376 protein-coding genes, 33 tRNA genes and 4 pseudogenes (2 of these 413 only partly in view) are annotated in these 461373 nt (G+C 54.7%); 227 read left to right on the top strand and 186 right to left on the bottom strand.

Annotated features, from left to right (window positions below; all coding sequences use genetic code 11):
* Together RB_RS24315 and RB_RS24305 are read right to left on the bottom strand one after the other, a co-directional pair.
* On the bottom strand, positions 1-451 hold the 5' portion of the coding sequence (locus RB_RS24315) for an MFS transporter (RefSeq protein ID WP_011123371.1). Its footprint begins 902 nt before the window's first position; only the first 451 of its 1353 coding nucleotides appear in the window; the start codon lies at positions 449-451; the stop codon falls past the left edge of the window.
* Positions 452-765: 314 nt separating this feature from the next.
* Positions 766-3006, bottom strand: a complete 2241-nt coding sequence (locus RB_RS24305) for a PQQ-binding-like beta-propeller repeat protein (RefSeq protein WP_231845946.1) — start codon at positions 3004-3006, stop codon at positions 766-768.
* Between the two features lie 674 nt (positions 3007-3680).
* Between RB_RS24305 and RB_RS24300 the strand changes: the two genes are divergently transcribed.
* The 3 genes from RB_RS24300 to RB_RS24290 all read left to right on the top strand — a co-directional run bounded on the left by RB_RS24300 (position 3681) and on the right by RB_RS24290 (position 7500).
* Positions 3681-4805 (top strand): M14 family metallopeptidase, encoded by a 1125-nt coding sequence (locus RB_RS24300; RefSeq protein ID WP_164922455.1) that lies wholly within the window; start codon positions 3681-3683, stop codon positions 4803-4805.
* A gap of 369 nt (positions 4806-5174) precedes the next feature.
* A complete protein-coding gene (locus RB_RS24295) occupies positions 5175-6011 on the top strand; it encodes a hypothetical protein (RefSeq protein WP_164922454.1) in 837 nt (278 codons plus the stop codon).
* A gap of 124 nt (positions 6012-6135) precedes the next feature.
* Entirely contained in the window at positions 6136-7500 is a 1365-nt protein-coding gene (locus tag RB_RS24290; RefSeq protein ID WP_164922453.1) for a Gfo/Idh/MocA family protein, read from the top strand.
* A 202-nt stretch (positions 7501-7702) separates the two neighbouring features.
* On the opposite strand, the gene RB_RS24280 is transcribed toward RB_RS24290, so the two are convergent.
* Positions 7703-8083: a hypothetical protein gene (locus RB_RS24280; RefSeq protein ID WP_231845945.1), complete on the bottom strand. Its 381-nt coding sequence runs from the start codon at positions 8081-8083 to the stop codon at positions 7703-7705.
* Positions 8084-8287: 204 nt separating this feature from the next.
* Here RB_RS24280 and RB_RS24275 point away from each other — a divergent pair, with 204 nt between their 5' ends.
* Positions 8288-9850: a coiled-coil domain-containing protein gene (locus RB_RS24275; protein ID WP_011123363.1), complete on the top strand. Its 1563-nt coding sequence runs from the start codon at positions 8288-8290 to the stop codon at positions 9848-9850.
* Here RB_RS24275 and RB_RS24270 read toward each other — a convergent pair.
* Positions 9747-10916 (bottom strand): restriction endonuclease subunit S, encoded by a 1170-nt coding sequence (locus tag RB_RS24270; protein WP_011123362.1) that lies wholly within the window; start codon positions 10914-10916, stop codon positions 9747-9749. The genes RB_RS24275 and RB_RS24270 overlap by 104 nt on opposite strands.
* The gene (locus RB_RS24265; protein WP_164922452.1) at positions 10913-12451 is read right to left on the bottom strand and encodes a type I restriction-modification system subunit M; all 1539 of its coding nucleotides are present in this window, start codon (positions 12449-12451) and stop codon (positions 10913-10915) included. Before RB_RS24265 ends, RB_RS24270 begins: the two co-directional genes overlap by 4 nt.
* Before the next feature lie 171 nt (positions 12452-12622).
* Here RB_RS24265 and RB_RS24260 point away from each other — a divergent pair, with 171 nt between their 5' ends.
* A complete protein-coding gene (locus tag RB_RS24260) occupies positions 12623-13483 on the top strand; it encodes a GIY-YIG nuclease family protein (RefSeq protein ID WP_164922446.1) in 861 nt (286 codons plus the stop codon).
* A gap of 791 nt (positions 13484-14274) precedes the next feature.
* Here RB_RS24260 and RB_RS24255 read toward each other — a convergent pair.
* The 4 genes from RB_RS24255 to RB_RS24240 all read right to left on the bottom strand — a co-directional run bounded on the left by RB_RS24255 (position 14275) and on the right by RB_RS24240 (position 17339).
* Positions 14275-15231 (bottom strand): hypothetical protein, encoded by a 957-nt coding sequence (locus tag RB_RS24255; RefSeq protein WP_164922451.1) that lies wholly within the window; start codon positions 15229-15231, stop codon positions 14275-14277.
* Positions 15232-15868: 637 nt separating this feature from the next.
* On the bottom strand, positions 15869-16627 hold the full coding sequence (locus RB_RS24250) for a hypothetical protein (protein ID WP_164922450.1): 759 nt from the start codon (positions 16625-16627) through the stop codon (positions 15869-15871).
* 110 nt (positions 16628-16737) lie between these two features.
* A complete protein-coding gene (locus RB_RS24245) occupies positions 16738-17040 on the bottom strand; it encodes a DUF1580 domain-containing protein (protein ID WP_164922449.1) in 303 nt (100 codons plus the stop codon).
* Positions 17041-17063: 23 nt separating this feature from the next.
* A complete protein-coding gene (locus RB_RS24240) occupies positions 17064-17339 on the bottom strand; it encodes a helix-turn-helix transcriptional regulator (RefSeq protein WP_164922448.1) in 276 nt (91 codons plus the stop codon).
* A gap of 1076 nt (positions 17340-18415) precedes the next feature.
* Here RB_RS24240 and RB_RS24235 point away from each other — a divergent pair.
* Positions 18416-19927, top strand: a complete 1512-nt coding sequence (locus tag RB_RS24235) for a YecA family protein (RefSeq protein WP_011123350.1) — start codon at positions 18416-18418, stop codon at positions 19925-19927.
* Positions 19928-20059: 132 nt separating this feature from the next.
* Here the strand turns inward: RB_RS24235 and RB_RS24230 are convergent, their stop codons facing one another.
* From RB_RS24230 to RB_RS24215, 4 genes are read right to left on the bottom strand one after another with little or no spacing between them, the layout of a single operon-like run.
* Complete coding sequence (locus tag RB_RS24230; protein ID WP_011123349.1) at positions 20060-21106, bottom strand: Shedu anti-phage system protein SduA domain-containing protein; 1047 nt, start codon at positions 21104-21106, stop codon at positions 20060-20062.
* A gap of 17 nt (positions 21107-21123) precedes the next feature.
* Positions 21124-24537 carry a DEAD/DEAH box helicase family protein gene (locus tag RB_RS24225; protein WP_011123348.1) on the bottom strand — a complete coding sequence of 1138 codons (3414 nt, stop codon included), beginning with the start codon at positions 24535-24537 and terminating at the stop codon, positions 21124-21126.
* Positions 24538-24559: 22 nt separating this feature from the next.
* The gene (locus RB_RS24220; protein WP_011123347.1) at positions 24560-25741 is read right to left on the bottom strand and encodes a restriction endonuclease subunit S; all 1182 of its coding nucleotides are present in this window, start codon (positions 25739-25741) and stop codon (positions 24560-24562) included.
* Entirely contained in the window at positions 25738-27276 is a 1539-nt protein-coding gene (locus RB_RS24215; protein WP_164922447.1) for a type I restriction-modification system subunit M, read from the bottom strand. Before RB_RS24215 ends, RB_RS24220 begins: the two co-directional genes overlap by 4 nt.
* Positions 27277-27447: 171 nt before the next feature.
* Here RB_RS24215 and RB_RS24210 point away from each other — a divergent pair, with 171 nt between their 5' ends.
* Positions 27448-28308 (top strand): GIY-YIG nuclease family protein, encoded by an 861-nt coding sequence (locus tag RB_RS24210; RefSeq protein ID WP_164922446.1) that lies wholly within the window; start codon positions 27448-27450, stop codon positions 28306-28308.
* 468 nt (positions 28309-28776) lie between these two features.
* On the opposite strand, the gene RB_RS24205 is transcribed toward RB_RS24210, so the two are convergent.
* The 4 genes from RB_RS24205 to RB_RS24190 form a co-directional block, all read right to left on the bottom strand.
* Positions 28777-29949, bottom strand: a complete 1173-nt coding sequence (locus tag RB_RS24205) for a tyrosine-type recombinase/integrase (RefSeq protein WP_164922445.1) — start codon at positions 29947-29949, stop codon at positions 28777-28779.
* Between the two features lie 122 nt (positions 29950-30071).
* Positions 30072-30144: transfer RNA gene (locus RB_RS24200), tRNA-Lys, on the bottom strand.
* Between the two features lie 109 nt (positions 30145-30253).
* Positions 30254-30326: transfer RNA gene (locus RB_RS24195), tRNA-Cys, on the bottom strand.
* A 270-nt stretch (positions 30327-30596) separates the two neighbouring features.
* Positions 30597-32105, bottom strand: coding sequence for an SHD1 domain-containing protein (locus RB_RS24190; protein WP_011123341.1), 1509 nt, complete (start codon positions 32103-32105; stop codon positions 30597-30599).
* 322 nt (positions 32106-32427) lie between these two features.
* Here RB_RS24190 and RB_RS24185 point away from each other — a divergent pair, with 322 nt between their 5' ends.
* Together RB_RS24185 and RB_RS24175 are read left to right on the top strand one after the other, a co-directional pair.
* Positions 32428-34233 carry a sensor histidine kinase gene (locus tag RB_RS24185; protein WP_164922444.1) on the top strand — a complete coding sequence of 602 codons (1806 nt, stop codon included), beginning with the start codon at positions 32428-32430 and terminating at the stop codon, positions 34231-34233.
* A gap of 385 nt (positions 34234-34618) precedes the next feature.
* Positions 34619-35368: a hypothetical protein gene (locus RB_RS24175; RefSeq protein WP_011123337.1), complete on the top strand. Its 750-nt coding sequence runs from the start codon at positions 34619-34621 to the stop codon at positions 35366-35368.
* Here the strand turns inward: RB_RS24175 and RB_RS24170 are convergent, their stop codons facing one another.
* The 5 genes from RB_RS24170 to scpB all read right to left on the bottom strand — a co-directional run bounded on the left by RB_RS24170 (position 35369) and on the right by scpB (position 41188).
* Entirely contained in the window at positions 35369-35728 is a 360-nt protein-coding gene (locus tag RB_RS24170) for a competence type IV pilus major pilin ComGC (protein WP_007325580.1), read from the bottom strand.
* Positions 35725-36888, bottom strand: coding sequence for a type II secretion system F family protein (locus tag RB_RS24165; RefSeq protein WP_011123336.1), 1164 nt, complete (start codon positions 36886-36888; stop codon positions 35725-35727). Before RB_RS24165 ends, RB_RS24170 begins: the two co-directional genes overlap by 4 nt.
* An 81-nt stretch (positions 36889-36969) precedes the next feature.
* The gene (locus RB_RS24160) at positions 36970-38733 is read right to left on the bottom strand and encodes a GspE/PulE family protein (RefSeq protein WP_007325582.1); all 1764 of its coding nucleotides are present in this window, start codon (positions 38731-38733) and stop codon (positions 36970-36972) included.
* Between the two features lie 72 nt (positions 38734-38805).
* On the bottom strand, positions 38806-39201 hold the full coding sequence (locus tag RB_RS24155) for a response regulator (RefSeq protein WP_164922443.1): 396 nt from the start codon (positions 39199-39201) through the stop codon (positions 38806-38808).
* A 523-nt stretch (positions 39202-39724) separates the two neighbouring features.
* Positions 39725-41188: an SMC-Scp complex subunit ScpB gene (gene scpB, locus RB_RS24145; RefSeq protein ID WP_164922442.1), complete on the bottom strand. Its 1464-nt coding sequence runs from the start codon at positions 41186-41188 to the stop codon at positions 39725-39727.
* Positions 41189-41285: 97 nt separating this feature from the next.
* Between scpB and RB_RS24140 the strand changes: the two genes are divergently transcribed.
* The 3 genes from RB_RS24140 (at position 41286) to RB_RS24130 (ending at position 44539) form a co-directional block, all read left to right on the top strand.
* Entirely contained in the window at positions 41286-42059 is a 774-nt protein-coding gene (locus RB_RS24140) for a hypothetical protein (protein ID WP_164922441.1), read from the top strand.
* Positions 42056-43252, top strand: a complete 1197-nt coding sequence (locus RB_RS24135; protein WP_011123330.1) for a cysteine desulfurase family protein — start codon at positions 42056-42058, stop codon at positions 43250-43252. The genes RB_RS24140 and RB_RS24135 overlap by 4 nt, the downstream gene beginning before the upstream one ends.
* A gap of 78 nt (positions 43253-43330) precedes the next feature.
* Positions 43331-44539, top strand: a complete 1209-nt coding sequence (locus RB_RS24130; RefSeq protein ID WP_231845944.1) for a helix-turn-helix domain-containing protein — start codon at positions 43331-43333, stop codon at positions 44537-44539.
* Between the two features lie 99 nt (positions 44540-44638).
* Here RB_RS24130 and RB_RS24125 read toward each other — a convergent pair whose 3' ends face one another.
* Together RB_RS24125 and RB_RS24120 are read right to left on the bottom strand one after the other, a co-directional pair.
* Positions 44639-45445: a hypothetical protein gene (locus RB_RS24125; protein WP_011123328.1), complete on the bottom strand. Its 807-nt coding sequence runs from the start codon at positions 45443-45445 to the stop codon at positions 44639-44641.
* A gap of 8 nt (positions 45446-45453) precedes the next feature.
* Complete coding sequence (locus tag RB_RS24120) at positions 45454-46707, bottom strand: prenyltransferase/squalene oxidase repeat-containing protein (RefSeq protein ID WP_164922440.1); 1254 nt, start codon at positions 46705-46707, stop codon at positions 45454-45456.
* A 73-nt stretch (positions 46708-46780) separates the two neighbouring features.
* Between RB_RS24120 and RB_RS24115 the strand changes: the two genes are divergently transcribed.
* Together RB_RS24115 and RB_RS24110 are read left to right on the top strand one after the other, a co-directional pair.
* On the top strand, positions 46781-47020 hold the full coding sequence (locus RB_RS24115; protein WP_007325592.1) for a hypothetical protein: 240 nt from the start codon (positions 46781-46783) through the stop codon (positions 47018-47020).
* A 12-nt stretch (positions 47021-47032) separates the two neighbouring features.
* A complete protein-coding gene (locus tag RB_RS24110) occupies positions 47033-47290 on the top strand; it encodes a hypothetical protein (RefSeq protein ID WP_007333356.1) in 258 nt (85 codons plus the stop codon).
* Positions 47291-47405: 115 nt separating this feature from the next.
* Here the strand turns inward: RB_RS24110 and RB_RS24105 are convergent, their stop codons facing one another.
* The 5 genes and pseudogenes from RB_RS24105 to RB_RS24085 form a co-directional block, all read right to left on the bottom strand.
* Positions 47406-47870, bottom strand: a complete 465-nt coding sequence (locus RB_RS24105) for a hypothetical protein (protein ID WP_231845941.1) — start codon at positions 47868-47870, stop codon at positions 47406-47408.
* Between the two features lie 199 nt (positions 47871-48069).
* Entirely contained in the window at positions 48070-49398 is a 1329-nt protein-coding gene (locus RB_RS24100) for an ABC transporter permease (protein ID WP_011123325.1), read from the bottom strand.
* 2 nt (positions 49399-49400) lie between these two features.
* Positions 49401-49928 carry an AAA family ATPase gene (locus tag RB_RS28750; protein ID WP_423816349.1) on the bottom strand — a complete coding sequence of 176 codons (528 nt, stop codon included), beginning with the start codon at positions 49926-49928 and terminating at the stop codon, positions 49401-49403.
* Positions 49917-50261, bottom strand: a pseudogene (locus RB_RS28745) (ATP-binding cassette domain-containing protein); the annotation flags it as partial. The pseudogene RB_RS28745 and the gene RB_RS28750, both read right to left, overlap by 12 nt.
* Before the next feature lie 651 nt (positions 50262-50912).
* Positions 50913-52793: a prenyltransferase/squalene oxidase repeat-containing protein gene (locus RB_RS24085; RefSeq protein ID WP_231845940.1), complete on the bottom strand. Its 1881-nt coding sequence runs from the start codon at positions 52791-52793 to the stop codon at positions 50913-50915.
* 228 nt (positions 52794-53021) lie between these two features.
* Here RB_RS24085 and RB_RS24080 point away from each other — a divergent pair.
* From RB_RS24080 to RB_RS24070, 3 genes are all read left to right on the top strand, one after another.
* Positions 53022-53095, top strand: a tRNA-Met gene (locus RB_RS24080).
* A gap of 375 nt (positions 53096-53470) precedes the next feature.
* On the top strand, positions 53471-54076 hold the full coding sequence (locus tag RB_RS24075; protein WP_011123320.1) for a nitroreductase family protein: 606 nt from the start codon (positions 53471-53473) through the stop codon (positions 54074-54076).
* 85 nt (positions 54077-54161) lie between these two features.
* Positions 54162-55904, top strand: coding sequence for a hypothetical protein (locus RB_RS24070; RefSeq protein WP_231845939.1), 1743 nt, complete (start codon positions 54162-54164; stop codon positions 55902-55904).
* A gap of 734 nt (positions 55905-56638) precedes the next feature.
* On the opposite strand, the gene RB_RS24065 is transcribed toward RB_RS24070, so the two are convergent.
* The 3 genes from RB_RS24065 to RB_RS28395 form a co-directional block, all read right to left on the bottom strand.
* Positions 56639-57184, bottom strand: a complete 546-nt coding sequence (locus RB_RS24065) for a hypothetical protein (protein WP_231845938.1) — start codon at positions 57182-57184, stop codon at positions 56639-56641.
* 453 nt (positions 57185-57637) lie between these two features.
* Complete coding sequence (locus tag RB_RS28400) at positions 57638-58363, bottom strand: hypothetical protein (protein WP_011123316.1); 726 nt, start codon at positions 58361-58363, stop codon at positions 57638-57640.
* Positions 58364-58387: 24 nt separating this feature from the next.
* On the bottom strand, positions 58388-59041 hold the full coding sequence (locus RB_RS28395; protein WP_164922439.1) for a hypothetical protein: 654 nt from the start codon (positions 59039-59041) through the stop codon (positions 58388-58390).
* Here RB_RS28395 and RB_RS24050 point away from each other — a divergent pair.
* From RB_RS24050 to RB_RS24005, 10 genes are all read left to right on the top strand, one after another.
* Positions 59033-59605 (top strand): hypothetical protein, encoded by a 573-nt coding sequence (locus RB_RS24050; protein WP_011123313.1) that lies wholly within the window; start codon positions 59033-59035, stop codon positions 59603-59605. The two genes, RB_RS28395 and RB_RS24050, sit on opposite strands and share 9 nt — an antisense overlap.
* Positions 59606-59618: 13 nt before the next feature.
* On the top strand, positions 59619-60953 hold the full coding sequence (locus RB_RS24045) for a glycosyltransferase family 25 protein (RefSeq protein ID WP_164922438.1): 1335 nt from the start codon (positions 59619-59621) through the stop codon (positions 60951-60953).
* A gap of 5 nt (positions 60954-60958) precedes the next feature.
* Entirely contained in the window at positions 60959-61714 is a 756-nt protein-coding gene (locus RB_RS24040) for a glycosyltransferase family 2 protein (protein ID WP_231845936.1), read from the top strand.
* Positions 61707-62420 carry a glycosyltransferase gene (locus RB_RS24035; RefSeq protein ID WP_011123310.1) on the top strand — a complete coding sequence of 238 codons (714 nt, stop codon included), beginning with the start codon at positions 61707-61709 and terminating at the stop codon, positions 62418-62420. The genes RB_RS24040 and RB_RS24035 overlap by 8 nt, the downstream gene beginning before the upstream one ends.
* Complete coding sequence (locus RB_RS24030; protein WP_231846517.1) at positions 62417-63436, top strand: hypothetical protein; 1020 nt, start codon at positions 62417-62419, stop codon at positions 63434-63436. Before RB_RS24035 ends, RB_RS24030 begins: the two co-directional genes overlap by 4 nt.
* On the top strand, positions 63408-64217 hold the full coding sequence (locus RB_RS24025) for a radical SAM protein (protein WP_231845935.1): 810 nt from the start codon (positions 63408-63410) through the stop codon (positions 64215-64217). Before RB_RS24030 ends, RB_RS24025 begins: the two co-directional genes overlap by 29 nt.
* Positions 64214-64669: a hypothetical protein gene (locus RB_RS24020; protein WP_011123307.1), complete on the top strand. Its 456-nt coding sequence runs from the start codon at positions 64214-64216 to the stop codon at positions 64667-64669. The genes RB_RS24025 and RB_RS24020 overlap by 4 nt, the downstream gene beginning before the upstream one ends.
* A 146-nt stretch (positions 64670-64815) precedes the next feature.
* Entirely contained in the window at positions 64816-65061 is a 246-nt protein-coding gene (locus RB_RS24015; RefSeq protein WP_011123305.1) for a hypothetical protein, read from the top strand.
* 1 nt (position 65062) lies between these two features.
* The gene (locus tag RB_RS24010; RefSeq protein WP_164922437.1) at positions 65063-65788 is read left to right on the top strand and encodes a DNA alkylation repair protein; all 726 of its coding nucleotides are present in this window, start codon (positions 65063-65065) and stop codon (positions 65786-65788) included.
* Positions 65773-66396 carry an HD domain-containing protein gene (locus RB_RS24005; protein ID WP_011123303.1) on the top strand — a complete coding sequence of 208 codons (624 nt, stop codon included), beginning with the start codon at positions 65773-65775 and terminating at the stop codon, positions 66394-66396. Before RB_RS24010 ends, RB_RS24005 begins: the two co-directional genes overlap by 16 nt.
* Positions 66397-66459: 63 nt before the next feature.
* Here the strand turns inward: RB_RS24005 and RB_RS24000 are convergent, their stop codons facing one another.
* Positions 66460-66738, bottom strand: coding sequence for a TIGR03643 family protein (locus RB_RS24000; RefSeq protein ID WP_164922436.1), 279 nt, complete (start codon positions 66736-66738; stop codon positions 66460-66462).
* Positions 66739-66816: 78 nt separating this feature from the next.
* Positions 66817-67650, bottom strand: a complete 834-nt coding sequence (locus RB_RS23995; RefSeq protein WP_011123301.1) for a PhzF family phenazine biosynthesis protein — start codon at positions 67648-67650, stop codon at positions 66817-66819.
* A gap of 177 nt (positions 67651-67827) precedes the next feature.
* Here RB_RS23995 and RB_RS23990 point away from each other — a divergent pair, with 177 nt between their 5' ends.
* The 5 genes from RB_RS23990 (at position 67828) to RB_RS28640 (ending at position 70037) form a co-directional block, all read left to right on the top strand.
* Complete coding sequence (locus RB_RS23990; protein ID WP_164922435.1) at positions 67828-68619, top strand: tRNA-binding protein; 792 nt, start codon at positions 67828-67830, stop codon at positions 68617-68619.
* An 11-nt stretch (positions 68620-68630) separates the two neighbouring features.
* Positions 68631-68951 (top strand): DUF1801 domain-containing protein, encoded by a 321-nt coding sequence (locus RB_RS23985; RefSeq protein ID WP_164922434.1) that lies wholly within the window; start codon positions 68631-68633, stop codon positions 68949-68951.
* A gap of 17 nt (positions 68952-68968) precedes the next feature.
* Positions 68969-69181, top strand: coding sequence for a tautomerase family protein (locus RB_RS23980; protein WP_011123298.1), 213 nt, complete (start codon positions 68969-68971; stop codon positions 69179-69181).
* 93 nt (positions 69182-69274) lie between these two features.
* Positions 69275-69874 (top strand): CIA30 family protein, encoded by a 600-nt coding sequence (locus RB_RS23975; protein WP_011123297.1) that lies wholly within the window; start codon positions 69275-69277, stop codon positions 69872-69874.
* Between the two features lies 1 nt (position 69875).
* The gene (locus tag RB_RS28640; protein ID WP_164922433.1) at positions 69876-70037 is read left to right on the top strand and encodes a maltose acetyltransferase domain-containing protein; all 162 of its coding nucleotides are present in this window, start codon (positions 69876-69878) and stop codon (positions 70035-70037) included.
* Here the strand turns inward: RB_RS28640 and RB_RS23965 are convergent.
* The 15 genes from RB_RS23965 to RB_RS28225 all read right to left on the bottom strand — a co-directional run bounded on the left by RB_RS23965 (position 70004) and on the right by RB_RS28225 (position 81636).
* Positions 70004-71341, bottom strand: coding sequence for an alkyl/aryl-sulfatase (locus RB_RS23965; RefSeq protein ID WP_011123295.1), 1338 nt, complete (start codon positions 71339-71341; stop codon positions 70004-70006). The genes RB_RS28640 and RB_RS23965 overlap by 34 nt on opposite strands.
* Positions 71342-71402: 61 nt before the next feature.
* On the bottom strand, positions 71403-72662 hold the full coding sequence (gene egtB, locus RB_RS23960) for an ergothioneine biosynthesis protein EgtB (protein ID WP_146537106.1): 1260 nt from the start codon (positions 72660-72662) through the stop codon (positions 71403-71405).
* Positions 72655-73539 (bottom strand): L-histidine N(alpha)-methyltransferase, encoded by an 885-nt coding sequence (gene egtD, locus RB_RS23955; RefSeq protein ID WP_231846516.1) that lies wholly within the window; start codon positions 73537-73539, stop codon positions 72655-72657. The genes egtB and egtD overlap by 8 nt, the downstream gene beginning before the upstream one ends.
* Before the next feature lie 133 nt (positions 73540-73672).
* Positions 73673-74536 (bottom strand): SDR family oxidoreductase, encoded by an 864-nt coding sequence (locus tag RB_RS23950; protein WP_164922432.1) that lies wholly within the window; start codon positions 74534-74536, stop codon positions 73673-73675.
* Positions 74537-74713: 177 nt separating this feature from the next.
* Positions 74714-75001, bottom strand: a complete 288-nt coding sequence (locus tag RB_RS23945; RefSeq protein ID WP_011123289.1) for a hypothetical protein — start codon at positions 74999-75001, stop codon at positions 74714-74716.
* A complete protein-coding gene (locus RB_RS23940) occupies positions 75001-75444 on the bottom strand; it encodes a DUF4405 domain-containing protein (RefSeq protein WP_164922431.1) in 444 nt (147 codons plus the stop codon). The genes RB_RS23945 and RB_RS23940 overlap by 1 nt, the downstream gene beginning before the upstream one ends.
* 138 nt (positions 75445-75582) lie before the next feature.
* On the bottom strand, positions 75583-76335 hold the full coding sequence (locus RB_RS23935; protein WP_011123287.1) for a siderophore-interacting protein: 753 nt from the start codon (positions 76333-76335) through the stop codon (positions 75583-75585).
* Between the two features lie 78 nt (positions 76336-76413).
* Positions 76414-77154 carry an SDR family oxidoreductase gene (locus RB_RS23930; protein WP_146405354.1) on the bottom strand — a complete coding sequence of 247 codons (741 nt, stop codon included), beginning with the start codon at positions 77152-77154 and terminating at the stop codon, positions 76414-76416.
* 60 nt (positions 77155-77214) lie between these two features.
* Positions 77215-77640 (bottom strand): DoxX family protein, encoded by a 426-nt coding sequence (locus RB_RS23925; RefSeq protein WP_011123285.1) that lies wholly within the window; start codon positions 77638-77640, stop codon positions 77215-77217.
* A gap of 74 nt (positions 77641-77714) precedes the next feature.
* On the bottom strand, positions 77715-78383 hold the full coding sequence (locus RB_RS27925; protein ID WP_011123284.1) for a YciI family protein: 669 nt from the start codon (positions 78381-78383) through the stop codon (positions 77715-77717).
* A 110-nt stretch (positions 78384-78493) separates the two neighbouring features.
* Positions 78494-79858: an alkyl/aryl-sulfatase gene (locus tag RB_RS23915; protein WP_011123282.1), complete on the bottom strand. Its 1365-nt coding sequence runs from the start codon at positions 79856-79858 to the stop codon at positions 78494-78496.
* A gap of 4 nt (positions 79859-79862) precedes the next feature.
* Complete coding sequence (locus RB_RS23910; protein ID WP_164922430.1) at positions 79863-80315, bottom strand: MarR family winged helix-turn-helix transcriptional regulator; 453 nt, start codon at positions 80313-80315, stop codon at positions 79863-79865.
* Positions 80305-80766, bottom strand: coding sequence for a hypothetical protein (locus RB_RS23905; protein WP_164922429.1), 462 nt, complete (start codon positions 80764-80766; stop codon positions 80305-80307). The genes RB_RS23910 and RB_RS23905 overlap by 11 nt, the downstream gene beginning before the upstream one ends.
* Positions 80767-80902: 136 nt before the next feature.
* A complete protein-coding gene (locus RB_RS23900; protein ID WP_164922428.1) occupies positions 80903-81466 on the bottom strand; it encodes a GNAT family N-acetyltransferase in 564 nt (187 codons plus the stop codon).
* Complete coding sequence (locus RB_RS28225) at positions 81463-81636, bottom strand: hypothetical protein (RefSeq protein ID WP_011123278.1); 174 nt, start codon at positions 81634-81636, stop codon at positions 81463-81465. Before RB_RS28225 ends, RB_RS23900 begins: the two co-directional genes overlap by 4 nt.
* Positions 81637-81740: 104 nt before the next feature.
* Here RB_RS28225 and RB_RS23895 point away from each other — a divergent pair, with 104 nt between their 5' ends.
* The 5 genes from RB_RS23895 to RB_RS23875 all read left to right on the top strand — a co-directional run bounded on the left by RB_RS23895 (position 81741) and on the right by RB_RS23875 (position 87729).
* Positions 81741-82262, top strand: coding sequence for a sigma-70 family RNA polymerase sigma factor (locus RB_RS23895; RefSeq protein ID WP_164922427.1), 522 nt, complete (start codon positions 81741-81743; stop codon positions 82260-82262).
* Positions 82259-83356 carry an anti-sigma factor family protein gene (locus RB_RS23890; RefSeq protein ID WP_164922426.1) on the top strand — a complete coding sequence of 366 codons (1098 nt, stop codon included), beginning with the start codon at positions 82259-82261 and terminating at the stop codon, positions 83354-83356. The genes RB_RS23895 and RB_RS23890 overlap by 4 nt, the downstream gene beginning before the upstream one ends.
* A 128-nt stretch (positions 83357-83484) precedes the next feature.
* Complete coding sequence (locus tag RB_RS23885) at positions 83485-85356, top strand: YHYH protein (protein WP_164922425.1); 1872 nt, start codon at positions 83485-83487, stop codon at positions 85354-85356.
* 110 nt (positions 85357-85466) lie between these two features.
* Entirely contained in the window at positions 85467-86186 is a 720-nt protein-coding gene (locus RB_RS23880) for a hypothetical protein (protein WP_011123273.1), read from the top strand.
* 121 nt (positions 86187-86307) lie between these two features.
* Entirely contained in the window at positions 86308-87729 is a 1422-nt protein-coding gene (locus RB_RS23875; RefSeq protein ID WP_164922424.1) for an outer membrane protein assembly factor BamB family protein, read from the top strand.
* A 36-nt stretch (positions 87730-87765) separates the two neighbouring features.
* Here the strand turns inward: RB_RS23875 and RB_RS23870 are convergent, their stop codons facing one another.
* Positions 87766-88155 carry a CoA-binding protein gene (locus RB_RS23870; RefSeq protein WP_011123271.1) on the bottom strand — a complete coding sequence of 130 codons (390 nt, stop codon included), beginning with the start codon at positions 88153-88155 and terminating at the stop codon, positions 87766-87768.
* Between the two features lie 86 nt (positions 88156-88241).
* Between RB_RS23870 and RB_RS23865 the strand changes: the two genes are divergently transcribed.
* The 36 genes from RB_RS23865 to RB_RS23690 all read left to right on the top strand — a co-directional run bounded on the left by RB_RS23865 (position 88242) and on the right by RB_RS23690 (position 99027).
* Positions 88242-88700, top strand: a complete 459-nt coding sequence (locus RB_RS23865) for a DUF1569 domain-containing protein (protein WP_011123270.1) — start codon at positions 88242-88244, stop codon at positions 88698-88700.
* Positions 88701-89106: 406 nt separating this feature from the next.
* Positions 89107-89178, top strand: a tRNA-Phe gene (locus RB_RS23860).
* A gap of 54 nt (positions 89179-89232) precedes the next feature.
* Positions 89233-89305 (top strand) — tRNA-Pro (locus tag RB_RS23855).
* Between the two features lie 167 nt (positions 89306-89472).
* A tRNA-Lys gene (locus RB_RS23850) sits at positions 89473-89545 on the top strand.
* An 11-nt stretch (positions 89546-89556) separates the two neighbouring features.
* A tRNA-Ile gene (locus tag RB_RS23845) sits at positions 89557-89629 on the top strand.
* A gap of 77 nt (positions 89630-89706) precedes the next feature.
* Positions 89707-89779 (top strand) — tRNA-Lys (locus RB_RS23840).
* A gap of 20 nt (positions 89780-89799) precedes the next feature.
* Positions 89800-89871, top strand: a tRNA-Ala gene (locus RB_RS23835).
* A 52-nt stretch (positions 89872-89923) separates the two neighbouring features.
* Positions 89924-89994, top strand: a tRNA-Gly gene (locus tag RB_RS23830).
* Between the two features lie 8 nt (positions 89995-90002).
* Positions 90003-90074: transfer RNA gene (locus tag RB_RS23825), tRNA-Asn, on the top strand.
* Positions 90075-90159: 85 nt separating this feature from the next.
* Positions 90160-90231: transfer RNA gene (locus RB_RS23820), tRNA-Gly, on the top strand.
* A 106-nt stretch (positions 90232-90337) separates the two neighbouring features.
* Positions 90338-90412 (top strand) — tRNA-Gln (locus tag RB_RS23815).
* Between the two features lie 16 nt (positions 90413-90428).
* A tRNA-Asn gene (locus tag RB_RS23810) sits at positions 90429-90502 on the top strand.
* Positions 90503-90594: 92 nt separating this feature from the next.
* Positions 90595-90667, top strand: a tRNA-Asp gene (locus RB_RS23805).
* A gap of 107 nt (positions 90668-90774) precedes the next feature.
* Positions 90775-90849: transfer RNA gene (locus RB_RS23800), tRNA-Glu, on the top strand.
* Between the two features lie 21 nt (positions 90850-90870).
* Positions 90871-90954, top strand: a tRNA-Ser gene (locus tag RB_RS23795).
* A 123-nt stretch (positions 90955-91077) separates the two neighbouring features.
* Positions 91078-91148 (top strand) — tRNA-Trp (locus RB_RS23790).
* 19 nt (positions 91149-91167) lie between these two features.
* A tRNA-Val gene (locus tag RB_RS23785) sits at positions 91168-91239 on the top strand.
* A gap of 50 nt (positions 91240-91289) precedes the next feature.
* A complete protein-coding gene (locus tag RB_RS23780) occupies positions 91290-91559 on the top strand; it encodes a hypothetical protein (RefSeq protein ID WP_231845932.1) in 270 nt (89 codons plus the stop codon).
* A gap of 64 nt (positions 91560-91623) precedes the next feature.
* Positions 91624-91697 (top strand) — tRNA-Leu (locus RB_RS23775).
* Between the two features lie 18 nt (positions 91698-91715).
* Positions 91716-91786: transfer RNA gene (locus RB_RS23770), tRNA-Ala, on the top strand.
* A 5-nt stretch (positions 91787-91791) separates the two neighbouring features.
* A tRNA-Leu gene (locus tag RB_RS23765) sits at positions 91792-91863 on the top strand.
* A gap of 12 nt (positions 91864-91875) precedes the next feature.
* Positions 91876-91949 (top strand) — tRNA-Leu (locus RB_RS23760).
* Between the two features lie 13 nt (positions 91950-91962).
* A tRNA-Leu gene (locus tag RB_RS23755) sits at positions 91963-92046 on the top strand.
* A gap of 173 nt (positions 92047-92219) precedes the next feature.
* A tRNA-Leu gene (locus tag RB_RS23750) sits at positions 92220-92295 on the top strand.
* A 10-nt stretch (positions 92296-92305) separates the two neighbouring features.
* A tRNA-Val gene (locus RB_RS23745) sits at positions 92306-92378 on the top strand.
* A 183-nt stretch (positions 92379-92561) separates the two neighbouring features.
* Positions 92562-92647, top strand: a tRNA-OTHER gene (locus RB_RS23740).
* A 12-nt stretch (positions 92648-92659) separates the two neighbouring features.
* A tRNA-Arg gene (locus RB_RS23735) sits at positions 92660-92731 on the top strand.
* A gap of 17 nt (positions 92732-92748) precedes the next feature.
* A tRNA-Thr gene (locus RB_RS23730) sits at positions 92749-92822 on the top strand.
* Positions 92823-92854: 32 nt separating this feature from the next.
* Positions 92855-92926, top strand: a tRNA-Arg gene (locus RB_RS23725).
* A gap of 251 nt (positions 92927-93177) precedes the next feature.
* Positions 93178-93342 carry an SEC-C metal-binding domain-containing protein gene (locus tag RB_RS23720; protein ID WP_011123265.1) on the top strand — a complete coding sequence of 55 codons (165 nt, stop codon included), beginning with the start codon at positions 93178-93180 and terminating at the stop codon, positions 93340-93342.
* A 76-nt stretch (positions 93343-93418) separates the two neighbouring features.
* Positions 93419-93489: transfer RNA gene (locus RB_RS23715), tRNA-Cys, on the top strand.
* A gap of 1254 nt (positions 93490-94743) precedes the next feature.
* Positions 94744-94932 (top strand): hypothetical protein, encoded by a 189-nt coding sequence (locus RB_RS23710; protein WP_231845931.1) that lies wholly within the window; start codon positions 94744-94746, stop codon positions 94930-94932.
* Between the two features lie 633 nt (positions 94933-95565).
* Positions 95566-97224 carry a TROVE domain-containing protein gene (locus tag RB_RS23705; protein ID WP_011123257.1) on the top strand — a complete coding sequence of 553 codons (1659 nt, stop codon included), beginning with the start codon at positions 95566-95568 and terminating at the stop codon, positions 97222-97224.
* A 117-nt stretch (positions 97225-97341) separates the two neighbouring features.
* Positions 97342-98166, top strand: a complete 825-nt coding sequence (locus RB_RS23700; protein WP_164922423.1) for a metallophosphoesterase family protein — start codon at positions 97342-97344, stop codon at positions 98164-98166.
* Positions 98156-98719 (top strand): endonuclease V, encoded by a 564-nt coding sequence (locus tag RB_RS23695; protein WP_261340195.1) that lies wholly within the window; start codon positions 98156-98158, stop codon positions 98717-98719. The genes RB_RS23700 and RB_RS23695 overlap by 11 nt, the downstream gene beginning before the upstream one ends.
* The gene (locus RB_RS23690) at positions 98716-99027 is read left to right on the top strand and encodes a cupin domain-containing protein (RefSeq protein WP_011123254.1); all 312 of its coding nucleotides are present in this window, start codon (positions 98716-98718) and stop codon (positions 99025-99027) included. The genes RB_RS23695 and RB_RS23690 overlap by 4 nt, the downstream gene beginning before the upstream one ends.
* 84 nt (positions 99028-99111) lie before the next feature.
* Here RB_RS23690 and RB_RS23685 read toward each other — a convergent pair whose 3' ends face one another.
* From RB_RS23685 to RB_RS23665, 6 genes are read right to left on the bottom strand one after another with little or no spacing between them, the layout of a single operon-like run.
* Positions 99112-100203, bottom strand: coding sequence for a hypothetical protein (locus RB_RS23685; RefSeq protein ID WP_011123253.1), 1092 nt, complete (start codon positions 100201-100203; stop codon positions 99112-99114).
* A gap of 4 nt (positions 100204-100207) precedes the next feature.
* Positions 100208-102028, bottom strand: a complete 1821-nt coding sequence (locus tag RB_RS23680; RefSeq protein WP_011123252.1) for a restriction system-associated AAA family ATPase — start codon at positions 102026-102028, stop codon at positions 100208-100210.
* A complete protein-coding gene (locus tag RB_RS23675; protein WP_315851301.1) occupies positions 102025-103284 on the bottom strand; it encodes a restriction endonuclease subunit S in 1260 nt (419 codons plus the stop codon). Before RB_RS23675 ends, RB_RS23680 begins: the two co-directional genes overlap by 4 nt.
* Positions 103285-103309: 25 nt before the next feature.
* On the bottom strand, positions 103310-104365 hold the full coding sequence (locus RB_RS23670; RefSeq protein ID WP_011123250.1) for a class I SAM-dependent DNA methyltransferase: 1056 nt from the start codon (positions 104363-104365) through the stop codon (positions 103310-103312).
* Between the two features lie 3 nt (positions 104366-104368).
* Entirely contained in the window at positions 104369-104809 is a 441-nt protein-coding gene (locus RB_RS27920; RefSeq protein ID WP_011123249.1) for a type I restriction-modification enzyme R subunit C-terminal domain-containing protein, read from the bottom strand.
* Positions 104806-106647: a type I restriction endonuclease subunit R gene (locus tag RB_RS23665; protein WP_011123248.1), complete on the bottom strand. Its 1842-nt coding sequence runs from the start codon at positions 106645-106647 to the stop codon at positions 104806-104808. The genes RB_RS27920 and RB_RS23665 overlap by 4 nt, the downstream gene beginning before the upstream one ends.
* On the opposite strand from RB_RS23665, the gene RB_RS23660 reads away from it, so the two are divergent.
* The gene (locus RB_RS23660; protein WP_164922422.1) at positions 106641-107309 is read left to right on the top strand and encodes an HNH endonuclease; all 669 of its coding nucleotides are present in this window, start codon (positions 106641-106643) and stop codon (positions 107307-107309) included. The genes RB_RS23665 and RB_RS23660 overlap by 7 nt on opposite strands.
* 1252 nt (positions 107310-108561) lie before the next feature.
* On the opposite strand, the gene RB_RS28220 is transcribed toward RB_RS23660, so the two are convergent.
* Entirely contained in the window at positions 108562-108732 is a 171-nt protein-coding gene (locus RB_RS28220) for a hypothetical protein (protein WP_231845930.1), read from the bottom strand.
* A gap of 165 nt (positions 108733-108897) precedes the next feature.
* On the opposite strand from RB_RS28220, the gene RB_RS23655 reads away from it, so the two are divergent.
* The gene (locus RB_RS23655) at positions 108898-111519 is read left to right on the top strand and encodes a DUF3427 domain-containing protein (protein ID WP_231845929.1); all 2622 of its coding nucleotides are present in this window, start codon (positions 108898-108900) and stop codon (positions 111517-111519) included.
* A 19-nt stretch (positions 111520-111538) separates the two neighbouring features.
* Here the strand turns inward: RB_RS23655 and RB_RS23650 are convergent, their stop codons facing one another.
* The 9 genes from RB_RS23650 to RB_RS23615 all read right to left on the bottom strand — a co-directional run bounded on the left by RB_RS23650 (position 111539) and on the right by RB_RS23615 (position 117999).
* Positions 111539-111937: a thiol-disulfide oxidoreductase DCC family protein gene (locus RB_RS23650; protein WP_011123244.1), complete on the bottom strand. Its 399-nt coding sequence runs from the start codon at positions 111935-111937 to the stop codon at positions 111539-111541.
* Positions 111938-111940: 3 nt separating this feature from the next.
* A complete protein-coding gene (locus RB_RS23645) occupies positions 111941-112549 on the bottom strand; it encodes an SOUL family heme-binding protein (protein WP_390175307.1) in 609 nt (202 codons plus the stop codon).
* Positions 112550-112669: 120 nt separating this feature from the next.
* Positions 112670-113065, bottom strand: a complete 396-nt coding sequence (locus tag RB_RS23640) for a TspO/MBR family protein (protein ID WP_011123241.1) — start codon at positions 113063-113065, stop codon at positions 112670-112672.
* Positions 113066-113177: 112 nt separating this feature from the next.
* A complete protein-coding gene (locus tag RB_RS23635; RefSeq protein WP_164922419.1) occupies positions 113178-113447 on the bottom strand; it encodes a toxin-antitoxin system HicB family antitoxin in 270 nt (89 codons plus the stop codon).
* A gap of 2 nt (positions 113448-113449) precedes the next feature.
* Positions 113450-113896 carry a PIN domain-containing protein gene (locus RB_RS23630; protein WP_011123239.1) on the bottom strand — a complete coding sequence of 149 codons (447 nt, stop codon included), beginning with the start codon at positions 113894-113896 and terminating at the stop codon, positions 113450-113452.
* 734 nt (positions 113897-114630) lie between these two features.
* Entirely contained in the window at positions 114631-115005 is a 375-nt protein-coding gene (locus RB_RS23625) for a DoxX family protein (RefSeq protein WP_011123234.1), read from the bottom strand.
* Entirely contained in the window at positions 115002-115136 is a 135-nt protein-coding gene (locus tag RB_RS28360) for a hypothetical protein (RefSeq protein ID WP_261340184.1), read from the bottom strand. The genes RB_RS23625 and RB_RS28360 overlap by 4 nt, the downstream gene beginning before the upstream one ends.
* A 2-nt stretch (positions 115137-115138) precedes the next feature.
* Positions 115139-116860 carry a sigma factor-like helix-turn-helix DNA-binding protein gene (locus RB_RS23620; RefSeq protein WP_011123232.1) on the bottom strand — a complete coding sequence of 574 codons (1722 nt, stop codon included), beginning with the start codon at positions 116858-116860 and terminating at the stop codon, positions 115139-115141.
* 101 nt (positions 116861-116961) lie between these two features.
* Positions 116962-117999, bottom strand: coding sequence for a hypothetical protein (locus RB_RS23615; RefSeq protein ID WP_011123231.1), 1038 nt, complete (start codon positions 117997-117999; stop codon positions 116962-116964).
* Positions 118000-118214: 215 nt separating this feature from the next.
* On the opposite strand from RB_RS23615, the gene RB_RS23610 reads away from it, so the two are divergent.
* From RB_RS23610 to RB_RS23535, 16 genes are all read left to right on the top strand, one after another.
* On the top strand, positions 118215-120353 hold the full coding sequence (locus tag RB_RS23610; RefSeq protein WP_164922418.1) for a type I restriction-modification system subunit M: 2139 nt from the start codon (positions 118215-118217) through the stop codon (positions 120351-120353).
* Complete coding sequence (locus RB_RS23605) at positions 120350-121585, top strand: restriction endonuclease subunit S (RefSeq protein ID WP_011123229.1); 1236 nt, start codon at positions 120350-120352, stop codon at positions 121583-121585. Before RB_RS23610 ends, RB_RS23605 begins: the two co-directional genes overlap by 4 nt.
* Positions 121582-122418, top strand: coding sequence for a hypothetical protein (locus RB_RS23600; protein ID WP_011123228.1), 837 nt, complete (start codon positions 121582-121584; stop codon positions 122416-122418). The genes RB_RS23605 and RB_RS23600 overlap by 4 nt, the downstream gene beginning before the upstream one ends.
* Positions 122415-123248: a hypothetical protein gene (locus RB_RS23595; RefSeq protein WP_011123227.1), complete on the top strand. Its 834-nt coding sequence runs from the start codon at positions 122415-122417 to the stop codon at positions 123246-123248. Before RB_RS23600 ends, RB_RS23595 begins: the two co-directional genes overlap by 4 nt.
* Positions 123249-123356: 108 nt before the next feature.
* A complete protein-coding gene (locus tag RB_RS23590) occupies positions 123357-126812 on the top strand; it encodes a type I restriction endonuclease subunit R (protein ID WP_011123226.1) in 3456 nt (1151 codons plus the stop codon).
* Entirely contained in the window at positions 126809-127165 is a 357-nt protein-coding gene (locus tag RB_RS23585; protein ID WP_011123225.1) for a helix-turn-helix domain-containing protein, read from the top strand. The genes RB_RS23590 and RB_RS23585 overlap by 4 nt, the downstream gene beginning before the upstream one ends.
* 37 nt (positions 127166-127202) lie before the next feature.
* A complete protein-coding gene (locus tag RB_RS23580) occupies positions 127203-131024 on the top strand; it encodes a tetratricopeptide repeat protein (RefSeq protein ID WP_164922417.1) in 3822 nt (1273 codons plus the stop codon).
* A 136-nt stretch (positions 131025-131160) separates the two neighbouring features.
* Positions 131161-131709 (top strand): helix-turn-helix domain-containing protein, encoded by a 549-nt coding sequence (locus RB_RS23575; RefSeq protein ID WP_011123223.1) that lies wholly within the window; start codon positions 131161-131163, stop codon positions 131707-131709.
* Between the two features lie 2 nt (positions 131710-131711).
* Positions 131712-132443: an ImmA/IrrE family metallo-endopeptidase gene (locus RB_RS23570; protein ID WP_164922416.1), complete on the top strand. Its 732-nt coding sequence runs from the start codon at positions 131712-131714 to the stop codon at positions 132441-132443.
* A gap of 103 nt (positions 132444-132546) precedes the next feature.
* Entirely contained in the window at positions 132547-132912 is a 366-nt protein-coding gene (locus RB_RS23565) for a hypothetical protein (protein ID WP_011123221.1), read from the top strand.
* Positions 132905-133618, top strand: coding sequence for a glycosyltransferase (locus RB_RS23560; protein ID WP_011123220.1), 714 nt, complete (start codon positions 132905-132907; stop codon positions 133616-133618). Before RB_RS23565 ends, RB_RS23560 begins: the two co-directional genes overlap by 8 nt.
* Entirely contained in the window at positions 133609-134634 is a 1026-nt protein-coding gene (locus RB_RS23555; protein ID WP_011123219.1) for a hypothetical protein, read from the top strand. Before RB_RS23560 ends, RB_RS23555 begins: the two co-directional genes overlap by 10 nt.
* On the top strand, positions 134606-135415 hold the full coding sequence (locus RB_RS23550; RefSeq protein WP_164922415.1) for a radical SAM protein: 810 nt from the start codon (positions 134606-134608) through the stop codon (positions 135413-135415). Before RB_RS23555 ends, RB_RS23550 begins: the two co-directional genes overlap by 29 nt.
* A complete protein-coding gene (locus RB_RS23545; RefSeq protein WP_011123217.1) occupies positions 135412-135867 on the top strand; it encodes a hypothetical protein in 456 nt (151 codons plus the stop codon). The genes RB_RS23550 and RB_RS23545 overlap by 4 nt, the downstream gene beginning before the upstream one ends.
* Before the next feature lie 147 nt (positions 135868-136014).
* The gene (locus RB_RS23540) at positions 136015-136251 is read left to right on the top strand and encodes a hypothetical protein (RefSeq protein WP_164922414.1); all 237 of its coding nucleotides are present in this window, start codon (positions 136015-136017) and stop codon (positions 136249-136251) included.
* Between the two features lie 242 nt (positions 136252-136493).
* Complete coding sequence (locus RB_RS23535; RefSeq protein ID WP_164922413.1) at positions 136494-136793, top strand: hypothetical protein; 300 nt, start codon at positions 136494-136496, stop codon at positions 136791-136793.
* A gap of 696 nt (positions 136794-137489) precedes the next feature.
* On the opposite strand, the gene RB_RS23530 is transcribed toward RB_RS23535, so the two are convergent.
* The 6 genes from RB_RS23530 to RB_RS23505 form a co-directional block, all read right to left on the bottom strand.
* Positions 137490-137705: a toll/interleukin-1 receptor domain-containing protein gene (locus tag RB_RS23530; protein ID WP_164922412.1), complete on the bottom strand. Its 216-nt coding sequence runs from the start codon at positions 137703-137705 to the stop codon at positions 137490-137492.
* A 15-nt stretch (positions 137706-137720) separates the two neighbouring features.
* Entirely contained in the window at positions 137721-138548 is an 828-nt protein-coding gene (locus RB_RS23525; RefSeq protein ID WP_165447225.1) for an IS5-like element ISRba8 family transposase, read from the bottom strand.
* Between the two features lie 148 nt (positions 138549-138696).
* Entirely contained in the window at positions 138697-144396 is a 5700-nt protein-coding gene (locus tag RB_RS23520) for a protein kinase domain-containing protein (RefSeq protein WP_011123208.1), read from the bottom strand.
* Between the two features lie 51 nt (positions 144397-144447).
* A complete protein-coding gene (locus RB_RS23515) occupies positions 144448-146301 on the bottom strand; it encodes a potassium channel family protein (protein WP_261340193.1) in 1854 nt (617 codons plus the stop codon).
* A gap of 548 nt (positions 146302-146849) precedes the next feature.
* Positions 146850-147374, bottom strand: a complete 525-nt coding sequence (locus RB_RS23510; RefSeq protein WP_011123206.1) for a hypothetical protein — start codon at positions 147372-147374, stop codon at positions 146850-146852.
* On the bottom strand, positions 147371-148387 hold the full coding sequence (locus RB_RS23505; RefSeq protein WP_011123205.1) for a LysR family transcriptional regulator: 1017 nt from the start codon (positions 148385-148387) through the stop codon (positions 147371-147373). Before RB_RS23505 ends, RB_RS23510 begins: the two co-directional genes overlap by 4 nt.
* Before the next feature lie 291 nt (positions 148388-148678).
* Between RB_RS23505 and RB_RS23500 the strand changes: the two genes are divergently transcribed.
* From RB_RS23500 to RB_RS23465, 7 genes and pseudogenes are all read left to right on the top strand, one after another.
* Complete coding sequence (locus tag RB_RS23500; RefSeq protein WP_164922410.1) at positions 148679-149104, top strand: NUDIX domain-containing protein; 426 nt, start codon at positions 148679-148681, stop codon at positions 149102-149104.
* Between the two features lie 54 nt (positions 149105-149158).
* Positions 149159-152587, top strand: coding sequence for a TIR domain-containing protein (locus RB_RS23495; protein WP_164922409.1), 3429 nt, complete (start codon positions 149159-149161; stop codon positions 152585-152587).
* Between the two features lie 9 nt (positions 152588-152596).
* Complete coding sequence (locus tag RB_RS23490; RefSeq protein ID WP_011123201.1) at positions 152597-154765, top strand: tetratricopeptide repeat-containing protein; 2169 nt, start codon at positions 152597-152599, stop codon at positions 154763-154765.
* 26 nt (positions 154766-154791) lie between these two features.
* Positions 154792-156447, top strand: a complete 1656-nt coding sequence (locus RB_RS23485) for an AAA family ATPase (RefSeq protein WP_011123200.1) — start codon at positions 154792-154794, stop codon at positions 156445-156447.
* Positions 156395-156760 (top strand): annotated as a pseudogene (locus tag RB_RS23480) (transposase); the annotation flags it as partial. The gene RB_RS23485 and the pseudogene RB_RS23480, both read left to right, overlap by 53 nt.
* A gap of 676 nt (positions 156761-157436) precedes the next feature.
* Positions 157437-158264 carry a Swt1 family HEPN domain-containing protein gene (locus RB_RS23475; protein WP_231845925.1) on the top strand — a complete coding sequence of 276 codons (828 nt, stop codon included), beginning with the start codon at positions 157437-157439 and terminating at the stop codon, positions 158262-158264.
* A gap of 291 nt (positions 158265-158555) precedes the next feature.
* Positions 158556-159452: an IS1096 element passenger TnpR family protein gene (locus RB_RS23465; protein WP_011123196.1), complete on the top strand. Its 897-nt coding sequence runs from the start codon at positions 158556-158558 to the stop codon at positions 159450-159452.
* Positions 159453-159458: 6 nt separating this feature from the next.
* Here RB_RS23465 and RB_RS23460 read toward each other — a convergent pair whose 3' ends face one another.
* Both RB_RS23460 and RB_RS23450 read right to left on the bottom strand, forming a co-directional pair.
* Positions 159459-160625, bottom strand: a complete 1167-nt coding sequence (locus RB_RS23460) for a hypothetical protein (protein WP_011123195.1) — start codon at positions 160623-160625, stop codon at positions 159459-159461.
* An 854-nt stretch (positions 160626-161479) separates the two neighbouring features.
* The gene (locus RB_RS23450) at positions 161480-162400 is read right to left on the bottom strand and encodes a hypothetical protein (RefSeq protein WP_011123190.1); all 921 of its coding nucleotides are present in this window, start codon (positions 162398-162400) and stop codon (positions 161480-161482) included.
* Between the two features lie 104 nt (positions 162401-162504).
* On the opposite strand from RB_RS23450, the gene tnpC reads away from it, so the two are divergent.
* A complete protein-coding gene (tnpC, locus tag RB_RS23445) occupies positions 162505-163899 on the top strand; it encodes an IS66 family transposase (RefSeq protein WP_011120122.1) in 1395 nt (464 codons plus the stop codon).
* Here tnpC and RB_RS23440 read toward each other — a convergent pair.
* From RB_RS23440 to RB_RS23385, 12 genes are all read right to left on the bottom strand, one after another.
* Positions 163835-165448 carry a hypothetical protein gene (locus RB_RS23440; protein ID WP_231845924.1) on the bottom strand — a complete coding sequence of 538 codons (1614 nt, stop codon included), beginning with the start codon at positions 165446-165448 and terminating at the stop codon, positions 163835-163837. The two genes, tnpC and RB_RS23440, sit on opposite strands and share 65 nt — an antisense overlap.
* 665 nt (positions 165449-166113) lie before the next feature.
* A complete protein-coding gene (locus RB_RS23435; protein ID WP_231845923.1) occupies positions 166114-169941 on the bottom strand; it encodes a GspE/PulE/PilB domain-containing protein in 3828 nt (1275 codons plus the stop codon).
* A 514-nt stretch (positions 169942-170455) separates the two neighbouring features.
* Entirely contained in the window at positions 170456-170860 is a 405-nt protein-coding gene (locus RB_RS23430; protein ID WP_164922408.1) for a cupin domain-containing protein, read from the bottom strand.
* Between the two features lie 207 nt (positions 170861-171067).
* Positions 171068-171565, bottom strand: a complete 498-nt coding sequence (locus tag RB_RS23425; RefSeq protein ID WP_011123180.1) for a hypothetical protein — start codon at positions 171563-171565, stop codon at positions 171068-171070.
* Positions 171566-171578: 13 nt separating this feature from the next.
* Positions 171579-172394 (bottom strand): DUF2262 domain-containing protein, encoded by an 816-nt coding sequence (locus tag RB_RS23420; RefSeq protein ID WP_011123179.1) that lies wholly within the window; start codon positions 172392-172394, stop codon positions 171579-171581.
* A gap of 353 nt (positions 172395-172747) precedes the next feature.
* Positions 172748-173143, bottom strand: a complete 396-nt coding sequence (locus RB_RS23415) for a TspO/MBR family protein (RefSeq protein WP_011123177.1) — start codon at positions 173141-173143, stop codon at positions 172748-172750.
* Between the two features lie 290 nt (positions 173144-173433).
* Positions 173434-174153 carry a hypothetical protein gene (locus RB_RS23410; protein WP_011123174.1) on the bottom strand — a complete coding sequence of 240 codons (720 nt, stop codon included), beginning with the start codon at positions 174151-174153 and terminating at the stop codon, positions 173434-173436.
* Positions 174154-174555: 402 nt separating this feature from the next.
* On the bottom strand, positions 174556-176022 hold the full coding sequence (locus RB_RS23405; protein ID WP_164922407.1) for a DUF1501 domain-containing protein: 1467 nt from the start codon (positions 176020-176022) through the stop codon (positions 174556-174558).
* A complete protein-coding gene (locus tag RB_RS23400) occupies positions 176019-178793 on the bottom strand; it encodes a DUF1553 domain-containing protein (protein WP_231845922.1) in 2775 nt (924 codons plus the stop codon). The genes RB_RS23405 and RB_RS23400 overlap by 4 nt, the downstream gene beginning before the upstream one ends.
* A 183-nt stretch (positions 178794-178976) precedes the next feature.
* Positions 178977-180203: a multidrug effflux MFS transporter gene (locus RB_RS23395; RefSeq protein ID WP_011123170.1), complete on the bottom strand. Its 1227-nt coding sequence runs from the start codon at positions 180201-180203 to the stop codon at positions 178977-178979.
* A gap of 317 nt (positions 180204-180520) precedes the next feature.
* Positions 180521-181333, bottom strand: coding sequence for a c-type cytochrome (locus RB_RS23390; protein WP_315851287.1), 813 nt, complete (start codon positions 181331-181333; stop codon positions 180521-180523).
* A gap of 381 nt (positions 181334-181714) precedes the next feature.
* A complete protein-coding gene (locus tag RB_RS23385) occupies positions 181715-182629 on the bottom strand; it encodes a metallophosphoesterase family protein (RefSeq protein WP_011123166.1) in 915 nt (304 codons plus the stop codon).
* 229 nt (positions 182630-182858) lie between these two features.
* Here RB_RS23385 and RB_RS23380 point away from each other — a divergent pair, with 229 nt between their 5' ends.
* The 5 genes from RB_RS23380 (at position 182859) to RB_RS23360 (ending at position 186613) form a co-directional block, all read left to right on the top strand.
* Entirely contained in the window at positions 182859-183797 is a 939-nt protein-coding gene (locus tag RB_RS23380) for a diacylglycerol/lipid kinase family protein (RefSeq protein ID WP_164922406.1), read from the top strand.
* A gap of 104 nt (positions 183798-183901) precedes the next feature.
* On the top strand, positions 183902-184267 hold the full coding sequence (locus RB_RS23375; protein WP_011123164.1) for a TraR/DksA family transcriptional regulator: 366 nt from the start codon (positions 183902-183904) through the stop codon (positions 184265-184267).
* On the top strand, positions 184267-184977 hold the full coding sequence (locus RB_RS23370) for a TVP38/TMEM64 family protein (protein WP_164922405.1): 711 nt from the start codon (positions 184267-184269) through the stop codon (positions 184975-184977). The genes RB_RS23375 and RB_RS23370 overlap by 1 nt, the downstream gene beginning before the upstream one ends.
* A complete protein-coding gene (locus RB_RS23365) occupies positions 184974-185936 on the top strand; it encodes a phosphatidate cytidylyltransferase (protein WP_011123162.1) in 963 nt (320 codons plus the stop codon). Before RB_RS23370 ends, RB_RS23365 begins: the two co-directional genes overlap by 4 nt.
* Positions 185933-186613 (top strand): CDP-alcohol phosphatidyltransferase family protein, encoded by a 681-nt coding sequence (locus RB_RS23360; protein ID WP_011123161.1) that lies wholly within the window; start codon positions 185933-185935, stop codon positions 186611-186613. Before RB_RS23365 ends, RB_RS23360 begins: the two co-directional genes overlap by 4 nt.
* A gap of 163 nt (positions 186614-186776) precedes the next feature.
* Here RB_RS23360 and RB_RS23350 read toward each other — a convergent pair whose 3' ends face one another.
* Positions 186777-188321 (bottom strand): cytochrome P450, encoded by a 1545-nt coding sequence (locus RB_RS23350; RefSeq protein ID WP_011123160.1) that lies wholly within the window; start codon positions 188319-188321, stop codon positions 186777-186779.
* Between the two features lie 194 nt (positions 188322-188515).
* Here RB_RS23350 and RB_RS23345 point away from each other — a divergent pair, with 194 nt between their 5' ends.
* From RB_RS23345 to RB_RS23335, 3 genes are read left to right on the top strand one after another with little or no spacing between them, the layout of a single operon-like run.
* Positions 188516-189793: an SGNH/GDSL hydrolase family protein gene (locus RB_RS23345; RefSeq protein ID WP_011123159.1), complete on the top strand. Its 1278-nt coding sequence runs from the start codon at positions 188516-188518 to the stop codon at positions 189791-189793.
* A gap of 58 nt (positions 189794-189851) precedes the next feature.
* On the top strand, positions 189852-190814 hold the full coding sequence (locus RB_RS23340) for a methyltransferase family protein (RefSeq protein ID WP_011123158.1): 963 nt from the start codon (positions 189852-189854) through the stop codon (positions 190812-190814).
* Positions 190811-191974 (top strand): AAA family ATPase, encoded by a 1164-nt coding sequence (locus tag RB_RS23335; RefSeq protein WP_011123157.1) that lies wholly within the window; start codon positions 190811-190813, stop codon positions 191972-191974. The genes RB_RS23340 and RB_RS23335 overlap by 4 nt, the downstream gene beginning before the upstream one ends.
* Before the next feature lie 194 nt (positions 191975-192168).
* Here RB_RS23335 and RB_RS23330 read toward each other — a convergent pair whose 3' ends face one another.
* The 5 genes from RB_RS23330 to RB_RS23310 form a co-directional block, all read right to left on the bottom strand.
* Positions 192169-194724, bottom strand: a complete 2556-nt coding sequence (locus RB_RS23330) for a serine/threonine-protein kinase (RefSeq protein ID WP_231845921.1) — start codon at positions 194722-194724, stop codon at positions 192169-192171.
* Positions 194721-195326, bottom strand: coding sequence for an RNA polymerase sigma factor (locus RB_RS23325; RefSeq protein ID WP_011123154.1), 606 nt, complete (start codon positions 195324-195326; stop codon positions 194721-194723). Before RB_RS23325 ends, RB_RS23330 begins: the two co-directional genes overlap by 4 nt.
* A 72-nt stretch (positions 195327-195398) precedes the next feature.
* Positions 195399-198560 carry an efflux RND transporter permease subunit gene (locus RB_RS23320; RefSeq protein ID WP_011123153.1) on the bottom strand — a complete coding sequence of 1054 codons (3162 nt, stop codon included), beginning with the start codon at positions 198558-198560 and terminating at the stop codon, positions 195399-195401.
* Positions 198557-199951, bottom strand: a complete 1395-nt coding sequence (locus tag RB_RS23315) for an efflux RND transporter periplasmic adaptor subunit (protein ID WP_231845919.1) — start codon at positions 199949-199951, stop codon at positions 198557-198559. The genes RB_RS23320 and RB_RS23315 overlap by 4 nt, the downstream gene beginning before the upstream one ends.
* Before the next feature lie 161 nt (positions 199952-200112).
* A complete protein-coding gene (locus RB_RS23310; RefSeq protein ID WP_007330293.1) occupies positions 200113-200598 on the bottom strand; it encodes a hypothetical protein in 486 nt (161 codons plus the stop codon).
* 174 nt (positions 200599-200772) lie between these two features.
* On the opposite strand from RB_RS23310, the gene RB_RS23305 reads away from it, so the two are divergent.
* Positions 200773-201651, top strand: coding sequence for a membrane or secreted protein (locus RB_RS23305; protein ID WP_164922403.1), 879 nt, complete (start codon positions 200773-200775; stop codon positions 201649-201651).
* Between the two features lie 66 nt (positions 201652-201717).
* On the opposite strand, the gene RB_RS23300 is transcribed toward RB_RS23305, so the two are convergent.
* The 6 genes from RB_RS23300 to RB_RS23275 form a co-directional block, all read right to left on the bottom strand.
* Positions 201718-202602: a DsrE family protein gene (locus tag RB_RS23300; protein WP_231845918.1), complete on the bottom strand. Its 885-nt coding sequence runs from the start codon at positions 202600-202602 to the stop codon at positions 201718-201720.
* A gap of 351 nt (positions 202603-202953) precedes the next feature.
* The gene (locus RB_RS23295) at positions 202954-203433 is read right to left on the bottom strand and encodes a bacterioferritin (protein ID WP_007329720.1); all 480 of its coding nucleotides are present in this window, start codon (positions 203431-203433) and stop codon (positions 202954-202956) included.
* A 161-nt stretch (positions 203434-203594) separates the two neighbouring features.
* Positions 203595-205019: an MBL fold metallo-hydrolase gene (locus tag RB_RS23290; protein ID WP_011123146.1), complete on the bottom strand. Its 1425-nt coding sequence runs from the start codon at positions 205017-205019 to the stop codon at positions 203595-203597.
* 29 nt (positions 205020-205048) lie between these two features.
* A complete protein-coding gene (locus RB_RS23285; RefSeq protein WP_164922402.1) occupies positions 205049-205873 on the bottom strand; it encodes a sulfite exporter TauE/SafE family protein in 825 nt (274 codons plus the stop codon).
* Complete coding sequence (locus tag RB_RS23280; protein ID WP_007329717.1) at positions 205861-206406, bottom strand: rhodanese-like domain-containing protein; 546 nt, start codon at positions 206404-206406, stop codon at positions 205861-205863. Before RB_RS23280 ends, RB_RS23285 begins: the two co-directional genes overlap by 13 nt.
* A gap of 111 nt (positions 206407-206517) precedes the next feature.
* Positions 206518-206850, bottom strand: a complete 333-nt coding sequence (locus RB_RS23275) for an ArsR/SmtB family transcription factor (protein WP_164922401.1) — start codon at positions 206848-206850, stop codon at positions 206518-206520.
* A gap of 209 nt (positions 206851-207059) precedes the next feature.
* Here RB_RS23275 and RB_RS23270 point away from each other — a divergent pair, with 209 nt between their 5' ends.
* The 3 genes from RB_RS23270 (at position 207060) to RB_RS23260 (ending at position 209146) form a co-directional block, all read left to right on the top strand.
* Positions 207060-207431 (top strand): hypothetical protein, encoded by a 372-nt coding sequence (locus tag RB_RS23270; protein WP_011123142.1) that lies wholly within the window; start codon positions 207060-207062, stop codon positions 207429-207431.
* A gap of 32 nt (positions 207432-207463) precedes the next feature.
* Positions 207464-208018 (top strand): RNA 2'-phosphotransferase, encoded by a 555-nt coding sequence (locus RB_RS23265; RefSeq protein ID WP_007329713.1) that lies wholly within the window; start codon positions 207464-207466, stop codon positions 208016-208018.
* Positions 208019-208081: 63 nt separating this feature from the next.
* Complete coding sequence (locus RB_RS23260; protein ID WP_011123141.1) at positions 208082-209146, top strand: ADP-ribosylglycohydrolase family protein; 1065 nt, start codon at positions 208082-208084, stop codon at positions 209144-209146.
* A 14-nt stretch (positions 209147-209160) separates the two neighbouring features.
* On the opposite strand, the gene RB_RS23255 is transcribed toward RB_RS23260, so the two are convergent.
* The gene (locus RB_RS23255; RefSeq protein WP_011123140.1) at positions 209161-209415 is read right to left on the bottom strand and encodes an indolepyruvate ferredoxin oxidoreductase subunit alpha; all 255 of its coding nucleotides are present in this window, start codon (positions 209413-209415) and stop codon (positions 209161-209163) included.
* 138 nt (positions 209416-209553) lie between these two features.
* Positions 209554-210096: a GNAT family N-acetyltransferase gene (locus RB_RS23250; RefSeq protein WP_011123139.1), complete on the bottom strand. Its 543-nt coding sequence runs from the start codon at positions 210094-210096 to the stop codon at positions 209554-209556.
* 193 nt (positions 210097-210289) lie between these two features.
* On the opposite strand from RB_RS23250, the gene RB_RS23245 reads away from it, so the two are divergent.
* From RB_RS23245 to RB_RS23220, 6 genes are all read left to right on the top strand, one after another.
* Complete coding sequence (locus tag RB_RS23245) at positions 210290-210451, top strand: phosphoenolpyruvate protein kinase (protein ID WP_231845917.1); 162 nt, start codon at positions 210290-210292, stop codon at positions 210449-210451.
* 72 nt (positions 210452-210523) lie between these two features.
* Positions 210524-212140: a VTT domain-containing protein gene (locus tag RB_RS23240; RefSeq protein WP_011123135.1), complete on the top strand. Its 1617-nt coding sequence runs from the start codon at positions 210524-210526 to the stop codon at positions 212138-212140.
* A 60-nt stretch (positions 212141-212200) separates the two neighbouring features.
* Positions 212201-213724, top strand: coding sequence for a mercuric reductase (locus RB_RS23235; protein ID WP_011123134.1), 1524 nt, complete (start codon positions 212201-212203; stop codon positions 213722-213724).
* A 168-nt stretch (positions 213725-213892) separates the two neighbouring features.
* Entirely contained in the window at positions 213893-214252 is a 360-nt protein-coding gene (locus RB_RS23230) for a hypothetical protein (protein WP_231845916.1), read from the top strand.
* On the top strand, positions 214249-215949 hold the full coding sequence (locus RB_RS23225) for a sensor histidine kinase (RefSeq protein WP_231845915.1): 1701 nt from the start codon (positions 214249-214251) through the stop codon (positions 215947-215949). Before RB_RS23230 ends, RB_RS23225 begins: the two co-directional genes overlap by 4 nt.
* Complete coding sequence (locus RB_RS23220; protein ID WP_011123131.1) at positions 215903-216343, top strand: response regulator; 441 nt, start codon at positions 215903-215905, stop codon at positions 216341-216343. Before RB_RS23225 ends, RB_RS23220 begins: the two co-directional genes overlap by 47 nt.
* A gap of 245 nt (positions 216344-216588) precedes the next feature.
* Here the strand turns inward: RB_RS23220 and RB_RS23215 are convergent, their stop codons facing one another.
* Entirely contained in the window at positions 216589-217617 is a 1029-nt protein-coding gene (locus RB_RS23215) for a hypothetical protein (RefSeq protein ID WP_231845914.1), read from the bottom strand.
* Positions 217618-218070: 453 nt separating this feature from the next.
* Between RB_RS23215 and RB_RS23210 the strand changes: the two genes are divergently transcribed.
* Entirely contained in the window at positions 218071-218409 is a 339-nt protein-coding gene (locus RB_RS23210) for a zinc ribbon domain-containing protein YjdM (RefSeq protein ID WP_007330315.1), read from the top strand.
* Positions 218410-218457: 48 nt separating this feature from the next.
* Here RB_RS23210 and RB_RS23205 read toward each other — a convergent pair whose 3' ends face one another.
* On the bottom strand, positions 218458-219909 hold the full coding sequence (locus RB_RS23205) for an ATP-binding protein (RefSeq protein WP_164922400.1): 1452 nt from the start codon (positions 219907-219909) through the stop codon (positions 218458-218460).
* Between the two features lie 395 nt (positions 219910-220304).
* Here RB_RS23205 and RB_RS23200 point away from each other — a divergent pair, with 395 nt between their 5' ends.
* The 3 genes from RB_RS23200 to RB_RS23190 all read left to right on the top strand — a co-directional run bounded on the left by RB_RS23200 (position 220305) and on the right by RB_RS23190 (position 223811).
* Positions 220305-221765, top strand: coding sequence for a sigma-54-dependent transcriptional regulator (locus RB_RS23200; RefSeq protein WP_037198060.1), 1461 nt, complete (start codon positions 220305-220307; stop codon positions 221763-221765).
* Positions 221762-222673, top strand: a complete 912-nt coding sequence (locus tag RB_RS23195) for a universal stress protein (protein WP_007330318.1) — start codon at positions 221762-221764, stop codon at positions 222671-222673. Before RB_RS23200 ends, RB_RS23195 begins: the two co-directional genes overlap by 4 nt.
* A 190-nt stretch (positions 222674-222863) precedes the next feature.
* Positions 222864-223811 (top strand): universal stress protein, encoded by a 948-nt coding sequence (locus tag RB_RS23190; protein ID WP_011123124.1) that lies wholly within the window; start codon positions 222864-222866, stop codon positions 223809-223811.
* A gap of 412 nt (positions 223812-224223) precedes the next feature.
* Here RB_RS23190 and RB_RS23180 read toward each other — a convergent pair whose 3' ends face one another.
* Positions 224224-225135 (bottom strand): universal stress protein, encoded by a 912-nt coding sequence (locus tag RB_RS23180; protein WP_231845913.1) that lies wholly within the window; start codon positions 225133-225135, stop codon positions 224224-224226.
* 363 nt (positions 225136-225498) lie between these two features.
* Between RB_RS23180 and RB_RS23175 the strand changes: the two genes are divergently transcribed.
* The gene (locus RB_RS23175; protein ID WP_007339709.1) at positions 225499-225960 is read left to right on the top strand and encodes a beta-lactamase hydrolase domain-containing protein; all 462 of its coding nucleotides are present in this window, start codon (positions 225499-225501) and stop codon (positions 225958-225960) included.
* A 112-nt stretch (positions 225961-226072) separates the two neighbouring features.
* The gene (locus RB_RS23170; RefSeq protein WP_164923010.1) at positions 226073-227467 is read left to right on the top strand and encodes an MBL fold metallo-hydrolase; all 1395 of its coding nucleotides are present in this window, start codon (positions 226073-226075) and stop codon (positions 227465-227467) included.
* 50 nt (positions 227468-227517) lie between these two features.
* On the opposite strand, the gene RB_RS23165 is transcribed toward RB_RS23170, so the two are convergent.
* Both RB_RS23165 and RB_RS23160 read right to left on the bottom strand, forming a co-directional pair.
* Positions 227518-227910, bottom strand: coding sequence for a CoA-binding protein (locus RB_RS23165; RefSeq protein ID WP_007330324.1), 393 nt, complete (start codon positions 227908-227910; stop codon positions 227518-227520).
* 51 nt (positions 227911-227961) lie between these two features.
* Positions 227962-228702, bottom strand: coding sequence for a MerR family transcriptional regulator (locus RB_RS23160; RefSeq protein ID WP_011123119.1), 741 nt, complete (start codon positions 228700-228702; stop codon positions 227962-227964).
* 224 nt (positions 228703-228926) lie between these two features.
* Between RB_RS23160 and RB_RS23155 the strand changes: the two genes are divergently transcribed.
* The 10 genes from RB_RS23155 (at position 228927) to RB_RS23110 (ending at position 241945) form a co-directional block, all read left to right on the top strand.
* Positions 228927-229376: a rhodanese-like domain-containing protein gene (locus RB_RS23155; RefSeq protein WP_011123117.1), complete on the top strand. Its 450-nt coding sequence runs from the start codon at positions 228927-228929 to the stop codon at positions 229374-229376.
* A gap of 208 nt (positions 229377-229584) precedes the next feature.
* Positions 229585-230121, top strand: coding sequence for a cytochrome c nitrite reductase small subunit (gene nrfH / locus RB_RS23150; RefSeq protein ID WP_007325128.1), 537 nt, complete (start codon positions 229585-229587; stop codon positions 230119-230121).
* Between the two features lie 69 nt (positions 230122-230190).
* Positions 230191-231756: an ammonia-forming cytochrome c nitrite reductase subunit c552 gene (locus RB_RS23145; protein WP_011123116.1), complete on the top strand. Its 1566-nt coding sequence runs from the start codon at positions 230191-230193 to the stop codon at positions 231754-231756.
* A 142-nt stretch (positions 231757-231898) separates the two neighbouring features.
* Entirely contained in the window at positions 231899-233725 is a 1827-nt protein-coding gene (locus tag RB_RS23140) for an NPCBM/NEW2 domain-containing protein (protein WP_231845912.1), read from the top strand.
* Positions 233726-233785: 60 nt separating this feature from the next.
* Positions 233786-234517: an NAD(P)-dependent oxidoreductase gene (locus tag RB_RS23135; protein WP_231845911.1), complete on the top strand. Its 732-nt coding sequence runs from the start codon at positions 233786-233788 to the stop codon at positions 234515-234517.
* A 90-nt stretch (positions 234518-234607) separates the two neighbouring features.
* Positions 234608-234958 carry an arsenate reductase (glutaredoxin) gene (gene arsC / locus RB_RS23130; RefSeq protein WP_011123113.1) on the top strand — a complete coding sequence of 117 codons (351 nt, stop codon included), beginning with the start codon at positions 234608-234610 and terminating at the stop codon, positions 234956-234958.
* A 71-nt stretch (positions 234959-235029) separates the two neighbouring features.
* Complete coding sequence (locus RB_RS23125; protein ID WP_007330332.1) at positions 235030-236082, top strand: prenyltransferase/squalene oxidase repeat-containing protein; 1053 nt, start codon at positions 235030-235032, stop codon at positions 236080-236082.
* A gap of 76 nt (positions 236083-236158) precedes the next feature.
* Positions 236159-237586, top strand: coding sequence for a TolC family protein (locus RB_RS23120; protein ID WP_007330333.1), 1428 nt, complete (start codon positions 236159-236161; stop codon positions 237584-237586).
* On the top strand, positions 237579-238841 hold the full coding sequence (locus RB_RS23115) for an efflux RND transporter periplasmic adaptor subunit (RefSeq protein WP_164922398.1): 1263 nt from the start codon (positions 237579-237581) through the stop codon (positions 238839-238841). The genes RB_RS23120 and RB_RS23115 overlap by 8 nt, the downstream gene beginning before the upstream one ends.
* Positions 238838-241945 carry an efflux RND transporter permease subunit gene (locus RB_RS23110; protein WP_011123110.1) on the top strand — a complete coding sequence of 1036 codons (3108 nt, stop codon included), beginning with the start codon at positions 238838-238840 and terminating at the stop codon, positions 241943-241945. Before RB_RS23115 ends, RB_RS23110 begins: the two co-directional genes overlap by 4 nt.
* 53 nt (positions 241946-241998) lie before the next feature.
* Here the strand turns inward: RB_RS23110 and ahr are convergent, their stop codons facing one another.
* The 10 genes from ahr to RB_RS23050 all read right to left on the bottom strand — a co-directional run bounded on the left by ahr (position 241999) and on the right by RB_RS23050 (position 257599).
* Positions 241999-243009: an NADPH-dependent aldehyde reductase Ahr gene (gene ahr / locus RB_RS23105; RefSeq protein ID WP_011123109.1), complete on the bottom strand. Its 1011-nt coding sequence runs from the start codon at positions 243007-243009 to the stop codon at positions 241999-242001.
* Positions 243010-243084: 75 nt separating this feature from the next.
* Complete coding sequence (locus RB_RS23100) at positions 243085-244242, bottom strand: alkene reductase (RefSeq protein ID WP_007330337.1); 1158 nt, start codon at positions 244240-244242, stop codon at positions 243085-243087.
* 442 nt (positions 244243-244684) lie between these two features.
* Positions 244685-245329: an arsenate-mycothiol transferase ArsC gene (locus RB_RS23095; RefSeq protein ID WP_007325117.1), complete on the bottom strand. Its 645-nt coding sequence runs from the start codon at positions 245327-245329 to the stop codon at positions 244685-244687.
* A 145-nt stretch (positions 245330-245474) separates the two neighbouring features.
* Entirely contained in the window at positions 245475-246323 is an 849-nt protein-coding gene (locus RB_RS23090) for a dienelactone hydrolase family protein (RefSeq protein WP_164922397.1), read from the bottom strand.
* Between the two features lie 143 nt (positions 246324-246466).
* The gene (locus RB_RS23085) at positions 246467-247912 is read right to left on the bottom strand and encodes an outer membrane protein assembly factor BamB family protein (RefSeq protein ID WP_011123104.1); all 1446 of its coding nucleotides are present in this window, start codon (positions 247910-247912) and stop codon (positions 246467-246469) included.
* Between the two features lie 219 nt (positions 247913-248131).
* The gene (locus RB_RS23080) at positions 248132-249580 is read right to left on the bottom strand and encodes a hypothetical protein (RefSeq protein ID WP_011123103.1); all 1449 of its coding nucleotides are present in this window, start codon (positions 249578-249580) and stop codon (positions 248132-248134) included.
* Entirely contained in the window at positions 249567-252236 is a 2670-nt protein-coding gene (locus tag RB_RS23075; RefSeq protein WP_164922396.1) for a serine/threonine-protein kinase, read from the bottom strand. Before RB_RS23075 ends, RB_RS23080 begins: the two co-directional genes overlap by 14 nt.
* Positions 252236-252913, bottom strand: coding sequence for a sigma-70 family RNA polymerase sigma factor (locus RB_RS23070; protein ID WP_007339513.1), 678 nt, complete (start codon positions 252911-252913; stop codon positions 252236-252238). Before RB_RS23070 ends, RB_RS23075 begins: the two co-directional genes overlap by 1 nt.
* Before the next feature lie 113 nt (positions 252914-253026).
* On the bottom strand, positions 253027-254892 hold the full coding sequence (locus RB_RS23065; RefSeq protein WP_164923009.1) for a matrixin family metalloprotease: 1866 nt from the start codon (positions 254890-254892) through the stop codon (positions 253027-253029).
* 565 nt (positions 254893-255457) lie between these two features.
* Complete coding sequence (locus RB_RS23050; protein ID WP_164923007.1) at positions 255458-257599, bottom strand: peroxidase family protein; 2142 nt, start codon at positions 257597-257599, stop codon at positions 255458-255460.
* A gap of 592 nt (positions 257600-258191) precedes the next feature.
* Between RB_RS23050 and RB_RS23045 the strand changes: the two genes are divergently transcribed.
* Both RB_RS23045 and RB_RS23040 read left to right on the top strand, forming a co-directional pair.
* The gene (locus RB_RS23045; RefSeq protein WP_164922394.1) at positions 258192-259703 is read left to right on the top strand and encodes a sulfatase; all 1512 of its coding nucleotides are present in this window, start codon (positions 258192-258194) and stop codon (positions 259701-259703) included.
* 154 nt (positions 259704-259857) lie between these two features.
* Positions 259858-261333 (top strand): arylsulfatase, encoded by a 1476-nt coding sequence (locus RB_RS23040; protein ID WP_011123096.1) that lies wholly within the window; start codon positions 259858-259860, stop codon positions 261331-261333.
* A 227-nt stretch (positions 261334-261560) separates the two neighbouring features.
* On the opposite strand, the gene RB_RS23030 is transcribed toward RB_RS23040, so the two are convergent.
* A complete protein-coding gene (locus RB_RS23030; protein ID WP_231845907.1) occupies positions 261561-262022 on the bottom strand; it encodes a DUF1569 domain-containing protein in 462 nt (153 codons plus the stop codon).
* Between the two features lie 306 nt (positions 262023-262328).
* Here RB_RS23030 and RB_RS23025 point away from each other — a divergent pair, with 306 nt between their 5' ends.
* Both RB_RS23025 and RB_RS23020 read left to right on the top strand, forming a co-directional pair.
* The gene (locus RB_RS23025) at positions 262329-263543 is read left to right on the top strand and encodes a C40 family peptidase (RefSeq protein ID WP_011123093.1); all 1215 of its coding nucleotides are present in this window, start codon (positions 262329-262331) and stop codon (positions 263541-263543) included.
* Entirely contained in the window at positions 263540-264697 is a 1158-nt protein-coding gene (locus RB_RS23020; protein WP_011123092.1) for a dipeptide epimerase, read from the top strand. The genes RB_RS23025 and RB_RS23020 overlap by 4 nt, the downstream gene beginning before the upstream one ends.
* Positions 264698-264797: 100 nt before the next feature.
* Here RB_RS23020 and RB_RS23015 read toward each other — a convergent pair whose 3' ends face one another.
* On the bottom strand, positions 264798-266447 hold the full coding sequence (locus tag RB_RS23015; RefSeq protein ID WP_011123091.1) for an arylsulfatase: 1650 nt from the start codon (positions 266445-266447) through the stop codon (positions 264798-264800).
* A gap of 512 nt (positions 266448-266959) precedes the next feature.
* On the opposite strand from RB_RS23015, the gene RB_RS23010 reads away from it, so the two are divergent.
* Positions 266960-267298, top strand: a complete 339-nt coding sequence (locus tag RB_RS23010) for a tRNA-binding protein (RefSeq protein WP_011123088.1) — start codon at positions 266960-266962, stop codon at positions 267296-267298.
* A gap of 276 nt (positions 267299-267574) precedes the next feature.
* Here the strand turns inward: RB_RS23010 and RB_RS23005 are convergent, their stop codons facing one another.
* From RB_RS23005 to RB_RS22995, 3 genes are all read right to left on the bottom strand, one after another.
* A complete protein-coding gene (locus RB_RS23005) occupies positions 267575-268504 on the bottom strand; it encodes an ISAzo13 family transposase (protein ID WP_011123087.1) in 930 nt (309 codons plus the stop codon).
* A 14-nt stretch (positions 268505-268518) separates the two neighbouring features.
* The gene (locus RB_RS23000) at positions 268519-268791 is read right to left on the bottom strand and encodes a helix-turn-helix domain-containing protein (RefSeq protein WP_007333391.1); all 273 of its coding nucleotides are present in this window, start codon (positions 268789-268791) and stop codon (positions 268519-268521) included.
* A gap of 210 nt (positions 268792-269001) precedes the next feature.
* On the bottom strand, positions 269002-269679 hold the full coding sequence (locus RB_RS22995) for a DUF4142 domain-containing protein (RefSeq protein WP_011123086.1): 678 nt from the start codon (positions 269677-269679) through the stop codon (positions 269002-269004).
* A 382-nt stretch (positions 269680-270061) separates the two neighbouring features.
* Here RB_RS22995 and RB_RS22990 point away from each other — a divergent pair, with 382 nt between their 5' ends.
* The gene (locus tag RB_RS22990) at positions 270062-270922 is read left to right on the top strand and encodes an endonuclease/exonuclease/phosphatase family protein (RefSeq protein WP_011123085.1); all 861 of its coding nucleotides are present in this window, start codon (positions 270062-270064) and stop codon (positions 270920-270922) included.
* 26 nt (positions 270923-270948) lie between these two features.
* Here the strand turns inward: RB_RS22990 and RB_RS22985 are convergent, their stop codons facing one another.
* Positions 270949-271299: a hypothetical protein gene (locus tag RB_RS22985; RefSeq protein ID WP_164922392.1), complete on the bottom strand. Its 351-nt coding sequence runs from the start codon at positions 271297-271299 to the stop codon at positions 270949-270951.
* Positions 271299-272441 carry a DUF1559 domain-containing protein gene (locus tag RB_RS22980; RefSeq protein WP_164922391.1) on the bottom strand — a complete coding sequence of 381 codons (1143 nt, stop codon included), beginning with the start codon at positions 272439-272441 and terminating at the stop codon, positions 271299-271301. The genes RB_RS22985 and RB_RS22980 overlap by 1 nt, the downstream gene beginning before the upstream one ends.
* Before the next feature lie 233 nt (positions 272442-272674).
* On the opposite strand from RB_RS22980, the gene mntR reads away from it, so the two are divergent.
* Complete coding sequence (gene mntR, locus RB_RS22975) at positions 272675-273115, top strand: manganese-binding transcriptional regulator MntR (protein WP_081480915.1); 441 nt, start codon at positions 272675-272677, stop codon at positions 273113-273115.
* A gap of 29 nt (positions 273116-273144) precedes the next feature.
* On the opposite strand, the gene RB_RS22970 is transcribed toward mntR, so the two are convergent.
* A complete protein-coding gene (locus RB_RS22970; RefSeq protein WP_011123082.1) occupies positions 273145-274347 on the bottom strand; it encodes a threonine/serine exporter family protein in 1203 nt (400 codons plus the stop codon).
* Positions 274348-274703: 356 nt separating this feature from the next.
* Here RB_RS22970 and RB_RS22965 point away from each other — a divergent pair, with 356 nt between their 5' ends.
* Genes RB_RS22965 through RB_RS22955 form a run of 3 tightly spaced genes read left to right on the top strand, consistent with a single transcriptional unit; the run spans position 274704 to position 278874 of the window.
* Positions 274704-275360, top strand: a complete 657-nt coding sequence (locus tag RB_RS22965) for a RedB (protein ID WP_231845905.1) — start codon at positions 274704-274706, stop codon at positions 275358-275360.
* An 18-nt stretch (positions 275361-275378) separates the two neighbouring features.
* Positions 275379-277688: a PAS domain-containing sensor histidine kinase gene (locus RB_RS22960; RefSeq protein WP_011123080.1), complete on the top strand. Its 2310-nt coding sequence runs from the start codon at positions 275379-275381 to the stop codon at positions 277686-277688.
* A 49-nt stretch (positions 277689-277737) separates the two neighbouring features.
* Positions 277738-278874 (top strand): response regulator, encoded by a 1137-nt coding sequence (locus RB_RS22955; RefSeq protein WP_007330115.1) that lies wholly within the window; start codon positions 277738-277740, stop codon positions 278872-278874.
* Between the two features lie 114 nt (positions 278875-278988).
* On the opposite strand, the gene RB_RS22950 is transcribed toward RB_RS22955, so the two are convergent.
* The 3 genes from RB_RS22950 to RB_RS22940 all read right to left on the bottom strand — a co-directional run bounded on the left by RB_RS22950 (position 278989) and on the right by RB_RS22940 (position 284475).
* A complete protein-coding gene (locus RB_RS22950) occupies positions 278989-280836 on the bottom strand; it encodes a CRTAC1 family protein (protein WP_007330113.1) in 1848 nt (615 codons plus the stop codon).
* The gene (locus RB_RS22945) at positions 280826-283720 is read right to left on the bottom strand and encodes a multiheme c-type cytochrome (protein ID WP_007339535.1); all 2895 of its coding nucleotides are present in this window, start codon (positions 283718-283720) and stop codon (positions 280826-280828) included. Before RB_RS22945 ends, RB_RS22950 begins: the two co-directional genes overlap by 11 nt.
* Positions 283721-284010: 290 nt before the next feature.
* Positions 284011-284475, bottom strand: coding sequence for a hypothetical protein (locus tag RB_RS22940; RefSeq protein WP_011123077.1), 465 nt, complete (start codon positions 284473-284475; stop codon positions 284011-284013).
* A 299-nt stretch (positions 284476-284774) separates the two neighbouring features.
* On the opposite strand from RB_RS22940, the gene RB_RS22935 reads away from it, so the two are divergent.
* The 12 genes from RB_RS22935 to ppk2 all read left to right on the top strand — a co-directional run bounded on the left by RB_RS22935 (position 284775) and on the right by ppk2 (position 301531).
* Positions 284775-285200, top strand: a complete 426-nt coding sequence (locus RB_RS22935) for an RrF2 family transcriptional regulator (RefSeq protein WP_007327578.1) — start codon at positions 284775-284777, stop codon at positions 285198-285200.
* Between the two features lie 206 nt (positions 285201-285406).
* A complete protein-coding gene (locus tag RB_RS22930) occupies positions 285407-285880 on the top strand; it encodes a MarR family winged helix-turn-helix transcriptional regulator (protein ID WP_164922390.1) in 474 nt (157 codons plus the stop codon).
* A gap of 115 nt (positions 285881-285995) precedes the next feature.
* Entirely contained in the window at positions 285996-287399 is a 1404-nt protein-coding gene (locus RB_RS22925) for an efflux RND transporter periplasmic adaptor subunit (RefSeq protein ID WP_011123072.1), read from the top strand.
* Positions 287396-290554: an efflux RND transporter permease subunit gene (locus tag RB_RS22920; protein ID WP_164922389.1), complete on the top strand. Its 3159-nt coding sequence runs from the start codon at positions 287396-287398 to the stop codon at positions 290552-290554. The genes RB_RS22925 and RB_RS22920 overlap by 4 nt, the downstream gene beginning before the upstream one ends.
* Positions 290555-290817: 263 nt before the next feature.
* On the top strand, positions 290818-292587 hold the full coding sequence (locus RB_RS22915) for a potassium/proton antiporter (RefSeq protein ID WP_011123069.1): 1770 nt from the start codon (positions 290818-290820) through the stop codon (positions 292585-292587).
* A 208-nt stretch (positions 292588-292795) separates the two neighbouring features.
* Positions 292796-293089 (top strand): hypothetical protein, encoded by a 294-nt coding sequence (locus RB_RS22910; RefSeq protein WP_007327571.1) that lies wholly within the window; start codon positions 292796-292798, stop codon positions 293087-293089.
* Between the two features lie 253 nt (positions 293090-293342).
* On the top strand, positions 293343-295649 hold the full coding sequence (locus RB_RS22905; RefSeq protein ID WP_011123067.1) for a SulP family inorganic anion transporter: 2307 nt from the start codon (positions 293343-293345) through the stop codon (positions 295647-295649).
* 96 nt (positions 295650-295745) lie between these two features.
* A complete protein-coding gene (locus RB_RS22900; protein ID WP_011123066.1) occupies positions 295746-296390 on the top strand; it encodes a DUF3124 domain-containing protein in 645 nt (214 codons plus the stop codon).
* A gap of 264 nt (positions 296391-296654) precedes the next feature.
* Complete coding sequence (locus RB_RS22890; RefSeq protein WP_011123065.1) at positions 296655-298856, top strand: exo-alpha-sialidase; 2202 nt, start codon at positions 296655-296657, stop codon at positions 298854-298856.
* A 361-nt stretch (positions 298857-299217) separates the two neighbouring features.
* Positions 299218-300378, top strand: a complete 1161-nt coding sequence (locus tag RB_RS22885; RefSeq protein ID WP_164923005.1) for a Na/Pi symporter — start codon at positions 299218-299220, stop codon at positions 300376-300378.
* Positions 300379-300390: 12 nt separating this feature from the next.
* Positions 300391-300615: a hypothetical protein gene (locus RB_RS22880; protein WP_007327565.1), complete on the top strand. Its 225-nt coding sequence runs from the start codon at positions 300391-300393 to the stop codon at positions 300613-300615.
* A 4-nt stretch (positions 300616-300619) separates the two neighbouring features.
* Positions 300620-301531 carry a polyphosphate kinase 2 gene (ppk2, locus tag RB_RS22875; protein ID WP_164922388.1) on the top strand — a complete coding sequence of 304 codons (912 nt, stop codon included), beginning with the start codon at positions 300620-300622 and terminating at the stop codon, positions 301529-301531.
* A 170-nt stretch (positions 301532-301701) separates the two neighbouring features.
* On the opposite strand, the gene RB_RS22870 is transcribed toward ppk2, so the two are convergent.
* The gene (locus tag RB_RS22870) at positions 301702-302619 is read right to left on the bottom strand and encodes an EF-hand domain-containing protein (RefSeq protein ID WP_164922387.1); all 918 of its coding nucleotides are present in this window, start codon (positions 302617-302619) and stop codon (positions 301702-301704) included.
* Positions 302620-302820: 201 nt separating this feature from the next.
* Complete coding sequence (locus RB_RS22865) at positions 302821-303840, bottom strand: DUF1559 family PulG-like putative transporter (protein ID WP_007339548.1); 1020 nt, start codon at positions 303838-303840, stop codon at positions 302821-302823.
* Between the two features lie 225 nt (positions 303841-304065).
* On the opposite strand from RB_RS22865, the gene RB_RS22860 reads away from it, so the two are divergent.
* Positions 304066-305487, top strand: a complete 1422-nt coding sequence (locus RB_RS22860) for a sensor histidine kinase (protein ID WP_231845904.1) — start codon at positions 304066-304068, stop codon at positions 305485-305487.
* Positions 305488-305494: 7 nt separating this feature from the next.
* Positions 305495-306907: a sigma-54-dependent transcriptional regulator gene (locus tag RB_RS22855; protein ID WP_011123058.1), complete on the top strand. Its 1413-nt coding sequence runs from the start codon at positions 305495-305497 to the stop codon at positions 306905-306907.
* A 176-nt stretch (positions 306908-307083) separates the two neighbouring features.
* Here RB_RS22855 and RB_RS22845 read toward each other — a convergent pair whose 3' ends face one another.
* Positions 307084-309996: an ABC transporter permease gene (locus RB_RS22845; protein ID WP_011123057.1), complete on the bottom strand. Its 2913-nt coding sequence runs from the start codon at positions 309994-309996 to the stop codon at positions 307084-307086.
* A 278-nt stretch (positions 309997-310274) separates the two neighbouring features.
* On the opposite strand from RB_RS22845, the gene RB_RS22840 reads away from it, so the two are divergent.
* Together RB_RS22840 and RB_RS22835 are read left to right on the top strand one after the other, a co-directional pair.
* Positions 310275-311030 (top strand): ABC transporter ATP-binding protein, encoded by a 756-nt coding sequence (locus tag RB_RS22840; RefSeq protein ID WP_011123055.1) that lies wholly within the window; start codon positions 310275-310277, stop codon positions 311028-311030.
* Positions 311027-313834 (top strand): ABC transporter permease, encoded by a 2808-nt coding sequence (locus RB_RS22835; RefSeq protein WP_011123054.1) that lies wholly within the window; start codon positions 311027-311029, stop codon positions 313832-313834. The genes RB_RS22840 and RB_RS22835 overlap by 4 nt, the downstream gene beginning before the upstream one ends.
* A 21-nt stretch (positions 313835-313855) precedes the next feature.
* Here RB_RS22835 and RB_RS22830 read toward each other — a convergent pair whose 3' ends face one another.
* A complete protein-coding gene (locus tag RB_RS22830; RefSeq protein ID WP_231845903.1) occupies positions 313856-315400 on the bottom strand; it encodes an enterochelin esterase domain-containing protein in 1545 nt (514 codons plus the stop codon).
* A gap of 384 nt (positions 315401-315784) precedes the next feature.
* Here RB_RS22830 and RB_RS22825 point away from each other — a divergent pair, with 384 nt between their 5' ends.
* The 7 genes from RB_RS22825 to RB_RS22795 all read left to right on the top strand — a co-directional run bounded on the left by RB_RS22825 (position 315785) and on the right by RB_RS22795 (position 322068).
* Positions 315785-316606 carry an ABC transporter ATP-binding protein gene (locus RB_RS22825; protein ID WP_007339558.1) on the top strand — a complete coding sequence of 274 codons (822 nt, stop codon included), beginning with the start codon at positions 315785-315787 and terminating at the stop codon, positions 316604-316606.
* Between the two features lie 316 nt (positions 316607-316922).
* Positions 316923-318002 (top strand): DUF1559 family PulG-like putative transporter, encoded by a 1080-nt coding sequence (locus RB_RS22820; protein WP_449314178.1) that lies wholly within the window; start codon positions 316923-316925, stop codon positions 318000-318002.
* Between the two features lie 185 nt (positions 318003-318187).
* A complete protein-coding gene (locus RB_RS22815) occupies positions 318188-319276 on the top strand; it encodes a DUF1559 domain-containing protein (RefSeq protein ID WP_011123048.1) in 1089 nt (362 codons plus the stop codon).
* 25 nt (positions 319277-319301) lie between these two features.
* Positions 319302-319958 carry a PepSY-associated TM helix domain-containing protein gene (locus RB_RS22810; protein WP_011123047.1) on the top strand — a complete coding sequence of 219 codons (657 nt, stop codon included), beginning with the start codon at positions 319302-319304 and terminating at the stop codon, positions 319956-319958.
* A gap of 36 nt (positions 319959-319994) precedes the next feature.
* Positions 319995-320522 (top strand): DUF2271 domain-containing protein, encoded by a 528-nt coding sequence (locus RB_RS22805; RefSeq protein ID WP_164922386.1) that lies wholly within the window; start codon positions 319995-319997, stop codon positions 320520-320522.
* Between the two features lie 26 nt (positions 320523-320548).
* Positions 320549-321355: a DUF4198 domain-containing protein gene (locus RB_RS22800; RefSeq protein ID WP_007330084.1), complete on the top strand. Its 807-nt coding sequence runs from the start codon at positions 320549-320551 to the stop codon at positions 321353-321355.
* Positions 321352-322068 (top strand): flavodoxin domain-containing protein, encoded by a 717-nt coding sequence (locus tag RB_RS22795; RefSeq protein WP_011123044.1) that lies wholly within the window; start codon positions 321352-321354, stop codon positions 322066-322068. Before RB_RS22800 ends, RB_RS22795 begins: the two co-directional genes overlap by 4 nt.
* A gap of 1 nt (position 322069) precedes the next feature.
* On the opposite strand, the gene RB_RS22790 is transcribed toward RB_RS22795, so the two are convergent.
* A complete protein-coding gene (locus tag RB_RS22790; protein ID WP_231845902.1) occupies positions 322070-322651 on the bottom strand; it encodes a hypothetical protein in 582 nt (193 codons plus the stop codon).
* Between the two features lie 190 nt (positions 322652-322841).
* Positions 322842-324026, bottom strand: coding sequence for a prenyltransferase/squalene oxidase repeat-containing protein (locus tag RB_RS22785; RefSeq protein ID WP_011123043.1), 1185 nt, complete (start codon positions 324024-324026; stop codon positions 322842-322844).
* Between the two features lie 190 nt (positions 324027-324216).
* Here RB_RS22785 and RB_RS22780 point away from each other — a divergent pair, with 190 nt between their 5' ends.
* From RB_RS22780 to RB_RS22770, 3 genes are all read left to right on the top strand, one after another.
* Positions 324217-326166 carry a CotH kinase family protein gene (locus RB_RS22780; protein ID WP_011123042.1) on the top strand — a complete coding sequence of 650 codons (1950 nt, stop codon included), beginning with the start codon at positions 324217-324219 and terminating at the stop codon, positions 326164-326166.
* Between the two features lie 96 nt (positions 326167-326262).
* The gene (locus RB_RS22775; RefSeq protein WP_231845901.1) at positions 326263-327057 is read left to right on the top strand and encodes a polyphosphate polymerase domain-containing protein; all 795 of its coding nucleotides are present in this window, start codon (positions 326263-326265) and stop codon (positions 327055-327057) included.
* Positions 327050-327724: a DUF4956 domain-containing protein gene (locus RB_RS22770; protein WP_011123040.1), complete on the top strand. Its 675-nt coding sequence runs from the start codon at positions 327050-327052 to the stop codon at positions 327722-327724. The genes RB_RS22775 and RB_RS22770 overlap by 8 nt, the downstream gene beginning before the upstream one ends.
* A gap of 24 nt (positions 327725-327748) precedes the next feature.
* Here RB_RS22770 and RB_RS22765 read toward each other — a convergent pair whose 3' ends face one another.
* The 7 genes from RB_RS22765 to RB_RS22735 form a co-directional block, all read right to left on the bottom strand.
* Positions 327749-329527, bottom strand: coding sequence for a LamG-like jellyroll fold domain-containing protein (locus RB_RS22765; protein WP_011123039.1), 1779 nt, complete (start codon positions 329525-329527; stop codon positions 327749-327751).
* Between the two features lie 147 nt (positions 329528-329674).
* Positions 329675-330949 carry a glycosyltransferase gene (locus RB_RS22760; RefSeq protein ID WP_164922385.1) on the bottom strand — a complete coding sequence of 425 codons (1275 nt, stop codon included), beginning with the start codon at positions 330947-330949 and terminating at the stop codon, positions 329675-329677.
* 68 nt (positions 330950-331017) lie between these two features.
* Complete coding sequence (locus RB_RS22755) at positions 331018-333363, bottom strand: serine/threonine protein kinase (protein ID WP_011123036.1); 2346 nt, start codon at positions 333361-333363, stop codon at positions 331018-331020.
* A gap of 63 nt (positions 333364-333426) precedes the next feature.
* Positions 333427-334146 carry a sigma-70 family RNA polymerase sigma factor gene (locus RB_RS22750; RefSeq protein WP_011123035.1) on the bottom strand — a complete coding sequence of 240 codons (720 nt, stop codon included), beginning with the start codon at positions 334144-334146 and terminating at the stop codon, positions 333427-333429.
* 168 nt (positions 334147-334314) lie between these two features.
* Positions 334315-334773 (bottom strand): MarR family winged helix-turn-helix transcriptional regulator, encoded by a 459-nt coding sequence (locus tag RB_RS22745; RefSeq protein WP_007330832.1) that lies wholly within the window; start codon positions 334771-334773, stop codon positions 334315-334317.
* Positions 334774-335027: 254 nt separating this feature from the next.
* Positions 335028-335510: a GNAT family N-acetyltransferase gene (locus RB_RS22740; RefSeq protein ID WP_164922384.1), complete on the bottom strand. Its 483-nt coding sequence runs from the start codon at positions 335508-335510 to the stop codon at positions 335028-335030.
* Positions 335507-336358: a PhzF family phenazine biosynthesis protein gene (locus RB_RS22735; RefSeq protein ID WP_164922383.1), complete on the bottom strand. Its 852-nt coding sequence runs from the start codon at positions 336356-336358 to the stop codon at positions 335507-335509. The genes RB_RS22740 and RB_RS22735 overlap by 4 nt, the downstream gene beginning before the upstream one ends.
* 112 nt (positions 336359-336470) lie before the next feature.
* Between RB_RS22735 and RB_RS22730 the strand changes: the two genes are divergently transcribed.
* Positions 336471-337094 carry an HD domain-containing protein gene (locus RB_RS22730; RefSeq protein WP_011123030.1) on the top strand — a complete coding sequence of 208 codons (624 nt, stop codon included), beginning with the start codon at positions 336471-336473 and terminating at the stop codon, positions 337092-337094.
* A gap of 12 nt (positions 337095-337106) precedes the next feature.
* Here the strand turns inward: RB_RS22730 and RB_RS22725 are convergent, their stop codons facing one another.
* Together RB_RS22725 and RB_RS22720 are read right to left on the bottom strand one after the other, a co-directional pair.
* Positions 337107-340454 (bottom strand): efflux RND transporter permease subunit, encoded by a 3348-nt coding sequence (locus RB_RS22725; RefSeq protein ID WP_011123029.1) that lies wholly within the window; start codon positions 340452-340454, stop codon positions 337107-337109.
* Positions 340451-342253, bottom strand: coding sequence for an efflux RND transporter periplasmic adaptor subunit (locus RB_RS22720; RefSeq protein WP_011123028.1), 1803 nt, complete (start codon positions 342251-342253; stop codon positions 340451-340453). The genes RB_RS22725 and RB_RS22720 overlap by 4 nt, the downstream gene beginning before the upstream one ends.
* Before the next feature lie 436 nt (positions 342254-342689).
* Between RB_RS22720 and RB_RS22710 the strand changes: the two genes are divergently transcribed.
* Positions 342690-343148, top strand: a complete 459-nt coding sequence (locus tag RB_RS22710) for a DUF1569 domain-containing protein (RefSeq protein WP_011123026.1) — start codon at positions 342690-342692, stop codon at positions 343146-343148.
* A gap of 72 nt (positions 343149-343220) precedes the next feature.
* Here RB_RS22710 and sugE read toward each other — a convergent pair whose 3' ends face one another.
* Both sugE and RB_RS22695 read right to left on the bottom strand, forming a co-directional pair.
* The gene (sugE, locus tag RB_RS22705; RefSeq protein ID WP_276664856.1) at positions 343221-343607 is read right to left on the bottom strand and encodes a quaternary ammonium compound efflux SMR transporter SugE; all 387 of its coding nucleotides are present in this window, start codon (positions 343605-343607) and stop codon (positions 343221-343223) included.
* A gap of 233 nt (positions 343608-343840) precedes the next feature.
* Positions 343841-344539 (bottom strand): hypothetical protein, encoded by a 699-nt coding sequence (locus RB_RS22695; RefSeq protein WP_164922381.1) that lies wholly within the window; start codon positions 344537-344539, stop codon positions 343841-343843.
* Positions 344540-344829: 290 nt separating this feature from the next.
* On the opposite strand from RB_RS22695, the gene RB_RS22690 reads away from it, so the two are divergent.
* From RB_RS22690 to RB_RS22675, 4 genes are all read left to right on the top strand, one after another.
* Entirely contained in the window at positions 344830-345609 is a 780-nt protein-coding gene (locus RB_RS22690; RefSeq protein WP_165447223.1) for an SDR family NAD(P)-dependent oxidoreductase, read from the top strand.
* Between the two features lie 77 nt (positions 345610-345686).
* The gene (locus tag RB_RS22685; protein WP_011123021.1) at positions 345687-347060 is read left to right on the top strand and encodes an NAD-dependent succinate-semialdehyde dehydrogenase; all 1374 of its coding nucleotides are present in this window, start codon (positions 345687-345689) and stop codon (positions 347058-347060) included.
* Positions 347061-347063: 3 nt separating this feature from the next.
* Positions 347064-348089 (top strand): NADP-dependent oxidoreductase, encoded by a 1026-nt coding sequence (locus RB_RS22680; protein ID WP_011123020.1) that lies wholly within the window; start codon positions 347064-347066, stop codon positions 348087-348089.
* An 80-nt stretch (positions 348090-348169) separates the two neighbouring features.
* Complete coding sequence (locus RB_RS22675; protein ID WP_011123019.1) at positions 348170-348352, top strand: YqaE/Pmp3 family membrane protein; 183 nt, start codon at positions 348170-348172, stop codon at positions 348350-348352.
* A gap of 21 nt (positions 348353-348373) precedes the next feature.
* Here RB_RS22675 and RB_RS22670 read toward each other — a convergent pair whose 3' ends face one another.
* From RB_RS22670 to RB_RS22630, 9 genes are all read right to left on the bottom strand, one after another.
* The gene (locus RB_RS22670; RefSeq protein ID WP_164922379.1) at positions 348374-349090 is read right to left on the bottom strand and encodes a ZIP family metal transporter; all 717 of its coding nucleotides are present in this window, start codon (positions 349088-349090) and stop codon (positions 348374-348376) included.
* Entirely contained in the window at positions 349083-349502 is a 420-nt protein-coding gene (locus RB_RS22665) for a DoxX family protein (protein WP_011123017.1), read from the bottom strand. The genes RB_RS22670 and RB_RS22665 overlap by 8 nt, the downstream gene beginning before the upstream one ends.
* 110 nt (positions 349503-349612) lie before the next feature.
* On the bottom strand, positions 349613-350050 hold the full coding sequence (locus RB_RS22660; RefSeq protein WP_007327520.1) for a hypothetical protein: 438 nt from the start codon (positions 350048-350050) through the stop codon (positions 349613-349615).
* Positions 350051-350096: 46 nt separating this feature from the next.
* Positions 350097-350396: a Rho termination factor N-terminal domain-containing protein gene (locus tag RB_RS22655; RefSeq protein ID WP_011123015.1), complete on the bottom strand. Its 300-nt coding sequence runs from the start codon at positions 350394-350396 to the stop codon at positions 350097-350099.
* 18 nt (positions 350397-350414) lie between these two features.
* Positions 350415-350768 (bottom strand): hypothetical protein, encoded by a 354-nt coding sequence (locus RB_RS22650; RefSeq protein ID WP_007327518.1) that lies wholly within the window; start codon positions 350766-350768, stop codon positions 350415-350417.
* Between the two features lie 78 nt (positions 350769-350846).
* The gene (locus RB_RS22645; protein ID WP_007327517.1) at positions 350847-351014 is read right to left on the bottom strand and encodes a DUF1328 domain-containing protein; all 168 of its coding nucleotides are present in this window, start codon (positions 351012-351014) and stop codon (positions 350847-350849) included.
* 264 nt (positions 351015-351278) lie between these two features.
* Positions 351279-351980 carry a hypothetical protein gene (locus RB_RS22640; RefSeq protein ID WP_011123012.1) on the bottom strand — a complete coding sequence of 234 codons (702 nt, stop codon included), beginning with the start codon at positions 351978-351980 and terminating at the stop codon, positions 351279-351281.
* A gap of 87 nt (positions 351981-352067) precedes the next feature.
* Complete coding sequence (locus RB_RS22635) at positions 352068-352445, bottom strand: hypothetical protein (RefSeq protein WP_007327515.1); 378 nt, start codon at positions 352443-352445, stop codon at positions 352068-352070.
* A 205-nt stretch (positions 352446-352650) separates the two neighbouring features.
* The gene (locus RB_RS22630) at positions 352651-353844 is read right to left on the bottom strand and encodes a hypothetical protein (RefSeq protein WP_231845898.1); all 1194 of its coding nucleotides are present in this window, start codon (positions 353842-353844) and stop codon (positions 352651-352653) included.
* Between the two features lie 247 nt (positions 353845-354091).
* On the opposite strand from RB_RS22630, the gene RB_RS22620 reads away from it, so the two are divergent.
* A complete protein-coding gene (locus RB_RS22620; protein ID WP_011123009.1) occupies positions 354092-355687 on the top strand; it encodes a tetratricopeptide repeat protein in 1596 nt (531 codons plus the stop codon).
* 9 nt (positions 355688-355696) lie between these two features.
* Here RB_RS22620 and RB_RS22615 read toward each other — a convergent pair whose 3' ends face one another.
* From RB_RS22615 to RB_RS22600, 4 genes and pseudogenes are all read right to left on the bottom strand, one after another.
* Positions 355697-356140, bottom strand: coding sequence for a GNAT family N-acetyltransferase (locus RB_RS22615; RefSeq protein ID WP_164922377.1), 444 nt, complete (start codon positions 356138-356140; stop codon positions 355697-355699).
* A gap of 147 nt (positions 356141-356287) precedes the next feature.
* Positions 356288-356503: pseudogene (locus RB_RS28215) on the bottom strand (cupin domain-containing protein); the annotation flags it as partial.
* Positions 356504-356762: 259 nt separating this feature from the next.
* Positions 356763-356969, bottom strand: a complete 207-nt coding sequence (locus tag RB_RS22605; protein ID WP_007327509.1) for a CsbD family protein — start codon at positions 356967-356969, stop codon at positions 356763-356765.
* Between the two features lie 65 nt (positions 356970-357034).
* Positions 357035-357214 carry a hypothetical protein gene (locus RB_RS22600; RefSeq protein ID WP_051058096.1) on the bottom strand — a complete coding sequence of 60 codons (180 nt, stop codon included), beginning with the start codon at positions 357212-357214 and terminating at the stop codon, positions 357035-357037.
* A gap of 552 nt (positions 357215-357766) precedes the next feature.
* On the opposite strand from RB_RS22600, the gene RB_RS22595 reads away from it, so the two are divergent.
* The 6 genes from RB_RS22595 to RB_RS22570 all read left to right on the top strand — a co-directional run bounded on the left by RB_RS22595 (position 357767) and on the right by RB_RS22570 (position 369642).
* Positions 357767-362986, top strand: a complete 5220-nt coding sequence (locus RB_RS22595; protein ID WP_011123000.1) for a PAS domain S-box protein — start codon at positions 357767-357769, stop codon at positions 362984-362986.
* A gap of 184 nt (positions 362987-363170) precedes the next feature.
* Positions 363171-364418 carry a Tm-1-like ATP-binding domain-containing protein gene (locus RB_RS22590; protein WP_011122999.1) on the top strand — a complete coding sequence of 416 codons (1248 nt, stop codon included), beginning with the start codon at positions 363171-363173 and terminating at the stop codon, positions 364416-364418.
* Positions 364419-364439: 21 nt separating this feature from the next.
* Complete coding sequence (locus tag RB_RS22585) at positions 364440-365294, top strand: phosphoenolpyruvate hydrolase family protein (RefSeq protein WP_011122998.1); 855 nt, start codon at positions 364440-364442, stop codon at positions 365292-365294.
* Positions 365295-365405: 111 nt separating this feature from the next.
* The gene (locus tag RB_RS22580; protein ID WP_164922376.1) at positions 365406-366245 is read left to right on the top strand and encodes a hypothetical protein; all 840 of its coding nucleotides are present in this window, start codon (positions 365406-365408) and stop codon (positions 366243-366245) included.
* A gap of 272 nt (positions 366246-366517) precedes the next feature.
* On the top strand, positions 366518-367972 hold the full coding sequence (locus tag RB_RS22575) for a BamA/OMP85 family outer membrane protein (protein ID WP_007327499.1): 1455 nt from the start codon (positions 366518-366520) through the stop codon (positions 367970-367972).
* Positions 367969-369642: a BamA/OMP85 family outer membrane protein gene (locus RB_RS22570; RefSeq protein WP_007339602.1), complete on the top strand. Its 1674-nt coding sequence runs from the start codon at positions 367969-367971 to the stop codon at positions 369640-369642. The genes RB_RS22575 and RB_RS22570 overlap by 4 nt, the downstream gene beginning before the upstream one ends.
* An 83-nt stretch (positions 369643-369725) precedes the next feature.
* Here RB_RS22570 and tsaB read toward each other — a convergent pair whose 3' ends face one another.
* Positions 369726-370529 carry a tRNA (adenosine(37)-N6)-threonylcarbamoyltransferase complex dimerization subunit type 1 TsaB gene (tsaB, locus tag RB_RS22565; RefSeq protein ID WP_011122994.1) on the bottom strand — a complete coding sequence of 268 codons (804 nt, stop codon included), beginning with the start codon at positions 370527-370529 and terminating at the stop codon, positions 369726-369728.
* Positions 370530-370637: 108 nt separating this feature from the next.
* Between tsaB and RB_RS22560 the strand changes: the two genes are divergently transcribed.
* Positions 370638-371396 carry a metallophosphoesterase family protein gene (locus RB_RS22560; protein ID WP_007327496.1) on the top strand — a complete coding sequence of 253 codons (759 nt, stop codon included), beginning with the start codon at positions 370638-370640 and terminating at the stop codon, positions 371394-371396.
* Between the two features lie 4 nt (positions 371397-371400).
* Positions 371401-372159 (top strand): metallophosphoesterase family protein, encoded by a 759-nt coding sequence (locus tag RB_RS22555; protein ID WP_007327495.1) that lies wholly within the window; start codon positions 371401-371403, stop codon positions 372157-372159.
* Between the two features lie 125 nt (positions 372160-372284).
* On the opposite strand, the gene RB_RS22550 is transcribed toward RB_RS22555, so the two are convergent.
* Entirely contained in the window at positions 372285-372482 is a 198-nt protein-coding gene (locus tag RB_RS22550; protein ID WP_231845896.1) for a hypothetical protein, read from the bottom strand.
* A 212-nt stretch (positions 372483-372694) separates the two neighbouring features.
* Positions 372695-373786 (bottom strand): substrate-binding domain-containing protein, encoded by a 1092-nt coding sequence (locus RB_RS22545; RefSeq protein WP_164922375.1) that lies wholly within the window; start codon positions 373784-373786, stop codon positions 372695-372697.
* A 277-nt stretch (positions 373787-374063) separates the two neighbouring features.
* On the opposite strand from RB_RS22545, the gene RB_RS22540 reads away from it, so the two are divergent.
* The gene (locus RB_RS22540; protein WP_011122992.1) at positions 374064-374549 is read left to right on the top strand and encodes a hypothetical protein; all 486 of its coding nucleotides are present in this window, start codon (positions 374064-374066) and stop codon (positions 374547-374549) included.
* A gap of 160 nt (positions 374550-374709) precedes the next feature.
* Positions 374710-376080 (top strand): threonine synthase, encoded by a 1371-nt coding sequence (gene thrC, locus RB_RS22535; protein ID WP_011122990.1) that lies wholly within the window; start codon positions 374710-374712, stop codon positions 376078-376080.
* 145 nt (positions 376081-376225) lie between these two features.
* Here the strand turns inward: thrC and amt are convergent, their stop codons facing one another.
* Entirely contained in the window at positions 376226-378901 is a 2676-nt protein-coding gene (gene amt, locus RB_RS22530) for an ammonium transporter (protein WP_231845895.1), read from the bottom strand.
* A gap of 430 nt (positions 378902-379331) precedes the next feature.
* Here amt and RB_RS22525 point away from each other — a divergent pair, with 430 nt between their 5' ends.
* From RB_RS22525 to RB_RS22515, 3 genes are read left to right on the top strand one after another with little or no spacing between them, the layout of a single operon-like run.
* A complete protein-coding gene (locus RB_RS22525; protein WP_011122985.1) occupies positions 379332-381161 on the top strand; it encodes a carbamoyltransferase family protein in 1830 nt (609 codons plus the stop codon).
* A 10-nt stretch (positions 381162-381171) separates the two neighbouring features.
* Positions 381172-381579, top strand: a complete 408-nt coding sequence (locus tag RB_RS22520) for an SxtJ family membrane protein (protein WP_011122984.1) — start codon at positions 381172-381174, stop codon at positions 381577-381579.
* A gap of 7 nt (positions 381580-381586) precedes the next feature.
* Positions 381587-381805: a DUF5989 family protein gene (locus RB_RS22515; RefSeq protein WP_007327487.1), complete on the top strand. Its 219-nt coding sequence runs from the start codon at positions 381587-381589 to the stop codon at positions 381803-381805.
* 70 nt (positions 381806-381875) lie between these two features.
* On the opposite strand, the gene lysS is transcribed toward RB_RS22515, so the two are convergent.
* Positions 381876-383447 carry a lysine--tRNA ligase gene (lysS, locus tag RB_RS22510; protein ID WP_231845894.1) on the bottom strand — a complete coding sequence of 524 codons (1572 nt, stop codon included), beginning with the start codon at positions 383445-383447 and terminating at the stop codon, positions 381876-381878.
* Positions 383448-383494: 47 nt separating this feature from the next.
* Between lysS and RB_RS22505 the strand changes: the two genes are divergently transcribed.
* Genes RB_RS22505 through uvrA form a run of 5 tightly spaced genes read left to right on the top strand, consistent with a single transcriptional unit; the run spans position 383495 to position 389853 of the window.
* Positions 383495-383767: a hypothetical protein gene (locus RB_RS22505; RefSeq protein ID WP_007327485.1), complete on the top strand. Its 273-nt coding sequence runs from the start codon at positions 383495-383497 to the stop codon at positions 383765-383767.
* On the top strand, positions 383767-385197 hold the full coding sequence (rimO, locus tag RB_RS22500; protein ID WP_164922374.1) for a 30S ribosomal protein S12 methylthiotransferase RimO: 1431 nt from the start codon (positions 383767-383769) through the stop codon (positions 385195-385197). Before RB_RS22505 ends, rimO begins: the two co-directional genes overlap by 1 nt.
* A 47-nt stretch (positions 385198-385244) precedes the next feature.
* Complete coding sequence (pgsA, locus tag RB_RS22495) at positions 385245-385979, top strand: CDP-diacylglycerol--glycerol-3-phosphate 3-phosphatidyltransferase (RefSeq protein WP_007330879.1); 735 nt, start codon at positions 385245-385247, stop codon at positions 385977-385979.
* 41 nt (positions 385980-386020) lie between these two features.
* Positions 386021-387337, top strand: coding sequence for a CPBP family intramembrane glutamic endopeptidase (locus tag RB_RS22490; RefSeq protein ID WP_164923000.1), 1317 nt, complete (start codon positions 386021-386023; stop codon positions 387335-387337).
* Positions 387334-389853: an excinuclease ABC subunit UvrA gene (gene uvrA, locus RB_RS22485; RefSeq protein ID WP_011122979.1), complete on the top strand. Its 2520-nt coding sequence runs from the start codon at positions 387334-387336 to the stop codon at positions 389851-389853. Before RB_RS22490 ends, uvrA begins: the two co-directional genes overlap by 4 nt.
* 346 nt (positions 389854-390199) lie before the next feature.
* On the opposite strand, the gene RB_RS22480 is transcribed toward uvrA, so the two are convergent.
* The 4 genes from RB_RS22480 to RB_RS22465 all read right to left on the bottom strand — a co-directional run bounded on the left by RB_RS22480 (position 390200) and on the right by RB_RS22465 (position 394068).
* On the bottom strand, positions 390200-390364 hold the full coding sequence (locus RB_RS22480) for a hypothetical protein (RefSeq protein WP_164922373.1): 165 nt from the start codon (positions 390362-390364) through the stop codon (positions 390200-390202).
* Positions 390365-391121: 757 nt separating this feature from the next.
* Positions 391122-391802 carry a hypothetical protein gene (locus tag RB_RS22475; RefSeq protein ID WP_164922372.1) on the bottom strand — a complete coding sequence of 227 codons (681 nt, stop codon included), beginning with the start codon at positions 391800-391802 and terminating at the stop codon, positions 391122-391124.
* Positions 391803-392020: 218 nt separating this feature from the next.
* Entirely contained in the window at positions 392021-392965 is a 945-nt protein-coding gene (locus RB_RS22470; RefSeq protein ID WP_011122972.1) for a hypothetical protein, read from the bottom strand.
* Complete coding sequence (locus RB_RS22465; protein ID WP_164922371.1) at positions 392962-394068, bottom strand: RHS repeat domain-containing protein; 1107 nt, start codon at positions 394066-394068, stop codon at positions 392962-392964. Before RB_RS22465 ends, RB_RS22470 begins: the two co-directional genes overlap by 4 nt.
* A gap of 663 nt (positions 394069-394731) precedes the next feature.
* Here RB_RS22465 and RB_RS22460 point away from each other — a divergent pair.
* The 7 genes from RB_RS22460 to RB_RS22430 all read left to right on the top strand — a co-directional run bounded on the left by RB_RS22460 (position 394732) and on the right by RB_RS22430 (position 401924).
* Positions 394732-395739, top strand: coding sequence for an NAD-dependent epimerase/dehydratase family protein (locus RB_RS22460; protein WP_011122968.1), 1008 nt, complete (start codon positions 394732-394734; stop codon positions 395737-395739).
* Complete coding sequence (locus RB_RS22455) at positions 395726-396913, top strand: dipeptide epimerase (RefSeq protein WP_011122967.1); 1188 nt, start codon at positions 395726-395728, stop codon at positions 396911-396913. The genes RB_RS22460 and RB_RS22455 overlap by 14 nt, the downstream gene beginning before the upstream one ends.
* 5 nt (positions 396914-396918) lie before the next feature.
* Complete coding sequence (locus RB_RS22450) at positions 396919-397776, top strand: alpha/beta hydrolase (RefSeq protein WP_231845892.1); 858 nt, start codon at positions 396919-396921, stop codon at positions 397774-397776.
* A 66-nt stretch (positions 397777-397842) separates the two neighbouring features.
* Entirely contained in the window at positions 397843-399336 is a 1494-nt protein-coding gene (gene gatB, locus RB_RS22445; RefSeq protein WP_011122965.1) for an Asp-tRNA(Asn)/Glu-tRNA(Gln) amidotransferase subunit GatB, read from the top strand.
* A gap of 250 nt (positions 399337-399586) precedes the next feature.
* Entirely contained in the window at positions 399587-400111 is a 525-nt protein-coding gene (locus RB_RS22440) for a hypothetical protein (protein WP_231845891.1), read from the top strand.
* Positions 400108-400986 carry a hypothetical protein gene (locus RB_RS22435; protein WP_011122963.1) on the top strand — a complete coding sequence of 293 codons (879 nt, stop codon included), beginning with the start codon at positions 400108-400110 and terminating at the stop codon, positions 400984-400986. Before RB_RS22440 ends, RB_RS22435 begins: the two co-directional genes overlap by 4 nt.
* Positions 400983-401924 carry an alpha/beta hydrolase gene (locus RB_RS22430; RefSeq protein ID WP_011122962.1) on the top strand — a complete coding sequence of 314 codons (942 nt, stop codon included), beginning with the start codon at positions 400983-400985 and terminating at the stop codon, positions 401922-401924. The genes RB_RS22435 and RB_RS22430 overlap by 4 nt, the downstream gene beginning before the upstream one ends.
* Here RB_RS22430 and RB_RS22425 read toward each other — a convergent pair.
* Both RB_RS22425 and RB_RS22420 read right to left on the bottom strand, forming a co-directional pair.
* Positions 401907-402677, bottom strand: a complete 771-nt coding sequence (locus RB_RS22425) for a GNAT family N-acetyltransferase (RefSeq protein ID WP_164922370.1) — start codon at positions 402675-402677, stop codon at positions 401907-401909. The genes RB_RS22430 and RB_RS22425 overlap by 18 nt on opposite strands.
* A complete protein-coding gene (locus tag RB_RS22420; protein ID WP_011122960.1) occupies positions 402649-403980 on the bottom strand; it encodes a GNAT family N-acetyltransferase in 1332 nt (443 codons plus the stop codon). The genes RB_RS22425 and RB_RS22420 overlap by 29 nt, the downstream gene beginning before the upstream one ends.
* Positions 403981-404011: 31 nt before the next feature.
* Between RB_RS22420 and RB_RS22410 the strand changes: the two genes are divergently transcribed.
* Positions 404012-405472, top strand: a complete 1461-nt coding sequence (locus RB_RS22410) for an outer membrane protein assembly factor BamB family protein (RefSeq protein WP_390174936.1) — start codon at positions 404012-404014, stop codon at positions 405470-405472.
* Between the two features lie 99 nt (positions 405473-405571).
* Here RB_RS22410 and RB_RS22405 read toward each other — a convergent pair whose 3' ends face one another.
* A complete protein-coding gene (locus RB_RS22405) occupies positions 405572-408580 on the bottom strand; it encodes a hypothetical protein (protein ID WP_011122958.1) in 3009 nt (1002 codons plus the stop codon).
* A gap of 87 nt (positions 408581-408667) precedes the next feature.
* Here RB_RS22405 and argH point away from each other — a divergent pair, with 87 nt between their 5' ends.
* A complete protein-coding gene (argH, locus tag RB_RS22400; RefSeq protein WP_037227775.1) occupies positions 408668-410050 on the top strand; it encodes an argininosuccinate lyase in 1383 nt (460 codons plus the stop codon).
* 372 nt (positions 410051-410422) lie between these two features.
* Here argH and RB_RS22395 read toward each other — a convergent pair.
* The 3 genes from RB_RS22395 to RB_RS22385 all read right to left on the bottom strand — a co-directional run bounded on the left by RB_RS22395 (position 410423) and on the right by RB_RS22385 (position 411809).
* Positions 410423-410497, bottom strand: a tRNA-Met gene (locus RB_RS22395).
* A gap of 48 nt (positions 410498-410545) precedes the next feature.
* A complete protein-coding gene (clpP, locus tag RB_RS22390; protein WP_007327157.1) occupies positions 410546-411133 on the bottom strand; it encodes an ATP-dependent Clp endopeptidase proteolytic subunit ClpP in 588 nt (195 codons plus the stop codon).
* A gap of 58 nt (positions 411134-411191) precedes the next feature.
* The gene (locus RB_RS22385; protein WP_007327156.1) at positions 411192-411809 is read right to left on the bottom strand and encodes a ClpP family protease; all 618 of its coding nucleotides are present in this window, start codon (positions 411807-411809) and stop codon (positions 411192-411194) included.
* A 360-nt stretch (positions 411810-412169) separates the two neighbouring features.
* On the opposite strand from RB_RS22385, the gene RB_RS22380 reads away from it, so the two are divergent.
* Positions 412170-413021 (top strand): SGNH/GDSL hydrolase family protein, encoded by an 852-nt coding sequence (locus RB_RS22380; protein ID WP_164922369.1) that lies wholly within the window; start codon positions 412170-412172, stop codon positions 413019-413021.
* 109 nt (positions 413022-413130) lie between these two features.
* On the opposite strand, the gene RB_RS22375 is transcribed toward RB_RS22380, so the two are convergent.
* Positions 413131-414129, bottom strand: a complete 999-nt coding sequence (locus RB_RS22375) for an NHL repeat-containing protein (RefSeq protein WP_164922368.1) — start codon at positions 414127-414129, stop codon at positions 413131-413133.
* Between the two features lie 37 nt (positions 414130-414166).
* Between RB_RS22375 and RB_RS22370 the strand changes: the two genes are divergently transcribed.
* The 6 genes and pseudogenes from RB_RS22370 (at position 414167) to RB_RS22350 (ending at position 419015) form a co-directional block, all read left to right on the top strand.
* The gene (locus RB_RS22370; protein ID WP_011122949.1) at positions 414167-415552 is read left to right on the top strand and encodes an arsenate reductase/protein-tyrosine-phosphatase family protein; all 1386 of its coding nucleotides are present in this window, start codon (positions 414167-414169) and stop codon (positions 415550-415552) included.
* Between the two features lie 3 nt (positions 415553-415555).
* Positions 415556-416029: a ribose 5-phosphate isomerase B gene (gene rpiB, locus RB_RS22365; protein ID WP_011122948.1), complete on the top strand. Its 474-nt coding sequence runs from the start codon at positions 415556-415558 to the stop codon at positions 416027-416029.
* 3 nt (positions 416030-416032) lie between these two features.
* Positions 416033-417163: a DNA polymerase III subunit gene (locus tag RB_RS22360; RefSeq protein WP_011122947.1), complete on the top strand. Its 1131-nt coding sequence runs from the start codon at positions 416033-416035 to the stop codon at positions 417161-417163.
* Positions 417106-417243: pseudogene (locus RB_RS28635) on the top strand (DUF1589 domain-containing protein); the annotation flags it as partial. The gene RB_RS22360 and the pseudogene RB_RS28635, both read left to right, overlap by 58 nt.
* A complete protein-coding gene (locus RB_RS28630; RefSeq protein ID WP_390174935.1) occupies positions 417221-417346 on the top strand; it encodes a DUF1589 domain-containing protein in 126 nt (41 codons plus the stop codon). The pseudogene RB_RS28635 and the gene RB_RS28630, both read left to right, overlap by 23 nt.
* Before the next feature lie 40 nt (positions 417347-417386).
* Entirely contained in the window at positions 417387-419015 is a 1629-nt protein-coding gene (locus tag RB_RS22350) for a DUF1598 domain-containing protein (RefSeq protein ID WP_011122946.1), read from the top strand.
* A gap of 739 nt (positions 419016-419754) precedes the next feature.
* Here the strand turns inward: RB_RS22350 and RB_RS28625 are convergent.
* From RB_RS28625 to RB_RS22320, 6 genes are all read right to left on the bottom strand, one after another.
* Complete coding sequence (locus RB_RS28625; RefSeq protein ID WP_011122943.1) at positions 419755-420315, bottom strand: DUF6985 domain-containing protein; 561 nt, start codon at positions 420313-420315, stop codon at positions 419755-419757.
* A gap of 7 nt (positions 420316-420322) precedes the next feature.
* A complete protein-coding gene (locus tag RB_RS22340; protein WP_011122942.1) occupies positions 420323-421483 on the bottom strand; it encodes an iron-containing alcohol dehydrogenase in 1161 nt (386 codons plus the stop codon).
* 77 nt (positions 421484-421560) lie between these two features.
* Entirely contained in the window at positions 421561-423930 is a 2370-nt protein-coding gene (locus RB_RS22335; RefSeq protein WP_164922366.1) for a glutamine amidotransferase, read from the bottom strand.
* Positions 423927-426494, bottom strand: a complete 2568-nt coding sequence (locus RB_RS22330; protein ID WP_011122940.1) for a BatA domain-containing protein — start codon at positions 426492-426494, stop codon at positions 423927-423929. The genes RB_RS22335 and RB_RS22330 overlap by 4 nt, the downstream gene beginning before the upstream one ends.
* The gene (locus RB_RS22325; protein WP_007336025.1) at positions 426491-427297 is read right to left on the bottom strand and encodes an alpha/beta hydrolase; all 807 of its coding nucleotides are present in this window, start codon (positions 427295-427297) and stop codon (positions 426491-426493) included. Before RB_RS22325 ends, RB_RS22330 begins: the two co-directional genes overlap by 4 nt.
* 189 nt (positions 427298-427486) lie before the next feature.
* Complete coding sequence (locus RB_RS22320; RefSeq protein WP_164922365.1) at positions 427487-429619, bottom strand: sigma-54-dependent Fis family transcriptional regulator; 2133 nt, start codon at positions 429617-429619, stop codon at positions 427487-427489.
* Positions 429620-429659: 40 nt separating this feature from the next.
* Between RB_RS22320 and RB_RS22315 the strand changes: the two genes are divergently transcribed.
* From RB_RS22315 to RB_RS22275, 9 genes are all read left to right on the top strand, one after another.
* Positions 429660-430484: an enoyl-ACP reductase FabI gene (locus RB_RS22315; RefSeq protein WP_007327143.1), complete on the top strand. Its 825-nt coding sequence runs from the start codon at positions 429660-429662 to the stop codon at positions 430482-430484.
* Between the two features lie 46 nt (positions 430485-430530).
* Positions 430531-431124: a thioredoxin family protein gene (locus RB_RS22310; RefSeq protein WP_011122936.1), complete on the top strand. Its 594-nt coding sequence runs from the start codon at positions 430531-430533 to the stop codon at positions 431122-431124.
* 5 nt (positions 431125-431129) lie between these two features.
* Positions 431130-432536, top strand: a complete 1407-nt coding sequence (locus RB_RS22305) for a glycerate kinase type-2 family protein (protein WP_164922364.1) — start codon at positions 431130-431132, stop codon at positions 432534-432536.
* A 103-nt stretch (positions 432537-432639) separates the two neighbouring features.
* Positions 432640-432713: transfer RNA gene (locus tag RB_RS22300), tRNA-Arg, on the top strand.
* 115 nt (positions 432714-432828) lie between these two features.
* Entirely contained in the window at positions 432829-434067 is a 1239-nt protein-coding gene (locus RB_RS22295; protein WP_164922363.1) for a tyrosine-type recombinase/integrase, read from the top strand.
* 242 nt (positions 434068-434309) lie between these two features.
* The gene (locus RB_RS22290) at positions 434310-435632 is read left to right on the top strand and encodes a hypothetical protein (protein ID WP_231845887.1); all 1323 of its coding nucleotides are present in this window, start codon (positions 434310-434312) and stop codon (positions 435630-435632) included.
* Positions 435633-435687: 55 nt separating this feature from the next.
* Positions 435688-435978: a DUF1580 domain-containing protein gene (locus tag RB_RS22285; protein WP_164922362.1), complete on the top strand. Its 291-nt coding sequence runs from the start codon at positions 435688-435690 to the stop codon at positions 435976-435978.
* Positions 435978-437582 (top strand): ATP-binding protein, encoded by a 1605-nt coding sequence (locus tag RB_RS22280; RefSeq protein WP_164922361.1) that lies wholly within the window; start codon positions 435978-435980, stop codon positions 437580-437582. The genes RB_RS22285 and RB_RS22280 overlap by 1 nt, the downstream gene beginning before the upstream one ends.
* Positions 437575-437910 carry a hypothetical protein gene (locus RB_RS22275; protein ID WP_011122930.1) on the top strand — a complete coding sequence of 112 codons (336 nt, stop codon included), beginning with the start codon at positions 437575-437577 and terminating at the stop codon, positions 437908-437910. Before RB_RS22280 ends, RB_RS22275 begins: the two co-directional genes overlap by 8 nt.
* A gap of 225 nt (positions 437911-438135) precedes the next feature.
* Here RB_RS22275 and RB_RS22270 read toward each other — a convergent pair whose 3' ends face one another.
* A complete protein-coding gene (locus RB_RS22270) occupies positions 438136-438714 on the bottom strand; it encodes a hypothetical protein (RefSeq protein ID WP_231845886.1) in 579 nt (192 codons plus the stop codon).
* A 515-nt stretch (positions 438715-439229) separates the two neighbouring features.
* Between RB_RS22270 and hsdR the strand changes: the two genes are divergently transcribed.
* The 7 genes from hsdR to RB_RS22235 all read left to right on the top strand — a co-directional run bounded on the left by hsdR (position 439230) and on the right by RB_RS22235 (position 453935).
* A complete protein-coding gene (gene hsdR / locus RB_RS22265; protein ID WP_011122926.1) occupies positions 439230-442646 on the top strand; it encodes a type I restriction-modification system endonuclease in 3417 nt (1138 codons plus the stop codon).
* A gap of 21 nt (positions 442647-442667) precedes the next feature.
* A complete protein-coding gene (locus RB_RS22260; protein WP_011122925.1) occupies positions 442668-444191 on the top strand; it encodes a class I SAM-dependent DNA methyltransferase in 1524 nt (507 codons plus the stop codon).
* Positions 444188-445840, top strand: coding sequence for a restriction endonuclease subunit S (locus RB_RS22255; RefSeq protein WP_011122924.1), 1653 nt, complete (start codon positions 444188-444190; stop codon positions 445838-445840). The genes RB_RS22260 and RB_RS22255 overlap by 4 nt, the downstream gene beginning before the upstream one ends.
* A 46-nt stretch (positions 445841-445886) precedes the next feature.
* Positions 445887-446420, top strand: coding sequence for a hypothetical protein (locus RB_RS22250; RefSeq protein ID WP_164922359.1), 534 nt, complete (start codon positions 445887-445889; stop codon positions 446418-446420).
* 190 nt (positions 446421-446610) lie between these two features.
* On the top strand, positions 446611-448473 hold the full coding sequence (locus RB_RS22245; RefSeq protein WP_011122920.1) for a hypothetical protein: 1863 nt from the start codon (positions 446611-446613) through the stop codon (positions 448471-448473).
* 53 nt (positions 448474-448526) lie between these two features.
* Positions 448527-451556, top strand: coding sequence for a hypothetical protein (locus tag RB_RS22240; RefSeq protein WP_231845885.1), 3030 nt, complete (start codon positions 448527-448529; stop codon positions 451554-451556).
* A 1623-nt stretch (positions 451557-453179) separates the two neighbouring features.
* A complete protein-coding gene (locus RB_RS22235; protein WP_231845884.1) occupies positions 453180-453935 on the top strand; it encodes a hypothetical protein in 756 nt (251 codons plus the stop codon).
* 952 nt (positions 453936-454887) lie between these two features.
* Here RB_RS22235 and RB_RS22230 read toward each other — a convergent pair.
* Positions 454888-455091: a hypothetical protein gene (locus RB_RS22230; RefSeq protein ID WP_164921256.1), complete on the bottom strand. Its 204-nt coding sequence runs from the start codon at positions 455089-455091 to the stop codon at positions 454888-454890.
* Between RB_RS22230 and RB_RS22225 the strand changes: the two genes are divergently transcribed.
* On the top strand, positions 455079-455321 hold the full coding sequence (locus RB_RS22225) for a hypothetical protein (RefSeq protein WP_231845883.1): 243 nt from the start codon (positions 455079-455081) through the stop codon (positions 455319-455321). The two genes, RB_RS22230 and RB_RS22225, sit on opposite strands and share 13 nt — an antisense overlap.
* A 62-nt stretch (positions 455322-455383) precedes the next feature.
* On the opposite strand, the gene RB_RS22220 is transcribed toward RB_RS22225, so the two are convergent.
* From RB_RS22220 to RB_RS22185, 6 genes are all read right to left on the bottom strand, one after another.
* On the bottom strand, positions 455384-456271 hold the full coding sequence (locus RB_RS22220) for a hypothetical protein (protein ID WP_231845882.1): 888 nt from the start codon (positions 456269-456271) through the stop codon (positions 455384-455386).
* 52 nt (positions 456272-456323) lie between these two features.
* Positions 456324-456881: a trypsin-like peptidase domain-containing protein gene (locus RB_RS22215; protein WP_231845881.1), complete on the bottom strand. Its 558-nt coding sequence runs from the start codon at positions 456879-456881 to the stop codon at positions 456324-456326.
* 374 nt (positions 456882-457255) lie between these two features.
* Complete coding sequence (locus tag RB_RS22210; RefSeq protein WP_011122902.1) at positions 457256-458425, bottom strand: zinc-dependent alcohol dehydrogenase; 1170 nt, start codon at positions 458423-458425, stop codon at positions 457256-457258.
* Positions 458426-459056: 631 nt separating this feature from the next.
* Entirely contained in the window at positions 459057-459443 is a 387-nt protein-coding gene (locus RB_RS22195) for a hypothetical protein (protein WP_164922997.1), read from the bottom strand.
* Between the two features lie 55 nt (positions 459444-459498).
* Positions 459499-460329: a manganese catalase family protein gene (locus tag RB_RS22190; protein ID WP_007325516.1), complete on the bottom strand. Its 831-nt coding sequence runs from the start codon at positions 460327-460329 to the stop codon at positions 459499-459501.
* Positions 460330-460474: 145 nt separating this feature from the next.
* A protein-coding gene (locus RB_RS22185) for a mechanosensitive ion channel domain-containing protein (RefSeq protein WP_231845880.1) crosses the window boundary here: on the bottom strand, positions 460475-461373 show its 3' end. 2422 nt of this gene lie beyond the right edge of the window; 899 of the gene's 3321 nt are visible here — the last part of the coding sequence; its start codon lies off the right edge, out of view; its stop codon occupies positions 460475-460477.

Here is a 461373-nt window from a genome sequence, read left to right as displayed (position 1 = left end):
CGCGATGCTTGACATTGGGAAACAACTCCGCCACCCAAGCGACCGCCGCAACGAACTCCACACAAACGCCCACGAACACCAAACATCGCAGAAACAACAGCATCCCGATGGAGGTCACAAAGCCGCTGGCCAGCGCCGCGAAAGCGTACAGCAGAATGCTGTAGGTCAACACACGTCGCCGCCCCCACAGGTCGGTGAGGTAACCGCCAAACAAACCAAAGATCCCACCCACCATCGCGGGAACAAAGAACAACATGCCACGCCAATACTCAAACTCCGGCGTGCCGGGTGAGATCCCACCGAGTTCCTGCAAGGCAGGCCGCAGGATCAACGGCAACATCAACAGTTCATAAATATCAAACGCAAACCCAATCGCTGCAATGAAACAAACGATGGCTACGGTGACTTTGGAGGGCGACGGCGCAGTGGACGATGGAGACAACGGAATCATGAATCACGAAAGAGAAACGAAGCGGACCTAAACACGTCGGCAGCAATGATCGGGCAAAACCATGTGAGCCGTTTGGGCGTTAGCGGGCTGTTGATTTAATGAGCCGTACCGCGTTAGCGGCGGTTAGTCAGACGCCAACCGGGGCTAACGCCCATCGGCTAATTGTTGTCACTCGGTATACGACTAAATCAACAGGCTGTTAGTCCCGGTTGCCCGCGGGAACAGTGGCGTTTGCCAAAACAGTTCAAATGCCGAAAAACTCCTGCCGACCTGCTTAGTAAAAAACGTCACAAACCTGACTGCGGACGAGAACCTCAGTTCTCTCGCACGTTCACGTTGTCGATGAAGTACTCGGCGTTGGTGGCATTGCCAAACAAACCCGGGCTGCCATTGCGGTTGGGAGCCTCATCAATCGCGGTCACCGTCCAGGCATCGGGCTCCGCTTCTTCGCGAGGCCAAACCTTGCCCTTCAGAATCGCTTTGCCATCTTCCAAACTCGCCTGCAATTTCAGCGTGTACCAAACTCCCGCTTCCCACTGCACCGGAACACTCTGAGCCATCCGCAACTGAGCCGCCCAGGTTCGAATCTGCAGCTTTTGAGATTCACCCATCAGGTCCAATACATAACGCTGAGCGATGACTCCCATGTCCGGCAACTTGCTCGTCCCCGATTGTGCTTTCACATCCGCAGTGATGGTGTAGTTGTGCAAGTCCGTTGGACCGAACCACGCTTGGCTGCGAGTTCCCTTGGGGATCGTCGAAACCTTCGCAATCACCGGTTCGCCATCAACCGATCGAGCCTCATGTCGGTAGCGTGCCCCCACCCAAGTGATCGGAACTTCGCCATCGGAAAAATCAAAGGCCCACGGCAACGACGGCACCACCCGGACTCTTGAGGTTGCCAAAAGTTCGCCTCTACGGACATTCACGGTGACGGCACCGTGTTGCATTTGACCATCTGCTTGGAACACCCCGTCACGACCGACGGCCCCCGCTCCTTCCGCTTCAAACGTCAGTCCATCAAGTGGCAATTCCAATCGCTGGCCTCGCGAATTGAACGCGACCACTTCGTACGAAATCACCTCGCCGGGACGAACCATCGCCTCGGCGGGGATGAGTTGCAATTGAGCGATTTCAGGATCGTCGCTGACCGGCAACTCGGGCTCGAACGCTTCAGATGACACTTTCACCGTTGCCACCGAATTCGATCCCGCATCACTTTCGTTTTCAAGACAGAACAGTCCACCAGTCGTCGGCAGATAGATTCGGCCGTGAGACACAATGGGCGATCCTCCCACTTCATGACCGCGTGGCAAGCGAACCTTGAAGACGGACTCAATCCCTTCCTCGGTTGGCTTCAGCACATGAAAGACACCTTGCGACGTGCAACCATAAATTTTGCCATCGGCATACAACAAACTGCCACGCATCGCCGTCCCCAACTTCACCGGTGGGCAAACCTCTTCTCCCGTTTCGCGATTCAGCACTCGCAACCGGGACGAGTCTTCGACAACGTACAACCGATCACCCACCAGCAACGGAGAACTCTTGCCGCACATGATCTCTTCGGTTCGCCAAACTTCCGCGGAAGCCGATTCCAGTGAGGCGTGGGTCGCATCAATTCGAACAACCGCTCCCATCGCGGTGCCCTCTGGGTTCTCTTCCCCATGTGTGGTGTAAACGTTGCCTTCGCTGTCCACTGCGACGGACGTGTTGATCCCTCGCCGTGAGACAGGTTCGTGCCACAGGATCTTTCCCGTGCGAGGCTGGATACCATAAACGTCTCCGTCACCGCTGCCGGCGACCATCACGGGCTGTCCACCGATGACCTTGATGATTGGTGTGCTGAAGGTGGTGTCTTCTGGCAATGGTCGTGTGCTCACGCTCCAAACCAGCGTCCCGGATTGCTTGTCAAACGCAAAGAAGCGATGAGCAGGGCGAGCGGTCGCGTCCCAACCGGTGGTCACACCACTGATGATGACCAAGTTCTCATAGATCACTGGAGTGTTGGTTCGGCCGCCATAAGTGCTGAGCATCCCGAACTCTTCACTCAGCGATCGAGACCAAGCGGTCTCGCCCGTTGTCGCATCGATCGACTGCAACAAACAACATGCTCCGAGCGCATACACTCGATCCAGTTCTGGGTCGCCACAAACATTCGACCACCCCACGCGTTCCGCTGGCAGATCCGACAGAAAAACGTTGTACACGTTCTCCCACAGCAGATCGCCCGAATCAGCGTCCAAGGCAATCACCTTCTCGGCGTCCTGGGACGTCCCCGGCTGGTCACGCACGATCGTGAACACACGCCCGTTCATCACGATCGGTGTGGAGATCCCCGAGGCTATCTCGCTCTTCCAAAGAACGTTGCTTCCCGAACCGCCTTTGGGATCGAAGCGATCGATCAATCCTGTTTCAGGTGAGGTTCCGTTTTGAAACGGACCACGCCAATTGGCCCAATCCAACTCGTCAGCGATCGTCGCGGCCGATCCACCCACCACCTGACAACACAGCCACACCGACAACAAGCCGAATCGCAACGACGACGTTTTCACTCGCACACTTCCAGGACAAAACCGATGCTCCCGCCGAGTCGCTCCGGGAAGACTGAGCCGACATCACTCGCGAGAAACTGCACGCTTCTGGGAACGCACTTCCCAGACCAAATCACGCAGGGAGAGTCAAAACCACCGGGCGAACGCAGATCCCGATCGGTTTTTCACTCGAGTGGACTGCACAATCCAATCTTTTTTGGTGCTCCAACGGAAAGCAGGTCGTTGATTTGGCCTCCCTACCGGAAAGATCCTTGCCACACGCTGGAAAAGTTCTTTCCACTCGGCCGGCCGCTGGAATCAAGTGCTTCGTCGGAATGTCATTTTCCGATTAAAATATTGAATTGGAATGATGCGAATCAGCACCTCTGCCCGGTGTTCCCCATCTCAGTGACCTGTGAAGTTTGGTTGCAGTGATCGGGATGTTTGGCTCGGTACATCGCTTGCGACGCACTTCGCCACGGATTCGCACAGACCAACTCCCACCTCAAGGATGAATCGGCGAAACGAGCCTTCTTCTCCTACAACCGAGTTCGCTCGGCCCGCCATCGGTGTCCTCCCACCTCTTTGCTGAGTCTCCTGTGCGTCGAACAACCTTCCTTATTTGCGCTGCGTGTCTGCTCGTCGTCCGTCCTCCGCTCTTGCACGCGGACCCGGCCCCGGAACCTTCGCCCGCGGTGAAGTTTCAATCGCAGGACAAAGTCGTCAGCTTCGAAACAGATTTCGCGGGCGGCAAGATTGATCAATTGGTGGAACTTGGTGGCGATGACTTTGAGATTTTGATTCGCCCCGAAAATGAACCGATCAACGATAGCGCGTGGTACGCGTTTCGAGTTCACTCGACCAATCCGCGACACATCAACGTCCGACTTCGTTACGAAGGCGGCTCACATCGCTATGAACCCAAGATCAGCCACAATCGTGTCGAGTGGAAATCGGCCGAACATCTGATCGTTGCCCGACATCCCGGCGGGCAAGAGGTCACGTTGCGTTTGCCGGTCAGCGACCAAGTTCTCTGGGTTGCCGGACAGGAACTGGTTGGCAACAAAGACATTGCGACTTGGGTCGACACACTCGCTCAATTTCCATTCGTCGAATCATCGCTCGCAGGTCGATCCGTCCAAGACCGTCCGATTCATCGGCTCGCGATCGGCAACCCCGACAGCAAAGAGGTCATCTACGCACTTTCGCGTCAGCACCCACCAGAAGTCACCGGCACGATTGGCATGATGCACTTCATCGAGGCGTTGTGCAGTGACACCGAACTTGCCAAACGCTATCGGGCGGAGTTTTTGACCGTCGGCATTCCGATCGCGAATCCAGATGGAGTGGCCAAAGGTTATTGGCGATCCAATGCCAATGGCGTCGACCTCAACCGCGACTGGCTGGCATTCCAAGAACCTGAAACACGTTCGATCCGTGACGACTTGGTTCGCCTTCGCGGTGAACAAGAGAAACGGTTGTGGTTGTTTCTCGATTTCCACAGCACCTACAACGAAGTCTTCTACACCGTCCCGAAACAAACCAAGCTGTTCCCCGAAGGCTTCACCGCAGAATGGCTGAAATCGCTCAACGGTCGAATGGGCGACTCGACCATGTTGCGAGACGACGGCCACAACGCTCACCGCAGCACCAGCAAAGCTTGGGTGGCGCGAGAACTTGGCATTCATGCGGTGACCTATGAGTTCGGCGACGAAACCGATCGTGAACGCATTCGCAAAATCGCCATCGGATCCGCCGAGGAAATGATGAAAATCCTTCTCGCTCGCAAAGCCAAACTGTCACCAACCGCTTCTCGCTGAAGCATCATGGCAGAACCTCTGCCGTCTATGCAGGTCGGCTGGAATGATCGGGCACAACCATATGAGCCGTTTGGGCGTTAGCAGGCTGTTGATTTAGTCACATACCGAATGACAATCATTAGCCGTTGGGCATTAGCCCCGGTTGGCGTCTAATCAACCGCCGCTAACGCGGTGCGGCTCAATAAATCAACAGCCTGTTAGCCCCGGTTGCGTTTGAAAACCGTGGCTAACGCCAAGCGGCTCACACACCCGACGACCGCTTTTGACCTTTCATGAAATCTCGTTGAAGAGTGTTTGCACGCCACGCCATCCAGGGTTTACCCTTGGCCCGCTTTCATTGCAGCCACTTCCTCGACAAACGCCTCCATCATGACTTTCAACCAATCGAATTGCCGAGCCATCTCGCTCGCGAGCTTGTTCGTTCTCACCAGCCTCTCCCTGGCTGGACCACTTGCCGCACAAGACACCCACATCGCACCTTCGAAGTCCGCTTTCAGTGCGGAACCGTTTCAGGTGACGTGTGAAGGTACCTATCCTCACCACTTGCAAGGTGTTTGTGCTGACGCGACTTCGATCTATTGGTCGTTCACCACCACGTTGGTCAAAACGGACCATGACGGCAAAGTGCTGAAGAAGATCCCCGTCGCGAACCATCACGGCGATCTTTGCTTCCGCGATGGCAAGATCTATGTCGCCGTCAACCTTGGCAAATTCAACGATCCCGCAGGAAACGCGGACTCATGGGTCTACGTCTATGACGCGGAATCGCTGGACGAACTTGCTCGACACGAAACGCAGGAAGTCTTTCACGGGGCAGGCGGGATCGGACACCGCGAAGGCCACTTCTACGTCGTTGGCGGATTGCCTGATTCATTTGACGAAAACTATGTGTACGAATACGACGACCAGTTTCAATTCGTCAAAAAGCACGTGATCACGAGCGGACACACTCACCTCGGAATCCAATCCGCAACCTTCGCCCACAATCGTTGGTGGTTTGGTTGTTATGGATCGCCCGCCATCACGCTTGTCACCGATGCGGACTTCCAGATGAAAGGGCGATACGAGCTCAACTGTTCGCTCGGCATTGAGGGGCTCGCGGATGGGCGATTGCTCGTCGCCAGTGGTCGCTGCGACAAAGAAAACGGTTGCAGTGGAAAGATCCTCTCGGCGCAGCCGAGTGAATCAGCGGGCTTTCAGCTCTAAAAGTGACGCGGGAAGCGTTTTTTAGAAAGCATGTCCAATCAGCGGGTCAGTTGCCCCTTCCCGTTGCTCACTGCATTAGGATCGTCGCTTTCCCCACGTCACTCACTGAATGCCCAGGTGGACGATGTCCAATAAAATGCTTCCGAATCGACGCGACATACTGGTAGGCGGGACCGCTTTGGCTGCCGTCGGTCTCGGCAACGTTTCACCCGCTCAGACGCCCGTTTCATCGTCCGCCAATGATCGCCTGAAGATCGCCGCCATTGGCGTTGGCGGACGAGGCGGTTCGAACCTGCGAACGATGGAGCAGACCGAAATGGTCGACGTCGTCGCGGTTTGCGATGTCGACACGAGATTCACCGACCAAGCCGTCCAGCGACATCCAAAGGCCAAGGCTTTTCGGGATTTCCGGAAACTATATGACGCCGTTGGGAACGACATCGATGCGGTCGTTGTCAGCACCACCGAACACACTCACGCGTTTGCAACGATGCCCGCGCTGCAACTTGGCAAGCACGTCTATTGTGAAAAGCCCTTGGCGTACAACATCGACGAAACGCGACAGATCGCAGAAGCGGCAGAGCGAGCCGGTGTCGTCACTCAAATGGGAACCCAAATTCACGCTGGCAGCAACTACCACCGGGTCGTGGAACTGATCCAAAGCGGTGCGATCGGCGATGTCAGCGAAGCTCACGTCTGGGTCAACCGAGCCTGGGGTTTGCAATCCGAAGCGGACGCGAAAAAACACCGCGACCTTCTGCACGTGGATTCCCGTCCAACCGACATGATGACACCGCCGGACCATGTCGACTGGGATCTGTGGCTGGGTCCCGCCCCGGTCCGTCCTTATCATTCGGTCTACTTCCCCGGACCTCGTTGGTATCGATGGTGGGATTTCGCTGGTGGAACCATGTCGGACCTCGGCAGCCACTGGAATGACCTGCCGTTCTGGGCACTGGAACTCGACGCACCCACCACGGCGGAAGCGTTCGGCCCTCCGGCTCATTCGGAAATTGCCCCCGCATCGATGTCGGTGAAGTACGAATACCCTTCACGCGGCGATCGCGGCCCGGTCTCCGTTTCCTGGTACCAAGGCACGCACAAACCTGAGATCTGGCAACGCGGCGAGATCCCGCGCTGGGACAGCGGAGTTTTGTTCATTGGCAGCAAAGGCATGTTGCTGTCTGACTATGGAAAACACGTGCTGCTACCCGAGGAATCCTTTGTCGACTTTGAGCCGCCGGCCCCGTTCGTACCTGACTCCCCCGGACACCACGAACAATGGGTTCGAGCATGCTTGGGCGAGGGTGAAACGGCCAGCCCCTTCCGCTACGCCGGACCGCTGACCGAAGCCAACCATCTCGGCAATGTTGCCTATCGAGTTGGCAAAAAGATCACTTGGGATCGCGACAAGATGGAGTGCGTGGGTTGCCCCGAAGCCGCCCCCTTCATCGCCAGAGAACCACGCGAAGGATGGTCGCTGAGCTAAAACAGAGGGTGCGGCACAGCGGGCTGTTGATTTAATGAGCCGTACCGCGTTAGCGGCGGTTAGTCAGACGCCAACCGGGGCTAACGCCCATCGGCTAATTGTTGTCACTCGGTATACGACTAAATCAACAGGCTGATAGGCTTCCAACCTTTGTTCCGCGCCATCACAGGCAGGAAGCCGATGCCACTCATCGTGAGCCTATTCACGCGGGTCGTGTGAAACCCCAAGACGCCGCCAACGCATCCGCGGCCTCTTCAATGTCAGTGATCTCACCCCAGCCACCGTTCCGCAAAAACGCATGCGCAAACTCGTGAGCGATCACATAATGTGCGAACCCTTCCGTCGCGTCCGCCAACTTGCTTCGCAGAATCACGCAGCGACTGCCGTTTCCATCGATTCCAGGGGCGGGCATCAAAAACGACCAGCCCACACCGGGAACGTAATTGTCGATTTCCACTCGAAAGCGATCATCGTTCAGAAAGTCCGCTTGCACGTCCTCAGGCAGTTGCCTCAAAACAGCCAGCACCCTTTCCTGCAAAACAGGGTACTCCTCAAAGGGTGCGATGTACTCGGAGAACGGCATGGCAAATAAATGGACGGTGAACGGTGGAAGGCTTGCAAGCTGAGAAGATTTCCCGGTGACGACCAGTTCAATCTTCGGCTCCAAATCGAGAGTCAAAAGCAGCGTGGCTCGAGTTTAAAGCACGCGGATCAATGACGCCCCCCTGATTCGACCGTGCACTGAGAATCTTGCAGCCTTGCTGCGGTCTCGCTCAAAAGCGTATCCGTGAACAAAGTTCTCTCATTCACCGAAGCAAGGACGCTCGCGATGACCGAATTCTATCGACGATTGCTGCCGTGTCTCTGCGCCGTCTCTTTGGTTGGAACCCAACTCCCCGAAGCGAATGCGGCTCCTACGGAGCCAAATCAATTCGCGACGCAACAACTTGCTCCCGCGTCAAATGTCCCTCACCTGAAAGACGTCGGGCAATCCGAGGCTGGCCTGTCGCCAAGTGCGACCTCGAGTCGCGATGCAGCGAGTTCCGTCTCGCTCGTTTCCGCGGAAGACGATTTGGCTGCTGAAACGTCCTCTGCGGTGCTGGAGAACAAACAAGAAGAAGTTGCTGCTGAGCTTCGCGTCGCGATGCTGCAAGAGAAGCAGGAGGCGGAGTCGTCTGGAAACGACAACGACCAGCCCAGTGCTGACTCCAGTCGGGTCGACCTACTCAAGCAAATCGATGTCGTCATCGCACAGCAACAGTCGGCAACTTCGTCCAACGAAGACCACGACGCACAAGTCGCTTCGCTAAAGCAATTGCTGACTCGACTCGCAGATGGAAAAATCGAGGATAGAACGCCACCGTATTCGATCGTGTACCAGGACGGACTGAAAGAATCCGTCCGCAATGCGAACACCCGGCTACTTTCGGCTGAGTCGTCCGTCGTCTCAGCTCGTAACGCAGCCGAAACCGCCAAACTCGAATTGGATGACCGCGCGAAGACACTCCGTCAACGAAAAGAAAACTCCACGCCGGCAACCGAAAGCGAGATCCAAATCGCCGAGCTAGAGCAAAAGCTCGCCGAGGAAATGCTCGTGCTTCGTCGCCAAGAGCTATCAATCGCCGAAGCCAACCAAGCGATCGCAAAACTGCAGCTTGAGATCGAAGAAAAGAAGCTGGCGATCGTCGGTGACAGCATCGTCTTCACCCGTGAAATGCTCGAGCAAAAACTGGATGACTTTGACCTCCGAGAGATTGAGCTAAAGCAACAAGTCGCTCGCCTCAAGAACGAGTTGCATTTTGCTGAACGCCGATGGATGGCGGCACGACAAGAAACAGACTCCACGCCCAACGCGGGACCTGAGCTGACCGAGCGAGTGGACTCACTCAAAGTCGCCCAGATGACGCTTCAGAATCATTCGTCTTTGATCAACCAGCAACTGCAGCGGATTCCAATCCTCAAAAAGGCATGGGAACGTCGCTTTGTTGAAGACGGCATCGCCAGCGGTGTGCTTGAACGTGGGTTCGTGAATCAGCGCCGACAAGTTGTCTTGGTACGGCAGTTTCAACGCCCGGTCGAACTTGTAAGCCCACCGTGCCGCCAACTCCAACGTACGGCGAGCGTAGAAGCAGGACGTGCGAGGATCGGGGATCGCCGCCGACTCGGCTTTGCTGGCCGCTTCGTGGATGTCCTTCCATTCGGAGGTGAGGAAGTCAAAGTTGCTCATCGCGTGCCCTCGGTTTCCGTCATGAAAGTTCCCCTCGAAACGCCCGGTGTTGGAGGGAGGCGAAGAGTTGATCTAATTCGGCAACTGCCGAACGATGTTTTTCTTTCAATACTTCGACACTAGCGATCTGCTCCTCAAACTCACGCTGCCTGTCCATCGAAGGCAGCGGAATTGGAGTAGCGTTCAGTGTCTTCTTGCTAATGAACTTCACTGTCCCGCCGGTTAGGAAGCGATCAAAGTAATGCTGACTAGCGAGACGATCAAAGTAGTGTTTGCAAAACGAGGGTGAGACCTGATCGAGATCGAGCTTGATAAGAAACAAGTTCCATGCAATCAAGAAGTCGTTCTCTTGTTCCATGAGTAAGCTTTTTCCAATTGTTCCGATGTTGCAAAGCAGCAAATCGTTTCGCGCTGGTCGATACTTTTCTTTGTACTTCAGGTACGTCGCCTTGCTGACGAATCTTGCGTCAGACAGGTCAAGGTAGCCTTGAGTTGTGTGTTTGGACTGAATAATTGGAAACCCGTCATTTTGGTATTCAATTTTCTCGGTAACCGTGTTGATTCCCTGATGCATGTCACGGCTGATGTTTCCGAGAGTAGTCGTGCCTAAATCTGCGCTGCCATCCAGAAGTCTCGCCAAGATGGATTGGGTGAGTTCGTCGAGGAGGGCGAGGGCGGCGCGACGCTTGGCTCGCAACGCCTCCGCCCGATCCAAGATCTCCGCGATCCGCTTCTGCTCCGAAAGCGGCGGAAGGGGAATCTTCGTGTTCTTGATCACGCCCTGACTGATGTTAGGTTGCCCTCCACCGACTCGCTGAGTCAACCAGTACGGAACTTTTGACCGTAAGGCGTGGTAGAGATACCGACGCTCGACTCTCGTATCATCTGGAATCAAGTAGCAGACAGCTTGATTGGTTGCTGCTTCAATGCCGAGCATGCCGACTCTGCCAACGGTCGCGCCGTATAACGCGACCAAGAGTGTGTCAGCTGGCAGAAGCTTGGCAGATGACTCTTTAAGCCCAAGTTCGGTTATGGATTCTCCGGTTTCGGTAATCACTGATTCGCGAAGCTCGCCAGATTTAACCCATGGGATCGAACCATCGTAATAGATTTCTTGCTTCGCTCGCGACGGAGTTCCACCACTACCGGTGTCGCAGATTTCGGAGAGAGCTACCTCGTGACTTGTCACTTCAGCATCCCCCGCAGTTGCTTCATGCCTTGGGTGATCTCTTTCTCGATGCTTTCCAACTCATCCAGAATCGCTTGCGGTGGGCGATGGTCGACTTCTTCGTGGACGACTTCCTTGTAACGGTTGATCGACAAGTCGTAACCTTGCTCGACGATGTCCGACTTCGGCACGCAAAAGCTCTGCGCTGTCCGCTCGTTCTTTCGCTCAGACTTGTCCCGCTTGCTCCATCGCTGCAAAATGTCGGGCAAGTTGTTCTTGGCGTGCTCGTCCCCCGTCAGCTTCGCCGTCGGCGCTGGGCCTTGCTTCTCCGGTGGTAACAATTCGGTTCGCTTGTCGTCCAGCGACTTGCCATCGGCCTGCATGTCGTAGAACCAAACGTGCTCGGTGCCGCCCGAGTTGGTCTTGGTGAACAACACGATCGCCGTCGAGACGCCCGCATACGGCTTGAACACGCCGCCGGGCATCGAAATGATCCCGTCCAGCTTCTGATCCTCGACCAACATCTTCCGCAGCGTCTTGTGGGCCTTCGACGAACCGAACAACACGCCGTCGGGGACGATGATCGCCGCGCGGCCACCGGGCTTGAGCAACCGCAGGAACAGCGTCAAAAACAGCAGCTCGGTCTTCTTCGTCTTGACGACTTGCAATAAGTCCTTGGCACAGCTTTCGTAATCCAGCGAGCCAGCGAACGGAGGATTGGCCAGCACCAGCGAGTAGCGTTCTTCCTCCGCACCGTGTTCCTGAGCCAACGAGTCGCGGTAGACGATGTCGGGATTCTCCACGCCGTGCAGCAGCATGTTCATGCTGCCGATCCGCAGCATCGTGCTGTCGAAGTCAAATCCGTGGAACATGTCGCCATGGAAGTGCTTTTTCAGCTTGGCATCGCGGAGGACTTCGGGATGTTTTTCACGCAGGTACTCACCCGCCACGACCAAGAACCCAGCCGTTCCGCAAGCCGGATCGCAGATCACGTCCGTCGGCGTCGGTGCGGTCAGTTCCACCATTAATTCGATGATGTGACGCGGCGTTCGGAATTGGCCGTTCTGGCCCGCTGAGGCGATCTTGCCGAGCATGTATTCGTACAGATCGCCCTTGGTGTCCCGATCCTCCATCGGCACTTGGTCGATCATGTCCACGACTCGGGCCAGCAGCGCCGGTGTGGGGATCGTGAACCGAGCGTCTTTCATGTGCTTGGTGTACGTCGATCCGTCACCACCGAGCGTTCGCAGAAACGGAAAGACGTGCTCGTTGACCACATCGAACATTTCCTTGGGCTCGAAGTGTTTGAACCGCGACCAGCGGAGGTCTTCGTAGGAGCGTTTCTTTTCGTCCTTGCCCTCGGGGAAGATCCGATTTTCCATCGGCTTCTTGGTGCGGTCGGCTTTGTTTTCTTCGAGCGTATGCAGATCGTCGAGGCGTTTGATGAACAGCAGATACGTGATTTGCTCCATCACCTCCAGCGGATTCGAGATCCCGCCCGTCCAAAACGCGTCCCAGAGCCTGTCGACCTTGCTCTTGATTTCACCCGTGATCAATTCGCTTCTCCATGCGGAACTCGTTGTTGTTGTCTCTTCGACGGTCCCGCACCGTAACGGATCCCCACAGCGTGGACGCAGCCGTTTCCAGATCGAGCCGAAGGGGCGACAGCCTATCAAAATTCGGACCCCCGCAATATGCTGGAGGTCGGCAGCAACCAGAGGGACAGAATGACATCACCGACCGCGAAAACGATTCAGATCTACTTGCCCACCGGTGAACCACGTGGAATCCGGATCGCCGAAATCACCACCCGAATCGTGCAGGCCGTGCTGATTCCTCGTAGCGATCTCGCCCAGGGGAAGTCGCGGCAAGAACTCACTTTACCGAGAGTCTATTTCCTTTTCGGTGAAGACGAGGAGGGCGCAAAACCAATTGTCTACGTTGGGCAGACTGAGGATGCCCGAAAGCGATTTGACAGCCACAACAAGACGAAAACATTCTGGAAGACAGCGGTCTTTTGCGTGTCGAAAACGCAGAACTTCACGCAGGCTCACATACGCTATTTGGAATGGCATTGCATGCAGAAGGCCAAGGAGGTGAATCGTTTCTCACTGGACAATGGGCAGGTACCGGAGACGTCAATCTACGTCCCTGAGCCGATGGAAGCCGAATTGCTCGACGTGTTCGAAACCATCAGCACCCTTGTCTCGACTCTCGGGTACCCGGTGTTCGAACCAGTCTCGAAGACAGCTGGCCCAACGTCTCGATTCTTCATCCGCTCACGAGGATGCGATGCGACCGGCGAATTGGTAGAGGATGGATTCGTTGTCCGTCAGGGAAGCCGATCACGAACCGAGTTCACGGCGTCGGCGCCGGATTCAGTCCATTCACAACGTCAGAAGATGATCGAGTCGGGAATCCTTGAAGAGCGTCACGGAAACTACTTCTACCTTCAGGACTACCTTTTCCCTTCTCCCAGCTCAGTCGTGCTCGGTGCTAGCGCGAACGGGTGGACGGAATGGAAGGACTTATCCGGTGCGACGCTGAGCGAGATCCACCGAGAAACCAACGAGATCGATGACACTTAACTCCCGTCGTGGATCCAACTTAGGTCCTACCTAGCAAGCCCCCACACCAATTCGTCGCTCACACGGTGGAGTGCAGCTAGAACGAGCGTCGGTCACGTAACTCCCGTTTGCGACTGGGACTCTTGTGGTTCAGGTTCCATAGCAATTGCGGTTCGAACTCCGGTGGTTAACAGGTGTTGATCGCTCGGCTGCAAGACTCCGTCGTCCCGACATTTTCATTGCGTCGTTCAGCCGAACATAGCAAAGAGAATGTTCTTGCAATTCAGATTGCCGGACCACTGGAACCGCCAGGGGGACAGGTCACGGTCTCGGGGCAAGAATTTTCTGACAGACAAACTGCTTGATCACTCGCAATAGACTTGTCCGACTCACCCATTCCATCCATCAGTGGTTGAGAGCTACAGGTAGCCCATCCCACGAAGGACTCTGATCAAGAGGCAAGACTTTCCACACTAAGAAATCACGCTTTCTCTTATAGCGAATATCATCGATTCGTCACTAATTGTCAACTTGCAAGTCGTTGCAATTACGCGCATCAAAACGCAACGGTTTCGGGAATCGACGCAGATCGCCGGATCTCATACGGGAATTTTCCCAGAGAGCAAAGACCTGTAGATCACGTTCAACGACCGGGAAATGAGCGGATCGTTGCTCGGCGATTTTCGCTGACCTAGTGTTTGATTCTCCCACGCATATCCCGGCGAGCGGTCCTCAGGACTTGCCTGCTGGTTGAATGCACGCGTCTGCAGGTTGCTATCGCACATCCCTGCGACGAGTGCGAGTGGTACCTGTCAGCCAACCTTTAACGACATCGAATAGCCGTTCTGATCGAAAACGGCTTGGAAACTATCCTCGATCAAAGTCAGATTTGAATCGGTCGTGTAGATGGCATCATGCAGCGTGATGAAAAATGTACGTGGATGATCCACGCGCAGCAGTTCAGACACTTGCCCGATGACCAAGTCAGACTCCGCTCGCTGAAGGATGCGAATCAGATTGGCGTGCTGCCTGCCGTGGTCGTTGATATCGCGGATGTGCGAGTAGACCGTGGGGAAAGCCCGCTTGAAACAGTCTTCAACCTCGCTCGGGTATTCATGACCGCTAGCTGTCTGACGCTTGGCCAAGACATCACTCAGGAACCGTCTTTTGATTCGCTCCCTGTTCATGTGTGGCAATTGCGTCTGCAAGAATTCGTACAGTTTCCCTTGTTGAGCGAGTTCGATATATCGCGGCACGTCCAATTTGATCGACTGCTTGGCCGGGAAGAGAGCACTTGAACCGGAATTTTGAGAATCATAATTGGATTGCTCTTTGGGTTGGTTGTGCTGCCTTCCTGTTCCCTGCTGGCCTGGTGCTATGTGCTCTTGCTCTCTTCGGTGGACCTCCTGCCCGAGAAGTGCCGGTTGTGCGTTCTTGATGTCTACTTGTCGTAGCTCCTGTCCTCTGTGCCGTAACGCTGATCGAAGGTGTCTGCTCAAGTTCGTAATGCTGTTCGAAACTCGTCCGTAGTTCCCGATGGAAAAACGGAAGCGTCGTTCATGGAGGTCTCTGACGAGAATCCCCTGGCTATCGAAGCGATTGATGTCTGGCAGCGTCTTCAAGATCGCTTGTGCGTACTCCCAATCGATCTTTAGGCTGTATTGCAGAGTTTCGAGGTGATCGTGGACAGGTCGCCTTCTTGCATCCTGTTGCTGCCTGTGCTCCTCACGACCCCGTTCCAATGCGCGGATTAGACGAGCGTCTTTCACGGCTACTCGGGTGTGCCTGTCGTACAGGAAGCTTTCGTGCAGCTTGTACCCGAAGCAGCGAACTCCATTTCGATAGGCTTGCCGACGAACAACACCAGCATTAATCAGAGACCGAATGACAGCTGCGTAGTCATGACAACACATCACGCGTTTCAGGTATTCGCCGCAGAGCAAAACCCAACCGTTTGAATCGACGTCCCCGACTGCCAGCTTGCTAAGAATCAGGTGAATGAAATAACGAGCGTCATCCTGCCGATGTTGCAACGAAGGAGGCAGATAGGCTTCCGGACGCAACGACTCAGGCAAAACAAGCGTCTTTGGCCTGCTTGAAGTGCGACTTACCGAGAGAAGATTCTCGGCAGAGACAAATTGATTGGCAGACGGTAGAATCACGGGATCAATGAAACAAAACCGCTTGCCTAGGTTTGGCGACTGAGGGCAGGCGGTTTTTCTTTGCGCTAGAAGGCTTGGAGCAAAGCGGCCAGCAAATACTCAATGGCCACGTGCCAGTTGAGCCACCATGCACGATCGATGCTAGAGCACCGAACTGCAACAGAGTAATACTTGAACGCAGATGTTGCAGGAGAATGCTTGACGGACATTTGCGTCCGCGTGTTAACTGGGAAAACGGCCATCACTAACGCACTCCCCTTCCCATCGCCTTCAACGTCTCAAGAAGTGTGTCCAAAGCTTTGTTCGCTTCATACGAGTTCTCTCCCTCACCACCGAGCAATCGGGTCAAATCAGTGACTCCACGCGTGAGGGCGCCAACGTGCTTTTGAATCAACGAATCGGCCTTCTTCTGAAGAACCACTGGTTCTCGTGACGGGGGAGCGATCGTTTGAGTAGTCGGCGAAACGCTATCGAGTTGGGGCGACACGGCCCCGCCCGCCAAAGGAGGGGTGTAAACGTTGACACCCTCAACCGCTGCTGCGTGTTCGGTCGTTTCTGTTGGTGACAGAGCGGTGGTTGATTTCAAGGTTTTGCTGACAAACGTGTTGCTAACCTTGACCATCTTGGCGATTTGCCTCGCGGAATAATCGGGAAATTCCTTGAGAGCAATCCGAACAGCCTTCCGCTTGTCGTCATTCGTCCGTCGCAAGCCGTTCTCAGCATTCGCGGACAGGGCATATTTCATCGCTTCATTGCGTCCACCGCGATGCACTTGGCTGAAGACTTCCGCACGTCCAACTCGGCGTGCTGCAATCAATCGGTGCCAGCCGTCACCAATCCAGTAATGCTCGCCATCAAAAAACAGGACGATCGGCGACTGGAAGACATATCGTGCCTCTTTACGATTGGCCTTCCAAACTTCTGCGTAGTCATCAACTGCAGATTCGACAATCCCAGTACGACACTGAATCGTGTCGTCAAATTCGACTTTGTCGATCGACACGAGACGGCACTCAAGAGTTTGGCCATCACCGTCCCCTTCCCCGAGCTGCTCAATAACGCAGGATTCGAAGGTTTGGGATTCCCCCTCATTCCATGTGTCCACCGTATTCACTAGATCCCCTCCTTTTCAAGTTGTTCCATCGCACGTTTGTGTGCACTCGTCATTTGCTGGTTCGTCGCAACCGGCAGCAAACCTGGGTCTGCTGCAGCAGTCGTTGCGTCGATGTAATCACGGACTGCTTCGACGGTGGTGAGCCGACGTCCGCCAACCCTCCAAGTTTGAAGCCTACATCCATGACGGTTGGGCTTCTGCGACCACCGGAGAACAGTCGAGAGAGCTGGGCGACGCCCAGTTTCCTGATAGACGGCATCAACCAGAGGCAAGAGTTGCTTGCCCCGGCTGATGCCTTTCATAGACTGGTTGGCTGCAACCACTACTAAGCTCCGAGCTTGCGATTTTGAAGCGCCGCCTGCTTAGCGATCCACTGATCCACCATCTCCTCAAGCCAACGCTTTTGCGAACCAACCCAGACGGGCGTGGGAAAGCCGAACTTTTTGCAAAGTCGCTTCACCGTGCTCTGGCTGACATTCAGCTTTTGCGCGACTTCCTTCTCAGAAAGCATGATTTTGAGAAGACGATCCATGTTTGTTGGGTTGTGCTTCTTCACGGCACAAACTCCTAAAACGAGTAAAATTGAGTCACGATCGATCATGAGTGATCGTCGAAAACGGCAATTTCTCGCGTAGCGCAACTCCGAAGCAACAACCTTTTTTGGAACGCAAGTCCACCGATGAATTCGAAGCCCCGTTCAGCCCCGTGCAACGTTGATCACGGTGTGGGTTCTCGAATTTTTTGTGGCATCAACCAGAGCGATCGATCACCACAAGCAGAGTTTGCTTGACGCCCCACGGCTTGGAATTCCACAGTCAGACAGGGCTGTTGCCAGCAACCGCAGACACCGTTTTTCGTAACGGAGACCGATGCGTTCTCCATTTGTCTAATTCATCAACTTGCTCGTGACCCGATGCGAATCAGGGTCGCTCAATGGCATCCAGGGAAGTCGCCGAAACGAACAGACCCCAGTTAATTGGAGCGGGCAATCACGGCAACAACTGACGCGACATGCAACCATTTTTCGGATGAAACGGGTTGAATCCCCTTATCCCGCAACAATTTTCGATTCGGAATTCGCCGCAGGAGCATCTGTTAAGGCTGGCCGTTTCCTCGGCACGCCAAGCCGCCATCTTCCTCCCCCCGAATGATTCCGAGATTGAGGCGGGTGGGCACTCGCATACGAAGTGGGGAATTTCCCCACCCCGTTACGTGCGTTGAATCGAAGACACACTGCGTCGCATGCCTGCTGCTCGCCGAAACACATGCGTGACGATAACGATCGATGTCGCGTTCAAGCTACCAAGTGGGGAAATTCCCCACCCTGAATCGGGCCTCGCCCAAAGAAACAAACAGCTTCACGCATCGACTCGATGACTCGACAGTAGGTCGAGCCGAACTGTTGTTTCCTTCCTTACTCATCGTGGGGAAATTCCCCACTACTCTGATCAAGTGTTCAGAATCTGGTACGGCAGGAATGCAGAAATGATCCATTCAGAAAGAAGACAGGCTGTGTTAAATCCTGATTTCAAAGAAGCGACTCGCATACAAGATTGAGTGCAAACTTTGTCGACTTCAAATTGCCGGTGGTGCCTTACTTGATCAGGCGCACAAACAGGTCAAACTACTTTCTGCGAACCAAATAGTCATCCAGCGGGTCTTCACGCCCATCAATGCGTGTTCCTCAAGAAGAATTTCCATATGCATATCAGGAAGTCGAGCGGGACAACGCCAAGCGAAAGGAGACTAAGCAAGCTCGCGGAAAGCACATTCCTAGGGTTCTGGAGTTTTGCCAATCCGTTCCGCGATCAGGGTGGGCCCAAAGAAGTCTGTGATCTGCTCGTGGTTTGCGGACGCGACGTGATTATCTTCTCGGACAAAAGCTGCATCCTTGATCCATCATCAGACATTTCCTGCGCTTGGCTGCGATGGTACAGGCGAGCCGTATCGGAATCGATTAAACAATCTTTAGGTGCGGAGCGTTGGATCCGCCAACATCCTGATCGACTATTCATTGACCGAAAATTGGATCGCAAGCTGCCGGTGAATATTGACAGGCGTGATCAAATACGTTTTCACCACTGCATATTGGCGATGGGCGCTCGAGATGCGTGCAAGGGTGCAGGCAGCCGCCGAGGAAGCCTGACGCTGGAAGCTCCGATGGATGCCGGTGCGGCAACTTCGCCTGACAACCTTCCTGATCCGTTCGTTGTTCAACAACACTTCAATCACGACCGAATGATCCACATCTTCGACGATGTAACACTTCCTAAGATGCTGACGCATCTCAGTACCATTTGTGACTTTCTAGAGTATCTAAAATTCAAAGAGGGGCTGTTTCGCCAAAGAAAAGTCGGGCGAATTTACGGCGAGGAGAATCTTCTCGCCATGTTCCTCAGCGAGATCAGGAACTCAGATCATCGGACACCGTTCATCAATGGGCTTTCACCGGACACGTCTTTGGAGATCGCAGACGGGGGTTGGAGTGAATTGCTGCGAGACGAAAGCTATCACGTATATCGGGCAGCGTGCAAAGGCAGCGAAGTATGGGACCGAATCATCAATCAATTCGCCTTTCACGCATTTGACGGTTCTCTCGTTGAGGTGAGTCCACAGACAGTGGAAGAGAACGAAGTCATACTCCGTACGATGGCCTTAGAGCCGAGGAGATCGCGGATCGAACTCGTCTTTCGGATGATGGAGCGATGGAAGCAATGCACTGACGGAGTTGCAAACACGCGAGTTGTCAAATCCCCCAGCCAAGAAGGAGTGGCATACGTCTTCACCTACTTTCCGAGAGTACATGCCTCACCCGAGGTGTATCGTGAAGAACGCCAATTGCACTTAAAGAGCTATACGATGCTGATCTTGACCGAGAACCCAAGCATCAAGAGAGCAGTCGGAATCGCCACTGAAGCTGGCGATGAGCAGCATCGAACATTCGACGTTGCCACGATCGATCAAGAGACGGGTCCCGCGACTCAGCCTCATGAACTGAGAAAAATTCGGGATGCACTAGGTCTGCCACCGAGAACAGCAATGGATAGCTTGTCCGAAAGATCAAGAGTCAGAACAAGCCCGCGACACAAGGGATGTGTTCCCCGCAATGCCTTGTGTCCATGCGGAAGCGGACGGAAGTTCAAGAAGTGCTGTCGACCTCGCGTCAGGACTGATATTGGCGATCGATGATCGAGCTCCAAGCGAGGTTCGCTCAGAGCGTCTTGACGCCTATAAATTTGCTGAATCTACAACACGCCGACGGCCGATTTCGGCGTCTCCCACCGTAGTGCGTTGGCGACAGATCAAAAAACGCGGGTAGCACTAGCTTTTCCGAAGTCGCGAAGCGAACTTTCGAACGCGTGAAATCACTTCGTCGTAATTGAGCACTTGAGGATTGGCTTTGGATTTGTCTTGCTCCCATCGATCTCGCACATCCTTCTTGGAGTTGCTGTTCGACTGCCGCCCCATCACAACGAGCCCGTGTGGCGAGGTGAAGAGCTCCATCTCAGGGTTTTCGTCTTTGAAGGTGTTGATATTTCCCCTTGCCAGCCACCCCATCCAGTCCTGGACCTGATCAATAGCGTCTTTGTATCTCTTGCTGCGTTTCCCGTCATTATTGAACAACTTCGACGTATCCTCGATCTCAATCATCAGGTACGGAAGCTCATCCCTCTTGACGATGAAGTCAGATACGAACGACGTTCCAAATTTGATTTTGCTCCAGACCATCTCAGCATCAGTCCCGAAGAAGATCATGTGCTGAGGGTTGGCTAGCCATTGATGAATCGTCTCCTCCTTCGGAGACTTCTCGATGAGGTCTCGGAACTCATCGCAGTATCCTTCAAGAATGTCTGCATACCCTCGTTTCTTCTCGCGTTGGCTTCTTGGTTCTAAATGCGGAGCCTTGATCGCCTTGATGACAGGAAGTTTCAGCACATCCTTCGATTTCGCAGCGCGGAATTCCAAAAGATATTCCAGGGCTTTTCCTCTCGCACGCCCCAAAACCCTTGGCAAATCTGGAACTGGAATCCATTCAAGAATCGAGGGGGCAAACCTTTCGTAGAAAACCGTGCGAGCGAGACTGCAGGGGATATCACCATCTGGCAAATCCTTACGCGGCAGACAAAAGAAATCGCAAATCTCGTAAGCTCCGCCAACAATGTTGTAGGTCACGCAAACAACCTCGCTTCCGAAGTATCGGAGGCTACAAACTTCTCCTTGTTGCCTCCGGTATCGGTCAGGAACCTGCGTAAAATCCACTGACTCCTGCGAACTCGGTTCAGCAATCGTTTTCGCTACCGCATCCTCGGAATACCCCAAATCGCGAACATATTTTTCGATGCCAGGGTGAATGTAGATAATTTGCATTTGAAGTGGGTTCCGTGCTACGCAGCAATCGCCGAAGCCTTGATGTCATCTAGCAGTTGCATGATCTTGTCGACCTCTTCGCTGGTGAAGATTGCGTCCGGTCCTTGGGGCGAGATGTCGGTGAAAGGTGATTCGTACAAGAGCGACGCATCGACGATCCCGTGATCCACCAATTGGTTCACGATCAGGTTGATGAATTCGATTTGGTTCGCGTTGTAGACGCTGCCCTGCAAAAACTCGCCGAACAACCGCTTGGCTACCTCGCGATCGATTCCAACCAGCGAGCGCACGAAGACTCCGAAGCCTTCGCTTTCTTGCTTTGCCTGTTCAATGTATTCGTGATTGCCAATTTCGTTGTCGAGGAGGATTCGCTCCAGATCGTCGAGATCGGCTTTTGTGAGCGTTTCGTTCGTGCGTAGTTTGCGAACCGCGTCGATGCCCAGATGCTCGCGTAGGAACGCTTGAGCCTTGCTGCGGAAACGCTCAAACGTGTCGGTGCCAACAAACTCATCCAGGCCGACCTCGACCTCGTCCCCAAGCATGTCGTCAAAGTTGGTGTACACCGGCTTGCGTTTTGCCTTCTCGATGAACTGCACCAAATCACGCAATCGACGACGAATGACTTCCAGCATTGGAAGGGTGACATCCGCCCACCACTCCTCCGTTTGGATTGCCTCGATGTGGATCATTTGCTGATTCACCATGGGAATGGTGTGCTTCTCTTCCAGCAGTCCGGCGATGGCGACGACTTGCTGACGAAGCCGTTCGTAGGCAGGCTCTTTATTGAGAAGCGACAGCTGCAGGTTCAGCAACAACAGATCAAAACGCTTCGCCTCTTCCGATTCTCGCTCCATCTGTGTGGGAAGCGGGGCGACCTCGTCGGCAAGCTCCTGGATCTCGGCTTCTTTGAGCTGTTCCCAAGCTTCCTTCTTGGCGAACTTTTCAACCGAGCGGCGATGGGCGCGAACGAGGAAGTTTTCGAGGTTCATCGATGCGACCTGCCGATGCAGGAATCGTGCCGCCAATGCCCGCACCTGAGTCTCTGAAGTTGGATCGGCTTCGTATCCGGCATCCGCTTCACTGATCGCTTCGGCGGTTGCAGGTAACTCTTTTCCGTCCAGAAAACGGATCAACTCCAACCGTCGCTTGAACAAACGTGTCGACAGGGATTCCGCAGTTGAACCAGCCGAACCAGCCGGATTCTGGCTGAAGTATTCGAGATTCTGGCAGTAATCAAAGATGTAGAAGAACTCTTTGTCCTGTCCCGGACCAAACAGATCGGGACACAGCCGTGTTCCCCGACCGACCATCTGCCAGAACTTTGTCTTGGATCGGACCAACTTGAAGAATACGAGGTTCAGCACCTCGGGCACGTCGATGCCGGTGTCTAGCATGTCGACGGAGATCGCGATCTGAGGCAGCTTGTCCTTGTTGGAAAAACTGTCGATCACCGTTTGGGCGTACTCGGTCTTGAACGTGATGATCCGGGCAAACTCGCCCTTGTAGTGCGGGTAGTTGATGTCGAAACGCTCTTTGATGAAATCGGCGTGACCCTGATTCTTGGCGAAGATGATCGTCTTCCCCAGCAAATCACCGCCCGCGACGTACTGGCCGCGCGTCATCAAGTGTTCCAGCACCTTGTCGACAGTGTCCTCGTTGAACAGCCACTTGTTGACCGCTGACGAATCGACTTCTCCCTTCCTTACAACGTCTTCGTCCCACTCCTTGGCATCCCACTCGTCCTTGTCCTCTTCGGATAAATCGTCGTACTTGATCCCCTCGCGTTCAAACTTCAGCGGCACCGACACCGCTTTCGGAGGAACTAGAAACTTGTCCGCGACCGCTTCGTCCAGATCGTATGCATCGGTAGGCACGCCGGTTTCCAGATCGAACAAGCCGTACGTGTTCTTGTCGATCTCGTCTTTCGGGGTGGCGGTCAGTCCAACCAGCAGCGAATCGAAGTAGTCGAAGATCGCTCCGTACTTCTGGTACACACTCCGGTGGGCTTCATCGATCACAACGAGATCGAAATGCCCAACACCAAAGCGACGTTGCCCGTCTTTTGCTTCGTCGATCAAGCCCATCATGGTCGGGTAAGTCGAAAGGTAGACCCGTCCCTCGGAATCCTTTTCCGTCACCAGATTCACCGGTGACGAATCCGGCAAGAATGCCTTGAACGCATTGGTCGCCTGATTGACCAGCGCCACGCGGTCGGCCAGAAACAGGACACGCTTCGCCCAATTGCATCGGATCAGCAAATCGCACAGAGCGATCACGGTTCGGGTCTTTCCGCTGCCCGTTGCCATCACCAGCAGCGACTTCCGTTCGTTGTCTTTTTCAAACGACTCGCCGATTCGTCGGATCGCGCGGGTTTGGTAATAGCGTTCCACAATCGTGTCGTCGATCGTCGCCGAAGCCAAATCGCGGCGACTACTTCGCCTGAGGATCAGCAGTTCCAACTCCGCTTTCTTGTAGAACCCCTGAACCCGGCGCGGCGCGTACATCGCATCGTCCCAGATCCAATGTTCGTAGCCGTTGGTGTAGAAAATGATCGGTCGCTGTCCATAAATCGCTTCCAGACAATCGGCATACAGCTTTGCTTGCTGTTCCCCGGCTCTTGGATCGCGTCGTGTCCGTTTGGCCTCGACCACCGCCAGCGGCTTGCCATCGTCGCCCCACAGCACGTAATCGACAAAGCCTTCGCCCTTGGTGTTGGGCATCCCCGTCACGGGGAACTCAAGATCACGCTTTTGATCCAGCGGCCAGCCGGATTCTTTCAGCAGTTCGTCGATCCAGCGATCTCGGGTTTCGGCTTCGTTGTAATCGTGATCGTCCTGAATCTTCTCGGCAGCCTTTTTCGCCTTGGCCACTTCCGTGCGAAGCAGCTTGATCTCGGCATCGAGCTTGTCCTTGTCGGCCAACAAGACGGAGAGTTTCTCGTCTTTCTCCTTCAGTTGGGTCTCAAGCAATTTCAGTTGGTTGAGCGTTTGTTTCGGGATCGCGGTCGTCGGCAAGATCGCCGGATCGAATGTCAGCGCGGGATCAGGCCGATTGCGACGGGCGTAAAGTCGGGCGAACCAGTAGCAGAAGTGGAACAGTTCCTGAACCGTCGAAACCGCGTCCGCTTCGGAAACGTCTCGGTGGCTGTGAACCGCATCATTGCCCCGCTTGTTGATCAGCTTCGCTTTGTTGAAGACCGCATCGCCAGCGGTCTGCTTGAACGTGGGTTCGTGAATCAGCGCCGACAAGTTGTCTTGGTACGGCAGTTTCAAAGCCCGGTCGAACTTGTAAGCCCAACGTGCGGCAAGCTCCAACGTACGGCGAGCGTAGAAGCAGGAGGTGCGAGGATCGGGGATCGCCGCCGACTCGGCTTTGCTGGCCGCTTCGTGGATGTCCTTCCATTCGGAGGTGAGGAAGTCAAAGTTGCTCATCGCGTGCCCTCGTTTTCCGTCATCATAGTTCCCCTCGAAACGCCCGGTGTTGGAGGGAGGCGAAGAGTTGGTCTAGCTCGCTAAGCGAATTGCGGTGAAGACTTCTCAATTGTTCAATCTCGGATTTGCGGTCTGCGTAGATCGCTTGAGACTCGATGGGAGGAACAGGAATCTCAATCTTTTCAAAAGAAGACTTTTTTAGGATTGGAAGCGTAGTTGATGCACCCCATGTTGCGATCAGTTTCTTGAAGAACCGCAACACACCCAGTCCAAAATCATCATTGACGCTGTTCGACCATTCGATAGCGTTGAGCTGCTGGTTAAAAGCGCTTCGCACAGATGCCTGCCCCATTTTCCCGATGGTCGCGCCAATACAGCACACGAACGTCGCTCCAGCCGGAACAGTCTTGGCCTCGCTTGCGCCGTGGTCACTTAAAGTTCGCTTGGGTAATTCGTCTGATTCCAAGTCGCCCGGAGTCACGAACGGAACTGTTCCTCCAAACATGCCTTCCTTTTTGCTCGATGGAGTTCCACCCGTTGTTATTTTCCCCAGGTCTGAAAGCGACTCCACCGGCCAGCCCTTGGGATTACTCACCGGATCGCCGAACATGTCGAGGAAGATGGATTGGGTGAGTTCGTCGAGGAGGGCGAGGGCGGCGCGACGCTTGGCTCGCAACGCCTCCGCCCGATCCAAGATCTCCGCGATCCGCTTCTGCTCCGAAAGCGGCGGAAGGGGAATCTGCAAATCACGCACATGATGGATGTTTAGTCGGGGGACACCAGTCCCAAGTCGGTGAAAGTCGTACTGCCTTATTGCAATTGGCGAGCGAAGCAACTGTCGAATGTATCGGAGATTTGCTGTTTTTCGGTTTAGTCGGATACGTGCTGACGACTGCGTTATGTTCGCACCATTCAACTCGGGCGGTACAACCGCGATTCGTCCCAACGTGCCGACAATTGTGATGAGCAAGTCCTCGGTTTGAAGAGTCGATCTGCGATAGCGTTCTGCAATTTCCGGTGTCGTTCGTTTTATGTCTTCAAGACGGATGCGGTCAGGATCAATTTCACTAGGGCGAACGTAAGGAACGCCATCCAGGATTACTGGACCTGGCTGAAGGATGCCGTACATGATTGGTGCATTCGGATCGCAAATTTCGGAGAGCTTTGTCAAAGACCAGCCCGCCGGGGTTTCATGAGATTTCACTTCAGCATCCCCCGCAGTTGCTTCATGCCTTGGGTGATCTCTGTCTCGATGCTTTCCAACTCATCCAGAATCGCTTGCGGGGGGCGATGGTCGACTTCTTCGTGGACGACTTCCTTGTAACGGTTGATCGACAAGTCGTAACCTTGCTCGACGATGTCCGACTTCGGCACGCAAAAGCTCTGCGCCGTTCGCTCGTTCTTTCGCTCGGACTTGTCCCGCTTGCTCCATCGTTGCAAAATGTCGGGCAAGTTGTTCTTGGCGTGCTCGTCCCCCGTCAGCTTCGCCGTCGGCGCTGGGCCTTGCTTTTCCGGTGGTAACAACTCGGTTCGCTTGTCGTCCAGCGACTTGCCATCGGCCTGCATGTCGTAGAACCAAACGTGCTTGGTGCCGCCCGAGTTGGTCTTGGTGAACAACACGATCGCCGTCGAGACGCCCGCATACGGCTTGAACACGCCGCCGGGCATCGAGATGATCCCGTCCAGCTTCTGATCCTCGACCAACATCTTCCGCAGCGTCTTGTGGGCCTTCGACGATCCGAACAACACGCCGTCGGGGACGATGATCGCCGCGCGGCCACCGGGCTTGAGCAACCGCAGGAACAGCGTCAGAAACAGCAGCTCGGTCTTCTTCGTCTTGACGATTTGCAACAAGTCCTTGGCACAGCTCTCGTAATCCAGCGAGCCAGCGAACGGAGGATTGGCCAGCACCAGCGAGTAGCGTTCTTCCTCCGCACCGTGTTCCTGAGCCAACGAGTCGCGGTAGACGATGTCGGGATTCTCCACGCCGTGCAGCAGCATGTTCATGCTGCCGATCCGCAGCATCGTGCTGTCGAAGTCGAAGCCGTGGAACATGTCGCCATGAAAGTGCTTTTTCAGCTTGGCATCGCGGAGGACTTCGGGATGTTTTTCACGCAGGTACTCACCCGCCACGACCAAGAACCCAGCCGTTCCGCAAGCCGGATCGCAGATCACGTCGGTCGGCGTCGGTACGGTCAGTTCCACCATCAATTCGATGATGTGACGCGGCGTTCGGAATTGCCCGTTCTGTCCCGCTGAGGCGATCTTGCCCAGCATGTATTCGTACAGATCGCCCTTGGTGTCCCGATCCTCCATCGGCACTTGGTCGATCATGTCCACGACTCGGGCCAGCAGCGCCGGTGTGGGGATCGTGAACCGAGCGTCTTTCATGTGCTTGGTGTACGTCGATCCGTCACCACCGAGCGTTCGCAGAAACGGAAAGACGTGCTCGTTGACCACATCGAACATTTCCTTGGGCTCGAAGTGTTTGAACCGCGACCAGCGGAGGTCTTCGTAGGAGCGTTTCTTTTCGTCCTTGCCCTCGGGGAAGATCCGATTTTCCATCGGCTTCTTGGTGCGGTTGGCTTTGTTTTCTTCGAGCGTATGCAGATCGTCGAGGCGTTTGATGAACAGCAGATACGTGATTTGCTCCATCACCTCCAGCGGATTCGAGATCCCGCCCGTCCAAAACGCGTCCCAGAGCCTGTCGACCTTGCTCTTGATTTCACCCGTGATCAATTCGCTTCTCCATGCGGAACTCGTTGTTGTTGTCTCTTCGACGGTCCCGCACCGTAACGGATCCCCACAGCGTGGACGCAGCCGTTTCCAGATCGAGCCGAAGGGGCGACAGCCTATCAAAATTCGGACCCCCGCAATATGCTGGAGGTCGGCAGCAACCAGAGGGACAGAATGACATCACCGACCGCGAAAACGATTCAGATCTACTTGCCCACCGGTGAACCACGTGGAATCCGGATCGCCGAAATCACCACCCGAATCGTGCAGGCCGTGCTGATTCCTCGTAGCGATCTCGCCCAGGGGAAGTCGCGGCAAGAACTCACTTTACCGAGAGTCTATTTCCTTTTCGGTGAAGACGAGGAGGGCGCAAAACCAATTGTCTACGTTGGGCAGACTGAGGATGCCCGAAAGCGATTTGACAGCCACAACAAGACGAAAACATTCTGGAAGACAGCGGTCTTTTGCGTGTCGAAAACGCAGAACTTCACGCAGGCTCACATACGCTATTTGGAATGGCATTGCATGCAGAAGGCCAAGGAGGTGAATCGTTTCTCACTGGACAATGGGCAGGTACCGGAGACGTCAATCTACGTCCCTGAGCCGATGGAAGCCGAATTGCTCGACGTGTTCGAAACCATCAGCACCCTTGTCTCGACTCTCGGGTACCCGGTGTTCGAACCAGTCTCGAAGACAGCTGGCCCAACGTCTCGATTCTTCATCCGCTCACGAGGATGCGATGCGACCGGCGAATTGGTAGAGGATGGATTCGTTGTCCGTCAGGGAAGCCGATCACGAACCGAGTTCACGGCGTCGGCGCCGGATTCAGTCCATTCACAACGTCAGAAGATGATCGAGTCGGGAATCCTTGAAGAGCGTCACGGAAACTACTTCTACCTTCAGGACTACCTTTTCCCTTCTCCCAGCTCAGTCGTGCTCGGTGCTAGCGCGAACGGGTGGACGGAATGGAAGGACTTATCCGGTGCGACGCTGAGCGAGATCCACCGAGAAACCAACGAGATCGATGACACTTAACTCCCGTCGTGGATCCAACTTAGGTCCTACCTAGCAAGCCCCCACACCAATTCGTCGCTCACACGGTGGAGTGCAGCTAGAACGAGCGTCGGTCACGTAACTCCCGTTTGCGACTGGGACTCTTGTGGTTCAGGTTCCATAGCAATTGCGGTTCGAACTCCGGTGGTTAACAGGTGTTGATCGCTCGGCTGCAAGACTCCGTCGTCCCGACATTTTCATTGCGTCGTTCAGCCGAACATAGCAAAGAGAATGTTCTTGCAATTCAGATTGCCGGACCACTGGAACCGCCAGGGGGACAGGTCACGGTCTCGGGGCAAGAATTTTCTGACAGACAAACTGCTTGATCACTCGCAATAGACTTGTCCGACTCACCCATTCCATCCATCAGTGGTTGAGAGCTACAGGTAGCCCATCCCACGAAGGACTCTGATCAAGAGCCCTTCGTGTTGTCCTCAAGCTGAAACAAGATCAGCCGATCTTTCGGGCAACCTCGAATGCCAAGGCTGCGTCTCGCTCAGCGTACGTCTGGGTGATATCCGCGGACTTGTGCCCTAGAACAACCTGAGCGGCTTCCAGCCCAAACTCTTTGCGAATGACAGTCGCTCGACTGTGGCGAAGTTGATTCGGTGACCAGTGATCGACCTTTGCTTTCTTCGCCGCCCTACCGATTGCTTTTCCATAGGTAGAGGTCGTGTAGGCGACTCCTGGCTTTCGTTTGGGATTCCGTTTGCGATTGGTTCCTTTGCGGTTCCCACACGACTTCGGAGTTGTGCGGGCCCGGCTCGCAGCGGCACGACGGCGTTTGTCCGTATCCACCGGACGAAACAGACACTCGTTGGGACCGCGATCCAGGTAGGGCAGCAAAATCGCTTGTGCCTTGGGGCCAAGCGGGAAGCTTCGTCGGTGTCCGTGGTGAGCCGTCTTGTGATCTTCGATCGAGGCGAGCCAGACTTCACCGCTTCGATCGATCATTGACGGAGTGAGCTTACACACCTCACCTGGACGGCATCCGGCCAGTTCCTGGATCCGAACCATATCAGCGACAACGTCCGGCAAGTGAGGCAGGGTTTTCTGCACCACGATTGGATCGACAGGTTGGACCGGCTCACTCTCCCTGGCCTCTGTCCTTCCTTTCTTGAGACCGGGAATCAATCGAAGCGTTTCAAAAACGCTGGCAGGAAGTTTCCCCTCGGCGGCAGCCCATTTCATCATCCGGACAATCCGCTTCATATTCGCGTTGATGTTGGTCCTTGCCCACCCATCATTGATCATCGACTCTCGGACAACCTTGAAGTGACTGGGGCCAAACTCACAAGCCGGAAGGGATGCGTAATAGCTCTTGATCGGGCGAATGGCATACTTGATTCGATGCCACTCGGAGTTCTTGCCGGTTCCGTAATAGGCTTTCGCGAACCGAGCGTAGTCAACCATCAGCATCGCGAGCGTGATTGAGCTATCCCGGACGCCGAAGGAAGAACTTCGTCCAGACGCGAGATACTCCGCGATGACGCGGTCGTACATCGTGCGGCTGGCTTTCGTACCGTACGGGCCGAGCAAATAGTCGCGTCCATTGATGGTTACACGAGCTTGGCCGCTAGAATGCTTGCGGTATTGAGGCAAGGCTTGAGTGAGTTTGGGCATGACAGCACCTTTCATGGTTGAGCCAAACGGGAAAGTTCCCGCTTGGCCGTTCGTTGAAAGCGTGCTCTGCCGACATTCGGCAGGTCGCGGAAAGTCCGCTAATCACGTCGTTTTAGCCTCAATGCCCCCGCTAGGGCTCGAACCTAGGACCCACGGATTAAGAGTCCGTTGCTCTACCAACTGAGCTACAAGGGCGATGGTGAGACGGCGTGTCGCCTGATCTCACTCATTTGGTTGATGATGGTAGCTCTGTTTCGGCCCATTGAAAATGGGTCGCGATCCAAAAGCATCCGGCAATCATCAGAGGCGACGGTGGGATTCGAACCCACGAATAAAGGATTTGCAATCCTTCGCCTTAGCCACTTGGCCACGTCGCCTTCACGTGCGTCGAGCCGGTCAAAGACTGACTGTTGCACAAGCTGAGCAAGTTAGGAAACCCGTGCTTTTTCGTCAAGCCCGACCATCCTCGAAGACTCTTCGTTGCTCAAAGCGAATTCAATCGCTGATACCGTTCTATTCGGCTGAGTCGGGCCCAAGCTTGAGTGCCAAAACAAAAAACGCCCGACAGCTTGCGGGCTGCCAGGCGTTTCATGTTTTCAGGCGAGATTTTTCTTGCTCGAGCACGCTCGAACAAGAAGGTTTTCAACTCAGTCGGCCGAGGCCATTGCGAACAAGAACTCGCTGACCTGAGCACGAATCGAATCGACGTACGCTCGGTCCGCGTCGCTCAATCGTTCCATCGGAACGGTGCAGGTGCGGCCATTCGTTTTCAGAATCTGAATTTCGTTCTCACGGACTTCGACCAAACGGCCGTCGGTGCCCCAATTGCCGGTGTTGTCAATCCAAGTACGAGTCTTGGTGCTGTCCAGGACATCGACAGACTTGGCAACTTTCTTTTCTGTCACAACTTGGGTGACTTCCGAATCAGCCAGTTTTTGTTTGCCTTGGCTAAACAAATCGTCGATGGCCGATTCCGAAGTGTCTTCGGCTGGTGGGTCGCCGAACAAGTCGTCCAGTCCACCACCATCGGCAGGAGCATCTTCGGCAGGTGCAGCGTCATCGAACAGTCCGTCCAGGCCTCCTTTTTGGGGCATGGCTTCTTCGGCGGGAGCTTCCGCTTCACCACCAAACAAGTCACCAAAGCCATCGTCAGCAGGCTGTTCGGCGGGCATGTCAGCAGGTGCTTCGGCTTCGCCACCAAACAGGTCGCCAAAACCATCGTCAGCAGGCGTTTCCGCTGGTGTTTCTGGCATCACGGGGTCGGCCGGTGCAGCGTCGCCACCAAACAAATCGTCAACGGATTGAGTATCAGGTGTCTGCACATCTGGTGTGGCAGGCTCAGCTGGCATTTCAGCCTCACCACCGAACAGATCGCCAAAAGCGTCGTCCGCGGGAGCTTCCTCAACGGGTGCATCTTCGGCTGGCATGTCGAACGCCGGAGCTTCTTCGGCAGGTGCATCTTGTGGGAACGGGTTGTCCTCAGCGGGGAACAAGTCGGCGGCTGGTTCTTCCACCGCAGGCTCTTCTGCGACAGGTTCTTCAACAGCGGGCTCTTCCATCACGGGCTCTTCAGCCGGTGGCTCGACGACCGGTGCTTCTTCAGCAGGTTCTTCGATCGGCATGGGGTCTTCAACTTCCGCATTGGCAGCTGGATCCGCTTGAGGCTCGATGGCAGGCTGCTCGACTTCAGATTCAGCGGGAACGGGCGGAGCAACCTGAGTGGAATCTTCCGCTGGCATCGCGGGAGCTTCCATGATTTCGCCTTCGATCACGTGACCTTCGGCCATGGGAACGATGGTCGATTCACCGTAGATCGGTTGTTCGATGATGATGCCTTCGCTCATTGGCGAGACCACTGAACCGCAACATGCATCCGAAGCGACTGGAGCTGGGACGATCTCGACGCTGTCGCAGCAGGTCGGGGCTGGTTCGCAGCTGATTGGTGCTGGTTCGCAGCAAACGGGTTCCGGAGCGGGAACGCAACAGACGGGCTCTGGAGCGGTGCAGCAGGTGTCCGTTGCGATTTCACAGCAGTCAGCATTTTTGCTGTGAATTCGCTTCAAGAGCCATCCGGCCGAAGCGGGACTGACGCTCAAAATGGCGATCATGCAGACCACCAACGTCCACTGCAGTGCAAGGCGAAGGGAACGATTCATCGTATTCTCAGAGTCAGAAGGCGGGAAAACAAGAGGCGAAGTGTGATCGGATGGGATCGTGAATTAGTCTCGCATCCTAGTTGTGCCGGGAGGGGCAAACAAGCATTTCTGCTGCGATTTACGGACCAATCTCTGTGCCCTCCGAGTCAAGGAATGACAAAAAAAACGGTTGAAACGACTGGCTTCGAGCACGAAACGCACAATTCGTCTCGTCGCGGCCTTCCGTTTTAGGCAAAATGGGGCTTTCCCATCCGACTCTTCTCCGTCTGGCGGAACCGGTTTTGACCGTTCTGACCGAATCGGAGTCCTGCCCTGGAAACTCATGCTGAGGTTCATCCAAAGCCTGTTCTCATCGATGAGCCTGGAACGCAAATGCTTGCTGTTCTTTGGCTCGGCGTTGGTCGTGCTGATGTGCGGAGCGTTTTGCATGGTGTTCTTGCTCGCCGATCGCTGGGTCAGCAGCACGACTCAGCAGCAAGCCCGAGACGCCGCCGCGACGGAGATGATGCTCATCCACGCCGCAGCGACTTACACGGAACACTTGCCCGAGAACAAGCTCGAGATGACGCGGCAGAAGATCGCCGATCTTCGTTCGCAGTTGCTCAGCCAGGACATCGAGTTCGACATCTTGGGACTCGACGATCCGCAACCGTTTGAAAACCTACCCGCACCGACCGCGCCGACGGAACCGAGCGAACTGAAACTGCTTCAAGACCTCGAACCTCAATTCCGAGCTCGGCTGGAACGATTGCTGTCCGGTGATCCGATCGACCTGAGCAAAGCCGTCGACTTGGCCGACGATGCGGCGATGAGCCGGATCGGTCCGGCCAACCGGCCCGTCTTCAAAGAGCTCGGTCCCACGAACGGTCGCTACGTCTACTACGAACCTGTCTTCATGACGTACGACTGCGTTCCGTGCCATGTTCCAAGTGGCGAAATTATCTCGCTGTCCAAGGACGAAGATCCCGCCAAGCTCGCCGCTCAACTGCCGTACCGAGTCAAGCGGGTCAGTATGCCCGACGACAAGATCGTCAAAGACATGACGGGCATTCGAGCCATCGTGGTTTCGATCGCGATGTTCATCGTGGCCGTGACGCTGTTCGTGCTGCACGCGATTGTTCGTTACCTGGTGCTGCAACCGCTGCTGCACCTGCGTGACGTCAGCGACGCGATCACGCATGGCGACACCAACCAACGTGCGAACATCTCAACCGATGACGAGTTCCGCGAATTGGCCGATGCTTTCAACCGAATGCTTCGCCACTTGACCGAAACACAGACTCAATTGCAAAGCGTCAACCGAGAGCTCGACGCGCGGGTCGACCAATTCGCTCAGTTGAACCTGCAGCTCTACGAAGCGAACCGTTTGAAGACGGACTTCCTTGCCAACATGAGCCATGAACTTCGCACGCCGCTGAACAGCATCATCGGATTTTCAGAGGTTCTGCAAGGCATCGATTCACTGTCGGAAAAGCAACGTCGATATGCATCCAACATTCAAAAGAGTGGTCGACTTCTTTTGGAGATGATCAACGACATTCTCGATCTTGCGAAAGTGGAAGCCGGCAAGATGGAAGTTCGCCGGAGCGAGTTTCAATTGTCGCGATTGGTCGGCGCTCAGTGCGACATGATCCAGTCATTGTCCGAAGACAAAAACATTTCACTGTCCGTGGAAGTGCCTGAAGATCTGCCGGTCGCTTATCAAGACCCAAACAAACTCGGCCAAATCCTCAACAACTTGCTCAGCAACGCGATCAAGTTCACTCCCGAAGGCGGAATGATCACCGTTCGCGTGGTCGATCTTCATGACGATCGCTTCCGATTGTCGGTGACGGACACTGGGGTAGGTGTGGCCGACGAAGATCAGCCGATCATCTTTCAAAAATTCCGGCAGAGCAAAAAGGTGCTCGATGGCGACGGCCTGACTCGCGAATTCGCTGGCACGGGCTTGGGCCTATCGATCGTCAAAGAGCTCGCTGTTCTCTTGGGCGGAGAAATCGACTTCCAGAGCGAACTGGGGCGAGGAAGTACCTTTTGGGTGATCCTGCCGTACCGCCTCAGCGACCACGAGATGGAAGAAAACGAAGTTCCCATTAGCAACTTGGCCGCCGTTCCGCATTCGGCGTGAACTACAAAACGCGAACTCCCAATCATCCCTTTGCGTCATTGAGATTCGCGTTTCGCCAGGCATGAACTCGTCGCATTCGCGCAAAGCACGCAGCGAGACGCCTCCTCACCGACTCCGCGGTGATAAACTAAGGAAGGCGTGAATAACAAATGACGATGTTAGCGGTGCGGCGCAAGCCGCCCGGCGAGGAACCGGAGGGCTCGCGTCCTTCCGCTACGTCGCCTGTTGTTCACCCGTTCCCAACCAGTGACGAAAACGAGAGTGATCCACCGATCGTCAACGAAGAAACGTTGTGACTGGCCGAGGTCATCGGCAACGGCTACAACGGAACGATCTTCTCCCTGGCGTTCATCCGTCAACCATCTTTTCATTGAGTGAAAACGACATGAGTGATTACGGCACATTCGGCGACGAATATTACGTGAACATGAATCTGTCCACCGAAATGGAGTTGCCGCAAGGTCGCGAATCAGTCCTGCACTACTTTGAACAGGTCCAGCGTCGTTATCCTAAGATGGCGAATTTCTATGCGCGTGAAAAAGACGAATACGTGCTGGAAGAAGAAAAGGAGAAAGACAGCGGATCGTATCGCTGGGTGTCGGTTGAACCCAAGCGAGTCAACAGCGGCATGGTCAGCCCATCAACTTACGAAGATGCGTGCGAGCAACACCGAGCTGTGTTGGAATTGGTGCCGTACGAATTGTCCGTCAGCCCGCTGGACTGCGAAGCATTGACCGTGATGCTCGGTTTCGACTTTGTCTGCAAAGGCAACCACAACGAGATCGTGACCGAAGCGATCGGCATCGCCCCCGGCTTAGAAAAGTTCACGCAGCTGCCCTATGGCAAGTTGCTTTCCAATGAACCGGTCGTTCAGTTCGCGCTGGACGAAGACTGCAAGACTCAGTGCCGGATCAGTTTTGAATCTCGAACGGGTGCGTTCCAAATTCGAACCGGTGAATTCACCGAGGAACAGCTCAGCGTTTACATGATGGTCCGACGCTATGATTCCTTGGGCGCCAAGGAAAACTATGCGGATGAGTTCACGCGATTGTCGCAGTTGTGCCGCGACTTGGTCGACGAGTACTTGATTGACAGCGTCTTGCGACCTTTGCAGACCGCGATTTCAATTCGCTGATCACTTGCCATGGGTGGGGCAGACGACCTCCCCATTGTCTAGACCGTAGGCGTTTCCGGACGTTGGGCAGGTCGGCAGGCTCACGCCGGTGTAATCTTCATCGGCCAGTTCACGAAGCGTTCGCCCAGGCGAACGCCCGTTTTCGTGCTCGTACAACTCGACATCACGCTGCAGCATCGACCGAGTACCTTCGCATGCTCGTGACTTCGCGGTCTCGCCATGTGTTTGCACGAACGCCAATCCCGTCATCGCAAACATCGTTGCGATTGTGAGCGCCACGATGATCTCGAGAATGCTGAACGCCCCGCGTCGCGAGAGACGACGAAGCGATGCTTGGATTGCAATTGAGTCACGCATCATTCGAGAACTTCAAACATGTGGAACATCGGCGTGTAAATCGACAGCACCATGCCGCCGATCATGATTGCCAACGAAATCGTAAGGATGGGCTCGAGCATTCCCACGGAAGCTTCAATTCGAGATTCCAATCGTTCGCGCAAGTGATCGCAGGTGCCCGAAAGCGAACGAGCGAACTCGCCCGATTGCTCACCTACACCGATCAACTGGCACAACGTTGGTGGAAAAAAACGTTCGTACCTGCCAAGCTCGACGCTCAGCTTTTCGCCACGGCGCACGCCATGGTTAATGTCTTCGATCGCGCTTCGCACGCAGCGATTTTTCACGCAGGTCGAGGCGACTTCGATGGCCTCAATGGGTTTGTATCCGCACTGAACCATTGCCGAGGTAGCTTCAATGAACTGCAACACGGCAGCATCGCGTAGCCATGGTCCCACGACGGGAATTCGCAAGAAGACAGCGTCCATCTTTGAGGCGATACGTGGATTGCGACGGCCACAGATCCACAGAATGATTGCGACAAATCCCAAAGGAAATGCGAGCAACCCTTTGGTCAACATGAACCGGCTCATTCCCGTGACAAACTGAGTCACCGGCGGCAAATCCACACCGCTGGCGGTGTAGACGGTTTCAAACTCGGGCACGACGACCACGCACATGAAAATCATCAATCCCAAACCCGCCACACTGATCAGGACGGGGTAGCTGATCTTTTTGAAAATTCGTTTTCGCAGTGCAACCTTGCGTTCGACTTGCTCACAGACTCGCAAGAGAGCCATCTCCAGCGAACCGCTGCGCTCGCCCAATCGGACTTGCTGGACCTGCATCTTGTTGAACGTTCTTGGATAGCGTGCCATTGCGTCGCTGATGGATCCACCCGCCATGATGGTGCTTCGCATCCGCATCAGAACGCTGCTGTACTTGCGATTGGAATTGTCCATCGCGAGTGAGCCGAGCGCCTTCGGCAACGTCAGGCCATTCTGAAGCAACATCAGCAACAACCGCATCAGCTGCGCAAGTGGCACCGGCGGAATGCGAGTCGACTCGCATCCTTTGGGAACACCTCGCTTGGGACCTCCCACCTCGATCGAGTTGAGCTTTCGCAAAAAGCCCATCACACCGCCGGAGGAGGTTGCATTGGTTGTGCTAGCAGGGAATGACATTGGATTGCACCAAGGCAGAGAACAAAAGCAAAATTCGAATGGGTCGCCGCGATTCGGTTAGCGACTGAGGACTTGGCATCCTTAGGCGATAGCGCTCGGAACGGGTTGATCGACGGATCGTCGCCCACCAACCATCGACGTTGAATTGGTGCTGCGACGGTCGCCACTGGTCTTGAAATACACTTCTTCGAGTGATGTCTTGCCTGCGATGGCGGCTTCCAAACCGGCTCGTCGAAGTGGCACCATGCCGGCAGCGTGAGCCATCTCTTCGAGTTGCGAATTCGGCACGCCGGCTTCGATTGCGGCGGTGATGTCTGAATTGAGCGGCATAATCTCAAAGATCGGCACCCGACCGGCGAATCCAGTCCCGAGACATCGTTTGCAACCTGCACCACGAACGAACGTGGTGTCTCGAGGCACGAATTGTTCAGGATCGAGTGCATCCAACAGGTTCAAGTTGGCGGGCGCGTCGACTTTGCAGTTTTCACAAACACATCGAAGCAGTCGCTGAGCGACGCTTCCCAACAATGAACCAGCAATTTTGAAATTGTCGACGCCAAGGTCGGCCAACCGCTGCACCGCGCCAACAGCATCGTTGGTGTGCAACGTGCTGATGACCAAGTGTCCCGTCAGAGCCGCTTGGACCGCGGTGGTCGCCGTTTCACAATCGCGAATTTCACCCAACATGATCACGTCAGGGTCCTGTCGCATGATGTACTTCAGTGCGTTGGCGAACCCCATTCCGAATTCGTTGTCGCTTTGGACTTGGTTGATTCCCGGCAAACGATATTCCACCGGGTCTTCGACCGTCACGATGTTGCGATCGTCGTCGTTGAGGTGCTGCAGGGCGGCGTACAACGTCGTGCTCTTCCCGCTACCCGTTGGTCCCGTGACCACAAACATTCCGTGCGGTTTATCGATCACACGACGAATCGTTTCATAATCGCGTTGTGGCATTCCGATGCCGGCCAAGTCAAATGTTTGCCCGCCTTCGTCAAGCAGACGAAGCACCAACTTTTGACCGTCGACGGTTGGGATGCCGCTGATACGGAAACCCACTCGTTTGCCGTTTTCATACACCGTCAGGTGGCCATCTTGTGGACGACGATTTTCGGTCGTGTCCATGTCACCCATGACCTTGATACGGCTGATGACGGAATCCTCAATATGGTTGGGGATCGTCATCACGACCTGCAATTCGCCATCGACTCGGTAACGAACCCGCATCTCGGGCTTGTGTGGTTCGAGGTGAATGTCGCTGGCACCGGCCGAGACCGCACCCGAAAGAATTGCTTGGACCAACTTGACCACCGGCGCGTCCTCTTGGCTGACCGCCGACATTGCTAGTTCGTCTTCTTCGGTGACTTCACCGGACTCAGCCATCTCGGCGAACTTCATGTCAACGATGGTCTGACGGGCAAAAGCACGATCATCGTAGATGCGGTTGAGCAGATCGCGAACGTCGTCTTCCAATGCCACAACGGGACGAATTTTGTAGCCGGTCATCAATTCGGCTTCGGCAATGGTTTCGATATCGTCAGGAGCGACCATCGCGAGCGTCAGCATTCGGTCACTGACATCGATCGCGACGGAAGCTTGTGAACGAGCGAAGTCTTCGGGCAACAGACGTGCGACTTGTGGATTGACGCTGGAGAAATCAATGTCGACGAAGGGCACCGAAAACTGTTCGGACAACGCGGCACCCAACTGCGCATTGCTGATCAGAGATTGCCGCACCAACCAATCGCCAATCATCACTCCGCGTGGTTTCCCCGCGAAGGCAGCGTCCATTTGTTCGTTGGTCAGAATATTCAATTCGACCAAAATGTCGCCAATGCGTTTCATCGTGCGAGTCCGTCGTGAAGACTAAGAAATGGAAGGGAAGTGAATGCTTTGGTAACCAGCAACGTCAGCTGATCAAACGATTTCTGCATGAGAAGGCAACAAACGCTGAACCTTCTCTTCGAGCACGGTCGGATCAAATGGAGTGATCAAGTAATCCTGAGCCCCGGCCAAGTAAGCTCGCCGGACCATTTCCAGACTGGGGTCAAGCGAGAACACGAGTGCGGGGACTTGGTCGGCTTTGAATTCCAAACGCAATTCGGTCAGCCATTCCAACCCGTCGCCTTCGGGCAACTTGGTATCCAGGATCAATAAATCGATCGGCTCGTGACGCAGGCGATCCAATGCCTCCGCACCGCTGCTGACAACTTCCAATCGGTACCCCAACAACTCCAAACGGAAAGTTGCGAGTTCGGCCAAGACCAACTCGGGCTCGACCATCAGAAGTTTGGCTTGATTGGTTTCAAACATGGATTCACGCAAGGATTGCGATACAAAAGGACAGCTACCGTCTGAAAGGTAGGTCACCAATTGCACGATGTTGAAAAAACACCTCATCCAGCGTGTGAATGCCGCTTCCACGCATCAGCAGTCAATAAACATCGGTGTGATCACCGGCGCAATCGTCAGCACCGTTGCAACCGGATGTGTTGACGGCAGACAGCTCGACATTGCATCGAAGCGAACACATCGATGGAAACGTACGCGTCTCGATCGTGCTGATGAACAATCAAGCCGAGCGTGGCGGCGATAGAAGCGTTCCGCGTTGGGAACCCAAGCTCGATCGACGGGCCTCGTAGAACTGAGGCTTCAGAAATCGAAGCGGTGCCGGAGACGGAAGCAGAACGCACAGAGATCGCGCGTCATCGCGGTGCGTTCAAGATCGAATGAAAGAAGCGGCACGTACCGTCGACGTGATTCGACGGACGGTTCTATTTGCCAACTTCATTTGCGAGCGGACGAGTCGATCAAAGAGAGGATGCAGCAAAGACGATCAGTCTTCCCACTCTTCTTCCTCTTCATCGAGGTCGTCTTCTTCATCTTCGTCGTCCCAATCTTCGTCGGCTTCATCGTCGTCGACTTCTTCCCAGTCGTCGGTGCCGTCGAGATCGTCGTCGTCATCATCGGAGTCGTCCGAGTCTTCATCATCCTCGTCTTCGTCCTCGTCGTCTTCATCCTCATCATCGTCGTCGTCACTGTCCTCGTCGTCGTCATCCCAGTCGTCGTCGTCGAAGTCATCGTCTTCTTCGTCGTCGAGCTCGTAGCCGTTCTCGTACAGATCGTCTTCTTCGTCTTCGATCACGGCCGAAGGATCGTTCGACGATGCAGCATCCGCATCGGATGCGGGTGCATCCAAAACGGCCACGGCACCGGACTGATCGGCGTCGAGGGAAACGGTGAATTCAGTGGCGAGAGTTTCGATCGCGGCGACACTCACGTCAGACTCCTTGGTGGGGTGCAAATGCTCGGTTTCTGAAGGATTCGTATCCGAAGTTTCAGCGTCCGAAGATTCACGGCGAGGATGGGATTCAAGTTGAGAGTGATCTCTCGATTTCAATTCGTCGGCAGTCAACTCGTCGGCAATGTTTTCAACTTCGCCGTCGGCAGATTGAGAAACATCATCGCAGGATGCGTGCCAGTCAATCGGCGGAAGCGACTTTATCGATGCCAATCCGCAGATTTTTAAAAAACGTTTGGTGGTCCCGTAAAGGTAGGGCCGCCCAAGCTCTTCACTGCGACCGCTGATCCGGACCAAATCCAGCTGCATCAACTGTCGCAGAATTTCACCGCACGCGACACCACGCACGGCTTCTACATCCGCTCGCGTGACGTCTTGGCGGTAGGCCACTACCGCGAGCGTTTCCATCATCGGCCAACTCAACCGGATCGCTGGAGCCAAAAAACCAAGTCGGCGCAGCCATGGTGCCACGACCGACCGAGTCATCATCCGTTGGCCACCAGCGACCTGTTCGATTCGGATCCCACGTCCTAAACGCTCGTAGAGTTCGTTCAGTTCCCCCACCAACGTCCGCGCGGAGGTTGCATCTTCCACATCCGCCAATGCCGCCAAACGCCGGTAATTCAGCGGTGATTTCGCGATCAGCAGCACCGCTTCGATCCTCGCTCGGGCGGCGGCACGGTCTTCGGGATCAAAGGATTCCCCTGCGTCCGAACTGGACGATTCGCGACCGTCGACGAGATTATCCGTTTGGGAAAGATCGATCTCAGCCGTTGCCATGTCATCCGAACCTGCCACCCGCTTCGGGTTGTCATGGTTGGATTGTGGGCCCGTTGAGAGCGAATTGGCCGCCATCAGGCGTTTTCGGGCAGCCGAGGAACGCTGCTCGGACGTCAGTTGCCCCTGCGTCGGAGCGGACCAAGATGCCGCCATCGGGGTCGGTCGCATTGTGTTGGCAATCGTCCGACCGCTCGCCCAAGGTGTGGCGTACCCATTCATCTTTGTTACGCTTGGAAAAAAGGGGCTTCGGGACGAACGATAACGAGTCGCGAACCTACCAAACCGTTTGTTTGACGTCTGCCGGGATATTTCAACGATGTCAGCGACCTCCGCCACGCCATCCTCAGGCTCCACCGCCGCCCAATCGCCCCAGTCCAAACGGCCGCGAAAGCGTCTGGCGACCGGCTACCGAATCCTGCTGATTTCGCTTTCTTCGTTGATTGTCGCCGGACTGCTGTTCGTCGCGATCCAGATGTTTGGCTACGTGGAAGGAACCGAGTTCGCCCCCAAACACTTCCAAACCCGCCGATTTTCGTTTTACGAAATCCCGCTGGTCCATTGGCAGATCACGCCGATCCGCCGAGTCAGCACGACCCCTGAGACGGCTCGATACCTCACCCAATCGAAGACCTTGGTCATGCCCAACAGCATCCCAACTCGGTGGGATCTGGTTGAAATCAAGCACGGCATGCAGTCACTTGAGCCGCGAGATCCTGCGTTGCTGGTCGATCATCTTCGTTTGATGGAAGACGGAACCGCGGTTTGGAAGCAGTGGAGCAAGAAAAATCCCAAGCTCGCCAAACAGTTCTGGCCCACAATCGACAAATTGGCCGATCGCGAGCTGTACATCCTGATCCCGCGATTGATGGAATTGACGCGTGATGTCGAGGATGTGGCCACCTTGAAAACCGTCGTGTCGGATTACTTGGCGGAAGAATACGTCAGCCTGATCCGTGACATGCGAGACGCCCAGCGGGATGAATTGGCCGACGCTTTGCTCGCAGAAGCCCTTGAAGAATCGCCCGACAATCCCGAACTGCAATCCTTGAAGAAAGATCGCCAAACAGCCGATCCTGTTGGACAAACATGATCTATCTCGACAACAACGCGACGACCGCCATCGATCCCGCGGTCGCTCGTGTTTTGGCAGAGGCTTTTTCGCAAACGCCCGCCAACGCGTCCAGCCAACATCGTCTCGGCCAGCAAACTCGATCCCGTCTGGAAGCCGCCACGGATCTGATCGGCCGTTGCCTGGGAAGTGACCTGTCACGCGTCCATGCGCCACGTCTGCTGATCACCAGCGGTGGCACCGAATCAAACAACCTGGCGATTTCGGGTCTGGGTGAGCCCGACGGTGCGATCGTAATCAGCCGAATCGAACACCCCAGCGTCGTCGCCGCCGCTGCCGCCGAAGAGCAAACCGGTCGCCAAGTGGGCTGGGTCGACGTTGATGTCGACGGAGTGATCCAGTTGGAATCCCTGCGGAGCACGCTGGATCGCTTGACCGAATCGGGCAATTCCCCAGAAAGGGTCTCGGTCGTTTCGATCATGTCCGCCAACAACGAAACCGGCGTGATCCAGCCAATCCGAGCCGCTGCGGACATCTGCCGCGAATTTCGCGTGCCGCTGCACGTCGATGCGACTCAGTCGATTGGAAAGGTGCCGGTCGATCTGACCGCCTGGGGAGTCTCGGCTGCGACGATCACGCCACACAAGCTGCACGGGCCCACGGGAGTCGGATTCCTTTGGTTGGATGCCGGTGTGGACGTTCGAGCGGCTCTGCGTGGCGGCGAGCAGCAATTGGGTACGCGTCCGGGCACGGAACCGGTCGCCCTCGTCATCGCCGCCGCCGAAGCCATTCGTCTCGCATGTGAGCAACAACCTGGCGCTGCCGAGCACATGACGGCCCTGCGGGACAAACTGGAATCGGAGCTGGTACGTCGACACCCAAGTTTGGTGATCCATGGCGAGCGGGCCCCACGTTTGCCATCGACGACCTGTTTATCGCTGCCGGGTGCCGATCGGCAAAGCCTGCTGATGTCGCTCGATATGGCCGGCGTGGCCTGCAGCAGCGGATCGGCGTGCAGCAGCGGAAGCAGCCCGCCCAGCCACGTTCTGCTGGCGATGGGAGCGTCCAAATCACTGGTCGATTCAGCATTGAGATTCAGCGTTTCGCGGTTTTCCACGGAAGCCGAAATTGATCGGGCGATTGAGCTGATTTCTCGCCAATTTTCGAAGGCAGAAGGCTTTTCAACTGTGGATAACTCGGTTGAAAAAGGATAGCGGTGAACGACTGTTCCATTTAAAGTGGAACGGGGTGATCAGATTCGGCCGGACGCACGGCATCGGATCAGCTCCTGTTTGACTGCCTCACGCGTCGTCCAATCGTGTTCCACTCGTTCACTGCCATTTGCTGTGGTCGCTTCGCCTCCCAACGTCAACTCCTTCGCGCTCGAACGTCCGTCGCTTCGTCGACGTCGTCGCGATAGCGAAGTCGTTCGGCCGATCATCCCGCTGTTTTATTGCGGCGATGAAAATCGGTTGGCGGGCTACGTTTGCGAAAACCCGATCGAGACCTTGTTGGAAATTTCCCGGCCGATGTTGCTGGTCGGCCAACCGGGCACGGGCAAAACCGCTCTGGCGTTGCACCTCTCCAAACGGATGAGCATCAGCAACGTTTGGGAAGCGATGGAAATGGACAAAGACACCGCGCAAGGTGGACCATCCGGTGTGACCTCTCGAGTCCTGTCCAGCCGCGTCCTCTACCAACCGGCCATCGACTTTGCTCGCGAATTTGCTTCTTCGATTGACTCGAAGGACATGCCGCGCTTTCGTGAAAAGCTGGACACGGTTCCGATCCTGGTCCTGGATGACTTGCATCTGATCGCGGACAAAGGCCCCGCTCAGGAAGAATTGGCTCAACGTTTGGAAGCCCGCGATGCAGAGGGTCGTTTAACGATCGTCACCTGTCGACGATTGCCGTCAGAAGTTCGCGGGCTGCGGCCGGCTTTGGTCAGCCGTACGCTTCCCGGTTTGACGGTGACGCTGCATCCGCCCGCCGGCGATACACGACGCACGATCCTTCGCGAATTGATGTTGGCTCATTTGCCCGATGTTGAACCAGAGGCACTGTCATTGCTCGATGCGGGTTTGCCAGCGGAATCGACCGTTCGCGCTTTTGAATCGGCGATCAAGCAAGTCGCGTTGTGGTGCCGGATGCACGAACAACCCATCTGCGCCGATGCGGTCCAATCAGCAATTGAAACCGCCGGCGGTTCGCAATCGATTTCAATCAAAGCGATCACCACCGCCGTGGCTCGGCAATTGGGTGTGAAGTCCGCTGACATGCGCAGCGGCTCACGTCGTCAGAACATCGTCCGGGCCCGTTCACTGGCAATGTGGCTGGCCCGCCGACTGACCGAAGACAGCCTGACTCAGATCGGCGATGCCTTTGGCGGCCGAGATCACTCAACGGTCTTGCATGCGATTCGCAAGATTGACGGGTCACTCGACGACGATGTTTTGCTGCGACGTTCCGCCGATCAGATCATGGAAAAGCTTTCCAACTGATTGAGCCGCTGGACCTGACTGAAAGCCCGTACGATGGACTTCCAAGTCCGTCGGTACAAACAGCTTTCGACGGACTTGGAAGTCCGTCGTACCCCAGGCCTAACGATGAATCGGCCAGATCGATTCGGCGGTGATGCGGAACGTCTGCTCCGACAACGGGTGTGATTGGCGGCGAGAGTCTTCCGCGACCGTACGAGCCAACTGCTCTCGCAAATCGGCGGGAAGCTGAGCCGACCAAGCGATCAAGAAATCTCGATTGGGCACGCCCACGATGGCGGCAGGCTCCACGTCCGGATCATCCGACTCATCGCTCAATTCCTGAATCAAACGCTCGCGAATTTGCGGCAACAAGACTCGTGCGGCGTCGTAGCCATCGCCGGACTGGATCGCGATGAACTTTGGCGGTCCTTCGACAACGCCCATTGGGCAATCCAGTGAATCGGCCAACAGGTTCTCTTTTGCGACCTCGATCAGGTCCACCACCGATTGGCCCCAACGTTCGGCATCCTCGGGGCGAATGTAGGCATAACCGTGAGGTGAATCGACCACGACGCAGCTGGTGACGTCGCTGGCAAAGGGGAACGTGATCGCTTTGCGCAGCGCCTCGATGTCACTGCGGCAAAGCTGCACACGCAGACGAGGCCTGGCCTCTTCCCACGTCTCGGGCAAGACCTTGTCGGCCGTCCGGACCATTTCCAGCATTCGCTCGAACGTGACGCGAACGGTTTCGTCCAATTCTTCGTCGGTGAACCCCGCCTGCTGATGTTGAGCCAACAAATTGGAAAGCCCAAACTGCAACTCGCCACAGGTGAGCACACCAAGTTCCTCCCCCGCCCGAAACCCTTCGGTGGGAAAGTGACGTTTCAATATTTCTAGCACGCGTTGACTGAACGATTCCAAATCCATCGTCAGCCTCAGCGTTGGTAGATCGGGAGGAATCCGCGATCGATCTGCAGCATGATCAGGTTGCACGCGGTCACATAGACCGGATGAATTTGTCCCTCCCACGATCCGTCCGGTTTTTGTTCCGCCGCGATTCGATCGTACAACCGATCGCGGAATGGCAACCACAACTCGTCGCCTTGCCGATAAACGACTTGGCTGTAGTACAGATACGTGTAGTGCCAGTGGCCAAAGGCGCGAGCCCCGTTGTTGATGTCGTGCAGCGTTTCTTTGCTGTACTTCAGCATGTCCGGCACATGTTCGCTGTCATAGTCACCCGCGTTGTACAAAGCCGCCAATGCCGCCGCGGTGATTGCGGGACGACTGCTGCCGGTTTGCCGACTGCTGTAACTGATGCCGCCATCGGGATTCTTGCAGCGATAAATGTATTCCTTCGCCTTGTCGATCACTTCGCCACTGACCGGAATCCCGGCGTTGCGACATCCACGCAAACCTTGGACTTGCGTGATCGTTGTGCTGCCTTCATCAAAATCGTTGCCTTCTTTGGCTGAGACGTACCCCCAACCTCCAGCCTCAGTTTGGGCATTGCCGCTGAACTCAACCGCTTTGGCCAATACATCAACCAATTCTTCCCGGCGATCGAGCAACCCTTCCTCACCCAGAACCTGAGACAGGAACAGCATCGAAAAGCCGTGCCCGTAGGTGTATCGCGAATCGGTTTGGGGATCGCCGATCAAGCCGTTGCTTCGCGACTTGCTGATCAAGAAATCCGATGCTCGTGCAATTTGACGAGCGTAGGGGCCTTGGGTGGTCGTGCTGCCGCTGCCGATCAGGGCCGTGCCTGACAAAGCCGCCATGGCCGTCGGGTAGACGGTGGTATTCCACTGACCACGGGACGACTGCTTGCTGCTGAGCCATTCCAAGCCACGCTGGATGGCCTCTTCCCACTTCGCTCGGCCAGCGGCGTGTGCCGGGCGTACGGAGCCGGCTCCGGCGGCAATCGCGGCGCCTCCAGCCAGACCGGCTCGCAGAAATCGGCGTCGATCAATCATGTTGGACATCAATGTCTTACCCGTGTGGTTCGTGTGTATGTTCCCATTGTGCCCCATCGTCGACCGGGAGTCACGCCGGATTCGCGTGCGGCGTGGAACTCGCGTGACACCCGTGGGGACAGTTGGAACCCCGCCGGTGGGAAACTCTCCCGAACCTTTTTCTCGAATCATGTCAAGGTTTTCCGGTTCTTCCGCCGATAACGATTCTGTCACCGATTTCAGGCAGACGGGCTCTCGTTGCGTGAGCCGTTCGGTCCGAAAACCTTACGCGTTGGGGCGTACAACGATGGAAAACAAGATGAACACGCAGTGGATTACACGCGGAACGATCGGCGCATTGGCTTTCGCGGCCCTGTTGGCGACCAATACCGGATGCCAGGTTTCGCTGAACGGCCAAACCCTTCCGAGCCCACACTATTTGCAGGATGATGTGCAGTACTTCCCGGCTGGTCCGGAGTTCAAACTGTCCCGCGAAGCTGCCGCATTGCAAGCGGCTCGTGCGGAAGAAAAACGAAACCAACGCTAAGCAGGCTCGCCCATGGCTCCCAATCGCACGTCGCATCAAGAAAAGATCATCCGGAACTACTATCAGAACCGGGATGCCATTGGATTGCAGAAAGCTCAAGAAGCCGTCACGGAGCTTTACTTGAGCGAGGGAAAGAAACGGGCGACCGTCTGGAAGCGTTTGTGCAGCCACCTGGAAAAGGTCGGTGTCCCCGAAGCTCGCATCGAAGAATTGCGTGAATCGGACGATCCCGCTGCCGTGGCCGCACTGCTAGAGAAAATCGCCAAGTAGCGTTGCCGCTGGCCGACCTCGATTGGTCCGCGCATCTTGCCCGAATTCGAATCGCCCAACACCAGCGTTTGGGCTGAGGATCACCGCCAGGGGCCGAAGGTCGCCGCCAGCCGACTCAAGCGGCGTAGGTCGATTTTCCGAATTGGTTCTCAATCGCCATGAATCGCTCGCGCCAACGCAGTCGAGCGAACCAGTTCGGGCGAGTCAGGTTGGGGTCATCCGCGGGCACTCGATGCGTCTTTCCGCGAGTCGTTCGCATGGTCAATGTGCCATCGGCATGGACCTCGTCGACCATCCAAAATTTCTGGACCACGTAATTGTAGGTCTCGCCCTTCAAGTTGGGCTTCACACTCGACGCTCGCGGCCCCGGAACCTTGCTCCGCTTGCTCTTGCGATAGATCGCCCAATCACCGGGTTTCCACTCACCTGACTTCCAGGCGTTCTCAGTTGCGGACGCAACATCGCCGGCATGGATCAAAACCGAACCATCCACCGCAGAAGCATTCCGATCCTGGGTCGTCGGCGAGTGCAAAAATCCTCGGCGCAGTGATCGCAAGTTCGCAAAGAGTTTCTCGGTCATGATGGGATTCCATCGCTGCAAAGGTGTTCGGATACGAGAGACAACGGGGACCTGCACCCGATCGCTGTCTTGAGAATCGCCGAGATTGGCCCGTGCATTTTCCGCAAACGACGCGCCAAACATGCATCAACCAAAGGTCAATAGTTTAGTCACGATAGGCAAAAACACCGTGCTATCGGCACCGATTACGAAGAAGTTCTCAAGAAGTTTCCCAGCGAATTGCTAGCAAACGAGCCAATACCAGGAGCCCAAACGCGGTCGCCATCAGCACAGTCAACTGCGGCTGCAGTGCACTCGGCGGCAACTCACGCCAAAACACTTTGTCATAACCATCCAGTGCCCAGGCATTGAAGGTCCACAGCCCGGCCTCCCGCAGCCCTTCGCTCATCACGTACCTCGGTACCATCGATCCGCCCAGCGCACTCATCGTCAACACAGCAACAACGGACAAACCATTCAGCTGACCACGAGTTTTGCACAACGTCGCGAGAAACAATCCAAACGAGGCCGCCGCGGCGGACGTTACCAACGTCATCATCACGAAACCGTCCAGGTTGCCGAGCAAATCCAAACCGAAGACCAGTTGAGCCCACACGAACATCACCGTGACTTGCACACATCCGAGCAGAGTCAGATAGAACCACTTGCCGAGCAACAAATGATCCATCGTCATTTGAGTTGACAGCAATCGTTCCAACGTTTGGTTCTCACGTTCCTCCAGCAACACGCCACCACCGCTGGTCGCGCCAAACAACAGAAACATCACCGCGATCCCCGCCGCATAAACGCTTATCACCGGGTTGGTTTTATCCTCGCCCATCACGTTGACGACCTTCACTTCCGGCGGCGTCATCAACGACTCCGCTGCCGAACGATCCGCTATCGCCGCAACTTCGTCGCCGCGAATGGATTCACTGGGTACGGACTCGATCGTGTCGCTTGAAAGCGGTTGTTCGAAATCGGCCTGTTTCACACCGGCTGCATCATTTTCGCTCGCGGTGGTTGGCATCGCACCAGCAGATCCCGGACCGCCGCGCGCGACGCTGGCCTGCATCTGCTCTGTTTTTGCCATCAACATCGCTCGCATCACCAACGCCGAAACCACTTGGCTGGCGACTTGATCGGATGCATCATTGAGCAGTTCCGCGGACAACTCTTCGCCGTCTTCGCTCAGCACGATTGCAATTGTTGCGGATCCGCGGCGAACCAAGTCTTCTCCCGCCGCCCGATCCAAGGCAGGGTATTCGTCGCTGTCCTGAACCAACCGCAGGCCTTCGCTCTCACGAAGAGTCGAAATCACTTCGTCACACTGGAGCGAAGTCAACGATGTGGAGCCTGAACCGGCTTCTTCAGAAGCCGAGACATCACGGACCAACGCCACCTTCACCCGCGGTGTCCCGCCCACTCCGCGAGAGAAAATCAACGCAAAGATGCTGAAGAACGCGATCGGAACCACAAACGTCAGCAACCACTCGATGCGGTTGTGACGCAAGCGACGCAAGTGAATTTCGATGACTTTCCAGACCATGTTCAGTCCCGCAGTGCATGGCCGGTCAAATGAAGAAACACGTGGTGTAGAGTCGGTGACTGGACCTCGACGTCCTGCACGCCATAGCCCGCCTGACTGAGAGCATCGATCAATCGAGGCAATCCCATCGCGACCTCCACCATCTTCGTTGTCACAACACGTTCGCCTGGCCGAGCGGTCACGTTCAACCCTGTTACCGCCAAAGGTTCGTTCCCATGTCCACGCAGTGGTTGATCCAGACGAACGGTCACCTCACGATCGCCACCAATCGTTTGCCGAACCAGTTCTTCAAACGTGCCCGTCGCAACGACCTTGCCGTGGTCGACAATCACAATCCGATCACACTGGCTTTCGGCCTCGTCCAAGTGGTGCGTCGTCAACAAAACCGATGTTCCTTCCGAATTTAATTCCGCCAACATCGCAAAGATCCGCTGTCGACTTTGAGGATCGACCCCCACGGTGGGCTCGTCCAGCAACAGCACCTCGGGTTCATGCAAAACGCCGCACGCCAAATTGACCCTGCGTTTCATGCCACCTGAAAACGTTCCGACCAAATCGTTGGCTCGATCGGCCAGCCCGGTCCACTGCAATCCCCACTGAATCTTGTCTCGCAACACCCGTCCGCGCAGCCCGTGAAACCGACCGAACGCGGCCAAGTTTTCCGTCGTGGTCAGGTCTTCATACAAAGCGATCTCTTGCGGCACCAATCCCAACGAATCGCGAACAAACGCGGCATCGATTGGTTCGCCGAGCATAGTGATGCTGCCCGAATCCGGCTTGGCTCTTCCCGATAGACAACGAATCATCGTCGTCTTCCCGGCACCGTTTGGCCCCAGATACGCCAATCGTTCGCCACGTCGAAGCTGGAACGACACCCCGCTGAGCGCGGCGTGATCCTTGCCACCGCGACGATACGACTTCATCAATCGATCGACCGAGATGGCCGCGGTATCAGCAGCTGCCATGGGTTGCGGCGGGGCGGGAGCGGACAAAGTTCCTGTTTCCCTGCGGAGGAAGAACGGCAAATCGCGAAACCGAATACAGCATCGCCGATTCATCCTAGCCAATTCGATCAACGCCCCGAAACGCCAAACTGGCTCCTCCAGCCGCTCCCCGCAGCAGCAAAGGCAGTGCTGTTCACGAGTGCCGTGCTCGCGAGGTCGTAATCACCCTCCCGAACGCAAAGGCCGTGCAGTTTTCTAATACCGCATTTCGGCAATTTTCCACATGGCGCACCTCTCCCGAAACGAAGTTTGGGGAGAGGTCGAGCGACGCCGTTCAGGCGTACGCGAGGGTGAGGGCCGGGCATGGGAAGTGGCGCGTGTTACTCTCCCCAGAAAATTCGTTTGGGGAGAGGTTCTGGTTGCAGAAAGTTACTCGAACGTGTCACCGAAAAAACGGCACGACCTCAGCCCAGCCAGAAAGCACGCCAACCCCTAAACCCCAGCTCCCGAGGGCAAATCGTGATCCGATGATTCCGCCGAATCAGCAGCTCACGCGAAGCGACCTTCGAATCACTTGCCGTGTTTGTCGTACAAAGGCAAATGTCGGTAATAGACTTCCAAGCAATAGATCGACAAGCACGTCACATACAGACGTCCTGCCCGGCGGCCCCATTCATCGGCCTGAGGCGACCAACTGCCCGACTCGGCACCGCGTTTGAGTTGCAATCGAGGCAGCTCGACTCGCATCACGCCATTCCATTTTTGCCAGGGTTCCCCGCCGTAGTGGTGCATCGCCTGAGTTGCGTAGTACCAGTAATAAACATTGGGGTTGTTGGGATCCAACATTCCGCCATGGACCAAGTCGTTGATGCCTTGCGTCAACGCTTCTTCGTCTTGCGGCCACCCCAGGTACTGCCGGCACAACAACCCTTCCGCCGTCATCGCATAGCTGGCCGGACGATTGGGTTGGTAGCTGTACGAAGAACCGTCGTACATCTGAACCGTGTCCAAGTACGTGTTGGCCATTCGCAGTGTCGAAGCGGGAACTTCCAAACCAGCCGATTCGGCGCTCGTCAGAGCCATGACATACCATCCCGTCACCGACAAATCGGAATCCAGTCGAGGCCGATAACGCCAACCGCCCGCTGCCGACTGTGCGTTCACGCAGTAGTCAACGGCCGCTTGTGCCGGACCGCGAAGAGCCGAGTCATCAGTCATCGCAAAGAGTTCACACAACGCAATTGTCGCTTGAGCATGCCCGTAGGCTTGTTGGTCATCTCCTCGAACATTGGTCGCCAAAAATCCATCGCGGCGTTGGCCTTTGAGCAACGTTCGAAGTCCACGTTCGACGTTCTTGGCGTAGGGTCCTACAAGATGCGTGTTGCCATCACCCTGGAACGCCAGCATCGCCATCGCGGTGGCGGCACATCGATTTTCAGAGAACGGTGCGGCATCGGAGTAGGGCCCTGCCATGCTCCATGATCCTGATCGTTCCTGATTTTTCGCGAGCCACTGCAAACCACGTTCGACCGCGTTCAACGTCTCTTGAGTGCCACCATAAGCGGCGATCAGTGCACTTTTCATCGCTCCCGAGCGACCGCCAAACATTGGCTTGACCGCATCACTCGCTGGGCCGACACCGGATTCGACCTGGACCATCTCCAAAGTTTTCAACGTCTCCGATGGCAACTCGATGGTGTCCATCAACGACTGAATGTCAGTGTCGACAACCATCTCACTGTCTAAGTCGCTGGTCGAATCCACGATCGAATCCGAGCTTTGGATGTTCACATTCTCCAGCTCAAAGTTTTCCGACTCGGTGGCTTCGCCGAACTCCAGCACCATACTGCCGATGCCCTCGCCAACGGGCGTGGTCAACAATGCCAGCACCAACAACACGACCAAGTGAAACACCATGCTCACCAACCAAGCGGGCACCGAACGTTTGACCGGAGCCAACTCGTCCTCTTGATCGGATTCCGTTTCATCCTTTGGCTCAGCACGAACCTCCGTCCGCCATCGTGATTTGGGCGGCGTTGATGGCGACACTTCGACGGCAACGAACTCTGCGTTTTCGGTCTGATTCGCTGCGGCGATCTTTGCACCACGAGCCGGCTGCTTCGGCTTCCGCGATCTTGCTGGCTGGGGCGCGTCTGGAACCGAAGCGTTGGTCGCTCCATCTCCGTTGGTCAAACTTGGTGGTTGGGCCGTCGCTGCCTTTGGACTGGGCGGCTGGACCGGAGGCAACGTTGCTCGAGGTGGAGCCGGTGGCGGTTGAGGGACCGGATCCCGCCCCGAGTCCTTCGCCACGTTCGTGTCCGGTGGTGGCGGAGCGATGGGAGGCGGCGGAACAGGTGGGCCCGAGGAATGGGCTGGGCCAGAAGAGAACGTCCCCGAGGAATCCATGGCATCCGACGAATCGGCAGCGGTCGTATTGGGGGGAAGATTCATACTCGAAAAGACTTGGCGGAGCCGGCGCACAACGTACTAGTCTAGGCCAACATAGCGAATCTCTGGCCAAAAAACGAAAATCTCCGCAACAATGCGAACAGCCGCTTGACGAATCACAATCCGTGGTCGATAGTTCTTCCATCGTTGCGACGCCGCCACGAAGTGATTTTTTCGCGAATTTTCGCTGCAGAAATCGAACCTTGGCGGACGATTCAACGTCTCACATACCGCGGGATGGAGCAGCCCGGTAGCTCGCGAGGCTCATAACCTCGAGGTCGTCGGTTCAAATCCGGCTCCCGCAACTTCAATCTGGCATGTCGGTTTAATCCGACCGCCGGGTTATCGAATCAGCCGACGTTGGTCTTCGTGACTGACGCCGGCTTTTTTCGTGCTTTACCGCAGACGGGGCAAGGACTTACGTCATCGGTCCGTCGGCAGAGATCTCTCCAAGTGTCTCTGGGAAAGTACTATCGGGCCGCCGGCGAAACAGTCTCTGGGGCGATCTCGGCCAAAGGTCTCTGTTGTCTCTGTACTATTTGACCTCCAGGTTATGAAGTCCCGGAGTGCTATCCGGAGAAAGTGGTCAACGTTCCTAGAATCGCCCTAGCCGCAGACGTCCGATACAAAACCATTTTCCTCGAGTCCAAAAATCTCAACTCACCTTCGAGACATCCGATATGCAAGTCAAAGACGCCATCTTCAACCGCCGAGCGATCAAGCACTTCGACGCTGAACACAAAATGACGGCCGCCGAGGAAAAAGAGCTGCTCGAAACCACGATTCAGGCTCCGACCAGCTTCAACATCCAGCACTGGCGGTTCGTCATCCTGCGTGATCCCGAGCTCCGAGCGAAAATCCGAAAAGACTTTGGCAACGACCAACCCCAGATGACGGACGCCTCGCTGCTGGTTCTGTTCACCGCCGACATGAAGGCATGGCAGAAAGAGCCGTCGCGATACTTTGCGAATGCACCGAAGGAAGTTGCCGAAATGTTGGTCAACTGGATGGGACCATTCCACGAAGGCCGCGAGTGGCTCCAACGCGACGAAGCCCAACGGTCGATTGGCTTGACGATGCAAACCATGATGTTGGCCGCCCAAGGCATGGGCTACCAATCCTGCCCGATGATCGGCTTCGACATCGAAGAGGTCGCCAAACTGATCAACCTCCCCGACGACCACGTCATGGGACCAATGGTCGCCATCGGCAAAGGCACCAAAGAAGCTTGGCCGAAGCCTGGGCAACTGACGCTCGATGAAGTCACCGTCGACAATGGGTTTTAGCGGGTTCAAATCGTGACCTAAGCTTCATCGACCTGCGGTCGTCGCCGCGGTAGATATGCGCCGAACGTCACATCTTGAATCCAGCATGCGTAAATTCCGTAACATTGTTCTAATCCTCACAGGCGTCACGGCTGCCGTGTCGCTCTGTTGCCCGATGCTGGTCGTGTTTGGCTTCTTGGCACTCATTGTTCCAGGATTGGTGCTTCTCACGGCTCCCACCGTGTTTGTCTATCTTGCGACCACGCTCGGTATTCATCGGATGTTACCAGCCAAAATCGGTTGGGCCGCGTTTCCAATCGCGATCTTTCTTGCACTCGGACTGGGCTGGTTGGTCATGCAACCAAGTCGCTGGTCAGCAATATCCGAGTTCCACGCGGAAGTCTCACCCGACGTTCTTCCTGGTGAACCAATCATCTTGAGCGGAAACGTGTACGTCGAGAACGGCGAACTCCATCGTTCGCCCGAATGTGATTACCTATGCACGATGCTTTTAGATATACCGGGGGTGGAAAGTGTCACCATCGAACGCACCGGCCTGACTGGCCGCAAACGCGATCCTTCCGTCGCGGCGTTCGCTTTGGTCCGCACTGATGCAGATGCGGAACCAGGAGTATTCCCGTCGAACCCTGGTCAATTGATTCGCAAACATCCAGGGCTCATGCGACAAGTGAACGGGAATGAGTTGCTGAAGGTTGAGAAATCGCTCGAAGCCGATTGGGCGTTGCGCCTTGCCGGTGGGGAGCGAATTGTTGAGGTAAAGCCAACACCCAACGACGAAGCAGATTGGATCGTGCGTTTGGTTTCAACCCACAGCAAAGAAAGTCCACGAATCGAACGAGTCGAGATCGCCCGCGCCGGCAATGACGTTCAATTTCGCAGGAGTGAAGTTCGACACTTCGTTCCTGGCAACCTCTTCTACTTCGGCTTTGATGTTCAAACGGGTATTGGAACGATCTCTAACGCATCGTTTGGTATCGGCGGAAGTGATTGGAAGTCGTCGGACCAGCGAATCAATTTGGAACCGACGTTGTTGGAAGCCCTCGAGGTGCCACTTCTCACCGAGCTTGATGACACCCGCGAACGCTTGCGCCGGGAAGTCCAACGTGCGATCGACGATCCCGACGCGAGTCCGGCGAGGCTGGAATTAGCGAGACGCTGGCTCTCGCTCTTTTTCTTCGACGCGGCCCAGGGCGATTATCCATTGATCGCCCGCGTTGTCGGTGACCAGCGAGTGAAAGACATCGCCGGTCCGATCGAGAGCGTCTTTTCCAAGGGCAAAACGCCAATCGAACTCAGCACCGCCTACGCACGACGGATTGCGTTCGATGATGCGACCGAAAAAGAACGATCGCTGTTGGCGAGTGACTTATCGTTGATGCCACCGGGCACGTTCGCCAAACCCGATCCAGCTCACCTAGCTATTTGGACAAGGCCCGAACTCTACGAACAGGCCGGGCTGTTTCTTTCAAGGCTTGCTGACCTCGATGCCGGGCGTGCAATGCCCCTTTTGAGCGACGCGCTCGATCACGTTGCGACCAAAGAGACCTGGAGCCAACGACGCGCGATGGTGGAAGGGATTCGAGACGCTTACGCGTTACTCGGGCCAGCCGCAAAACAGGATGCCGCGAAGATCAGCACTCTGATTTTGCAGCGTCCGTCACCGATCACGTCCGGTTTCAATGATGTGCAAGCGTGGCGACTAACTTTGGCACGGATGGGAGCTTCCGTCGATGACTTGCCGTTCTTTCCCAATTCAAGCCAGCAGCAGATCACCCGAACCAAGACTCAAATCCGCGATCGGCTGCAACGCATTCAAGCCGAGATCTAACCGCCATCGCTCTGACAAACCACTCGCCATGTCCCTCGAACCATTGAATCTTCCCGCGACCGATCCTTTCGATCGCCATGCCAAAGAAAATCCATTCGTCGCCTCCGTCGTATCGAGCGGATGGGTGTTGTTTCGCACGCACGCGCCACTGTTGCTGCTATTCGGAATTCCGTTAGCCGCCATTCAAACAGATGCCGTGTGGTTCAACTTTCCACTCGGAAAGGGAGGTACCATTCCAGGACCATGGGAACGAAGTGTAATGAGCTACATTTTGCTCGCGTTGTTCGGAATGTCTCTGGCTGAGGCATTACTCAGCGCAGTCAGGCTGGCCGTCGACCCCACCGCAATCGTGATCACTGATGAAGGCGTTCAAGGCTACCACGCATGGCTTCGTCGCTCATTCAAGTGGTGTGATGTTTCGCACGTACGCCAGTCAGGAAATCGTCTTTTGATCCATAAGCGAGCGACGTCCAAGCTGCTCCGAGAATGGAATCGCCACTCGCGACCAGGCGGACGCTACCACTGGTCGAAGCTTCTTGTCGTCGAACTTAACTGCGTCGATCAAAGTGCCGATTCCATCTTCTCCGAGATCAATCGCCATTGGAGAAGTTCGTAATGCTCAACGTCGTTCAGCCACCGGGACGGCAAGCCTAGCCATCGCACAGTCAGACACTCGAACGAGCGAAGAAGCGACCGTTTGTATGCAGACGCCTTCTCCAGTGAACGTTCACACTTCAGTTTGAAACTGAATCGTCATTGACGCGGCGACGTTCCATCAATGCCAGCGGCGACAGTATCGCGGCAACGGGGACACCGAAGGCAGCGCCGTAGAGGCCGCCTTGGAAAAACCACTGCAAGCTTCCTGGCGGAAGGATCTCTGCGGTCGAAATCGCGAAGAAGCACGCGACGATCGCTCCGATTCCGCTGGCGACGATCGAAATTGGCTGGCCAAGCTTCTTACGCAACAGCAATGCAAACATGGTCGATGTGATCAAGCCGATCGCGATTCCGCTCACGCCTCTAGCCGGTGGCCATGACATCAGCCCGACCAATAGCATGGCCAACAATCCAATGGTTGTCGCCAACATTGTCCCCGATGCGATTTGAACTGCTGTTTTCATTGTGCTCTTTATCATCCTCCAAAAGAGCCCGCCGGTGGCGGGTTCCAGCAGCAGTTCTAGCAGCGATTCATCGTCCAGCAGTTCTTCTTCGTCGCCTTCGTCATCCTCGTCTTCGGGAAGTTCATCAAGTAGCAGTGGCTCGTCGAGTAGTTCGAGCATGAGCGGTTCGAGCTCATCGAGCATGTCGTCCAGTTCCAGCAGTTCTCTGTCATCTTCCAGTAGCAGCTCATCCGGTTCTAGTTCCTCAAGTAGCGGATCGTCTTCCTCGTCGTCCGGCAGCCCATCGTCCTCATCAAGCAGTGGTTCGTCATCGAGCAGCAGTTCCGGCAGTTCGTCGTCTTCATCGAAGTCATCTTCGAGCAGCGATTCATCCTCAAACTCGTCGTCATCCGACAGTAGCGATTCTTCTCATAGTTCGTCCGCGTCCAGCAGCAGCGATTCAAGCGACAGTTCAACGTCTTCATCAAGCAGCGTCAGCAGTAGTCAATCGAGCGATTCCTCGGACAGCAGCGATTCAAGCACATCGACAAGTCTGCCGAGCGTAAGCAGTTCATCCAGCTCCGACGGTTCCTCGTCTTCATCGAGCGGTTCATCAGACAGTTCGTCGAATTCTCAATCAAGCGATTCATCCAACAGCGATTCGAGTGACTCGAGCGATTCGACCAGTCTGCCAAGTATCAGTGGTTCATCAAGCTCCGACGGGTCGTCCGCATCGAGTGATTCGTCAGACAGCTCGTCAAACTCACAATCGAGCGATTCATCGAACAGCGAATCCAGTGACTCTAGCGATTCGATCAGTCTGCCCAGCATCAGCGGATCATCAAGCTCCGCAGGATCGTCGTCCGCATCGAGTGATTCGTCAAACAGTTCGTCCAATTCCCAGTCCAGCGACTCATCCACAAGCGAATCGAATGATTCCAGCGCGTCGGTCAGTCTGCCAAGCGTGTCTGGGTCCAGTTCATCGGCGAGTGATTCGTCGTCGAGTGAATCGCAATCAAGCGATTCCGGTTCGTCGAGCGATTCGTCCACCTCGCAATCAAGCGAATCCGCCAGCACGCCATCCGTCAGCAGTTCGCAATCGTCCACATCCGAGAGTGCATCATCAACCAGCGAATCATCGAATTCAGAATCGAGCCAGTCAGAATCGAGCACATCCGAAAGTCGATCACGAAGCGAGTCAGACTCAGAGAGCTTGCCTTCGTACAGTTGGAATTCGTCGACAAGCAGCGATAGCGATTCTGAGTCGAGTGATTCCGAATCGGAATCCCAGTCGCAATCCGATTCAACATCGCAGTCGGTCAGCGATTCAGGTAGCGATTCCCAAAGCGAATCAAGCATCGACCGAAGTTCGGACTCGCAAAGCTACTCAGCGAGTGCTTCGGCATCGTACTCGGACAGTGCCTCCGCCAGTGGGAGCCAAAGTGGTTCTGCATCGGGAAGCGGATCCAATTCAGGCAGTGACTCAGGATCAGGCAGCGTAAGTGCATCCGAATCAGATAGCGGAAGCGGATCGGACTCCGATTCGCGATCAACGAGCACATCGGATTCTGAAAGTGATTCGCGGAGCGATGACTCCACCAGCGCGCCAACGTCATCAAGTGGTTCGGGTTCCGATTCAGCATCGCTGTCCACGAGCAGATCAGGATCGGAAGGCTCCGACAGCGATCGGCCAAGTGCGAGCGACGATCCGAGTGTCGGTGATTCATCTGGAAGCGACAGCAACCAACCTTCCGAAAGCAACGACTCAACTTCCGACTCAGACCCACCCAGCGATGGTTCCGACCGTCCGAGCGAGAGTGCATCCGATAGCAGCGACGGTTCCGACCGTCCGAGCGAAAGCGATTCAACCGAGGAACCTTCCGAAGACAGCAGCGGATCGAGCGAGCCTTGCAACAGCACATGGATTTGGTCGTGCGGTTGGGAATTGGTGAGCAGCGATTGTGAAGACCCTGGCGACCCACCCAGTTCGTCCGGTTCGTTCGATGGAGCAGTAGCGGGGATGACAGCATGATGCATTGCCCACATCTAACGCCCGACAACCAATGCGAAGTGGCATGCCAACTCGCCGGCTGTCGGGTGCAAACCACGCCGACCGCCTGTAACGCGTGCCAGAACAACGACAACCCGTGCGCGATCAACGTCGTCACGATCGGCATGGCATTGGTCAACAAGAAGCGACGCAAACAAGACGTCACCGAGTTAGAAGCACTGCTTCGCAACTACATGCCGGACGAAGACCCGATGCCGGCGACGCTGAAGATGAGCAGCTACCGGCCCGGCCCCGGCAACGAACTCAAAAAGATGATCGCTTGGTTTGCCAAGCCGAGCGAAACGTGCAACTGCGAAACCCGTGTCGACACGATGAACGACTGGGGTGCAGAAGGTTGCCGCCGAAACATTGACACGATCGTCGATTGGTTACTCGAAGAAGCCCACGCAAGAGGACTCCCGCATGGAAGGTTTACAGCAACAGTCGCCCGCAGTCTCGTCAACACTGCCATCCGCAAGTACGAGCGAAAGTTCCCCGAAGGGGCACCCGAACCAGACCAAGACGATCCGGAGGACGAATTCGATCGTTGAACGCTGCTTCTTGATGAATCTCGATCGCCGCGATGATCGAATGCAAGAATGGATGCGGCAACTACCCGATCCGTGGCCGTTCCCGGAGCCCGAGCGTTTCGCCGCAATCGACGGGCGTCGCGTCGCAACACCGCCACAGTGGCGTGCCGGCAACGGCGCGTGGGGATGTTACCGATCACATTTGTTGATTCTCGAAAAGTGCCTACTCGAACACATCGACTCGTATGTCGTATTTGAAGACGACGCTGGATTTGGCGACGACTTCTGCGAGCGGTTGCAGGAATTCATCGCGGAACTGCCGGCCGACTGGGGCATGGCGTATCTCGGCGGCCAACACCTTTATGCCGGCAAGAACCCGCCTCACAAAGTTAGCGAACACGTCTATCGTCCCTACAACGTGAATCGCACGCACGCGTTCATGGTGCGAGGACGCGAGGCGATGAAGACGCTGTATCGCCATTTGACTTGGAACGATTGGCATACCAAGCATCACATCGACCACCACCTTGGTCGATTGATCCAACGTCGCTACCAAGCACTCGTGCAAGGAAAGAACATCCAAAAGGAATCCATCGCGGTTTACACGCCCGATCGCTGGCTCGTTGGTCAACTGCCGACAAAGTCCAACATCTGCGGTCGAAAATGGAGTCAAACGCGGTTCTTCAACGATGCCAAAAACGCGGATCACTCCGACGCACCGTTCTTTGCCGTGCTTGGCCCGCACCGCGCTGGCACATCGTGTGTTGCGATGGTCATGCACCATCTCGGCGTTCACATGGGGAACCAGCTTGGTGGCTACGAAGCGACCGGAGGCGGCGAGGCAGTCGGGCTGGCACAGCTTTGCGAAAAGGTGATGCGTTTCCCTGCGACGGACCCGAATGTCAGCGACGACCAACTGACTCAAATGCTCAAGTCGTGGATCGTCAGTCGCAAATCGGAAGCCAATCGCGACAAGACTGTCTCTGGAGCGAAGTATCCGCACTTGTGTCGGTTCGTGAATCACCTTCACGCCGGACTGGGCGATTCACTGCGAATCATCTCCGTCGAACGAGACATCGAAGCGTCGATTCGATCGCTGCAGAACCGGAGCGAGAAACATCGTGGCCAATGGTTCGCGGCGAACGATGAGGAGTGCGAGGTTCTGCAGCGCAGTCTCCGCGACCACCGAGACAACTTCATCTCGGACCATCCCGACGTGCCGGTATTCCGGATCGAGTTCGCTGAGTTGGTGACGTATCCCGAGGAAGTGATTGGCAACTTGGTTGAGTTCCTCGGCATCACGCCGACCCAGGATGAAATCCAGTCGGCGATCGAACACGTCAATCCTGATCTCCGGAAGTTTGGGTGAGCATCATGGCGAAAAGTATTTCCACCACAGACATCACGTTCTGCATCAAGACGATTCACCGACCTTGGTCCTGCCATCGCCTTGTCAAATCGCTGCGCGAACACATCGCCGAGCCGACCATCGTCGTTGTCGACGACGGTCAACCCGAGCTTCGTTTCAGCGAGAAGTATCCCGAAACTGCCAAGCATTGCACGTTCATCAATCTCGATCGGCACGATGTGGGCGTCGGAGTCGGACGCAATGCGGCGATCGATGCTGCGCAGACCGAGTACATCTTTCTGCTCGACGACGATCACGTCGTCACGGCGGATTTTCAAATCGACCGCGTTTGCGAGTACTTCACGACGCACGAACTCGACATTCTCGCCGTCCGACAAGGTGGAGGCGGTCGACCCACGATGCTTTCGCCGCTGATGAACGGAAAGCGCATCTGGATGCACCGCGGTGAAAAGAAACGTGTCGGCACCGTAGCCTGGTGCGACATGGTCAGCAACGCGTTTCTCGCTCGCAAGGAAACAATCGCGACGCTCCGTTGGGACGAAGCCCTGAAGACCTATGAACACTGGGAATTCTTCTACCGTGCAAGTCACCTCGCCAATCTGCAAATCGCGGTCGCCACCGATTGTTCCGTCGTCCACGCCCATGTTGCCGGCACTGGATACCGCGATCTGCGTGGGCGATCGAAGTTCCGTGCGATGGGACTTCGTAAACACGGTTTCCATTCCTTGCGATATCCAGGAGGTCAAATCGTCCGTGCGTAATCAAGCCACCTTCTGTATCAAGACGATTCATCGCCCCCATTGCTGCGCCGCACTCGTTCGCAGCATTCACGACCACTATGGCGACGACCGTCCGCTGATCCACGTCCTCGACGATGGAAAACCCGAGCTGAGATTTTCGGCCGTATGCCCCGATGAAGCGGGGATGGTCGACAAGGTCATCATCACTCCCTACGACATCGGATTGTCTGCCGGTCGCAATCGGTTGCTCGACGCCGGCGACACGCCGATCGTTATCTTCGCCGATGACGATCATCTCGTCACGAATCAAACGCGTCTTCCTGAGTTGATCGCGACGCTCAATAAGCATCACGACCTCGATTTGCTTGCGGCGCTCAGTAACAACGACGAACGTCCTCGAATGTTGCGTGTCGATGGAAAGACGCTCCGCATTGCATTCGGCAATTATCGACAACATCGCTCCGTACGCTGGTGCCATTACGTCGGCAACTGCTTTGTTGCCTATCGCGACATTCTGCAAGCGATCCGCTGGGACGAGTCACTCAAGGTCGAAGAACATTGGGACTTCTTTTGGCGAGCAAAGATCGCCGGTATGAACGTCGCCGTCGATCTTAATCACTCATTCAAACATGAGCACGTTGACCCGCCAGGATATCAGCGACGGCGACCGGAGTTCTTAAAGGCCGGATTGGACAAACACGGATTGGAGAAAGTCGTATGGAAATGAAGCGAGTGATTGCAGTTCTCGACTTGCCTCCTCGGCGAGCAACGCAGAACGTGCGGGAAAGCTTTGAGGCTGCCGCGAAACGATGGGGTGCGGAGGTGCTATGGATTGGCGAGCACCTTCAAACTGTGCATCCGTTCTGGCAGAAGATGTTTGCCTGCGGTCACGTGCATCAAAAAGCCGGGCCGGCGCACGTACTGCAACTCGACAACGACATGTTGATCCGATCGGACTGCCCTTCGCCGTTTGATTTGCTGACGCCACAGCAGTTCGGAATGGTTGCCGAGCGTCAGTCAGCAAACAATCGCATCGACAATGGCGGTTGGCAGCAGCGGGCACAAGAGATTTGGGCCAGGCGATGCGGTGTGCGTCCGGCACCTACATGGCTGCATCCCAACGGGGGACTCTATCTGTACGGCTCGGAAATGTATGGGCCGATGTTCGCTCGCATCATCCGGCATTTGATTCCGACGTGGGGTGCAAGCGATCAGGCCACCGACGAATCGTTGATCGTCAATCAGCTCTACAACGACCATCCTGGCTACATCAGATTCTTGCCGCCCGATTTCAACGTCAGCATGGTCTACTCGCCCGCCTGGGCCATCAATCCGGTGATGCAATCCTACGTCTACCATTTTGTTGGTCCGTCAAAAGCTCACATTGATGCCTGTCGTTGGCAACGGCTTGATCCACCGGAGCTGCCATTTCCTGGGAACAGTCAAACACAGGAACTGATTCAGCAGTGGCGAGATGATCCGCCGGCCCAATACGACATCGGCCCGATCTTCACTCCGCAACTCGCCGCAAACATTCTGGCCGTTTATCCAGATTTGATTGTCAAAGGTCAATGGTCAGACGAGCCATGCCGATTGGATCGACGAATGCTCAGTCATACCGAAACCGGTTCGTCGCACTTGGTGCTAACCCGCTTTCTTCTGCAGCTTGGCGTCAACGCTCGACGCTTTCGACTTCGCGTTAAGGAGGACGCCAATGCAACGCCACAACTTGCCGGCACTTGAGTATCACCTGGCGCACGGTTGCAATCTGTCCTGCCAGCAATGCAGCCACTACAGCGACCATCATTTGCCCGGTGCGATGCCCACGATCGAGCAAGCCGATGCCGACTACCAGAAATGGTCGCATCGTCTGAAGCCGACTTGGTTTGCGTTGCTCGGCGGGGAGCCTCTGTTGAATCCCGCGATTTTGCAACACATCAAGCTGGCTAGGCAGCATTGGGACAGCGACTTGATGCTGGTGACCAACGGGTTCTTTTTGCATCGGTTTCCCGAGCTACCAAAAGTACTCGTCGAAACGAACTGCCGTCTCGAAGTCAGCCAGCACGGAACACACGACGAATATGTCAAACGCTTTCGTGAAGTCAAACACCTCGTTTGGCGCTGGCGAGAACAGTTCCCCGGCGTCCGAATCAAAATTCGACAGTCGCACCGCGGCTGGATGCGGCAATACAAGGTGGCCAATGGCAAACCGATGCCGTTCAACTCCCAGCCCGACGCCGCATTCAAAGTCTGTATGCAGAAAACTTGCACGCAGCTATATGAAGGCAAACTTTGGAAATGCCCCGCACTGGCCTACTTCGCCAAGCTCGAATCCAAACTGAGCCTGCATGATTTGCCGCAGTGGCAACTCTTCCGCGACTACCAAGCGTGTTCGCACGAAGCCACTGACGCTGAATTGCAAACCTTCCTCGAAACCAAAGCCATCCCGCAGTGCAGCTTGTGTCCCAGCAAACGCACCGCGTTCTCCCATCCCAATCCTCTGCAACGGAGTGCCCTGCAATGACGTATCCTTCCGACTATCCCGAAATGCCGCCCTATCCATTCGTCCCACCGTTTGATCCGCCCGGCAGCGAGTCGCCCTACGATCCCGAGGAGGAAGACGACGGTCCGATCATTCTCACGCCGCCGCCTTTGCCGCCTCCGCCAGTGTGGCCCGACGACTATCCGCCTGGAACGCCCGATCCCGGCCCACGTCCGCCATGGTGGCCGGACGATTGCCCTTGGCCGCCTCCACCTGAAGAACCGGTCGTGATCGAGTCACCGCCGCCAATTCACGTCTGGCCGCGACTGCCGCCGGATCATCCCTATCATGTTCCGCCCGGCTACTCTGCGCCAGACAACCTTCCGCCAGGTCACCCCGGCGAAGCCTATCCGGGTATGCCCGACTATCCCGTCGTTCATCCCGGCGATTGGGGAGATGACTGGCCCAGCTATCCAGGATTGTATGACGATTGAAAATCGTATTCACGTCAAACCTTCTACACACAAGCCAGCATCATGCTGGCTTGTGTCGTTTGGCACCGCCGGTATTCGATTTGTCGGAGGGAATGTACAACTAGCACTTCGTAACAAAACGTTTCATTTCAACATGGAGACACGAAGTGGCCAAGAAGAAAGCAACCAAAGCAGCCGTCAAGAAAACGCCTGCCAAGAAGAAGGCGTCAACGCTCAACGACATCTACAATGAAGTCGCCCGGAAAGCAGATACAGACGGCGTGAAAATCAATGTCGCTGAGACCAAGCGAGTGCTGGCGTGCTTTTTCGACGTTCTCGAAGACTACAAGCCAGCCGACGCGTTCGACTTCGTCGCCAAAGGTCTGAAGCGTGCAGGTACTCGGCGTCGCTAAGATGACGGCGAAGCAGGTTCTATCAGCGCTTCGTGAGGTGGCTCGCGAAGATAAGGCTGCGTTTTTGCCTGGGTTCTTCCAGGCGGTGCCCGGCGGGTACGGCGAGGGCGATCGGTTTCTCGGTTGCGTGGTGCCGGACCAGCGGAAGGTGGCTCGGCAGTTTCGTGATTTGTCGCGGGATGAGCTTGTAAAACTGTTTGCGTCGCCATGGCATGAGTGTCGGCTGACGGGAATGCTGATTCTGGTAGGTCAGTATGAGCAGGCGGCAAAGCCGAAAAATCCTCATCGTGATTTTGAATGCCGCGAGATTGTGGACTTCTACTTGGCGAACCTGGCTGCGGTGAACAATTGGGACGTCGTTGATTCGACGGCTCCAAAGATTCTCGGGGCCTGGCTGGTTGAAAACTACGATGAACGAATCGTTCTCGATCGGTTGGCGACGAGCGAGGTGTTGTGGGAGCGACGCGTTGCGGTGTTAGCGACTCTCTCGCTCATAAAGAACGACGAGTTCGAGGAAATCGTCGAGCTTGCCGAGCGTCTGATGGACGATGGGCACGATCTGATGAACAAGGCGATTGGATGGATGCTTCGCGAGATGGGGAAACGCGATCAGTCTCGATTGGAAAAGTTCTTGAAGAAGCATGCCAAGACGATGCCACGAACTATGCTTCGTTACTCAATTGAAAAGTTGTCGAGGGACGACCGAACGAAATGGATGAACCAGTGACCAAGGAGCTTGTTGAGAAAGTCGAAGCCATCGTCCGCGAACGCATGGACGGACAGGCTGCCGGTCATGGCATGGAACATGTGCTTCGGGTGCTGGTGTCTGCGCGTGCGATTCAATCAGAAGTCGGCGGCGATTTGCAGATCGTTGAATTGGCGGCTTTGCTGCACGACGTCGGCGATGCGAAGTTCCATGAAGGTGTGGAGCGGAGTGCCGAGTTCGCCCGTGAAATTCTAAGCGGCCTGGGTGCGGACTTCGATTTGATCGAGCATGTCGCTCATATCGTCGACAACATTTCGTTTCGCAAAGGAGACTCTGCGAAACCGCTATCGCTGGAAGGCAAGATCGTGCAAGACGCGGATCGCCTGGACGCACTCGGAGCGATCGGGATCGTACGGACGATCGAATATGGCTCGGCATTTGGGCAACCATTCTATTTGCCTGACGCCGGTGACGCGAAGACAGGTGTCGGGCACTTTCACGAAAAGCTTTTTAAGCTGAAGTCGTTGATGAACACCGACGCTGGCCGGCGTATGGCGGGGGACCGCGAGGCGTTCATGCGAACGTTCTTGAATCAGTTCTTGCTTGAGTACGGTGAGTTGAAAGGATGAAGGCGGAGGGATGAAGGATGAATTTGAAAAGGGAGTATTCAGCCTTCATCCCTCCTCCTTCCATCAGCCACGCTGCGACTTGGCTCGGAACCGACGTTGCTCGTTGCCAGAGTCGGTTTTTGCAAACTTGGCTTCGTGCTTGGTCGTTCGGCCTTGCGTTCGCTTTCGCCACATTTTGAACGAGTTCGCCGTCATCTCGGATCGCATCAGCTTGATGACGTCTCCGGGTGAAAGACCGAACTGGGTACGGATCGCGTCGAAGCTCGTGCGATCCTCCCAAGCCATCATGATGATGCGGTCGATCTCGCCTCGCGTAAGTTCGTTGTCTTGGGGATCGGTCATCGAAGGAATGAAGGATAAGGGCTGAAGGATGAATTCTCGTCTGCATTGTATTGACCCGGCGAATCATTCATTCAGCCCTCATCCTTCAGCCGGTTCGCTCAGCAGTCGACCTTCGAGAACTGTTACCGCAGTGCCCGCTAGGTGAACGCGACCCCCTGCGACTTCGCAGTTCACCGTGCCGCCGCGAGATGAGGCTTGGTAGCCAACCACCGACGTCTTCCCAAGTCGAGCCGCCCAGTACGGTGCCAAGCAGCAGTGGGCCGAACCGGTGACGGGGTCTTCATTGATCCCGCATTGAGGTGCGAAGAAACGGGAAACAAAGTCGGTGCCGTTCGATCCGCCGGCGGCCGACACCATCACCCCGCGAGTGTCGATGTCCGCGATCGTGTTGAAGTTCGGCCGAAGCGATTCGACGATGCTCGCATCTTCGACAATCACCAGCAGGTCGTACTTGCTCCGTAAAACGGTCGCTTCGCGGATTCCCAACGCGCCGCGTGTTTGCTCGGCAACTGTCGGATCGACATCGTCGCTGGGCGGAGTCGCTGGAAAGTTGAGTGTGATCCGCGAATCGGATGGTGTGCAGACCAGTTCGCCGCTTCGCGTTTGAAAACGAATCGGCTGACCAGCCTCGACACATGCTTGTTCGATCAAAGTGTGTGCCGCGGCGAGGGTCGCGTGACCGCACAAGTCGACTTCGGTGGCGGGCGTGAACCAGCGAAGGTGGAAACTGCCTGCGTCATCGGTCGGCACCACGAACGCGGTTTCCGATAAGTTCATTTCCATGGCGACGTTTTGCATCCACTCATCGCTCGGATAGCGTTCCAAAATGCAAACGGCAGCCGGGTTGCCGGTGAAGGGCCGATCGGCAAACGCGTCGACCTGCCAGATGGGGATGCCGTCGGAAGAGTTCATTCAATTCTCGGTTCGGATTTCGGTTTTGACGTAATTGGCGATGAAGCATTCGGCGTGTGCTTCAAACTACATGTGACTGAGTTGATCGCTTGCTGGTTCACTGTGGGGATTATTCAAACTGTGTGCGTTGACTAGAATCACCGTTAAACAGTTTATTGCCTGCGGTTTTTGTGCACCATGAGTGACTATCCCTACAACTTCGACGTCAAGATCACTGAGACGCTGGTCTACTTGCCGAAGCACATTGTCTCGCAGTTGGACTTCGGAAAGTCGAAGCGTCTGCGGATCGACGGCGAAATCAACGGCATTCGCATTGAGTGCGGCTTGATGCCCGACAAGGGCAAGTGGTGCTTCATGGTGTCGAAGAAACTGCAAAAGTTGTGTGGCATCGCACCCGGCGATACGGCAAGTGTCAGCTTCGACATCGCGGACTCCGAAGCCGTCGTTGTGCCGAAGGAACTGCAGTTTGCACTCGAAGCGAACGATGCTGCGATGTCGGCCTGGGAGAAGTGGACCGCGGGCAAACGACGTGCTCAATGCCATCGCGTCTCGTCGGCGAAGCGGGTGGAGACTCGGGAGCGACGTGCGGAAGAAGTGATTGCTTTGTGTTTAGCCGAACTGGGGATGCAAGCCGGCGTGACGCCGTGGCAGGCGTTTGAGAACCTCGACATGCGAGCGGGCACGATCACGGCAGTCGCGAATCTGCCCAAGGCGCGCAAGCCCGCATACAAGGTCACGGCTGACTTCGGGTCGGAACTGGGCACGAAACGCACGAGTGCTCAGATCACCGTGAACTACAGCAAAGACGAACTGGTTGGCCGCCAGATCATCGGCGTGGTGAATATTCCGCCGAAGCAGATCGGTACGTTCATGTCCGAGTTCCTGATCGTGGGATTCTATCGCGATGACGGATCGGTCATCCTTGCGATCCCTGACAAGTCGATCCCCAATGGTGCAAAGCTTGCGTGACGAGATACATCATGACTGAAGCAGAGAAAGAGAACCTGATAAACCTGCTCGATTCGCTCGTGATGGCGGCGGTTCCGAAGGCGTCGAAGGTCGCGAAATATGGTGGCACGCTTTACACGTTGAAGCCGGATGAAAAGGAAGGGCAGTTCTGCGGTGTGTTCCCATACAAGGCTCATGTGCAGTTGTCGTTCGCTCATGGGGCTTCGCTCGACGATCCCGATGGGTTGCTCGAAGGCGGCGGGAAGTTCCGTCGCCACCTGACGTATAAGAGCACGGACGATGTCGATGCGAACGTCGTCAAGCGTTTCTGCAAAGCCGCCATCAAACTTTAGCCGAGCAAAGTTCTCCAATGCCTTACATCAATGTTCAGATCACCAAGGGTGCCACTCGCGAGCATAAATCGCGATTGGTCCGCCGTATGACCGACGCTTTGGTCGAAGAACTCGGCAAGAAACCTGAATACATTCATATCGTCATCCAGGAAGTGGACGACGAGGATTGGGGATATGCTGGAATGCTGACTGACGAGTGGAAACGGCAACAGCAATCGCAGCAGCAGTGATTGAGCCGGCGATTCGCGGATAACGGGTCAGCGGCGTTTGCTACCCGACTACAGTTCTATTAAACCACAGTCCCAGCAAACCGAGCCAAAACCATGCTCCCATTCGTCCGCCTCTGTTGCTTTGGCGCGATCGTCGCAGTGCTATCCACCTCCGTTCATGCCCAAACCATGACTAGCCTGTTCGATTTCACTCAGTCCAGTGACACGGATAAATGGCAGATCGTCAACGACGGTGTCATGGGCGGTCGATCGAGTAGCCAAGCGTCGATCGTGAGCGTGGACGCTGGCGGCGAATCGAAGGGTGAAACCAATGCGATGCGGTTCACCGGCAACCTTTCGCTCGAGAACAATGGCGGGTTTGCTTCGGTGCGGTCCCGACCCAACGGCTCACTGGGCCTCGATCCCGGCGAGACGATCATGTTACGAGTCAAAGGTGACGGACGACGCTACACATTCAACCTCTACACTCCCGATCGCCGCACCGCGTTCTCGTATCAATTGGAGTTCGACACGAAAGCCGGTCAGTGGACCGAGGTCAAACTCCCCGTCGATAAGTTCGTCGCTCATTCCTACGGCCGACCCATGCCCAACATGAAGCTGACGCCCAGCCAAGTTCATTCCGTCGGCATCTTGCTCGGTGACAAGAAGCCAGGGCCGTTTGAGATCTTGGTTGACTCGATCGTGGTTGAGTGAGATGAGTGAAAAGCAAAAGATGCTCGCCGGTCAACCTTGCGATCCCGCGGACCGCGATCTGACGAACGAGCGTCTGCACGTCCGGAAGTCACTGCATGTGTTGAACAACGGCGAATCGGACAAAGCTGGCTACTCCCTTAGCTCGCGGGCGACGGTGAGGTAGTAGTTGCGAGCGGTTGCGTTGACCATGGTGCTGGCGAGATTGGTTAGTGCGTTCGCCTTGACTTGCTTCGCGTTTTTGTCGTCCGGGTTGATTGCAAGCAGGTGATCGGCGAGTTGTGCGGCCCATTGGTTATCGTCGGCGGCCAGCGCATCGTGGGCGGACTCCATTAGATTGCCTACTCCTCCGGCAAGTTTCGCAACACGTTCTGCTTCTGCTTTTGGTGAGAGACGAAACAAATTGGAAGGATTGCCGTCGAACCAGCCGAGGTAACCATTGAAAACGCTTCGTACTCCCCACTCGGGATGTCCGTAGAACGGTTGCAAGTAATCCTTGCTGGCGAGGTTTTCGGGAAGTTGCACGTACTCGACCAGTTCATCGGGCGTGAGTCCCTTGTTCATTCCCTCGACGGTTTTGTCGTGGATGAACTGAACGGCATCACGGTAATCGCCGAGGACTTGTTTGACTTCGTCTGCTCCGACAATCGGTTTGGTGTGGCCACCGACCAAGGCGACCGCATTGTTGGCAGACATATTAGTGAGGCTGTCGGCCCACAGGCGAACGCTACGGTTGGGAGTCCCTCGAATCGCGTACAAGTTTGGAAACGATCGGTAGAAATTGTCGCCAGCGAAGAGTACTTTGCCAGCCGGATACCAGACGAACAGTTCGTCGTTGGTCTCACCGGGTGCTGACACGAGTTCAAGTTCAACTCCGGCCACGTTGATCGTCTGCCGATCTCCTTCGAGAAAGTGTGACGGTTTCGACTCCGCACCTGACGCGAACGCGTGGCCGCCGCTCTTGGGGTATCGAACCGGGGCGACGCCGTTGTTGATCCGTTGCTCCGGTGGCAACTTGAATCCAGCTTGCCTTGCTGCTCGGACTGATTGAAACGTAACACCGGCATCCGTCAATGGACGGTATTCGCTTCCGAAGTTGTTGTGAGCCCAGATTTGCGGTCGCTCTGCTCCAAGAAACGAAGTCACACCGCCGGTATGGTCACCATGTGAGTGCGTGAAGATGATCGCCTTGACCGGTTTGTCGGTGATCTTGCGAAACTCCGCCACGATGCGATCGGCGTCGTCTCGCGTCATTCCCGTATCGACAATGACAACGCCATCGTCACCAACGATCATCGAAACGTTCGCCGGACTGAATCCGACTGCGACGTGGACTTTATCGGCGACTTTGACGATTTGTTCTTCAAACTGTTTCGATTGTTGCGTCAGCTTTCTGGTCGCAGCATTGTCTTGTGCAAAAACGGGGGCCGCTACGAGCAGCAGGATCAATGGAAGGAAGAGTCGGTTCATTTTGGTTCTCTCTGTTGATGGGTTAAACGCGTCGTTGAATTCGTGGCTCGGCGATCTCCGGCTATTCTGCCAAGCGGAAGCCGGAGAACTGCCAGCGTGCGTCCGCTGGGAAAAAGTTTCGGTATGTGTCGCGAATATGCGACTGCGACGTTGCCACGCTTCCTCCACGCAGGACGTATTGATTGCACATGAACTTTCCGTTGTACTCGCCGATCGCACCGGGCGGTGGGCGGTAACCGGGATAGGCTTGATAGCTACTCGCAGTCCACTGCCAAACGGAACCAAAAAATCCACCCGATGACAACGTCGGGTGAATGGCGTAGCCGCCTGCGAACAACTTGTCAGCGAATTGGCCCGTATTAGCTTCTGCACGCGTCTCGGTGAGACTTCGACATGCGACCTCCCATTCAAATTCGGTGGGGAGTCGTTTGCCAGCCCATCGTGCGAACGCATCCGCCTCAAAATAGCTGACATGACAGATGGGCCAATCGGGATCGACCGGCGTAAGCCCTGCCAATGTGAATTGCATCCATCGACCATCTCGGCGCATCCAGTAGAGCGGTGCGTTCCAACTCCGTTCCTTGACCGCGTTCCAGCCGAGTGAGAGCCATAACTCCGGTCGCTCGTATCCCCCATCGTTGATGAACTCAATGAACTGTCCACAGGTCGTCAAATTCAACGAGATACGAAATGCCGGAAGAAATACCGTGTGACGAGGCAGTTCATTGTCGAAACAAAACCCATCTCCATCGTGTCCGACGTCGTATTTGCCATCGGTGATCTCTGCCCACGAATCCGTCGTCCCATTTGACGGCGCAAACTCGCGGTCTTCATACACGGGCAACATCGGATTGGACGCCAACGCATTCTTGATGTCCGTAAGGATCAACTCCTGATGCTGTTGTTCGTGGTTCAAACCTACGGTGATCGTTTCAGCATGCCGAGCAACGAAGTCGGGCGATTGCAATCGGCTGAGCAACTCCCGATCAACGTAACGGCGATACTCCCGAATGCAATCAAGTCCAGGCCGCGAGATCGTTCCCCGGTTGGGTCGGGGGAATTGCTCGCCAATCGCGTTGTAATAGGAGTTAAACAGATAGGAAAAGTGCTTGTCAAATACCGTGTAGTCCGCTTCTTGTTTCAGTACGAACGTTTCAAAGAACCATGTCCCGTGTGCGAGATGCCAACGCACTGGGCTCGCATCCTCCATCGACTGCACCATGCAGTCTTCCGGCGAAAGCGACGCCGTGATGCGATCGGTAAACCGCCGAACACTCTCGAATTGTTTGCTCAAGCTCGAATCCGCAGCGTTCTCATTCATCTGCCGCTCCGTCTGGCACAAGATGCAGCAAGCCGAACAGGCCTTCGCTGTCCGTCCACTGTTGGTGCAAGCTGAAACCATGCGGCCTAGCCAGTTCGGCGAAACCCTCGATGCTATACTTGTGCGAATACTCGGTCAGAATCTTCTCGCCTTTCGCAAAATTAACGACTGTGTCTCCGACCATCACGTTTTGATCCACAAGACTGACAATCGAAATTTCGATGCGATGATCCGTCGAGTTGTAGATCGCTTTGTGCTGAAAGTTGGGCAAGACGAAATCACCATTTAGCTCACGGTTGATACGCTCCAATAAATTCAAGTTGAATTTTGCGGTAACGCCTTGAGAATCATCGTAGGCAGCGACAATGGTGGACACATCTTTTTGAAGATCAATGCCAATCAGCAACCCACCTTGGGGGCCAAGCAATTTGGCGATCGACGCGAGAAGTCCTGCTGCCTCTTCCGGCGTGTAGTTGCCAATCGTCGATCCCGGGAAATAGAGGGCCACGTGCGAATAGGGGGCCTTGGCTGTCGGCAGCGAAAACGGTTTCGTAAAGTCGGCGACCACAGGACAAATCTCAATTCCAGGATAGCTTGAACGCAAGTCGTCGGCTGTCATCAAAAGATGTTCTTCTGAAACGTCGACTGGCACGTAGGCCACCGGATCAATCAGTGCATCCAGCAGAATTCGAGTCTTGATCGAACTGCCGCTGCCGAATTCAATCAGCATAACACGCCGATCAATTTGGTGTGCGATCGCGTCTGCGTTTTCACTCGTGATGGCGAGTTCCGTTCGCGTCAGATAGTACTCGTCGAGTTCGCAGATCTCATCAAACAGTCTTGATCCGGCACCATCATAGAAGTATTTGCAAGGCAGCGTTTTTTTCGGTTTCTGAAGTCCTTCGATGACGTCGGCAAAGAAGTTCTCGCTGGCATGATTTTGTTCGAGCGTATTGATAGTGTCGGTCCCGTTAAATCAATGTTGAGAAAATACCCAGGCACGGACGGTGCTACTCTTGTGCTGAGTTAGCCTTGAGTCGGTCAAAGTATGCTTTCCAGCCTTGGTGCTTGCGACCAGCAGCAAGGCAAAAATGGCTTTCGTTATTCACGGCTCCGTTGCGGATGCCTTCATAGATGCCCGCAATTACCGTGCCGAGGAACTCGCCGAGTTCTGCAATGCGGTCTTCGCGATACTCGCCAACTGTCATGGTGCGATATTTCAGCTCCGTACCATACGCGTCGTTCAAGTACTCGGCCAACTTTCGCTGTGTGATCGCTTCGCCGTGCAGATTGTACGTCTGGCCGTCGTGCTTCGATTCCGTCAACATGCGGGCGTAGGCAAAGGCCAGTTCGCCGCGAGTTGTGTAGCCGCACTTTGCGTCACCAGCGCAGTTTGCAATCTCACCACGTTGTTTGTAGGTCTCGATGTACTCGACATCTGGTTCAATATAGATACCGTTGCGACCGATCACCCACTGAAGGCCGCTGTCGCGAATGTCTTCTTCCGTCTGGCGATTACTTTGGACAACAGGTGAGAACGCAGTGCCTTCTTCTGCGCCTTGAATGCTGGTGTAGACAATCTTGCTAACACCCGCCTCCTTGGCAGCTTCGATGACGTTGCGATGTTGACCAATACGCTTCGTGGGAGCGTCCATTCCAGAAACGAGTAACAATGCGTCGATACCGCGAAGTGATTCCCGCAATTGATCGCGCAACGTGTAGTCGCCCTGGCGTACTTCGACACCGAGCGATTCGGCTTTGCTAGGAGTGCGTGCAAGTCCGATAACGTTCTCTTTGCCGACGATTTCAACGGCGGCGTGGACAATTGATCCGCCCAAGTTTCCGCTGGCGGCAGTGACGGCAATTTTTGTCATTGAATTCTTCCTACTCATAGATTTGTGCGTGGTCGACGAGGGTAAGCTACCAACTGATCGCTGCCCGTTGGCTTGGGCTTGTCCAATTCAACATCGAGCAACGACTTCGGATCGTCGATTGGCAAGTATCGAGTGAGTGCAACAGCTCTCATCTTATTCTGCTGTGTGAGGATTCCATTACTGCTGAGTTGCTCTTCGAAAAAATCGGCGGATCAATCGTCGGATTCCAAGCGTCACCAGAGCCGGCACGCCCATTAAAATCGCAATTTTCAGCAGGGGACCAATGAACCGGATTGCCCCACTGGGATCACTTCCTTTCACCCCCTCGCCAACATCGGACGCGGCCCCCGCCCTCATTCCCGCCGCCCACTGAGTCTGATCGAGTGGTGCGATTAGTAACACGACGATGGAAGCAGCGACCACGATGAACAGGATTGGCCGAATGGTCTCGCGTAACGCTGGCATTACGGATCAACTCCTTCCGCGGCGCTAGATTGTCTAAGTCGGTGCAAAACATACTTTTTGACATTGGTCGCAATCCATTTCCAGTGCATCGCTAAATGGATTCCAATCACGAGCATCAGAAGGTTGGCACTGATGTCATGGATAGCGGACCAAAATGGGTCAATCGTGAAACGAATTCCCAGTGCTGGCAACGCCGCTTCCGAAATGACCACTCCTGAAAAAGTCGCCGTCACAAACAGGAAAAACAGCATCCAGTCCAGCACATAATTGAAACGAGCGTGACCGGGAGTCGGATTGAAAAAGCGTCGAGTCGTGTTGACAATCCACTGCCAAGCGAAGATTAGATGCAGGAAAAATGGAATGATGATCAGGAAGCTCGCCCACTCATGGACCGTGATTCCAGTCGCCTGCGGCGCGAGCACCAGTACCATGCCGACAAACATGCAGAGATCGAGCCAAACGCGTACTCGCGCGGCGTTCGCCTTTCCTTTCTGAGTGGTTTCTTGTTTCGTCGCGTAAATCTCACTGGTCCCTTTATGACGCATCGCTTAATTGAAGACTGGCTCGGCAAGTCGTTGGCCCTACCTGGTTCCGCCAACTTGTTCGCTGTCTAGTCGTTTGGCCTTTTTGTGACCCTCATCGGATTGACCAAGCTTCCAATAGCTCGATAGATAGAGGTGTGTTTTCGGAAGATTGTTATGCTCTTGCAAGAAGGTCCTCAGCACACGCATGCTATTGAATTCACAGGCGGCCCAGACGGCGGGTTGTCCTTCCAACCAGGGCAATGCTCGAATCTTGGAAGCAAGGAACAAACCATCGACCTTGGGGCGTGAGTTGATCTCCCAGTGCAGTTCAATGTTTCGCGGATGCGTCAGTTTTTGGATGTCGGCACGACTGGGAACTTCAATTACAGCGTAGCCGACAGCGTCCTCCGGCAGTTGACTGAGGTGGACGCTGATCGCGGGAAGTGCGGTCATGTCTCCCGCCAGCAGAAACCAATCGGCGGAATGGTTGATTAGTTTTTTAGGCCCCGGTCCGGCGACTGTAATGCGGTCTCCTGGCTGAGCGTCGATCGCCCAGGTTGACGCCGGACCCGGCGAGTCATGCAAGACGAAGTCGATATCAATCTCGGTTGGTCGCTGATGCCTTACCGTATAGGTTCTCAGAAGTGGCTTCTGGCCATCGCGTTGAGGAATTAGCAGCTTCAAATAGGCGCTTTCCTGGTCAACGGGGAATGCCGAAAGGGCATCGCCACCTAACGTGACGCGCAGCATATGCTCGGTGATCGGTGCGGAACGAATCACTTCCAGTTCCATCGTGGTGCGACTAGCCATGGGTTGAATCTCTGCTTCTGGAGGTATCGGATGGATTCAAGTTTTCACTCAAACCGGGGGCATCTTGAACGATCGCACTCAGACCATGCCGCCATTGGCGCGCAGGGTCTGACCGTTGACCCAAGCTCCATCCGGCCCAGCGAGAAAGGCCACAACATTGGCAATGTCTTCGGGAGTCCCCAATCGTTCAAGCGGCGACGCTTTCGACAACTTCTCGACTAACTCATCGGACTTGCCTTCTAGGAACAATGCGGTGCCCGTCGGTCCGGGAGCGACTGCGTTGACCGTGATGTTTCGTCCGCGCATTTCCTTCGCCATGATCGCCGTCATCGTTTCGATGGCGGCTTTGATGCCCGCATACACGCCGTATGTTTCAAACTTCATCCCGACGACCGTGGTGGAGAAATTGATGATCCGCCCGCCATCCCGCAGGCGAATTCCAGCCTCGCGCATGCCGTTGAATGTGCCTCGAAAGTTCACAGCAACCTGAGCGTCAAAGATCGCGTCGTCGCAGTCCGCGATCGAAGCCAGTTTCATGATGCCGGCGTTATTCACCAGCACATCGACACCACCGTAAGCTGCCTCGGCGCTGTCGAACATCCGTTTGACCGCGGCGGAATCGGAAACGTCCGCCTGGACTGCGATGGCATGACCGCCTTCGGTCTCGATTGTGTTCACGACCTCGCTCGCGGGATCCTTACTGCCAGAATAATTGACGAGGACGTTGAACCCATCTCTGGCCAGACGCTTGGCGACGGCTGCCCCGATCCCACGCGACGAACCGGTGACGATTGCAGTTTTTTTGGTTGTTTCATTCATGTCAGTCGACCGTTGGTGTGTGCAGAATAGGGTTGTATCAGGTGTAGATGATGCCACCCATCAAACAGCATCGGACTCCTGCGTTCCAAAGAGCTTCTGATCCAGCGAGAACTCACCGGGCCCTGTGACAAAGATCACGGCATACACAGCGAGGTAGACCGCTGCCAGTTCTTTTACCTTCCATGGGTCACTGCCGTGAACCAAGAAGAGTGCAACACACATTGTGAACGCAAGGTTCAAAACGGCGAATCGTGTGCCAAGTCCAAGGATCAATAGTACCGAGCAACCGACTTCGGCACCGATGGCGCAGAGAAGGCTTAGCTGATGTCCCATTCCTAGCGGATCAGGGAAGCTTTCAGCCATCGCCGTAAAGCCCATCAACTTTTGAATGCCATGGACAAGCATGAAGCAGCCAAAGGCAATGCGTAAGCCAAGCATGCCGAGTGAAACTTGTTGGGGGGTTCCAAGTAATAGTCGTTGTTTCATTATCTTGTTCCGGATGATGTTTTCGTTTTAGTTTCGCGAATCGTAGCGGACGACATTCAATCGTCGTGTGTTGCTTAGTTCAGTTCAGCTTTGCGAGACGACAGATTCAAATGGATCGTTAGACGTCCCTCGTTCAGCAACCATGGTCGCACGACATACGACCGCGCTCCCTTCGCGTGCATCGGATCGGCATCAGCAATTTTTCGGGCCTCCGTAGTATCGTCTGCGCGCACGATGATCATTTCCTCGCCTTCGCAGAACTTTTCGTCCGATGTCCAGAACGGGCCCGCACCAAAAAGTATCCCGTTCTTTTCGATCTTTCTCTGGTAGTCGAGGTGTTCCTCCAGAACGTCCATCATGGGAGCAATCCCATTGGTCAACGTGGTGAAGATTGCATAGAGCTGCAATTGCATCATGCTGGTCGTTGCGTTCAACGATTTTTCTTTTGGAAACGACTCTTTGACCTTTGCGGAACTTGCTTCCTGGCCCAACGAAACTTTTGCGTTTCCCGAGTTTGTCGACACCTTGGTTGCTCGACCGGCATTGGAACCAGCAGGCAATTCATTGAGCCCGCTTTGCTCCTGTTCCGCTGCTGGTTTCGGCTCCTCACGAACTTCGCGAGCGACGGTGAGGGAATAGTTGCGTGCGGTTGCGTTGACCAGCTTTCGAGTCGCGGCGTTGTCTTGTGCGAACAGCGGGGTTGTTAGAAGCAGAAGTGTGATTGAAAAGTATCGTTGAATCATCTTGGATTCTTTCAGGGGAAGGGGGAAGATCGAACGTGGCGGGGGCTTCCAGCGGTAGCATTCACTGGGAACTGCGACTGGAAGCCCCAGTCACTTTGAACAAAGAGTGACTAAAACCACAACTCGCTCAACTGTCCGGATTCAAGCTCGTTGGCATAGCTCAAATAGTAGTTTCGGTTAGGCGCGTTGTACTCGCGTGCCGCCAATTCTCGCAGCGCCTCGATTTTCACCGTGCGGGCCAGCTTTCGATCTCCATCATCCAGCCATTTCAAATGTTCCGAAAGCTCAAGTGCCCATTGGTAATCTTGATTCGCCAGTGCGGCGTTCATCTGTTCGGTTAGCTTATTTATGCCACCCGCCAGCTTGGCAATCTTTTGCGCCTTGACCTTGGGTTCCAACGGATTCAACGTCGTCGGATTGCCGTCGTACCATCCAAGCAGCCCCGCATAGATCGCTCGCACTGCATGAGGAACCGATCCATAGAACTCGATGAGGTACGGTTTGTCTTTCAAATGCTCTGGCAACTTGACTTCGTGAGCGAGTTGGTCGGGACCTTTGCCGGCGTTGATGCCTCGCACCGTTTGGTCGTACACACTGCGAATCGCTTCGCTGTAGTCCGTAAGTGCCGTCGTAGCCGCTTCCTGTCCTTGGATGGGCATCGTGTGGCCAGGAACGACAACGTGTGGTTTCAACGCGGCCATCTTCCCGACGCTTTCGGACCAATTCAGCACGTCGCGATAGGCCGTGCCCCGGATTGCATACAGGTTGGGAAAGGAGCTGTAAAAATTGTCGCCCGCCAGCAACACCTTCTCCTTCGGGAGCCAGATAAACATCGCGTCGTCGGTTTCCCCTGGGCCGATGTGGAATTCGATTTCGACACCCGCGATCGTCGTTTTGAGTCCGCTGCTGGGAACGGTGACGGTCGGTGGAAGGAATCCTTTGCCGCGATCGCCATCGTCTGTACCCGCCGGTGCAACACCGCGGTTGATAATCTCCGACGACGAGAGATTCCGTCCGAACTGGCGAATATTTCGCTTCTGCTTTACCGGATCAACCGCTTTGTTGACGCCCTCGGCCGAACCAAAGGTCTCCGTGCCATAGATGTCCGGTTTCTCATCGCCGACAAAGGCACTGGCTCCACCAATGTGATCGCCATGGCTGTGAGTGTAGATGATCGCCTTGACCGGCTGGTCGCTGTATTGCCGAAAAGCCTCAGCCGCTTTGGCTGCACTGGTTGGACCGAAAAGAGTATCGACGATAATCACGCCGTCCGTTCCGACGATCATTGAGGTGTTCGCTCCGTGAAACCCAACCGCGGTGTAAACGTTGTCCGCAACTTTGACAACTCCCTTCTCGAACTGTTGCTGCTGAGCATTGAGCATCCGAAGTGCCGTGTCGGGCTCGACCTGCGTTTGTCCGCTGGCAACGCCAGCAGCCGTTACCAAGAGGCAGAGAGTAGCGATAAGATTTTTCATGAGACTATTCCTTTGAAATGTGTTTGGTTAAGTTCTTCTGCATCTTCCGCAGCACGTTTTGCGTCGCTTCCAGCTCCGACTTCGAGATGCCCTTCAATGTCGTTTTTCGCAAGTCGTCTAGCAGTGGCAGGACGGTTTGAAGTTTCTGCTCGCCACGACGAGTCAATCCGACCATCACGATGCGAGCGTCTTCGCTCGATACGCTCCGCTCAACAAACTTCTGTTCAACGAGTCGATCCAACTGTCGTTTCACCGTCGTGGGATCACGAATCATCAACGACGCCAACTCGTTCATACTCAGCGGCTGGCAGGCATCTAACAGAGTGATAAGCGTCTGGGTTTCCTCCGGCGAAAACGGCCAACCCGCGCTCTTCAGCACCGCCGCCATACCAGCACGAATCTGATATGCAACTCGCCCGATTGCGAATCCCGGCGACGATTCCGAGTCAAAGTGCATCTTCGCCCCCAGCCAATTCGGTGGTAGCGGTACTGGTCGGCCCCGCAAAGATCGGGCGATACCAGTCGAAGTAGCAGTAAATCAAAAATGCACATGCTGCAAAGTCAGGTAGCCCGACGACGAGGTACTTGTGAGCAAAGAAGATCACGTACAGCAGGATGTTGAACGCATAGGGCAGCGCCATCAAGATCGCCAGCGGAGCAGTCCGCGGAAAAAACATCAGTCCGCCAGCGACCGTCTTGAGAAAGCCCACCCAGAAAATCAGGTAGCCTGTCTTCTGGAGCGCAATCATGAATTGGCCAACCTCATCCGGTGCCTCACCCACGGGATAGCCGCGCGTGGCGAAACTCATCGTCATGATCCCGGTGCCGAACAGAAAGAGCGCGAAGAGTATCCGCACGACGAAGGCGAGGCGTGGAAGCCGAACGTTGCGTGTTTCAGATGGAGGCATATCACTCAGTTGATGCGAGTTGAGGTTGCACGTTTGTTCATCAGACTCGCGGGATGAGAACACAAGTCCTATAGCTGTATGTTACAGCTATAGGCCGGCAAGTCAATGCTCGCGGAGAAAACAATCGGAAGCGGCTTCACTCGATCCAGTACTTCGGATGGTCCAAAGCTTTCGAGCAACGGATAGTTCCCTCGCAATTCTCAATCGTTCCGGGCGTCAGTTCCGCCACCATCCAAGCATCTGCGTTTTGTGGTGGGATCGGATAGGTTGCTTGAAGACCTTGAATACCAGCGGGCTTGAACCCGAAACGAAAATAGTAGTCGGGATAGCCGAGGACAAAGACGAGGTCGACACCAGAGTCGGCCAACTGACTTAACCCCGCTTGAATCAAACGTCCGCCAATTCCCTGGCGTTGTCGATTCTGAACAACGGCCAGCGGCGCAAGAATCCTTGCACTGACCGTGCTATCGTCCGGCTCGATTCTCACAGACGTGAAAAGAAGGTGGCCAATCAACCCGTCATCTGTGTCGGCGACGAGTGAAAGCATTGGTTTGCCGGAAGCGTCATCGAGCATCTCATCGACCAGCTTGACGATCACCGGACCTTCGTCCTCGCCAAAGGCGTTCATGTGTACCGCAGGAATTGCATCGCGATCCTGTTCCGTGGCTACTCGAATCCTGCCTGTCGCTTGGATCTTCATTGAAGTGCCAACAACACGAGAATGCAACTGCCGTCGTCGATGACGGTGATGCCGGCTCCGCGTGCGGATTCGTTTGCTTGTTCAGCCCTGAGTTGCATCCCGATTTGTTTCACTCCGGCGACCATTGCGTGGGTGGGAATTTGGCTTGTGGCTTCGTATGGCGCGGACATTGTGGCATAGAACGGGAGATTTTGTAAAAATTCGCGAAAGGTTGGTCATAAAAGAGGTCGCGCGGATAAGTAAACACGTGAGGCATCATTTTTCTGGAGATATTTTGGACGAGACAACCCGTCAGGCGACCCGACATTGGACTTTGGCCCAGCCAGCGGTCTCGGCATTCATTGCTTCGGTGGTGCGTGACTTCCGTGATCGTGACGATGTGCTGCAGGATGTTGCCGTCGCTGTCATTGAATCCTTTGACTCGTACGATGCGAATTCGCCGTTCATTCCTTGGGCAATCGGAATCGCGAAACGACAGGTTGGGCTGTACCTGCGCCGCAGAGGGCGAGATCCGCTGGTATTTGATGACGACGCGGTCGCTTGTCTTGCGGTCGCATTCGATGAAGAGGCGAAGGCGCGTTCGGGCGCGTTCGATTTTCTTGGGGACTGCGTTGGATTGCTCGACGGTCGCGCAAAAACGCTGATCGAGTTGCGGTACCGAGGCGACATGAAACCGGCCGCAATTGCCTCCCAAACTGACATGACACCGAACTCGGTCGCGAAAGCGTTGCAGCGGATTCGAGATCAACTACGAGAATGCATCCAGCGAAAATCACTGGAGGCGGGCGTTCAATGAACAACGACTACCAAGAGTTGATTGATCAATACCTCGACGATTCACTTTCAAGTGAGCAGCAGGCTCAGTTGAACAAGTGGATTAAGTCGGATCCAAAAAACGCGAGGCAGTTCGCCTCCCGCGCGATGCTGCATGATCGACTGCGTAGCGAACTGGCCGTCGATGATGATGCGAAGGTTGTGTTAACATCGCGCGAGAATCAAGTGACGATTTCGGTAGTGGACGAGGCAACGAGTCCCGTGCTGGAGGACTCGTTGCCTCGTCCACTACGTCAGTCATTGATCCCGGAATGCTTAGCGAACAAACCGCAGTCAATGACGCGACGGCGCTGGCCGTTTGCTTTTGCGTCGACCGCCTGTGCGGCGCTGCTGGCCGTTGCGCTGCTGTGGCAAACCGTCGATACGCCTTCGGCGTCGGCCGCGATGGCTGAATTAAATCGAATCATTGAGGCAAGCAAGATGTCCGTTGACCGCACTTTCGTGATTTCTGTTTTGGATGCAGTCGTTCCCCCAGAGCATCAAGACCCTCGCTCACCCGAGCGTCGGCGTCCTCCCAAGCCGTCTCTCGACGGCGCAGTGCTCAATGTCCGCGGCCCGGAACAGTTCGTTCTCAAACGCAAGACCGCGCAAGGAGAATGGTTCATTACAGGCAGAAACGAGACAACAAGCTGGGCCATACGACCCGATGGGCCAGTTCGATACAGCGATAATCTGACGGAATTCGCTCGAGATCTTCCTGGCCATGAAGACGGGTTGCCAATCAATAACTTGAACGACGGACTGGAGGCGCTGCGGACCGCCTACGATTTGGAATTGATACCCGGAGAGAATGCCGAGCCGGGATCCGAGCACGATGGTGAAACCTATCAACGGATGATCGCAACTAAGAAACCTGGTTTCCGTGGGGCGACGAAAGTCGAAATCCTTTATGCGGAATCAAGCGGAAAAATCAGTGAGATGCGTTTCGACCAAATGTCTTACGGTCCCCAGCAAATCTCATTGACGATGACCGCAATCGACGAGCAATCGTTGCCCGACAACTATTTTGACCATGCACACCATCACGGTCCCGAGCGGGCCGTGGAGTTCGAGTGACAGCGATGAAATCAAACCCCAACTTTATGGTAGCGGAACTCGTCAAGAGTTTCGGTCTGAACCAGTCGTCGAAAGTCTTGACGACGTCCGCTACCCGGCTCTACACAAAACCAAGGACGCTCCAGCAGATGATCATTCCTCGACAGATATTGAGATCGGCGTTTACGATGTTAGCGATACTGGTCTCTTCTGGCATGGTCTTAGCGCACGAGGGTCACCATCATGGTGATTCCCAAAAGAGTAATGCATCAAGAACTTGGACCCTCGGTGATGAAGGCGCGCACTTGCATGGCAGCTTTGTCGCCGCGACCGGAGACGTCGTTCAAATTCGCTGTGACGACGATCGGCTGGTCACTTTGAAAGTCGAATGCTTGATTGCGTCCGATCGCAAATGGATCTCGCAACGACTTGAAACGATCAAGCGACTGAACCAACAGCAGCAGATGCGGTTGGTCATTCAGAATGCTCCGGATAATGGCGGTACGCCAGCAGGAAATATGGCGACACCCGCGCCATTGATCCGCGAGCATTTTGAGCCGTTTGCCAGCACCTTAAAGCTGCGCTGGGACGACGACTACTTGTATGTTGGTTCCAACGGAATGCCAGATCACCCGATGATGATCGGAATTCGTTCGTGGCAACAACAGGTTCCGATTCCACAAAAGTACTTTGGTGATAATGCTTGGCGAATTCCTTTGCACCCAGTTCCAGCGAAGCAGCCAATGACAACGAAGAATGACTTTCTACGCGGTGCGATCGCGCTGGCCGTGAACGGCGTTCCGATTTTCAATCCGCTGAACAATCGCGGCGATGATGCTTTGTTGTTCGGCGAGTTGGACGAGTTCGGTGGTCATTGTGGGCGTGCCGACGACTACCACTACCACATCGCTCCTACTCATCTTGAAAAGACGGTCGGGAAAGACCAGCCGATTGCTTACGCCTTGGACGGCTACCCGATCTTCGGATACCAGGACGAACAGGCGAGCGATTTCGCGTTGCTCGATTCACTGGGCGGTCACAAAGACGCCGCTGGCAAGTATCACTATCACGCCACCAAGACTTACCCCTATCTCAACGGCGGATTCTATGGTGAAGTGACCAATCGCGGCGGCCAAGTCGATCCACAACCGCGAGCCGAACCGATTCGACCGGACTTGCAACCGCTCCGCGACGCGAAAATCACGGACTTCACGCAGCCGAAGCCCGACACCTATCGCTTGGTTTACGACGTGCGTGGGAAAGAGGGAACCGTTTCCTACACGCTGGCCAAGGATGGTTCAGCCGAGTTCACGTTTGTTGACACCGAAGGCCGCGAAACGACCGAGAAGTACTCTGCGAATTCGCCGCGACATCCCGGCTCGGCACCGCCGCGAGACGGTGGCCCGCGCGATGGTGACCCACGCCAACCTCCACCGCCGCGCGATGGACAGGGCGGCCCACCTCCACCACCGCGCGATGGACAAGGCGGTCCTCCGCCACGCCGTGGCCCAGGCGTAGGTGAAATGGGAAGAGTCGACCCGCCGGTCGATCAGTCGAACATGTCGCGAACGACTGTACCCGGTTTTGAAGTCAGCAGTGCCTCAGTCGATGAACAACACTTTCTCTCAGTCGATTGCACTTGCGACGGTGCCGCCCAGTCACCAGCGGTCATGTGGAAAGGTACTCCCCAGGGAACGAAGTCTCTCGCGGTCAGCGTTTGGCACACGGCTCCCGACCAAGAAAAGTCCTACTGGCTTGTCTACAACATTCCGGCAGATGTTTCGTCGCTGAAGCAAGACTCGCAGGGCGTCGGAATCGTTGGCGCTAACGATCGAGGGGCCACCAACTTCGACCCGATGTGCTCCAAAGGTCCTGGTCTGAAAAAGTATCACATCACGGTTTACGCACTGTCATCAAAGCTTGACGTTTCTCCGCGTGAGGCAACCAGAGCCAATTTGCAAAACGCGATGAAGAACAAGCTGCTCGGCGAATCGACTTTAGATGTCTTGTACGAACGATAGACCGTGACCTGCGTGTTCTGTCGTAGTGGATCTTGTTAAAGATCCCTGAGCCTGAGGATTTTTAACAAGATCCACTACAAGAGTCACTTACTCACCCGCTGGAATTCCGAATGAAAAATGCAATCCAAAGCAAAACTGGCGTCCTCTTACTCGGTACCGTCGTTGCGTTACTCGTATCCGTGACGACGTTCGTGATCGCACAGCCACCCAGTGGCCGCCGACCACCACCACGCGGAGGCGGCGGCGCAAAGCCAGAGATCGAAGACACGAAGAAGTTGAACGTCTACGCCGACAACTGGTTCTCGCTGTACATCAACGGTGAACTGATCGCGGTCGACTCGATCCGGTTCATGCCACACAACGTCATCTCGGTCGACGTCTTCCCCAGCTATCCGATGACGATTGCGGTGATTGCCAAGGATAATGCCGACCCAATCACTGCGATGGAATACAACAACACCCAAATCGGTGACGGCGGTTTCATTCTCAAGATGGCCGATGGAACGGTCACAGGGAACCACTGGAAAGCCAAATCAATCTTTCATGGGCCAATCGACCGAGACACCCGCAATCCGAAGGTCAGGCGTGAGGAGATGCCAGAGAACTGGACTGCGGTTGACTTTGATGACAGCGATTGGCAGTCGGCCAAAGAGTTCGATGAACAAACCGTTGGGCCAAAACGGCCTTTCTATCAACACGATTTTGAAGGTGCCAAGTTCATTTGGGCGGACGACCTTGAACTGGACAACACCGTCCTGTTTCGGGTGAAAGTCGATTCACCACCGGACGGCAGCACGCCGAAACGTTTTCCGATCCTTGAGTCGAATTGAATGGACGTAACGAAACTCGTCAAGAGTTTCAGTGTTAAGAGCAACAGCTTCAGATCGTACATCAAACCGTCGCAATTTTAGGGCGACTTCCGCTTCTCCTCACCATCATTGCAGTCACCCAATGCATACTCAGTGCTTCGTTCGCAGTTTGACGATATTGCTTCCCCTTCTGCTTTCGACCGTGGTCAATGCCGACTGGACTCGGTTCCGCGGCCCCAATGGCTCCGGAATTGCGACATCAGGTGCGCCCACCGAGTTTGGCAAAGACAAGAACTTCAAATGGAAACTTGAACTTCCTGGCCGCGGGGTTTCCAGTCCGATCGTCGTTGGCGACAAAGTTTTTGTGACGTGTTACTCCGGCTATGGGTACGAAGGCGGTAACCTTGAAGACTTGAAGCGGCATTTAATCTGCGCCGATCGAAAGTCGGGAGAGTTGCTGTGGAAGAAGACGGTCAACGCCAAGATGCCAGAAGACTCGTGGCAAGGACCGGGAATTCCCACTCATGGTTACGCCAGCAACACGCCCGCCAGCGATGGAACACACGTCTTCGCGTTCTTCGGAAAGTCTGGTGTTTATGCCTACGATCTTGAGGGCAACGAGATCTGGAGCCAAAGCGTTGGGCAAGAACCGAGCCTCAAGGGATTTGGATCCGCCGCCAGTCCCATTGTGACCGATGAGCATGTCATCGTGAACGCGGCGGATGAATCGTTGTCGATCGTTTGGCTCGACAAGAAGACGGGTAAAGAAATGCACCGCGCCGAAGCCGATGGGTTGGGCGAGTGCTGGACGACGCCGATTTTGGTCACCAATAATGGTCAGAGTGAAATCGCTCTGTCGGTGATCGGCGAAGTCTGGGGGCTCAGCAACGCCACTGGTAAATTGAGCTGGTTCGCCAACGGCGTGAACTCGCGAAACGCTCAGGTTAGCTTGATCGTCGACGACGGCATCGTTTACGCAACCGGCGAAGAGAGCTATGCCATCCGTGTCGATGGCAAAAACGATGTGTCTGAAAAAAACACGCGCTGGGAAGGCCGTATACGCACCCGATACGCAACACCAGTCCTCGTTGACGGACACCTGTTCTCGGTGAGTGGTTCGGTGGTCGAGTGCGTTGACGCAAGGACCGGCGAACGTGTTTTCCAGGATCGGTTGCCCAGTACGAACGCCGGATCGTCAGGAGCCGACAGGCAACCAGAGGGACCCGGCGATCAGGAACGAGGCGACGGAGACCGAGGCGACCAGCGCGGCGGCTTCGGACGAGATCGAGGTGGTCGTGATGCGGGTGGTTTTGATTCCGGAGGGCGAGGCGGCCGGGGTGGTGGTGGCGGAGATGACTTTGCTTCGCCGGTCGCTGCCGGAGGCAAAATCTATGTCGCCACAAACTCCGGAATGGTGCATGTGATCGAAGCCAAGCCTGAATTCAAGGTCATCGGGTCAGGTGACATGACATTCGATACCAGCGGTTTCGGTGGAACGCCGGCCATCAGCGATGATTGTCTGTTCATGCGCTCGAACACTCACCTGTATTGCATCGGCGAATAGTTGAGCGCATTCGACTGAATGGTACGCGGATCCTGGCTAGATGCGGGCCAATAGCACGAGAATGCAACTGCCGTCGTCGATGACGGTGATGCCGGCTTCGCGTGCCGATTCGCTGGCTTGTTCGTCTTCGGCTCCGGGCTGCATCCAGATGTGCTTTACTCCGGCTGCGATCGCATCAGCGACAACTCGGCGAGTGACCTCGGGTGGCGTGATGATCGAGAGAGCTTCGGGGACGAGCGGTAGGTCTGCGATCGACGGGTAGGCCTGGTGGCCTTCGATTTCGTCTTGGGCTGGATTGAGTGGGTAGGTTTCGCGGTTGGCCGCGAGCAGGGCGCGGAAGACTTTGTTGCCGTACTTGTGCTGACGGTTGGATGCGCCGGCGACTGCATAAGTTTTTGCGGCGAGAAACTTTTCGATTGAGTTCATAGGGAGTTTCGTATCGAGGGTTGGCTCTGCATCGACAATGCTTGCACTACGGTTTCAACAATGTCCTATCGCGTTAAACTAACCGCATGGAACAACTGCGGGAACTACACTTCGACGATCTGAACGCGGCGGTCCGAGAGGCGCGGTCGCTACTGCAGAGCGGATACAACCGGAATGGCAATTGGTCGCTGGGGCAGATTTGCCGCCATCTGGTACTGGTGCAAGATCCGAGTGTTGATGGCTATCCGAAGTGGATGTCTCTGTTCGCGTTCTTGCGTCCTGTGATGCGACGAATCCTCTTGCCGAAAGTTCTTAGCGGCGATTCACCGCGTGGAATTCGCACAGCGTCGATGTTCGTTCCGCCGGCCGATCTGGATGACGCTCGTGAGGTTGAGGCTTTCTCTGCGAGCGTGACTCGGTTCTACGCTCACCTTGGTGACTATGCTCCGCATCCAGCGTTTGGGCGATTGCCACGTGAGCGGATTGAGCAAATTCATTCTGCACATGCCGCTCACCACTTGCGTTTCCTTGCACCCCGCGACTGATTTATTTTCGCGTCCAATGAGTACTTTCGAGCCTGAGCGGTGTTTCATGTTCGTGTGAGGCACTGTCGGCCAAGAATGTTTTTCGCAGAAGCTGGCATTTTTGGCGAACCATCTGGCCGCGAAAGAGTCTATCTCTCCGAACACACAAGTCACATTCACAGACGAGCGAGTAACGAGCTTTCTGATGTTAACGAATATTCAATCCAGTCGACTCGAACAGATACACGAAGGCAGTCTCTTCGGCGGGCAACCGTTGAATACAGATAATGCCCCGGCGTATCCGCGTTTGATGTGACACTCGCTTGCAAAAGCGAACGACTTCTTCATGAAGGCTCGGTGTCACGCAGGCATCGAGCCTTTTTTCGTGTCCGCATCGAACGGCGGGCCCCAACAACGAACCCAATATGGGCTGGTAGCTGAGACGGTCTAGCGGCGGTCTGAAGAACCGCAGACGAGGATTCGAGCGCCTCCCGGCCCACTGACAAGGAAGATATGCGCCGACGGAATCATCCGCGGCGAGAACAAACAACATCGGATACAGGTGCAGATGGAAGCACGCCTGGTTTGGGACCAGGAGGGTCTCGGTTCGACTCCGAGGTGTCCGACTTTTTTGAAACGACAACGGTAGTCGAGGGCTGGTCGCCCAAATCCGCCTGATACGCGGGTCGCGCTGAGTTCGATCCTCGGGGCTACCACTTACGACAACAACACGAAAGAGAAACAAACATGCTTACTGAACTGCGTTTGAAACGCATAGCCGCGATTGAACATCGGGGCTGTGGTGTAACTGGCAGCATGACGGACTTTTAATCCGTTCGGTGAGGGTTCAACTCCCTTCGGCCCCATCGCTACACATCGGCGTGTAGCTCAGGGGTAAGAGCGGCGTCCTTATAAGGCGACGGTCGCGGGTTCAATTCCCGCCACGCCGACTGACGTGGCGTAGGCTTCCAGCCTGCGAATTACAAACAACGGCAAGCTGGAAGCTTACCCCACTAAAACGACACATGGGATTGTGGCAGACAAGGTAATGCATCGGACTCTTAATCCGAGCGATGTGAGTTCGATTCTCACCGATCCCACTTGAGACATTTTGAAACAAGCACTGATGGTCTAACGGCAAGACTCCTCCGTCGCGAGCGAGGTGATGCGGGTTCGATTCCGGCTCGGTGCTCTTGAGCGCTTCGGCGTATTGATCTTTGACAATTTGGTAGTGATGCATTTTTGCGCCCATGATGTAGCGGTAGCCTGCTGCCTTGCCATGGCGGAAGTGTGGGTTCGACTCCCACTGGGCGCTTTGCAGAATCCGGTGTGGCCCAATGGTAAGGCGGCTCCCTGTTAAGGAGACGAGTGATGGTTCGAGTCCATCCGCCGGAGCTTCGCGAAGTTTGAAGGGTGAAGCGAGAAGTGTGAGATAGCTCGCTTCGTTTCACACCTCGCCCTTCAAACTTCCGCATATTCAGTGTCCTTGCCCGAGCGGCAAAGGTTCCGGACTTCCAATCCGGCTAGGTGGGTTCGACTCCCACAGGACACTCTTCCATTGTTGAAAACTCTCTCCGGCGCGTAGTCGCGACGTGAGCCTTTGAAGCTCGCAGGTCGGGTTCAATTCCCGGACGGAGTGCTTTGCAAGTTTGATGCACGCCGGAGTAGCAGTTGTTGGTCGCTGCACCTGACTCTGAATCAGGAGTTCATTGGTTCGATTCCAATCTCCGGTGCTGTTTGAATCCATAATCCATGGGGGAGCCGTTGGTGGCTCGGACTGACTGTTAATCAGTTTGCCGCTGGTTCGATTCCAGCCTATGGAGCTGTGGCCGTCCTGTATTGGTTTCAGGAACTTCGCTGTGAACGAAGTCCATGTCGGTTCAATTCCGATCGGTCACCTGACGCGAACATTTTCGGTGGCAATTTCCTCTGGGAAGGAAGCTTGATTGTCTATCAAGTCGCTGCGGGTTCGACTCCCGTTGCCATCGCTTTTAATTCGCCGCATTCGACTACTGGCTAGGTCGGCTGCTTCTCAGGCAGCAGGAAGGAGATCGAAACTCCTATGCGGTACTCGCTTCGATCGAAGCAACCAAACGGCGTGGTAGATTCTGATGGCAGAATCGTCTGGTTTTCATCCAGGAGTCCGCGGGTTCGATTCCCGCTCACGTCACTGCGTTCAATGACGCACTACGGAAGTCACCCGGCCGGATGAGGACACTGTCTTGAAAACAGCTGCGGCAAATCACCGTTGTGGGTTCGAGTCCCACGGCTTCCGCTTGTTCGATGAAGTATTGGGAGCGTTTCCACACGGGAGGTTGTAACCCTTCTGCCTTTAATTGTGTGGTAGTCGGCGAGAGGTGCGATTCCTTGCGTTCCCACTTGTTTTGAAAAGTTTCACACGTCTCTGGTGTAACGGTAGCACTACTGATTCCAAACCAGTTAGTCAGGGTTCAAATCCTTGGGGACGTGCTCTTCGGATCGACAACATGGTCCTGTGGTCCAACGGCGACGACACCTGTTTTACACGCAGGAAACGATGGTTCGATTCCATCCGGGACTACTGCCGGCGTCACGGTGACGCTGGCCCGCAATTAACCAAGGAGAACGACGATGTCCAGAAATGTGAAGTACGTGCAATGTGCGATGAGACGCAACATCGCCGGCGGATCAGTGCGAACGACATCGTACATCCCGCAAGAGTTTGCGAAGATCGGCCGCGTCCTGAGGTTGAAAGACGACAACGTCGGTTGGGTCGATGGCTGGGTGGTCGAATGTGTCGGTGACGTGATCATCGAAGGCGACCAACTCCCTGATTCGCACAAGGCGATCAAGAACCATCGCAAGTCGACCGGCGATAGCACGCCGCGCCTGCATGCGTAACACGTTGGCAGCCAAGGGAAGGACGCGGTCGGTCGCGTCCTTCCCAGCGGCACCAGCGATCAACGCTTAGATACGCCAACCGGCCGAGCGGCTCGACTTAAACCCGAGTGTTCGCAGGTTCGACTCCTGCTCTGGGCACTGATAACAAAACAACATGGGGCGCTCGTCCAACGGGAAGACATCTGTTTTGCACGCAGAAAATCGGGGTTCGATTCCCCGGTGCTCCACTCACGCTGAGGTAGGCCAACGGCGAGCCGCTTGTCTTAGGAACAAGTGCTTGCGGGTTCGACTCCCGCCCTCAGTACTCAATCAACAAGCTGTGGTACGCAAACCGGCAAAGCGGCGAATTTCAAACGTTCGTGTTTGAGGGTTCGACTCCCTCCCGCAGTACTTCGATCCAAACAGCCAAGTGGTGGAACTGGTAGACACGCGACACTCAGAATGTCGTGCCCACAGCGGCGTGCGAGTTCAACTCTCGCCTTGGCTACTTTTCAACGATGCGGGTGAGCCAGGCTCATCCGGGCCTCATAAGCCTGGACCGTCGGGTGCGACCCCCGAACCCGCTACTTCAATGCGACAACAACGCGGATGGGCCAGTGCCTAGCCAGGTTTCATATGCCAGGCACGTCGGGTGCGACCCCCGGATCCGCTACTTCCGATGGTCGAGTACGCAAACAGGCAAAGCGGCAAGCATGAGAGGCTTGTGATTTTGCAGGTTCGACTCCTGTCTCGACTACTCACAAAACGATCGCGTGGTCCAGCGGCTAAGACGCCTGTGTGACAAGCAGGAGACCGATGGTTCGATTCCATCCGTGATCACTGAAGCAAACGGTCTGTAAGTGTTGCGGCAGCACGCGTCTGTGGTATGGACGAAGACCGGGTTCAATTCCCGGACGGACCTCTGATGAAAACAAATGGGCTGGCATGTTCCAAGGCGGCGACTGACTCTTGCAAAGTCGGTGGAAGGGTTCGATTCCCTTCTGGTCCACTGAGATAGTTTACGGAAGGCAGCCGGATACGGTTTGCCGGGCCGCACTGCTAACGCGTGCCAACTTCGGGTGATGAGGGTTCGACTCCCTCGCCTTCCGCTTGTTTGTAATGGCTCGATGGTGAAACGGACATCATCTCTGGCTTCTAACCAGAAGTTCCGGGTTCGATTCCTGGTCGGGCTACTGATGCGACAACTCAAGCCGACGTGGCTCGATGCAGAAAGGCACCGCTCTTGTAAAGCGACCCATGCTGGTGCGAACCCAGTCGTCGGCTCTTGTGACTATGAATGAACAAACCAATCAAATGACTCGCGGGTGTGCTGGATAGCATGACAGTCTTCGAAACTGTCGGACCAGGTTCGATTCCTGGGCGGGTTACTCAAAATGTTCTCGGAGTGTGCCGGAATAGCACGCGACTTTGCGAAGGTCGTAGACCAGGTTCGATTCCTGGCGAGAGCACTGACTGATCGACTGCAGACTCGGATTACATCTTGAAAATGTGAACCCTCTGAGTTGTACCTTCGCCGATCGGTCTTTACCCACATCAACACTTTCACACTCAAACCGGAGCAGAACGATGCGATACGAACACCAACACTTCCGCGACGAAGACCTCTGCTTTCGAGCCGATGAGCAAACGTCGTAAGGGCTACCCGTCAGAAACGAAAGTCAAACGCGGAGTCCGAATCATCCAAGGCAAGCAACTCGAGGAGAAACTCGGCCGAAACGACCTGTGCCCATGCGGCAGCGGTCAGCGGTTCAAACGTTGTTGCCTACGATCGGGGCGTCTGTGATGGCGTCAATCGCGACGACTACTTTTAGGGACGACGACTGAACGAAACTCGCTCGTGGCAACCCCGCGAGCAACAAAACGCTGGAGCCAGATGGCTAGGCGGCCGGCTGCAACCCGGTTTAAGTGGGTTCGACTCCCACCAGCGTTTCTTGATCGACCAACTGACGAATCGGAATACATCTTTGCTAAAGAACCGTCTGATTCAAAACCTTCGCTGGTCGATCACAACACAAAGTTCAACTGCCTGCTGGGAATACATCCTAACTATGAGGACCCTAAGGTATCGAGCTTCCGGGCGACCGGAAGCAGCGTGAGCGTCGATGAATCTCCATGAGGATCGTCGTCGTGCGCCCACTGTCGACGGCATTGCTGTCGATAAGAGCGGTTTTCTCGGCAAACAACTTCGTTGGACTTTTACAAAACATGGCGACTGCCGGCTTGGAATCCATCCACCAATGATTGCGTCCAGTGAGTCTGGGGATCGTGGCAACACGATCGGTAGGTTCGATTCCTATGCGTTAGTGATCTGAGTCATTACCTCGTCGCCATTTACAAAACACGACTGACTGCCGATTTGGAGTACATGGGCTTCTGTGGCCTACAAGCCTTGCGGGTTCGAGTCCCGCCAGCGATCGCAAGATCGTTGTGGTGGAATTGGAAGACACGCAGGATAGATTCTCTGGTCAAAACTTCGTCAGTCGTTTTTGATCCCGCTAACAACAACACATGGCGACTGCCGGTTCGGAGTACATGGGAGAGCGCGTCACGCGAGTGACGAGGTCGCGGGTTCGATTCCCGTCCGCTGCGAAAGCAAGTGGTAGCTCAGACAGAAACCTCTGGTCCAGAACTTCGTCGCCACCAATACACGATTGACTGCCTAATCGGACTACATCACATCGGGTGTCGTGGGTTCGAGTCCCACCGAAGTGAACCTTGTGTTCGCTTCGTAGCTCAGTTGGTAGAGCATCGAATCTGTCTGATTAACAAACTTCGTCAATCGTTTTTACACACAACAACAATACAAGGCGACTGCCGGTTCGGAGTACATAGGTTAGAGCGCGTCGTGAGAGCGACGAGGTCGCGGGTTCAAGCCCCGCTCGGTATCCACAAGGAACGCCGATAGCTCAGGAAAAAACCTCTGGCCACAAACTTCGTCGCCCACCGTACACGACTAACTGCCGCATCGGAGTACATCGACTCTTAATCGAAAGGTGTGGGTTCGATTCCCACCGAGCAAGCTTCGGTTCGCTCGTAGTTTAATTGGCAGAACATTTTCTCTGATCAACCACTTCGTTAGTCGCGTTTTCCCACCATCCTCAGCGAGATCATCGAGCTTCCGTCCTACTTATGGGACTGCTCTGGCATCTCGCAACCTATCGACGAACTTGTTCGACTTCGCTACTTGCCTCGCGCAGCCGGCGAACCGCACAAAGTCATCGCCGTTTGCTTGCCGTTCGTTTACGCGAAGCGTCCCAAGGGAAACCTGATTGCCTTCGACACACGACAGCAACAACTCGTCCGGCTCGACCGAGACAACGGCCGTTCCCTTTGGAAACAAATGGGAAAGACCACCAAGAAGAAAACGAAATAGAAAGCGCACACGATCGACTGCCGATTCGGAGTACATGCTTCAGGAGCCGGGTGTCGTGGGTTCGAGTCCCACCGGCGCAACTGCCATTCGCGAGATTGCAGCGCCGTAGCTCAGTGGTAGAGCACCGTAAAACCCTCTGGTCACAACTTCGTCGATCGCGTTTTTTGCATCACTACTTCCACAGATGACAACACATCGAAACACACTCGGCTGCCGGTTCGGAGTACATGGCACGACCGAAAGGTCCAGCGGGTTCGAGCCCCGCCCCGCCAGCTTTCTCGAAAGCGACACGGGTCTCTGACCAACACTTCGCCGAGTGTTTTTTCGATTTGATTCAACAACACAAAACCATTGCGTGTCGAAACGGTCCCATTTCGTTCGGGACGTTTCGCTCGCGGTGGCAAGACACACGATCCGACTGCCGGAGTGGAGTACATAAGAGTTCGATTCCCTTCGTCGCCGCTTTGCGTAACGACCCCGCCGAATTGGCTGGTCAAAACCGGCGACGTGGCTCATTTGGGAGCCACCTCTGCACCAAACCTCGTCGGATCGTTTACTTCGTCGTAGCGTGGGCTTCCAGCCTGCCGCGACTGCACACGCAGGCTACAACCTGCATTACTCAGGAGGTCAAACATGGCCAACAAGTCTCTATTCCAAAGCATCACCAGCGTCCTGCCACGTGCAACCGTCGTCAACGAAGCGGGCGGCCCAGCGTACAGGATGTCCGCGAAGCACGCGCTCGCCCAAATGGCTGCGACCGGCACTTTCGGTAACGTCTATTATGCGTCCGCGCAAAACCAACTCGACGCGATGCGAAAGCTGATCGACGAGATCGACGACAACGAGTTTCTGGCAAAGCTGGCCGTCTACTCACGTGAGCGTGCTTACATGAAGGACATGCCGGCGGCGCTGCTGGTCGTACTGTCGACTCGAGACACCAAGCTCATGCACCAAGTCTTCGACCGAGTCGCGGACAACGGCCGCGTACTACGCACCGTTTTCCAAATGACTCGTTCGGGACAGTTCGGTCGAAAGGGTCTGTCGTCTTCGCTGCAGCGTGCGTTCCAACGTTGGCTCAACGACGCGTCTGTTGGCAAGTTGCTCTCAGCTTCGATCGGTAACGATCCGAGCCTGCGAGACATCTTGCGAATGGCACGTCCAACGCCAAAGGACGACGCACGTCGAGCGTTGTTCGGATGGTTGACCGACAAGCCAGTCGAGAAGTGGGCACCAGCTACGGCTGACAGCCTGCCTTCGACGGTGCAGTCGTTGGTCGCTTACCGAGCAGCCGACACGGCCGAAGCCCAAACGCTGATCGCCGGCGACCTGCAAGTTCGATGGGACTTGCTAGCCGATGCAGCCAAGGGACCGTTGGTTTGGAAGGCGATCGCCCGACAAATGGGACCGCAAGCACTGCGGATGAACCTCAACACGCTACTGCGTCACGACGCATTCAAGAAGCCTGGAATCCTCGGATTTGCAGGAACCGACAACGCGATGATCGACTACGTGGCCGGCCAACTGGCTGACCGCGACGCGATCGCTCGCAGCCGTCAGTTCCCGTACCAGTTCCTGGCGGCTTACATGAACGCATCGGATGAGGTTCCAAGCAAGATCAAGTCGGCGTTGCATGACGCTGCCGAGATCGCGTGCGGAAACGTACCAACGCTGCCTGGACCGGTCATCATCGGACTCGACACGTCAGGTTCGATGGGCTGCCCAGTCACAGGAAACCGTGGTCGCGGCGGAACGTCGAAGATGCGATGCGTCGATGTTGCGGCACTGTTCGCAGCAGCGATCCTGCGTCGCAACCCGGACAGCGTCGTGATTCCATTCGATACGCAGGCTTACAAGGTCAAGGTCGATCCAAGCGATACGATCCTGTCTCTGTCAGCACGCTTGTCGAAGTACGGAGGCGGAGGAACGGACTGCTCGCTGCCATTTGTCGAAGCCAACACGCGTTACGCGAAGCAAGCCTTCGCCGGCATCGTGTTGGTCAGCGACAACGAAAGCTGGATCACCTCGGGACGTCGCTACGGCTACGGCCAAAACGGTTCAACCGGAGTGATGACGCAGTGGGAGAAGTTCAAGAAGACCCAGCGTGGACTCGGCGTTGTCGATCCAAAGCTAGTCTGCATCGACATCCAACCCTACGGAACCAGTCAGGCACCTGAGCGAGACGACATCCTGAACATCGGCGGCTTCAGTGACGCCGTGTTCAACGTCGTCTCATCGTTCCTAGAAATCGACGCATCCCGCTTCGTCCGCGAAGTCGAATCCGTCGAACTGTAAGTCGAAAGACCAACAAAACCGAAATGCCCGCGGAAGAGAAATCATCCGCGGGCGTTTTTCGTTTCCTCTGAGGATGCTGTACTGAACCGATGCGTGGCGATAGTGTCTCAGTTGGCTATGAGAATCACATCCATCGAATCGAAACTGCTTACCGAAATCCGCTATCTGAATGCAGGTCGTGGACCTGGCGACTTCTACAACGATGTCGTCCCGGTTCATCGCGGCTTCGTTGATGCACTGCCTGAAGGCACGTCAGCGATTGTCGTAACCGCCGACCTGCAAGGCCGCGAGACGTTCAAGTCCGCTGGCGGGCATCCGCTGCGGCTTCTAGGTGAAGTCCTTCCAGCGATGCTACGAGCGGATGTACTCCCCTGTCTCGGTCTGCCAAAGGGAGACATCGGTGTTTTGCTTGCTGGTGATTTCTACACCGTCCCGGCGCTCGACAAACGCGGCGGCTCCGGCGAGGTACGGCCCGTCTGGGACGCGTTCGCCGCTGAGTTCGACTGGGTTGCCGGCGTCGCAGGAAACCACGACACGTTCGCGGACGGGGCGAACCGGCCGAGCTTCACTGGCCCGGTTCATTTCCTGGACAACGACCACGTGACGATAGGCGGCGTTTTGATCGCCGGACTGAGCGGTATTACCGGCAACCCAAGACGTCCTTGGCGACGTACCGAAGACGACTACGTCGAGACGCTTGGCACGCTCTTGTGCGAGGAGCCAGCGATCACACTCTTGCACGATCGACCGGACGCTCCAGAGCGCGGCTTCCGTGGATCACCACGAATCCGAGAAGTCCTTGAAGAACAGGGGCCGGGGCAAAACGAGAACACGCTTGTTGTCAGGGGCCATTCACATTGGCCGGAACCTCTCGCCGAGCTCTCATGCGGAACGCAGGTTCTGAATGTGGACGCGAGAGTCGTTATCCTGACTGAGATCTAGCCGTGAAACCAACCTTCGCACATCAACCATGACCATCGCCTGCATCGACGTCGGCTACACCGAGTCTGAAACTGATCCAACGACAGCGCTCGCTGCCTGCGTTGTCATCAAAGATTGGGGAGATGCTACGTCACTGAGTGAATTGGTCGTCAATGTCGATGCGGTCCAAGACTATCAACCTGGGCAGTTCTATCTGCGTGAATTGCCGTGCATCAAAGCGGTTCTAAGCGAACTCCTGAATCCACCAACGCACATCGTCATTGACGGTTACGTGTGGTTGGACGACCTCGACCATCCTGGCCTCGGCAACTACCTTCACGATGCTCTGAATCAAGCGATTCCCGTGATCGGCGTCGCGAAGAATCCATTCAAGCGATCACTGCACGCTCACGAGCTACAGCGAGGCGGAAGTACTCGACCGCTATACATCACATCTGCCGGCATTCCTGTCGCCCAGGCGGCTAGCAAGATCGCTGCCATGCACGGCCCCCATCGGTTTCCAACCATCCTCAAGCGAGTCGACCGACTCAGCCGAGGAGAACAACCAGTATGAATGATGTGCTCAAACGATTCTCCGACTTACCGTGGGTCGAAATCGCTCCCGGCGCGAGAGAAAAGCGTTTCACTGACGCAAACCAGACAATCCGCTTGGTTCAGTTCTCCCCGCCATTTGTCGAGTCCGATCCCTGCACCAAGGCACATGTCGGTTTTGTCGTCAGCGGTGAATTCGAAATCGAGTTCACCGATTCGCGTGTTCAATTTCGCGAGGGCGACGCACTTTCGATTCCAGCCGGCCCTGCCACTGCCCACCGAGCGATCATCACACAAGAGGTAACGCTATTCCTAGTCGAACCGGCATAAAGGCGGCGACCACGGTAGCTGCCTGAAGCAGTTGCTATCATTAAGATGGCAGTGACACATTTGGTCACGGTATTCAAAAATAAGTTACCGGAGAATCTTTTTTCGCTTGCACGCTGTCAAGAATGCATTCTTGAGGAAATTGCTGCTGTCAAGCGGTGCGCGAGTTGCTGCGCGATCGATCTCTGCAAGCAACTCGTCGACAGATCGCCCATAGTTGACTGACTCCTCGATGACATGTTGGAGCCAAGCTTTACCGTCGTTCTCGGCACAGAATTTCGCCTTGTATCGCTCTTCAATTCCAAACACATCGCACCACGATTCCATTTCCTGATCGCAGCCGGGTGAATCGAGTTCTAGCTCGATGTCATTGCAGGTCATGTTGATCGCGTCATCCGTTTTGAGCGTCACAGTAACTGAAATCGCCGGGCTATTGGCAGAAAAACTGTAGAACGCCTTTCGCGGGGCATCGGTGTTCTTTCGGCGGATGGGGTCAATATGTCGAACTGGGTCAAGCTTCAACTTGTAGCTTGAGTTGCATTCATGACACATTGGAGCGAGGTTGCGGAAATTGACGGAGTTGAACGGGTATACGCCCTTCGGCAGGAAATGATCATACGCTTCACGCCGAGAGTGATGCTCACCCTTGATATCGTTGTAACCGCAGTAGGGGCATTTGCCAGCCTTGTTGGTTTTCACGAACTCGATGTAATGGGAGTCGATGTCACCGATTCGAGACGTGACTGCATCAAGGCCAATCACATTCGTGAACAAGCTTTGGCAGAACGCTTTCAGATGCTCTTCCAAGTCTTCATTGATCGCCCGCACATCTGCGTACGTGCGTGGGGTTTTGGTGGGATCACAGGAGCAAAGTGCCTCAATGTCGTTGTTGACGTCGTACCACTCGGCAACTTGTTGACGCTGAGTCGAACTCAGCTCATCTTTGAAGATGTCGTAAATCGTCGTGATAGGCCCATACAGCCAGTCCGTCTTTATCTTGCCTTTTGTCTTGTCCTCTTCGGTGTTGAAAATATCCTCGACGACTTCCCTTAATGTGGGATGCAGCAGGTCCAGCGTGAAAGTGTCGGTCGCCTTGCACCACACCTCTTTTACCAAGTGATCGAGCCAAGTCTGAAACGCTTCGATGCTGTGTGAAACGTATTTGTAACTGAACAACACGATGTTACCTCGTTTCCTTCTTATTCAGCACCTGGTTGATAAAAAGCACCTTCTCAACGGAGTCACCCAGCTCCCGACCTGCTTCGTCGATGAGTTGGTCCGGGGACTCGCCATCGTCAAGACGCTTTCGGAGGGCAACGAGCTTGCTCAGAGCGTAGTTACCGATTGTCTCTTTGCGGTCAAAGACCTTGATTGTGATGGCGTTAGCCGATGCACCAAACGTTTCGAAATCAGGGCGCTGCCAGGTTACGTCTTGGTTTTCAGGATTCTTGGTGAAAACCAAGACGTTGTCCTTTTGGCAATCGGAGATGATGAACGGTGAGTGCGATGTGAGCAGAACTTCCCGCATCACGTTCTTCGTGGCGGCATCGGCTTCCAGGGCGGCTCGCAGAGTTGAAATGTAGGACGCTCGCCAGTCGGGGTTGAGGTGGGTTTCTGGTTCATCGAGGAGGAACAGTGCTGATTCGTGGCGATAAAGCAGGCATAGGCCAATCGTGTGCAGGAACTGGTGTTCGCCGTCGGAAAGCGCTTTGACGTAGAGCGGTTCCTTCACGCCGTCTTTGATCAGCTCGCCCTCTTTGAAACGGGTGATTCGTTCGTGAGATGCGGGCGTGGAGATCGTCTCGTTCACATAGAGACTGCCCGAGTGATACAGTTCTGCTTTCGTCTCATCATCCACCGAGTAGTGATTCAGTGTGAGCAATGTCTGGAACGCATGAAACAGGTTCAATGCCGACTTGGCCTTGTCAATTTCTCGCGATTCTCCCGACGCCTCCCCGAAGTGAACCTGAAACGCTCGCTTCGTAGCATCGTTGACCCAGTAGTCCAGATAGAGGTCGTAACCATCATCGTCCGAATTCGCGGAGTAGTCCTCGTAATGTGCTGTTGAGCATTTGATGAGCTTATCGATCAAACCAAGCTGTAGTTCTTCATTATCGTCGTAGTATCCAGTTAGTTTGGACGTCAGCTCGACCGTTGTTTGCGAGGAATCTTTCAACTGCGTTTTGGTGAGCGTCTTTAGCCGCTCCTCAGCGAGGCCAAGACGGTGATGTCGCCGAATGATAATGCGAAAACGTTGTATTCCTCGGAGTCCGACTTTCTCTTCAAAGACGCGTACGACTGGCTCACTGGGGAACAGAAAATGACAAATAAGAATTGCTTGGCTAAACTGCTCGTCGAGATACACTAGACGGCCTTCGGGCTTGCCATCGTATGGGACATCACGCGTGAGATGATCACGGTATTCATCGAATTGGATGAACCGCATCTTGAAGAATGGCAGACTCAGAATCTCGTTCCGGCCTGATGAATATCCCAGCACGAATGTCGGGAGCAGCCACTTGATTCTTGCTCGCTCTAGAAATCCCTTCGCTTTGTTTAAGAAATCGAAGTTTACACACCGAGCGTGAACTGTTTCACCTGCCTCTTTTGTCAGCGAAACATGGACTCGTTCTTTGCCCGAAAGAGAGAAGTTTTTCGTCTCGTCAAAATTAAGGCCATCGAGAGCGCCCAATCGAATCGGGATGAAATACTCCAGCTCGAACGCATCCGGGATGCAGACTTTGGCTTGAAAGCCTTTATGGTTCGTTTGCTCGTCGTACTCGAAGCCTTCGGGACGATAGTCAAGGTGGATGCATTCGATGTGGTAGAAGATCGCTGCGAGGGCTTCCAGGACGTTTGACTTGCCGCTTCCGTTGCGACCAGCGAAGCAGTAGGGGTGGAATTCGAAGCAGCGGTCGAAATCCCATTCGCGTAGGAAGTTGATTTCGAAGCCTGCGGGGAGGCTACGGAAGGGGACATCCAGTTTGAGGCGGATCAGCTTCATGACTTCGGCCTGAAAACAATTTCTTTGTTCGCTTCATCGAATGCCTGCTCAAGGATTCCCGACTCTACATATTCGAATATTTTGTCTCTTACGTTTTTGTACTCCGCCTCTTCCATGTCATATACAACCCTGTCCCAAATGTTTTTGAAAGTGAAAGGTGGAATCAAGAGTTGGCTGAGAGTTCGGTACTTGAAATAGTCTTCAGACCAAGGAATCGAATCGCCAGGCCCACTATCAAGTTTGGTCTCCAACTCTTGCAGTTCGGCCTCGATTTCGGGAGGAGCGATAAAAAAACCGGGACGGTTATAAATGCCGTCTCGGTACCGATGGCCCGGTAATGGTGCCTTTGTTGTTAAATCAAAGTGTGGGTCAATTTGGAGTCGACTCAAATCCAGTTCGCCGCGAAAGGCTCGTTGCTGAATCGCGGCGAACAGAGCTTCAACGAGCGTCGTGCTCTTTTGTTTGTCAGAATGCCCATCCACAGTCAACCGATAGAACTTGACGAACTGATCGCACAGTTTGTGCGGAGGCAGCAGAATTGGCGTCTCCTTAATCTGCTTTATATTGAGAGTGGGTTGTCCAACGATGCGACGCTCACCTCGAAAAAAGTGCTGAATTGCCGGTGTCCGAATTTGTTGAAGTATGAACTCGGCTGGTATTCCGGGTTTGACCCTAATTCTCGCCACTGCCCGAGCGATATTTGCACCTGCCCACTCTGCTGGTGCGATGCACGCCACACCGATGGTATGCCCGACACATCCAACAAGAACTTCACCTCCAGCGAGGCGTGAGCGTGCGCAGGAAGCGTCGATTGTAGGGTCGATTCGCTTCACGTTTAACATTGTTGGGTCGGGGTTAGCGAGGTCCCCGAGACGGATCATCGGGACGCCGCTTGGAAAGTCCTTTCCTGGCTGAACGACGCCGTAATTAATCGCGTCGTCATCAGCAACAAGCTCCCCAAGCGGGACAATATCCCAATTCTTTGGATTCTCCCTCGGGTTGCCGAACATTTCTTCGAAGACGGATTGAAGGAGCTTCTCGGTGAGTTGCAGAGATTCCTGGCGCTGGCGGCGCAGAGCATCGGCCTTGTCCAACACTGCCGCAATCCGCCGTTGTTCGTCCAGTGGTGGAAGCGGGATTTCAATCTTTTCCAACTTAGCCTTGGTTATGTGCTGAAGTCCGACTCCTCCGTGTGATTGTCGAATGATTTCGGTCAGAACGCTGTTGACGACACGAATGAAGTAGTCTCCGTCAATTGCAGTGTCTTCGCGAAGTCGAACATTAAATATGTGCTGATTGAGCCATCACGATGTCGTATTCGGCTTCCTCGCTAAAACTCTTGCTTAGCGTGTCTTGGTAATCGACATGCGGATTGTCGATGCCGTGCATCATTAGATTCATCAGGGCCAGCCGGACCATCGTGCTGTCGAAGTCGAATCCGTACAGGCTTTGCTCCAGGATATCTTTCTTGTTCTGGTCGAGTTGGCCACTGACGCTGGTGCGAATGAAGCCATCTTCGTCCGGCTCGAACTCCTGATTCTTCTTGGCCTTTTTTCTCGCAAGCTGAGTGATGATGTATTGATAGGCGTCGAGCAGGAACCCCGCCGTGCCGCACGCGGGATCGCAGACGCGATGACCTAGCTGGGGATTCACCAGTTCGCTGATCAGTTTGATGATGTGACGAGGTGTGCGAAATTGACCGTTCTTGCCCGCGCTGCTTATCTCGTTGAGTAGCATCTCGTAGACATCGCCCTGGATGTCCTGAAAGAGGTGCCCTTCTTCGCGAGCGTCGCGTTCGATCTCAACGAAGATCTCTTCAATGATCTGCACCGCCCCCTGAAGCAGGTTGGCGCTGGGAATGATGAATACGGCATTCGCCATGTGTTTGGTGAAATTGCTGCCGTCACCATCGAGTTCCTTAATGAATGGAAAAACCTTCTGCTGCACATGCGGCAACATCTCGTTGGCCGGCATTTGCCGGAAGTGGCTCCAACGCAGGGTGGCTTTGTCGATAGCGAGTCGTTTGCGTTCGTTCTTTGCTTCCGCTTTTCGGGTTTTCTTCTGCGCGGCACTCTCGCCTGGCTTTGGCTTCTCCATCTCCTCAATCCGTGATCGGTCACTGGGAAGGAAATAATCGCCACAGAATCGCGATTCGTACGTGTCCCCAGTGAACTCGGCGTCCTGTTCCCGCTTCAAGTCAAGTTCGTCAATCTGCTTCATGAACAGCAGGTATGTAATTTGCTCAATTGCAGAAAGCGGATTGGAAATGCCGCCGGACCAGAATCGGTCCCACAGCTTGGCGATAAGTGCCTTGAGCGCGGCGTTGAGTTGGAGCATGGGTTAGGCGACCAGACTTGCGGTAAGGGCGAGGATTTCGTTTATTTGACTGGGGGAGAACACGCCGCGGATACCACTCGGATGAATAACGGTAAACGGGGCCTGGATCAGGTCACGCTTTTCGATATCACCGCGTTCGATCAGGAAATCACGCATCAGTCGCAGAAACTGAAGCTGATGGCTATTGAGCGCGGGGTGCTCGGCGATGAACTGATCGATCGACTTTGAGACCGTGTCCGGGAAGCTCTCCAGTATTTCGATTCCCAGGATATGACGGATAAAGCGTATGAACGAGGCCCGCTGATGGTGATAAACCCTACGCAGCAACTTCAATGTAATGTGCGGGTGCTCGTCATGCAGTTGCGTCGCAAGGTCTTCGGCTTCTTCGTCGGAAACAGTCAGGCCGTCCCGAATCCTCTGGAGGATTGGATTGCTGGCGGTCAACTCGTTGACCTTCTCTTCGACGAGTTTGCGGTATTGCGAGATGCTGAGTGATTCGTGTTCTGGATCTGTCTGCGAAGGGTCGCGATCTCTTTGTCGGCTACTGTTGTTTGACCAAAGACTTGGGTGGCTTCAATCTTGTCGATGCGTACTCCGACCAGCCGAACCGGCAGCGGAATTTGCGGCTTCGGTTCTGTCCCTTTGGGGGTGAGCTGAAAGTAATCAAAGTTGTCCCAGCAGTCGATGATCTGGAAGACATCCTTCTTCGGGCACCAAGCCTTAATCTTGTTGGATTCCAGAAGTCGCGTGCCGCGACCAATCATTTGCCAGAACTTTGTGTACGAGAACACCGGCTTGGCAAAGACGAGATTGACGATCTCGCGAACGTCGATTCCGGTATCGAGCATATCGACGCTGATCGCCACTCGGGGCATGTCGCAACGGGTGAATTGGTCAAGCAGCCCGCCCTTTCCGTAGACGCGTGGATCGTCTGAGACCAAGACCTTGGCGAGCTCGCCTTTGTACTCAGGATAGAGTGAATCGAAGATCCGCTCGATCCGTCGAGCATGCGAGATTGACATGCAGAAGAAAATCGTCTTTCCGGGGAGTACGCCATTCGGGTCCTTGATGGATTCCTCCATGAACTCCTTCACGATGAGCGCGTTCGTGGCGTGATTGGTGACCTTCTTTTCGAGGTCAGTCCCCTCGTAGACAATTTCCTCAATGTCCTTGCCATCGAGGATGAGGTGTTTTTGATCCTCTAGACTGATGGTGCGTTTGCTGATTCCTTCGTCCTGAAACTTCGTCTTTATCTTCAGGACGCGAAAGTCGCAAAGGTATGGCGGAACGTGGTTGATCGCCTCATCGTATGAGAACGCGAAACTGGGAAGGCCGTCGTCGCAGTGGAAAACTTCAAATGTGTTGTGGTCGATCACATCGCGGGGCGTCGCGGTCAGGCCCAGCGTGATCGCGTGAAAGTATTCGAGTACTTCGCCGTAAGTGTTGTAGATCGACCGATGACTTTCATCGACAACGACGAGATCGAAGAAGTGCGGCGAAAGAACGCTCTTTTCGTCACGCACGATGTTGAGCATCGTTGGATAGGTGGCAACATAGACGCGGCGGTCCGTGGCGATCGACTTCTCACCTGGCTCCGGCCAACGTGGCTCATCAGGGATGTGCTCCTTGAAGGCGTCGAGGGCCTGGCCGCGTAGGGCGATGCGGTCGACCAGAAAGAGAACTCGTTGCACAAATCCAGCTCGCATTAGCGCATCGACAAGGGCTATGCAGGTGCGAGTCTTTCCAGTTCCGGTTGCCATGACCAGGAGGAATTGGCGGCGACTCTTTTCGATGCCTTCCATCACGGTTCGGATGGCCTGAATCTGATAGTCGCGTCCCGCAATATCAGTGTTGATCAGCTCATGGACAAGCGCCTTTTTGTACTTCCGAATGTACAGCAATCGTTCCAAATCTTGACGAGTCGGAAACCCGTGGACTCGCTTAGGCGGAGCTTCTCCGATATTCCAAAAGTAGATCTCGTGCCCGTTGGTGTAGAAACAGAACGGGAGCTCTCCACCATTTTCCGCCTGAATATCAAGGCAGTACTGTTTCGCTTGCTCGCGACCAATAGCAGGGTCTTCGCTGGACTTCTTAGCTTCTACAACAGCGAGTGGCTTTCCGTCCTTGCCCAGCAAACCGTAGTCGCCGTACTGATTGCTTAGGTAACAAGATTGCCGAGGCGAGGACTTCGCTCGGTGACTCGTTGGCTTGCGCCAAAGGAAACTCCCAAGTCTGGAATCCACTGCTTCGACAAGTCGATGATACGGTTCGGAAGATGCCACTTTGGAAGCTTCAAACGGTGGGTAGTGAGAGCTTTGACTTCCTCTACCCGAATGTTGGAAGGGGAACCAGCATCACGCTACGGCCTGGCGTCGCGACTTGCTTCCGCAAGTTCTATGGACTGCTCGGAGACATTGTCCGTGGTGCTTGGGTGCGTTACGTTCGCCGCTACAACCGCGAACTGTTGGGCACGACGACTGACCTCAGCGAGTTCATGTTCGGTAGCGAGCGTTCGCAGCTGAACAGCGTTCGCGATGCCTTAGTGGATACGGGAGCGTCGAGATGTTTCTATTGTGACAAGGGATTGTCGGAGGCGACGGCTCATGTGGATCACTTCGTGCCTTGGGCAAAGTATCCCGTTGATCTCGGGCACAACTTCGTTCTCGCCCATGCGACGTGCAATTCGTCAAAGTCCGATCACATTGCGGCGGCCGAGTTTTTGGACAAGTGGGTCGATCGCAACCTAACGCTTCGTGGCGGATTGCAGGAAGCTTTCACTGTGCGAGGAATATTCAACGATTTGCCGACGTCGGCCCGTGTCGCCCAATGGGTGTACTCCACGACGGCCGACGTGGGCGGTCTGACCTGGACGTCGTCGTCGATGGTGCCACTTGAAGACCGATGGCAGGCGGCAATCGACCGCCTGCTTGCGACGGCTGGATAGTTGACGACATCGCTTTACATACCTGAAGGAATCGAAATCATGACAACGCCATGGGCCAGTTAGCGAGATTCATGCAACAGGCCTTCGCGGCACAGTGCCCGAGAGGCTGGACTTGCGATTCTGAGAAGCGTGTTCTTTCGTCGGGCATGGAAAAGCTGCTCGGCTACAGCCCCCGAGCGGACGTGTGCCTTGAGCGCGAAGACGGGACTCGCAGGTTGTGGATTGAGTTTGAAATCAGTCGTGCAGATCCGGTTGCCAATCATGCGAAATTCGCGACTTCTCACTTATTCAAGGCGTTTGAGCCTTGCGACGTTTTTGTCTCGATGGTCAGTTCGCACGTGACACGCGGGCGGCGCAACTTGGCTTCAAACACCATCCACTTGCTTCGACACGTCGGAATCAACTCGTTTCAAACGGTCCTGCTCCCAGCGATCGAACCGGAGAGAATCAAGCGGCTGAATCACTCCTCGCTCGAGCAGCTTGAGAATTCAGGGCTAGACGTCCCGGCCGAGCAAGAACGAGTTTTTCAGGTCGTTGACCCCGTGCTTGAGAGCGATGGACATCGAATTCATTTTGCGTCTGAGTTGTTTGAAGTGGTTCGGAGTCTTCACCAGTGGAACCACCAAGTTTCGGGATCGATTGCAAGCGAGCAATGGAAGCGGCGTACCGTTACATATTTTGTCTTTGATCCAGTGTCAAAGCTCTTTGCTCCGTCGAAGTTTTGCGCCTATGTGATTCCCAACAAATCAAAATCACTTGATGACGTATCCGGCGCTGGGATGATGGACATCGCAACCTATTGCAAACTAGACCAAACCGATCGGCGATTTGACGGTCATCGTGCTCGCGTGCACCTCACGACAAACCTGGGGATGACTCTCACTCAGCCCTCCGACTCTCCGTCAATCGATCGTGCCTTCGCGCATTGGTGTAGGAAGAATGAAGCGAGTATCAAAGTGCATCCGAGCGGACCGAAGATCATTCGACCACCTGATTGGTACTGATCGTTCTCTCAATACGAGCAAGCAACCAGCGATCGCATCAAGTCGCTAGAATCTATGTTCGTTACATGAGGCAGCGTCGTTCTGCCAGCAAAAACTTATTGGGCAGTAGGCAGCTAGTGGAACCGGGACTCTACGATCATCTTTTGACGAAGGCTATCGAAGACGAGATTGCTCGACTGGGCGATCCCCGGTTGGCGATGCTTGCGCCGGTCGATTCTGAGGAGGCGCACTCGGCCCTAGCTCAATTTCTAGAGCGGTTGATCGCTGGCAGTTTGGCTGCGTTTCGCGGGGCTGATGCAGCTGATAAGCAACGGCAGCTCACCGACAGGATACTGAGCACTGTCGCGGAAGCGTTGCATGACGGCGATGCTGAAGTTCTGAGCATTGCTAGTCCATTGCGACGGCTGTTGGCGATTCACAGGTCAGTTGATGGCTCGCCAAACGAGAGACCGGACAGTCCTCTTTCGCGTTGCTCACTTCTGACGGGAACTCGACTAGACGCGAGTCTGGGAAGCCAGCTTCGCAAGGAAATCTCAACTTGTGATCGCGTTGACATTCTCTGCTCGTTCATCAAATGGAGCGGATTGCGAGTCATCGTTGACGAACTTCGCGAACTTGTCGACCGCAATGACGAGCTGGCTGTTCGTGTTATCACCACCAGCTACATGGGTGCAACGGATCCGAAAGCGGTTGCAGCACTGAGTGAACTTCCAGGGACGGAGGTGCGCGTCAGTTACGACACAAAACGTACTCGGCTGCACGCGAAAGCCTATTTGTTCCACCGCAAGACAGGATTCAGCAGTGCCTATGTTGGCTCTGCCAATTTGTCGAACGCGGCGTTGTCCGAAGGGCTTGAATGGACGACGAAGATCAGTCAGTACGAGCTACCGTATTTGTGGGACAAGGTCACGGGCACATTTGAAACCTATTGGCAGGATGACGAATTCCAAGCGTTCGATATTGAATCGCTGCCTCGGCTTCGCCAAGCAATTAGCACCGAGCGGAAAGCTGGAACGGATACTGGACTGGCGATCAACTTCGACTTGCGTCCATTCCCGTTTCAGGAAGAGATCCTTGACATCATTGCTGCGGAACGCAATGTCCAGAACAAATATAGGCATCTGATCGTCGCTGCCACGGGAACCGGCAAGACGATGATTGCTGCGTTTGATTACGCTCGTGTCGCGAGAGAAGCGGGGCGCAAACCGAGACTGCTATTTATCGCTCATCGCAAGGAGATTCTCAGTCAGGCTATGGTGGCGTTTCGTTGCGTGTTGCGAGATCAAAACTTTGGCGATCTCCTAGTCGATGGGAGTCAGCCGGAGCAGCACGAGCATCTTTTTTGCTCGATCCAGAGCTACAACTCTCGAAATCTGCAGATGGAATCCGCGGAGCAATTTGAGTATGTCGTCGTCGACGAGTTTCATCATGCTGCGGCACCCAGCTACCAATCCTTGTTAGAGCATGTTCAGCCTCAGATTCTGCTTGGACTTACAGCGACGCCCGAGCGTTCTGATCAACTGGATGTGTTGAGTTGGTTTGGAGGACGAGCGAGTGCTGAAATTCGGTTGCCGGACGCGATTTCACGGCGTCTCTTGTGTCCGTTTCAGTACTTCGGGATTTCAGATGCAGTCGATCTCGATGGTCTGACATGGCAACGTGGCGGCTATCGAATCGATGATTTGGATCGGCTCTACACCGGCAACGACGTCCGCGCCAAGTTGGTGTTCGAGAAGGTTGCCGAAACCGTATTGGATTCGCAAGACGTGCGTGGCCTGGCATTCTGCTGCAGTGTTGCTCATGCCGAATTCATGGCTCGCTTCTTCGATGAAAACGGGATTCCGTCGATTGCGCTGTCTGCAAGTTCGACCAACGATGAACGCAATTCCGCTCAGCAGCGGTTGCGTGAGCGTTCGGTCAACTTCATCTTTGTGGTCGATCTTTACAACGAAGGCATCGATATTCCCGAGGTCGATACGGTGCTGTTTCTCCGACCGACGGAAAGCTTGACTGTGTTCCTGCAGCAGCTTGGGCGTGGTTTGCGATTGCATCCTGAGAAAGAGTGTTTGACCGTGCTCGACTTCATCGGCGCGCAACGCAAAGAGTTTCGGTTCGCCAGCCGGTTTCGTGCCTTAAGTGATAAACCGACTGCGAAACTCGACAACGAAGTCGAAAACGGTTTTCCGCACCTTCCGAGTGGTTGTGTAATCAGACTGGAGCGAGTCGCGCAACAACGTGTGCTTGAAAACGTGCGTGAGTCAATTCGCCTGGTCCGGCCGCGAATGTTGAGTTCCCTGCGTGATCTGAAGCAGTATTTGGGGAGAGTGCCAACGCTTGAAGATGCGCTCGACTATTTCGACACGACCCTTGATGAGTTGCTGAAGCGAGGCTTGTGGTCGCGACTGCTGGCAGATGCTGGTCTTGTTGAAGTGGCGGAGGCCCAAGACGAAAAACAACTCGCAAAGGGGCTGCGTCGGTTAAGTCACATCAACTGCCCGCTGCAGATCCAGACTGCAATGAAATACTTGGAGCAGGACGTGCCTCCGGAAACTGGTATCGCCGAAATGCTACACGTTTCATTGTGGGGTGCACAGCATGCGGAAATGTCACTCGCCGACGCTGACAAGCGACTGCGAGACAATTCGGTCGTTACCGATGACCTGCGATGCGTGCTGGAATACCGATTGAAGCACTCGCCATTGATCGCAAATCGAAATGCAACAGCGTTCGAGCCATTGGCCATTCACGCTGCGTACACGCGGGACGAAATTTTGGTGGCGCTAGGACACTGGAATTTCAATGATCGGCCAAGCCAGCGTGAGGGTGTGTTGCATCTGAAGGACCGGAAACACGATGTATTCTTTGTGACGCTTCAGAAAACCGAGGATGAATACTCGCCGACGACGATGTACGAGGACTATCTGATCTCACACGACCAATTTCATTGGCAGTCACAGAGTAACACGTCCGAGCAGTCGCCGACGGGTCAGCGATACATTCGGCATCGCGAGATGGGCTACAAGCCGTTACTTTTCGTACGCGAAACGAAGAATCTTCCGTCCGGGATTTCGGCCCCATATCACTTCCTTGGCCCGTGCCGTTGCTTGAGTCACACAGGCAGTCGCCCCATCAGCATTATCTGGGAGCTTGAATATCCCGTTCCAACAAGCTTGCATCGAACAATGGCCCGGCAGATAGCCGTCTAAGGTACGCACCATTTTGACCTCAGCCGACTTCGCAAGTCTCTTTTGTACAGCGACCGGTTGAACGGAGACGGTTCTTGGCGAAGACTTGGTAGCCGAAGTCGAGGGCGTGCGAGATGCCGGGGAGGCGGGTTGGCCAAACGAGCGGGCCGAGGCCGACGGCGGAGTAGAGTTGGCGGAAGACTTCGACGCCGATGATCCACTGGCCATCAGGAAGTCGACCGTGGATTTCATCCATGAATTGAGCGGGCGTCTTTTCGTATTCTGCCGCGTTGAAATCGTCCGCTGCGATGTCAGTGAATTGGATGCGGTTTTTGCGATCGAGCCATTTCAGCAGCTTGATTTCTCGCAGGCACAGTGGGCACTCGCCGTCGTAGAAGACTTCGACCTTGTGGCTGCTAGATGAGAGGTGGTTGCTCATGAATCACTTCAATCGGATCAGAACTTCATTCCGGCGCAGAGGGCCGGGCGTGAAGGGCGGATCGTAGGATGCGGATTCGACACCACTGGCTTCAGGCGAGTCGTCGGCAGCGAGGCCCTTCGATTCCATCCAGGTTCGGAGCTTGGTTTCGGATTCTTTGGCGAGTTTTTTGTTGAGTCGGCCGGAGAATCGGAGGACTGCGAATCGGCCGCCGGATCGTTTGCGAACGTCGACGTCGGCACCGGTGGGCGATGGCACGCCCTCGACGGCGACTTCCTTCGGCATCACAAATCCCATTTGGACTTCCGAATCCGCTTTGTCGTTTTCCATGAACACTGGCGTGGTCATGGAAATTTTCTGCTCGGATTCGTTCGCGCCCGAGATGTAGCGGAACAGTTTCATGAAACTGCCGTCGCGGCCTTGGGCGTCAATCTTGGTGGACGTCGCAACCAGCATCAGGTCGGGGTACTCGCGGACTTCAAAGTTGCCGTCGGATTCGATGACCTTGTATTCGGCTGATTCGTAGCCAGCTCGAGTGGTCTTGTTGAACACAAACACCCCGATCGCGACCAACACCGCGATACTCGTGAAATACACCATTCGTTTACGCATCATCCATTCACCCAACGAAAACCCGCAGCGACGATTCGGAAATCGGATCGTTCACCATAGAAGGATAGATGTCTGACAAGGAGGCGAGTAGAAACCGGAACTAACGCCAAAGCCGTGATCTCACCAGTTATTCCAGGTGATCGAGAACTGCAGGACGCTGGCGATTGTGACCCAGATGAGATATGGGATTTGGGCGAGGGCGGTCCAGCGGTGGTGAGGCCAGATGGCTTTCATGGCCCAGAGGATCGTGATCCAGACGATGGCGATGTCGAGAGCGGCGAGCGGGAGGTTTCGCAGGCCGAATTGGATTGGGGTGAACGCGATGTTGGCGATCAGGTTGATGGCGAACGGGATCGCGACCGGCCACGGGATGTGTTTTCGGGCAACGCGGTAGAAGACGTAGCCGAACGTTACCAGGATGATCGGATAGAGGAGTTGCCAGATCAGACCGATCGTCGACGGCTCGGGAGTCCAAGTCGGTTTATCGAGAGCGTTGTACCAGTCTCGCCAGGTCATTGGAGGGAAGTTTGAAGAGTGAAGGGTGAAGTTTGAAAAATGATGAGTGCGATTTCCGGGTTATGAAGTCGTAGTATCGCGTGGTGTGCGGGCCCCCACTATCTCAAGCCGTTTACTCTCCCGAGACGGCTCGCTCAATCTCGGCTGGAGTTGGCTCGGTTCCGGTTTGGGTCTTGGACATGAACTTCAGCACTCGTGCATGCAACTTTTCCCGATCGACATTGCTTAGCCGGTCGCCCATCATCGCGAGCGTCTCGGTCTGAGCGATCGTGGCAGCAAGCGTTGCGTTGATGTAACTGTTTAACGAAACGCCTTGTTTGCTGGCCAAATCTTGTGCCTTTGCTTTGAGGTCATCTCGCATTCGCAAGGAAAGCGTTGCCATGATCAATTCTCCACGTCATAAAGTGTTGTGAATTCAAGCGGTGTCATCACGTCCCATCCGTGCTTGACGAGATCCAGGTGCGAAAAATCGCGAACGTTATACGTGACGATGATCGCGGTTGCGGCGATGGCGGCCTCGATAAATTTGTTGTTCGCTTCATCAAGCAGGTTCGGTCGCCAACTGAAATGGAGTTGCGTTTGGTGTGAGAGCGAAATGAGATCCAATATCAAATCAGCGTTCTGTTTCGCCGTCAGTCCTGTCAGCTTTCTTACCGGAAGACGCCCCAAGACGTCTGCATACTCAGCCACAATGCCCTCGGTGAGCATGAGCTGAATTTGACCGTCGAGCACAGCCATCAGAACGCGGTAAGCCAAGCTACCTGCATGTCGACACGCTCCTGCGATCAATACCTTCGTATCAAGAACGATGGGAGGACAGGCGTTTTCCAACTTTGATTCTCGAATGCAGCCGCGGCAGGTGATACCACATTGTGCTACAAGGATTCCCTTCCGTCAAGCAGAATTTGCGGCAAGCGTGCAGTGCACGCGTTGCCACTGAATCTGCGAAGGCGGTCGCGAACGACGCGCGCTCGCGAATGACGCGAGAACGCGCACGTTAAAACCAGGTTATGAAGTCGTAGTATTTCGCAGTGTGCAGGCTTTCAGGAGGGGGCTGTTTTTGACCGGCGTTTACCAGTTTTTTGTAGGAGGGCGGGCAGAGTTCCGTTGTGGATAACTTTGTGCGGAGAGACCTTTTGAAAGGAGTTCGGTTCGCTCAACTTCTCTGAAAGGTTGGAACACGTTCTGACCCGCAAGTAAACGAAAAGCCGACGTGTGCTCCACGTCGGCTTTTTTCGTTTTATCCCGTTATCTCGCAACCACTTGCGTCAACGATCGTCGCGGCGTTTTCTCTGTCGTCTCAGACATCTGAGAACACTCTGGCCGGCGCTCGCGGCCGGATTTCGGTTTCTGGGCCAGAATTCTTACGTTCTCTGTGTCTTAGCCGGTTTGGGTTAGGAGCCGTAGCGACCTCCCTTTCGGTCCAGTTGAGAACCCCGTTTGACCCTGCAAATCGCGATGTTCCCCGTCACCCACTTCGTAGCGACCCACCGAAACGGAGCCCAAACACCGTTTACCGGGTCATGTGATTTAGAGACACTGAGAATAGCTGGGAGACACGAATCTCATTGCGATTTCACCGCCGCCCACCATACCCAAGCGATCAGCACGCCTTGCAACGGCAGCCGAGCAACCAATGCCCAAACCGGGATCGTCGGAAACCGATCCGCGTTCATCAGCATGTCAACGTTCGCTGGAAAGACGGCAACAAGCAGAGCGATCAATCCCCACCCCGCCGCTCGCCGCAGTTGAGGTATCGCCAAGCCACCGCCACCAAGCACCTCAAAGAACCCAGAGACATAAACCAAAGCCAACGGCCAGGGCAAATAGTCCGGCATGATCTTCAGGTAAACGCCCGGCGACACAAAGTGATTCAGGCCGCCAGCGATGAACAGCAGGGAAAGTCGGCCAATTGAAGTTGCGTGACCCACGTGCGTCATTCTTGCTTCTCGATACGCAGTTCGATGCCCCAGCCTTTAAAACGCAGGCCGAAGCCGCGGGAAACGCTGAACGCGGCCAATGCCAGAATAGCGAGGATAGCGAACACGGTTAGCAAAACTGTTGGGTCCATTGTTACGCACTCATTTGGCTGTCGTTAGCTGATTCCACTTTCTGATCCTGAAACAATCCGTTTCGTATTTGATCCAAGCCCGATTTCAGCGTGCGACTGATCGCTTGCTGCGAAACGCCGAATTCAATCGCAAGTTCGTCCTGCGTTTTCCGATCAACGAAGCGTCCGACGATGATGGGTCGTTGTGTGGCGGAACAGTATTGCTCTGCCAGAATCTGGACACTTTCAATCGAGGCGTCGACCAACTCCCTCGGCAAATGCATGTCGATCAAATCCCTAGGATCATCGCACCCGAGATCATCTTCGATTTCTGGCGTCATCGTTTCACTCTTGCGCCGGGACTTTCGTTCGGTGTCCTGCGAACGGAGAAGCTCCAGCCAAAACGGATACAGCCCGATGAACGCCTTCCAGCGTGTTTCGAGCTCGGTCGTCTGGTCCGCGTCGCCTCGATAACCAGCGACGCCGATAACCAACGATGCGTGCTCATCATCAAGCCCGAAGAGAAATCCAGTTCCAATCTGATCGAGCGCTGGAATGCGATCGTTGAACCAAGGTGACCTTCTATACATGAAGTGAAATAGGCGGCGTTCGGCTCGCGAAAGCTCAGGGCGAATTTCGATATATCGTTCGATGAGCGCGAGTTCGAGCAAAATATGAAGAATCCATTCAGCTTCCCTGGCGAGCAAACGAATGCACTCATTTCGATTGACCATGTTCTCGCAAAACCACTCCAACGCTTCCCATAGTTCGTCCGGGGCTTTGCTCTGAACCGCTTCAATCATCAGTTTTTGAGCTTGATCGCCCATCGACTCGGGATGGTCAGATTCGACGTCGATGATGCGTTGTACTACTTCGACGGCGGAATCGACATCTAGAAAGCGATGAAGCTGATCCTCGGAGATCTCGACCGGATCGTCATTTTGCGAGTTTTCCGATGCAGACAGTTCGGTGACATCAGCAAGGATTTGGCTTGCCGGGCGGAGCAAATGCTCAAACGGCAGCGTACGCTCGGTCTCGATCCGCAAAGCCGTTTTCATAAGCATTTGCTCGATCTCGTCCCAGGCATCGTAAAGCTCCGGACAGAACTCAAAGACATCTTCCGCATCCAAGATTTCCTTTGCTTTCTTCTTGCTCTTTTTTGGAGCCTTTGGATCACGCAGCCAACCATGAGCTTCCGCTCTAACCGTGTCTGTGGCAGATTTTTCTAACTCAGCCCTTACCCCAACCATCTCGTCCAAGAGATTGTCGCGAAACGCCACATATCGAGCCTCATCGAAAGGCATGATGATTTCTGGAGTTTGGTAGCGAGCTTCTTCAAAACTGTTCTGATCAAACCGATGGTCGTCGGTAACAAATCGCTTCAGTCGTTCTGACTGGGGAAGGTGACGCGAATTGGTCATTCGCATCATTTCTCGGAAGTCAGGAGAATGATTGAACGATTTCGCATCGAATCGTCTTTCATTCACCGGGTCGATCTTGTCGCACGCCCCAACGTACGGAAGCATTTGGATGCAGAAATCGAAGAACTTCTGATTCTCCGGTGTGCCATGATCGGCGTGCCAGCGAGCGATTTCGATCGCCTCTTGGATAAGGTTTTCCAGATCAGTGACGATCAGCAGCCGAAGAGATTCCCGGCGTGACTGACCATCGTCGTCCGTAATGGTGGGTTCGAGCTCAATGGCGTCGAACCCGAGTTCTCGAAAGCGTTCCGGTAGCCGGATCATGATCCATTCCTCAAGCGTGAAAAGTAGGTGCCTCTATAGGGAATGGAACTGGTGAACAACTTTCACAACGTCCAATCTGAAACTTTTTTTGAAATCTTGCATCACTCATCTTTGCCAAATACGGTATCCCAGCCTTCGCGATATCGCTCTCTCGCAGACTTCGCAGTCTTACGAGGCCTGAAAAGATTGAGCAGCTCATCAATATCCGCGATCGTATCAACTTGTAGCCGTTCAAGCTGGATATCCATCTTCGGTATGTGGCTGACCTCGTCGAGCTTCACCTCGATCTGTTTTATAATGGCAGGGTGCTCGCCGAACTGCCTCGCCTCGTCAATTAGGTTCAGAAGACCGCTAACGCGATCACCTGCCGCCTCAATTTCCGATCGCGAAACAACCGCGTTGATCGCTCGTATTTCCGCTACTGTGGCCTCTATTAGTGGTTGTAGCGGAAATCGTGCGGGCTGGGACCGTAGGTCGGGCTCGACCACATTTCCCCATCCGTCAAAGTCACGGAGCAAGTGATCTCTGTCAAGAAAGAAGTCAAGTTGCGCGATCTTTGTCGTCGCGTCAGTTTGCTGCTGTGACGCATTGGCAGCGATGTGACCAAGGGGCATCCCGCAATGCTGCGTGAAATTCCGAAGTCTGTACACGAATCGGTACGCAAAAGATGAATCGAACGATTTTGAAGCCGCTCCCTTAAACGCAGCAACTTGTTCGGAATCTTTTCCGAACTGTCTTTTCAACCGCGTCTCGGTGTGGTCGAGATACGTTCGCATAGCCCCCAGGAAGTTCAAAGTTGCAGCGTTGACATGGATCATCATGGCATGAACCATCGCCGCGTTAAGATTGGGATGCTCTGCATGGTCGGACGAAAGATCGTCGAGCTTCGTTCCGAACGCTTCAAAGTTGAATTCAACCACTTTCAATAACTGCAGGCTCGTGAAGTAATCGAAAACCGCTTTGTTGCCGATGTCGTAGTCATTGAGTTCCGATGCCGAGAGAACGCGACCGACAGCTATCGGAGGATTGACGCCGCCGAGTTCAAAGTCGGCGGTAGCTGCCAGCCGCGTTTTGTCACATGACCATGGAAGTCCCAGAACGCGAACTCGATCTTGAATAAATTCGTTAATGTCTTGCATGGTGTAGCCGGTTAATCCTTCGATCTAGGTTCAGTTGTTGATTCGTTGTCAACTCGATTGCGTTGCAATGGAAAATTAAGAGGAACGACCCGGCTCATTTCTCACACAGACAGTCGATGCGCCATATCTTGCCGGAGTGCGCCCTGTTTGGTAAACATGTGCATTCGATTTGATCGCATGGTTTTGGCAACTTGGACTGTTGGGGTGCTTGGCGGATGGATGGGAGCTCGTTTGCGGATATTGAGAAACTGGAGGCAGACCTTTGGTCGGCGGCGGATAATCTGCGAGCCAACTCGAAGCTGACTTCGAGCGACTACTTCATGCCTGTGCTGGGCATCATCTTTTTGCGCCATGCCGAAAATCGCTTCGATGTGGCGACTCGGCAAATCGAAGAGGACAAGGCCGCTGGTCGGATGCCGAAGCGGAAGGTCATCGACCAGGATTACGTTCGCCGGCGGGCGCTGCCATTGCCCGACGAAGCACGGTTCGATTGGATCATGCAAATGGCTACCAGCGGTGATAAACCGTTGCCAGCGCTCGTAACTGATGCAATGCGGGCGATCGAAGAGAAATTTGATCCGCTCAAGGGCGTACTGCCCAAGGATTATGGCATCTTTGAACCACAGGTACTCGAAGACCTGATGCGGCTGTTCAATAGCGAACAAATCCGCCAGGCCACCGGCGACGTGTTTGGTCGTATTTACGAATACTTCCTTGCTCGCTTTTCAATCCAGAAAGCCCACGATAACGGCGAGTTCTTCACGCCATCATCGTTGGTGCAAATGTTGGTCAATGTCATCGAACCTGATCACGGCAAAGTCTTTGACCCGGCATGCGGTTCGGGTGGAATGTTCGTCCAGTCAAGCCACTTCATCGAACACGAAGGGGGCGACACAGCGAAGAGGGCTGTCTTCTACGGTCAAGAGAAGAACCCCGACACAATCCGAATCGCCAAGATGAACTTGGCCGTTCACGGTCTTACCGGCGAAATCGGCGAAGCGATCACGTATTACGAAGACCAACACAACTTGGTCGGCGGCGCAGACTTCGTGATGGCCAATCCTCCGTTCAACGTCGACTTGGTCGATGCCGAGCGAATCAAGACCGATACGGATCGGTTGCCCTTCGGATTACCAGGCGTCAACAAGCAGAAGAAGGTTGCGAATGGCAACTATCTGTGGATCTCCTATTTCTGGAGCTATCTGAACGAAAAAGGTCGTGCCGGATTCGTCATGTCGTCGCAGGCGTCCAGCGCCGGGCATGGCGAGAAGGACGTTCGTGAACGAATTGTCCGTACGGGGGACGTCGACGTGATGATGTCGATACGGTCGAACTTCTTTTACACCCGCTCGGTTCCGTGTGAGTTGTGGTTCTTTGATCGCGGCAAGCCAAAGGCCCAGCGTGATCACGTCTTGATGGTTGATGCTCGCAGTGTCTACCGCAAAGTGAATCGCACGATCAATGACTTTGCACCCGAGCAGATGGCAAATCTGTCGTCGATTGTTTGGTTGTACCGAGGCCAAAAGAAGCGGTTCGTCGCATTGGTCCAACGATATCTGCACTCGATCAATATCGAAACACAAGGCTGCGAGCCACCACTGCAAGAGTTGGAATCGACGCTCGATAGTGTCAACGATAAGACATCCGCGTTCGTCAAAGAGCTTCAGCGGTGCAAACTCGTCGCGGATGCAGAGAAGGAGCCGATCCTCGCAGCGGTTACGGAACTGCAAGAAGCCGACACAGCCTACCGTAAGGATCGCCAATCGCTGTGGAAGGATTTGGTCGCCTATCGCAAAGGCAAGAATGAGAAACCGCCGGCGACTACGAAGCCTCAGCGGTCCGCGTTGGCGGCTTTCACGCCACTGGCTGAGCGCATTCGCGGGCTGATCAAGCAGATTGATCTGCTGTGCAAATTGGCTGGCCGGATCAGCCCCTTGGTCGCGTCGTTGTTGTCCGATGCAAGCGACGAAGTGAAGGAAGCATTGCCTTTTGATCGCCGCGTGGTAGGCCGAGAATTGAAACAACTTGACGAAGTTCGTAAGTCAGCGATCGAGCAATTGCGGCGTGGCATTTACTTTCATCGCCAAGCATCCTGGTTGCTGGAGCGCTTTCCCGACGGGAAATTGGTGGACGTTGCTGGGTTGGTGAAATTGGTCAGCTTAGCCGAGATCGAAGCGGCGGATTGGAGTCTGACGCCAGGCCGATATGTCGGCGTCGCGCCAGCGGAAGTCGATGAAAATTTTGACTTTGATCAGACGATGCACGACATCCACGTTGAACTCGCGGGTTTGAATGCAGAGGCGGTCGAACTGGCTGCGAAGATTCAAGCGAACTACGAGGAGATGGTCGTTTGAGCTGGAAATCAGCACCACTTGAAGACGTAGCTGACTTCAGGCTCGGGAAAATGCTCGACGCAAAGAAGAATCGTGGCGAGTTGATGCCCTATCTTGCGAATGTCAATGTTCGATGGGGAGAGTTCGATCTCACGGATTTGCGTGAAATGCGTTTTGAAGAGCACGAGGTTGAAAAGTTTGAGCTTCGTTCCGGTGACATCGTCATGTGTGAGGGAGGTGAACCAGGCCGCTGCGCGATTTGGAAGAACCAATGCGAAAACATGATGATTCAAAAAGCGATTCATCGTATCCGCCCTCACGATTGCCTCGACAATCGCTTCCTGTTTTACTCGTTTGTTGATTTGGGAAAGCGTGGTGTATTGAGCGGCTTCTTTACCGGTTCGACCATTAAGCATCTTCCACGAGAGAAGCTTGCCCTCGTTCATGTCCCTGTTCCACCGATCGACGTTCAGCAGCGAATTGCGGACGTCCTTTCAGGATATGACGACTTGATCGAGAACAATCGTCGTCGGATGGAATTGTTGGAAGCGTCGGCTCGGCAACTTCATGAGGAGTGGTTCGTTCGACTCCGCTTCCCCGGACACGAACACGCGCACTTTGCCAATGGCGTCCCGAATGGCTGGGAACAGCAAACGATCGCTGAATTGGTGGAGGCAGGCGAGCTTGAGCTTCAGACGGGACCATTCGGCACTCAGTTAAAAGCATCCGACTACACAGATGTCGGCGCACCGGTCATCAATGTAAGAAACATCGGCTTGGGGAGTGTCCGACCCGACAAACTTGAATTCGTTCCCGAAGAAGTTGCAGAACGCCTGCACAAACACGTACTTGCCAGCGGCGACATCGTGTTTGGACGGAAAGGGGCGGTCGATCGCCACGTGTTGATCCGAAGCATGCAGCATGGATGGGTGCAAGGATCCGATTGCATTCGCATGAGATCAAATTCGGAACGTATCTCGACGACCCTGATGTCTTTGGCCTTTCGCGACGAACGTCACAAAGAGTGGATGCTGACCCAGTGTTCAAACAAGGCAACCATGGCGTCGCTTAACCAAGAAGTTCTTGGACGAATTGAGGTACTGATTCCCAGCAGCAACATTCGCAAGATATTTCTCGAAATGGCATCAACCATCTTCGCTCAGATGGACAATTTGGAAAGTCAGAATGAGCGTTTGGTTGCAGGGCGTAGCCATCTTCTGCCGCGATTGATGAGCGGGGAGATTCCAGTATGAACGACAGTTCCACATTTCCCGACCTGCCCGATTGGCTCAATAAGTTGGATCCAGATCACTTTCTGGAGCTTTCGGCCGGAGATTGGCTTCATGGGCTGGGTATTGCGTTCGACATTGAATCGCAGCTTAGAGCAATCCAATATCTGCTCCGCCGAAATGCTGACACCGAGGCTGCCCATTCCGAGCGAATCCAACAGACCGAGGAGAAGGCAAAGCGGCTCTCCGGAATTTGGAACGAGTACGCGACCGATGAATATGTTTCACTGATGCATGAATCCGTGTATCAGGACGCCGCTCATAGCATGGCGGCGATCGGTATGCTGGCACCGTTCTTCGAGACTGTTTTCTTCCAGTGCTTCTTGGCGATTGGTACGAAGCTGGAATCGAGCAAGAAGGAAATGAGCAGTCATTCACGCTGGCAAGATGCTGACAAGGCGAAGTGGGATTGCCACCTTGTCTTTAGGAACGGCCAGTCGCGTACAGATTTGGTGCAGGGGATACTTCAACTCGCCGATGCAATTGGGGTCTGCGATCGCTTCCCCGGTGACTTGAAGCCTACGCTCGAAGCACTCTTTGGCTACCGGAATAAGATGTTTCATTGTGGCTTTGAGTGGCCAGTCGACGAACGGTTGAGATTTGCCAATCGGATCGCAACGGAGAAATGGCCAGCGGAGTGGTTTTCTTCCGCGACATTCGGTGGTGAACCTTGGGTGTTCTACATGACCAGCGAGTTCATCGAACATTGCCTTTCGACGATCGACCTGGTGTTGATTGCATTTGGAGAATATGTGCGTGACGAATTGGCGGTTACTGGAGGAAAGGATCTCCAATGACGTCATCCTCGAATACGTTTAGCCTTCCATGTTATCGCCGACTGCAGAAAGAGATGGGCGAACTGGACGCCATGGTCGAAATGACCGAACTTGCGGCGAGATACTTCGTCGCTGCCGCTGCCAATAAGACTAGCGTCAAAGACTTCGTCGCGGCGGCATCAAAATCCCACGGAGTGTGCGTCAATGTCTCCGAGCTTGCTTCGTTTCAAACGCACCTGTACCGGCATCATATTGTCGTTGTCTACGAATCGGCCGACCGATTTTTCACGAATCTTCGTAGGGAACACCTTGATCTACTCTCCCGCGAATATTCTGGAGACGCAAAAGGCATTGATAAACTGTCGCTTGCGCTAAAGAACATGAAGCGATCGACGCACGAGATGCAAAGGTTCGTCGGGAAAGACTTGATTTCTCTATTTCACTATTACCGAGCGGTTCGGAATTGGGTCCTTCACGAGGATCAGTGCGTTGTCGAAACAGTTGAGGCTGAGTTTGAAAACTTGATTCCATGGTCACCTGAGAACGAAAAGAAATACGAAAAACTCACTGCACCAAATTCACCAGAAAAACTCTGCTTCGACGATTTTGTTTTGTTCAGTCGAATCGCGAAGACGATCGGAGAGCGTTTTTCTCAAGCGTCAATTCCGCAGGGAGATGAGTGGAGTAGTGTTCTAGACGGGCACTCACCAACCTTCAAAAAGCTGGCAGGGAACACGACGCGTATACGGAAAAAGATCTCGGTCAACCTTAAGACCGTTTTTGGACTTGATACAACCACGGCGGACCAAATCGCGTTTGAGATAGAGCAGAAACATGATTCATTGATGTAACGGTAGCATGCCCCCCTCCAACCACGCACTCAGTGGCGAGTGCCTGGCTGAAGGGGGACGATCGGGTTCGATTCCCGAGTGAATCACTTATTCAACGAGGGCTCATAGATGGCATTTACCGGAATCAACAGCGAGGACCGACTCGTCCAAGCGACGTTTGCGGATTACATGCGCGATCACCTCGGTTGGGAGAGCGTGTACGCGTTCAATACGGAAACGTTTGGTCCTGGCGGTTCGTTGGGGCGGGCCAACGAGCGCGATGCAGTGTTGGCTCCCGATTTGAAAGCCGCGATCGCTCGGTTGAATCCGGGCTTGCCCGAGGTTGCTCACCAGCAAGCGTTCGACAAACTGACCCATGTCGATTTCTCTCGCACGATGGTCCAACACAATCAGACGTTCTACGGCTACATCCGAGACGGCGTACCGGTGTCGTGGCGGGATGTGAAGGATGAAGAACAGCACGCCCACGCTCGCGTGATCGACTTTGCCGACGGAGAAGCCGGCGGCGCTCCAAACAATCGCTTCGTGGCGGTGCGTGAATTAAAAGTGAAAGGGCTCGGCGTACCGCACTACAACCGCCGTGCCGATATTGTTTGCTACGTCAATGGTTTGCCGTTGGTCGTGATTGAGTTGAAAGCGGTCTATCGCAACATCCGGCAGGGTTTTGACGACAACTTGACCGACTACATGTCGAAGACGTCCATCAATCAACTGTTCCATCACAACGTGTTCGTCGTGGTCAGCAACGGCGACCGGGCCAAGTACGGTTCGATCACTAGCAAGTGGGAGCACTTCGCCGAATGGAAACGCAACGACGAGAAGCACAAGGGCGAACTTGACGCGAAGGTGCTACTCGATGGAATGTTGGAGCGAAAGCGTTTGCTGGACATCGTTGAGAATTTCATTCTTTTCGATGCCAGTCGGCCCGATGGCATTCGTAAAGTGGTAGCACGGAATCATCAGGTTCTAGGCGTCAATAATGCAGTTGCATCGGTGGTCAAACAGGAGGAGCTGAAAGAGCTGTTCCCGATCCAGCAGCGATTGCAATACCGCATGGCGACGGTAGAAATGCCCGAGCGGACGACCGATCCGACTGATGACAAGCTTGAGTACTCGGAAGCTGCCGACGCGACGATGCACGTCAGCGAATCGTCGCCGCGGACGATGGAGTTGCCGTTGGTGGAACGGGCACACCCGGACTTGGGACGACTTGGTGTGTTTTGGCACACGCAGGGAAGCGGCAAGTCGTACTCGATGGCGTTCTTCGCCCAAAAGGTTCGACGGTGTGTGCCGGGCAATTTCACGTTTGTGGTGATGACGGATCGCGAAGACTTGGACGACCAGATTTTTCGGACGTTCGTGGGATGTGGTGTGGCAAACGACAAGACTCCACGGGCCGGCTCCGGAACAGAGCTGAAAACGCTTCTGAAACAGAATCATCGGTTTGTTTTCAGCTTGGTTCATAAGTTCAACCAAGACGTCAAACCTGATGAACCCTACAGCGACAGCGCGGACATCATCGTGATGTCGGACGAGGCTCACCGGACCCAGGCAGGCAAGCTGGCCCGGAACATGCGGCTGGCACTTCCGAATGCGTCGTTCATCGGATTCACCGGAACACCCTTGTTCAAGCGCGATCACATCACGCGACGAATCTTTGGGACATACATCTCGAAGTACGACTTCAAACGATCGCAGGAGGATAACTCGACGGTACGCCTCGTTTACGAAAACCGTGGCGAGAAGTTGGGGCTCGCGAGATTGGACCTGAATGACAAGATCGCCGAAAAGGTCGAAGAAGCGGATTTGGACCAGGACCAAACGCGGTTGCTGGAAAAACTGCTAGGCCAGGATTACGAAGTCATTACAGCGGATGATCGGCTGGACAAACTGGCTGACGATTTTGTCGAACATTGCTCGATGCGTTGGCAATCGGGCAAGGCGATGTTCGTGTGCATCGACAAAATCACCTGCGGCCGTATGTATGCCATGATCGAGCCTCGTTGGAAACGACGAACGCAGGAGCTTCGCGACCAGATCCCGATTGCCGAGGCGCAGGTCGCGGCGACGAGCGATACGGATTTGAAGCAAAAGCGAGAGGAAGACTTGGCGGATCTTCGCGGGCGCATCGCGTGGATGGAGAGCACACAAATTGCGATCAACATCAGCGAGGCTCAGAACGAAGTTCGTGATTTCGCGAAGTGGGGCTTTGACATCGTTCCGCATCGCGATTTGATCAAACGTGGATTTACGGATGCCCGCGGCAAGAACCTGACGTTGGAAGACGCTTTCAAGAAGCCTGAACATCCCTTTCGCGTGGCGATCGTGTGCGCCATGTGGCTGACTGGATTCGACGTGGAATGTCTGTCGACTCTCTATATCGACAAGCCGATGAAGGCTCACACGTTGATGCAGGCGATCGCTCGGGCCAATCGCGTTTATCCGGGCAAGGATTGCGGTGTGATCGTAGACTACAACGGAATGCTGAAAAGCCTCCGGAAGGCGTTGGCTCAATACGCGGTGGGGGACGACGATGCCTTGCCGCCCGACGAACTGGCCGAGCCGATTGAGAATCTGGTGGCATCGTTGATTGATGCATTAGAGGTGATCGAGCAGTTCTTGGCGGACCTGGGTTTCGATGTCAATCGGTTCGCTGGTGCCAAAGGGTTTGTTCGTATCGCGGTGATCAGAGACGGAACGGACGCTGTTTGCGTCACAGATGAAACACGCAGTCGGTTTGAAATCATGGCTCGCGAGTTGTTCAGTCGGTTCCGAGCGTTGGTGACCGAGCCAAGCATTTACGCTTACGCCGAACGCCACGACAATATCGAAGCCATCTACAAGAAGCTGAGCGAAAAACGCGACACCGCGGACGTGACCGAGTTGTTGAAAGAGTTGCATCGGATCGTCAATGCAGCGATTCGAGCGGCCGGACCGGGCGACGACCACGCTGAGGGTTTGACAATCGACCTAAGCCAGATTGACTTTGAGAAGCTGAAGGAAGAGTTTGGCAAGGTTCCGAGGAAGAACGTCGCGATTCAGGATATTCGTGATGTACTCGAAAAGAAGTTGGCTGCCATGCTGCGAACGAATCCGTTGATGATGGATTACTACCGCCGCTATCAAGAAATCATTGCGGACTATAACCGTGAAAAAGATCGAACGACGGTTGAGCAAACATTCGCGGCGCTGGTGGCGCTCGCCGGCAATCTCGACGAAGAGCAGCGTCGGGCGGTCGAGGAAGGGCTTTCCCCGCAGGAGATGGCGATTTTCGATCTGTTGAAGCGTGACAAGCTGACCAAGAAGGATCGTGAAAAGGTAAAGCAGGCCAGTCAGTCATTGCTGTTGAGTATTCGCGACCTGTTAGCCCCAATGGAGCATTGGACGCGAAACGCTCAAACACAGGCAGAGGTAGAGACGTCGATTCTCGATTGGTTGTTCGAGACACTGCCACGACCGCCGTTCAGTGAAGACGAGACCAATGCGCTTGCTGGGCGACTGTACGAGCACGTGTGGCAACAAAGTGAAGCAGGATTGTTGACGGTGGGGGCCGACCCGTCATGAACCGCCGCAAAAAGACTTTTGGTGAGGTTCTGCGAAAGGCGCGAGATGGTCGCTACAGCGTGCGAAAGTTCGCCGATCTGTCCGGCGTCAGCCCGACATACTTGTCGCAGGTTGAAAAAGGCAACGTGGCCCCACCCACGGCTGAGAGGGTCAAAGTGATGGCGGAGCTGCTGGATGCGAATCCCGATGAATGGACTGCACTCGCCGGTCGCGTTCCAGACGATCTTCCGGCGATCATTCAAAGCCACCCCATCGAAATGCCGGCCTTGATTCGGGAAGCAGATCAATTGACGGACCAACAACTGCAACAAGTCCGAATCCAAATCAGACGGCTAACTCAAACAACGGAGTGAGAGAATCAAGAACTTTTTGAAGACCGACTCATGGTTGATGAGCTCGCTATCCATCGGATTGCTGTTCGTGGTTGCCGTAGGGGTCGCTTACCTGCTGCCAAGCCCGTACGGAATTTACGCATTTGTCGCGGGTGCGATTGTTCTCGCGCTGATGCTGTACTTCAACCCGAAGTACAGGTTCTTTCGTTTGGCGTCGAGTGTTGCGATATCATGGCTGGCCATCAGAAGTGTTCCCAATGTCGTCCTAGGCTCGTTCTCTGCTTGGTTTCCAGCCGTTGCTTCGATTGAGGGCGATGTGCCTTGGAGCTTTGACGTTGCCGCCGCCATTGTGACGTTGGGTTTGGCAGCGTTCGATAAGGATGTTCGGTCCGGCGTATCACGCAACGGACCGGTGCTAATTCGATTGTTCACTTCGCAATCTTCGTCGGCAATTGGTCATCAAAGTCAATCGGTAGTAGTTGGCGACGTCACGGGTGACGGCAACAGTGTTACCATCGTCAATCGAGCCAGCGACGCGGATTTCAACGCTAAGATCGACCAGTGCGCTGGATACCTGAAAGAGCGAAAACCCGACATCGCTATCGTTTTATTAAACCAAATTCGACGCGACTCATGGGACCAACTTACCGCAAGAGAGAAGTACCGGGTTGAAGCCAATCTGGGGCACGCACACAACCAGAAAGATGAGCTAGAAACGGCGGCCAAACATTTCCTAGAGGCAAGACGATATCAGCCAAACGAATCTGACGCAGCTGGTCTTGAAGCGATTGCTTATCACCTGCTCGGTGAGAGTAAGCGAGCATTAGAGCTTGCAAACGAAGTGCTGGCTGACAATCCGCGGTGCCTAGAAGCATTGGTCGTGAAGATTGCGTCGGCGAGCGAGCAGGTGCCAACAAAGAAGTTGGAAGAAGATGTGCCCCCGGATTTGCTTCATGACCAGCAAGTTCTGTTTGCCCTTTGCTGTGCGGCGTCCATCCGACGCGAACTTGAGAATGCAGTCGAATATTCGCGTAAATTGCTTGCGAAGGCGCCAGATGACTTACAGTTCAAAATGAGCTTGGGTTCGGCTCTCGCAAATCTCGCGATTGATGGCCACGTCGGCCGGCGGGAAATCACGACGGCAGAGTGCGAAAGTCTTGCGAAAGAAACGATTGAATTGCTTTCCAACGTGCTTGCTTCGGAGGGCCAAACGCGATTGACCCGAGCTCATGCGTTTTACCATCGCGGACTTGCGCAGGAAGTTCTCAATAAGCCGGATCGCGCAGAAGCTGATCTTCGAGCAGGTGTTCAAGAACGTCCAGAGGACGGTGAATTAAACTACCAGCTTTGCGTCTTCCTGATCCGACATAACAAGTACGAGCAGGCAATTGAGCATTTCGATGAATCGAATTGCGACAGTTCGCGGATCGACCCTGGTCTATTGTTGTCGCGTCTACTTTTCTCCAGAAATACTCCTACAGATCGTGACCGTGCTGAGGAGCTTCTGATAGGCATACTGGACGCTGTTCCAGCACCTGACGAACGACTGACGTTTGAAGCGGTCGAGCTACTAGCACGTGAACTGGCGGAAGCCCAATACGAACCTCGAGCAAGAGACATCCTGCAACAGTATGCGTCGAGACTTGAGCAGGCGGCGCAACAAAGCATCGCTGCCGAGATAGACCTTGTAACCGGGGAAGTAGAGTCGGCCAGGACGAACGCAAAAGACGCATTCGACGCGTTGACATCAACGACTCCACCTGTAGTTAAGTATTTTTTGGGGAAGACCTTAGCGGATGTCGGACTGGATGACGAAGCAAGTGTCGTTTTAAAAGATGTTGTCGAAACTGCGAGCATTGACGCCGCAGCCGAACTTCTCTTGAAGACGGCTTGGAATTCTAAGGATTACGAATTTCTCCTCAGCTTCACGGCGAAGCTCCGCGACCTGGGAAGATCAACAGCCCAGTCAATGGAGCTAGAAATTCTCGCATTGGAGGCAGTTCGTGAATTTGACGACGCGATTGCTCGAATCAACGAATTCTTGGCTGCGCCGATTGATGAAGGTTTTGCAAAGTACCTGCGTCTAAAACTAAGCTGGATTGGAAAGTGGCTGGAAGACGAATCGTTGGTAACCTACGATCTGGCGATACTGCCTGGGCTCGAAGACTGCGGGGATAGTAAGAGCCTTTCCCTATCAGCCGTCTGTGGTGTCGCTCATCTGTTGGTCGAGGGGCCGAATCCGAATGACGGCTTCAGGCTGGCGTACCAATTGGTTCGACAACACTTCAACAACTCACTTGCGCATCAATGCTTGATTGGGGCATATCAGTTCGGGACAAAGACAAAGTTTCCCGTTCGATCCACGGTGGATGAAAACTGTGCGGTGGCAATCTCGAATGGCGCAACGAAGGAAATTCATTGGCGTGTCATCGAATCAGATGTTCCCATTGGCCCATTGCAGGAAATCTCGAGAGAATCATTTCTAACGCAGCAAATGATCGGCAAGTGCGTGGGCGATGTCATTCGATTGCGAGAAGATGATCTTCAAGAAGAAACCGGAACGATCGAAGCGATTCTCGATAAAGTCGAATACCGTGCTCGCGACTCAATAAATAACTGGACCTCACGTTTCGGCAACGATGGTTTCCTGCGATCGTTTAGCTTCAAGAAGCCTAACGGTGAGCTTGATGTTGATGCCTTTTTTGAAGTACAAAGGAAGCTTCACGAGCCAAACGAAAACTCGTTTCGGATCTACCAGAACGAGGTTCCCTCAGTTAGCTGGTTTGCGAGAGTAACAGGACGTTCGCTCATCGAGGCGATTGGTTTCTTAGCGGCCAGTTCTGATTGTCGAATCCAATGTTGCTCTGGGGATGTGACAGAAAAACAACGAGCCGATCAATTCATTGACTCCGATCGTGCGATTGTATTGTCTCCATCGACACTGGCGACGCTGTTCTTGCTTTCTGCGCATCGCAGGATTTCGCGTCTTCCCGCTGGTTGTATCGTCAGCGCAAGTGCTTTGGATACCGTTCGCTCGTTACGAAGGGATCCAAATTCTAGATTTCGGAGCGAGTGCTTTGCCGGAATACGGTTTGGAAAGCCGTGGCTCGAGGAACGAACGGAAGATCAAATCGCGAATGGCCTGGAGGAATTGTCCGCGTTCATTACGTGGTTGCAGGAAAATGCGGGTGTCTGTGGTGGGCGAGGAATTCTATCGATTGGCAGACAGGCTCGTGAACGATTGCGAGAATCCTGTGGTACCGCCACGGTCGAGTCGATTGGTACGGCAATCGAGAAGAACGCGATACTCTGTATCGACGATCCATTAGTGACGCTGCTGGAAGAGGATCACACGCCAGTCGATCGCATTTGGACTTCAATGCTTCTGAAAAAAATGAATCGTGCGAGTCTGCTAGATGATGAGTCCTATCGTGACTTTCTTCTGCAGTTGATCGCATGCGATTACCGTTTCATTCCACTTGACCAGGCGATGGTGAACCGTGCAGGGGAACGCGCCAGATGGGATTCTTCAGACGCAGTATTTAGAGCGGTTATCGAATGGCTCAATCGATCCGGGGTTGTTCATGCAGCACCGGTCGCCGCTTTCATCATCCAGAGGACTTGGGCGGAAACCCAACTTGCAAACCTTCGAGCTGACGTGCTGTCATCCGTTGTCCGTTCCCTAGCGAAACGTCGTGATGGAATCGCCTCGCTGCGGCAACTGGATTCGCAAATCCGACGTGCGTTCCGCCTTCAACCAGATACACTTCAACAGATTCGTAATGCGATTCGCCGTACAGAAGAGCTGGAGCTAGCTTCAAGTCCAATCATCCTGCCCGGTGACCCAGACTACTCGATTCCAAATTTCCGATTTAAGTGAGTAGCCGCTGACGTCGTTTCAAACTTCGCAGCAAATCTTCTCAAAACCAGAAAATCGTCTTATCCGATGGACCAGACGTGTCACGGGCGTCTGGTTCAATAATCCGGGCTGTCGGTTTTGCTAGCAAAATTTCGGATTGGGGGATTGTCTGGGTTTGGGGACACGGGATATTATCATTGCAGTGTTTAGTGTACGCTATACATCGAGGGTCGGGGGCTCGTGTTTTTGCGGGTTTCTGGAGGAGAAAGTGGTTGATGGAGATTGCCATGCTTTGGATGCAGTGGATTTCGGGCGACGATTCGGCAGGGAGGCCTGCGCGATGAAAAAGGCTCGTGGTGCGAAGTCGTTTGGCGCGGTGCTGCGCGAGAAGCGAACGGCGAAGAAGATCACGCTGCGCAAATTCGCGGAGATGATCGGCGTTTCGGCGACGTATTTGTCACAGGTCGAGCAGGATCACTTTGCACCGCCAACGGCAGATCGTGTCACGAAGATCGCTGAGTTGTTGGGCGAAGATTCCGACGAATGGATTCGGCTGGCCGATCGCGTGCCGGATGACGTGGATGTCATGGTCCGCCAACACCCCAAGGACATGCCCGAGCTGATGCGGTTAGCGACTGGGCTTTCACCAGAACAATTTGAAACCATCAAAGAACAGATTCGTAAAATGAAAAAGCGGGGGAAGTGACGATGGTCGTTGATTTGTTGGCACAGGGAATCGAAGTGCCGCCGCTGTCGTCTCGCCAGATTGCTGCTGAGGCCGACGCGGTGCTGGCGGAGTACGCGAAGCGATTCGGGCCGATCACGAAACCTCCCATCGAAATCGAAGACGTCACGACATCGGTGCTGCCGCTGACATTTGGCTTCTCGGATCTTCAGAGCCAACTTGGTGGTCGCGTTCATGGTGCGATCTGGTTCTCGCGGCGACATATTCTGATCGACGACACACTGAATCCTGATCGTTTCCCCGATCTTCTCGGTCGCTATCACTTCACGCTCGGCCACGAAATCGCACACTGGCAGTTGCACCGGTTTTTGTTCCTGGACGACAACGGACATGCGGTGTTGTACGGTGACGATGAAATGCCGGACGTGATTTGTCGCAAGGATCATACTCGTCCATTGATCGAACGACAGGCCGATGAGTTCGCCGGTTGTTTGCTGATGCCGGAGTGGTTGCTCAGGCCGGCATGGCGAATGCTAACCGGCAGCAATGCGCCGATTTGCGACTGCCGGCTTCGAGAACTTGTGCCGGCGATCGAGCCGATACGTTTCTTGATCGACGCGGACGGGATCGAGGTCCAGCCGGATCCGATCCGTTTGATGCGTGAGATGTTCTGTGAATCGCTGGCGGATCAATTCGCGGTGTCGGACGAGGCGATGCGGATTCAATTGGAGTATCTGGGTTTGTTCGCTGAGTAGGCGGCTTTGAGGGTTTGTTCATGCCTCCGAATCGGAGGCATTCGTTTTTGATTCTGTGTTTAGTGTGTAGTGTACGGTGCGTTTCCGAGAGGGGGAAAAGACGATGTCATTAGCTGGGTTTAATCCGCGGAACGTCCTGCGGCAGACTTCCAACGGTTTGCTGGAGGAAATGTTTGGCGGGCTGAAAATTCCGATCGACGTGAATTGGTCGGAGGCGATCGAAACGGACGTGGAACCGATCTTTCAGGCGTATCAGTCGCTGGAAGAGCCGACACGACAGAAGATCGAATTGCTACTGCGTGACTTGCATTCAATGGCGACCGAGTCGGGACAACGTTCGATCTTCCAACAAGCCATCCAAATTGGCGAAGACGATTTCCTTGCGGAACTCGAACGGTTCGATAGCCGGTACGACGTCGCGATGCTGACCTATTTGTCGAAGCCAGGAGGTCAAATCGTTCGTGCGTAATCAAGCAACTTTCTGCATCAAGACGATCCATCGCCCGCATTGCTGTGCGGCACTCGTCCGCAGCATCTACGACCACTATGGTGATCACCGTCCGCTGATCCACGTCCTTGATGACGGAAAACCGGAACTGCGTTTCTCGGCCGTTTGTCCAGACGATGCCGCCATGGTCGATCGACTGATTGAGACCGAGTACGACATCGGCCTCTCCGCCGGTCGCAACAGACTGCTTGATTCTGGCGACACACCGATCGTTATCTTTGCCGATGACGATCATCTCGTGACGAATCAAACGCGTCTTCCCGAATTAATCGAGACGCTCAACAAGCATCACGATCTCGATTTGCTTGCGGCGCTCAGTAACAACGACGAGCGTCCTCGCATGTTGCGTGTCGACGGCAGAACGCTGCGTATCGCCTTCGGAAGCTACCGACAGCGGCGTTCGATTCGATGGTGTCACTATGTCGGCAACTGCTTTGTTGCCTATCGTGACATCCTGCAAGCGATCCGCTGGGACGAGTCACTCAAGGTCGAAGAGCACTGGGACTTCTTCTGGCGAGCAAAGATCGCCGGTATGAACGTCGCGGTCGATCTGAATCACTCATTTAAACACGAGCACGTTGACCCGCCCGGCTATCAGCGACGGCGACCTGAGTTCCTGAAGGCCGGATTGGACAAACACGGACTGGAGAAAGTTGTATGGAAATGAAACGAGTGATTGCGGTCCTCGACTTGCCACCACGGCGAGCATCGCAGAACGTACGAGAAAGCTATGAGGCTGCCGCGAAACGATGGGGCGCGGAGGTGCTTTGGATTGACGATCACCTTCAACCCGTGCATCCATTCTGGCAGAAGATATTTGTCTGCGATCACGTGCATCAAAAGTTCGGGCTGGCGCACGTGCTGCAACTAGACAATGACATGTTGATCCGATCGGACTGTCCTTCGCCGTTTGATTTGTTGACGCCGAAGCAATTTGGAATGGTCGCTGAGCGTCAGTCTGCAAACAATCGCATCGACAATGGCGGTTGGCAGCAGCGGGCACAAGAGATTTGGGCGAAGCGATGCAGTGTGCGGCCGGCACCGACATGGCTGCATCCCAATGGCGGACTCTATCTGTACGGTTCGGAAATGTATGGCCCGATGTTCGCTCGCATCATTCGGAATTTGATTCCGACGTGGGGTGCCAGCGATCAGGCCACCGACGAATCGTTGATCGTCAATCAGCTCTACAACGACCATCCGGGCTACATCCAATTCTTGCCGTCCGATTTCAACGTCAGCATGGTCTACTCGGCCGCCTGGGCCATCAATCCGGTCATGCAATCCTACGTCTACCATTTTGTTGGTCGATCAAAGACTCACATTGATGACTGTCGGTGGCAACGGCGGGATCCACCGGAGCTGCCATTTCCTGGCAATGCTGAAACGCAAGAGCTGATTCAACGATGGGGAAATGATCGACCGGCTGAATATGACATCGGGCCGATCTTCACTCCACAACTCGCCGCGAACCTGCTGGCCGTCTATCCAGATTTGATTGTCACTGGCCAATGGTCAGACGAACCACACCAATTGGATCGACGAATGCTCAGTCATACGGAAACCGGTTCGTCGCACTTAGTGCTAACCCGCTTTCTGTTGCAGCTTGGCATCAACGCCCGGCGTTTTCGACTTCGCGTTAAGGAGGACGCCAATGCAACGGCACAACTTGCCGGCACTTGAGTACCACTTGGCCCACGGCTGCAATCTGTCGTGCCAGCAATGCAGCCACTACAGCGACCATCATTTGCCTGGTGCAATGCCCACGATCGAGCAAGCCGATGCCGATTACCAGAAGTGGTCGCATCGCTTGAAGCCGACTCGGTTCGCGTTGCTCGGCGGCGAACCGCTGTTGAATCCCGCGATCTTGGGACACATCAAGCTCGCTAGACAGCATTGGGACAGCGACCTGATGGTCGTTACCAACGGTTTCTTTCTGCATCGTTTTCCTGGCCTGCCGAAAGTGCTGGTCGAAACGAATTGCAGACTGGAAGTCAGCCAACACGGAACGCACGACGAATATGTCAAACGCTTTCGCGAAGTCAAACACCTGGTTTGGCGCTGGCGACAACAGTTTCCCGGCATTCGCATCAAGATTCGACAATCGCACCGCGGTTGGATGCGTCAATACAAGGTGGCGAATGGCAAACCAATGCCCTTCGCCTCGCGGCCCAACGCCGCATTCAAGGTTTGCATGCAGAAAACGTGCACACAGCTCTATGAGGGCAAGCTTTGGAAATGTCCCGCACTGGCCTACTTCGCCAAGCTCGAATCCAAACTTCGATTACAAGACTTTCCGCAGTGGCAACTCTTCCGTGACTACCAAGCGTGTTCAGAATGCGCGACGGATGAAGAACTGCAAACCTTCATCGAGACCAAATCCATCCCGCAGTGCAGCTTGTGCCCCAGCAATCGCACCGCGTTCTCCCATCCCAATCCTCTGCAACGGAGTGCCCTGCAATGACGTATCCTTCCGACTATCCCGAGATGCCGCCGTATCCCTTTGTCCCGCCGTTTGATCCGCCCGGCAGCGAACCGCCCTACGATCCCGAAGACGACGATGACGGCCCGATCATTCTCGCGCCGCCGCCATTGCCGCCTCCGCCAGTGTGGCCCGACGACTATCCGCCAGGCACTCCCGATCCCGGCCCGCGTCCGCCTTGGTGGCCGGACGATTACCCATGGCCGCCGCCACCCGAAGAACCGGTCGTGATCGAGTCTCCACCGCCGATTCACGTTTGGTCGCGACTGCCGCCGGACCATCCCTATCACGTTCCGCCTGGCTACTCTGCTCCCGACAACCTTCCGCCAGGTCACCCCGGGGAAGCCTATCCAGGCATGCCAGACTATCCCGTCGTTCATCCCGGCGATTGGGGCGACGATTGGCCGAGCTATCCAGGCATCCTCGACGATTGAAATTCGTAGTCAAGACAAACTCTCTTACGCACAAGCCAGCATCACGCTGGCTTGTGTCGTTTGGCACCGCCGGTATTCGATTTTTTGAAGGGAATGTACAACTAACACTTCGTAACAAAACGTTTCATTTCAGCATGGAGACACGAAGTGGCCAAGAAGAAAGCAGCCGTCAAGAAGACGCCCGCAAAGAAGAAGCCGTCAACCCTCAACGACATCTACAATGAAGTCTCTCGAAAAGCAGATACAGACGGTTTGAAAATCAGCGTTGCTGAAACCAAGCGGGTGCTGGCGTGTTTTTTCGATGTTCTCGAAGACTACAAACCGGCCGAAGCATTCGACTTCGTCGCCAAGGGATTGAAGCGTGCTGGCACGCGCCGGCGTTAACCTTTTTTAGTGTGTCTCTGTGTGCGGTTTGCATTGCATTGTGCGATACTTGTTTTGATGGACGAAGTTGAGGCGAACGACTTTCTAAAAAACGGAACACATCCGGTTCGATTAGCTTGCTTGCCATCGAACGCATCGCTACGTTCGATAGCAGCAAGAAGCAACCGTGACGACAATGCGATTAGTTCTTGCTATGAATGAACGACCCATGCATTCTAGGTGAAATAAGAGAGCACTTTGCGATGTCAGAACCACTGTTGAGAATCAGCAATCATCACGCTCCTGGATCAGGCGATCCGCCAATTGTTGATGACGCTCAGGCCGATCAGTACATCGGCTACTTTGAAAATCTTTTCGGCGAGCAATGGGTGTTCACACGAGATCAGGCAACGGGCGTTGCGATTCTTCGCGGCGGCGACATCAGCTGGAACACGCCCATCGATGTGACTGATGGCGCCACTAGAGGGTTGACGCTCAACCCCAGCGAAGCACAGTGGTTGGAGTCTTGCCTCGCCGCCAGCCAAGCATTTGCGAGAAGGTAAAACGCCGCTTGCGCAGCCGAAAGAGTGTTCCTAGTAAGGCAGCAGTGCGTCTTCCCTACGGTAACGATTCAGTTCGTAGTGCTCGTAACGAACACGCGAGCCTTCAGCGTCCGTTAACCTCAGCTATGTCGCGAAGAATTGCGATCTGTAGCGATTGAGCAGCTGGTCTAATCATAAGGCGTGGCGCCTAATTGGATATGCGACCTTGTCGTACCAGTAGAAACTTGCGGCAACAACTTTGTCACGGCCAAAATGAGCCAGGTGCACAGCGAACGCGCTTTTCCCGACGCCTGGACCTCCCTGCAGCAAAAACATTCGATCTTGGCGACTAGGATCTCCCCACCATGACTCCAGTTGCCTTAGGACCCAATCGCGTCCCACGAAGGGCTTTCCAATCAGTTCGAGAATTCGTGGGTCAGAAGAAATGGGCTTGAGAATAGACTGAAGTTCTTGGATCTCACCAGCAAACCAGCGGACCTAGTCGGACTCAATGACCCCAACCAACTCATCGAACTTTGATCGATACCAAGCGTCCCATTCCGCTCCACCTTCGCGCTTCCTTTCTTGCCAGTCGTGCATGTCCAGCAGTTGGATATGGCTGACTGTAGGTGGTGGCGAGACGTCTGACTCGCGCTCAAGCAGAATCGTTTGGACGTTGCCTCCTTTAACCCCAACGGCGATGCCAATTTCATCCAGTCATACACCTGGATCACGAACGGAATGCTTCGTCAGGAATGAGAGCACACCATCACTATTGATCAAGCCTTCGGTAATTTTGCGACGCCAATCATCACCAGCCTTGATTTCACTTCGGTCAATCCAAACGACGTGGCCACGATCCTCAAGGTCGAGCTTGATCCGCTGCACCAGCCCCTCGTTCGAGTCATGACCATAGCTGAGAAAACTTCGCATCGAGGAATTTAGAGCCTATCCGAAAACTCCGGCTCTGCTGAATGTGAAATAGGCGCATGCTAGTTGTAGAGCAGCGACATGGTTGTCGATCTTTTTCTCCCAGCGTACCAAGACCGCTCGGAACCGATTGAGCCAGCTGTGTGTTCGTTCAACTACCCAGCGTCTCGGACGCTCACCCCGTTGTCTCTTGAGTTCGCGTTTTTCTTCGGCACGCGATCGCACATGTGCGGTGTAATGGTAGACGCTTTCGATCAGTGTGTGCATGGAGGCTGACTGATAGCCTTTGTCCAAACAAATGTGCTCATCAAATTCATTGTGTTCGCGAGGCCAACGAACAAGGCAGTGCTCAATCGTTTCCTGCAACAGCTTGATGTCGTGAGTGTTTGCTCCATCCACGATGAGCGAAATCGGAATGCCTGCCGCTTCTGTCATGAGCGATCTTTTTGTCCCGAGTTTTCCTCGATCAGTCGGGTTTTTGCCCGTTGCATCACCACCGAGCGGAGCTTTCGTCATCGCCCCATCGACACTTTGCCATGTCCAATCCAGGCCAACCAACTCGTCATAGACTTCTAATGCCAGTTGCCATAGATCGTCGAAAACGCCGAAGCCCACCCACTCTTGAAAGTACGCGTGAGCAGTGCTGCCCGCGGCGAGACATCGCGGGATTGCTTTCCATTGACACCCAGTACGCATTCGATAGAAGATGGCATCGGCAACGCCACGAAGGTTGGCTCTCGGGCGACCGCCCTTGCCGCAATCTTCGTATATCGGAAGCACGGCATTCATCTGTTCCCAAAGTTCATCAGACATTCGGAAATGGTCGAAGCTGGTGGCACCGTCCATGGTGAGTCCCCTGCGAGTAGTTGAAAGTGTGGTAACTCTCAAATACCAAAGGGGCTCACCTGCTTTTCAATATCAAAAACGGTTTCCGGATAGGCTCTTAGTTGCGAGCAGACTTTTTGCCAAAAATTGTAATCACAACTCTTGAGAGTCAATACAATTCCAAAGCATCACTAATGGCCCGTAGTTTTCTATTTTCGTAACTCTGTTTGGAAATAAACTCGATCGCGTTCTTAACAAGTTGCATTTCAACCTGTGACAAGACTTCTTGGTTTCGCGTACCGGATAGCATTCTTTTTATGGCTGAAGCAGTTATTCTAAACGCATCCTTGCCGTCGCCTTCGAGTATTTTCGCATGCGCATAGAGAATCTCGCCCACCCCCAAATAAAAGATCTGTTCGGAACTGTCCGGCTGATAGGAAAATGACTGGTATACATCAATCAAGTTGGCGAAGTCCTTTCCGGCATGCAGGCAAAGCAGTATCTCAAGCAATTTCTTGTCTGATAGTCCCCCTGCCCCCGACTTAACGTCATCAAGTATTTTTCCCACAACGACCACCGCCTTGTCGTGGCGTCCTTTCAGTCGATATTCTCTGGCTAATCGAATGGAGAGAGTGGAGTAGGAGCTCCAAAGCTCTAGCTTTCTTGGTGCTGTTTTCTCGAGAAAGGCTTCGGCATTCTCAAAAAACTCTTCTGGTTGGCCGGCATCTGCATCGATCGTTGCCAATTCAAAGAGTAGCTGCACTCGGAGATCAGTCCAGCCAATGCTATCCCTTGCTGCCAGTGCATTTGTTAAGCAGGTTCTGGCCTTTTGGAATTCACCTAATTTTGATTGACATTTTGCAATATTTGCTAACGTCACAACATAATTGTCGGACTCCTCTTTCTCTTTTCCTAGCGAAACCAGCACATTAAGACTTGCATCGAGAGAATCTGCATACCGCTGCTCCTCAAAAAGTCTGTTTGCAATTGTTCCCCACCACCTCCATGAATCAGATCCTCCTCCGGCGTGAGATCTGTCTTTTAGCTGGGCCGCTTGAGTCATGAGAGAGATATCGAAATTCCTATCTCCTAGCTCCCACATTAGCTTTGCTGTGGTTGCGGCAACAGCAGACTCTAATGAGTCTGGATCTATTGAAACGAAGACTCCTTTGACGGACGGCAATCTGGAATTACTTTGCCAAGGGCCATCCAGCAACTGAACATTCATGAGCTCGTCAACGTGAACTCCGCTCCACGCATCGAATTGCGTCACGTTGGTTAATTTAAGCCAATCGACATCGAAAATACGAATTGAGTCGGTCTTGACGGAAATAAACTTTTTGCCCGCAGTAAGCATAAAGCTGTGCTTGCAATCCCCAAAATCATAGCTCCTAAAAGTCTTTGAAGAAGGATTCCAAATAGAGAGCAAACCATCGTCTCCACGTATCCAAATATTCTCGCCATCATCAGTCCACTCCACTTCATCCATCGAGTCGCAAAAGCGTTCATCAATCAAGGACAGCGAACCCACGGTAAACACTTCTAAGGTTTTGGTCTGGCCGTTGTCTGAACAAACAAGTACCCGGTCCGATTTTGGAGACACGATCACAAACTGATCAATCGCACGTTTCAAGGGGCGAGACGTAAGACTATCTGTGTCATCCACGGAGCGGCATTGGATCTCGATCGTATCTGAGTTAGGGTTAAGTTGGAGGGCGAGCGCATGCCTAAAATCCGGCGTTGGCACTCCTTCTACCAGCACTCTGTTTTCTGAAGATAAATCACAAAAAAGATTGCGATCCGAGACGACGCTTACATGTCCTTTTTCAATAAAACGCCCATAAATGCCTTTCCCGCTGATACTGGTTTTGATACTAATTTCGTTAATGATTCTCCCATCCGAAACATCTATCACTCGCAACTGTTGAGTTTTGCCTTCCGAGCTCAAAAGTAAATACCTGAGTGTGTCCATGTCACATCGCACTGTATCTAGAACGGAATTTAGGTCTAAGCCCACGGTGTCAATCGAATGCATTTGTTGGAGGTCATATAACTCAACCACTCGTTCATCAGCTTTGGTCACGACCAGTGTGCCATCAGCCGAGAACTCGCTGGCCGATTTGGAGTTGCCGAGTTCGACTTTACGCTTCCCATCACGACAGTTGACAACGAAAAGACCCGACTCGTCATCTACCATAATCCACTCACTATCGCTGTTGAATTTGAGCGATTGGACTAGCCCAGTTGTCGTGCAAAGATCTTGAGTAACCCACTCGTAAGAGCGTAAGTCAAGCAACCCGAGTTTCTTATCTGAATTAAGACAAGCAAGATACCTTTGGCCTGAATCGATAGCCGGATTCGTAACCGTCCGTTCGACAACCGCTTCCTCATAGGCATTCGAAAACGGGTGGTGGACTCGGACTGTTCCATCTTCATGGCCGGAAACGATGATTCGCCCAGCACTTGCCCAACAAACTGACCTAACCTGAGAATTTGTCGGAAAACTGACTGAATCTCGGTTGTCTCTCCAGTTGGAAATGGACACGGTGTTGCCCACGTAATTGACGATAAAGTCCTCGTAAGTTCCAATCGCAACGGGTGGAAATGATGGATTCACAAAAAGTGGATCCCCTAGTTGCATAAGTTCGATAGGTGGATGGGCCACGTCAGCGATGTTAAGCACCATGCGGTTCTCGGCGGGCTGAAGATACAGTATCAAGTCGCCGGTAGTGTCTGTTGCCAATGGCCAGCTAAGCGCACCGTCATTGATCATCGTTTTTTCAACGATAAACCTTTCGGCATCTACACGCTCCAAATAAAAACCTCGTTTGGCTGCCAAATTTGCTTGCAGACTAAGTCCATTGCCTTTTATAGTGCCAACCAACTTCAAGCCTCCCCAATCAATCCGGTCTTGCCGACCGGAGATATACAAAACGTTTCCATCCTTGCTTGGGACGATCGCATCGCATCGAAACTCAGTTTTGCAACGTGCCAGCAATCTCCCGGAACGCAGATCGTACTTCAACAATCCGTCCAAGGTGCCAACATATGCGATTGAGTCTCGGGCGCCGAATTGCAGTTGAGTACAGTCGGACGGCGTGTCCAAGAGAGCAGTTCGGTCTTTGGGATCTGAGAGAGCTTGGTAAAGCACTTTCCCATCTTCAACAGCAATCAGTAAATGAGTCCCAGCCGCATTCATTAGCACTCTTTGAACAACTGACTCGCATTCGAAGCTTCCATTGACAGTCATGCTCTTTGGATCAATTACGAAAACGATCCTGGAGTTATCTTGAAGTACTGCAATCTTAGTGCCATCTTGGGATGATGAAACCTGCAGTATCGGTGATTTGAACCTAGCAAGGGGCACAGCTTGCTTACCACCATGCGTAAATTGAAACGCTGCGGTATCGCTTACGGCTTGTTTAAGTTTATTGCTTGCCTCTGATAGTCGAAAGGCTGGAAGCAAGAGGCGAGCAGCGTGATCAAACTGACCGTTTGCATATAGCTCTTGGGAAGTTGCCAAGTAGGTTTGGGCAGTTGCCAAATCAATCTCGGTTCTCTGCCCAACAATCGTTTCAAGACGCGTTTCCGCTAGCTCCAAGCTCTTCGTAGCTCGACTTTCGTTTGCAACAGCAACTCGTCGCAGTTCCGATTCGCGGGTAAGCGATTCGTTTTTCAGGTTCTTTTCCTTATTTACGAAAAACAGTCCCGTGGTAACGGTTAGCACTCCCACTGCCAGGGCTGCTATTGTTCCTGAGACCCAACTGGGTCTTTTGCGAATTGCCCTTTGGCTCGCACGTAGTAAGTTGTCGGGCAGAACCGCAATTGGTTCGTCAGCAAGCCAGTTCTGGATGTCATCTGCGAGAGCTTCCGCTGATGCATACCGATCAGCAGGAAGCTTTTCCATTGCCTTTCCGCAGATCGCCACGAGCGCAGCAGGAACCTGCTTATTTGATTCGGCGATACTAGGAATGGATTGATGTTGTATAGCTTCCATTAAAGAGGCGGTGGAAGACGCCTTAAACGGAAGATCTCCGGCGATCAACTCGTAAAGCGTTGCCCCCAATCCATATATGTCAGTGTGCGCGCCATGATCTGATATTCGGCCACTCGCTTGCTCCGGCGCCATGTAGCCGGGGCTTCCGAGGCGTGTTCCTGCCCGCGTTTGATCAAATCCAGAGTCGTCAGATTTTCCTTCGACGTCACGCTTCTGAGATTGATCAGGTTCTTCGTCACCAATCCGCTTTGCCAGCCCCCAATCGAGCAAAATCACTTCTCCATAGTCACCTAACATTATATTAGCAGGCTTGATGTCCCGATGCATGATGCCCTCACTGTGCGCATACGCAACAGCTTTGCATACAGAAACGAATGACTGAAGCAACTCACGAAAATGAACTTTTTTTGCTCTCTCTGAGGCTGTCCTGTCAAGGTGGTGATGCCTAATAGCGTCATGTAAGGTTTTGTGGCCAACAAATCGCATTGCATAAAAAGGCAATTGATCATCGGGAGTTAAGCCAAGTTCGTACACTGGGATAATATTGGGGTGCTGCAACCGGCCAGTAATTCGAGCTTCGCGAAGAAAACGTTCAATCGCCATCGGATCGATTGCGCGATTTCCTTTCAACTGCTTGATAGCCACATTGCGATTCAAAACGGTGTCTTCAGCGACAGATACAACACCAAGACCACCCGTCTGGTGCGTTCGCGTGAGTCTATAGCGCCAATGTTCTGGTGATAGTTGAGTTTTTAAGAAGTGCGACTGATCCGGAAGTGAGGCAATCGTCTGAGGATCAAGTGATTCACTAAGTGTCAAGCGAATGTCATTATCAATAGCATCAGCGAGCGATTTTCGCGGGTCACCACCCTTGGCTAAGATTTTTCTTTCTAACCGCGCCTCGACCAAAACGCGATCAGAGCGATTGATTATACCTTCGCTTTCTAGCAATTCTGACAACGATTGACCTGTATCCATAGCCCATAGGCCACAAGCTCTAACAAATGCCTCTCGAGAGATCAAAGCGTCTTGCAAGGCTAGGACACCAAACAGTAAGTTTCGATCGCGAAAATCGCCCTGACCAACATTTTGCTTGATGTCCGGAACTACAATTAGCAGGGAGCGAAGCACTTCAATAACCAATTCTTCTGCCGAAGCAAATTCCCGCCGGTCACGACCGTTTGCTTCTAATAATCGCCAGTGAATTCGCTGACGCTCTTTTTGCTCCTGGTTAAATGCAAACTCAGGCGAACGGCTGGCCAAGTCTGCAGCTTTATAGATGAGAACAGGTTTGTCGTAATAAATGGCAAGCCACGCTTCCCATTGCGTATAAGATATGCCTGGTGGTTTCTCAAGCTCCGATAAGTCGAAAGTCGAACCGAATTTATCTAGTTCGGACCTTAGTTTGCCTACTTCGGCAGCAGTTGGATAGCTTCCCGTACTATCGCCTATTACGTGTATAACAGCATCGCAGGTCGATATATATTCTTTGAGTTTTCCTAACGTTGTCGTACCAGAATCGATGAAACTCTCTTGGTGTCGAACTTCAACTCCAGGCAGGGAAAGGCGAGCTGCCAGCAGGTCACGATAGTGTCGAAACTCATGGGTCACGCAAGAAATAAACACGCTACGTTTGGTAATATTGAATCGTCTACTGCCCTTTTTTAATTGTTTCGTGTTGGTGGCGACGTTAGTAAACAATCCTGAAAACCGTCTTGCCCTGACCGGTTTCGATTGGTTGTCGATGAAAATAAGATCGTCCGGCTTTAGTTTGCCCTCAGCGGATAACTTTCTCAAATCTTTGCTAGTTAAAGGCCCTTCTTTTGAGCCATCCTTCGCTAAAAAAAACTGCATTCCTGGTTTTTCCGTCACTGCAACTCTCCAGATTCAAAATCCACGGTTCTTTATACGGCTATCCATAAATCAAGTTCTCGATTGAGGTTGGTGTTTCGGTATCAGAACGCCAATTGAAACAACGCTTCCCAAGAGTCTGACGATTACTTCATCTTTCATCTTTTCATTTAGTTTGCTCCCCTCGGCGGCGGCCTCGTCCCAAACGCTTTGCGGAGGTGAGTCGAGCTGAGACCAAGGTGTGATCTGCCAGCGAGTCTTGCGGAGGTCGCTGCGCTGTTCGGCATAGCGCCAGCCGGCAAGCAGACGCTCGGCAACCCACCGGTAATGCTCCATTTTGCGCAACTGCTCGTCCACTTCGGGTGAAATGCCGAGTTCTGGCGCCTGTGCAGCTGGCTTCGTTGTGTAGCCGGTAATTCTCATTCCCAGCGCTGCGGCTTTCAATACTGCGTGGACCGCACAAGATCGATTTGATGCCCTTTCCCACTCGGTTCGCCCTTCCCAGACAAGCTTTGCAGTCTTGTCTAGTTCTTCCCAGTCTATGCTGCGGAGCGTGCTCAAGCCATCTTCATCTTGCAACGCATTTTGGAGCTTCCCGACGGAGTCAGTCCAATGATCGTCTTTGGGTTGCATCCACACCAAATGGATATGTCTGGCAAGCCAATCCATCCATGAGTCGTTGATCTCGGTATACGAGACGCTGCCGTAGCATTGGCCGAAGGGGATGAGATCACAGCTGTCGGTCGCTTTAGATTGGGCATGCTGGCGGTGTTCCGATAATAGCTGAGATAGTTCTCGTTGACGCGGTATCCATACAAAGATGGGCCAATCCAGATCCTGTGAATTCAGTTTTGCACGCAGTCGTTCAGCGCGAGCAAAATTCTCCCGGTCGTCCTCGAAGCAGACAAGGATGACGGGCTGGATATTAGCGGCCTCGCAAACCTGCTTCATCTGCCGAAGCATCGTGTCGTCCGCGATGTCGAGGTACTCTACGAACCTGGCATTGCACACGTAGTCAATTCCAGGTGATTTGCGTTTGGGCTTTGAATCATCGTCAGCGGGACAATTCTTGTACTCCCAATCATCCGCTTCTGGGTCGAATACCCATGATTTTTCTTCAGGAGCATTGGCACAGAACGCCGGATAGCGAGATGTGAAAACTGCTGCAGTCCGAGCGATTTCGTAATCGAACACCGACATTCGCGTCCGAGTACAAGATGGGAAGTGCGATAGCTCAGCTAGCTTGAGTGCCAGGGTCTGCCCAAACTCACCGAACCCGAACATGAAGTAGTGCAGCACCTGTGGAGGCGAGGTAGGTAACGTTTCTCCGTCGTCATTTTCTGCCTTTGCTTTGCGCAAGACCGTCGCGGAGATGTCTTCGAGCAACCGCCGGGCAGTGCGTTCGAGTGCATTGAAGATCTCGACGTCGATCAGCTCATTTTCCTTGTCTTCGTTTCCCTTGCCTTGGCTCCTGAGGCGTTCGAGTTGAATCGATTTGTCCCGGACTATCTCTGCCAGGTCCTTGTCGAGAATGTGCACATGGCAGCAAAGCTTGGGCAGTTTCTTGCGAACGTAGTCCAAGAATCGCCAGTTTTTAAGAGGGCCGAGCGTCAGCCAAGCAAAGCGTCCATATCGGCCTTTGCGAGCGATAATGTCACGAATCTCAATTACCGATTCGATGTTGCATTCGTCACTGCCGGTGACCACGAATACTTCACGAGCGCGTTGGACTCGAGCGGCTTCAAGCATCTCAGCTCGCGTTGCATCACCAATGAGCACAACAGCTCCCATCTCCCGAGCCCACTCGATGTTCTTGTTGTCTTCGTCGGGCTCGATTACAACAATTTGGAACTCAGACTTCATCGCCTCGAGGTCCGCCAAGAGCTGACGACCAATCCTTCCAAGCCCACAAACCACCACATGCATCGACTTGAACCGAAGCCCCATGTCTTCGTACGACTTGTGAAACAAGATCGCGATACCTTTCGAAGCCACCATCGTTGCCAAAAGTATCGCCGCGATCATCGCCAGACGGAGCAATAGCGACCGCTCCAGTTCCGTGTGCTCAATATTGAAGGCGAATATCTGAAAGGTTTCGTAGATTGCACCTGCCAGCGACGTACCTTGCTCAGTCTTCTCGTCTTGCTCCTCGGATCCTGCATCGCCCATTGTCAGCGGAATTGGAGCACCAGTCTCCAGGTTGTTTGGATTGCTGTTGCCAGACGTTTGTGCGGCGTCCTTGTTCGTGTGATTCGCAGCATATTTTTTTGCTGGCCCATCTTTGCCGACAGAAGCAAAACCCAAGCAACCACAAATGAGTACGGTCAGGCCGGCAGTGATGATTATCAAACCGCTCCACTCGTCGATTCGCCGAAGCGTCCTCATGAACAGACGCGGGCGAATGCGGTAGAACGCGAAAGCTCCGCCAGCAAGGGCAAAAATGATGATAAGGAAAAGACTGTGCGCGGACATCATTACTGCTGGTCCTCTCTCTTGTCGCATTCTTTTTCGTCCGCCTTCAATCGCGGTTGTGCTTCGTTGTATGGCTCCATTACATAGCTGGCTTCGAAGATTGCCTTGGCGACGATCCAGACATCGCTTCGATCGGTCATGCTACGAACTAAATAGTCGCCAGCCTGACCATTGAGCCGGCCAAAGTGCGACTCGACCTGAAACGGCTCATCGATTTCGCTAGCCTCGACTGGCGGTGCGTCGGGTTTGGGATCGAAACGATGCCAACCCCCTGCATCGACTTTATCGCTTTGCAAGTACTTCTCTCGGAGCTTTGATTCAGTCTGAGCCCAAAACTCGCCCACCACTCCGCGGCACAAGTAATGGCCAGCTTTGGCTTGAATCGAACCTTCAATCGTTTCGATCTCTTGGTCCCTGGCTAAACGCTTTGCCCAAATCGGTTTGGTCTTGCGAGCCAAACGCAAGCTTTGCTTAACGGCGGCGAGCAATTTTCCATCTGGGTTCAATAGCATGCTATTTGATTTCATTTGGTCCCTTTCGCTTGCGGTGCAGATTTACGCAGCAGATCAAGCAACCGCTGTGTGTATTCGTTGATGTCCGGCGTTGATTGCCCCTGCGGCTTGCGAGCGATCACGCGTACACCCTCTGGTTGTAAAGCACTTTCTTCTAAGGCTCGCACCGTAAGGCTGTTGTGTCTTGCGCCGGCAGCAGACTCCTGGAAACCTCGCACCGCTTCCTCGGTCACCAAGCCCACGCCGAGTCCTACCGCCGAATAGCTAAGAATACTCTGCCAACCGCCCACTTCGATTGCGATCGTGGGCACCTCATCGCACGAGTCGGCAAACCAATGGTCAAACTGCTGGCGACGTTCTGCATCGCGTTCAGGCAGGATCAGCGGCAAATCAACAATGTCAAACGCGGTTAATGGTCTACGTACAGGCAACGACTTCCACGCCTTTCGCCAAGCTGATTTCTCCGAAGGATTAGCAACCAAGACGAAACGGTCGACCGCGATTGGCTCAACGAACAGCTCCATCCCCGCGACATCACGGATAGTGGCTTCGTTGTCAGTGACGATTGCCAGGTCGAATTGTCCCCCAGCGACGCCAACGATTCTGGCTTTCCCTCTAGTCGTCGACACTCGCACTTGGACTTCGGGCAATTCTTCAGCGAACTGCTCAACCGCCGATCGAACGAAACCAACTGCGGCTGTTTGACCACACGCAATGGAAACCGAAGAGCGAAACGATCCACTATCGGCGATAAATTGCTCGACTTGCTCGTATTTCTTGATCAGATCGCTGACCACCGCGTGAACTCGTTGGCCAGCCTGGGTCAACTGCCAGCGTTTTCCCTTGAGTATCAACCACGGCCGATTGTCATCTTCCGCCACGATGCGCCGGAGCGAGGAAAGCCGCTTCGAGATACTGGGTTGCGAAATGCCAAGTTGCTGAGCGGCCGCTGTAGCATCGCCCTCATTCTTAACGATGCAATCAAACGTCTCCATCAACTCAATTGGAATGTGACTTACCTTATTCATGGCGTGCAACTCCGCAACGTACCGTAACCTTCCAGTCCACGAATTTTGCGGATGACACGCTGGATACTTATCCAACGAACTGCAACCACGACGACATATAGATGTGCGATACTCAATGTCTTCTCTCTTAGGCAGCAACGGCTAGCCACTGAATCATTCCGGCACGGCAAATTCAATAAATGTGCGTTTGCCGCTTGTCCGCCGATCCGCACGCCTTACAATCAATGTATTCCCGTCAGGGAAATGGGTCAATAACCATTCCCGACAAGAAGTTAACCAAGGAGTTTGCCAGTGTTTGATCCTCAGCAGCCATCGATCGCCGTAGCACTTGTTTTCGATTCGGGTGGCAACATTTTGATCGGGTGGAATGCCAAGTGGCGTTGCTTTACGTTGCCGATGACCAAGATCGACAAGGAACTACCTGCCGAGACACCCAGTGAAGCAGCAGTCCGCGCTGCCGCCGAAGTCCTACAAGTCCCGTGTCGTGTTGTCGCTGGCAAGGAGCAGCAATTCTTTCGAGGTCTGCAAAAATCCGATCGCGACGCCGAGATCAAGGACTACCAGTACCACGTCGTCCAAGTCGAACCGCATCCCGAATTCTCTGGCCACGTTTCATCTGCCCTCTACGCTTCCGCCGACAAACTGCGTTCCGGTGAATATCAACCGGTGTCAGGATCGGTAGGAGAGATTTTAAATCACTGCATTGGATGGGGTTGATTGGCGTAAGCTGCCCAATATTCGACCTGCAAAGAGCACGAATTGGATTGTGACATGTCCCGACACTCAGAAGCCGCCTTGGCGTGGATAACACGCCTCAATGACTCGGGGGCGGTCGAGGTACTCACTCAATGGAATTCTCGCTGGCAAAGATACTCATTAATTGGAGGACACGTCGAAATTGGTGAATCATTTCATCAAGCTTGCAGACGCGAAATCACGGAAGAATTAGAGTGCACAGAGGCGGCGGTCGAAGTCGCTCCGTATCCTTATGCAACGATGCAATTCCGCGAGTACTCGCAAGCAGCCAAAGCGGAAACTCAATATCATTGGCAGGCCTTCATGGTACGTCTGTCGGACGCCGTTTTGGAACAGATTCCTGGCAACTGCCGTTGGGTCACCGAATCGCAGATCCGCAGCGGTCGAACGGCGTCCAACGAGTCGATTGCCGATCAAGCCCGAAGCGTATTTAAAGCGATCGAACAGGCCGAATTTGATTTGTTCGTTTCTTATGGGCATAAAGATAATGAAGACGCTTCAGTCACCGCGCTCGTGGAGCATATTCGTCGCGAGCACGAACAATTTGTGCCGAACGAACCTCTGAAGATTTTCTTTGACTTGTGGGGCATTGAATCAAGTGATGATTGGGAGAAACGGATCTACCGTGGCTTGATCGAATCGAAAACGATGTTGGCGGTATTGTCGCCCGCTTACTTTGGCAGCCCGTGGTGCCGCCGCGAGTATGATACCTTTGTCCTGCAACAGAAGAAAAAGCTCTACCCAGGTGAGCCAATTCATGCCATCTACATTCAGGAACACGCCGATTTTGATCGCGACGACGATCATCCGCAGCGAAGCTGGTTCGAGACCCTGAAGCGCCATCAGTTTCTCGATGCAAAGCCATGGTGGCCCGACGGGCAAGTTGCCTTGCAACGCGAAGTGGTGACTGGTCGACTTCAGGGACTTCGGAAAAAGATCTGGAACCAGGTCTGCGATGTGCGTTCGATTCAGAACAGTCCAACCAATCTCACTGCTTTCAATATCAACTTTGTGGGACGCGAACGCGAATCGACGCAACTATGGAATATGCTTCGGATGGACCACGTCACCGCGATATCTGCAATTCAGGGTGTAGGTGGGCTTGGCAAAACGGCTTTAGCACGCGCCTTTGCACATACGCGGCGTCGGGAATATCTCGGCGGACAATTCGAAATCGGCATGGAGAAAGTCACCTCTGCTGACCAACTAAGGCTGGAGATCGTTCAGCTGGCCAACCTCTATCTAGGTGCTTCGATTCCAGACGAACTGGCCAACACGAACCTACCCGCGGCCTTTGCCAAAGCCAAAGCTGCCTTTGAGCGTCCGGGGCAGGGCAAGATTTTGCTGATCCTCGACAACGTGGCAGCAGACGGAATTCTTGCGCAGCGTTCACAGAGTTTGCCTTCGCCTGAGTTCGTCCATGTGCTGGCTACAACGCGGCTGGATCCCGCCCGCTGGGGCATCGAGTCTTTGCACTTGGATGCACTATCCACGGAAGATGCTCTCGATCTCTTTCAGAAATACCGACCGTTTGCCACGCCAGGCACCGACAATCTCGCGTGGCAGCGTGTGCGCCGTGGTGATGAATTGCTGCTAAACGACCAAACCGAAACGGATTCGGCGGAATGGAAAGCTGCCGTGCGACTGGTAAACCAACTGGGTTGCCATGCCTTGGCCGTAGAAGTCGTTGCAATCTACTTAGGCCATAACCGCTCAATTTCTCTGCAAGATTACTACGCTGGCTTGGTGAAAAAAGGGCTTTCCGTCAAGCTGGCGCAAGCAGGCGATGACCCGGCGGTTCGAGCTCGATTGAGTCAAGAGATTGAGACCAACGTCGCACAATTGTTGGAACCTACCTTTGCTAGGTTAGAGCAAGATTGTCCTTTGGCGCTGAGAGTGCTGGAATGGGCCGCTCTTATGCCTGCGGACCATGTGCCCTGGATTTGGTTGTTTCAATTGCTTGAGGAATCGGAGCCCGAATCGTTAGACCATGATCCCGACGATCCTGATCCCTGGGACGATGGAGTTCGGAGGTTGTTGGCTGGTTGGCGCATCTTGAACGGCGAACCTCAAGCTCCGATTGCCCGTCAGCACCGGATTGTCCAGGCTGCACTTCGGCGTCGCACGTGGCCTGATCTTTCAAACAGTGAGTGCAAAGATCGACTAGATTCAAAACTTTCCAAATTATTTATCCTGGTTCACGAACATGCCAAATCACTCCTGAAAGGTGTTCTTCAAGACAAGAGCCATTGGGAGCTGCATGCGATTGAAAATCTAGCGAACTCGTGGACTGAATACGCACCAGACCAATCGGCAATCTTGCTTCACGAACTTTGCAACTGGCAATTATCAGCAGAAAACTGGACAAGTGCTGAGCAGCTGGTTCGTGATGCAATAGCGCTACACGAGAATAGCCGTATCGCGGGCCATCAAAGCCTCGCGCATTTATACAAGAACCTAGCGCGAGCCCTGACCGAACGACGGAGATTTGATGAAGCTCAAGAGGTGATAGAGAAGATTGTCGAATTGGACCAAGTCCCCTACGCATTCGAACAGGAAAGGGAATGTGCAATCCTTCAGGCGAGCCTTGCCTTTGCGCAAGGCAATTTCGATGTCGCTGCGACTTGCCTATCTGAGTTCTTGGGCTATGAGTCCAAAACTTCTCGGTGTGTGGTCAGCGAAAACGCTACTGAAACTTTCAACTTGGCGACATGCTTTCTAATGCTGAAACGGTTAGAAGAGTCCGAAAAGCTAGCCAGACTTTTACTCGCACACTCCTTGTCCAATTCAGATCGTGACCTCGAATACAAAGCACATGATCTGCTAGGCCAATGCCTCCTAAAATCCAACCGAACTGAAGACGGAGAGGCACAACAGCATCTTGAGTTTGCAATGGAAGCTGTTAAGAAAAAATACGGAAAGTCCAGCCCAGCCTACGCGCGAATCGCCATCAACCTTGCAGTCGTGCTAAAAGAACGAGGGGAGTTTGAGGAGGCGGCAGCGTTGAATGACCTAGCCAGCATTACATTCGAAGACACTCTTGAGCACGGCGACCCACTTCTATCCGTCCTGAAGACTAATGTTGGCCAGATTTATCGCAGTTTAGGACGTTACGACGAGGCACTACGCGAGATCAAGAAGGCCGCGCAGATCGTCTGTGACAACCGGAAGTCTTCTGGTGTGAAATGTAAGGAATTCGATTTGGTCTTCGGCGTGCTTTTCGGGCTTTTTGAGGATCTCAAATTATCCGCAGGATCCATAGTCAAGCATCTTCATTCGATCGGTTTTCTGGGGGCTTGGTGTGACATTGATGAAGGCGATTGGTCAACTGCAATTGGCGCCTTGAGCATCTCAAGGGAATCTATGCGATTCGATCGAATAAGAAGAAAGCAAATCCGCAAGTCAAAAGATCGTGCTCGTAAGCGGAATCGCAAAAAGAAGTAAAGATCAAAAATGATGAAACCGACTTGGACATCCGAAGCGCGTCGAGACCTGAGCGACAAACTGCGTCAGCATGCAGACGGCGAGCTGATGCACATATTTCGTGCTGCCAATCCGACCGAGATCATTGTTAAGCAACGCTTTCGAGGCTTCTCCGATGAGCCGGAAAAGAAGCTGATCATCGCTGTTGAAATTCTATCCCCCACCAACTCGTCGGCGCATGTGGTCAAGTTGGGAAATACGGATGATGTTGCTGGAGACTGTCAAGCTTGGGAGCAGTGCGCTCAGCGACGGGGCGTGGCTAGTCGGCTGTTCATCGCACCGATCTCTGGGCCTGTGTCCGAACATCGACAAGCGACCATCTATCCCGATGTCTACCAGTACTATTTCGACAATGGACGAGCCGATCAACCCAGCGAACTGGAAGCAGTTGTCGACACTTGCATCCAATCCGATGTACCCGCTAGCGGTTCGATCGAGCGTGTGCTTTCGCAGGTCTACACCGAAGCCTTCCGCTGTTTCTATCACTCGGCAAAAGAAGATCCGTCGTTCGAAGCCGTTGACCTGGGCGTAAAGAATTCGCTTCGCTATGGCCAGAGCAATGATGTGCTAGCGTTGTGGCAACAACCCACCTACGTGGGCCTGCGTCGCGGTGCGGCTTGGCTGACTTGCTGTTCGCGTAAACCAGATTCATTAGAACGTCCGCTTTATGTCGATCCGGTGGATTACGCTGCTTGGGCAATTGAACATCGCAAATACCCGAAAATGCTCGTTGGCTCTGCTCATGGCGATTTGCACGGTCGCAATGTAATTGTCGGTACGGTGCGAGGCGAAGCCGAATGGCCAGCCGTGTTTGACTTCGACAAGATGGCAGACAAAAACTTGATCGCTTGGGACTTCGCCAAGCTTGAACTTGAGCTGAAATGCCGACTGTTCCAGCAGCTCATCGATAGCGAAGAAGAGCGTGCAGAACTTCGAAGTATCTTGCGGTTACCGCAGAAGCCACCGTTTCCTGATTCCATTCAGCTAACCGGCGAGGAACGGCGCATCGGTCAACGCGTCGAGTTGATGGAGATCATGTTCGCCATCGAACGCTTGCTCGATGACTGGACCAAGCAAATCTCCAGCCGCAGCCGAGCCACCAAGCTCGACGCCGCCTTCGAGCCCGACATTTCGGCCAGCACGGCACTGGGCCGAGCCGTTCGTATCATCGCCCGCATTCGCAAAGAAGCCGCCCTGTTTTTAGGCTTCGAGCGCGGTCGAGAGAACTACTGGCAGGACGAGTATTACTTCGCATTGGCCACCTATGGGGTTGTCACCGCCAAGTGGCATTCTGCCGACGACCATCTTGCCTGGGCCTTGTTGTCCGCCGGAGTCGCCTGTGCCAATCTTTCGCAACTGCCATGGCCACCCGACAGCGAGTCACCTCCCGACGTTTCGCAAGTGCCCAGCCACCTACACTTGCTGCCCTACGCTTATCGCTGTTGGAACGAGCGTGACCGACGCAATCCCGACGAGTTGCTAGATAGAGGCATCACCAGCTTGCGGGAGGGAATTGTCCGGTTTCCGCACGCGATAGTTCTGAAGGAGCAATTGGCGCTACTGCTGTCCACGACCAACCAGCCAGAAAACCACGAGCTTGCGCGACGCGAGGTCGAACCACTCTACAAGTTGGCCTGTGTCTTCCGAGATCACGAACTGCTAAGCCGGCTAGGACGCATCTACAAAGACCGTGCCGACCGACTCTGCGACGGCAGTTTCACGCATGCTGAAATGCTCGAAGGCGCGTTGCCCGCTTTCCAAGCTTACCAAGCATCCCTCAAATATTACAAATTGGCCTATGACTTCAGTCACGACTATTACCCTGGCATCAACGCTGCAACTCTCGCCTTGTTAGTCGGCGATCACGAGCTCAAGAATCAATTGGCCAACGAAGTTCTCGCCATCTGCTCACAGCTTCCACTGGATCGCGTGGACCAAGAATGGATTCTCGCAAGTGAAGGCGAAGCCTGCTTGCTCCTCGGAAATATCGACCGCGCCAAGCATTTCTACAGCCACGCCCTCGACCGCCTCCTCCCCTCCGAAACCGGGAAGAAAGAAAGCATGGCCAAGCAAATACGACGAATTGGCTGGCCAACCCATCCGAAGCCCATCGCATCACTTGAAGACTTGTTTCACTGATTACTCCGACAAGGTGAGATCCACCAGTGCCAAACCTACTCGTTTTTGTCTCAAGCACGTTCAAGGATATGCAGCGAGAGCGAGATATACTCCTCCGAAATGTATATCCCGACATTCGCCGGCGGCTTGCAGCCGATACACCGAATGTTCAATTGCGGTGGGGCGACCTCAGGCACGGAATCTTTACTGACGGCTGCGTCGAGGAAGATTCGGAAAGAATCATTTTGCAAACATGTTTGTCCAACCTTGGTAGAAAGGAAGATCTTGATTACCACCTTGTTGTGCTTTTGGGCGATCGATACGGTTGGGTCCCGCAGGGCGAACCTAAGGAAGACGCAAATCACCCGGTAGCACGGGCGTTAGCCGAATTGGGGCACCGACCACCGCCTGGGAGGAAGAGCGTTACGGAGCTGGAAATAGAGATAGGAGCATTTCGCCGAGAGATCGACGAGAATCGAGTTCATTTTTTTGTCAGGAAGGCAGACTACCGACATGTGCCGCACGCGGATCGCTTGCAATTTGATGACCATTACGCAGCTGATACGACTGGCGAAGCCAGTGCCACTGAGAATTCAAATAGGCTACGGCTTCTTCTTCGTCGAATCGAGGACGAATACCCGAACCTAATAACCGAGTACCCAGCAACATTAACTCAAAACGGTAAGCGTTGGACACTTGCGTCCGAAGAAGAGGGTTACTTCGAAGAAAGGGCACGCGAATGGGTGGGAAACGGGGCGCAGTCGCTCGCAAGGTCCAAATCACAAACCCAGAGGCATTCATCAACAGCAGCCGACCGCGAAACTCACAGACTGCGCGCTGAACTATGTGATTTTCAAGGTCGGACTCGCCTCGTCTCTCAGCTCTGGCGATGGTGGACCACAGCCCACCGGCGAGCATTAGTTATCACGGGAGAAGCGGGATTGGGTAAGTCCACGCTTCTACTTGCTTTTGTCGCCGCGATCAATAAATCACGCTCGATAACCAGACAGCGAATTGATCACGATGCACCTACGATCACCAAGGATCTGCCGTGCTTTCTCTTAGTTTACGCAACAATTCTAGGGCACAAATACGGCAAGCATCACTTGCAACTGCGATGGATTCAAGAACTTGAAGAACTTCTGAGAATCACAGATCGTCAACCAGTGAACAATAATTTGACTTCGTCTCAAGCGAATCAACGCCTAGAATCGCTGTTCCATGAGGCAGCCAGGCAAGGGGCGTTGCTTATTGTCGTCGATGGAATGGATGAATACATCGATTTGTCTGATCGTACATTGCGGTGGCTTACAGAATGCCTGCCGAAAAGCGGACGCCTTTTGGTATCCGCGCGGAGTGCTTCCGAATTTTCAACTCACACGTCTTTTCTGGCGGACGAATGGGAGTCAATTCAGCTCGAATCAGACGAGTTCACGATTGAGAACGCAGCCTCTCTATTCGAAACGGCGTCTGCCCAGTTTTGCAGGGAACTTCCAACGCATGTAATTGAGCGTGCGGTCGCAAAGAAACGCAATGACGGTAGAAGATGTTCCGAGAATCCACTTTGGGTTCGGGTGCTTGCGGGCGAACTTAATGCTCTTGGAGAGTTGGATTACAAAGCGATCGATGAACGAAGTGGAGTAGACCCTCAACAGCGATGGGATCCTTCGCATTGCCACCAATCTACTGAATGTACCTGCTGAAATCATTGCCCTGATCTACGCCTACCGATGGACAATTGAAATCTTCTTTCGGTTCTACAAGCAACTGATGGGCGGCGATCACCTTATCAGCCACAACGCCAATGGAATCCAGATTCAAGTCTACTGTTCGGTGATTGCCTGTTTGCTGATCAACCTGTGGACTGGATCTCGCCCCACGAAACGAACGTTTGAAATAATCAGCTTCTACTTCCAAGGCTTAGCCACTGATGAGGAGCTGATTGCTCACATCGAAAAGCAAGCAGCTGCAGAAGAGGCAAAGCGTGCCAAAGAGGAGCGTAAAGAAATTTGCTAATCGGCGTTGTGGGAGGTCATTTTGCCTGACTGGTCTCGGCATGAATGCTGCGCGGTCCCCAACACACAAACGCAACGATCCTAGCAAGACGATCGCTTCATTTCCTTTGCAAGGAACCTACATTCAACTCGGCAACTATCCGCCAATATTCCAGGCCGGCAAACGCCGGGCCGAACACTATTGGGGTGGGGGTCATTATTGGGTTCGCGGAGGATGTTGAGCCCTGCTTCGCGGTGGAATTGAATCGGAAATGGTTCAACTCGGGACGCTGGAGGAGAAGCGGATCATCGGAAATAGACCTTTCGATTGTCGGTGCCGTTTCGTTTCCCAGCATGACTGCGATTGGTGGGGTGAACCGTGGCTTGAACATCCGGCACGCGTTTGCTTCGACGATGGAATCGTTGGCAAAGTCGTTTCGGGACGACTGAGATTGAACTCCGCCGTACACACTGGAGAACTTCATGAGATGGCTGTTTGCTAGGCCGGTCACTCTCGCTTTGGCGAGTGATTCCGCTCACGGTGATGTAACGGAAGACTTCAAATCTTCGCACGAAAAAGAAAAACTCTCCTCGCACGGGTTCGAAGGGCTCGCTGAATGGAGTGGGTGCGGGTGGCGAACCAATTGGGAATCGGCCGTGGATGTTGCAACGCGCTTGCCCGTGATACCTTGATTCGCATGACTGACACATCTTCGACCGTCCGTAGTTTGCGTCGCGTATTTCGAGAGAGCATTGTGGCTCGCGATCTCGCCGAGCCGCTCGCTTCTTTTGATGACACCACCGAACTCGACACTTTGCGTGAGTTCATGCTGGACCGGCCGCTGTCGGTACTGGGAATTCGTCACAAGGGCGTTGTCACTGGTCTTTTGCATCAAGACCAAATTGATGACCGACCGATCAGCGAGCAAATGCTGCCGCTTGCCGAAGTGGCGGTGGTGGAAACGACGACGCCGGTGCAACAAGTCGTTGGTCTTTTGGACGAGACGTCGTTCGTTTTGGTTTCGACGCTGGGCCAGCCAGTGGGTGTGATCATGCGAGGTGACTTGGAAAAGCCACCCATGCGAATGTGGTTGTTCGGCACGATCACTCTGTTTGAGATGAGCATCACACGCGTGCTCCAGCAAGCGTTCCCCAGCGATGCTTGGCGCGAACTGTTGTCGCCCACCAGGATTGAGAAAGCGGAACAACTGCAGGCGGAAAGAGTACGACGAAACCAGCAGGTGCAATTGGTCGACTGCTTGCAATTGTCAGACAAAGGTCAGTTGTTTGCGAAGTCAGACAAGCTAAGAGAACTGTTTTGGAATCGCTCACGAAATGAAATTCGTCGCATTGTCAAAGAGCTTGAAAGCCTTCGCAATAATCTTGCGCACTCCCAGCCCTACACCCAGGAGAACTGGAATGCGATCTTGCGACTCGCCGGATCATTGGATGGATTTCTTTCCAATCAGACTGAATACGTCGCCACTGATAGCTTGCAGCCCTACGAGCGTGACGACATTCGATAGCAGCCTGTGATTGAGGACTAAGCGGAAGACAGGTGGCATAGCAGCCTGTTGATTTAGTCGTATACCGAGTGACAACAATTAGCCGATGGGCGTTAGCCCCGGTTGGCGTCTGACTAACCGCCGCTAACGCGGTACGGCTCATTTAATCAACAGCCCGATAGGCTTTCAGCCTGTGATTGCGAGGAACACAGGCTGGAAACCTATGCCACAATTTCGATCCAACACTTCTTCTTCGCTCGTTGCTAAACTGCGACGGCAATGTTGTCGTCGTTCTTTTGAAAAGCCCCGTTCATGGCAGATTTCACCCCAACCCAGGGCCGGTATCTTTCTTACATTCATGCCTACACCGTAGGCTTCGGATTGCCGCCCGCGGAATCTGAAATCGCGGAGGCCATCGGCGTCTCACCACCGTCAGTCAACCAGATGATGAAGACGCTGCAAAAGAAAGGACTCATTCATCGCGAGCCTGGGGTCCCACGGTCGATTCAGATTCTCATTGACGAATCGCTGATCCCTAAGTGGTCTGGCGGCAAGATCACTCGGGTCGTCCGCGAGTGGGTGATGACGAATTCCGATGCAAAGAAGCAAGCCCGGCCAACACTCGCGAACAAGAAACACAAGCCACCCGCTGAAATCTACGTCATCAAGATCACGCTGTCGGGCTCCAAACCGCCGATTTGGCGACGCGTCGAAACCGGTGACGTTTCCTTGGCCAAATTGCATGAGTTGATTCAGGCCGCAATGGGCTGGACGAACTCTCACCTGCATCAGTTTGTGATCGGGGAAGCCCACTATGTGGATCCGCGTGGCCTCGAGCATGGGATGATGGATTGGGCCCAATCCTACTCAGGAATCACGATCGCCAAACTGGTGGCAATGCATGGTGCCAAGCTGAAGATGCAATACGACTATGATTTTGGCGATGGCTGGACTCACAACATCGTGTTGGAAAGAATCGTTGCTCCCAAACGCAATGTCACCTATCCATGTTGCACCGCCGGTAAAAACGCGTGTCCGCCGGAGGATGTCGGCGGCATCTGGGGCTACTACGAATACCTCGAAGCGATCAGCAATCCCAAGCATCCTCAGCACGAGGAGTACATGGAATGGAGCGGTCCATTTGACGCGACTGAATTTGACAATGCAGAAGCAACGCATCTCATGCAAACGGGAATGCCGTCCTGGTAGAGAGACTCAGTTCAAGAGCCCACGTTTCCGCAACGATGACTTGAGCATGCTGAGCGTGGGGTGGGCTTTGACCATCTTCTCGGCACAGTCGCGAGCAAGCTTCTTTCCCGCTTCGCCGCCAACTGCGTCTCGCAGATCGGCGAGGATCTCGGCGGCGGCCTTGTAGTTTTCCGTGCCGCGAACGGCCACGATCTTCTCGGCTTTGGCAAGCCATGTCGTTGGCGATTCTTTCATCTTCTCCATTCGGGCTTGGCGTTCTTTCTCTGCCTTGGCGGCTTCTCGCTTGGCCCTTGCAAGCTCCTTCTTCCTTTTCACTGCGTTCGCCTTCTCTCGCAATTCATTAGCCGAAGAAAGCAGCGTCTCAAGCGAGTGACCTCGCACCGTCGTGGGCCAAGCAGCAGCCGATCCGGATTCGCGAATCTCGGCAAGCAATTCGGCTTTGAGTGACGCGGGATCCTCTTTCAACAGCCGACGCAACAAAGCTCGCGAACGCGCTTCGCTTATCGAACGTGACCAATTTTGAATCGGATCTTCCTCGTCGGTCTGCGGAGCAAGCTTCGGCACGCCATCCGCAGCCGCTTTCAACGTCAACGGATCAAGTCCAAAGAAAGGCAGCAAATCGCTGCTGCCTGATGGCATCGTGTCCAGACCATGCGGCACAGGAGGTTCGATCGTCTGCTCTGGAAGTTCGTTGTCATCGTACGCAGCACACAACCACAGCAAGTACAACGCTCGCAAATCACCATCGATCAGTTGCTCGCGGACTTTCGCCAGCGAATCCAGGTAATCCTTAAACTCCCAGACGTCCTCAATGCTTCCTGACTCATGATAGGGACAAACACTGAGGACTCCCGCTTTACCCTTGGGATCCTTTTTCCAAGAAATCCCGTCACAATTGAGAAACGGCTTGAGCGTCGATTTTGAAAATGGCAGGCCACTTGATAATCGCAGTCTGATCTCACGAGAACCGTAGTTCGCGTACGCCAGATATACGTCAAAGCCACGCCGCAGCAGGCCATCAACGTCACCACCAAACGAACTGTAGTGATACTCAACCGACATCTCCCAACGAGAAAGCTCTGAACGCGACGATTGCTGTGCAGCAAACTCAAGTTGTTTGTCATCCAATGCTCGGTCAACGGCACGGAAGGCCACATACTGGTATTCGCTCATGGGATCTCAATATTCGAGTTGGTAGTGGACGAGGCGACGATTCCTGGCGTCGCGAACTGGTTGCCTCGTCCAAAACGGATCGCGACTGGGCTGACCTGTGAACCGACAATGAACTGAAAGGGTTTTCGAGCGGCAGCAGATCGTATTCGACCCAACGTGGCAAACACCAGACAGGGCCCCAAAAGGCGACGAGGGTCTTTTTCGGATTCACGTTGGGTGACGAATCCGGCTTCGCCTCGGAACTGAAGCGGGAACGGTTCAGGTTGGTTCCGCTAGGGAATGGTAGGGATCCTCGAAGGTAGACAGATCCATTGCAACTTTGGCTTCGTCTTTCGGCATGGCTTCGATTGGTGAGTCGACCGGTCTCTGGAACATTAAGGCACGGATCACAAACAGGGCGATGGCGACAACGCAGAAAAGCCAGAACGCCTGGAAGCCGTAGATCACGGGGCTAAGGGCTCGGTTGGCGCCATCGACAGTCGATTACATGTAGCCTTCCTCGGTCATCTCAGCCGGATGTGTGTCCGCCCACTCGCGTCATATCCGCACTTCTCTTCGATTCCGAACGCAGACCACTGAGCTGCAGCGATCGTAAAACCAAAAATCGCAATGGCTTTCTAAATCCGATGGGAAACGTCGCGTTGAATCACAGACAACGCAATCAGCACACCTACTCCTATGTACACGACAGCTGGATCGCCCCAAGAAGGCCCATTTGTCCGCGGCGATTCCTAGATTTGCTTAAACGGTTCCATTGACATTAAATCCTTCACAAGACATATCGCAAACTGCGACGCATGCTCGCGACTGATCTCATGCAGGCTTGCACAAACAAACCAATCGGCTCGAGAGAATCAATCACGCCCAAGTAGCTTGGCAAGATCTCGAATCAACCCTACGGAGATCATGTAGATGGCAAACGCAACGCAGGCGATCACGGCCCATAAAAACACCACACCGCGCATCATTTCCAGGTAGGTAGCACGTCCGGATGAATTCCATGCATGAGCATAACACAACACGAAAAGCAAAACGCAAAGAGCAACCCCAAACATTGCAACGTTTGCGCGTATGATCCCCCCATGGTGCTGCAGCGACTCAGCGAGGGTGCGAAGAAAAAGCAGCATTGAAACGCAGGCTGAAACGAACACGATCATGCTCGTCCATGCGAGCAAACGCGCGAGGACGGACAACGCACTCGACTCATTGGCCCGAAGACCAACGCTAAGAAATACCGCAGTTACGAAACCGACCAATACAAAGACTGAGGCGATTCCCAAAACAAGCGTGCCGGTTGCATACAACCTAGAACCAAGAGATTCAGGCCCAGTGATGCACAACCCCGTTCCGGCGAGAATGCCCGCAACACAACAGCACGCACAGACCACGAGCGGCCCCATCGGAATTCGAATCTCAGAGATCACCCCGACCGCTTCACACGCCGCTCCTATTAACGGCAGCAATCCGACTACCAGTAGAGCAATCATGCTCCAATGGACAGTGAGCAACCCTTTACGCAGCCCGTGGGAATCCGGAACAACAACACTAGAATCTGCCAATGCCATTTTTTGCAACGAAGCACGCCTCCATTTCCACAACTTGAAGACCAAGAGGGACAAAGCGAACATAACAAGACTACCGTAAAAACAACGAACGATGAAATTGAATCGGTCCTCTTGCCATTTCTCCATTGCTTTTTCGTTCGCTATCTCTTGCCTACGCTTCTGATTCGCTGCTGCCTTGGCAAGGCTGGCTTTTTGCTCCGCTTGCTGCAATTTTGCCGTGATTTGATTTCGAACCGAATCTTTGTTGTACTTGTTTACCCAGCGAAAAACTGGTGTTGGTGAATTTGGCCTGAATCGACCACAATTCGCGGGTCATGGATGTGCCCAAGATCACCACCGATTGCCCGGATTGCAAGCCGCTGCTTGAGAAGCAGCAGGCGATCATCGACATGCTGGTCAAGCAAGTTGAGTTGCTCACGGCACGTCTTGAGAAAGTTGAACGCGAAGGTAAACGCCAAGCGGCTCCGTTTCGCAAGAAACGCAAAGCCGATCCGAAAAAGCCAGGGCGTAAAAGCGGTGAAGATCACGGCAAGCACCATCGCCGAGCCGTGCCCGAACAGATCGATGAAACGTACGACGTTCCCCTACCAGCGTGCTGTCCCGACTGCGGCCATGGCGAACTGACCAAGACCGAAACGCTCGTGCAGTTCCAAACCGATATCCCTCGCGTCGTCATCAACCGGCAATTCAACATCGACGCTGGAATTTGCTGTGGCTGTGGATCTCATGTCCAGGGTCGGCACAAACTGCAAACGTCCGACGCGGTCGGAGCCGCCGCGGCTCAACTCGGACCGAACGTTCACGCCGCGATGGCGCTTTTGAACAAAGAACTTGGGCTCAGTCACGGCAAGGTCAAGCGTCTGCTGGAAATGCTTTTTGAGATTCGGGTCAGTCGCAGCACCAGTTGCCGAAGCATGCTTCGCACCGCTGATCGACTAGAGGACGCCTACGCTCAGGTCCGAAGGGCCGTGCGTGGTTCGCCTCAGGTGGTCGGAGATGAAACGGGTTGGCGAGTCGATGGACGTGGGGCTTGGCTTCATGCGTTCGTCGGACTGACCGCGACGTGTTACGAAGTGGATGCGACGAGAAGCATCGGGCCGGCGGAAAGACTGCTGGGCATCGACTGGTCGGGAATCTTTGGACACGACGGCTGGGCGGTCTATGACAAGTTCACCGCAGCGACTCATCAACAATGCTTTGCGCACCTGCTTCGGCGATGTGAATCGTTAATCCAAAGCGGGACCAGTGGTGCGTTGGCGTTTCCGCGTGGAGTGAAAGACTTGCTGCTCGCAGGCTTCGAGTATCGCAACCGTTTTCGATCCGATGAGATGACGGCACATGGGATGAAGGTGATGGCGGGCCGATTGACGATGAAGATGTGGAAATTGGTTCGTCACCCAAAGAAGCATGCTGCCAATGAACGCTTCGCGAAGTTTTTGGAAAATCATCTCGATGATCTATTCACGTTCCTGCACCGTCCCGGTGCCGACGCAACGAACTGGCGAGGCGAGCAGGCGATCCGTCCGGCGGTCGTGAATCGAAAAGTATGGGGCGGCAACCGCACCGAAGCCGGAGCATTGGCCCAGTCACGAATCATGAGCGTGATGCAAACGTGCAAGCAAAGACTGGCCGATCCTTTCGACTTCATCCGCTGTCAATTGACCACGACGAGCCCGCTTGCCCTGCCTCTGCCCATCGCGGCACGGTAAACAAGTACTCTTTGTTTTGCCGAAGGCTCAGAAAGGTCGCCTCTGGGATTTCAACGATCATTGAATATCTGAGCGAATCGGCAACCTCTCTTCCCTCACTGGTAGCGACTGCAGTCACGTTCACCGGCTGCAGAAAACATCGCCCCGTTGGCGGTTTATTAAATGCCTGCTTGAAGTACGTCACCGCCTTTTGCTCATCAGCATTCAGTCTCTCAGGAGAAAGCATGGCAATCTTATTCTGAATTGCTTCTTCCAACTGTTTCGCTGAAACCCGCGCAGTACCACTCGATGCATCCACGACGGTGCGATCTTCCCCATAGATGCAAGGCACCGAAACGCCGAATCTTACATCGGGTAATTGCTTCCACAGCTCATGCTCAAGAACCACGTCTTCGCCAGCAAGCGAGATTGACACGAAGGTCTGCTGTTTCTTCAAACGCGGAATTTTCTCAACCTGCTCTTTGACCGAATCGCCAAGATCAATTACATGGAGGAAGCCTTCCGACGCAATGACCACACGAGAACGGGCGTTCGCCATTGCAAGCGGAATTTCGTTGTCGTCACCCAAATAGAACTGTGTCCTCAATGGCTTGTACCGTCCGAATTGTGCAAATCCAAAAGGTTTCCCGGCCGACGTTTCACGCCTTTTCCAAACGATCCTTTCCCCTTTCATCCTGAAGTGCTTGCCGTCAACTTTTCCGATGTCGTATTCTGCGAGAGGTAATGTCTGATGTTTGCAAAACACCTTCGCTACGAGCTCCATCCCTGCCTCCTCACTCGCGTAGCCCTTGGACGACACGACCACTGTCAGTGGAAGATCACGACACGCCATGTTGCCAATTGGTCTCTTGGCCTGTGCTTCCATTCGCCAAAACCCAAAAAGCTGCTCTCTCGACATACGTCCGTCCACGATCATCAATGGGTTCATCGCTTCACCATACATTATGCCGTCCAAGTGCCATGCTCCCTCAACTGAAAAAACCTCGGCATGCCGCCGCAACGGAGCATTTCCCCGAAGCGTTGCAGGATCAAGGCCAGCCCAACGCTTCGATTCTGTCAAGTCATTTAGGTTGAGCCGCAGATGTCCTTCTGACGAGCAAACGAGTCGGTTTGCCACGACCTCCAACTGCCCAAAGCAATCTTCGTGGCTTTGAGTTCCCAGGTTTGCATGAGTGCGTGCATCCAACACACTGACTTCCCCGGCATCCAAAGTTACGATGTACAACCGCTCGTGTCCGATTCCAAATCCGTATACTTTGGCTGGCAAATCCGTTTGTTCAAGCAGCCTACGGGAATCAAGATCGACGGTTACCAACCGGACCACGGCTGTGCCGAGTCGCTTCTCTCCATCATCGAAACCAGCTGGAAGCCACTGAGCACATAGTGCGAGGTCACCCTCGGTGTTGACATGAACGATCGGCGTTGGCGTCGAAAGCTTCAGCGAGAACGTTTCATTCGTTGTAGAAGCGTCCGATTCCTGGGCTCTCGCCAGAGACACCACCGGAACGATCGTCCAAAACAGAAGGAAGTTTCTGATCCAACGCAGCATCGTAGACACTCGAGAAAGGTGAAGAGAAACGGGGTGGCTTCCAACGACTCGTCAGTGTGAAGCTATCGCGTAAGTCTAAGAACCGAACAGAAAGCTCATGTCCCAGAAAGCATGGTGGCGTGCGAAAACGCGATGGGTGGTCAGCTCAACTGAACATCATTGTGCCAAATTCGGAAGATAAGAATCGCCATCGCAAAAGTCGCCCTTCCTGAATGCCTGAATCGCTATGATCACAACGCGATCGCGAGCGTCAGATCCTATTAGACGCCTAAAACGGCAGGGGTGTCATCATTGGACTCACGGAGAGCGAACACTGTTGATTCGGATTGAAACCGAAGAGACACGGTTCAGTTCGGATCAACAGGAATAACATAGATTGTCGGAGGCAGGCGAATCCGATGCAACAATGGTTTCAATTTTCTGCATGGATGCGTCAGTTCGTGCGGCAAGTTGTTTGTGGACAGCGAGTCGGTGTGCACTGATTCTTGTCATGGACGAGTAAACCGGAACTTTGCGTAGACCACTCACTAACATCGCGACATCAATCGTCAAATTCATTCGGCGCGTTCAAGCCTACAAGTTCATTACGTAACCTGGACCGAGATCGGCCCGAGGTTTCCGATTCGATCCTCGTCATACATGTTTCGCAAGCACACCAGAAAACGCTAACTCGCCGGCGGACAAAATGGATGTGACGAGGGTGCAGTTGCCGCTAGGCGGATCGCCGTTTCCGATTCTCCCTCCATGTCGACCGCGAATTGCTTGACTTGGCCGCCACCTTGGATTCGTGACAGGCATGGTGGCAAGGCGACCCAAACAAGGTCCCCCGCTTTGTATCCTTGCTTGATCCGCACGCGAAGTTCAATCACGTCGCCTTCCTGGAATTGCGTTTGGGCGTGACCACCTACCATCAACTGGACAGTAATTGGCGTGTTGGAAACAAAACGCATCCAGTCCTGCTCGACATAGGAAAGATACTCCACCGCGAGGGTTCCATGATTGGTTTGCAATGATTCAATCGGCTCAGTGCTGTTGATGGCATTGGCGATCGTTTGTACTTGGTCATTGACCGTTATTGTGCAATCCGACTGCATCCATTCCGTTCGAGAAAGCTCAAGCAGCAGAACAATGAGTGCGACAGAGTCAACGGTCGAATACAAACGCCCCTCCGGCCCAAGCTCATCAAACAATCGATTCGACAATCGCGTGGCTTCGGCGGTATCAGATGCTCGCGTGCCAGCCTGCTCGCTTCCTCCACGGAGCAGAGCAGCAGCAGCCATCGCTTGATCGGCGCGCCAAAATGTTCGAACGCCAGCAATCGGCTTTCGGGCTTGCAAGCGTGCGTATTCGAGGGCTTGGCTCTGGTCCCCGTGACCGAAACGCAATTGAGCGTAGGCGTCTTCGCTTGATCCGATCGACTCTGGTGGCCAAGCGATCCGGTAATGCTTGGCTGACTCGCGGGCAAGCTGTCGAACTTCGCCGAGCAGCGAGCGTGCCATGCTGTTGGACTCAATCAGCTCACTCACAAAATCCATTTTCAGTAAATGCATGGTCGCCATGCGTCCCCAGGTCACGTCCGGTGAATTGCCTGGGTAAATTGCGAATCCTTTTCCCGGCAACCACATGCGTTGCTGTCGTTTCAGGCCGACACGGATCGCCGTGCAGGATTTTTCGATTGGTTCACCGCTGCCAATTTGATTTGCCAAACAGACGACTGCCGAGAAAAGCTTGGCCGCAGTTTGTTCACAACAAAGATGATCGTAATTCGTCGTCGCCTCCGCCACCATTTGCTTCATTGGTTGCACACTGGGAAGCAAACGAATCTGCCGAATCTGATCGCCGAGTTCAATCCGTTCACCGTCGGTGAGCATCCGCATGGTTCGCCGAAGCTCGACAAGCTTCCCGAGCGGCTTGACTTGATGGATATCTTCTCGAGTTTTACCGCTGACCCGATCGCAGACCTTCGCCGTGTACCGCCCGAGTCCGACAACAAAGGTGAACTCGGATTCCGCCGTCGTCAGATGGTCCGTCGTGACCGGATCGTAGGGAGCGTCTGCAAGATGAAGTTCTACTGAAGTCCCGTCACAATCAACCGTCAGAGAAAAATTCCCCGACTGGCACCGTGCGATTACCCGACCACTGGCTTGGTCGCCATCCAAGAGAACCGCCGGGACCTGAAGTTTGACATAGGGATCGGCATGCACCTCAAACTCGTTCTCAACATGCGACCACTGACGTCCAGAAACAACGAACGAGTCAACGGTGTAGCGTCCCATTCGTTCTGGCAACTCCACCGCCGCTTGGCCTCGACCCGACGGACATTCAATCAGTTCGCAGAAAATGACATGAGCATCCTCTGCATCCAGCTGCTCCGGTGGTGACAACGCGGTTTCGCTATCATTCGCTGCGACTGGATTTGGCACGACGCTTTCGCAGCCCGCATCCATTGTCTCGGTAAAATCGATCGCTGAATCGGTGAACTCCTGCAACATGCTGTCAGCGGATTCTCCCTCGATCTGCCCGTAGAAATGGTTGATCGCTTCAACAATGGCATCGGGCGTGGCGAGAACGGTCTCAATATGACGATTCAAGATAAAGCGGAGCTTTTCAATCGTTTCCAAGTCGATGGGATTGGACATTGCGAAGACGAGATTGCCGTCAAAATCTTCGCGGATGGGAATGACAGTGTTCTCGCGTGCAATCGACTCGGGACACAGCTCAATAATTGCCTCGTTGATTGACAAATTGTCCAAATCAACAAATTGGTATCCGTAGATTTCAGCGAGAGCTCGCGACATGTCGTCGTCGGCGGCATAACCATAATCCTGAAGCAACGTGAAGTAAGGTTTTCCACACTCGGACGCCGCTTCCATCACATGATCAGCCTGCGATTCGCTGATGAGTTCACGATCGACAAACTTTGAAAGCGTTTCATCGTCGATAGGCGGCGTCCGCGTCGAGAAATGTGCCCAGTACGGATCGCGTTCCGATTGTTCGCTAGAGCCGTAGACCGTTTGTGTTTCAACTTCGCCGATCAGTGCTTGCTCGGCAGCGACCTTGATACTCGCCGCCAACCGCTGCTTTGGACGTGAACTCGGCTGCAATCGAGCATCACGAATCACCACCGCCGCATACCCGGACTCTTCCGTTCCCAGATCGATGGCCATCGAAACGTTCGTTCCCGGTTCGAAAGAAGCCTTCCTGTCAAATTCATCCTCGAGTTCCCTTTCATTGCTTGAATCATTGCTCTGAGCAATCCGAACCGATGGATTCCAGTTGCAGCGTTGCAGCGTGACCGCTCGTGCCTCCCACGGTTTTTCATCGACGAAGCAACCAACTGAAATCAACCCAGCCAATTCGCTCGACGGGAACTCGATCACTTCTCCAGCCGCCAAATCCCCCAGTCGCCGTGAATACGTGTTCGGCGAGGGTGCATTGGCAGCTTCGCTTGAGGTGGCCCTCGGAGAGAGAAAAGGACAAGTGCAAACCACACAGTCCTCGATATCCTGCATTGCTCCGATGCGGACAACACCACGCAGCGTATCGGTGATTTGGACAGGCGAATTATCTTGTCCGGTCTGACGGACATGCAAACCAAGTGCTTCGGTGGTGCCCTGTCCGGGCATTAGCGACGCGGTTGTCGTGGGCCCACTACTCGTCAAGACAGTTTCCCGCCTTTGCTGTCGCTCGCTTCCCGGCAGCGGGATCGTTGCGGTGGCGGAAGAGTCTTTCACCAAGGTGATTTCCAAGTGGTGCGGTCCGTCGCCATCGATCTCCAACCCGACAATGGCTAACCCTTGTTTGACGCCGACCCGGCGGGAGTCGATTCGAGACTTCTGATCGTACAAGTCAACGCGAATTGCACCGGTCAATGGTTTGGAGAAATGAGAAATGCGCAGCGTGCACGACATCGCTTTTTTGCGAAGTTGAATCTGGCCGATCGTCGCGACAAGCGGTGCCAAGTCAAAGCCCGCAACCGAAAACTCGCAACCATCAATTTTGCAAGGAGAATCCGCTCGAACGACTTGGTAGGTTCCAATTGGTAAATCATCAAAGCGAACAATCCCCAGTCCGCACTCATTGAGTCGAACGTGCCGTTGATCGAACTGTGTTGGACTGCCGTTCGCAGTTCCCAACAGCAGATCAACACAAACCTCTTGCTGCGGTGAATCAAGATCGACGACCAAGACGTTCACTTGATCGCTACCAAATCGATAAAGATCGCGATCGCACGTCAGGCTTGCCAGCGCCAAAGGGGGTGGCTGAGTTGCTTTGACCTTGACACCTGGCAACGTGAGTCTTTCCCCCTGAGGAATGGGAATCGTCAATCGACATTGCCCTTGATCAGCATTTGTAGCAATGTCAGAGAACGCAGGATGAAGATCGCTCGCAAACTCAACTTTATCTCGATCGATCGCACCTAGATCAACGAACACAAATTGACCACCAACGTGAACACCACGAGCAAGTTGCTTGGCGAGACTTCGTTTCATCGTGAAGATGCGTGGGGATCTCATACTGCACTCCTGCCGAAAGGAAGAGATGAACGCCGGTGGCGTGACTCAATTCAGCGTATCATGGTTGCAAGACGCTTTGGAAAAACGGCATGTGGAATATCGTCGCCGTTCTTTGGGTCCTGCTCCGGCCAATGAGAGCGATGGCACAGAATGGCATCCTGCCTTTGACGTGACAGCTGATTTGTTGAGCAACGCTCATAATCACCGAGCAAAGTCGAGACTTTTGCTCGGGATTTTGCCGCGATGTTGACCGGTGATTGTGTAGCTTGTCAGGCGAAGCGATAAGGGCATCTCGACATCGTCTGGATCACAGGGACGTTGGTTACCCGCAATATTTCATTGAGCCTGGAATCATGGATTGCCCATCTGGCAGCCGGTCATATCGGTCGGCCAGTCACCGGTCTGCCTCCTCCGTTGGCACACTGAAACCATCTTCGGAAGTGCAGCGGAAGTAGGCAACCAACGTTTCATGGCCGTCTGAGACGATGCTTCATTCAGCCATCAGTTCAGGGTCGTCAAGATCCGTCTGTATCCAGCTTTCTGAGACGTGGATGTCAGTCGTCTCCAGTGAACCGGGGCCAACGTTGTGGTATTTGTGTGGGACGTTCGCTGGCCCCAGCAAAATGTCGCCCGCTGTTGCTTCGATCTTTTTGTCACCAATGGTGAACAACGCGTTCCCGTTGCGGACGATGAAAATTTCATCGTATGGATGAACATGCCAGAGAGGCCCGGCTCCGATTTCATCCGTGCAATAGAACAAGACGGTCACTTCCGTCCCGATGTCCTTTCCCTGAACGTCTCCCTTCCAGAGTTGATCGTGTGATGCCCAATCAGAACGGTGCAAGATTTTTGGCTCACGACCAATTGCGTTTTCGGTGACGGCGTCGCCTTTCATGACAAGCCTCCAATTCATTGGTGTAGCGGAAAGCAAATCGTCAAATCAATCTTTCAGTGTGTGTAATTGCCGATGACATCGAACAACCGACAATCGCGGGTGCTCGGAAGTCCCAAAGGAGGCGAGCCCAAACGGAGGCAGGGGTCATCGTTGGGCTCGCGGAGGGCGATCAACCAGGTTTCGCCTCGGAACTGAATCGGGAACGGTTCAGGTTGATTCCGCTGGGGGATGGTAGGGATTGTCAGAAGCAGACAGATCCGCTGCAACTTTGGCTTCGTCTTCCGGAGTGGCTTCGATTGGTGAGTCGACCGGTCTCTGGAACATCATGGCACGGATCACAAACAGGGCGATGGCGACAACGCAGAAAAGCAAGAACGCCTGGAAGCCATAGATCAATGGACCAAGAGATCGGTTGGCACCATCGACCGTCAAACCCATGTAGCCTTCCTGGGTCATCTCAGCCGGATGTGCGTCCGCCCACTCGCGTCGGATCCGCCACTTCTCTTCGATCTCGGATGCAGACCACTGCGTTGCAATGATCGCCAAACCAAAGATCGCAATCGCTTTCAAAGTGCGACGAAAAGCATCACGCTGGATCACTGACAACACAATGAGCACGCCAACTCCTGCATACAGGGTGGCGGCATAGCCCCAAGAAAAAGCGTTCGTCCGAGACGATTCCCAAACCTGTCCAAACGGGTCCATTTGCGTTGGCTCCTTAGCCAGGGATGTCCGAATCAGTCAAACCCTCACTCAACGAGCCGCTGATTTGAATGGAATGACCATAGAAGATATCACCATCGTCGTGCCAAAACTCAAATTCACCGTCGGGACCAATTGAGATCGACTCCAACACCATACGATCCAAAAACTCCTCCGCGTCCATCTCATTTCCGACCTCCTGCCAATCGTTCGCCAACTCTAACTTCTCGGCAACCGCGAACGCATCGATTTTCTTCTGCCATTGCGTCGCATCACGAAAAAGTGTTTCTGCAGTTTCGAGCTGGCTCGCAATGTCCAAACTCTCGTCTGTTTCGATCGAGAGTTCGACTTCGATTCCATTCCAATCCGCGAGACCTTCGAACCAGCCAATGCTGCGGTTCAACGTGAGGTCGCCGAACCGTTCTGTTTTAACGACGACCGGTTGTTCGAGCTCTTTCGCAACAGTTGCGAGCTCGCGGTTTACGATGTCTCTCTTCGTCAGCTTGGATACAACCGCACGAGTCTGATCGACCGACAACACGACTTCGAACCGGTGCAGCGTCCCCGCCGCGAAGTCACCGAAATAGTCAGCCTCTACCGGAACGGGCCGAAGCAACAACAGCGTATTGCGACGTAACGGTTCTCCTACAACCAGCCAAGCCGCAAGCGAAAACAGATGAACAGAGTAGCCTTCCGATCCGGGCCAGCCACTCTGACTCGACTGGGAAACGACCCCTTCGACTTCCACCAACTTGGACGAATACTCACAACCTGCAGGGTCCACCGCCGATAGGTTGTCGAGGTCTGGGAATTCAAAACGCTCGCTCATCATTCAAATCCGTGTTGCTCCATCGACAAAAGCCCAATTGTAAGCCTATCGATGTTTCCGATCACGCTTGAAGTGTTCATCTAGTCAACAACTCGACCTCTCGATGCTTCCCAACCGCAGGCGACTTCACCGAGCGGCGTTGCGGCCTGCCATGTCAGGAATAAAATAGAGGGAACGCAGAAATGACTGTCGGCAAACTCATGGGCCACATGGGTGTTCAGACCGAATGTCAGTAAAAGCTTTGGCGAACGCCAAAACGGCGAATGTATGGGCAGAGGGTTCAGGTAATTACGTGAGACAAACCTCACAGTTGCCGTTGCTGGATCAATGGAACGGACAGTGATCCCACTGACGTGTCACCAGTTGTTCCAGGTGATTGAGAACTGCAAGATGCTCGCGATCGTCACCCAAACTAAGTACGGAATCTGTGCGAAAGCGACCCAACGATGGTGTGGCCAGATGGCTCTCATCGCCCACAGAATCGTGCCCCAAACGATCGCAATATCGAGAGCAGCAAGCGGGAGGTTGCGCAAACCGAACTGAATTGGCGTGAAGGCAATGTTGGCAAGCAGATTGATCGCGAAAGGAACCGCGACAGACCATGGGATTTGCTTACGGAAAACGCGATAGAAAACGTAGCCGAACGTGACCAAGATGATCGGGTAGAGGATCTGCCAAATCAGTCCGATCGTCGATGGCTCGGGGGTCCAAGTCGGTTTATCGAGGGCGTCGTACCAGTCTCGCCAGGTCATGAATGGAAGCTTGATAAGGAAATGGACAACGTGCGAACGCAGACTACATACAGAAGTAATCGAATGACGACACCGAGTGTTCGAAGAGTTTTGCCAGGAGCAATGCGTGGCATGAATCACCTTCTTCGACAATGTACCGTTTGAGGCTGACAAGTCGTGCCTGATCTGCCAATTGCGTTGCCAGACGCAGCAGCCCCAATCTTGAATCGATGCATCAAAGATGCACGCACGTTGCGATATCCGAAGAGTGAAGTTGTATCACTTCAAATTCAGATCGACCACAAATCTTTTCAAGCAACGCACATCGCGTAGAACGCCAAGGAGCCGACTGCGGACATTTGAATCACCAGCAGTAGGTACGCGATCGTTCGTTTTGGTCCCAACCGGATGATCCAGATGCCGATGATGATCTCAAGTGCGTTCAGCGAAACCGCCAGCCACTGCATGTCAAAAACATATTGTTCAAGTGGTATGCTCAACAATGCCGTTGGAAGAAATGCGGGCATTTCGACCAACATTATCATGAGACCAAAAAGGACATTGCCAATATCCTCATCGCCAACCATCCAGCTATAGGGCAATGCCATGCATGCAACCAAGGTCACCGCGGCCATGCGATGTTCAGGATGCCGTGCACCGAACGCAGCCAGATACGCAAACGCCCCGATGCAAACGATCCCGCTCAACACGATTGGAAACTTCGCGAGCATCGGTATCGCGATTGCGACACCAGCGGTGAGAAGCAACAAGGCACGAACCGAGAACCGCATCGGTGTCCGCTGCAAATCGTCTAGTTTCCTTGGCGCGATGGGCAGCCACGGTAGAGCCAAGCAGAAAACCAAGGAAGCAATCGCCGACCACATAGGCAAATTCCAAAGCAGTGGCGAAGGACGGCTTTGGTCGGAATCCGTCCATGCGTAAAAGTCGGGCATGAACCATCCAACGAGCAAACTCGCCGCGATGAATAGCGGGTAGATCGGAACTCGTGCTGCCAATTTTGAAATCTCCATTGCCCTTCAAGAGCCCTTGCTGGCTGGTGCACTGCGCCATTCTTACGTGTTCTACCGAACAATATGGTTTAAACCTTGACACGAGCGTTGACGAGGGAACTTCGCTTTCAATCCTGCCTCCGCAGTCCAGCCTGCGCGAGAGGGCTATCGGGCTGTTGATTCAACGCCCCTACCACGTGGAGGTCTTGCAGTTTGTTGATGCAGGTATCTCTGCTGCTTTCGCGGACCGTACCTCTCCCGCTGCGTGGGCGGGGTTTGCAAGACATCACGAACACAGCACTCAAGAACCGCACGACCTCCGTGAGCGGCGGTTAACTAGACGCCAATCAGGGCTGACGCCAAACGGCGAATTGTTGTCGTTCCTTATGCGACTATCGGTATGTGACTAACTCAACAGCCTGCCTATGCCAGAACGTCGCGGATGACTTCCCCATGAACGTCGGTCAGGCGGCGTTGGATTCCGTTGTGGTAGAACGTCAGCCGCTTGTGATCCAATCCCATCAAATGAAGGATGGTCGCGTGAAAATCGTGCACGGTCATCACGTTTTCTTGAGCTCGAAAACCAAACTCGTCGGTCGCACCATAGCTGAACCCCGGCTTCACCCCCGCACCCGCCAACCAACACGTGAACCCATTGGGGTTGTGGTCGCGACCGTACGTTCCGGCTTGAAACATTGGCATTCGACCGAACTCCGTGGCAAAGACTACCAGCGTCGAATCGAACAGCCCACGCTGCTTCAAGTCTTTTAGCAATCCAGCGACCGGCTGATCCAGGATTTCACCGTGGACGTCGTATTGTTCCTTGAGCTTACTGTGACCATCCCAGTTGATCTTGCCGCCCGATGCGTACGCTCCGTTGAACAATTGGACGAACCGAACGCCCCGTTCGATCATTCGACGGGCCAGGATGCAGTTGTTTGCGAAGTCGGCTTTGGTCTTGTTGGAACTGTCAGCACCGTAAAGTTCTAGAACATGTTTTGGTTCACCTGACAGATCCACCACATCAGGCACCTGCAATTGCATTCGAGCCGCCAATTCATAGCTGGCCATCCGTGCGGCTAGTTGCTGGTCACCGGGAAAACGATCCTGGTATTGTTGCTCTAAAAACCGGAGTGCTTCGCATGACGCAAGCTCCGTGCTTGCAGAGATCGAATCGGGACGATCCAAGTAGCGAATCGGTTTGGTGGTACTGAACGGTGTGCCTTGAAACGCTGCTGGTAAAAAGCCGTTGGCCCAGTTATTCGGTCCCGACTGAGGCATCCCACGCGGGTCCTCCATCGCCACGAACGACGGCAAATCACGATTCTCGCTGCCCAGGGCAAAGTTGACCCACGCTCCCATGCTGGGAAAACCATCGAATGTGAATCCCGTGTTCATCACGTTCTCGGCGGGTCCATGCGTGTTGGACTTGTTCGTCAACGAATGAAAGAAGCACAGGTCATCGGCCATCTCACCGATGTGAGGCACGAGATCAGAAATCATTTTTCCGCTCTCACCTCGGGGCTGAAACTTCCATAGCGGCCGTGTCAAATTGCCGTTGGGTCCTTGGAACGAAACCAGGTTTTCATTGCCAGGCATTGGCTGACCGTGACGACGCTCGAGTTCCGGTTTGAAGTCGAACGTGTCGACGTGACTCAACGCTCCCGAGCAGAAAACGACGATGACACTTTTGGCTTTCGCCGGAAAGTGCGACGGTCGGGGCTCGTAAGGATTCGCCGGATCGATCTCGGAAGTGGAATTGCGAGATGAATCAGCGAGCGCCGCTGCCACACCAAGTGCCGACAATCCGCCACCAGCATTTGCGAGAAACTGGCGACGACTGGAAGTCGCTTGCAACTTCGATCGTGAGTGCATGTTTGAAAGGTTCATTGGATATACAAGAACTCGCTCGTGTTCATCAAAATTCGACAAAGTTGTGCGAGACCGTGTTCGCTCGCGAAGTCATGCATCTTGCTTCGTTCGATTTCGCTGGGTGCTCGGGACAATGCGATCTGAAAAGCACGATCGATTTGGTCCGAAAGACTTTCCCCCGCTTCGGTTTGAACTCGATCGGCAAAATATGCCGCCTGCCGATTCACAAAGGGACTGTTCAGCAAACTTAGGGACTGAATCGGTGTGATCGATCGCGTTCTCTTGGGAGTCATCTGCCCAGCGTCGGGGCAATCGAACGCCCCAAAGATGTCAACGGCTTGCATGCGAATCTTGTGAGCGTAGATCATCCGCCGCCAACCTGATTCATCAAACGTTTCCTTCGCGGTGTAGTCTGACAGCCCACCACGCCGGTCAAAGAAATCGAATCCTGGTCCGCCCATTTCCAAATTCAATTTGCCGCTGGCGACCAACATTGAATCGCGAATTGCCTCTGCTTCGAGACGCCTAGCTGGGAACCTCCATAACAATCGCGAATCGGCATCGATGGCGATGCCTTCTGAGTTTGGTTGACTCGATTGCTGAAACGTTTTGGACGTCACAATCAAACGATGCAGTCGCTTGAGAGACCAACCACCGGCAACAAAATCCGACGCCAACCAATCCAGTAATTCAGGATGCGACGGGGCGGCCCCCATGACTCCAAAATCGGATGGCGTTTCGACCAATCCGGTTCCAAAGTGTTTCTGCCAGACCCGATTGACGATGACTCGTGCGGTCAACGGGTGATCGGGGCGTGTGAGGTGTTTCGCCAGTCCGAGCCGACGATCCGGTTCGTGCTGATCGACCGTCATTCCCAGATCGCCCAGCACAATGGGAATCGCGGGGGCCAGCTTTTTGGTTGGTTGCATGGCATCACCGCGGCGAAGCAACCAAGTGGGCTCCGGCGAAGGGTTAAAACTTGCGGCGTAGACTTTGGGACCTCCCGCCAAACGGCTCAACTTCTTTTGCGTCTGACGGATGTCGCTGAGCTTGCCAACCAATGCTTGCACCTGATTGGAATTCAAATTCGCGAGTTGAATCTGATCCGTTTTTCGCGAATCATCTTCACGCAGCATGCGATTCTTTGGACTGGCAACGATCTGCCAGTCATCGGATCCTAAAAGTTGCATCTCGATGGTGTAGTCCACCGGCACGCTGCTGCCACGATCCCAGACCACTCGATCGATCATCACTGGCTCTTTGAAGTCAACCTGCAGCCAAGCTGGACCACCTTTGTCCGCAACCCACGGAAAGGCCTGACGTCGATCCGACTGGCCATCCACCAGATTGTCAAAGTGCCGAGTTTGATTGGCCAACGCGAAACCGGATGCGGATGGCCTCGCACCGTTCAATGCCAAGGCTGCGTTACGGGCGGGCTGCTTCTCAGTGGCGACCGTCCAGGCTTCGAACTCGTACAAAGAAGCAGGCGAGCCATTCGCGGTCGCTTGAATGTTCATCCGAACGGAGGATGCGAGTACCGGAGAAAACGTCTCCGTTTGCCGGTCGACCAAGGCTGGCTGCAAGTCATGGTTTTGCCGTAAAGTATCCAATTCGGTGCGTAGAGCTTTCAACTGATCTCGAACCGCGGGTACTTGCGCGGCCATCGCATCGTTTTGCTCTCCGCGTAGACGTCGTTCTCCATAGGTGAGCCCCGCAAACACCGCTTGCATGGAGTAGTAGTCGCGTTGCAGGATCGGATCGAACTTGTGGTTGTGACAGCGTGCGCAGCCGATGGTCAATCCAAAGAACCCTTGCGAGACAGTGCGAATCACTTCGTCCAGTTCGTCTTGTCGAGCCTGACGCATCGCCTCTTCGTCACGCCCAATCTGGCCCGGCAAGTTGGCGGGACCGGCGACCAAAAAACCGAGAGCGGCGTCTTCGCCCACGGTGTCGCCCGCCAATTGTTCGAAGAGGAATCGATCGTAAGGTTTGTCGTCATTGAGCGAGTCGATGACCCAGTCGCGATAGGGCCAAGCATTGGGGCGAGGCGAATTCGTCTCAAATCCAACCGTCTCCGCCCACCGAATCACATCCAACCAATGCTGGGCCCACCGCTCGCCATAACGAGGTGAATCCAACAAGCGGTCAACAAGTTCCTCATAGGCGAATTCCAAACCTTCTGGGTGCTCAACAAACGCACGAACCTCCTCAGGGGTCGGAGGAAGTCCAGTCAGGACCAGCGAAACACGTCGGGCCAACGTCGCGGCATCGGCTTGCGTCGACAGTTGAAGACCGCGTTGCTTCAGCGACTCGACAACGAAAGCATCAATTGGGTGAGACGGCGACGTTTGACTCCGCGGCGGTTGAATATCGGCGATGGGCTGCAGGGACCAATGATCGCTGTGGACCTCATCGGCATCCGCATCCATTTGGCCCGGCCAATTGGCACCTTCCTGGACCCAGCGTTCTAGAAGCGATACCTGTTCCGGTGAGAGTGGCGGTCCCTCCGGAGGCATTTGCATATCGGGTTCATCCCCACTCACCACACGGAGCAAAAAACTCGCGTCAGGATCATTGGGAACGATGGTAGCTTCGCCATAGTCGCCTCCGCGAAGCATGTTACCGCGTTGATCGAGTCGCAAACCGGACTCGTGTGCGTCTGGACCATGACATTCCAAACAGTGGACAGCGAAGATGGGCTGAATTTGCTTTTCAAAATCCACCGCTTCAGCGTGGACGCATTCGATGTGGAGAAAAACGAGTGCCAACGCAAAAAACGCTTGCGTCATTTGTCGACAATTCATGCAATCCGCCTGCACCTCGAGTCACTCTTTTAGCTTGCCCTGCCGCCGACGCAGGTTTTTGAGCAACTGTTCAACCATCTACGTCGAAGGTCGCAAACGCATTGTAGTCGTTCACGAGGACGCTTTGAGACGCGGCCCACTCGCATGTACCAAAAGACAGCGAACCGCTTATAAAACGGTTGTACAGGGTTGTACCGCAGCACTTTCGATCCATCGCATGACCAGCAATGACAATGCTCCCAGGACCGCGAAACCGCCTACCAATGGCAAAATGGTGCCGTTGTAACTGTGACCGATCAGGATACCGAGCGGCACAGAGATCAATGTTGAAATCGAACCAACCAGTGCGGATCCTATCCCAGCGACATGCCCCAATGGTTCCATCGCCAAGGAATTTAAGTTTCCAAACAAGATTCCGATGGCAAAGAATATCGCGAGCAGATAAGCCATCGTGCACCACAGCGGAGGACTTCCGGCGTGAAGAAATGCGAATCCAAAGAAAGCGGCCGAGGTGACGGCGAGCGATAGCATCGCGTGGCTGATCAATGCTCTCATGCCAAAACGCATTACCAAATTGGCATTCATCAGCGAGGCAACACCGGCGGCCGATGCCAACACGGCAAAGTAGATCGGAAACAACGAACCGAGTCCGTATTGTTGCTGAAAGATCTGAGCCGCCGAACTCAAAAACCCCAGAAACGCCCCCGACACCAAACCCGCGACCATCGTGTAACCAAACGCGATACGATTGGTGCAAACTTCGCGTGAGACGTGAAGGATTCGTTGCAGCGAGAACGGCATTCGATGCGACGGCAAGAGTGTTTCCGGCTGTCGCCATGCGAACCAACCAAACAGCATCAAAGCCAAGACGGCGAGCACCGCAAAAATCGCTCGCCAATTCGCCACCCAAAGGATTGCTTGGCCCAAAGTCGGCGCGATCACTGGCACCAAGATAAAAATGGTCATCACGAACGACATCACTCGTGCCATGGCCCGCCCTTCGTATTGGTCACGGATCAACGCCAACGAAACGCTGCGAGGTCCGGCGACGCCGAGTCCCTGAACGAAGCGTCCCACCAACACCCATGTGAAGCTTTCCGCGACCAGCGAGACCATCGACCCTACAACGAACAGACCGAGCCCGGCGCACAACGCCGTCTTTCGGCCAATGCTGTCTGACAGTGGTCCAAAGAACAGTTGCCCCAGAGCCATGCCGAGGAAAAGCAATGACACGATGAGTTGGCTGTCGTTCTCATGCTTGGCCCCGAGTTCCTCACCGATGATTGGCAAGGCGGGCAGCATCGCATCGATCGCCAACGCGACGAGGGCCATCATCAACGCCATCAGGGTCACGAACTCACCCAACGGCAAGGCAGGCTTTTGTTCTAAATCCATTCCAATCCCAACCTATCTCACCACCAAAAAATTCATCTTCTCAGTTCCGCTTTGATGCACTCGGCCGCTTTGACGCACTCGCACCCGCAAGCACCACATCCATCCAGAAGTCGCGAACTCATCAACCGGTCACGCCCCATTCTTGGTCTGGCCAACCGTACGATGGACTTCCAAGTCCGTCGAATCCAAAACCGATCTTTGCTCGATGCAGGAGCCAGACATCGCCCAAAACGGCCGACATAAATGGAACAGCTCTCGGTCGCTTCAACAGCTAGAACTAAGCATGACATGGATGACAAAGTGAGAGGCGACCGGGTTCAGTTCGGTGCGAAGTTTGGCCGATCGTGCGAATTCACGTAAGCGGCGATGTCGTATGCCTCTTGGTCGGTCAAATCGGCGTCGTCCAGAGGCATCGCGACTTGAAGCCAGGACGCCATTTTTTGCACTCCAGCCAGCCCGGCACCGTCGTTGAAAGATTGATCACCCCAAACCGGCGGCCCGTCATCGCTTCCCAATCCATCGTCCGAATGACACGAAGCACAGCGATCCATGTAAAGCGACTCACCTCGATCAACACTGGGTGCCTTGGGAGGTTCGGCGAGCAGCGTCATGTGGTTTGGACCGAGCGGCTTTGCCGGGTTCATCTTCAGGGGAGTGCCCTGTGATAGCCAAGTGATGTAAGCGGCAATCGCGACCGGCACCTTGGAACCATTCGGTGGCCGGGTCCCATTCTGACTTCGGATAAAACAGTTCAAAATCCGATCTTCGAGCGTGATCACGCTTTTCTCTCTGGGGGAGTAAGCGGGGTACGCCGCCGCAACTCCGATGAATGATCCCGCCTCTTTATGCCGACCGGCATCCAGGTGACAGGAGGTGCACTTCAGCGAATTGCCAACGAACGGACTCGATAGCGGATGCGTGTTGGTTGTTTTGACCAGCGACTCACCGAGCCTCACGATTTCGCCGAGTTCTCCAGGCGGGTAGGGCTGGCTCGATGACGATTGATTCGTTGCAACCAATCGCACCGGAACGGGACGTCTGGTTGCTGCCCGAGATGCCGTATCCTGATTCACCCCCACCATCCAACCCAATGTCCCCGCGACCATGCCGCCCGTGATCGCAAGCCGCAACTTTGATGATCGAAAAATACCAAGCCTACGCATTGCACTGTGTCAAAAAACTGGGGCAAAAAACTGCGGCCACAAGAACGACCACGCCACAAAGGAAACACGGTCCTTACGAAAACAGGACTGCCATCGAAAGACATCCAACCGAAAAGTCACTGACTAACCGCCATCGCGAAGACGATGTTCGTCGTCCCCGAACACGGCCCACTTTGCGACCGCTCACTGAGCTAGAGATGTCTTCCCAAAAGCTGGGACCGCCAAGGATCGTGCGGTCGGGCACTGACTGTCAACTTTCTTAGCTGTTGGACTGTGCGACTTAGCACATAACCGCTGATGTCCCACATTCGATGAGCGATTGTTTGGACGATTGACGACGTCGTTGGTTTACACTCTCGTCGACCGAAGCGTTTGAGGGAGTGGGTTGGATTCAATCGACTTTGTCGCACGCGGATTGTGGCTGGATCGTGGGGAAGCGTTTTCCAGTCGACGCCCACCTCGGGCAAATTCATGTCGGCTCAAAGGAGCGAACTGGCCCGTTTGATCGTCAAAAATATGATGAGTCACGATGATCGTTTGCTCGGTCACGTCAATCTCGTTGAACGAGTTCTTCTCTTTCTCACGTCCTCGACCACGGCGTGATGTCGTTGTTCCACACTGGACGATCACAATGCCATGAGCGCGACCTGCACCCGGATAGAAGTCGAGCGTGTTGCCAATGAAGGCACGGTGCAAATGGCCGCCCAAAATCAGTTCGACTCCGAGCTTGACGAACAAGTTGATCGCTCGCTTCGCCTTCGGCATCGTTTGGTCGTGCAAGTAGTCTGGTGCCGGCGCAAAGTGATGATGTGCGACAACAATCTTTGCCAACCCATCCGGAACACTGCCAAATGCATCGCGACAAAAATCGAGTTGTGACGGATGAATGCGTCCGTTGCTGATGGCCGATCGCGGAGCGGTGGAGTCGAGGCCCACGAAGAGGGCATCGGGTGTTTGAAGCACCGTGTTCAGTTCGTTGCTGATGTATTGGCGATAGTAACGATGCGGATCAGTCAGTCGTTCCATGATTCGGTATAGCGGCACGTCATGATTGCCTGGAATGACAATCCGAGGAACGTCTGGCAGTTGCTTGATGAACTCAGCGGCCTGTTGAAACTGCTGCGGTTTGGCCCGTTGGGTCAGATCACCACTGACCACCACGACGTCTGGATCGATCGAGGGAGCCGTCCGAAGCAACGCCTCACCGACGTTCGGCAAATAGGGTGGTCCGAAGTGAACGTCGGAGATATGCAAGATTTTCATGGCACACGGATTGCTCGTTCAAAGGTTCGTGAAGCGTGTACGGAGAAAGGATTTGGCAAGCACATGAACCGTTCGGTCTTTGGCCTTGGTTCCGTGTTGAAACCGTGGCGACCACGAGCGGCTGAAGCACCAATCGACTCCGCAACATCTGCTTCGTCTCGGGCAGCTTGGATTGGCAAAACCAAGCAAGCTTGTCCCACCGCTCCTCATTGTTGCAATTCGCATACCGATGAATTCATCCGTTTCCATCCTCTGCAACCCTCATGCGTCCGGCTGGGATCGTTGTCGCGATGACCTTGAGCGTTCAGCGAGCGAGCGAGGACATGATCTGGTCAAACTCGATCCAGACGACCATTGGCTTGATCAAATCCGAAACAACTCTCCACAACGGCTTTGTATCTTCGGAGGCGACGGGACACTCTCCAAGGTGGTCCAAAAACTTGACCACGAAAAGATGCTGGATCGATTCGAACTGGGTTTAATCCCAGGCGGAACCGGAAATGACTTTGCTCGCTCAATCGGAATGCACGGACTGCCATGGCGTGACGCTTACGCTACCGCAACAGAGCAACCAGCAACGCCAATTGATTTGATTGACATTCGCAATGGTTCCGCCCACTTGATCATCAACGCCGCCACAGCTGGCTTCGGCGGATTGGTTTCGGGTGAAGTCAGTTCGGCCGACAAGCAACGGTGGGGATCGATGGCATACTGGATCACCGCCGTCACCCATCTGACATCGTTACCGAAGTACTCACTCGAGTTGACCTTTCAAGATGACACACAAGCCAAGTTTGAGGTGTTTGGATTAGCGGTGGCATCCGGTCGGTATGTCGGTGGCGGGTTTCCGGTGGCGCCCGAGGCAACAGTCAATGATGGTTTGCTGGATGTCACGGTTGTGCCCGTGATGCCCGTTTCTGAATTGTTGGCCGCGGGAGTCGACACAACGTTTGGCTGGTATCACGAATCCGGGCGTATCGCGACCTTCACCGCTCGCTGGGTTCGCGTCGAGTCCACACCTCCGCTGCCATACAGTTTGGATGGCGAAACCGAACAAAGTGACGGCGTTGAGTTTTCTGTCCGCCCCGCAGCAATGCGTGTCGCCTGTCATTCTGAAGCCGTCGGCGTGCAGTCACCCGGTGCGTTCCAAACTGCCACCCAGCCGTAAGGGCAGGCCAGCGACGAAGCAAAAAAGTTCGCGGTCGTTTTGCTGTCAAATTGGCGCGGCAGTTGCTTCCATTGGAGTCATCCAATCCACAACGAGGTGACACAATGACTCGAAACGATCTGATCCGCAGCCTGGTGAACAAACTTCAACGTCGAGCAGCGGAGATCCAGGAAATGGTTCGCACCGAGTTCGCTGAGCTTCAGCACGTCAGTGATCATACCGTCGGCGACGCCGGTGATCGCGGCATTGAATCTCATGCCAGCGAACTGACCAGCCGCATGGCCGAATCAGAAAGTCGCGAACTGGCCGACATTGAAGAGGCTCTGGAACGATTGCGAGATGGAACGTTTGGTGATTGCGAAGATTGCGGGAAATCGATTCCGATGAATCGTCTGCAAGTCGTCCCTCACGCTCGCCGGTGTGTGCGATGTCAAAAGGCAAGTGAAAATAGTCAACTGATGGCCGTGTGATGCGACGATGGCTGATCTTGGTGCTGGTCGTGGCACTTCTCGCGACGCTTTGGTATTTCTCGGATGCTTCCATGCATCACGAAACCATCGCGGAAAACGAGAAGTGGATTCGGTCCCTGATCAACGACCATCCCATCCTTTCAATCGCAGCAGCCACTGGCATCTACATTCTCACGTCGTTGATCCCCGGAACGACAGGCAAATCCATCCTCTACGGATGGCTGTTCGGTCTGTGGATCGGCCTGGCAATTGTCAGTCTTTCGCTGACAATCGCCGCCTGCATCGCTTTGCTATCCGTTCGACTGATGTTTCGCGATTGGGCACTTCGAAAAGTCCCTCGATTGGTTCGAAAAATCGAATCCGCTCTCAACGTGGGTGGCCAAGCGACATGTTTGCTGACACTTCGATTGTTGCATGCACCCTACACGGGAGTGAACTATTCGGCCGGCGCCACCAACGTGCGGATTACGACATTCGCATGGACAACGTTGATTGGCATGATCCCCAGCAACGTCGTCTTCGTACTCGCGGGCTCTCGTCTTCCCAGCGTTGATCGTTTGGGACAACTGGATCTGTGGACCGTGGTGGACTGGAAGATTCTTCTGGTCAGTTCGGTCGTGATCGCGATCCCGTTGATCATCACTCATTCATCGCGGCGATTTCGTGAGACTGGCGAAGACACAAGTCCCATCGAAGGAAGCTCGCGATGACCAACGTTGCAATCTCTGTGTTTGGATTGTTGCTCGTGGGCACCATCTATCGCTTGGCAACGCTGCGGGATTGGACCAGTGATCTGGCTCGCAAACGATTGGGCAGCCTGCTTTCATGGTGGATTGTTGCCACATGGGTTCTCCTGTGTGCAGTCGGTGGAACGATCATCGCCTCCTTGTTGTTTGCGACGGTGAGCACGCTCGCACTCCGCGAATATGCGAGATTGGCTTTTCATCACGACGACGAAAGCGGCCAACCCGCTATTGAACCCCACTTCGAAGACCGGACAAACGCTCTGCCCGCCATGCCGATCATGGTGGTAGGTTACGTCTGCATCGCATTGCTGTACGCGGGGCTCGCTGCGGGTGCGGACCACACGCTCCTCGTTTGCCTCCCACTGGCGTGCGTCATCATCGCGGGCAGTGTGCTGATGGCGACGGCTTCCACGAAACACTTCACAAGCAACGTTGGGGGCATTGTTTACGGAGTCACCCTGACCGGCTGTCTTCCTGCTGCATCAATTTTGTTGCTTCCATCCAACCCGACCCCGTCACTCGCACTTCCGGGTTGGTTCTTGTTGTTGATTGGCGTAACGGAAGTCAACGACATCACCGCGGCATGGTTCGGCAGGGCGTTAGGACGACACAAACTCGCCCCGACCCTTTCGCCCAACAAGACCGTCGAAGGATTCATCGGTGGCGCCCTCACCACAATCACGCTAGCCACTCTTATCGGCCCGAACATAACCGACATGTCGCACGCAACGAGCAGCGTTTTTGGTTTAGCAATCGCGATTGCGGGGACTCTTGGCGATCTCAACATGTCCGCGATCAAACGTTCCGCAGGGGTGAAGGACAGCGGCAATGTCTTGCCCGGGCAAGGCGGCATTCTTGATCGCATCGATTCCCTCACATTCACCGCCCCGGTCGCACTGCTGCTGATGAAGGTCCTCTCATGAAAACCGCCGAACACACCGCGTTACCTTCCACAAACAGTGATTCCAACGTTGCAGAAAGCGATGCACAATCGACATCCACTGCTTCCGGTCATGCCGCGTCCAGTCGGGTTGTTTCCAACCTGACAGTGCCCAACATCATATGTGTCTTGCGTGCGTTGCTATCTCCGGTGATGGTGCTTTTGGCTTGGAACGACCAGGGCCAAGCCACACTGGTCCTATTTCTGATTTTGACCTTGTCTGACACGGTCGATGGAAAGCTCGCTCGATGGCTCAACCAGCGCACGGAGATTGGCCCCAAACTCGACAGCATCGCGGATGCGGCCATGTACGTTTGCTTGGCATTGTCGCTGTTGTTTCTGCGAGCTGACCTATTGGCGGATGAAGCCATTTGGATTGCCGCGGCGATCGGAAGCTTCATCGCGGCAGAGTGTTTTGCTCTGCTCAAGTTTGGAAAACTGCCGACCTACCACACTCGAACGGCCAAGACCGCTTGGCTCTTGGTCGGGGTCGCCGCGGTCAACCTGTTGATCGGCGGACCAGCTTGGCCTCTTCATATCGCCATGACGAGCGCTATCGTTGCCAATCTCGAAAGTGGACTGCTGACCTATTCTTTGAAGGAACCGATCAGCGATGTGACGTCAATCTTTCATGTCCGCGGGAAACAAAACCTGACCTAGCAGCCTGTTGATTTAGTCGTATACCGAGTGACAACAATTAGCCGATGGGCGTTGGCCCCGGTTGGCGTCTGACTAACCGCCGCTAACGCGGTTCGGCTCATTAAATCAACAGGCCGCTAGAGTCCACCGTTGGCGATTGCTCTGGCCAGGCGGCATTGTTTGCTCACGACAAACGGAGTGACATGCATACGCGGGTTCCATCGGCTGGTTTGGTGGAGACGCCCGCGCGCGCGAGATTCTCCGGCGATTCCGACTGAAAACGGAACGTTTTCACCAACGCGCCAACAGTCAGCCCCACTTCCAATTCGCCCAAGTGTTTACCGGGACAAACTCTCGGACCGTGTCCGAAACCGAAATGCAACGTGTCCTTTGTTGCGCGCCCCCACTCAGCAAGAATCCGCCAGCGATCGGGTTCAAACTCGTTCGCCGGATAGCCGGATACTTGCACGCCCCAGTGATCTTCATGGCGATTGGCATGCCAGACGTCTAACAGCAAATGCGTGCCCCAGGGGATGAACATCTTTCGACCGTCCGCCGATGTCACCCAAGTATCGGCGGTGGCTCGTCGCGGCAGAAAGTACAACGATGGAGTCAACCGCAGAGTCTCGTCCAGCACCGCACGCAGATACTTTGCCCCCGCCAAGATCTCTGGTGTGTAAACATCAATGTCCTTCACCTCTTCGAAGACTTTCTCTTGCGCGTCCGGATGACGCGCCAGATGAGAGATTGCCCAAGTTGCGTAGGACGTCGTTGCCTCCAAAGCTCCGGCCAGGAAGACCTTTAGATTGCTGATCAGTTTCGCATCCGGTGCATCGGATTTAAATTGTTTCCACAACGCTTTCTTCTCGCCGCGGGGCACCAAGATTCGCTGAGTCAATTCCTCAAACGTCGCATCATCCGCTTTCGCTCGAACAATTCGATCACTCACACTTGGAAACTTCCGCCACGGAATCCCAAGCCGATTCTTCACCGTATCCTTGACGATATGATCAATCACACGCTCCAAAGCGGGAACATACTTTTCACGTAGTTCCTCATAGCTGATGTCGGCACCGAAAAAGTTGTTGGTCAGCATTTCCAACATCACCACCTTGACCTCGGGCTCCAACTGAATGTCGACCGTTTTCTTCCCACTGGCCGTCAAATGCTGCCGCAACACATCGATCCGCCCGCGAACAGTTTCGCGAAAGGTGTCGGCGAATTCGCAAAATTGTTCCGGTTGAAACAAGGTTGTTTTACCAAACGGGCAAGCCGCGATTTTCCGCTGTTTTTTCCATTCAGCTCCGTTGGCATATAGCAACGTATCGGTGCCGGTCGCTCGAGCAATGCCGACCGAGGGAAGCGTGTCTCGATCAAATTGCCCCTCTCGGTCCCCGGTCGCTGTCGCGATGGCTCGAATCATTCCCGGGTCACGAGTCACCAGCACAGGAGCAAACCCAGGAACATCGAGATACCGATTGTGGCGTCCCGGCCCCTGTTCTTCATCAGCCTTCCAAAAATACGTTTCGAGAATACGAACCGGATCTTCGTAATTCCATCGATGCGGAAATGGCTGGGTGGGTCGGTCTGATCTGGGAGCCAACAAACGCACGCGTGACGGCATGCAGTCCCCGGCGAACGGATTGATCGCCAAGCACTGTTTTGGCAATCGTGAGAGGCGTCGATAACCAGGAAAGAAATTTTGCAAGTAACTCGTTCCGTTCCGCATGAGTGAACGTCTTTCTTCAACCTATCGAAACCAACCGCGATCCGAACCGAAAACTCAAATCATTTCACAATCGCAGTTACAATCGCGATTCCTACCGGCCAAAGTTCGCTCTCGCAAACCCGCATGATTGTAGCACCGGCGACGGCCCCCATCGCTCCCACCGCAAACGCCTTCCTCTCACCAATTTCCTTCCAATGCTCCGAACCTCAAGCACGCTTTGCCTCCTGACCTTTTGGTTGCTCGCCTCACATCAAGCTCATGGCGAGTTTGAACTTCGCGATGCGGTGGAATGCCACCCTCGCGCTGGATTGCCGCATTTCACCGCCAAAATCGAATCTGGCGAAACGGTTCGAGTTGCTTATCTCGGCGGCAGCATCACTGCGGCACCGGGTTGGCGGATCCAATCACGCCAGTGGTTGCAACAGCAATACCCGAAGGCAACCATCGAAGAAATTCATGCCGCGATTGGTGGCACGGGGTCAGACCTCGGTGTGTTTCGCCTGCAGCGTGATGCGTTGCAACACGCCCCGGATTTGCTGTTTGTCGAATTCGCGGTCAACGATGGAGGCGTGGCTCCCGAGCGCATCCATCAATCCATGGAAGGGATCGTCCGCCAAACCTGGGCAGCGAATCCAAACACCGACATTTGCTTTGTTTACACACTGACGCAGCAGATGCTCTCCGATTTGCAGGCTGGCAAGATGCCTCGCGCAGCCAGTGCCATGGAAGTGTTGGCCGATCACTATTCGATTCCCTCCATCCACTTCGGTGTCGAAGTCGCACGTTTGGAATCTGCCGGCAAACTTGTTTTCAAAGCCCCCAAGCCTGCGGATATGAATGCGGAACCAATGGTGTTCTCGAGCGACGGAGTTCATCCGCACGTCGAGACCGGACACCGCATCTACACCGAAACAATTGCTCGATCATGGCCGAAGATCATGGAAGCAAATCAAACCGCACAACCTCATTTGCTTGGCCCCCCACTCCGAGACGACAACTGGGAACGAGCCAAGATGGTCTCCATTGAGCCCGAGATGCTGTCGGGCAATTGGACCAAGCTGGCGGCGGATCATTCGTTGGCCAAGCGGTTCCAGCGGAACATGCCTGAGCTTTACCAAGCCAACGGCCCCGGCGCCACTTTGGAATTCACTTTCGAAGGCACCAACGCGGGAGTGTTCGACATCCTCGGTCCGGATGGTGGCGAAGTGCGTGTCCAAATTGACGGGAATGAATTCACTCGTAATCGGATCGATGGCTATTGCACCTACCACCGAATGGCAACACTGAAAGTTGGCTCGGAGTTGGAACCGGGCAAACACACCGTCAAAATTGAACTGTTGCCGAATCAACTGGACAAACGAGAGATCCTCTTTGAACGAAACCAAACGGATTTCGATGCGAAGCCAGAAAAGTACAAAGACCACACATGGTACGCCTCATCATTGATGCTAATCGGCGACCTAGAACGTTGATCCATTCAAGATTCCTGCGGGCTTATCACCATCTCATTTCGCGGCTGTCTGGAACGATGTGACCGACTGTAACGAGAAACAATCGAGCGACGGCGAGACAACGGTGAGTGACACTCCCGTTCGGATCGTCTCGGCCTATCTTGTGGTGCAAGCCATTGGGACGCTGGGGTGGTGGATGTTGCTGCTCGTCTATCCAGCCAGCATCCAGTGGTTTCAGCCGGCTTCTTGGCCGGATGGCTCATTGCTTTCGTTTTGGATGGCAGACTTTGTATTGATCGTCGCCGGCTCACTCTTGGCCGCGATTTGCGTGTGGCGACGAACATCCTCCGCCGCCACGTTGGTTTGGGTCATCGCCGCGGTGACTTGGTACCCAACCTTGGTTTGCATCGCGACCAGCGTGCAAACCGGAGAAGCCTGGATCGCGTCGGCGATGATGGTTTGCATGGCTGGGTTGTCTCTGTCCATGGCAACGATCCATGGAAACACGTCGCAATCTCCCGCCACGATTCGGGTTGCTTCGATGAGTCCTGCTGTTGCAACCACGTTGACTCTGCTGCAAACGGTGATCTTTTGGGGGACGTTTCTGTGGGTGCTGCCAATGGGAATCGTTGAACTGCAACAACGACTCGGGTGGTTGCCGTTTCAACATCCGCTGCAGAGCGAAATTTCGATCGGCCTGTTTCTCGTCGCATCATGGCTGGGATTGTGGAGCGGCATCACGATGGCGATCCGTGGTGATGGCACGCCTCTGCCCACGGCCACCGCACCTCGTTTGGTAGTCGCCGGCCCGTACCGCTACGTTCGGAACCCGATGGCACTCGCGGGCATCGTTCAGGGCCTCGCGGTGAAATGGTTTCTCGGCAGCATCCCCGTCATCGTTTACTCGCTGTGCGGAGCGGTGGTCTGGCACCTCTTCGTGCGTCCCGTCGAAGAATGCGATCTTCAGCTTCGGTTCGGGGAGGACTATCATCGCTACCAGAAACACGTCCGACTCTGGATCCCTACGGCACCTTTCTCTTGATCCACCGAATCGCAATCACCGGCTACCGTTCAATCCGCTCGCTGACCGTGAGACTGGGTGAGTTGACGGTGGTCACCGGACCAAATGGAAGCGGTAAGACAAACCTGTATCGTTCGCTGCGTTTGATTGCTTCGGCTGCCAATGGCAACCTGAACCAATCGTTGGCGGAAGAAGGCGGATTTGAATCCGTGCTTTGGGCGGGTCCAGAATCGATCCCCAACGAAATGAAGCGGGGTGACGTTCCCGTGCAAGGAACCTTGCGTCGAAAACCCATCGCATTGAAGCTTGCCTTCTCCGCCGACCCGATGAGCTACTGCATCGACCTGGGTCGCCCCGTTCCATCCAACTCCATGTTCGATGGTGACCCGGAGATCAAACGCGAATGCATTTGGACGGGGCCGACGCCGGACGCCAGATCGCTGTGCGTTGATCGCAAGGGAGCGAACTTGCGATGCCGATCGGGGAAAGGCAAATGGCAAGACATCGACTTGCACTTGTCTCGCGGGACAAGCCTGATGACCGAGTACGCCGATCCTTTTGCGGCTCCCGAGATCATCGTAATGAAGGAGCAATTGCGGGGATGGAGATTCTACGACACGTTCCGGTGTGACTCGCACGCACCCGCTCGATTGCCATCGCCTCAAACGTTCACTCCGGTGATGGCCAACGATGGATCCAACTTGGCCGCGGCTCTGCAAACGATCCGTGAGATCGGCGACAGCCACATCGTCGAACAAGCGATTGAAGAAGCCTTTCCTGGTTCACAACTCTACGTGCAATCCGGCGAGAACGGCATGCAAGTCGTGCTGACTCAACCTGGCATGCTGCGTGGGCTCACGGCCAGAGAATTGTCCGATGGCACGCTTCGGTATTTGCTGTTGCTGGCCGCATTGTTCTCACCTCGACCACCGGAGTTGTTGGTGTTGAACGAACCTGAAACCAGCTTGCATCCGGAGCTGATCGAACCGCTGGCAAACATGATCTGCCGAGCGGCTGAGCGAAGCCAAGTCATCGTCGTCAGCCACAACCAGCAACTCGTTGCCCGACTGGAACGGGACGACATCTGCGTGCCGGTGCGTCTGAACAAAGAAACGGGTGAAACCATCGTCGAAGGAAGCGACTTGCTGAGCCAGCACGGATGGAAGTGGCCGGCGCGGTAGGCGTTGCTTTCGTGGGTGGCTGGGGAAGAACGCGTTTTCGATTCGGTGAGTATCAAGTGGGATAGGCTTCCAGCCTGTCATTCCCTCCACGACAGGCTGGAAGCCTATCCCACTGATTGCTCTACCTTGTCGCAGATCGTTCCGCCAATCCATGCACGCAGATGATCGCGTCTCATCATTGGCTGCAAACGAGTTCACTCAAGTCGCCCATTGGGTTGAGTTGACGAATGCAAGAGTTCGAAATTCAAATTGGCCGGATTGGGGTGCATTCGACCTAGCAACTGTCCTCGATTTGGCTGAACTCTCTGGGTCGGCGCCTCCAACGGATGCTGAGTCGGATGACGATCCGATCCGACGAGGGTCAGGGACAAATCATCCACCCACAACTGACCTATTTCAAAGAGAATCGCACCATATGTCAGCACGGTTGCATCCTCGGGAACATCCAAAACAATCTCTAGCTCTTGCCATTCGTTTGCTCCGGCTATCCCGTGGGACTGCACATTGTCGAGCAAAACCATTTCACTGTCACCAGAGTCAATTCGCAACCACAAACCCGCCTTTGCAACTTCGCTGGTCCTTAAGAAACCGCTAAAACGAATTCTATGTCCTCGATAAACATAGGCATTAACCGTTTGAATCAAGGTTCCAAATCGCGGCAACCGAAATTCAGTCGTGCGTTCTAGCAACGCACTAAACTCACCCGAGTGTTTAATGGAATCATCAAGCGTCACGCGGTGTCCATAGGGCTGAACAAACCAGTACTCTGGGCACCGATTCCCATAGGAATCCATTCCCGTAAATACATCCAAAGCAATGCTTTCATCCTCCATCTGATTGTGCTCATTGTCCTGATACAGTTCGTTTCGATTTGCTTCGGTCATTTCCGCATCTCCGATTTTTCGGACCTCACCTGTCTTGGGATCCTTCAGGAGAAGACGCACTGTGTTTCCAGGAAAATGGTTGATCCCCCAGAGCACCTCGACCAAGTCCTCACTCAATCGTTTCTTCCATTTGCGACCATGATGCATCTGAGCTATCCGAATGAGTTCTCCTTTCGAGAAGTAATCCACCGCATACAACTCGTAGCGATTGGACTCGAACCGCACGAAGATCCTTCCACCCTCGAAATCCATGCGGGTGAACGGAGAGACCTTGGGCGGTTCTTTGCCTTCCATTCGCCGTTCAATCACGCTGGTTCGATCAGACGCATCTGACGCAAGCAGAGCAATCCTTGCCACCTGTGTCTCACCACGTTGAATGACGACGGACTGGTCCAACACCTCGAACCCGTCCGCTTCACCGGCGATCTCGATCACATACTCGCCCGCCTTCACTTCGACGGATGCACCGTCGCTGGTCACGGTCAATTCCTCGACGACTTCGTTTCCTTTGCGAATCACAATCGGCACGTTTGCGTCTGCGGAGCTTTCGATCCGGAGTGTTCCCTGGTCGGTCTGCAGGATGATGACGGTCGTCGCCCAAGCGAAGAAACCAAACATCCCGGCGGCAAGAAACCAAGGCAGCTTGCCATTGAAACGCCCGCCGATGCTGGAACGACTTGCCAGCGGTTTCGCTTGCGATGCGGACTCAGGTGCTCTGGCGTTGGCCGGGTCCAGCAGATGAGCCTGCCAATTCTTTAGCAACTCAGCGACTTCCGATGAGCTTTGGTAGCGAAGGTCGGGATCCTTGCTCAGCAATCTCGCCACAATCGCATCAAGCCACTCAGGAACGTCCGGGTTGATCTCTCGAAGCGACCTTGGTTGGTCGTTGCCAATCCGGTTGAGAACTCCCATCGTCGTTTCCGACCGGAACGGGCTGCGACCGGACAACATGAAGTGGATCACACTGCCCAGTGAAAACAGATCGCTGCGATGATCGATCGAATCCCCATGGGCCTGTTCCGGAGACATGTACTGCGGCGTTCCCGCGATCACGCCACTGCGAGTCATGCTGGCGTCGTCCACCGCTCGCGCCAAACCGAAGTCCGTGATTTGAACTCGTTCAACACCATTTTCCAACAACACGTTGGCGGGTTTGATATCGCGATGCACCAATCCTTGCTCGTGCGCTGCCGCCAACCCATCGGCGATCTGCGACGCGATGCGGACGGTTTCGATCAAGGACAACGGCCCGTCGCGATCGACTCGCTGTTGCAGGCTCGGACCATCCACGACCGGCATGACCAAGTACGGAAGCCCCTCGTGTTCGTCAACCGTTTGAATCGGAACCACATGCGGATGAACCACCGCCGCGGCACTTTTGGCTTCCCGCGAAAAACGTTTGCGGGCGGCGGCGGACGTGGCCAATTCAGGTGCCAGAACCTTCACTGCGCAGCGACGGCCGAGTGACGTGTCCGTCGCTTCCATCACGATTCCCATCCCGCCGCGGCCAAGGATTTGATGAATCTCATAGCGTGCAAAACGGCCGATGGATCCGGGCGAGTCGGAAGGCTGAAGGAACTGAATCCAGCTCGAGCGGTCCTTGGCTTCGGATTCGAATTCAAAGTCGTCCGAGCGGTGTTCGCCGCCATTCGCGATCGGCTCCCGAAGCAACTCGCCGACTTCCTCCCACGTCACGTCATCGGTGACCAAACGTTCCACGTGAGCCTGACATTGCTCGCACACCTCGATGTGCTGGGTGACTTCTTGCGTGTCCGCGTCCAAGCGATCGTGCAGGTAGTCGTTGAGCGTTTCTCGATCGTAGTGAAGTCCACCGTCGTGCTTCTCATCTCGAATGCGTGCGATCATGCTTCCGTCTCCCACTGACTAGAAATTGCTTGAGCTTCTTGTTGCAAACGAGCCAACACGCGGCACTTTGCCATTCGCACGGATCCCTCGGACTTCCCAAGCGATTCCGCGACACAGGAGATGGATTTGCCCTCGACGGCCGTCATCCAAAAGGATTGCCACGTCGCGGGTTCCACATGCGGTTGCACACGATCGGCGGCAAGCTGAAATTGCTGACGCCGCAATTCGTGATCGAACAGCGTGGCGGTTTCGTTCTCTCGTTCAGGTTGCTGCATCAACCACTGTTGAACGTGGCTGTCCCCCGAACCGATCGGTCCCTTGGAACGGGTCAGATGGTTGACGACCAAGTTGCGAGTGATTCGGAACAACCAAGCCCGAAACGAACCGCTGCCACGCGATTCGAACTTTATCAACGACCGTCGCACCGCCGCGAAAACGTCTTGCGTCAAGTCTTCCGCGTCGGCGTGCTGCAATCCTTTTGCCAAGGCAACCCGGACCACCAGCGGACGATAGATCGAAACAAACTCCGTCCAAACTTCTTCCGAAGCCGGCTCATTCAGTTTGCCAATCAGTGACGCTCGTGTTTCCGGACCTTGCAACATTCTTTTCTCCTACCAGCCAAACACAGCGTTTCGAGCATTGTCACACAGGAAAACGGAGAATCGTTCGAATACTCAGCCGTTAATCGACTCCGGCGACTCTGGCGATGAAAACCAAGGGTAGATCGCTGGGATTACAACGCAAGTTAACAGTGTGCTGGTGATCAAGCCACCAATGACGACCGTTGCGAGTGGGCGTTGTAGTTCCGCACCGTCGCTGGTGGACAGTGCCATCGGCAGGAATCCCAAACTGGCAACCATCGCGGTCATCAACACCGGACGCAATCGATCGTCGGCCGCCTTTCTCGCCGCCTCCCGCGCGCCCGTGCCAGCGATGCGATGGTGCTCGGCGTCGCTCACCCACACCAATCCATTTAAAACCGCCACGCCAAACAGAGCGATAAAGCCCACACCCGCTGCGATGCTGAATGGCATGCCACGAAGCATCAATGCAAACACACCACCACTGGCAGCGATCGGCACACACAAAAAGATCAGTGAGGCCAACGAAGCGGAATCGAAGGAAGTGAAGAGCAGCAAGAAGATCACAATCAATATGATTGGTGTGATGATGGCCAAACGACGACTGGCGGATTGAAGGTTCTCAAAATCGCCCCCCCAACGCAGTTCGTATCCGGGCGGCAATGCCACATCGCGAGCCACGATGGATTGGGCTTCCGTAACGAACGAAGCAACGTCGCGTCCCCGCACATTCACCGAAACAAACGTGCGTCGGCGTCCGTCCTCGTGCTCCACAGTAGGTGGCGTTTGCTCCAACTGTATGTTGGCGACCTCATACATCGGCACCGGCTTTCCTCCTGCCAAAGCAATGGGCAATTGTTTGAGCAACTCAACATCGCTTCGCCAATTTTCTGGAAGACGCACCTGAATCGGAAATCGTGCTCGGCCGTCAATCACTTCCCCCACCGGACGGCCACCCAGTGCATCAACGACATCCATGACTTGTTGAGCGTCGATGCCATACCTGGCCAACGCTTCGCGGTCAGGTTCGATCGTCAGCGTCGCCAGTGTCGATTGAATATCGGCCTTCACATCCGCTGATCCGGGGACACTGCGTAGCGCACGTTCAATCTGTTTGGCTTTGGTCGATAGAGTCTCCAGGTCATCGCCATACAAAAGAACCGCCACATCCGCCTTCACTCCCGCAACCAATTCATCAACACGCATTTCGATCGGCTGGGTGAACCCAAAGGCGACCCCAGGAACGCTCTCCGTAAGCATCACTTCCATCTCCCCGATCAGCTCTTCTCGCGTCTTAGCCGTCGGCCACGTATCCGGCGGATTCAACATCACCCAAACATCGCTTTGGTGAACCCCCATGACATCATTCGCGATTTCGGGTCGACCGGTCTTTGTGAACACCGTCTTCACTTCCGGCAACTTCAACAATTCCGTTTCGACTTGCCTCGCCATGATCTCGGCACCTTCCAACGATGCACTGGGCAACCGGACCGCTTCGACCAACAGGTCCCCTTCGTTAAGTCTCGGCATGAACTCGGCGCCCAAGTTCAGTGCGACGGGTATGCTGACCGCGAAAACACATGTGGCGAGCAATGCGGTGACCGCGGGCGACGCGATCGCACGCCCCACCAAAGGCAAATAAACCTTCTTCAGCATTCGAATCGGCCACAAATCGTGGTCATGAGGATTCTTGGGAAGCGCCAACGATGCGAGTGCAGGCATCAAGGTCATCGACAAAATGAAGGAACCAAAAAGAGCCAAGAGGACCGTCATTGCCATCGGACGAAACATCTTCCCCTCGGTTCCTTCAAGCAAAAGCACCGGGACATAGACGACCGCAATGATGAGTTCACCAAACATCGTTGGCCCGCGAACTTCCATGCATGCATCTCGGATCGTCGCCAATCGTGATTTAGCTTTTCCAATCAATTGCGAATGCTTCGGCGGGTTCCCAACCACTGCTTCGCTGGATGATCCAATCTCATCGGTCGATTCTCGTTGCGACAGTCTACGAACACAGTTTTCGACCATGATGACGGAGGAATCGACGATCAACCCAAAGTCGATCGCACCCAGACTCATCAAACTCGCGGAGATCCCCATGGCCAACATCATGTTCGACGCAAACAACATCGACAGCGGAATGGCCAACGCAACGATGATTCCAGCTCGAAGACTGCCCAGAGTGATCAGCAAAACGATGGCAACCAACGCCCCGCCTTCGAGCAGGTTTTTCATCACGGTGTGAAGTGTCCGATTGATCAAATCTTCCCGGTCGTAGATGACGTCCAAGACCACATCCTCGGGAAGCGTCGCTTGCACCTCTGCGATACGTTCTTTGATGCGTCCGACGACTTCGCGAGAGTTCTCGCCGATACGCATCATCACCATTCCTGTCACCGCTTCGCCCCTGCCGTCTCGACTGACAGCCCCCTGACGTGACATTGGTTCGATGGTGACATCGGCAACATCCGACAATAGCAACGGCGATCCATTTTCTCCCCGCCGCAATACAATGCTTTTCAGATCATCCACGCTGGCAAGCAATGCCTGCCCGCGAATGAATCGTTGCTCGTCATGGTGTATGACATAGCCACCACCTGCATTGGCATTGGCCGCTTCGATCCGCGAATACAGTTCCTCCAGCGTCAAACCCTGATCCATCAAGCCGTCCGGGTCAGGCCGAACCTCGAACGTTTTGTAGAAACCTCCCATCACGTTGATCTCGGTCACACCACTGACCTCCCTCAACTTCGGTGCGATCTCCCAATCGAGCAAGGTGCGCAGTTCCATCGGCGTTTTCAATTCGCTTCGAACTTCGAACTGCAGGATTTCTCCCAGTGCGGTGGTCATCGGCCCAATTTCAGGTGGTCCGTAACCTTCCGGCAGACTCGCCGCGGCAGCCGACAACCTCGAACCAACTTGTTGATTGGCGAAGTACACATCGGTTCCTTCATCGAAAACAATCGTGATGACCGACAATCCAAATTTCGATACGCTGCGAACTTCGTCGACGTCAGGCAGTCCGCCCATCGACCATTCGATTGGATAAGTCACTTGCCGTTCGACTTCGACCGGCGGTAAAGACCCTGCCGAGGTGATGACTGTGACTTGCGTGTTGGTCAAATCGGGAACCGCATCAATCGGAAGCATCAAGGCGCTCCGGATTCCCAAACCTGCCATCAACAAAGTGCCGATGATGATCAAAAAACGATTCTGAAGCGAAAACTCAATCAGTCGCTGAAGCATGATCATTCCTCCCCTTCCAGCAGCAGCTCGCTCTTGAGAGCGAATGCACCGGAGACAACGACCGACTGCCCTTCGATCAAACCTTCTCGGATCTCGACCATGCCGCCGCCCTGTGCCCCAACCTCAACAGTGACGGGTTCGAAACCGTCCTCACTGATCACAAAAACGCTCGTCTGACCGTCCAGATCAATCAGGGCGGATTCAGCAACAAGAATCACGTCGTGCCGAGTTTCGATTGGCACCGCCATGCGAGCGAACAAGCCCGGTCGAAAGTGCCCTTTTGAATTGTCAATCTTTGCGACCAAGGGAATCGCCCCCGACGCCGGATCCACTTGACGACCAACGGTATAAACCGTGGCGGGGTGCGGAGGCATGTTCATGGCGGGAGTGCTCACCATCACCTCATCGCCCTGACCGACGTGAATGGATTCCCAATCTCGGCCGCGAATGTCCGCTTCCACCCACAAGCTCGATGTATCGGCGATCACGAACAACTCGTTTTGCGCCGCCACACGCTCGGAAGCGGAGAACGCCTTGCTTTCGATGGTTCCTGAAAGCGGAGACTGAATCGTCAGTCGAGATACATCGAGTTCGTTGGGCGAAACATCCAAACCACCCATCGAATCCGCCAGCGTTCCCAGTAAGGTACCAAGCGTTTGTTTCGCGATTCGCAGCCGACGTTCCGCTTCGTTCCGTTTGGCTTCGGCTTGTATCATCGATTGGCGAGTTTGGAACAGTGATTGTTCGATGGCTGCCTCAAGCATCGCTTCGCTTTGCTGCCGGTCGCTTTGCCGTTCCTGAACGACTCGGCCACTGATCGCTCCGCTGCCACCAAGATCGTCGACCGAGCGGGAAAGTCGGTTGGCAAGGTTGGATTTGCTGTACATCGTCAGCAGTTGCCCGCCAAATTCGCCGATCGTTTTGTCTTGCAATGATTGCTTGATCGCATCGATCGCTTCACCGGCACGAATCCGCTTGGCCAGATCTGATACACCCGCATGGATGTCCGCCTCCCAGCGATAGGCTTCTTGGGCGAGTTCCAAATTTGCCTTCTCGCTCAGGATTTGGTTCCGTGCCGTTCCGATGGACGGACTGCGAAGCACCGCGACCGGTTGCCCGCGATCAACCGAATCACCGGTTTTGACCAAGATGGATTCCAACACGCCGTCCGTTGGCGTCCGCAGTGAAACGTGGCGCGTGTCGTCGTATGCAAATCGGGCCGGCAAAGTCCGTGTGATGACGAGCGTTCCTCGCTCGACTTCTTCCGAGCGAATTCCCGCGACGTTGATCTTTCGATCGCTCAGACGAACCTGTTGAGTGCCGTCGACTTCGCTTGGCGTCGATACCTCGCGGTCAGCTCCCTCACTTGCGACAGAATCGACCCGAGATGTATCCAATTCTCGGTTTGAAAAATTCCAGGCAATCGCGACAACGACGAGGAGCGCAACGAGCGCGCTCAACCAATATTTTAGTTTCATGTTGATGTTGATGAAGAAAGGTTCTCGGGTTGCTCGCGAACAGTGACGATCGCGAGCGAACGATCAAACGAGAACCAAAATCAACAACGCATCACGCAAGAAAGCGTGCAACGATCGCGCTGCCATGACGCGGATGCAATCTGGATCCTTGGGTCACAAACCGAAAACGTTGACGCCAACGTTGATTCATGATCCGCGCAGACCAGCACCCATGAAAGGCTGGTCAATTGCTCCACCACCGAAACCAAGCTCGATCCCGACTCACCAGCCGAACCGACATAGTCCCTGGGTGGAATCGGCAATCCGTCGTGAGTCCCATCCTCATTGCATCGATGCGAAGGGAGCACCAAGTGCCAATGAGCTTCGTCCGGTTCAAGACACTGCAGTTGCGATTGCGAATGCAACTGGCCCAAATGGTTTTCCAACGCCTGAGGAGCTTCGATGCAATCGTGACGGTGCATCATTGGCACCGGTAAAGGCAGCAACATCACGCACCCCAACCACACCAAACAAACACGCGCGGTCAAGCGGCTTTGAAATTTCGGGTGTGGTAAGCTGGCAAACATAGCATCCAATTTTAGTCCAACCCAAAATGAACGAACAGTCTGATGTCCAGCAAATGGCAAATTTGAGCTATACAATTCTCTCGCCACCGCTGGAGCGTTTACCATCAAGACGTCGGGCGCGTCCTAACAACTCCATGCCACCGCGTCGACTTTCTTCCCAGCGAAGTGATTTCCATGAGCCGACACGTCTATCTGGGTTTCGCGATTTGCTGCGTTGTCGGTGCGGTCGTGTTGTGGACGTGGATGCCCTCGAAGACAACAGTTTCCGACATCGACGTTCTGGAACAAACCTCGGACTATGTCCTGGTGCGTCACCAAGAGCAAACGGGCAAAATGTACCAAGCCTTCTTCGATGACTTCTCGGAACCCGAGTTCCGAAACTGGTTTGGTGAAGACCGCTGGACCACGATCGACACACTCTCGCCCGCATCACCATCGCTGGAAGCCTACGTCAGTTTGCGTCGAAAGATCTTCTCGGGCGAAAGTGATTTCCTAGACAATCGGATCGAGTCAGCGGATGGGATCGCAAAATTCACCGCCGTCGCGCCGACCCAATCGATGGTGACATCAAAGTCCATGCTAGAAAACAATCGACTCTGGTTTGTTGAAGGCGACGACCTTTGGTTCCGTGGCAAATACAAGCTCCAATCAGGAGTTCCGTTCACAATCGCCGACTTCCAAGAACGTGGGCGTTACAACAGCCCCGGTCCACGAATCACAATTTGGGATCAAAAGTATCTCGGCTATGAACTCAAATCAGGTTGGAAACCAAAGATGCGTCAGTCCGAGGTGGAAGTCCCAATCGGCGAGTGGTTCTTTCTAACCGTGCACCTCGTTTTGCATCATAAAAATGGACAAGTACAAATCTGGCAGAACGATCAGCTTCTGATCGACGAAAAAGTTGCAACGTTGCCCGCATCAGACTCCTTGCTCAACGCTCTGGAAGTCGGAATCACCGCCACCGATCACGCCTCGGAAGTTTGGATTGATGAAATTGCAATTTCACACCAACCCATCGAGATCAAAACGGATTCCTCCGCACAAACGAATTGAAACAGTTCGAAACGCTTCCCGAGTCGGTGATCACTCCGCTCATTTGCTTCATTTGCTTCATTTGCTTCATTTGCTGACGGGAACGTAAGCGAAGCCATCCGACTGCAAGTTGACGACAGCGGTCAAAGCTGAAACCGCCGTGTCGACAAACACGACCACTTCGTTCGGCTTTGCACCCGAAGCGATCAACGATTGACCACACACATACATATCCACTCCGGCCTCGTGCAATTGATGCATCAGCTCCAGATTCGGGTTGCTCTCCGTGCCGAACTTCGCCGCGTAGGCGTCTGAATTCAGTACCGTCAACGTTGCTCCGCCGTGAATGACAACCGCGATTTGGACTTCAGTCGGAAGTTCACCCGCACCTGCGTAGATGTTCAGATACTTCGCAACTCTCTCTAGCCCAGGGTTGATTTTCCCGGGCTCGGCACCGCTTGTTAAATCCACCAACAGCTTCGCTCCAACCTTCGGTTGTTGAACCGCACTGGGCAGTCTCACGACCTTTCCCACCCCAGCGATCACCGGGGTGGTTGCTTCGAAAGACTGCTTTTCGTGCACATCGGAATCGCCGGACCTTTCAGGCACCGGATGATTCTTCATGGCTTCAGCGAATCCCCGCTCGACAAAACCAGAAACGGCTTTCGCGTGTGCTTGAATCAACTTCACCACGTAGGCGTCATCGGAGGTTTCTGTCACGCGAACACCTTTTTCAGTGTTCTCGTGGACCATTTTAATCTTGTCGGTGTGACGGAAGATTTCCGCGAACAACGGATCTCGCATGCGAATCGGATTGGTCTCTTCGATCCGGTATTCCATCCATTCGACGTGTTCCTGAATCGCCTCGGCAATCTTCGGGTCATCCGATTCGGTCAACGTTTCAACACCGGAAGCCAACTCCTTAACAGTTCGCTGGATTGCTTCATGGTTTTGAAGCAGGAACTGAAACACCTCGTGATCGGAATCATGTCGGTCATCATGGCCGTGCTGTTCAGCCGCCGCCCTGTTCGCCTCCGTTCCGTTTGCTCCCCGCCCAAATCTCTGACCGTTCCGCATGCCTCGGCCACGACCGAAACCTTGGCCACCTTCCGGACCACGTCCGGCTCGCGGCCCTTGCCCAAATCCCGGCCCTCGCCTGACATCTGGCTGAGCATCTCCAGCATTCTCTTGCGCGAACCCTGGCACGCTCACTAGGAACGTCAAACACCAAAGCGTCATCAAGCCAATCATTCGGTTCATTGAATCGTTCCTATTTCAAAGTTCACGCCGGAAACAACATCTCAGTAAAAAATCAACAGCTGCCTATTCATCCGAATTCGCTGGCATGTGCTTGGCGATGTAGGCTGGTTCACCCATCCGCTCCAACAGATCCAGTTGCAGCTCCAACCAACCCGCATGCCCTTCTTCGTCCACAGCAATGCGTTCGAACAATTGACGCGTCCCGATGTCACGGTCTTCACTCGCCTGAATCGATGCGGTCGTGTAGAAGTCGATGGCTTCTTTTTCGTCGGCCAGATCAGATTCGAACATTTCCTTCAGCGACTTTGCTTGGACAGGCGTTTTCTGCATCGTCAAGTTGGGATTTCCCTTCAAGAACAAGATCCGGTTCAAAAAGTCTTCTGAATGCCCCAGCTCTTCTTGTAGTTCTTCACGCATTTTGGAAGCCAACAGCCCCATGCCCCAATCATCCAGCACGCAGGCGTGCAACTGATATTGGTGCGTCGCCGTCAATTCCATTGCCAAAGCTTTTTGCAAGTTCTCAATCGTTTGCGTTTTACTCATCGTTTGTCTCCTAAGTTTTCAATAAATGTGAATCGCTTCGTGCTGCCGATCGTGTCGGCCATGGATGTCATATGACCAAATGGCCTTCTCATCAACCAACCAGATTCCACCGCCGGAATTGCGGACGAATCCCCGTGGTAAATCGCTCGTGGTCGATCAGGCTAGCTAGACAAAGACACCGTTTCTTTCTGCTTTGGTAAATCCGCTTGCACCCACGCCTTGTAGCCTCCCTCCATGTTGATTACGTCTTTCACGCCATTGGCTTGAAGAACGCTGGCGGCAATCGACGATCGAGCACCACTCAAGCAATGCACGACAACGGTTTTGTCCTTGGGCAGTTCGCTCAAACGACTCGGCAATCTACCGAGAAAGTAGTGGTTGGCATTTTGAATGTGCCCCTCGTTCCACTCTTCGTTCGAACGCACATCAATCAGCGTCACTCGCTCTGACTCGATGCGAGGCAGCAACTCAGACGGCTTCGCGGCCGAATAGACCTCATCGGCTTCCCCTGACGCTTGAACGCTGTGTGCGTCAAAAGCACCGACGATTTCCTCCACACCAATCTTGTGAAGCACGCGAGCGGCTTCTTCCAATTGCTCCGGCTTGCAAATCAAGTACGCCGGTTTGTCGTAGTCGACTAACCAACCTGCCCAGGTCGCTAACATGCCAATCGGAATATTGATTGCCCCGGGCACATGCCCTTTCGCGAATTCAGAGGAGGTTGCTAGATCGATGACGGTCCCTGATTTCAATGCGGCATGTAGTTTTGCCAAGTCAAGCATCTGATGATGATGCCCTTCACCCAACACACGTGGCCCTTCTTTGTTGACGCGTTTCATCACCGCAAAGTACTTCGGTGCTTCCGGTTGATCCGCCAGGATGTAACGCACGAAAGATTCCTCGTTGTCATATTGCAGGGCGGGATTGGTGAGTTTCTCGTAGCCAACGGTCGATGAGGGAATCGCCCCCAATCCTTTCCCGCAGGCACTGCCCGCCCCGTGAGCTGGCCAAACTTGCAAGTGATCCGGCAATGCTCGAAACCGCTTCATGGACGCAAACAAATCTTTTGCTCCCGGCTCAGCAGTTCCAGCGATCCCGGCTGCCTCTTCCAACAAATCTGGGCGACCGATGGATCCGACGAAAACGAAGTCGCCCGTAAAAATTCCCATTGGACTAGTGACTCCACCGCCTTGGTCAGTCAACACAAACGACAAGCTCTCAGGAGTGTGGCCAGGCGTGTGCATCACGTCGAACTTGATCTTGCCGATCGAAAACGAATCGCCATCGTGAAGCAATTGATTGGTGTATCCATCGAGGTACAAATACTTCCACTCGGCGGGGCCTTCATCGGAGACGTACAATTTCGCCCCCACCCGGTCAGCAAGCTCCCGCGCACCGGACACATAGTCCGCATGAATATGTGTCTCCGCAACGGCTGCGATGGTGAGCCCTTCTCGCTCGGCCATCGCTAAATAGCCCTCAATGTCGCGACCTGGATCGATCACGATGGCTTCGCGGACGCGCTGACATCCGACCAGATACGAAGCGTGTGCGAGTTTGTCATCATAGAAATACTTGAGCAACATGATTGTCTCCTCTCAAAAGTGACTGTGAGCTACAAAACCGTTGATTTGACAAGGACGAACGTCGCGACCAACACAACCGCGATCGAGAAAACTTTTTGAAGCGTGGGACCTTCCAAACGTTTCGCGACGATCCCGCCCAACCACATGCCGGCGAATCCGCCCGTCGTGAACAACAATGCGGTTGAGATGGAAAGTTCGTTGCCACTGAGCAGATGAGAAGCGACTCCAGAGACGCTGACCAGGACAATGACAAACAACGACGTCCCAACCGCTCGGTGAATTTCCATGCCGCTGAACAAGACCAACGCGGGCACGATGACAAACCCTCCACCAACGCCAAACAAACCCGAAAGCACTCCCGTCATCAGTCCCACCAGAACCAGCAACCGTGCACATCGCGATGTCAATCGCAGCGTGCCATCTTCATCACGCTGACAAGCACTGCGATCGCGTTCCATGCTCGCTTCGCTGTTGCACACACCGCTGACAATGCTTGGATCTTTCGTCTTCGCCCACATCCGGTAAGCAACAACGAGCATCAACACCGCAAACATCAATAACAAAGCCGTCTCCGGTACCAACGACGACAAATACGATCCAACCGGGGCACCCATCATTCCAGCAATCGCAAACAACAACCCGGTCCTCAGTTCGACTTCACCATGAATCAATCTTGGGACCGCACCAAACAACGCAGTACCGCCGACCGATGCCAGTGAGATCCCAACCGCTTCGCGTGGCGCGATCGACATGCCATAGACCAGCAATGGCACGGCAAAAACTCCGCCGCCCCCACCGGTAAGCCCGAGGGCAAAACCGACGATGCAGCCAAACAAGATCGCTAGACCGAACATGACCCTGAATCTCCGCATCGATTCCAGGGCATTTTCGAAAGCATCATGCCCATCCCACACGTGTCAGTGATTCCGGCAAACATCAAACCGGCACCGATGAATGCAGACAGTCCGATGAAGTAGGGATGGACGAAGAACCCCAGGACCGCACCCAGCAAGGCCAAGAACCCCGCCAAAATTCGAACCTGACGTTCGAGTGAAATGGCTTTCTGCCCCCGGACAATTGGCAACCCAGCGGACACCCATGCGTTGGTCCCGCCATCCACGTTGACAACGTTTTGCACGCCTGCCTGCAAGAACTTCTGCACGGCTTTGCTGGATCGATTCCCGCTCTTGCAAATGACATAGATCGGCTCACCACTTCCGTTTTGCATGGCTTGCGCCACTGCCTTTGGATCCAATGAATCCAGTGGAACACTGACCGCTCCGGTGGCATGAACTTCGCGATACTCGGTCGGCATCCGAACATCGATCAAGTCGACGCTGGTGCTCTTCTGCTTTTGGGCGAGCTCTTGAACTGTGATTGACTGCATGAGAAGACTCCGTTGTAGGGTCGCACCACAAATGGGTCGAAACCTCGAGATGCGACGATATGTCAGTTTAAAAAAAGGGACGACCGTCCGTCCCACTATTTTGAATTGCTTTCAAGACGTCTGAAAGCGTCCTTCGATGCACGCCATCAGCTGCTCCAAATGAGACTCAGCGACTTGATAATACACTTTGCGTCCATCCCGCTTGCTGGTCAGAAATCCGCAACGCTGCAACAGCCGTAAATGATCCGAACCGACATTGTTCTGGATCTCGCAATCCGATGCCAATTCACCAACCGTGTATCGGCCGTGTAGCAACATCTGAACAATTCGCAAACGAACTGGATGAGCGAGGACCTTCAAACATTCCGCGGCTTGTGCAAAATCGCTTGCCGTGCCGGGCGGTTTTGACGGACGCTCGTTTCTAAGTTCTGTTTTGCGATTCATTTTGTTCTCCCTCGCTCTCGGTGACTCCAATATATCGTCACATCACGAGGTGTCAATCATTCAATCTTGAAATTTATCCTAAACGATCGCCGCAACAACGAGCCCTCCGTTGACCGTCGCCTCGCGCACACTCCCGCGACCAATTCTGCAATCATTCATGTCACCGAATCAGACACTTTCGAAACCGCACCCTGAAACCTGAACTGGCCATGCCCCAGCCCTCACCCTCAAGCGAACTGCCCGACCACCATTGCCCAGTTTGTGGTTCCAAGCAACGTGTGTTTCTTCGGTATCCCTGGTACATCTGCAAAGAATGCTTGGCTCTGGCGGAGGATGGAGATGGCCGCCGCCTGGAATTTGGAAACGTGAGTTTTTCGGGCGGCTTTTGCTTTGGTTATGCGGACGAACCAGACACGGCGTCCAGAGTTTGCGGGTCCGTGTTTTGTCTGATCCATCACCGACCGGTGTACGTGACCGAAGCACGCTTTGGTGGCATCGTTGCTCAACCACTGACCTCATCGCACACGGAAGGCATGCATCTCTACGACAACGTCGACCTGACGCGACGCACCACTACGTAACCTCAACGCCGCCTTTCGATAGAATCTTCACGATGAAAGCAGACAAACAACTCGTGTCGACGAGCAAATTCCTGAGCCTCGTCCTCCGACACCAACCCGGTGTCATCGGCATGACGCTGGACGAGCAAGGCTGGCTCGAAATCGATGGACTGATTGCAAACGCAAACACACGTGGCAAGAAGCTGACGCTCGAATTGATTCACGAAGTGGTCGCGACAAATGACAAGAAACGTTTTGTCCTAAGCGATGATGGGCTTCGCATTCGCGCCAGCCAAGGGCATTCGGTTGCAGGAGTGGACCTGAACCTGACCGAAGCGAATCCGCCCGCAACGCTTTACCATGGAACCGTGGATGCATTCCTTCCTCGTATCCGTGAACAAGGATTGCAAAAGCGATCTCGAAACCACGTTCACCTCTCCGCCGACGAAGCAACGGCAACCAATGTTGGTTCGCGACGTGGCAAACCCAAACTCCTTCTCATCGCTGCACAGCGAATGCATCAAGACGGTCATATTTTCTATCTCTCTGAGAATGAAGTTTGGTTAGTCGATTCGGTTCCGCCGACTTACCTCACCTTCCCAACGTGATCCGTCGGCTGTTTTGCGAATCTGACTGACCGAAACCCAACGTTTCATCCTGGAGCAGCTGTCTTGCATTACAAATCCATTGTTGGCTGCATGCTGGGCACCGCCGTTGGTGACGCTCTTGGACTTCCCTACGAAGGCTTGCCTCCCGATCGAGCCGCACGTCTTCTCGGCCCACCGACACGACACCGTTTTTTTCTTGGTCACGGGATGATTTCCGACGACACGGAGCACACCTGCATGGTGGCTCAATCGTTAATGGAATCTCCATCCGACGTCAATCAATTCGCGAAGCGTTTTGCATGGCGTTTGCGGTGGTGGATCCTGGGACTGCCCGCGGGAGTCGGCAAAGCAACGGCTCGATCCGGTATCAAACTTTGGTTGGGCGCAAAGCCACAAACGTCTGGTGTTTTCTCCGCTGGCAACGGACCGGCAATGCGAGCGGCCATCTTTGGTGCGGCAATCGATGATCGTTCGCTGATGCTGGACTTCGTGCGTGCGTCATCGCGATTGACACATTCTGACCCAAAGGCAGAACAAGGTGCGATCGCGGTCGCACTTGCCGCACGGCACGCTCGAACTTTTCCCATGGTCGACCACAAGCTTTGGCTGAAAGACGTTGAGAAGGCATTGAACAACGAGCAATCGGAATTACTGAATCGAATCCGAGCCTCAATCGACAGTGCTCAGTCGAACGAATCCACCCGAGACTTTGCAGATTCACAAGGACTCTCACGAGGCATCACCGGCTACACGCTTCACACAGTTCCGCTTGCCGTTCACGCCTGGCTGTCCAGCCCAAACGACTACCGACAAGCGGTCACCTCCATCATCGAGTGCGGCGGTGATGCTGACACCACTGCTGCGATTGTTGGCGGAATCGTTGGTGCCGGTGTGGGACGCGATGGCATTCCAACGAAATGGCTCGACGGCATCCAAAACTGGCCGCGTAGCATCATGTGGATCGAGCACCTCGCTGAAAAACTCGCCGACACATTGGAGCCAACATCACTGGGCAGAACGCCCAACAAAGCACCTTGGATCAATCCACTCGCAGTCGTTCTTCGCAACCTCGCGTTCCTGATGATCGTTCTTTTTCACGGCTTTCGCCGACTCGCACCGCCATACTGATCGAGAACCGCGAACTACTCACTGGCCGGCGGGCATGCGTCCGCGTTGATCGCGTTCAATGCAATGAAGTCCTTCCATTGCTCCGGCACATCGTCCTCGCCGAAGATGGCCTCGGTCGGACACTCGGGAATGCAAGCTTCGCAATCAACGCAGTCGTCGGGATTGATGTAAACCATTTGCTCGTCTTCGTGAAAGCAATCCGCCGGGCACACGGTCAAGCAGGCTTTGTCTTTGCAACCGATGCACGGCTGCGTCACCACCATCGTCATCGCAGGTCCCTCTCAATAGAACGAAGTTCGTATCATTCAATTTGGTCCACGGCAGATGTGCCATGACACGTCTATCAAAGGGACACGAATTCCAGCCGATGGTTCGCAGGCAGAATCAAACCAAACGTCCGTTCGCGATCAGGCAAATCGGTCTTGCCGACCGAACGCGTTGGAGTAAACGAGGCGTCCATTCTCGAAGTGATCCGGAAATGTGGTCTGAAGTCCTCGCAAGAAAAACACATCGTCAGGCATTCCATCAAAACAGTGCTGAACGCCAAAGTCCAAAATCGGCCGAAACCCAAATCGAGTGTAGAACTCCGGGTGCCCAGCCACCGCCATAAAGGACTCGCCCGCAGCGTCCGCTCGCTCAACGACCGCACGAACGAGTTGCGAACCAACGCCTCTCCGCTGAAACGACGGCATCACCGCCATCGGACCAATCGCCAAACCGCTCCTCTCACTGCCGGCGAAATGAATGACGGCAGGCGATGCGATCACGTGCCCTATCACTTTTCGATCATCAAGAGCAACCAACGAAATTGCTCGCTCACAATTGTCACGCAAGGCTTCGATCAGTTCCGATTCGCCCTGATGACCAAACTTTGATGCTTCAAAAGCCGAAACGGTGAGCTGTTGAACCGAATCGTAATGGCACGACTGTTCCACGGAAATTGAGATCACCGGATAGACTCATTTTGAAAGGGTTGACAACTGCAGTTCTCTCGCCCGGACATTGCGGATCCACCCCGGCTGGCGGATGGGGTGGCCGCTTCACTATTCCAACAATCCCGACAACGCTTCGTCGTGGCCCATCGGCGGACAGACAAACTCCGAAGCTTCGCCCCCTCTTACTCCTTCCGACTTGCAACCTGACATGCGTGATTGGATCCGTTTGGCAACCAAGCGATCGATCGTTGTACGCGGAGTGATCTGCAGCTCGATTGTTGGCACGATTCTGATTGCGATCAACCAAGGCGACGTGATCTGGAATGGAAACCTCGAAATTCGACACGCTGCTAAAATCGGACTGACGTAAATGGTGCCGTACATCGTCTCGACTGTTTCCAGTGTGGGAGCCCTTCGCAACGTCAGCCAATGAGATCATTTCATGCCAGCCGAGACCACCGCTGCGAAAATCAATCAGTACGTCCGCTGGGGATCCATCGCGATCGTCGTGGTCAGTTTGCTGGTCATCATCCGCACGCTGCCGTTTGACGTTGTCACTTCGGCGATGAACGAGTGGATCGGTAGCTTGGGTTGGTGGGGCCCGGTGGTCCTCGTGTTGCTGTACATCGTCGCGACAGTTCTGTTTGTACCAGGCACGATTTTGACACTCGCCGCCGGAGCGATCTTTGGGTTGCTCGTTGGCACCATCGTGGTTTCGATTGGCTCGACGATCGGCGCCGCACTGGCGTTCTTGATTTCTCGGTATGTGGCCCGAGAGAGGGTCGCCAAACTTGCCAAAGACAATCGTCGCTTCGCCGCGATCGACCGAGCCATCGAAGAAGGCGGATGGAAAATCGTTGGGCTGTTGCGGTTGTCGCCGGCCTTGCCCTTCAACTTACAGAACTATCTGTACGGCCTGACTCCAATTCGCTTTTGGCCGTACGTTCTCACCAGTTGGATTGCGATGCTACCCGCGACATTCCTTTATGTTTACTTGGGACATGTCACGGGAGCAGCGGTCGGTGCGGATCGTGAACGCACCACCGCGGAGTGGGCGATGCTAGCGGTGGGATTGCTGGCGACCATCGCGGTCACCGTCTATGTCACGCGACTGGCCAGCCAAAAACTGGACGAACAAGTCGACCAGGATCAGCGTGAGAACGCTGACACATCGAAACAATCCGGCTCGGTGGCAACATCGAACGCTCGCCGGACGGTGCTTCTAGCTACGATTGCCGTTTCAATGGTTTTGCTTGCCGTTTACGTCTCGATGAACTCCGGTGACATCGAAAGCACGGTCACCAGCTGGCTTGGTCCACCAGCAGTCGACGCAACCGAAACGCATTCGCCCAATCCGAGTGGCCCAAACATCGATCACTCGTTGCTGGATGAAGTGTTGGCGACACACGTTCAAGAAGGCGGTTGGGTGAACTATGAGGCATTGCGAGACAACACTGGCAAGCTTGATCGATACCTGGACGTTGTGGCGTCGGCACCGTGGGACGATCTTGGCCGTGATGAAAAACTAGCCTTGCTTCTTAACGGCTACAACGCATCGACGCTGAAATTGATTGTGGACCACTACCCGGTCGATTCCATCAAGGACATTCCCGCGACCGATCGCTGGGACGCGGTTCGATGGAACATCGGTGGGAACATCTGGAGTCTCAACCAAATTGAGCACGAGCAGATTCGCCCGCATTTCAAAGAGCCTCGCATCCACTTCGCACTGGTTTGCGCCGCTGTTGGTTGCCCACCTCTACGTCGCGAAGCCTACCATCCCGATCGATTGAATGAACAACTGGAAGATCAGACTCGGATCGTCCACGACCATGCGACTTGGTTTGAACATCTCGCGGGCTCCAACGAACTAAGACTCACAAAGCTCTACGACTGGTACGCCGGCGATTTCTTGCAGTCAGCGGAATCGATTCCACACTTTGCAGCCACCTATTCACAATCGCTTCGACAAGCAATCGATTCCGAGCAGGATCCAACCGTCGAATGGCTGCCATACGACTGGTCGCTCAACACGTTGCCGAATCGCCGGCCACGATAGTTCGAATCGAACAAACGACGCCTCATCTTTTCGACGCTTTTCATACCCATTGGCCACCGCATGAACGCTCTGCTTCCCCACGACGAACACAACCAACAACTTGAAGCGAACGTTCACCCGACCGATTGGCAAAACCCAAGTCCTAAACAACCGTATCACTTGGTTGTCATCGGTGCGGGAACCGCCGGATTGGTCACCGCGGCAGGAGCGGCTGGGTTGGGAGCCCGAGTCGCGCTGATTGAACGAGACCTCATGGGCGGTGATTGCCTGAACGTTGGATGCGTTCCATCCAAAGGAGTCATCAGCGCCGCTCGAGTCGCAGCGACCGTCAAGAACGCATCGGATTTTTCAGTCCATGTGCCGAACGGAGTTGAGATCGATTTCGATGGTGTCATGAGCCGCATGCGGGAACTTCGCGCAAAGATCAGCCAAAACGACTCCGCCAAGCGATTTCAGGACCTAGGCGTCGACGTCTACTTTGGGCAAGCCAGCTTCACCGACTCCCAAACAATTGATGTTCAAGGAACCAAACTTCAGTACAAGCGAGCGGTGATCGCAACCGGAGCCCGAGCAGCGGCTCCACCGATCAAAGGCTTGGATCAAGTCGACTACCTAACCAACGAAACCGTTTTCTCTTTAACGAAACTTCCAAAGCGAATTGGGATCATTGGTGCGGGACCGATCGGTTGCGAAATGGCCCAAACGTTCGCCCAGCTAGGCTCGGAAGTCTTCCTGATCGAATCTCAGCACGGGATCCTACCCAAAGAAGATCGCGAAGCCGCTGATATCGTTCAAAAAGCAATGCTGGCCGATGGTGTTCAGTTGCTTTGTTGCGGACACGATCTCGAAATCAAGAACGAAGGCGGGATCCGCTTGACGCTGAACTCCCATGGGAACCAATACGACCAACCGGTCGACCAATTGCTAGTCGCGGTTGGCCGAGCACCAAATGTTGAGAAACTCAACCTCGATGCTGTCGGCGTGAAATTTGACAAAAACGGCGTGGAGGTCAACGACAACCTTCAAACCACCAACCCCAACATTTTCGCGGCGGGCGACGTTTCATCGAAATATCAATTCACTCATGTGGCAGACTTTCTGGCACGCATCGTGATTCAAAATTCGCTTTTCGCGATTGGACCGTTCGGCAAAAAGAAGGCCAGCGAGTTGATCATTCCTTGGGCAACCTACACCAGCCCTGAAATTGCTCATGTCGGCATGTACGAACAAGACGCCAAGGACGCCGGCATCGAAATCGACACATACGTCCAACATTTTCGCGAAGTTGATCGAGCCATCCTCGAGGGTGAAGAAGAAGGCTTCGTCAGAATCCACACGAAGAAGGGGACTGACAAAATCGTCGGCACGACCATCGTCGCGAAAAACGCGGGCGACATGATCTCGGAAATCACCGTTGCGATGAACAACAACGTGGGACTGGGGGCGATCGCAAATGCAATTCATCCATACCCGACGCAAGCCGAGGCGATCCGCAAATTGGGCGATCAATACAACCGCACACGTCTAACGCCGTTCAGTAAAACCATGTTGCACGCGTTGATGCGATGGAATGTCGGTCGCTAAGCGATCCTCTGACGATTGTCTTTAAACGCAAATCCGAAGGCTCTGCGCTGGCGCCGTTTGACTGACTCCGTTTGCAGCCACCGCCGTTGCGAGAGAGGCCAAACATTCAGTGCCCGTCAACCGACCCACCAAATTGAAGGTCGAGCCAAGCAACGAAAAAGCAGTGTTTTGGCTGAACACCATCTGGGGCACAACTTCGATGCCAGCGTCTTCGAAGACGCCGAAAAAGTGCGTGACGAACTTTCCCAGGCACTAACTACCGGCGTGCTTCTCCTGGACATGAACATATCCAAGATGCATGGCCCCATGACTGCGAAAGCTTTTCGCCGCGATCGTCGATATCAAAATCTGAAACAAGCCGTCTTTAGCGGCAGCGAGCCAGAACAATCCGCGGCGTGTAACAATCCCTTGCGTTTATCCGCAATTAGCAGCAAAATGCCACCGTTCGGCACAAACAACACGCAAAAGAAATCTCAATGCGTACTTCCACGCTCATTCTATGCATTGGCTTATGCATCGCTGCCGTGACTGTTATCAGCTGGTACATGATCTCGGCAGATCAGCGACGCCAAGTAGTCAATGAGAATGCAGCACGAGCGATTGACACAACCGAACGGTTAGAACGAGAGATTGGCTACGGCGGGCTGATACATCATTTCAAAAACTATGTTCTTCGCCCAACCGAGTCACAGTACTACGAAGACGCGATCCAGAACGCTGAAACAGCGTTGCAGCTGATTCTCGAACTGGAGCAGATTGACCAGGGCCCCATCCAAGGGAAGCCGCTACCAGAGACCCGGCGCATGATCGCGGAGTACTCTCGTCAACTGCAGATCGTTCATGAGATGGCCAGCGAAAATGCATCTGCCCGTGAGATTGACGCAGCGGTTCGCTTCGACGATACGCCCACACTAAACGAGTTGAAGACAACCGTCGATTCGCTCGGCGATGCTTACCGGACCGAAGCCGGCCGGCTAGAACGCCTCACTCGGGCGCTGATGATACTCAACGTCATCCTAGGTCTGGGCACGGCGATCACATTGGCGACCTTCAATGTCCGCCAACACATCAAGAACCTGCGAAACCAAGTTGTTTACATCGAACTGCTTGGGCAAAGCGGTGGAATTTGGAACTGGAACCGCCAAACCGATGAGGTCCAGTACGCACCGAAATTTCGCGAATTGCTTGGGTACGCGGGCGATGACACCGAATCATTCCCCGAAAACGTGAGCGCCAGTCGCGATCGAATTCACGCTGAAGACATCGCGATTTTCGCTGATCGGCTAGCGAACCAAAAGCAAACGCGCAAACCTTTTAGCGTCGAATTTCGCATGCTGGATCACGAAGATTGCTATAGATGGTTTCGAACGCATGCCCACACGCTGTTTGACAACAGTGGAACCCCGATTCGAACAGCCGGAACCATCTTCAACATTGAAGACAGCAAGAAATATGAACACGAGCTTCAAGAAAGCAATCAGGAACTCCAACGCTTTGCATTCGCAGCGTCGCACGACCTGCAAGAACCTCTGCGAGCGATCACCGGATTCAGTCAACTTCTACAACAACGGCACACCAACTCGCTTGATGAAAAGGGGCAAGGTTACCTAAGGCACATCGTCGAAGGCGCCGGCCGAATGAAGACTTTGATCGACGATATTTTGACGCTTTCGCGAGTGGGTCAATCTGAATTGGAATTCGCCGAGATCAATCTCGACGACTGCGTGCAAATGGCACTTCAAAATCTTTCGCAATTGATCCGAGAAACCGAACCTGAAATTCGGATCGGAAAGCTGGGTATTGTCCACGGACACGAGGGTTTCTTAGTCGAGTTGTTCCAAAATCTGATCAGCAATGCCATCAAGTTTCGCAAACCTGATCAGACAGCCAAGATCGACATTGACTCTCACACCAAAGATTCCCGGATCAACATAACGGTTGCCGATCAAGGGATCGGAATCTCAAAAACCCACCACGCTCAGGTCTTCGAATTATTCAAACGCTTGCATCGTCGAGAACAGATCCCGGGTACCGGCATCGGCCTAGCCCTGTGCAAACGAATCGTGGAACGTCACCACGGAACCATCTCACTCATTTCCGAAGAAGGCGAGGGATCAACCTTCCGCGTCTCCCTTCCCGCCGATACCCAGACCGACCCGTCCGCTCAAGAAATTCAACATGTCAAACCAAGCGAAACCCATCGACATCCTGCTGGCCGAAGATAGCGAAACCGATGCCGAGCTGACCATGGATGCGTTGCAACAAGGTAAGATCCGCAACAACATCTATCATGTGTGGGACGGTGAAGAAGTGCTCCAATTCCTCCGCAAGGAAGGCGAGTACAAGGACGCGGTTCGTCCCGACCTAATTCTCCTCGACCTCAATATGCCGCGAATGGACGGCCGAACCGTCCTCAAAGAACTCCGATCAGACGATCGGATCAAGGCGATTCCGGTGGTCGTCTTGACCACTTCCAGCCAAGAACGCGACATCCACGAATCGTACGGATTGGCCGCCAACAATTACATCGTCAAACCAGTCGATCTTGTTCAATTCTTTGAGGTGATTCAAAGCGTTCAAGAATTCTGGGTCAACGTGGTGAAGCTTCCAAAGAAATAGATTCTGGGAAAACGACGCTTTGGGAGGTGCCCAGCACTCCTTCGGGAAGTTTCAACCGACCAAGGCGATCGAGTCTTGCCGCGTGTCGGCCCTTGCATAAGTGGTGCAGAACGAAAAGGGCGATCGTGAACACATTGGATCGTCGCACCCTACCGCGATACAGACGGGCCGCGGTTCAGATGTAGCCCGCTACCATTTGTCCTCCGAACATTTCCAATGCCGTGGAGGTTGCACAAATCATATTCTCAAGTCGCTTTCCGGATGCGGAATGACCGGTCAGATTCAGACGAGTCCAACACTTCGACCTGGTCGATGTCTTCAATTGCATCTTGAACCTCTTGAAACGACTGATTCGTCCGAACCCACAGGACGAGCTCCCCATCGATTGCACGTACCCTCCATTGGCGTGCCTTTAACTTAGAAACGATTTTGAATCGTATGGTTTCTGCATTCTGGCCATCTGAGAATTCGATCAAAACTCGAACCGCTTCCTCTGCGGGCACCCCAAAAGGATTGACCGAACCAAACATATCCGGTGCAGATCGATTGCCCGGATGACCATATGGAAGTGGATGAGAATGCCCGCGTGGTCCGCCAGGACTTGGGAACTCGGCGGAGACATGTTGATCATGCCAACTGGCATCGGGAATGGGAGGTGCGGAGAGAACAGTCGCGAAAACAATCACTGCCATGAAAGCGGCTTGAGCGATGTAGGTCGCGGCCAAGGCTCGCGCGATTCCGATCCAGTACCACAGCGAGATCAGGACAATCCCAACCAGAAAGATGAATGCAACCTGCATGAGCACAGCGGTGCCGCCACCCTGCAAACCACTGAAATCCAAATTCTCGGCCGCACCGTTGCGATTCAGTCGCAGACCTACTTTGAGAAGCACCGCACCAGCGATGCAGAGCACTCCGGTTGTTCCCAAACCGGCGGCCGCACTGACAAAGGTACTGCCCAGTTCGCCAAAAACCTTTCGCAGAATGTGCAACCGCGGCAGGAACAACAATCCAACCGCGATCGCTCCCAACACGACCTCAAAGATTCCGACGATGAACATCGGCCACGGTGCGAGCCAACTGAGGCAAAGATTCAAAATCGCGAACGAAGCTACCGCGACGTGAAACTTATGCGTTTTCACCCATGCCAACGCGCTGTTCTGGTTCGCTTTTTGTTGTCGATTGATTGGACGATTCGCACCAGAAACACCCGCGCCAGTCGCCCCTGAGAACGCTCGCACCGTGGCGGGTTGCTTTGGAAGCGTTCTAGGCACCGCCCGGGTCGATGATGCGCCAGCGGGTCGGGTTGGCTTCCGCACCGGTGTCACCGGACGAACGGCCGCCTTTGCCGCTACCGGTTGGCTAGCAACAACAGGCTCTCGGGAGGGCAAGCGAAATTGCGTTTGGCAGTGAGGGCACCTCAGGCGTTTTCCTGCTGCTTGATCCGAGACTTTGAGGGTGCGCTGACAACCGGGACACGAGACATTCATGAATTTCGAGGCCAATCGTAAAACGGACTTTCTAGCGACATCATCCGTGGAGAGTCGTCTCCTTCTGACACCACTGGCGTCTCGGAAGTTCCATCGGGCTAGTCGCGTTCCCTCATAAGAAATAGAGAAGATAAACGGCCAATCGCACTCACAAAGCAACGTCCACTACGCGCATCCACTCAACCTGCGACAATGGTGGGTTCTTCCTGTCCGATCCCATGCAACCAATCTATCCAAATGAGTGACCTTCCGAATTGTCCTGAGTGTGCTGGTGAATTCACCTATGAAGACGGCATCCTTTTGGTTTGCCCCAGCTGCGGGCATGAATGGTCGCCAGCCGATGCAGAGGCTGCCGCGGAAGCAGACATCATTCGCGACGCCAACGGCAACGCACTTGAAAATGGCGATACCGTGGTTGTGATCAAAGATTTGAAAGTCAAAGGTGCCGGACAGACTGTCAAAGTGGGCACCAAAGTCAAAAACATCCGCTTGGTCGATGGCGACCACGACATCGACTGCAAAATCGATGGAATCGGAGCGATGGGATTGAAGTCCGAGTTTGTACGAAAGGCTTGATTCCTTCGCGTCATCGATTGCCTTCGATTGACAGCACGCCGCTTTGAATCAGCTCACCAATACCGCCGCTTTCACTCGAGGCACACAAATCGCCACTTCCGTTCCATTCAAATGGTTTCCGGCGGCGATCGTGCCGCCATGGGCTTCGACGATGCGCTGGCAAATCGGCATGCCCAAACCGGTTCCGGTTGGCTTGGTCGTGTAAAAGGGCTCGAACAAATGAGCGGATTGTTCGGCGGTGAGCCCTGGTCCGTCATCAGTCACTTTCAAACACACCATTTCGTCGTTGCATTCGCAATCGATCTCGATGCGAACGGGACCTTCGCTCGCCTCGAGCGCATTGAGAAACAGGTTACGAAACAGCTGTTCCATTCGGCAAACGTCGACTTTCACATCGTGCAAACAGCTGGTCGCGTTCTCAACCAACTCAACGTCGCGTCCCGAACGTTTGCATTCCAGGTCATCCCAAGACCGGCGCCAAATCTCGCGAAGATCCGCGCACTCGAGCTTTGCTTGAATCGGTGCAGCAAATGCTCGCACACTTTCCAGCAGCGTCGACAGATCAGATGCGGCTCGTTGGACAACCGACAACTCTTCTTCCGAATCCACGTTACCGCGAATGTTGATGGCGAGAACTTCCGACGCTGCATTGATTCGCTGAATCGCATTGCGGCTCTCGTGAGCCAACGCCGCGACGGTTTCTCCGATCGCTGCCAAACGCTCCGCTCGAACTGCACGCTGAGTCGCTTCTGCTAGATCAGAAACGTCAATTCCAATTGCCAGAATGAATTGCTGCCCACCGTCAGCTTCACTCCATTTTGAATTCGACCATCGAATTTCGCGAGCCTCGCCATTTTTACAACGAATGCGATTGGTGCATCCTCGATAGCGATCAGTTCGAGACATCGTGTCACAAACATTGATCAGCCGATCTCTGTCTTCAGGATAGATGCATCGATCGAACCAATTCTCCCCGATCAGATCGCCTTGGGCCCATCCTGTCAGCTCCGTAAAAAAACGGTTGAAGTGGATCACCCTGCCATCAAAATCGATGACCAAGATGATCGCTTCTGCCGTTGACTGAATGCGTTCGGCAAAAGCATGTTCGATTTGGAGGTGCTGCTCTAAAACACGTCGCTCAAGTATCCGCCGGACCGTCTGAATCAAATCTTCCGGGATGATCGGCTTGATCACGTAGTCCGAGATCCCTTGGCGAAATGCAAGGATGACGGCCTGCAGATCGCTGTAACCGGTCACGACGATGACAGGTGTTTTGGAACTGACTTCTAAGATTTCCTGCAATCGATGCTCGATCAAACCATCGGGCAAATGCCGATCCGTCAGGATAACGCCGAACCGTTGGCTTTCAAGCAGTTCCATCGCGTCCTGCACACTCGCGGTGGTCGTGATCTGAAACCCATCGATCGATAGCATGTCCGACAATGATTCGGCAGCATCGAGATCATCTTCGATGACAAGAATGTGATTGAGATAAGTCATGGGGCCAGACGACAACGGAACGGCAACAACATCACAAGTCCTTTTGTGATTCTGAAAATCAGAGCTTCAATCACCCGCTCGCATCGCGAACGTCATGCCATGCTGCTGTTTGTGACACCACCGCTCAATCCAACCTGTCCCAACTCGCGTCCAATCCTGCATCGATCAATCCGCTTCGACGCGGATGTGGTGACTGGTCTGTTCACCGATCGTTTTGCAGGTTGCTTTCACGCCCCCAGGCCAGCTGTGCCATAATGCACATCAAGTGATCCCAGACGCACGAAAAGCAGGGTCAAAAGGCTTCTCACTAGCTTTTCGCGTGCTGGAACAGGGATCGCAGTTCGACTTGAGCGAACACAGCTTGTTGAAACGCTTTCTTCTTGATCGGTATCACCATGAGTCAAACTGCCATCAAAATCCTTCTCGTCGATGACGAAGATGACTACCGTCGCAGTTGCGGCAAGTTCATGGAGCGGATGGGACACACGGTCCGGTTGGCAGCCAGTGGTGCCGAAGCCATGTCGTTCCTCGACCGAGAGGCGTTTGACGTGGCCGTGTTCGACATCGACATGCCGGGCATGAGTGGACTGGAGTTAATGCAACGCGTCCACGAGGAATCGCACGACGTCGAAGTCGTGTTTTTAACTGGCAAAGGGACCATCGAGGCGTGCGTGCAAGCGATGCAAATGGGTGCATGTGACTTTCTCACCAAACCATGTTCACTCGCCGATCTCGAACACCGGGTTCAATTGGCTCAGCAGCGCGGGCATCTCAAGAAAGAAAACCAACAGCTCAAAGCGATCGTGCATCGGAACCGCCCGTCTCCCAAGCTCATCGGGAATTCCCTCGCAATGAAAGAACTCTCGCGAATGATCGCGAAAGTTGCTCCGACTCGAAAACCGGTGCTAATCGAAGGTGAAAGTGGGACGGGGAAGGAAGTCGTCGCGCGTTCGGTCCAGCAACAAAGCGATTTGGCCGACCGACCCTTTGTCACTATCAACTGTGCCGCCTTGCCGGCCCAGTTGGTCGAGAGCGAACTCTTTGGTCACCAAAAGGGGTCGTTCACAGGTGCCACCGCCGATCAACCCGGTTTGTTCGAAGTCGCCGATGGAGGAACACTCTTTATCGACGAAGTCGGCGAGTTGCCTCCCGCGTTGCAACCAAAATTGCTCCGCGTCCTAGAAGATGGATCGCTTCGCCGGATCGGGTGCCATCGAGAACGCAAAGTAAAAGTGCGACTGATCGCGGCCACCAATCGTGATCTGTTGGAAGAAGTCAAAGCGGGCAGATTTCGAGAGGATTTGCTCTACCGCATCAATGTTCTCACGCTGAATTTGCCGCCGCTTCGGCAACGTGAAGGCGACATTGAATTGTTGCTTCATCATTTTCTGCCGCGAGGTTGGTCTTTCGACAAAGAGGCTCTCGATACGATGGTTCAGTACCATTGGCCCGGCAATGTTCGACAGCTGATCAATGTCGTTGAGCGAGCCACAATCCTGGCGGACCATCAAGTGATCACCATGGATGACTTGCCCCGCGAACTATCCAATCTGCCATCAAACTCCGGCTCGTTCGCCGCTTCGCCAATACATGCGGACGCCTCACATCTCGGCCAAGACCTCACTTGCGAGGATCCCATTGATGAGGAATCGACCGCCGAATCGGCACCGCCTCTGATGCTGGGCGACAGCAGCCTGAAAGTGGACGATCTGATCAAGACACACGTGTTGAAAGTTCTGGAACAGCTCGGTGGGAACAAAGCCAAAACGGCGCGTCATTTGGGCATTCATCGACGCAAACTGTATCGATTGCTGGAACGGTTCGAACAAGGCATGCCAGCGGAAGAAACGCTATGAATGAAAGAAACGGCCCCAAACTACGAACACTCATCGGGATTGACTCTTCGGCCCCCGCACGCGATGCGTTGCAGGCGTTGTCCAAGTCCACACTGGCGGAAGCCTGCGAAGTCTCTTTGGCAACAATTGTCCCGGAACCGCCGCTGTACACCATCGATGACACATCGATGCCTTGGATACCGCAGGAGGTGTTTGACTCGAGACTCGAGATTGAAAATACCCAATTGAAGCAACTGCAGCAGGAATTCGGTGAAAGGTTCAGCTCGTGTGAGTTCTCGGTCTCTCAAGGTCATCCCGGTCGCGGATTGATAGAAATGTCCGAACGTTTTGACGCGGACTGGATCGTCATCGGTTCGGTCGGTCATTCGGCTTTTTCGCGAATTCTTTTGGGCAGCACTTCGGACTATGTTGCCAATCGATCCACGCGAACTTGCTTGGTGCATCGCCCCATCACGACAGACCATGAACCGTCCAAAGGGCTGTTTTCTCGTGTTGTCATCGCCATCAGCAATGCCGAATCAGACACCGCCTTGCCGGACTGGGTCGCAGCTCTACGACTGGTCCCAAATTGCGAGGTGCACTTGGTTCACGTGATGGAAACACACCCCGAATACGAACTGCATTTGCTCAAGAAAGTTGCCGCCTACATGGAAGAAGTCCGTTCAGCGGCCTGGAAGCTAATGGAAACGACCCGACCACGGCTGGAAGCTCTTGGAATGAAGGTCAAACCAAGCTTGTTGGAGTCTCCCCATGTCGGACGGGCGGTTCTCGAATATGCGAATGAGCATGCCTGCGACTTGATTGTCGTCGGCGACCAAGACGATTCGTTGATGGAACGAGTCATGCTGGGAAGCGTCAGTCGCTTTGTCGTCCGACACGCAAATCAATCGGTTTTGATTGTTCGCTAGTCGTTGGACTTGGGTCCGTGCGGCCAGTCTCACGGCGAGCCCAACCTGTGCCACCCCGTCACACTTGGCTCGCCATTCCCAGCAAAATGCCAGTTGGTCTGAACCTTGCAAATGATTCCCTTCGCATGAAGGTTGGAAACTTCAACCCTCCGAAACGATCCTTTCAGAACCTCATTTTGGGAATTGAACGATGCGAGTTCTACTGGCTGTTGATTCGTCTCCTTACTCGCAACAAGCGGTTGAATTTGCGTCGCATTTGCCGCTTCGAAAACCCGTTGACTTCGATTTGGTTTCGGTGGTTGCACCTCCAATGTTGGTCGACACAGGCGGGATGAGCATGCCGATGGATTTTGGCAGCTTTCTAGAAATCGAAACCGACCGAAGCCGCGAAGCGATCGACGCGGTTGCGAGCGACTTGAAGTCTCAAGACCACGTTCATTCGGTTCACACCCATGTGCCGATTGGACCACCAACGTCCGCTTTATTGGACGTCGCCGACGAATCCGGCGCGGACCTGATTGTGTTGGGCGCGATTGGACATTCGGCGATCGAACGTGTGCTACTAGGTAGCGTTTCCGACTACGTGGCCACGCACGCTGACATGAGCACTCTCGTTGTACGTCCCACCAGCGAAGCCGATGTGGAACCGGACTTGCAAAAGATCATGTTGGCTTTGTCGGGACGCCCCGAAGATGAACGAATGCTGACATGGCTCCGTGAGTTGAAGTTACGCCCCAACGTGGAAGTTCATTTGGTTCGCGTTCTTGACCGTTTCTCGTACTACCGGCAAGACCTTCGTCAGCAAGCTTCTGATGCGTGGCAGGCACAGCACGAACAAGCTCAGGCCCAAATCCTCGACTTTGAAACAAAGCTTCAACAACTCGGCCTGAACACGGAAACCCACTTTGTTGAATCCAACCACGTGGGCGAGACGCTCGTTGAATACGCCCGTCGTCATGGATGTGACTTGGCCGTGACGGGCGACAGCGACAGTGGTTTGCTCACCCGCGTGTTTCTGGGCAGCACCTCCCGCTACGTTCTCCGCCATGCGGATTGCAGCGTCCTGATCATTCGCGATCGAGAAGACCGCGCCAAAGCTCATCGCCAGATCGCGGAGCAGTCCTTGGCAAGCACGTGATGCTGCGCTGCCGCAGATTCTTCGGACACTAAAACCCGATGCTTTGCAGGACGAGTTTGGTGGCAATTTCAAAGGTCCGGCATTGAAAGCACGCTGAAATTCGCCGGTCCTGCTTACCTGAACCGCGTCAGACTCAATCAGCCGATTGGGCGTGAGTCCCGGCCTTTGCGTCAGGAACCTTGGCTAGCAGCCTGTTGATTTAGTCGTATACCGAGTGACAACAACTAGCCGATGGGCGTTAGCCCCGGTTGGCGTCTGACTAACCGCCGCTAACGCGGTACGGCTCATCAAATCAACAGCCCGCTAACGCCCAATGGCCAATCTAAGAAGCATTTTAAGCTACGTAATGAACGCCAAGCCAAGGATCGATTGACATCAACCGATGACTCATTGCTGATCGAAGCAAACGACTTCAGTTCAACGCTGAGCGTGAATTCGATTTGGACTGTTTCGCCTTCAATCCCTCAATCATTCGATTGCGTGTGATCCACACACTGCAAGGAACGTGTCTGAGCACGTACTGAGATGTGCTTCCCAAGAGAAAACGACTGAATTGCGATCGAGGTGTTTCACCCAAGACAACGAGATTGATGTCATGAGTTTCTACAAAACGCGTGATGCCTTCGCCGTAGTGAATGTCCTCGATGAAGTGGGTCGTCACAGAATCCGACACTTCTTCGAGCTGTTCCTTTGCTTGGGCAAGTTGATCCTTGTAGTGCTGAACACAGTCCGAATCGGCGTACATCTCATTCAAACAAGCGGCAACCGAAACGACATGCAACTCCGTTTTCCCGCGCCAGGGACTTTCTTTCAATTCTTCCAACGCGGCTTGGCAGGGACCGGTGCCCTCGTAACCCAAGCAAACCTTGAGTGGTGCGGATGGTTTGGGAATGGCTTGGGGCCGCACCACCAACACGCTGCACGGTGAATGAGTCGCAACGAAGTCGCTGATACTTCCCAACAACATGCGGCTGATTTGCGAGTGCCCGGTTGCCCCCACCACCACCAGATCAGCCCGGATATCTTTCGCTTTTTGCACGATGGATTCGCCAACGACGCCTTCGATCAGTTCCGATCGCACGCGAACGTTCGCACCATCAAACAGCTCAGCGATGCGATCCAGACTTCGCAAAGCGTTCATACGATCTTGCTCATACGCTTTTTCGATCAGTTCATTAGTCGAATAGCTAGCGTGAACAAATCGTCGATGCACGACCGACACCAGGGTCAACTCAACCGGGTCAAAGTGCGGGATACGAGCAAAAAACTTGGCGGCTTCTTCCGAAGCGTTCGACCCATCAATGGCCAACAGAACGTTGTGCATGACTCTGACTCCTGGTTTGAAATGCGATCCCGATTTTGGGTAGCAACGCCTGATCGCTCGCAGCGGTGGTCCTGCTCGCAAAATTGCAATCTTGGTGCCAAACCGACCAAGCCGGTTTTCCGGCACTCAAGCGACCGGAAGTGTGCGGTACGTCACATCGGTCTCCAGCTTTCGCACACTCCGCTTTTCAGGCACGCAATGTCGCGACGAGATCGCGGTATTGGCTCGCGAAGGCAATCGGAGGTAACTGACTACGGCACCGCGATGCTTGCCGACTCGTTTGTCTGGAACATCAGTTGCTGTCTGTTCTTCGTCAGATGACGTTTCCCAAACCAAACATTCCCCTCGGACACGGAGTTCCTCATGTCAAATCGAATGAAATTCAACGACCAATTGACTGTCGGCCCACAACCCAGCCAAGACGAACTGAAATCGTTGCCAGACGATGGATTTCGTTCCGTGATCAATTTCCGAACTGCCGGAGAGGACGAGCAGCCTTTGTCTCCCGAGGAGGAAGGCGAGGCCGTGCGGGCAACCGGTTTGAAGTATCTCCACGTCCCCGTTTCGATGGATGGCATGGACGAAAAGAAAGTCGATCAATTTCGCGAGCAGTACCAGTCGCTTCCCAAACCGGTTTTTGCTCACTGCAAGAGCGGCAAACGGGCTGGGGCGATGATGATGATGCACACCGCGGTCGAACAAGGTCTCTCGGGTGATCAGGCACTCGAACAAGCCAAAGAGATGGGCTTCGAATGCGATAAACCCGAACTGGAAAAATTCGTAAAGCAATACGTCGACAACCGCACGCAAGCCGCCACGAGCTGATCCTCTTGGGATACGTGCCGCGGTCGCTCATTCGCGGCAACTGAACCAGCAGAGTTCCACTGCCACTCCTTCTTCGACAGCCAGCTTCGACATCCAGGTGAGTCCAATGACCATGATTTTTGAGACCATTCAAACCGAAGGAATCTCGCAACTGTCTTACTTGATCGGTGACGACAGCAGTGGAACCGCGGCGGTCATCGACCCGCAACCCAACGTCGAGTCCTACGTCCAACTTAGTCGCAAACACGGCGTCGCGATCACGCACATCTTCGAGACTCACATTCACGCGGACTTCATGAGCGGTTCGCGTGAACTCCAATCCAGAGTCGGCAACGCAAACATTTTCGCGAGTGGCGAAGGGGATGCCAGCTATGGATTCGACGTTCAAAAAATCAGTGACGGCGATTCCTTTGAATTTGGATCCACGAAGATCACTGCACGGCACACGCCTGGTCACACACCCGAACATTTGTCGTATGAGCTGGCTGATTCCGATTCACCGGACGAACCATGGGGTGTCCTCAGTGGCGACTCCCTCTTCGTCGGATCCGCAGGTCGCCCTGATTTGTTGGGGGAGGAAGAAACCGAAGAGCTCACCAAGCAACTCTTCTCGACCCTTCGTGATTACTACCTGAATCTGGCCGATGACGTCATCGTTTACCCCTGTCACGGAGCGGGTTCCGCTTGCGGGGCCAGCATCGGCGAGCGACCAATGACCACCATTGGCCAGGAACGAAAAAACAATGCGTTCTTGCAGCATGATGACTTCGACGAATTTGCGACGTTCGTCAGCGAGGGTGCCCCTCCCGTGCCGCAACACTATCCCATTCTCAAAAAGATCAACGCCAAGGGCCCCGAACTGATCGGCCACGCCCCTGTCGTTCCGGGCCTGCCTCCGAAGCGATTTCAAGATGCAATTCAATCCGGCCAAGCACAGCTCGTCGACACGCGTCAAATGCTCGCGTTTGGCGGTGGGCACATCGGGGGTGCAATCAATCTGGGCGACCGTCCAGAACTATCTGTGTGGGCCGGTGACATGCTCGATTACGATCGGCCGATCTTGCTAGTCGTGGAAGACGAAACCCAATTGGACTGGGTCGCTTGGCACTTTGCGGTCGTCGGATTGCATCGCTTCGAGGGCTATCTCGTCGGTGGCATGAAAGCCTGGGACAACGCCGGTCTGCCGTTGTCGACGACACCTCAACTCACCGTTCATGACTTGAAGGAACACAAAAGTGAGTTTCAGATCCTCGATGTCCGCGCTCCTTCGGAATATAAGTCCAATCGAATCTCAGGAGCGAAACATCACTACGTCGCTGAGATGAGAGATGGCGTCAACGGCGAGTTGGATCTGAAACGCGACCAACCTGTCGCGGTCTATTGTGGCAGCGGATATCGGGCCAGCATCGCTGCGAGTGTGTTGCAACGAAACGGGTTCCAGCATGTCCACAACGTCCCAGGCAGCATGAGTGCTTGGAAAAACGCGGGCTACTCCATCGACAAATAGCTCGCGAGGTTCGCTCTCGATCGATGCGTTTCAAACCGGCGAGTTGCGTTTCATTCGCGAGCGAGCAGCACCAAAATGCAACTGCCGTCATCGATCACGGTGAGTCCAGCCTCGCGAGCAGCTTGGCTAGCTTCGTCATCCTCCGCGCCGGGCTGCATCCAAAGATGCTTCACGCCCGCGTCGATCGCGTCAGCGACCACTTTGCGAGTCACTTCGGGCGGGGTGATGATCGAAACCGCTTCGGGCACCGTCGGCAAATCCTGAATCCGCGGGTACGCCTGATGCCCTTCAATCTCTTCCGTGATCGGATTGAGGGGGTACGCGGTGCGTCCGGATCCGATCAAAGCCCGAAAGACCTTGTTGCCGTATTTATGCTGACGAGCCGAAGCCCCCGCAACGGCATAGGTCGGAGCGGAAAGAAACAAAGAGATGGCATCGCTCATGATGGGTTCTCCGAGGAAGGATCGAAACAGGTTGGACGTGGCCCAGCGGCTTCAGGAAACATCGTCCGAAATCAGAAACACGATTTCGGTCAGGTACTTCTTCGGGTTGCCCTTGAAAATCATGCCGGGCCCTTTGTGGTAAATCTCCCGCGTCGGCAGGTGATAGCTCAGTGACTGCGTTTTCGCATGCTTCATGATTTTTTCGTAGGACCGACCGATCTCTTCGTACGGTCCTAAATGCATCAACGACAGGGCTCGTCCGCCAGGCAATTCCTTGACGGTGATCTCCTCATTCGACTGGCCTTTCTTGATCGGCATGCATGCCTCGAAATCAGCGTCGTTTTCTTTGTATTCGGTGTCGTGTTGCAACAAAATGGGTTTGCCATTGATAAACCGCCCCATTCGGCGGCCAATTTTCGCGAATCCCTTGCCACATTCGCTGTAGGCTCCTTTCATGCGAACGCTGGCGATCAAACAAGGCTCGACACTCTTTTCCTCGACGGCGTAGTTGGTTTGGTTCATCGTTTGGGTTGCCTCGGTTTCATGGACAATGATTTGATCGAGCAATCCTGCAATGTCAGAATCCTTTTTCATCCGCTCTTTGATCACGGCCCGCTGGGACCTCAAACGCTCGATGATGTCGGCATCGTCACTGTGGTTGCTCAATATTTCTCGTACATCAGCCACAGAGAATTCCAACTCACGAAGCCGAGCGATCACCCGCGCCGTTTCGATCTGCGTCTCCGAGTAGTACCGGTACCCGCTTCCGGCTTCGACGCGACTGGGCGTCAAAACACCTTGCTCGTGATAGAACCGGAGTGACTTGATGTCAGTCCGGTCACCTTGGAAAATTCGCCTATGCTGAACATTTCCGCCATCCTACGGCCTCCTCCAAGGGGAGAGTCAAACGCCAAATTGGGACTTTTCCCTGGTTCATCCAGTCCCTCAAACAGCCAACAATGTATCCCCTCGCTCACTTCCATTCGGTAGGAGCTTCGCCTCGCTAGGAAACACGCATGGTTTGGTTGTCAAAGCAATTCGTTCGCTGGCTCAATTGGATCGCTCCGTTTGTCAGACGAAGCCGAGTCGAAAACATTTCGACCGAGGAACTGCGAAGCGTGCTCGAACGTGCCGACGAGTCTTTCATCCTGGTGGATGTCCGTTCACAAACCGAGCGAGATGTTTCGCAAATCCCCGGTGCCATTTCGATGGACGATTTTTGGTCGCAACGTGACGAGCTCAAAAACCGAACGGTGATCGCGTCCTGCACGGTCGGTGGTCGCAGTTTGTTATTTGCTCAACGCTGCCTAAAAGACGGAATTCAATCTCGCAACTATCGACCGGGCATCCTGGGATGGTGCGAAGCCGGCGGTGTGCTCGTCGATCCAAACGGCAATCCCACACGACGCGTTCATACGCACAACAAGCTTCTCCGCGCACCGGATGGTTACGAGAGCGTGCCGTAGGGTCACACATCAACAAGGCAACTGAGCAGATAAGCACATCAATCTTCCAGTCTGCTGATCACATTGCATAGAGACCAATGAAGTTCTGCTATCAAAGCTGAATTTCATCGTTCAAAAGGTTCACACGCACGGGCGAGTTGTTACATTCCAACCCACCAAGCGAGTCATCTCTGACCTGGCTTGGGTCAAGCGAAAGGAATGGATCATCATGCGATCTGCCCCCGGCGATCCATCGGAACCGATGCCAATCAAGAACTCCGCGAAAACCAGGTACTCAAAGGCGACGTTTGCCTTTTGTTTGGTCCTGGGACTGCTCGCTGGGATCGGCACATTCACTTTCGGTTACGGCAAAGGTGCCAGCTACCTGAGCAACAATCCCGAAACCTGCGTCAATTGCCATGTGATGCAGTCGCACTTTGATTCGTGGCAACAAAGTTCGCACCATCATGTTGCGGTCTGCAATGACTGCCACTTGCCTCACGACAAAATCGGCAAGTGGGTCGTCAAAGGCGACAATGGTTTCTTCCATTCATTGGCGTTCACGATGGGTGGTTATTCCGATCCGATCGAAATCAAGCCACGCAACCGCCGAGTCACCCAGAGCACCTGCGTCGATTGCCATCGTGATTTTGTGCATGCGTTGCTGCCGGCGACCCCGCAAGACGACATGCAGAACTGCGTTCATTGTCATGCCGACGTTGGTCATGCGGGCCACGGCAAAGTGGACTGGATGCATCCGCGTTGACCCCCTCGGTATTGATCTCGTTCTTTCGATTCGACCTCTTCTTTCAATTTTCGTTCGCAAAGGTTTGTCATGTCCGATCAGCAACCACGCAGCTTCGGATGGCTGATTCTATTGACCGCACTGACCGCTCTCGCAACCTTCGGCGTTGTGGCGTTGCTGGTCAACATTTTTGAACGCAAACAAGAGGCCAGGGCTCCGTTCACCAAAGTGGTGGAGGTCACCGAGATCAGCACCGATCCCAAACCGTGGGGCCTGAACTTCCCACAGCAATACGAGGACTACCTGAAAACGGTCAACGACGATTACACCGACTTCGGCGGCAACCACGCTCTCCCGCCGAGCAAGTTGGAAGAATCGCCTTGGTTGAAACGCTTGTTCGCCGGCTATGCCTTCAGCATTGATTACCGCGAAGCCCGTGGTCACGCTCACATGTTGGCCGACCAAGAAGTCACCAAGCGAGTGACCGACGTTCAGCAATCCGGTGCATGTTTGCACTGCCATGCATCGATCGCGGCCACCTATCGCCGCATCGGCCTAGAAGAACAAGGTGAACCAGCCGATGCAAAGGCCCTTGCGAACGGCTTTCAGCAAGAAGCGGTCTTAGCGGGATTCCGATCGGTCAGCACGAAGAAGTACGAAGAAATCCATGCGGAACTCGAAAAGACTCCCGATGGGTTTGACGCGACCAGCGGCGATCCACACATCGGCGGCGCCCATCCCGTTTCGTGCGTGGATTGTCACGAACCAGAAACGATGGCGATTCGAGTCACGCGTCCCGGTTTCATCTTGGGCATCGACAAGCTCGCCAAGAGCGACGCCGAAGTTCCGCATCTTCCCAGTATTCAATCCTGGCGTGATAGCGGCAAGAAAGGTGACTACGACCCGAACACCATGGCGACTCGCCAGGAAATGAGATCGTTTGTCTGCGGCCAGTGCCACGTCGAGTACTACTGTGCAAACAAGATGACGTTGACCTACCCCTGGAGCAACGGACTGAAGATGGAAAACCTCGAGGCCGAGTGGGACGCCACCACGTTCCCCGACGGCGGAGAGTTCTACGACTACGTCCACAAAACGACTGGCACAAAGGTCTACAAAGCCCAACACCCCGAGTTCGAACTTTGGAGTCAGGGCATTCACGCGAGAGCCGGCGTCAGTTGCAGCGACTGCCACATGCCATACGAAAAGGTCGGCGCCACCAAAGTCAGCAGCCACTGGGTTCGCAGCCCGATGATGAACATCAACAAGGCTTGCCAAACCTGCCACAAGGTTCCCGAAGCGGAGATCAAAGCTCGCGTGGACGTGATTCAGGACCGAACACGTGCTCTCATCGATCGCGCAGCCAGTGCGATGACCGAAATGCTGGACGCGATCATCGAAGTCCAAGCAGCCGGTGCAACCGAAGAACAACTCAAACCGATTCGTGACTTGCAACGCAAAGCGATGTGGCGTCTGGACTACATCGCCAGCGAAAACAGCAAGGGTTTCCATGCCAGCCAAGAGTCCGCTCGCATTCTGGGCGAGTCGATCGACTACAGCCGACAAGCGATCGCGAAAGCGTACCGGATCGATGCAAAGCCAGCAGCTTCCGAAGTAGCGAGTCCGGAAGATTCCGAGGCGTCGACCGAAGAATAAGCGACGAAATTGCGATAGGAAGACCGCTGGCTTTCGAGCCGGCCCCTTCCCCTTGATGAGTCTGCACCGCATGGCCGATCATGAGCATCATCGATGCCCACCGGCCACGGAATTCCTTTTGACGCAGACAAATCACTCACCGATGAAACCATTCTCGCTGCTTGCCGTTCTGGCGATCTCGTCGGTGTTCGCCGTCGACGTCAGGATGTCGTTCGCCGACGGACCACCTGCGGTTCGAACGCACGCATCCGCCGCGTCCGTCACCGTGGCCCGCAAGCGAATCGCACAAGCGATCAAAACAGATCCGATCAAATCCCCCGGTCGTGTTGTCGTGGTTTACTTCACGCCTCGTGACCGTCCACCGGCGGCCAGTCACACCGCACGAATCCGTAGGATCGTTGAGGAAACCGCCAAGTTTTACGAGAGCGAACTCAAACGACATGGATTCCCCAATCGTTCCATGCACGTGCTGCGCAACGATCGAGGACAAATCGACATCGTTGACGTGGTTGGTGAACAGACGGATTACGACAAACCCGATGGACAAAAAATACGCGACGAAGTGATCCCCGCCCTAAGACAACGTGGCATCGATGCCGACGCATCCGTGTTGTTGCTGTTTTGCAATCTAATGGACTACGATCCTGTCGCCGGCAAGATCTCTCATCACAGCCCTTACTACGGCGGTGGCAACCACTTGTCGGGGACCGCTTGGCAATGTGATTCCGAGATTCTGGATACCCGTCGCTTTCGTGACCCAACCCCGATCCGAGACGGCGAATACGGACGCATCACGATCGGCCGCCACAACTCAATTTTCATTGGCGGGGTGATCCATGAACTTGGCCATGCTCTCTCGCTGCCGCACTGTCGCCAACGCGTCGACGAAGCCGAACGTGGCACAGCATTGATGGGCTCGGGCAATCGAACCTACGCACAACAATTGCGAGGCGAAGGCAAAGGTACTTTCATCACGCAAACTCATGCATTGCGATTGGCGGCTCATCCGGTTTTCAACCGACAAGTCAGCCGCTCGATCTACGATCGTCCCACCACCGAATTTCATGACTTGCGCCTGTCAGTGGGTCCAGACCAATCAATTCAGGTTATTGGGCGTGTCAACGCTACGATCCCATCTCATGCGGTGGTTGCCTACTTTGATCCAGATGGAGGTGGCGACTATGACGCAACCACGGCAACATCCATTCCCGGTACCGACGGCGAATTTGCGATGCGCAGTGGTCCGCTCCGGCCGAGAACATCCGGTGAGTTGAGGATCGTGTCTTGTCACGTCAATGGCACGACGAGCACGCGGTCGCTGCGGTACGTCATCAACCCGGATGGAACGCCAAACCTTTCGATCGCGAAGCTGGAGTTGGAACTGAAACCGGTGATCGATGAACTGCAAACCGGCTCGGTCGAAGACGCCACCAAATTGCTTCGCGAAATCGCCGGCTCAGACGATGAACTCGCCAGCATCGGCCAAAGCGTGCTTAATCGTTTCCGAAACGTTGACCAACCAATTTCAATCGACGCTGCTCGAATCCCAACGACTACCAAATCAATTTGGCTCTCGACGATTCGCCCACAATCGTCCGAAGTGGGATGGTTGCGTGCGACTTACAACTCCGTGCCAGACAAAAACCGATTGTTGTCCTTGGGTGGCGACTACTTTGCTCACGGGATCTATGCCCACGCACCTGCCAAACATGTCTACGAGCTTGATGGAAACTGGAAACGTCTTCGCGGGCGAAGTGGAATCCAAGGCAATCTGTTTGGGCAAGTCGATTTTGAAATCATCGGCGATGGTAAATCGCTCTGGAAAGCAACTCGCGTGACCGCCGGTCAGGGCAACGCGTTCGACATTGATGTCAGCAAGGTGCAGACCCTGACTTTGAAAGTGACCGATGGCGGCAACGGTCGCGGAGGTGACTGGGGCATCTGGGTCGAACCCATGCTCACGCGATGATTGCATCCAGCGAATCGCAATGAGATTTTGATTGGTGAACACGTCCTTTTGAAGATTGAGATGTCGAAGGTATTTATCGCCGGAGCAACCGGCCAAACAGGTCACTTGTTGATGCAGCAACTGATCAAACGCGGCCACCACGTTGTGACGGTGGTTCGATCCGCCTCGCGTCTTCGTGAGATGCTGGGCGAATTCGACGAAACCACTTGCACGATCACCGAAGCCAGCCTTCTCGATTTAACCGACGAGCACCTGACCGCTCAGGTCGATGGTTGCCATGCCATTGCATCGTGCTTGGGTCACAACCTGACACTGAAAGGCATGTTCGGACAACCGCGCCGGCTGGTCACGGATGCGGCCCAACGGTTGTGCAAAGCAGCCAGCAAATCCTCCGCGCCCATGCCGATCCGCTTCGTGCTGATGAGCTCGTCGGGAGTCAGCAATCACCATTTGAACGAAACCCACTCGTTCGCGGAACGATGTGCGTTTGGATTGTTGCGAGTGTTGGTTCCACCTCACGTCGACAACGAACAAGCGGCTGAATATCTGCAAACCCAAATCAAAGAAGGTGACGCCGCCATTGAATGGTCCATCATTCGTCCTGACTCGCTGCACGATGCGAACGAGGTCACCGAGTATGACCTGCATCCTTCGCCGATTCGCAGCCCGCTTTTCGATTCGGGAAAATCAAGCCGCATCAATGTCGCTCACCATATGGCCGAGCTAATCTCCGATGACGAGACATGGAATCGGTGGAAAGGCAAAATGCCGGTGCTCTACAACCGGGATTGAACGATCCCGCCCCGGCGTTTCGAATATTCGCGTCGCTTGATCCAACCCAATCCAACTCCGACATACACTCCAACCTCAACTCACCCCAGCATGACCAAGATCTATCACAACCCGCGGTGCACGAAGTCACGTCAAGCTTTGCAGCTGCTGGAAGAGCGAGGCGTCGAAGCGGAGGTCATCAAGTACATGGAGACTCCGCCGAGCAAGAAAGAACTCGCCGAGATCGTCAAACTGTTGGGCATTCCCGCCGAAGCGTTGGTTCGCAAAAAGGAACCTCTGTTCAAAGAGCTCAATCTGGGTGAACAAACCCTGACGAATCAACAATGGATCGCCACGATGGTGGAACACCCCAAGTTGATCGAACGTCCGATCGTAATCCACGAGGGAAAAGCGGCGATTGGTCGCCCAACCGAAAAGATCGCTGAGATTCTCGACACCTGATCGGGAACGCGACGGATGCGATCAGGATAGGATAGCGGTATCCGCGTTCCTTTTTCCCAACGGCACCCTCTATGACTCTCCAATCTCGCGTCGCCGCGTTGAGTGCATTGATTTGGATCGGTGGGGTGGCGTTGGCTGACCAACCTGCGTGGTCACAGGATGCAAATGGGTCGCAAGAAACCACGCGTTCGATCCAACGTGGTTTGCAATACGTTCGGCAAGCCGGCGAACGGTGGATCGAAAAACGTGGCTGTGTTTCATGCCATCAAATCCCGACGCTGATTTGGAGTCACGAAGCTGCTCGACAAACTGAATCCATGGTCGATTCCGACCAGCTCGGTGATTGGGAACGCTGGTCCACTGACGTCGTCAACTTTGTCAAACCAGAGCAAAAGACGGACCTGGATCATGCGGCGACGATGGCATCGAACATCGACACGATGACGCAACTTTTGCTGGCGATCCCTCCGACGAATGCATCCAGTGCTCCCAACGCGACCGCCTGGCGGTCGCGTCTTGCAGAGAACCTTCTCGAAGAACAAGCCGCCGACGGATCTTGGCGTGCGTGCGGTCAACTTCCTGCACAACGTCGACCAACCAAAGAGACCACCGCCACAACGACGGCCTGGACGGCGCTCGCCTTGTTAACAGAGTCGGTTGAGTTTGATCCATCCACCGCGATTCGGTTCATCGACTCCATCGACGAGCCCGAGTCGACGGAATTCCTGGCCACTCGGTTGCTGTTAGCTCACGAGATGAATCGACGTCGGCCTGGACAATCGCCGTCCCACTCATCAACCCAACGATGGCAGGCGGCTTTGATAGCGCACCAAAATGAAGATGGTGGATGGGGCTGGAAACTAGCAGACGCCAGCGACGCACTGGGCACCGGATACGCTCTGCATGCTCTGGCAATGACAGGAACGGAATCGAGTGTTTTGGATCGCGCGGTGAGCTACCTCCTCGCGACTCAGGAACCCAATGGGCGATGGAAAGTTCCCGGCACAAAAGCATCCGCGAAGGGCAAGGCGACGCCAACCGCGAATGACTGGGGCAGTGCTTGGGCGGTCATCGCCCTTTCAAGAAGCATGAAACATTCAACGAGCGTGAAACACAACGAATAGCCACCGAGCTATGTAACAAGTGTTGAATTGGACTGGATTTCGGGCCGCCGAATCTCGTAATCCGGCCTTCATGTCTATGGTTCGATTCGCGAGGTTTCTCCCCGCCCGATGGCTCATTGCAATGCTATTGGTCGGTGTCGGCTGCGCCAATCCAGACAGCACGTGGACCTTTCGCACGCAAACCCCGCCGCCGTTTTCGACTCCCGGTGAAGTGATTCCGCCGGACCGCTGGTGGACCAGTTTCAACGATCCAACGCTCAACGCAGAGATCGATGTCGCACTGCAAGGCAACTTCACTCTCGCCGCGGCTCTACAACGTTTGTATGCGGCTCGAGCGGTTACACGTCGCGAAGCATCGGACCTCTGGCCGGATCTGAATGGTGTTGCCGACTACGGCAGTACGATGGGTCCTGGTAGAGATCGATCCAGTTTCATTTGGGGATTGGATGCTGGATACCAAGTCGACTTGTGGGGCGAAATCGAATCCCGCGTGGATGCCGAACGCTTACGAACATCCGCCACGCGTGAAGACTACCATGCGATCGCATTGACCCTGACCGCGGAGATCGCTCGAACGTGGTTCTCTCTGATCGAAGGCCACGCCCAGATCAAACTGCTCAACGAGCAACTTGATAACAATGAGATGGGGTTGGCGTTGCAAGAAGCACGCTTCGCCTCAGGATTGATCCGCAGCCCCGACGTGCTTCGGCAGCGACAATTGGTCGAAGCGACGTTGGAACAAATTGTCGTCGAAAAAGTCCGCATCGAAGTCCTGGAACATCAACTCGCAGTGTTGCTCGGCGAGATGCCTCAAGCTGCGGAATACGACCCCGGATCAATTCTGCCGCCATTGCCCCCTCTGCCTTCGACGGGCCTGCCCTCGGAGTTGCTGCAGCGTCGTCCAGACGTTCGGCGAGATTACCTGGCCTTCCGTGCTGCTGACCGAGACCTGGCTTCCGCGATCAGTGCCCAATATCCCCGGATCAATCTCACGGGATCGCTGCTGAACGTGTCGGAATCCCCCGAAACGTTGTTCCGCGATTGGTTTGTATCCATCGGTGCACAGATGATCGCCCCGCTGTTTGACGGTGGGCAACGTCGGGCTGAAGTCGACCGGAATGCCGCAGTCAAACGTGAATTGTTCAATGTTTATGGGCAGACCATGCTGAACGCTTTCAGCGAAGTCGAGGACGCGTTGGCCCAAGAACGATACCAGCTCGAACGAATCGAGCACCTGGAAAATCAGGTCGAACTGGCGCGACAGTCATCCGAACAGCTGAGAGAGCAATACCTGATCAGCGATGCGACATATCTGGACGTGCTCAGTGCAATCACGGCACAGCAAAGATTGCAGCGCGAAACGCTTTCGGCTCAACTAGACTTGGTGCTCATTCGCGTCTCGCTGTACTTGGCGTTGGCAGGCGATTTTGACACCCGTCCACAAGACTTTGAATTATTGGAATCCACCGTGGAAATCATCCCGGAGACCGTCGTCGATGAGTGATGCGTCGAAACAGCGACCCAAATGGCGCTGGCTTCGCATCCTTGGTACCACCATCACCTGCTTGGCAATTCTAGGTGCGTCCGCCGCTGCGGTGGTCGTGATCAACAAGACCGAACCCACCGCTCAGCAGGTCAACGCGACGCGAAAATCGTCCGCTTTGGTGGACACCATCACCGCGGAACGAGGCACCTACTCGCCTCAGTTGGTGGTGCTTGGAACCGTCGAACCGGCCCAAGATATCACGCTCGGCCCACGAATCAGCGGCCAAGTGGTTGAGCTTTCGCCCGAATTCATTCCCGGTGGCATGGTCAGCAAGGGAGATCTGTTGCTGCGGATCGACCCATCGGATTTCGAAAATGCGGTCTCGATCAGCAACAGTGAATTGCTGCAGAAGGAAGCGTTGTGGGAAATCGAACAAGCACGCCAACGTCTGGCGGTAAAAGAGCTAGAAATGCTCCAAGACACCATCGACGATACCAACCGCGGCCTTGTATTGCGGGAACCGCAAATCGCATCGATCAAAGCGGAGATGGCAGCGGCAAAGGCATCGCTGGAACGCGCTCAGTTGGACCTCGATCGAACGGAAGTCACCGCTCCCTTCGATGCTCAAATCCTGACGCAATCGGTCAACATCGGTTCTCAAGTCAGACCGGGCGATGAGCTCGCGCGTTTGATCGGTGTGGATGAGTACTGGATCATGGCGGCGGTTCCCATTCGAACACTGCGATGGATTCAATTCCCCAAAACCAGCGAAGATGGAACATCAACCGAAGGATCCAAGGTGATCCTGCGCAACACAGATGCTTGGGGGCCCGACGCCCAACGCGAAGGCCGGGTTGCTCGGCTGATCGGAACCCTCGACCAACAAACTCGGCTGGCTCGTGTGTTGATCACCGTCGCTGATCCGCTCGGACGAGAATCCGATGCACCACCGTTGATTTTGGACACGTTGATTGAAACACAAATTGAAGGCAAAGAGATCAACGATGTGATCCGTTTGCCTCGCGATTACGTCCGAGATCAAGACACGGTCTGGGTGATGAAAGAGGAACAACTCGAAATTCGCGAGACTCAGGTGGTCTTTCGTGACGCCGAGTACGCTTACATCCGCGAAGGGATTGAAGAAGGCGAAGACATCGTGACCACGACCTTGGCGACGGTGGCTGATGGTGTTGGATTGCGAAAAATCACGGACGATGAAGAATCGAACGAAGAGACCGTTGACTCCGATGAAACCGAGGAGACAACCGAGTGACTTCGTTGAGCAAGATGGTTCCCGAAGGTGGCCCCATCGCATGGATGGCTCGTAATTCCATTGCGGCCAACTTGCTGATGTTGCTGCTGCTCGGTGGAGGCATCTGGTCGGCGTTTGCGATTCAAAAAGAAGTCTTCCCCCAGTTTCAACTCGACATCGTTGAGGTCGCCGTTGGATACCCGGGTGCCGCCCCGGAAGAAGTTGAACAGGGCATCCTGCGTCCGATCGAAGAGGCCGTTCGCGGCGTCGAAGGCATTCGAGAAGTCACCAGCGAAGCTCGCGAAGGCCGTGGTGAACTTCTGATCGAATTGGTCGGCGGCGAAGACCGGATGAAGGTGCTGCAAGACGTTGACCAAGCAGTCAGCCGGATTCGCACCTTCCCGGATCAAATCGAACAACCCGAAGTCCGGTTGCAGTCTCGTCAACAAGAAGTGATGCAGGTCGCGATTTATGGTCCGATCGACGTTTGGGCATTGCGAAAACTGGCCGAGCAACTTCGTGATCAACTGCAATCCAAAGAACAAATCACGCAAGTCGAATTGCGTCGAGTTCCAGCCTACGTCACGCATGTCGAAATCCCACGTCAACGCTTGCGAGAGTATGGGCTGACTCTTCCCGACGTTGCGGAAATCATTCGCACGTCCAGCCAAGATGTTGCGGCCGGTTCCGTGCAAACGACCGCCGGCGAAATCCTGCTCCGTGTCAAAGCTCGAAAACAGTGGGCCGAAGAGTTTGCCGGCATCGAAATTGTGGCCGGGCGTGATGGCCCAATGGTGACGCTTGGCGACATCGCTACCATTCGCGACGGATTCGAAGAAGTCGGTTTCCATTCGCAATTCAGCCAAACGCCCTCGGTCGAACTCGACATCTATCGCGTCGGTTCTCAATCACCGATGGATGTGGCCGAAGCGGTCCAAGAGACGATGGAGGAATTCGAAACGGCTCTTCCACCAGGCGTGAAGTGGAGAATTGACAGCAACAACGCCGAAGAATTCCGCCGACGTCTGATGTTGGTCGCCGAGAATGCTGCGATGGCGGTGGTCATCGTGCTCGTGATTCTTTCCTTGTTCCTCGAATTCCGCTTGGCATTCTGGGTGATGATGGGAATGGCGGTTTCTTTCATCGGCGGTGTGCTGCTGTTGCCCGCCGCCGGCGTCAGCATCAACATGATCTCGTTGTTTGGTTTTCTTGTCGTGCTGGGCATCGTGGTCGATGACGCGGTGGTCGTGGGAGAAAACGTTTACGAGAAACGACAGACACTCAAGGATCACGAGGCCGCCGCCGTCGAAGGCACCAAAGAAGTCTCGGGACCAGTAACGTTCAGCATCCTGACAAATATCGTCGCGTTTGTTCCGCTGTTGTTCATCCCCGGCGAAACAGGCAAGTTCTGGGGACCGTTGCCAGTCGTTGTGATCATCGTTTTGGCATTGTCGTTGGTCGAATCCCTGTTCATTCTTCCGGCTCACTTGGCCCATGCTCGCGACGCGGGTCGAGATCCCAACAGCATCGGTGCACGTTTGCATCATTTGCAGCAACGATTCAGCCAGGGATTCAACCGTTTGGTGGAGTTCTTTTATCGTCCCGTCCTGATCCTCAGCCTTCGGCATCGATACGTGACCGCCTCTTTGGCTCTCGCGTTGTTCGTTGTCATCGGAGGCTATGCGACCAGTGCACACATGGGATTGATCCTGATGCCGGAAGTCTCAGCCGATGAAATCGAAGCCGGTGTGCGGATGCCAGTTGGCACGACCCAGGCTCAAGCCGCGAAAATTGCGGACACGGTGACGAAGGCCAGCATCAAGATGTTTGAAGAACACAACCTTTACGAGGTTGCCGAAGGGATCAAAACCAATGTTCGTGGCCAGAGTTTCATTGACGTGGAAATCGTGATGAAACCACCGGATCAACGAGACATGACGGCTAACGAAGTCATCGATTTGTGGCGTGAGCACATCGGCGATTTGCCAGGCGTCAATCAAGTCACATTTGAAGCTGAACGAGGGCCGGGCGGTCACCGTCGTGACATCAGCATCGACCTCAGCCACAGCGACATTGACGTGCTGGAGCAAGCCGCCACCGCGTTCGTTGATCGCGTCAAGCTGTATTCCAACGCTCGGGATGTCAACGACAACTACAACAAAGGAAAGACTCAGTACGATTTCCGACTTCGACCGGAGGGGCGTTCGCTTGGCTTGACCGATGAAGAACTGGGTGAGCAACTACGAGGTGCGTTCTTTGGATCGTTGGCGCTTCGGCTGATTCGTGGAACCAACGAGACCGAAGTCCGAGTCAAACTTCCCGAAGAACAGCGTGAAGACATTCATAGCTTGGAAGATTTGATCATTCGCACGCCGAGCGGGGCCGAGGTTCCGTTATTGGACGTTGCCGAGGTGGAAGAAACACTGGCGTTTCGATCCATCAATCGTCGCGACGGCCGACGAACGATCAGTGTCTCAATGGATGTCGAACCCAAACGCGCTGCCACTCAAGTCATCGAAGCCTTGCAAAATTCGGAACTTCCAAAGCTTCGCGAGGACTTCCCGGGGATCACATGGAGCTTTGAAGGCAGTGACGCGGAAATGCGACAGGCCACGGCGTCACTCTGGGGATCGTTCGGCTTGGCACTCGCGGTCATCTATTCGCTGCTCGCCATCGCATTCAAAGGCTATGTGCAACCACTGATTGTTTTGGTCGCCATCCCCTTCGGCGTCGTGGGCGCAATCATCGGTCACATCATGCTCGGTTACGACCTGTCGCTGGTCAGCTTGATGGGCGTGATTGCTTTGTCGGGCGTTGTCATCAATGACTCCCTGATCATGATTGACTATGCGAACCGTCACCGAAAAAACCAGTCCGCCTTTGATGCCATTTCACAAGCCGGATTGCGTCGATTCCGTCCGATCTTATTGACCACCCTGACAACCTTCGGCGGTTTGATGCCGTTGATTTTCGAAGACTCCCTGCAAGCTCAATACATCATCCCGATGGCGATCTCGCTCGGTTTTGGCATTCTCTTCGCGACGGCGATCATTCTCGTGCTGGTACCATGCTTGTACCTGATCCTCGAAGACATCCAAAAGACGTTCACGCCAGATACAGAATGATTGCGACAGCCACTCTTTGATCAATCAGCGAAGTGTCATCACGACGCCTCGCTTCAGTCGCGATCCAAGATGATTCGGTAGCGAGCGTCACCGCTGCGTAAACGTTCGAACGCGTCGTTGACTTTGCTCATCGGATAATGCTCGGTCACGGGAGCGATCTGGTGGCGGGCGGCAAAATCCAACATTCGCCGGATAATGACCGGTGGTCCCACTGGTGATGCTCCCAACGTCAGCTGGTTGAAGAGCATGTGCGGCAGCAATCCAATCTCCATCGGCTCCGTGAGTGCACCGACCATGTGCAAACGGCCATGAGTTTTTAGGGTTCCGAGGACCGCGTTCCAATCCAACGGCACGTTGATGGTGGAAATCACCAAGTCAAAACGCAGATCGGTGTTCTTAATCGCGTCCATGTCGCGCGAATTGATTGTGTGGTGCGCCCCCATCTCCAAAGCTTCTTCTTCCTTCGACTCGGATGTGAAAGCGGTGACTTCACATCCCCAAGCATTTGCAAACTTGAGGGCGAGGTGTCCGAGTCCACCGATCCCGATCACGCCGACGGAAGAGGTCGGTGAAAGATCCAATTGAACAAAGGGATTGAAAACCGTGATTCCTCCGCACAACAGGGGTCCTGCTTCCTTGGCATTCAACGAATCAGGAATCTTCACAACGCTGGCTGATTGAGCCCGAACGGTATCCGCGAATCCGCCGTGACGTCCGCCAATCGTTGCTTGAGCATCGTTGCAAAGATTGTGATCACCGCTCATGCACTGGTCACATACCATGCAATATCCCGCATGCCATCCCAAACCCACGCGGTCACCCACTGACAAATGTGTAACGTGATCGCCCACCGACGAAACTTTGCCGATCACTTCATGCCCTGGAACGAGTGGGTATTGGCTCATCTCCCAATCGTTGTCGACCATGCTGATATCACTGTGGCAGATCCCGCATGACTCGACATCGATGTCGACCTCGTTGGCACCGATATGATCAAGTTCATACTCGAACTCTTCAAAGGTTCCTTTGGATTCTTTCACGGCGTAGGCATGGACGGTCTTCATTGGAATCTTTCTTCAAAAGGGATTGGGGATTGCGTGCAAGTCAACGACGACGCTTAGCGGAAGCTTCGGTAATTCCTACTCGACTCCGCAGGACTCGGGCTGTTTCGATTCCGCTTGGTAGGTTGGAAAATCGGTGTAGCCTTCCGCGTCATGTGAGTACCAAACGGACATGTCGGCCATCTCCGCAAGAGGCCACCCGTTTTCAAAACGCTCCACCAGATCTGGGTTGCTGATAAAAGGACGGCCAAAGGCAATGAGATCCGCTGCTCCGTCCACAATCGCCTCTTCCGCAGACTCCCGCGTGTAGCCAACGTTGCCCATCAACGTACCACTGAATACCTTCCGGAAATCAGCAAGCGTCATCGCGGGTCCAAGTTCGTGAAAACCAAACCCGGTGCCATCCATCACGTGCAAGTACGCGAGGCCGTACTGGTCGAGTTGACGAGCGACATAGGTGAACTGCTCGATGTAATCCGGCGACCCCATGTCATTGAACGAACCATTGGGAGCCAGCCGAACACCAACACGATCGCTGGACCAAACGCTCGTGACCGCATCAACGACTTCGCCCAGTAGCCGATAACGATTCTCGATGCTGCCGCCGTATTGATCTTCGCGGTGATTGGATTTGGATTGCAAGAATTCGTCCAACAGATAGCCGTTGGCGGAGTGAACTTCTACGCCATCGAAGCCTGCCGACTTGGCGCGTTCGGCGGCCTTGCGATAGTCCTCCACGATGCCGGGCAGTTCGCTCGTTTCAAGAGCACGTGGCACCTCGTAAGGCTTCTTTCCCGACGGGGTGTGCACTCCGTCACCTTCGATGGCGATTGCCGATGGTGCGACCGGCAGTTCGCCATCGTGGAAATCACTGTGCGATGCACGTCCGGTGTGCCACAACTGCAGAAAGATACGGCCGCCGGCTTGATGAACCGAGTCGACCACGACCTTCCAACTTTCGGCCATTTCATCGGTGTAGATGCCCGGCGATTGAGGCCAACCGATCCCTTGTTCAGATACGACGGTCGCTTCGCTGATGATCAAACCGGCGGAAGCTCGTTGTGTGTAGTACTCGGCCATCATTTCATTGGCCATGCGTTCCACTCCGGCACGCGCTCGTGTCAGCGGAGCCATCACGATGCGATTGCGTAGCGTCAGTCCACCGATCTCCAGTGGTTGGAACAACGCGGACTTGGAGGAATTCGATGCGGGAGCGTTCATATTGTTGGAAGCCATTTGGGTTGCTTTCGGTCAGTCTGTTCGGTTCACATAAGTGGTCGCCACTTTCTCATGGCGTCGCACTGTATATGTCCGGCTACGGGGTTGTCCCGCAAAGCGCGTGCCCTGAATGAACGCAAGTCTCGATGTGGCAATGCTTTCAGACACGCTGCCGCATCGATTCAAGTACGGGCGACCGCAGATTGCCGCGCAGAAGTCGGCGATGGGTGCATCATCCAACCGACAACATTGAGCGTGACGGATGAACCGCGAAGATGAAGCTTCTCCGGAGATGGTTTCACTGCTGAGCACAATCTTCTCGCCAGCGGCCGAACACGAACCGCCGGGTCAACAATGAATGCTTGCGCAATGAGCGGCGAAGAAGTGTGGGTACCTATCTCCCGACCGTTCCTGCGCAAATCGCCGAACGCGAATCAACTGATTGATCGACGCCGAAGCCTTACACCAACGACATCGCGTGGATCATTTCTCTCGCGATTTGTCGGCATCGCTCATCGTAAATTTCGGCTTCCCGAGGCGTGTCATCGGACACCTTGGGATCCTCGTAGCGGATCGGCAACCGCAGATCGCATCCGGGAACAATCGGGCAAGCTTGATCGGCACTTGAACAAGTCATCACCGCCGCGAATTGCCCCGCCGGATTGGGTGACTCGTTGTAAACCTTTGAGAAGCACAACAATGGTTCAGCCTGCTCGGAGTAACGAACCGCATAAGTTGGGTTGCTCCCGTCTTCCGTCTTCACGTCGACTTCAAACCCAACTCTTTTCAACGAAGCAACGATTCGCGGATTCATCGCCGTCGCTTCCGTTCCGCCGGAGAATGTTTGAACACTCTGCAGCCCAAACAAATCCGCGGCCACCTTGGCCCAGATTTGCGTCAAGTGACTGCGGCGTGAATTATGTGTGCAGATGAACGTCAACTGCACCGGGCGAGACTTCTGAATCTCACCACGAACGTAGCCCGCCAATTGCTTCAAGTCGTCTTGGCGTTCTTCGGAAATCAAATCCAACTCGCCTCGGCGCTGTTCCACAAAGGTGCTCAAGGATGGGAACAAACCGATGGTGTTCAACTCACTCATGATCACTCTCAAGGATTGACGAAGACTAGCGCACGTTCAAACGCCAGACACAAAATCGCGGATACCAGACGCACCCATCGCTCAACGACGATTAACGATATGGGTCCGCGATTACGTCGTCAACAGCCCACCTTCGCCAAACGGGCGATCCTCAAACCAGAGCGTTTTCAAACAAGGCGAGCATCCGACTCCAAGCTTTCTCTGCTTGCTCGGGATTATGGACACGAGTGTCAGGCGGACACCAACCATGCCCGGCGGGGTACACTTCGATCTCAGAATCCAGGTCCGCTTCGTCAAACGATTCCTTCAATACCGACTTCGCCTCGGGATCGCGTTGGTCATCATTCTCGGCGATTGCGATCAAAAAATCCGCTTTCATCTTTGGGATCAATCGGTGTGGGCTATCGTCCCCGTCAGACACCAATCCGCCACCATGAAACGTTGCCGCCGCACCGATGCGATCGGGAACCGCAGCCGCGGTTCGGAAGACGATAGGGCCTCCCATGCAATAGCCGGTCGTTCCAATAGGCTTGCTCGTGTCCACCTGTGATTGCTTGTCCAACCAAGCCACAAACGCTTTTGCGTCCGTTGTGTGGGTCTCGGGGGTCAATGAACGAGCCAATGGCCGAACATCCGCAATCGAAGTGTTCGCTCCGTTGGCGGCGGTCGGTGCTTTCTGCTGGCGATAAAAAGGATTGACTACCAAAACGCTGTACCCGGACTCAGCCAAACGTTTCCCCATTTGCCGAAACGCGGATCGCAAACCAAAGATGTCGGGCCAAATCAAAACCGCAGCATGCGTTCCCGCCGATGGTGATACGAAGTAGGCATCACACTTGCCGTCGGGAGTTTCGATTTCCACATCCTGCTCGCTGACTTCAGCTGCGTTGGCGACTCGAGAAAGCATCATCGCGGCACCGATTCCGGCCGCGGCAAACGTCCCCATGTCACGACGCGAATACTTCTTTAGATCTTCTTCGAAATGATCCTGATCACACATAGTGGGCTCAACCGTTCGATGGGGCAATGGAAAACTGTTGAAACAATCAAGCGAGCGACTGGAACCGATCTGCCAGTCGCCCGCTCTGAATCGTTCATGCTACCAACATTCATCGAGACGATGGATACTGGCAGAGACCAAATTCATTCCTTGCCGATGCAGTACAAATGCGACTTGCTTCGCATGAAGATTTGGTCCCCGACGATGGCTGCGGACGCATCGATTTCATCGTCCAGCTTGTTCGTAGCGACCACTTCCATCTCACTGCCGTGACTCAAAACCAAAGTCGTTCCATCGCGTCCGGTGAAATAGATGTGATCAGCCGCTGCCACCGGTGAGGCATAAACCGTCGAGACATCAGGCAGGCGTGTTTGATCAATTACCAGTTCACCGGTCTTTGCCTTCCGAGAAACCAAGACACCATTGTTGGCCTTCACAAAGTACAGCTGACCTTTGTAAAGCACCGGGGAAGGCACATAAGGAGCCGCGTCTTCTTCGATCCAAGTGATCACGTCGCTGTTGGTGACATCACCTTTCGCACTCAGCGGAATCGAATAAATCGCGTAGCCTCGAAAACCAGTCATCACGATGACGTTGTCCTCAAACCGAACCGGCGAAGGAATTGGATTGCCGGCTTGGCCGCCGCATTCCCAAATCAATTCACCGGTCGTCAAATCATAGCTCCGAACTCGATTGGAACCGTTTGTGATGACTTGCGTACCGCCTTCGTACTCGGTGATCAAAGGCGTCGACCAAGTCGTTTGCTCATCACGACTTTGCCGCCATTTTTCTTCTCCGGTAGCTGCGTCCAAAGCCACAATGAACGACTCTCCTTCGTGATCCCACGGCACCACCAAGATGCCATTGTGAACCGCTGGTGAGCTACCTTCGCCAAACTGATTTCGAGTTTGCATCTGTCCCAGATCCACACTCCACAGTTGCGTGCCATCCAGATCCAGGCAAAAAACGCCTCGAGATCCAAACGACATGTACAACTTCTCACCATCAGTCACCGGTGAGGATGACGCAAAGGTGTTGGTGTTGTGCCCAGCTTCGTGAGGCACTTCCTGGGTCACCGATGTCCGCCAGATCTCTTTGCCGTTATTCCGATCGTAAGCGATCACAACGAAGTCGTAGACGTTCGTCGGTTTGGCACTGCCACCGCGACCGCCGCGGCCACGACCACGGCCTCCGCGATCCGGTCCGCCACGCCCGCCTTCCGGACGGCCACGCTCGGCACGACGATCTCCCCGCGGTGGGCCGGATTCCGGCGGCGTTTGGTTCGCGGTTTCAGCCGAACCAGCACCGTCGGCAACTTCGTCCGTCTTCACCGCGGTGCTGACATACACGCGATCACCAAGGATGATCGGGGTGCTGCTACCGATGCCGGGAACATCGATCTTCCAAAGGATGTTTTCTGATTCGCTCCAAGTCGTCGGCGGACTGGACTCCAACGCCGTTCCGGACGCATCCGGCCCGCGCCACTGCGGCCAATCGCGATTGATATCGTTGCCGTTGGCGGGCGATACGGCGTGGTTGGCACAGCACGCAAAGAATGCCAAACCAAAGAAAAGGGTCGTGTGTCGCAAGATTCCAGCTCCGAGAATGCCGGTGGGGAATGACTAGGAACGTCCAGAACGCCCCCGATGAAGCATTGAACCCGCAAAGTCCGCCCAAGTTCCGTTTCCGCGTTTGCGATCAGCGGCACTTTCGCTCGCTGCCATCCTCAGCACCCGGCCCTCCTCGTTACCCCGCCCTCCTCAGCACCCAGCCCGTCAGCTTGCAGCTCGTTCTGTCCGCAACACCGATCAGCGGCTGGTCAGCAGGACTCCTGAACGACGTCGACGTGCGTTCAGTGCCAAAGTCCCCGCAACGATTGCGACACCCGGATAGGCGAATCCTGACAACCGAAGTGGCCGAGTGCCCAAAGCAGGCTGTGCCAGTGCGTCGGTCTCAAACGCGATCGCCGCCAACACTGCATCGCGAACTTCGTTCACAACGACTGGGCCCGGAACCTTCTCCGCTGAAGCCATCTGACCGATTGTCCGGTGGACTCCCACGGTTGCATCCAAAGCGATCTCCACCATTCCAGGTGAAAAAGTCGGAACGACCGTTGGCAATGCACCCTGGAATTGGATCCCATCGATCAAGCCGGTGGGAGAGCCAAACCAACTTGCCAAAGCGTCGTCGACAGAATGTCCTTCCAACAACGGCGTTTCGCTGGTGTCACGAACACGCCCCGATTCGATACCCTCCGTCAGATCATCCGTTGCATCTCGAGCCACCTTGCGAAGTTGCTCGAGCGTGCGTTCGTCCAATTCCCATGCGTCGTCGTCCGATCCGGAGGATTCCAGCGACACGTCGCTGCTGGAAACTCGGGGCAACCAATCGATCGTTCCCCCATCCACTTCGCCGGCGATAGGCGACGACGAATCAACCGCGGCAATTTGCGAGTTGTCAGTCGAGCGATTCGTCCGTTCGGCGACGTTCGCGACTGCAACAGCGGCTGTTGAATCATCGACCGAGGCAACCGACGAACCACTGCCTTGTACGGCACCGGTATTGCTCGTTGCAACATTCGATGCGGATGATTTCGAATCGCTGCCCCGGCCTGTCGAACCAGACTCCGATGAACCGGCGGCGGAGTTCGCACGAGCCAACACGGTTCCTTCGCCCGCCGACGAACGAACACTTCCGCCGCTCCAACCATCAAGCACATCACCCACACTCACACTGTTGGATGGTCGCGGCGCAGCAACCACAAACTGAACCGTCCACAGCACCGAACTGGAACCAGACGACTGAAGACTCTGATTGCTAGATGAACCTTCGACCGACGTTTGTGAATTTGCCTGCGACGATTGACCAATCAGATCGAATGTTCGCAAATCACCGCCGCGAGGCTCACGCCCGGAAATGGGTTGCCCCCGATCGTTCTGTCCTCCATCACGTTGTCCAGGATGACCGTGTTGTACTGATGGGCGTGAAATCGCAGCGAAGTCTCGCATCGGACGTGCACCGCCGGGATCCAGCGAACGTTCTGATCGATTCTGAATCCCCGCACCATCACGCGCGCTACCGGAATTGATTTCGGCAGCTGCACGTTGCAATGCCGGAACCGCTCGATCCATTTGCGATCGGTCCATTCCTTGGTTCGCAGCACCCATATCAGAATGCGCGAAGATCCCGCCGGCCAACAAAGAACGTGATTCAAGTTGTTCGAGCAATAAGATTCGCGAGTCGTTAATTGGCTTCATGAATCAATCCTTGTAGCTCTTCTTGAGGCAGCGAGTTTCCGGCAGAAGGCATCACGCTTTGATGATTCGCCCGGTGCTTTCGCAGGTATTCATTGTAACGAACAACTTCCGGCGCAACCGAAACCGCGACGGATTGCAGGCGAATGGCGTGGGAATATGCCTCGGCGGCTGCCCCAGCATCCCCCAGTTGCTGTTGAAGGAATCCATAGTTGTTCCAAACTCCACCCAGCATGCTCTGCGTCTCGGCGTCTTCTGGAAATTGAGTAGCGAGCGGTTGTCCAACTTCCAGCGCCTTCTCAAATGCTGCCCGTGCCTTTCCCAGAGATTTCATCTTCGATCGAACCAAACCCAAGTGATTGAAACTGAGTGACAAATCCCTCCGGTAGTTCGGGTGACTGGGCCAACGGAGCACCACTTGATTGCCCATTTCAATGGCTTGTTCGAATGTCTCGATTGCTTTTGCATTCCTCCCCATCGCGGATTGCGCCGCGCCGAGCGTATTGAGCGTCACCATCGTCTGCCCGGCAATCTCCGCGTCACCTGGTTCAGCCTGCAAGAAACTCAATTGGGACTCGAGTGCCTGACTCGCATAACGGATCGCTCGTTCAGGGTCCGATTCCGTCAACAGGCCCGCCAAATTGGACTGAACCGCTGACAACTTTTTCGCAATCTCCCCCGTATTTGATTCCGACAATTTGTCTGTGTTTGATACTAATTCGATGGTCAACGGCTGAAGACGCTCAATTGCTTTCGCAAAATACGATTCCGCTTCCGTTTTTGCATCGGTTCGCATCAACAACAAACCCATGTTGTTCATCGTTGTTGCCAACGACACTTCGGCCTCGCGGCGTTGTGGAAACGCGGGTCCTTGATTGACCAGCTTCTGTTGAAGTTTCATCGCCCGAACAAAATAGCGAGCTGCCTCCTCCAGTTTCCCTGCCCGTACCAAGGCTTGTGCCAAGTTGTTCTGGCACGTCGACCAGTGCAGCCGCACGGGATCGTTGATTCCCGCATCAGCCGCCAACTCAGCGTAAATCGATTCACTGCGTTTCAGGGCTGCGATCGCCTGTTGACTAGCCCCCAGTTCAGATTGCAGATCACCCACTTTCGCAAGCGTCATTGCCAGGTCCTCGCGCAATGCTGGATCGTCTTTGACTTCCGCTGCAAAGAGTTCGTAGTACTGCAGTGTTTCCAGCAGGTACTCCCGACGAACCGAATCAGCCCCGGGGATGTGAGCGAGCGACTCGGCCATCTGAGCTCCCAAACGATCGATCGCTCCGCGAGCCAACAGCTCACTCCGAGTGGCCCGCGCCAAATTGCTGTCCGACACGCTCTTCGCCGCTGCCAGCTTGGCATTGTAAATTGTCGACCCGACCAAACCCAAAATCACAATCAAAGCCGCCGACAGTGCCACACGACGATGCTTCGAAGCCAGACGGATCAAGCGATCGCTCATCGATGGTGGTCTGGCGATGGTGGGTTCACCCCGCAACACTCGATCCATGTCTTCGGCGAACTCTTTGGCGGTCTCGTATCGATCCTCACGCCCCTTCGACATCGCCTTTGCTATCACGGTGCCTAGATCACGAGGCAAATCTGGTCGCAATAGATGCAGCGGGATCACCTCCTCGTTGTCGATCTTCTTCAGAATCGTTGCCGCATCTTCGCCTTCGTGGGCGTAACGCAACGTCAGGCATTCGTACAACGTTGCGGCCAAAGAATATTCATCGGCTCGTCCATCAATCAAAGCCGACTGCCCGCGAGATTGCTCGGGACTCATGTATCGCATCGTTCCAATGACGTCGCCTGATCGAGTCAATGACATTTCGGTCTGACAGCGAGCCAAACCAAAATCGGTCACCCAAATCTTGCCGGATCGATCAAGCATCAAGTTGGATGGCTTCACGTCACGATGGACCACACCATTTTCATGGGCAACGTGCAACGCGTCAGCGATGTCGATTCCCCACTGAACCACTTGCTTCCATGCGTCGCGTTTTCGTTCCGCCGACTCCGCCCGAGATTCGCCGGAGGAAGTCCCCGATTCCACGGCAAGCTCACCAGCGATTTTCTCCTCACGACGTTCCCGCACCCAAGCATCCAAGGCGATGCCATCGATGAACTGCATCGCGTAGTAGTGAACGCCTTGATGGCTGCCGACGCTGTGGATCGGGACAATGTGCGGATGCTGCAGCAAGCCAGCCGCGTGAGCTTCGTTTTTGAAACGAGCGATCTGGTTCGAGTCCAACATGGAAGCCAGCGGCAGCAACTTGATCGCGACGCGTCGATCAAGCGACTGCTGGCTGGCTTCGTAGACAACTCCCATCCCACCACGACCAATCTCATGATGCAAAAGGAAGTCACCGAGTTGTTTGTCCGCCGGCAGCGGAACCGAAGGCGCATCGAGCGTGGGGTGCATCCCGGCGGCCACGCCGTAGAGAGCTCTCAGCTTTTCAAGGTAAGCATGAAAGACGGACCCCAAGTCTGGGTTCTGCCGAACGATTTCATCCGAGTCCAATGACTCGCCGTTTTCCAAACCGACCAAGTACTCATCCAACAACTTCGTCAGCCGAGATTGTTGCTCGTCATTCAGACCGCGCAGCAGCGATGGATCCGTCGATTGCGATTCGTCCGTCGACAATTCAAAGGCGACCATCAACGCTGATCCTCGGATGCTTTGAAACTCTCCAGCGCTCGCAACCAAAGCATCCGAACAGCACCGCACTTGCGATCCATTCGCTCCGCGATCTCATCGAACGATAGCCCTTGCAATACTCGCAGGACGATCACTTCGCGGTAATGCGGTTTGAGCTTGCTGAGCTGGTTGGACAATTCGACGGCACCTTCACGGGCACGCATCGGCGCACTTGGCGAGGGTTCATTGCCCGCCAAAATACCAGCCCAATTGCAAGCCGACTCCTCCAATCGATTGCTGACCGCTTCCAAAGAAACTTCGCGACGAATGTCTCGTTTTTGAACTTGAACGTGGCGTTTGAAACTGCGATGCAACGTGTGAATCAAGATCGTTCGCAACCAACAAAGCAGCTCGCCCTGACTGGTGCCACGAAAATCGCCGAAGTCCTGGTGAGCTTCCAACATCGCTTCTTGAACGATGTCCGATGGATTGACTCGTTTGCGAAGCCGACGATCCAACTGAGTGCTGGCTAAGATCGTCAAGTAGTTCGTGTACCACTGGAGCAGTCGTCCCAACGCGTCCCTGTCACCATCGCGTGCGTGGTCCAACAACTCCATGAACCCGACGTCGTTGCCCCAACCTTCTCGGTCGCTGGAATCGTTTTCGCGCGTCGTCCATGAGGAGTCCGTGGCGACCATCGCATTGCCTTCCGAAGAGTAGTGTGACTTCGCATCATCATTCGCAAGGAACTAGTTGCGGGGCAAACTACAAACCGTCACCTCTTTTTCAGTTTTTTTCAAAACTCATCGATTTATCGCCGAAACCTCGAGAACCGATCCCGAGGGGCATCCCGACCCACCACGCTGAACGCTGCATCGACGCGATCCAATCGCGATGACCGCAATGAGACAGAATCCGAATCAGCTGCCTCAGCTTCTTCCCGAAAGGCCTCCCATTCCGAGAAAGAAACGCCGCCATCTGCGTCTGCATCCGCCTCCGCCAATTTCGCCCAAAGCCGATCGCGAACCTCGGTCTCCGTGATCAAACCGTCCTCGTCGGTGTCTTTCGATAAGAAACGTTCCTCACGAGCGACCAGGAACGCGGCTTCTAATTCTTCCGCGGTCAGCAAACCATCGGCATCACCATCGGCCTCCAAACCAGTCAGTTTTTCCCACAACCGCTCGGACACTTCTGATTCCGAAAGAGCCGAATCACCGTCCGCATCCAACCGCTCGATCAACGACTCAACGTCACCGCTGAACAAACCGGCACGGAACAAACCGTGGTTTCGTCGATCAAATCCATCCGCCCGGTGATCAAAGTCTTCCTCGGACATGGTTTCGTTGTCATCGATCATCTCATCATCAATGTCATCGTCGTCCATTGGTTCGTCGCCATTCTCTTCATCGGAACCCGTTCCCTCGTTGGAATCCGTCTCACCACTGGAATCGGGGTCCTCGTCGTTTGATTCATCATCCTCGGCAGTTGGAACATCGACCAAACCGCCTTCGTCGATCGTCGATTCGTCCTCCTCGTCGAACACAACCTCAGTATCGTCCAAGGAGTCCGCTTCCGAGTTCAATTCCTCCTCGTCCAATTCCATGTCGACATCCGTCACCGCCGACTCGGAAGCAGCGTCGTCCACATCTGCATCGTTCATCGCATTGATGACCATCAACGCATCCAAAGAGGTCACGCTTCCATCGCCGTTGACGTCGCACAACCCGTCCATCTCGACGTCATCGGACTCACCCTCCGATGTTTGATTGAGCCGATTGATTACCATCAACGCGTCCAATGCCGTTGTGCGATCGTCTTCATTGACATCCGTTGGATTGACGTAGTTGAATGCATTCAGTTCCGCATCCAAACGCCCGCTAAATCGTTGCTGGAAACGGGTTCGAAACCATCGGTTCCAAACAAACCAATGGTTGCGGAAATCATTGTTCCCTGAATCCGAGTCCTGGTCATCGCCATTGCCGGGTTCGTCCGTCGAAGGATCTTCTAAAGGCGGGTCGTCTGCGGCATCCGTCGTCTCATCGTCCGTCGAGACTTCGGATTCGTCGGTCGGGTCCAACTCGTCAACAGGCTCGTCCGCCGCAGTATCTGCCGCCGCGTACAACTCGGTGATTGCAATCGCATCATCCTCGTCCAATTCGGTGAACGATTGATTGGCGGAAACAAATGGCGCCAGAACACTTCCGGACGCATCGGTGTGATCCAGCCCCAACGAGTGACCGATTTCGTGCACCGCGACCCACACCAAATCGAACGCGGCATTGCCCAGCGAGTTGCCAACTTCCCAGGTTTCCGAAAGATCAAACTGGATGTCACCGGCCAATCGAGCCGGGTTCACATCGTCGGGGAAATACGCCTGTGCCAGTGTGCCCGCTCTCCCATCCAAATTCTCGAACGAGATATCGATGGAATCATTCAGTCCGACTTGGTCGACTTCCGTGAAATCAATGTCCGCAACGCTGGCCCATGCGTTGAACGCGGTTTCGATCGCCGCATCAGTCTCTTCCTGAGTCAGCGTGCTCGGCGATCCTGTAATGGTGTAGGTCAGGGCGGCACCGCCCAGTCCCGGCCCATCCCAGCCCAGGCTGGCGGCAAGCACGCGGCGAGTTTCGAGAGATTGGATCGCAAGACGGCGCGTTCGTTTCTTCCGTTGAGTCATATTGGGCAGACGTTGCAATGAGACGAGGGAAAAAGGAGGCATCCGCGATCACATCAATCGCCAGCCTTTCCCATCACGAACGAGGATCCGATCGCGCGTTCATCTGATGGGCCACCAAGAGAGGGCATCTCTCTGCCCGTCACGTCACTTCCACACGCCATTTTCACAAAAACACCCGTTTTTCGCGGCCACCTCCACCAGCCCGACAGGTCCCAACTTTTGGAGGGCGTGCCGTTTTTTTGATTCCGCTTTTCGGCAGATTTCCACATGGCGTACCTCTCCCGAAACTTCGTTTCGGGAGAGGTCGAGCGACGCCGTTCAGGCGTACGCAAGGGTGAGGGCCGAGCATGGGAAACGGCGCGGTTAGCCCTCCCCGGAATTCTCGCTGAACGCTCGCATTCCGACCCTCCCCAACTGCGTTCAGGAGGGTGAATTCAACCTTGCGAGCACTGCGTTTGTAAAACTGCACCACCTCCTTGAGGCGTGGAATTGCAACCAAGACCTCGGGTTGAAAACTCGAGGCTGACAGATGTCACCACTCAGCGGCTTCTACGGTGCCGAACTCTCAAGCGAGGACGATAAAATCCAGGTCGCGAATTCTTTCCGCACCGTGAGCGACGAGGACGTCCATCGCTTCGCCCGATTCCGACAAGCGAACCTGGTAATCGCCTGTCTCGCTCAACGCTCGGAAGCGATAATTCCCATGTTGATCGGACACCGTGGAATCAACCAGCTTCCCACTTGCGTCAATCAACTCGATCGCCATTCCCGACACACCGCGAATCTCCTCTTCGCGCAGCTCGCTCGGCATGGTGTTCGGCGGAATCGAGCTGGCCAAGATGACTCGCCCGCGAAGTTCGACCTGCATGAAGAAGACGTTTTCCTGCAATCCGTCCACACTCGTGTTGCGTTCAATCAGGTCTGCCAAGGTAGAACGCTCAATCGATTCAACCTCCGAATCGGTCAAGACGTTTTTGTAGAAGAACCGATCTCCATCACGAGTCCTCTGGAATTGATCGGCGATGATCAAACCCGTCAGCTCACCGACGGATGCAGCATGTTGGTGATCCTCGGCCATCAAGCCAACCCACAAATCAATGTTGTCGACGGTGCCGTACAGCGACGCCAACTTCTGTTGCAACTCCACATCGCTGGTGATTTGGTCAAACGTTTCCACTTGGTCCAAACCGTACGCTTGCCGTGTTGCGTTGTAATCGCTCAGGCCATGATCGCGACCGCGTTGGATGTTCATCGCGACGAGATCCAATCCGCCCGCTCCAGGAGGCCCAAACAAGAAGTTCCGCAACGAACCGACCACGGCCAAATCAATTTCTTGAGCCTGCACGGACGCGTCGAACTTCAACAGAGAATCAATGCCGGTCTCTTCCAACATCGATGCATGGAAGAACGCGTCTTTCAGTTCCATCTCGTCTTTGCTCTCGCGTCCATCATTGGACATGAATCCAACTTCATCACGAAGCGTGCTGTGGCCGAGTCGGAACGCGGCGGTTGAAAACTCATTCGCGATGCCGGGATTCACGGACGCGTCGTAAGCTTCGTAAGCATCCAGCGCATGCTCGCCCAAAAGTGCAGGCAGGAACTCGTTGTAAGTGATCGACTGAACCAGACCGATCACCACCAACCGCGCACGTTGATAAACTTCTTCGTCGCTTGCCTCAGGATCCGCGACAGAAATCTCGTCTGCCAAACGATTGTGCTCTCGGACGAACAACGTCTGAATCGCCGTCAAACCCACGTTCTCGCTGGCACGGACATCACCGGCGATCACCATCCCGCTCTCGTCCATCGGAAGCAATCCGTCGTCGGAGATCGCCATCCGACCGCCCACGTTCGTTCGCAATGTCGCCGCCGTGACCGGATCACTCCCGTAGACCATTGATCCATCGATGTAGGACGTGATCTGGTTGAACTGCTCCGCCGGGTTGTCCACGGATGTGCCGGTCCCCTCCACCACGGGTGTTCGAATCAGCGGAATCACCGCTTCACCGGTTCCCATCGGATCAAACCAAGGGTCCCCCTTCGGCACCGAGATATCAAACGCTTCCCCGTGCTCTTCACTTTCACTCAAACCCAAATCATGATCGATGAATTGCCCCCACACATAGACAAATGCAGAGAGCCCACGATCATTGAGGGATTCGCTCGTGTTCAACCCAGACAACACGTTGCTGACCTCCCGCGCACTGGGGCGGTCCGCACCGGCCGGCATCCGAATGCCATCGTCGTAATCCGCCGGTGCGGAGCGAAGCAATGTCTGACCAACACTTCCCCAAGCATCGTGTTGAAGGTTGTTGCCGGTGCCATCGATCGACCGAATCTCCGACGGCATCTCCGGTATCAACCAAGAGCGTTCGTCCTCCACATCGGGATCAACCGGAATGACATCGCCGCGCTCAATTCGGTTGATCACTCGCAGCGCATCCAAGGCACTTCGTCGACCATCACCGTTGACGTCAGTGAACATGCCTTCATCATGCGAGACCTCACGGGTCATCGCGTTGATGATCAACAACGCATCCATCGCTGAGACACGACCATCATCGTTGACGTCTTCTGCGTCATAGATGTTGTGCCGATACCCGCCCAAATCGCCCGCCAGCAACTGTCGCCCCTCAAGGCGTTCGCCGCGGAGAAAACGTCGTTTGCGTGAAGGATGTTTCTTCCTTCGGTTCGACCGGAACAACATGAGATGTTTGATAACGGTGGCGGTGACAGTCATGACAATCGTTCCATCGACCAAACAAAAGCCAAAGATGAACGTTGCCATCGGGAAAATCAAAGCATTGGTTCTGCTCCATGAATCTGACGATGAATGAAGCCCCATTTCCGATCCATCTGGCCGGTTGCTCCCAATGTTAGTCGAACCCAAAAGCAAACCACCCACTTGGTGACCGAATCCTCAAGGATTGACAGACTGCTCGCACCCCAAACCGACAACATTTCTAAGCATCTCTCTGTCCAAGAATGATCGCCACAGGTAGCAAAACTGAAAACCAGCCCACAACATCGGAGCACCAAATCAATACGGCAGTGCAACATCCCCAACGAGAAAACTTGCTTCCCACGATCCATTGGTGCAGAATGGCCGGGCGATCCCCCTTTTCCACGCGTCAATGCCGCCGAATCAACCACCTCACCCCTTGCGTTCCAGCAAAGCCAACCAACCTGACAACCAATCGAAAGACAGAACCAGGCGACGCACCTCCCACCATCCTCCTTCGATTCGCGAAACGATCCGGATCGACAGCCCCATCCCCCATGCAGATTCCCTTCTTCCAATGCTCTCACAACTTCAGAAGACAGTTACTTTCTTGGCCCTCCTCGGCTGCTTCAGCGTCGGCTCCATGGCCGGTGTCCAAGCCGATGAGCGCCCCAACGTGTTGCTGATTTTGGTCGACGATCTCAAACCCGCCTTGGGTTGTTATGGCGACTCGATCGCGAAAACGCCCAACATTGATTCGCTGGCCAATCGAGGCATGCGATTCGAGATGGCTTATTGCAACCAAGCCGTCTGCGCACCATCGCGTTTCACGTTGATGCTGGGTTCTCACTCCACATCGACCGGGCTGTACGGACTGGGCAGCCAACTGCGTCAGATCATTCCCGACGCCGTCACGATGCCTCAGCACTTTGCCAAACAGGGTGGCTATCGGACGGAGTCGTTGGGCAAGACCTTTCACATCGGCCATGGCAATCATGGCGACCCTGAATCGTTCTCCGTTCCACACTTCAAAGAAAAGGTCATCGAGTACCTGGAACCGGCCAGCACCGACGGCGGGCAACTGACTCGCGAAGAAGCCTACTTCACCAACCAGATGCTCGGGCGAATCAAAACGCTCCCTCGTGGTGCCGCGTATGAATCGCCCGATGCCAAGGACGAGGACTACGCCGACGGTCGCGTCGCCGCCGAAACGATCCAACGACTGCAAGCGGCCAAGCAACGTCAAAAAACCGAAGGCACACCGTTCTTCATTGCCTCGGGCTTCGCGCGTCCTCACCTGCCGTTCAGTGCACCACAAAAGTATTGGGATCTGTATGACCCAGCCTCGCTCCCCATGCCGACTCATGAAACGCTGCCGGTGGACGCACCCAAAGTGGCCGGCAAACGTGGCGGCGAAATTTCAAACTACAAACCCGTTCCCACCGAACCCAACGCGGACTTTGACGATGAACTGAAACGCAATCTGATCCACGGCTACTACGCCAGCGTCAGCTACGTCGACGCTCAGATCGGAAAGGTGATCAAGGAACTCGACCGACTCGAACTTTTGGACAACACAATCGTGGTGCTCTGGGGCGATCATGGTTTTCACCTCGGCGACCTCGGCATTTGGACCAAACACACCAACTACGAACAAGCCAACCGGATCCCGATCTTGATCACCGCGCCGGGCGTCACTCAGCCGGGCAGCTCCACCAAACAATTGGCCGAAAGCGTCGATATTTTCCCGACCTTGTCAGAATTGGCTGGGCTACCCGCACCCAGCGGGCCTCAACCGATCGATGGTGTCAGCTTGGTACCCGTTCTCAAGGATTCCTCCGCCCGAGTTCGCGACCATGCCTATCACGCGTACCCAAAGCGACAACTGGGACGTTCCATTCGCACCGAACGGTACCGACTGGTGGAATGGAAAGCGTTTGATGGAAAAGGTGACACGGCCTACGAACTGTACGACTATCAAACCGATCCGAATGAAACCAAGAATCTAGCCAGCGACCGCCCGGAGGTTGTTCAGCGACTGACAAAGATCTTGGCAAAGTACCCCGCTCCCGCGAAACGAAAACGCTGAAGCGTGAGGGACGGAAACTCCGAACAGCGGTGACGCTTTCGGCCGATTGCTGACGCAGATCGCTCTCCCCGAGGTGGGCTGGGCGATTAGAATGCCGCCGGCTGATTTTGTTGATTGATGCCCCACGATCCCCCACCTCGCCCGAGAAACCTTCATGCGATTGGCTGCTGTCCTTCGATTTTCGTTCCCTGTTCTGACGTCACTGCTAGTGCTTGGTTTCGCGACTGCACCGTCCACTTCGGCGGCAGACGCCAAGCGACCCAACATCGTTTTCATTCTGGCCGATGATCTCGGCTACGGAGACTTGGGTTGCTACGGCCAAGAATTGATTCAAACACCTCGTTTGGATCAGATGGCAGCCGAAGGCATGCGGTTCACGGACTTCTATGCCGGCAACACCGTGTGCGCTCCTTCACGTAGCGTGCTGATGACCGGGATGCACATGGGACACACCCATGTTCGCGGCAACGCGGGTGGGCCGGACATGTCCAAGCAATCGCTCCGCGACGAAAACGTGACCGTGGCCGAGGTGCTCCAGTCCGCCGGATACGCGACCGCATTGTGCGGCAAATGGGGTCTGGGTGACGACGCCCTGGGTGGTCGCGATGGCCTGCCGCGGAAACAAGGTTTCGATCACTTCTACGGCTACCTCAACCAAGTCCACGCGCACAACTATTACCCTGAGTTTCTGTGGCGAAACGAGACCAAGGTCGCCTTGCGAAACGAAGTCCAACGCCGCGACCGATCCTACGGTGGATTCACTGGGGGATGGGCCACCAAACGAGTCGATTATTCCCATGACCTGATCGCAAACGAAGCGATGGGTTTCATTCGCGAAAAAGCGACGGACGCCGCAACCAAGCCATTCTTTTTGTACCTCTCGCTGACCATCCCTCATGCCAACAATGAGGGAACCGGCATGTCAGGCAATGGACAAGAGGTGCCCGATTACGGCATCTACGCCGACAAAGACTGGAGCGACCAAGACAAAGGCCAAGCCGCGATGATCACGCGAATGGACTCGGACGTTGGTCGCATTCTCGACTTGCTCAAAGAACTGCAAATCGATGAACAAACCGTGGTGATGTTTTCAAGCGACAACGGCCCACACAACGAAGGCGGTCACAACCCAAAGAAGTTCGATCCCGCTGGACCGCTTCGTGGTATGAAGCGAGCCCTGACCGAAGGCGGCATTCGCGTCCCATTGATCGTTCGCTGGCCTGGCACGACTCCGCCTGGCGCTGTCTCCGATCACATCGGCTACTTCGGTGACTTGATGGCAACCGCGGCGGAACTCGCCGGAACGGATTTCCCCGAAGACGCAGACTCCATCAGTTTCGCACCCACGATCGTCGGCCGCCCGGAAGCCCAACAAACGCATGAGTACCTGTACTGGGAATTCTACGAGCAAGGTGGCCGGCAAGCGGTTCGACGCGTCAATTGGAAAGCCATCCGCGAACCGTGGATGACGGGTCCGACTCAGTTGTATGATTTGAAAGCCGACATTGGCGAAACGACCAACCTGGCAAGCGATCATCCCGAGATCGTCAAACAACTTGAAACGTTGATGGAAGAAGCTCACACGCCGCACCCCAACTGGCAAGTTCGGGTTCCAGCGTCCAAACGTTAACGGGCTGTTGATTTAATGAGCCGTACCGCGTTAGCGGCGGTTAGCCAGACGCCAACCGGGGCTAACGCCCATCGGCTAATTGTTGTCACTCGGTATACGACTAAATCAACAGGCTGCTATGTCACAATTCCAATCCAACACTCATTCACCGCTCGTTGCCAAGCCACGTCGCGCGTCTTCGACACGCACCTCAAGCGATCCACACATTTTCACCTGGACACTAAAATTCACTTGGGTACCAAAAACCCAAGGTGATGGGCCGCGTGCAGCCACATGAACTGACGCCACATATCCGGCGTCATGTTGTCAACAAACGGGTAGTCTTCCATCGACCCGTCAAAGGCTTTCGCCCGATGAATTGTCTCGATGCAATGATCGATGACACTGGGATCATCGGGTCCATCCGGTGACTTCGGTTTCAATCGGTCCAAGGTTGGTGCGCTCGACATTTTGCGTTGCCTCAATATTCGACCGATGATCCACTTCAGCACCGTCGCCCGAAGAATTCGTGGCATTCGGAACCCGAACCCTTCCATGCCACCGGTCATGATGAGGTCGAGGTGCTCGCAGATTTGGGTCAAGTTCCAGTTCTTGGTTTGAACGTAGCCCCCCTCCTGCAATCGCTTGATCTCAGCGATGACTTCATCGCCAGAATGAAAATCGAGAGAACGCTTGGAGATCTTGGTCATGGTGTCGCCAGCGATAGAAAAAAGAAACAGCGAAGAGAAACAGCGTCTTGGATTGGTTCCTCCCAATCTATCTCTGCGGTTCATCTCGTTCGCATTCCACCCATCCAAAAAACGCTCCACGCGACACTGGGCCGCAGCCAAGCCATTGAGCCGCGATGAGCAAACAATGTCCCCCCTTGGTGTTCGTCGATACCAATTCCTTTCGCCTATAATCGGACCGTCGCCTCTGCCTTTCCGTTCACGCATCGGATTTGCAAATCAACAAGACGTGAATAGTCGTGCCACTCAGCTCGCGGAAACACCTGGATGATCCTGATTCTACCGCTCTTGTTTGCCTTCGCGTTTGCCGCTCCGCCGACACCCACGCAGCCCGGCCTGAATGAGTCCGATTTGAATGAACTGGTGGAGTCCCTTCGCCAGACCCATGCACCTGACCAGCGAATTCAGTGGTGGGATGTTCATGTCGAAAAAGCGGATGCTGGCTGGCGTGTTCATGGAAGTTTGTCCAGTGAAAAAACATACGCCGCTGTGACACAAGCTCTCGAGCGTCAGTACCCAGAGGTGGACAACCAATTGGTCCTCCTTCCCGAAGACGGAACTGGAACGCTGGTCAATGCGTTGGTCAACAATTCCGTGATCCATTTGCGCCGAGAACCTAGCAGCAAAACCGAACTGGTCACGCAAGCTCTTCTCGGAACTCCCATCCGAATTCTCAAAACTGAGCGTGGAAAGTGTCTGATCCAAGTTCCTGACGGATACATCGGTTGGGTCAACTCAGCCGAAGTCCATCGCATCGATCAGGAGCAACTCCGATCGTATCGCGACGCAGAAAAAGTCATCTTCACCGCCCAATCTGGGCTGGCTTACAGTGCTCCCGACGCGACATCGATGCCGATGACGGATCTGGTGATTGGAAACATCGTCTGCAAAGTCTCCGAGCAGTCCGGCTTCACTCAGATTCAATACCCTGATGGACGAATCGGCTGGGTCGATAGCCGCCAACTCAGCCCGGCCGATGCTGTTTTCTTCCAACAGGCTCTGCAAAACAACCTTGTTGAAACAGCCCGAAGATTCCATGGCATCCCATACCTGTGGGGAGGCATGTCGTCCAAGAACATCGATTGCAGCGGGCTGATCTGCAACGTGTACTTCATGAACGGAATCCAACTTCCCAGAGATTCCAACATGCAGGCCCAAATCGGCAGGGAAGTGACCACGGAATTTGTTTCGGACGCTTTGGAACCGGGCGACCTTTTGTTCTTTGGAAAGAAAGCAACCTCCAAAACGAAAGAGCGTGTCACGCATGTTGCGATGTACATCGGAAACGCTGAATTCATTCATTCAGCGGGCTACCGCGAACGGGTGAGCATCAACAGCATGAACAGCAGCCACCCCAACTTCATTGACAGCTATCCTGCCATCTTCGTCAGAGCGGTCCGAATCATCGGCGAAGATCCCAATGGCTTCCTGCCCATCCCCGAGAACGACTTTTACAACGAAATCATCAGGAGCACGGAATGAATCGAGGAAGAAGAGTCCTTCTCAAAGGCTTGGGAGCCGGTGCCTTGGCGACCGCACTGCCAACAACCATGGGTGCAGCACAAGATGCCTCCACGGCACCTCACTCAACGACCGACTTGATTCGAAACGGGAAAATGAAGCTGAGCTTCCGGCCCTACGAGCTGCAGCTCAAACACACCTTCACCGTCGCCGGAAACTCACGTGACACCACGCCAGTCGTTCTGACAGAGATTCAGTACGAAGGACTCACGGGTTATGGCGAAGCCTCCCTGCCGCCGTACTTGGGTGAGTCACAGCAATCCGTGATGCAGTTTCTCAGCAAGGTCAAACTGGAATCGTTTGACGATCCGTTTCTGCTCGATGAGATCCTCGCCTACGTCGACTCGATCGAAGAAGGCAACCGTGCCGCCAAAGCTTGCGTCGACATCGCGCTGCACGACCTGATGGGGAAACTGGTCAACCAACCACTTCACCGACTGTGGGGCATCAATCCCGCGAACACACCTGTCACCTCCTTCACGATCGGCATCGACACACCCGAGGTGGTGAAGATGAAGACAGAAGAGGCGGCTCGCTTCAAAGTCTTGAAAGTCAAACTGGGCGGAGGCAACGATCGCGAAATGATCGAGACGGTTCGGTCGGTGACCGACGTGCCGATCTATGTCGATGTGAACCAAGGCTGGACTGACAAGCAGCAAGCACTGGACATGACGCACTGGTTGGCCGAGCAGGGTGTCGAATTTGTGGAGCAACCACTTCCCAAAACAGCGGTCGAAGATTTGGCTTGGTTGACATCCAAAAGCCCTCTTCCAATCATCGCCGACGAAGCATTTCAACGCCTCGGTGACGTGGCCGACTTCCAAGGCGTGTACTCCGGGATCAACATCAAACTGATGAAGAGCACCGGGTTGCGGGAGGCCCAAAAGATGATCACCGTGGCTCGGGCGTTGGACATGAAGGTGATGATCGGATGCATGACCGAAACCTCGTGCGCCGTCTCCGCCGCCGCCCAGCTATCACCGCTCGTCGACTGGGCCGATCTCGACGGCAACCTGCTGATCAGCAACGACCTCTACGAAGGAGTGAAGGTGATCGATGGCAAGTTGACCCTCAACAACCTCCCCGGAATCGGCATCCGAAAGAGAACGGCGTAGCGTTCTCCCGACATAACAAGCACTAACGCAGCCCATCCACCAGAATACAAAAACCAACTGGCGACGGTGGCTACGACGTCTACAGGTCGTGCATGCCTGACTACTTCTTCTTTTTCTGTTTAGTCGGCTTGGGGAGCACTTGGTGGCTTTTTGCCCATTGTCGCCATTGCTTTTGCAGGTTGGAAACTTCGTCAGGGTTATCGGCGGCGAGGTTGACTTGCTCGGTTCGATCGGCACCCAGATCGAACAACTCCCATTCTCCTCGCGCGCCTTGGCGAACCAACTTGCGGTTGCCGACACGGACTGCGGCATTGCCTTCGTGTTCCCAGTACAAAGCACGCTCTGCGAATTCGCCTTGACCTGTCAGCAATGGCTGAAGACTTTGCCCTTCGAGCGGGTGAATCTCGTTGCCCTTGAACTGAGTGGGGTACTCCGCCTTCGCCAAATCAACACACGTCGCCATCAAGTCAATGACATGGGTGGGCGTTTTGATCCAAGCCTTCTGGTCGGTTGATGGCTGAATCTTGTCCGGCCAATGCGCGATCAACGGCGTCGCGATGCCGCCTTCGTGGTTGTAATGCTTGTACTTGCGAAAAGGGGTGTTGTTCAAGTGAGCCCAACAACGGCCGATGAACACGTCAGAATGCGGATCCCCCGGTGAGTCGCCTTCGTATCGGCCACTCACACCAGCCTCCGCGTTGCCGCCGTTGTCAGACAAAAATAGGATCAACGTGTTGTCGAGTTTGCCGCGACTGTCCAAAGCAGACACCAACTTTCCAATGTTCTTGTCGATCTCTTCGATCATCGCCGCATAGATCGCCATCATGTCGTCGTAGCGTTCTTTCTCTTCTTGCGACAACGATTCCCACGCGGGGATTTGCTCGGGCCGAGGTTCCAAGCTCCAACTTGCGTCAATCAACCCGGATTGGATCTGGCGTGCGTACCGTTCCTCTCGCAACTTGTCCCAGCCGTCCATGTACTTGCCGCGATATTTCGCGATCGTTGCTTCCGGCGCCATGCACGGAAAATGGGGTGCAACATGGGCGAGGTACCAGAAAAACGGCTTGTCTTCCGCGATCGCTTCGTCGATGAACTCGATCCCTTGCTCGGTCCACAGGTCGGATCCGTACCACGGTGGATCGAATTGCGGATCATCCTTGGCAACCTCGTGACCATTGAGGAACAGTTTGGTGCCTCCCTTGGATCCCGTCTGATTGAAAAAGTGCAAACCACCAGCCGGCAAATTCAAACTTCGATCAAATCCTCGCCCCCAAGGCGTGACTCCCTGCTTGAAACCCACATGCCATTTTCCCGTCATCGCAGTGAAGTAGCCGGCTTGCCCAAGAACTTCGCCAATCGTGACACACTGATCATTGAGTCGGCCTCGATACCCTTCCACCTTTTGGTCCGTTGTCATCCAACCAATCCCAGTTTGATGAGAGTAGAGCCCGGTGAGCAAAGCGGCTCGCGTTGGGCAACAACGACCGGTGTTGTAGAACTGAGAGAACTTGGCACCGTTTGCGGCCAACGCATCCAAGTGCGGCGTTGGGATTTCACTGCCGTACGGTCCGATGTCCGAAAAGCCCATGTCGTCCACCATGATCACCAGGATGTTCGGACGATCTTCCGCAGCGGACCATCCAGACGACGCCAGTGTCACGATCGCAAAAGTGATCCACAACGCCGCCCGGAAATGTCTTTGGCAAACCGTCTGAAAGGATGATGTCGAAGTGCAGATGACACGGTTCATGTTTAGCCTGGAGACGTTGCGAAGTTGGACGCGGCGGGAAAGAGAGGCTCGCGATTAAGTGGCAAAATGCCCGTCAAACCACCCGCCTCAACAGGCACAATCCTAGCGGGTGGGAATCAGGGAACCTTGAGATACCACGTCATTCAGATAACTTATTTTGCCAACGCTCGATGATCACCGAATCAGAGCGGAGAGCCTTTCCAGCAGGGCGTACGCCTGGACTGCTCGATGCTTGCGGTTGTTGCGCCAGTTTTCATCCCGGCAGCGATCTCAGAGAGTCGCCGTCGCGCACATAAAGGGACGGGTCTTTTAGCGCTCGGCTCGGTGGGGGACCACCGAGCTACAGGTTGGGATCGTCGGATGGTGCCGGCCACAAATGGCGTTGTTGTCGAGCACTGACGTGGCTTTCTCGACTTCAGTGCACCTTGCTACAACAGCGCACTACGACCGGAGCAGTCACGTGGGCATGTCAAAATCACGTCTTCCGATATCCCTACTCAAACGAAAACATCATGTCGCTCATCACTTGGCAAGAATTCGAAAACGTTGACGTGCGCGTGGGCACAATCACGCTGGTCGAGGACTTTCCAGAGGCCCGCAAGCCCGCGTACAAAATCACTGTCGATTTTGGCGAGGAGCTGGGGACCAAACGAACCAGCGCCCAGATCACGGTGCACTACACCAAAGAAGAATTGCTCGGACGCCAGATCCTCGGCGTGGTCAATTTCCCGCCCAAGCAGATTGGACCGATCACGTCTGAGTTTTTGCTCACAGGACTGTACCGTGAAGATGGATCAGTCATTCTCGCGGTTCCGGACAAAGCAATGCCCAACGGTGCCAAACTCGGCTGAGCGTTCACCCCTTCGCAGGTGTCATCGGGCATGTGAGCCGTTTGGCGTTAGCCACGGTTCTCGCACTCGATTGGACCCAGCGCCCAAACGGCTCACGGGAATCACCCCAAACATTCCTGCGTACCTGCTCAGAACCCAAACCAGCGCCGCGACCATGTCCCGGCGCTAAGCAGGTCGGCAGGAATGATCGGGTAGAACCTCACTTAGGCGAGTCTCTCTGAGACTCGCAAATGACAGCGTCTCGGGGGACGTTCGATTTACAACTTGCGTATTCAACTACTGTGGGTTGAACGTGTAGTTGTAGTCGGGGAGATCTTTGTCGTATTCCACGTTCGGTGGTTTCGGCACTCTTTTCCCGCTCTTGCGAACAGGCTGGAATTCGGGGAGTTCTGCTGTGGTGATGTTCAACCCGGTCTGGGTGGATGTTGATTCAGCAGCCTCTGCTACGTCCGAGGCTGTTGAAAAAATTCGGCCTGAAAACGCTCGTTCGACGTGGCTAAACTCTCGCCGTTCAATCGGATTGTATTTCGAGCAATGAACCGGATAGTGGGCCACTTGAATCGGCAACCCGAGTTCATTGGACAGTTCCTGAAGATGGTACTTGAGCGTGTTTGAACGGTAGCTGTTGCTGCCACCACAATCACACAAGAGGAGAATTCGCTTGGCCGAGGCGTGCTGGACCGAACCAACTTCTTCCCAGTACCGTTGAAACGATGCCACCGCAAATTCACCGGTGTCGCTACCTGTGGTCACTGTCACGTGCCCCGTGTTTTCTTGCACGTCGTAGATCCCATGCGGTGTGACTTCGCCATCACGGTAAGCTGGTAGATCATGGTCGAGAACTTCCGCTGCCTGATTGGCAATCACGTCGCCGCTACGGTGGACTTCACCCAGCGATTCCTTTCGTTTGCTATCAATGCTAAACACAGGATCTCCCGTGTTTTTGTAGTCCTCGATGGACTTCTCGATCTTTTCAAACTGCTCGTCACGGTCGCGACTTGGCGCCTTGGTTTTTGATTTCACCTGCTGGCGAGTCTTGAACCCCATCTCGCCGAGCAAACGAGAAACCACTTCGTTTGCAACCTTGATTCCTCGCTGGAACAATTCTCTGACAATCTCAGCGACCGACAGATGCGTCCACTTCAAGCCAGGCACGGTGGGACTACCGGCAGTATTGTCTTGGATCACTGCCCGCAACTCATTCATGAGTGACGGACAGCTCAGTTCTTTTTTGGGCGGCCACCTCCTTCGACTCGCTGGCGTCCTTCCAGGGGATCACCATCAGCAAGGCTCTCCAGCTCTTTGATGCCACTTGCGATCGTGTTCTCACAGCAGCCAAGTACTTTGGCGATGTAGCGGATGCCTCCGAAAGGAAGCTTCCTGGCTTCGATCGCTGCGTAGCGTCGACGATCCTTCTCGCCGAGAGTCCGAAAAAAGTTTCGCATCTGGGATTCGACCGCTTGGTCGAAGTGGTGTTCCATTGCAAGTGTCATGACACACTCCTTCAAAGTCAAAGATCCTTTCAGTCCATTCGATAACCCCATTGTAACGAGCAGGCGATTTCAGCCGAATGCAATGCTAGCAAAGCAGTTCCGCAAGTTGTAAATCGAACGTCCCGAGAGACGCCGCTACGTGATCAAGCCCAATGACTCACGTGCTTAGTGCGAATGCATCGTTCCAAAACAGGTTTGGCGGCAAAACAACTAGGACCGTTGCTTTTCGTCGTCCTCCAGTTTCTTCGCCAATTGCTTGGCTTTCTCAAGATGCTTCTCGACTTTCGAAATGGCCTCTTGAGCAATCGGCTGCAATTCCTGCGGCCCGGTGCTTTCAATCGCCTTCAGTTCCGCCAACATCATCGTGTGAGCCACACATTGCTGGCCCAGAAAAGCCATTTGGAAATCCTGACCTTCGTACTTGGTCAGCATGTCCTTGGTCATCTTCATCGCGTTGTCACAGGCTTGTTCCGCGATCTGACAAAGTTGGGCGGGCACCCGCTGGCCTTGTGAACCGGCCTGATTCTGATTGCTGAATTGCCGCAACTTTTGGTTGAGTGCTTCGTGGTCGCGGACGATCGTTTGAGTCAACTGCTTCAGTTCGTCGTGGTCGGTTTTCTGCATCGCCATCTTTGCTAACTCGATCTCATTCTCATTGGCCTTTTGCAGCTTTTGCACGATCGCTTGCGTGACCGTTGGCTGCTGTTGACGACTATCGGTCGACGTTCGTCGTGCCTCATAGCGTCCCGAGTCGGTTTGATCCTGTTGGGTTTGAAGTTGTCCATCGAGAATCGAACCACCATTGGTTCCTTGCTGGGCGTTGGCGACGGGCAGACCGGTCAAGACGGTGAGTGCAGCGGCAGCAACAGTGAATCGCAATTTCAACATTTGGATCTCCTTACGAGTTTCTGAGAGGGAACCCTGAACGAGAAGGTGGGCTCAGGCGAACTCGAATGGCTGCATCTTGTGTTCCAGTGCTTGGGCTCTCTTCCAACCTTTCACCCAAAATTCGTTCTTCATTCATCGAGTCAATCAATTCACTTCGAATCAGCGACATGACAACTCTGCAAACCAAGCCTCGCCTTTCAAACGACAACGTCATCGGACGAAAACCGGTCATCCCGAACCAGGTTGCTCGAACGTTTGCCGACCATCTTGCAAAGACGCCATCTCGTCTTGGCAAGCTCGTGCAAGGATCCACTCATCGCATATATTTACGTTGGTCCGTCTGCTGTCCCGCACTTCTATTTCGCACAACAAGACCCGCACCATGACTTTCCCGCTTCACCGCTTCGCCAACTCAACCTTTGCTTGCAAACAAAGCTCTTTCTTGACAGCAGTTCGCCCCCTGGTTGGCTTGCTGATCGCGATCGCGACATTGATTGCGATGCCCGGAGAATCATCGGCGGAAGAAACAAACTCCTCCCATCGCGTGCTCTCCTACAACATCAAACGTGGTTACGGAAACGATGGAAAAACGGACCTGCCAAGAACAGCGGACGTGATCTCGAAACTCAAACCTGACTTTGTCGGCTTGCAAGAAGTGGATGAGCGTTGCAACCGAAGCGGCAAGGTCGACCAAGCCCAATGGCTAGGCGAACACCTCGACATGCATGCCGCCTTTGCCCCGTTCATGGATTACGACGGAGGCCGATACGGAATGGCCATCCTTTCGCGATACCCCATCGAAAAAACCGAGTCGGTCGAACTGGCTCGCGGCCGAGAACCTCGCGTCGCCTTGGTAGCTCACGTCACTCTGCCCGATGGAAACAAGTTGACGCTGGTCAACGTGCACTTCGACTACATTCGCGATGACACGGTCCGATTCGAACAAGCGACCAAGGTTCGCGAGTTCATTCGATCGCTTTCCAACCCCGCGATTTTGCTCGGCGACTTTAACGACACGCCCGAATCACGCACGGTTCAACTGTTTCAGGACGGGTTTGTCGAAGCAGACAAGCCAGCCGACGATTCATTCACTTTTTCGGCTGAAAAGCCGGACCGCGAAATCGATTTCCTGTTTGCGTCTCCAGAGACCCAGTGGACCGTCAAAACGGTGGACGTGATCGATGAGCCATTGGCTTCGGATCACCGGCCCGTGATGGCTGTTCTGCAATTGCGAGCGAACTGATTCGCCATGTGACGTTTACCGCGTCGTCATCGTTGGACCTGATCTTCCATCATTCGCCGGCACTCACGGGCGGCTTGGGACCAGTCGCCTTCGTTGGCCAACCCGATGACCTGCTGGACCGAAGCGTAAGACTGCTCGGAGATCTTTCCTTCGGTTTGCCACTGGGCGACTTGTTCCGCAATCTTTTGCAATGACTCCATGTCTTTCTGATTGCAAATCCGGTACAGCGCCACTGAAGCGTCGTATCCCTGGTCGTCCAGCACAACTTTGCTGCGCGGAAAAAAGTAGAACGCCAAACCGACGACCGCGATCGCCAGGCACGCCCACTTGATCCATTCGTTTCGCTTGTCACCGGGAATCGCTTTCGAATTTGCCATCAGAGTTTCTCCCAATCGATGACTTCGCTTTCGTTCATGCTGGACATCTCCGCCCACAGAAACAGATCCACAAATTCAGTGACAAAGCGAACCGATCCATCGCCAAACGCGACCATGCCTCCGCCGGGATGATCGGACACCATTTGCCCGACGTGGTAAGTCGGAAAGTTCACCGGGTGAATGATTGGAAAACCGGTGATGTCCAATTCACCGCCGGAAGGCCCGGCATGAACCAACGTCAGCGTCGCCGCCGCGTCGGGTCCGTTTTCAGGTGAAGTGAATCGCGGATGCGTGAACGCCCCTGGAACGACACCCACCCACGTTTTGTCACTCAGTGAAGACGTGTGCTCCCCAAAGAAGATCGTGTTGCTGGTCCCGTCCAACACATCGCGGAAGCGAGTTTTTGAATTTCGAAAGAAAGGACCGTCAGCGACCCGGCCTGCGTCTCCATCGATTGGGACGATCTTCGTCTCTGACGTGTAGATGTTCGTAAAGACAATTCCTGTTGCCGCGGACCCGCACTCTCCCCAACAGCTTTCTTGCCCGTGGCTGGCGACGTAGTGACTGCGTCCCAATCGGATGCCCTGGCCGTTGAGCTGCAACAAATTGTCAGCCTCATCCTTCACATCAAATGCCGCATCTCCACCGGCGGCACTCGGACACAAATACGTCGGCACCCTGGCTGCAATTGCCGCTTCGTTGGACATGGACCAAATGGGCTCGTTCATTCGCAATTGATCATTCAAGGCGGTGGCTTCTAAGAATGGCAGCAACCCCGCTCCCCATCCCCAGCCAGGACCTGCATCCCAAGTGACCGGGTCCATTGCGACCGATGCGGGCGCAACTCCGGTGCTGGTAGGAAACGACACGTAGCCAGCCGGAAATCGTCGGTAAGCCGAGTGATAGTTTTGGGCAGCCAAGCCAACCTGACGGAGATTGTTGCTGCAGGACATTCTGCGAGCGGCCTCCCGAGCAGCTTGGACCGCAGGCAACAACAAACCCACCAGAACACCAATAATGGCGATCACGACCAGCAACTCCACCAAAGTGAAACCCATTCCCGTTCGGAATCGACGATCTCTACCCGACATCAAAAATGGAACATCACCGACCGATGACACCCGCGACACATCCAGACTCATCAGGGCTCTCCAATAAATCAACTTAGCCCGTGCTAAGTTTAGAGACAAAAAATACAGACCGTTTTGAAGAAGTCATCTATGACGACTCCGCGAGAAACAATGAGTCCCTCAACCCGGCCCATTGTTAGCACCTGCTAACTTATTTAGCAGAGGCTACGTTTTTCGCGTTGGCGAGGCAAGAGGGTTTCTGCTCGCGAATCCGGTGCTAGAATGTTCGGTCGCCTTCTTGTCGAATTCGCACGGTTTTAAAGGGCCGCAATTTGCCTTCCCAATCGCATCATCGCACTCGATCCGACCATGCCAGCGAAGTGGCCGAAGATTATGTCGAGGCCATCGCCGAAGCCATTTCGGAAAATGGGATTTGCCGAGCCGTCGACTTGGTCCGACACTTTGACGTGACCCACGCGACGGTCAGTAACACAATCAGTCGCCTGCAACGTGACGGATTAGTGGTGACCGAGCCTTATCAACCGATTACCTTGACGGCTCAGGGCAAACGGATGGCAACCAAGGCACGCAATCGCCATGAGGTCGTGAGAACGTTCTTGCTGCGAATCGGTGTCAGCGAGACGACCGCGACGGTGGACAGTGAAGGGATCGAACACCACGTCAGCGACGAAACACTGCGGGCGATGAAGCGAGTCATGAAAGACGGTATTCCGGCATCCGATTGACACGGCCAATTCGCGTTATCGCAAACGCCTCACAACTTGGGACTCTTCAGTTCGGGTTCAAACGATTGCTTGTCTGAACGTGACACCACGACATCCGTCAACAACAACCCCGCGACAATCGAAACGGCCGTCAGCATCATCGTTGCCGTCAATCGAATGCCTGTGGGCAGGTCTTCTTGGACCATGATCTGAGAGAAGCCAGAGAACCCAAGACTTCCGGGGACCAAAAGCAGCAACGCGGGAAGCAACATCACCGCGGTTGGTATTCCTAGACGGTTGGATGCGAAGTGGCTGGTCACTCCCGCCACAAAAGAAGCGATTCCAACGGAAGCGAAGGAACCAAACGTGGTGCCTGCTAAACGCAATGCCCCGTAACCCACCAACGTCGACATCAACAACCAAGGGATGTCTCGGTAACGGGTTCGAAACGTCACGGCGACGCACAAACCAATCGGCAACAGCACCAACGCGGACGCCAACAAATCCGGCGAGTCCAACGGCATCGATGCGGGAATGGGGCGAATCGCGTTGACCAAGCCGTATCCCATCGACACACCAAAAACAATTGTTAGCAATGTGGTCATCGCTCCAGCGAAGCGAGCCGAACCGGACGCCAAATTCTGAGTCGCCAATTCGTTGATGCTAATCGTCAAATGCAATCCCGGTACCAGCAGAATCAATGCGGCTAGAGATGTGAGTTCAAAGTTGCCCGGTCCAACGAACGCCTGAATCCCGCAAGCGATCGAACTGGCAATGAATCCTGCGACCACATTGATCAGATGAACCTGATGTCGAAGGTGCGTCAGCCAAACGACAAACGTACCAACGATCAATCCAATCACGCCTGCCGATAGAACCACCATTCCGCCACCGCCCACCAGAACACTGATGCAAGCGGCGACGCCGCCGTGCGATGCGATATGAATTGCCGGACCGTAGCCATCCTTCATCTCATTGATTTCAGTAAGCCGTTGCCAAGCTTCAGAAACGTCCATCTGTTCTTCTTGGATGGCACGCTGCAATTCAAACAAAGCCGCGTAGCGTCCCAAATTGGTGTCGCTGGGATACACCCTCAGCAGCCGCGTTTCGTCACCGCCAAAGGTGACAAACAGTGCCGTGGGCGTTGAAAAGAAACTCGCCTCATGCCCGAGCGACGCGGAGACCTGTTCCATTTCCAGGTCTAACTCATACGCCGGTGAACCGCACGCATGCAGGCTTCTGGCGAGTTCCATGATGAGTTCGACGGAAGAAACCTGAGTCAATGCAGCGGGCTTTCAAGGAAAGACGAAGAAACGGCTCCACCTCGGACGGGAATGCGGTGGATTCAAGGCCCGCATTAAAACAGGGCACCGGCGGTCTGAACAGGTTCGCACATGCCCATCGGTTCAGCTCTCTCCTTCAATTCCGAATTGGCCTCACATCCATTTCAACCGTCAAGGTCATCGCACCCCTGCTAGCGGCCACCCGTTTCTCTTCCCCGAATCCGCATATTTTAGCTTGGGAACCCAATTTCGTTGTAGCGTTTCACAGCCTCGAGGTATCGAGGTTGCAACACTACTATTCCAACATTGATCGCGGGGCACGTGACATGTTACATCGAACAACCGATCCTGGTTCTGACCAGATCGCGGACCTACTAGAGGTCCATCCGAAGACTCGAAAGATACCGCCGTTCCTTTATCGGATTGCGGTCCTATGGGCCTGCATTCTGGCGGGTTTGTTCTTCGCGTTGATTGCCTACGGCACAACGCCGGGTCCATCAAGCTCGCCGCCGACTGAGTCACCTTTGGGACCTGCCTCGGGCGAACTGCAGACCTCCGCCACCACCGACTGGGAAGTGGTCATGGCTGTTCATCCGAAATGTCCCTGCACGGTGGCATCTCTCAACGAATTGAACCGATTGCTGACCAAAGTTGATGACGACGTGACATGTCGTTTCCTGGTCTACCATCCCGCTGAAACCGAGCCGAACTGGATCGACGGAAAGATCAATTCGCGTTTGTCACAGTTCCCACGGTCCATCATCCAGCCTGACGAGGCCGGCGAAGTCGCGTTCGAAATGGGAATGCAGACCTCCGGTGCCGTCGTCGTCTTTGATCCCCATGGAAAGACTCGCTTCCATGGCGGCATCACCGTTTCCCGCAACCACGAAGGTGACAACCTCGGGGTGCGTTCCATATCCATGTTGATTCAAGGCCAAACCCCGCCTCTCTCAACCACGCCGGTATTCGGCTGTCGGTTGTAGTTCCCGAGACGGATTGTCATGTCAGAAAACGAAATCGAAACGAGCTCGCAGCTACAGAGCGCAGACGATCTCTTTGCGGAGCACCTGCAATCACGCCAAATCAATGCGGACCGCGCATTGGCCGTGGTTCTCGCTCTGCAATGGATATTCGCGGTTGCCTGCGCGATTTGGATTTCGCCTTACACCTGGATTGGTTCGCAAAACCTGGTCCACATCCATGTGTGGAGTTCGCTCATCGGCGGCGGCATGCTTACCATCTTCCCCGTGTTCTTAGCGATCTACTTTCCTGGTCAACGGATGACTCGGATGATCATGGCATTGGCTCAAATGCAATTTTCAGCGTTGCTGATTCACCTGATGGGCGGCCGCATTGAGTCGCACTTTCATATCTTTGGTTCACTCGCATTCCTAGCCTTCTACAAAGACCCTTGGGTCTTTCTGCCTGCGGTTTCAGTCGTTTCTCTCGATCATTTGATCCGCAGTCTGTTTTGGCCCGAGTCGGTTTTTGGCGTCCTTTCGCCGGAACCACTTCGTGCATTGGAACACGCCGCCTGGGTCATCTTTGAAACCGTCTTCCTGATTTTGGGTGTACGGCAGAATCGTCGTTCACTGTGGGAGCTGGCAAAGCTCCAATCTTCGCTCACGCAGCAACGCGACCTTTTGGAACAACGAGTTCGAAACCGCACCTCCGAAATTGAACAACAGCGTCGGATTCTCGACACGGTTTTGCAACGTATTCCGGCCGCGGTTTTCTGGAGAGACAACGACGGAAACTTCATGGGCTGCAACGAGATGTTCAGCGAATTCTTTGGGCTTAAAACTCCCGAAGACATCATCGGCAAACGGATGAATGACATCATTCCACCGAACGATCAAACCACGAATCGACTTTCCAGTTTCTGTGATTCTCCCGACGAGAACGTGGAACTGGTCAACATCGAAGAAACACTTCACGAATTTTCCGGTGATTGCCGGATCGTGCTGACGGGTGCGACCTCGCTTCATGACCACGAGGGCAACTGTTTCGGAACGCTGGGTAGTTTCCTCGACATTACCACATTGAAAAATGCTGAGTCTCGTGCAAAGTCCTTGGCCAATTTGATCCAAGAGTCTCCCAACGAACTCTACATTTTTGACTCAGAGACGTATCACTTGGTGGAAGCGAATACCGGATTTGTCCGAAGCCTCGGTTTGGATCCAGACAACCTCTCGAACGTTTCACCTCAAGACTTCATCCAAGACTGCTCGAATCAGGATCTGCGTCAGCGGATCAGTGTCGCGATGTCTTCGCCTCGTGGACGCTGTGCGTTTGACACCGTTCACGTTCGAAAGGATGGAACGACCTTCCCCGTCCACGTTGACATCCACCGATCGACATTCGAAGCCCGTCCCGTGTTTGTCGCGTTCTGCACGGACCTGAGCGATTCTCAAGCGATGGAACGCCAATTGGCTCAAGCTCAAAAGCTTGAATCGATGGGCCAACTCGCCGCTGGAATCGCGCATGAGATCAACACTCCGATGCAGTGCGTCAGCGGCAACGTCGAATATTTGACGATGAGCTACGAACGGATCTTCCAGTTCACCGACGGATTGTTCGAACTGCTCAACAGCCCGTCCTTCAGTGCAGATACCGCTGGTGCGCAACTCGACGCGTTGGCTCAAAAGCACAAGTACAACGTGCTGCGAGAACAGACCCCCGGTGCAGTCGAAGAGGCTTCGCAAGCCGTGATGCGGGTGATCGAAATCGTCCGCGCCATGAAAGCGATGTCGCATCCGGGGCGACAAGAAATGAACGAAACCGACCTGAACATGCTGATCCACCAAGCGTCGATTATCAGTCGAAACCGATACAAGTATGTTTCCGAATTGGAACTCGACCTGTCGCCGGATCTACCACAGATCCCGGCCTACGGAGCGGAACTCAGCCAGGTGTTCATCAACCTGATCGTCAACGCGGCCGATGCGATCGCGGAACGAAAAGAGAACGAACCCGAACTCGAAGGCAAAATCACGATCTCGACTGTTGAAAATGGTGAGACCGTCGAAATTCGTGTGAAGGACAACGGAACCGGCATGTCAGAAGACGTCCGTTCCAAAGTCTTCAACCAATTCTTCACAACCAAAGACGTGGGCAAGGGCACTGGGATGGGACTCTCGCTGACCTACAACATCGTGTCTTCCAAACACAATGGAACCGTCCGTGTGGAGTCTGAACCAAACGTCGGAAGCAGTTTCATAGTGATTCTGCCAATGGACTCCCATCAGTCGGTGGCTGATGAATCTGACGTGAACAAATCGGACACGTGTCGTGTTCCGATTTTGAACTGAAACCTTTTGCAAATTACCGACGAATTGAACTGTTAACTTGGGGCGTCACATGAACGAACGCATTTTGCTGGTCGACGACGACTACAGCCTGCTGAACACGCTGAAACGAAACCTGTCCTTTGACTTCGAGGTTACGACCTGCGAATCGGGACCGGAAGCTTTGGCGTGTATCAAGAAATCCGATCCGTTCTCCGTCATCATGGTCGACATGCGGATGCCAGGCATGGAAGGTACCGAGGTCATCCAAAAAGCACGGCTGATCTCGCCGAACAGCGTGTATTTGATGCTGACCGGAAATCAAGACTTGACCACCGCGATGGAGGCGGTCAACGAAGGACAAGTCTTTCGGTTCCTAAACAAACCTTGCCAGATGAGCGACATCAAAGCCGCCATCAATGCGGGCATCAAGCAATATGATTTGGTAACCAGCAAAGAAGAATTGCTGAAGAAAACCTTCGCCGGTGCGATCAGTGTTTTGGTCGAGATCATTGAATACGTCGACGACCCATTGGTAAACACCGACGACATTCTCAAATCGACCGAAGCGTTGCTGGTCGAATCCAAAATCGCATCCGACTGGCGAATTCCGCTGACCGCTCGATTGATGGTCGCCGGAATCCCGTTGCTGAATTTGGATCAACGAGAAACCCTTGCTAAAGCCGCCATCACTTCTGATGAACATCGCAGTATCGTCAAAGAAGTGTTCAGCATCTCAAGCCAACTGATCAAGCAGATCCCAAGGCTCGAACCGGTCGCTGAATTGCTGGACCGAATGGGAACCACAGAAGTCACCAACGCGAAGTGCACCAACGACGATGACAAGATCGCACAGGTGATTTTGCTGAGCTACTACCAAAGCCTTTTGCAACGACGCGGTGAAGCGGGCGACGTCGCTTTCTCGGAAATCGAAGATCGGTTCCCGGACTTGGACAATCAATTGACCGAACATGTTCGTCAAACCAACGACGCGCAACCACAATCCACGATCGAAAGCATCGCGACGTCCGAACTCCTGACGGGAATGACCGTCGCAGAAGATGTTCGAATGGCAAACGGACTTCTCCTGATCGCTTCGGGGCGAAAGCTTTCGCCACCTATGGTCACGCGTCTGCGAAACCTCGTGGGACTAGAATCGGTTGCCGTCGAGATCCCGGCCAAGAAATCAGACCAACTCGTCACGGCCTAAACCACGAGCGTCTGATCAAGTTCCTCTCCAATGGGTTCTCCCGTTTCGCCTGGTGTATGCAATGTTGAACCATTGATCCGAAAACTCTTGTTTGCCGACGTTTGGTGAGTCCACTCAGCGAGTGATCTCATGGGATTGATCGATCTCGACTGGCCCGATTTCGACAACCTCTCCATCAGGCCACTGCACCGAAACATTGTCGATTGAGTCGTGCTCGCCCAAGCCGAACGTCAATGGCAACTCCACCTGTGTCAAATAGCTTCGGGTCGGCATCACTTGTTTTGCAATCACTTCGTCACCAACAGTGACGCTCACCCACGCCCCAATGGCGTCTCGATTGCACTTCTCACCATCGCCCACCAATTTCAATCGCAACCAGTGGTGCCCCGTTTCTTGATCGTTGCGTAACAATCGTGGCGCACGTCCGGCGGATGTGATCAGCAGATCCAAATCACCGTCCAAATCGACGTCCGCGTAGGATGCACCGCGTCCAACCATCGGTTCCACGAAATCCTCACCTAACTGCTCCTTGCCAACCGGCAGAAACTCGGTTTCGAACTCGGGGCCCGCATTCCAAAACATCTGAGGCGGTTGCTCATAGTGCTGACTTGGCTGCACCCGATTGATATCCTCTTCTAAGTGCCCGTTTGCACAGAACAAGTCCAAGCGACCATCTAAATCGTAGTCGACATAAGCCAATCCAAATGTCAGTAACAGACGCGTGCTTGGACCGAGCCCCGTCGAAATCGCTTCGTCATAAAACTGCATTCGCCCAGCCTTTGTCACGTACAACGCGGTCATCTCGTTGGAAAAGTTTCCGATTGCAACCGCCACGCTGGATTGTTCACGAAACGATGTCACATCGATGCCCATGGCCCCGCGGGCGTTGCCGGAGGAGTCAAATGCGATCCCGCAAATCGCTCCCATCTCCGTGAATTTCCCGTCGCCGCCATTCCGCAGCAAACAGTTTTGCACCGTGTCGTTGGCTACCACAACATCCATGAACCCATTGCGATCAAAGTCGCACAAAGCCAACCCAAGCGATTTCGACTGCGGAACATTGGTGGACACATTGCGAATCTGAATGCCGGCTTCCTCCGACACGTCTGTGAATTCGCCATCACCATCGTTGCGGTACAGATACGGGAACGTTCCTTCAAAATTCTGAGGACGACCGTACGCTCGTCCGCCGCCGACAAGCTGAAACCCCTGGGACTGATCGTACTCGCGACTCCATCCAACGTAGTTGCAAACAAACAGGTCCAAATCACCATCGTTGTCGTAGTCAAACCAACCGGAACTCGTACTCCATCGATCTTCTTCGCCACCAACGCCGGCCGTTTCAGTAGTGTCCTCGAATTTGCCTTCACCGACATTGCGAAACAATCGATTTGTCCCAACCGCGGAGATAAAGACGTCCACCAAACCGTCTTGGTCATAATCGCCGACCGCGACTCCCATTCCGTACAACTCAACGTCCAAACCCGAACCCTTGGTCACATCGACGAACTTGCCACCTTCGTTTCGATACAGAGCCGATGTGTTCCCTCGATCACTTGGTTCGTCCCAAGACCAATCCATCGAATTGATCAACAACAGGTCCTGATCCCCGTCGTTGTCGAAATCAAGAAAGGCACTTCCACCACCCATCGTTTCCGGCAGCAACTTGTCTCCTGTCGCACCGTTGTTGTGAACAAAAGAGATCCCCGCTTCTTCGGTGATGTCCGTAAACGGGGTGGTTGGAACCTGCACCATGGGCCGCTCACGCACCGCGACCGCGGCCAACTTGGATTCGCGAACGGGCGGTGCCGCTTTGGGACGCGTCAAGACATAGGCTGCAACGCCACCGATCAAAGCCAGAACCACCAACACGATCAACGACCCTCGCATCGCGCGGCCGATATCGGCTTCGTCTCGCAGTTCGCTTTCGTCCACTTCGTTTGATTGCGGATCACTGGTCATTGGAATTCTCCTGCAAGTTGCCAGCAGAGACCTGTGCGGTCTCGTTCGCCGAGCTTTGGGTTGGTAATTCGCGATGCAACGAGTACTTCACGACGTCCTCCGCGGCATGATCCGCCGCGGGATACTTCTCTCGTGCCAATCGAACCGCACGTCCTTGAGCGTTGTCATCGGGTTTGTAAATTTCGTGCAACTTGCGATGCTTATCTGCCAATTCAGGCTCTTCAAGTCGATCGTAGAGCAGCTGCAAATTGTGGTGAGCGGAAACGTTCTCCGGATCGATCATCAATGTCTTCTGATATTGCATCACCGCTTCTTCGAAGTATTCCCGGACTTCTTCGGTTCCAAGTTGCCGCTCACGAGCGATACCAAGATCAAACAGCGTGCGTCCGAGTTGGTTGATGACTTCAATATCCAAACTGAAATCAAAACCTCGACTCTGCATGTCTTCCGTGCTGTCTTCCAACACACTACGAAGATTCTGCTCGGCTTCTTCCAGATATCCCTGCTGGGCGTTGATAACGCCTGACAACCAAGCCCATGTCCATCGTGGGAAACCCTCGACGTCCCGGAACTCGTCCGCACGCTGAAGAGCCTCCACCGCTTCATCTAAACGACCTTCCGTGTTCAAGACTCGAGCCAAGTTCATCGGTCCATCGTAGCGGTCAAGTTTTTCGACTTCGCGGAAAGCGTTTTCTGCCTGGCGCATTTCCGCTTTGCCTTTCAGCAGTAACCCAATCCCGTAGTCGTTCCACCGTTGCCATGCGGGAATGTCTCGAGGTGGATTTTCGACCGAATGATTCAGTCCCTCCACCGGGAACACAATCGTATCGACCGCCATCGTGGTGATTGGCAAATCGTTGGTGTAATCCGTCCCCGGCACATGACCTCGGATCAGATTGCCGTGCTTTTCATTTTGCTTGGCAACGAAGTCCATGTACTCGGTATCGAATTTCCGATACTGCAACTTCAGCTCGACGTGAATCGGTTCCGACACATCATCGGGCACGTTCAGTTCGTAGTGGACCGTCTGTCCGGCCCCAGGTGGAATCTGGTGGTTATACAGAGGCGTGAAGATATCTTCCGCATTTCTTCGATTGATTCGATTGCCATCCTTGTCCAGCATGAACACGTTGATGAAGTGCGACCATGGATCGACTTCATTGTGCTTGCCTTTGTCGATCAATCCGCTGTGCCCGATCAATCGATCGCCACTGGTGACTTTGACTTCCAACCAAATCTCATTGCTATCGACGGTCCCCTGCGAAAACAGGTGCCCCATCTTCATTGTGCGAATCACGGTCTCTATCAGATACTTCTCGCCGCGTTTCAATGCCGGCACTTCGGGACGCAACGGCGCGATCAAATTACCATCGATTTCGCCACCTTCGCGAACGCCAAACAGATCAACTCGCATCACATCCTTCAGATACTCTTGATGAGCCGCAATCACATCGTCGCGATCACGAAGCCATGCGATCCCAGTGTTCGCTGACGGGAACATGTGATCGTGAACACTGAGTTCTTCCGCGTCATCGAACATCTTCGCACCAAAGTCATTCGACGCCACCAGCGGCATATGACACTTGCTGCAGTTGTCGACGGCCTTGGGCGGGTAATAGAAACTTCTCGCCCCGTGTCCGGACACACCGCTGAACAGATACGGGTCGTAGTGGTTCTGTCCTCGCAAGAATTCCTTGTACCCGGTCAACGCGGCGGGCAGGTGCACTTTGTGACAGGTCGAACAAAACTCCGCCGTTTTATGAAACGGCTTTAAAAAAGTCTTCTTGTGAAATGACGGTTTTGCTTTGACCAGTTGATTGTTGACCCATTGCAACGCTGCGTTTTCGCTATTGGCAAATGGGTAGTGCAACGGTTCTTCAATCGTGTAGTCCGCATTTCCCCGAACGCTGTTGACGTTGGTGATTGCGTGACAGACCGTGCAAGTGATCCCCGCATTCGCGGTCGGGTGATCCAGCATGTCGAAGTTTGGATCATCAAACGCGCCGGAGAAAAATGGCACGGGGTCGTGGCACCCCGCGCACCAGCGTGAAGCTTGAACCGACCCATCCCGCTCGAGCGACTTCGCCCTCGTTTCGCTGACACTGGCAAAGTACGGTGCGTTGTTGAAAGAACTGAATCGGTGCACGCTGTCCTGCCAATCCTTGTGGATGTCAGCGTGACACTTCAAACAGTATTCATCGTTCATCAAAGCGTCGGATGGAATGAAGTTGCCGCTTGATGTTCGAGCCAGCGACGGTTCGAAGTACTGCGTTCCTGAATCGGGACCAATCGCGTTCCACTGGCGAGGGTCCTGCATTTGCAAGATCACCATGGCAGCAATGGACGCGATCGCGACTCCGCCAAAGCTCATGCCAATCCGCCACTTGATCCGTGGACCGGCCAAACGGTGCAGCCAATACAGCCAAATCGAAGCCAGTGGAAACGCAACATGCAGCCAGTAAACCGTGTTGCGTGCCAACGGTTGCTTCAAGTCAAAGCCTCCGATCCGAACCAACAAAATCCCCGTCGTGAGAATGCCCAAACTGACCGCGAAAAGGGCGTAACCAATTCGGACCGCTCGCCGGTTGCGACGATCTTTGGTGTTCCACATATGAATGAAACCAAAGATGACGACCGGCAAAATCAACAACAGTCCCATCACCAAATGGGCGAGGAACATGTACTGGTAGAAGTAGTCCTGGTATGTCTGGTCACGAAACCACTCCAGAAAAGTGAAGGTGGCCAGATAGCCAGAATTTGCCAGCAACAAAGCGAAAAGAACGAAAATGGCGTAAAGCAATTTCTTCAGCCGCGGTCCGACCGCGCGAACATACTTTTTTCGCGGCTTCGGCACGGCCGCACCGGGTTGTGCAACGGATGACATGAAACGATTCCAGTGAACGGTCAGTTTGCAGACTTAAGGTGCACCCGCGACCGACGGAATCGGTGGAAGTGCATCGATCGGTTGGAAGCGGACCGCTGCCAACCGAGATCCTTTGGTTGCCGGCGCACCAGAGATGGCACCGGAACTGACATCGAGCAGGACATTTTTCGCAACGCTCGCCAAACACAAACATGCGTCGGCGGACTCGATGCTGCATCCACATGCTCGTCATCCATGCAGACAACGAGTAATGGTCAGCGATTGCCAACCAACATGCGGAAACGACTTGCTCAAGCCAGAGACAAGGTCATCTGCGGCGGACGATCGATCCCCAGCGAGAATCCTGGTTGAACATCCGCCGAACCATCCTGCAAACGGCAAAGGAACTGTCCCGAACACATACCCGGCGATGCCTGTTTCCAGATGGCATCGTGATGCGGACGTTCAGCAGGAGGAACCGTCGGCAACTGAACCGGAAGCGTTGGCAACTGGCCACACAATGGTCCGTCGCACGGTTTGACGGGAATGGATTGACCGGCTGATTCCTGTCCACCGTGACTCACCGTGCCATTCAGCGGAGTCCCCGGTTGGATCGGTTTCAGGTCGCTGCTTCGCATCGCGGGCGGTTCAACCACGCTCATCGATGCGCTACCAGAATGCTGCAACCAATCCCCGCAACTCGCCTCGACTGAACGCGGCGTCGAAACGCCCGCCAGCAAAACAGCGACCACGGTAAGGAGAAGAGCACGCAACATGTTTTTTTCAGTTGATCAAACTGAGTTTTTGCCGCCTCAAGAAAAGCCATGCTCGACAAGGAGCAAAGGCGGCACTCCTACGAGCCTAGGCAGACTGAACACCCAAGTCAATTGAACAAGGGGAGTTCCCACGCCAAAGCTGAACTTCGCTCGTTCCACCGATAGGGACCGACGCCCAGAATCGTGGACAACACCGCTCAGTTTGCACCACCACAAAACATTGATTTTTCAACAGAAGCAAGCGAGAAAAGCGATGTTTGATACGATACGCGAGCCCGCGAGGTTTACTCTGGATCGATATGAGACTGACAACCCAAACCGACTATGCACTGCGAACGTTGATGTATTTGGCCACGAGAGAATCTCGGGCCAACGTCGCTGGGGTTGCCTCTCTGTTCAATATTTCCGTCAATCATGTCGCCAAAGTCGTCAACGTTCTCGCGCGTGAAGGATACGTGCGAAGCATCCGCGGGGTTGGCGGCGGGATTGAATTGGCGGTTCGCCCCGAAGACGTCACCGTTGGACAAATCATCGCCACGGTGGAAAGTGACATGCATCTGTTGCCGTGTGTCGCGGGCGATCACGGATGTGTGATCCACTCTTTCTGCAAACTCACCGGCGTGCTCGCCAATGCCGAACGCATCCAGATGGATTATCTGAACAGCGTCACTCTCGCGGAAGTGATTCCCACGCGGAAGCAACTCGATCGCACCGAAGCCAGCTGAGCTGAAGCTTCCAAGCAGCGACCACCGCAAACACTGAACAGAAGAGCACGCTCCTTCTGAGCATTTACGGCGACCATGCGACCGCTACCTGGAGGTTTCCGTGGCCCTGCGCTACCTAATATTTTATCGGCGGAAACGATTCGACAAAAGATATCTCACTAATAACCTATTCAGCAGTGAAACGACGTCCGCCCGAGGAATTCGCAATGAATCTGCAACAGGAACTGAACCGCCCCCAACCATTTCGATGCTTGGACCAAGAAGTGTTGCTGAACTTCCTTCGCATTGGCGACCAACTCGACAACCGCTTCTCGCGTCTTTTTCGCGAACACGGTTTGACGCTGTCTCGATTCAACATTCTGCGCAGCTTGGCTCTCGCTGAGCGGCCGCTTACTTGCGGCGAGATTGGAGAGCAAATGATTCAGGTCGTCCCCGCGGTCACGTCGCTGGTTGACCATCTTTGCTCGCAAGAACTGGTTGAGCGCAATCGGTGCACCGAGGACCGTCGAGTCGTGCATGTGGCAATCACCGCAAAGGGCAAACAACTCGTCGAAGACACCATGCAACCACTTCGAGAGCTGGAAGACCGGATGCTGAAACAGCTCAACGAGGCGGACAAGCAGAGTCTTTTGCAATTGCTCAATCGAACTCGTGAATCGATTTCTCGCTGCGACGACTGACTTCACTCAAACACTTTCAACTCCGAACCCCATTCACCCGACTCCTGTCCGCCATCACGAGCAGACACCGCTTGGGTCCCACCCGAACTCTTTCGTCTTTGGATCGAAACCGATCATGAATCCTCCTCATCAAAACCAAGCCTTCTTTGGGAAGCTCGCACTCGGGTCCTGCATCAGCGGGATGCTGTTGCTCGTCGTCGCTGGATGCAGCCAGGGCCAAAGCGGACCGCCGGCGATGCCCAACCCCACCGTGACCGTCGCGCAACCGGTTGTGAAGCAAATTGTCGAATGGGATGCCTTCACCGGACGATTGGAGGCGGTCGACTTGGTGGAAGTGCGAGCTCGTGTGGGTGGCTATCTGCAGTCGGTCCATTTCGATGAAGGCCAAATTGTCGAAAAGAACGATTTGTTATTCATCATCGACCCGCGTCCGTTCGAAGCCGAGTTGGCAGCGGCGCAGGCAAGACTGCAGCAATCCGAATCGCAATTCAAACAAGCCAAGGCGATGACGGAGGTTGCTCGCGCAAACCTGTTGCAATCGGAAGCTCAATTGAACCTCGCCGATGTTCGTTACAAGCGAACGCAGAACTTGGTCGAGCGCAACGCTTCGTCCCAAGACGAACTGGATGACCGTGAGGCGGAGTTCTTGAAAGCAAAGGCCGACATCGAAGGTGTTCGTGCGAGCCTGAATTCATCCGAAGCCGCAATCGCAACCGCGCAAGCTGAAATTGAACTCGCAAAGGCGGGCGTCGAGACCGCTGAGCTTAATTTGCAATACACTCGCATCCGTGCGCCCATCACTGGTCGCATCAGTCGCAAGTACGTCACCGAAGGCAACCTGATTGCCGGCGGCAGCGTGACCTCTTCTTTGTTGACCACGATCGCATCGGTGCAGCCGATTTACTGTGTGTTTGACGCGACCGAACAAGACGTACTGAAATATTCCCGTTTGGCCAAATCCGGTGAACGCGAAAGTTCGCGAGTTGCAAAGAACCCGGTGTTCCTTGGATTGGTCGATGAAGACGGTTTCCCTCACCAGGGACACATGGATTTCGTCGACAACCGCTTTGACATCAATACGGCCAGCCTGCGTGCCCGAAGTGTCTTTGCCAACGAAGACGAACTGTTGCTTCCCGGCATGTTCGCTCGCATTCGAATTCCAGGCAGTGCATCACACAAAGCGGTTTTGATTCCTGACTCGGCGATCGGCACCGACCAATCGACCCAGTACGTCTACATCGTCGTCGATGGTGTGATCCAGCGTCGTCCCATCACCAGTGGTCCGATCATCGACGGCCTGCGAGTCATTCGCAAAGGGCTCGACGGAACCGAATTGTTGGTGACGGAAGGTCTGATGCAGGCTCGTCCCGATGCCGAGGTGAATACGATTGACGGAAAGATTGAAGTCGTCGAAGACGGATTGCCGGACGAGTATCAACCGGTTCCGAAAGAGAAATGGATCTCACCCCCACCGACCGCCGTTCCAGTTGCGGATCGCATGACGGAGGTGAAACGATGAAGTTTCCTCACTTCTTCATTGAACGCCCGATCTTCGCATCGGTGCTGTCATTTGTGATCGTGCTAGTGGGCGGCATCGTGTATTTCACGCTGCCGGTTTCCCAATACCCCAGCGTGGCACCGCCGACCGTTTTGGTTCGGGCCAGCTATCCCGGTGCAACGCCGGAAGTCATTGCTGACACCGTGGCGACACCCATCGAACAAGAGATGAACGGTGTCGATGACATGTTGTACATGGAATCGTCGTCCAGCTCGGACGGCACCATGCAACTGACCGTGACGTTCAAGCTGGGCACTGACTTGGACGACGCTCAGGTGTTGGTCCAAAACCGTGTTGCGATCGCTGAATCGCGTTTGCCAGAACAAGTCCGCCAAATCGGTGTGACGACGACCAAGCAAATCCCCGACATGTTGATGGTGGTTCACCTGAACTCGCCCGACGACAGCCGCGATCAACTCTACATCAGCAACTACGCGTTCCTTCGTGTTCGCGATGCACTGATGCGTTTGGATGGCGTGGGTGAAATCCGCATCGCTGGCGGCAACGAATACGCCATGCGGATTTGGTTGGACATCGAAAAGATGACACACGTCGATTTGACCGCGGGCGAAGTCGTGGATGCGATTCAAGCTCAAAACATTCAAGTCGCCGCGGGTGTGATCGGGCAACCACCGACGGATGAGACGGGTGACTTTCAGTTGAACGTCACCACCCAAGGTCGTTTGATTCGCGAAGACGAATTTGGCGACATCATCGTCAAACGTGGTGAAGACGGACGAATCACGCGACTCCGCGACGTGGCCCGGATTGAACTGGGTGCACAGGATTACTCCCGTTTGAGTTACCTCGATGGCAAGTCCGCAATCGCGGTGTTGGTTTACCAACGCCCCGGCACAAACGCGGTTGACACCGCGGCCGAAGTCAAACGTGTCATGAGCGAGATGAGCGAAGAATTCCCCCAAGGAATTGGCTACGAGATCGCTTACAACCCAACTGATTATGTCGAAGACTCGATCGCGGAAGTGTTCGAGACACTCTTCATCACGACCATCTTCGTGGTGCTGACCGTGTTCCTCTTCTTGCACGGTTGGCGTCCGACGATCATTCCCGTGATCGCCATTCCGATTTCATTGATCGGCACATTCGCGGTGATGCAGTTCCTCGGAGTGACGCTGAATACGCTTTCACTGTTTGGATTGGTGTTGGCGATCGGAATCGTGGTTGATGACGCGATTGTGGTGGTTGAGAACGTCGAACGTTTGATCGCCGAAGGCATGACCGCTCGGGAAGCCACACACAAAGCGATGGACGAGGTGGGATCCGCTTTGATAGCGACAACACTCGTTCTGATTGCCGTGTTCGTGCCGACCGTGTTTGTCCCCGGAATCAGCGGTCAGTTTTATCAACAATTTGCGTTGACCATTTCGATCTCCACCGCGATTTCGACCTTCGTCTCGCTGACCCTCAGCCCGGCGTTGTGTGCGTTGTTGCTGCGTCCTAAGAACGCTCCGAAGAACCGCACTGGCAAAGCGATCGACTTCCTGTTCGGCTGGTTCTTTCGACTGTTCAATCGAACGTTCGATGCCACCAGCAACATTTATGCTTCGATCATTGGACGTCTGATCAAGAAGACTGGATTCGCGATGGTGCTGTATGTCGGCTTGCTGATTCTCACCGGGTTCAGCTTCAGCATGGTGCCCACCGGGTTCATCCCCGATCAAGACCAAGGTTACGTCATTGTCGCAATCAACTTGCCCGACGGTGCGTCCCTGGCACGGACCGACCGCGTGACTCGGCGCGTCGCGGAGATCGGAAAAGAAATCGACGGTGTCGCCCACGCGGTTGGAATCGCGGGACTTTCGGGAGCAACGTTCTCAATCAAACCCAACGCCGCGGTGACGTTTTTGCCGCTGGAAGATGCCAAGGAACGAGCCAAACGAGGTCGCGGTGTTGATGCGATCGTCGCGGACATGCGTCGGGAGGTTGCCGCGATCAACGAAGCCCAAATTTTGATCATTCCACCGCCGCCAATTCGCGGGATCGGGCGTGGGGGTGGTTTCAAGATGTATGTCCAGGACCGCAGCGGTGCGGGTTTGGACGCGATGAACGAAGTCACTCAGACGATGCTCGCGAAAGCCAATCAGCAACCCGGCGTCACGCAAGTGTTTTCCAACCTGCGGATGGATGTGCCTCAGGTCTATGCGGACGTGGATCGAACCAAAGCTCAGATGCTGGACGTTCCGGTCAATCGAGTCTTCGAGGCTTTGCAGGTCTATCTGGGATCGGTGTACATCAACGACTTCAACTTCCTCGGACGCACTTATCGTGTGACGGCTCAAGCCGAACCAAAATTCCGCGACGAGGCGACCGATATCACAAAGATCCGAACCCGCAGTGACCGAGGTGCCTCGATCGCATTGGGATCGGTCGTCAACATCACACAAACCGCCGGTCCGGACCGTTTGGTGCGATTCAACCTGTTCCCCGCGGCTGATTTGAATGGAACAACCGTTCCTGGATTCAGCACCGGCCAGTCCCTTGCGACGATGGAGCAACTGGCCGACCAAAACTTGCCGCCCGGTTTTGGTTACGAATGGACCGAAATCGCGTTCCAAGAACGCCAAGCCGGGAACACGATTGTGTTCCTATTCCCACTCGCGGTTCTGTTTGTGTTCTTGGCACTTTCCGCTCAGTACGAGAGCTGGTTGCTGCCGTTGGCAATCATCTTGATTGTGCCGCTGTGCTTGCTGTTCGCGCTCTCGGGCGTATGGTTCCGCGGGATGGACAACAATGTTTTGACGCAGATCGGGTTCATTGTCTTGATTGGACTGGCATGCAAAAACGCGATCTTGATTGTCGAATTTGCGAAGGCAGAAGAAGACGCGGGCAAAAACCGCTTCGACGCCGCCATCGCAGCATGCCGTTTGCGTTTGCGTCCGATTTTGATGACCGCGTTCTCATTCATCCTCGGCGTGGTGCCATTGTTGGTCGCCACGGGTGCCGGTTTCGAAATGCGACGTGTATTGGGAACCGCAGTGTTCGCCGGAATGCTGGGAGTGACCGTGTTCGGCTTGTTCCTGACGCCAGTGTTCTACGTGATGCTGCGACGGTTCGCGAAAAAGAAGGAACCGGAAACAACAGTGGACGCTGTTTGATTGGCAACTATGTCCGCGAGAACGTGATCCACCGTCCAGCGACGGTAGCGATGGCAAACATGAACATGCTCTAAGTTCGAAGACTTTTATCGAAAGTCAAAAAAGAAACCGGAATGCTCACGTCGACACCGCTAAGTTCCTTGGCGGTGCCGCGAGGGCTTTCCGGTTTTTCGTTTGGTTTCCTAGACTGAGTAGCAACCGTTCCGAAGCAACTCGGCTTGCCCATCACCGATCACCTCATTCACACTTTTTAAAATCCAATCATGTTCAGCATCGAAACTCTCATCCTGATCGCCGGGAGTTTGCTGTTACTAGGAATCGCGTCGAATAAGTTTTCGGCTCGAATGGGCGTTCCCGTTTTGGTGGTTTTCTTGGCCATCGGGATGCTGGCAGGGTCTGAGGGCATCGGCGGGATCGAATTCGAAAACTACACGCTTGCACACGGTTTCGCGACGACGGCGTTGTGTTTGATTCTTTTCAACGGCGGGATCGGAACGCCATACGCCGCATTCCAATCAGCATGGAAACCCGCCTCGTTGCTGGCGACGGTGGGCGTCATCGTGACCGCCGTAATCACCGGTTTGGCAGCGTCTTGGATTTTGGGGCTCTCGTGGCTTCAAGGCTTGCTTTTGGGCAGCATTGTCGGATCCACCGACGCATCGGTTGTGTTCTCTGTTTTGCGGGGCGGTGGCGTTCACATTCGGCCTCGACTGGCCAATACCTTGGAAGTCGAGAGCGGCTCGAACGACCCGATGGCGATTTTCCTGACCGTCGGGTTGATCGAAGTGTTGACCGGTCAAACGCCGTTTGGCTTTGGTTTGGTCACCCTGTTTCTCAACCAAGCCGTCGTGGGCACGGCCATGGGCATGGCGGTCGGTTGGGCGGGTGCATGGGTCTTGCAACACATTCGATTGGAAGCGGCGGGCTTGTACCCCGTGATGGCAACCGCGTTGGGATTGTTTTCGTTTGGAATGGCATCGGAGTTGGGCGGCAGCGGGTTCTTGGCCGTCTATCTGACCGGTGTCGTGATTGGTAATCGACGCCCAGTTTTTCATCGAGGCATCGTGCTCTTCCACGATGCGCTCGCGTGGATGTGTCAGATTTTGATGTTCACGGCGCTCGGCATTCTGTCGTTCCCCAGTCGTCTGTGGGACGTCACTGTTCCTGCGCTCCTAATCGCATCGGTGCTGATCTTCGTTGCCCGGCCAATCGCGGTTTTTCTATGCGGGATGCCTTTTCGATTCACGGTCCGGGAATTGTCGTTTTTGTCTTGGGTGGGACTGAAGGGCGCGGTGCCAATTACTTTGGCAACGTTCCCGATGATGGCGGGACTTCCGGCCGCTTCGGTCATCTTCGACACGGTCTTCTTTGTTGTTCTGGTTTCTGCGCTTGTGCAGGGTTGGACGCTTCCAGCGGTTGCGAGATTCCTGAAGTTAGAAGTGCCGAAGAACCAAAAAACGCCGGTGACGCTGGAGATCAGCTCGCTGCAAAACGTCGATGGAGACATCGTCGATTACTACATCGACCAAGATTCCCGAGCGTCCGGGTGCATGATCAAAGACTTGGCGCTGCCCGATGGCGTCGTCATCGCACTGATCGTTCGCGATGAGCAAACGGTATTGCCGCAGGGCCGCTCGCAATTGCTTCAGGGTGATCACGTGGTGGTGGTCCTCCGGCCAAGCATCCGGGCGATGGTGGACCGCGTTTTTGCTCCCACTCGAACTCACGTGAAAGAATTGCCTCAGGAACTTGAGTTTCCTCTGCGAGGTTCAATCAAGGTTTGCGATTTGGAGCAATTTTACGAGTTGAAGCTGGCCGACGATGGGGATCTGACTCTCGACGAATTGGTTCGGCAACATTTGGGTGAAAACAATGTGAAGATCGGTGCGGTGGTCCAAATCGATCAAATTGCGCTTCATTTACGGGAATTATCGTCCGATGGAACTGTTCTGTACGTCGGAATGTCGATCCTTGCGGAACCGGCAGAGGCGACCGATTCATCCTTGTCGGCAACGAGCTTGCCACTAGAATGAGTGCCCGAGTGATAGCCTTCTGGCTCGCCTAGGGATTGGTCGGAAATCAAGTTTCAGTCACCTTTTGGTAGAACAGTGCCTCGGTGCTTCGCATAGAAGTGACCTGACTCTCGATTCCACTCATTGCCACGATTTCCATTCTCATCTTCTCAAAACCGTTGTTTTGAACACATCCCCCAGCTTATTTGATGTTGGTCGCGGCAGCCGCATGATGTCATTCATCATGCTGTTTTTGGTTGCGTTTCCAACGCTGGGAATCTCAACCACCGTTTCCCGCTCGCTGCTGGGAAACAGTCGACAAACTGAAACGGAAGAAATCGAAGAACGCGTTCCTTGCTCTGCGCATCGACGTGTCCAGCAAACTCGCTCGACTCAGGGCGGATTTGTACTTCATCGCGAAACGGAACAGGACCGAACTTTGGTCCTGCGAACTCGCCAGATTCCTGCCGCTACAAAAGGTCATCGAATCGCCAACGGATTGCTCGCACCGATGCGATGCTAGGCCACCGGTCTATCCATCCGTTTTGTCTCTGAACTCCCGCGACGCATCTGCCACTGGCAGGCGAAAGCACATGTCATCGGAAAATCATTTTCGTGACTGACCGCATCGTGAACGTGGTTCTGATCTTCAGAATTGCGCCTCGCACAAACTGAAAAGCTCAGTTCCTGCGCAGATTGCTGTGTGAGAGTTCGCTCATCTTGATTCGCCTTTTTCGCTTGCACAACGACGTCTTCGTTCTGCCAAGGATTCCTCTATGTCGACTTCCGAAGCTCAGACTCCGACCAGTATTTTCTCTCCCAGTACCATCCTGCAAGATCTCATCTCGGGTTTGGTTGTTTTCCTCGTCGCGTTGCCACTTTGCTTGGGCATCGCCTTGGCATCGGGTGCCGACCTCTTCTCCGGATTGCTCGCTGGTATCGTCGGCGGCTTGGTGGTCGCGGCGATCAGTGGATCGCACACCAGCGTCAGCGGACCCGCGGCAGGTTTGACCGCGATCGTTGCAGCACAAATTGCTTCCCTTGGTTCCTTCGAAGCATTCTTGTTGGCTGTGCTGATCGCGGGCGTCATCCAAATCATCTTTGGGATCGCACGAGGCGGTGCTCTGTCCGCCTTCTTCCCATCCAGCGTGATCAAAGGGTTGTTGGTCGCGATCGGGGTGATCCTGATTTTGAAACAAATCCCTCACATCTTTGGACACGACACCGACCCGGAAGGTGAGATGTCGTTTATCCAGCCCGACCAAGAAAACACATTCTCTGAATTGCTGACGATCTTCGCCGGGGAAATCCATATCGGCGCCATGGTGATCGGTTTTCTGTCGATTGCCATTCTCCTTGTTTGGGAACGCATTCCCGCCTTGAAGAAGTCCCTGGTTCCAGCACCGCTGATCGTGGTTGTCGTGGGAGTGTTGCTCAACCTGGGTTTCACCAACATGGGCCAAGATTGGTTGGTCAGCGAGTCGCACTTGGTTCAGATCCCGATCGCACAAAGCTTCTCTGAATTCTTCGGATTCCTGCGACTGCCCGATTTCAGTCGAACGTTTGATCCGGCGATTTACATTGCCGCTGTCACGATCGCCGTGGTTGCGTCCTTGGAAACGTTGCTGAACCTGGAAGCGGTCGACAAGCTCGACAAAGCCAAACGGAACTCACCTCCCAGTCGCGAATTGATCGCACAGGGCTGCGGCAACATGGTGTGCGGTTTGATTGGTGGACTTCCCGTCACATCGGTCGTGGTTCGTGGTTCGGTCAACGTCGCCTCCGGTTCGAAAACGAAGATGTCGGCCATCTTCCACGGGGGATTGTTGCTGGTCAGCGTTGCCTTCCTGCCGACTTTGATGAACAAGATCCCACTGTCGGCGTTGGCGGCGATTCTGTTGGTGACCGGGTTTAAATTGGCCAGCCCGGCCATCTTCAAACAGATGTGGAAGGAAGGTCGCTATCAATTCACACCGTTCATTATCACGGTCATCGCGATCGTCGTAACGGATTTGTTGATCGGTATTTTGATCGGTTTGGCAATCAGCGTTCTGTTCATTCTCAACAGCAATCTGCGTCGGCCAATTCGCCGGATCGTGGAAACTCAGGTTGACGGTGATGTCACCCACATCGAACTTTCCAACCAAGTCAGCTTCCTTAACCGTGCCGCTTTGGACCGCGTCCTCAACGAATCACAACCGGGCGGCAAGTTGGTAATCGACGCATCCGGTTCGGACTACATCGACCCCGATGTTTTGAGTTTGATTCGTGATTTCAAGCAAAACGTTGCTCCCGCTCGCAACATTTCAGTCAATCTCAAAGGATTTCGGCGAAAGTACCAACTCAGTGATTCCAAGCAATTTGCGGATTTCACGTCCCGCGAATTGCAAGAGAAGGTCACGTCGGATCAGGTCATCAAGATCCTGCACGACGGAAACCAACGTTTCACCAGTGGAACGCGTCTGAACCGTGACTTAGGGCAACAGGTCAACGCGACAGCGGCCGGACAAAATCCGTTGGCGGCGATTCTGAGCTGCATCGATTCGCGGGTACCAACCGAGTTGGTGTTTGACCTCGGCGTTGGCGACATTTTCAGTGTCCGTGTGGCGGGCAACATCGTCGGAACCAAGTCGCTGGGCAGCCTGGAATACGCGGTCGGCGTTGCTGGAGTGAAGTTGGTCGCCGTCTTGGGTCACACTCGATGTGGAGCAGTGACTTCATCGGTCAATTTGGTTGCCGCGAATCAAGGAGCGGAAGCGGCGACCGGTTGCCAACACCTGCAACCAATCGTTGACGAAATTGCACCCTGCATCCCAAGCGATGTCACTCGAGCAATTGAAAACTTGAGTGAAGAGGCTATGGAACAGTACGTCGACAAGGTGGCTGAAGACAACGTGATGCACACGGTCGATGAGATCGTTAAACGCAGCCGAATCATCCGCGAAGCGGTGGAAGCGGGTCGTGTGAAGGTGATCGGCGCGTTGTATGATGTGAAGTCTGGCCACACGAAGTTCCTCGGGGACAGCGTTTCGGGTGTCATTCCCGACTCGTCATCGGGTCAAACGGCAGAAGTGGCTGGATAACCTCTCGGGCGAACATCGTCAGATGACCAATTCGCCCGAAGATCCTGGGCGTGAACATCATGTTCACGCCCATTCATCCAACCCACTTGCCCATTCATGCCGACCCCCTTCAGCGAAGAACGTGCGGAACAGATTTCGCGGCATCTCAAACTGCTGACGTTTCTGTTTGTGATCGTGCCCATTGTGTTGTTGGTGGTTTTCATCGAATTTCGATTTCGATCGATTGAAGAAAACCTGCCCAATCATACGCCCAGCGTTCGCGACGAAGCTCGGCGGGAACTGGACACGATGCCATGGCATCCCGTCACCGGACAACGCTTGTACGTCCCTGCCTATTCGCACGTTTACCATCAAAAAGGTGAACCGTATTTGCTGACGGTCACGCTGAACGTTCGCAACACGGATGTGGACAACGAGATCGTCGTCACATCCGTTCGGTACTTCGACACGAGTGGCAAAGAGTTGCGTTCGTTGCTTCAAAAGCCACTGCAACTCGCTCCTCTCGCCGCCACCGAGTTCGTGATCGAACGGGATGACAAATTTGGTGGCAGCGGAGCCAGCTTCATCGTTGAGTGGAAGGCCGGTACCGAAGTCAATCAACCGATCGTCGAAACGGTGATGGTCGACACGAGCAATACACAAGGCATCTCGTTCACCGCCTCGGCCGTCCCGATTCGCGAAACCGTTTCGGATGGCGACTCTTCGATCATTCCCGAAAACGTTGCTCCCGCTGGCGACTGACCAACCTCGCTGGATCCATTGCCGCGACAACCGTGTATCTCAACGGTTAATTCGCCCGGCAATTCTCACGCTGGCTTCCACGCTCTCAGGTCGCGGCGGATTGGATTAAAATGACGCCGCTTCCCACCTCCCACCGAAACGATTGACGGGACCGCCGCACCATCGATGTGGCTGGTTCGAATTCGATCGTGTTTCGCCTTCCCACCATCCCATCCATCCGTCAACTGCGTTGATTGACGTGACGGATCCCACCGAGAGTTTTCCATGCTGTCATTGATGCCTCGTTTGCTGCTTGCTTGCCTTGTGATCATCGCAGCTGCTCCCGCCGTTTGCGTGGCGCAGATCAATGAACATTCAGCCATTCGTGAGCCCGTGAAATTGATCCTCGACACAGATATGTCGGGTGATTGCGATGACGCGGGTGCACTCGCCCTGTTACATTCCTTGGCCGATCGAGGCGAATGCGAAATCCTGGCGGTTGTCACGAATCGACGTGACCTCACGGATGCGTCGGCGGCCGCGGTGGACGCGATCAACACTTATTACGGTCGCGGTGACATTCCCATCGGCACCGACAAGATCGGGCCAACCGCTTTGCAACGAGCCAGCCCGTACACAATCGCATTGAGAGACGAATTCGAGCACGATGTGCCGGCGGATGCGGACGTGAAAGATGCAATCGACGTGTATCGAAGAGCCCTGATCGCGGAAGCCGACCAAAGTGTCACGATTTGCAGCATCGGTGCATTTTCGAATTTGTCGGAACTCGTCCGAGTTGCTCCCGAGTTGGTTCGCACCAAGGTCCAGCGATTGGTTGTGATGGGCGGTCATTTCCCAAAATCGAACCGACGTGAAACCAACATCGCCGCCCATGTCAAAGCCGCGCAGTATGTGGCGGATCACTGGCCCGGCGAAATCGTTTGGCACGGATTTGAAGTCGGCGAACAATTGGTGACCGGAGCGGGACTCAAAGCGACACCCAAAAACAATCCGGTCCGCCGCTCATATGAGTTGCGTCCGATGCCGGGCAACAAAATGTCCATCGACAATGGCAAACCAAGCTACGACCAAGCCGCCGCGCTGTATGCCGTGCGCGGCGGAGAACAAAATTTCTGGCAGGTGATCCGAAACGGACGGGTTGAGGTCAAAGAACCTGGCATCACCTCCTGGTTGCAGGAGTCACCAAGCGACAAGTTGGCCGAGCATTCCTACGTCAAAATTGCATCCTCGCCTCAACAGTTGGCCGATGTGATCGAGGAATTGATGGTCGCTCCACCGCAAAAAGTGTCCGACGAAGAGGCGTCCGACGAGCAACGCAAGATTCGTGAACTCGAATCAATGGCAGACCTTGCTCTGGTACCACCAACGCCCAATCTGTCGCCACTGCCCGAGTACAGCTATGAGAACTTGGACTATGGAATGACGATTGGAATCTCACAGACCCCCGGCGGCCGATTGTGGGCATGCTGGGTTGCGGGCGGCGACAGTCCCAAAGCCTTCTTCGTGGTCGCGACCAGTGACGACGACGGAGAGAACTGGACTCAGCCGCGTCTCGTCTTGGATTCTCACTCCAATGAACTACCGCGTCCTCGCAGCATCTTGGTCGGTAATTTGTGGACCGATCCCAACGGTAAACTTTGGCTGTTCTTCGATCAATCGATGGATATGTTTGACGGGCGTGGTGGCGTATGGACGATTGTCTGCGAGAACCCTGATGCTGATGATCCGAAATGGTCCGCACCACGTCGAATCTGGCACGGAGTGACGTTGAACAAACCAACGGTTCTTTCCAGTGGAGACTGGATGCTTCCGGTTTCGCTGGATGAGCGTGGTGGACTGGGGGTGTTTCGCGACTGCTTCCAAAACCTTGATCCGCTGCGAGGTGCGAACGTCTTCGTCTCCAAAGACCAGGGCGAGACTTGGCATCGCCGAGGTCGGGCAACTTTCCCAAATCCCGACTGGCACGAACACATGATCGTCCAGCGGAATGACGACTCACTTTGGATGCTCGCTCGCACTCGAAATGGGATCATGGAAAGCACTTCGGTCGATAGCGGTAAAACGTGGTCCGCGGCTGTCACATCGAAGATCAAGCATCCCAACGCGAGGTTCCATGTCCGACGATTGCAATCGGGTCGTTTGCTGCTGATCAAACACGGCGATGCCATTGACGCACATCATGGGCGAGTGGGGCTGAGTGCTTGGTTGTCCGAAGACGAAGGGCAAACATGGCTTGGCGGTTTGATGTTGGATGAACGCAAAGGGATCAGTTACCCGGACGGCTTTCAGTCATCCAACGGTTCGATCTACATCTCCTACGATCGCAACCGTGCCACCGACGGAGAGGTGCTGATGGCTCGGTTCACCGAAGCCGACATCGAGGCGAGGAAATTGGTTTCGCCCGAATCCAAACTACGGAGCCTGATCAGCCGCCCATTGGCAACCCAACCGTCCGCCGACCGCTGAAACGGATCCGTGACGATTCGGCCATTCAAACCGATCGTCTGGAAACGGGGAACAAGATTCCGGGCGTGGCGTGCTCATGAAGTTTTCATGAACTTCTGATTCGCGATCGGAATGCTGGTGGCGGACGGACTCACCATTCGTCCGCAAAAGCCGCTGGTTCGCTTGAGAAGGCGAGGAGTGTCCTATCTGACCCACCAGAATGAGACGCTTGATCGAATCGAGTCGGCTTCTCATAACCTATTCAGCCTTCGGACGACGCCATTGCGAATGAATCGGATCCGAGTCAAACGGGCCTCCTCATCTAAAGAGCCATCGCTCTCACCCCCACGGTTTCCCCATGAATGTAGCCAGCGAGAGCGTTGTGGAAAACGCTTTGGACGATGCGTTGTCTGACGAGATGACCACCTCTCAAAGCGGCAATCCAATTCTGCAATGGATCTCGGTTGCGGCGTTGGTCTACCTGCTGATCTGCGCTGTGGGGTTGATTGGCACTGGTTTCAAAACGGCGACCGGCGACGAAGCCAAAGAGATGTTCGCGTTTGCAACCAATCCATTTGCAGGATTGGTTGTCGGAACGGTCGCGACCGCTTTGATTCAATCCTCGTCCACGGTGACATCCATCATCGTCGGATTGGTTGCTGGCGGATTGCCAGTCTCCGTCGCCGTTCCAATGGTCATGGGAGCCAACATTGGCACATCGATCACCAACACGATCGTATCGCTCGGTCACGTTCGCGAAAAAAAGGAGTTTGCACGTGCCTTTGCCGCGGCGACGGTGCACGACTTTTTCAACTTGTTGTCGGTCGTGATCTTCTTGCCACTCGAAATGATGTTTGGATTGCTGGAGAAATTGGGCAGCTTGCTGGCAAGTCTCTTCGTCGTTGAGAACGCTTCGATGAAAGGAATGAACTTCGTCAAAGCAGCCACCGCACCGGTGGTGAACAACGCCAAACACATGGTCGAAAATCTATCCGATGGAATCGGCGGGATGATTCTGATCTTGATTGGCATTGTGATGATTTTTTTGACGATTCACTATGTCGGTAAACTCCTGAAACAGTTGATGGTCGGTCGAGCCAAGAGCATCATGCACGCTGCGATTGGCAAGGGCCCAATGTCTGGAATTGCATCGGGAACATTGGTCACCGTTTTGGTTCAGTCCTCATCCACGACGACGTCACTGATGGTTCCGCTGGCGGGATCCGGTGCATTCGGCTTGAAACAGATCTACCCGTTCACACTGGGGGCAAACATTGGCACTTGCATCACCGCACTTCTTGCCGCCACCGCGGTTGACGGGAACCAATCCGCCGCTCTTCAGATTGCATTCATACACTTGACTTACAACGTGTTGGGAGTCCTGGTGATCTATGGCGTCCCGTTCCTTCGCTTCGTTCCGGTTCGCGCGGCTGAATGGTTGGGTGCAACCGCGTCCGAAAACAAACTGATCGCGTTGGCGTACATCGTTGGTGTGTTCTTCCTCATCCCTGGGCTGTGCCTGGGCATCTCCAGCGTTCTTTAAAAGGCACCACCAATGAGCGAGTTCAAACACTATTCGACCCAAACGATTCGGAATTTGATCGAGGACACCGAATCGACGCTCGAACAGTTGAAAGCGGAAATGCAGCGCCGCGAAGAGGCCGAACAAGAGATCCAAATCGAGGGTCTTGAAAACCACATGAAGAGTGCAGAATTCTCATTGCGATCGATCCGAGAATTCTTGGCATTCCTCGTCGAAGAATACCGCAGAGGGAAATGAAGCTGTGTCCGAAAGCGAACTTGCCACTGACTACGACCGAATACGCGACGACATCCTGGATTCCATCGACGAAGAGATCGAGGCCGAGATCGGCGACGCGTTGATGGAGCGTTCCGCGAATCCACCCTCCGATGATGGCGGGAAGATCGGTCGCAAAGAGTACTTTTCCAGTTTGCTGAAACTGCAGTTGGAACTGGTGAAGCTTCAAGAATGGGTGGTCGCGAATCAGGTCAAAATCGCGGTGCTGTTTGAAGGTCGCGACGCCGCGGGCAAAGGCGGTGCAATCAAACGCATTACCCAGCGATTGAATCCACGCGTGTGCCGCGTTGTCGCATTGCCTGCGCCCAACGAACGAGAAAAGACGCAGTGGTACTTTCAACGCTACACGCCGCACCTTCCTGCTGGCGGCGAGATCGTGCTGTTTGATCGCAGTTGGTACAACCGCGCCGGGGTCGAGCGTGTGATGGGTTTCTGCACCGACCAAGAATACGAACAATTCTTTCGGACCGTTCCTGACTTTGAACGGATGATCGTTGACTCGGGAACCATCCTGCTGAAGTATTGGTTCTCAATCACGGATGAAGAACAAGAGTTTCGTTTTCAATGCCGAATCAATGATCCGTTGAAGCAATGGAAGCTCAGCCCCATGGATTTGGAATCACGTCGACGATGGGAGCAATACACCAAAGCCAAAGAAATCATGTTGGAACGTTCGCACATCCCCGAGGCACCCTGGTGGGTTGTCGAAGGCAACGACAAAAAAAGAGCACGGCTGAATTGCATTCATCACTTGCTTTCGCAGATCCCATACGGCGAAGTCCCGCAGGACACCGTGGAGTTGCCGGACCGCCTGCACAGCGATGAGTACAAACGCAATGAGATCCCTCGAGAAGTCATCGTCCCGATGGTTTATTGAATCAGGTTCGACGCAGTCGTTGACTTACTGGCGTCGCTGAATCGTTTGCAATCGGTTGGATGAACAAAAAGCTCGGATCGACTTCCGAGGAAATCGACCCGAGCGATGCGAGCTCATTCGTTGTGCGGTCTGTTAGTTATGAGACCGACTGTTTGTGAATCCCAAGACGACTAGCGTTCGGGCCGGTCACCACGTTCATGACGGTCACCTCGTTCAGGACGGTCTGGACGCGAAGGTCGCTCGGCACCATCCGGACGATCGCCGTGATGATGCTCGTGCCCTTCGGCCGAGTGGGGTCCCTGACCAGGACCACGACGCATGGCTTGCAATTGCTCTTCGCTCAAAATTTCTTTGAGCTCCGCATCCACTTTGGATTGCAGCTTTGCAATCGCTTCGCGTTGTTCGTCGTTCAGGCTCATGTGTTCTTGGACGAACGATGGCAATACCTGCCCCATTTGTGGAGGACCGCCGGGACCGCGACGACCTTGCACGTCACCATCACGTGATGGTCCGCCGAAACCTGGCCCGGGGCCGCGCCCGCGGTCACCTTCGCCACGAGGTCCGCGACCATCTTCGCCGCGTGGGCCACGGTCACCGTCACCACGTGGGCCACGTTCGCCATCGCCATCTCTTGGGCCACGTCGCGCGCCATCTTCAGGCCCACGACCTTCACCACGAGCTCCTCGCTCTCCGTCTCCTCGCGGGCCGCGATCGCCTTCGCCTCGCGGGCCGCGTTCACCGTCGCCACGGCGACCACGTTCACGATCTCCACGTTCACGATCGCCACGCTCGCGGCTTCCAACCATGGCTTCGAGCTCTTCACGAGTCACGATGCCATCTTTGTCTTGATCCGCTCGGGTAATCAAAGATTTGAGCCGAGAATCGCCCACTTCTTCTTCGGTCAGCTTGCCGTCTTCGTCTTTGTCCAATCGCATCAAACGTTCGACGGGCGAACGTTGCCCACGATCGGCTCCGGGACGACCGCCTCGTCCTTCGCGATCTCCGGAACGCTCCGGCGGCTGAGCCACCGCGGAACACATGCCAGCAACCGTCAGTACAACGAACGAAAATTGAGTCAATGCCTTCATCGCGGAGGCCTCCAGTGGTGTGGGAATGGTAGCAAGCCCGCGATCAAACCTCTGATCACATGCTGCTAATGAGTCAGTTGCGACTCGTCCCAACAACCGTCAAACAAAATCCCCTTTTTTGATCGGCCTCCCATGCCCGCCCACGATTTGGGCGGAACGCGGTGCAACCGGAGGATTCCTGGAATGGGTCCCAGAACCACCTCAATACTCACCAGAGATAACTTCCCGGCCTGCTCGCGTTCCCAAGGCGTGCCAAATCGAAAGGTTGACCGACTCGGTCACGGACGAGACGCTCCCGTCCACTTTGGCGACTTGCACCAATCCAACGTGATAGCTGCGAGACGTGATCATCGCGTAGGTTGGGTTACCGCTTCGGCCGTCTTTCCCTTCTTGCCAGGAACTGAAGTCCATCTGTTCGTACAATTGCCCACCCGTCTCGAATTCCACGTCACTGTTGGGAGGCAACGTCACGGTGAATCCCGTGTGGTGGCAACGACCATCCGGCCATTCGGTGTGCCCGGTGTTTTTGAACTGGGCGCCGCTGGCGACAACCAATTCAGCTTCCGCTTGATTGGCGGGGATGGCTGTGTCGGATGGACCGCCGTTGCGTTGGTAGGGTGTCCAAGCTTTCACCTCGCCAGTCAGCAACGTGTGGCTGCTGCCATCCAAACAGTCCCGAAAACTGTAGAACTGGTTGGGAGCAAACATCCCGTCACCAGTTTTCTGCGTCGTGGGGTCGAATACAAACCAACGGCCAAAGTTAAAACCGTAAGTCGTCGGATACAGCGTGGGACGGCCATCGCTGAACGTTCGCTCTTGATCGGTTCCCGGATCACTCGGGCAGGCATAGGTTGGAATCTTCAAACCATCGATGGCATCCTGGTTGTCCCAGGCTAACGAGAGATCCACGTTTTCATAAACATTGCCTTGTTCCAAAAACGGCAGGATCCGTCCGTGGACTCCCCAAGACCCGTTGTTGCCGGTTGAAGTCACGCTCAGGTCGACCAAAGCCGAAGGAGGAAATCGTTTGTAAGCACTTTGGTAGTTGTGGACGGACAACGCGATCTGCTTCAGATTGTTGCTGCACTGCATCCGACGAGCCGCTTCTCGAGCCGACTGCACGGCTGGCAGCAGTAGTCCGACCAACACCCCGATGATCGCAATGACCACCAACAATTCAACCAGCGTGAAAGCGGAGCGAGTTGCGGAACGATTCTTCATCAAGCGATTCCTTCGTGGGGAGAGCCTCATCCCAGAGGCCCCCGAATGGTCAATACGTGCGGGTCAATCAGGTTCAGAACGACAATCTCAAAAGCACTCGCCGTGCCACTCACGCAAAGTACGTGAAAACACCACCATGATGATCCGAATGCTTTGTTTCAGCCAATGCTGCGGCGGGTCTTTCGCCACCGGTGGCGGATTTTTCGTCTCGGACATCCAAATACAATGAGTCCCGTGACCTCTCCTCCCCTCCGATCGCTGCGACTTCGCCTCCTCACCCCCATCATCGTCACGGCGCTGATGGCCGCGGTGCTGGTGGCGATCGCTTCGTATTGGCTGGGCACGCAGCGGGCGATGAAGGATCTGGAGCAACGGTTCTCCGCGATCCAATCGACGCTGTCGGATTCCAACTTCCCGCTCAACTCGATGGTCTTGGAATCTCTTGCGGATCTGACCCGGACGCAGTTGATCGGGTTGAGCTCCAGCGGTCATGTCACGTCGTCGACACTGAATTTGGATGAAGCCGCACGAACGTCTTTCAAAGAACACCTGCAGAACCAGCAACCTCTGCCTGGGTCGATCATTCCCAACGACGATGGGACTCGGTTTCGCGTGTTCGCTTTCCAAACCGTCGGCAGCCAACTCCGCCAAGACCGAGTCGCCGCGGTGGTGGTTCTGTTTGAAGACGAACAGTTCAACGCCAATCGTCGGCAAGCCGCGATCCTTCCACTGGCCACCGGGTTGTCGACGATCGTCGCCCTCAGCTCACTGACGTTCTGGCTGACGTCCCGGTTGATTCGCCGAATCAGCAAACTGCAACGACGCGTCGAAGCGGTGGCCAATGGGGACTTCGATTCAGCGGTTTCGGACGATGCATCCGATGAAGAAGTGCCCGACGAAATCGGCCGACTCGGTGGAGCGGTGGATTCCATGGCTCAACAGCTCAAACAACTCTGGAATCAAATCAACCGCCAACAAAGCGAAAAGCTTTTGCACCAGATCGCAGGCGGCATGGCTCATCAATTGCGAAACAGTTTGACCGGTGCTCGCATGGCCGTCGAACTGCACGCGCAAGAATGCCAGGCCACCGACGACGAAGGCATTCGGGTGGCGATCCATCAAATCGAATTGTCCGAAGATTACGTCCGTCGTCTGCTGCTGGTCGCCTCCGGACGCCAAGACGAAGACCGCCCAACCGACGTGCAAACATGCTTTGAGGATGTTCGCACCAGCCTTTCCCCAATCGCGAAACATTTGCGAGTGAAGATGCAATGGGACCTGGACGATGATCTTCGTCAACGGAGAATCCAAGATGGTCCGACCTGGGTCGCCGCCGTGACCAATTTGATCCACAACGCGATTCAGGCGGGTGACGAAGTTGACGTTTCCCTGCAACAGTTGAGCGAGAACACTCTTCGAGTCACGGTCTCCGACAATGGTGCCGGCATTCCCGAAGCCGTGGCGGCGAACCTCTTTGAACCGTTTGTGACCTCCAAACCCGAAGGCATGGGGTTGGGGCTTCCCGTCGTTCAACGTTCCGCAGAATATTTGGGCGGTTCGGTGCGATGGCGTCGAGAGAACGAACGAACCATTTTCGAGTTGGACACGCAATTGCTTCGCTCGCGAGACCAACAGGACGAACCCTAGTTTTCAAATGACCACAGCACACACCATCCTCGTTGTCGACGACGAACCATCCATTTGCTGGGCACTGGAAAAAATGCTCACCAGCGAAGGGCATGAGGTCATCACGGGCTCCAGCGCCGAGGAAGGTTTGCGGCTCGCAGCGCAGAACGACGTTTCGATGGTGATCCTCGATGTGCGTCTTCCCAAAGAAGATGGCATCTCAGCGTTGCCCAAATTCTTGGAGGCAACTGACAACGCTCCCATCATCATCATCACCGCCTTCGGTGACCTAGAAACCGCGGTCGCCGCGGTCAAAAACGGAGCGACTGACTACCTGACCAAACCGTTCAAACTCGAAGACGCTCTGCGGACCTGTCGAACGGCACTGCAAAAATCAGCACATCGGACGGCTCCCGCCGCGACTCAGCCGATGGACATCGATCCGTCGGTCTTGGTCGGCACGTCACCGGCGATGCAGCAAGTTTTCCGGCAAATCGCCTTGGTCGCCGACAGCGATCTGTCCGTGCTGATCACAGGTGAAACCGGAACAGGAAAAGAGCTCGTTGCCGCAGCGATCCATCGCCACAGTCGCCGCGCCGACGGCCCCTACATCCCGATCGCCCCCGTTGCACTGAATCCCGATTTGATTGAAAGCGAACTGTTCGGTCACGTCAAAGGAGCCTTCACGGGTGCCAGCGACGACCGCGCCGGATTGTTCGAACGCGCCGAAGGCGGAACCGTGCTATTGGATGAAATCGGTGACCTGCCACTGGGCACCCAAGTCAAACTGCTGCGAGTCCTCGAACAAGGGCAGTATTGCCGCGTGGGCGATGTCAAACCGCGAACCGCCAACGTTCGCATCCTCGCCGCCACAAACAGTGACTTGCACGAAGACGTCGCCACCAACGCCTTTCGCGAAGACCTGTTTCATCGTTTAACCGGCGTGCAAATTCATCTTCCGCCACTGCGAGATCGTGTGGAAGACATTGGCCCGCTTTGCCGTCATTTTCTCGCGGCGATGAAGTACGCGGACATTGAATCAGCGGTCGATGATGAGTTGCTGGAACAACTTCACTCGCGACCTTGGCATGGCAACATTCGCGAACTGAAAAACGCAGTCGGGCACGCCGCCGTCGTCAGCCGCGGTCGCAAACTCACGATTGATGATTTCCCCGAACCCAAACCTGGACGCGACGCTCCAACCACCTCTCCCGTTCTCGCGATGGAAAAATCCATTCGAGTTTGGTCGGAAAACGCGATCGAAGCCAACCCTGACTCGGTGACTCTGCACAGCGATTATTTGGCTGCTACGGAACCAACGTTACTGCGAACGGTGATGAAGCACACAGGAGGCAATCGGGCCAAGGCCGCCGAGATGCTGGGCATCCACCGTGGCACGCTCCGCGATCGCATGAAGGCCTACGGCATCGACGATCAGTGAAGTCAATGACTAGCAGGCTGTTGATTTAGTCGCATACCGAATGACAATCATTAGCCGTTGGGCGTTAGCCCCGGTTGGCGTCTGATCAACCGCCGCTAACGCGGTGCGGCTCAATAAATCAACAGCCTGCTAGGGACGCCAACGGCGCAATGCAACGACCAAGCAAAGCGTCTCGTTCACCCCTGACCACCGCGCCCGGCCTGCAGCAACCCAAGCGGTTCAGCTCGGCCGATTCGCACAACGGGCCACAAACCGGCTAGCAGACACAACCCGATCGTCATCGCGAATCCGATGGACAGGTGTGCCCACGGAATGATGAAGTTCGGTGGCCCAGCAAACCAACCGACGTACTGAGCCATCCCGACGCCACACCAACCCGCAATCAATCCAAAGATCAAACTCAGCACACAGGCGCCGACCGCGATCAGGATCGTTTCCGCAATGACCAATCGCACGAGTTGCCCGCGAGTCACACCGATCGACCGCATGATGCCAAACTCCCACGTTCTTGATCGCACCGACGCGATGACCGTGTTGGCAATCGCCAGCGACATGATCGCCAGCGTGATCAACGGCAAATAGCTCATTCCCCAAATCATGTCGTCAGCGCGAAGTTGGATCGCCTTGCGAACATTCTCCGATGCGGTCATCCGAGCGAACGGTCGGTAAGCTTTGACGCTGCCCAAACCGCTTGCCACAAACGTCTCTCCGGACTTTCGCTCCGCGATCGATTGCAACTCCGCTTCCATCGCCTGCAAATCAGCATCGTCATCGATGTCCATCCAAACGAATTCTGTTTGATGCAAATGGAAGTCCCGCTGCACCTGTTCGCGATTTGCGAACACCACCGTTGCGGTCCGGACGAAATGTCGTCTCACACCTGAAAACTTCGTCACCCAGTGCCAACCAGGCAACGACACCACTCCGGCGATGCGATAGGTCACACGTTCGTCTTCCGCGGTCGGTGGCGTGAAGCTCAACTCATCGCCAACGCCCAACCCCGAGCTCATTTGAAAATCTTCGGAGATCAGACACGACTCGCCGCCTTGCAGTGCTTCGATGGCGGACGTTCGGTCTCCTTCCACAAACTCAAACGTCAAAAACGGATCCTCACCGGCAAAGGCCATTTCGGGATCGATCCCGAACAAGACCGCATTGTCACGCTGCACTCGCGAAGGTTGCTCGGCATCGCCCCAATCGAATCGGGCTTGCTCGATCGCCAACGGCATCACCCGATCGGAACGAACCCCAGCTACCTTTCGAACATCGTCGATCCCGTCCTCATCCAATCCAACGGGATGAAAGGCGACCAACGCGTCGGGAAGCCAATTGCCGGGGGTGAATGGCTTCAACATTGAATAGCCCCAGCTTTGGGTCGAGGCATAAAGCCCCAAACCGATCGACAAGGCCAACGTGGCCCCAACCGTCCGCCATAAATTGGTCGACAACTGAGTCTTCATCATTCGAGTGTCCAGCCCCAATGCACGCGTCACCCAGGGGCCGATCGCCGATTCACAAAACACAACAATGGCGGGTGCCAGACAGATCATTCCCACCAACAAAGTCGGATATGTCAGGAATCCATACGCCCACGTTCGCCATTCGTCCGACATCGGGATCGCAAACACGAGCAGGGGTGTCAGAGCGGAGAGCGAGGCACCAATGACGCCGAAAACCACCCACGACTGCATTCCAGGCGTGGAAACTTTGGACGTCATCGCTTCGAGTGGCTCGATCCGTGTTGCTCGCCAAGCCGGCACAATCGCCGCCCCCAGTGCACCGACCAGCACGGTCACGCCAGACAACACAATGCATCCCCAACCCAACACCGCATCCGTCCCAAACCAACCTGGAACGTAGTGACTGCCAAAAACCAACATCAAGTAACCGGCCGCCAATCCACCGAGCCAACCGACCACGGCAAGCAAGACGCTTTCGATTGCAACGATGGTGGCGACTTGCCCTCGAGTCAGCGCGACCGCTCGCAACATCGCGAATTCTCGTGTGCGTTCACTGACCCCCATGCTGAGTGTTGAGAAGATGATGAAGATCGCCGCCAGTGTTGCCATCCCGGTCGCCGCCCACGACTGAGCTTGCTGGCCGGAAACGGTTCGAGTCTCTTCCATTCCCTCTCGCACGGTATCGAAGTCGATCAACTGCATCGCAGGCCGACCGCCGGCCAAGCGTTCGCCCCAAGCCTCGCGAAATTGCGGGATGGTGACCGTATCACGGATCGCAACTTGCAACACCTGTGGTTTCGAAACGTAGCCGTTGATCCACTCCGCCAAATCAGGACGCACATAGATTGCGTTGGCGGCGATGCCTTCTGAGAAATTTTTGGGCATCCCCAGCACGGTTTGATTCGTTTCGTTCTTCGATTCGCTCGATTCAGGTTTTGGCCTACGCGGTTTGCTCAATCGTTTTCCTGATGGAGGCCCACCACGACCTCGAGACGACAACGAGGGTGCCTGCGGGGCTTGCTCCACAATCCCCACAACGGTCAATTCCACTTCGTTGGCCAACGAAATCAGCTTCAAGCCATCGCCGATGGAAAGCTTTTTGTCTTTTGCAACCAACTCACCGACGACAATTTCTTTTGCTTCAATGTCTTCGCTCAACCAGCGTCCTTGAAGCAACTCATAAGGAGGCTCGATCGCGGGCGTGCTCACCAAAGTCGGGTCCAATGGCGGAGCACCGTTCACCGGTGGACGTGCTCCCACCACAAAGTCGAGCGATGACTTCTCGTCTTCCTCCTGACTTTCGATCGGGACAACCGTGACCCGCGATTGGCCGATCGGATTGACCTCCAACACACCGGCATCACGTTTCAAATCATCCACCAAAGAAGATTGAATGGGTGGGGGCTCCGATCCGGGTGGCCCCGGCTTGGGGATGATCAACAGATCGTAGCGTCCCAAGTACTTCTCGCTGTTCTCATCGAACTGAGACACCAACGCGTCGTAACCGCTGACCACCCAAACCACAGCACAAGTCGAAGCAATGATCCCCAAGGTCGTGATGCAGGCACGCCCGGGATTCAGACGCATCTGCGCACCAACAAACGGGATCAAAAAACGAAGTGAATTCATGAAGGCTGCAGCAACGAGGTTGGCGGATCAATGTGGAAGGCCCGGCAATTGCAATCACCGGACCAATGCGTGTTCTCTCGCGAAACTCGACGTTTCGTAGTCGTGGGCTCGTTCGAGCCGATGAAAATTTCGCCAGCGGCGACGCATTCTCCATCGCCACCTTGAGTTCAAACGCGACGTCCATTCGCCTTGTCGATTCGCCGACGTTGCCCCCAATGCGCTGTACCCGTTTTTTGGATACAAAGCTTCTACTATCGCTTCGAGGAGTCACTTATCCCGTGCCTTCAAACAACACACCGCCGCTGCAAATCGATCAAGTTCACAAGACTTATCGCCAAGGCAATTCGACCGTGCACGCGTTGGACGGAGTGAACCTGACCGTCCAACCCGGCGAATTCGTGGCGATCATGGGTGCCTCCGGATCAGGAAAAAGCACACTGCTTCATGCGATGGCAGGGCTGATTCAGGTCGACGCAGGACAGGTGTCCATCGCGGGACAAGACCTCTCCAAGTTGAATGACGCCGCTCTCACCAAGTTTCGTCGAAAGAACCTGGGGATCGTCTTCCAAGCCTACAACTTGATCCCGGCATTGACGGCGGAAGAGAACATTCGACTCCCCGCGAATGAGACAGCCGACTTAGACGATCGTGTCGAACATCTGCTGGAACGACTCGAGATGAACGAGCGACGATCGCATCGACCGATGGCTCTTTCCGGTGGCGAGCAACAACGCATCGCGATTGCGAGAGCCCTGGTTTGCGATCCGGCAATCCTGCTGGCCGACGAACCCACCGGCAGTCTGGATTCCGCCACCGGAACGTCCATCTGCCGACTGCTAAGAAACCTCGTCGATGAAGAACGACGCAGCATCGTGGTCGTCACCCATGAACCTCATGTCGCGATGTGGGCTGATCGCGTGGTGGTGATGAAAGATGGCACCGACTTGACCGAGTTCAAAACGGACGGCATCCGAGATCCTCAAACCGTTGCCAGTCGTTACCAGCAATCACTTGGTGCGGAGGCGGTGCATTGAAAGTCCTTCGACTCGCGCTGGCGTTTCTTCGCGAACGGAAAACTCGCACGGCACTGACCACCGTCGCCATCGCCGCGGCCGTCTGCATGGTGATCTGGGTTTCCAGCAGCTACGAGGCGTTGCACAAGACCTACGACGAGTTCAGCAATCTTGCGTTGGGTCGATACGAACTGAAGATCGCACCGATCAATGCCGATGAAAACGATTTCGTGACGCCCGAAGTCTTGCAACCGCTGCGAGAGGATCCCGCCGTTGCCTCGGTGGATCCGATGTGGGCCAAACGCATCGCCATTCAAAATTCGAACCGAATACCTGCGTCTCCATCGACCTCCCCAGGCCCCGGTGACGGACCAGCCGGATTGCTTCCTAGCCTGATGTTCATGGCAACCGATGCGACTGAAGCTCCCTTCGATCTGTCCGAAGGAAACTGGATCGCTTCCGACCCCGGCTCGCCACAGGTTGTCTTGCGAGCCGACGTGGCCGAACGCCGTCAGTTGCATCTCGGTGATTGGCTGACGGTTGAGAGACCACGTCCTGATGACGACGGGCAAGACACACTGGCGCTCGAGATCGTTGGCTTCCTGAATGCACCACCCACTCCAAAGCTGGGCGTGGGATCGATCCCCATGTTGACGCCGAGCTTTGGGGAAGCATTCATCAATGTCGCATTGGCTGAAGACATTCTCGGCGAACCGTTTCAAATCAGCTTGTTAGGAGTCTCCGTCCAAGACCAAGCCGACATCACGAAGTTTCGATTCGGATGGGCGACGCGACTGAACCGTTATGAAACACCCCTTCAGTTCCAAGAAGCCTATGAAATCGAAGAGGCACTCGATCAGGCGTCCGAGGCCGAGAACGTCAAACTGCAATCCTACGCCGCCACCGGCGTGGCCATGTTGGTCGCCATGCTGGTAACGTTTTGCTCACTCAGCATGGGCGTGACCGAGCGAACGCGGCAATATGCGGTGTTGAGAGCCATTGCATTGACCAAGTGGCAAATCACCTGGCTGATCGTTCTCGAAGGCGTCGTGCTCGGTGCGATGGGATTGCTCACGGGCGTTCTGGTGGGCTGGGGATTGCTGCAAATTGTCGAACAATTTTTCGGCGGCTTGCTCCACCACGGCATCTTACTTGGCGGGCGCAGCCTGACTCTTGCGCTGCTCGCTTCCTTGGGCGGATCTTTCCTGGCGTCGTTGTTCCCCGCTTACAAAAGCACCTGCGTCAAACCTCTTGATGCTGTCGCGCCGCTTCACCAAACACAAATCTCGCGGAGTCCTGGATGGTTTCGAATGGTGCTGGGACTCTCGTTGATCGCAGTCAATCCACTGCTGACATTTGCTTTTCCGCCCAATGAAAGCAACGTTGGTTTGGCAATGGCGATCGGCTTTCTCTGTTCCAGTGTTGGTTTCTTCGTGATCGCACCTTCACTCGTCGTATGGGTCGATCGCTATGTCGGGCCGGCGATTGCTCGAGGGTTGCGGATCGATCCGAAACTCTTGACCAGCCAAATCACAAGCCATCTTTGGCGAACGGTTGGTGCCGCAATCGCGATGGCGTTTGGACTCGGACTGTTTGTGGGCATCCAGGTTTGGGGATTCACCATGTTGGAATCATTCATCCCTGGTAGCTGGACACCCGATGCCATCGTGATGTTGCGTCCTGGTTTAAGCCCGACAGAAGCAGAGCGACTAGCAAATCATCCCGACGTGGATTCACAGCGATGTTTGCCGATGGTGGTGGAACAGCCTCGATTGGTCGAAGACTTAACACACAGTGCCGAGCGTCCAACCATCGTTCGCCAAGACAACGTGGTGATCGTGGGACTGGACGCCGACCGAGCCCTCTTGGGCGATCATCCTCTGCTGACGCTAGAGTGGGTCGAGGGTGATCCTCGAAACGCGGTGAAGCAGATGCAGAACGGCGGTGCTTGCATCGTCCCCGATCATTTCATGGAAGAAACGGGATTGAAACTGGGCGACTCCATTTCCGTTTCCCCACCGCGAAACGCTGGCAACAAGGTCAGCTACGTGATCGCCGGTGTGGTCAAGCTTCCTGGATGGCACTGGCAAACCAAGCTGACAGGCCTGCGAACCCGGACGCACCGCGCCGCGGCTCTCGTACTTGCTGATTACGATTCTGTCGCGTCCGACTTTGACCTTCCGATGGCGTCGCATGTGTGGTTCTCGTATGCCAATGAGAACCCCGATATCGATAGCATCCAAACCTTAGCAAGCGATCTGGTTCGTCGATCCATCGCCGATGATTCATTTCAACAGGAAACAACTCCGAATCAATCGATGGACGAATCCTCCACGGACAACCTCGCGAAAGTGGTATCCGTGCAAGACATTCGAAATCACCTGGATGTCACCGCACGCCGCTGGATCTGGGTCATCAGCTACATCCCATTGATCTCGCTGTTAATCGCTTGCTTGGGTGTACTGAATGTGATGCTTGCATCCGTTCGATCTCGACGTTGGGAATTCGGCATCTTGCGATCGATCGGCTTCACCAGCTCAGACCTCAGCCGGGCCATTCTGGTCGAAGGATTGATGATCGCACTGGTGGCGGGTTTGCTCGCCCTCGGCTTCGGAATCCTAAGTGGATGGTGCGGCAGCGGGATGGCCCAGTACATGAGTTTCTTCGGGGGGCTTCATCCGCCGCTCGTGATTCCCTGGCTTCCGATCATGGGTGGCTTTTCGTTGGTGCTTTTGCTCGGCGTAGGCATCGCCGCTTGGCCCGCCATCTCCATCGGCAGATCACGGCCGATGGACCTCCTTCAATCCGGAAACGAATTCAGTTGAGCGAATGGGTGCCAGCAACAATCACTTGGTCCCGAGCAATTCAATCAAACCATCAGCGATCGCATATCGCCAGTGAAAGTAGCCGTGGCCGCCGACGAATTCGCTGTAGTGAACATCGTAGCCTTTCGCTCGCAAACAGTCTCGGAAATGACGGTTGCTCGCTAGGATGTCGCTTGCTGTTTCAAAGGTTCCCGCCTGCAAGGCAAATTGAACAGGCCTTCGATCCGCACCAACAAATTCGCGAATCAGCCAATTGGGCTCTCCCGATCCGACCTTTCCAAACTCGCCTCCCGGAGACCACCAATACGATCCCGATTGGCTCAACACATTACCAAACACGTCCGACGCTTTGAGCGCCGCGTAGGACGACGCCAACCCGCCATAGCTCGCCCCCACCAACACAGTGTTTTCACGATTCGCGTCCATCGACTGCTCGCGAATTAGTGGCATCAACTCGTCGGTTAAGAAGCGAACGAAGTCGTCGCTGCAGGGAAGTTCAACCGCTCGTGATTTCGGACTTGGGTTGCTAATCAAGACCGCGGCAGTGGATGAGATTCGTTTCGCAGCGATCAAGTTGTCCAAGATTGTTGGCAGCTTCACCTCGTCGAGATACTGATCTCCATCAAAAACGACCAACAACGCGTTGCCAGAAGCAGCGGGATCGTATCCAGCCGGACGATACAAATGAACGTCGCGTGTATTCGCCAAGATCTCACTTCCAATATCCAGCGTCGTCACCGAGCCTTTGATTGATTCAGAAGACGAATCGAGCCAAGGGACGACCGGTGCATCCGACAACTCGACCACGGAGTTTCCGTCAAACCGATCCACCGGATTGGCTGGTTCAGACATCGGATTGAATGGATCACGTTGAGCAGTAGCTAGGATGGCTCGACGAAGGTCACGGTAGCTTCCATCAAACACGGGCACGTCCGGTGCCAAGCGATAGATGATGCGAGCTTTTCGAGACACCTGATAACTGCGGTACCAAACATCACTGTCGCCGAGACGTTGCATCTCATCGTGATCACCCGATGGTGCGCCAAAGATGCGAACGTTGTGGTTGGCACCCCGCCACACGAACGTGACCAACGCTTGATCATCGCGAAGCGATTCATCCTCGTTGCTGTCTTCCACCAACGGCGAACCGTCGCGAGCAACCCTCTGCCAGAACTCTTTCGTGTCGCCTCCGTTTTGCAGCTTCCGTTGTAGAGCCAGCAAGGTGGGGCTCTCGATTCGATTGACGGCTTGGAACTGTTCCGCCGCGAGAATGATTGAATCGATCCGCAACTCAAAATATTGATTCTCGGGACCGGACACCACCAACCCAGCAGGCGATGGTTCGTCGACCACAAACAGGAAGGTCGCCATCGCCCCCTCGCCATCGGTCAGACGTCGAATGCGTTGGCCGCGTTGATTGACCAACCAAAGCTGAATGCCTTTCCCTCGAATCGAACCACGGACGAAGTCACCCCGCTTCGCATCCAACTTGAATGACAGTGCAGACTTTGCGCTGTTTTTAGGCGAATTCACTGTCCCGCGATGCACAGCTCCAACACTCAACATCGGCGCATCATCAGCACACAAAGGCTGCATCGGCACACAAGATGTCCATGCCAGTAGGAAAGCGGTTGTCGCGAATGCCACAGTTTTTGTTTGTTGAATCATGCCGATCTCTGGGAGACTTCTTCCTCAAATCAATGTCATCGATTGTGGATTCCCCACGAACACCGTCAAGCTCGATGGAATTTCGGTCGCGGGCGACGGCTATTTCGCCAGTGGTTCTTGCGAAGCCGTTCGCTCGAATGAGACCGAATCTAACAACGAAATTGACTGCACCCCGTAAATCATTGGCTTCAACGCCGTCGGTGTTGCGATCAACCCTTGCATGCGTTGCCCATGGCACGGCCCGTGCTTAGTCAAAGCATGATCCATCGCTCAACCACTCTTGTGACCGACTCAATGCCGCCAATCACGCCACCCATGTCCGTGCCTGAATGTTCTCAACCAGCAACCGCCACGGTTCAGTCCGTTTCTAAAACCTATCGGCAAGGCGTTCGCCAAGTCGATGCGTTGCGTGAAGTCAGCCTCAACATTGAATCAGGATCTTTCGTCGCGGTCATGGGAGCCAGCGGATCGGGCAAGAGCACGTTGTTGCACCTGATGAGCGGACTGACTCGCCCGACATCGGGTTCCGTTCTGATTGAAGGCCAAAACATCGCCGACCTGACTGACTATGAACTGACCTGCTTTCGCCGTAAGCGGATTGGATTGGTGTTCCAAGCATTCAACTTGGTTCCGTCTCTATCAGCGAGAGACAACATACTGTTTCCGCTTTATGCCGCTGGAGAAAGCTTGAATGACGAATCCGAACTGACCGAACTGGCTCAACCATTGGGGATCGCTGATCGCTTGGATCATCGCCCGGACGCTCTCAGCGGAGGCGAACAACAACGTGTTGCGATCGCACGATCGCTGATCACCAACCCAGCCATCGTGTTCGCCGATGAACCCACCGGAAGCTTGGATTCCGTGACCGGCGACTCGATCTGCAAACTGTTGCGAAACCTCTGCGATCAACAACAACGAACCATCGTGATGGTCACTCACGAACCCAGCGTTGCGATTTGGGCGGACAGCGTCGTCGTGCTCAAAGACGGCCAAATCGTGAACCAATTCCTGACGAACGAGTGCACGGATGCCCAGTCGCTGGCAGCTCGATATCAGCAGGTTGTCTCGATCGGTGGCCAGGAAATGCTCCACTCGGCCTGATTCAAATTGCCGCAGGACTGCTGCTTTTCCGTGAGAAAGAGGCGTTTTGCCTTGAAAAAGCTCAAATATCACCCCCGCGTCTCGTTTTGCCCCTTGTAACCGTTTGGATCAACCAGCACCATATTGCGACTGACTCGCAATAACAGATTCGTCGACGCAGCCAGCAACGGGTTCTCCCCCCAGCCAGCCACGTTCGTTTCGCTTCTTGATCGATCTCACCACCGTGGTGAGCCCCGATCCGCTGAAGTAGATCCGTCCCCAGTGTGCCTTTTGGCTGGAGTTTCCTATGTCCCGTTCGTCTCTCGTTTCTTCTTCGATGCCGCTTGGCCCGATCTCCAACGAGAAAAATCAAGCTGACTCGGCTCGCCCTACTAAGCGGCACCAAGGTTTCACATTGGTGGAGTTGTTGGTGGTCATCGCGATCATTGGCGTCCTGGTCGGTTTGCTTTTGCCCGCGGTTCAGGCCGCCCGCGAAGCAGCCCGCTCGATGCAGTGCAGCAACAACCTCAAGCAACTTGGGCTTGGCCTGCACAACTACGCGTCGACCTATAACGGTGCCTTCCCCAACAACGGTTACAGTTGGCCCGGTGGGTACCCAAGTGACTACTCGCCGCTTGCCAAGATTTTGCCGTTCCTCGAGCAAGCTCAATTGCAGGATCTGATTGATTTCAACATTTACATGGGTCACCCCGCTCTCGCGGATTTGCCCGAGGGCTTGCATGAAGCAGCAGGCACTCGTGTCCCGACTTATGAGTGCCCCAGTGACATCAATGCGGACGTGCATTTGTTGACGATGCCATCGGGAGCCAGCATTCCGATTGCGGGCACCAGTTACTCGATGAACCAGGGCAGCGGCTTGGACGGTGTTTATCACCCCAGCGTCGGCGAACCCGACGGACTGTGCTGGACCAATGCGAAGGTCAAGTTCCGTGACATTCTCGACGGCACCAGTCACACCATCGTGTTTGCAGAAACATTGATCGGTGGTGGACTGGAATCTGATACACCAACTCCCAACATGGATCCGCAATTCTTTCGTGCGGGTGTATCGGAAGCAAGCACCGCCGTTGCCAACCTCGCGGACTCAGGTGACATCGCCGACGTTCAGTCTTACATCACCAGCTGGAACGGTGACCGCAATCATTATTGGTTGAGAGGCACCGTTCCTAACGGCCCAATCATCAACGGCCGCTTGTCACCCAACAGCAACATTCCCGACCTGGTTCGTGGCTCATCCAAGATCACCGCCGCTCGCAGCAACCACACGGGATTGGTCAAAGTCGCTTTGGCCGACGGCAGCGTGCAGACCGTGACCGACTCAATCGATCTAAAAGTCTGGCACGCGAGCTGGACCCGAATGGGTCGCGAAGTGGAAACGATTTCGCAAAATCGTTGATGTGCTTCGCAAAACCTGAAACCAACAAACACTCATCGTTCAAACATCGCTGAGACTTACGACGGTCATCACAGTCGTCGCTCGGCAAATTTTCAATTTACTTTACGAAGCCAGCCATGAACTCCGGTTCAACAGCCAGCCACGTTCGCCTCGCACAAACATGTGCACCTTTTAGGAGAACCTGAATGACTCACCACCGCAAAGCTGGTTCACAGCGAATCAACGTTCCATCGACGCAAACATTTGTGTCTCCGATGCTCCGTCGCGGTTTTACACTGGTCGAATTGTTGGTCGTGATTGCGATCATTGGCGTGTTGGTTGGCTTGCTGTTGCCCGCGGTTCAATCCGCACGCGAAGCCGCTCGGTCGATGCAGTGCAGCAACAACCTCAAGCAAATTGGACTGGCCACGCACAACTATGCATCAACTTACGCTGGTGCGTTTCCCAACAATGGTTTCAGCGGCCCAACGTATCCAAACGACTTTTCGCCGCACGCGAAAATCCTGCCGTTTCTGGAGCAATCCCAACTGCAAGATCTGATCAACTTCAGTATTCCGATGGGTCACCCTGCACGCGAAGATCTGCCTGTCGAATTGCGTGAGGCCGCCCAGACGCGAGTCCCAGCGTTCGAATGCCCCAGCGATGTCAATGCGGTTCTACACGGATTGACGATGCCATCAGGCGATGTCATTCAAATCGCGGGAACCAGCTACAGCATGAATCAAGGCAGCGGCCAAGACGGTGTCTTTCACCCCGGCAACGGCACACCATCGGACGGCATGTGCTGGGTCAACGCCAAGCTGAAATTCCGTGACATTCTCGATGGAACCTCTCACACAATCCTGTTCGCTGAGACGGGCATTGGGTCCGGACTCGATGTCGCCACCGTCTCGCCCAAGATGGATGTCCGATCGAATCGTGCGTCTGTCAGTTCCATCGCCACGACGGTCTTGGAAGCAGCAGCTCAAAACCAATACGCCGGTGTTGAAGCGGTCACGAGCAGTTGGGATGGCAGCCGCAACCACTACTGGTTGCGTGGGTCGGTACCTGATGGAGCCGTCATGAATGGCTTCTTGCCACCGAACAGTCAAATTCCTGATCTCAGTTTCCGTTCAGCCAAAATCACCGGACCACGTAGCTATCATACCGGGCTCGTGAAAGTCCTGATGGCCGATGGCAGCGTTCAAAACGTGACAGATTCGGTCGAACAAGAAGTCTGGCACGCAAGCTGGACCCGAATGGGACGCGAGATCGAGACCATTTCGTCCCAATGATTCCTCGCTGGACTTCAACACCTCGATGAGCAACCCGACTGCCGAAACGTCTGCAACGCCCACCATTCGAAAGACCGGATTTTCATCCGCTGCTTTGCGAACGGTGGTGCTGTGGCACTGGACCAGCTCGGCAGTTTGCTTGATCGGGATGTTGGGGTTTGCGATCACCGGCATCACCCTGAACCACGCTTCCCAAATCGAAACCGAACCGCAACGTGATTCGGTCATTGATGATTTGCCGCCGAAGTTCATGAGTTTGCTGGCGAACTCGACGGAAGAAGAATCCGCCGCTCTGCCGCCTGAACTGGCCGAGTGGCTGACCGAACAAACTGGCAAAGCAATTGGCAGTCGAAAAGCGGATTGGTCGGAGGATGAGGTTTACCTCTCGATGCCCGGCCCCGGATCCGACGCGTGGCTGGCGATTGATCGCGAAACCGGTGAATTTGAATTTGAATCCACCCAGCGCGGTTGGATCTCCTACTTCAACGATTTGCACAAAGGACGCAACACAGGTGCGGCATGGAAATGGTTCCTCGATCTTTTCGCAATTGCCACGCTGGTGTTCTGTTTCACTGGTTTACTGTTGCTGGTTGAACACGCTCGGCGTCGAAAAATGACTTGGCCGCTGGTCGGACTCGGACTCTTTCTGCCGTTCTTGCTGGCCGTATTGCTCATTCACTGAACACTTTCCTTCCTCCTGATGACTCGACTTCCTTCCATGATGAATCGAATTGCGTTGATGCTCGGCGTCGCTCTGCTTGGCGTCTGCCAAACGACCGCTGAAGACTGGAAAGCCACCGTTGAAATCCCACGGTTGAATGTCTCGGAATACCACCGTCCTTATGTGGCAATCTGGATCCAAGACGAAAACCGAAAATGCGTCGCAAACCTGGCCGTTTGGTACCAACTGACCAAATCGGGCGAAGGGGAAGGCACCAAGTGGTTGCCCGACCTTCGTCAGTGGTGGCGACGTTCCGGACGTTCCTTGCAAATGCCCGTCGATGGCGTTTCAGGTGCGACACGACCTGCCGGAAAACATGAGTTGGCATTCGACGATGCCGACCAACGTTTCTCGAAATTGCCCGCCGGAAAGTACAGCCTGATGGTGGAAGCTTCGCGAGAAGTTGGCGGACGCGAAGTGTTGGAACTGCCATTTGAGTGGCCGTCCAAAACGACTCAGAAGTTGAAAGCCACTGGCAAAGAAGAACTCGGCGACATCACGTTTGCCATTCCCCCCTCCAAATGAACTCCCTTTTAAACACGAGATTGACCATGAATCGTTTGCTCCTTTCGCTCGCTTTTTTGCTCACCGCCATTCCGAGCACGACCTACGCCCACAAGGTTTGGTTGTTGCCTTCGCAAACCGTCTTCTCGGGTCCCGAACCCTGGTTGACCGTTGACGCGGCGGTTTCGAACGACTTGTTCTACTTCAATCACTTTCCACTGGGATTGGACAACTTGGTCATCACGGCCCCTGACGGAACCCATGTCGAAGCCGAGAACCAAGCCAAGGGAAAATACCGCAGCGTCTTCGATCTCCCACTGACTCAGCGTGGCACCTATCGCGTTGCTGTCGTCAACGATGGTGCTTTTGCAAGCTGGGAAGAGAATGGCGAACGACGTCGTTGGCGCGGAAGCGCCGATGCGATCGCAAGCGAAGTTCCTGCCGACGCCGACAACCTCCGCATCACCGAAAGCTTCGGGCGAGTCGAAACGTTCGTCACCAACGGTGCACCTTCGCTGGACGCACTGAAACCAGTCGGAAAGGGCATCGAGTTGATCCCCGTCACCCATCCCAACGACCTGTACGCGGGTGAAACAGCCACGTTCCGATTCTTGGTCAACGGCCAACCTCAGAAGGACATGGAGATCGTTGTGATCCAAGGCGGAACGCGTTATCGCAACTCGCAAGAAGAAACCAACGTCACGACCAACGAAGAAGGTGAGTTCCAAATCACTTGGACGGGACCTGGCATGTACTGGATCGAAACCAGTCACCAAGACAACGACACCAAGATCAAAAACGCCGCCGGCCGTCGAATGAGCTACGCGGGCACCGTTGAAGTCCTGCCTCAATGAGTTTGAAGATCAACGCCATTTGTCTCGCGGTGCTTGTGATTGCCGCGTGGTTCCTGGCACAGTGGACTGAAGGCACTTGGTGGGTCGCACCACCGAGCGCCTCACGTTGGTGGATGGCGGCGGGTTCTCTCGTCGCTTACAGCTTGCTGTGTGCCTGGTCGTTTCGAAAGGTCGCGGTGTCAAATGCTTCAACGGCGAATGTCACTTCGGTCGTCTCCGAACAAGTGCCCACAGACAGTCCCACGACTTCTGTCAAAGACGATTCGGTACTGGTCGTCTACGCCAGTGAAACAGGATTCGCCGAAGAACTGGCGCAGCAAACCTTGGAACTGCTTCGTGCGGCTGGCAAGGCTGCTGAACTGCTGCCACTGGATGAATTGTCAGTGGAACGATTGCAAACGATTCCACACGCATTCTTTTTGGCCAGCACAGCGGGAGATGGGGAACCGCCCGTTCACGCATTTGAATTTGCGGAGGACGTGATGTCTTCCCAACATGATTTGTCATCGCTGACTTACGCGGTGTTGGCACTCGGCGACAGCAGTTACGACGAGTACTGTGCATTCGGCCGACAAATCGACGCTTGGTTGCAACAGTGCGGAGCGAAGGCATCCGACGAGCGAATCGAAGTTGATGACGCCGATCCTTTGGCATTGTCAGCCTGGCAAGCACTCGTCGAAGAGTTTGCCGGCAACGCTCAACCGAGTTTGTGACTCAGCTTTGGTAGCGTACCAGGTACCAACCACGGCCGATCGAAGTGGCGTATTCCAATTCATGTGGGTCGGACAATCCACCCACAAATGAACTCGGTTGACTTTGGGGTGGATGCCATTCCGCCCAATCACCACCATCGGTTCCGGTCAGTTGCAGCTTGATTGCGCCGTTTTGCAGTTCAATCGCACTGACGTAAACCGCTTGCTCCGATACCGAGGGAGCTTGCAACAGAACCAATGTGGTTGGGCATCCAAACGGATACGCCATGAAGGGGCCAATCGCAGGCAGCTCGCCATCATGCTGCGGCCACTCTTCGCGAAGCGGTGCAACGATGTGTTCCAGCCCCTCCACACGCAAGGCAAACCGTGCACGTTTGCCTTGCCATGCAATCGAGTCAACGTGGGTCGCGAGAGCAAACCAAAACCCCGCCAACGTGACCACGGCCAGCAACTGCGCCAACGATCGATGCTGAACCGTCGGCGATGATCTGGCAAAGAACTGAAACAACCATCCAAGCAGACTTCCCACCGCCAAGATCGCGATCAAACCGATTCCCACACTGCGGACTGGATTGGCTTGCATCCATTGAATTGAAAACGATTCGCTTTGAACCAGAGATCCAAACAAAGGGTCCACGGAGGCCCAAATCACTAGCATGCAAAATGCTGCGATCTGGCTTCCCCACAACCATTTAAATGGCCTCGACATTCAATTGTCTCGTTTATCCGTGAATGACTCGCTTGTCCGTGAATGAACCGTCAGGAAACGACGTTCATTGGCAGTGCCCCAGTGCCATCAAAGCGAAACTGGTGGCGAGATTCTTATCGTTCTCAAACCAACGCTGGTTGTCGTTGCTCCACGATCCATCTTCGTTTTGACGTTCAGCCAATTCGGCAACCAAGTCGGCTTTCCAGTCGTGTTCCTTGCCGTCGGAATCGGCAACCGTTTTCAAGCCCGCCGCATCCAGGGCCGCTGCGAACGTGTGGTAGTAGTAATACAGCCCCGCGGTGCCCATGCCAGGATTCTTTTCAACGCTGTAGTGATCCTGAATCCATTGTTGAGCGGCTTTGACACGAGGGTCTTCCTTTGTCAAACCGGCAAAGATCATGCTCTTCAGCCCCGTGTATCCCATCGAGCCATAACTACGAAGCCCGCCGTTGGGAGTGAAGCGTTCTTCCGAGGTGCTGGGATCAATCTTGGTCGTCGGGATTTCGTAGTAGAACCCTCCGTCATCGACCTTGTCAGCGAACTGGGTGTCGTTGAACTCGCTGTCGAGGTTCTGGCATCGCGAAATGAAGACGAGCGCCCGTTGAATCGCTGGGTCGCTCGCCGGAGTTTCCACCGCTCGCAAGGCTTCGATCATGTACCCGGTGTTCGACAGATCAGGTCGCCCGGCACCGCCATAGCCGACGCCGCCGTACCACGGATCGGAAGGATCCTTGGTTCCTTCGCCGTACTGAATTCCGGTCACAAACGCCTTGGCACGTTTCAAGATTTCATTGTACTGGCCGGTCTTGTTCGCCTCCGCGAAGCACACCATCGCGACGCAGGTTTCATAGTTTTTCAGCCGACCGTTGCCGTAGATGCCACCATCAGGTTTGACGTAGCCTTCGAGTGCTTTGAGTCCCTCCGCGACCATCGGATCGTCGATGGTTTGACCGTTGCGCAGAGCCGATGTGATCGCCAGCGCCGTCACGCCTGGTCCGACTCGGTCCGAAAACGTTCCTTGCTCGGATTGCCCCTCTTTGGCCAGAAAAGCCAACCCCTTGCTGACAATTTCCTGCCGGAGCTGCTCCGTTTTGCTGATCGTTTTCGCTTCCGGCGATGTTCCCGCGTCCTGACCGTGAGCAGGCAAACTGATGATCGCAGCCGCACAGGTTGTGACAAAAATCCGGCGACCGAGGCGGAATTTTCGGCGAGCGGATGTCGGTCCGGAAGGGTTGGATTCCCAATGCATTTGTGTTTCTCAAGGAAGGAGGGAAAGAAAAGCGTTCGATCTCCATGCATCGCTTCACAAAGCAAGCCATGTGCCAGCGACCATTCCGAAACAATTCTCGATTTTTCGCGGCGGATACAGGTGGAGATCGCAACTGGCCGGTAGAAGGCTTTCCGCCCAAATTCTCGCGTCTTGTTTGCCAGGTATTTGAATGCTCCGTTTTCCACACGTTCGTTCCAAGGTCTTGTTGATGGCGGGAGCCGCCTTGATCGTCGGCCCCGGTTGCTCCCCCAACATCCAAGCTCAACCGCCTGGATTTGGTCCTGGTGGCCCCGGGGGTCCGGACCAAGCTGATCAAGAACTCGTCGAGAAGTTCGATGACGACGCCAATGGCTGGCTGAACGATTCGGAGCGAAAAGAAGCTCGCGATTTTCTTGCCGCCAACCCGACGCAGCGTGGCTTCGGTGGACCCGGTGGCTTTCGCGGTCGTGGCGAAGGTCGTGGGCCAGGCGAAGGTCGAGATCGGGGCGAAGGCCGCGGGGCTGATTTTGGTCCTCCGCCCGGCTTCGGCCCCGGCCCTGGATTTGGACCTCCTGCCGATGGCGGCCCGCCTCCAGGTGATGAAGCGGAACGCGGCCGCGGTCGACGCGGTGGTGGCCCTCCTGGAATGAATCGCGATCGTCCCGAGCCCACTCCCGGACAAACCATCACCAAAGAATCCGTCTCTCCAATCAAAGGTGACCTGTACGACCCTCAAGTTGTTCGCACCGTTTTTCTGGACTTCAGCAATGACGACTGGGAAGAGGAAATGGAAACCTTCCACAGCACCGACGTGGAAGTTCCCGCCACCATCACCATCGATGGCAAATCGTATCCCAATTGCGGCATCAGCTTCCGTGGTGCCTCGTCGTATGGAATGGTCCCGCGAGGTTACAAACGGTCTTTCAATATTTCGGTCGACATGGCCAACGAAGATCAACGGATCGGCGGTTACAAAACACTGAACCTGCTCAATGGATCCAGTGACGACTCGATGATGAGCACCGTGCTGTACTCGCACATCGCAAATCAACACATCCCAGCACCACGAGCCAACTTCGTTCGCGTTGTCATCAATGGCGAAGACTGGGGTGTGTACACCAACGTCGAACAATTCAACAAAGACTTTGTCAAACGAAACTTTGGCAGCAGCAAAGGCGCACGCTGGAAAGTCAGCGGATCACCTCGTGGTGGCGGTGGACTGGAATATCGCGGCGAAGACTTGGAGAACTATCGCCATCCTTTCGAGCAGAAATCAGGCAACGACAAAGATCTCCAACGATTGGTGGACCTCTGCCGTGTGCTGGAACAAACCCCAACGGATGAATTGCCTGCCGCTTTGGAACCGATTGTCAACGTCGATGGTTTGCTCTGGTTCTTGGCACTCGACAACGCCCTGATCAACTCGGACGGCTACTGGATCCGAGCGAGTGACTACAGCATCGTGCTGGACAAAGACGACGTGTTTCACTTCATCCCACATGATATGAACGAAGCCTTCCGCGCAGCGGGTGGCCCCGGCGGTCCTGGTGGTCGCGGAGGGCCTGGCGGACGAGGCGGTCGTGGACGCGGAGGACCAGGCGGCTTTGGTGGCCCCGATGGCTTTGGTGGCCCCGAAGGATTTGGTGGGCCCGGAGGGTTTGGTGGGCCGGATGAATTCGGTGGCCCAAGAGGATTCGACGGCCCACGTGACTCCGATGGACCTCGTCGATTCGCCGGTCCCGATCAAAACGGCCCTCGCGGTGCGAATGGCCCTGGACCTGAATCGACGGCGTCTCCACTTGGATTGGATCCGCTGATCGGATTGGATGACCCGACCAAACCGCTTCGCAGCAAAGTGTTGGCGGTTCCAAAATACCGTGAGGCGTACCTCGCCAATGTTCGTCACATCGCGGAGCATTCGCTGAACTGGGAAACCCTCGGACCATTCGTTCAGTCTCAAGCCAAACTGATCGAACCACTGATGAAAGTGGACACGCGAAAATTGGGAACGTTTGAATCCTTCCAAGCGATGACCAGCGACACACAGGTGTCCGATCACACGGAAGAACCACGCCGCGGACACGGTGCAATGAACTTGAAGGCCTTCGCCGATGGTCGTCGCGAATTCCTGCTGAAGTAGCACCGCTTGTTCCTTGCCATCAACGCCTCGCGGAAGCCAACGTTGCGACCGCGAGGCGTTGCGACCAAAAATCTTTTCCCAGTTTTCAATCACGTCATGAACGACAAACGAATCGAACTGAAATACCAACTGGACTCATCGCTGGCATTGGAAGTCAAGCAATGGGCCCGTGAACATTTGGCAGCGGATCCCCACTGCAAATCGGGTGACACGTACGACGTCAACAGCCTGTACCTGGACACGCCTCAACTGGATCTGTTTCACCAAACCGGCAGCATCGGTCGCCGAAAGTATCGTGTTCGCCGATATGGCAGCGAATCGCACCTTTGGCTCGAGAGCAAATCGAAAAAGAAGAACGAAGTTCAAAAGACACGCTGCGTCGGATCCGAAGACGAAGTGATGAACACGCTGCGGGAACTCGAACGAGCCTCCCGTGATTCGGAATCAGCACCTGCCCCCAAGGCTTCCCTGGGCGATTGGTTCCGCGATCAGGCGATCAAAAAACAGCTTCAACCAACCACACAAATTCACTATCGACGTTTCGCTCGGATGGGATCGGAACTGGGCCAGAACATGCGATTGACCATCGATAGCCAACTGCACGCCAGCCCGGCGTCGGGTTGGGACGTCGCATCCGAGGAGGCTGGTTCTGACCGGACCCAACGCGTGAAAGCGACCGAACTGGAAATCTTGGAACTGAAGTTCCACCGGATCATGCCGCATCGATTCAAAGAACTGCTGCGTGAATTTCCGATCCCAGTGACCGGGTTCTCCAAGTATCGAGCCGCTGTTCGCTGCTGGAACCTGGATCAACCAGTTCCTGTGTTCGATTCGGCGATTGAAGTGTCGCCGGAATGCGATTGGAACACGGAGACCCTGTCCTATGCCTGAGTGGCTGAATCAAGTTTCCACCGAGGTGGATGCCAACCTGCCGACATTGGCCACGCGACTCGTATTGGCGTGGTTGTGTGGATGGGCCGTGGCTCTGATCGCTCGCATCAAATCACCGGCCAACACCGCCGACCAACTCACGTTGACGTTGGTTCTGATGAGCGTGCTGATCGCGATGGCGACTCAAATCATCGGCGACAACATCGCTCGAGCATTCAGCTTGGTGGGCGCACTATCGATCGTTCGCTTCCGAGCTGCCGTGTCGTCCACTCGTGACGTGGCCTTTGTTTTGGCAGCGGTGGTCGTCGGCATGGCGATCGGGGCCGGTCAATACTGGGTGTCCTTCCTGGGGTTGATTACGCTGGCTTGGGCAACCCAGTTCAACGGCGGACGTCCCGCACCCCAGCTCGAGAAGCCCACCACGCTGACTGACAAGACATGGCGTTTGACCATGAAAGTCGGGCTGCATTCGATCGGTGGTTGGGAATCCGAACTGCAACGACTGACCAAGAGCTACGAGATCGTTTCAGCAGAAACCGCTCGTCGGGGCGGTTCACTCGAACTCGTCTACCGCTATCAACCACAAGACGACACCGACGCCAGCCAACTGATCGCCGCTCTGAACGCGATCCCCACGGTTGAGTCGGTCGCCACCAAACCAATGTGATCCGTCAGTGGACGGCCGGCATCATCACGGGATTTGAAGTGACTCCAACGGCAGCACTGCCATCTCGGCGCTGTTCTGGTTCGCACGACGACCGCCATTGTTGGAGTACCCAACATAGAGTTTGCCATCGTATTCCATCGCACACGGATACGACAAACTCAAACTTGTTGCGGACTCACCGGGTGCGTCCCCGTTCATCGCTCGCCGGATGACGAACACTTTCGCGAAAACATTCTCGCCCGGGCGTGAAACGGCGATGGTCAATGGCGATCGTTTGCCTCCGTTTCCGTCTGCGGTTGTGCAGACCAGATACCGTTGACCGTTGCTCAGTACACCGGCCGCGGGTTTGGACGTTGCCATCGGCAGATTGCTGATTTGGGAAGGTGACCAAGTCCGACCATAGTCATCGCTTTTCGCAACCAATGCTTTGGCGTCCCCACCGTAGCGAGCGACGTTGAAGACGGTGGAACCATCCACCCACAAACTGGATTCACCCCACATTCGATGAATGAATGCGTCCACCGGAATCGGAACCAAATCCCATCGGGTGAAATCATCGCCATGGCTGATGGCAACTGCCGCGGGGAACACGTTGTCCCCTGAATAACGTTTCCCGAGAAATCCCGGCATGATCCAATTGCCATCGTCCATTCGAACGGGTTGGTTCATAGGCCAGAATCCGCTTTCGATGACCACGCCCATTCGCTCCCACTCTCCCGTGGATTCGTTCATCCGATAGGCACGCGTGTGGATGTTGTCCATTCGACCGTAGTAGGCACCATGGAATGCCCACAATGTTTTTCCGTGCGACAGAAAGACTCCATGACTGACAGCCAGGTTTTCTTCAGCGCCGGCGTCAATGACTTGCAACGGCCCCCATGTCTTTCCATCGTCCTCGCTGACTCGAAACTGGGCTTCCTCGGTCACCGTGTTTTCATCCCCTTTGTTGTGACCGATCGACGCAAACAACTTCCCTTGGTGCCGAGTAAGCGCGACCCCGTGCAAGAACGTGTATCCGTCCCGGGGTTTGTCCCATTTCTTGATCACATGAAAGTCAACGTTGGCGACCTCGGGCAGATCTTCGGCCCGGGGTAGCGGTGAACTCTCGTCCCACAAATGAAACGGTTGAGGAGGCATCGGTATGTCATGCACCGAAGTGACAGGACGATAGGATGCCGCCACTTCGTCAGAGGAGAACGCTCGGGGATGAAGCTGAACCTCATCAATCGCACCGTGCCATGTTTGCCGAACCATTCCATCGTCGTTCACGCCACCCAAAGTCAGTGGAGCGTCGGTGAATTGCACAGGCCGATCCAGCTTCAACGATCCCACGCGTTCGCCGTTGACATACAACTCCGCTGAATCGGGCTGCATGACCACGCCGAGTTGATACCAGCGACCGAGTTCAGGCTCAGGCCCAGAAATGGTTCGCCATCCACCTTGATACACATAGAGGCTGAACTGGTGATTGCGATCTAGCATCAGCGACCACTCGCGTTCATTCAACGAATAGCGATTCTTGGCCGCGATGATTTGTTGGCCAGAATTCAAACGATACGGATTCACCCAAACAACGAGCGAATACTCCCCCGATTCCAAAACGTCGCGTGCCCCATGCGGTTCCAGCGCGGTCTGCCCGTCGAGCAACCAACTCTCGCCCTCAATCCCAGCACACATCGCCGCTTTGCCGTGCATTGCAACGACACTCGCTTGCGTCGAATCCGCCGACCACCGAACTGGTTCGGCCGCGATTGTCAGGACGGGAAACGAGACAAAGAGACTCAACAAAATGGTTCGGATCATCGATGGGGATGCAGTGACGTAAGAAGCAAGTGAACAGTGGCGAAGGCATTGAGCGAAGCGAAACCTCTTACGATAACCGAAACCGGCCACTGTTTCCGAGGCGTTGGAGCGGTCGAGCGATGCATGTCATACCAGCGTTCGATCTGATCAAACATTCCGTCCGTCAATGAATCGCACCGCGTTTTGCACGCCCGATTCCGATCGAATCTGCTTGCCGAGTTGTTCTGCTCTCGACTCCATTTCACAGTCATCGATCGTTTCAGAAATGGCTTTGGCGAGCCGTTCGGGCGTGAGTCTTCTTTGTGGGATCGGTTTCGGCCCCACGCCCAGTTCATGAACCACTCGCCCCCAAAACGGTTGATCACCAAAGAAGGGACAAATGATCGTGCGTCGACCAGCGCGAAGGCCAGCCGCCGTGGTTCCACAGCCGCCATGGTGGACCACGGCGGAGACTTGCGGGAACAACCAATCGTGTGGGACGGCATCGATGGAAAGCATTGTCTCGGGGAAATCGAATTCCCGTAGGTCCATTCCTCCCCAGCCCGGAGCCAAGATGGCTCGTTGCCCAGACAAGCGAACCGCTTCGATGACACGTTCGGCGGTCGCTCGTGGATCGCGCCCAAAGATGCTGCCGAATCCAACGTAGATGGGTGGTGGTCCTTGCTGCAGAAAATACAGCAGCCTTGGATCAGGGGTGAACTCGGTCGCCCCATCCAAGAACCAATACCCGGTCACCATCGCATGATCGGGCCAATCGCTAGGTCTTGGAATCACCGAAGGGCTGTAGGCATGCAACGCGGCGACGGGACTGCCATCGGCGTGCTGAAAGTACGGTGGACGCTTCTTTGACATTCCTTGGGATCGCCGCCACTTGCCCACGAAGCGACCACCACTGCGCCGCGTGATGAATTCGATGACACGATAAGTTGCAAGATTGTACCAACGGCCGAGCGGCAACCTTGGAAACCCAAACGCAGGCGACTCCCCCGTGGGCACATACAGTGGCAGGTAAAACGCGAGGGCACAGCGACAACCAAGCCGTTCGGCAAAGTCTTCGGCGCCGATGGCCTTCTTATGGAACAAAATCAGATCCGGCTGAAAAGCATCCGCAGCCGCCCACATTTCACTGACTTGACGATGCATCATTCCTGTCAGTTTTGGCATCAGTCGCACACCCACCCGAACGGCCTGAAACAGATTGGTGGTTGTTTCCATCGCCACTCGACCATCTTCCGATTCCATGAAATCGCGAATGTCGTTGTTCAACGGAGCGTAGTCGATCCCATGTGACCGAATGAACTCTTCGAAGATCTGGCACGTGCAAATTTGCACTTCGTGCCCCGCCTTCTTCAGTCCAACGGCCAACGCAACGTACGGCTGCACGTCGCCTCGCGTCCCCACCGTCAGCACCAGAATCCGCATCCAAACCCTCAAAAAGGTGTCAGGTACCTTTTAGTCAAAACAGGCAATTTCAGGTCACCTTCGCCCGATCACTGAACGAACGGTTCGCCGATCAGTTCGTTCCATTTCTGTCGCTGCTCGGGCGTCAGAATCTCCAGGATCTTTTCAACGGTGTAACGGGTTCCGTCGGAGTTCCACATGTCATGCGGCGGACCGTTGAATCCCGAAGGCCCTTTCCTCCCCGGTGGGCCACCAAATTCAGGTGGGCCATTCATCTCAGGAGGCCGGCCGAATTCAGGTGGCCGTCCGCCCCGCGAACCATTTCCATCAGGCGATCGCCCATCATCGAACCGTCCACCATCAAAACGTCCTCGCATTCCAAACTCGAACCCATCCGGGCCTGGACCACGTCGTCCATTATCACGATCGCGAGGACCTCGATCACCCTCGAACCCGCCACGGCGTGAAGGACGCGTTTCTTCGATGATTTGATCGATCCGCACTCGTTGCTCGCGAGTCATTTCAAGAGCCGCGACAACTTCGGCGGATTTGAATGTGAATGGCAATCGACGCTGCCGAGCGATTTGTTGCAAACGTTCGACTTGCTGAGGGCTCAGTTTCTGCTTCAAGAACGAATCAAATGATTCCAACAGGGCTGTCATATCGGCATTTTCAATCGACAGGTTGCCTGGGTTTTCATTGGCCAAGGAATGCCGTTCGGACTGAAGCATTTTGACGGCATCGGTGATCGCGTCCGCCTTTTCGCGATCGATCTGCAACTCTTTTTGCACGCTCTCTTCCAAGAGCTGTAACAACGGTCCAATGTTCTCGAGCAACTGCAATTCCTCGACCATGGCTTCCACACGAGCCGAAGTCTTTGCCAATTCGCTTTTCAGAGCCGGATCATCGGCACGAAGCTCTAAGAAGTCGCGATAAAACGACAACGACGTCTCGAGGAAAGTTCGACGTACATCTTGAAGCCCCGCTCGGTAAGCCAGTTCGCTTTCACTCAGTTCACTGAAGGCATCGACCGCGGCACGAGCTTGCTGAAAGCTTTCCTCCGCCAATTCACGTTGCTGGGTTTCGCGGTCAAGAGCCAGTTGTGTTTGCCGTTGTTCTCGCCAAACCAGCAACGCAGTCACCAACAAAGCGACCGAGGCAATCAATAACATCCCGAACGCAGCCGCCACCAAACCACTGTTGCGGCGACGCCATTTTGCCAACCGTTCGAGTGCTGTCGGCGGTTTGGCTTGGATCGGTTTGTCGTCCAACCAACACTGCAAATCATCGGCCAGTGCCTTCATTGTCGCGTAGCGTTCAGACGGCTGCTTCGCGATTGCTTTGCGGACGATCGTGTCTAACTCGGTGGGCAGATCCGGTGCGATGGACATCGGTGATGGTGGTTCGACCTCAATCACCGCGTTGAGCAACTCGCGAAAACCTTCGCCTTCGATTGCAGGCCGCAGGGTCAGCAATTCGTAAAGCGTCACGCCAAACGAATACACATCGGTGCGGTGATCCAAGATCATCCGGTTCCCGGACGCTTGTTCGGGCGAAGCATACCGCAACGTCCCCATTGGGTCGCCGGTCCGAGTCAGATTGTTGGTGTCGGATTCGATGTGTGCCAAACCAAAATCGGTGACCCACACCTTGCCGGCGCCATCGATCAGCAAGTTTCCCGGTTTGATGTCTCGGTGAATGACCCCGTACTGATGCGCGTGCTCAATCGCGATCGCCGCTTCGTGTGCCATTCGGACGGCGGACTCATAGTGCCGTCGTCGCCCCATCGAGGTGCCCATCGACGTCGTGTTGTTCGATCGCGTCGGTGCCGCACTGATCGAATCACGCATCGGCCGGGTGTCATTTGATTTACCGTTTTTGGCTTCCTGACGCATCTCATCGATCACGTCGGCCAACGTGCGTCCGTCGATCAGTTGCATTGCATAGTAGTGCACACCGCGATCGCTACCGACGGCGTAGACCGGCACGATATTGGTGTGATGCAAAGCCGCCGCGGCGTGAGCTTCGTTGCGAAAACGTTGCAAACGCACTTCGTCCAAACCGCTCGCAAATGGCAGGACCTTCAGAGCAACCTTGCGCCCCAGAGAGAGCTGAACGGCTTCATAGACAACGCCCATTCCTCCGCGGCCGAGCTCACCAACGATCTGGAAATCACCGATCGGTTTGGCCGTGAACTCCGCATCAGGCCCCACAGCGGTGGTGGAGGGTTCGGACGGCGATCCCGCACCATGCAGCATGGCCAAACCTTCGAGGGCCGGACGCAGCTCTTCTTCAATGGAGGCATAGCCAGCCAAAAAATCTTCGATCGAAGGAGCCTTTCCATTTTCCAGCAATCGCATGTAGTCCTTGACCGCAGCGACCACGCCATTGTCATTGGTTTCATCGAAAGTGGCCATGTTTTCCCCGTCGTTCATTTGATCGTCCGCTCTTCAGTCGGTTTCAATCACACCAGTCAACACTCGGCCGATGGATTGCTATCAGGTCATGATCGTTCTTAATTTCGCGAGCCCGCGGACCCACAGTTTTTCAACACTGTCGACGCTTTTGTCCATCGACTTGGCGACGTCCGCGAATGACATCCCTTCAACGTGACGTAGAACGATGACCTCGCGATAATGTTCCGGTAATGATTCAAGTGCCTCCGCCAATTGCAGGAATGCTTCATTGCGAGCAAAGTGCTGACTCGGTGATGTCACGTCGGCAGCGATCTTCGATTGCAGGAATCCGGATGCGTTGACCAGACTGGCATTCAAATTTTGCTCCAATCGAGGATCTCGTTTCTGAGTCCCCAAGTATTTCCGCAAGTGCATCGCCAAGACGTTCGACAAAATGCCTCGCAACCACCCTGCAAACTCCTCCGGGGTTTGGCCTCGAAAATCCGCCATGTTGCCGTGAGCCGCAATGCATACCTCCTGTGCCAAATCCGATGGGTCGGCTTTGCCTTGCAAGTGATGATGCAAACCGGAGCGAGCCAGGAATTTGACAAACTTTCGGTAGCTATCGAGCAACTCGCCGAGTGCCTCTTGGTCACCTGAACGTGCGTCGGCGATCAGCTTGACAATGCGGGTCTGCGTTTCATCTGGTTGAGATCGTTCAGTCATGATGTTCAAAATCAGCGGCACGAGAAGTTGCCGCCATTTTGTGACAAAAACCGTCGCACCTTGGAACCAGTTGCGGTCTTTGTTGAAAACCGCCATTCAATCCAGTGACTTTATCAGAGACCGTCACGCTGTGGCGTGACCGCAGATCGCTCGACCACACGGAAAGCATTCAAAACAGAGCCAAGCAGGCCAAGCGGTCGTTCCGACCCTGCATTCTCTGCCAAAGCGATCTCGCTGGGCGGCGATCGGTTCACATCAGCGAGCTCAGCCGGGGATCCGCTCGCGGGCAATTTGCAGAATCCGATTGAGCGAGTGCAGATCCTCGGCCGGGACATGCCCCAGCAACTCGCGATGCAGCGATTGGATGGGCTCATCCAATTTGTCCAGCAAAGTGAGCCCTTCGTCAGTCAGTCCCACCAAAAAAACCCGACGATCTTGATTGGATTGCTGCTTGTGAATCAATCCTCGATTGAGCAATTGGTCGACCACGCGAGTGATCGCAGGTGAAACCTGGATCATCCGATCAGCAACTTCCAGACACGGCATCGGAACCTTCTCGCCCCGCATGATCCGCATCGCGTTATATTGCGAAGGAGTCAAACTGAAGGTTCGCAGCAGACGAGCCAAACGATTCTCAAGCAGATCGCTGGTTCTTAGAATCCCCAGCATGGCCTCCTGCTCAAGCGATTCGAACGGTCCCTTTTTCTTGAGCTCTTCGCGCAAAGAGGACGGCGTCATCAATCATTCCTTGGGGCAATCGTCGATAACGGCGCGCACTTCTACAGTTCACGCAGTTGATATTGTTTCAGTGCCCCAATTGCTTCGTTCGCAAGAGATCAAAGCAACGTCAACAACATTGGTTATGAATCGGCGACATGCGTTCAAAATGCCAAAGATTCTCCCCTCGCTCGTTAGAATCGCTTTCCCCAACCAGGGCTGGTTACAGTGGTAACGACATTGCGGAAAAACGGTTCACGTCACCCTGAGTTCAATGTCGTCTTCTGCCGCCATTCCATGCGATAGTTCGTCAGGATGACTCCACGGCATTCCACCTGCTGACATTTGACCGCCCGGAATCCCACGGACTCAAAAAACGGTTTCGCGGTGATGCTAGCCTCAGTGAAAACGGTTCGAATCCCCAACCGCTCGACCTGACTGCGCAGTTCTTGCCACATCCGTTTGGCAACACCTCGGCGTTGGTGATCCGCGGATACGAACAATCGATCCAAGTGCCCATCGTGGCTCATGTCAGCAAATCCAATCAGTTGAGCACCTGATTCCACCACCACCGCAAAACGCCCCTCAAATCGTTGCGTCCAGCAGTCCAGGTCCACCGTCTCAGGAGCCCATGCGTTCAATTGAGACTCGGAGTAGTCACGACAATTCACCCGATGAACGGTATCACGGAACAACCGCCAACAATCCATCGCATCTTCAACATGAAATGGGCGTAGCTTCATGTCTTGTCTCTCTCACCCCGCAAATCCGCCAGCGAGATCATTAGACGGCCTTCCAAAACGGTGACTGCATCGCCCGTCAATAGCACTCGGGCGTCATCGACTTCACATCGAACCATTCCACCACGTCGAGAAGCTTGATGCCCAACCAACGGATTGATTCCCAACCGCTTCGACCAGTACGGGGCCAAGCAACAATGTGCGGAACCCGTCACTGGATCTTCATCGATCCCGCATCGCGGCGCAAAGAACCGTGATACAAAATCAATCCCATCCCGATCGTCCTGTGAAGTTACGATGACACCGCGAGTCGGAATATCTTTCAATGCTTGGTAGTTCGGCCGCAGCTCCATCACCGATTCACCTGATTGCACCACCATCATCAGATCGAATGCGGTTTGGTAGACCGTCGCTTTGGTGATCCCAAAAGCAGACTTTAGATCCGAAGACAGCTTCTCATCATCGACCAGCGAGCAATCCAAAGCAGGAAAATCGAGTGTGATCCCTCGATCGCTTTGCGAACAAACGAGTTCACCGCTACGCGTTTGAAAGCGAATCTCAGAGCCTTTCGCGACCAGCCCCTGTTCCCACAAAACATGAGCAGAAGCCAATGTTGCGTGGCCGCACAAATCCACCTCCACATTCGGCGTGAACCATCGCAATTGATAGGTGGACCGGTCAGATTCCCGAACGAGAAACGCTGTTTCCGATAGGTTCATTTCTCCAGCAAGATTTTGCATCCATTCGTCACTCGGGAACTCGGGCAAGATGCAAATTGCGGCCGGGTTCCCTCCAAACGGCTTGCTGGTGAAGGCGTCCACCTGCCAAATCGAAATATCGGCGTTCGACATAAAACTCGTTCTCGGATGCGGAGACTGAATCAACTCATTTCATGAGGCGGCACAACCATCCGGGGTTCACCACCACCTGCGAGACGACTCGATTTTTGAGTACGATTCGACGATGAATCATTCAAAAACAATCATTCGTCGTGTTGCCGACATTGTGAGTCAACGCATGGCTGACCAACAGGCCGGTCACGGAATCGACCATGTCCGGCGAGTCCATCGAACCGCGTGTGACATTCAGCAGCAGATTGGCGGCGACCGCCTGATCGTCGAACTTGCCGCACTGCTTCACGATGTCGGCGATGCAAAATTTCATGATGGCAAGGAACGCAGCGCAGAGTTCTCTCGCGAAATTCTGGCCAACGAGGGGATGGAGCAATCGACGATCGATCACGTCGCACACATCGTTGACAACCTTTCGTTTCGCAAGCACGAAACGGCGGAAGAACTCTCGGACGAAGGCAAGATCGTTCAAGACGCCGACCGGCTCGACGCCCTGGGTGCGATCGGCATTGTTCGAACAATCGAAAACGGAGCAACCGTCGGCCAACCGTTTCACATCGCTGGAAATGACCCCAGCAACCTGAGTGGCCCTAAAACCGGTGCCGGTCACTTTCATCAAAAGCTATTCCGACTCCGGGAAATGTTGCACACCGAACCCGCACGCCAGATCGCAGCCGATCGAGAACGTTTCATGGAAACGTTCCTGGATCAATTCATGAGCGAAATGGCGAACTAAAACCCCGACGACTCAAGATTCGCTAACCGGGACGACGCGGAACGTCTCCACCAAAATGGCATAGAACGCGGGCACAATGAACAACGTCAGCGTGGTGGTCAGTAGCAAACCCACGATCATGCACCACGCCAATCCTTCCCACAGTGGTCCGCCACTCAATGCCAAAGGCACCAACCCACCGACCGTTGTCGCGGTGGTGAGAAAGATCGGCAGCATTCGTTGTTTACCAGATTCAATCAAGCAATCCCGAAACTCTTCTTTGGTCAGACCGACGATCGGCCCGTTCGTTTCACCGGAAGACTTCTTTGCACGTGCTCGTTCGGCAATCAAAAGATCCGCGAACTCAACAAAGATGATCGCTGTGTTCAGCACAATGCCGAACAGTGCCAGGATTCCCAATTGCGGCATAAAGCCGAGTGACTTGTCCGACAAATACAAACCCAGCCACGCACCGACCAATGCCAAAGGCAACGTCGACAGAATGATCAGCGGTTTGGACCAACCGTTGTATTGAAAGATCAAGCATAGGACGATCAACAGAAACGAAATCGCAAACGACATCATCATCTGCCCACCAGCTTCGGCACTCTCTTCGTACGAACCGCCGGGTTCGATCCAGTAGCCGGTTGGCAGTTCTTCTTGCAACCGCTGCATCTCGTCCGATTTCAAAACCCGAGACACAACGTCGTTGCCCGTGACGCCCGGTTCCATTTGCGAACTGACTTCAATGGTTCGGTTCATCTTCCGTCGTTCGATTTTGGCAATTTCAAAGGTGGGCTTCAAAACGGCCAGCGATGCCAATGGCACTTTTCCTCGGTCACCTTCCACAAACGCTTCCTGCAAACCACGAACGGACTCACGTTCACTCGCCTTCAACCGGAAATAGACGGGCACTTCATGGTCGCCTTCCCGAAACGTTGTCAGCTGCAAACCGGAATAGTAAGAATTCAAAGTCCTCGCGATTTGCGAATTCGTAACACCAGCCAGAACCGCTCGATCTTGTTCCACATCGACCTGGATCTGGTACCCGTCGACTCCCCATGAATCAGATACATCCCAAGTCTCGGACTGTTCCGTGACGAGCTGTTTCAAATCGTCCGCCGCTTCACGCAGCACCGAGGGATTCGCGAAACCGTTGCCGGAGATCCGAAAGACCAACGGGTCTGCCGGAGGCCCCAAGGCCAATCGAACCGGCACAATGCGAGCACCAACGATTGGTTCGATTCCAAGAGTTTCATCGCCACGTTCGGCGATTTCACGAACCCGTTGTGCGAATTGTTTGGTGACTGATGCGTCCGTCGTACGGACCAAAATCTCCGCAAATGATCTCGACTTGGGCTCCGGATCCCATCCGAGATGCCAACGTGATCCGCCACCTCCCACCAACGATCGATACACGCGAAGCGGTGGCATTGCGAATCCATTCTCCGCCAACTTCTCTGACCCCAAACGTTGCAGAATGGTTTCCACCTGACGTGTGACTTGATCAGTTTGTTCAATCGTGGCAGTTTCGGGCAACATCACCTTCACGGCGAACTGAGTCCCATCCGCATCCGGAAAGAATTCCGAACTCACCGGCAGCGTTAAGATTCCGATCATCAGGCAGAGCGTGGCGACCGCCGTCAACCATTTGAATCGCACCGCCAAACCACCCAGCCATCCATACACACGAAACGCAAGATTCTCTTGTTTGGTTTTTGCCGACTTCGCAGTGGCTCGTTCGGGCGTCATAGCGGATTGGCGTTTTCTTCGGGGCCACCAACTCGAAATGCGATTCCAGGTTGCAACGACGGGTGAACCTGTTTGGTCTTCTTTCGGAGCCCGAATGAACATCCCCGCCAAGATCACGCACAACGACATCGCCAAAACCCAACTGAGCGCGAGTGTCGTCGATACCGTGACTGGCAAACTGTAGACGTATTCTTTGCCGCCACCTTCCAGGCTGAACAACATCGGCACGAATGCGGCCATCGTCGTCAGTGTGCCAACCAACATCGGGATCGCGAGAGTGTTCGCTCCGTCAATCGCGGCAGGGAACGGCTCCATTCCCGCCATTTGGTTCGACCTTGCCTGGTCACACACTTGCACGGCATTGTCGACCAACAATCCCAAAGAAATGATCATTGCGGCGAGCGAGATTTGTTCGAGCTGGACTCCAAACAACGAAATCAAACCGACTGTGACCACCACCACGATCGGAATGTTCGCAGCCATCACGAACGACGTACGGAAACCAACGACCAAGTAGACAACCACAACGACGATCAGCACGGCTTCGACCACATTGATGATCACGTCTCGGATCTTCTTCGCGACGCTTTCACTTTGATCTGACACCGCGGTCACGCCAATGTCTGGAGGCAGCAACTGTTCTACCTCTGCCATTTCCCGCACTCGATATTTGGCCGCTTCGCAAACATCGATGATGTTTGAACCGGACTTCATCGTGATTCCAAGCATCACGGCGGGAGTGCTGCCCTCTGTGTCACCAACTCGGCAGATGTAGTTTGCTGGGTCTTCGTAATCACGTGTGACCGTCAATCCAAGTTCGGCCAACGAAACGCTGTTGTCACCGCGACTGGTTCGCACCGTGCTGGCGATTTGAGTGATCTCATCGACAGCATTGAATTCGCCTTCGGTCTTGACTGAAAAGTGTCCTGAATCGGTGTCCAACTCTCCACCAGCCTGAATGATGTTTCGATCATCGGCCAAAGACTCCAGCTGGCTGGTCGTCAGTTCCAACTGAGCCCAATTGGAAAGATCGGTTTCGATGAAGATCGCTTCGGATCGCTGGCCAAACATGTCGACTTTCGCGATCCCCGGCAACAACCTCAATGCGTCTTGAACATCTTCCGCATACTTCTCCAATTGCCGCAACGTGTAGCGATCCTGCGGACGAATCTCCGTTCGATCCTTTGATGGAGTCTGGTGAATACCCAGCAACAACACCGCGGTATCACCGAACTCGTCATTGACGATCGGTCGCACATGGTCGGCAGGCATCGTCACCAAATCCACTCGCGCGCGAACTTTGTCCCACACGTTCTGGATATCGGCCGGTGCGATGTCGTCTTCTAACTCCACGAACACGGTGGATTGACCGGTCAGCGTGGTGGATCGAGTTAGCTTGACTTCCTCGATACTGGTCAAGTTTTGTTCGATCTTGTCCGTCACCAATTCCTCCACCGTCTCGGCGGGTGCTCCAGGCCAAGACGTCGAAACGACGCACACACGAATGGTGAATTCAGGATCCTCTCGTCGAGGAATGGTGACATAGGTCATCGCTCCCCATGCCATCGCCAAAATCGCTAAGGAGAAAACGATTGGACGGTACTTCACCGCCAAAGTGGGCAAATTCATTCTGCGGCTCCTTCGACCACCATTGGTGGCATCGGATTACCGGGCAGATGGCCTTCTTCCAGTTCATCCAGTCGTCGGGCCGCACCCACCTTCCGAACTTTCTCACCATCGCTCAAGAAGTGCACACCTCGAACGATCACCAGCATGCCTTCGCTCAGTTCTGGCGATTGAATCTCGATCATCGATCCGAGGTCCAAGTTGTCTCGCGAAACCACATCGACAGCCACCTTGGAAGCTTGGTTGTCTTTCACCACGTACAAGAATGCCTGACCAGCTTCTTCATCGATGGCATCAAACGGAACAAAGAAACCTTTCTTCTCGTTCTGGTCAGCCAAATCAACGGACACCAATTCTCCGGGACGCAGCATCCATTCCGAACCGGGATCCAAAACGATTGATTCACCGTCCCAATTTTGAGGAGGTGTCCCGCCGCCAGTCGCGTTCGGTGAGTCGGCGTTTGGATCGCCCACAAACCTACCGACGTAGAGCGAGTCCAAATCGATGTCGATAGGTTCTCCGCTGTCGTCCAACATTTGAACACTTCGAAAAACCCAGTTTCCCAAGAATGGAATTTTGAGTTCGTTTTCAACCAATCTTTGTCGTCGCACCTTCACAACGTCAGGCAGGCGTTCTCGTAATTTGCTGTTTGTCACGAGGTAGATGTAAGCACCTTGGTCATCATGGTGAATCGACTCTTCCTCCACCAACACAACTTTGTCCGACGTGCCCATCATTCGGTTCAGTCGTAGTGGCCACAGGTCTTCGGAACGAGCCACTTTGTCCTCGGGCAGGTCTCCTGGCAGTGGATCCCGCAGACGTTCATTCAACAACAACAACGTCATTGTGAACGTCCGAGTGTCGGGATCCGCACTCGCATCGACGTTGTAGACAAAAGCGTTGGTGTTCCGCTGGGTGCCATCAGGCAACGCATAGGTAGTTGGTAACTGATGGCGGCGTCGCATCGACCGAGATTGCTTCGCCGACAATTCCACTTCCACCTTGATCGGGTTGGTCATCTGCAACGTCAACACCGGATCACCCGCGTTGACGACACTGCCCGGAACAACATTCACACCTGAGATCTGACCTTGATAGGAACCGTACAACGTCGTGTGTTCCAAATCACGCTCCGCATCACGCAGGGTTTGTTCAGCGCGTCGAATTTGCGACTCCGCCGACTTCAACTCTGCTCGCGTTTGTTTCTCAGTGGCAAGCAAACCGCTCAACGAAGCCAATCTCGTTTGCACCAAATTTCGAGCTTGGTCGTATTCGCTTTTGGAAGCCGCGTTTTGTTGCTTCAAGTTTTCAATGCGTGAAAACTCCATTTCGGCAAGAGACAAATTCGCACGCGCGGACTCCATTTCCGCTGGCAAAGACTCCTTCAATCGGATCTCGATGCTTTCCTTGTTCAGCTTCGCGACTTCCAGATCGGCGACGGCGGACTCGACGGCAATTTCGTAGCGTTCCGGTTCGATTTGGGCGAGCGGAGTTCCATGTTGGACCATCTTCCCGTCCACATCGATGACTCGCCCATCAATGTTTTCGCCTGGTTCCAAAACCCACGATACCTTCCCACCGACTTCGAACCCAATGTCCTCCGTCTTCCATGACTGCACGCTGCCCGACGCGGTGTACGACGAAACAGGCACAGACTGGGTCAGCGTCATCACTTCGACGGGTCGAGGTGCCTTCTCAAATTCGACTTCTTCCTCGGGAGCACAACCGGTCGCGATGACGAGCCCGACAAGAATTGCAAAGCGAGGGATCAGCCTCAATTGAGACGATAGACGATCATTCATAGATTCATGCAGTCAGAGAAGAGCGAAACGCCGCGTGGTACTCCAATCGAAATACCCACGTGGGAAGCACGTCGCGGTTTGTACCAAGTATTAGAATTTGGCATAGCTACGATCGGGCCCCTGGGGTGCACTGTTGTGGAGGGGCAACGTTTCTTCAAGAGAACCAATCACCCACTCATCGACAAACACCACCTCAGATTCGTGACGCGTCCAGCCACGATGATCAATTCCAATCTCAGTCCGCCGCGACCGCGGCGAGTTTCAGCAGAAACGGCTTTGGATCAGGCAACTGCGAGTCCGACTGATACAGAGCGTGACAATTAGCCGCCATAACGAGGAGTGATGAGACGCCCCGTCTGGATACGATAGAACCCAAACGCGCGTTCTTCTTATGAACCGAGGAACGATCAAAGATTCGTAAAAGGACGATTGGATTATGTCAGACCTCAGATCATTGCAGTTCGAGAATTTAGACGATGCGGTTCTTGAAGCTCAATCGCTTCTACGCACTGGTTACCATCCCCAGGGCAACTGGTCGCTCGGACAGATCTGCCGACATCTCACGCTGGTCCAAAACCCGAGCGTCGATGGCTACCCCGCCTGGATGTCATTGTTCGCGTTTTTGCGTCCGGCGATGAGACGATTCCTGCTTCCCAAGCTTCGGCGTCCCGACTCACCTCGCGGAATTCGAACGTCATCGATGTTTGTCCCGCCTGAGGACATTGATGATGCGGAAGAGGTCGACACTTTCGCTCGCAGCGTCGATCGATTCCGAGCCCACTCGGGCGAATACGCACCGCACCCGGCATTTGGAAGGATGAGCCGAAGCGAGATCGAAGAGATTCACACTTGGCATGCCGCCCATCACTTGCGGTTCCTAACGCCGAATGAATGAGCATCCATTCAAAGCGATGAAATAAGCCGACGCTTCGATGATCGAGACAAGCGAATAGAGATTCCTTCAAACTCAGCTTTCGCTGGACGCATTGAGTGTTTCAGAAGCTTCGATGCTCGCACCACTTGATGAGGCCAACTTCAGACCGACAATCCCGGCCACGATCACCGCGATACATGCTAAACGAATCGCATCCTTTGATTCGCCAAACAAGATCATGCCTGCGATAGCGGTCCCCACCGCACCAATCCCGGTCCAAACGGCGTATCCGGTCCCAAGCGGTATCTCACGCAACGCCAACGAAAGAGTGAAGAAGCTTGCGATCATGATCACAATGGTGATCACCGTCGGAACGGGCCGCGAGAATCCATCGGTGTACTTCAATCCAACGGCCCAACCGATTTCAAGCAAACCGGCGATCAACAAGTAGCCCCAAGCCATCATTTTTCCTTCAAACAATCCGCCATCATCCAAGGCCGATCGCGACCAAACCAGTAGTGCGGTCCTCGCAGCCTGTTGATTTAGTCGTATACCGAATGACAACCACTAGCCGATGGGCGTTAGCCCCGGTTGGCGTGTGGCTAACCGCCGCTAACGCGGTACGGCTCATTCAATCAACAGACCGCTGGCGAGCGGCGAATTGCTCAGTATCTACGCACAACTTTTTTGAGCAAGACCGAGCGTTGCGTGATTCAGGCGTCGATCGCCTTCGTTGAATAGGCATCGTCAAAGCGTTCGTCGAACTCAGCGAACACGGCAACCAACTCGGGACGGTCCAAGACCTCTTCCACTTGTTTGGCTCCCTCTTCCATGCTTGCATCCGCCTGTAGATCACCGGCGGGTTGAGCTTGATTCTCACGACCGGCAACGTTTGCTGCCAAATCCATTGCGGATTCCTTCCATCCGCTCACTCCAGACAATGCATCTGACATCGCCGCCCGAACGACGCGAAAGTCCATTCTTGCAAAGGCCTCCTCAAAGGATTCTCGCATCGCCAAAACTTGATGAGGCTTCACAGGCCCCGTCCGGATGGTTTCTTGTTTGAGCAAACGATCAAGCGTTCGCCCCAGCAGCACCATGCGAATGATCTCCATCGGAACGCCGCGCACGGAGGTCAGAATTGCCACGATCTTTCGGATTGGAAACAGCAACAACTTTATCGGTGCCTTCGCCAACATGCCCAAACATCCGGCGACGCACCCTGAGTCATCCGCGTAAAAAGCTCGAAGTTCCTTGAGTGAATCGGTCCGATCGTGTGCTTCCAACGTCCGTGTCACCACATATCGTCGGCATTGGCCTCGAATCACGTCATCCACAAATGGGATGGGCACGAATCGCGCGGCGGAAGAAACCATGCCCGCGAGAATCCATTGATGCGTCAACCAATTCATAGTCACAAAAGTTCGCTTGAAGAGAAGAAAGCCTGATCGGCGTGATTTTCAGATTGCCCCACGACTGGGTGATTGCACTTCTTATGCCACGCGAAAATTCGGTCCTGAGGGACGGATCAAGAGGGCGTTGGTGCAGCAATCCATTCTTGGCATGACATGTGCGAGGCTTCTTCCCGCTCACCTCTCGATTCGTCACGCATTGTCTTGCGTGTGGACGACTGATCATGTCGTTCCTGGTGAAAGCCCGATCCCGAGCCTTTTCTTTTCGTCGCCTCAATGGACACCCATCGATGACTCAACACAACACCGCACTCATCACTGGAGCCTCATCGGGTATCGGACGAGAACTAGCGATTCACTTCGCAAATGGTGGAAACGACGTCGTCTTGGTCGCCCGCAGCGAAGACAAACTCCGCGAATTGGCGACAGAGATTGAATCCCAATCGGGACGGTCCGCTACCGTGATCACAAGCGATCTCTCGCGTATTGAGTCGGTTGACCAACTGTGCAACGAACTGACCCAGCGGTCCATCACGATCAACACGCTTGTCAACAACGCCGGTTTTGGCGCACTAGGCAAGTTCTCCGAGCTTTCCGCTGATCGTCAGACCGACATGGTGATGGTCAATGTAGTTGCATTGACTCGCCTGACCCGTCAATTGCTGCCGAGCATGTTGCAGCAAAACCGTGGCGGCATCCTCAACGTGGGTTCCATCGCGGCGTACCAAGCCGGTCCCAACATGGCCGTCTACTACGCCACGAAGGCATACGTGCTCTCGTTCACCGAGGCTCTGCGTGAGGAGTTGTCCGGAACCAAATTGCATGTCACCTGTCTCGAACCAGGCCCGACCGAAACCGGCTTCGGAGAAGATTCTGGGATGGGAAAACTGGACATATTCTCATCCACCGCGATGACCGCAAAAGCGGTCGCTTTTGCCGGCTACGAAGGCTACCTCAACAACGAAGACGTTGTCATTCCAGGTTGGAAAAACCGTTTAATGGTGACTTCGGCAGGTTTCTTGCCTCGTTTCGCAACCCGGAAGTTGGTTGGAAAAATGCAGAGTGCATAACCTGCTTCCCAATCCACAAATTCCCATTCAGCAATCGTCGATCGCTGAATTCAAACTCATTCAGAAAGGACATTTCCATGTCGATTACAAGCGTCAATCCAGCCACCAACGAAACCATTCGCGAGTTCGAACCGCTTCACAAAGATGACGCGATGCAAGCCATCGAGACTGCCCACAAGGCATTTGAAGAGTGGCGAGCCACGTCATTTGACGAGCGCAAAAAATGCATTCTCAAATTCGCCGAACTCCTGCGAGCAGACTCCGACGAATACGCCCGAATGATCACGCTCGACATGGGCAAGCGAATTTCGGAATCGCAGTATGAGATTGAATACTGTGCGAACATCGCTGAGTTCTATGCTAATGGTGCCGAAGAATTCCTCGCCGACACTCCAATGGAACGGGTCGACGCCAACGCCTACCTGCACTATGAACCGATTGGGGTGCTGATGGGCGTGATGCCATGGAACTTCCCGTTCTACCAAGTCGTTCGGTTTGCGACGCCGAATATCATGGCGGGCAACACCGTCATGGTCAAACATGCCAGCAACGTGCCGCAGTGTGCAGCCGCGATTGAAGAACTTTACAACGACTGCGGGTTGCCAAACGGCGTCTATCAAAACCTGTTCATTCCATCCGACTTCGTCGATTCCATCATTTCCGATTCGCGAGTGCAGGGCGTTTCCCTGACTGGAAGCGAACCTGCCGGTCGAGCCGTCGCTGCTCAAGCGGGCAAGAACCTCAAGCGAAGTGTTCTCGAACTGGGCGGCAACGATCCGTTCATTGTCCTCGAAGACGCCGACATGGAACTCGTGATCGAGCAGGCCGCGAAAGGCCGGATGGTCAACGCTGGCCAGTCCTGTGTGGCCTCCAAACGCTTCATCGTTGTGAAAGAAGTCGCGGAGCAGTTCATGAATGGTTTCAAAGAGAAACTTCAAGCATTGAAGCTCGGCGACCCAATGGACGAAGAAACCACACTCTCGCCACTCTCAACCGAAGACGCCGCGGTCAAGCTACAGGAGCAGGTTCAATCGTCCATCAACGCCGGTGCGACTGTCGTGCTGGGTGGAGATCGGCCGGACCGCGAAGGAGCATTCTTCAATCCAACCATCTTGACCGATGTCACACCGGACAACCCGACGTTCGATCAAGAACTGTTTGGCCCGGTTGCAACCGTTTACGTCGTCGACGACGAGGCCGCAGCGATTGAGCTGGCCAATCATTCGTCCTATGGATTGGGCGGATCGGTCTACACAACGGACATCCAGCGAGGACGCCGCGTCGCTGAAAAAGTGGAAACAGGAATGATGTTCCTGAACCAACCCACCAGCTCGCAAGCGGAGTTGCCTTTTGGTGGCATCAAGAACTCCGGCTACGGTCGCGAACTTTCGCACCTGGGCATCTTGGAATTCGTCAACAAGAAACTGATTCACTTAGGAGAAAAGGAATAAATCATGAGCACTGCAACAAGCAAAGCGGTTCAGTCCAAACAAATCGAATTGGTGTCGCGTCCCGATGGGATGCCGCAACCATCCAACTTTGAACTCCGGAAGGCGGAAGTCGGGCCAATCCAAGACGGCGAGATCTTGGTGAAGAACCAATGGATGTCCGTTGACCCGTACATGCGAGGGCGGATGAAAGACACCGACAGCTATGTGCCTCCGTTTCAAATCGATGAGCCACTCGAGGGCGGCTGCATCGGCGAAGTCGTTCAATCGGAGAACGACCAATTCAAGGAGGGCGATATGGTCCTCGGAAACCTTGGTTGGCGTGAGTATTGGACGTCTGACGGAAAAGGAATCACAAAGATCGATCCGAACATCGCACCTCCGCAAGCCTTTCTTGGTGCCCTCGGCATGACAGGAATGACCGCTTGGGTCGGATTGCACAAGATCGCTCGGCTGAAAAAAGGCAGCACCGTCTTCGTCTCAGCGGCCTCCGGCGCAGTCGGTTCCATCGTTTGCCAATTGGCCAAGGCCATGGATTGCCGCGTCATTGGCAGTGCAGGCAAAGAAGAAAAGATTCAGTGGCTCAAGGACAAGACCGGCATCGACGCGGTCATCAACTACAAAGAAGTTGACAACCTCAGCGAAGAACTCGCCAAGCATGCTCCCGACGGCATCGATGTCTACTTCGACAATGTTGGCAGCGACCATCTTGAAGCAGCCATCGACAACATGAACGACTTTGGTTGCTGCGTTGAATGCGGCATGATTGCGACCTACAACGCAACCGAGCCTCCCGCCGCTCCACGAAACATGTTCAAGGTGATTGCCAAACGTCTGCGTATCCAAGGCTTCATCGTCCGCGACCACATGGATGCCAAGGACGAATTCGTCGCCGACATGGCGAAGCTCATTCAACAGGACAAAGTTGTCTGGGAAGAGTCCGTCACAGACGGCATCGAAAATGCACCCGATGCGTTCATCGGGTTGTTCGAGGGCGACAACCTTGGGAAGCAACTCGTTCGTCTGAACTGATTCCCGCCCTTGCCGATGCCAAGCATCTCACAGAGGAATCTCACAAATGAATTTCAAGCTATCCACTGAGGAATGTCCCCATGAGCTTCATACGGCTTCTACTGGTCTTTTTCCTTCCACCGGTCGCGGTTTACATGCAGTTCGGTGTGGGACATTACTTTTGGATCAGCGTGATCTTGACGCTGCTCGGGTTCGTGCCCGGCCTGTTGTATTCGCTCTACATCATGGCCGCGCGGCCACCCGGGCTCTCGCGACTTTCCTGATGCCTGCGAAGCACCCGCAGGTCATCCCTCCAACAACACGTGCCCGATGAGCCCGAGCAGGAAACCGAAAACGGCTCCGATCGCTGGTGCTCGCTGATTTTCGGTTTTTGCTTGCGGCGCGAGATCTTGAAACGTCAGATACAAGATGCCGCTGGCCGCAAACAACATGATGAAGTCGACCACACGAGGGAAACTGGCGAGGTGTTGATAACCAATCCAACCCGCCAGAGGCCCCAGAGGAACGCATGCTGCCAGACAAGCGATGAGTTTCCATCCTTTCAGCTTGGACGATGAGTCCAGCTCGCGATACGCATTGAAACCTTCCGGCAGATTCTGCAAACCAATCAAAACGGCGAGCAGCATTCCGGCACCTTCCCCTGTCGCGAAGGCGGCTCCCAGTGCCACCGCTTCTGGGACAAAGTCCGATAGCATGGCGACCAATTGTGCCATCGAGCTCTTCGAACGATCCAGGAGCGTTTCCAGACCCCAGAAGGCGAGTCCCCCCAACACAAACGCGGAAATAATCCAGGGCAACGCCAGTTCTTTGATTCCCTCCGGAACCAGCACCAACGCGACAGCGGAAACCAGCACCCCGCCTCCAAACGCAATGACGCTGTGGCGAAATTCTGTTTCCAACCATTCCGGCGAAATCTTTTCAACCTTCGCCAGCAGACCACCGATCGGGATGGCCGACCCGGCCATCGTGGTCAGCAACAAAACCTGAGCCAATTCATTCAACGTTGTGCTTCCTTCTCGAACAAGCCACCCACCAAACCAACGCAATCAAAATCGCTTGAAAGGGCAACCGAGCAATCAATGCCGTCGGTGAAAACGCATTATAGCGATCAGCATGCATCGCCATGTGCACGTTGGCCGGAAAGACAGCGATCAAGAGGGCAATCAAACCAAAGCCAGCGACTTTGCGAAGACGCTCGATCAGCAAGCCAGCCCCTCCGAGGATCTCAAAGAACCCTGATATAAAGACGAGCCGCCTGGGTTTTGGCCAGCCATCCGGGATCATTTGGACATAGAAATCGGGCGAGACAAAGTGATTGAGTCCCGCCAGCATGAAGAGACCGGCGATCAACCACAAGCACACCGATCTTGAAACGAAAAACAACCGACGAAGAGAAGAGTGAAATTTCGACATCACTCACTTCGTCGGTTGATAGAAGCTTCTTCACCCCACGAGGGGTTTGGCGGCAAAGCGAAGGCAGTGCGCCACACGTCATGACAAGCCGGTTGAAACACCAAACCGGATCAACCCCAAGTTCGGGTCTTAAAATGTTCCCAGCGGCTTGGTTCGCGATTCTGGCGGAACCACAACGCTGTGACGGTGACACCAACGAGAGCTCCCGCAACGAAGCTTGCCAGAACCGATTGAGTTGGGCGTTCTGCAATGCACTCGTCGGCTCGCATCACAGCAAATCGAGCAGACTCGCTCGCTTTCCGGACCGAATCTTCAGCAGTGTGGCTGATACGATCCGCCATCGACTCTTGCGGAGCAAATTCGCGGACGACCGATTCAATTTCATCTTGCGATGCATCGACGCGACCTTTGACGAATTCAATCATCCATTCCGCCTCGTTCGGGCACTTGGACAACTCCTCTTCTTTAATCTGTGGCCAGCGATTGCAAACCGCTGAGCGAACGCGGGTCCAATCCGCTTCGTGAGCCACGCTCGTTTCCGTCGACATTTCAATTTCCTTTTGTGATGATCTTAAGATAGTTCGCAACAGGCGACTAAGATCGCTTGCTACGAATCGCCTGAATCAACTCTAACTTGTTCATCTTGCTCCGTCCCTCGATCTCGAGTTCCGACGCAATGTTATGCAGCTCGTCCACCGTCCGGTCTTCCAAAGACGTGTTCGGATTTCCGGTTCCTTGAGTGGTTCGGTTCGGTGTGCGTTCTTCTTTTCGACGTTGCTTGTTTACTGTACGAGCCGCGATCTCTTCCGCTTCCTCTTCCGAATGTCCACGGTCCAGTTCGCTGTCTTTGATGTGCTCGTACTGGCGACGATCCTTTTCGGTCCACTCAGCCATTGTTTCACCTCAGACGCATTAGGCGTCGGTTGCGGAACTGATGTTGGCGGGTTTGGATGGATGATCATCGGACGGAGATTTCGATTCCCATCGTTGGATCGATTGAAGCTTGTTCCCAAGCCGCGCGGTAAGAGCGGTCAACGCTCCGCCACGATGCATGGCCTGTTCGCCACAGCGATCTTTCACACGGCGTTCGACTTCTTCCACGACAGTCCGTTCGGACTTCCATGTGTGACCGCTCATGACCAACGTCTTCAGCAAGCCATCTTGTCGTTCGACAAGCATCTCACCATCGCTTTCCAGCGATTGACAAACCAATTCAGCAAGCTCATCCAACGCTTGCTCGATCTGTGGGTTCAGTTCCTGATTCATTTCTCTATTCCTGACTAATGATGCAACAGGGCCGTTTACAACAGCCCGTCAAGCGTCACTTGGGGTTGAATCCCTGAATCAGACAGTTGGTCCGCGACGGCCCATGACCAATCCGAGGACAAACAAAACGAGGAAGACAACAAACAAAACTTTCGCGACCATTGCGGCGGTTCCGGCAAGCCCACCAAAGCCCAATGCGGCAGCGATCAAAGCGATTACCAAAAACGTCAAAGCCCAACCCAACATAATATTCTCCTCGAGTTTCAATTTAGATTTTCGCGAACACGAACACCGTGACCTTTGCGAACGAAACCTAGAGGAAAGCGATTACCGTGCCGAATGTGAACTCAGCGATCGATATTTGTCTCAGAAGAGAGAAAAGAGCCGTCTTTGCAGGTGGCACTACTAAGAAAACGCTCGGTTTTGATCGCCGTTGACGCACACCGCATCAAAAACGACCAATGTTCACGGTTGTCGGTCTGAAGCGGACACTGAACAACCGCTGCAGGATCAATCCGATCCACCACCAAGCTCGGGAAGGATGAATCTTTTACCAGCGTGCTCGGCGACGAACCGCTGCAAACCATCCGCCTGTTGCTTCACACCACTGGCAGCAGACTGTTGAACTTCGCGATCGGCTCGTCCGACGAAAGCTTTTGGAACCGTGACAAGAACATCCAGTTCGATTGATAGGGTGACTTCGGTTTGGCTGCCGTTCGGTCGCGCATCCAGCGTTGTCTTGTAAGCTTCCAAGTTCGCCGCCGCGGCAATCGATTGGGTGACAACACTCATGGAACTGGGCTGAATGTCAGCTCGTTGTCGCAGCGTCAATTCATCAGCATCGATATGTGGGTCGTTCAAACTAACTCGCAGTTTTTTGACCGCTTGGACTTCGGCTTTTGATTGACCTCGGATTGCATTCAAGATGGGTCGATCATCTTGGCTGGTTTCGACCTGCAAATCCTCCACACTCTCATCGATCAAAGTCATTCCGGATTGCTCCACGATCGCAGCGGTCGCGTTTTTTCGGACCATGATCTGGCGAAACTTATCAAAGTCGCAATCAACCAAAATTGTCTTTTCGGCCGCTCCGGTGGCCAGATGTTCAACCGAACTGAATGACAGGAAAGCGAAAGTCACGCTCACTGCAACCAGCAAAACTGCGACAACCGCCAAAACAACTCGGGATGGGGATCGAAAGGGAAGGTTCATTTCACTGCGTGCTCAAATAAAAAAATGCCTGGTGGCCAAACGACCACCAAGCATTGGAATGTTTTAACTCACCAAGTCGGTGATTGATCATTCAACCTCAACTTCTTCTAGTTGATCCGCTTTGTTTTCGCCGGCTTCTTCCAACGCGTCAGCTTTCTGTTCGCCGAGCGATTCCTTTCGATCCGCCTTCGTTTCGCCACGCTCTTCAATCATATCAGCTCGGTCTTCGGCTGCGTCTTCCGTGGCTTCCGGAGCGTTTTCAGCTTGGTTCCGGATGTTCTCAGCCTTTTGCTGAGCCTGATCGCGGATGTTTTCTGCGGTGTTTTGCGACGAATCGCGAATGTCTTCGGCTTGCTGCTGAGTTGCATCGCGAAGGGCGTCTGCCTCTTGGTCAAAGGCGGACTCATCGCAACCAACGGCAACCATCATGCAGGCGGCCAACAAAAATGCAGTGATCGATTTCATGGTTCTGATCCTAAAGTGAAAGGGGTGCCGCCCTTGCGGGGGAGGCGGATTTTTCATTGCCCGCAAGTCGCGGGCGTTCGGCATTCACTTAGGCAACTTGCGTACCAACGAAAATCATTTCGATCAGCGCAGCAAAAAAGGCGGGAGCTGAACTCCCGCCTTTCAAATGGACCGTGATGTTGACCGAAAAACCGGCCAAGACGAACTAGCGAATCGTTCCGCTGGTGCTCGTGCTGCTCGCGGCGGATGCCTCGGCTTGGCCCGCAGCCGATGCGGCCGCTTGGCCCGCACCGTTTGCGGTGGCTTGGCCTTGGACGGAACCGTTTGCATTCACCGCTGCGGCGGATCCAACATTGTTGGCAGCGTTCGCTTGGAACGACTGGACGTTGCTTTGCGTCGCAGCCATGGCTTCTTGTTGAGCCGACGCAAACGCGTTCAAACGAGTTTCCATCGCATCCGCCTGTGCCAGCAACTCCGCGTTGGCCGATGCCAATGCTTGATCACGCATCTGAGCGATTTCAGCTTGGCGTTGACGTGCGGCAACCGCGATCATCGTCGAGAAGTCGACGTTCGAAGCCAGCACACCGGCGACGCCAAAGTTACCGTTGCCTTGCCCAGCTCCGCGAATCGACTGCCCATTGGAAGCACCGGCTTGTCCCTGAGCGACTTGGCTGAATGCACCACTGAAAGTCGATCCGGCGATGCCAGATGCATCGGTCGATTCAGGAGCATTCCCTTCCGGTGCCGACGGGTTTTGCGATGGTGTGCTGGTCGGTCCAGTCGAACTTGGTTGTGCTTCGCTCGATGATGGGCCGTTGGCGGTTTGAGCCGTTGCGTTTTGACGAACGGAGGCGGCAGTGTTCAGAACAGCTGATGTGCGAAGTGGGTTGAATTGACCGAAGACCGAATCGTAAGCCTGAACTTCAGCAACGCTGATTTGGATCGGACTGGCAGAGATTCGCGAGGACGAAGCGAATCCGGCAGACGTTTGTGACTGTGATCCGGCGACGTTGGCGTTCGCGTTCAGGTTGACTCGAACGTCCGCGTTGGCATCGACGTTGGTTCGCGATGCACGGTCAGCGGCAGCGTTGGCTTGGGCTTGAGCACGCACGGCCAGAGCCGCGGCGGTTTGAGCTGCGGCTTCGATTTGATTTCCGACGCGAGCTTGAACTCCGTTAGCAACGTTCGCTTGAATGCGTTGTTGAACCTGGCTCTGCACGTTCGCTTGAACTTGGCTTTGAACACGAGCCTGGACTCGCTGTTGCACTTGGGTTTGCACGTTCTGTTGAACTTGCCCGCGAACACGCGAAAGGGCTCCGTCCAATCCTTGAGCCTGAACGGTTCCACTGGTGCACAGCATGCATGCGATGGCCAAGGCTTTCTTTGAGTGACGTTTCATCCGTGAGTTCAACTCCATGTGAATTTCCTGACGCTCGACTTCCATCGCATCCTCAACACGACCATCGTGAATCGGGGTGGCAACCGGCCAGCGTCAATTGATACCAATCACGAGCGAACGGACGTTCACTCTTTGACCGGCCGCAAAGTACGCAATCCAAGACGTCAATTTCCAGAGGAATTCGCAACGCATTTTGCGATGACATCCGTTTGACGACTCAATAAGGCAGCACTCGCTCGATCACTGCATGACTGACCTCAACGGCCATCTCCGAACTCTCGTACTGACCGCTTGGACGGGGGTATTCTCCGTCCATGGCATCGCGACCGCACAAGATGTCGCGAACCCCGGATTCACGCCGGCATCACAAAACTCAGACTCGCCCGGACTTGCCAGCACGCCCGATCAAGCCACATCCGTTGCGCCGCCCAGCCCGGCCCAAATGCGGATGTTGGGGATGTTGCAGCAAAAAGTTGCCAGCAACCCCAACCACTCCGATTCCTGGCGGACACTCGGGCGACTGCAAAAAGCACTTGGTGACGTGGATTCCTCGATCGAGTCGAATCGCAAAGCGTTGGAACTCGACCCATTCAACGCGGCAGCTCACTTCGACCTGGGACAACTGCTCCATGGGTTATCGCGACCTGAGGCGGCCCGGTCTCACCTGACCGAGGTGCTGAAGATCGCTCCTTCGAGCAGCTATGCCGATCAAGTCCGAGCGATGGGCATCGAAACGCCCACTCCTGCTTTGGCACAACTGGCCGCCCCGACCTCGAGCGCAACCGCCGCCGAACCATCGGCGATTGATTGGATGACGTCCGATCCGGCCAACGTGGCTCAGGCGAGCGAACTCCCCATCCCGCCAAATTTTGCCGGTGTTCCAACTCAAACCGTTGGGTACGAGATTCAAACCTTCGACGGTTCGGACGATCTCGAAAATCGACTGCGACAACTCGAAAGCGAAGCGGAATCACCGACCAGTCCGTTCCGAATCTTTTTGGAAACAGGATTGCTGTACAACACGAACGTCACGCTGACACCAATCAGTCGCGATCTCGCTCAAGACGAACAAGCCAGCTTTCAGTGGTTCGCCAGCCCCGATTTGGATTGGAAACTGATCCGTCGCGAAAATTCGCGTGCGGGTCTCATGTTTCGCGGCTACTTCACCGCCAACGAAAGTCAGTTCCAAGAATTCAATTTGGCCAGTTTTCAACCGGGTGCGTTTGCCGAACGAGACTTTCTGTTCGGCGGAAACGAAGTGATCGGCCGAATGGAATACGTATTCTCCAATGACTTTTTTGATGGCAATCAGGTCGGTGACCGACACGCGGGAACGGCATCGTTCACGGTGATCCGTCCTGATTTGAATGCATGGTATGGATACACGACGATCGCCCAATCCAATTTCGAAGACGACGGCGTGACACCCACGCAGACATCACTTGATGGAACCACGCTGACCTTTGGTGCCAGCCACTTCAAACGCACCAACTGGGAAGCGTTGCCGATGGTCGCTTTGGGAACCGATCTGGAATACGCCAACACGAAAGGTGACGACTACCGTTATCTCTCGATCAATCTGCACGGATCCACGGACTGGCAAATCAGCGCCCGATGGAAGTTCACTCCGACCTGGGGGGTGGGCTATCGCAACTACCCCGATTTCACCGATCCGATTGGCCGCGACGAAATCTTTTGGCGAGTGCACGGGAAGCTCAGCTATCAACTTACCGAACAACTTTCGGTCTCGGCCGTGGCCGGTCACGACCGATTCGCTTCGGACAACGAAGACTTCGACACCGAGCGATCTGAAGTCGGATTCCTGATCGGGTTCAAACGCTAGACGTGCTGATCAGCCCTCATCGGATGGCGCGATCATCCAGCACGAATGATGTGGCTGCATTCCAACATGCGGGTAGTAGCTTTCGGCAGCCGGTGCTGACAGCAAAATGAGCCGGGTCAGATGCCCTGCGACTTCGTGTGTCAGCCGAATCAGTTCGCGTCCGATGCCCTGGCCTTGGTAGTCCACATCAACAGCCAAATCCGACAGATACGTGCAGTAGGCATAGTCCGTGATGGCTCGCGATACGCCGATCAGCTTGCCGGCTGCTCTTGGATCCATCGCCGCTAAATCGTCGACCCAATGCGCGGTGACCAACACGTCAGCATGAGCCAGCATTTCTCTGATTCGCGGCTCATCCTCTACTGGACGACGTTCGGACAAAGTGGATCGTTTGAGCAGGTCGATGAACTCGTCCGATTCTAACTTCACGTCGGTGCGGTATCGGATAGCCATGGTCGAAATTGGTTTGGCAAGTGGCCCGCAACGCTCATGTGAACGATGCCGAGCAAATGGGTGGTGACTCAACCAAGCCAAGATAGCAGGAGCGGCGTTCAGGTTCACTCAGCCGACTTTCGCGGCTGTTCACCAACCGCTGTAGCATCAAGCCGGTTGATCACGATCACCGAACCGTGCGGGCGGGCTGGTCGCTTCGATTGCGACGATGGGTTCGATCACTCGGTAGCGGTGAATGGCTCCAGCGGGCACCAACCAAGAGTCGCCCACCTCCAGCTTGCCCGTTCCGCCATCCAGCTCCAATTCCAAAATCCCTTGCAGCAGATAGCCCACCACTTCGTATTCACGGGTGGTCGGTTTACTAAAGCCCCCGGGGCTTTACTCCCATCGGCGGAGCGCCACATGCTTTCCGGTCGCGAGATAGATCTGTCCCATCGCTCCTTGTTCAGCGTCGGAACCAGTTGTGATTTGCGGAATATCCATGGTCAGCCAGTTGATCTTTGTTTTTACGGCGTGTGGTCAAGACACGGAAAAAGGTCGTCGTCGATGGAAGTCGACGCGACCCGATTGAATTCATCCAAAGTTTGAAAGTCCCTCCCGTTTGGGGTGGCCTCAAATTCGTTCAGCAATTGCAAGAACTCTCGAACTGCTGAACTTGCTTTTCTGCTTCATCCTTTGCCAACCCGTATCGTTCTTGAACGACACCGACGAGCTCTTCTCGTTTCCCGTCTACGCGATCCAAATCATCGTCGGTCAGGTCACCCCACTGTTGTTGAGCTTGACCCTTGAGTTGTTTCCACTTGCCTTCGATTCGATCCCAATTCATCACAATTCTCCTGAAGATTGATGGTTCAAACTTTCGCGAACGATCGCCGTTCGCGATGTTGCTGATCTCTACTCTTCCACGTCGACGCTCAAACTGCCGTCGTCGATATCGCGATTCACTTCCACACCACCGTCCGGCGTTTCGATGTCCAAAACGGTTTCCTTGTTGTCGCATCCGGACACGACGAAGCCGGCGACCAAGGCCGCGGTTAGCAATAGAAAGTGGATAACATCACGTGGTTGTCTCATGGTTGGCCCTTTCGGCATGCGAGGAGATGACATCGAGGCAACCTGTTACCCAAAGCAACGACGGCGTCTCGGAAGCAAACCCAGGCAACGCGAATGCGATGCCAAAATTGTCCGTTCGATCCTCAGGCTGCTGTTTGAGCGAATCCAATCAGTCCATCCTGCTCTCAGCCGTTGTGTTTTGCGTAGGACCGCGATTTTCGGAAGAGTAACGATTGAGGTTCCGGCCACGCGGCAGTTTGCTTCGCCACTGGTCGATTGATCGGAAATTGATCAGCTGCAATAGTCGTATGGACATCCGTCTACAGTGGTAGTCTTCAAAAACGAAACGGTCTGAATCGAGTCGTGAACGCGTCATTTGCGGCCCTCGATCGATTGACCCAAACGGGCTTGTCGCTTCCAATCAGGACGATTCGGTCGTTCACATCGCGAGGTTACTGGAAAGGTTTCGATGCATTCTGAACCTCAACGCGCCGAGACCATACCAATTGCCCATACCGGCCCAAGTCTGAACTGCCAGTCAACGGTGTTCGCGGGACGGGAGACACGTTTCCATTGAGCGATCCACAACCGGAATCCAAACCACTGGTCGTCGGCGTGGGAGCTGGCGCTGGCGGGATAGAGGCATTGCAAGAACTACTCGCGTCGTTGGGTGACTCACCCGACATGGCGATGGTGTTCGTCGGCCACGATGCATCGGAATTGCACGCAACGCGGATCGAACAGCTGGCGGATGCTACATCGCTGCGGGTCGTCGAACTGAAGTCTCGGAAACTCATTCGACCGAACACGGTCTACATCTGTCCGCCAAACAGCTTGCTCTCGATCAGCAGCGGTTCCCGGTTGATGCTGAAGCCGGCCACCGAGGAATCCCCCGCAACACCGATCGATCATTTCTTTCATGCCATCGCCGAGACGCAAGGCGAGCAGGGCATCGGTGTGATTCTCTCCGGCATGGGCACCGATGGAACGCTCGGATTGAAATCGATCAGCGATGCGGGCGGCATGACGTTTTCGCAAATATCGTCTTCGGCGAAATTTGATTCCATGCCGCGAAATGCGGCGACCACCGGTGTGGCGGACCATGTCCTGACGCCCAAAGAGATTGCGAATGAACTGAATGACTACGTCGTCTATCGGAAGCAACAATCCAATCGACTGACTCGAGAATCGATGCTGGAGGAGATCGAACGGTCGATCCCAGAGATCGCGGACGTGCTTTACAAAGCGACCAAGCACAATTTCAAGCACTACAAGACCGCGACGCTGACGCGACGAATTTTGCGGCGGATGCAAATCCTGCAAATCTCCGATGTTGCGACTTACTTGGGTCGTTTACGAGATGACCAAGACGAAACCCAAAACCTGTTTCGCGAATTGTTGATCGGGATCACGGCATTCTTCCGAGATCCTGAATCGTTCAAGGCATTGGCGGAGGAAGTGATCCCTCAACTCTTCGAGGGACGCACGGCCAGTGATCCAGTTCGAATTTGGGTGCCCGGTTGCGCGACCGGAGAAGAAGCCTACTCGTTGGCAATCCTTTGCTACGAACACCTCGACCGTCTGAAGACACAGCGGGATGACGATCACGCAAAAGACTCCCTACCAACCTTTCAAATCATCGCCAGTGACATTGACGAGCATGCTTTGGCAATCGCTCGCCAAGGAGTCTACCCACTTGGAATCACCGAAAGCATTCCCGAGACCCGACTGAAACAATTTTTCGTCAAACGCGGCAAACGCTATCACGCCAAACGCAATCTGCGTGAGTCGATTCTGTTCTCGCTGCACAACCTCATCAGTGACGCTCCCTTTTCTCGACAGGATTTGATTTCTTGCCGCAACCTGCTGGTCTACTTGGGTCCGCACCTTCAGAAAAAACTCATCCCGCTTTTTCACTACGCATTGCGTCCCAATGGGCATCTGTTTCTCGGTCCAAGCGAATCGATCTCGTCACATGACGAACTGTTTCGCACCGTTGACGCAGAACACCGAATCAATCAGAGAAAGGGAACCGAGACGGTCACTGACACGGCAGACTCACGAGGTTTTGTGAGCGCCACCGAAGCCACCCAGACCGCCGCGATTGTTCCCAACGAAGAGGACACAAAAGAAATCCACCAAGTGTTGCAGCGAATCATCCTTGATGAATTTGCTCCCAAGGCGGTGGTCGTTGACGTCGATGGGAAGGTCATCTGCACGCTGTCGGACACCAGCCCGTATCTCTCCAGTGGCGAAGGGATGCATCAGAACAACTTGATCAAGATGGCTCACGTTCATCTGCGAATTGGCCTGCGTGGTGCCTTCGCGGAAGCCAAGGCGAACCGCCGACGAGTTGTTCGTGACGACCTTTTGATCATGAGCGAGAGCGGTCAACAGCGAGTGAAGCTGACGATTCAACCGATGATGCAACTTGGTCACGAAACTGAGTTGTTCATGGTGGCGTTTGAGGACTTGGGGCCTTCCATCGCACCATCGGATTCGTCGACAGATGATTCAATCGGCTCTGATCCATCAATCGCGGCGGATCCCCATGCTCAGCAACGGATCGAACAACTTGAGCGAGAACTTGCTACGACTCGAGATGACCTCGATCGATCCATCCAGGAAATGGAGGCCACCAATGAGGAGCTGACGTCGTCGTACAACGAACTTCTCGTGATGAACCAAGGTCTGCAAACTGCGAATGAAAAGCTGGAGATTTCTAAAGAAGAAATCCGAAGCAGCAGTGAAGCGGTTGCTCGAGCCAATGCCGATTTGCAGAACCTTCTTCGAAGCACACGGATCGCAACGATTTTCTTGGACGATGATTTATCGATTCGAAGCTTCACACCCGCGGCAACGGAAATTTATGGTTTGATTGCGACCGACGTGGGTCGTCCGCTCACGCAAATTGCCCCCAACGTGCAAGACATGCCGCCGCTTCCCAAATGGGAACTACTGATTCAAGAAGACGGTGTCGAACACACCATCGTTGCAAACACCGGCAAAGCGTTCATCCGTCGTGTGTTGCCGTATCGATCCTACTCCGGCGATCACGATGGCATCGTACTCACCTTCACCGATGTCACGCAGCTCCGAGAAAGCGAAGAACTGTTTCAATCGCTGGTCCGGGCCTCGGCTCAGATCGTATGGATTGCCAATGCCGACGGCGTCGTCGAATCGGACTCGCCCAGCTGGCGTGAATACACGGGGCAAACTCTGGAGCAGTGGGTCGGGCTGGGTTGGCTCGATGTGATTCATCCCGATGATCGCGAATTGACTCAGAAAGTATGGACCGACGCGGTCGCCAAAGATCGCCCACTGGTGTTGGAGTATCGCCTGCGAAACCGCCATGGCGAATACCGATGGTTCCAAGTCCGAACGGCACCTCAACGTCGGCCCGATGGAACGGTCAATCGATGGGTCGGAATGAACATCGACATCCACGATCAAAAACAAAGCCGCTTGGAATTAGCCGACCGAGAAGCCCACTTGCGGCGAGTCATCAACAATCAACTCGGATTGGTGGGTGTGATTGATCGCAACGGTTTGTTGCTGGAAGTTGATGATCGATCCCTCGAATACGCGAGGGTCAATCGACATGAAGTCATCGGAAAGCCTTTCCATGAAGCACCATGGTGGAACTACGATCCGAACGTGGCTCAACAAATGCGAGATGCCATGGAACGGGCTTTCAAGGGCGAACCGGTGCGGTACGACGTGTCTCTGTTTGCTCATGGCGACGATGGAGTGTTGATCGATTTCATGATCGCTCCCGTATTCGATGATGACGGCAACATCGAATACCTGATTCCATCCGGAGTCGACATTCGTGATCGCAAAAAAGCAGAACTAAAACAACAAGAAGTCGCGGTTCGATTGGAAGCCATCTTCAACACGGCGGTGGACGGCATCATCACGATTGATCGTCGTGGAACCATCAACTCGGTCAATGTCGCCGCGGCCAAGATTTTCGGTTACGGCGTCGATGAATTAACAGGAAGCAACATCAATGCATTGATTCCTGAACCGGAACATAGTGAGCACGATGGCTACCTAAAGGCCTACGAGGAAACAGGCCAGAGCCACATCATCGGTCATCAACGCCAAGTGACCGGACGACGAAAAGACGGGTCCACTTTCAGTTTGGATTTGTCGGTCAGCGAAACATCGTTGTCTGGTGAACACCGATACGTTGGCATTGTTCGCGACGTAAGTGACCGCGTTCGTTCGGAGCAAGCCAAAAAGAACGCGTCGAGACGGATGCAGATGGCACTTCGGGCCGGCGGCATGGCGGCTTGGGAATGGACGCCAAAGAAGAGCTACTGGACAAAGGAGATGTACGAACTGTTCGGTGTAACGGACGATCGAAAGGGCAGCCCCGAACTCTGTTTCTCGCTGACACACCCCGATGATGTGGAGTCTCTGAAACGACATTGGCAAGAAGCGATTGAAGGCAATCAAGACTACGAATACGAATTCCGCATCGTCCGTCCGGATGGTGAAATGCGTTGGATCACTGGCATGGGCGAAGTCGTCCGTGGAAAGTCCGGCAATGTCACTCGCATGTACGGAGTGAATTGGGATTCGACGCAAGAACACGTGCAGGCGGAAACGCTCCGAGAAAGCGAGCGAAGAGCCAACGAAGCCAGCGCATCCAAGAGTGCGTTCCTGGCGAACATGTCACACGAAATCCGCACGCCAATGACTGCGATTCTTGGATACGCGGAACTTTTGCAAGACATCATTCAGGACACCGAAGGCCTGCACCATCTTCAAACCATTCGTCGAAACGGCGACTACCTGCTGGACATCATCAATGACATCTTGGACCTGTCCAAAATCGAGGCCGGTAAACTCGATGTGGAATCAGAGCGTTTTGATCCCGCTCATCTGATCGAAGATGTCCGGAGCATCATGGAAGTCCGCGCCAAAGAAGCGGGACTCGAACTGACCGTTGAGTACGGCCAACAAATCCCCGCATCAATCCAGTCTGATGCGAAACGGCTCAAACAGGTCTTGATCAACTTGGTCGGCAACGCGATCAAGTTCACTCCGGAAGGCAATGTCCGATTGGTGGTGAGGATGGAATCCGAGCCTATCCGGTTGTGCATTGACGTGATCGACACCGGCATCGGTATCACCCCGGAACAACAAGAGCAGTTGTTCTTGCCATTCTCCCAGGGTGATTCCAGTGTGAATCGGACGTTTGGCGGAACGGGTCTTGGATTGACGATTAGTCGACGACTGGCAGAAATGCTGGGCGGAACCATCCATTTCCAAAGCGAAGTGGGCGTGGGCAGCACATTCACTCTGAGTGTGTTCCCCGGTGACTTAACGGGAGTCGCGATGGTGGATCACTCGCAACCCGTATCAAAGCTAGTGGATGACCTGGAGAACTCATCGACGACGCCTATCAAACTGAATTGCTACGCGTTGGTGGTGGATGACCGTCGTGACATTCGTTTCCTGAGTCGCCGCATCCTGACCAAAGCGGGTGCGACGGTCGACGAATGCGAAGATGGTTTGCAAGCAGTCGACAAGATCATCGAAAGTATGAAGGCTAGGCGATTGCCTGATGTCATCATCTTGGACATGCAGATGCCCAAGTTGGACGGCTACGCAACGGCGAAAAAACTTCGCGAATTGGGTTACGATGCACCAATCATCGCGTTGACGGCGGACGCGATGCAAGGCGACATGAATCTGTGTCTAAAGGCGGGCTGCAATGATTACCTCAGCAAGCCCATCGACGCTGCCAAGCTCGTTGCCCTGGTTAGCAAACTGACATAAGGGAACGAACGACCACGGAACTGCAACGCCGAGTTCGCAAACGACTTATCATCACGCCAACCGCCGACGCAACGAAAAGCGATCAGGAAAAATGTTGGACGGCGATTGCACCGACGACACCACCGAACCTCTCGATCAACGGAAGTTGATCCAAATGATTGCCCGCTTGACTGTTTGATTCGCCATGCAACCGACCACCTCCGATCTTTCACCGTTGGTTTACGCGATCGCCACGATGGACACCAAAGGCGAGGAATTGAATTTCGTTGCGGAACAATTGAAAACGCAAGGGTTGTCCGTCGCAACCATCGATGTCGGAACGCTTGATCCGCCGTCCATCGAACCCTCAATCACGAGAGACACGGTGGCTCGATGCAATCCGAACACGAACGCATTGAGATGCGAAGATCGCGGCCAAGCAATCCAAGCGATGAGCGATGCGTTGCAAACCTTTCTATCGAACGAACATCGGTCGGGACGTGTTGCGGGCGTGATCGGGCTGGGAGGCACCGGCGGAACCGCTTTGGTTTGTCCCGCGATGGCGGTGCTGCCGATTGGGCTGCCGAAGGTGATGGTGTCCACCGTCGGCGGAGGTGATGTTTCCGCGTTTGTGGGTGGCAGCGACATCGTGATGTTTCCCTCGATCGTCGATGTCGCAGGTCTCAACCAAGTATCGACGAAGATCCTTTCCAACGCGGCACACGCTTTGGCGGGCATGGTTTCTATCCCGAGTCCGACATCGACAGCTCGGCCAGCCATCGGAATGACCATGTTCGGCGTCACAACGACTTGCGCCACCGCCGTTCGTGTGGCACTTGAGGCGGAGGGATTGGACCCGTTGGTCTTTCACGCGACCGGAACCGGCGGTCGAGCGATGGACAAATTGGTCGAGTCCAAATTGATTCGCGGCGTCTTGGACATCACCACCACCGAAGTCGCGGACGAAGTGGTCGGAGGCATCTTCCCCGCCGGACCGTCGCGATTCGATGCGATCATCGAGTCGGGAGTCCCATATGTGATGAGCCTGGGCGCCCTCGACATGGTGAACTTCCGGGCTCGATCGACCGTCCCCGAGAAATTCGACGATCGGTTGCTCCACGTTCACAATCCGCAAATCACGTTGATGCGGACCACCCCGGATGAGAACCGCGAAATCGCTCGATGGATTGCAGCGAAGGTGAATCGCTCGACCGCCGAATTGGCAATCCTGATTCCGGAAAAAGGCGTTTCGGCGTTGGATGCTCCCGGACAACCGTTCTTCGATGCGGAAGCCGATGAAGCGTTGTTCAGCGAACTGGAACGGTGCGTCGACACGACTCCCAAGCGAACGGTTCGTCGCTTACCGTATCACATCAACGATCCCGAATTCGCGAACGCGTTGACGGGGACCTTTCGATCGATGTGGAACCTGTCGCAAGACGGATCCGCTTGAGATTCGATCGTTTCTCAACTGATGACTCTTCCAAAACCACGCACCATGACTCACACACGCGAATCCATTCTGTCCGGCTTTCGAAAAAAGCGATCGGCAGGCAAACCGATCATCGGCGGCGGAGCGGGCGCCGGAATCTCGGCCAAGTGCGAAGAAGAAGCTGGGATCGACTTGATCGTTGTCTACAACTCGGGTCGTTACCGGATGGCGGGACGTGGTTCGCTATCGGGGCTGCTTCCCTATGGCAACGCCAACGAGATCGTGAAGGAATTGGCACCGGAAATTTTGACCGCCGTGAAGCACACACCCGTGCTCGCTGGCGTTTGCGGCACCGATCCGTTTCTATTGCGAGATCATTTCCTGCAAGAACTAAAGGCACTCGGTTACGCCGGCATTCAGAACTTTCCCACCGTGGGCCTGATCGACGGAACGTTTCGAGCCAACTTGGAAGAAACGGGAATGAGTTTCCAGTTGGAAATCGAATGCATCGCCGCGGCTCACAACATGGACCTACTGACCACACCGTATGCGTTTGATGCGGAACAGGCTCGCGAGCTGACGGCCGCGGGTGCCGACGTCATCGTCGCTCACATGGGTCTGACAACCTCCGGAACGATCGGCGCGCAAACCGCGATGACTCTCGATGACAGTGTCCGCTTGGTCAGCGAAATTGCTTCCGCCGCACGCGATGTTCGCTCGGACGTGTTCGTGCTTTGCCATGGTGGCCCGATCGCGGAACCGGATGATGCTCAGTATGTCATGGACCGATGCCCGATCGATGGTTTCTATGGTGCGAGTTCCATGGAACGATTGCCCACTGAACGTGCTATCACCAGTCAGGTTCGATCTTTCGTGGATCTAAAACTTTCGCGATAGAGTCGACTCAATCGACATTCTGCGAAAATCCTTCGCGAACCATCAAACTTGAACATCGACATTGGTCGATAAGCGTGAGGAACGTCCCGCTTGCATGGAGCGAAACCTCAAGTGCGAATCGACACGCGACAATCCAGTGTGATGACGCTCGACGACCATCGTCGAGCCGCCAACCAAAACGTCCAGAGCGTTTTCAGCGAAGTGCTGGCGAATTTCGGACGAGAAGCATATGCGAGCGCCGAACCGGTTGCCGCTGACACACCGCTTGATTCCCAAATCCAGCAGTCGTGGACCAATTGGTACCAGGTCGAACAACTCGGGCGTTATCGCGATCAAGAAGACGCCGCTTTGTTAGGCCAAACATACGCGGGCGTTATGTCCAAGGCGTACGACGAAGGGGGATATGCGACACCAAAGGCATTCCTCCGCGGACTGCCACCCGAAGAACTGGAAACCGTTCAAACAATTCATGGATTGGCGGATCCGATCCAAGTGAATTCGCTGAGCGAAGAAGGGGCTCTGAATCTTTTGGTGCCGCCGGCGGCGCAGGTCGACCTCAACCGCGATGGGATCACTCAATCGGGCATAGCCAACGGCATTCGGTTCCCGGACAGCACAACGTCGCCCGACGTAACACAGGCTTGGGAGGAAGCGACCGCGGGCATGTCTTGGGGTGAGCGTGCGATCTACGAGTTGCGAATGAAGCTTCCCGTGCTGACCGCGAATTTCATCGTCGATGGTGAAGGCCAAATCACCGGCCAACGAGAACCGGGCGATCCAGATTGGGTCAATCCAATGACAGACCCCGAGTACTCCTACGTCGACGAAACCAAACGCTGGATCAACTACTTGGACTATTTCAAATACCAAATTGATCCGGACCAATACGCCAAAGATCGCAGTTTCTTTGAGTCGCTTCAGCAGAAGTTGATCGAACACGGTGCACCCTGAGGTCCTCCTCAAGCGACTTTCACCAGAGGCGTTTTCACAACTGATCGCGAGTGGGAAACAGAGGTGTTTCACGGCCGTGCTCTTCACCCCAGGTCGATGTTCGAAGCGGCAGAATGACAGCCGTTTGCCAAATTGATCTTTCTCGGCAAATCGAACCATTTTGCAAAGTTGATTGAAGTTTGTGGGTGGGGACGTATTCGCCTTGTGGCACCCGCGTGAGCATTGGTAGAGACGGGAAGACCTCAATTCTCGTGCCACGGATATGGCTGCTCATGCCGTCTCGACTCTACCACTGCGACCTTTCAAAACACCGCTTTCTGGCGTGTTTTGTTTGCTGTCTGGCAATTGCCTGCTCACCAACCACTCTCCTCGCTCAATTCGGCGGTGGCGGTAGTGGTATGGGCGGAGGCCAGGCCCAAGCACCTGCAGCCGCAACCAAACCAAAATTTCGCGACCATATTCACAACCGGGACGGCATGGCCCTTCGTCGCGAAGATGGAGATGCGGTCGTCGCCGAAGTCCGACTGGTCGGCAATCAGGTCATCAGCACCACCGATATCCTGGCGGAACTGCAAACCCGCAAAGGTCGTTTCTACAGCGAAGAAACTGTCTTGTCGGACGTCAGTCGCCTGAACGACATGGGATCTTTCGATCACGTCACCTTCGAAACCGAAGAACGTGTCACCAGAGCCAATGGGTCCAGCAACGCACCGCAGAAGAGTGTGCTGGTCACGTTCTATGTTCGCGAACGAGCGATGGTGTCGAAGGTGATCTATCACGGCAACTACCGAATGAATGACCGTGAACTATCGGGGCGTTCGGGAATCACCGAAGGCGACCCACTCAGCGAATTCGCGATCGAAACCGGCAAGCGTCGATTGCTCGACTACTACCACGAAGAAGGCTTCAACCAAGCTGCGATTGAAGCTGGCATTGGACTTCCCAGTGACACCAACGCCGTCGTCTTCCGAATCAACGAAGGCCCCAAAGAACGCATCGAAGACATTCAAATCGAGGGAGCCTCGATCGTCAGCGAATCGCGTCTAAAAAAAGTCATCCAAAGCCGCGGTCCGATGATGGGCATCATGAGCTACATCAACAATGTCGCGGACATGAAGAAGATTGACGCCGACGTCAACGTGTTGGCATCGTACTATCACAACCTTGGCTTCCTCACCGCGACGGTCGGACGCCGGATCGAATATGACGAAACCGGCAAATGGCTGACCATCGTGTTTGTCGTCCACGAAGGCCCACGTTTCAAAGTGGGTGATGTCCAAATCGTCGGCAACGAATACGTCACCGAAGAATCGCTTCGCAAACGTCTCGAACTGAAAGCAAACGACACCTTCAGCGGAACGAAGATGCGGAAAGACATCGGCGAAATCGTCTATGGGTACGGCGAACTCGGATTCATCTACGCCGAGGTCAACCCAAAAACGATCATGCGTGATGAGAACGGCATCGTTGACTTGGTTTACGAGATCACCGAGGGCGATCGCTGGAAAGTGAATAGCATTCGAGTGGAGATCGATGGCGAACCTCACCTGATGCGAGAGTCCACCATGTTGAACCTGATCGAGATGCGAGAAGGCGACTACATCGACCGGCGTGACCTAGAAACCGGTCGCAACCGCATCGAACGAAGCAATCTGTTGGAAACCAACCCAACGATCGCTGAACCACCAGACATCATCGTGAAGCCGTTGGAGGGATCGCAAAGATGAACTTCAAGGCCACATTGAACTCACTCCCGCTCAAGTTTCGCTTCAAGTCATGGATGCGTGCTGTGACCCAATCTTCTGAACCGGATGCTTCGTCGAATCCGAAGCATCACACGGCATCGCGCTGGCTCGACGACATCAATCGCTCGCTGTGGACTCGCGTCACGGCATCGGCATTGCTCGCGTTGTCATCCGGTTTCGTTTCATCGTCACAAAGTGCCGCCCAAACCGCATATCCACCACCGTCGGCCTATGGTGCGCCACCGTCGTACCAAAACCAACCATCGGCACCCGCCGCATCGACCTATGGTCAATCGGTCTATGGCGGCCCCTCCACTTACAGTGCCCCGGGCACCGCGGTTCCAACCACACCTGCACCCGCTCCAGCACCTGGCAATCCCTACGCTGCACCGACCTATCAAAACGGCGGCTACCAGGGTCAAACTTACCAGGGCGAAGCGTATCAAGGCCAAGTCTATCCAGACCAAACCTACCAAGGCGACGTCTACCAAGGTGGTGCATTGCCAGGGCCGTTGCAGGGAAGCTTTCCATCGTCGCCCAACTTGGCACCTCCCGTTGTCAATCAACCCACCGTTCGTGAAGCCGATCTGATTATCCAGGGCTACCCTGCTCGAACCGGACGATTGATGTTCGGCGGTGCGGTCAACAGTGATGCTGGTGTCACCGGCCAAATCACAGTCGACGAACGTAACTTCGATATCAGTCGTTGGCCACGTTCGTTTGGCGATCTGTTCAGCGGAACCGCATTCCGCGGTGCCGGGCAGACATTTCGATTGGAAGCTGCTCCTGGTAGCGACTACCAACGCTACACGGCCCAGTTCGCCGACCCAAACCTGCTGGGTTATCTGCCGATCAGCATGTCGCTCAGTGGATTCTTGTACGACCGCAACTTTGACGACTGGGACGAGAATCGTCTCGGCGGCCGGATCAGCTTTGGCTATCGCGTGACACCTGACCTTTCCGTGTCACTGGGCGTGAGCGGCCAAAACGTTGAGATCACCGACCCACGCGTCAACACGGTGCCTGAGCTGAATGACGTGCTGGGAGACAACGGCCTGTACAGCGGAATGGCTTCTTTGATCCACGACACTCGAAACAGCCCACTGCAACCTAGTCGCGGCCACTACTTTGAGTTGAGCTTCGAACAAACGTTCGGCGATTACGAATACTCCACCTTCGAAGCCGAGTACCGAAAATACTTGCTGCTTCGCGAACGTGCCGACGGTTCGGGCAAGCAAACACTTTCGTACAGCGTTCAGCTTGGATTCAGCGGCGACGAAACACCGATCTTTGAAAACTACTTTGCCGGTGGATATGCAACGATTCGAGGTTTCGACTTTCGTGGTGCCAGCCCCGTCATCAATGGCGTCGAAGTCGGTGGCCAGTTCCAATGGCTGAACTCGGTGGAGTACATGTTCCCGCTCACGGCGGATGATGCTTTCCGAGGCGTCGCGTTTGTTGACTTCGGAACAGTGGAACAAGACATCGAAATCAACTCGGACAATTTCCGAGTCGCTCCCGGCTTTGGTCTTCGTGTTGCGATCCCGATGCTCGGCCCAGCACCGCTGGCGTTCGACTTTGCGTTCCCAGTGCTCAAGGCTGACACCGACGACGAGCGGATGTTCAGCTTCTACATGAGTGCGATTCGCTAATCACCGATCTGGTCGTTCCAAACGCCGACGAATGAACATCCGTTCGGCGATTGGGGCCTCGAAACCAGTCGACATTCGACCGGTTACTTGGAGGACGCTGCCTTCTCTTCGGCTGCACTTGGGCGAAAGTACTTCGGCAACACTTCCATTGGATCAGTGGTTTGTCCCACTAAATATTCTTGGTGAGCGAGTTTTGCCAAAGCGGAAGCCAGAGTTTGCTTTCGACCAACGACCCGCAATTGCGCCGTCGGTAGACCGGGTTTGATCGCGTCTCCGGTCAACCAAGTTCCGGGCGAGGCCGATTCCAGCGTCTCGAGCCAATCGTCTCGATCGAGCAGTTCGATTTCTTTGTCCGATTGCCATCCGGCTTCCGTGGCAACAAATGTCCCCACGAACATTTGGCCACGATAAGCATCCAACCCCACCATCATTCGCTGGCCGACGCCAGGCAAATCATCCCCTGACGCTTCCGTCTCAGCAGCTCCCGTCGGCAACACAGCCGCCGCCAAAACGGACAACGAATCCAACGTCACCACGGGAATTCCCCAGGCATAAGCCAATGTTTTCGCTGTAGCTGCGGCAATACGCAAACCGGTAAATGACCCCGGACCATCGGCAACTGCGATGAATTCTGGGTGACTCGTTTGCGTCGGCAGTGGCGATTCGGCCTGGCCGGTGCTGGAGCCGGTTGCTGCTGAGTTCATGCTTATCAGCAACGATTCAAGAGCAGGTGTCAGGGACGCGGTCGCACGAACATCGCTTGGTAAGTCGGCCGATTGCACCACTTCACCATCACGAATGAACGCCACGGATCCCTCGCGACCGATGACTTCGAGAGCCAAACCGGTGATGGGTCGTTGGTCGTCAGATTCGGCCTTGGAGTGCATTGTCGGGAACTCGCCGAGTCAATTGCGTGGGATTGTCGTGCAAATTTAGTCCAGACTACAATGACACCCGGCAGGTTTAGCATCCAGGTGAGGTGACCGAGGAATTTTGTGAAGCGAGCGTTGATCAGCGACATCCACGGGAACCTCGAAGCGCTGCAAGCGGTTCTGGAAGATATCGACTCAGTCGGTGTCCAAGAAGTCATATGCTTGGGCGACATCATTGGTTACGGGCCCAATCCGTGTGAGTGCCTGGATCTGGTGATGCGCCGGTGCAAACACACCATTCTTGGCAACCACGACCAAGCGGCCCTGTTTGATCCAGACGGCTTCAACCCGATGGCACTCCGAGCGATCTACTGGACTCGCGATGAGCTGGACAGTGGCAAAGGCGGTCCCGCACAAGTCAATGCTCGGTGGGATTTCCTCGGGGAGCTGCCTCGATTCATCGATGACGGCGAATTCAAGTTCGTCCACGGTTCGCCTCGCGATCCAACCAATGAATACGTCTTCCCTGAATACATGTACGACGCTCGCAAGATGGAAATCTTGTTTGGCAAGATCGATCAATACTGCTTCATGGGTCACACCCACCTGCCGGGCGTGTTCACCACCGAGTGCGAATTCGTCACGCCGGACGAATGCGATCACACCTACGCGTTGGGCAACAACAAACTGATGATCAACGTCGGCAGTGTTGGCCAGCCGCGAGACGAGAACAATCAATCGTGCTACATCATCTTGGATACCGATGCGAAGACGGTGACCTACCGCCGCGTCGAATACGACTTCGAGAAGACGGCTCAAAAGATTTACGCTCAACCCGATCTGGACGATGCCCTCGGCGACCGACTGAAACGAGGACATTGATCGGGTGACACGTACAGCCATTCTTAGCGACATCCACGGAAACCTGTCCGCGCTCGAAGCCGTCCTCGCGGACGTTGAATCGCAAAAGGTTGACCGTATCGTCTGTTTAGGCGATGTGGTCGGTTACGGTCCGGAACCCTGCGCCTGCCTCGATACCGTGATGGGTTTCGACTTTTGCGTTTTGGGAAATCACGACAGCAGTTCGCTGTTCGACCCGGAAGGATTCAACGTCGCTGCCGAACAAGCGATCTTCTGGACCCGCAGTCAGCTGGAAGAAACCGGCGACGATCCGGGAGCAAGCCGCAAACGAATTGAATACTTGTGTGCGTTGCCTCGAACCGTTCGTGAAGACCACTGGTTGTTTGTCCATGGTTCGCCACGTGGACCAACGAACGAATACGTCTTTCCAGAAGACGCCCAGAACACTAAGAAAATGGAAAAGCTGTTTTCGCTGGTCCCGCGAGTTTGCTTCCAGGGCCACACGCATGTTCCCGGTGTGTTCACGATGGAGCAACGCTTTGTCCGTCCCGCTGACACCGGAACCGGATATTCGCTGGCCGATCCCAATGCGAAATTGATGATCAACGTTGGCAGCGTTGGTCAACCACGTGATGGCGACCCTCGCAGCTGCTACGCGATTGTGGAGCCGGACTTGGTGATGTTTCGACGAGTCGAATACGACATCGAACGAACGGTCCAAGCAATCGAAAAAGAAGCGGAGCTGGACAACTTCCTGGGCTACCGTCTTCGCGAAGGTCGCTGAGAAAACGACAGGCTGATCAAAGCCATCGTGGGTCCCCGCTCGATAGAACAGTGAGCGGGCAGAATGCTGATCTGGTTGGGCATGGGCTGGTTCGCAGCGTGCTCGCCAACAACCAAACATCCTTGCTAAACGCGGACGTCGATGTGACCGCTGGCGAGTTGCTTTTGCACGTCGACAACTTCGGAGATCATCTGAACGATCGCGTCGCCGGTTTGCCGCTGCACATCCAGATTTTGCCCCAACAACGCAACATCGATTTGCGTCTGCGTCGCGTCCTGGCGAGCCTGTAGGACTTGCTGCACGGCGGGAGGGATGGCACTCATGGTCAAACTCTCAAAAAGGTTTGCACGTCGCATCGAACCAGGCACACCCTCGCTCGACACGGAAACCTACGTCACCTTTCGACCCGAGCTTCCTCAATCCTTCCCGCAGGAAGGAGGAAACATGGTTGAATGCTCATCCTCGCGGCCACTCAATCCGGTTATGCGGATCGCAACGGTGAAGGATTGCTTCCAAATCGGCAATGCTTTGCCAATCAATTGCCTTGCAAGATCGCGGGAATTGGCTTGCCCGCCAATTCGTCCATGATGCCTTGGCTGCGTTCCTGCGCGTTGAGCACTTCCATTTTCCCGACGAACAGCATCACTTCACCGCCCTCCGGAATGGCTTCTTGAATCAGCTTGCCGGCAGCTCGCCCGGCCAAGTAATTGCTTGTCCCGAGATAGAACTTGCGACGCGAAGCCGGTGCATCGCTGTCCTGACAAATCACAGGGGTGACTTTGCAAGCATCGTTGATCATTGCCACTTGGTTTTCAGGATCGATCGGGCTGATCGCGATCCCATCCACCTTTGCCGCGACATTGGATTCCAAAAATCGCTTTTGCTCTTCGATGGAACCGCTCGACGGCATCTGCACATCAACTTCGCATCCGAATTGTTCCGCCGCACGCTTGCAACCGGCATCGGCCAAAGTCCAAAACGGATCCAACGAATTGGTGATGTAGGCCACACGCACTCCTGATCCGTCGATCTGCTGCTCGCCGGACAAGATCGGTCCTTTGCCTGACTTGATCGCATCGATGTCTGCGGCAAACTCGTTGACGTTTGCACCGGTGATCGATCGGTGAGGGATGATGATCATTCCCGACTCCGGCACCTCAACTTCGCCGCCCTTTGCCATCGTTGTCAGCCACTGCACGCTGCGATAACCGAATGCGTAGGGTTGCTGGACGATCGTGCCGTAAACCGATTGGTCACGGATCCCCGCCAAAGTGTCCGGGTGCTCATCGAAACCAACCACCGCGACTTTTCCAATCGCATCGCTGCTTCGAAGGCCGGCCAAAATCATCGGCGTGTTTTGGCTCCACAACCCGACCAGGCAAGCCACATTCGGATGACGCAGCAAAGTTGTCTCGGCGTTTTCCTTGGCTTTTGAGTTGTCTTGATTGTCCGTCAAAATGCCCAAAACGGTGTAGTCGCCACACTGACGTGGAAAACCGGTCGCATCTGCGGATGCATCGGCCACCACATCGGAACCTGATTGTGTTTTCACCGTGGAACTGGAATCAGATTTGCTGCATCCAATCACCAGAATCAATCCAAGACATCCCAACCAATAACGAGCCATAGCAACCATTCGCGAAAGAGAACCAAAAAACGAATCGCAGCCAGTTTAACAAAGTCGTCCGACGTCTATGGAATGATGCTACGGCACACCGCAAGCGGGTGAGAATCGGCCGGCAGTGCCGCTCAATCGCATCGAACCAAAGAAAGAAATTGGCGGAAGCCGTGACTCAATCAGACATTTTATTCCCAGGACTTCCGTTTTCGCGACGCATAAAATTCAGTGCATCGAGTCGCAAACCGTTCCCATCTCTCCTCCCAAGCAACCATTCAGGTGCAACATGAACACGTCCGACAAAACACTTCAATCGACTCAGCGTCGTTTGCCCGCGTGGGCATCGGCCGGTCTCGCAACTCTGGCGATTGGAATGCTGGGTGCGTTTGCACTCGCTTCTGACGCATCTGCCCAGGGTTATCGTTATGGAATCGAGAGCAACGGATTCAATCGTGGTGGAAGTGCTGTCATCGGGCAACAAGGCGTTTACTCCGCTAATCGCCCCTCCGTTAGCACGAGCAACGCCAACCGCGGGTCGGTAACGAACTATTACTACAACACCCCACGTCGTTACGGCGTCCGCCGCGGCTATGGCGGCTACGGATACGGCGGATATGGGTATGGCTACCGCAGTTACGGCTACGGTTTCGTTCCTGGATCTGTCAGTGGAACGGGATTGCAAATCGGCCCCGGGGGCGGTGTGCAGTTCGGAACCGGCACTTATTACGCTGTGCCACGATATTACGGCGTCCCCTATTACGGGATCCGCTGATTCTGGCTGGCAGTGGGAACGCCACTGCGATGGAATGCTGGCGAAGCGACCCAAAACTGGCCGACAAACCAAGTTCATGCCACTTTTGGTTCGCCCTTTGCCTGCGAGTGGGCTGTGACCATAATATCGGCCCATATTCCCAACGCACCAGGATCTCCTCATGTCTCTCGCCGTCGAGTCCAAACCGGACGTGGACCACCAAACCACCTATTTCCGCTGCATTTCAGGCTGCAGCGCGAGGCACTCGATCTTTGATGTGATCTACACCTGCCCAACCTGCGGCAGTCTGTTGGAGGTCTATCACGAGCGAGAACCGCTGAAAAAGAAGAACGCCTATCAGTGGCAACAGCTTTTTGATTCGCGTGCCAGCACCTCGAAATGGCCGTTTGGCAGTGGCGTTTGGGGCATGCGAGAGTGGGTCGTTCCATCGCTGGCAGACGAAAATGTCGTCAGCATGTTCGAGGGAAACACGAACCTCTTCTGGGCCGAGCGACTTGGCGCCCAACTCGGTGTTCCCGATCTGTGGATCAAACTTTGCGGCAACAGCCACACGGGCAGCTTCAAAGACTTGGGCATGACCGTTTTGGTCAGCGTCGTCAAACAAATGATGGCTCAAGGCAGCAGCGTGAAAGCTGTCGCCTGTGCCAGCACCGGTGACACCAGTGCGGCTCTGGCCGCCTATGCCGCATACGCCGGTATCCCCGCAGTGATCTTTTTGCCCGCTGGAAAGGTCAGCACGGCCCAGTTGATCCAGCCGGTCGCAAATGGCGCACACGTGCTGGCTCTCGATACCGACTTCGACGGATGCATGAAAATCGTCCAAGAAGTGACCAAGGACAATTCAATCTACCTCGCCAACTCGATGAACAGCCTTCGCATCGAAGGTCAAAAAACGGTTGGCATCGAAATGGTTCGCCAATTCGAATGGGAAGTTCCGGATTGGATCATCATCCCGGTTGGCAATCTCGGAAACATCAGCGCTCTCTACAAGGGATTCAAGCTGATGATGGATTTGGGACTGATCAACCGCATGCCTCGATTGGTCGCCGCCCAAACCGAACGAGCCAACCCGTTTTACACCGCATACAAGAACGGCTTTGCAGAAAAGGTCAGTGTCACCGCTCAAGACACACTGGCCAATGCAATCCGCATCGGTGATCCGGTCAGCTATGCCAAAGCAGTCAAAGCTGTCCAAGAAACCAACGGCATCGTTGAACAGGCCTCCGAAAACGAGTTGGCGGAAGCGTCCGCGTCCGCTGACCTGACCGGCATGTTCACATGCCCACATACCGGCGTCGCACTGGCTGTGCTGAAGAAACTGATTGACCGAGGTGAGATCTCACCAAAGGACAAGACCGTTGTCATCAGCACCGCTCACGGATTGAAGTTCACGGATTTCAAAGTCGGCTACCACGAGTCAACGCTCGAAGGCATCGACAGCAAACACGCCAACCCGGCGGTTCACTTGCCCGCCGATGCAAACGCTGTCAAAGACGAGATCGCCCGCCGCCTGGAACAGCACAACGGCTGATTTGCAGGCAGTGATGCATCCAGACAGTGATGCATCCAGACCGGCAGCCTGCGAAAAGACCGTTTGTCATAGGCATGCTGGCCGCGATCAACGCCAATTCCTCGTTTGACACAGGCCAACAGCCAAGCACCCATTCCAGGGCAGACTAAACAGCTGCAAGACTCGTTGCGTCATTGGTTTGCCCGGCATTTGTCTTCGTCGCCCCATCGCAAGCGTCATCAGAGGCGTGCATCGGTATCCAGATTTGAAACTCGGTACCAACGCCCTCTTCAGATGTGATCTCGATGTTCCCACCGTGCCTACCGACGATGATTTGATACGCGATTGACAGACCTTGGCCGGTGCCTTTTCCAACGGGTTTGGTGGTGTAGAACTGTTCAAAGCAACGGCGTCGAACTGATTCTGACATGCCAACGCCACTATCCCTCACTTTGATCAAAACGCCATCTTGTTCGATCGATGAACTCACGAAGATGTTTCCCAGGCCGGCTTCCGGAACCTTTTCGTTTTTTTCCTCGATTGAATCTGCCGCGTTAACAAACAGGTTGCAGAAAACCTGCGATAACTCGTTGGCGCGACAAGCAACGGTGGGCTCTGAATCGCATAGATCAAAGTCCATTTGGGCAGCGTACTTCCACCTTCCTCGCGAGATCGCGGCGGAATCACGAAGGATTCCATTGATGCTCGTGTTCGTTTTGCCAGCCGGACCTGGATGCGATAGCACTCGCATTGCCCCGATGATCTGAACGACACGACCGATTGATTTTTGAGTGTCCTCGATCGCGGCATCGCTCTCGCCCAACAACCGCGACCATCGATCACTGCTGAGCTTCTCAGTGATTTCATGCAAAGCCTGCTCATCGGAAACGCCCTCAGCAACCAGCCTCAGTGTGTCCTGCAGGTTCTGTTGGACCGACTGCAGAAACTCAACGTTGCCAGACATACACTGAAGCGGCGTGTTGATTTCGTGCGCAATCCCAGCTGCCAACTGCCCAACGGCTTCCATTTTTTCCGCGGCATGCAAACGCTCTTTCAACTCAACTTGACTGGTCATGTCGACGGTCAATACGACGAGCACTTGATACCCCAAGAACTCAGCGTGCTGCACGCTGATCGATGCGGGGTAGGTTGTCCCGTCTTTTCGAACCGCTGTTGCTAGCTGCTGGGTAAAACCAGCTTCATCATCAAACGCGGAGAGCCGGAACTTCTGAAGTTCGCCAAACTCTGTGTTGAAAAGGCAATCAAATGTCAGTTCCGAGAACTCATCTTCATCCCGCTGCAAATTGACACGGGCACCTCTGTTGAGACTGAGAACCTGCCCAGTGTCAGCGTGGACGATGGCGATCTCGTTTGGCGAATCATCCAAAATCGCGGTGAGGGCCTCGGCACGTTTCGTCGCTTCTGCAAGAGCGGTCTGATCTTCGCAAATGTGGTCGATCATCTGATTGTAGCTATCAATAAGATCACCGATCGCAGTGCCGTATTCTGACCGAACTTTGCAGCTTGGTTCGAGCTTTCTCATTCTCGCCGCGGCATCCATACTGACAGCCAAATCCAATAGACGACTGGATGCATTGTGCTCCGCAACGTTGAGGCCTAGTCGCTCAGTTTCAGGGTCGACTCGAAGTTGAATAAACCTTCCCAAGCCCCGAAGCAGTACGAAAACTCCACCAAAGACAAACCCAAACGTCACGACAACGCCAAATACCTGAACAGCCAAGAACTCCCAACGCGACATTCCTGGGGCAAGTTCATCAGTTCGAATGAACAGTGCAAAGGCAATCGTTCCCCAAGCACCACAAAATCCATGCACGGAGATCGCGCCCACCGCATCGTCAATGCGTAGACGCACCAACCATTCATCCGAATAGACCGCCACCACTCCAGCGATCGCACCGACTAGCGCCGCCGCTCTGGGGTCGATCATGCTTCCGGATGCGGTGATTCCAACCAAGCCACCTAGCAAACCATTTGCAATGGAACGCGGATCGGGGATCCCGGTGCGAAGAGACGAGACGAGGATCGAAGACAAACCACCGAAGCAACCGCCCAGCAGGGTATTGATTGCAATGAGAGCGATCTCTCCGGTGGCTTTGAAAGTGCTTCCGCAGTTGAACCCAAACCAGCCAAAAAAGAGGATGAACGCTCCAAGGTACGCGAGAGTGAGGTTGCTGGGCTGAATATCCCGAACGCGACCATCCTTGCGAAAACGACCCAAGCGAGGACCGAGAACGATGCAGCCGGCAAGAGCCGCCCAACCGCCGACGCTATGCACAACTGTGCTGCCCGCAAAATCTCGAAACCCCAGACCCTCCAACCAACCGATCGACATCCCATTGGCCCCGCTCGCCCAAACCCAATGTCCGACGACCGGATAGATCAAAGCAGAGACACAAACACAGGAAACCAGGTACCCGTGAAAACGCATTCGCTCAGCGACTGCGCCCGACACAATCGTCGTCGCGGTACCACAGAAGACAGCTTGGAAAACAAAAAAAGCAGCCAATGAATCCGAAACGCCGAAATCGGGCATCAACTGCCCAACACCGAACAAACCGAAGATGGTGGCCCCAAACATGACAGAGAAACCGATGGTCCAGAACGAAGCAACCGAAATCATCAGGTCCGCTAGGTTCTTCACCGCGACGTTGATTGAGTTTTTCTCTCGAACCAACCCTGATTCGAGACACATGAATCCGGCCTGCATTAGCAGTACGATCACCGCGCACAGAATCAACCAATCATCCTGAAAGCTTCCCCCTTCGACTCCGCTGATCTGCGAAAGCGAAAGAGACGCCTCGGAATCCACATTTAAAACCATGTTCGTTGCTCTTCGAACCGTGTCCATTGATCAGACGCATTGCCTTACACCTCAAGCAATGAATGCGCATGGAACTGCGCGTCGTCGACACAATTTTGGTACACGGTTTGATCGACCTCGCGGATTCGAGTGCAAGTGATTCCGAATCGCCGGCACCCATGTCAATCTCTGTGGATCGTAGGGATTGAAGCACGGCGAATCTCCAGGCTCTGCTGGTGACCGCAAAGCTACTGCGGTGGTTTTGATATCATTTCTTTATCCTTCGATAGCAACACTTGGCTGGTTGCAAATCAGCCGTTGCCTACGTCCTTCGATTCAGCAAGACATCGAAACATTTCACCACTCGAGCTCAACTTGCATTGACCGTCGAACAAAAGGGTTCGCGGCAGCGGCCAGTTGTCTGGACGGAAGGTCTAACTAAACTGCTGCCATGACACTCATCCTTGGCGTTTCTGCCTTCTACCACGACTCCGCCGTCGCCTTGATCAACGATGGCGTTGTGGTCGCTGCTGCAAGCGAAGAACGCTTTACGAGGAAGAAGCACGACTCGGCATTCCCGAGCGAGGCATTGGCAGGATGCCTGGAGTCAATTGGCGCCAGCGTTTCAGACATCGACTATGTCGGGTTCTACGAAAAGCCACTGCTGAAGTTTGAAAGGTTGCTGGAAACCTACCTGGCATATGCCCCATGCGGATACAGTTCGTTTTCACGAGCGATGCCGCCATGGTTGCAACTTAAACTGCACATCCCCCGCGAAATCCGCCGACATCTCGGTGGCAAAACCAAACGGCGGATTGTCTTTTGCGAACATCACGAATCACACGCGGCAAGTGCTTTCTATCCCAGCCCGTTTGACGAAGCGGCAATCCTGACGGTGGATGGTGTCGGCGAATGGACCACGACCAGCTGGGGAATTGGCAATCGAGAAAAGCTCGAACTGAAACAAGACATCCGGTTCCCCCATTCACTCGGCTTGCTCTATTCAGCCTTCACCTACTTTTGTGGCTTCCGAGTCAATTCAGGCGAATACAAATTGATGGGACTCGCCCCCTATGGCGAACCAACGTTCGCGGATGTCATTCGCAAAGAGTTGATTCGTTTGAACGAGGACGGAAGCTATGAGCTGAACATGAACTACTTCACGTTCGCTCATACCCTTCGAATGACCGGCAAAAAACTCGAACGCCTGTTGGGCATTTCTCGCCGAGATCCAGAGTCACTGGTCCGGCAAGTCGACATGGATATCGCGGCAAGTATCCAAGTCGTGACGGAAGAAGTGATCTTAAAGCTCGCCTCCCATGTCCACCGTCAAACTGGAAGTGATTCACTTTGCTTGGCCGGCGGAGTTGCACTCAACTGCGTTTCAAACGGAAGGCTGCTGCGAGAAGGACCTTTTGAAAACATATGGGTTCAACCAGCGGCAGGGGACGCCGGCGGTGCCCTGGGAGTCGCCTGGCTGATCTGGCACCGACTGCTCGGAAATTCGCGAACAGCGAATCCGCAAGACGCCCAGCAAGGATCGTTGCTGGGACCGCCCATCGATGAATGCATCGAACTCGATGCCTTGGTTCGGTCAGGTGCCGTCGTCCAGACATTCGACAATTCGGCTGAGCTTGACCAACGTGTCGCAGGCTTGCTGGCAGAAGGAAAGGTGGTCGGTTGGGTCCAGGGACGCATGGAGTTCGGCCCGCGATCACTTGGAAACCGCAGCATCCTGGGCGACCCTCGCAACACAGAGATGCAGTCGACCATGAACCTGAAGATCAAATACCGCGAATCGTTCCGGCCTTTTGCTCCTTCGGTTTTGGAAGAATTCGCTGGCGATTGCTTTGAGATAAAGCAGGATTCATCCAGTCCCTACATGCTGTTCACGTTTGACGTCCTGCCTTCTCGACGGAAAGAGCCCACCAGTCCGGTCGAAGGCATTGAACGCGTGCGACAAGTCAGAAGTGATTTGCCCGCCATCACACACCTCGATTATTCGGCTCGAGTTCAAACCGTCAGCGAAAATCGCCAACCTCGATTCCATTCCTTGCTGAAAGAATTTCACCGGCAAACGGGTTGTCCGGCGCTGATCAACACAAGCTTCAACGTTCGAGGGGAACCCATCGTGCGAACGGCGGCGGACGCCTACCGTTGCTTCATGGCGACCCAAATGGATGTTTTGGTAGTGGGCAACCACTTGATGCTTCGCGAGGAACAACCCGAAAGCGCAGTCGTTTCCAGTCAAACCTACCTGTCCAACCTGGCTCCCGATTGATCTTTCCAACATGCCACTAATCGATCTCGATGCTCCCCCATCGACGTCCATGCGTCGATGGTTTGGACTGTCGCTGGGCCTACTCCTGATCATCGCTTCGTTTTTGCTGAGCGACTTCGGACAATGGCTCAACATCGTCTTGTTGGTCGCGGGACTCGTCGTAGCCGCTGTCTACTATGCGTGGACCGCTTCCCAGCAACCGATCATTCGCGGCTGGCAATACGCGACTTATCCGATCGCCTTTTGTGTTGGCCATCTGCTGTTTGGAACGATCTACTTTCTCGTCCTGACGCCCATCGCTTTGATCTTGAGAGCGACGGGACACGACCCGCTGAATCTGAAACAAGAAGGCCGCTCCAGCAACTGGAACGATCGCGAATCAACGCCCACGCCCGACCAGTACTTCAAGCAATTCTAGCTTCCCTATGCCCGACCCAAAAACGCCCACCGAGCCCACGTCTTCCAGCGATTTCGAACGCGAATCGGAGCAGCAGGACATCGGCCTGCTGCGTGAATTCGTGATGTTCCTGCGGGAAAACAAGAAGTGGTGGATGATCCCGCTGATCGGATCCCTGTTGCTGGTCGGCTTGCTCAGCATCATGGCCAGCAGCGGCGCCGCACCGTTCATCTACACACTGTTTTGATTCAGTGTGACACTGCTGTTCCGGAAGATGGTCGCCCCGAAACCATGAGGTCTTGGGGCCACACCGTCGCTCATTCAGGGCGAAGCACGGGGAACAGGATCACGTCGCGGATGGATTTTTGGTTCGTCAGAACCATCACCAAGCGGTCGATGCCAATCCCCAATCCGCCAGCGGGCGGCATCCCGTAACGCAACGCGCGGACGAAGTCGTGGTCCATTTTGGCCATCGAGTCTTCGTCGTCCTGACCTTCGAGTTGAGTCTTGAACAACTCTTCTTGCAGGTCGGGATCGTTCAGTTCGGTGTAAGCGTTGGCCAATTCCATCCCGCAAATGAACATCTCGAAACGCTCGGCGATTTCGGGGTTGTCCTTCTTGCGTTTGGTTAGCGGGCAAATGCTGGCGGGATAGTCCGTCACGAAGATCGGGCCTTGCAATGAATCTTCGACCTTCTCTTCGAAGATCTCGTTGCGGATCACATCGGGGTGTTTGCCTTCGATGGTCAGCTTCAGCCCCTTGGCGTATTCCTTGACCGCGTCTTCGTTAGCGGGATCGATGCCGGTGGCCTTCTGGAACAACTCCGCATACGTCGCACGCTGGAACGGTGGAGTGAAGTCCAACATCGTGCCGTTGTATTCACGTTTGAATCCGCCGCCGATCTTTTCGATCGCGTCACAGATGATCTTTTCAGTCAGATCCATCATGGATTCGTAGTTGCCGTACGCCTGATAGGTTTCCAGCATCGTGAACTCGGGGTTGTGCCGTGGTGACAAACCTTCGTTGCGATAGACGCGTCCCAGTTCGTAAACGCGTTCCATCCCGCCGACCATCAATCGCTTGAGGTGCAGCTCCAACGCGATCCGCATGGTCAACTGCATGTCCAACGCGTTGTGATGCGTTTCAAACGGACGAGCAGCGGCGCCACCGGGAACGGTGTGCAGCGTCGGGCCTTCGACTTCGCAGAAACCTTGGTCGTCCAGCGTCGAGCGAATGCTTTTGATGATTTTGGTGCGATCGAGGAATGTTTGCATCACGCCATCGTTGAACGCCAAGTCGGCATACCGCATCCGTTGACGCAGGTCTTGATTGGTCATCCCGGCGTGCTTTTCCGGCGGGACTTCCAACATCTTCGTCAGCAAGAACAGCTCTTCCGCGAACACGGTCAGCTCGCCCGTGTTGGTGCGGCCCAGTCGCCCTTGAACACCGATCAAATCGCCCAGGTCAAACAGTTTGGCCAGATCAAAGTTTTCGTCGCCGACTTGCTTCTTGCCGACAAAGATCTGGATGTCGCCGGTCCAGTCGCGGATATTCATGAAGATCAACTTGCCGGTCGGCCGGGCCAACAAAATCCGTCCGGCAACGCGAACGATCGGGCCGATTTCCTCGCCTGGGCCGTTGTCGGCTTTCCATTGGCGGTAATCGACTTCGTCGCTTTCAACGTCGGGCAGAGCGATTGTTTCGCCGTCCTTTTGCTGCCACTGGATTTGTGGAATCCGGTCGCGGCACTCGCTGACCAGCAAACGGTCGTCGAAACGCTGGCCCCAGGGATCGATGCCTTTCGCGGTGATTTCTTCCAGTTTGTGCCGACGAGCCGCGTGCGGGTCGGTCAAATCAAGGTCGTCAGCGTTGGAAGGCGTATCGGTCACGGCAAATGCACTTGCGAAGGTGGAAACAATCAATCGGGCTGACGATTGTGAATTTGCCGCCTCATTCACGCAAGGGAGCCGTTTTTCGCGAGCGCACCGGTTTTCGCGAGCGCATCACCCACACTTGGGCTCTGGTTGAGAAGACGCCGCACCACTCCGTTTGGGCCGACATCTGCCGCCCGCGATTGGCCGCGTTTGCAAATTGCGAAAACGCCGGTTTGTGTTCTAATGAAGGGCTTGCCGTGAAAACGCACGAATTATCCTGCGAATTGATTTTTACGGCATTTCGCTTCTCCACCCTCGATCCTGATTTCGTTTGATGCAACTTCCCATTCTCCCGCAGAACAACGTGACGGTCGCTACACCGGGCACCGACCCGATGATCGATCCGGAAACGGGCAAACCGCGGGGGCGGTACGCGGTCGTTTCGCTGGGGTGCCCCAAGAACCTCGTCGACACCGAGCAAATGCTTGGTCGTCTCGACGCCGACGGTTACCGGATGGTCGATTCGGTCGACGGAGCGGACTTCGTTGTGGTCAACACTTGCGGGTTCATCGACTCGGCTCGTGATGAGTCAATGGCTGCGATCGATGAAATGCTAGCACTCAAACGAGACGGCAAACTTCGCAACGTCGTCGTCACAGGATGCTTGGCTGAACGTCAACAAGACAAACTGCTGCAGGCTCGGCCCGACATCGACGCCTTGGTCGGCGTCTTCGGTCGGAACGACATCGTTTCGGTCGTTGATGAACTCTATTCGGGACTGCAAGAACAACGGACGATATTCAAACCCGCCGCGGTCAATCCGCTCAGCGATGCGATGCGTTCGGCCGTCACCCCGCGTCACTTCGCTTACCTGAAGATCAGCGAAGGCTGCGATCGGCTGTGCACGTTCTGTGCGATCCCCAAGATGCGCGGCAAACACTTCAGCAAACCAATCGAACAGATCATCGACGAAGCCAAACGATTGGGTGACAGCGGCGTTCGCGAAGTGGTCATCGTGGCTCAGGACACGACTTACTATGGTATGGATCGCTACGGCGAACCTCGTCTGAACCAGTTGCTGAAAGAGCTCGACAAAATCGAATCGATCGATTGGATTCGGCTGATGTATTTCTATCCGATGTACATCGACGACGCCCTGATTGATACCTTGGCATCCGCTAGACGAATCGTGCCGTACATCGACATGCCACTGCAGCACGCCAGCGACAAGATGCTGAAACGAATGGCTCGCAAGACCACTCGGTCGTTGCAGACCGACATCGTGCAAAAGCTTCGCTCGCGAATCGATTCGTTGGTGATGCGAACCACGATGATCACAGGATTCCCCGGCGAGACCGAAGAGGACTTCGTCGAACTGATGGACTTCGTTCAGGAATCACGATTTGAAAATCTGGGCGTGTTCACCTACAGCATCGAAGAAGACACACCTGCCGCGAGATTGCCCAACCGAGTCGATCCTGAAGTGGCCGCGCGACGTCGCGATGATTTGATGGAACTGCAGCAGCAAATCGCGTTTGATTGGAACGATTCTCGCGTGGGTGGAACCGAAGAAGTCTTGATCGATGCGGAGATGCCCGAACAAGACAACGTCTTCATCGGCCGTACCCGAAGCGAGGCACCCGATGTCGATGGCTTGATTTACGTCTCGCAAGTTGATCCGGACTCTCCGGTGGAAGTCGGGCAAATTCGACCGTGCGAGATCGTTGCTTCTCAAGGTTACGATTTGGTTGCCGCGGCGACTTAGAACCAATCACCACTTGCTCATTTGTTCCCTTTGATTTTGGTCGCCTCATGGCTGGTCCTTCGATCTACAACGTTCCCAACGCACTGACGTCGGCACGTTTTGTGTTGGCGATCGCGGTGATGGCGTTGATCCCGTTGGGAATGCCATTGGCTGCCATGATCGTTTTCTTGATCGCGGCGTCGACGGATTGGATGGACGGCTACTGGGCTCGCAAATACGGGCAAGTCACGAAGCTTGGACGAATCTTCGACCCGTTCGTCGACAAGATCATCATTTGCGGTTCGTTCATTGCTTTGGTTGCGGTCCCAGACAGCCCCGTTGCTTCTTGGATGGCCACCATCGTGGTGGCTCGTGAATTGTTGGTCACCAGCCTGCGTGGGATCATCGAAGGTGCTGGTGGCGATTTCTCGGCCAGTTGGCTGGGCAAGTGGAAGATGGTGCTGCAATGTGCGGCCGTGGTTGCCGTGTTGCTAACTTACATTGTCACTCCTGTTCCGATGTGGTTGGCATGGGCGTCATGGGGATTGCTGTGGGCAGCCATCGCACTGACGGTCTACTCCGGTGTTGACTACACCTTGATTGCCGCCCGTGTCATGCAGTCCGACGCGGGGTTGGAAGTTCCCGCGGAATCTCCTGTTGCCACCGCCAATCCAGATCCCACACACGCCATGCCCACTGACAACAACTCACACGCCAATCGCGTCGCAACGACTAAGAGCAATGCTTCGTCACGAGATGACGCCAAGCGTCGCGCCGTATCCAGTGAGCTCCCGACCCAATGAGTTTCGGGTTCCCAACAGCATCACATTGGGCATGTTCATTCTTGGCTCAAGCCGATGTCACTGCGCCAGTGGACTCAACGAATGCGACTACCGCGAGTGAAATTGCAAGTGAATCGACGGAGGTGGTTGAGCTTGGACTGCCCGAGATCGCTTTGTTGATCTTGTCGCTTCTGATCTTGCTTGCATTCGCAACCTCGCTGTCCCAGTGGATCCGTTTGCTGTATCACGGCAAACGTCCGTTTGGCGCGAAGGCCTTTGTCCCGGTCCGATCGCGACACCTGCCTTTTTGGTCGGTCCTCTACTTTGTGGTTTTCATTGGAGCACTGATATTCAGCTCGTCTTTGTTGCAGGGTGCATTTCAAGCCGCGGGGTGGATTGAAAAACCAGTGGCGCAAGCTGCTGAAAACTTGTCATATCCGCAAACGGAGCCTTTGGTTGCAACCGATCCGGTCGCGGAAAATCCCGATCAAACAGACACACCTGACGAAGACACACCTGACGAAGACGCACCGCACAACGCTGAGGAAGACAACGCCGAAGAAATCGTGGCGGCAGGATCGCCCGGCTTGTCCGTGCCACAACTCACACTGAGCACGTTGGGGATGCTAACGGCCACGGTGATCACGTTGATGATCCTTTGCTTGAATCATCGCAGCGCCATTTCTCGAATCGGTTTGATCCCGAAGCGCGGCGACATCGGTCTCGGGCTTCGATCCGCATTGATGATCCTTCCTCCGACGATGTTGATCATGACCGCGGTGTCTCTCATGCAGGAGTACTCGCATCCAGTCTTGGACGCACTTCAACCGGATGAATCCGAGGCAGGTCCAAACTACGCCGTGTTTGCATTGCTGTTTGTCACAACTGCACTGGTGACCCCCGTGGTCGAAGAGTTCTGGATCCGAGGCTTGCTGCAGGGCGGCTTGCAACGCTTGGCCGACTGGCGACTCTCGATGGTGCGACAATCGTTTGAGCAATCAGCCGCCCCCATTGAAACACCGGATGATGCCCCCGCGTTTCAACTTCAGCGTGAAGCGACAAACATCAACGAAACTGCCTACATGGCTCCTGGGACTGCCGCAGGCACCGAACCGCTAGTGGCAACAGCGTCCACGGCAATGCACACGGATTCTAGTGACTGGACGCCCACTGCAATCTGGCCCGTCTTCGTTGCTAGTCTCGTGTTCGCTCTGTTGCACTGGGGCCAAGGCTTGGCCCCCATCCCCTTGTTCTTTTTGTCGCTGGGACTTGGCTATCTGTATCGCCAAACCGGTTCGTTGATCCCTCCGATCATCGTCCACTTTGTGCTCAACGGACTGACCATGGTGATGACTTTGATCGAGATGTCGCGGGCATGATTTCGCCGTCCACGGACAACTTGATTCGCATTCGTGGTGCCCGGGTTCATAACCTTCGCAACCTCGACGTCGACATCCCTCGCGACGCGATCACGGTCATCTCAGGAGTCTCCGGCAGCGGCAAAAGTTCGCTCGCATTTGACACTCTGTTCGCGGAAGGCCAACGGCAATACATCGACAGCTTGTCGACTTACGCCCGGCAATACCTCGACGCCATCCCACGTCCCGATGTGGACTGGATCGACGGGTTGGCACCGACATTATCGATCGATCAAAAGAGCGGTTCGCACTCGGCTCGCAGCACCGTTGCCACGATCACCGAGATCTACGACTACCTACGACTGCTGTACGCGCGAGTCGGTGTCCCTCACTGCGTCGCCTGCGGCAGCACGATCAGCACGCAAACGCCCGATCGCATCGTCGCGACATTGGCGACTCTGCCCGATCGCACCAAGCTGACTTTGATGAGCCCCATGGTTCGCGGCCGCAAAGGGGCTCACGCGGATGTGCTGGAACAAATCGCCGGCCACGGATTGGTGCGTGCTCGCGTCGATGGCGAGATGTATCTGCTCGAAGATGTGCCGCCGCTGGCGGTTCGTAAAAATCACACCATCGAAGCCATCGTCGACCGGCTGATCATCAAAGACGGAGTGGACGCTCGTTTGGATGAGTCCACTCGGTTGGCACTGCGGCTTGCGGGTGGCATGTGTTCGGCATTGATCGATCGCGGGGACGGCGAACCGGAAACCAAACTGTTCAGCACTTCGATGACTTGTTTGGAGTGTGGCGAAAGCTTTGAAGAACTGGAACCGCGAACATTCAGCTTCAACAGTCCCTACGGTGCCTGCCCAGCGTGCCAAGGCCTCGGCAAAGTTGCCGTCCGCGGTGACAAATCGCACATGGTGACCTGTTCGACTTGCGAAGGTGGGCGATTGAAAGCGGAATCGCTCGCCGTCACGATTCACGACGTGTCCATTGATGCCATGTGCCGGATGCCGTTGCCGGACGCCCAGTCGTGGATGGAAAACGTTGCCAAGCCACTCGATGCATTGCAACAAAAAGTCGCCGCCCCGATTCAATCCGAAGTCGTCCGCCGCATTGATTTCTTGCGACGTGTCGGTGTCGACTACCTGACGCTGGACCGTTCAGCGGAAACGCTCAGCGGCGGCGAAATGCAACGCGTCCGTCTGGCGACCAGCATCGGCAGCGGCCTGGTCGGAGTCTGCTATGTGCTGGACGAACCTTCGATCGGACTGCACCCGGCTGATCACCACCGGTTGCTCGCCGCGATCAAGGAATTGCAGACGGCCGGCAACACAATTGTGATTGTGGAGCACGACGAAGACACCATCCAAGCCGCGGACCATGTCATCGACATCGGCCCCGGTGCAGGTCGCCATGGCGGCCGGTTGGTCAGCCAAGGCACCGCGGCAGAAGTCGCCGACGATGAATCCAGCCCCACGGGAGCCTACCTGTCCGGACGCTCGAAGATTGGACTGGACCGACCAAGACGCACACCTCGCAAATCGCATCAGCTGACCCTGACCGGCGCAACGCTGAACAACTTGCAAAACGTCACCGCAAAAATTCCGCTGGGATGCTTGGTCGGCGTCAGCGGTGTTTCCGGCAGCGGCAAGAGCTCGCTGATTGTTGACACGCTCTATCCTGCTCTGGCTGCCAAGTTGGAATTGGTCGCCGACCAACCCGGGCCCCACAAACGGCTGACCGGTGCTCAGCACATCGACAAACTGGTTCCCATCGACCAAACCCCAATCGGCCGAACGACGCGAAGTTGCCCGGCCACTTACGCTGGTGTCATGGATCCCATCCGCCAAGTCTACGCGAGCACGCGAGAAGCCAAGACGCTCGGGTTCGCCGCGAATCGATTCAGCTTCAACAGTCCGGCCGGTCGCTGCGACGTCTGCAAAGGCAACGGCTTTGAACGCATCGAGATGAACTTCCTCAGCGACTTGCTCATCGAGTGTTCACGCTGCGGCGGCAAACGTTTCAACCGCCAAACACTGCAAGTCCGGTTCAAGGGCGCGACGATCGCCGACGTGCTCGGCATGACGATCGACGCGGCCCAAGAGTTCTTTGAAAACGTGCCCAAAGTCCATCACTTGCTAGCATCGCTCGTCGATGTTGGACTGGGCTATGTGACGCTGGGGCAATCCAGCACCACGCTCAGCGGTGGCGAAGCCCAACGGATCAAATTGGCCACCGAGCTCGCGCGACCGGCAACCGGCAAAACGTTTTACGTGCTCGACGAACCCACGACCGGTTTGCACTTTGCTGATGTGCAGCGACTGCTCGTCGTGCTCGATCGCTTGGTCGAAGCCGGCAACACGGTGCTGGTCATCGAACACCAATCCGATCTGCTGGCCGCCTGCGACTGGCTGTTGGACCTCGGCCCCGGCGGCGGCTCACAAGGCGGCCACCTGATCGCCGAAGGCCCGCCAGAAACCATCGCCGCCTGCCCCAAATCCGCCACCGGAAAATTCCTGCGGCTGCGGTGATTATCGAGGTTTCCAACCCGAGACAAGCAAGCCAGCCCCTTCCAGGGCGAATTCGTGGATGACTCCGGAGGAGTCCGCGTCGATAGCTCAGGGCGGGAGCCCCGAGGCTGTTGATGAACCAAATGAAATCGCCCCGGATGGGGCCGGCGTGGATTCAATGAGGGGCCGAGAACACTCAGACGGACAGGCAGAAGTGCCCAAGCTATGATCGTCACGCATTGCTCGTTGGTTCATCGACCTCGCTCATGCTCGGCAGCAAGACGATTTCAACGAGAAACATCCGGCGATGCGAAAACGCTAGAACGACACGGCGGCTTCCTCCAACGGAACGTGTTCGCAAATCGATTCAATATCTCCCGCAAGAACTGCATCCCAGGCGATGCTGATCCGCCAACCAAGCAGCAACATCCCTGGGCGACGCTCGAACACCTTGATACTCGACTTCTTCATCCCAGTCGAGCAAGGCGTGGAGGGTGCCGTCCACCATCCATTCACCTTCGTTGTGAGGCATCGTTGCACCCGACCGAATCATGCGGCAGCGTCCTGTCGCTGCTGGACTCGGAAGCCGACACCAGGGCGACGGACCGCTGCTCCGGTGCAGCACCTTGGTCAATATACCTCCGTCCCCTTTGAACCGCCCGAGACAAGCAAGCCAGCCCCTTCCAGGGCGAATTCGTGGATGACTCCGGAGGAGTCCGCGTCGATAGCTCGGGGCGGGAGCCCCGAGGCTGTTGATGAACCAAATGACATCGCCCCGGATGGGGCCGGCGTGGATTCGATGAGGGGCCGAGAACACTCAGACGGACAGGCAGGAGTGCCCAAGCTACGATCGTCTCGCATGGTTCGTTGTCTCCATCGTTGGCTATCGCCCTCACTCATGCTCGGCAGCAAGGCGATTTCAACGAGAAACATCCGGCGATGTGAAAACGCTAGAACGACACGGCGGCTTCCTCCAACGGAACGTGTTCGCAAGTCGATTCAATATCTCCCGCAAGAACTGCATCCCAGGCGATGCTGATCCGCCAACCAAGCTGCAACAGCCCTGGGCGACGCTCGAACACCTTGATACTCGACTTCTTCATCCCAGTCGAGCAAGGCGTGGAGGGTGCCGTCCACCATCCATTCACCTTCGTTGTGAGGCATCATTGCACCTGACCGAATCATGCGGCAGCGTCCTGTCGCTGCTGGACTCGGAAGCCGACACCAGGGCGACGGACCGCTGCTCCGGTGCAGCACTTTGGTCATCCCCCCCGTCCCCTTTGATCCGCCTATTTCGCAGGTCCGGGCTTGGCGTTGCTCTCAAGATACGTTTGCCGACGCAACAAAGGTGAGTCCTCATCTTCAACCGCCAGCACTTGAGATCCGACAAGAGAGAGGCCGTTCTTTTCGATTCGATACTCAAACACGTTCTTCCTTACAATCCAGTTAGCAATCGCTTCGATGTGTACGCTCTTCGCGGAGCGGCGAATGCTGACAATGCTGGCTGATGATGGGCAGATAAGTTGCCAATGCACAATCCCTTCCTCTGTAACAAAAGCTGCAATTGTCTGAATGGCATAATCTGCTGCATCGGGGTAGGCTAGCTCGCTGAAAACAAAGATAACTTCGTCATTGGTTCGCCCCGGAAACGCCGATACCATGCGCATGGCCTGGAACCTTCCAAGAGTGTTTTCCTTAAGCTTTTCCGAATCAGGCCCTGTGTTGCTCATGACAAGTTGAAAGAAATCCCTCTCCAACGGTGTGTAGCGTTTGCTGTCAATTAGTTGTGACAGGCTTCGCTCTGATTGAGGAGGTTCTGCAGCCGGAATTCGTGTGCAGAAAAAAACAATTGCGATGCCTGCAAGGATTGCAAATGCAGGCGAATCTTGTGTCTGTCTCGCGTTCGATACCATCGAAAATTCCTTGCTTTGTAAAAACAGATATTTGCCGCTTCGGAACTTCTGAAGCAATCTAACGTTTATGTATCCTGGCCTTTATGATCCGCATTTCAAGATCTTTCCCTTCAACGGCAATCAAGGCGTGGAGGGCGCCGTCCACCATCCATTCACCTTCGCTGGGCGGCATCGTTGCACCCGACCGAATCATGTGGCAGCGTCCTGTCGCTGCTGGACTCAGAAGTCGACGTCAGGGCGACGGATCGATGCTCCGGTGCAGCACCTTGGTCAATTTACCCCCCTCCCCTTTGATCCGCCTCTTCTATCTGTTTAAACACTGTGCATTTCCGTTTTTGAAAATCCAGTTCAACATTCAGGTCACGAAGGAATCCTGCCCCAACACTTTGAGGGGAAGCCGCAGTCACACCGACCCGCCTGATCAGGAGGTTTCGGATTTGAAAGGTCTTTAGCAATCCATCTTGCACCACCGTGGACGATAACCTTTGAGTTTCATGGTCAAACCGGACAAGCTCTGTTTCCTCTGCGTCACTTATCAGTCGCTCTTGCAAGAGAGCTGAAAAACGATCTTTCGAGAGCGTTATCGAGCCATCGCTTCCAGTATCGACCAAGAATCGCCCCGTTTCATCTCCCACTACGCAGTTGTCGAAATAGAACCGTCCCTCTTCCCCAACCTGCATTGGAATTTCAGTTAAGACGGTAGCATCCTCCACTGACAATTTGGTTTCAAAGGAATTTGACAAAACTAGTTTCTTGGCGATCAGGAAGTCCATTCCTACAACACCATGGACTGTTGGTTCTCCCAATTGAATCGATTGAAGGTCCATCGCAATGAACTTCAAACCATCGAACCCGGGGATATCCAAGGCGAATTGATCTCCCTGCCTATTTGCACGCCCGCTTGAAACCAGTGTGGCTAGCATGTCGGATGAAATAACATTGACAGTTGCACCCGAATCAAGAATGAACAAAAGGGAGTCTTGCTCGCTGTCAACCTGGATTCCAGGCAGTGCATTGTGGATGAGTTGAGATCGAAACCCTTCAACAAAATCTGCTTCGCACGGGATACTGAAAAGAAAAATCGTGAATCCAGAAAGGAAACGGCAGATGAGAACTCTTGAGTCCACAAGCCGATAGACTCCCATCAAAAACACAGAGAGCACTCGACGAACTCCAAAGGCAGGCTTGAGTGACCCCCGAAACTGCAATGAAACACTCATCGTCTTCGCTCCTGTGGTAGCAAGGGTATTAATTCAATGCCGCCCTGAATGCTCATGCCGTCACCTCGGTGAATTTTTGGTCGAATCTTGAGGTCCCACTCAAATAGCTTCGGGAACGAAAACCTTGGTCTCGCCTTCGGCCGCACGGGACCGAGTTGCTCGTTCTCATTTATCTTCGGCTTCACGAAGATACCTTTTATGCTCTCGACTACTTTATCTGCACGCTCTTTTGCCGCGTTTTTCATTGGTTCGACGAGATTCTCTTTCAGGATGTCCTTGCCCCAATCTTCAAGCTCTTCAACACCGCCCACGGGGCCCAGGGGCGGCTGCTCCCCATTCGCTCCTGGGATGTTTTGCTTGGGGAGCCTCCATTTAAAACCCGGATCCCAGAAAAATTTCGGATCAGGAACGACTACTTCTTCAAGGACGCTAATTGACTGTTCTTGCGGAGTGGGGCCTTGTCCCCCAATCATTTCGTCGTCAGATGCTTGTATTAAGCCTGACGGATCGTTGAAACGAGTCGCCTCATTACCAACGTAACGATATAATTTGTAGTCTCCTGCCTTGAACCGAATCGGATCCTGGCTCATCCACCGACCATTGTTGGTATCGAAATAGCGAGCCCGGTGGTAGTTCAATCCGCTGGCTTCGTCGCGTTCGCGGCCGGTGAAGCCATAAAGGAAGTCGATGTCGGTGTCTGTTTCGCTGACTACGTTTCCGTAGGCGTCGTAGACAAGATGGTTCTCAACCGTGCCATCAGAATCGACCACGTCGCGGACGCTGCCCAATTGATCAGAGAGTGCCCAGAGCGTGTCACCGGTGGAATCGTCTTCGATCGCAAAAACTTGGTCGACTGCGGGACCGTGAAGCATTCGTCGGGTGATCGACCCTGATTCATCGCTAATTGCTAGAATATCGGTTCCACTGTAGATGTAGCGAGTGATCTGCTCTGGAAGCGGCCCCGCTCCGTCGAGATCCACACTCATGCTCACTCGCCGGTCAAGCACGTCGTATGTGTGCTCGACAACCTGAGTCACGGTGCCCAAGTTGTCTTTGTTAGTGACGGAAATCAAACGATTGCGATGGTCCCAGGTGTAAGTCACCGTTTTGTCGTCAGCGGGATCCGAACTGACTCGTGTCATGACAGTTAAGTTTCCTTCATCGTGGTTGCTCCATCTTCGTGATCAAGTGAGGTGAGCCGCCCCATCGAGTCAAATAGCAGATCGGTGGTTGCAACGGACGCAGCCGGCGTCACTGTGGCGGATGAGTACCGAGCAATGGAGTTCACTTGACTCGCAATTTACATTCCGTTGGAACGATTTCTTGGCGGGCTAGCCTTCGCCAGCGCCCGTAACCCTCTTTTTGAAAGCGTTTTGCAGAGATGCAATCTAAAATTGATTTCTGGTGTTTCAGCGGGTTTCGCTCTCGCCACCAATTCATTGCTTACCCAGCTGCTTCATTCCCTCGCTCGACTGCTTAAAATGAAGGCATTCGCAGAATGCCCCCTTGGTGTGAACATCCAAGTTGTCCAACACGACCGTTCAGAGAGTGAGAAGAATCGTGTTTGGTGCGAAATCCCCTCGCAAGCTCTCGTCGTCTGAGCATCCGTTTTCGATTGAGTTCAAGGCTTCGATGAGGCAGGGTGGGTTCCCACGACGTGCGTCATGATTAGGCTTGCGTTTTCGTTGACCTTGGACGCTGGCTAAACGTCCCAGTTCCGAAGATTTCCCCACCATCACCCCGCGAACACCAGGCTTTTTGTCACCATGCCACAACCCGAAAGCATTCTGGTCACCGGAGCGACTGGCATGATCGGTGCCCCGGTGGTGAGACGTGCGGCGGCCGCGGGTCACCACGTGCGGGTGGTCGTGCGATCAGGATCGGATCGTTCGGTTCTGGATGGCTGCGACGTGGAGTGGGTCGAATCGGATTTGACCGCCCCCAATGCCGCGTACCAGAACGCGATTCGCAAGAGCGACGTGATCGTTCACACCGCGGCGCATGTGGGCGATTGGGGGCCAGTGTCGACCTACCGAGCGATCAACTTGGACGCGGTCGAAGACCTGCTGCGGTTCGCCTCAGGCTCGGATCGATTGCGTCGGCTCGTTCACCTCAGTGCACTCGGTGTCTACCAAGCCAAACACCACTTCGGCACCGATGAAACCACGCCCGTCGACCTTCGCGGTTTCGATGGCTACACCCACACGAAAGCACTCGCGGAAGAACTCGTGACCGCGGCCCACCAAAAGGACGGCATGCCAACCGTGATCGCTCGGCCCGGATTCACCTACGGCGAAGGCGATCGACGGATTTTGCCAAGGTTGATGCAGCGATTCCGAAACGGTTCGATCCGGATGATCGGCAACGGCCAGCGAGTGCTCAACAACACCAACATCGACAACCTGATCGACGGATTGTTCCTGTGCATCGACCACGACGCGGCGGTGGGTGAGACCTTCAATTTGCGAGACGAGCGTTTGGTCACGCGAGCGGAATTCCTCGGCGCGGTGGCGGACTTCCTTGAGCTTCCACCGCCCAAACGTGTTCCGCTGTGGTTCGCCAAAGTCGCTCGCCCGGTCCTTGAAACCTACGGCCGAATTCAGGGTGCGGACGAGCCTCCTTTGCTGACCGGGGCGACGATGAAGTTCATGACGCTGAACTTGGACTTCAGCATCGAGAAAGCCATACGCTTGCTCGGCTATCAACCGCGAATCGATTTTCGCGAAGGGATCCAAGACGCACTGAAGTGGGCGGCAGAAAATGCATGTCACTGAACTCACCGCGTTCCTGGTTCCGCTGCCGCTCAAACGCGAAATCAAACATGCTTCGTTCACGCGAACGGAAAGCATCAACCTGCTGATCCGATGCAAGTTGTCCAACGGCACAATCGGCTGGGGCGAAGGCGTCCCGCGACCTTACGTGACGGGAGAAACACCCGAAGGATGCTTGCAACAACTGTCGCAATCCAACCTTCATCCCGCGTTGATGCAGTCCGCATCGAACTGGCCCGAGGTCATCGCAATCTGTGATGCATTGCAGTTCAACAACGACTCCGACGATTCGCGCGGCTGCGGTTCCAATTCACTGCGCTGCGCGGTCGAACTCAGCTTGCTCGATGCCTTTGGCAGACACTTCGGGCAACCTGTCAGCGCGGTGGTGCCGCACGTTGCCGAAGCAGCGGAAATCCATGTGAGACAACCTCGCGTTCGCTACTCCACCACCATCACATCCTCGGGTGCCAAAAGCGAGCGAATCTCCGCTCTCAAAATGCGTGCCTATGGGTTCGCTCAATGCAAAATCAAAGTCGGCGTGGACGGGCAAGACGACCCGTCACGTGTCGCTCGTATTCGACGCTGGATCGGCGGTGGAGTGGACCTGCGGTTGGATGCCAATGAAGCCTGGCGTCCCGAGGAAGTCGCCGAGAAGATGCGTCCGCTTCGCGAGTTCGGTGTGACTTGCATCGAGCAACCGGTGGCTCACGATCAGGTCGATGCCCTCGCGTCGCTTCGCGAATCGATTGGCGTTCCGATCATGCTGGACGAATCATTGACCAGCCGCATGGATGCAGAGCGAGCCATCGAGCTGGGCACGTGCGACCTGTTCAACCTTCGGCTTTCCAAGTGCGGCGGCTTCTTGAGTTGCCTTCGCTTGGCCGCGCTCGCCCGAGCGTCGGGACTCGGTTACCAACTCGGGTGTCATCCCGGAGAGTCCGGTGTCCTCTCGGCTGCCGGCCGACACTGGGCCAGCTCCGTTCGCGACATTCGATACCTCGAAGGTTCGTACGATCGACACTTGCTGACCACCTTGCCAACTCAGGAGGACATCACGTTCCGATACGGCGGGTGGGCACCGGCACTCGATTCACCAGGCCTGGGCGTCACGATTCGCGAAGATTGGTTGCGACAGAACGCGAAAGCGGAACGCACGTTTGTGGTCGAAGCTCAATGAATGGCATGCAGCAATCGCCGCAGTGCGAGATCGAGATGTTCGACGGTGCCGGTCGGCTGCGATTGATGTCGCGACAATGGAGAGTAACTCGTCCGCGCGGTCGGGTGGTGTTTTTGCACGGCATCGTCAGCCACTCGGGATGGTATTTGGCCAGTTGCGATGCTCTCGCTCAAAATGGATTTGAAGTCCACTTCCTGGACCGTCGCGGCTCGGGAGGCAACCCGTCTCGTCGCGGCGATGTCGATGACTGGCGGCAGTGGATCGACGACGTCGTTTGCTTTTTAAAAACTCAACCGCGGGATGTCCCGTTAATCCTGGGCGGGATCAGTTGGGGCGGCAAACTGGCGTCCGTGCTCGCGGCCGAGCATCCTGATCTGATCGATGGGTTGGCACTCGTTTGTCCTGGAATCTACGCGGCGCAGTTCCCTTCGCCGGCCAAGTACCGATTGCTCGGCGGACTTTCGCGAATCGGCCTGGGCGGTCTGCGGGTTCCGATTCCGCTGAAGGATCCCGCGTTGTTCACCGGAGTCGCTCGCTGGCAATCGTTCATCCAAAAGGATTCGCTAACGCTTCGCAAAGTCAGCGTGCGATTCGCGTTGGAAGACCGGAAGCTGACCCAGCACGCTCGAGAAGTCGCCGCGATGATTCGCACGCCGACCTGGTTGGTATTGGCGGGGCGAGACCGGATCGTCGACAACCCGAAAACACGTGAAATGTTGGATCGGATGGCGGCAAGCGACAAAGAATACACGTGTTACGAGGAGGCGGCTCACACGTTTGAGTTCGAACCCGACCCGCGGCCCTACTTTCGAGATCTGACGAACTGGGTGACCCGGGTCGCTCGCCAAACGGCTGGGGATTGAGCCCATGGGAAGGATGCGGGATATTGCCGGTGAATCTCCGTTTTTCCTGACTCACCGGCTCACCGCATGACTGCCTCCGCGATCTTGGCCTGCCAAAAATATCCCGTCACGACCATCATCGGGTTGGAAGTCCACGTCCAACTGAAGACGCAAACCAAGCTGTTTTGCGGATGCACCACCGAATTCGGTGCCCCGCCCAACACTCAGGTTTGCCCGGTCTGCCTGGGGATGCCAGGGGCGCTTCCCGTGATGAACCGCGAAGCGATCGCGTTGTCGGTCAAAACCGGATTGGCACTCAACTGCGACATCCCACCGCTGACTAAGTGGGATCGCAAGCAATACTTTTATCCCGATTTGCCGAAGGGCTATCAAATCAGCCAGTTTGATTTGCCGATCTGCGCCGACGGGCACCTGGCAATCAGCACGGACGATGGCGAAACCGAACGCCGAATCGGACTCGTGCGAGCTCACCTGGAAGAAGACGCTGGCAAGAGCATGCACGACGAAGCGTCGGGGATCAGCGACACCAAGATCGACCTCAACCGATGCGGCACGCCTCTGCTGGAAATCGTCAGCCAACCGGACCTCCGGTCGGCCGATGAGGCCAAGGCTTACCTCAGCGAACTCAAATTGCTGCTGACTCACCTGAAGGTCTCCGATTGCGAGATGCAGGAAGGCAGCCTGCGAGTCGACGCCAACGTGAACCTGCACATCGACGTCGAAGGCAAAAAGATCGCGACCCCGATCGTCGAAATCAAAAACCTCAACAGCTTCCGAAACGTCCAGCGAGCGATCGACTACGAAGTGCAACGACAGCTGGTCGACTGGGAAGAAAATCGCCAAACGATCGACGACGCTCCCAAGACCACTCGCGGCTGGGATGACTCCGCCGAGCAAACCTTTGCTCAGCGAGAAAAGGAAGAATCGGCTGACTACCGATACTTCCCCGACCCTGATTTGCTGCCCGTCCGCCTGCCTCGCGAATACGTGGAATCGATCTCGGAATCGTTGGGCGAATTGCCGGCTGTCACGCGAGAACGACTGCAGACGCAGCACGGCATCAAACCCTACGACGCCGACGTGATCGTCAACCAAGGTCCGGACGTGATCGATTACTTCGAGACCGCCGTGGGAGCCAGCGGCGATGGACGTCGCACATCGTCGTGGATGATGCAGGACGTGATGCGGACGATGAAGGAACGCAGCATCGACATCGATGCGTTTCCGATTCCAGCCGAGCGACTTGGCGAATTGATCCGCATGATCGCCGACGGAAAGCTGGACAACAATCGCGCTCGCGACGTGTTCGAACACTTGCTCACGCATGACGAATCGATCGAACAAGCGACCAAGTCGTTGGGCATCGAAGCGGTTGACGACGACGCGTTGGAATCGCTGTGCAAGGAACTGCTGGCGGCCAATCCGCAAGTTGTCGAGGACGTGAAGGGCGGCAAGCAACAAGCGGTTGGAGCCTTGATCGGGCAAGCCAAAAAGAAGAACCCCAATGCTTCGCCACAAGCCGTTCGCCAATTGCTGATCGACCTGATCGCGAAGATGTAGCCGTTAGTTCGCGGGAGACGCCGAGGCAGGTTCCGATTTACTCGGTGAGTCATGGACACCCACGACATTCCCGCACAATCGGCACAATCGTTTCGGTCTGGAACGGATGGCGAAGGGAAGGGTGGCGTGACGTCGCAGAACCGGTTGCTTCGATGCCGATGATGAGGTGTGGGGTACGTTTGAGTATTCAACTCGACGCGATGTCGTTCAGCGACCATCCCCGTCGAACATCTTCCATCGGCCAAGTCCCATGAATGCCTCCGCGAAAACGTCGACGCTTCGAGCGAAGCCGGATTGGGGATATCGCATTCTCCTCGCGATCGCTGCGATCGTTGCGGGTTGGTTGTTGCTGATGCCCATCTGTCCGCCGGTCATCCGCTCCACGATGCAGCGTTTCCACCTGCGAACACCTTCGTTTGCTTGGTGGGCGATCCAGACGCCGATTCCGGCGATGTACAACTTCAAAAACACAACCGAAGTTCGCGACTTGCCGCCCGAAGGCGAACTTGCCGGTTTGATCGATCCACTTTGGTTGTCGCCACTGGATGACGATACAGCCAAACCGGGCATTTTGGCGGCGCGAACAATCAATCACTACCCAGCCCGCGAATTCACGTTTGCCAATGGGCGAGTTCGATACCTGCAGGATGAATCACCTCGTTGGTTGGTGATCGAGTCTCACTACCGTGGCGAATCGATGCACTCGACTTATGAGTTGACTCGCGACGATGTTGGGAACTGGCAGATGGTATTGGCCGAGGAACCGGCATCATGAACAGTACTGCTGGCGTTCGCGAAGAATACACAGCGTTCCCGCCAAAGCTTCGCTGGACTGAATCGACTCCGCTGCACCTGACGTGGGCCGGCATGATGCTGGGTCTATTCTGGAAGTGGAAGTTCTTTCTGCTGGCCGATCGCATTTACGAAGCCATCCCAATCCACCACGAATTCTTTCCGACATGGTTGCAGTCAGCTACGGTGTTGCGAATCGCGTTCATCGCATCGGCCATCTCCGTTGTCGCAGCCTGGATCACCGAACAACGCGGGCGTCGATGCTTTGCCGCTGCTTTGACTTGGATCTCCGCGACAGTGATGATCTGGCATCAAGGCAGCTACAACGACATGACTTTTGTAACGTTTTGGTGGTGCAGCCTGTGGGCGTTTTGGTACACGACGCGTTTAGAAATCGACACACCAGAGGAACTCTACCGCAAAGCCGGGCGTCTCAGTCGAGTGATTGTTTCGGTTGTTCTTCTGGGGGGAGCTTCGGGGAAATGGACGGCGGAATACTGGTCCGGCGACGTGTTGTGGGAGATCTATTTCCTCGACCGAGACTTCTGGGTCTTCAATTGGTTGCGATCAAGCTTCGATGGCGAAACGCTCCGCAACATCGCGACGATTTATAGCCGAAAAGTCGTGTTGGTCGAAACTGTCGCAGGGTTCGCAGTTTGGTTGCTTCCCGCTCGTTGGGCGGCAATCATTGGTGCGGTCGTGTTCACTTCCATTGCTCTATTTTCGAATTTCATGTTGTTCTCTGTGCTGAGCCCACTGATTGGATTGTCGTTGGCCGGATGGATGCCTCGACCCCGGAACGATGCGGACGATGTCTCCGCGTCCAACAACCAAATCGCAGCGAGCGTGGGTGGATGAAAAGCATGCGTCCGATTCGCAATTGGTCCCGACGCATTCGTTTTGGACTGCTCAATCGCTTTGTACTTCGACCAACCACGGAACCGATCGACTATCGGCCGCAGGTTCGTTGTCGAGTATCGTTGCTGGACCATATGAATTCGGGTGCCAACAATGGTTCCACCCCCAACGAATGGATTGAATGCTTCGTCCATCGCATCGGTGATACAACGGCGAGCAAAGTTGCAGACAACAGCAGCCTGGATGATTGGCGAGACATCCCGCCGCCCAACGATCTTGTTCTCAAGTTCCCGGGGACCGGTGGACGAGCCGAGCGGTCGACGCCGTTCCCGATGCAACCCAACCAACCGATCTCGCCGAGTGCAGAGGTTTGGACATGGAATCCTCCCGGCTACGGTGGCAGCCCTGGTCATGCGACGCTGAAGAACTTGTCCGGTGCAGCGGCGGCCTGGAGCCAAAAGATTCTCGATGCACGTACGCAAACAGTCGCCGATGGCTGCTCAACTCGAATTTGGTTGTGCGGCAACAGCCTAGGGTGTCTTCCCGCGATGCATGTCGGGGCGTCGTTGATGGATGCGTATCCATCCGCGATCCTTTGGATTCGCAATCCGCCTGATTTGCGCCGCGTCATCCTCAACATCTCAGCTCGCTATCGGGCGACCACCGCGATGCAGCACGTCTCCGCAGTGCTGCCCAAAAACGTCGACGCGATCGATTTGGCTGCCCGTTGCGAGATCCCAGCGGTGTTTCTCATGTCAGAGAAAGATTCACTGGTGTTGCCGGAATATCAGATGGCAATCCATGCCGCTTACGCTGGTCCAAAACTGGTGGTGGAACTGTCTGGACTCAGTCACGACGATGTGCTGGAAGAAGAGCATCGCCCAGCGATCAACAATGCACTGGATTGGGTGATTCACCAATCACAAAGACCAGCGTAGTCCGGGGGCGTCCAAAGCGATCCCTGGCCTTTGTCGGTTTGATTCAGTCAGCACCGTCTCTTTCATACGACGTTCCAAATCAGGAACGACACTGGCCTGCATTCGTCCGCGACCGACGCGATAAAGGCGTCCAACGCGTTCGAAACCGGACTTGTAAAACGTGCTTTGCGAGGCAGCGTTGGTCCAATCCGTCGTTGCGAACCAATCATGAAGTTTCAGTTCTAGTGCGTCATCCCTGATCAATTTCTGAAGCAAAGTCGCCATGAGTCCGCGGCCACGATGATCCTGGTCCGTCCACGCATTGAAGAGGAACCCACAATGCGTGGGCATATTGAGCGACGATCCTAAGTGAGCACTTCGGCTGAAGTTTTCTGTCGCGGGAATGTAGCCGGTTGCCGCCCAAACGAACGAGACAACGCGGTCGCCCTCCCACATTCCAAACAGCCATTGATCTCCCGGACCATGTTCACGCGATGCATCAGTGTGGACAATCCCGGATCCGACGATCGGGTCAATGCGACCTTCCTGAAGCAATTGTTTGAGCTGATCCTGCTCAATCGCCCGAGCCACGAATGCTTCCGATTCGAGCCCCATGGATCGACGCTGAGCAGCAGCCGCAGCAGCTTGGTCCGCAGTTGCGTGCAACAAACACGTGACATCCATCACATGCAACCGCCGAATCGCCCGATAGAGAATCGCTAGCATTGCTGACATCATCAATGCCTCAATTACTTGGTTCGTGCGAGAAATCATCCGCACGTTGGTAGTCGCGAATCGAGTAGATCACAGGCGAATCAGACAGGTCATCCGCTTCTTCGACGGTGGTGTCCAACGCGGCTGAGACACACGCCGGAGTCTCCTCGACAAAGTTTTGCGTGATCGTTTGATCGGGCAAAAAGTCCCGATGCTCTTCGGCGAAGGCTTCGTCTAGAGTGAGCGGTTGATCTTGCGGCAAATCCTTCATGCGACGCCACTGCACCTTCAATAGCTGTGTGGCACGATCTTGAGCCATTCGCATTTGCCCGCGAGCGTGCTTCGCAAACACGGCAATTTCCAATAGCGGAATCGGACGCGAGTGCAGGCGTCCCTTGTAAGTTTCATCGCCTCGCATGTAGTCGATCCCTGCTCGCCCAAGTCGGTGAGCTTCACGGAACATATGCGAGTTCAACATGATGCCCGGCTTCAGATCGGGGTAAGCATGATTGACACCGGTGCTGTAACAGTACTGTCGTCCATCATCACCGATGTAGTGCAACTCCGTCGCAATGACTTCACCTTTGTAGATCAATTGAGGCAACACCAATCGTCCGCGTTTGCTCATTTCGACGGTGGCATCGGTGACAAACCGAACCATGCGGTCATCGGCATAGGTTCCCGGTTCACCGACGTCTTGCCAACGTTTCTGATGCAACTCGATCAGCTTCATCAGCCCCATGTGAACTTCTTCAGGGGCCCCCGCATCGCGGACGAAGAGTTCTCCGTCGCTTTCGTCCAACTTGCGAAGCAACCCGCGAACTCGATTTCGATACTTTCGCGAACGCGTTGCCAGCAAGTCTTCCCAAGTTGCTTCGCAGCGATTGAACCAAAGATGCATTCGGCTGTGGATGTTGGTAGGCACATCGTCCGCAACAAGGCTGCGTGCCAAAACTTCCATCGCGGGATCGCCTGCGATGGTCCCGTCAAAATCAATTTGGTCCCAACCATGTTTTCGGTCGGCGGAACACTGAATCAAGTGTTTTGCAAATGCGGTGGCAACCTCTTCGCGATCTTCCGGTCGCACCAGAATCGAAACGTGATCGGTGCACACGTTCCCGGCTGCGAGCGTTTGTAACCGACGAAAATCGCCCTCCGTTCGCTCCAACGGCAGCAATCCACGGCAATCGCCCGATTCATCGCGGGCGACCATGAAGAAAGCTCGTTCGGCATCGCCAAACTGCTGCCACCATGACCTCAGCCAAACGGTCTGACGAAAAGGAATTCCGCCCGCGAGGCGGTCCCAGGTGTTTCCGCCGGACAACAAGTCTTCGGGCGAATCGCTCATTTCAATGTGGATCATGCGGAACTTTAGACCACCCCCCGATTGCCCATTGCAACAAACGAATCGTTTTGACTTACAATCGGTGCGTCTTCACGCAGAGACTCAACCCAACCCACACAACCGTCGCAATCCGATTGCAACGCCGTCCTCCATCCCACCAAAGCCCATGCCCACCTCCACACCGCAAAACAAATCGCACGTTTCTTCACGCTGGGCCAGGCTGATTCGCCGTGCCGTTTTGGGCGGATGCGTCGTTGCCAGCACCTCGTCCATGTCTGTTGCTTCGGCCAACGAACCGGCCACCAGTGAGTCGGTATCGTCTTGGACCCAATTTCACGGCCCCAGCTCATACGGCGACGCTGGGTCCGGCACATTGCCTTCGACTTGGACCGAAGACGACTACGCTTGGAAGACACAACTCAACGCGAGACATGTGGGATCGCCTGTTGTGGCGGGCAACCAAGTCTTCTTGCTTGACACCGCGACCGATCCCGCCGACAAATCGATGAAGCTGGATTTGGTCAGCATCGATGTCTCGACCGGCGAAGTCCTTTGGCGCCGCTCGCATCCGTTTGAAGAGCGTCATCGCCATAGCCGCAACACCGCCGCTTCCAGCACACCGGTCGTGCATGAAGGACACGTGTACTTCGCTTACGGCGACGCCAAGCATGCCGAATTGCTGGCATACGACATGAAAGGCGAACCAGTCTGGTCGCGAGACTTGGGGCCCTGGTCAGGGGTGCATGGTTTTGGTGCCAGCCCCGTCGTGATCGATTCCAAGTTGCTGTTGTTCAACGATCAACAATCCAAGAGTTTGGAAGCGTGGCAGACTCCAGGCAAGAGTTCCATGTTGGCGTTTGATCCCAAGACCGGTGAAACGATTTGGGAAACTCCTGTCACTTCAACGCGTCCTTCCTACGGTGTCCCAACGACTGATGGCAAGCAACTGATTTGCGCTAGCACCGGTGACGGCGTCTTTGGGCTCGACCCAGAAAACGGCAAGATGCTGTGGTCGATCAAGGTATTCAACAAACGATGCTGCAGCTCACCGTTGGTGGTTGGCGACCTAGCGATCGGCACCTGTGGAAGCGGTGGTGGCGGAAACTACTTGTCCGCCGTCCGCATCCCCAAGAATGCTTCCGATCAACCCACCGAAGCATTCCGCATCACGACCGCTGCACCTTACGTCCCAACTCCCGCGGTCAAAGACAACTTGATGTTCTTGATTTCGGACAACGGCATCGCAACTTGCATCGATTGGCAGAACGACGGCAAAAAAGTCTGGAGTAAACGACTGGGAGGTAATTTCGGTGCCTCGCCGATCATCATTGGCAATCAGTTGCTAGCGATTTCGCTGGACGGGACCGCTCACGTGATTCCTGCAAGCGATTCACCCAGCGGAGCCAAATCATTCGACTTGGGCGGCCCGGTCGGAGCCACACCCGCCTTCACGGACGGGCGTTTATTCCTTCGCATCAACGACGAACTGTGTTGCTTGAAGACGCAGTAGTCACATGCTGCACTTAATGATCATGGCCTAAACAACCATGACTGGAACGATAATGGAGTCACCATTGGTCTCCATCATCGTTGGCGATCGTACGGGACTCTACTGAGCCCGAGCGATCTCAATCGTTGCATCGGCGATCAAACGGTTTGGGTACTGAGTCAAACGCGCCTCGGCACCTCGGAACCAACCCAACAACGGAGTTTGATAGTCCGCCGGTGCGTACGGTGAGGGACCGAATCGATCAGACGGCCAAGCTGTGCTGACAAACCGTCGTCGAGCGGGATCAAATTGGTAGTCGCCACCAAGCGGGCATTGTGGACGACCGCCCAAAACCAACTCGGCTTCGTCGATCGCTTGTTCCACTGGAACGCCCAACTGAGCCACCAACGAATTCAAAAACTCAGCTCCCGCGAGACTAGCCGTCGCCGCTCGCTCGTAAAGCTGTTGGTTCACCCAACCCTCCAACTTCGTGCCCTTCAAGCTGTCGATTCGTCCTCGCACCTGAGCCGGATCGTCGACCTCGTTCGCGGAAAGGTGCTGCAACGAGGCATTTAGCACGTCAGGTTGAAATGACAACACGCTGAAGCCGCCACCGGTATAGCGATACAAACCACCGATCAAACGATTCATCCCTGGACCGACCGGCTGACCGCGACCTAGCCCGAGCGGCAATCGGTCCAGTGCACCGGGTTGTGGCCAAGCACCGAGATATCCTGGCAGAGTCTTGAGGGCTCGATACTTGCTAATCAAACCATCGATCGACTCCGGTTCAGGCGGAAACGAATCCTTGATTGCGGCGAACAAGTGCGTTGGTGGTCCGAGCGTTTCCGAGGCGACGTGAGCCTGCAATGCCACCACGTCATCGGGTGCAAACTCCATCGCAACTTGCGTCGGTGGGCCAAGTTGTTTCGCCCAACTGCCATAGTTCTCCGGTTGCCAAGGCGCGATCTCAGCATGAATGGTCAACCGTTCGCGACGCTCACCTTCGGTGGGTCCCGTTGGATCGATCGGAAACTCTTCTCGCTGCACACCAATCACGATCGGATCGAGCGAACTGAATTGTTCGCTGTACGCAGCAGCGATTTGCCCATACCAACGCGATTCGCTGGCAGTCACCGTTTCAACTGGATTGTCGGCAATCGGCAAGAACGTTCCGCGAGCACCACGTCGGGTGTCGACTAAGTGATTGGAGAAAGAAACCACGCCGGTTCCATCGGCTCGATCACCAAAATTCTCAGGCAGGAATCCCGCGTTGATCAAACCATCGATTTCTTGAATCGCGGGCTCACCGGGAACCGTGTTGGAACGTGCTGCCATGCGAGCCAATCGAACCAATGCAATGTCGGCTTCCGCCTGCATTCGACGACGAAGCTCGATCAAGTAAGAAGGCTCCAACAACCCCTGCAGCATCTCGGCGGAGAAGTAAGCAAAGATGGTGTCGTTGCGTTCCAACGGCATGTAACTGCGAGCCAACTGAAAATCGGTTGTGTCGGCCAATGACTCACCGGTCTCCGCGACCTCTAAAAAACGGTCGGCAATGGTTTCGCTGTTCGTTACCAAGATGCACGGCCCGGCTTCGACCAAGAACGATCGCACGCGATTGTCGCTGCTGCGAAGCAACGTTGCGGGACCATGCTGCAGGTCAACTTTCTTCAGCGTCAACGATTCGTCACTTTCAGCCAATTTGGTGCGGTCGCTATTCAAACTGCTTCGCAGCAAGAACACGTTCTTTGCATGAAACAAAACACCAATCGATGCCCCGTCATCCAGGTACATGTCGCGACCAATCAATGCTTGGTCCTCAATCACGCTGGGACCCAGCAAACGACTCATCGCGTTAGTCTGAACACCCAACTGACGTTCCAATCGTTCCGCGGATTCATTGCTGATTCCACGCAGTGTGATCATTCGCGAGATGTCACCGCCGTACTCGAGTGTCAGATCGCGAAACCATAGGTAGTTTTCAAACGAACCATAACGAAGATAAAAACACTCCGGTGGCACGTGCTCCGCTAACACTTCGATTGCGGGTGGCTCGACGGGTGCGGTCGAAACCGGAGGTTGCCAAACCGGTGACGCGGGCAACGGCAACGCGGCGACCTGAGTCGGGGTTGGGTCGCTCAATGTTTGTTGCAGTGGACCACCTGCCGCCGCGACAGCGAAGACTTCGTTGGCCACTCCGGCTGCACCACCGATCCACTCGAGCGTGTGAAGCAGGGGATCTTCTGTTTCAGTTTCATCACCTCGTCCAAACCAGGCCGGCAACGGCAAGTTCAAACGCCCCGACAACATTGCGATCAAGTAGGTCGGGACCCACGGCGGGGTGTCAGTTGCATCGATCTGTCGTTTTGCCGCGACCGTGGTCTCATCCCACCAAGCCGTTTGCATGGTTCGAGCGAGACCGGGATCGGTCACGGGCCGAACGTCCACCATCGTCAGAGTCCCTAGGTGATCTCGCACGGGCACTGAGAACGGTTGGTCGCCGGTGAAGAGAAACATGACTCGGCGACCAACGGTTTGTTCCGTCGCATCGTCACTGGAGGTCAATTCGCGAATCAGGTTGCCGACTCGGTTTAGCAAACGGCCACGACCGATTTGGGGCACGGGTTGCTCCGATGGCGGACGTCCCACCGTGACTCGGACGTCGTTGCTCACCGGATAGTAAATTTTCGTCGTCGCCGGAGCAGGTTCTCCATCGATCGTCAGGGGACCTGGAGCGGGTCCGACGACCGGATTCCGCAGTGGCATTTCGATGACCGCCACGCCGTAAGGCTGGCCCGTGACAGCTTGCACACGAACATCGACCGCATTGGCTGCACCACCCAGCGGCGGAGCAACATTCCCTTGAGAAAACGGCCCCGGCGGGACTTGTCCGGATTGCCCGAACGGCACCGGTGGAATTGGAGCGGGCTGAAGCGGTGTGGCGGGCAACTGAGCTTTTGCGACCGAAACGTCACCGGCAATCAAGAGGCCAAACACCACCCCGGCGGACACCAGCACGGTCGCGAGAAGGGTCTTCTCAGGAAACAAAGTGCGAATGGGGGTGGATTGTTCAGACGGGGAAGGCATGATCAGAGTCTCGTGGAAGATTGGCAGCGTGGTTTTCACCAGCCGTGTCTTGCGACATTCTATTCGGGCCTGAATTTGGGCACGCGAATCCTGAACATTCGAAACCTCTCACCCAGAAAGTCAACCGTGGCCAGCCCGTCTCGAAGTGGTGTCTTCCAAGCCGAAACCGATGCCCGACTGGAAGCATACGCCGAAAGCATCAGTTTTGACTCGCGGCTGTACGAGCACGACATTCGCGGATCGATCGCCCACGCAAACATGCTTCGCGAAGTCGGCTTGCTGACGGAAGATGAATTCAAGCTCATTCGGGACACTTTGGAAACCATTCGTGGCGAACTGGATCGCGGCGAATTGCCGATGCGGTTTGAGCTCGAAGACATCCACATGCATGTCGAACAAGCCCTGATCGATCGGATCGGAGACACCGGTCGCAAACTGCACACCGCTCGCAGCCGCAACGATCAAGTCAGCACGGACACCCGAATGTGGATCCGGCAATCCCTCGATGAAATCGATGCATTGTTGGTCGATCTGCAATCCGCATTTCTATCGCGTTGTGAGAATGACTTTGACATCATCCTGCCCGCCTACACGCACCTGCAACGGGCCCAACCGGTGCTCGCGCCGCACTACTGGCTCGCCTACATCGAAAAACTGGAACGCGACCGGCAACGCATCGCGGATTGCCGGAAACGAGTCAACCAGTGCTCGCTGGGCATAGCCGCCGTCGCCGGAACGACGCTTCCGATCGATCGCCAGCACACCGCTTCGGCGCTGGATTTCGAAGGCATCACCGCGAATAGTCTCGACACCAGCAGCGACCGTGACTTTGTGGTCGAGTCCACGTTTGTGATGTCGCTGATCGCGTCCCACCTGAGTGGCTGGGCGGAAGAATGGATTTTGTGGAGCACGGTGGAGTTTGACTTCATCCAAATCCCGCAAGCTTTCTGCACCGGCAGCAGCATCATGCCGCAAAAGGTGAACCCGGACACGCTGGAACTCACCCGAGGCAAGTCGGCTCGCGTGATGGGTGCTCTACAAACTCTGATGTTGCTGATCAAGAATTTGCCGCTGGCTTACAACCGTGATTTGCAAGAAGATAAACCACCGTTGTTCGATGCCTTCGACACAACCCGAGCCATGTTGGAACTCGCCGCACCAATCGTTCGCGGAGCCGAACTCAAACGGGAATCCATCGCAGCGAGGATCGAGAAGGGCTACCTCGATGCGACCACATTGATGGAATGGATGATTGCTCGCGGGATGCCACAACGAACCGCTCACCACTTGGTCGGTGCGATCGTTTCCGAAGCGATGCAGCAGGGCGTGACGCTGTCCGATTTGCCGCTGGAGACCTACCAAAAGCTCAGCGACCAAATCGACGAGTCAGTCTACGAAGTGCTTGGTACTTCCAACGCAATCGCCGCCTTCCGCAGCGAAGGCTCCACCGCACCGGCCCGCGTTCGCGAGCAGATCAAGCAGTGGACGTCGCGTCTGGAAAACGCGTGATCAGCACCGTCGCAACCGTAGCCCACCGACGCCACTCGGAATCTGTAACCCACCGACGCCGTTCGGTGGGAAACTAAAACAGCTGTAACCCACCGACGCCGCTCGGTGGGCAATCAACGTAGGCCAAGTCCCACCTGGCCTGACGAATCGGTGCGAAGCGGTCACAGACCGTAGCCGGATTCGCCAGAATTCGGACACTCACACATTCAACCAACTGAATTCTGGCGAATCCAGCTACGAACCACTTCGCGACCCGAACGCGTGACGCTGGAACCAGGTTGCCTGAATCTACATTTTGCAATTTGCAATTGTCAATTTGCCCTTTGCAATCATCCCTCAAAGACGCTGCAAGAACGCGTCAAAAGACGAGAGTACCCCCTGCCCGATTCGAACGAGCGTTTCCGACCGGATATGGGCCGATGTCCTGGGCCACTAGACGAAGGGGGCGATGCGAGACGGCCGGGGAAAACCGGCCATCCCTGTTATCGCAAGCGATCAGTCGTCGACGCTTTTGACGACCTTGTCGATCAAACCGTAGCTGCACGCTTCGTCGGCTGACATGAAGCGGTCACGATCGGTGTCCTCTTCGATTTTCTCGAGCGAGTGACCGGTGTGTTCAATCATGATCTCGTTCATGCGTTGCTTGATTCGGCGCAATTCAGCGACGTGAATCTCCACTTCGCGAGCGGTGCCCTGCATGCCAGCGAGTGGCTGGTGAATCATGATGCGAGCGTTTGGCAGAGCGAATCGCTTGCCCTTGGCACCGGCGGTCAACAAAACCGCGCCCATCGAAGCGGCTTGTCCGATGCAGTACGTCGCGACGTCGCACGAGACGAATTGCATCGTGTCGTAGATCGCCATGCCCGCCGTGATGCTACCACCAGGCGAGTTGATGTACATGTGGATGTCTTTCTTGGGATCATCCGCTTGCAAAAACAGCATTTGAGCGACGAGCGCGTTGCTGATTTGGTCGTCGACTTGTTGACCCAGAAAAATGATCCGGTCTTTCAGCAATCGGCTGTAGATATCGTACGTGCGTTCTTCGCGGCCGTTGCTTTCGACCACGTAAGGAATGACGGGCATAATGATGTCCTAGTTGTTTTGGTTCGTTGAGAAGGGGAGGTCCGAAGTCTGAGGTGAATCAGTCTTCGTCTTCTTCGCTTGCGGGAGTTCCCAACAAGAGGTCGTCAACGAGCCCGTACTCTTTGGCTTGTTGTGCGTCCAAGAAGAAATCGCGATCGGTGTCCTTGGCGATTTGCTCCACCGATTTACCGCAATGGCTGGAGATGATTTCGTTCAGTTTGTCGCGATAGCGGAACATTTCGGCCGCTTGGATTTCAATGTCGCTGACTTGACCTGAGACTCCGCCGAGCGGTTGGTGCATCATCACGCGACTGTTTGGCAAACAGAATCGTTTTCCCTTGGCACCACCGATCAACAACACTGCCGCTCCGCTGCAGGCTTCGCCAACGCAGTAGGTTGCGACGGGGCACGACAGCATTTGCATGGTGTCGTAAATCGCCAACGTTGCCGTGACGCTGCCACCGGGCGAGTTGATGTAAAGGTGGATATCTTTGCGACGATTCTCGCTCTGAAGATACAACAGCTTCATGACAATTTCGTTGGCATTGGCGTAGTGGATCTCGCCTTGCATGAAAACGATTCGGTTTTCAAGCAACAAATCGCCCAGCGTCATCTGACGTTGGCGTTGATAACTCTGGTAGGAAGCCGCGTTTGCGAGACGATGATCCGAAGCCATGGCGTGTTGCGCGTTTAGGTTCTGATCATGCAGGGACGGAAACGGGGAACCAAACGGATCGGACATTCGTGGTAGCCTTTGGCGTGGAATACAGGGTTGCCGTCATGAACAAAAGGCCCAATCGGGACAAGAAGGTTCAGTGTTCGCGATTGAACACCAGGTGACAAGACGGGTTGACCCGCGAAGGTGTTCTCCGATTCCCTTGGGATGCGTGCTAAACTACGCATCTTAACGTTCTGGCTCTGTCTTCCCCTCCCGTCACCCGCCTGACGAAGCTCCCAACCGCCCCCTCGCGTCAATATTTGCCCGCTCGCGCCAGCATTGGCTCCCGCCCTCGCTCCCCACCCCAGGTTTCACACCATGCGTTTGAAAACGTTTGCCTTTCGCCAGCCCGTCGATGCCCATCTCGCCAAGCCACAATTCACTTCCGCCCGCTTGGCGGCATGGATTTTGAGTGGATTCGCCTGCCTTTCGATTCTTGCCAGCGCACATTTCCCTCGTGCAAAGGCTCAAGACACGGCTGCGGCTGGTGTCGCCAACCAACCATCTGAGAGCGATGCCGATGTTTTGGCTCCCTATCGCGAAGCGGCCACCAAACGTTGGGAAAAGGAGATCCAGAAATACGAGACTCTCGACGCAAAAACCACTGATCCGGCCGACGGAATACTACTGATCGGCAGCAGCAGCATTCGCCGTTGGGATACGGCCGCCGATGACTTGGCACCGTTTCGAGTCATTCCAAGGGGCTACGGAGGAGCCAAGTACTCGGATCTTGCCGTTTTCGCCGAGCGATTGATCACGCCCCATGATTTTCGTGCTGTCGTGATCTTCGTTGGCAACGACATCTCAGGCAAAGAAACCGACGCCACTCCTGAAGAGGTCGAACGATTGGTTCGTCATGTCGTCGAGATCGCCCGCGAGCACCGCTCCGACGCCCCCGTCTTGTTAGTCGAAGTCACACCGACACGCTCACGTTACGACGCGTGGCCAAAAATTCGCGAACTCAACGCGATGCTGCGTGAGGTTTGCTTCACCGAGCCCAATGTTCACTTCGTGGCCACGGCGGAAACGTTTTTGACCCACGACAACCAACCGCGAGAAAATCTGTTTGTCGACGATCAACTGCATCTCAACGAAGAAGGCTACGTCATTTGGGGAAAAATCATCCGCGATCGCCTGACCGAAGTCTTGCGTGAACAGACACACGATTGATTCGTCGCCAATGAGTTCGTCGCCCGTTGGCTCCGCCCAACGGAGATCCACCCCCGCAACAGCGAAGCGAGTCGATTGGCCGGAGCCAATCGGCGACATTGGTCACCTGCTAACCCGGCAGCGTGAATCGCTGCACACGGTGATTGTTGCTATCCAGCACATGGACTCGCCGTCGAGAATCGACGACCAATCCCCAGGGCTCATAGAGTTGTCCAGGGTCGTGTCCTGGGGCGCCCCAGGACGAGATGGGCTCGCCGTCGGGCGTCAAACGTTGGACTCGTTGGTTGCCAAATTCGCAAACCAACACGGTGCCATCCGGGTCCACCGCGATTCCATAGGGATAGTAAAAATCGCCGAGTTGCTTGCCTTCTTGTCCCCATGACCCAATCCATCGTGGCTCGGTCGTCGAGATATCGTATCGCTGGACCCGATGATTGCAGGCGTCCGCGATCCACAGTGTCTTCTCGTGAATGACCAAGCTTTGTGGCCGAACAAAGTGCTGGACCTCACGCCCCGTTCCGCCCCACTGTGCCATGAAGGTGCCATCGGGATCGAACCGCTGAATCCGATCCGACGCCCCATACTCTCCAATGTACAGGCAACCATCGCCATCGACCGCGATATCGGTCACAAAAGCGAACTCGCCGGCGCCATTTCCGGAAGTGCCGCCAATTTGATCCTCCGGTAAGAGCTCCCCGGTTGGTGTGAACGCGAGCATTCGATAATAGTGCGTGTCAGCGACCAGCAATCGGTTCTTTGCACCGTCGAAAACCATTCCCGTGGGACGCCCGTTGTTTGTTTCCGGCGTCGTCCAAGTTCGCAAATGTTGGCCATCGGCATCGAAAACTTGGATCCGACCGGTCGTGTCGACGATGTACAGTTGGTCGTCCGGGTCGATTGCCATCGCTCGCGGCTTCAAAAAACGCCCGTCTGAAAATCCACGTCGTCCCCAAACCAGTTCGGGTGTCCCGCCGAACGCGGAAGCAACGCAACCGTTCAGAGTCGTCAGTCCCATCAACGAAGTCGCTCCGGCCATCAATCGCTGACACGCCTGACGCCGATCAACCGGTTTGGATTCTGCGGGATTGATTTGCGATGGTTCGCGCATGCGGCCTACCTGGAGAACGTGACGCCTGACGTGTCGCATGCAGGCTGCCATCGATGAGCTCGAATCGCTAGCATATGGTGTCCCGCTAGCGTTTGCTTCTGAGTTTAGCGGCCATCCGCGTTGGATGGATCGTCCACCTCACAAAGTGCCCATGATTTACGACCTGCAAACGACCGACGATCCACGCGATATTGTTCATCGCAGCGTTCAAGCACTGGTCGAAGGTCAGGTCATCGGTGTTCCCAGCGAAACAGTCTACGGATTGGTGGCCAGCTCACTGTGTCCGGCCGCGGTGCGTCGATTGGCACAGTGGACAGCGACTTGCCGAGGCTGGTCGACTGAATCGGACGCATCCACGGCGGGCCAAGCCGGCTTTGTGGCTCCCCCGGCCGATGCGGGTTCGATCGCACTGTGTGTCCGCAGCACCGAAGCGGTGGGCGACTTTTTGATGCCGATGACGATTTTGGGCCGACGACTGTCCGAACGATGCTTCCCAGGCCCGCTGACGTTGATCGCGGACTGCGATGATACGGTTTCGGCGATGAGCTGTTTGCCAGAGTCGGTTGCGGGAACCTTGCGAGCGGGGGCTGGGCAACGCCCGTCCCCAGCGGGTGGTCCGGTCGCCTTTCGAGTCTCTGGGCATCGGTTGCTCAGCCACATCCACCGCTACCTGTCCGCCCCGTTGGTCTGGGGTGAAATCGGATTGCCGGACGCATCTCCGCCCACCACAGCGGAGAAATTGCAATCGGCGCTGAATGCCGGAACGGGCGAGTCCTTGCCACTGCTGCTCGACGACGGTATCAGTCGTTATGGTGATGAAGGAACGGTGGTCCGCGTCACCGGCAATCACTGGCACGTCCAGCGAACAGGAGTGATCCAACAAGCTGCCATGAATCAATTTGTCAAACCAGTCATCGCACTCGTGTGCACCGGCAACACCTGCCGTAGCCCCATGGCAGAAACGTTGCTTCGGGAAGCTTTGCGACGTAAATTCGGTCGCGAAGATGTCGCTCGTGTCGTTTCGGCTGGAGTCGCGGCGGGACACGGCAGCGGAGCCAGCCCCCAGTCAGTCGAAGTGATGGGCCGGCGTGGGTTGGACCTGACCGGACACGCCAGCCAACCGCTCGAAGATTCATTGATGTCGATGGCCGACTTGGTACTCACCATGACCCGTCGTCACCGAGATGCGATCGTGGCGGCTTGGCCGGATCGAGCCGAAAGAGTGTTCACACTTCGTCGCGACGGAGGCGATGTCAGTGATCCGGTTGGAATGCCGGTCGACGTATATGAACAATGTGCAGATCAAATCGTAAGCGAACTGGAAGGTTGGCTCAGCGAACTACCTCCCGATTTCTTCCCGTCCGATGGCCCGAGCGAAGGTTCAGATGACGAACCACCGCGGCACAATGCTGGTTCAGAGTAAGGCATGACAATCAAAGTAGGCCTGGCGAGCGACCACCGTGGCGTGCACATCAAAGCACGTCTCTTGCAAACGCTTCAACGCGAAGGGTTCGAGGTATGCGATGAGGGCACCGACTCGACCGACCCTGTCGACTACCCCGATTTCGCAATCCGCGTTGCCGAGCAAATTCGCGACGGCAGATTGGATCGCGGGATCCTGATCTGCGGCACTGGGATCGGAATGGCAATTGTCGCCAACAAATTCCATGGTGTCCGAGCGGCTTCATGTTACGACGAAGTCATCGTCGAAATGTCTCGCCGCCACAACGATGTCAACGTGCTGTGTTTGCCAGGTGATTTGATCGGTGAACGCCCTGTCGATGAATTGGTTCTGATGTGGCTTCGCACCGATTTCGAATGCGGGCGCCACGCACAACGCGTCGACAAGATTACGGCAATCGACAGCATCGACACGCCTGACATCAATCGCGGCGTCTAGTTCGTGGCCGCGAAGAAAGCCTCCACGTCTTCTCCCAAAGCCGCGAAAACCACGCGAGCAATCGCGGTTGATGCGCCACCGCTGAAATCTTGGAATGACTTGATCGGGCACGATGCCTTGATCACGGGACTCACCGCAGCCATCCGCCAAGGTCGCCTCGGCGGAAGCCTTCTATTCGTCGGTCCCAACGGCGTCGGCAAAACCTCCGCCGCGATTCTGCTCACGCAAACGTTGCTGTGCGAGCGAAGCACCGCGCGCGACATGGCCCCGTGTGGCGAATGTCCGTCGTGCGTTCAAGTTCGAGTGGGCACGCACCCGGACTTCATCCAAGTTCGCAAACCAGACGACAAAACGCTGATCCCATTGGAACTGTTGATCGGTCCGGTCGACGCGCGTTTGCAAGAAGGGTTTTGCCACGACGTGCACCTGAGACCCATGCAGGCTCAGCGCAAAGTCGCGATTTTGCATGACGCCGACTTCCTCAATGAAGAAGGCGCCAACTGCTTGCTCAAGACGTTGGAAGAACCGCCCGCCAATGCATTGATCATCCTGATTGGCAGCAGCGAGCAACGCCAACTTCCCACCATCCGTTCACGATGTCAGGTCCTTCGTTTTCAAACGCCACCTGGCGAAGCGGGACGAGCCCTGTTGCGAAAACAACTCGATCATTATCAATCGCAGCACGAAGAGGAATCATTGCCGACGATGTCGGACGATGCTCTCGATGCGGCAATCGAGTTGTCCGCCGGTGACATGCATGTCGCCGCTCGGTTGGCTCGTGGAGGCGGCGAACAAATCCGCGAAGCCCTATGGAATCAACTCGCCGCTCCGGTGCCTGATCCAACCGCGATCGTTCGCTTGATCAATGGGCATCTCGACTCGATCAGCAAGGACGTTCCCAAACGGCGGGCCGCTCTGCGAGACGTTTTCTCGATCGCGGTCCAGCACTACCGTCGGCAACTGCGATCCGACGCCAGCTCCGGCGAGTACGATCCTGCCACCCACCGGCGACTTGATCGCACCCTGCGAACGTTCCGCGAGATCGACCGCAGTGCCAACCTCGGTACGCTCGTCGACTGCTACGCCTCCGACCTGACCCTGGCCGCCACCGGCGACCGAGGAGCCATCGGCTAGTTGGTCCGTCTGACCAGCCCATGATTGTAGGCCAGGTTATCACCTGGCACCCAGCCGATGCTTTGGAACAAAGCGAGCCGTCCAGCCGCTCCCGCGAGACTCCCCAACGTCCGACCAGCCACACCGAGACCACAAAGCTCACCAACTTTTGCTGTTCGGCGGGCATGCCGACCGTTACGCTAGAAGTACCTCCTTCTCTTCGCCGTCTTCTCGGGGTGTCACGATGTCCGCTTGGAAAAAGCTTCTCGCCAGTGTTTTGCTGCTCGCCTGGCTCGGTTTCGCCGGAGCCCCCCACTCAGTTGCGCAACAAAACAGCGGCCTGAACGATCCCGGTGGCTTTGCGTCCCATCCCGCCGATTCAGGGGTCGGCAATGCAAACCCGGGTGCATCCGGTGGTCAATCGCTGGCCGACTTCAGCCAGTTGATGCAATTGATTCAAACCACGGTGGAACCCGAATCGTGGGAAGCTCTCGGCGGCGTAGGAACAATGGCTCCTTATCCCGCCGGTATCGTCGTCGCTCCCGACGGCCTGCTTCGCGAAATCGAGGAAGGCAATGCGACCGAGGCAAAGTCGGTTGAATGGAAGAAGCATGCGACTGCATTGATGTTGGACGCGGCACGCGGCCGTGATGATGTTTCCGAATTGGTCCCGGAACACTGGACGTCACCCGCCAAGATTCGATGCGTGTCGGTTCGAAGATGGATGCAAGCACTCGCTTCGGAGAACCTTGCCGATCGCAACACGTCAGAACGGCACTCCAACAACGATGCACTTGGACATGCCGGTGGGTTGTCCAAAGTTTCGCTAGTTCTGTTGACCGATGACGACATCGTCTTGGCCGGCACCGTCGGTGGTTTCGAGCAAATCAACGGTTGGCAAGTCGACCGCCGCACGGGTCTTCCGCCGATGAACCTAACGTCGCTTGCCGTTGGATTGTCCGCCGCACTTCACCAACAACCGTTTGGTTGCACGATCGACCCCACACCGGACGGACTGAAGAAAGCGACTGCTCTCGGAAAATCGATCGTCTCCGGTGACGTGCCGATGGGACTGGCGGCCGAGTCATTGGCCGAGGCCTTGGGTCGACAAGACATTCACGTCTTTGGTACCTCGGCGGATCATGAGATCGCATGGCTACTCATCGAAGCGGACCGACACATGAAACGACTGGCACTCGGTGATGAAGACATGCCCGATGGAGTCCGCAACTACTTGCAAACCATTCAAGCCACCGCGGGCAACTCACCGCCCGCCGATCTGTTGCTTCGACTTTGGTTCACCGGACAAGCCTTGGATGTTCACCACGAACGTGCCGACTCCGCCAACCTGTGGCAGCTGTCGGGAACGCCCTTGCGACTCAGCGGAGAGAACGAACTGGCGTTGCTGAACGGCCAGCGTGGCAATGTTGTCTTGGATCCATCGACGGAAGCGTTCGTCAAACACTTCAATCAACAGTGGGCAACGATCAGGTCACGCTATCCGCTCTACGGAGCACTCGAGTCGGTTTACCAAGCCACCGCGTTGGGACAACTTTGGGTGCAGAACAGCCAGCAAAACTCGACGATGGTTTCACCTCAAAACGACCACGCAACTCTGCAGCGAGCACTACTGCATTTCGCGTCCCGAAGGTCCTCCCAGTTGGCAACGCCGACCCAAGTGGACTCGATCGCAGTCCTGCATCGATATCGCCACCGCAACAAAATGCACCAACTGATCCTAGCGAGTGGCGGAGTCAGCGTCGCACCGTCGGACTTGCTCCCAAGTCAAACGCTGCCGCGTCCAAGCTTGGCCAACTACGGCGAACTCGTCGACGCCCGCCCCAGCGATCGCTGGTGGTGGAACGCGGAATGATTGACCGAGACGTCCCGTTTCCATCAGGACAAGGATCACGTTGCCAGCAATGGCGATGAAGTCCGCCGTAGGCCAGGTTATCACCTGGCTCCCCCGCCGATGCTTCGGAACAAAGCGAGGCGTCCAGAGCAGAGCGGATCCTCATTGTGGCAACACCGCGAAAGCGATCAAACCATTTGATGCCTTTCGTCGATCAAGCAGCGTTCAAACCACTGCGAGGTCCAGCACGCCGGTGGAGTCTCCACCACCGCTAGGTGCGCATGCAGTTGTCACCCATCGCTTGCGAGTGCAAACAGCGGAACGAGAGAAACGAACAATGGCATAGGAAAAGTTGGTGCCATTTGTCGTGGTCCATTCCGGTGCACAAGCAGTAGCTCGTCCCCTCCAATCCGACCATAGGCACGTGCAATCCAAAGTCGATCTGCTTCGATTACCAGCACGGATTGGATGCAAGCTACGCCTGGGCAATCAACCTCTGTCGCAGGCTGATAGGACTCTCCTATCACATCGGCGCGCGGTCGAACGCAACGGACGATTGCCTCAGCGGAAACAGTCCCGCAAGAACATCCGTGGCGTTGTGTGTGACGCAGATTGTGCAACCATCGTCGATCAATTTATGTTCAGCACCAGGTGGAACGTAGAACGCAGCTACGCCTGGGTATTCAATCGTTGGCCAATTTGAGTAAGTCGCCACGATCAACGTCTCGTTGCGAGTGTTTCTATCGGGTCACGGATACCGTCAGACAAGGCATCCACAGTCAACGACTTGCCAGTCGTTCACCAGAACGTCGACACCGTGTTCCTCATCCAGATCGGTCGAAAACGAGATTATGAAGCAGGCTTTCGAATTCACATCGTCAGAAAGGTCGTCGATGAAGCAGCACGGCGAGTGAACCAGATCTGCAACTTGATCACGAGACCAACCGCCAATCGCTTCAGGGAAATCGACGCCATGATTTCGACGAAGGTCGTCAAAGTACGCGAAAATGGCATCGAGTGCTTCGCCTTTCAACGAATGTTCATACGCAACGATTCGTCGGACCAAATCAAGCTCACTTTTGCTAGGCCTGCAAGCCTCAACGAGCAACTGGAAGCCGAGTTGTCCGTCGAAGATGCGGCATCCGATTTGACCGACCCACTCCGTGTGCGGGCACGCAATACGTTGCCCATTGACTTTCACTGTAAGCGTTGCATTCGTGTCAGCGCATGACAACACGAGTTCTGTTGGCTCAACCACGATGGACGCAGGCGCTGCTTGATGAGGCTCACCGAAGATGGCACTTCGTAGTCGGTTGAACATCAGAGCACTAAACCACTTCGCGATACAGCGCTCTCGTGGAGTCTTCGTCGAGCTCGATGGGATTGAACGTTCCCGTCCACTGCTTCAGCGCATCTTCGACGAACAATCCAATGTCCGATGTTGGGATCGATAGATCATCCAGCGTCGTCGCGAGATCCGCTTCTCGCATCCACTCTTCAATCAATTCGGCCAAACGTGTTGGCGCCTCGGAAATCTCACTGTGCGGTTCCAACTCACGCAACAACTCCGAATACCAATCCGCGTGAACAGTTCCGTTGAAACGAACCACCGCTGGCAACATCAATCCGACCGCCTGTCCGTGAACCACGTTATGCCGGGCAGTCAAAGGATTGGCCGTGGCGTGCGCCGCGCCCAACATCGATGTTTCGATCGCCATGCCAGCCAGACACGCGCCAAGTTGCATGTCTGCGCGAGCTTCCAAGTCATCGGGCACCTGCAACACTCGGACGAATGATCGGCCCAACAATCCGAATGCCCGTCGACTGTAGGTCGTCGACATCACGTTGCGTTTCTTGCTGACGTAGGTTTCAACCGCATGCGAGATCGCATCGATGCCGGTCAGCGCCGTCACTCCGCGTGGCTGGGTCAACGTGAACGTCGGATCCAGCAAAGCGATTCGGCATGCTGCCTTGGGATCACCGCACGCCATCTTCACGTGTGTCTCAGCGTCGCTGATCAAAGCAAAACTTTGAGCTTCGCTGCCGGTCCCCGCAGTCGTCGGAATGGCAATCATCGGCAGCATCTCCGACGTCGCCTTGCCCACGCCATGGTAGTCATGAATGCGACCACCGCAGCTGTACACAAAGTTGATCCCTTTGGCGCAGTCCATGCTGCTGCCGCCGCCAAGCCCAATCAGCAGATCCGGCTGAAAGTCCGCTGCAACACTCACCCCCGCGTCCACCATCGCCGAAGTTGGGTTTTCGGCGAATTCATGGAACGCGTGGACTTCCCAGTTTTTGTCACGCAGCAACCCGGTGATGCGATCAAAATGGCCAGCCGCGACAATTCCTGGATCGCAGACGACCAAAACTCGAGGTCGTCCCGAGTCCAAGACGCCACCGAGAGAGCGTGCCAACTCGTTGATCTGATTCGAAACGTTCGGCCCAAACACGATTCGCGTTCGTTGATGAAGATCAAACGGTTGCATGCGGGTGTCCTAAATAAGGGCGGCAATCGAGGCAGGAGATCAGGCGGGAAGGCCCATCAGTTGAACGCATCCGTCGCTCATGCCAAACCCCATTGACGTCGCAGGAACCACTCGACCGATAAAGCCCCGGCAAACAATAGAAAAATGAGCCAACCGCTCACCGGTCCGTCACCCAATCTGAATTTTTCGATCACCGTGCGGGTCGACTCGGTGCGGCGTGACTGAATCAAATCCACCAACTCATCCATCTGGTCCGGCTCGAAAACACGCCCGCCGGACCCCGATGTCGCGGATGCCATCTGACGAAGCAGAGCATGATCGGTCTGCGCAACACTCAATTCTCGAGTGTCGTCGAGGACTTGAAAAGCGACCTCTGCCGGTTCAATCGGTTCGCCAGAATCCGTTGTCGCTACCTCACTGACCGGACCGACTCGCAATCGATGAAATCCTGGCGGCATCGATGGCAACTGCCCAGTCAACGAAATGGATGATTCATTTGTCGACACCGTACTGGACATCGGTACCACCACGGTCTCTCCCGACGACAGAATCACTTCGGCTTGGAGCGACCCAACGTTGGACACCGATTGCGAATCCAAAACGGATGATAGGTCACCTCGAATTGTCGCAGTGAACAAGGGTGCTTCGGTGGCCACAAAACGCCGGGGCGCCAAATCAAGTTGAATGGTCTGCTGAGATGAATCCTCACGAGCAAGTGACCACAAAATCAATTGCCGCCAAAACCGACGATGAAAATCACCCAGCCCCGCACGCCGCCATGTCCAAGTCGAATCAAACGCCAGTGTCGCCACTCGGCCGCGACCATATTCGCCAACCACCATCATTGGCTCGTCACTCGGTGTCGACAACAAGACCTGAACCCCCGGGGCAACCCGAACCGATGGCCATCGGTTGGCCCCCGGCATAGAAGGCAAATCAGACCAACCAACCACACTGCCTTGTTTGCTGACTTCGATCGTCGTGATGGGATGCATGGTGGACGGTCGCAACACGACTGGTTGTCGCATTGGATCGGCGTCCTTGCCCAACCGATCCGACGCATCCAACGGTCCTGGTGGTTGGCGTTGCCGATCATCTAATTGAACCGGCAAGACTTTCGCCAACGGCGTCGTCGCGTAGCCGCCTCGCGAATAAGTGTGTTCGCCACCCAACATAATCAACGCCGTGCCTTCACCGACTGAGTCCGCCAACTCCTGCAGTTGCTCATTCCCAAGTGCCGATGAATGCAGGTCACCTAAGATCACAACGTCATAGCGACCGCGACTGAAATCATCCACCAAATCGATCGGCCATGCACCTACCGTGTCTCGTGGAATCCATCGATAGGTCAATTCCAAATCGAGAAAGCGACTGAGCGCCCAACGCAGATCCTTTTGCTCCAATCGTGGTGTTCCTTCCAAGTACAACACTCGGCCGCCACCTTCGCGAACGTCAACAAATGCAACTTGCGAATTGTTATCCGTGATCGTCTCACCCGATCGTGTCTCGACACTGGCGACCAATCGATATTGGCCGGGTGGAGGAGCCAACACAGGGACTTCGATCGCGATGGTTTGTTCCATCGATTCGGGTGTGACTGTTCGAGTCGCCGCGATCGCGGTTTGACCAGCCGAATCGATCCACTTCAGCGAAACTTTGGCAGGCGACTGCACAATGCCTTTCGTGTGCACATCAAACAAAACACTGGATTCGTTGCCCGTGAACATGCGAAATGTTTCGGGCAATGATTCGACTGCCAAATCGATTTGTCGAGAAGCCTCGGCGGGAGGCCCCAAAGGGATTGCCCATACCGGAACCCCCATCGCGCCCACCAAGCGTGCTTCTCGTCGTGGGTCCGACTGCTCCGCCTCGTTGCCTTCGGACCGATTGGTGACCTGGGTTCCGTCGCTGAAGACCGCCACCCCGGTCAACGGACTGTTTCGCCCTCGGTTCATCGCCATCAACAAAGGAGACGACAGATCGGTCTCTTTCCCGGAATGTTCAATTTCACCAACGCGTTGTGCCAGCGTTCTCAGTTCAGTCGTTCCGCTCTCACCGATCACATTTGCCGATGCATCAAACCCAACGACAACGACTTGCAAGGCTTGATCAGAATCCGACAAACCTTCTGCCAATCGCTCAAGCGACCGTCGCTGCTGCTGCCAACGGTTCTCCGATCCATCGGATGGCAAACCCATGCTGGCCGATGTATCGATCGCGATGGCAAGAGTGGCCGCCGCGGGCCGGTTGTCTGTTCTCACGAGTGCCGGACGAAGCAGCACCAAAGCCAGAGCGATGGATGCCAGACCACGAAGCAACAGCAATCCTTGTCGTCGACGCCCGCTCACTCCCGGCGGAAGGATTGTGAACAACATCGTCGCAATCAAACCCACCAACAGCAAAGCCACCGGCAACGAATCATAAATCGGGTCGAGGCTCCAACTCACGCTGCCTCTCCCGATGTTCGGTAAAACCGATTGCTCAGCAATTGCTCGGCTAGAAAGACAATCACGGCCAGCAACATCATTGGGCCATGCAGTGACACGGGAGGCGAACCACCCACGCGACCTTGGATCGACAACTGTTCTCCGGAATCCGATGGCACCCATTGCTCGGCACCGAATCGCTGATCCATCTCCGACTCAGTGACCCGTTCATCTCGTGACCAAACGGGGTCCAAGTTCGTTGAATACCCGCCCCAATAATCAGGGCCACGCAAGAACGTTGTTCCGACTTCGTTGGTCTCTGAAAACACACCATCACGATCGGCAACGTTCACTTCACGGATCGTTGGTTCCCCATCGATCTCGTTGCCTTCGGCCATCGGTGGGTACAGTCGCACGCTCGATTCCGTCGTGGCGTCGGCCGTTGCCTCCACCGCATCGATGGCACGCCGAAGCTGATTCGCGGCATCCTTTTCAGGAACCACCGCGGTCGCGCCGACCAACACCGTTGTGGCTTGATCCGATACTCCGGTCGCCCACTGCATCAAACCGCGCCAAATCACAAACGCGGGCCAAGCGTCTGCAGCGGTGAACAGTTGATTCCACGAACGAGTTTTCTTTGACAAGGCGGGCAGAGGTGTGGTGAGCACCGCGACGCGACCTGGTTGATTGTTGGCATCGTCCGGTGCGATGGTCCGAGCAACGACGGCGGGGTGCTGAGTCCCGGCGTAGCGGACGACGGTCTGCCAACCGGCAGTCGCATTGGGTTCGCTCTGCCAGTAACGATTCACGCGAAATGCACTCCAAGATGGCTGATCATCCAGCGACGTCAGTGGTCGCAAAATGGGATGCATAGGCAAACGCTCTTCCAAGAAACGTCCGGGCTCAGGCACACGCCATGATCTCACTAGATCAGGCAGCAATCGATTCGTTCCATCGGAACCTGCCTGATTGTTCGGCGACGCAACACCCAACACTTCCGTTGACGGGCCGAGCATCATCACCACACCTCCGCCGCGACGAGCCAACTCGACGAGTTGATCCACTGTACTCTGCGTCAGCCCACTACCCGACACAACCGATTGAGACGCCGCATCGATTTGGATTGGCGGATCGATCATCGCGACCGCATCGATCAGCTGCCAATCGACCGCCGACAAATCGGAATACGTCACGCCGGCCACACGAAACCCGGCTCCGTCTTCATCCGGTGCAATAGGTGCCGTCAGACCGTGTCCCAACCTGTTCCGTTCATCCGCGTTTTCGCCTACCAACAACACACGTGGCGGAACGGGAATATTAAGCGTCAAAAAACGACGATCGTCCCATCCAAATGCGTCGTCGCCGACGAGTTCAACGACCGCATGATGAGTTCCCAAATCCAATGGCGGCAACGTCAACACCAATTCCGCATCGGCCCCCGCAACAACCGTCGCCGATGCCCGATCCACCCCTCGTAACCTTGGCAGAACCAATTCGCCATCGCGAATAACTGGTAACGATGGATCACGCTCGTACAAACTCAGTTGCACCGTCACATTGATCGATTGCCCCTCGCTCGCGGAAGACGATTCCATTCCAACCGATACCGAAATGGGGATTGAGACGCCCGGCGCCGAAGCCGCATCAATCAATTTGGGCGGCGACAAAAAGCGATTGATCAAGCGTTCGGCCGATGCATCAAAGTTTCCATCGACACTGGCATCGACTTGCAACATCGATATCGCAACGTCTTCTGGTTGCATCGCGGGCGTTTGCGCAGACGGCTTCCACGACGCCGCGTTCCAATCTGAAACCACCACCAACTGCTTGCCCGGCAAATCGCTGGATCGCAACAACTCGATCGCTGCGTCCATGCGTTCTTGAACCGGCAATGGATTGGCCAGCGGCTTCATCTGAGACAAACGCAATCGCGCCGATGCGGCATCCAATGCAAACCCAATCGGTGTCGCGGAACGATCCAGCACCACCAGCCGACTCCCTTCCGGTAAACGCTCAATCACCGTTGCCGCTTCGCCGATCGCGTTTTCCAACCGACTGGAATTCGTCCCGTCGGAGCTTGAGATCAACCGTTTGGACGAAGGACCATTGTCGATTAGCAACGCCATCGCGACAGGCTGTTCGTTGCCTTCCGACAAATCACCCGAAGTCGCCCATGTTCTGGTCCCTAGGAACAACGAACCGACCAGGGCGAGCAAACCCGCCACCGCCACGCCAATGGCCAACGACCGTCCCATCCCGCGCGCGACCGCAACGCTGGCCAGAATCAAGAAACCGACTCCGGTCAATCCCATCAGACCAACGGTCCACCACGTCGAAGACAGCGATGAATCGATGTGTGGTCGAGCCAAAGCGACCGCCAAGGCGATGACCGCCAACACACGGAGCGCCAACAACCACCAACGACGAATTCGCAACCGACTTCGTTGCGAACTCAGTTTGGGTCTTAGAAACCGGACCCCCGGAAACACAACGCGTTGCGGTTCACGGCGAGCCAGCAGATGCAGTGCGATTGGCACCACCGCGGCCAGTGTTCCGAGAATCAGCGTTGCATTGAAGAACGTCACTTGCGATCCGTCAAATCAAGAATCCATTGGGCCAAGTGGTCCAATGTACCCGCCTCGATCGTGTGGGGCCCTTGGAACGCTCGGAACTCCCATTCCAAAGCCTCTTCGTGCAACGTGTCCGCCAATGTCGCGGCACTGGAAAATGGAAGGATCTGATCCTGCGTTCCGTGCGACTGCAAGACACGAGTGGCTTTCAATCGTCCGCTTCCCGATTTCGACGCAGCGTCAATCCATTGCGGTCCACACACCAACGTACCCGAGAACTGAACCAGAACGTCCGGCGGAGGAATGTCGCCGGTCAGTGCCGTGTTCATGGTCACCATTGCTCCTTGCGAAAAACCACCCAAGACATACGGACGGGACGTCTCACCACCCATCGACGGCGAACCAGAGCAAGCGGGTGGATCAGCGGGCATGTTGTTCAGCACCGATTGGACGACAGAAACCAATTGCCCACTGGCGGTTTCGATTCCCGGCGGAGTCTGATCGTGCAATTGGTCGAACTGGGATGTTTGGAGCAATTGCTGAAGGGATGCCATGTTCAGTGGCCACCACGCTCGCCCACCAGGCATCCCTTGATCGGCCAAATCACCTGGCGCGACCGGATACACAAACCGCACAGCTTTGGCCGCGTCTCCAAGTTTGTCGATCAAGTAGTCCGTCAAGCCAACCAAATCATCGCCGGGAGCTCCGTAGCCATGACACAGTATGACTGGCAACCAAGGTTGATCGGAACCATCGACAACGGTGCACGCGAGCTCGCCGAACGACGACTCATGAAAAGATTTCTTGGGATTGTTCATGCCTCCCAAGATAGTGCGTTGGCGGCGATTGAGTCAGCCCAGAAGCAAATCAAACCACCGCCCCAATTGTTCCCAAACGCTCACCGAATGATTGTCTCGAATCACTCAACAAGACGCTCGTGTTAGAGAACAATTGGGACCGTGGTTCGATCTTGAGCCAGCGTCCGCGAGATTGCTCGCAATGGCGAACTAGCTGGACGTTGGCATCCCCAGTTGACGCATCTTTCGATACAGATTCGAACGATGCAAACCCAGTTTGCCGGCCGCTTCGGTCATGTTGCCACCACACGATGCGATCAAACGCTCGATGTGTTGGATCTGGAACTCTCGCGTCGCTGAATTTAAGTTGCCATCGACGTCGTCCATCGTCGGCGAGACCGTTGACGCTCGCGTCGCAGAAGGCGACATCATCAGATCACTCGCTTCGACCACATCTGTCGTGGTCAAGTAACAAATGCGTTCGACTGTATTGCGCAGTTCCCGCACGTTGCCTGGCCAATCATGCGACAACATCGCATCGCGGGCACTGGCTGCGAATGTCGGCACCGCACGCCCAATTTGTCGGCAGAAATCGACCAAGAAGTGCTCGGCCAACTCCATCACGTCATCACCGCGATGAGACAGTGGCGGCAACGTCAGCGACACAACGTTCAACCGAAAGAACAAATCTTCGCGAAAACGCTTTGCCGAAATCAGCTCCTGCAGTGGTTGATTGGTCGCCGCGATCACTCGAACATCGACGGGAATTGGTCGCGAACCACCAACTCGAACGACAACTTTCTCTTCCAAAACCCGAAGCAGTTTGGCTTGCCCGCCGGCACTCATGTCGCCGACTTCATCCAGGAACAGCGTGCCGCCGTTTGCCAATTCAAACTTGCCGACTCGAGTGTCCGATGCATCGGTGAACGCACCTTTCTCGTGACCAAACAGCTCACTTTCCAGCAACGTCTCAACCAACGCGGCGCAGTTGACCGCGACAAACGGGCCATTGCGACGTTCACTTTGATAGTGAATGTGCTGGGCCAAAACTTCTTTGCCCGTTCCGTTGCTGCCCAAAACTAGAACGCTGAGATCCGTCGGAGCCACCTTCGTGGCGTTGCGGCGGATTTCTTGGATGGAATGATGATTGCCAATCAACGGCTTGGACTGGGCTGCTTGCTCGACCAACCGATCACGAGTCTCGGTCAAATCCGTTCGCGTCCGATAGGAATCAATCGCGATCGAGGCGTGCATTGCCAACTCGGTCAGAGTGCGTACATCCGCGGCATCAAAACTTTCGTTGCGGTGGTCGCCGGGTCGAGCGTTGATACCTTCGAAGACACCGATCACTTGATCGCGTGAGTTGACCATCGGGACAGCCAACAAGGATCGTGTCGTGAAATTCTGAGCTTGATCGATGCGTCGATTGACGCGGCCTTCATCGGTGCCCCCGGCGGACCACCATCGAGGACTGCCGCTGTGCAAGGCTTCACCAACGATTCCCGCATTGTCCTCCACCTCGAGCACACCACCCTCAATTCCAATCGCGGGCCGGCCAATCAACTTCTTGGTGCGTTTGTCCCATAGAAAAATGGTGGCTCGTTCGCAGTTTAAAACTTCACAGGCACAATCAGCCATCGATGCCAACAACTGTGCGTCGCTGTCGAGTTGCTGCCATACGGCGGCATGCTGCAACATCTTCGAAGTTTGCCACAATCGCCGAGCGTCGTTTTGGTGATTGCGTTGCAGCCACAAAAATCGGCCCAAAGCGGTCGCCAACATCTTCAATGTGTCCGAGTCAGCCGGTTTGCCATCGATTGACAACACAATCGCGTCGCTGCCAACTCCCGGCAAAATATCCTGCCCCGACCCGAGGTTCCCTGCCGCCGCTCCCGTGCCGGCCGATCCCGGTCCTCTGCCTGCCGAAGTGGCCATGTCGGCCCCCGGCGCAATGGGAATGCTCAGTCCGGCAAAACCATCCGCGGTGACAAATTGATCGTCCGCGACCGCTTGGCTGGCCAGTGACTCCGCTTGCCCCCAGCGATCTCCGGTCCAAAATGTCGATTGCCATCGATCCTGGACCTGGCTGACCACGCCGCCACGAAGCGATGCTTGATTTCCGACTAACCCCAGCAGAACCGGCATGAATGACGTCAGCGCGTTGCCGTGGGTCATCGATGCCTCCGTAGCTGCAGAGGAAACGTGCGGAGGCAAAACAGACTGGGACCGATCCATGGTTGAATTTGCTTTGACAACATTGAGAGATGAGTAACCAATCACGCTTCGGTGCCCAGAGAAGAACGTCGGCTTGTCGGTCTTGGAAACCGCCGCGATGATGTTCACCGCTGGACAATCAAATAGAACTAAGCCGAAAAGGTTGAAGATGCAATTTGAAGGAAAAAAGGGACTGATCATTGGAGTCGCCAATGACCATTCGATCGCTTGGGCGATCGCTCAGGAAATTCTGAAGCAGGGTGGTAAATGCGGTTTCACCCACCTTCCCGACCGTGCGGACGACGAAAAACAACGCAATCGTCGTCGAGTTGCCAAATTGACAGATCCAGAAGATGGCGCAGAATTCCTGCTACCCATGGACGCGAATAACGACGACGACATCCGCACCATTTTTGAACACACCGAGAAAACCTTCGGGAAAATCGACTTTTTGCTGCATTCGATCGCCTTCGCCGACCGCGACGACCTGGGTCGCGAAACGATGCACACGTCGCGATCTGGATTCAAATTGGCGATGGAATCCAGCGTTTTCTCCTTGCTGGCCGTCACCGCAGCCGCCGAACCCATCATGAACCCGGGCGGGTCCGTCCTGACGATGACCTACTACGGCGGTGAGAAATGCGTCCCCGGCTACAACGTCATGGGTGTTTGCAAAGCCGCTTTGGACGCCTCGATGCGTTATTTGGCGTTTGACATGGGTGCTCGCGGTGTCCGCGTCAACGCTTTGTCCGCCGGTCCGATCCGCACGCTGGCCGGACGAGCCGCTGGCGTCGAAGAAATGCTAACCATGTACGAACACATGGCGCCGATGGGCCGCAACGTGACCCACGAAGAAGTCGGAAAATCGGGTGCGTTCCTGCTGTCCGACGCCAGCTCCGGAATTAGCGGAGAAATCCTGCATGTCGACGGTGGCTACCACGCCATGGGCAGCCCAGGCCGTTTGCTCGACGAAATCAAAAAGCAAACCAAGTAGCTCCTAGCTAATTGCTAATTCACCCCCTCAGCCCCAAGGAACTTCCATGGTTCGCACCGCTTCGACGATGATGCCACTGGGCACCGCCGCACCCGACTTCTCACTGCCAGAAACCGATGGCGGAACGGTCTCGTTGACCGACTTCAAAGATCACAAAGCGTTGCTCGTGATCTTCCTCTGCAATCACTGCCCCTATGTCAAACACGTCGCCGAACAACTCAAGTTGTTGACCGACGAATACATGCAACATGGTGTCGGCGTCGTTGGTATCAACAGCAACGACATTGCGAAGTACCCCGACGATGATTTCGATGCGATGAAAGCCGAAAAGGAATCTCGCGGCTACGCGTTCCCTTATGCCTTGGACGAAGACCAATCGGTCGCCATCGCCTACGGAGCCGCCTGCACACCGGACTTCTTCCTGTTCGATGCCGACCACAAACTGACCTATCGCGGCCAACTCGATTCCAGCCGTCCCAAGTCCGACTTGCCCGTCACCGGCGAAGACTTGCGTGCAGCACTCGATGAAACCATCGCGGACCGTTCGCCCAAGGCGGAACAACGTCCCTCAATCGGCTGCAACATCAAGTGGAAAGAGGGCAACGAGCCGACCTATTTCGATCCCAATGGCACTGCGTGATCCCCATGGCTCCAGGAACGCTGTTAAGCGACGCCCAAGCCATGTTCGCGCACGGCGTCGAAGCGGTCCTGGGAGACCGGCTGATCATCGACTCGGTCTCATTTGATGAGACCGCGATGCTGATCGCCGACCACTCGATTCGCAAAGACTCCTTTGATCGCTTTGTCGTCGTCGGCGCCGGCAAAGCCTCCGCAGCGATGGCGGCGGGTATATCGGAAGTCATTCGGAACCACTTGACCACCGATAGCGGCCTGGACTTTCCCGTCATCGGACATGTCAACGTGCCCCAAGGATGCCACCGCGACCTGCCCGGCATCACGATCCAAGAAGCTCGACCGGCGGGAGTCAACGAGCCGACCGTCGCCGCGATCGAAGGCACTGACCGGATCCTCCAACTGGTCGCCGACGCCGGACCTCGCGACCTGGTGATCGGCCTGATTTCGGGTGGCGGCAGTGCACTCCTGTGTCGTCCATCGCCCGGCATTTCGCTCGATGACAAACTGACCGTCACACGTTGGCTCAGCTCGCACGGCGCCGACATCGTGGCTCTCAACACCGTCCGCAAACACCTCAGCGATGTCAAAGGCGGTGGACTTCTGCGAGCCAACCGGGCCGGACAGTTTCTGACCCTCGTGCTCTCGGATGTCCTCGGCGATCCACTCGACCTGATCGCATCCGGACCGACCGTCCCCGATACCTCCACGGCGATGGACGCACTGGCCGTTTTGGACCGCTTTGACCCTGATCACCAACTGCCACACGTTGTTCGCGAACACCTGAAGCAGGCCGCCGATCACCCCGCGTCCACCATCGCCGCGACCGACCATTCCACCTTCGTGCTTGGCAACAACGCGGTCGCCGTCGACGCAGCGGGAATCACCGCGGAAGCCCTGGGCTACAACCACGTCATGCATTGCCATCGTCAATCCGAAGGCGATGCGGAATCTGTCGGCAGGCATTTGGCTGACCTAACCCTCACGATGCTGCAAGCGGATCCAGCCGTGCATCGGCAAGATGCCTTTTTGAGTGGTGGCGAACCAACCGTCTCACTCGCCGACGCATCGATTCGGGGCGTCGGAGGCCGCAACGGACAACTCGTCCTGGCCGCCTACGCTCGACTGCTGGAATTGAATCTGACCGACGACCAATGGTCACGACTCGCGATTCTGTCGGGCGGCACAGACGGTGAAGACGGCCCCAGCGACGCCGCGGGCGGGATGATCGATGGCGACGTTCATCGGCGAATCATGGAACTCGGCCTCGACGTGCACGACGCCATGCGACGCAACGATTCGCACGGCTTCTTGCGGCAAGTCGGCGGCTTGCTTCTGACGGGCCCCACTGGCACCAACGTCTGCGACATCCGCATCGCTTTGGTTGACCATCCAAAGCACCGCCGCCACTCAACCTGAACAACAGCCCTAACTCGCGTGAGCGCCACCCCGACAGTCATCTGTCGCAACCTGTCTTGATCCGTCACAATGGTTTTCGTGAATGGGCTACGCTCATTCCCATGCACCCGTGGCACAATTGGATAGCGCGTCGGCCTCCGAAGCCGAAGGTTGTGGGTTCGAACCCCGCCGGGTGTATTGGCGTTTAACCCCGTGATTCGTTGATAAAACGATTACCTGCCGCTGTTGGCAGAGCACACTTTTGCAAGTCTTCTTGTGGGTAAATACCCGCAAGGTATTGAAAGTGATGCTCATGCTTCATTCAAAAGGTGCGGTCCCGAAGTACCGCAAACACTCCAGCGGACAAGCCCGAGTCACCATCAACGGGCGTGACTACTATCTCGGCCCCTGGAACAGCCGGACATCCAAGTACGCCTACGACCAAGTCGTCATAGAGTATCTCGCGAGTGGGCGAAGCCCGAACTTCGGATTGGAATCCCAGGAGCTGACCGTCGCGATGATCATGCTGGATTACGTGAACTACGCTCGCAGCTACTACGGAGACGGCAAGTCATCCGAACTTCATCGGATCAAGGCTGCGTTGAAGCCGGTGAAGCAGTTGTACGCGAATTCGTCTGCAGCTGACTTTGGCCCTCAACAGTTCAAAGCGGTTCGCCAAGCAATGATTGACAATGGCCTTTCCAGGCCGGGCATCAATCACCACATGCAGCGCATCGTCCGGATGTTCAAATGGGCAGCTTCCGAAGGAAAGATTCCCGCATCGGTGTTCGAAACCCTGCGTCTGATCCCAGGATTGAAGAGCGGTCGCACTGAGGCTCCGGATACGGAACCAGTTCTTCCTGTCGAGGAATCGGTCGTCGAAGCCACTCTCCCAATGCTCACGCCAGTCGTCAGGGACATGGTTCGTGTTCAATTGCTGATCGGTTGTCGGCCTGGCGAAATCTGCAAGCTCACGCCTGGATGCATTGATCGTTCCGAAGATGTTTGGGTGGCAACCGTCACGGAACACAAAACACAGTGGCACGGGCACAGCCGACTTCTTTTCATTGGTCCTCAAGCACAATCGATTCTCAAGCCGTACTTGGATCGTGGCGAGGACGATTGCCTGTTCCGCCCCGTTGATGCAGTGGAACAGCGAAGGGCAGAACGTGCCGCGAAACGCAAGACTCCCAAGTCATGTGGAAATCGGCGGGGCCGGAAATACGACCGAGGTGGACTGCGAGGCAAAAAGTCGAAGAAGTCCCCCGGTATTGAATACACGACTGACAGCTACCGGCGTGCGATTCACAATGCGTGCGACAAAGCCTTCCCTGGCCCCGAAGGCCTGACTGCAGATGAAATCAAGGTATGGCGGTCGGAACATCGCTGGAGCCCCAATCGTCTGCGGCACACTCGCGGAACGGTGATTCGCCAACAATTCGGACTGGAGGGAGCTCAAGTGGTTCTCGGCCACAAGAATGCTGATGTCACGCAGATCTACGCGGAACGTGACATTGCCAAAGGGATCGAAATCGCTCGAAAGGTTGGCTAGCAACCTCTGATTCGAAGATCAGATGAATGCAAACGCCGCTCCAAAACGAGCGGCTGATTTGGTAAAAGGTTTGCAAAGACCAGCAGACATTGCATCTGACTACGGACGCCGCAGACACTGCAACGCCGCACTTTCCCAGACAGTGCTGATAACGTCCAAATCTCGTGGTAACTCGTTCCCTCAAGAGCACGTCGGGAAAAATTTTTGCCCCGGGACCGGGGTGCGCCACCGAGCAAGAACCAGTGGTCTCACATTCCGTTGTGGATCTCGAACATGAACCTTTTCCTAGTTTGCCTGCCGTGGATTCCCCCTTCTTTTCAAGAGAGCTTTTCGCACGTGCGATGGAGCCACGTGTTCTCCGCCAAGTTGTTTCAGAGCTTTGCGAGAGAGAACTACTCGAAAAAGGCACGCTCAGCCATGCCCCAATCGAAGAACGCGTCGAAACGGGCCTGTCCGATGACGAATACCTAATCGCTCTAGCAATTCATCTGTCACCACAGGAGTTTGCCACAGACTTTGAAAGCGACTATTTAGCACACGACATTGTGCCCGATTCGCAAGCCATTCCTGCGGGGTGTGTCTCGCCGGTAGTTCCGTTCCACTTCACGTTCCCGGATGAAGTGATACGTGAAAAAGCGGAATTCAAGTGTCTCGAGCGCGAACTCGAGAAGCTCCGCGAGAGCCTCATTGCAGAGCATCTCAAGAAGCACCCGAATGACGATCGCACCCAAGCGGAATTGCAAACGCGACGCGACTACTATCAAACCGAAAGAGAAAAGATGCAGTCTTTCCTCGACACGGAACAACTACCGCCAATTTCGAAGCAAGCGATGTTCATTTGGATGGACTGGGTATACGCATTGGACGGGAAAATCACACCGCGGATATTAAAGGCAGCTCGACACTACCTACGCGAGTTGGTCGAAAAGGAAGTCTCACAGATTGAGGCAGCGATCAACGACGAAACACCAAACCAGCGAATCGAAACTTCAAGATCTAGTTCGTTGACTTCCTCTCTGACTCTCGCTGAACCAGAGGGTGGGATTCATAAGCAAGCTGGGCAAAGCTTATTTGCGGATACGAATGCTGACGGCACGAAGGAAACGCGTGTTACAGCCTTCCCCAGGCCGCAAGAAGAGGAACAACCAACGACCGAGATACCTAGGGAGCAATCGTATGCTGAACGACGAAAAGTCGCTGAGGAAATACTCCTGAGCAGACAGATGCCCGAAGGATCAAAACCTCCTGGCATGTCACGAACACTGATTGATGCTTTACTCTCCGCGGAGCCGGAATCGATCGAAGAGAACGAGCATAGCCTTCTTGTCAGTCAACTTGCAGGGCGTGTTTGGGGTAGCCGAAACGCAGAACCGTCTGAATCCGCAGTGAATAGTTTAAGTAGCAGAACCAACAACTACTTTCGAAGGGTGCTCATTCCCCTTCGCATCGAGAAACTATGGGTAAAATCCGAAGCATGCGAGCGTCTTTCGCTGGTTATCCAAGAAAAATCTGATTGGGAGAGCGCGCGAAAGCGCGGAAGAGCGCAGAAGAGCGCGGAGACTTAATCCAATTTGCTCTGATCCTAGTGAACATTCCGTATTTCACTAGGAGTTGCACAACATGCAATCAGAAAAGCTTCTTCCTTTGCTCGATGCGATTGAGCAAGAGACCGGCCATCGCACCCATCCCAGCACTGCCATGCGGTGGTCTTTGAAACCCAACAGGCACGGCAACGTGTTGGAATCCTGGATGATTGGCGGTCGGCGAATGACTTCCGTCGAAGCTGTTCGCCGCTACATCGAAGCGAACACTCAACAGTCTTTGCATCGCGAGAGCCCCCGGCCCGCTCCAATCAATCTGTCCACCGCACACAACAACGCGATGCAAGCCCTCAGCCAGGAGGGACTGTGATGTCGGTGAATACCCCAGAACTCAATTCGGTTCGAACTGGCGAATCCGAAATCCCGAACCGCGACCAACGTGACAGCAGCGACGCAACGCTGCTCGTCAAACTCGCTGAAAAAGACTGCCAGCTTTGGAACAGCGGTTCCGACGGAAACGCCTACGCGACGATTCTCATTGACAGTCACCAAGAAACTCATTCGCTGAAATCAAGACAGTTCCAACGATTGATTGGACGGCGGTTTTACGAAACGTATGGACGCGTTGCCAACCCAAACAGCATTGGCTCTGCCATTTCCACGCTCGAGGGCAAAGCAATTTTCGAGGGTGAAGAAGGAACCCCGGCGATCCGGGTTGCTGGCAACGAATCCAAGATCCTAATTGACTTGTGCAACGATCGCTGGCAAGCAATCGAAGTCACAGCGAGTGACGTTCGATTTGTTCCGTCAGTCTCCGCAAACTTTGTTCGCCCTGCGGCGATGCAATCTCTGCCGACTCCTGACGGAACTGACCTCGATCTCCTTCGGAAATACATCAATATCCAAGACGATGACTTCTACCTGATGATCTCTTGGTTGATGATGGCATTGCATCCGTCGGGTCCATACCCGGTGTTGATGCTCTCGGGAGAACAAGGGTCAGCCAAATCGACGACGGCACGTATGCTGCGATCATTGGTCGATCCGAACCGGTCTCCAATCCGAGCCGCGCCGAAATCAACCCAAGACCTTGCGATTGCCGCCAACAACGGAAGAGTTGTGGCGTTCGACAACCTGAGTTCCATCTCTACATCGTTGTCGGATGCTCTTTGTCGTCTATCGACGGGCGGAGGCTTTTCAACGCGTGCGTTGTACGCCAACGACGAAGAGGTGATCTTTGAGTCGAAACGCCCCATCATCCTGACTGCCATTGAAAATGTAGCATCACGCGAAGACCTCGCCGACCGGACGATCTCCATCACTCTGCCGACGATTCAAAAGGGTAGTCGTCGGACAGAGAAAGAAATTTGGTCCGACTTCGAACGTGATGCTCCGGCGATTTTCGGCGGCTTGCTGGAACTACTTTCCGCTGGCCTCCGCAATCTGGATTCTGTGTTTATCCCTGAGCTTCCTCGAATGGCTGATTTCGCACAGTTTGCTACCGCCGCCGAGACAGAGATGGGATTGCAGCCGGGAGGCTGGATGAGGCTTTACAGCCAAAACATCCAGGCGACCAATCAAGCACTGGTCGACGACAAGCCCTTGATCGGCCTGATTCGTGAATGCTTGCAGCAGAACCCTGAACCGATGCAAATCAGCGATTGGCTGGACCTTTTGGAAAGCCAAGCGGAGCATGACCCGGGACAGAAAAGATTGATTCCTTCAACACCGAAGGCACTTGGCGGTGAGCTCAGGCGTCTGGCTCCCGTGATGCGTCGAGCCGGGATCGAAGTTGACTTCGATACGTACTCGAACAAGCACCGCACGATCATCGCGATCCAGGAGGTCGACGATGGAGGTGAACCCCGAGCTCCGCAGCATTGCGGCGTTGGCGGGGAGGACTCCGGTACTTCACCTCCGGACGTCAACGACCTTCTCGACGATGCAAATTTGGAGGACTCGAACAATGTGTAACGTTTCAAAGCAAAATCTGCAGCGAAAGCTGCTTGCTCTGGCAGTCGGTTCGGTCAAAATCGATGATCAGATGATTGACATCTGGTCGATCAAGACCGTTCCGATCAACCTGCTCATTGAGTCGCAACAGCTCTTGTTGGACGATCACGGGATGGTCTCCCAGATTTCCACCGCGGACCAAGAATGTCGCTGCCCTCGATGCGGTCGAGAATGTGACGTCCTCTACGTCACCGGCAAATGGAAATGTTCCGCGTGCGAACCTGTCGTTGATCGACGCAAACAGGCCATCCTGGATTTGCTTGATCAACTGAAAAACATGGATCGCTAGTTCGACACACGACTTGCAAAACCAAGAAGTACACCGCTACAGCTCCAGAAATCCCAAAAGAACGGAGCTGTAGCGGGCAAGGCAGCGGAACAAAGAGCGTCCCTTCTTCAGGCGAACAGTGTGATCGAGAAGCAGAGCTGATCGTGGCACAACATTTAACGCAAACGAAAGGTCTGATCCAAACCGTTTTTCTAAACAGCGGCAACGAGCCAATTGTTCAATGGCTTATCGATTGCGCAAGTACCACTCCCCTTCGTCGATCTCTTCTCCGTACCAATAAAATTGTGTCTCGCTACGGAGATCTGGTTTCCAGATCATCACCTTCCACTCACCATGTGGTCGGCCGGTCCCGGCCATTGGTCCCTCCTCGGAAAAGACTGGCAGTCCCTGTCTCGCCTCATTCTCGAAGATGTCGAGATCTCGGTAGACAAGATTGCCTCCCCATCTTGAATAGGTGTCGGTGAATCGGACGTTTTCGTTGTGCCAGGTACTTTCGTAGGTGTCGAAATACCCCCAAGCAACCACTGCAGCCAATGTGATCGGTATGCCGATCCATTTTGCTGTTCGGGGGCCGGAACGACGCGAGAGAATAACAGTGCCACCAACACCAGCAAGTGCAATGGAGGGATAGCAAAACAGCGGCAAGTTTTGCGAGTTCACAACAGAAAAGTACAGCCACGCGAAAAGTCCCAGGCCGATAATCCACCCAGGCCAGACAGTCGCCAGGAATGCCTTGAATTCTCTGATCGCCGCGGGACCCTCGATGGGTTCAGCATCCCAATCGGCTGGTTCGTTCGTTTGCAAACCTTGATTCACGCCAGGTTGAGGTTCAACGTCTGGTTCAGGTGCAATTAGGGGCGACGCATCCGGTTTGCGAAGACGCAGCAAATCCGAACACCTCGGACACTTGACTACCGCCCCGGCTTTGGAAACTGGATACCGTAGAATTCTGCCGCACGTTGAACATTGCATTCTGGCCGCCGTGGAATTGGTCATTTAGCAGATACTCCTCGATGTTCAAACTCAGCTGACGTCGCTCTGCGAATGAACAGATTTCTAGCTTTAGCTTGGGTTGAACAAACCTGCGATTCGGATGCGATCGCTTGCACGAGACACCCCGAAACCGCTTCAGAACTACCAGTCCCCCCTCTCTCGTCTTGCAGACCGACGCCATCCTGATCAAAATGAGCACCCCGTTCAATGATGGGCACCGCATTTTCGCCACACGATGCGTCGAAGCAGGCTGTGTGCAAGGTCAGTAGAGTCCTCGTCCAGAACATCCGGGCGCACAAATCACCGCGGACGATTGAGACGTATCTTTGGGACAAGGCGAGACACCAAAAGATCATCCAGGAAACTTCTGGTTCCTCGAAGGCTACCAGCCTGTACTTCTCGCCCATGCGCTGCGCGCCGAGCGGTACGTCTTCGATGACCCGAACACAGCCTTGGTCAAGCTGAGGCAGCTTGCTGAGTTCTTCGCCCGCGAGGTCGCTGCGGAACTCGGTATCGCCACCGGATCGCAGGAAGACTTCGTCAACGTTGAACGTCGACTGCGTGACAGTGGGATCCTGAACCAACAGCTTCGCGACGTGATGCGAACGGTTCGACAGAAGGGCAACTCCGCCGCTCATTCGCTGGCAGGGGAAAGGCGAGACGCACTGCATTGCTTGAAACTCGTTCGGCAACTGGCGATTTGGTTCCATAAAACGGTCCGCGGTGCAAACAACTTCCACGCAGGTCCATTCGTCCCTCCCGCTGATCCAGCCCAGGGAGACGAACAACTCTCTGAAGAGCTGGCGAGACTTCGAGAGACAGTCGAAAAGCAGCAGGCCGAATTGGACGCCGCCAAAGCGGAGTCCGAGAAACTCGGCGAAGTCGTTCGTGATCGCCAGTCCGCCTACGAACTGGCCAAAGGCAACGAACAGGCAGCGATGGAGCTTGCCGCCGAAACCGAAGAGACACTGCAGCAGAGGATCGAAGACTACGAACGATTGCTCAGCGAGACCGCAGCCAAGAACGCAGAGCAATCCGCCGAAGCTCGCGAAGACATCATTGAGGCCTCGCAGAAAGCGGCACAAGAGATCAGTCTCGATGAATTCGACACCCGCAAGCTGATTGATCAGCAATTGCGTGATGCCGGATGGGAAGCCGACACCTCAGAACTTCGATACGCCAACGGAATTCGTCCGCAAAAAGGACGGAACATGGCCATCGCGGAAGTCCCAACCGACGATGGAATCGCTGACTATGTCCTGTTCACCGGCCTCACTCCCATCGCAACGGTCGAAGCCAAACGGAAACGGCGCAATGCCCGGTCGGCAATCGATCAGGCACACCGGTACTCCAAGTCGTTCCGGATGTCCTCGGACTATGTCCAGCCCGGAGGCCCATGGGGCGAGTACAGCGTTCCGTTTGTATTCTCCACCAATGGCACTCCATTTCACCGACAGCTCATCGACCAAAGCGGAATTTGGTTTCGGGACGTTCGTGTTGAAACCAATCACCCACGTGCGTTGACCGGATGGTACACACCGGAAGGCCTGCAGGATCTGCTCAAGCTCGACATCCCTGCTGCCAATGCAAAGCTAGAAACCGAACCGCGAGACTACCTGCCGCTCCGCTACTATCAGCGAGATGCCATTGAGGCGGTCGAAAAAGCCATCGCCAAAGACCAAACCGAGATTTTGCTCGCGATGGCCACGGGAACCGGCAAAACACGCACAGCGATTTGTTTGCTGTATCGCCTGATCAAAGCCAGCCGGTTCAATCGCATTCTGTTCGTCGTGGATCGTCGATCCCTCGGCGAGCAAGCATTCGATGCATTCAAAGACGTCAAACTCGAACAGAACCAGTCCTTCCCTGAGATCTACGACGTCAAGGAACTCGGCGACGTGAAGCCAGACCGGGAAACGAAGCTTCACCTGTGCACGATTCAGTCGATGGTCAAACGAGTGGTTGACCAGGACAGCAATTCCGAACCGTACCCCGTCGACCAATACGATTGCATCGTCATCGACGAATGCCACCGCGGCTACACGCTCGACCGAGATATGAGCGAAGAGGAGCTCGGCTATCGAGACCAACTCGATTACGTCTCCAAATACCGCCGAGTGCTGGATCATTTCGATGCTGTACGGATCGGATTGACCGCCACACCCGCTCTTCACACGACCGAGATTTTTGGCAGCCCGGTCTATCAGTACAGCTATCGGCAAGCAGTGATCGACAACAACTTGGTCGACCACGAACCACCGTTCATCATTCTCACGGAACTCTCCGAAAGCGGAATGCACTGGGATGCAGGCGAGACGGTGAAATACTTCGACACCGTCACGAAAAGTATCGCTGACGAGACGACACCGGATGAGATCGACATTGAAATCGATGGGTTCAACCGGCTGGCGATCACGGAAAGCTTCAATCAGGTCGTATGCGACGTCCTCGCCCAGCAAATCGATCACACGCAACCCGGCAAGACGTTGATTTTCTGCGTTCGCGACACTCATGCGGACATGGTCGTGCGTTTGCTGACAGCAGCGATTGAGCAACGACACGGACCACAACCACACGACACCGTCAAAAAGATCACCGGCGACATCGAACGCACTTCGGAAGCCATCCGTCGTTTCAAGAATGAACCCATCCCAAAATACGTCGTCACGGTCGATCTGCTGACGACGGGAATCGATGTCCCTGAGATCACCAACGTCGTGTTCCTACGACGGACGAAAAGCCGCATTCTGTTCGATCAAATGATCGGTCGCGCGACTCGACTCTGCAAAGACTTGTTTTTCGATGGCGAAGACAAGGAGTACTTTCACATCTACGACGCGGTCGGGGTCTACGAAGCCCTGCAAGACCACACCGACATGAAACCGGTGGTGGCCAAGCCATTCACAATGTTCAAAAAGCTGGTCGAACTCTTCCAGAGCAGCTCAGACCCGGACGCACATGCGGACATCCGACAACAACTCGTCGCCAAACTACGACGCAAAACGCCTTCGATCAACAAGAACTGGCTCGATACCTTTGAACTTCTCGCGGGCGACACGCCCGAGGCGATCTCTGATTTGTGGGCCAGTTCCTCCGACGCAGAACTCCAACAATGGCTCACGGATCACGCATCTTTGATCACTGAACTGGATCAACGGAAGGCAGACGGTTCGATCATCATTTCGGAACATGCCGATGCGTTGGTTGGCATCGAGCGCGGATACGGTGGCAATCAGAAACCAGAGGATTACCTCGAATCGTTCCGCCAATTCCTTGTTGAGCATAAAACCGACATCCCAGCTCTGATCCTCGTGACCACACGACCACGAGATCTCACCCGAAAAGACCTCAAAGAACTGCAACTGCAACTTGAGCAACACGGATTCAACGAAACTGCCATCAAGTCCGCCGTCAAAGACACAACCAATCAAGACATCGCCGCGAGTATTCTCGGCTTCGTTCGTCATGCCATGCTCAACGAACCCTTGCTTCCCTATGAAGAACGGGTCGACGAAGCGATGCGATCCATCCTGACCAGCCAAAAGTGGCAACCGCAGCAAAGAAAGTGGCTGGAACGAATCGGCAAGCAAATCAAAGAAAACGTGGTCATCGATCGTGACCTCTTCGAAGTCGGCGCCTTCCAGGACCACGGTGGTTTTGTGAAGATCGACAAAGTTTTCGATGGTCGCCTAAACGAAGTCATGCAGTCGATCATCACCAGCATCTGGCAAACGGCCACTTAATCGTTCAGGACGAACCGATTCATGAATACCAACGACATCGTTGGCAAACTGTGGTCTCTCTGTCACGTCCTGCGTGACGACGGCATCACCTACCAAGACTACGTTAATGAGCTCAGTTTCCTGCTCTTCCTGAAGATGATGCAGGAAACCGGCCAAGAATCCGAGCTCCCCGACGGCTACCGCTGGAGCGATCTCGAAAGCAAAGACGGCGTGGAACAACTTGCGTTCTACCGAGCCATGCTGGTTCACCTTGGCACCGAAGGCAGCCCGCGAGTGCAGAGTGTTTTCGCGGACGCCAACACCTCGCTTCGTCAGCCCAAGAACCTTTCCAAACTCGTCCAGGATCTCGACGAACTGGATTGGTACGTCGCTCGAGAAGAAGGGCTCGGCGACATGTACGAAGGCTTGCTCGAACGAAACGCCAGCGAAAAGAAGTCCGGCGCCGGTCAATACTTCACGCCACGTCCGTTGATCGAATGCATGGTCAATTGCATGCGTCCTCAACCAGGTGAGGTCATCCAGGATCCCGCGGCTGGCACCGGTGGCTTCTTGATCGCCGCTCACCAATACATCTGCAACCAAACCGATGACCTGTTCGACCTCGATGCCGACGAACAAGTTTTTCAAAAGCAGCAAGCCTATCATGCCGTTGAACTCGTGCCTGACACGCACCGGCTGTTGGTGATGAACTGCATGCTACACGGCGTCGGCGGGCACCTAGCTAGCGGTGACTCCATGGGCAGCATCGGCCAGAACCTGCCCAACGCCGATGTGATCCTGACCAACCCTCCATTCGGCACCAAACGCGGCGGAGGCAAACCCACCCGAGACGATTTCACATTCGTCACCGGCAACAAACAGCTCGCGTTCCTGCAGCACATCTATCGCGGCTTGAAACCCGGCGGTCGAGCAGCCGTCGTTTTGCCCGACAACGTGCTTTTCGAAGAAGGTGTCGGCACACGCATCCGCGCCGACCTGATGGACAAGTGCAACCTGCACACGATCCTCAGGCTGCCCACGGGCATCTTCTACGCACAGGGCGTGAAGACCAACGTGCTGTTCTTCACACGAGGCAAAACAGACACTGGCAATACGAAGCAAACATGGGTCTATGACCTGCGGACGAACATGCCCGCCTTCGGCAAGCGGACGCCGCTGACGCACGGACACTTCGCCGAGTTCGAGAAGTGCTACGGCAAGAAAGCCGACGGCACCAGCAAGCGGACCGAGAAGACGGGCGGCAAGAAAACCTGTCCCGCCCTCTATGAAGACGACACCGTTCACGAAGGCGAGGAGAGCCGCTTCCGGGTCTTTTCGCGAGACTTCGTGCGTGAGCGAGGCGACAACCTCGACATCAGTTGGCTGCAGGACGATAGCGCCGGTGGCAGCGGCAGTGAGCTTGCGGAGCCGGACGAGATCGCGGCGATGATCCGCGAGCGTCTGGGCGAGGCGCTTGCCGAGATGGACGCGCTTGCCGAGCTGCTGGAACCGGCGAGCCTCGCCAGCAGTGGTTCGGGTGGCCTTGGCAGTGAAGGTCGAGAATGATCGCTAAAAAACAGAGTCCGGCAAAACAGAAACAGACGCCGACACAGGATAAATTGTCGCGGGGCGAGTCGGTGGAAGTCGCACGGTCCGGCGGCGAGAGTGCCAGTGGAGAAGCGTTGCCGGAGGGCTGGGCTGACGTTCCAATTGGTGACCTTTGCGATCTCGTCAATGGACGCGCCTTCAAGCCAAAGGAATGGAGTGAGACAGGGCTTCCGATCATTCGGATTCAAAACCTCAATAAAGCCGAAGCCAAATACAATCACTTCGACGGCGAGTACGCTGACAAGCACCTCGTTCGGCCCGGCGAGCTTCTTTTCGCTTGGTCAGGTACACCGGGGACCTCGTTCGGAGCGCACATCTGGAACGGCCCCAAGGCGTTGCTCAATCAGCACATCTTCCGCGTGCTTATCGACGAAGATGACTTGAACATGACGTTCTTCCGATTTGCGATCAATCACAAACTTGAAGAGTTGATTGGAAAGGCGCATGGAGGAGTCGGGTTGCGACACGTCACGAAGGGCAAGTTTGAAGCAACGCAAGTTCCACTTCCCCCACTCGCCGAGCAGTCTCGTATCGTGTCGGCGATCGAGTCGCTTCAGGAGCGTAGTTCGCGTGCGCGGTTTTTGCTTTCGGAAGTCGGGCCGCTGATCGGTCAGCTTCGTCAGAGTGTGCTGCGCGATGCTTTCAGTGGGAAGCTGACGGCAGACTGGCGAGAGGCCAACCCCAATGTCGAACCGGCCTTCAAACTGCTGTCACGCATCCGCACCGAGCGAAGAGAACGCTGGGAAGCCGAGCAGCTCGCGAAGTACGAAGCCAAAGGCAAACAGCCCCCCAAAAACTGGCAGGACAAGTACAAGGAACCGGAGCCGGTTGATGAGTCGGAGTTGCCCGAACTGCCGGACGGCTGGTGCTGGTGTCAAGTCGGAGACCTCATTGAGTCCTTCGATGCGGGTCGAAGTCCAACGGCATTGTCGCACCCTGCACGAGATGGCGAATATGGTGTCTTGAAGGTCAGCGCCGTGACTTGGCGAGAATTCGATCCCAACGCAAACAAAGCGTTGAAGGACGGTGACGAAATCGGAGATACGCCGACGCCACGGAAAGGCGATCTACTAATTTCCCGTGCGAACACGGTCGAGCTCATCGGTGCGGTGGTGCTCGTCAAGGCAGACTACCCGAACTTAATGCTGTCGGACAAAACACTTCGCATGAATCCTGCCTCAAAGGAACTGGTGCCGGAGTATTTGCTCTACGGCTTACGGTCTGAGTCGGTGCGTAAGTTTTTTGAAGACAACGCCACTGGCACAAGCAACTCGATGCGTAATCTCTCGCAGGGCAAAATCCTGGATGCGCCGATCGCTCTCGCCCCACTTGCCGAACAGCAAGCCGTCGCTGACTTACTTGTCACGAATGACGAAGCCTGCACGTCGGTGGCGAGCGGTTTAGCCTCAATGGAATCGTCGCTGACGCAACTGGACCAATCCATCCTCTCGAAAGCGTTCCGAGGCGAGTTGGTCCCGCAGGACCCACGCGACGAACCCGCCTCCGAACTCCTCGCTCGCATCCGTGCAAAACGCGTGGCCAACTCAGCCAAAAACACATCGAAGAAGAAAAAAGCAACCACAGCAAAAGCAGCGTCGAATGCCTAGTGAAAGAGAGTGGGTCGACACGTTCATTGAGGAACTGCAAAAGAGGATGCAGTCTGTGTCCCTCAAGGGATCGACGGTGCGCGTCGAGGCGGGCAAGAAGCTTCCCTATGCGTTTGAAGTGCTGAGCTACTCCGACACTGAACCAGGCGAACAGTGCACCAGCCAATACCAAACAGACGTGCTCATCTACGACCAATTCGAGGATGAAACATGGATCCCAAGAGTCGTCATTGAATGCAAACAGAAAACCGTCACCACGCATGACGCGCTCACCTACAGCACCAAAGCGGCAACTCATAAGAACGTGCATCCCTACCTGCGGTACGGGATCCTGCTCGGCAAACGGAACCATTATCCATTGCCCGGACGTCTCATCCGCCACGGCCTGAATTTTGACTTCATGGCCTCCTGGGTCGACTACGAACCCACCAACGACGAATGGCAAGACCTGATGGGCGTCCTCGTTGAAGAAGTCAAAGCATCACGACTACTGCAAGGAATGCTGACCCAGAGTCGCTCCAAATCCCGCAAACACTTCTCGCTCATCCACCGCCCGCTGAACTTCAAGAAAATGTCATGAACCTGGGCAGCAAGCGGAACGGATCTCCTTTATCAAATACACTTCAGGACGAATTAGTCTCGCAGGCACATTGCGAAAAAGCGAAATCAGAAGCACCGACTAACCGAAGAGTCCCGCGTGCAATGCACGAAAAGATGCAAACGAAACGAAAGTATCAAATAAACTTCCAGGCGGCATCAGAGAGTTTAAATTGAGCAATACCGCAGAAGCGGGGCGATACTCACTCGCAGGATTCATTTTCCAACTGCTTGGCAATGGCGTTGAGATCATCGAGTTATCCAGCGAGTTCGATGATCCAAATTCTCCACGCGACGTGCTGTTGCTTGAGCGTTACGGCCAGGACAGTGCAACCGTGGACAGCTATGGTCAACTGAAGGTCCTGAACCAATACAAATTCACAAGCACCGGACGCTCAACTTCGAGAGCCTCTCTTCTCGATATCCTTGAAAAGATGTTGGTGAGTGCCAACGAGGCTGGTGGATCAGTAGATGAATGCGGTTTCACATTGACAACCAACATGACATGGGAGCACGCTGTTCAGGAACTTTGGGACATCCGATTGAACAATGAGCTGACGCACCACCAGAAGGCCCAGGCCATCGTGAAGAAGCTAAGAGCTTCAAAGCAAACTGGCGATCTTCCCAACGCCGAGTTGCTAGCAAAAATTTTCATCAAGCTTGATTACGATCCAACGAACGAGTCAAATCTTACTCAAAAACTGGAACGTGAAGCCGCTCGTTTCGGAGTTTTGCCACAGGAGCTAGAGACGCGAGTGAACGAACTACTCGGGCTTCTACTCCAAACGTCTGGCAGAAGCGGTAGACGCGAAGTATCAGCTGTAGATTGTTTCAAAGCTTTGACTGGCATTCCGTCGCCCTATCGCCTTCTTGATACAAGCTCTCGTCTTGTAAGAGAGAAAAACATCAATGAACGTCGAGAATTAGAAACCAGAGGGGCCTCGACAATGCCGCGTAGCGTAGTCGCGGACATTGTAAATGCAGTTTGCCAGTTCCCCATCGTATTGCTGACGGGAAAGGGTGGTCTGGGGAAATCGGTTGCCCTCTTTGATGCCGCCGCAGCTATCACTGAAGACAACGTGAACCCGCCAGGATTCTGCATTGTCGAGCATGCCTACGAGATTACCGAATCGAGACTGATCGAGAAAATTGCTGCATGGCGAAATCAACGCCTTACTGAAGACGGCTCATCGTTGGATCGTTCTTTGGCACGACTGAGTGTCGCGTACCCGAAGACTCCCAGGCTTGCAGTGTGCATTGATGGTGCAGATGAGCGAAACGGACTCGACGCACTTCCAGCCAATGCAAGCAACTTCATCCAGGCACTTGCATTGCGTTCTCTCAATGAGCGTTTGGATGGCGACTGGGATACAACTCTACTTGTAACTTGTCGGGAAAACGACGACTGGGAGGACATCTTCAATCATAAGCATTGCACAGAAGGCGAAACCAAACACACTTTCGATATAGAGACGTTCACCCCAATGGAAATGGCGGAACTCGCCGCTACCATCATAGATCCCGGCGTTCGTGAACTGATCGAGAATCGCATACAGTTCGACGTCGGTGGTGAATCCAGTGTGCTTGCCGAAAACCGCATTTCTGCCAACTCGACTCATCTGAAACTTCTATACCGCCCTGTACTATGGGGAATATTCACCGAATTACCTCTCGAAAAACAACGGCTCTTCTTGACCGGCGGTGAAGGGAGCTTGCAACTCATGTCGGAGCACTATTTCAATCGTTTTCGCTTAAAGTGCAACCGCAGAATTCCTGCTACTTTGCGACGTTATGACTTGCTCATAATACTTGTAAGTGCCGCAAGATCGTCACAGGAACCTCCATTGACGCCCCGCAAATACCGGGACCACTGGATAACACCCGCAACAGATTCTGGATGTTCGTTGCAAACTGCAGTCGCGTTATTCAATGAGGCTTGCTCCGCTGGCCTCATTCGCCAACGTTCTGTTTCGAGGGACTGGATTTGGGAGTACCCCTGGTTCTTGGAATACCTCCAAGAGAGAGAAGAAATATGACCTCGCCAAATACTCCAGGAAGAGCGGCAGATGAACAGTCTCGAATCTACGCGATGCTTCAAGATGCAACCACGATCGAATCAGTCGAGAAGGTCTTGCATGCAATTTCCGAAGCATCGGCAACCCTCGATTCTTCCAATCTATGGTTTCTTCGACGCAACGCCATCGACTTAATACGGGAGTTCAGCTCCCTAGATACAGACAGACTAGCTGAATTCGCACTAGCCCAGATCGTCCCGTTGTGTTCGCCTGCAAACGACGCTGGTGGTGGCGATTTCGACTTGCGCGAGATGGATAGTTTTCGAGCGAGGCAGTATCTGTATGATTGGCTGTATGGTTTCCCTGCAGAACTAATGATTCCGATCCGCAAGGGGGTCATGTCAGAACTAGAGAAACGCCTACGAACGAATCCACACCAAGAAATTCTGTGGATTATCTCTCGAATTGGATATCGAGAGAGCTCACTCGTTGATTTGCTATGGAACATTGCCGATCGAGAATCCCAGCACTCAGACGCTGCAGTCTCTACATTGATCTCGCTCGGTCCGAAAAAGTCAGACCGGGAGCGGATTCTGGAAATCGTGACACGAAAATTGGAGCAGGATCAGATTGATGATGTAGTAACCCTAGCAATACAAGAACTGGTCGGACCTGAATACATCGAGTTGGCAGAGTGGTTGCTAGAAATCGCCCTGGCTAATTCGGAGAACGAGCCCGACCGGGACCTATCACTCGCGATTAGCGTTGCAACTCGTGCTGTTGACCGATGTGATGCCAACACTCCAGCTAACGATCGCATCTGGAATCTCATTCGTGAAGAGCACAAAATAGTTACTCGTTCTGGCGAGTATGGTTACCGCTGTGCATCATCCCAAGTTGTCACGGACTATTTTGATTTCGTGCTTGAATGCAACGATGCCCCACAGGATACAACACGAAACTACATTCTTCTGAGTCGCCTGCGGGACTTGCTGAAGCCAATTCATCTTGAGAATTGGCGTTCATCAAGGACAGACACCTTGGTGCGAGTTCTTGAATCGCTTGCGCGACTTAACACGGAAAACACCGGAAACTTTCACACGATCAAACAGAGCCTTAAAAAGGAATCTCTCGACATCCTTGCAACGTTTGGACATCGCTGGTCAGACAACCTAATCCATGACGTCATTCTGGGCGAAACTAATGCTTTTGCCTCATCCGAGTCAGCAGCAACTCTTGCTTGCTTTCAGATCAATGCAGTTCCCGATACGATTCTTCAAGCAGTCAAAAGTGCCGAAAATATCGACCAGACGGGAGACCAGCACGTTTTCCGACAGAAGGGGATCGTCGATCTCGTTCGCAGCAGCAACAGTCGTTCGGCGTTTGAAGCAATTCTTCAATTTGGATTCTCCCATAACGGCTATGCGCTTTTGTCAACGGTTGCCGCAATTGTTGATCTTGCATTCTGTCGTATACGGGAGGGCGACGAGGATGTCATCGAAACACTTCTTCATGTTTCGAAAACAGCTGAAAAGGAATGCCAACGAGATGCTGCAATATCAGCATTTTGCTCCTTGGCAAAAAATGGCTTTGTACCTGCTCGATTTGTGTCTTCCCTTTGGTCATTTGCCAGTGATGGCGATCTCCAAAGCTTCTCTCGTGGAGATGCGTTGGAAGCGATCGGCGCGATTGATGTTCCTGAAACAGAACAATGGCGGGGGGGTGTTGTTGAAATCGCGAAAGCCGATGAACCTCGTCTGAGCTGGCAGGCCTGGGATTGCATTCTGAAACGAGGCTGGCTTTCACGCGATGTTGAACAATTGCTCCATCTCAGACTTGGCATTGAAGTTCAGGGTGAGAAACTGCGAATAAAAGACGCCACCGAGACTGAAGGATGGCAGGGCTATCTAATCGGAATGCTCTTCGCGTCGAATCAAATGGGATACGAGAAGTGCGTTGTCGATTGCCTAAACCAAGGCCAGCCTGAAACAGTTTATCAGCTTACAGCAGGTTTGAAGGCTGTCGGAAAAAACTGTCTACCTTCAATTGGAGAAGCCCTAGCCAGCCGACTTACCAAATACAACACAGACCGGACATCCGAATCCGGGCTATTCAAGCTGCTTTCCAACGTCGCACCAACAGCCCTGATTGGATTGGCAGCCAGTACTGAATGGCAAGACTGGTTGCCAGAGACAAAATACGCGTACAGCGAATCTGTTCGATCTTGCACACTACAAAACAACGGCCTGGAGGCTTCAAGCGTAGGGATCTTTTTTGAGCTCATGACGGACCCTGCTTACCAAGTACGTCGCTCCGCGTACCGCGCTTGCTCTGAAATTGCAGGTAATTTTCTATTTCAAACATGTTCACTTTGGAGCAGGATTGACGACATTGAGCTACGAAAGAGGGCTGCGGAAGCGGCAGCTTGGCTGCCGCTCCAATTTGATGACAGCACCATTCGTGAATTGGGATTCTCTGAAGACCCTGAGCCTGCGGTGCGCAAAGCATGGAAAGGCGTCCTCCTTGAAAGGCGGCAACGTGCGTGGCTGGACAGCTATCTAAGACTCGTTCTTGATCACTGTGGCGGTGACAACGATCAAATCGCTAGCCACTTTCGGTATGGCATGGCCGTGGCTCGGCTAGGAGACGACGATTCCATTCAGAAGCTCATTGACAAAGCCAAAGACAAGCAGCTTTCTGCAAACGGCCGACACTGGCTGCACAAGATCTTGAAAGAAACTAGAAAACAATGGAAAGAGACGACCTCGAAATGGCCGGAGCCGTGGGCTGACCAACGCGACTCAATCGAGATCGTTGATGGCGAGATCGGCCTCGGAGATTCAATACCTGTGCCTGCGCGAATCACGCTTTGGCGACAACAGAGCAAGAGCTTGCTTGGACTGTATGAATGGGGAGGCGTCGCTGAGGAATTGCCAGGTAGCATCAGCAGATCCAACGCGGCCTTCGACGACTACCAAATGACGCTCTTGCTTCCGGGCCGAAGTCCAACCGCGATCATTTTCAACTCCAGCAACTTTGAGAGCTCAGGCAAAACGCGATTGAAATTTTTCAGCAATGACCCATATCCGAGCGAGACGAAATAGTAGGCGACATCAGCTGTTTGCAAATCAATTTTTCAGACTCACTCGCGTTCATCCGGACAAATCATCAATCCTCGAAATGTTCATCCGATCGAAGTGACGCAAATACCATGATCTGAAGTTCCTTTTCGATTGAGCACTCGTCGAAAACAACGCAATCCGGCGTTTCCATCGCGTAGCTAATTTGCTTGATCCTCACCAACCAGTTTCGGTGCGTGCAGCCCAATTGGAAGATTTGGACATAGGTCAAGGATCATTTCGCGGCTTGTACTCCATGAGTCTCCGTCACGTGGATGGCGTGCAACGTGCGATGCCAGTGTTGTGATCTCCGACCAGAACTGTTCAATGAGATCTCCTGTAGCGGAAAGTAAGGGTAGTGTCACGAGTCCGGCATGAGCCTTGTCCGATGGGCTCAAAGGAAACCGTCCATCACAAATCTTCCGACTGAACTGCAGCTCAATCGAACCGTTTCGGAGCCTTCCTTGCGCTAATGCACCAGCTACACCAACAAAGGGCAACCACCTCGGATCAAGTCCATGCCAGATACACTGACCTGTGAACGCTAACTCCTCTCGTAGGTCGACCTCTCGGTAACTAATACGGCAATAGACCTCATCCGCCTCTCCGACGACTGCGAGCACTGCATGAGCAGACTCATGAGTCGCCGTGAAAACAGCGTCTCTCTTCAGTTGATCTTCCCTCTCGACCAGTGATCGAGGGCGCTGATTCTTTTTGAACTTGCGTTTCATTTTGTTCACTGACAGTTCTCAAATTGAAAGTGCTCACTGATCGCCTGGCAAAAGGGCCGGGTTGAACAAATACGGCCCTTCGATGAGCGAATGTTTCATACGAATCCAGATTCGGATCGCATTGTCGCGGGGTCTGCGGCATCCATTTCGAGCAGCTGCTTTTCAGCCAGCTTGCTTCGACCATCCATGACCGAACGCTCAAACTCAACAAGATAGTCTCACAAGGGGGAGGTATCCATTCTAGGCAACGGGATTCTTCGGCCCGCGGCGATCCGGGGTTTTCTCCTGTTCAATCGACTTCGTGTACCAAACCGTGCGCAAAGGCACGTCCTCCTTGCCAGCCCCACATGTCGATCCTGGATAGCGTCGCAATCAAAGCTGCCTTTTTTGCAACTAGGCTGGGCGCGCTAACTTTCTCTTACGTGCACAGTGATTTCCGAAGTCACGTGGGACGTATGCAGACCAAAGTCTCTTGAGAGATCGCAGTGGCAGGTGGTTCGAGTGCGTAATCCCACACAGGTGGCTTCACAATCGCAGGAAGATCAGCCGGCGACTCTCTTACCGAGCTTGGACTTCAGCCTGAACGAGCAGAATCCTGGGTGGGGAATTCCCCACTTACCTCGGTACAACGACCGTTGCATCCTGAGCTTTTGATCGATTCGATCGCTCCAACCCGCAAGCCCGCTACACCAGCGCTGCAAAACGAAGCCAGGAACCCCCATTCGGTACAACACGATCTCCCCAGACATCTTCGCGTTCTAAGCTTTGTTGAACCAGATCTACATTGCGACTCGAAGGGCACACGATGAAATCAACCGTCTTCACTGTCTTGGCTTGCACCGGCTCCATCGCTCTCGGTGTATGCGGAACGTACTTCTTGACCAGCGGCAAAGAAGCAGACTCTGATCCAATTGCGCCGGTAGCGTTCGTCAGCAACAAACAATCTCCGGAAGTCGCTCCAAACGTCATCATCGATGCTGTATCTGCCATCGACCCCACCCCAGATGAAATCACCGAAGCGCCTACAGCAACAACGCATGCACAGGTCGCACCTGCAGAGCCAATCCTAGACGTGGTTTCCTTCAACCAAAAAATCGCAAAACGCACTTCAAACTACATTTACCGGTCATGGCGTGTCGACGTCGAGAACCATCTTGACGCGAATGTGAAGGCCTATCTCGAGGTCGAGTGGCTGGACGCGGATGGGTTTCGTGTCAAATACGCGAATGAAGCCAGGACGTTGGCGCCAGGTGTCAACGCAATATCAGACATCGAAATTTTCGACCGTGAAGAGAACGACCGCGTGCATTCCTTTCGCGTCACAGAAGTCAATGGCCGGAAAGCGAGCGACATGGTGCTCGGCATCGCTGAATGCAGAGACAAGATCGGAAAAAGAACGAGAAGATACGTTCATCGAAGCTGGCGGGTCGATGTCGTCAACAACTCAAACAAGAGTGTCGATTGTTACGTGGAAGTTGAATGGCTTGATGCTGACGGCCATCGCATCGACTATTCCAACGAGAGTCGTAAGGTCACGCCGGGTGTCAATGTACTCACAGACACAAAGAGTCTTGATCGCGAAGAGAATGCGAGAGTCAGAGCCTTTCGGGTTGTCAAGCTAAACGAGCGGTAACGCGTCTGTCGAACTCGGGTTACGCCAATCCAATCGCCGACGGAACAACACCAGTCGACGTTCTTGCCACCGAAGCGCATACAGCGTTGCGAGGTTGGCGGCGTCGTTCGAGAAACTTCGAACTGCATAGGCGTCGAAGCCCTTCGCACTCATTAAAAGCCTTCACGAAAACGTTGCACCACCTGACCACCTGACGACCGGCCACACTCCCGTGTGGATGAAGAGAGCCTTCACTTTGGAAGCTCCTCTGAATGCTGGACTGAACGACCTGTCCACTTGTCAAAAACCCAATGTTTTACGGTCTCCCATGGCATCGAGAAGGAGCCTTCGTGCCGTCCAAACATGGAAAAACAGGCGAAGATCATCCCGCGTGTTTGCATCAACACCCGGGGGGCTGAGATGGTTTCGATGAAAACCATGAACAGCCAGGCGTGCAGGTGGGGAAATTCCCCACTCACAGAACGAAACATTGCGTCGCACCAATGTTTTAACCGCTCTCCGATCTCAAAAGCACGTTGCAAACTCCCACGAGACTAGCGACTTCACTCCGCCCCAAAGAGCCTCTCAATATCGGAGTCGACTCGCATCCATTCCTGGATCTGGGATCCATCGAGCCCCAAACACCCACCGGGTATTTACCCGCTAGCGAAATCGAAATACCCGAAACGTTCGCTATTTACTGCATCAAACTGCTCTTACTTGCACCCGGTAAATTTTGGCATAGAATCCTCTCAAGCCTTATAAGCAAAAGTGTGATTCGAGGCTACTTCGCGGGCTGCCTCCGAAGCCGAAGGTTGTGGGTTCGAGCCCCGCCGGGTGTACTACCCCATTTCTCCGCTTAGGGAGATGGCGTTATTTGCAGGTTTTCGCGATTCTGGCTTTCGCCAAAAACCGGCCAAAATTCTCTCTGACCGGTAAAGACCGCCAAAATGCTGCCAATGGCAGGCGGCCCTCACCCCTTGGGCAGAACAATCGACTTGTTGCGATTTCCACCCTCTGTCTCGTATCCATCCAACATGCCGACAAAGAAGTTGGCAATGCTCTTGCACTCGATGCTGTACTCTCGCTTCAGCGTCTCTTTAATGTGCTTGTAGCTGATGGTTGTGGCCTTTGGATTCGCAGTCTGGTACCCACGAACATTTAGTGGAAGCAGCAACTGCCCCGGAGATCAAAGAGGCCAATCAGTTGGCAAGGAAATTGAAGCGCTACTACGACAGCATCGTCAACCGAACCAAGCGAGATGACTACGAAACTCGAAGTGAACTCGAAGACGCGATGGATCCGATCGAAGATTGGGCTGACATACTCTCAGGAACAACCGCTTCACTGGCCCCGGGATTGATCGAATTCGCGAAGAAGCACGGCCTCAAGCCAGAGCCGAATTGAAGGCACGCCTGAGAACGAAACGACAATTTCTCTTGAAAGATGTTTCGACTGTTGCCAATCGTTCACTCGAATGGGTCCTTGTAACCGGTCGGCTTCTCGGGAAGCGTGATCTCTTTCTTTGTGTCAACGATCAACGGCCATTCTGATGGCTCAGCATTCAACTCGACGAACCGATACTTCAACTCATCCGCGGTGACCGATTCGATAACTATCAGCTGACTCTCTTCTGCATAGTTGAAGTTAGTTTCCGCCAACAATTTTCCTTGGAGGACCCAAACGCCCTCATCGCTGAAACTCATGAATTCTTTGGATGCATGGTTGATCTGCACGCCATGCAACGCGTTGGACCCCGACAGACTTTTCTTGTGCCAACCCCGGTATCCGTTACCTTGCTCATCCATATCGTCGGTATACCATGTTCCGACCAAATGTTCTGGCGAAATTGGTGGGGACTGAATAGCGTCTTCCAGCAATTTCTTCAAAGGCCCCGTAGCGCCTTCGACGACACTGGAAACATTGGATTTTGTTCGCAGAATCAACGGCAACTCGAGCTTCGCAAGTGCTACCCGGCGTAGGACCTTGTTTTTCAGATCAGTTTGTTCCGCAAGGAATTTGCCACCTGTTGCGGACGAATAGAACGCATGAATTTCCCCGAGCTCTACGTTGTCAAATTTTGCTAAATACTCATCTGCGACATAGGTTTCAACCTGCTTCCAATCGAAGCTGTTCTTGAATTCACCCTCACTGGACTCCAATCGCTTTCGCATCGCCTTGGGCAGAACAGACTCGATCACATTTTGAGTTGCCGCTTCGACGTCGCGTCGCCAACCATCGACGACGAGACTCGCAACACGCCCAGCAAGCTTCTCTCGCTTCGACACAACTGGTTCGTCGCCACTGCAGGCGGTGCCCAAAACCACAAGGAAGGCAACCAGCGTGAACCGAAACATGGGCAAAATTTTAAAAGGCGAGTGAATTGACTGACTCCGATGGTACACGAGATCATTCATCGGGCATGGCCTCGTCCAGTCCAGGCACAAATCGCGTGACAGGGTTGCCATATCCGCAAAGAGCACCTTCCACCTCCATCCCAGCCAGATTCACAGCCACAACATACCCGCTGTTATTGACGATTGGTGCACCGCTGGTTGCTCGCAAATCCAACTGCGCGTTCAAAAACTCCATTTCGAAATAGCCGTCGTCGTCGATTCCAAGGAATCGTCCCTGATGAAGAAACTGACCATCGGGCGCCCCGCCAATCACGTGCGCTGCCAACCATACCGGATCAACAGGCTGAAGAGCCTCCGTAGAAAACTCGATTGCGTCCAAAGCCGTTCCATCTGGAACAGCAAAGACGAGCACATCACCATTCGTCGAACTTTCAGGGAATGGAGCAGCACCTGCAAGTTGATATGGCATCGCTGGAAAACTTTGTTCCTGTTCGTCACCTGCAATTCGAAAAATCGAGACCGTTTCCACGACGTTCGAAATCTCTACCGCCGACACTTGCGACGACAATCCACCTGCCGGACCCAGCAAATGAATTGCAGTGACGATCACCTTGCGATCGGACTGCGGCAGCTTAGCTGAAAAGGCGGTTCCTGCTGTGACGTCGCCTCGAATGGTTTCGATTCGCTGTCTGAAAATGCAAGCAACTGCGTCCTCAACGTTCCCAGCTTGATCAATGACCACCGCCGGAGTTTGTGGTGTTTCAAGATCAGATGCTGATGGTGTACATCCGACGGCAAGCAACAACAAACTCTGACTACAGAGGAACGACAGCTCTTTCTTCATGAATACCCTGGCATTTAGACGCAACATATCGACCCAAAACATTCGTCATTGCTGATTATTGAAGGCACAATATTCGATGCGTCATTGATTTCACACCTCGGTGTCGGGTGAGCAGAGAACTTATTAAAATGCCTGCATCTTCATGGCTTCAAGACGACCTTGATGCAGCCGTCTTCTTTGTCTCGGAACTTCTTGTACGCTTCCGGGGCGTTGTCCAAGGGCTCGACGTGAGTGATCACGAACGATGGATCGATCTCGCCATCGGTGATCTTTTCCATCAACGGCGTGAGGTAGCGCTGCATGTGAGTCTGGCCCAAACGAATCTGCAGGGCTTTGTTCATCGCGGTTCCCCACTGCAAGTTCACGCTGCTGAAGTAGACACCAGGCACGGACACTCGGCCGCCTTTGCGACAGCATTTGAAGATCTCGTTCAGCACGTGCGGCCGATCCGATCCGAGATGCAACGCTGTCTTGGCATCGTCCAACACGGACTGCAAGTTTCCTGCTGCGTGATTCTCCGCACCGACCGCATCGATGCAGCAATCGGGTCCTCGTCCCTTTGTCCATTCCTGCAGAGTCTCGTACACATCCGATTTTTCGTAGTCGATGACTTCCGCCTTGGAAACCGACCGAGCCATTTCCAATCGTTCGGGCACATTGTCGATCGCGATGACTCGTTTAGCACCGAGCATCCATGCACTCTGGATCGCGAATTGCCCAACGGGACCACAGCCCCAAACCGCAACCGTGTCGTTGGGTGTGATCTCGCAGTTCTCGGCCGCCATGTAACCGGTCGGAAAAATATCCGATAAGAAAACGACCTGTTCATCCGGCAATCCATCGGGAACTTTGATCGGACCAACGTCTGCATACGGCACGCGAAGATATTCCGCCTGTCCACCCGCGTATCCACCAAGCATGTGTGTGTATCCAAACAAGCCGGCGGGCGAATGCCCCATGATCTTCTCCGCCTGTTCCGCATTGCGATTGGACTGATCGCACAATGAATACAACGTGCTTTGACAAAAGAAGCATTCGCCACAAGAAATCGTGAACGGAACCACGACTCGGTCGCCGACGCTTAAGTTGCTCACGGCATTTCCGACCTCGACGACTTCGCCCATCGGCTCATGCCCGATGATATCGCCGGCTTCCATCGCGGGAGCGGCACCGGCCATCAGATGCAAATCCGAACCGCAAATCCCGGAGGCCGTGATGCGAATGATCGCGTCGCGAGGGTCCAAAATCTTTGGGTCGTCAACGTTGTCTACGCGAATGTCATTTCGACCGTGCCAGCAAACCGCTTTCATCTATCCAGTTCCTTTTCGATGTGATTGCCCCGCCGAATCGAAAATGACATCAACGGAAGACCCGAGTGATAGCCAACAATCTGCAAACCTAGGCGAGAGTCCATGAACATGTTGTGAGTCGCCAGACGCTTGACTGACTTAGGACCACGTGAACAACAAGCGACGTAGCGGAAGGGCGCGAGCCCTCCGGAACCTCACCGGGCGGCTTGCGCCACACCGCTAACATCGTATTTTTTGTTCACGCTTTGCTTAGCAACTCCCGCGCCGATGATTCGAATCAGCAGCGATCAACGTTGCCATAATGCAAAACGCCTAGCGGGCTGTTGATTTAATGAGCCGTACCGCGTTAGCGGCGGTTAGTCAGACGCCAACCGGGACTAACGCCCATCGGCTAATTGTTGTCACTCGGTATACGACTAAATCAACATGCTGCTAAGCAGTTCGGCAGGAGTCTTTCAGCATCTGATTTAAGGAGTAGCGTCGTTGCTCCCACGTAGAACCGGGGCTAACGCCCAAACGGCTCACTTCGTCGCACCCGATCATTCCTGTCGACCTTCGTAAGAAAAAGCCCGCCACGACCGAGAACAATCGTGGCGGGCGAGCGAGTTGACGAGGCAATAGCGTGTTCGAATCAGGCCGACACACCCACATGCAAGAGGCTCAGGTTCACGTCACTTCGAGGTTGCCCCAAAAAATGAATCGTGATCTCTGCGCCAGGTTGACCGTCTCGGACGACCGGTGCGGCGTACACCGATGTGATCGCCGGGTTCTTCGCATCCTGGGAGGTCAGCGTGCAGAACACATGTCCAGAACGAACGCGGGTCGGCACGAATTCCCGCAACTGATTCACCGCTTTCGTTTCAGACGTTTTCTGCGGTGAAAGCGTCAATTCCGAACAGAACACATCGGTTACCGAAGCACTTCCGTCAGAAGCTTGCACCGGACGGTTTGCAAGGATGCCAGCGAGGCCGCCGACGCCTCCGGTGAGCAATGTGCCAACCGCTTCACGTCGTTTCATACTACTTTTCATGATGTCTCCTTCAATTCAGTCGACCAAGGGTGGAAGCACATTCTCATTTCTTCATTTGACCTTTTTGGGCCGCGGTCTTCGGAGAAGCCGCTCCCAACTGTGGCTTGTCACCCAGTGGTCGCATTCTGACCACGGAGTTGGAACCTTTTCCGTCAAACGATTTGCCCTTGGTCCATTCACCCCGCGGGGTTTCGAAGTCATCACCAATGCCAAAGGACATGAACGCGTACGCGTAGTCACTGTTCTCGTTTTCTTGCGGGAACGAGTTCGGGATCGGATGATTTTCGGGACCGCCCAACTCTTCCCAAGCCGCGAGCCATTGATTTTGGTGCATGGTGTCGCGAGCGATCATGTAGCTCAACATGTCTTTCATGCCGGGATCGTCAGTCATTTTCCATAGCTGGACCGCGAGCATGCGTCCCGTGGATTCAGCAGTCGCGTTGGCCAGCATGTCCGCGGCAACGTTTCCGCTGGCATACACATGACTGCAATTGAACGGCACACCTTCGCTGTCGACCGGCATCGCGGCCATGCAGGTACCGATCGCATGTTGGATGTTCATGCCGCCCATTGCCGCCATCACCACCGGGTCTTTCGCCGCTTCTTCTTGTTCCAGCGGTGCACCTTCCAGGTTCAATGCAACAGCGGTTGCCAACATTTCAATGTGCGCCATTTCTTCCGTCCCCGTTTCGAGCAACATGTCTCGATACTTTGCCGGACCACGTGCGCCCCAAGCTTGAAATAGATATTGCAAGCAAACGCGAACTTCGCCCTGGACACCGCCAATGGCTTGCTGAAGAGCTTTGGCAAAGAGTGGACTTGGTTTCTCAACGCGAACGGGATACTGAAGCTTGCCACCATCGTGATAGAACATTTATGACCTTTCGATTTCGAAGTGGGAAGAAAAGTTTCTCCAATTAGCGCATCGACCTAAGCAAGTCATGCGCCATCTCACTTCGTTACCGATCACATCATTGATGTTCCGGACTGAGCCAATCCCGCCAGGCTCATGTCACTTGTTACGCCCGCCGTTTGCGTTTGCGGATCGCGTCGGAAATTCGAGGTCGACCAAAGTCGTCGTCGAAGAAGTCTTCCGAATCGTCTTGCTTGGTCAACACATCTCGCATCTCCGGTTGAGATGGTTGGTTTTGCGCCAGCAAGTTTCGTTCGAGCAAATGGCGTCGAACGAGCTTCAACAACTGGTCACGATAGCGTTCAGCGTTCTGCCCCTGTTCGATCCAAGCACGCACTTCAATCCGTTGGGATCGCTGGCCGACGCAGACCAACGTTGCCTGGGGCGCCGGAGTCAGCAGCACGTCCGGCTGCTCGATCATCAATTCCTGCAACGTCCGGCACAGGTCCGCTGGCCGCTCGTCTCGCGTGACGGCAACCTCCATGGGAATCACGCACAGACGTCCCGCCCCCATCCAGTTGACCACGTCGTCGCTGACGAAATTCTTGTTGGGAATGATCACTTCTCGACCATCATCGTCGGACAACACCGTCGTTCGCAGACGCTGCGCCGCGACGCGTCCAGTGAAGTTCCCGACTGTAATCAGGTCACCCAATCTGGCGGGCTTTTCAAACAACACAATGAACCCGCCAAACAGGTTTCGGACCATGTCTTGCAAACCAAAGCCCAAGCCGATCATCAATCCAACCGCCAACCACTGGATCGTGTGCCAGCGAACTCCGATCCATTTGCAGGCGATGAAACATCCAACACTGAACAGCAGGAATCTTCCCAGCACCAACGTGAAATGTTCCATGCCTTCGTCGAACGAAACCCGTTGCAACACGAGTGCATCGAACAGGGCAGGCAACAGCTTTGCCAGCTGAAAGGCGACGAAAAGTGTTCCCGCAGCAAGCAACAGATTCATCGCGGTAACAGGCGTCGTTTCGACCACGGACTGCATAA

Origin of the sequence: Rhodopirellula baltica SH 1, from assembly GCF_000196115.1 — a bacterium.
GTDB classification, from domain to species: domain Bacteria; phylum Planctomycetota; class Planctomycetia; order Pirellulales; family Pirellulaceae; genus Rhodopirellula; species Rhodopirellula baltica.
This window is presented reverse-complemented; position numbering and strand designations above follow the sequence as displayed.

Coding starts and splice junctions, on each gene's coding strand:
- RB_RS22970 (WP_011123082.1), bottom strand. CDS start 274,347: ATGGAACTCGCCAGAAGCCTGCATGCGTGCGGTTCACCGGCGTATGAG.
- RB_RS22945 (WP_007339535.1), bottom strand. CDS start 283,720: ATGTCATCCGTTGCACAACCCGGTGCGGCCGTGCCGAAGCCGCGAAAA.
- RB_RS22310 (WP_011122936.1), top strand. CDS start 430,531: ATGGTTCGCACCGCTTCGACGATGATGCCACTGGGCACCGCCGCACCC.
- RB_RS22575 (WP_007327499.1), top strand. CDS start 366,518: ATGCCGTCTCGACTCTACCACTGCGACCTTTCAAAACACCGCTTTCTG.
- RB_RS23660 (WP_164922422.1), top strand. CDS start 106,641: ATGCCACTTTGGAAGCTTCAAACGGTGGGTAGTGAGAGCTTTGACTTC.
- RB_RS22720 (WP_011123028.1), bottom strand. CDS start 342,253: ATGAATGATCGTCTATCGTCTCAATTGAGGCTGATCCCTCGCTTTGCA.
- RB_RS23155 (WP_011123117.1), top strand. CDS start 228,927: ATGGTTTGGTTGTCAAAGCAATTCGTTCGCTGGCTCAATTGGATCGCT.
- RB_RS23910 (WP_164922430.1), bottom strand. CDS start 80,315: ATGCACTTTGACTCGGAATCGTCGCCGGGATTCGCAATCGGGCGAGTT.
- RB_RS23205 (WP_164922400.1), bottom strand. CDS start 219,909: ATGACTTATCTCAATCACATTCTTGTCATCGAAGATGATCTCGATGCT.
- RB_RS23865 (WP_011123270.1), top strand. CDS start 88,242: ATGGAACAACTGCGGGAACTACACTTCGACGATCTGAACGCGGCGGTC.
- RB_RS24225 (WP_011123348.1), bottom strand. CDS start 24,537: ATGAGCAACTTTGACTTCCTCACCTCCGAATGGAAGGACATCCACGAA.
- RB_RS23050 (WP_164923007.1), bottom strand. CDS start 257,599: ATGTTGTTCCGGTCGAACCGAAGGAAGAAACATCCTTCACGCAAACGA.
- RB_RS22925 (WP_011123072.1), top strand. CDS start 285,996: ATGAATCCTCCTCATCAAAACCAAGCCTTCTTTGGGAAGCTCGCACTC.
- RB_RS23640 (WP_011123241.1), bottom strand. CDS start 113,065: ATGACCTGGCGAGACTGGTACAACGCTCTCGATAAACCGACTTGGACT.
- RB_RS23195 (WP_007330318.1), top strand. CDS start 221,762: ATGAATGAAAGAAACGGCCCCAAACTACGAACACTCATCGGGATTGAC.
- RB_RS23125 (WP_007330332.1), top strand. CDS start 235,030: ATGACTCTCCAATCTCGCGTCGCCGCGTTGAGTGCATTGATTTGGATC.
- RB_RS28395 (WP_164922439.1), bottom strand. CDS start 59,041: ATGCATCATGCTGTCATCCCCGCTACTGCTCCATCGAACGAACCGGAC.
- RB_RS23115 (WP_164922398.1), top strand. CDS start 237,579: ATGAGTGATGCGTCGAAACAGCGACCCAAATGGCGCTGGCTTCGCATC.
- pgsA (WP_007330879.1), top strand. CDS start 385,245: ATGGCTGGTCCTTCGATCTACAACGTTCCCAACGCACTGACGTCGGCA.
- RB_RS23935 (WP_011123287.1), bottom strand. CDS start 76,335: ATGGCTAGTCGCACCACGATGGAACTGGAAGTGATTCGTTCCGCACCG.
- RB_RS23350 (WP_011123160.1), bottom strand. CDS start 188,321: ATGCGGAACGGAACGAGTTACTTGCAAAATTTCTTTCCTGGTTATCGA.
- RB_RS23680 (WP_011123252.1), bottom strand. CDS start 102,028: ATGAAGCTGATCCGCCTCAAACTGGATGTCCCCTTCCGTAGCCTCCCC.
- RB_RS22770 (WP_011123040.1), top strand. CDS start 327,050: ATGCCTGAGTGGCTGAATCAAGTTTCCACCGAGGTGGATGCCAACCTG.
- RB_RS22730 (WP_011123030.1), top strand. CDS start 336,471: ATGAATCATTCAAAAACAATCATTCGTCGTGTTGCCGACATTGTGAGT.
- RB_RS22905 (WP_011123067.1), top strand. CDS start 293,343: ATGTCGACTTCCGAAGCTCAGACTCCGACCAGTATTTTCTCTCCCAGT.
- RB_RS24000 (WP_164922436.1), bottom strand. CDS start 66,738: ATGACCGATCCCCAAGACAACGAACTTACGCGAGGCGAGATCGACCGC.
- RB_RS23870 (WP_011123271.1), bottom strand. CDS start 88,155: ATGAACTCAATCGAAAAGTTTCTCGCCGCAAAAACTTATGCAGTCGCC.
- clpP (WP_007327157.1), bottom strand. CDS start 411,133: ATGCCCGTCATTCCTTACGTGGTCGAAAGCAACGGCCGCGAAGAACGC.
- RB_RS24025 (WP_231845935.1), top strand. CDS start 63,408: ATGCAACGCCACAACTTGCCGGCACTTGAGTATCACCTGGCGCACGGT.
- RB_RS28225 (WP_011123278.1), bottom strand. CDS start 81,636: ATGTCCGCGCCATACGAAGCCACAAGCCAAATTCCCACCCACGCAATG.
- RB_RS22460 (WP_011122968.1), top strand. CDS start 394,732: ATGCCACAACCCGAAAGCATTCTGGTCACCGGAGCGACTGGCATGATC.
- RB_RS23875 (WP_164922424.1), top strand. CDS start 86,308: ATGCATACTCAGTGCTTCGTTCGCAGTTTGACGATATTGCTTCCCCTT.
- RB_RS23635 (WP_164922419.1), bottom strand. CDS start 113,447: ATGGCAACGCTTTCCTTGCGAATGCGAGATGACCTCAAAGCAAAGGCA.
- RB_RS23070 (WP_007339513.1), bottom strand. CDS start 252,913: ATGGTCGCCACGGACTCCTCATGGACGACGCGCGAAAACGATTCCAGC.
- RB_RS24190 (WP_011123341.1), bottom strand. CDS start 32,105: ATGAATCGTTCCCTTCGCCTTGCACTGCAGTGGACGTTGGTGGTCTGC.
- RB_RS23370 (WP_164922405.1), top strand. CDS start 184,267: ATGCGACGATGGCTGATCTTGGTGCTGGTCGTGGCACTTCTCGCGACG.
- RB_RS22995 (WP_011123086.1), bottom strand. CDS start 269,679: ATGTTGAAATTGCGATTCACTGTTGCTGCCGCTGCACTCACCGTCTTG.
- RB_RS22585 (WP_011122998.1), top strand. CDS start 364,440: ATGACTCTTCCAAAACCACGCACCATGACTCACACACGCGAATCCATT.
- RB_RS23295 (WP_007329720.1), bottom strand. CDS start 203,433: ATGAGTAAAACGCAAACGATTGAGAACTTGCAAAAAGCTTTGGCAATG.
- RB_RS23525 (WP_165447225.1), bottom strand. CDS start 138,548: ATGGACGGTGCCACCAGCTTCGACCATTTCCGAATGTCTGATGAACTT.
- RB_RS22630 (WP_231845898.1), bottom strand. CDS start 353,844: ATGAAACGTCACTCAAAGAAAGCCTTGGCCATCGCATGCATGCTGTGC.
- RB_RS23025 (WP_011123093.1), top strand. CDS start 262,329: ATGATCCTGATTCTACCGCTCTTGTTTGCCTTCGCGTTTGCCGCTCCG.
- RB_RS22735 (WP_164922383.1), bottom strand. CDS start 336,358: ATGTCGAACGCCGATATTTCGATTTGGCAGGTGGACGCCTTCACCAGC.
- RB_RS22800 (WP_007330084.1), top strand. CDS start 320,549: ATGAATCGTTTGCTCCTTTCGCTCGCTTTTTTGCTCACCGCCATTCCG.
- RB_RS23945 (WP_011123289.1), bottom strand. CDS start 75,001: ATGCCAGCGTTACGCGAGACCATTCGGCCAATCCTGTTCATCGTGGTC.
- RB_RS23400 (WP_231845922.1), bottom strand. CDS start 178,793: ATGACGCAAGCGTTTTTTGCGTTGGCACTCGTTTTTCTCCACATCGAA.
- RB_RS23140 (WP_231845912.1), top strand. CDS start 231,899: ATGAAACCATTCTCGCTGCTTGCCGTTCTGGCGATCTCGTCGGTGTTC.
- RB_RS27925 (WP_011123284.1), bottom strand. CDS start 78,383: ATGATTCAACGATACTTTTCAATCACACTTCTGCTTCTAACAACCCCG.
- RB_RS23265 (WP_007329713.1), top strand. CDS start 207,464: ATGAAAGCAGACAAACAACTCGTGTCGACGAGCAAATTCCTGAGCCTC.
- RB_RS23705 (WP_011123257.1), top strand. CDS start 95,566: ATGGCCAACAAGTCTCTATTCCAAAGCATCACCAGCGTCCTGCCACGT.
- RB_RS22350 (WP_011122946.1), top strand. CDS start 417,387: ATGTCCGCTTGGAAAAAGCTTCTCGCCAGTGTTTTGCTGCTCGCCTGG.
- RB_RS23325 (WP_011123154.1), bottom strand. CDS start 195,326: ATGTTGCAAGGTCCGGAAACACGAGCGTCACTGATTGGCAAACTGAAT.
- RB_RS23305 (WP_164922403.1), top strand. CDS start 200,773: ATGAGCCGACACGTCTATCTGGGTTTCGCGATTTGCTGCGTTGTCGGT.
- RB_RS22740 (WP_164922384.1), bottom strand. CDS start 335,510: ATGAAGCTACGCCCATTTCATGTTGAAGATGCGATGGATTGTTGGCGG.
- RB_RS23570 (WP_164922416.1), top strand. CDS start 131,712: ATGGTCGTTGATTTGTTGGCACAGGGAATCGAAGTGCCGCCGCTGTCG.
- RB_RS23915 (WP_011123282.1), bottom strand. CDS start 79,858: ATGAAAAATCTTATCGCTACTCTCTGCCTCTTGGTAACGGCTGCTGGC.
- RB_RS23310 (WP_007330293.1), bottom strand. CDS start 200,598: ATGTTTGCCAGCTTACCACACCCGAAATTTCAAAGCCGCTTGACCGCG.
- RB_RS22520 (WP_011122984.1), top strand. CDS start 381,172: ATGCCACTAATCGATCTCGATGCTCCCCCATCGACGTCCATGCGTCGA.
- RB_RS23280 (WP_007329717.1), bottom strand. CDS start 206,406: ATGCAGTCAATCACAGTTCAAGAGCTCGCCCAAAAGCAGAAGAGCACC.
- RB_RS23900 (WP_164922428.1), bottom strand. CDS start 81,466: ATGAAGATCCAAGCGACAGGCAGGATTCGAGTAGCCACGGAACAGGAT.
- RB_RS23720 (WP_011123265.1), top strand. CDS start 93,178: ATGAGCAAACGTCGTAAGGGCTACCCGTCAGAAACGAAAGTCAAACGC.
- scpB (WP_164922442.1), bottom strand. CDS start 41,188: ATGAATGGGTACGCCACACCTTGGGCGAGCGGTCGGACGATTGCCAAC.
- RB_RS22450 (WP_231845892.1), top strand. CDS start 396,919: ATGCAGCAATCGCCGCAGTGCGAGATCGAGATGTTCGACGGTGCCGGT.
- RB_RS24295 (WP_164922454.1), top strand. CDS start 5,175: ATGACTTTCAACCAATCGAATTGCCGAGCCATCTCGCTCGCGAGCTTG.
- RB_RS24070 (WP_231845939.1), top strand. CDS start 54,162: ATGCGTAAATTCCGTAACATTGTTCTAATCCTCACAGGCGTCACGGCT.
- RB_RS23365 (WP_011123162.1), top strand. CDS start 184,974: ATGACCAACGTTGCAATCTCTGTGTTTGGATTGTTGCTCGTGGGCACC.
- RB_RS23375 (WP_011123164.1), top strand. CDS start 183,902: ATGACTCGAAACGATCTGATCCGCAGCCTGGTGAACAAACTTCAACGT.
- amt (WP_231845895.1), bottom strand. CDS start 378,901: ATGGTTTTAAATGTGGATTCCGAGGCGTCTCTTTCGCTTTCGCAGATC.
- RB_RS28400 (WP_011123316.1), bottom strand. CDS start 58,363: ATGCTTGATTCGCTTTGGGAATCGCTACCTGAATCGCTGACCGACTGC.
- RB_RS23190 (WP_011123124.1), top strand. CDS start 222,864: ATGCGAGTTCTACTGGCTGTTGATTCGTCTCCTTACTCGCAACAAGCG.
- RB_RS23590 (WP_011123226.1), top strand. CDS start 123,357: ATGGCATTTACCGGAATCAACAGCGAGGACCGACTCGTCCAAGCGACG.
- RB_RS23930 (WP_146405354.1), bottom strand. CDS start 77,154: ATGAATGAAACAACCAAAAAAACTGCAATCGTCACCGGTTCGTCGCGT.
- RB_RS22285 (WP_164922362.1), top strand. CDS start 435,688: ATGCAATCAGAAAAGCTTCTTCCTTTGCTCGATGCGATTGAGCAAGAG.
- RB_RS23975 (WP_011123297.1), top strand. CDS start 69,275: ATGCTCCCATTCGTCCGCCTCTGTTGCTTTGGCGCGATCGTCGCAGTG.
- RB_RS22930 (WP_164922390.1), top strand. CDS start 285,407: ATGAATCTGCAACAGGAACTGAACCGCCCCCAACCATTTCGATGCTTG.
- RB_RS23530 (WP_164922412.1), bottom strand. CDS start 137,705: ATGCGAAGTTTTCTCAGCTATGGTCATGACTCGAACGAGGGGCTGGTG.
- RB_RS22615 (WP_164922377.1), bottom strand. CDS start 356,140: ATGGCTATCCGATACCGCACCGACGTGAAGTTAGAATCGGACGAGTTC.
- RB_RS22275 (WP_011122930.1), top strand. CDS start 437,575: ATGTGTAACGTTTCAAAGCAAAATCTGCAGCGAAAGCTGCTTGCTCTG.
- RB_RS23180 (WP_231845913.1), bottom strand. CDS start 225,135: ATGCACAACGTTCTGTTGGCCATTGATGGGTCGAACGCTTCGGAAGAA.
- RB_RS28750 (WP_423816349.1), bottom strand. CDS start 49,928: ATGAAACGCAGGGTCAATTTGGCGTGCGGCGTTTTGCATGAACCCGAG.
- RB_RS23555 (WP_011123219.1), top strand. CDS start 133,609: ATGGAAATGAAACGAGTGATTGCGGTCCTCGACTTGCCACCACGGCGA.
- RB_RS22810 (WP_011123047.1), top strand. CDS start 319,302: ATGAGCAACCCGACTGCCGAAACGTCTGCAACGCCCACCATTCGAAAG.
- RB_RS22190 (WP_007325516.1), bottom strand. CDS start 460,329: ATGTTCTATCACGATGGTGGCAAGCTTCAGTATCCCGTTCGCGTTGAG.
- RB_RS24240 (WP_164922448.1), bottom strand. CDS start 17,339: ATGATCGATCGTGACTCAATTTTACTCGTTTTAGGAGTTTGTGCCGTG.
- RB_RS24065 (WP_231845938.1), bottom strand. CDS start 57,184: ATGCTCGAACTACTCGACGAGCCACTGCTACTTGATGAACTTCCCGAA.
- RB_RS24110 (WP_007333356.1), top strand. CDS start 47,033: ATGGCTCCCAATCGCACGTCGCATCAAGAAAAGATCATCCGGAACTAC.
- RB_RS22725 (WP_011123029.1), bottom strand. CDS start 340,454: ATGAATTTGCCCACTTTGGCGGTGAAGTACCGTCCAATCGTTTTCTCC.
- RB_RS23440 (WP_231845924.1), bottom strand. CDS start 165,448: ATGCTGCGTTGGATCAGAAACTTCCTTCTGTTTTGGACGATCGTTCCG.
- RB_RS23985 (WP_164922434.1), top strand. CDS start 68,631: ATGACTGAAGCAGAGAAAGAGAACCTGATAAACCTGCTCGATTCGCTC.
- RB_RS24030 (WP_231846517.1), top strand. CDS start 62,417: ATGAAGCGAGTGATTGCAGTTCTCGACTTGCCTCCTCGGCGAGCAACG.
- RB_RS23395 (WP_011123170.1), bottom strand. CDS start 180,203: ATGGATTTAGAACAAAAGCCTGCCTTGCCGTTGGGTGAGTTCGTGACC.
- RB_RS22570 (WP_007339602.1), top strand. CDS start 367,969: ATGAACTTCAAGGCCACATTGAACTCACTCCCGCTCAAGTTTCGCTTC.
- RB_RS22525 (WP_011122985.1), top strand. CDS start 379,332: ATGACACTCATCCTTGGCGTTTCTGCCTTCTACCACGACTCCGCCGTC.
- RB_RS28640 (WP_164922433.1), top strand. CDS start 69,876: ATGAGTGAAAAGCAAAAGATGCTCGCCGGTCAACCTTGCGATCCCGCG.
- RB_RS22420 (WP_011122960.1), bottom strand. CDS start 403,980: ATGATCCACATTGAAATGAGCGATTCGCCCGAAGACTTGTTGTCCGGC.
- RB_RS23235 (WP_011123134.1), top strand. CDS start 212,201: ATGAACGCTCTGCTTCCCCACGACGAACACAACCAACAACTTGAAGCG.
- RB_RS22830 (WP_231845903.1), bottom strand. CDS start 315,400: ATGTTGAGTGTTGGAGCTGTGCATCGCGGGACAGTGAATTCGCCTAAA.
- RB_RS24040 (WP_231845936.1), top strand. CDS start 60,959: ATGGCGAAAAGTATTTCCACCACAGACATCACGTTCTGCATCAAGACG.
- RB_RS22590 (WP_011122999.1), top strand. CDS start 363,171: ATGCAACCGACCACCTCCGATCTTTCACCGTTGGTTTACGCGATCGCC.
- RB_RS24105 (WP_231845941.1), bottom strand. CDS start 47,870: ATGACCGAGAAACTCTTTGCGAACTTGCGATCACTGCGCCGAGGATTT.
- RB_RS24230 (WP_011123349.1), bottom strand. CDS start 21,106: ATGCAAATTATCTACATTCACCCTGGCATCGAAAAATATGTTCGCGAT.
- RB_RS23510 (WP_011123206.1), bottom strand. CDS start 147,374: ATGAAATCAAATAGCATGCTATTGAACCCAGATGGAAAATTGCTCGCC.
- RB_RS22540 (WP_011122992.1), top strand. CDS start 374,064: ATGAACACGTCCGACAAAACACTTCAATCGACTCAGCGTCGTTTGCCC.
- RB_RS23435 (WP_231845923.1), bottom strand. CDS start 169,941: ATGAAACGAAGTCTCGCCAAGCAACTTGCTCGTGGTGTTCACGTTGGT.
- RB_RS23585 (WP_011123225.1), top strand. CDS start 126,809: ATGAACCGCCGCAAAAAGACTTTTGGTGAGGTTCTGCGAAAGGCGCGA.
- RB_RS23625 (WP_011123234.1), bottom strand. CDS start 115,005: ATGACGCACGTGGGTCACGCAACTTCAATTGGCCGACTTTCCCTGCTG.
- RB_RS23780 (WP_231845932.1), top strand. CDS start 91,290: ATGTCCAGAAATGTGAAGTACGTGCAATGTGCGATGAGACGCAACATC.
- RB_RS24045 (WP_164922438.1), top strand. CDS start 59,619: ATGAATCTCGATCGCCGCGATGATCGAATGCAAGAATGGATGCGGCAA.
- RB_RS22750 (WP_011123035.1), bottom strand. CDS start 334,146: ATGGCGGTTTTCAACAAAGACCGCAACTGGTTCCAAGGTGCGACGGTT.
- RB_RS24010 (WP_164922437.1), top strand. CDS start 65,063: ATGACGGCGAAGCAGGTTCTATCAGCGCTTCGTGAGGTGGCTCGCGAA.
- tnpC (WP_011120122.1), top strand. CDS start 162,505: ATGGATGTGCCCAAGATCACCACCGATTGCCCGGATTGCAAGCCGCTG.
- RB_RS22380 (WP_164922369.1), top strand. CDS start 412,170: ATGCGTTTGAAAACGTTTGCCTTTCGCCAGCCCGTCGATGCCCATCTC.
- RB_RS22665 (WP_011123017.1), bottom strand. CDS start 349,502: ATGTCGAAATTTCACTCTTCTCTTCGTCGGTTGTTTTTCGTTTCAAGA.
- RB_RS22815 (WP_011123048.1), top strand. CDS start 318,188: ATGACTCACCACCGCAAAGCTGGTTCACAGCGAATCAACGTTCCATCG.
- RB_RS23670 (WP_011123250.1), bottom strand. CDS start 104,365: ATGCTCCAACTCAACGCCGCGCTCAAGGCACTTATCGCCAAGCTGTGG.
- RB_RS22370 (WP_011122949.1), top strand. CDS start 414,167: ATGCAGGCTGCCATCGATGAGCTCGAATCGCTAGCATATGGTGTCCCG.
- RB_RS22440 (WP_231845891.1), top strand. CDS start 399,587: ATGAATGCCTCCGCGAAAACGTCGACGCTTCGAGCGAAGCCGGATTGG.
- RB_RS24185 (WP_164922444.1), top strand. CDS start 32,428: ATGCTGAGGTTCATCCAAAGCCTGTTCTCATCGATGAGCCTGGAACGC.
- RB_RS24125 (WP_011123328.1), bottom strand. CDS start 45,445: ATGGATTTGGAATCGTTCAGTCAACGCGTGCTAGAAATATTGAAACGT.
- RB_RS22775 (WP_231845901.1), top strand. CDS start 326,263: ATGAACGACAAACGAATCGAACTGAAATACCAACTGGACTCATCGCTG.
- RB_RS22430 (WP_011122962.1), top strand. CDS start 400,983: ATGAAAAGCATGCGTCCGATTCGCAATTGGTCCCGACGCATTCGTTTT.
- RB_RS23615 (WP_011123231.1), bottom strand. CDS start 117,999: ATGCAAGACATTAACGAATTTATTCAAGATCGAGTTCGCGTTCTGGGA.
- RB_RS22340 (WP_011122942.1), bottom strand. CDS start 421,483: ATGCAACCGTTTGATCTTCATCAACGAACGCGAATCGTGTTTGGGCCG.
- RB_RS23925 (WP_011123285.1), bottom strand. CDS start 77,640: ATGAAACAACGACTATTACTTGGAACCCCCCAACAAGTTTCACTCGGC.
- RB_RS22965 (WP_231845905.1), top strand. CDS start 274,704: ATGTTACATCGAACAACCGATCCTGGTTCTGACCAGATCGCGGACCTA.
- RB_RS23405 (WP_164922407.1), bottom strand. CDS start 176,022: ATGAACCTTTCAAACATGCACTCACGATCGAAGTTGCAAGCGACTTCC.
- RB_RS23495 (WP_164922409.1), top strand. CDS start 149,159: ATGTCCCGACACTCAGAAGCCGCCTTGGCGTGGATAACACGCCTCAAT.
- RB_RS22915 (WP_011123069.1), top strand. CDS start 290,818: ATGTTCAGCATCGAAACTCTCATCCTGATCGCCGGGAGTTTGCTGTTA.
- RB_RS22865 (WP_007339548.1), bottom strand. CDS start 303,840: ATGAAGAATCGTTCCGCAACTCGCTCCGCTTTCACGCTGGTTGAATTG.
- RB_RS24005 (WP_011123303.1), top strand. CDS start 65,773: ATGGATGAACCAGTGACCAAGGAGCTTGTTGAGAAAGTCGAAGCCATC.
- RB_RS22880 (WP_007327565.1), top strand. CDS start 300,391: ATGAGCGAGTTCAAACACTATTCGACCCAAACGATTCGGAATTTGATC.
- RB_RS23170 (WP_164923010.1), top strand. CDS start 226,073: ATGATTTTTGAGACCATTCAAACCGAAGGAATCTCGCAACTGTCTTAC.
- arsC (WP_011123113.1), top strand. CDS start 234,608: ATGACCAAGATCTATCACAACCCGCGGTGCACGAAGTCACGTCAAGCT.
- RB_RS22755 (WP_011123036.1), bottom strand. CDS start 333,363: ATGAACGACGGGGAAAACATGGCCACTTTCGATGAAACCAATGACAAT.
- RB_RS23415 (WP_011123177.1), bottom strand. CDS start 173,143: ATGACCTGGCGAGACTGGTACGACGCCCTCGATAAACCGACTTGGACC.
- RB_RS24170 (WP_007325580.1), bottom strand. CDS start 35,728: ATGATGCGTGACTCAATTGCAATCCAAGCATCGCTTCGTCGTCTCTCG.
- RB_RS23015 (WP_011123091.1), bottom strand. CDS start 266,447: ATGAACCGTGTCATCTGCACTTCGACATCATCCTTTCAGACGGTTTGC.
- RB_RS23565 (WP_011123221.1), top strand. CDS start 132,547: ATGTCATTAGCTGGGTTTAATCCGCGGAACGTCCTGCGGCAGACTTCC.
- RB_RS23040 (WP_011123096.1), top strand. CDS start 259,858: ATGCGATTGGCTGCTGTCCTTCGATTTTCGTTCCCTGTTCTGACGTCA.
- RB_RS23145 (WP_011123116.1), top strand. CDS start 230,191: ATGTCCGATCAGCAACCACGCAGCTTCGGATGGCTGATTCTATTGACC.
- RB_RS22960 (WP_011123080.1), top strand. CDS start 275,379: ATGTCAGAAAACGAAATCGAAACGAGCTCGCAGCTACAGAGCGCAGAC.
- RB_RS22950 (WP_007330113.1), bottom strand. CDS start 280,836: ATGACCAGTGATCCGCAATCAAACGAAGTGGACGAAAGCGAACTGCGA.
- RB_RS23490 (WP_011123201.1), top strand. CDS start 152,597: ATGATGAAACCGACTTGGACATCCGAAGCGCGTCGAGACCTGAGCGAC.
- RB_RS23090 (WP_164922397.1), bottom strand. CDS start 246,323: ATGTGTGATCAGGATCATTTCGAAGAAGATCTAAAGAAGTATTCGCGT.
- RB_RS24050 (WP_011123313.1), top strand. CDS start 59,033: ATGATGCATTGCCCACATCTAACGCCCGACAACCAATGCGAAGTGGCA.
- RB_RS22910 (WP_007327571.1), top strand. CDS start 292,796: ATGATGTCATTCATCATGCTGTTTTTGGTTGCGTTTCCAACGCTGGGA.
- RB_RS28360 (WP_261340184.1), bottom strand. CDS start 115,136: ATGGACCCAACAGTTTTGCTAACCGTGTTCGCTATCCTCGCTATTCTG.
- RB_RS22940 (WP_011123077.1), bottom strand. CDS start 284,475: ATGTTGCGTGCTCTTCTCCTTACCGTGGTCGCTGTTTTGCTGGCGGGC.
- RB_RS23420 (WP_011123179.1), bottom strand. CDS start 172,394: ATGATGAGCGAGCGTTTTGAATTCCCAGACCTCGACAACCTATCGGCG.
- RB_RS23065 (WP_164923009.1), bottom strand. CDS start 254,892: ATGACTCAACGGAAGAAACGAACGCGCCGTCTTGCGATCCAATCTCTC.
- RB_RS22260 (WP_011122925.1), top strand. CDS start 442,668: ATGAATACCAACGACATCGTTGGCAAACTGTGGTCTCTCTGTCACGTC.
- RB_RS23505 (WP_011123205.1), bottom strand. CDS start 148,387: ATGAATAAGGTAAGTCACATTCCAATTGAGTTGATGGAGACGTTTGAT.
- RB_RS23535 (WP_164922413.1), top strand. CDS start 136,494: ATGTCAGAACCACTGTTGAGAATCAGCAATCATCACGCTCCTGGATCA.
- RB_RS22210 (WP_011122902.1), bottom strand. CDS start 458,425: ATGAAAGCGGTTTGCTGGCACGGTCGAAATGACATTCGCGTAGACAAC.
- RB_RS22305 (WP_164922364.1), top strand. CDS start 431,130: ATGGCTCCAGGAACGCTGTTAAGCGACGCCCAAGCCATGTTCGCGCAC.
- RB_RS23515 (WP_261340193.1), bottom strand. CDS start 146,301: ATGCATGTGGTGGTTTGTGGGCTTGGAAGGATTGGTCGTCAGCTCTTG.
- RB_RS22820 (WP_449314178.1), top strand. CDS start 316,923: ATGCCGCTTGGCCCGATCTCCAACGAGAAAAATCAAGCTGACTCGGCT.
- rpiB (WP_011122948.1), top strand. CDS start 415,556: ATGACAATCAAAGTAGGCCTGGCGAGCGACCACCGTGGCGTGCACATC.
- RB_RS23410 (WP_011123174.1), bottom strand. CDS start 174,153: ATGGAGATTTCAAAATTGGCAGCACGAGTTCCGATCTACCCGCTATTC.
- RB_RS23385 (WP_011123166.1), bottom strand. CDS start 182,629: ATGAAAATCTTGCATATCTCCGACGTTCACTTCGGACCACCCTATTTG.
- RB_RS23905 (WP_164922429.1), bottom strand. CDS start 80,766: ATGCCTCCATCTGAAACACGCAACGTTCGGCTTCCACGCCTCGCCTTC.
- RB_RS23360 (WP_011123161.1), top strand. CDS start 185,933: ATGAAAACCGCCGAACACACCGCGTTACCTTCCACAAACAGTGATTCC.
- RB_RS24085 (WP_231845940.1), bottom strand. CDS start 52,793: ATGAATCTTCCCCCCAATACGACCGCTGCCGATTCGTCGGATGCCATG.
- RB_RS22980 (WP_164922391.1), bottom strand. CDS start 272,441: ATGAGTCTGGATGTGTCGCGGGTGTCATCGGTCGGTGATGTTCCATTT.
- RB_RS22890 (WP_011123065.1), top strand. CDS start 296,655: ATGCTGTCATTGATGCCTCGTTTGCTGCTTGCTTGCCTTGTGATCATC.
- RB_RS22425 (WP_164922370.1), bottom strand. CDS start 402,677: ATGATTTCTCGCACGAACCAAGTAATTGAGGCATTGATGATGTCAGCA.
- RB_RS23430 (WP_164922408.1), bottom strand. CDS start 170,860: ATGAAAGGCGACGCCGTCACCGAAAACGCAATTGGTCGTGAGCCAAAA.
- RB_RS22455 (WP_011122967.1), top strand. CDS start 395,726: ATGCATGTCACTGAACTCACCGCGTTCCTGGTTCCGCTGCCGCTCAAA.
- uvrA (WP_011122979.1), top strand. CDS start 387,334: ATGATTTCGCCGTCCACGGACAACTTGATTCGCATTCGTGGTGCCCGG.
- ahr (WP_011123109.1), bottom strand. CDS start 243,009: ATGAAGACCGTCCATGCCTACGCCGTGAAAGAATCCAAAGGAACCTTT.
- RB_RS22985 (WP_164922392.1), bottom strand. CDS start 271,299: ATGGCAAATTCGAAAGCGATTCCCGGTGACAAGCGAAACGAATGGATC.
- RB_RS23245 (WP_231845917.1), top strand. CDS start 210,290: ATGCGTGATTGGATCCGTTTGGCAACCAAGCGATCGATCGTTGTACGC.
- RB_RS22550 (WP_231845896.1), bottom strand. CDS start 372,482: ATGAGTGCCATCCCTCCCGCCGTGCAGCAAGTCCTACAGGCTCGCCAG.
- RB_RS23320 (WP_011123153.1), bottom strand. CDS start 198,560: ATGATCATGCTTCAGCGACTGATTGAGTTTTCGCTTCAGAATCGTTTT.
- RB_RS23165 (WP_007330324.1), bottom strand. CDS start 227,910: ATGAGCGATGCCATCTCTTTGTTTCTTTCCGCTCCGACCTATGCCGTT.
- RB_RS23290 (WP_011123146.1), bottom strand. CDS start 205,019: ATGTTGCTCAAGTATTTCTATGATGACAAACTCGCACACGCTTCGTAT.
- RB_RS23950 (WP_164922432.1), bottom strand. CDS start 74,536: ATGACAAAAATTGCCGTCACTGCCGCCAGCGGAAACTTGGGCGGATCA.
- RB_RS24160 (WP_007325582.1), bottom strand. CDS start 38,733: ATGAAACGCATTGGCGACATTTTGGTCGAATTGAATATTCTGACCAAC.
- RB_RS23010 (WP_011123088.1), top strand. CDS start 266,960: ATGTCGCTCATCACTTGGCAAGAATTCGAAAACGTTGACGTGCGCGTG.
- RB_RS22870 (WP_164922387.1), bottom strand. CDS start 302,619: ATGAAGGCATTGACTCAATTTTCGTTCGTTGTACTGACGGTTGCTGGC.
- RB_RS23645 (WP_390175307.1), bottom strand. CDS start 112,549: ATGCGTAAACGAATGGTGTATTTCACGAGTATCGCGGTGTTGGTCGCG.
- nrfH (WP_007325128.1), top strand. CDS start 229,585: ATGCGATCTGCCCCCGGCGATCCATCGGAACCGATGCCAATCAAGAAC.
- RB_RS23580 (WP_164922417.1), top strand. CDS start 127,203: ATGAGCTCGCTATCCATCGGATTGCTGTTCGTGGTTGCCGTAGGGGTC.
- RB_RS23550 (WP_164922415.1), top strand. CDS start 134,606: ATGCAACGGCACAACTTGCCGGCACTTGAGTACCACTTGGCCCACGGC.
- gatB (WP_011122965.1), top strand. CDS start 397,843: ATGACTGCCTCCGCGATCTTGGCCTGCCAAAAATATCCCGTCACGACC.
- RB_RS24155 (WP_164922443.1), bottom strand. CDS start 39,201: ATGTTTGAAACCAATCAAGCCAAACTTCTGATGGTCGAGCCCGAGTTG.
- RB_RS22195 (WP_164922997.1), bottom strand. CDS start 459,443: ATGAAACGACGTGAAGCGGTTGGCACATTGCTCACCGGAGGCGTCGGC.
- RB_RS23135 (WP_231845911.1), top strand. CDS start 233,786: ATGTCGAAGGTATTTATCGCCGGAGCAACCGGCCAAACAGGTCACTTG.
- RB_RS24205 (WP_164922445.1), bottom strand. CDS start 29,949: ATGCCCAAACTCACTCAAGCCTTGCCTCAATACCGCAAGCATTCTAGC.
- RB_RS22785 (WP_011123043.1), bottom strand. CDS start 324,026: ATGCATTGGGAATCCAACCCTTCCGGACCGACATCCGCTCGCCGAAAA.
- RB_RS23045 (WP_164922394.1), top strand. CDS start 258,192: ATGCTCTCACAACTTCAGAAGACAGTTACTTTCTTGGCCCTCCTCGGC.
- rimO (WP_164922374.1), top strand. CDS start 383,767: ATGCAACTTCCCATTCTCCCGCAGAACAACGTGACGGTCGCTACACCG.
- RB_RS23100 (WP_007330337.1), bottom strand. CDS start 244,242: ATGGCTTCCAACAATATGAACGCTCCCGCATCGAATTCCTCCAAGTCC.
- RB_RS22635 (WP_007327515.1), bottom strand. CDS start 352,445: ATGAAATCGATCACTGCATTTTTGTTGGCCGCCTGCATGATGGTTGCC.
- RB_RS24075 (WP_011123320.1), top strand. CDS start 53,471: ATGCAAGTCAAAGACGCCATCTTCAACCGCCGAGCGATCAAGCACTTC.
- RB_RS24280 (WP_231845945.1), bottom strand. CDS start 8,083: ATGCCGTTCTCCGAGTACATCGCACCCTTTGAGGAGTACCCTGTTTTG.
- RB_RS22935 (WP_007327578.1), top strand. CDS start 284,775: ATGAGACTGACAACCCAAACCGACTATGCACTGCGAACGTTGATGTAT.
- RB_RS23880 (WP_011123273.1), top strand. CDS start 85,467: ATGAAAAATGCAATCCAAAGCAAAACTGGCGTCCTCTTACTCGGTACC.
- egtB (WP_146537106.1), bottom strand. CDS start 72,662: ATGAATGAGAACGCTGCGGATTCGAGCTTGAGCAAACAATTCGAGAGT.
- RB_RS23465 (WP_011123196.1), top strand. CDS start 158,556: ATGGCAGATTTCACCCCAACCCAGGGCCGGTATCTTTCTTACATTCAT.
- RB_RS22685 (WP_011123021.1), top strand. CDS start 345,687: ATGTCGATTACAAGCGTCAATCCAGCCACCAACGAAACCATTCGCGAG.
- RB_RS23690 (WP_011123254.1), top strand. CDS start 98,716: ATGAATGATGTGCTCAAACGATTCTCCGACTTACCGTGGGTCGAAATC.
- RB_RS23175 (WP_007339709.1), top strand. CDS start 225,499: ATGTCAAATCGAATGAAATTCAACGACCAATTGACTGTCGGCCCACAA.
- RB_RS23120 (WP_007330333.1), top strand. CDS start 236,159: ATGGTTCGATTCGCGAGGTTTCTCCCCGCCCGATGGCTCATTGCAATG.
- RB_RS23460 (WP_011123195.1), bottom strand. CDS start 160,625: ATGAGCGAATACCAGTATGTGGCCTTCCGTGCCGTTGACCGAGCATTG.
- RB_RS22660 (WP_007327520.1), bottom strand. CDS start 350,050: ATGTCGACGGAAACGAGCGTGGCTCACGAAGCGGATTGGACCCGCGTT.
- RB_RS22790 (WP_231845902.1), bottom strand. CDS start 322,651: ATGCAAGCCAATCCAGTCCGCAGTGTGGGAATCGGTTTGATCGCGATC.
- RB_RS23275 (WP_164922401.1), bottom strand. CDS start 206,850: ATGAATCGCAAAACAGAACTTAGAAACGAGCGTCCGTCAAAACCGCCC.
- RB_RS23995 (WP_011123301.1), bottom strand. CDS start 67,650: ATGAACTCTTCCGACGGCATCCCCATCTGGCAGGTCGACGCGTTTGCC.
- RB_RS22220 (WP_231845882.1), bottom strand. CDS start 456,271: ATGTTTCGGTTCACGCTGGTTGCCTTCCTTGTGGTTTTGGGCACCGCC.
- RB_RS22600 (WP_051058096.1), bottom strand. CDS start 357,214: ATGAGACAACCACGTGATGTTATCCACTTTCTATTGCTAACCGCGGCC.
- RB_RS22710 (WP_011123026.1), top strand. CDS start 342,690: ATGTCAGACCTCAGATCATTGCAGTTCGAGAATTTAGACGATGCGGTT.
- RB_RS23080 (WP_011123103.1), bottom strand. CDS start 249,580: ATGAAGCCAATTAACGACTCGCGAATCTTATTGCTCGAACAACTTGAA.
- tsaB (WP_011122994.1), bottom strand. CDS start 370,529: ATGCACTCCAAGGCCGAATCTGACGACCAACGACCCATCACCGGTTTG.
- RB_RS22545 (WP_164922375.1), bottom strand. CDS start 373,786: ATGGCTCGTTATTGGTTGGGATGTCTTGGATTGATTCTGGTGATTGGA.
- thrC (WP_011122990.1), top strand. CDS start 374,710: ATGTCTCTCGCCGTCGAGTCCAAACCGGACGTGGACCACCAAACCACC.
- RB_RS24245 (WP_164922449.1), bottom strand. CDS start 17,040: ATGAAAGGCATCAGCCGGGGCAAGCAACTCTTGCCTCTGGTTGATGCC.
- RB_RS23595 (WP_011123227.1), top strand. CDS start 122,415: ATGACGTCATCCTCGAATACGTTTAGCCTTCCATGTTATCGCCGACTG.
- RB_RS22315 (WP_007327143.1), top strand. CDS start 429,660: ATGCAATTTGAAGGAAAAAAGGGACTGATCATTGGAGTCGCCAATGAC.
- RB_RS24020 (WP_011123307.1), top strand. CDS start 64,214: ATGACGTATCCTTCCGACTATCCCGAAATGCCGCCCTATCCATTCGTC.
- RB_RS24115 (WP_007325592.1), top strand. CDS start 46,781: ATGGAAAACAAGATGAACACGCAGTGGATTACACGCGGAACGATCGGC.
- RB_RS22760 (WP_164922385.1), bottom strand. CDS start 330,949: ATGCGGATTCTGGTGCTGACGGTGGGGACGCGAGGCGACGTGCAGCCG.
- RB_RS22855 (WP_011123058.1), top strand. CDS start 305,495: ATGACCACAGCACACACCATCCTCGTTGTCGACGACGAACCATCCATT.
- RB_RS23075 (WP_164922396.1), bottom strand. CDS start 252,236: ATGGTCGCCTTTGAATTGTCGACGGACGAATCGCAATCGACGGATCCA.
- RB_RS22990 (WP_011123085.1), top strand. CDS start 270,062: ATGACTTTCCCGCTTCACCGCTTCGCCAACTCAACCTTTGCTTGCAAA.
- RB_RS24290 (WP_164922453.1), top strand. CDS start 6,136: ATGTCCAATAAAATGCTTCCGAATCGACGCGACATACTGGTAGGCGGG.
- RB_RS22655 (WP_011123015.1), bottom strand. CDS start 350,396: ATGGCTGAGTGGACCGAAAAGGATCGTCGCCAGTACGAGCACATCAAA.
- RB_RS23890 (WP_164922426.1), top strand. CDS start 82,259: ATGAACAACGACTACCAAGAGTTGATTGATCAATACCTCGACGATTCA.
- RB_RS22795 (WP_011123044.1), top strand. CDS start 321,352: ATGAGTTTGAAGATCAACGCCATTTGTCTCGCGGTGCTTGTGATTGCC.
- RB_RS23285 (WP_164922402.1), bottom strand. CDS start 205,873: ATGTTCGGTCTAGCGATCTTGTTTGGCTGCATCGTCGGTTTTGCCCTC.
- RB_RS22295 (WP_164922363.1), top strand. CDS start 432,829: ATGCTTCATTCAAAAGGTGCGGTCCCGAAGTACCGCAAACACTCCAGC.
- RB_RS22650 (WP_007327518.1), bottom strand. CDS start 350,768: ATGAATCAGGAACTGAACCCACAGATCGAGCAAGCGTTGGATGAGCTT.
- RB_RS22675 (WP_011123019.1), top strand. CDS start 348,170: ATGAGCTTCATACGGCTTCTACTGGTCTTTTTCCTTCCACCGGTCGCG.
- RB_RS23020 (WP_011123092.1), top strand. CDS start 263,540: ATGAATCGAGGAAGAAGAGTCCTTCTCAAAGGCTTGGGAGCCGGTGCC.
- RB_RS23620 (WP_011123232.1), bottom strand. CDS start 116,860: ATGATCCGGCTACCGGAACGCTTTCGAGAACTCGGGTTCGACGCCATT.
- RB_RS22640 (WP_011123012.1), bottom strand. CDS start 351,980: ATGAACCTTCCCTTTCGATCCCCATCCCGAGTTGTTTTGGCGGTTGTC.
- RB_RS22250 (WP_164922359.1), top strand. CDS start 445,887: ATGCAGTCTGTGTCCCTCAAGGGATCGACGGTGCGCGTCGAGGCGGGC.
- RB_RS23965 (WP_011123295.1), bottom strand. CDS start 71,341: ATGAACCGACTCTTCCTTCCATTGATCCTGCTGCTCGTAGCGGCCCCC.
- RB_RS23255 (WP_011123140.1), bottom strand. CDS start 209,415: ATGACGATGGTGGTGACGCAGCCGTGCATCGGTTGCAAAGACAAAGCC.
- RB_RS28625 (WP_011122943.1), bottom strand. CDS start 420,315: ATGTTCAACCGACTACGAAGTGCCATCTTCGGTGAGCCTCATCAAGCA.
- RB_RS22695 (WP_164922381.1), bottom strand. CDS start 344,539: ATGAATTGGTTGACGCATCAATGGATTCTCGCGGGCATGGTTTCTTCC.
- RB_RS22280 (WP_164922361.1), top strand. CDS start 435,978: ATGTCGGTGAATACCCCAGAACTCAATTCGGTTCGAACTGGCGAATCC.
- RB_RS23885 (WP_164922425.1), top strand. CDS start 83,485: ATGATCATTCCTCGACAGATATTGAGATCGGCGTTTACGATGTTAGCG.
- RB_RS22375 (WP_164922368.1), bottom strand. CDS start 414,129: ATGCGCGAACCATCGCAAATCAATCCCGCAGAATCCAAACCGGTTGAT.
- RB_RS23425 (WP_011123180.1), bottom strand. CDS start 171,565: ATGGACCCGTTTGGACAGGTTTGGGAATCGTCTCGGACGAACGCTTTT.
- RB_RS22435 (WP_011122963.1), top strand. CDS start 400,108: ATGAACAGTACTGCTGGCGTTCGCGAAGAATACACAGCGTTCCCGCCA.
- RB_RS22325 (WP_007336025.1), bottom strand. CDS start 427,297: ATGAACAATCCCAAGAAATCTTTTCATGAGTCGTCGTTCGGCGAGCTC.
- RB_RS23980 (WP_011123298.1), top strand. CDS start 68,969: ATGCCTTACATCAATGTTCAGATCACCAAGGGTGCCACTCGCGAGCAT.
- RB_RS22690 (WP_165447223.1), top strand. CDS start 344,830: ATGACTCAACACAACACCGCACTCATCACTGGAGCCTCATCGGGTATC.
- RB_RS24260 (WP_164922446.1), top strand. CDS start 12,623: ATGACATCACCGACCGCGAAAACGATTCAGATCTACTTGCCCACCGGT.
- RB_RS23475 (WP_231845925.1), top strand. CDS start 157,437: ATGACTGACACATCTTCGACCGTCCGTAGTTTGCGTCGCGTATTTCGA.
- RB_RS24175 (WP_011123337.1), top strand. CDS start 34,619: ATGAGTGATTACGGCACATTCGGCGACGAATATTACGTGAACATGAAT.
- RB_RS23200 (WP_037198060.1), top strand. CDS start 220,305: ATGAGTCAAACTGCCATCAAAATCCTTCTCGTCGATGACGAAGATGAC.
- RB_RS23345 (WP_011123159.1), top strand. CDS start 188,516: ATGCTCCGAACCTCAAGCACGCTTTGCCTCCTGACCTTTTGGTTGCTC.
- RB_RS22780 (WP_011123042.1), top strand. CDS start 324,217: ATGCTCCGTTTTCCACACGTTCGTTCCAAGGTCTTGTTGATGGCGGGA.
- RB_RS22255 (WP_011122924.1), top strand. CDS start 444,188: ATGATCGCTAAAAAACAGAGTCCGGCAAAACAGAAACAGACGCCGACA.
- RB_RS22620 (WP_011123009.1), top strand. CDS start 354,092: ATGACTGACCTCAACGGCCATCTCCGAACTCTCGTACTGACCGCTTGG.
- RB_RS23240 (WP_011123135.1), top strand. CDS start 210,524: ATGCCAGCCGAGACCACCGCTGCGAAAATCAATCAGTACGTCCGCTGG.
- RB_RS24135 (WP_011123330.1), top strand. CDS start 42,056: ATGATCTATCTCGACAACAACGCGACGACCGCCATCGATCCCGCGGTC.
- RB_RS22765 (WP_011123039.1), bottom strand. CDS start 329,527: ATGATCCGAACCATTTTGTTGAGTCTCTTTGTCTCGTTTCCCGTCCTG.
- RB_RS23000 (WP_007333391.1), bottom strand. CDS start 268,791: ATGACACTTGCAATGGAACACCACTTCGACCAAGCGGTCGAATCCCAG.
- RB_RS24100 (WP_011123325.1), bottom strand. CDS start 49,398: ATGGTCTGGAAAGTCATCGAAATTCACTTGCGTCGCTTGCGTCACAAC.
- RB_RS24140 (WP_164922441.1), top strand. CDS start 41,286: ATGTCAGCGACCTCCGCCACGCCATCCTCAGGCTCCACCGCCGCCCAA.
- RB_RS23650 (WP_011123244.1), bottom strand. CDS start 111,937: ATGAGCAACCACCTCTCATCTAGCAGCCACAAGGTCGAAGTCTTCTAC.
- RB_RS23990 (WP_164922435.1), top strand. CDS start 67,828: ATGAGTGACTATCCCTACAACTTCGACGTCAAGATCACTGAGACGCTG.
- RB_RS23005 (WP_011123087.1), bottom strand. CDS start 268,504: ATGAATGAGTTGCGGGCAGTGATCCAAGACAATACTGCCGGTAGTCCC.
- RB_RS22900 (WP_011123066.1), top strand. CDS start 295,746: ATGCCGACCCCCTTCAGCGAAGAACGTGCGGAACAGATTTCGCGGCAT.
- RB_RS23610 (WP_164922418.1), top strand. CDS start 118,215: ATGGATGGGAGCTCGTTTGCGGATATTGAGAAACTGGAGGCAGACCTT.
- RB_RS22470 (WP_011122972.1), bottom strand. CDS start 392,965: ATGAGTGTTTCATTGCAGTTTCGGGGGTCACTCAAGCCTGCCTTTGGA.
- RB_RS23940 (WP_164922431.1), bottom strand. CDS start 75,444: ATGTTTGTCGGCATGGTACTGGTGCTCGCGCCGCAGGCGACTGGAATC.
- RB_RS23030 (WP_231845907.1), bottom strand. CDS start 262,022: ATGACCAAGATCTCCAAGCGTTCTCTCGATTTTCATTCTGGCGATGAA.
- RB_RS22845 (WP_011123057.1), bottom strand. CDS start 309,996: ATGAATTCACTTCGTTTTTTGATCCCGTTTGTTGGTGCGCAGATGCGT.
- RB_RS23600 (WP_011123228.1), top strand. CDS start 121,582: ATGAACGACAGTTCCACATTTCCCGACCTGCCCGATTGGCTCAATAAG.
- RB_RS23210 (WP_007330315.1), top strand. CDS start 218,071: ATGAGTGACCTTCCGAATTGTCCTGAGTGTGCTGGTGAATTCACCTAT.
- RB_RS22680 (WP_011123020.1), top strand. CDS start 347,064: ATGAGCACTGCAACAAGCAAAGCGGTTCAGTCCAAACAAATCGAATTG.
- RB_RS22860 (WP_231845904.1), top strand. CDS start 304,066: ATGAGTCCCGTGACCTCTCCTCCCCTCCGATCGCTGCGACTTCGCCTC.
- RB_RS23220 (WP_011123131.1), top strand. CDS start 215,903: ATGTCAAACCAAGCGAAACCCATCGACATCCTGCTGGCCGAAGATAGC.
- RB_RS22515 (WP_007327487.1), top strand. CDS start 381,587: ATGCCCGACCCAAAAACGCCCACCGAGCCCACGTCTTCCAGCGATTTC.
- RB_RS23330 (WP_231845921.1), bottom strand. CDS start 194,724: ATGATCGCACGCATTCGAGATGAGAAGCACGACGGTGGACTTCACTAC.
- RB_RS28630 (WP_390174935.1), top strand. CDS start 417,221: ATGCTTTGGAACAAAGCGAGCCGTCCAGCCGCTCCCGCGAGACTCCCC.
- RB_RS23270 (WP_011123142.1), top strand. CDS start 207,060: ATGCCCCAGCCCTCACCCTCAAGCGAACTGCCCGACCACCATTGCCCA.
- RB_RS23700 (WP_164922423.1), top strand. CDS start 97,342: ATGAGAATCACATCCATCGAATCGAAACTGCTTACCGAAATCCGCTAT.
- RB_RS22805 (WP_164922386.1), top strand. CDS start 319,995: ATGATGAATCGAATTGCGTTGATGCTCGGCGTCGCTCTGCTTGGCGTC.
- RB_RS22240 (WP_231845885.1), top strand. CDS start 448,527: ATGCTTCAAGATGCAACCACGATCGAATCAGTCGAGAAGGTCTTGCAT.
- RB_RS22385 (WP_007327156.1), bottom strand. CDS start 411,809: ATGGCTTCGGATCATCGTCTCGCAAACGCGGCTTCCTACCAGAGTTAT.
- RB_RS22645 (WP_007327517.1), bottom strand. CDS start 351,014: ATGTTGGGTTGGGCTTTGACGTTTTTGGTAATCGCTTTGATCGCTGCC.
- RB_RS24165 (WP_011123336.1), bottom strand. CDS start 36,888: ATGTCATTCCCTGCTAGCACAACCAATGCAACCTCCTCCGGCGGTGTG.
- RB_RS23545 (WP_011123217.1), top strand. CDS start 135,412: ATGACGTATCCTTCCGACTATCCCGAGATGCCGCCGTATCCCTTTGTC.
- RB_RS22955 (WP_007330115.1), top strand. CDS start 277,738: ATGAACGAACGCATTTTGCTGGTCGACGACGACTACAGCCTGCTGAAC.
- RB_RS23380 (WP_164922406.1), top strand. CDS start 182,859: ATGAATTCATCCGTTTCCATCCTCTGCAACCCTCATGCGTCCGGCTGG.
- RB_RS24210 (WP_164922446.1), top strand. CDS start 27,448: ATGACATCACCGACCGCGAAAACGATTCAGATCTACTTGCCCACCGGT.
- RB_RS22920 (WP_164922389.1), top strand. CDS start 287,396: ATGAAGTTTCCTCACTTCTTCATTGAACGCCCGATCTTCGCATCGGTG.
- RB_RS22480 (WP_164922373.1), bottom strand. CDS start 390,364: ATGCCTCACAACGAAGGTGAATGGATGGTGGACGGCACCCTCCACGCC.